The 461,373-nt window shown below is 56.7% G+C and carries 343 protein-coding genes, 3 tRNA genes, 1 other RNA gene, 1 pseudogene and 1 riboswitch (2 of these 349 running past the window's edge); of the genes and pseudogenes, 153 read left to right on the forward strand and 195 right to left on the reverse strand.

The annotated features are described in order from the left end of the window. The 3 genes from OHL19_RS00265 to OHL19_RS00275 form a co-directional block, all read right to left on the reverse strand. Positions 1-333 carry the 5' portion of an ATP-dependent helicase gene (locus OHL19_RS00265; RefSeq protein WP_263355558.1) on the reverse strand. It extends 2,538 nt beyond the left edge of the window, so 333 of the gene's 2,871 nt are visible here — the first part of the coding sequence; the start codon lies at positions 331-333; its stop codon lies beyond the left edge, outside the window. A 201-nt stretch (positions 334-534) separates the two neighbouring features. Next, the gene (locus OHL19_RS00270; protein WP_263355559.1) at positions 535-975 is read right to left on the reverse strand and encodes a DUF971 domain-containing protein; all 441 of its coding nucleotides are present in this window, start codon (positions 973-975) and stop codon (positions 535-537) included. A 49-nt stretch (positions 976-1,024) separates the two neighbouring features. Beyond that, positions 1,025-1,885 carry a sulfite exporter TauE/SafE family protein gene (locus tag OHL19_RS00275; protein ID WP_263355560.1) on the reverse strand — a complete coding sequence of 287 codons (861 nt, stop codon included), beginning with the start codon at positions 1,883-1,885 and terminating at the stop codon, positions 1,025-1,027. A gap of 112 nt (positions 1,886-1,997) precedes the next feature. Here OHL19_RS00275 and OHL19_RS00280 point away from each other — a divergent pair, with 112 nt between their 5' ends. Next, the gene (locus tag OHL19_RS00280) at positions 1,998-2,807 is read left to right on the forward strand and encodes an FKBP-type peptidyl-prolyl cis-trans isomerase (protein WP_263355562.1); all 810 of its coding nucleotides are present in this window, start codon (positions 1,998-2,000) and stop codon (positions 2,805-2,807) included. 61 nt (positions 2,808-2,868) lie between these two features. Here OHL19_RS00280 and OHL19_RS00285 read toward each other — a convergent pair whose 3' ends face one another. The 4 genes from OHL19_RS00285 to gyrB all read right to left on the reverse strand — a co-directional run bounded on the left by OHL19_RS00285 (position 2,869) and on the right by gyrB (position 11,012). Further along, a complete protein-coding gene (locus OHL19_RS00285) occupies positions 2,869-3,675 on the reverse strand; it encodes an ATP-binding cassette domain-containing protein (RefSeq protein WP_263355563.1) in 807 nt (268 codons plus the stop codon). A 72-nt stretch (positions 3,676-3,747) separates the two neighbouring features. After that, on the reverse strand, positions 3,748-5,607 hold the full coding sequence (locus OHL19_RS00290) for an amidase (RefSeq protein ID WP_263355564.1): 1,860 nt from the start codon (positions 5,605-5,607) through the stop codon (positions 3,748-3,750). Between the two features lie 145 nt (positions 5,608-5,752). After that, a complete protein-coding gene (locus OHL19_RS00295; RefSeq protein ID WP_263355565.1) occupies positions 5,753-8,059 on the reverse strand; it encodes a putative bifunctional diguanylate cyclase/phosphodiesterase in 2,307 nt (768 codons plus the stop codon). A gap of 349 nt (positions 8,060-8,408) precedes the next feature. Beyond that, positions 8,409-11,012 carry a DNA topoisomerase (ATP-hydrolyzing) subunit B gene (gyrB, locus tag OHL19_RS00300; protein ID WP_263355567.1) on the reverse strand — a complete coding sequence of 868 codons (2,604 nt, stop codon included), beginning with the start codon at positions 11,010-11,012 and terminating at the stop codon, positions 8,409-8,411. A 402-nt stretch (positions 11,013-11,414) separates the two neighbouring features. Here gyrB and OHL19_RS00305 point away from each other — a divergent pair, with 402 nt between their 5' ends. Continuing rightward, a complete protein-coding gene (locus OHL19_RS00305) occupies positions 11,415-11,582 on the forward strand; it encodes a hypothetical protein (protein ID WP_263355568.1) in 168 nt (55 codons plus the stop codon). A gap of 105 nt (positions 11,583-11,687) precedes the next feature. Continuing rightward, positions 11,688-12,560, forward strand: a complete 873-nt coding sequence (locus tag OHL19_RS00310; protein ID WP_263355569.1) for a hypothetical protein — start codon at positions 11,688-11,690, stop codon at positions 12,558-12,560. A gap of 99 nt (positions 12,561-12,659) precedes the next feature. Here OHL19_RS00310 and rpmA read toward each other — a convergent pair whose 3' ends face one another. Next, the gene (rpmA, locus tag OHL19_RS00315; RefSeq protein WP_263355571.1) at positions 12,660-12,923 is read right to left on the reverse strand and encodes a 50S ribosomal protein L27; all 264 of its coding nucleotides are present in this window, start codon (positions 12,921-12,923) and stop codon (positions 12,660-12,662) included. A gap of 64 nt (positions 12,924-12,987) precedes the next feature. Next, positions 12,988-13,323: a 50S ribosomal protein L21 gene (rplU, locus tag OHL19_RS00320; protein WP_263355572.1), complete on the reverse strand. Its 336-nt coding sequence runs from the start codon at positions 13,321-13,323 to the stop codon at positions 12,988-12,990. A gap of 459 nt (positions 13,324-13,782) precedes the next feature. Here rplU and OHL19_RS00325 point away from each other — a divergent pair, with 459 nt between their 5' ends. Then, positions 13,783-15,030, forward strand: a complete 1,248-nt coding sequence (locus OHL19_RS00325; RefSeq protein ID WP_317890531.1) for an MFS transporter — start codon at positions 13,783-13,785, stop codon at positions 15,028-15,030. A gap of 82 nt (positions 15,031-15,112) precedes the next feature. Here OHL19_RS00325 and OHL19_RS00330 read toward each other — a convergent pair whose 3' ends face one another. Next, positions 15,113-15,517, reverse strand: a complete 405-nt coding sequence (locus OHL19_RS00330; protein ID WP_263355574.1) for a hypothetical protein — start codon at positions 15,515-15,517, stop codon at positions 15,113-15,115. 328 nt (positions 15,518-15,845) lie between these two features. Between OHL19_RS00330 and rpmB the strand changes: the two genes are divergently transcribed. Next, a complete protein-coding gene (rpmB, locus tag OHL19_RS00335) occupies positions 15,846-16,034 on the forward strand; it encodes a 50S ribosomal protein L28 (protein ID WP_263355576.1) in 189 nt (62 codons plus the stop codon). Positions 16,035-16,161: 127 nt separating this feature from the next. Here the strand turns inward: rpmB and pabB are convergent, their stop codons facing one another. The 5 genes from pabB to ruvX all read right to left on the reverse strand — a co-directional run bounded on the left by pabB (position 16,162) and on the right by ruvX (position 20,432). Next, positions 16,162-18,015, reverse strand: a complete 1,854-nt coding sequence (gene pabB / locus OHL19_RS00340; protein ID WP_263355578.1) for an aminodeoxychorismate synthase component I — start codon at positions 18,013-18,015, stop codon at positions 16,162-16,164. A gap of 66 nt (positions 18,016-18,081) precedes the next feature. Beyond that, positions 18,082-18,501: a peptide-methionine (R)-S-oxide reductase MsrB gene (gene msrB, locus OHL19_RS00345; RefSeq protein ID WP_263355579.1), complete on the reverse strand. Its 420-nt coding sequence runs from the start codon at positions 18,499-18,501 to the stop codon at positions 18,082-18,084. A gap of 124 nt (positions 18,502-18,625) precedes the next feature. Then, positions 18,626-19,264 carry a CDP-alcohol phosphatidyltransferase family protein gene (locus OHL19_RS00350; RefSeq protein WP_263355581.1) on the reverse strand — a complete coding sequence of 213 codons (639 nt, stop codon included), beginning with the start codon at positions 19,262-19,264 and terminating at the stop codon, positions 18,626-18,628. Between the two features lie 3 nt (positions 19,265-19,267). Then, complete coding sequence (locus OHL19_RS00355; RefSeq protein ID WP_263355582.1) at positions 19,268-19,786, reverse strand: GreA/GreB family elongation factor; 519 nt, start codon at positions 19,784-19,786, stop codon at positions 19,268-19,270. Between the two features lie 214 nt (positions 19,787-20,000). Then, the gene (gene ruvX / locus OHL19_RS00360; protein WP_263355583.1) at positions 20,001-20,432 is read right to left on the reverse strand and encodes a Holliday junction resolvase RuvX; all 432 of its coding nucleotides are present in this window, start codon (positions 20,430-20,432) and stop codon (positions 20,001-20,003) included. A 157-nt stretch (positions 20,433-20,589) separates the two neighbouring features. Between ruvX and mltG the strand changes: the two genes are divergently transcribed. Further along, entirely contained in the window at positions 20,590-21,639 is a 1,050-nt protein-coding gene (gene mltG / locus OHL19_RS00365; RefSeq protein WP_263355584.1) for an endolytic transglycosylase MltG, read from the forward strand. Positions 21,640-21,698: 59 nt separating this feature from the next. Continuing rightward, positions 21,699-22,550 carry a LolA-like protein gene (locus OHL19_RS00370; protein ID WP_263355586.1) on the forward strand — a complete coding sequence of 284 codons (852 nt, stop codon included), beginning with the start codon at positions 21,699-21,701 and terminating at the stop codon, positions 22,548-22,550. A gap of 48 nt (positions 22,551-22,598) precedes the next feature. Here OHL19_RS00370 and obgE read toward each other — a convergent pair whose 3' ends face one another. Next, positions 22,599-23,636, reverse strand: coding sequence for a GTPase ObgE (gene obgE, locus OHL19_RS00375; protein WP_263355587.1), 1,038 nt, complete (start codon positions 23,634-23,636; stop codon positions 22,599-22,601). A gap of 138 nt (positions 23,637-23,774) precedes the next feature. Here obgE and OHL19_RS00380 point away from each other — a divergent pair, with 138 nt between their 5' ends. Beyond that, complete coding sequence (locus OHL19_RS00380) at positions 23,775-27,263, forward strand: carboxypeptidase-like regulatory domain-containing protein (protein WP_263355589.1); 3,489 nt, start codon at positions 23,775-23,777, stop codon at positions 27,261-27,263. 7 nt (positions 27,264-27,270) lie between these two features. Here the strand turns inward: OHL19_RS00380 and OHL19_RS00385 are convergent, their stop codons facing one another. Beyond that, positions 27,271-27,780, reverse strand: coding sequence for a YybH family protein (locus OHL19_RS00385; protein ID WP_263355590.1), 510 nt, complete (start codon positions 27,778-27,780; stop codon positions 27,271-27,273). Between the two features lie 190 nt (positions 27,781-27,970). Here OHL19_RS00385 and OHL19_RS00390 point away from each other — a divergent pair, with 190 nt between their 5' ends. Continuing rightward, a complete protein-coding gene (locus OHL19_RS00390; protein ID WP_263355592.1) occupies positions 27,971-29,896 on the forward strand; it encodes an alpha-L-arabinofuranosidase C-terminal domain-containing protein in 1,926 nt (641 codons plus the stop codon). Between the two features lie 95 nt (positions 29,897-29,991). Here OHL19_RS00390 and dnaA read toward each other — a convergent pair whose 3' ends face one another. Further along, positions 29,992-31,449, reverse strand: a complete 1,458-nt coding sequence (gene dnaA, locus OHL19_RS00395) for a chromosomal replication initiator protein DnaA (protein ID WP_263355594.1) — start codon at positions 31,447-31,449, stop codon at positions 29,992-29,994. Between the two features lie 540 nt (positions 31,450-31,989). Between dnaA and rpmH the strand changes: the two genes are divergently transcribed. The 5 genes from rpmH (at position 31,990) to OHL19_RS00420 (ending at position 37,246) form a co-directional block, all read left to right on the forward strand. Then, positions 31,990-32,145 (forward strand): 50S ribosomal protein L34, encoded by a 156-nt coding sequence (gene rpmH, locus OHL19_RS00400; RefSeq protein ID WP_263351005.1) that lies wholly within the window; start codon positions 31,990-31,992, stop codon positions 32,143-32,145. 181 nt (positions 32,146-32,326) lie between these two features. Continuing rightward, positions 32,327-32,812, forward strand: coding sequence for a ribonuclease P protein component (gene rnpA / locus OHL19_RS00405; RefSeq protein ID WP_263355596.1), 486 nt, complete (start codon positions 32,327-32,329; stop codon positions 32,810-32,812). Beyond that, positions 32,809-33,126, forward strand: a complete 318-nt coding sequence (gene yidD / locus OHL19_RS00410) for a membrane protein insertion efficiency factor YidD (RefSeq protein ID WP_263355598.1) — start codon at positions 32,809-32,811, stop codon at positions 33,124-33,126. The genes rnpA and yidD overlap by 4 nt, the downstream gene beginning before the upstream one ends. Before the next feature lie 4 nt (positions 33,127-33,130). After that, a complete protein-coding gene (gene yidC, locus OHL19_RS00415; protein ID WP_263355601.1) occupies positions 33,131-34,960 on the forward strand; it encodes a membrane protein insertase YidC in 1,830 nt (609 codons plus the stop codon). Positions 34,961-35,158: 198 nt separating this feature from the next. Then, positions 35,159-37,246: a S46 family peptidase gene (locus tag OHL19_RS00420; protein ID WP_263355603.1), complete on the forward strand. Its 2,088-nt coding sequence runs from the start codon at positions 35,159-35,161 to the stop codon at positions 37,244-37,246. Positions 37,247-37,335: 89 nt separating this feature from the next. On the opposite strand, the gene OHL19_RS00425 is transcribed toward OHL19_RS00420, so the two are convergent. Next, positions 37,336-38,463, reverse strand: coding sequence for a LacI family DNA-binding transcriptional regulator (locus tag OHL19_RS00425; protein ID WP_263355604.1), 1,128 nt, complete (start codon positions 38,461-38,463; stop codon positions 37,336-37,338). Between the two features lie 106 nt (positions 38,464-38,569). Here OHL19_RS00425 and fdhD point away from each other — a divergent pair, with 106 nt between their 5' ends. From fdhD to OHL19_RS00465, 8 genes are all read left to right on the forward strand, one after another. Beyond that, the gene (gene fdhD, locus OHL19_RS00430) at positions 38,570-39,430 is read left to right on the forward strand and encodes a formate dehydrogenase accessory sulfurtransferase FdhD (RefSeq protein ID WP_263355605.1); all 861 of its coding nucleotides are present in this window, start codon (positions 38,570-38,572) and stop codon (positions 39,428-39,430) included. Positions 39,431-39,606: 176 nt separating this feature from the next. Continuing rightward, complete coding sequence (gene fdhF / locus OHL19_RS00435; protein ID WP_263355606.1) at positions 39,607-42,615, forward strand: formate dehydrogenase subunit alpha; 3,009 nt, start codon at positions 39,607-39,609, stop codon at positions 42,613-42,615. Between the two features lie 12 nt (positions 42,616-42,627). After that, entirely contained in the window at positions 42,628-43,113 is a 486-nt protein-coding gene (locus OHL19_RS00440) for a DUF1641 domain-containing protein (protein WP_263355607.1), read from the forward strand. Positions 43,114-43,162: 49 nt separating this feature from the next. After that, entirely contained in the window at positions 43,163-44,371 is a 1,209-nt protein-coding gene (locus OHL19_RS00445) for an L-lactate MFS transporter (RefSeq protein WP_263355608.1), read from the forward strand. 104 nt (positions 44,372-44,475) lie between these two features. Beyond that, positions 44,476-44,565: transfer RNA gene (locus tag OHL19_RS00450), tRNA-Ser, on the forward strand. Positions 44,566-45,075: 510 nt separating this feature from the next. Further along, a complete protein-coding gene (locus OHL19_RS00455; protein ID WP_263355609.1) occupies positions 45,076-46,113 on the forward strand; it encodes a LacI family DNA-binding transcriptional regulator in 1,038 nt (345 codons plus the stop codon). Positions 46,114-46,291: 178 nt separating this feature from the next. Then, entirely contained in the window at positions 46,292-47,911 is a 1,620-nt protein-coding gene (locus tag OHL19_RS00460) for a fucose isomerase (protein WP_263355610.1), read from the forward strand. A 26-nt stretch (positions 47,912-47,937) separates the two neighbouring features. Then, a complete protein-coding gene (locus OHL19_RS00465) occupies positions 47,938-49,545 on the forward strand; it encodes a ribulokinase (RefSeq protein ID WP_263355611.1) in 1,608 nt (535 codons plus the stop codon). 83 nt (positions 49,546-49,628) lie between these two features. Here OHL19_RS00465 and OHL19_RS00470 read toward each other — a convergent pair whose 3' ends face one another. Both OHL19_RS00470 and OHL19_RS00475 read right to left on the reverse strand, forming a co-directional pair. Further along, on the reverse strand, positions 49,629-50,324 hold the full coding sequence (locus OHL19_RS00470; protein ID WP_263355612.1) for a response regulator transcription factor: 696 nt from the start codon (positions 50,322-50,324) through the stop codon (positions 49,629-49,631). Continuing rightward, the gene (locus OHL19_RS00475) at positions 50,321-51,766 is read right to left on the reverse strand and encodes a sensor histidine kinase (RefSeq protein ID WP_263355613.1); all 1,446 of its coding nucleotides are present in this window, start codon (positions 51,764-51,766) and stop codon (positions 50,321-50,323) included. Before OHL19_RS00475 ends, OHL19_RS00470 begins: the two co-directional genes overlap by 4 nt. A gap of 266 nt (positions 51,767-52,032) precedes the next feature. Between OHL19_RS00475 and OHL19_RS00480 the strand changes: the two genes are divergently transcribed. Further along, complete coding sequence (locus OHL19_RS00480) at positions 52,033-55,422, forward strand: carboxypeptidase-like regulatory domain-containing protein (protein WP_263355614.1); 3,390 nt, start codon at positions 52,033-52,035, stop codon at positions 55,420-55,422. Between the two features lie 167 nt (positions 55,423-55,589). Here the strand turns inward: OHL19_RS00480 and OHL19_RS00485 are convergent, their stop codons facing one another. The 3 genes from OHL19_RS00485 to OHL19_RS00495 all read right to left on the reverse strand — a co-directional run bounded on the left by OHL19_RS00485 (position 55,590) and on the right by OHL19_RS00495 (position 60,941). Beyond that, positions 55,590-58,145, reverse strand: a complete 2,556-nt coding sequence (locus tag OHL19_RS00485; RefSeq protein ID WP_263355615.1) for a phosphocholine-specific phospholipase C — start codon at positions 58,143-58,145, stop codon at positions 55,590-55,592. Positions 58,146-58,276: 131 nt separating this feature from the next. After that, entirely contained in the window at positions 58,277-59,629 is a 1,353-nt protein-coding gene (pbfA, locus tag OHL19_RS00490) for a (R)-1-hydroxy-2-aminoethylphosphonate ammonia-lyase (RefSeq protein WP_263355616.1), read from the reverse strand. Between the two features lie 22 nt (positions 59,630-59,651). Further along, complete coding sequence (locus OHL19_RS00495; RefSeq protein WP_263355617.1) at positions 59,652-60,941, reverse strand: MFS transporter; 1,290 nt, start codon at positions 60,939-60,941, stop codon at positions 59,652-59,654. 338 nt (positions 60,942-61,279) lie between these two features. Between OHL19_RS00495 and OHL19_RS00500 the strand changes: the two genes are divergently transcribed. The 6 genes from OHL19_RS00500 to OHL19_RS00525 all read left to right on the forward strand — a co-directional run bounded on the left by OHL19_RS00500 (position 61,280) and on the right by OHL19_RS00525 (position 68,933). Further along, a complete protein-coding gene (locus OHL19_RS00500) occupies positions 61,280-62,404 on the forward strand; it encodes a hypothetical protein (protein ID WP_263355618.1) in 1,125 nt (374 codons plus the stop codon). Continuing rightward, positions 62,401-63,678 carry an MFS transporter gene (locus OHL19_RS00505; protein ID WP_263355619.1) on the forward strand — a complete coding sequence of 426 codons (1,278 nt, stop codon included), beginning with the start codon at positions 62,401-62,403 and terminating at the stop codon, positions 63,676-63,678. The genes OHL19_RS00500 and OHL19_RS00505 overlap by 4 nt, the downstream gene beginning before the upstream one ends. A 9-nt stretch (positions 63,679-63,687) precedes the next feature. Continuing rightward, positions 63,688-64,839, forward strand: coding sequence for a TIGR03364 family FAD-dependent oxidoreductase (locus OHL19_RS00510; RefSeq protein ID WP_263355620.1), 1,152 nt, complete (start codon positions 63,688-63,690; stop codon positions 64,837-64,839). Positions 64,840-64,880: 41 nt separating this feature from the next. After that, positions 64,881-65,678: a phosphonoacetaldehyde hydrolase gene (phnX, locus tag OHL19_RS00515; RefSeq protein WP_396126649.1), complete on the forward strand. Its 798-nt coding sequence runs from the start codon at positions 64,881-64,883 to the stop codon at positions 65,676-65,678. A gap of 326 nt (positions 65,679-66,004) precedes the next feature. Continuing rightward, positions 66,005-67,708 (forward strand): gamma-glutamyltransferase, encoded by a 1,704-nt coding sequence (ggt, locus tag OHL19_RS00520; protein ID WP_263355622.1) that lies wholly within the window; start codon positions 66,005-66,007, stop codon positions 67,706-67,708. A 103-nt stretch (positions 67,709-67,811) separates the two neighbouring features. Further along, complete coding sequence (locus tag OHL19_RS00525) at positions 67,812-68,933, forward strand: NADH:flavin oxidoreductase/NADH oxidase (protein ID WP_263356787.1); 1,122 nt, start codon at positions 67,812-67,814, stop codon at positions 68,931-68,933. Between the two features lie 135 nt (positions 68,934-69,068). Here the strand turns inward: OHL19_RS00525 and OHL19_RS00530 are convergent, their stop codons facing one another. Continuing rightward, a complete protein-coding gene (locus tag OHL19_RS00530) occupies positions 69,069-70,154 on the reverse strand; it encodes an isoaspartyl peptidase/L-asparaginase family protein (RefSeq protein ID WP_263355623.1) in 1,086 nt (361 codons plus the stop codon). Between the two features lie 191 nt (positions 70,155-70,345). Between OHL19_RS00530 and OHL19_RS00535 the strand changes: the two genes are divergently transcribed. After that, the gene (locus OHL19_RS00535; RefSeq protein WP_263355624.1) at positions 70,346-73,168 is read left to right on the forward strand and encodes a UPF0182 family membrane protein; all 2,823 of its coding nucleotides are present in this window, start codon (positions 70,346-70,348) and stop codon (positions 73,166-73,168) included. Positions 73,169-73,311: 143 nt separating this feature from the next. Here the strand turns inward: OHL19_RS00535 and OHL19_RS00540 are convergent, their stop codons facing one another. The 5 genes from OHL19_RS00540 to OHL19_RS00560 all read right to left on the reverse strand — a co-directional run bounded on the left by OHL19_RS00540 (position 73,312) and on the right by OHL19_RS00560 (position 84,136). Continuing rightward, entirely contained in the window at positions 73,312-74,841 is a 1,530-nt protein-coding gene (locus OHL19_RS00540; protein WP_317890532.1) for an efflux transporter outer membrane subunit, read from the reverse strand. An 81-nt stretch (positions 74,842-74,922) separates the two neighbouring features. Further along, positions 74,923-78,033: an efflux RND transporter permease subunit gene (locus OHL19_RS00545; protein ID WP_263355626.1), complete on the reverse strand. Its 3,111-nt coding sequence runs from the start codon at positions 78,031-78,033 to the stop codon at positions 74,923-74,925. After that, the gene (locus OHL19_RS00550; RefSeq protein ID WP_263355627.1) at positions 78,030-81,380 is read right to left on the reverse strand and encodes an efflux RND transporter permease subunit; all 3,351 of its coding nucleotides are present in this window, start codon (positions 81,378-81,380) and stop codon (positions 78,030-78,032) included. Before OHL19_RS00550 ends, OHL19_RS00545 begins: the two co-directional genes overlap by 4 nt. Further along, complete coding sequence (locus OHL19_RS00555; protein WP_263355628.1) at positions 81,377-82,618, reverse strand: efflux RND transporter periplasmic adaptor subunit; 1,242 nt, start codon at positions 82,616-82,618, stop codon at positions 81,377-81,379. Before OHL19_RS00555 ends, OHL19_RS00550 begins: the two co-directional genes overlap by 4 nt. 372 nt (positions 82,619-82,990) lie before the next feature. Then, positions 82,991-84,136, reverse strand: coding sequence for a glycoside hydrolase family 5 protein (locus OHL19_RS00560; RefSeq protein ID WP_263355629.1), 1,146 nt, complete (start codon positions 84,134-84,136; stop codon positions 82,991-82,993). Between the two features lie 169 nt (positions 84,137-84,305). Between OHL19_RS00560 and OHL19_RS00565 the strand changes: the two genes are divergently transcribed. Beyond that, the gene (locus OHL19_RS00565; RefSeq protein WP_263355630.1) at positions 84,306-85,940 is read left to right on the forward strand and encodes an FAD-dependent monooxygenase; all 1,635 of its coding nucleotides are present in this window, start codon (positions 84,306-84,308) and stop codon (positions 85,938-85,940) included. Here the strand turns inward: OHL19_RS00565 and OHL19_RS00570 are convergent. Continuing rightward, the gene (locus OHL19_RS00570) at positions 85,935-89,039 is read right to left on the reverse strand and encodes a DUF2339 domain-containing protein (protein ID WP_263355631.1); all 3,105 of its coding nucleotides are present in this window, start codon (positions 89,037-89,039) and stop codon (positions 85,935-85,937) included. The two genes, OHL19_RS00565 and OHL19_RS00570, sit on opposite strands and share 6 nt — an antisense overlap. Positions 89,040-89,229: 190 nt before the next feature. Here OHL19_RS00570 and OHL19_RS00575 point away from each other — a divergent pair, with 190 nt between their 5' ends. Then, positions 89,230-91,644, forward strand: coding sequence for a glycoside hydrolase family 95 protein (locus tag OHL19_RS00575; RefSeq protein ID WP_263355632.1), 2,415 nt, complete (start codon positions 89,230-89,232; stop codon positions 91,642-91,644). A 453-nt stretch (positions 91,645-92,097) separates the two neighbouring features. Here OHL19_RS00575 and OHL19_RS00580 read toward each other — a convergent pair whose 3' ends face one another. Continuing rightward, positions 92,098-94,911: a hypothetical protein gene (locus OHL19_RS00580; protein ID WP_263355633.1), complete on the reverse strand. Its 2,814-nt coding sequence runs from the start codon at positions 94,909-94,911 to the stop codon at positions 92,098-92,100. 736 nt (positions 94,912-95,647) lie between these two features. Here OHL19_RS00580 and OHL19_RS00585 point away from each other — a divergent pair. From OHL19_RS00585 to OHL19_RS00595, 3 genes are all read left to right on the forward strand, one after another. Next, positions 95,648-96,400 carry a hypothetical protein gene (locus OHL19_RS00585; protein WP_263355634.1) on the forward strand — a complete coding sequence of 251 codons (753 nt, stop codon included), beginning with the start codon at positions 95,648-95,650 and terminating at the stop codon, positions 96,398-96,400. Further along, the gene (locus tag OHL19_RS00590; protein WP_263355635.1) at positions 96,397-96,852 is read left to right on the forward strand and encodes a type II toxin-antitoxin system VapC family toxin; all 456 of its coding nucleotides are present in this window, start codon (positions 96,397-96,399) and stop codon (positions 96,850-96,852) included. Before OHL19_RS00585 ends, OHL19_RS00590 begins: the two co-directional genes overlap by 4 nt. A gap of 492 nt (positions 96,853-97,344) precedes the next feature. Then, the gene (locus OHL19_RS00595; protein WP_263355636.1) at positions 97,345-98,712 is read left to right on the forward strand and encodes a DNA polymerase Y family protein; all 1,368 of its coding nucleotides are present in this window, start codon (positions 97,345-97,347) and stop codon (positions 98,710-98,712) included. A 4-nt stretch (positions 98,713-98,716) separates the two neighbouring features. Here the strand turns inward: OHL19_RS00595 and OHL19_RS00600 are convergent, their stop codons facing one another. Both OHL19_RS00600 and OHL19_RS00605 read right to left on the reverse strand, forming a co-directional pair. Continuing rightward, entirely contained in the window at positions 98,717-99,739 is a 1,023-nt protein-coding gene (locus OHL19_RS00600) for a ribonucleotide-diphosphate reductase subunit beta (RefSeq protein ID WP_263355637.1), read from the reverse strand. A 104-nt stretch (positions 99,740-99,843) separates the two neighbouring features. Continuing rightward, positions 99,844-102,258 (reverse strand): ribonucleoside-diphosphate reductase subunit alpha, encoded by a 2,415-nt coding sequence (locus tag OHL19_RS00605; RefSeq protein WP_263355638.1) that lies wholly within the window; start codon positions 102,256-102,258, stop codon positions 99,844-99,846. 183 nt (positions 102,259-102,441) lie between these two features. Further along, a riboswitch (cobalamin riboswitch) is annotated at positions 102,442-102,647 on the reverse strand. A 345-nt stretch (positions 102,648-102,992) separates the two neighbouring features. On the opposite strand from OHL19_RS00605, the gene OHL19_RS00610 reads away from it, so the two are divergent. The 5 genes from OHL19_RS00610 to OHL19_RS00630 all read left to right on the forward strand — a co-directional run bounded on the left by OHL19_RS00610 (position 102,993) and on the right by OHL19_RS00630 (position 106,252). After that, positions 102,993-103,529, forward strand: coding sequence for an RNA polymerase sigma factor (locus tag OHL19_RS00610; RefSeq protein ID WP_263355639.1), 537 nt, complete (start codon positions 102,993-102,995; stop codon positions 103,527-103,529). Continuing rightward, positions 103,519-103,896, forward strand: coding sequence for a hypothetical protein (locus OHL19_RS00615; RefSeq protein ID WP_263355640.1), 378 nt, complete (start codon positions 103,519-103,521; stop codon positions 103,894-103,896). Before OHL19_RS00610 ends, OHL19_RS00615 begins: the two co-directional genes overlap by 11 nt. 114 nt (positions 103,897-104,010) lie before the next feature. Continuing rightward, positions 104,011-104,592, forward strand: a complete 582-nt coding sequence (locus OHL19_RS00620; protein WP_263355641.1) for a DUF4252 domain-containing protein — start codon at positions 104,011-104,013, stop codon at positions 104,590-104,592. Next, the gene (locus tag OHL19_RS00625) at positions 104,589-105,194 is read left to right on the forward strand and encodes a hypothetical protein (RefSeq protein WP_263355642.1); all 606 of its coding nucleotides are present in this window, start codon (positions 104,589-104,591) and stop codon (positions 105,192-105,194) included. Before OHL19_RS00620 ends, OHL19_RS00625 begins: the two co-directional genes overlap by 4 nt. A gap of 86 nt (positions 105,195-105,280) precedes the next feature. Beyond that, positions 105,281-106,252 carry a glutamate--tRNA ligase family protein gene (locus tag OHL19_RS00630; protein WP_263355643.1) on the forward strand — a complete coding sequence of 324 codons (972 nt, stop codon included), beginning with the start codon at positions 105,281-105,283 and terminating at the stop codon, positions 106,250-106,252. 171 nt (positions 106,253-106,423) lie between these two features. Here the strand turns inward: OHL19_RS00630 and OHL19_RS00635 are convergent, their stop codons facing one another. From OHL19_RS00635 to OHL19_RS00645, 3 genes are all read right to left on the reverse strand, one after another. Beyond that, a complete protein-coding gene (locus OHL19_RS00635) occupies positions 106,424-107,767 on the reverse strand; it encodes an alpha-amylase domain-containing protein (RefSeq protein WP_263355644.1) in 1,344 nt (447 codons plus the stop codon). Positions 107,768-108,067: 300 nt separating this feature from the next. Further along, complete coding sequence (locus OHL19_RS00640) at positions 108,068-108,469, reverse strand: carboxypeptidase-like regulatory domain-containing protein (RefSeq protein WP_263355645.1); 402 nt, start codon at positions 108,467-108,469, stop codon at positions 108,068-108,070. Further along, positions 108,466-108,666, reverse strand: a complete 201-nt coding sequence (locus tag OHL19_RS00645; protein ID WP_263355646.1) for a hypothetical protein — start codon at positions 108,664-108,666, stop codon at positions 108,466-108,468. Before OHL19_RS00645 ends, OHL19_RS00640 begins: the two co-directional genes overlap by 4 nt. A 150-nt stretch (positions 108,667-108,816) precedes the next feature. Here OHL19_RS00645 and OHL19_RS00650 point away from each other — a divergent pair, with 150 nt between their 5' ends. Next, positions 108,817-110,301 carry a M20/M25/M40 family metallo-hydrolase gene (locus tag OHL19_RS00650; protein WP_263355647.1) on the forward strand — a complete coding sequence of 495 codons (1,485 nt, stop codon included), beginning with the start codon at positions 108,817-108,819 and terminating at the stop codon, positions 110,299-110,301. 93 nt (positions 110,302-110,394) lie between these two features. After that, entirely contained in the window at positions 110,395-111,231 is an 837-nt protein-coding gene (locus tag OHL19_RS00655; protein ID WP_263355648.1) for a rhomboid family intramembrane serine protease, read from the forward strand. A 16-nt stretch (positions 111,232-111,247) separates the two neighbouring features. On the opposite strand, the gene OHL19_RS00660 is transcribed toward OHL19_RS00655, so the two are convergent. After that, complete coding sequence (locus OHL19_RS00660; RefSeq protein WP_263355649.1) at positions 111,248-111,664, reverse strand: type II toxin-antitoxin system VapC family toxin; 417 nt, start codon at positions 111,662-111,664, stop codon at positions 111,248-111,250. After that, a complete protein-coding gene (locus OHL19_RS00665) occupies positions 111,661-111,906 on the reverse strand; it encodes a type II toxin-antitoxin system Phd/YefM family antitoxin (RefSeq protein WP_263355650.1) in 246 nt (81 codons plus the stop codon). Before OHL19_RS00665 ends, OHL19_RS00660 begins: the two co-directional genes overlap by 4 nt. Before the next feature lie 110 nt (positions 111,907-112,016). On the opposite strand from OHL19_RS00665, the gene fabD reads away from it, so the two are divergent. Then, a complete protein-coding gene (gene fabD, locus OHL19_RS00670) occupies positions 112,017-112,973 on the forward strand; it encodes an ACP S-malonyltransferase (protein WP_263355651.1) in 957 nt (318 codons plus the stop codon). Between the two features lie 46 nt (positions 112,974-113,019). On the opposite strand, the gene OHL19_RS00675 is transcribed toward fabD, so the two are convergent. The 3 genes from OHL19_RS00675 to rocF form a co-directional block, all read right to left on the reverse strand. Next, positions 113,020-113,517, reverse strand: a complete 498-nt coding sequence (locus OHL19_RS00675) for a hypothetical protein (RefSeq protein WP_263355652.1) — start codon at positions 113,515-113,517, stop codon at positions 113,020-113,022. Positions 113,518-113,676: 159 nt separating this feature from the next. Beyond that, positions 113,677-114,819, reverse strand: coding sequence for a D-alanine--D-alanine ligase family protein (locus tag OHL19_RS00680; protein ID WP_263355653.1), 1,143 nt, complete (start codon positions 114,817-114,819; stop codon positions 113,677-113,679). Positions 114,820-114,986: 167 nt separating this feature from the next. Beyond that, positions 114,987-116,051, reverse strand: coding sequence for an arginase (rocF, locus tag OHL19_RS00685; protein ID WP_263355654.1), 1,065 nt, complete (start codon positions 116,049-116,051; stop codon positions 114,987-114,989). A gap of 166 nt (positions 116,052-116,217) precedes the next feature. Between rocF and OHL19_RS00690 the strand changes: the two genes are divergently transcribed. Then, on the forward strand, positions 116,218-118,686 hold the full coding sequence (locus tag OHL19_RS00690) for a GGDEF domain-containing protein (RefSeq protein ID WP_263355655.1): 2,469 nt from the start codon (positions 116,218-116,220) through the stop codon (positions 118,684-118,686). Between the two features lie 262 nt (positions 118,687-118,948). Here the strand turns inward: OHL19_RS00690 and rpoD are convergent, their stop codons facing one another. Both rpoD and OHL19_RS00700 read right to left on the reverse strand, forming a co-directional pair. Further along, a complete protein-coding gene (gene rpoD / locus OHL19_RS00695) occupies positions 118,949-120,631 on the reverse strand; it encodes an RNA polymerase sigma factor RpoD (protein WP_263356788.1) in 1,683 nt (560 codons plus the stop codon). 653 nt (positions 120,632-121,284) lie between these two features. Further along, positions 121,285-122,145 carry an NmrA family NAD(P)-binding protein gene (locus tag OHL19_RS00700; RefSeq protein ID WP_263355656.1) on the reverse strand — a complete coding sequence of 287 codons (861 nt, stop codon included), beginning with the start codon at positions 122,143-122,145 and terminating at the stop codon, positions 121,285-121,287. A gap of 113 nt (positions 122,146-122,258) precedes the next feature. Between OHL19_RS00700 and OHL19_RS00705 the strand changes: the two genes are divergently transcribed. After that, entirely contained in the window at positions 122,259-123,170 is a 912-nt protein-coding gene (locus tag OHL19_RS00705; protein WP_263355657.1) for a LysR family transcriptional regulator, read from the forward strand. 15 nt (positions 123,171-123,185) lie between these two features. Here OHL19_RS00705 and dnaG read toward each other — a convergent pair whose 3' ends face one another. Both dnaG and OHL19_RS00715 read right to left on the reverse strand, forming a co-directional pair. Then, positions 123,186-124,943, reverse strand: coding sequence for a DNA primase (dnaG, locus tag OHL19_RS00710; protein WP_263355658.1), 1,758 nt, complete (start codon positions 124,941-124,943; stop codon positions 123,186-123,188). A 333-nt stretch (positions 124,944-125,276) separates the two neighbouring features. Next, positions 125,277-125,672, reverse strand: a complete 396-nt coding sequence (locus OHL19_RS00715) for a VOC family protein (protein ID WP_263355659.1) — start codon at positions 125,670-125,672, stop codon at positions 125,277-125,279. Positions 125,673-125,719: 47 nt separating this feature from the next. Between OHL19_RS00715 and OHL19_RS00720 the strand changes: the two genes are divergently transcribed. After that, positions 125,720-126,658, forward strand: coding sequence for a DMT family transporter (locus tag OHL19_RS00720; RefSeq protein ID WP_263355660.1), 939 nt, complete (start codon positions 125,720-125,722; stop codon positions 126,656-126,658). On the opposite strand, the gene OHL19_RS00725 is transcribed toward OHL19_RS00720, so the two are convergent. Then, complete coding sequence (locus tag OHL19_RS00725) at positions 126,642-127,802, reverse strand: nucleoside hydrolase (protein ID WP_263355661.1); 1,161 nt, start codon at positions 127,800-127,802, stop codon at positions 126,642-126,644. The genes OHL19_RS00720 and OHL19_RS00725 overlap by 17 nt on opposite strands. Before the next feature lie 81 nt (positions 127,803-127,883). On the opposite strand from OHL19_RS00725, the gene OHL19_RS00730 reads away from it, so the two are divergent. After that, the gene (locus OHL19_RS00730) at positions 127,884-128,072 is read left to right on the forward strand and encodes a hypothetical protein (RefSeq protein WP_263355662.1); all 189 of its coding nucleotides are present in this window, start codon (positions 127,884-127,886) and stop codon (positions 128,070-128,072) included. Here OHL19_RS00730 and OHL19_RS00735 read toward each other — a convergent pair. The 4 genes from OHL19_RS00735 to OHL19_RS00750 form a co-directional block, all read right to left on the reverse strand. Then, positions 128,069-128,713, reverse strand: coding sequence for a Jag family protein (locus OHL19_RS00735; protein ID WP_263355663.1), 645 nt, complete (start codon positions 128,711-128,713; stop codon positions 128,069-128,071). The two genes, OHL19_RS00730 and OHL19_RS00735, sit on opposite strands and share 4 nt — an antisense overlap. Positions 128,714-128,894: 181 nt before the next feature. Continuing rightward, complete coding sequence (locus OHL19_RS00740; protein ID WP_263355664.1) at positions 128,895-129,443, reverse strand: DUF6580 family putative transport protein; 549 nt, start codon at positions 129,441-129,443, stop codon at positions 128,895-128,897. Between the two features lie 150 nt (positions 129,444-129,593). Next, entirely contained in the window at positions 129,594-130,130 is a 537-nt protein-coding gene (locus OHL19_RS00745) for a Uma2 family endonuclease (RefSeq protein WP_263355665.1), read from the reverse strand. Positions 130,131-130,186: 56 nt separating this feature from the next. Next, a complete protein-coding gene (locus tag OHL19_RS00750) occupies positions 130,187-131,332 on the reverse strand; it encodes a metal-dependent hydrolase (protein WP_263355666.1) in 1,146 nt (381 codons plus the stop codon). 216 nt (positions 131,333-131,548) lie between these two features. On the opposite strand from OHL19_RS00750, the gene OHL19_RS00755 reads away from it, so the two are divergent. Together OHL19_RS00755 and OHL19_RS00760 are read left to right on the forward strand one after the other, a co-directional pair. Next, on the forward strand, positions 131,549-131,866 hold the full coding sequence (locus OHL19_RS00755) for a hypothetical protein (RefSeq protein ID WP_263355667.1): 318 nt from the start codon (positions 131,549-131,551) through the stop codon (positions 131,864-131,866). Positions 131,867-131,910: 44 nt separating this feature from the next. Next, positions 131,911-133,044: a glutathionylspermidine synthase family protein gene (locus OHL19_RS00760; protein ID WP_263355668.1), complete on the forward strand. Its 1,134-nt coding sequence runs from the start codon at positions 131,911-131,913 to the stop codon at positions 133,042-133,044. Between the two features lie 40 nt (positions 133,045-133,084). Here the strand turns inward: OHL19_RS00760 and rbsK are convergent, their stop codons facing one another. The 4 genes from rbsK to OHL19_RS00780 form a co-directional block, all read right to left on the reverse strand. Continuing rightward, positions 133,085-134,008, reverse strand: a complete 924-nt coding sequence (rbsK, locus tag OHL19_RS00765; RefSeq protein ID WP_263355669.1) for a ribokinase — start codon at positions 134,006-134,008, stop codon at positions 133,085-133,087. A 54-nt stretch (positions 134,009-134,062) separates the two neighbouring features. Then, positions 134,063-135,076 (reverse strand): GRP family sugar transporter, encoded by a 1,014-nt coding sequence (locus OHL19_RS00770; protein WP_263355670.1) that lies wholly within the window; start codon positions 135,074-135,076, stop codon positions 134,063-134,065. Positions 135,077-135,273: 197 nt separating this feature from the next. Next, a complete protein-coding gene (locus tag OHL19_RS00775; protein ID WP_263355671.1) occupies positions 135,274-136,509 on the reverse strand; it encodes a Gfo/Idh/MocA family protein in 1,236 nt (411 codons plus the stop codon). A 35-nt stretch (positions 136,510-136,544) separates the two neighbouring features. Then, positions 136,545-137,540, reverse strand: coding sequence for a sugar phosphate isomerase/epimerase family protein (locus OHL19_RS00780; protein ID WP_263355672.1), 996 nt, complete (start codon positions 137,538-137,540; stop codon positions 136,545-136,547). A gap of 481 nt (positions 137,541-138,021) precedes the next feature. On the opposite strand from OHL19_RS00780, the gene OHL19_RS00785 reads away from it, so the two are divergent. Both OHL19_RS00785 and OHL19_RS00790 read left to right on the forward strand, forming a co-directional pair. Further along, entirely contained in the window at positions 138,022-138,861 is an 840-nt protein-coding gene (locus OHL19_RS00785) for a sugar phosphate isomerase/epimerase family protein (protein WP_317890533.1), read from the forward strand. 77 nt (positions 138,862-138,938) lie between these two features. Further along, positions 138,939-139,877, forward strand: a complete 939-nt coding sequence (locus tag OHL19_RS00790; RefSeq protein ID WP_263355674.1) for a hypothetical protein — start codon at positions 138,939-138,941, stop codon at positions 139,875-139,877. A 150-nt stretch (positions 139,878-140,027) separates the two neighbouring features. Here OHL19_RS00790 and OHL19_RS00795 read toward each other — a convergent pair whose 3' ends face one another. Further along, entirely contained in the window at positions 140,028-140,966 is a 939-nt protein-coding gene (locus OHL19_RS00795; protein ID WP_263355675.1) for an alpha/beta hydrolase, read from the reverse strand. Positions 140,967-141,343: 377 nt separating this feature from the next. Between OHL19_RS00795 and OHL19_RS00800 the strand changes: the two genes are divergently transcribed. The 4 genes from OHL19_RS00800 (at position 141,344) to OHL19_RS00815 (ending at position 147,788) form a co-directional block, all read left to right on the forward strand. Further along, complete coding sequence (locus OHL19_RS00800; protein WP_263355676.1) at positions 141,344-142,594, forward strand: nucleoside permease; 1,251 nt, start codon at positions 141,344-141,346, stop codon at positions 142,592-142,594. Positions 142,595-142,640: 46 nt separating this feature from the next. Continuing rightward, the gene (locus tag OHL19_RS00805; RefSeq protein ID WP_263355677.1) at positions 142,641-143,558 is read left to right on the forward strand and encodes a sugar phosphate isomerase/epimerase family protein; all 918 of its coding nucleotides are present in this window, start codon (positions 142,641-142,643) and stop codon (positions 143,556-143,558) included. A gap of 34 nt (positions 143,559-143,592) precedes the next feature. Then, positions 143,593-144,933 carry a Gfo/Idh/MocA family protein gene (locus OHL19_RS00810; RefSeq protein ID WP_263355678.1) on the forward strand — a complete coding sequence of 447 codons (1,341 nt, stop codon included), beginning with the start codon at positions 143,593-143,595 and terminating at the stop codon, positions 144,931-144,933. Between the two features lie 359 nt (positions 144,934-145,292). Next, positions 145,293-147,788, forward strand: coding sequence for an ABC transporter permease (locus OHL19_RS00815; protein ID WP_263355679.1), 2,496 nt, complete (start codon positions 145,293-145,295; stop codon positions 147,786-147,788). Between the two features lie 2 nt (positions 147,789-147,790). On the opposite strand, the gene OHL19_RS00820 is transcribed toward OHL19_RS00815, so the two are convergent. The 4 genes from OHL19_RS00820 to OHL19_RS00835 all read right to left on the reverse strand — a co-directional run bounded on the left by OHL19_RS00820 (position 147,791) and on the right by OHL19_RS00835 (position 155,841). Then, positions 147,791-148,927 carry a Gfo/Idh/MocA family protein gene (locus OHL19_RS00820; RefSeq protein WP_263355680.1) on the reverse strand — a complete coding sequence of 379 codons (1,137 nt, stop codon included), beginning with the start codon at positions 148,925-148,927 and terminating at the stop codon, positions 147,791-147,793. Between the two features lie 288 nt (positions 148,928-149,215). Beyond that, entirely contained in the window at positions 149,216-151,003 is a 1,788-nt protein-coding gene (locus tag OHL19_RS00825; protein WP_263355681.1) for a CRTAC1 family protein, read from the reverse strand. Further along, complete coding sequence (locus tag OHL19_RS00830) at positions 150,990-152,189, reverse strand: tetratricopeptide repeat protein (RefSeq protein WP_263355682.1); 1,200 nt, start codon at positions 152,187-152,189, stop codon at positions 150,990-150,992. Before OHL19_RS00830 ends, OHL19_RS00825 begins: the two co-directional genes overlap by 14 nt. Positions 152,190-152,298: 109 nt before the next feature. After that, positions 152,299-155,841: a TonB-dependent receptor gene (locus tag OHL19_RS00835; RefSeq protein WP_263355683.1), complete on the reverse strand. Its 3,543-nt coding sequence runs from the start codon at positions 155,839-155,841 to the stop codon at positions 152,299-152,301. 881 nt (positions 155,842-156,722) lie between these two features. On the opposite strand from OHL19_RS00835, the gene OHL19_RS00840 reads away from it, so the two are divergent. Together OHL19_RS00840 and OHL19_RS00845 are read left to right on the forward strand one after the other, a co-directional pair. After that, on the forward strand, positions 156,723-157,787 hold the full coding sequence (locus OHL19_RS00840; protein ID WP_263355684.1) for a LacI family DNA-binding transcriptional regulator: 1,065 nt from the start codon (positions 156,723-156,725) through the stop codon (positions 157,785-157,787). A gap of 297 nt (positions 157,788-158,084) precedes the next feature. Beyond that, a tRNA-Ile gene (locus OHL19_RS00845) sits at positions 158,085-158,160 on the forward strand. Between the two features lie 144 nt (positions 158,161-158,304). Here OHL19_RS00845 and OHL19_RS00850 read toward each other — a convergent pair. The 4 genes from OHL19_RS00850 to OHL19_RS00865 all read right to left on the reverse strand — a co-directional run bounded on the left by OHL19_RS00850 (position 158,305) and on the right by OHL19_RS00865 (position 166,689). After that, positions 158,305-159,381, reverse strand: a complete 1,077-nt coding sequence (locus tag OHL19_RS00850) for a LacI family DNA-binding transcriptional regulator (protein ID WP_263355685.1) — start codon at positions 159,379-159,381, stop codon at positions 158,305-158,307. A gap of 298 nt (positions 159,382-159,679) precedes the next feature. Continuing rightward, positions 159,680-161,041 (reverse strand): alkaline phosphatase family protein, encoded by a 1,362-nt coding sequence (locus OHL19_RS00855; RefSeq protein ID WP_263355686.1) that lies wholly within the window; start codon positions 161,039-161,041, stop codon positions 159,680-159,682. Positions 161,042-161,201: 160 nt separating this feature from the next. After that, entirely contained in the window at positions 161,202-164,726 is a 3,525-nt protein-coding gene (locus OHL19_RS00860; protein WP_263355687.1) for a TonB-dependent receptor domain-containing protein, read from the reverse strand. Between the two features lie 361 nt (positions 164,727-165,087). After that, the gene (locus OHL19_RS00865; RefSeq protein ID WP_263355688.1) at positions 165,088-166,689 is read right to left on the reverse strand and encodes a Na+/H+ antiporter; all 1,602 of its coding nucleotides are present in this window, start codon (positions 166,687-166,689) and stop codon (positions 165,088-165,090) included. A 144-nt stretch (positions 166,690-166,833) separates the two neighbouring features. On the opposite strand from OHL19_RS00865, the gene OHL19_RS00870 reads away from it, so the two are divergent. Then, positions 166,834-167,790: an ABC transporter ATP-binding protein gene (locus OHL19_RS00870; RefSeq protein WP_263355689.1), complete on the forward strand. Its 957-nt coding sequence runs from the start codon at positions 166,834-166,836 to the stop codon at positions 167,788-167,790. A gap of 140 nt (positions 167,791-167,930) precedes the next feature. Here OHL19_RS00870 and rplI read toward each other — a convergent pair whose 3' ends face one another. The 8 genes from rplI to OHL19_RS00910 all read right to left on the reverse strand — a co-directional run bounded on the left by rplI (position 167,931) and on the right by OHL19_RS00910 (position 173,597). Beyond that, positions 167,931-168,407 carry a 50S ribosomal protein L9 gene (gene rplI, locus OHL19_RS00875; RefSeq protein WP_263355690.1) on the reverse strand — a complete coding sequence of 159 codons (477 nt, stop codon included), beginning with the start codon at positions 168,405-168,407 and terminating at the stop codon, positions 167,931-167,933. Between the two features lie 220 nt (positions 168,408-168,627). Continuing rightward, entirely contained in the window at positions 168,628-168,993 is a 366-nt protein-coding gene (gene rpsR / locus OHL19_RS00880; protein ID WP_263355691.1) for a 30S ribosomal protein S18, read from the reverse strand. A 131-nt stretch (positions 168,994-169,124) separates the two neighbouring features. Next, positions 169,125-169,598: a 30S ribosomal protein S6 gene (gene rpsF, locus OHL19_RS00885; RefSeq protein ID WP_263355692.1), complete on the reverse strand. Its 474-nt coding sequence runs from the start codon at positions 169,596-169,598 to the stop codon at positions 169,125-169,127. Between the two features lie 157 nt (positions 169,599-169,755). Further along, the gene (gene pth / locus OHL19_RS00890) at positions 169,756-170,418 is read right to left on the reverse strand and encodes an aminoacyl-tRNA hydrolase (protein ID WP_263355693.1); all 663 of its coding nucleotides are present in this window, start codon (positions 170,416-170,418) and stop codon (positions 169,756-169,758) included. A gap of 3 nt (positions 170,419-170,421) precedes the next feature. Further along, positions 170,422-171,087 (reverse strand): 50S ribosomal protein L25, encoded by a 666-nt coding sequence (locus OHL19_RS00895; protein WP_263355694.1) that lies wholly within the window; start codon positions 171,085-171,087, stop codon positions 170,422-170,424. A gap of 150 nt (positions 171,088-171,237) precedes the next feature. Then, positions 171,238-172,230: a ribose-phosphate diphosphokinase gene (locus OHL19_RS00900; protein ID WP_263356789.1), complete on the reverse strand. Its 993-nt coding sequence runs from the start codon at positions 172,228-172,230 to the stop codon at positions 171,238-171,240. Between the two features lie 175 nt (positions 172,231-172,405). Beyond that, positions 172,406-172,479, reverse strand: a tRNA-Gln gene (locus tag OHL19_RS00905). Between the two features lie 62 nt (positions 172,480-172,541). Further along, complete coding sequence (locus OHL19_RS00910; protein ID WP_263355695.1) at positions 172,542-173,597, reverse strand: 4-(cytidine 5'-diphospho)-2-C-methyl-D-erythritol kinase; 1,056 nt, start codon at positions 173,595-173,597, stop codon at positions 172,542-172,544. A gap of 60 nt (positions 173,598-173,657) precedes the next feature. On the opposite strand from OHL19_RS00910, the gene OHL19_RS00915 reads away from it, so the two are divergent. The 5 genes from OHL19_RS00915 to OHL19_RS00935 all read left to right on the forward strand — a co-directional run bounded on the left by OHL19_RS00915 (position 173,658) and on the right by OHL19_RS00935 (position 180,043). Beyond that, entirely contained in the window at positions 173,658-173,987 is a 330-nt protein-coding gene (locus OHL19_RS00915) for a hypothetical protein (protein ID WP_263355696.1), read from the forward strand. Positions 173,988-174,028: 41 nt separating this feature from the next. Continuing rightward, the gene (ggt, locus tag OHL19_RS00920; protein WP_263355697.1) at positions 174,029-175,786 is read left to right on the forward strand and encodes a gamma-glutamyltransferase; all 1,758 of its coding nucleotides are present in this window, start codon (positions 174,029-174,031) and stop codon (positions 175,784-175,786) included. A 152-nt stretch (positions 175,787-175,938) separates the two neighbouring features. After that, entirely contained in the window at positions 175,939-176,766 is an 828-nt protein-coding gene (locus OHL19_RS00925; RefSeq protein WP_263355698.1) for a sugar phosphate isomerase/epimerase family protein, read from the forward strand. A gap of 148 nt (positions 176,767-176,914) precedes the next feature. Further along, positions 176,915-178,261, forward strand: coding sequence for an asparagine--tRNA ligase (asnS, locus tag OHL19_RS00930; protein ID WP_263355699.1), 1,347 nt, complete (start codon positions 176,915-176,917; stop codon positions 178,259-178,261). A gap of 198 nt (positions 178,262-178,459) precedes the next feature. Next, entirely contained in the window at positions 178,460-180,043 is a 1,584-nt protein-coding gene (locus OHL19_RS00935) for an EAL domain-containing protein (RefSeq protein WP_263355700.1), read from the forward strand. Between the two features lie 106 nt (positions 180,044-180,149). On the opposite strand, the gene frr is transcribed toward OHL19_RS00935, so the two are convergent. Together frr and lipA are read right to left on the reverse strand one after the other, a co-directional pair. Further along, positions 180,150-180,737: a ribosome recycling factor gene (gene frr, locus OHL19_RS00940; RefSeq protein WP_263355701.1), complete on the reverse strand. Its 588-nt coding sequence runs from the start codon at positions 180,735-180,737 to the stop codon at positions 180,150-180,152. A gap of 156 nt (positions 180,738-180,893) precedes the next feature. Next, positions 180,894-181,799, reverse strand: a complete 906-nt coding sequence (gene lipA / locus OHL19_RS00945; RefSeq protein WP_263355702.1) for a lipoyl synthase — start codon at positions 181,797-181,799, stop codon at positions 180,894-180,896. A 263-nt stretch (positions 181,800-182,062) separates the two neighbouring features. Between lipA and OHL19_RS00950 the strand changes: the two genes are divergently transcribed. Beyond that, positions 182,063-182,842, forward strand: a complete 780-nt coding sequence (locus tag OHL19_RS00950; protein WP_263355703.1) for a hypothetical protein — start codon at positions 182,063-182,065, stop codon at positions 182,840-182,842. A gap of 110 nt (positions 182,843-182,952) precedes the next feature. Here the strand turns inward: OHL19_RS00950 and OHL19_RS00955 are convergent, their stop codons facing one another. Then, a complete protein-coding gene (locus OHL19_RS00955; RefSeq protein WP_263355704.1) occupies positions 182,953-185,046 on the reverse strand; it encodes a S9 family peptidase in 2,094 nt (697 codons plus the stop codon). A 133-nt stretch (positions 185,047-185,179) separates the two neighbouring features. Here OHL19_RS00955 and OHL19_RS00960 point away from each other — a divergent pair, with 133 nt between their 5' ends. Both OHL19_RS00960 and OHL19_RS00965 read left to right on the forward strand, forming a co-directional pair. Continuing rightward, a complete protein-coding gene (locus OHL19_RS00960) occupies positions 185,180-186,139 on the forward strand; it encodes a DsbA family protein (RefSeq protein WP_263355705.1) in 960 nt (319 codons plus the stop codon). Between the two features lie 111 nt (positions 186,140-186,250). Then, on the forward strand, positions 186,251-187,327 hold the full coding sequence (locus OHL19_RS00965) for a SurA N-terminal domain-containing protein (RefSeq protein ID WP_263355706.1): 1,077 nt from the start codon (positions 186,251-186,253) through the stop codon (positions 187,325-187,327). Positions 187,328-187,807: 480 nt separating this feature from the next. Here OHL19_RS00965 and OHL19_RS00970 read toward each other — a convergent pair whose 3' ends face one another. From OHL19_RS00970 to gatC, 11 genes are all read right to left on the reverse strand, one after another. Next, the gene (locus OHL19_RS00970) at positions 187,808-188,644 is read right to left on the reverse strand and encodes a tetratricopeptide repeat protein (protein WP_263355707.1); all 837 of its coding nucleotides are present in this window, start codon (positions 188,642-188,644) and stop codon (positions 187,808-187,810) included. Between the two features lie 187 nt (positions 188,645-188,831). Next, positions 188,832-189,272, reverse strand: coding sequence for an ExbD/TolR family protein (locus OHL19_RS00975; protein WP_263355708.1), 441 nt, complete (start codon positions 189,270-189,272; stop codon positions 188,832-188,834). Between the two features lie 39 nt (positions 189,273-189,311). Beyond that, a complete protein-coding gene (locus OHL19_RS00980; protein WP_263355709.1) occupies positions 189,312-189,749 on the reverse strand; it encodes an ExbD/TolR family protein in 438 nt (145 codons plus the stop codon). Between the two features lie 156 nt (positions 189,750-189,905). Then, positions 189,906-190,646, reverse strand: coding sequence for a MotA/TolQ/ExbB proton channel family protein (locus OHL19_RS00985; RefSeq protein WP_263355710.1), 741 nt, complete (start codon positions 190,644-190,646; stop codon positions 189,906-189,908). 133 nt (positions 190,647-190,779) lie between these two features. Then, on the reverse strand, positions 190,780-191,502 hold the full coding sequence (locus tag OHL19_RS00990; RefSeq protein ID WP_263355711.1) for an energy transducer TonB: 723 nt from the start codon (positions 191,500-191,502) through the stop codon (positions 190,780-190,782). Positions 191,503-191,691: 189 nt separating this feature from the next. After that, the gene (secF, locus tag OHL19_RS00995; protein ID WP_263355712.1) at positions 191,692-192,648 is read right to left on the reverse strand and encodes a protein translocase subunit SecF; all 957 of its coding nucleotides are present in this window, start codon (positions 192,646-192,648) and stop codon (positions 191,692-191,694) included. Between the two features lie 92 nt (positions 192,649-192,740). After that, on the reverse strand, positions 192,741-194,363 hold the full coding sequence (gene secD / locus OHL19_RS01000) for a protein translocase subunit SecD (RefSeq protein WP_263355713.1): 1,623 nt from the start codon (positions 194,361-194,363) through the stop codon (positions 192,741-192,743). A gap of 54 nt (positions 194,364-194,417) precedes the next feature. After that, positions 194,418-194,738 carry a preprotein translocase subunit YajC gene (gene yajC, locus OHL19_RS01005; protein WP_263355714.1) on the reverse strand — a complete coding sequence of 107 codons (321 nt, stop codon included), beginning with the start codon at positions 194,736-194,738 and terminating at the stop codon, positions 194,418-194,420. 674 nt (positions 194,739-195,412) lie between these two features. Next, the gene (locus OHL19_RS01010) at positions 195,413-196,180 is read right to left on the reverse strand and encodes a hypothetical protein (protein ID WP_263355715.1); all 768 of its coding nucleotides are present in this window, start codon (positions 196,178-196,180) and stop codon (positions 195,413-195,415) included. 87 nt (positions 196,181-196,267) lie between these two features. Next, positions 196,268-197,731 (reverse strand): Asp-tRNA(Asn)/Glu-tRNA(Gln) amidotransferase subunit GatA, encoded by a 1,464-nt coding sequence (gene gatA, locus OHL19_RS01015; RefSeq protein WP_263355716.1) that lies wholly within the window; start codon positions 197,729-197,731, stop codon positions 196,268-196,270. 75 nt (positions 197,732-197,806) lie between these two features. After that, entirely contained in the window at positions 197,807-198,130 is a 324-nt protein-coding gene (gene gatC, locus OHL19_RS01020) for an Asp-tRNA(Asn)/Glu-tRNA(Gln) amidotransferase subunit GatC (protein ID WP_263355717.1), read from the reverse strand. Positions 198,131-198,323: 193 nt separating this feature from the next. On the opposite strand from gatC, the gene OHL19_RS01025 reads away from it, so the two are divergent. From OHL19_RS01025 to OHL19_RS01040, 4 genes are all read left to right on the forward strand, one after another. Beyond that, on the forward strand, positions 198,324-199,448 hold the full coding sequence (locus OHL19_RS01025; protein WP_263355718.1) for an alpha/beta hydrolase: 1,125 nt from the start codon (positions 198,324-198,326) through the stop codon (positions 199,446-199,448). A gap of 51 nt (positions 199,449-199,499) precedes the next feature. Further along, a complete protein-coding gene (locus OHL19_RS01030; RefSeq protein ID WP_263355719.1) occupies positions 199,500-200,237 on the forward strand; it encodes a DNA-3-methyladenine glycosylase family protein in 738 nt (245 codons plus the stop codon). Between the two features lie 217 nt (positions 200,238-200,454). After that, positions 200,455-202,962, forward strand: a complete 2,508-nt coding sequence (locus OHL19_RS01035; protein ID WP_263355720.1) for a DUF3536 domain-containing protein — start codon at positions 200,455-200,457, stop codon at positions 202,960-202,962. Positions 202,963-203,018: 56 nt separating this feature from the next. Then, positions 203,019-205,481, forward strand: a complete 2,463-nt coding sequence (locus OHL19_RS01040; protein WP_263355721.1) for a formylglycine-generating enzyme family protein — start codon at positions 203,019-203,021, stop codon at positions 205,479-205,481. Positions 205,482-205,487: 6 nt separating this feature from the next. Here the strand turns inward: OHL19_RS01040 and OHL19_RS01045 are convergent, their stop codons facing one another. The 10 genes from OHL19_RS01045 to glyA form a co-directional block, all read right to left on the reverse strand. Further along, positions 205,488-206,600: a Rieske 2Fe-2S domain-containing protein gene (locus tag OHL19_RS01045; protein ID WP_263355722.1), complete on the reverse strand. Its 1,113-nt coding sequence runs from the start codon at positions 206,598-206,600 to the stop codon at positions 205,488-205,490. Then, the gene (gene hpnI, locus OHL19_RS01050; protein WP_263355723.1) at positions 206,597-207,829 is read right to left on the reverse strand and encodes a bacteriohopanetetrol glucosamine biosynthesis glycosyltransferase HpnI; all 1,233 of its coding nucleotides are present in this window, start codon (positions 207,827-207,829) and stop codon (positions 206,597-206,599) included. Before hpnI ends, OHL19_RS01045 begins: the two co-directional genes overlap by 4 nt. Positions 207,830-207,931: 102 nt before the next feature. Then, complete coding sequence (locus tag OHL19_RS01055) at positions 207,932-209,191, reverse strand: ABC transporter permease (protein ID WP_263355724.1); 1,260 nt, start codon at positions 209,189-209,191, stop codon at positions 207,932-207,934. A 78-nt stretch (positions 209,192-209,269) separates the two neighbouring features. Next, on the reverse strand, positions 209,270-210,496 hold the full coding sequence (locus OHL19_RS01060; protein WP_263355725.1) for an ABC transporter permease: 1,227 nt from the start codon (positions 210,494-210,496) through the stop codon (positions 209,270-209,272). 309 nt (positions 210,497-210,805) lie between these two features. Next, the gene (locus tag OHL19_RS01065; RefSeq protein ID WP_263355726.1) at positions 210,806-211,240 is read right to left on the reverse strand and encodes a dUTP diphosphatase; all 435 of its coding nucleotides are present in this window, start codon (positions 211,238-211,240) and stop codon (positions 210,806-210,808) included. A gap of 91 nt (positions 211,241-211,331) precedes the next feature. After that, positions 211,332-211,818, reverse strand: an RNA gene (gene rnpB, locus OHL19_RS01070) — RNase P RNA component class A. A 151-nt stretch (positions 211,819-211,969) separates the two neighbouring features. Then, entirely contained in the window at positions 211,970-212,263 is a 294-nt protein-coding gene (locus OHL19_RS01075; protein WP_263355727.1) for a nucleotidyltransferase family protein, read from the reverse strand. Positions 212,264-212,294: 31 nt separating this feature from the next. Beyond that, positions 212,295-214,187 carry a glycoside hydrolase family 2 protein gene (locus OHL19_RS01080; protein WP_263355728.1) on the reverse strand — a complete coding sequence of 631 codons (1,893 nt, stop codon included), beginning with the start codon at positions 214,185-214,187 and terminating at the stop codon, positions 212,295-212,297. A gap of 226 nt (positions 214,188-214,413) precedes the next feature. Beyond that, positions 214,414-214,968, reverse strand: a complete 555-nt coding sequence (locus tag OHL19_RS01085; RefSeq protein WP_263355729.1) for a hypothetical protein — start codon at positions 214,966-214,968, stop codon at positions 214,414-214,416. Positions 214,969-215,256: 288 nt separating this feature from the next. Next, positions 215,257-216,537 (reverse strand): serine hydroxymethyltransferase, encoded by a 1,281-nt coding sequence (glyA, locus tag OHL19_RS01090; protein ID WP_263355730.1) that lies wholly within the window; start codon positions 216,535-216,537, stop codon positions 215,257-215,259. Between the two features lie 115 nt (positions 216,538-216,652). Here glyA and OHL19_RS01095 point away from each other — a divergent pair, with 115 nt between their 5' ends. The 5 genes from OHL19_RS01095 to OHL19_RS01115 all read left to right on the forward strand — a co-directional run bounded on the left by OHL19_RS01095 (position 216,653) and on the right by OHL19_RS01115 (position 221,329). Next, complete coding sequence (locus OHL19_RS01095) at positions 216,653-217,480, forward strand: DUF1223 domain-containing protein (RefSeq protein WP_263355731.1); 828 nt, start codon at positions 216,653-216,655, stop codon at positions 217,478-217,480. A gap of 9 nt (positions 217,481-217,489) precedes the next feature. Beyond that, positions 217,490-218,425 (forward strand): M23 family metallopeptidase, encoded by a 936-nt coding sequence (locus OHL19_RS01100; RefSeq protein WP_263355732.1) that lies wholly within the window; start codon positions 217,490-217,492, stop codon positions 218,423-218,425. A gap of 206 nt (positions 218,426-218,631) precedes the next feature. Then, positions 218,632-219,228: a hypothetical protein gene (locus tag OHL19_RS01105; protein WP_263355733.1), complete on the forward strand. Its 597-nt coding sequence runs from the start codon at positions 218,632-218,634 to the stop codon at positions 219,226-219,228. Between the two features lie 57 nt (positions 219,229-219,285). After that, a complete protein-coding gene (locus OHL19_RS01110; RefSeq protein ID WP_263355734.1) occupies positions 219,286-219,930 on the forward strand; it encodes a hypothetical protein in 645 nt (214 codons plus the stop codon). Then, entirely contained in the window at positions 219,923-221,329 is a 1,407-nt protein-coding gene (locus OHL19_RS01115; RefSeq protein ID WP_263355735.1) for a Dyp-type peroxidase, read from the forward strand. The genes OHL19_RS01110 and OHL19_RS01115 overlap by 8 nt, the downstream gene beginning before the upstream one ends. A gap of 16 nt (positions 221,330-221,345) precedes the next feature. Here OHL19_RS01115 and OHL19_RS01120 read toward each other — a convergent pair whose 3' ends face one another. Beyond that, positions 221,346-222,623, reverse strand: coding sequence for an alpha/beta hydrolase family protein (locus tag OHL19_RS01120; RefSeq protein WP_263355736.1), 1,278 nt, complete (start codon positions 222,621-222,623; stop codon positions 221,346-221,348). A gap of 132 nt (positions 222,624-222,755) precedes the next feature. On the opposite strand from OHL19_RS01120, the gene OHL19_RS01125 reads away from it, so the two are divergent. From OHL19_RS01125 to OHL19_RS01135, 3 genes are all read left to right on the forward strand, one after another. After that, positions 222,756-223,733: a hypothetical protein gene (locus tag OHL19_RS01125; RefSeq protein ID WP_263355737.1), complete on the forward strand. Its 978-nt coding sequence runs from the start codon at positions 222,756-222,758 to the stop codon at positions 223,731-223,733. After that, positions 223,730-224,404 carry a class I SAM-dependent methyltransferase gene (locus tag OHL19_RS01130; RefSeq protein ID WP_263355738.1) on the forward strand — a complete coding sequence of 225 codons (675 nt, stop codon included), beginning with the start codon at positions 223,730-223,732 and terminating at the stop codon, positions 224,402-224,404. The genes OHL19_RS01125 and OHL19_RS01130 overlap by 4 nt, the downstream gene beginning before the upstream one ends. A gap of 216 nt (positions 224,405-224,620) precedes the next feature. After that, positions 224,621-225,487 carry an inositol oxygenase gene (locus OHL19_RS01135; RefSeq protein ID WP_263355739.1) on the forward strand — a complete coding sequence of 289 codons (867 nt, stop codon included), beginning with the start codon at positions 224,621-224,623 and terminating at the stop codon, positions 225,485-225,487. Positions 225,488-225,536: 49 nt separating this feature from the next. On the opposite strand, the gene OHL19_RS01140 is transcribed toward OHL19_RS01135, so the two are convergent. From OHL19_RS01140 to OHL19_RS01180, 10 genes and pseudogenes are all read right to left on the reverse strand, one after another. Next, the gene (locus tag OHL19_RS01140; RefSeq protein ID WP_263355740.1) at positions 225,537-226,832 is read right to left on the reverse strand and encodes a GRP family sugar transporter; all 1,296 of its coding nucleotides are present in this window, start codon (positions 226,830-226,832) and stop codon (positions 225,537-225,539) included. Further along, positions 226,832-228,595: a tetratricopeptide repeat protein gene (locus OHL19_RS01145; RefSeq protein ID WP_263355741.1), complete on the reverse strand. Its 1,764-nt coding sequence runs from the start codon at positions 228,593-228,595 to the stop codon at positions 226,832-226,834. The genes OHL19_RS01140 and OHL19_RS01145 overlap by 1 nt, the downstream gene beginning before the upstream one ends. Next, positions 228,595-229,704 carry a tetratricopeptide repeat protein gene (locus OHL19_RS01150; protein WP_263355742.1) on the reverse strand — a complete coding sequence of 370 codons (1,110 nt, stop codon included), beginning with the start codon at positions 229,702-229,704 and terminating at the stop codon, positions 228,595-228,597. Before OHL19_RS01150 ends, OHL19_RS01145 begins: the two co-directional genes overlap by 1 nt. Before the next feature lie 80 nt (positions 229,705-229,784). Beyond that, on the reverse strand, positions 229,785-232,772 hold the full coding sequence (locus tag OHL19_RS01155) for a TonB-dependent receptor domain-containing protein (RefSeq protein WP_449701825.1): 2,988 nt from the start codon (positions 232,770-232,772) through the stop codon (positions 229,785-229,787). A gap of 405 nt (positions 232,773-233,177) precedes the next feature. Continuing rightward, positions 233,178-233,507: pseudogene (locus OHL19_RS22975) on the reverse strand (carboxypeptidase-like regulatory domain-containing protein); the annotation flags it as partial. 920 nt (positions 233,508-234,427) lie between these two features. Then, positions 234,428-236,107 carry a multiheme c-type cytochrome gene (locus tag OHL19_RS01160; RefSeq protein ID WP_263355744.1) on the reverse strand — a complete coding sequence of 560 codons (1,680 nt, stop codon included), beginning with the start codon at positions 236,105-236,107 and terminating at the stop codon, positions 234,428-234,430. A gap of 121 nt (positions 236,108-236,228) precedes the next feature. Further along, positions 236,229-237,980 (reverse strand): CRTAC1 family protein, encoded by a 1,752-nt coding sequence (locus OHL19_RS01165; protein ID WP_449701826.1) that lies wholly within the window; start codon positions 237,978-237,980, stop codon positions 236,229-236,231. A gap of 290 nt (positions 237,981-238,270) precedes the next feature. Beyond that, positions 238,271-239,257, reverse strand: a complete 987-nt coding sequence (hemB, locus tag OHL19_RS01170) for a porphobilinogen synthase (protein ID WP_263355746.1) — start codon at positions 239,255-239,257, stop codon at positions 238,271-238,273. A gap of 81 nt (positions 239,258-239,338) precedes the next feature. After that, complete coding sequence (locus OHL19_RS01175; RefSeq protein ID WP_263355747.1) at positions 239,339-239,911, reverse strand: hypothetical protein; 573 nt, start codon at positions 239,909-239,911, stop codon at positions 239,339-239,341. Positions 239,912-239,992: 81 nt separating this feature from the next. Beyond that, a complete protein-coding gene (locus OHL19_RS01180; protein ID WP_263355748.1) occupies positions 239,993-240,412 on the reverse strand; it encodes a group III truncated hemoglobin in 420 nt (139 codons plus the stop codon). Between the two features lie 121 nt (positions 240,413-240,533). Here OHL19_RS01180 and OHL19_RS01185 point away from each other — a divergent pair, with 121 nt between their 5' ends. The 4 genes from OHL19_RS01185 to OHL19_RS01200 all read left to right on the forward strand — a co-directional run bounded on the left by OHL19_RS01185 (position 240,534) and on the right by OHL19_RS01200 (position 247,282). Then, positions 240,534-243,047, forward strand: a complete 2,514-nt coding sequence (locus OHL19_RS01185; protein ID WP_263355749.1) for an endonuclease MutS2 — start codon at positions 240,534-240,536, stop codon at positions 243,045-243,047. Positions 243,048-243,185: 138 nt separating this feature from the next. Further along, positions 243,186-244,262 carry an acyltransferase family protein gene (locus tag OHL19_RS01190; RefSeq protein WP_263355750.1) on the forward strand — a complete coding sequence of 359 codons (1,077 nt, stop codon included), beginning with the start codon at positions 243,186-243,188 and terminating at the stop codon, positions 244,260-244,262. Positions 244,263-244,278: 16 nt separating this feature from the next. Further along, a complete protein-coding gene (folK, locus tag OHL19_RS01195) occupies positions 244,279-244,947 on the forward strand; it encodes a 2-amino-4-hydroxy-6-hydroxymethyldihydropteridine diphosphokinase (RefSeq protein WP_317890534.1) in 669 nt (222 codons plus the stop codon). Between the two features lie 43 nt (positions 244,948-244,990). Next, complete coding sequence (locus OHL19_RS01200; protein WP_263355751.1) at positions 244,991-247,282, forward strand: TonB-dependent receptor; 2,292 nt, start codon at positions 244,991-244,993, stop codon at positions 247,280-247,282. A gap of 42 nt (positions 247,283-247,324) precedes the next feature. Here the strand turns inward: OHL19_RS01200 and OHL19_RS01205 are convergent, their stop codons facing one another. Continuing rightward, positions 247,325-248,239: a hypothetical protein gene (locus tag OHL19_RS01205; RefSeq protein ID WP_263355752.1), complete on the reverse strand. Its 915-nt coding sequence runs from the start codon at positions 248,237-248,239 to the stop codon at positions 247,325-247,327. After that, entirely contained in the window at positions 248,236-248,550 is a 315-nt protein-coding gene (locus OHL19_RS01210; protein ID WP_263355753.1) for a PadR family transcriptional regulator, read from the reverse strand. The genes OHL19_RS01205 and OHL19_RS01210 overlap by 4 nt, the downstream gene beginning before the upstream one ends. Positions 248,551-248,683: 133 nt before the next feature. Here OHL19_RS01210 and OHL19_RS01215 point away from each other — a divergent pair, with 133 nt between their 5' ends. Continuing rightward, positions 248,684-249,460 (forward strand): ABC transporter ATP-binding protein, encoded by a 777-nt coding sequence (locus OHL19_RS01215; RefSeq protein ID WP_263355754.1) that lies wholly within the window; start codon positions 248,684-248,686, stop codon positions 249,458-249,460. Then, a complete protein-coding gene (locus OHL19_RS01220; RefSeq protein WP_263355755.1) occupies positions 249,450-251,138 on the forward strand; it encodes a hypothetical protein in 1,689 nt (562 codons plus the stop codon). Before OHL19_RS01215 ends, OHL19_RS01220 begins: the two co-directional genes overlap by 11 nt. A gap of 48 nt (positions 251,139-251,186) precedes the next feature. Here OHL19_RS01220 and OHL19_RS01225 read toward each other — a convergent pair whose 3' ends face one another. Beyond that, a complete protein-coding gene (locus OHL19_RS01225) occupies positions 251,187-251,678 on the reverse strand; it encodes a GNAT family N-acetyltransferase (RefSeq protein ID WP_263355756.1) in 492 nt (163 codons plus the stop codon). A gap of 88 nt (positions 251,679-251,766) precedes the next feature. On the opposite strand from OHL19_RS01225, the gene OHL19_RS01230 reads away from it, so the two are divergent. Genes OHL19_RS01230 through OHL19_RS01240 form a run of 3 tightly spaced genes read left to right on the forward strand, consistent with a single transcriptional unit; the run spans position 251,767 to position 253,874 of the window. Further along, the gene (locus tag OHL19_RS01230; RefSeq protein WP_263355757.1) at positions 251,767-252,012 is read left to right on the forward strand and encodes a hypothetical protein; all 246 of its coding nucleotides are present in this window, start codon (positions 251,767-251,769) and stop codon (positions 252,010-252,012) included. Between the two features lie 17 nt (positions 252,013-252,029). Then, complete coding sequence (gene tgt, locus OHL19_RS01235) at positions 252,030-253,196, forward strand: tRNA guanosine(34) transglycosylase Tgt (protein ID WP_263355758.1); 1,167 nt, start codon at positions 252,030-252,032, stop codon at positions 253,194-253,196. A gap of 12 nt (positions 253,197-253,208) precedes the next feature. Continuing rightward, the gene (locus OHL19_RS01240) at positions 253,209-253,874 is read left to right on the forward strand and encodes an O-methyltransferase (RefSeq protein ID WP_263355759.1); all 666 of its coding nucleotides are present in this window, start codon (positions 253,209-253,211) and stop codon (positions 253,872-253,874) included. Between the two features lie 27 nt (positions 253,875-253,901). Here the strand turns inward: OHL19_RS01240 and OHL19_RS01245 are convergent, their stop codons facing one another. Beyond that, on the reverse strand, positions 253,902-254,405 hold the full coding sequence (locus OHL19_RS01245) for a MarR family winged helix-turn-helix transcriptional regulator (protein ID WP_263355760.1): 504 nt from the start codon (positions 254,403-254,405) through the stop codon (positions 253,902-253,904). An 84-nt stretch (positions 254,406-254,489) separates the two neighbouring features. Between OHL19_RS01245 and OHL19_RS01250 the strand changes: the two genes are divergently transcribed. Both OHL19_RS01250 and OHL19_RS01255 read left to right on the forward strand, forming a co-directional pair. Beyond that, positions 254,490-255,260: a VOC family protein gene (locus OHL19_RS01250; RefSeq protein ID WP_263355761.1), complete on the forward strand. Its 771-nt coding sequence runs from the start codon at positions 254,490-254,492 to the stop codon at positions 255,258-255,260. Positions 255,261-255,384: 124 nt separating this feature from the next. After that, positions 255,385-256,620 carry an alpha/beta hydrolase-fold protein gene (locus tag OHL19_RS01255; protein ID WP_263355762.1) on the forward strand — a complete coding sequence of 412 codons (1,236 nt, stop codon included), beginning with the start codon at positions 255,385-255,387 and terminating at the stop codon, positions 256,618-256,620. 310 nt (positions 256,621-256,930) lie between these two features. Here OHL19_RS01255 and OHL19_RS01260 read toward each other — a convergent pair whose 3' ends face one another. The 17 genes from OHL19_RS01260 to OHL19_RS01340 all read right to left on the reverse strand — a co-directional run bounded on the left by OHL19_RS01260 (position 256,931) and on the right by OHL19_RS01340 (position 275,298). Further along, positions 256,931-257,443, reverse strand: a complete 513-nt coding sequence (locus tag OHL19_RS01260) for a tetratricopeptide repeat protein (RefSeq protein WP_263355763.1) — start codon at positions 257,441-257,443, stop codon at positions 256,931-256,933. 66 nt (positions 257,444-257,509) lie between these two features. After that, positions 257,510-258,031: a hypothetical protein gene (locus OHL19_RS01265; RefSeq protein WP_263355764.1), complete on the reverse strand. Its 522-nt coding sequence runs from the start codon at positions 258,029-258,031 to the stop codon at positions 257,510-257,512. A 3-nt stretch (positions 258,032-258,034) separates the two neighbouring features. Further along, positions 258,035-258,313 (reverse strand): RHS repeat-associated core domain-containing protein, encoded by a 279-nt coding sequence (locus OHL19_RS01270; protein WP_263355765.1) that lies wholly within the window; start codon positions 258,311-258,313, stop codon positions 258,035-258,037. A 370-nt stretch (positions 258,314-258,683) separates the two neighbouring features. Beyond that, positions 258,684-259,589, reverse strand: a complete 906-nt coding sequence (locus OHL19_RS01275) for an RHS repeat-associated core domain-containing protein (RefSeq protein ID WP_263355766.1) — start codon at positions 259,587-259,589, stop codon at positions 258,684-258,686. Between the two features lie 130 nt (positions 259,590-259,719). Continuing rightward, positions 259,720-260,058 (reverse strand): cytochrome C oxidase subunit IV family protein, encoded by a 339-nt coding sequence (locus OHL19_RS01280; RefSeq protein ID WP_263355767.1) that lies wholly within the window; start codon positions 260,056-260,058, stop codon positions 259,720-259,722. Positions 260,059-260,102: 44 nt separating this feature from the next. Continuing rightward, positions 260,103-260,849, reverse strand: coding sequence for a cytochrome c oxidase subunit 3 (locus tag OHL19_RS01285; protein WP_263355768.1), 747 nt, complete (start codon positions 260,847-260,849; stop codon positions 260,103-260,105). Then, complete coding sequence (gene ctaD, locus OHL19_RS01290) at positions 260,839-262,500, reverse strand: cytochrome c oxidase subunit I (RefSeq protein WP_263355769.1); 1,662 nt, start codon at positions 262,498-262,500, stop codon at positions 260,839-260,841. Before ctaD ends, OHL19_RS01285 begins: the two co-directional genes overlap by 11 nt. After that, complete coding sequence (gene coxB / locus OHL19_RS01295; protein ID WP_263355770.1) at positions 262,497-263,558, reverse strand: cytochrome c oxidase subunit II; 1,062 nt, start codon at positions 263,556-263,558, stop codon at positions 262,497-262,499. Before coxB ends, ctaD begins: the two co-directional genes overlap by 4 nt. A 28-nt stretch (positions 263,559-263,586) precedes the next feature. Beyond that, the gene (locus tag OHL19_RS01300) at positions 263,587-264,498 is read right to left on the reverse strand and encodes an SCO family protein (protein WP_263355771.1); all 912 of its coding nucleotides are present in this window, start codon (positions 264,496-264,498) and stop codon (positions 263,587-263,589) included. Between the two features lie 80 nt (positions 264,499-264,578). Continuing rightward, positions 264,579-265,190: a hypothetical protein gene (locus OHL19_RS01305; protein WP_263355772.1), complete on the reverse strand. Its 612-nt coding sequence runs from the start codon at positions 265,188-265,190 to the stop codon at positions 264,579-264,581. Further along, entirely contained in the window at positions 265,177-266,451 is a 1,275-nt protein-coding gene (locus tag OHL19_RS01310) for a hypothetical protein (RefSeq protein ID WP_263355773.1), read from the reverse strand. Before OHL19_RS01310 ends, OHL19_RS01305 begins: the two co-directional genes overlap by 14 nt. A gap of 19 nt (positions 266,452-266,470) precedes the next feature. After that, complete coding sequence (locus OHL19_RS01315) at positions 266,471-267,319, reverse strand: c-type cytochrome (RefSeq protein ID WP_263355774.1); 849 nt, start codon at positions 267,317-267,319, stop codon at positions 266,471-266,473. Then, the gene (locus tag OHL19_RS01320; protein WP_263355775.1) at positions 267,319-267,864 is read right to left on the reverse strand and encodes a DUF3341 domain-containing protein; all 546 of its coding nucleotides are present in this window, start codon (positions 267,862-267,864) and stop codon (positions 267,319-267,321) included. The genes OHL19_RS01315 and OHL19_RS01320 overlap by 1 nt, the downstream gene beginning before the upstream one ends. Further along, entirely contained in the window at positions 267,864-269,291 is a 1,428-nt protein-coding gene (gene nrfD / locus OHL19_RS01325) for an NrfD/PsrC family molybdoenzyme membrane anchor subunit (protein ID WP_263355776.1), read from the reverse strand. The genes OHL19_RS01320 and nrfD overlap by 1 nt, the downstream gene beginning before the upstream one ends. 15 nt (positions 269,292-269,306) lie before the next feature. Next, positions 269,307-272,414, reverse strand: a complete 3,108-nt coding sequence (locus OHL19_RS01330) for a TAT-variant-translocated molybdopterin oxidoreductase (RefSeq protein ID WP_263355777.1) — start codon at positions 272,412-272,414, stop codon at positions 269,307-269,309. Further along, positions 272,411-273,307 (reverse strand): cytochrome c3 family protein, encoded by an 897-nt coding sequence (locus OHL19_RS01335; RefSeq protein WP_263355778.1) that lies wholly within the window; start codon positions 273,305-273,307, stop codon positions 272,411-272,413. The genes OHL19_RS01330 and OHL19_RS01335 overlap by 4 nt, the downstream gene beginning before the upstream one ends. Before the next feature lie 518 nt (positions 273,308-273,825). Further along, the gene (locus OHL19_RS01340) at positions 273,826-275,298 is read right to left on the reverse strand and encodes an aldehyde dehydrogenase family protein (protein WP_263355779.1); all 1,473 of its coding nucleotides are present in this window, start codon (positions 275,296-275,298) and stop codon (positions 273,826-273,828) included. A gap of 286 nt (positions 275,299-275,584) precedes the next feature. Between OHL19_RS01340 and OHL19_RS01345 the strand changes: the two genes are divergently transcribed. From OHL19_RS01345 to OHL19_RS01370, 6 genes are all read left to right on the forward strand, one after another. Next, complete coding sequence (locus OHL19_RS01345; RefSeq protein ID WP_263355780.1) at positions 275,585-276,817, forward strand: TIGR03118 family protein; 1,233 nt, start codon at positions 275,585-275,587, stop codon at positions 276,815-276,817. A gap of 128 nt (positions 276,818-276,945) precedes the next feature. Next, positions 276,946-277,911, forward strand: a complete 966-nt coding sequence (locus tag OHL19_RS01350) for a carbohydrate kinase family protein (RefSeq protein WP_263355781.1) — start codon at positions 276,946-276,948, stop codon at positions 277,909-277,911. Between the two features lie 165 nt (positions 277,912-278,076). Continuing rightward, positions 278,077-278,385, forward strand: a complete 309-nt coding sequence (locus OHL19_RS01355) for a PadR family transcriptional regulator (RefSeq protein ID WP_263356790.1) — start codon at positions 278,077-278,079, stop codon at positions 278,383-278,385. A gap of 47 nt (positions 278,386-278,432) precedes the next feature. Continuing rightward, positions 278,433-281,177, forward strand: a complete 2,745-nt coding sequence (locus OHL19_RS01360; protein ID WP_263355782.1) for an ABC transporter permease — start codon at positions 278,433-278,435, stop codon at positions 281,175-281,177. Positions 281,178-281,376: 199 nt separating this feature from the next. Continuing rightward, complete coding sequence (locus tag OHL19_RS01365; protein ID WP_263355783.1) at positions 281,377-283,530, forward strand: tetratricopeptide repeat protein; 2,154 nt, start codon at positions 281,377-281,379, stop codon at positions 283,528-283,530. A gap of 85 nt (positions 283,531-283,615) precedes the next feature. Next, a complete protein-coding gene (locus tag OHL19_RS01370) occupies positions 283,616-284,584 on the forward strand; it encodes an ROK family protein (protein ID WP_263355784.1) in 969 nt (322 codons plus the stop codon). Positions 284,585-284,695: 111 nt separating this feature from the next. Here the strand turns inward: OHL19_RS01370 and OHL19_RS01375 are convergent, their stop codons facing one another. Continuing rightward, entirely contained in the window at positions 284,696-285,232 is a 537-nt protein-coding gene (locus OHL19_RS01375; RefSeq protein ID WP_263355785.1) for a hypothetical protein, read from the reverse strand. A gap of 322 nt (positions 285,233-285,554) precedes the next feature. Here OHL19_RS01375 and OHL19_RS01380 point away from each other — a divergent pair, with 322 nt between their 5' ends. Further along, positions 285,555-286,394, forward strand: coding sequence for a hypothetical protein (locus OHL19_RS01380; RefSeq protein ID WP_263355786.1), 840 nt, complete (start codon positions 285,555-285,557; stop codon positions 286,392-286,394). A gap of 192 nt (positions 286,395-286,586) precedes the next feature. Here the strand turns inward: OHL19_RS01380 and alr are convergent, their stop codons facing one another. Beyond that, entirely contained in the window at positions 286,587-287,804 is a 1,218-nt protein-coding gene (gene alr / locus OHL19_RS01385) for an alanine racemase (RefSeq protein ID WP_263355787.1), read from the reverse strand. A 200-nt stretch (positions 287,805-288,004) separates the two neighbouring features. After that, a complete protein-coding gene (locus OHL19_RS01390) occupies positions 288,005-289,393 on the reverse strand; it encodes an FAD-binding oxidoreductase (RefSeq protein ID WP_263355788.1) in 1,389 nt (462 codons plus the stop codon). 158 nt (positions 289,394-289,551) lie between these two features. Between OHL19_RS01390 and OHL19_RS01395 the strand changes: the two genes are divergently transcribed. Genes OHL19_RS01395 through OHL19_RS01405 form a run of 3 tightly spaced genes read left to right on the forward strand, consistent with a single transcriptional unit; the run spans position 289,552 to position 291,383 of the window. Then, on the forward strand, positions 289,552-289,974 hold the full coding sequence (locus OHL19_RS01395; protein WP_263355789.1) for a GntR family transcriptional regulator: 423 nt from the start codon (positions 289,552-289,554) through the stop codon (positions 289,972-289,974). 53 nt (positions 289,975-290,027) lie between these two features. Continuing rightward, the gene (locus tag OHL19_RS01400; protein WP_263355790.1) at positions 290,028-290,888 is read left to right on the forward strand and encodes a slipin family protein; all 861 of its coding nucleotides are present in this window, start codon (positions 290,028-290,030) and stop codon (positions 290,886-290,888) included. A gap of 27 nt (positions 290,889-290,915) precedes the next feature. Next, positions 290,916-291,383, forward strand: a complete 468-nt coding sequence (locus tag OHL19_RS01405; protein WP_263355791.1) for a hypothetical protein — start codon at positions 290,916-290,918, stop codon at positions 291,381-291,383. An 85-nt stretch (positions 291,384-291,468) separates the two neighbouring features. Here OHL19_RS01405 and OHL19_RS01410 read toward each other — a convergent pair whose 3' ends face one another. The 4 genes from OHL19_RS01410 to OHL19_RS01425 all read right to left on the reverse strand — a co-directional run bounded on the left by OHL19_RS01410 (position 291,469) and on the right by OHL19_RS01425 (position 295,601). Continuing rightward, on the reverse strand, positions 291,469-292,122 hold the full coding sequence (locus OHL19_RS01410; protein WP_263355792.1) for a hypothetical protein: 654 nt from the start codon (positions 292,120-292,122) through the stop codon (positions 291,469-291,471). 83 nt (positions 292,123-292,205) lie between these two features. Next, a complete protein-coding gene (locus OHL19_RS01415; RefSeq protein WP_263355793.1) occupies positions 292,206-293,975 on the reverse strand; it encodes a 2-oxo acid dehydrogenase subunit E2 in 1,770 nt (589 codons plus the stop codon). 126 nt (positions 293,976-294,101) lie between these two features. Further along, positions 294,102-294,959: a lipoyl(octanoyl) transferase LipB gene (gene lipB, locus OHL19_RS01420; RefSeq protein WP_263355794.1), complete on the reverse strand. Its 858-nt coding sequence runs from the start codon at positions 294,957-294,959 to the stop codon at positions 294,102-294,104. A gap of 18 nt (positions 294,960-294,977) precedes the next feature. Next, the gene (locus OHL19_RS01425; protein WP_263355795.1) at positions 294,978-295,601 is read right to left on the reverse strand and encodes a thioesterase family protein; all 624 of its coding nucleotides are present in this window, start codon (positions 295,599-295,601) and stop codon (positions 294,978-294,980) included. A 109-nt stretch (positions 295,602-295,710) separates the two neighbouring features. Between OHL19_RS01425 and OHL19_RS01430 the strand changes: the two genes are divergently transcribed. The 3 genes from OHL19_RS01430 to OHL19_RS01440 all read left to right on the forward strand — a co-directional run bounded on the left by OHL19_RS01430 (position 295,711) and on the right by OHL19_RS01440 (position 298,354). Continuing rightward, positions 295,711-296,916, forward strand: a complete 1,206-nt coding sequence (locus OHL19_RS01430; RefSeq protein ID WP_263355796.1) for a lactonase family protein — start codon at positions 295,711-295,713, stop codon at positions 296,914-296,916. 187 nt (positions 296,917-297,103) lie between these two features. Then, on the forward strand, positions 297,104-297,331 hold the full coding sequence (locus OHL19_RS01435) for a hypothetical protein (protein ID WP_263355797.1): 228 nt from the start codon (positions 297,104-297,106) through the stop codon (positions 297,329-297,331). Positions 297,332-297,349: 18 nt separating this feature from the next. Then, positions 297,350-298,354 carry a hypothetical protein gene (locus OHL19_RS01440; RefSeq protein WP_263355798.1) on the forward strand — a complete coding sequence of 335 codons (1,005 nt, stop codon included), beginning with the start codon at positions 297,350-297,352 and terminating at the stop codon, positions 298,352-298,354. A 27-nt stretch (positions 298,355-298,381) separates the two neighbouring features. Here OHL19_RS01440 and lpxC read toward each other — a convergent pair whose 3' ends face one another. Then, complete coding sequence (gene lpxC / locus OHL19_RS01445) at positions 298,382-299,317, reverse strand: UDP-3-O-acyl-N-acetylglucosamine deacetylase (protein ID WP_263355799.1); 936 nt, start codon at positions 299,315-299,317, stop codon at positions 298,382-298,384. A 167-nt stretch (positions 299,318-299,484) separates the two neighbouring features. Here lpxC and OHL19_RS01450 point away from each other — a divergent pair, with 167 nt between their 5' ends. Then, positions 299,485-300,687, forward strand: a complete 1,203-nt coding sequence (locus OHL19_RS01450) for a M20 family metallopeptidase (RefSeq protein ID WP_263355800.1) — start codon at positions 299,485-299,487, stop codon at positions 300,685-300,687. Here the strand turns inward: OHL19_RS01450 and OHL19_RS01455 are convergent. After that, positions 300,677-300,841 (reverse strand): hypothetical protein, encoded by a 165-nt coding sequence (locus OHL19_RS01455; RefSeq protein ID WP_263355801.1) that lies wholly within the window; start codon positions 300,839-300,841, stop codon positions 300,677-300,679. The two genes, OHL19_RS01450 and OHL19_RS01455, sit on opposite strands and share 11 nt — an antisense overlap. Before the next feature lie 113 nt (positions 300,842-300,954). Between OHL19_RS01455 and OHL19_RS01460 the strand changes: the two genes are divergently transcribed. After that, entirely contained in the window at positions 300,955-302,664 is a 1,710-nt protein-coding gene (locus OHL19_RS01460; protein WP_263355802.1) for a glycoside hydrolase family 32 protein, read from the forward strand. A 168-nt stretch (positions 302,665-302,832) separates the two neighbouring features. Here the strand turns inward: OHL19_RS01460 and purK are convergent, their stop codons facing one another. The 17 genes from purK to OHL19_RS01545 all read right to left on the reverse strand — a co-directional run bounded on the left by purK (position 302,833) and on the right by OHL19_RS01545 (position 327,280). Further along, the gene (purK, locus tag OHL19_RS01465) at positions 302,833-303,984 is read right to left on the reverse strand and encodes a 5-(carboxyamino)imidazole ribonucleotide synthase (protein WP_263355803.1); all 1,152 of its coding nucleotides are present in this window, start codon (positions 303,982-303,984) and stop codon (positions 302,833-302,835) included. Further along, positions 303,981-304,484: a 5-(carboxyamino)imidazole ribonucleotide mutase gene (gene purE, locus OHL19_RS01470; RefSeq protein WP_263355804.1), complete on the reverse strand. Its 504-nt coding sequence runs from the start codon at positions 304,482-304,484 to the stop codon at positions 303,981-303,983. The genes purK and purE overlap by 4 nt, the downstream gene beginning before the upstream one ends. 291 nt (positions 304,485-304,775) lie before the next feature. Further along, on the reverse strand, positions 304,776-305,003 hold the full coding sequence (locus OHL19_RS01475) for a hypothetical protein (protein ID WP_263355805.1): 228 nt from the start codon (positions 305,001-305,003) through the stop codon (positions 304,776-304,778). Positions 305,004-305,014: 11 nt separating this feature from the next. Next, on the reverse strand, positions 305,015-307,363 hold the full coding sequence (locus OHL19_RS01480) for a hypothetical protein (RefSeq protein WP_263355806.1): 2,349 nt from the start codon (positions 307,361-307,363) through the stop codon (positions 305,015-305,017). A 152-nt stretch (positions 307,364-307,515) separates the two neighbouring features. Beyond that, entirely contained in the window at positions 307,516-308,490 is a 975-nt protein-coding gene (locus OHL19_RS01485; RefSeq protein WP_263355807.1) for a hypothetical protein, read from the reverse strand. Positions 308,491-308,788: 298 nt separating this feature from the next. Beyond that, positions 308,789-309,265, reverse strand: coding sequence for a hypothetical protein (locus OHL19_RS01490; protein ID WP_263355808.1), 477 nt, complete (start codon positions 309,263-309,265; stop codon positions 308,789-308,791). A gap of 217 nt (positions 309,266-309,482) precedes the next feature. Next, the gene (locus tag OHL19_RS01495; protein ID WP_263355809.1) at positions 309,483-309,935 is read right to left on the reverse strand and encodes a hypothetical protein; all 453 of its coding nucleotides are present in this window, start codon (positions 309,933-309,935) and stop codon (positions 309,483-309,485) included. Then, complete coding sequence (locus OHL19_RS01500) at positions 309,913-310,536, reverse strand: hypothetical protein (RefSeq protein WP_263355810.1); 624 nt, start codon at positions 310,534-310,536, stop codon at positions 309,913-309,915. Before OHL19_RS01500 ends, OHL19_RS01495 begins: the two co-directional genes overlap by 23 nt. A gap of 171 nt (positions 310,537-310,707) precedes the next feature. Beyond that, the gene (locus tag OHL19_RS01505) at positions 310,708-311,676 is read right to left on the reverse strand and encodes a hypothetical protein (RefSeq protein WP_263355811.1); all 969 of its coding nucleotides are present in this window, start codon (positions 311,674-311,676) and stop codon (positions 310,708-310,710) included. A 238-nt stretch (positions 311,677-311,914) separates the two neighbouring features. After that, positions 311,915-312,346 carry a hypothetical protein gene (locus OHL19_RS01510; protein WP_263355812.1) on the reverse strand — a complete coding sequence of 144 codons (432 nt, stop codon included), beginning with the start codon at positions 312,344-312,346 and terminating at the stop codon, positions 311,915-311,917. 181 nt (positions 312,347-312,527) lie between these two features. Then, on the reverse strand, positions 312,528-313,028 hold the full coding sequence (locus tag OHL19_RS01515) for a hypothetical protein (protein ID WP_263355813.1): 501 nt from the start codon (positions 313,026-313,028) through the stop codon (positions 312,528-312,530). Between the two features lie 59 nt (positions 313,029-313,087). Beyond that, positions 313,088-314,368: a phage portal protein gene (locus OHL19_RS01520; RefSeq protein ID WP_263355814.1), complete on the reverse strand. Its 1,281-nt coding sequence runs from the start codon at positions 314,366-314,368 to the stop codon at positions 313,088-313,090. 210 nt (positions 314,369-314,578) lie between these two features. Continuing rightward, the gene (locus OHL19_RS01525) at positions 314,579-315,442 is read right to left on the reverse strand and encodes a DUF3037 domain-containing protein (protein WP_263355815.1); all 864 of its coding nucleotides are present in this window, start codon (positions 315,440-315,442) and stop codon (positions 314,579-314,581) included. Positions 315,443-315,481: 39 nt separating this feature from the next. Next, positions 315,482-316,378, reverse strand: coding sequence for a HipA family kinase (locus OHL19_RS01530; RefSeq protein WP_317890535.1), 897 nt, complete (start codon positions 316,376-316,378; stop codon positions 315,482-315,484). Positions 316,379-316,707: 329 nt separating this feature from the next. Then, the gene (locus OHL19_RS01535; RefSeq protein WP_263355816.1) at positions 316,708-318,189 is read right to left on the reverse strand and encodes a terminase; all 1,482 of its coding nucleotides are present in this window, start codon (positions 318,187-318,189) and stop codon (positions 316,708-316,710) included. Positions 318,190-318,418: 229 nt separating this feature from the next. Continuing rightward, positions 318,419-326,524, reverse strand: a complete 8,106-nt coding sequence (locus OHL19_RS01540; RefSeq protein ID WP_263355817.1) for a glycoside hydrolase family 55 protein — start codon at positions 326,522-326,524, stop codon at positions 318,419-318,421. Positions 326,525-326,836: 312 nt separating this feature from the next. Further along, positions 326,837-327,280 (reverse strand): hypothetical protein, encoded by a 444-nt coding sequence (locus tag OHL19_RS01545; protein ID WP_263355818.1) that lies wholly within the window; start codon positions 327,278-327,280, stop codon positions 326,837-326,839. A 208-nt stretch (positions 327,281-327,488) separates the two neighbouring features. Here OHL19_RS01545 and OHL19_RS01550 point away from each other — a divergent pair, with 208 nt between their 5' ends. From OHL19_RS01550 to dnaN, 3 genes are all read left to right on the forward strand, one after another. Beyond that, positions 327,489-327,851 carry a PadR family transcriptional regulator gene (locus OHL19_RS01550; RefSeq protein ID WP_263355819.1) on the forward strand — a complete coding sequence of 121 codons (363 nt, stop codon included), beginning with the start codon at positions 327,489-327,491 and terminating at the stop codon, positions 327,849-327,851. Positions 327,852-327,853: 2 nt separating this feature from the next. Further along, positions 327,854-330,478 carry an ABC transporter permease gene (locus OHL19_RS01555; protein WP_263355820.1) on the forward strand — a complete coding sequence of 875 codons (2,625 nt, stop codon included), beginning with the start codon at positions 327,854-327,856 and terminating at the stop codon, positions 330,476-330,478. 907 nt (positions 330,479-331,385) lie between these two features. Next, positions 331,386-332,507 (forward strand): DNA polymerase III subunit beta, encoded by a 1,122-nt coding sequence (dnaN, locus tag OHL19_RS01560; RefSeq protein ID WP_396126653.1) that lies wholly within the window; start codon positions 331,386-331,388, stop codon positions 332,505-332,507. A gap of 191 nt (positions 332,508-332,698) precedes the next feature. On the opposite strand, the gene OHL19_RS01565 is transcribed toward dnaN, so the two are convergent. From OHL19_RS01565 to OHL19_RS01590, 6 genes are all read right to left on the reverse strand, one after another. Further along, complete coding sequence (locus OHL19_RS01565; RefSeq protein ID WP_263355822.1) at positions 332,699-333,619, reverse strand: tail fiber protein; 921 nt, start codon at positions 333,617-333,619, stop codon at positions 332,699-332,701. Between the two features lie 86 nt (positions 333,620-333,705). After that, positions 333,706-335,103, reverse strand: a complete 1,398-nt coding sequence (locus OHL19_RS01570; RefSeq protein WP_263355823.1) for a deoxyribodipyrimidine photo-lyase — start codon at positions 335,101-335,103, stop codon at positions 333,706-333,708. An 89-nt stretch (positions 335,104-335,192) separates the two neighbouring features. Continuing rightward, positions 335,193-336,218 carry a DUF2235 domain-containing protein gene (locus tag OHL19_RS01575; protein WP_263355824.1) on the reverse strand — a complete coding sequence of 342 codons (1,026 nt, stop codon included), beginning with the start codon at positions 336,216-336,218 and terminating at the stop codon, positions 335,193-335,195. A gap of 214 nt (positions 336,219-336,432) precedes the next feature. Next, positions 336,433-337,455 carry a Gfo/Idh/MocA family protein gene (locus tag OHL19_RS01580; RefSeq protein WP_263355825.1) on the reverse strand — a complete coding sequence of 341 codons (1,023 nt, stop codon included), beginning with the start codon at positions 337,453-337,455 and terminating at the stop codon, positions 336,433-336,435. 62 nt (positions 337,456-337,517) lie between these two features. Next, positions 337,518-337,742, reverse strand: coding sequence for a hypothetical protein (locus OHL19_RS01585; RefSeq protein WP_263355826.1), 225 nt, complete (start codon positions 337,740-337,742; stop codon positions 337,518-337,520). Positions 337,743-337,992: 250 nt separating this feature from the next. Beyond that, on the reverse strand, positions 337,993-338,700 hold the full coding sequence (locus tag OHL19_RS01590; RefSeq protein WP_263355827.1) for a helix-turn-helix domain-containing protein: 708 nt from the start codon (positions 338,698-338,700) through the stop codon (positions 337,993-337,995). Between the two features lie 528 nt (positions 338,701-339,228). On the opposite strand from OHL19_RS01590, the gene OHL19_RS01595 reads away from it, so the two are divergent. Both OHL19_RS01595 and OHL19_RS01600 read left to right on the forward strand, forming a co-directional pair. Next, the gene (locus OHL19_RS01595) at positions 339,229-339,609 is read left to right on the forward strand and encodes a hypothetical protein (protein ID WP_263355828.1); all 381 of its coding nucleotides are present in this window, start codon (positions 339,229-339,231) and stop codon (positions 339,607-339,609) included. Continuing rightward, on the forward strand, positions 339,606-340,145 hold the full coding sequence (locus OHL19_RS01600) for a sigma factor-like helix-turn-helix DNA-binding protein (protein WP_263355829.1): 540 nt from the start codon (positions 339,606-339,608) through the stop codon (positions 340,143-340,145). The genes OHL19_RS01595 and OHL19_RS01600 overlap by 4 nt, the downstream gene beginning before the upstream one ends. A 155-nt stretch (positions 340,146-340,300) precedes the next feature. On the opposite strand, the gene OHL19_RS01605 is transcribed toward OHL19_RS01600, so the two are convergent. The 4 genes from OHL19_RS01605 to OHL19_RS01620 form a co-directional block, all read right to left on the reverse strand. Then, positions 340,301-341,476 carry a glycoside hydrolase family 76 protein gene (locus OHL19_RS01605; RefSeq protein WP_263355830.1) on the reverse strand — a complete coding sequence of 392 codons (1,176 nt, stop codon included), beginning with the start codon at positions 341,474-341,476 and terminating at the stop codon, positions 340,301-340,303. A gap of 78 nt (positions 341,477-341,554) precedes the next feature. Further along, positions 341,555-342,484 carry an MBL fold metallo-hydrolase gene (locus tag OHL19_RS01610; protein ID WP_263355831.1) on the reverse strand — a complete coding sequence of 310 codons (930 nt, stop codon included), beginning with the start codon at positions 342,482-342,484 and terminating at the stop codon, positions 341,555-341,557. Next, entirely contained in the window at positions 342,484-342,630 is a 147-nt protein-coding gene (locus tag OHL19_RS01615; RefSeq protein ID WP_263355832.1) for a hypothetical protein, read from the reverse strand. The genes OHL19_RS01610 and OHL19_RS01615 overlap by 1 nt, the downstream gene beginning before the upstream one ends. Before the next feature lie 84 nt (positions 342,631-342,714). Beyond that, on the reverse strand, positions 342,715-345,987 hold the full coding sequence (locus tag OHL19_RS01620) for a DUF3857 domain-containing protein (protein WP_263355833.1): 3,273 nt from the start codon (positions 345,985-345,987) through the stop codon (positions 342,715-342,717). 263 nt (positions 345,988-346,250) lie between these two features. Between OHL19_RS01620 and OHL19_RS01625 the strand changes: the two genes are divergently transcribed. The 4 genes from OHL19_RS01625 to OHL19_RS01640 all read left to right on the forward strand — a co-directional run bounded on the left by OHL19_RS01625 (position 346,251) and on the right by OHL19_RS01640 (position 351,973). Beyond that, on the forward strand, positions 346,251-347,237 hold the full coding sequence (locus tag OHL19_RS01625; protein WP_263355834.1) for an isoaspartyl peptidase/L-asparaginase family protein: 987 nt from the start codon (positions 346,251-346,253) through the stop codon (positions 347,235-347,237). A gap of 105 nt (positions 347,238-347,342) precedes the next feature. Further along, positions 347,343-347,915, forward strand: coding sequence for a Maf family protein (locus OHL19_RS01630; protein WP_263355835.1), 573 nt, complete (start codon positions 347,343-347,345; stop codon positions 347,913-347,915). Positions 347,916-348,035: 120 nt separating this feature from the next. After that, positions 348,036-349,052: a glycosyltransferase family 4 protein gene (locus OHL19_RS01635; RefSeq protein ID WP_263355836.1), complete on the forward strand. Its 1,017-nt coding sequence runs from the start codon at positions 348,036-348,038 to the stop codon at positions 349,050-349,052. A 302-nt stretch (positions 349,053-349,354) separates the two neighbouring features. Then, positions 349,355-351,973, forward strand: a complete 2,619-nt coding sequence (locus tag OHL19_RS01640; RefSeq protein ID WP_263355837.1) for an amylo-alpha-1,6-glucosidase — start codon at positions 349,355-349,357, stop codon at positions 351,971-351,973. A 175-nt stretch (positions 351,974-352,148) separates the two neighbouring features. Here the strand turns inward: OHL19_RS01640 and OHL19_RS01645 are convergent, their stop codons facing one another. Continuing rightward, entirely contained in the window at positions 352,149-354,416 is a 2,268-nt protein-coding gene (locus OHL19_RS01645) for a hypothetical protein (protein WP_263355838.1), read from the reverse strand. 266 nt (positions 354,417-354,682) lie between these two features. On the opposite strand from OHL19_RS01645, the gene OHL19_RS01650 reads away from it, so the two are divergent. Together OHL19_RS01650 and OHL19_RS01655 are read left to right on the forward strand one after the other, a co-directional pair. Beyond that, complete coding sequence (locus OHL19_RS01650) at positions 354,683-355,411, forward strand: energy transducer TonB (RefSeq protein ID WP_263355839.1); 729 nt, start codon at positions 354,683-354,685, stop codon at positions 355,409-355,411. A 528-nt stretch (positions 355,412-355,939) separates the two neighbouring features. Beyond that, positions 355,940-357,415, forward strand: a complete 1,476-nt coding sequence (locus tag OHL19_RS01655) for a hypothetical protein (RefSeq protein WP_263355840.1) — start codon at positions 355,940-355,942, stop codon at positions 357,413-357,415. 273 nt (positions 357,416-357,688) lie between these two features. Here the strand turns inward: OHL19_RS01655 and OHL19_RS01660 are convergent, their stop codons facing one another. Together OHL19_RS01660 and OHL19_RS01665 are read right to left on the reverse strand one after the other, a co-directional pair. Beyond that, the gene (locus OHL19_RS01660; protein WP_263355841.1) at positions 357,689-357,955 is read right to left on the reverse strand and encodes a hypothetical protein; all 267 of its coding nucleotides are present in this window, start codon (positions 357,953-357,955) and stop codon (positions 357,689-357,691) included. A 543-nt stretch (positions 357,956-358,498) separates the two neighbouring features. Next, positions 358,499-365,806: a choice-of-anchor D domain-containing protein gene (locus OHL19_RS01665; RefSeq protein ID WP_263355842.1), complete on the reverse strand. Its 7,308-nt coding sequence runs from the start codon at positions 365,804-365,806 to the stop codon at positions 358,499-358,501. A 349-nt stretch (positions 365,807-366,155) separates the two neighbouring features. On the opposite strand from OHL19_RS01665, the gene OHL19_RS01670 reads away from it, so the two are divergent. Then, positions 366,156-367,802, forward strand: a complete 1,647-nt coding sequence (locus tag OHL19_RS01670) for a two-component system sensor histidine kinase NtrB (protein WP_263355843.1) — start codon at positions 366,156-366,158, stop codon at positions 367,800-367,802. Between the two features lie 228 nt (positions 367,803-368,030). Here the strand turns inward: OHL19_RS01670 and OHL19_RS01675 are convergent, their stop codons facing one another. Further along, positions 368,031-368,441, reverse strand: a complete 411-nt coding sequence (locus tag OHL19_RS01675) for a vitamin K epoxide reductase family protein (protein ID WP_263355844.1) — start codon at positions 368,439-368,441, stop codon at positions 368,031-368,033. Between the two features lie 56 nt (positions 368,442-368,497). Next, on the reverse strand, positions 368,498-369,787 hold the full coding sequence (locus OHL19_RS01680) for a GGDEF domain-containing protein (RefSeq protein ID WP_263355845.1): 1,290 nt from the start codon (positions 369,785-369,787) through the stop codon (positions 368,498-368,500). A 176-nt stretch (positions 369,788-369,963) separates the two neighbouring features. Between OHL19_RS01680 and nadD the strand changes: the two genes are divergently transcribed. From nadD to cobO, 4 genes are all read left to right on the forward strand, one after another. Then, positions 369,964-370,668, forward strand: coding sequence for a nicotinate (nicotinamide) nucleotide adenylyltransferase (gene nadD, locus OHL19_RS01685; protein ID WP_263355846.1), 705 nt, complete (start codon positions 369,964-369,966; stop codon positions 370,666-370,668). A 298-nt stretch (positions 370,669-370,966) separates the two neighbouring features. Next, entirely contained in the window at positions 370,967-371,869 is a 903-nt protein-coding gene (gene rsfS / locus OHL19_RS01690; protein WP_263355847.1) for a ribosome silencing factor, read from the forward strand. Between the two features lie 137 nt (positions 371,870-372,006). Beyond that, positions 372,007-372,465, forward strand: a complete 459-nt coding sequence (locus OHL19_RS01695; protein ID WP_263355848.1) for a 23S rRNA (pseudouridine(1915)-N(3))-methyltransferase RlmH — start codon at positions 372,007-372,009, stop codon at positions 372,463-372,465. A gap of 76 nt (positions 372,466-372,541) precedes the next feature. Next, complete coding sequence (gene cobO, locus OHL19_RS01700; protein WP_263355849.1) at positions 372,542-373,090, forward strand: cob(I)yrinic acid a,c-diamide adenosyltransferase; 549 nt, start codon at positions 372,542-372,544, stop codon at positions 373,088-373,090. Positions 373,091-373,319: 229 nt separating this feature from the next. On the opposite strand, the gene OHL19_RS01705 is transcribed toward cobO, so the two are convergent. From OHL19_RS01705 to OHL19_RS01720, 4 genes are all read right to left on the reverse strand, one after another. Continuing rightward, positions 373,320-375,440 (reverse strand): hypothetical protein, encoded by a 2,121-nt coding sequence (locus OHL19_RS01705; RefSeq protein ID WP_263355850.1) that lies wholly within the window; start codon positions 375,438-375,440, stop codon positions 373,320-373,322. 341 nt (positions 375,441-375,781) lie between these two features. Beyond that, positions 375,782-376,504 (reverse strand): class II aldolase/adducin family protein, encoded by a 723-nt coding sequence (locus OHL19_RS01710; RefSeq protein ID WP_263355851.1) that lies wholly within the window; start codon positions 376,502-376,504, stop codon positions 375,782-375,784. 41 nt (positions 376,505-376,545) lie between these two features. Next, entirely contained in the window at positions 376,546-377,571 is a 1,026-nt protein-coding gene (locus OHL19_RS01715; protein WP_263355852.1) for a radical SAM protein, read from the reverse strand. A 102-nt stretch (positions 377,572-377,673) separates the two neighbouring features. Beyond that, entirely contained in the window at positions 377,674-377,982 is a 309-nt protein-coding gene (locus OHL19_RS01720; protein ID WP_263355853.1) for a hypothetical protein, read from the reverse strand. Between the two features lie 441 nt (positions 377,983-378,423). On the opposite strand from OHL19_RS01720, the gene OHL19_RS01725 reads away from it, so the two are divergent. From OHL19_RS01725 to OHL19_RS01745, 5 genes are all read left to right on the forward strand, one after another. Then, positions 378,424-379,278 carry a hypothetical protein gene (locus tag OHL19_RS01725; RefSeq protein ID WP_263355854.1) on the forward strand — a complete coding sequence of 285 codons (855 nt, stop codon included), beginning with the start codon at positions 378,424-378,426 and terminating at the stop codon, positions 379,276-379,278. Then, the gene (locus OHL19_RS01730; protein WP_263355855.1) at positions 379,269-380,342 is read left to right on the forward strand and encodes a hypothetical protein; all 1,074 of its coding nucleotides are present in this window, start codon (positions 379,269-379,271) and stop codon (positions 380,340-380,342) included. The genes OHL19_RS01725 and OHL19_RS01730 overlap by 10 nt, the downstream gene beginning before the upstream one ends. After that, positions 380,339-381,598 carry a S1 family peptidase gene (locus OHL19_RS01735; protein WP_263355856.1) on the forward strand — a complete coding sequence of 420 codons (1,260 nt, stop codon included), beginning with the start codon at positions 380,339-380,341 and terminating at the stop codon, positions 381,596-381,598. The genes OHL19_RS01730 and OHL19_RS01735 overlap by 4 nt, the downstream gene beginning before the upstream one ends. 127 nt (positions 381,599-381,725) lie before the next feature. Continuing rightward, a complete protein-coding gene (accD, locus tag OHL19_RS01740; RefSeq protein ID WP_263355857.1) occupies positions 381,726-382,628 on the forward strand; it encodes an acetyl-CoA carboxylase, carboxyltransferase subunit beta in 903 nt (300 codons plus the stop codon). A 360-nt stretch (positions 382,629-382,988) separates the two neighbouring features. Beyond that, on the forward strand, positions 382,989-384,677 hold the full coding sequence (locus OHL19_RS01745) for an FG-GAP repeat domain-containing protein (RefSeq protein ID WP_263355858.1): 1,689 nt from the start codon (positions 382,989-382,991) through the stop codon (positions 384,675-384,677). 386 nt (positions 384,678-385,063) lie between these two features. On the opposite strand, the gene OHL19_RS01750 is transcribed toward OHL19_RS01745, so the two are convergent. Beyond that, the gene (locus tag OHL19_RS01750; protein ID WP_263355859.1) at positions 385,064-388,813 is read right to left on the reverse strand and encodes a carboxypeptidase-like regulatory domain-containing protein; all 3,750 of its coding nucleotides are present in this window, start codon (positions 388,811-388,813) and stop codon (positions 385,064-385,066) included. A gap of 337 nt (positions 388,814-389,150) precedes the next feature. Between OHL19_RS01750 and OHL19_RS01755 the strand changes: the two genes are divergently transcribed. The 4 genes from OHL19_RS01755 to OHL19_RS01770 all read left to right on the forward strand — a co-directional run bounded on the left by OHL19_RS01755 (position 389,151) and on the right by OHL19_RS01770 (position 394,418). After that, positions 389,151-390,545: a bifunctional folylpolyglutamate synthase/dihydrofolate synthase gene (locus OHL19_RS01755; protein ID WP_263355860.1), complete on the forward strand. Its 1,395-nt coding sequence runs from the start codon at positions 389,151-389,153 to the stop codon at positions 390,543-390,545. Between the two features lie 123 nt (positions 390,546-390,668). Further along, positions 390,669-391,457 carry a lysophospholipid acyltransferase family protein gene (locus OHL19_RS01760; RefSeq protein ID WP_263355861.1) on the forward strand — a complete coding sequence of 263 codons (789 nt, stop codon included), beginning with the start codon at positions 390,669-390,671 and terminating at the stop codon, positions 391,455-391,457. A gap of 347 nt (positions 391,458-391,804) precedes the next feature. Further along, positions 391,805-392,686, forward strand: a complete 882-nt coding sequence (locus tag OHL19_RS01765) for a gamma-glutamyl-gamma-aminobutyrate hydrolase family protein (RefSeq protein ID WP_263355862.1) — start codon at positions 391,805-391,807, stop codon at positions 392,684-392,686. A gap of 403 nt (positions 392,687-393,089) precedes the next feature. Beyond that, positions 393,090-394,418, forward strand: a complete 1,329-nt coding sequence (locus tag OHL19_RS01770; protein ID WP_263355863.1) for a right-handed parallel beta-helix repeat-containing protein — start codon at positions 393,090-393,092, stop codon at positions 394,416-394,418. A 250-nt stretch (positions 394,419-394,668) separates the two neighbouring features. Here OHL19_RS01770 and OHL19_RS01775 read toward each other — a convergent pair whose 3' ends face one another. From OHL19_RS01775 to OHL19_RS01790, 4 genes are all read right to left on the reverse strand, one after another. Next, positions 394,669-395,352, reverse strand: coding sequence for an HAD family acid phosphatase (locus OHL19_RS01775; RefSeq protein WP_263355864.1), 684 nt, complete (start codon positions 395,350-395,352; stop codon positions 394,669-394,671). A 98-nt stretch (positions 395,353-395,450) separates the two neighbouring features. Continuing rightward, positions 395,451-396,512 (reverse strand): tetratricopeptide repeat protein, encoded by a 1,062-nt coding sequence (locus tag OHL19_RS01780; protein ID WP_263355865.1) that lies wholly within the window; start codon positions 396,510-396,512, stop codon positions 395,451-395,453. 115 nt (positions 396,513-396,627) lie between these two features. Then, on the reverse strand, positions 396,628-397,449 hold the full coding sequence (locus tag OHL19_RS01785) for an SDR family NAD(P)-dependent oxidoreductase (protein ID WP_263355866.1): 822 nt from the start codon (positions 397,447-397,449) through the stop codon (positions 396,628-396,630). Between the two features lie 131 nt (positions 397,450-397,580). Continuing rightward, positions 397,581-398,165, reverse strand: coding sequence for a TetR/AcrR family transcriptional regulator (locus OHL19_RS01790; RefSeq protein WP_263355867.1), 585 nt, complete (start codon positions 398,163-398,165; stop codon positions 397,581-397,583). A 166-nt stretch (positions 398,166-398,331) separates the two neighbouring features. On the opposite strand from OHL19_RS01790, the gene rsmG reads away from it, so the two are divergent. Continuing rightward, positions 398,332-398,982, forward strand: coding sequence for a 16S rRNA (guanine(527)-N(7))-methyltransferase RsmG (gene rsmG, locus OHL19_RS01795; protein ID WP_263355868.1), 651 nt, complete (start codon positions 398,332-398,334; stop codon positions 398,980-398,982). Here the strand turns inward: rsmG and OHL19_RS01800 are convergent. Further along, positions 398,979-399,242, reverse strand: coding sequence for a hypothetical protein (locus OHL19_RS01800; RefSeq protein WP_263355869.1), 264 nt, complete (start codon positions 399,240-399,242; stop codon positions 398,979-398,981). The genes rsmG and OHL19_RS01800 overlap by 4 nt on opposite strands. A gap of 487 nt (positions 399,243-399,729) precedes the next feature. On the opposite strand from OHL19_RS01800, the gene OHL19_RS01805 reads away from it, so the two are divergent. The 4 genes from OHL19_RS01805 to OHL19_RS01820 all read left to right on the forward strand — a co-directional run bounded on the left by OHL19_RS01805 (position 399,730) and on the right by OHL19_RS01820 (position 404,225). After that, positions 399,730-400,602: a ParA family protein gene (locus OHL19_RS01805; protein ID WP_263355870.1), complete on the forward strand. Its 873-nt coding sequence runs from the start codon at positions 399,730-399,732 to the stop codon at positions 400,600-400,602. 321 nt (positions 400,603-400,923) lie between these two features. Then, positions 400,924-401,817: a ParB/RepB/Spo0J family partition protein gene (locus tag OHL19_RS01810; RefSeq protein ID WP_263355871.1), complete on the forward strand. Its 894-nt coding sequence runs from the start codon at positions 400,924-400,926 to the stop codon at positions 401,815-401,817. 453 nt (positions 401,818-402,270) lie between these two features. After that, positions 402,271-402,660 carry a BlaI/MecI/CopY family transcriptional regulator gene (locus OHL19_RS01815; protein ID WP_263355872.1) on the forward strand — a complete coding sequence of 130 codons (390 nt, stop codon included), beginning with the start codon at positions 402,271-402,273 and terminating at the stop codon, positions 402,658-402,660. Continuing rightward, positions 402,657-404,225, forward strand: a complete 1,569-nt coding sequence (locus OHL19_RS01820) for a GWxTD domain-containing protein (protein WP_263355873.1) — start codon at positions 402,657-402,659, stop codon at positions 404,223-404,225. Before OHL19_RS01815 ends, OHL19_RS01820 begins: the two co-directional genes overlap by 4 nt. A gap of 182 nt (positions 404,226-404,407) precedes the next feature. On the opposite strand, the gene OHL19_RS01825 is transcribed toward OHL19_RS01820, so the two are convergent. Beyond that, a complete protein-coding gene (locus OHL19_RS01825) occupies positions 404,408-406,060 on the reverse strand; it encodes an OmpA family protein (RefSeq protein ID WP_263355874.1) in 1,653 nt (550 codons plus the stop codon). A gap of 598 nt (positions 406,061-406,658) precedes the next feature. On the opposite strand from OHL19_RS01825, the gene OHL19_RS01830 reads away from it, so the two are divergent. The 5 genes from OHL19_RS01830 to OHL19_RS01850 all read left to right on the forward strand — a co-directional run bounded on the left by OHL19_RS01830 (position 406,659) and on the right by OHL19_RS01850 (position 412,585). Next, positions 406,659-407,150 (forward strand): DinB family protein, encoded by a 492-nt coding sequence (locus OHL19_RS01830; RefSeq protein WP_263355875.1) that lies wholly within the window; start codon positions 406,659-406,661, stop codon positions 407,148-407,150. A 163-nt stretch (positions 407,151-407,313) separates the two neighbouring features. After that, on the forward strand, positions 407,314-407,790 hold the full coding sequence (locus OHL19_RS01835) for a MarR family winged helix-turn-helix transcriptional regulator (RefSeq protein ID WP_263355876.1): 477 nt from the start codon (positions 407,314-407,316) through the stop codon (positions 407,788-407,790). Continuing rightward, positions 407,787-409,391, forward strand: a complete 1,605-nt coding sequence (locus OHL19_RS01840; protein WP_263355877.1) for a chloride channel protein — start codon at positions 407,787-407,789, stop codon at positions 409,389-409,391. The genes OHL19_RS01835 and OHL19_RS01840 overlap by 4 nt, the downstream gene beginning before the upstream one ends. Before the next feature lie 204 nt (positions 409,392-409,595). Next, a complete protein-coding gene (locus OHL19_RS01845) occupies positions 409,596-410,624 on the forward strand; it encodes an LLM class flavin-dependent oxidoreductase (protein WP_263355878.1) in 1,029 nt (342 codons plus the stop codon). A 92-nt stretch (positions 410,625-410,716) separates the two neighbouring features. Further along, on the forward strand, positions 410,717-412,585 hold the full coding sequence (locus OHL19_RS01850) for a glycoside hydrolase family 13 protein (protein ID WP_263355879.1): 1,869 nt from the start codon (positions 410,717-410,719) through the stop codon (positions 412,583-412,585). 284 nt (positions 412,586-412,869) lie between these two features. Here OHL19_RS01850 and OHL19_RS01855 read toward each other — a convergent pair whose 3' ends face one another. The 3 genes from OHL19_RS01855 to OHL19_RS01865 form a co-directional block, all read right to left on the reverse strand. Beyond that, positions 412,870-413,871, reverse strand: coding sequence for an intracellular growth attenuator family protein (locus OHL19_RS01855; protein ID WP_263355880.1), 1,002 nt, complete (start codon positions 413,869-413,871; stop codon positions 412,870-412,872). 139 nt (positions 413,872-414,010) lie between these two features. Further along, entirely contained in the window at positions 414,011-416,062 is a 2,052-nt protein-coding gene (locus tag OHL19_RS01860; protein WP_263355881.1) for a fused MFS/spermidine synthase, read from the reverse strand. 228 nt (positions 416,063-416,290) lie between these two features. Continuing rightward, on the reverse strand, positions 416,291-419,920 hold the full coding sequence (locus OHL19_RS01865) for a TonB-dependent receptor (protein ID WP_263355882.1): 3,630 nt from the start codon (positions 419,918-419,920) through the stop codon (positions 416,291-416,293). 281 nt (positions 419,921-420,201) lie between these two features. Between OHL19_RS01865 and OHL19_RS01870 the strand changes: the two genes are divergently transcribed. Further along, positions 420,202-423,030 (forward strand): M16 family metallopeptidase, encoded by a 2,829-nt coding sequence (locus OHL19_RS01870; protein WP_263355883.1) that lies wholly within the window; start codon positions 420,202-420,204, stop codon positions 423,028-423,030. A gap of 72 nt (positions 423,031-423,102) precedes the next feature. On the opposite strand, the gene OHL19_RS01875 is transcribed toward OHL19_RS01870, so the two are convergent. Beyond that, on the reverse strand, positions 423,103-426,720 hold the full coding sequence (locus tag OHL19_RS01875) for a chitobiase/beta-hexosaminidase C-terminal domain-containing protein (protein ID WP_263355884.1): 3,618 nt from the start codon (positions 426,718-426,720) through the stop codon (positions 423,103-423,105). A 319-nt stretch (positions 426,721-427,039) separates the two neighbouring features. On the opposite strand from OHL19_RS01875, the gene OHL19_RS01880 reads away from it, so the two are divergent. Then, positions 427,040-428,680 carry a retropepsin-like aspartic protease gene (locus OHL19_RS01880; RefSeq protein ID WP_263355885.1) on the forward strand — a complete coding sequence of 547 codons (1,641 nt, stop codon included), beginning with the start codon at positions 427,040-427,042 and terminating at the stop codon, positions 428,678-428,680. A gap of 62 nt (positions 428,681-428,742) precedes the next feature. Here the strand turns inward: OHL19_RS01880 and OHL19_RS01885 are convergent, their stop codons facing one another. Together OHL19_RS01885 and OHL19_RS01890 are read right to left on the reverse strand one after the other, a co-directional pair. Continuing rightward, positions 428,743-429,000 (reverse strand): hypothetical protein, encoded by a 258-nt coding sequence (locus tag OHL19_RS01885; protein ID WP_263355886.1) that lies wholly within the window; start codon positions 428,998-429,000, stop codon positions 428,743-428,745. Next, positions 428,997-429,434 carry a putative toxin-antitoxin system toxin component, PIN family gene (locus tag OHL19_RS01890; RefSeq protein WP_263355887.1) on the reverse strand — a complete coding sequence of 146 codons (438 nt, stop codon included), beginning with the start codon at positions 429,432-429,434 and terminating at the stop codon, positions 428,997-428,999. Before OHL19_RS01890 ends, OHL19_RS01885 begins: the two co-directional genes overlap by 4 nt. A gap of 206 nt (positions 429,435-429,640) precedes the next feature. Between OHL19_RS01890 and alaC the strand changes: the two genes are divergently transcribed. Together alaC and OHL19_RS01900 are read left to right on the forward strand one after the other, a co-directional pair. Then, on the forward strand, positions 429,641-430,840 hold the full coding sequence (alaC, locus tag OHL19_RS01895; RefSeq protein ID WP_263355888.1) for an alanine transaminase: 1,200 nt from the start codon (positions 429,641-429,643) through the stop codon (positions 430,838-430,840). Between the two features lie 132 nt (positions 430,841-430,972). Beyond that, positions 430,973-431,698 (forward strand): hypothetical protein, encoded by a 726-nt coding sequence (locus OHL19_RS01900; RefSeq protein ID WP_263355889.1) that lies wholly within the window; start codon positions 430,973-430,975, stop codon positions 431,696-431,698. A gap of 68 nt (positions 431,699-431,766) precedes the next feature. Here the strand turns inward: OHL19_RS01900 and OHL19_RS01905 are convergent, their stop codons facing one another. Next, positions 431,767-432,408: an HD domain-containing protein gene (locus tag OHL19_RS01905; protein ID WP_263355890.1), complete on the reverse strand. Its 642-nt coding sequence runs from the start codon at positions 432,406-432,408 to the stop codon at positions 431,767-431,769. Between the two features lie 119 nt (positions 432,409-432,527). Here OHL19_RS01905 and OHL19_RS01910 point away from each other — a divergent pair, with 119 nt between their 5' ends. After that, the gene (locus tag OHL19_RS01910) at positions 432,528-433,523 is read left to right on the forward strand and encodes a GlxA family transcriptional regulator (RefSeq protein WP_263355891.1); all 996 of its coding nucleotides are present in this window, start codon (positions 432,528-432,530) and stop codon (positions 433,521-433,523) included. Between the two features lie 46 nt (positions 433,524-433,569). Here the strand turns inward: OHL19_RS01910 and OHL19_RS01915 are convergent, their stop codons facing one another. Beyond that, positions 433,570-434,271, reverse strand: coding sequence for a hypothetical protein (locus OHL19_RS01915; RefSeq protein WP_263355892.1), 702 nt, complete (start codon positions 434,269-434,271; stop codon positions 433,570-433,572). A 108-nt stretch (positions 434,272-434,379) separates the two neighbouring features. Here OHL19_RS01915 and OHL19_RS01920 point away from each other — a divergent pair, with 108 nt between their 5' ends. After that, positions 434,380-435,192 (forward strand): carotenoid biosynthesis protein, encoded by an 813-nt coding sequence (locus OHL19_RS01920; RefSeq protein WP_263355893.1) that lies wholly within the window; start codon positions 434,380-434,382, stop codon positions 435,190-435,192. A gap of 586 nt (positions 435,193-435,778) precedes the next feature. Here the strand turns inward: OHL19_RS01920 and OHL19_RS01925 are convergent. Both OHL19_RS01925 and ligA read right to left on the reverse strand, forming a co-directional pair. After that, positions 435,779-436,012: a hypothetical protein gene (locus OHL19_RS01925; protein WP_263355894.1), complete on the reverse strand. Its 234-nt coding sequence runs from the start codon at positions 436,010-436,012 to the stop codon at positions 435,779-435,781. Positions 436,013-436,267: 255 nt separating this feature from the next. Next, complete coding sequence (ligA, locus tag OHL19_RS01930; protein WP_263355895.1) at positions 436,268-438,352, reverse strand: NAD-dependent DNA ligase LigA; 2,085 nt, start codon at positions 438,350-438,352, stop codon at positions 436,268-436,270. A 366-nt stretch (positions 438,353-438,718) separates the two neighbouring features. Between ligA and OHL19_RS01935 the strand changes: the two genes are divergently transcribed. Beyond that, positions 438,719-439,186, forward strand: coding sequence for a TM2 domain-containing protein (locus OHL19_RS01935; RefSeq protein ID WP_263355896.1), 468 nt, complete (start codon positions 438,719-438,721; stop codon positions 439,184-439,186). 31 nt (positions 439,187-439,217) lie between these two features. Here OHL19_RS01935 and OHL19_RS01940 read toward each other — a convergent pair whose 3' ends face one another. Continuing rightward, complete coding sequence (locus OHL19_RS01940; RefSeq protein WP_263355897.1) at positions 439,218-440,144, reverse strand: AraC family transcriptional regulator; 927 nt, start codon at positions 440,142-440,144, stop codon at positions 439,218-439,220. A gap of 162 nt (positions 440,145-440,306) precedes the next feature. On the opposite strand from OHL19_RS01940, the gene OHL19_RS01945 reads away from it, so the two are divergent. The 3 genes from OHL19_RS01945 (at position 440,307) to OHL19_RS01955 (ending at position 444,377) form a co-directional block, all read left to right on the forward strand. Continuing rightward, positions 440,307-441,359 carry an NAD(P)-dependent alcohol dehydrogenase gene (locus OHL19_RS01945; protein ID WP_263355898.1) on the forward strand — a complete coding sequence of 351 codons (1,053 nt, stop codon included), beginning with the start codon at positions 440,307-440,309 and terminating at the stop codon, positions 441,357-441,359. Between the two features lie 206 nt (positions 441,360-441,565). Then, entirely contained in the window at positions 441,566-442,408 is an 843-nt protein-coding gene (locus tag OHL19_RS01950; protein WP_263355899.1) for a TIGR03435 family protein, read from the forward strand. Between the two features lie 1,192 nt (positions 442,409-443,600). After that, positions 443,601-444,377: a TIGR03435 family protein gene (locus tag OHL19_RS01955; RefSeq protein WP_263355900.1), complete on the forward strand. Its 777-nt coding sequence runs from the start codon at positions 443,601-443,603 to the stop codon at positions 444,375-444,377. A gap of 258 nt (positions 444,378-444,635) precedes the next feature. Here the strand turns inward: OHL19_RS01955 and OHL19_RS01960 are convergent, their stop codons facing one another. The 3 genes from OHL19_RS01960 to OHL19_RS01970 all read right to left on the reverse strand — a co-directional run bounded on the left by OHL19_RS01960 (position 444,636) and on the right by OHL19_RS01970 (position 449,547). Further along, positions 444,636-445,508: a TIGR03435 family protein gene (locus tag OHL19_RS01960; RefSeq protein WP_263355901.1), complete on the reverse strand. Its 873-nt coding sequence runs from the start codon at positions 445,506-445,508 to the stop codon at positions 444,636-444,638. Between the two features lie 419 nt (positions 445,509-445,927). Continuing rightward, positions 445,928-447,067, reverse strand: coding sequence for a TIGR03435 family protein (locus OHL19_RS01965; protein WP_263355902.1), 1,140 nt, complete (start codon positions 447,065-447,067; stop codon positions 445,928-445,930). A 329-nt stretch (positions 447,068-447,396) separates the two neighbouring features. After that, a complete protein-coding gene (locus OHL19_RS01970; RefSeq protein WP_263355903.1) occupies positions 447,397-449,547 on the reverse strand; it encodes a winged helix-turn-helix domain-containing tetratricopeptide repeat protein in 2,151 nt (716 codons plus the stop codon). 544 nt (positions 449,548-450,091) lie between these two features. On the opposite strand from OHL19_RS01970, the gene OHL19_RS01975 reads away from it, so the two are divergent. From OHL19_RS01975 to OHL19_RS01990, 4 genes are all read left to right on the forward strand, one after another. Further along, complete coding sequence (locus OHL19_RS01975) at positions 450,092-452,587, forward strand: choice-of-anchor tandem repeat GloVer-containing protein (protein WP_263355904.1); 2,496 nt, start codon at positions 450,092-450,094, stop codon at positions 452,585-452,587. Between the two features lie 160 nt (positions 452,588-452,747). Next, the gene (locus OHL19_RS01980; RefSeq protein ID WP_263355905.1) at positions 452,748-455,249 is read left to right on the forward strand and encodes a choice-of-anchor tandem repeat GloVer-containing protein; all 2,502 of its coding nucleotides are present in this window, start codon (positions 452,748-452,750) and stop codon (positions 455,247-455,249) included. Between the two features lie 192 nt (positions 455,250-455,441). Further along, complete coding sequence (locus tag OHL19_RS01985) at positions 455,442-458,960, forward strand: Ig-like domain repeat protein (RefSeq protein WP_263355906.1); 3,519 nt, start codon at positions 455,442-455,444, stop codon at positions 458,958-458,960. A gap of 243 nt (positions 458,961-459,203) precedes the next feature. Continuing rightward, a complete protein-coding gene (locus OHL19_RS01990; protein WP_263355907.1) occupies positions 459,204-460,445 on the forward strand; it encodes a hypothetical protein in 1,242 nt (413 codons plus the stop codon). A 146-nt stretch (positions 460,446-460,591) separates the two neighbouring features. On the opposite strand, the gene OHL19_RS01995 is transcribed toward OHL19_RS01990, so the two are convergent. After that, positions 460,592-461,373, reverse strand: partial view of a hypothetical protein gene (locus OHL19_RS01995; protein WP_263355908.1) — the 3' portion only. It continues 154 nt past the right edge of the window; only the last 782 of its 936 coding nucleotides appear in the window; its start codon lies off the right edge, out of view; its stop codon occupies positions 460,592-460,594.

The following is a 461,373-nucleotide window of genomic DNA, read 5'->3' on the forward strand; positions in this document are numbered from 1 at the left end:
CAGGCCCTCGCCGTTGATGCGCAGGGCTTCTATATCGCGCCGCAGAATCCTGACGCAGAGCGAGTGGAAGGTCGCAATCGTCGGCTTGGTTAACGCTCCGTGGCCGAGCAGCTTGTCAATGCGCTCACCCATCTCCTTTGAAGCCTTGTTGGTAAAGGTCACAGCAAGGATCGAGTCCGGAGCGGCACCCTTCTCCTGGATCAGGTAAGCGATGCGGTAGGTGATCACGCGCGTCTTGCCCGACCCAGCTCCAGCCAGAATCAGCACCGGGCCATCTACGGTTTCGACGGCGGCACGCTGTTCAGGATTCAGTTGGTCTATTTGAAGCTGCAAAGCAGTAGTACCCGGCGGGAATGTGTCCTATACCAGTGTACCGTTGCTGTGCCCTTGCATGTCCGTTGACTGCTTGCCTGCTAAATAAACGGAAGATGCCGGATGTTCTGGTTCGGATATTCAGGACCGGATATTCAGGTCGAGAACTTCTGGTTCGATGGGCCTTCGCGTCATGTCCTGGATTCGTTAACCCTTTAGGGATTAGCTGGTTCCTTTGCAAACCGGGCACTGGCAATTTCGGCGGAGAAAATCCCAGGAGTAGATGCCGCTGCTGTGGCCATCCTGCCAGTTGAACTGAATGGCATAACGGCCCACGGCATGGGCGCTTGCGGGGCGCGCCGGGGCTTCGAACATTTGCAATACCTGGGCCGGTTTGGGCCTGGCCTGGCCTGGCTCCAGTCCAAGATTTTTTCGGTCTTCTACACAGCTCGCACAAGGACATGCATTACGCAGCCACTGAAAGCTCCAATGGCTGGTGTGTCCGTCGGCCCAATCGATTTCCATGCCGGTGCCTTCGGTCTTCAACACACGCACCTTGGCGGGCGTCAACGCATCACGCGAAAGCGCGGCAGCCCGCCGCTCTTCGCGATCCAGCCGCTCTTGTTCTTCCCTGGATAAAAAACGAATTCCTTCGTGACTCATATCTTTATTTTGCCTTAACGGAACAAAGCAGGGATGGCCTGCGTGAGGATCAGTGATTTCTCCAGAAGAAATAAGCCGCCATTCCCAACCCGATGAAAACGACAAGCCCGCGGAGAAAACGTGGGTTCATACGCTGCGAAATACGGGCAGAAAGATAGCCGCCGATAGCGCAGGTGACCATTGCAGCGAGGCAATAGCGCCACTCGACTTTACCGCTGAAGACAAACAAGATGCAGGCCATTCCATTGGCCATCGTGGTGGACACGACTTTCATGGCGTTCATCTCGTTCATGTCCTGAAAGCCGAAAAGCGACAGCAACGAAATGATCAGAAATCCCGCGCCCGCGCCGAAGTAGCCGACGTAGAAGCAGACGATAGTTGTTGCGCCAATCAACAGCCAAAGCCCACGAGGCTCGTCCGACGCAGCCTGCTGGTCCAAATTTTGGTCCAGATTTTGGCCTCGAAGCGTGGCACGCCTCTTCAGCCAGTTCATAACAGGCCCGCTCGCTGCGAAGATAAGCGCAGCCACCAGCAGCAACCACGGCACGAGATGAAGAAAGGTTGTCGCAGGAGTATTCAGCAGTACGATTGCGCCGGCAGAACCGCCGACTAATCCCGCAACCGACATCCGCACTGCGAGTTTTGAGTGCTTCTTAACATCATTCCAGTAGCCGGCTATCGAAGTGAGTTGTCCCGGCCAGAGAGCTACCGTGTTGGTGGCATTGGCTTGAATGGGACCTAAACCGACCGACAACATGGCAGGAAAACTGAGGAATGAGCCTCCCCCGGCGACAGCGTTCAGCGTTCCCGCAAGGAAGGAAGCAACGATCAGCCACGGGAGATGCCAGTCGATCGAGCGTAACTCGATCCAATGCCATGCAACGGAATTCGCGATGAAAATCAAAGACATCCAACTCCATTGTAACGATCGACCATAGCACCGTTATTCTGATTTACACGTTGCCTCCAATGAGCCTGTTACACTCCCGAGGAGTCCCAATTTTGGAGTGTCTGAAGCATCTATGAAACGAACCTTTGTGCTGTTCGCACTGACGGCTGCTCTTGCCGCCGCTCAAACCCCTACAACTCCTGCTCCCAAGAGCACGGCAAAGCCTGCAACTGCGGGCACAGTACACAAATCTGCGACTGGAAGCTCTGCGGTAAAGAGCTCTACTGCGGGCACCCGGACAGCGGGGGGCATTAAGCTGCCGCCGGGAATTCAGCCGGTTCACGGGTTGGTTCGGTCTGCCTTTGCCCTGCGCTACCAGGAGATCAAAATCGGTACCGGCGCTTTGGCTGAACCCAACAAGCTTTACAAGGTCGCTTACACCGGCTGGCTTGCTGCCGATGGCAAGAAGTTCGATTCCTCCTTGGATCATCCAGGCGCGGCGCCAATCCAGTTTCCACAGGGGCGCGGGCGGGTCATTCCCGGCTGGGATCAGGGCTTTGAGGGTATGAAGATCGGCGGCAAGCGCCGCTTGTTTATTCCCTACCAGCTCGCATACGGAACAATCGGCAGGCCGCCTGTGATTCCGGCCAAGTCCGATCTGATTTTTGATGTGGAGCTGGTGGCGGTAGACGATATGCCTACGCAGCCAATGATGCCCGGCGGACATCCGATGCCGAGGCGGCCCGGTATGCAGCCAGGCGCACCTCAGACTGCTCCTTCACCATCCACTCCGCCGACGACGGGTGCACCGGCAAAACCGGCAGACCCGGCTCAGCCTTCTTCAACCGCGCCTGCACCGGCACCGGCAACTCCGCCCGTATCGGCACCCGCATCCACACCAGCACCCGCGGATAAGCCCGCCAATCCGGCTCAGCCTAACTAACTGTTACTCGCGATTTTTGGCAGCTTAAATTTTTGGATAAGTTATGGGGCAGTTGCTGATTTTAGCGGCTGCCCCATAACTCATTTCCTGCTAACTCGGGTGTCGCCGCGAGAAGCTTTTGCGTGTAACTTTCGCGTGGATTTTTACATAGCTCTTCGGACTCGCCTACTTCGATCAGCCTGCCATGCTCCATTACTGCAATGCGCGTCGAGAGATAGCGCACCAGGGGCATCGAATGGCTGATAAACAGATAGGTCAAGCCGTGGTCGCGTTGCAGCATTCGCAGGAGATTGACAATCTGCGCTCCGACGCTCACATCGAGAGCCGAGACCGGCTCATCCAGCACGACAAACTTTGGCTTCAACGCGAGTGCACGGGCGATATTGATACGCTGCTTTTGTCCGCCGCTGAACTCATGCGGATAGCGGCCCAGAGCGGACTCATCCAATCCGACGGATGAGAGCAGTTCTTTGGCGGCTCGCAACAGAGCTGTCCGGCTGGTGCCCGCTCCGGCTTCACAGCCATGAATCACGAGTGGTTCGGTCACTATTTCCAGTACCTTCATACGCGGATTCAGTGCTGCTGAGGGGTCCTGAAAGACTGGCTGCATCTGCCTGCGCAGGCCTTGCGTACGATTGCCGCCGACTTCCACTCCGGCCACTCGGATGACTCCGCTGGTGGGCGCAACGAGTCCGAGGATCATCTTTGCCAGTGTGCTTTTGCCTGAGCCGGACTCGCCGACGAGACCGAGTGTCTCGCCAGCGGCAATCGTGAGGCTCACGTCTTTGACCACGAATCGGTCTTCCTGGCTCAGACCAATGCGACGCGGGTAGTTTCTGCTGACGGATTGAACTTCAACCAGGGCCATATGCGGATGGTAAATCCTCAGAATGAGGCATCAAGCGAGCGTTGCCTGTCTGGCTTTGGCCATTTGGCGCTGTCAGTCCAGTTTTGGATGCAGCTTATGAAAGCCTGTTGCGTCCTGATACGCGCGTCCAAAGGCGCATAACTTTGCATCCTGGTAGTGTCCGGCGAGAAAGGTGATACTTACCGGCGTATTCGGCCCACCGATATCATCCTCTTCTCCATCATCGGTCTTTGGTGGCTTGGGAGAATCTGCTCCGCGCAGGCCGTTCGGAAGGATAAGTGCTGGATGCCCAGTGAGGTTGGTAGTTACTAACTGTTCGCTGCCGGAAGATGTAACTACAATATCTACCTGTTCAAACACTTTTGATAGTTCACGGATAGCTAAAGTGCGTGCTCGATTGGCCTGAATGTATTCGACGGCGGGATAGAAGCGTGAGACGCGAAAAGCGTTGGGCCAATCTTCTTCTCCCTGCTCTGTCAGCAGACGATCGCGGCCGGTCATGGTGAGGTCATCGAATGCAGCTGCGGCTTCGGCGGTCAGGAGTGAGCTCATCGCGTCGTAGGGGAGATCTGGCAGTTCAACTGGAATGAGCTGCACGCCCATTTGACGCAGCTTTTCGACAGCGGCCAGATTGAAGTGCCGATCATACTCGCGCCTGGCATACGATACCAAGCGTGCAGCATTGTTATGTTCACGCTGCTTCTTTTGCTCTACCGTCTCATTGGCTTCAGCCGCGTCTGGTTTGAATGGCTTTGGCGGATCGAAATCTCCTTTGAAGTAACCGACTCGCAGGCTCTTCCAATCGAGATTTGCGTCCCAGTTGAAGGCTGCATTGCGTGTCGCCAGATCCTGCTCATCGGGGCCGTGGATGCTGTTCAATACGATGGCGCAATCCTCCACGCTTCGACAGATAGGGCCGAGCTTATCCATCGTCCAGCTCAAAGCCATCGCCCCTGTGCGGGGAACGAAGCCGAAGGTTGGACGCAGGCCGGTATCGCCGCAACGGGTGGACGGTGAAGAGATCGACCCGAGCGTCTCCGATCCAATTGCAAACGCTACACAGCCGGCGGCAACTGCACTGGCTGGACCAGCGGAGGAGCCGCTTGAGCCTTGTTTCGGGTTCCAAGGATTGCGCGTTCGACCGCCGAACCACTTGTCTCCCATAGCCAGCGCGCCAAGAGTCAACTTGGCGACGAGCACAGCGCCGGCTGCGTCCAATCGCCGCACGACGGTTGCGTCCTCGTTGAAGCTTTGCCTTTCGAAGCCGCCTGCGCCCCACGTGGTCGGGTAGCCCTTAACTGCGAGCAGATCCTTGGCTCCCCAGGGAATGCCATGCAGGAGGCCACGATATTTGCCAGAAGCTATCTCCGCATCGGCAGCTCTGGCTTGCTCCAGAGCCCGCTCCTCGGTGAGGGTGATGGTGAAATGCAGACTGCTGTCGTATCGTTTAAGGCGCTCCAGATACATCTGCGTGAGGGCGAGCGAGGTTACTTTACGCGACCGGATCAGCTCGGCTAATTCTCGCACCGTGGCAAAAGCCAGATCTTCGATTTTGGATGGAGCCGCGACCGAGGGAACATTACTCCAGCGCGGCTCTTTGCGATCGGTGTCGATCTTCGCGCCCGGCGGCAAGGGATCGAATACAAATGCCGGTGCGACGCTATTGGGAATCTTCAGTGCTCGAATTGCTGCGTAGGATTCGCGCTGGCGGGCAAGCCCGTTGAGCATCATGGCCTTTTGTTCGGCGGTCAGCGAAACGCCAGCCAAGGCGGCTGCATCCTCGATCAATTGCGGAGTTATCTTTGGTTGCTCCGATTTGGCGGCATCGCCCTGGGCCTGTGCAGACAGGGTATACAGAACTCCGGGGAGCAGCGCTGATGCTACTCCGGCATTGGTACAGGCCGTCAGAAATCTTCTGCGGTCAAATGTCATGGTGAGATGCCTTCTCGAGAACGAATTTGTCTTATTGGCAAGGTACCGGGCGAGAACAGATGGATGCAAGTCTGTCGTGTCGCGGAGGATACGGCTTTTGAATCTATATACCCAGATCGGAACGCGACTGGCGGATCGAAATGTTTTACGCCAGCGTTCCTATGGATTGCAAGGGGCTTTCGAGGACGCGACGCAGCGCCATCTCCGCAGTTTCCGGCCTGCCCAGAAGAAATCCCTGCGCTTCATCACAACCAAGCGAGCGCAGGATTTCGAGCTGCTGTTCAGTTTCAACACCCTCGGTCACGACGCGCAGATTGAGCGCCTTAGCCATAGCGAGCACGGACCTGACCATGCTGACGGTGGCTTGATCCGTTGTCAGATCTCTCACAAACGACCGATCAAGCTTGACTGCATCGATGGGCATACGCTGCAGATAGCTCAGGGAGGAATACCCTGTGCCAAAGTCATCTAGGGCAACGCTCAGCCCTAATCGCTGCAGTTCGCGAATTCGCGAGACTGCCAGATTCAGGTCGCGGATGAAAATACCTTCGGTGATTTCCAGCTCCAGAAGTGAGGGGGGAAATCGGGTAAGGGCGAGGATCTCGGTGATGATGTGGGTGAAGTCGGGCCGCATGAACTGCATCGGAGAGATATTCACTGCAACACCGATCCGGCGGCCGGAGTCAGTCCAATTCCTGGCCTGGATCAGTGCTTCATGCAAGACCCGGCGACCGATTTCCGTGATGAGTCCGGTCTGCTCGGCGATTGGGATAAATCTGTCTGGAGGAATCGTGCCCAGCTCCGCACTATGCCAGCGGCATAGCGCCTCGAAACGAACCAGCCGCCCAGTCACCACCAGAAACTGTGGTTGGAATACGACGGTGAATTCGTTTTCACGCAAGCCACGTAAAAGAGCGGACTCAATCTGATGGCGCTGCGCGGCGCGCTCCTGCAATGCCGGATCGGCCAGAAAGATCGAATCGCCTCCACGCGAGCGAGCTTCCAACATGGCTGCGCGGGCGTATTTCAGCAGCGTGTCGGCGTCGGCTCCCACAGAGCCACGGCGCAGGCTGCCGATATCCCGGCCTGCATCGCTGGAATAAGCAATTCCAATACTCGCCGATAGAGGAATGCGATGCTTGCTGAATTGGCTGGCGCGATGAAAGACCTCACGCAGTTGCGTCGCCCGCGCGAGTGTTGCCTCGTCATAGGGAGCAGCACGAAGCAACACTCCGAAGACGTGGTCATCCAGTCTGGCGATCACTTCTCCCTCCTGGCGGAATTGGGAGAGGCTGGCTCCAACCTCATTCAATATCTCGTCCGCAACTGTGCGCCCGAAGGTACCTTTCACAAAGTCGAAGCTGTCGATTTCGAGATACAAAAGGGCGATGCATCCCTCGCCGGGCGCACATTTCTCAAGCTCGGCGGCGAGAATCTCTTCGAAGTAATGGAGATTCGGAAGATTCGTTACAGGGTCAAAATTGGCCAGGTACGCGAGACGATCATTCGCCTCTTTCTGGCGCGTAATCTCTTCGGTAATAGAGAAGAAATGCGGTTCGCCCTCAGCGGTGTTGAGCAATGCGACGCTATTGCGCACCCATACGGTTTTTCCATCTTTGCGGATAACCTTACGCTCTGCCTGATACGAGGCTTCGGTACTCCCGGGCATCAAGTCAATCCGCTGCTCATGATTTTTCCGGAATTCCGGCGCCACAAAAGCATCTCCTTTTGTGCCGATCAGTTCGTCGATTTCATATCCCAGGATCTCGGCTGCTTTTTGATTCATGGAGAGAATCGTCCCGTCCAGCTTGAAAATTCCCATTCCGACGGATGCGGATTCATATGCCTGATGAAATCGGCTCTCACTTACCAGCAAATCATGGGTGGCTCGCTTCAACTGTTTTTCGGTGCGAATCCGCTTCCAGTCTATCCAGATGAGAAGAGACAGCGAGGCAAGGGTGATTGCCAGCAGCGCAACCAACTCGTGCAATGCTCCGTTGAGAGCGTTCGAGACTTCCTGAATATGTTCGGCGGAGGCTTTCTCAAAGGCGGTGCTTGCATCATTCACGGCCTGCTCTACCGGGAAGAATTCTTCTTTTCCCAATCCCTCATGCGCCCCATACGATTTCGGCGTCTGGCTGCGCATTTCTGTCTTAATGAGCAGATCTCGTTTCGTTTTATATTGTCCCCACTTTTGTTGGAACAGCTCCTGACTGCTGCTGGGAATACCGAGTTGTGATACCTGGCTCGACAACAACTCAACTGTGGCATCCCCCTGGTTCAGCATTTGAATCTCGCGCTGCAACTGGTCTGGCTTGCCTGTCCCCAGCAGGATGCGAAGAAACCTGCGGCGGCTCTTCTGAATCTCGTATTGCAGTTCACCTTCAAGGCGAATTCCCTGCACATCAATCGCATACACATCATGCAACAACCTGAGGTCACGGCTGACCATGGGAATTGTATGCAGAGAGGCGAATCCCAATGAAACGGCGAGAACTATCACCGCACCATAACGCACGTTTGAACCCGTCATTAAGACAGAGAAAAAACGTGCTTTGGCCGAATCTATTTGGGACCAAGATAGAATCACAGGATATAAGTTACTACGGTACTACTATTGTGCCCTTTTATTTCGAACCAAAGTACCTAATTCGTATCTTGTATGTTGATCTCGGTCATCAACTGTAAATACGGACAGAATCGAACCGTAAAATATACCGCACAACGGTATAGATGTTAGAAATTAAATTGCCCGGCTGCAGTTGAACTGCAGCCGGAGCCTATCTTTTTACATATCTTGATTAGATATCCAGATTTTTTACGTCGAGAGCGTTATCTTCTATGAATTTACGCCGCGCTTCTACATCTTCACCCATAAGTGTGGTGAAGATATGTTCGGTCTCGGCGATATCTTCGAGCTTGACCTGGAGCAATGTGCGAACGGAGGGATCCATGGTGGTTTCCCATAGCTGGGGAGCGGTCATTTCTCCCAACCCCTTATAGCGTTGTACCTGGTAGTCGCGCTTGCCCTGCTCAACGACGTAATCGAAGAGTTCGCGGGCGGTCTGCTTTTCTACTGGTTCGCGGTTTGCGCGAGCCGACTTTTTGCTGCCTTTGGTTGCAGCAGCGGCGGTGGTCGTTTCAGCAGCTTCTAGGGTTGCGTCCGCTTCGTCTTCTGCAACTTCGGCCACAGTCTTGCTGGCGTACTCGATAAGGAATGGTGGCTCAAGCTGATCTTTGATGAGGGCGAACTTGGCCATCATCTGCCGATATTCGGGGCTGCCAGCCAATGTCCAGTCGATATTTCGAATTGCGCCCTGCGAATCCGTAAAGCTCAGGGACCAGGTGTGATGCTCTTCATCCCGCTTTGGCTCGCCGAGTGCCTTGAACTGGAACTGATCGACAAACGGCACCAGTGCGGCACGCAACTCCACCAGCTTTACAGGAACTTCGCTCTCGGAGGCCGATTCAAAATCAGCCCTCTTCGTAAGCTCGGCCTTGGCAAGCAGTTCGGTAATTTTCTCGTTCCGGATGCGCTTGTCAACCTTGTCGAAGAAGCCGAGGTACTCGTCGAGGTGGCCCATAAACCGAGTGAGCGTGGCACCATCGATCGTTTCGGCGTGTTCGCCGTGACGTACGACAATACCTTCGGAGGCGCGCTTCACCATGACCTTCAGGAATTCCCGTTCGTCCTTGATGTATTGCTCAAAGCGCCCCTTCTTGATCTTGAAGAGCGGTGGTTGAGCGATGTACACGTGTCCGCGCTTGATCAACTCCGTCATGTGCCGGAAGAAGAAGGTCAGAAGCAGGGTACGGATATGCGAACCGTCCACGTCGGCGTCTGTCATGAGGATCAGCTTGCCGTAGCGCAGCTTTGAAGGATCGAAATCGTCTTTGCCAATGCCACAGCCGAGGGCGGTGATCATGGCACGGATTTCCTCATGACCCAGCATCTTGTCGTAGCGCGCTTTTTCGACGTTGAGAATCTTACCCTTCAGGGGGAGAATCGCCTGGAAGCGGCGATCGCGGCCCTGCTTGGCTGTTCCGCCTGCCGACTCACCCTCGACCAGGTACAGTTCGCAGCGCTCAGGATTGCGTTCGGAACAATCAGCCAGCTTACCCGGCAGGCCGCCGCCATCCAATGCACCTTTGCGACGAGTGAGGTCGCGCGCTTTGCGAGCCGCCTCACGCGCACGGGCCGCGTCGATGGCCTTATTAATGATCTTCTTCGCGATCTGTGGGTTCTGCTCAAGGAATCCGCCCAGACGCTCATTTACAAAGGCCTGTACGATACCTGCGATGTCGGAGTTGAGCTTGCCCTTGGTCTGGCCCTCAAACTGAGGCTGCGACAGCTTCACGCTCACCACGGCGACCAAGCCTTCGCGGACGTCGTCCCCGGAGAGATTTTCCTTCAAGTCTTTGAACAGGCCAAGCGATTGCCCAATGGCGTTGATGGTACGGGTCAGAGCCGTCCGAAAACCGGAGAGGTGGCTGCCGCCATCAACGGTGTTGATGTTATTCGCAAAGCTAAAGACTGAGTCGGAATATCCGTCGTTGTACTGAAGAGCAATGTCGATTTCTACGTTGTCGCGAGTTGCTTCCATCGCGATCGGCTTTTCATGCAGCAGAACTTTGCCCTTGTTCAGATGGCGGATAAATTCCGAGATACCGCCCGCATACTTGAACTCCGTCCGCTTGGCTTCGCCGGTCTTGGGATCTACGGTGCGTTCGTCGGTAAGGGAGATTTCCAGGCCCTTGTTCAAGAAGGCGAGTTCGCGAAGACGCTGGGCCAACGTGTCGTAGTTGTATTCGGTGACAGTAAAGATTGTCTTGTCGGGGAGGAAGTGGACCTTGGTTCCACGCCGCTTCGTGGTCCCGGTCTGTCGTACTTCTGTTGTGGGGTCCCCGCAGGAGTAATCCTGCTCGTAAGTATTGCCGTCACGCCAGATTTCGACGTCGAACTCCTGGCTGAGCGCGTTAACGCAGCTCACGCCTACTCCGTGGAGTCCGCCGGAAACCTTGTACGTGGAAGAGTCGAATTTGCCCCCGGCGTGCAGTTTGGTCAGAACGACCTGCACGGCGGGCATCCGCTCTCCGTTGGGCAGTGTCTTCATGTCTACCGGGATTCCGCGGCCATCGTCGATTACGGTCACGGAGTTATCGAAGTGGATGATTACTTCAATCCCAGTGGCATAACCGGCAAGCGCCTCATCGACGGAATTATCGACCACCTCATACACCAGATGATGCAGGCCCATTTCACCGGTTGAACCGATATACATGGCGGGGCGCAGGCGTACTGCTTCCAGGCCCTCAAGAATCTTGATGTTATCGCTGGTGTAAGTGCCACTATTGGCAGGGGTCGTGCCGGAATGAGGAGATTCGAAAAGATTTTTTGTCGACATAGGCTCGCTAGACAGACGTGGTGCACAGAGAAATTCTTTTATTCTTAAATCTGCCGGGTCGCTTGATGCGTTCCTTGAGGAAGTGCTGGCTGCGATCGCTGGTATTCCCGGCGGAATTTCTGGCTGAAGAGTGTCTTCCAACCACTGGTTGTCTACTTGAATTTTAACACGTTGAGGTAGTTCAAGGCGCGTTTTCGGTACCCCGAGAGACGGACGATGAAATGGCGGCTCGTAATCTTTAATTAAAAATTTTAGATTACTAAAGGAAGGGTGACGCTAGTAATTTTATTATTGAATGTTTATTAATTACGTTGAAATTACTGGACTTAACGCTAAACTACAGTCTACTTCTATCGTAAGCGGGTAATTTTACCGCCTGCTACCGCTTTGGAGATCATCCCGATGAAGCTTCCTATCCGCATGTTTGCCCTTTCTCTAGCCATCGCTGGAACCTTTACTGGAACCACCGCGCCCAGGGCTTCTGCAATTCCGTCCATTGTTACGAATGCCGCCCCAGGTCCGTTACCTCTCTGCAACCCCCTCGCGCAGGACTGTCCCAACATCCGCTAAAGAAGCTCTAGCACAAAAGTGCCAGCACGTGGCGCACGAATTGATTGAGCGGCTCCATAAAACACGCTATTCTGTAAGTAGTCTCAGGATGGTCGGAGCTGTCACATGTCATTGTCTCTAGCCCAGGCAGTAATCTTACATACCGATGTACTGGTTTCCGTCATCCTCTGTGCGGTCTTCTTTAAGCCTACGTTGCGGAAGACTTACCCCAGGATTACAGCGTACCTCTGCGTTCGCGCTGTTACCGGGGTAATCATTGATTTTCTCTTCTATGGGCCTCTGCTAGCCAGTCCTTCGCTTTACACGAAAGTGCATTTCGTCGTGTACTGGGCCAGCTCCATGATCTCTGCCGCACTTTTGTTCCTCTCGTGCCTGGATGTCTATCGCGAAGCCATGAGACCTCTGCCGGGATTGGCCAGGATGGGAACAGTGGTTTTTCGCTGGGCGTCCCTGGCATCCATCCTGGTAACCGCTACATCGCTCACTACTGTCACTTCCGGACCGTCCATTGCGGTAAATATTTTTACCCAAATCATGCGCTGCGTCGGAACGGTGGAGCTGTGCCTTCTGGCCTTTTTGATCATCAGCATGAAGGCAATAGGCTTGTCGCCTCGCAATCGCCCGTTCGGTATCGCTATCGGGTTAGGTGTTATGGCCGCGAGTGACTGTACCCAGACATTTGTAATGTCGATGCATCCAGGACTTGGAGCTCCCATTCAACTGGCGGTGCAGGGATTTGAAGTTGCAGCGATTGGCCTGTGGCTGTTTTATGGAGCTCTCCCGGAGCCAGCACGTAAGCCCGTGACGCTGCCGGTTGAATCGACGATCTATCGCTGGAACCAGATTGCTTCCGCTCTTGGGCACAAGGGAACCCAGGTCACGGTACAGCCTGCGCCGAGCTTCTTCCTCGTCGATGTGGAGAAGGTTGTCGAACGGGCCTTTGTTCGCACGTTGAACGGCAAGGAATCTGAGTCCTAAATCCGAATCTTTTAGACAAGCAGAAAGGCCGGAATCTCCCAGAGATTCCGGCCTTTCTATTTGTCTCTCGAAACCTGTCTCTCGAAGCTAGTTCACGAACTACAGAACTGCGAGCGGTTCGACAAAGGCAAAACGGCCCTTGTTGCCACGATCGCGGAACTGCACGGTGCCGCTGATCTTGGCGAAGAGAGTATCGTCCTTGCCGATGCCTACGTTCAGGCCTGGCTTGATTGGTGTTCCACGCTGCCGAACGATGATCGTGCCGCCGGTTACGACCTGACCGCCGAAAGCCTTGACTCCCAGCCGCTGGGCATTTGAGTCGCGTCCGTTTGTTGAACTACCGCCACCTTTTTTATGTGCCATTGCAAAATCCTTTCAAATGTCCTGGGCTTGGTTGCCCTTCAAAATCTTTGAATGCGCCTGAAGCTTAGACAGCCGCTGTGTAGGGAACGCCGTCAACTTCAATCGACTTGATGCGAACTTCGGTGAACGACTGGCGATGCCCCTGCAGCTTCTTGTACTGCTTTTTGCGCTTCAGGTGGAAGACCAGAATCTTGGCGTGACGGCCTTCGCTGACCACCTCGGCGGTAACCGTTGCAGTTCCCGGCTTGGCAATCGTTCCGGGCTCACCGGAAACGGCCAGCACGTCAGAGAACACAACTGTCTGGGGCTCAGAGTCAGTCGACTCAACTTTTTCAATCTTGACGACATCGCCTGGGGCGACCCGGTACTGCTTACCACCGGTACGAATCACAGCGTACATAGAACCTCCAGCGCTGCCGCTCATTTTCAGGCGCGCATCAAAAACATTCCGATTGAATGGGCAAATACATGCTCACCCTGGCAATACTCAAGTTCGCTCTCTCAAACAAACCGCAAACGAGTACTGACAAACAGGGCTACAGGCAGAATCGCCAAACTAAGGTAGTGTACCGTCTTTCGTTTCCCAACGTCAATGCTTCTGCTCGACCAAAAGAAGGGAGATGGGCCTGAGACCGCTCCTTGCAGCAGGCGGAGCAGAGCTTAAGCGGCGGATCGATCTTCCAAGAGGCCTCGCTGCTACGACATAAGGATGTCATAGCGAGATTCTTGCGACGGAGAAGAAATGTGGTCATCATAGATACATGTATGGATTTTCGGGACGTTTCACGGCTTTAGCCCGTGTCGATCTACTGAAATGCCATGAAGATCGCATCGCTAGAAGGAAAGCTGAGAACCGACCTTGACCACCTCTGCAGTAGTTCCAACAGAAATTAAAGCCCCCAGGCCTCTTGCCAGTCCCTCGCCGGAGGGAACACTGCTGCGCGTTCTCGCCGCGGTCAGCTTCTGCCATCTCATCAACGACATGATGCAGTCGCTGCTGCCGTCGATTTATCCGATTCTGAAGACCTCGTTTCACTTGAATTTCAGCCAGATTGGACTCATCACGCTGGTCTTCCAGATCACGGCCTCGTTGTTGCAGCCGTTCATCGGCACGTTTACGGATCGACGTCCTGTTCCGTGGTCTCTACCAATCGGGATGACGACCACGTTGGTGGGACTGGTGCTGCTGGCCTATGCGCCGACTTATGGAATTCTGCTCATCGCGGCTTCGCTGTTTGGGATTGGCTCGGCAATCTTCCATCCGGAATCCTCCCGGGTGGCGCGTATGGCGTCCGGAGGCAAGCATGGCTTTGCCCAGGCGTTCTTCCAGGTGGGCGGCAATACCGGGTCGGCCATCGGACCGCTGCTGGCGGCTTTCATCATTTTGCCGCGAGGACAGATTGGCGTCCTTTGGTTCGTCGCAGCGGCTGTTGCCGGAATCGTGGTTCTGAGCTGGGTAGGCAACTGGTATAAGCACCGGTTGGAACACCTGAAGTCTCTGCCGGCCGCGCACCGCGAGATCCATCCTTCTTTGCCACGACATAAGGTGATCGGGGCTCTGACCATCCTGATGCTGCTGGTGTTTTCGAAGTACTTTTACATCGCCAGCCTCACCAGCTATTACACCTTTTACCTGATCAGCCGATTCCACGTTTCCGTGGCCAGCTCGCAGTTGCACCTGTTCGCGCTTTTTGGCGCTATTGCTGCAGGCACGCTGATCGGTGGCCCAATCGGCGATAAGATCGGGCGCAAGTATGTCATCTGGTGTTCGATTCTTGGGGTACTGCCCTTTACGCTGATGCTGCCGTACGCCAATCTCTTCTGGACGGGCATTCTCAGCGTGATCATTGGCGTTATTATCGCTTCGGCATTCTCGGCAATTCTGGTTTATGCACAGGAGCTGGTCCCGGGGCGCGTTGGAATGATCTCCGGGCTATTCTTTGGATTTGCTTTTGGGATGGGCGGCATCGGGGCCGCTGTGCTGGGGCAATTGGCAGACAAGACGAGCATCATCTTCGTATACCACGTCTGCGCTTATCTGCCCGCGATTGGCCTGCTGACGGGCTTTCTGCCTAATCTCGAACCGGATCGCAATAAGAAGTTTTAGGCGCGAAAAAGGGCGTCATCTCTCCATGAGATGACGCCCTTTTCTGGATCTATGAGGCGATCGGGCAATCAACGGCTGCCGGTTACTTAGGCTGGCTGTCGGTTACTTTCTGCTTTTCTTCTTTCGCCTTGTCCTTGGACTCAATCTTGGTTTCCTTGGTCTTATCGCCGACCTTGGTCGAGGTTTTGTCCTTGCCTACAAGTTTCTTTGCGCCTTCCTTGGTCTTGTCGTAGCCCTTGACGGAAGTTTCCTTGGTCTTATCGGTGGCTACGGTCCCGCCTTCTTTGGTCTTGTCGTAGCCTTTTTCCGTGCCAGTCTTTGTCTTGGATGCTACTTTCTTGGTGCCGGCCTTGGTCTTGTCATACGCCTTGGTTGTTCCCTTTTTAACGGCGTGGCCAGTGTCTTTGCCTGCATCCTTGGTGTCGGTTCCAGCCTGCTTTACATCCTGGCCGGCCGTTTGTGCAATGCCAACCGCCGAAACTGACATAACGGATGCCAGGGCGAACGAAGAGATCATGAGCTTGAATCTAAAGCTGTTCATAGTTCGATAGAGTAGCATTCGAAGCTTTTGGTTGCACTAAAAGACTTCCTTTTCGCTTCAATCGTCCCATAAAAACAGGCATCGAGACCGATTACGGCTGTCCTGTTTGCCGGAAATCAGATTCGAGGTATACTAGAGGTTCGGCAGCCGGTCCGCGAACCGCGTCTTCGAGCGTTGAGCAGTTTCGATGCAAGCAAGATGCCTGGCCTATGCGCTTTCGCAACCGCCCCGATGCCCGTTAGGGACACCCTTTCAGGATTTTGGAGTTAGCACAATGGCACAGGTATGCGACGTATGCGGCAAAGGCCCGCAGTTCGGTAACAACATCTCTCACGCACACAACGTCACCCGTCGTCGTTGGAGCGTTAATCTGCAGGCTGTCCGCACTCTGATCAACGGTACATCCAAACGTATGCGCGTCTGCACCAACTGCATCAAGAGCGGCAAAGTAGCTAAAGCTTAAATATTGCCGGTCGTTTTTTGACCAGACTTCAGGCTTGAATTCAGCTCTTCAGGCCCCGCCCACAAGGCGGGGTTTTGCTGTCTACTGCCCATCGAAGTACCCAGCTCGCTTCGCCTGGCAATCAACTTCACGCAGTGAGCTTTACCTCGTAGATGCCGCGCAGTGCGTTGCATAGATAGATGGCGTCTGCGGTTTCCAGGTCAGTCCTTGTCACAATCCGTTCCTCAATATCGGCGCGGGTCTCCAGTAGATGCCATCTATAGACTCCGTCCAATACGCCACAGGACAAGGGTGGCGTGAGCAGCCTGCCCGATTGTCGAATGAAGATGTTGCTGATCGCGCCTTCGGTGACCTGATCTTTTTCATTGAGAAAAATCACGTCGTCGAATCCTTCTTCGCGAGCCCTTGCGTGCTGCTCATCATACAAGCTGCGCTTCGTCGTCTTGTGCCGGAAAAACACGTCGGTTGAGGATGTGCGTTCGGGCGCGAACCGGATTCTTCCCTTCGGGGATTCGGCGTTAAATTCCTGCGCGGTGAGTGTGAGTTCGCCTGTCCGCGCCAGCAGCAACCGAATGCGATAGCGCTTGCTGGAATCAAAGGACGAGGCGAGTTGCTGCAACTGCTCCTCAATCACAGCCCGATCAAAAGCAAAGTTGAAGTAGGATGCGGACGCTTCAAGGCGGCGAAGATGCAGCGGAAGCAGCCGAATCTCACCATCCCAAAGCATGGTTTCGATGAGCTGAAACTCATGACGAACACGGGTCAGAAAAGATGCCTTAAGCAGGCACTCCTGGTACTCATCCATCGGCTTAGAGTCGGCGACGATGCCGCCACCTACGCCAAGGGTGGCGCTGCCGTTCTCAATTACGAGAGTGCGAATTGCGACATTGAACGAGGATGATCGATCGGGTGCAATGAAACCAATCGCTCCGGTATAGACGCCGCGCGGGCGTGTCTCCAGTTCGTCGATGATCTGCATCGTACGCACTTTGGGCGCTCCGGTGATGGAGCCGCTCGGAAAGATGCCGCGAAAGATCTCGTAGTAGTCGATGCCGGCTTTGAGCATGCCAGAGATTGTCGAGGTCATTTGCAACAGCGTTTCGTAGCGCTCGACGGTGAAGAGATCCTCGACTGCTACGCTGCCCATCTCGCAGATGCGGCCCAGATCATTGCGGAGCAAGTCCACGATCATGACGTGTTCGCTACGGTTCTTCTCGTCATGCTGTAAGAGAACTGCCGCCTGCACATCTTCTTCCGCATTTAACCCGCGCGGCATTGTTCCCTTCATTGGCCGGGTTGTGATTTTTCCATCGTGAATACGGAAGAAAAGCTCAGGGGAACAGGAGAGAATCTGGCGGTCGCCGAAATTCAAAAACGCACTGTACGCAACCGGCTGTTGAGCGGATAGCATCGCGAATAATTGCGCGGCCTGCTGTTGGATTTTGAGGTTTACTCGATCGGTGAAGTTGACCTGATACGTATGGCCCGCTGCGATGTAGCTCTGAATCTTCGCTATCTTTGCACCATAATCCTCGGCTGAGATTCCCAAGGCAATGGATTGGGCGTCAATAGCTGGCGCACGTTCAGGATCGTATTGGGTGTCCGATTCGCGGATCGGATCATCATTCAAAAAGCGCCCCTCTGCATGATCGAAAATGTGCGGCTGTGCATAAACGCCCAGCCAGATCAGCGGCTCATTCTGCGACCGAAGTTTACTCAGCGCAACGGGCTCGAAGTGATAACCGCACTCGTAACCAAAGTATCCTGCGACAAACAGACCCTCGGCGAGTGCTTCTTCCATGGCCGTGAATATGCGCGGAATCTCATCCAATTCGTGCGCGATCAACATCTGAACTGGATCGGAGAAAAGATAGCTTGTGCGATTGGAGGAATCGAAGCGCGCTGTTTCCAGCAGGACGGAGCCGGGGTTTTCAGCGACAACCGCATGTACCCACGCGGGGAGACGAGCGTATCTGGTCATTTCGTCTCCCCGTTTTTTGTCTTCCGGCTTCTTGTCTTCCGGTTTCGCAATCGAATGGCGGCGGTGTTACTTATGCTCAAAGGTGAGCGAAGCGGAGTTGATGCAATAGCGCAGGCCGGTCGGTCTGGGGCCGTCTGGAAATACATGCCCGAGGTGGCCGCCGCATTGCGCGCATGTAACCTCGACGCGCCTCATACCGAAGCTGCGATCTTCATGCTCGTTGATCCTCTTTGAATCAGCCGGAATGTAAAAGCTCGGCCATCCGCAGCCGGAATCGAATTTGGCATCGCTGCCGAACAGGACGGCACCGCATCCCGCGCAAAGATACTCGCCGGTATCGTGATTCTGGGTCAACGCACCGGTGAAAGCGCGCTCCGTGCCCTTTTCTCGTAACACGTGATATTGCTCTGGCGTAAGGAGTTCACGCCACTGTGCGTCGCTGCGCTCAATCTTCTCTGGTTTTTCGGAACCCTGTATCTGTGTCATGGATTTCTCAACCCTCTGCTGATTAGATCAGGCGACAGCCATTCGGTTGCAAGGCCTATTCGAGAGCGCCTTGCACCGGGCCATTAGCATAACTTAAGTCCTGATCTGCTTAGACGGGATCAGCTTAGTCCTGGCTGACCGGTGCCATGTGCTTGGTGTTGGTGTAGGTATAGGTGATGCGATTGATCACCGTGATGGTCGACAGAATCGCCAGAACCCACAGCACCGGAGCCATTGCTCCCCAGTGATTGAACAACGCGCCGAGAATGATCAGCACGATCCGCTCTGGACGCTCCATGAAGCCGACCTTGCAGGAGCCGATCAATGCCTCTGCGCGAGCACGGGTGTAGCTCACCATCAGCGAAGTCACCATCACAAACGCTACCAGCACAACATAGCGGAAGTGGTTGACGCGCGCGTAGTACACGATAAGGCCAAAGAAGAGCACCACGTCCGAGTAGCGGTCGATCACGGAATCAAAGAATGCGCCGAAGACAGTGACCTGATTTGTACGGCGCGCAACCCGGCCATCGACCATGTCGAAGATGCCTGCGCCGATGATTACCAATCCGGCATAGAGAAACATTCGACCGGCATTAGTGGCATTGGCATGGCCAAAGAAGAAGGCCGCGCCGATGTTGATTACAAGGCCGATAAATGTAAGTACGTTGGGCGAGATGCGCGTCAGCGAAAGCCCGTAAACGATGCGGTCGAGCAGCCAGCCGCAACCGCGGCCAAAAGCGCCGGTCCAGGTAGTCGCCACGTGCTACTCCCCCGCCGCTTTGGTGCCAGACTCGGCAGCAGCTTCGGCGTTGGCGGCCTCGTCATGAATGGTGATCAACTTCAAAATTTCAAGCTCGCGCTTGCCGTTGGGAGTCACCACGATGGCCACATCGCCGACCTTTTTCCCGATCAGGCCGCGGCCGATCGGCGAGGTCGTCGAGATCAGGCCTTTGGAGACGTCTGATTCTTCGCTGGTGACCAGCTTGTAGACGATCTCTTCGTCTTTGGTTGTGTCGAAGACGGTGATCGTCGAGCCAAACGCAATCTTGTCTTTAGGAATGTTGGCGAGATTGACCAGCGACAGCTCGGCCATACGCTTTTTCACCTGGCCCAAACGCGCATTCACGAACACCTGGCGCTGCTTGGCCATGTGGTACTCGGCGTTTTCAGACAGATCGCCGAGCGAGGCTGCCTTCTTGATCTCGACAGGAAGCTCGTGGGCTAGCTCATGCTCAAGCTTTGTGATTTCTTCGAGGAGCTGTTTCTTGATGTGTTCAGTCATTCGTTTTCCGCCGCTGTGGCATCGACTTCGGTAGCTGAAACCGGATAACCGGCAGCGCCCGATTTCTCTGCATCCCCATAAGAAAGATGGGTGAAACCCTGAAACTCCGATTATACGATGACGGCACCTGTCAGAAGCAGATCAGCCTATCCAGCCATCCCACAACGATCCCCCAATCATCCCGTGGAGAAGAAATTCGATGTGCCGAGGAAGCCTATCTGGGAGCATCGAGAAAGGATTGCAGAATCAAAGAAGCCGCTACCTGATCCACCAGCGGCTTATGCTCCTCGCGGCTCTTGCCTGCCTCGTAGAGAATCGCGTGCGCCTCGCGTGTCGTCAGCCGCTCATCCCAAAGATAGAGCGGCAGCTTGGCCAAAAGCGCCAGTTCATTGGCGAAAATCTGCGTTTTCTCCGCGCGATCACTTAATTCGCCGGAGAGATGCAGCGGGTTGCCGACGACAATTCCGGCACAGTCATATTTACGGCAGAGGCGGGCAAGAGATCGCAGGTCGTCCTTGGGATTGCGTTTTCGCAAGAGCGTCAGCACCGGCTGAGCTGTTAGCCCCAGCTCATCCGAAACCGCGACACCGATCCGTTTCGACCCGACATCGAGGCCCAGATAGCGCGGAATGGGGGTGGATTGCACATCCTGATTATAGGTGTGCTGTTAACTACCGGCATTCGGGCGGAGGCGGCGCTGCGAACGGTGACACGAAATCTGCGCCCGCATCCAATTTACAATGTAAGGATTGGAATCGACGCTGCCCCTTCGTGCGTCCAATATTAGTTGAGAGCGGGAGTTCATGGTTCGTCGACGAAGTACGCGAAAGAAAAAGAGTTCTGGCGCGTCTTCGGGACTGTTCCTCTTTGTTTTATTGGTGGTTTTAGTTGGAACCGGAGCAGGAGCCTGGTTCGTATACCTACCCGCAGGACCAAATACTGAAACTTTCGTCGAAATTGCGCCGGGGAGTTCCAGCGCCCAAATCGCATTGCAGTTGGAGCGATACGGCATTATCCGCAGCCGGTACGGTTTCGATCTGGTTCGCCTCTGGAAGAGAGGCATTCTGAAGGCAGGCGAGTATCGTTTCGATCATCCTGTCTCGGTTCCCGAGGTTTACGCCCGCATCGCCCGTGGAGATGTCTTCACAGTCGCGGTCACGATTCCCGAGGGGGCCAATCGCTTTGAAGTAGCCGCGCGGATTGCGCAGGCAGGACTGGGTAACAAGGAGGATTTTCTGGCAGCGACAGTAAAAGATACATCCCTGGTCGCGGACCTGGATCCCCACGCGAATACGGTGGAAGGCTATCTTTATCCCGATACCTATCGCTTTCCTCGTAAAGCGACGCCGACTCAGATCATCTCAACCATGGTGCGGCGTTTCCGCACGGTTGCGAATCAGATTGGCCTCCGGGAGAACATGCATTCTGTTGTCACGCTGGCCTCGCTCGTGGAGCGCGAAACCGCCGTCAACGCGGAGCGGCCGCTGGTCGCCAGTGTGCTTTCCAATCGCCTCAGCAAAAACATGCCCCTGATGACCGATCCCGCCATAATTTATGGGCTGGAGACGGAAGGCAAATGGCGCGGGGCAATTTACGAATCCGACCTGGTTGATCCCAAGCACGACACGGCCTATAACACCTATCACCACAAGGGCCTGCCGCCGGGTCCGATAGCCAATCCAGGGCAGCCTTCCTTACGTGCGGCGCTCCATCCCGCAGATACCGATTACCTCTACTTCGTTGCCGCAGGAGCCGACCCACAGGGGAAATCGCGCTTCGCTTCCACGCTGGACGAGCATAACAAGAACGTTGCCAGCTATCGGCAGGCCGTCAAGCAAGCGGGTGGCCATTGAGAATCGGATCGCTCTGTTTTAGTTCACGCTGGGTTTCAATCGCGCTGCTGGCAAGCAGCATGCCGATGTTGACCGGCTGCGCGAGCCTGCTTGTATCCAAGCGCCGCCTGCCTGTCCCTGTGGCTCCAGCGGTCGTCGAGACGGCTTCCGCAGAGCAGTTGGTAACGCAGTTAAACGACAAATGGGCCAAGTTTGAAAGCATGACGGCCACCGTCGATATTCGCGCCAGCCATCTCAAATCCAAAGAGGGCATTGCGACGGATTATCCCTCGATCCGAGCGAATCTGCTCCTGCGCAAGCCAAGTGCCTTGCGCATTTTGGGCAAAGCTCCGATTGTTCAGACAGTCTTGTTTGACCTGGCGAGCGACGGCACCCGCTTTACCTTCATTATTCCCCCTCGCAGCAAGGTCTACCAGGGGTTGAATGCCGATAAAGGCACATCGCCTAACTGGTATGAAAATCTACGCCCCGGCTTCTTATTCGATGCCATGGTGGTTCGTGGACTCGCCCCGGATGATCTGTACTCTGTCACCGGCGAAACAGTCACCGTGGAAGACGCTGCCAAGAAGCAACTTCTTTCGCGTCCGGACTATGACCTCAACATCATGCGCCGCAAATCCAATAGCCAAGAACTGTCGCCTATTCGAGTCATCCATTTTCAGCGGGTCGACCTGCTCCCGTACGAGCAGGACCTGTATGACGATCAAGGGGACCTGGAAACCCAAATAATCTACGGACCCTATCAGGACTTCGACGGTGTGAAATACCCGAGCACCATCACGCTGAAGCGTCCCCAGGAGGAGTATCAGCTGGTCATGACCGTGGAGCGTGTCACAGCCAACCCACCCCTGACCGACGATCAGTTCCAGGTAAAGATTCCCGAGGGCTACACTCACCAGATGTTGAAGTAGCCCTGTTCCGGGGAATTACCTGCTTTAGTGCGTTATCCGTTTTAGGAATTAGAAGATCGGTTCGGGTACTTCGACGGACCGAGCTTCACGCACATGCTTCGCCAGAGCCCACTTCAGGTCTTCGATTCCCTGCCCGGTTACCGATGAGATCGCAAAAAATTCCAGCTTGCGGCGCTTGGCGGAGGCGGTCAATTTCTTGAGCTTCTCCGGGTTGGCAGAGTCGATTTTCGTCGCTACGACGATCATCGGCTTCTCCGCCAGGCCGTGGCCGAACCTTTCCAGCTCCTGGTTAATGACTTTGAAATCCTCAATCGGATCGGGCCGGCCCGATGCATCGGATACATCCACCAGGTGAACCAGCACGCGGGTGCGTTCAATATGCCGCAGGAACTGCACGCCCAGCCCGGTGCCCAAATGGGCTCCTTCGATCAATCCCGGCATATCGGCCACGACAAAGCTCTCTTCATGGGGAGCCACGCCTACTGTCACCACGCCCAGATTGGGTTCAAGCGTCGTAAAGGGATAGTCGGCAATCTTGGGCTTGGCTGCGGAAATGCGCGAGATCAGGGTCGACTTGCCCGCGTTGGGGTAGCCTACCAGTCCAGCATCGGCGAGCAGCTTTAGTTCGAGCCGATAGGTACGTTCTTCCCCGAGACGGCCTGGTTCGGACTCACGGGGAGCCTGGTGAACCGGCGTTGCAAAATGCTGGTTTCCCCGTCCGCCACGGCCGCCCTTGGCGACCACGAAGGTTTCGTCCGGCAGCGAAAAGTCGTGAATCAGCTCGCCCGTTTCAGCGTCGAAAACGGTCGTGCCTACGGGCACCTTCAGGGTGATGGAGTCGCCATCGCGGCCAGTGCAGTTCGACCCCTCGCCGTGGCGTCCACGCTCGGCTTTGTGCTCCGGATTGAACCGGAAATGAACCAGGGTGTTGTGCTGCTGGCTGGACTGCATGACCACGTCGCCGCCCCGGCCGCCATCGCCACCGGACGGGCCGCCACGTGGAACAAATTTTTCACGACGGAAGGCGACACAGCCATTGCCGCCATCTCCGGCTTTCACCAGAATCTTTGCTTCATCGATAAACATAGATACAAATCAACTTTCTACTATCTAGTCTACCGGAACCCGAATATACTCGCTTCTAACTTACCCAGATCATCTGCGCGCCATTAATTCAAAAAATAAGCGCAACCATAAATACGCCCTCCCAACTGGAGTAAGTCCATGCCTGTTTGCAGCCGATCTCACGGCAGATCGAGCTTTGAGTTACTGCGTCGATGGCTGATAGCCGCCGCTCTTTTCGGCGCGTTGGCTACAGCCCTGAGCGCGTTTTCAGAGCCCTCCGGTTCCGACGCTTATTCGACCGGCTCACTCGATGGCCATCTCACGGATTGGCACAGTGTGCCCCTGGTGCAGGCCGTGGTGGTCGTGCGCAACCTCGCGACAGGCGCTGCAGTTCGCACAATCACCGGCAAAAACGGCAGCTATAAGCTGACAGGACTTGCACCTGGCGAATACCGAATTGAAGCTGAGGTTCCACAACTTGGCAAAGGGCAGGTGGAAGGCATTCTGATTTCCGCGGGCCACGCAACTCGCGTACAAGCCGCGCTGGTGATGGAGTTACCGCAGATCAACTCCACTATCCAGGTCGATACCCACGATTTAGATACGGTGTCTCCTGCGGTTACAACCATGATTGCCGGCGACGAGTTGAATGCCGTTCCTCTGAGCGGACGCAACTGGCAGGCGATGATTACGCTCACTCCCGGAGCCAGTTCGGCATCTCAGGCGGCAACCGACGCTGGCGGTAATACAGGTAAAGTATCTCCGGTTCGGTCTGTATCCAGCGAATCCAACGTATCGAATATATTCATGACAGACGTCAGCGACCTGGATGCAGACAGCAGTATCGATGGCATCGAGAACACTCCTGCTTTCTCGGGTAGCAACCAGTTGAGTCGTGGCGGCCAGACGCTGGGTGCGTCAGGTTCATCAGGCTCATCCGGAGTGATGACTCTGGAATCTCGTACAGGCTCCGCGCGTGCCGGTGGAGGAGAACCGTCTGGCAGTCCGCTCAACATCGCCACTCAGCATGGTGGCAGCTGGCTGCATGGGCAGGCTTTTTATCTGAACAGGCAGAGCCTCTGGGGGGCGCAGAATCCTTACACGCAGAGAATTCTGGAAACCGCGACTGCTACAGGCATCGATATTGCGCAGTTCACGCCGGAGCCGTATACCCCTCCAAACAGCCGGCAGACGTTTGGTCTCGGGATTGGACGTAATTCGAAGCACGATAAACTCTTCTGGTTCGCGGCCCTCGATGGATTACTGAGCAATGATCCGGCGATCGCCACGGTTCGTCATCCGGACGATTTCTTCGCCCAGCCGACTATTCCTGAGCTCACCGTGCTCGGAGCGCGGCTCGGCATTACAGGGCCGGATTTGATCGAGCAGGAGGTCGCTGGCTACTCCGGATTTTTGGAGCAGATGACGGGGCTACTGGGAACTGTGCCTCGAACTACGGCGCAAATCCAGGGTTTCGCTCGCCTTGACTGGCATGTGGGCGAGCACCATCACCTCAGCGTGGAGGGAAATGCCTCCGATGCAAATGCGCCTGGAGGCGCTCTGACGCGCAGTTCTGAAACCTATGGCAGTCATAGCTTCGGCAATAGCAGCGCCAGTCAGACATGGGGATTGGTTAAGTGGGACAGCTTCCTGACTCCGAATCTGCTCAATGACGCAGCAGTGCAATTTGGTCGCTATCTTCTGATCGATAGTCCGCAATCTCCCTCCGCATTTGAAGCGCCGCTGATCTCTAATACCTGGGGCGAACTGCCGGAGATTGTTGCCGATTCCAAATATGGCTTCATACTCGGCAAGCCCGCACAACTGGGCAAATCCTCGTATCCGGACGAGCGCTCCTATCGCGTTCAGGACATGATGAGCTGGGTACGCGGGAAGAATCTGCTCAAGCTAGGAGGCAGCGTTGCTCACATCTCCGATGCGACAAATACACTGATCAACCAGACGGGAACGTATTCCTACGCCGATGTGTTGAACCTCGCATCCGACGTCGCAAGTTTTACCAAATATGGACTCGCTGGTATCGACAATCCCTTTGCAGACCAGCATAATTGCGACGCGACAGGGAAGGCCCGCGCTGTAGATGGGGTGATTACCGGCCTCGGCTATCTGCCCTGCTATGCGTGGTATTCGCAGCGAATCGGCCCGGCGCAATGGCATCTCAGCACCAACGACATGGCAGGCTTCGCCACGGAGCAATGGCAACCTCGCCATAACCTGACGTTTTCCGCCGGGGTGCGTGTGGAGACCGAGCAGCTACCGCCGCCGATCGCATTTGCCCAGAATCCTGATCTCGCAGCTACTCAAAAACTACCTGGCATGACGATGAACTGGGGCCCAAGATTTGGTATTGCCTGGGCGCCATTTTCGTCCTCCGCAGGAAAAGCAACGGTGCTGAGAGTCGGCGCAGGTCTCTACTATGGCCGCATCGACAACTCTTCGATCCTGTCAGCGCTCACCCAAACTGGTTCTCCCAAGGGCGACCTCAACTTCTTCTTCAAGCCGACCGATGCTGGCGCTCCGCCGTTTCCTTATGCCTTTTCTACGCAACCGGTCACCGTTGTAAAGCCAGGGGCGGTCTCGTTTGCGCCGCGCTTTCGCCCGCAGGAGGTAGATCAGGCAATCGTCAGCCTTGAGCAGCAACTCCCAGGCCACTGGGTCGTACAGATGAGCGGAATGGCCAGTCTGGGACGCAGGTTGCCCATCTCGATCGATACAAATCTAATCGACACAAATCTAAATGCTGCGCAAGGCCCCGGCACTATCACTTACAGCGTGGTGGATGCATTGCAGGCAGGGCCGATCAAGACACCGACAATCACTGTTCCCTTCTACTTTGCACGCCTCAATCCCAACTACCAGCAGCTTTCGAGTATCGAGGATCGCGCCAACTCCACGTATGAAGCGGCGATGATCAAGGTCGTTCGCTATGGCGGGCACGGCCTCAGCCTGCATGCTCATTACATCTATGCCCACGCGACCGACTGGAATCCGAACGAGTCTGGCAATGTCGCCGTTGATGATGTCCTTGATCCGCAGGATTTCCGGCAGGAGTACGGCACATCGAACATCGACATTCGCCATTCGGCGCAAGCGACCGTTCTTTTTGCGAGCCCCTGGAAGTTACACCACCTGACAGGCGATTTCATCAACGGTTGGAACATTGCAGCACTTACCCAGTACCGCAGCGGATTGCCGTTTACCATGCGGACCAGCGGCTATATTCCGGGGTTTTACGACAGTGAAAGACGGCTCATCGAAGGTGTCGGCCCTGGCATGAATGGCTCCGGAGGCGATAATCGCGTTTACGGCATCGGTCGCAATACCTATCGCTATCCGGCGACTTACACCGCCGATGCTCGGTTGGGCAAGCGCTTCCATCTTGCGAGGCAACGTGAAGTGGAGTTGCTCGCCGAGAGCTTTAATCTCTTTAACCATCAGAACGTAACGTTGCTTGAAACCACCGGCTACATTCTCGATCGCGGCTCAACATCGGGCAGCTTGCCCACGCTCAACTTTCTCACCGGCCTGACAACCGGGAGCACCGAGTTCGGCAAGCCGCTCGACGTGAATGCGACTAATTTCTATCGTCAGCGCGAGATCCAATTAGGCCTTCGCGTTCGCTTTTGAATTGCCATTAACTTGTGTGATCCAGCAGGATCTTCCAACCATCCGATCCCTTGTGCCACACCAGGCTGAAGATGCCGTCATCCTTTTTGGCTTCACCCCTGGCCGTTCGCTCCAGGTGAAAACGCCCTGTAACCACGGCGTATTCCGTCGCCCCTGAAGCCGATGGAAGCAACCTTATTTCAAGATCTGCAAAGGTGAGTGTGCCCATCTGCTCCTTGTTCGTATAGGACTTCTTATATCGCTCCATAATCGGAGCAAAGCCTTTGTTGATCTTGATACCGATGAACGTGGTTTCAGGGGAGTTTTCATAGCTTGCCATAAACCCAGGGATGTCGGCTCGATTCCACGCTGCAACCTGTGCATCCAGCACTGATCGGATCGCGGCTTTGTCTCCGTTGCCTGGAATATCCCGGCTGCTAACCCTCTGCGCGAACGCCAGATTGGCCAGCCCAAAAACCAATGCCAGCAGGATCGCCAATGCCTGCCTGCCGCTGTAATTGCGAGTACGAATGCGCATGGAAAATCTCCCGCAGCCAGCCTACAACGGATTCCTGTGCGCCATTTATTTTCCTATTGTTTCGTAATGAAAACACGATATGTCTTCGGTCCCTGAGAGGTTAAAATCACCAGCGAAACTCTTGCCAACTCCAGGTGGACAGAATAATATCGGCTTTCGAGAAAACCTTTACCCGGAAGAGGTTCCAGAAATGCGCTCTTTGCCTATCCTCATGAAAATCAGCCCGCTTCTGGGTCTCTTGCTCGCTCTGCCTGCGCTCGCTCAGGCACAGGAAAAATCTCCCGTCGTGCTCGCCATTCAAGTAGACAAACCACTGCACAGCGTGAGCCCCATGCTCTACGGGTTGATGACCGAAGAGATCAACTTCTCTTACGATGGCGGCCTGTATCCCGAGATGGTCAAGAATCGAACGTTGCGGGACCGAAACTGGAATCAGCAGGATTGGCTTGTAATCCAAAACGCAGCAGCAGGGGCCAAATTCGAGAAGGACAAAACCACCGGTCCTTCCGCTGCGCTGCATGACAGCATCAAGCTGACCGTGACCTCGGCTTCGCCATCGGAACCTGCCGGTTTGCGCAACATGGGCTACTGGGGCTATCCACTACGCCCGGACATGACCTATACCGCATCGCTTTACGCGAAAGCGGATGCGTCCGGCATGGGACCATTGAGCGTCAGCCTGATCAACAACAAGACCGGCAGGAGCGTCGCGCATGCTGAAATTCCATCCATCGGTAGCGATTGGAAGCAGTATACGGTTACCCTGCACACCGAAAAGATCGCTCCCTCGGAAGAAAACCATCTCGAACTGACCCTTTCCAAACCGGGAACTCTCTGGATGAACCTGGTCTCGGTCTTTCCACCCACATACAAAGGCCGCGTCAATGGCAACCGCATCGACCTGATGGAAAAGCTTGCGGGAATGCACCCGGCATTTCTTCGTTTCCCGGGCGGTAATTATCTTGAGGGCGACCACATCGACGAGCGCTACGAATGGAAGAAGACTATCGGCCCACTGGTCGATCGACCGACCCATCCCAGTCCCTGGAATTACCACTCATCGGATGGCCTCGGCCTGCTTGAGTTCCTGGAGTGGTGTGAAGACCTGCACATGCAGAATGTGCTCGCCGTCTACGCTGGTTATTCGATGAAGCAGGAGCATGTTGAGCCCGGCAAAGATCTCGAACCCTACGTCCAGGATGCGCTGGATGAGATCGAATATGCGACCGGAAGCACCGACACAAAGTGGGGCGCCGAGCGTGCCAGGGACGGTCATCCTGCACCGTTCAAACTGGCTTATGTCGAGATAGGCAATGAGGATTGGTTCGATCAATCGAAGAGCTACGATGGCCGTTTTGCGCAGTTCCACGATGCCATCAAGAAGAAGTATCCCGACCAAAAACTGATCGCCACCGCGCCTGTAACCAGCCGCAAGCCCGACGTGCTGGATGACCACTTCTATCTCAGCTCTGAAAACTACTTCGACGACGTACATCACTATGACAAGTTCGATCGCAACGGTCCCAGGATCTTCATGGGGGAATACGCGACGATGGAAGGCTCGCCGACGGGCGATTTCGGCGCGGCGCTGGGCGATGCGGCGTGGCTTACCGGGGTGGAGCGCAACAGCGATGTGGTCGTAATGTCGAGCTATGCGCCGCTGCTGGTGAACATTCACAACGGTGGTATGCAGTGGCATCCCGACCTGATCGGCTATGACGGCCTGACGAGCTATGGTTCGCCAAGCTATTACGTGCTTTCGCTCTTTGCCGACAAAGTTGGAGATGCTGTTCCGGATTCAACGATGACCGGCGCTGGGCCGCGGGTAGCGTATTCCGTCACCCATCAGGACGCGACAGGCAAAGTCTTTGTCAAGGTGGTCAACGGCGTTCCCACTGCGCAGGAGTTGGAAATCGATTTAAGCGGTGTAAGTGGAATTGTCGGCCCGGCGAAGCTGACGCGGCTGCATGCCCTGTCCCCTGCAGATACCAACACCATCCTTGATCCGAAGCACATCGTTCCGGTGGAGAGCACGCTTCCTGTTATGGGAACGAAGCTGAAACACATAATTCCGGGATATTCTTTTGAGCTGATTGAGCTTGATACGAAGAAATAACTCGACTCTTGCATCACGAATAAAATGGCCACTCCCGATATCACGGAGTGGCCATTTTACTTATTACCTGATTACATCGACTTATACGCCGGATGTTATCCGTTCAGGGTTTCCTGCAACTTATTAATCGTTCGATTGAGATCCTTGTCCGTTCGGCGCAGCTCGTCGATCTTTCCGATGGAATGCATAACTGTTGTGTGATGCTTGCCACCGAACTGACGGCCTATCTCAGGCAAGCTTGCTTCGGTCAGATTTTTGGCCAGATACATGGCAATCTGCCGAGGTACAACGACAGCGCGCGAATTATTCTTCTGCTTCAACTCGCTCACGCGCATGCCGAAGCTTTCAGCCACAGCTTTCTGGATCGCATCGATGGTGATCTTGCGAACCTGCGTGTCGATGAATTGCTTGAGGCATTGCTGCGTGGACTGGAGTGTAATCTCCATGCCGTTCATGTTGCACCAGGCGATCAGCCGCACCAGTGCGCCCTCCAGCTCACGCACGTTGGTGCGCACGTTGGAAGCGATGAACATCGCAACATCCGTCGGCAGGCTGGCCTGTTCGCTCTCTGCTTTCTTTTGCAGAATTGCGACCTTCGTCTCCAGATCCGGCGGCTGAATATCCGCAATCAATCCCCACTCAAAACGCGAGCGTAGACGATCTTCAATCTCCGCAAGTTCCTTTGGAGGGCGATCGGAAGCGATGACGATCTGCTTCATGCTTTCGTGCAGCGCGTTGAAAGTATGGAAGAACTCTTCCTGCGTGCGCTCCTTCTGCGCGATGAACTGAATATCGTCGATCAGCAGCACATCCACGCCGCGGAAGCGATCGCGGAAACTCGTCATGCGGTCGTTACGCAGCGAGTTGATCATCTCGTTGGTGAACTTCTCCGCGGACACATAGCAGATGCTCGCAATGGGCTGGCGACGCTTCACTTCGTGGCCAATGGCGTGCATTAAATGCGTCTTGCCCATTCCGACGCCGCCATACAGAAACAGCGGATTGTAAGCCTTCGACGGACGCTCTGCTACAGCCAGTGAAGCGGCGCGCGCGAACTGGTTGCCATTGCCGATCACAAAATTTTCGAATGTATAACGCTGGTTGAGCTGCGCTGCGCTTGACCAGTCAAACTTCGCCTGCTGCTCAGAGACGTAGCCGCCGCGGCGGTTGTTCTGGTTGGCATAGTTGGACTGGTTATAGCCAGACTGGCTTGGATGAGGAGCCGTCGGCGCATGCGTCGGCACTGGGCCAAAGCCGCCATCCTTGCGTACTGGAGGCTGCGAAGGGTCATCGTCGATCGTGACGAATGCCACATCATCCATATCAAGCTTGAGCAGATCGATCGCTTCCTGAATCAGGTCGCTGTACTTGTCGCCAATGTGCTGGAACTCTTCTGTTGGAATCCGCACATAAAGCGTGCGGCCCGCGATGTGGCTATAACGAGTAGGCTTGAGCCAGGTCTCGAAAGACTGTCGATTGACCTTCTTTTCGAGAGCCGCCAGAATTTGAATCCAGGGGTTGATTACCGGGGCTGGGGAGGTTGCAAATGACATTGATAACTTCCTTACGTGCACGCTATGCGCGCCTGTATTCCTGATCAGTAAACGATCTTTATTACGCTACAAAAAAAGCAATGCTTCGCCCTCGGCGCGCAGTGTGTAACTTCGCGTCGTCTCTGTTCTTATAACTGCCGAGAGATTTTCGGACTGGGTCGCCCGAAATTTGCATCGACTTCGTAGACAAAAATTCAGTTCAGCGGTGCGTCAGAATCTTTGGTGAACGGGTCCGATACTAGCACAATTCGCGGGTTCTGCAACCTCTCATTCATATAACTCTGGGAATTGCACCAGCCATGGTGAAACTTGAAGAAACTCTTCGAAAAGACAGGCTGAGGAAGGTGTTTCAGAGCCCCTTCAGTGCCGTTCGAACCAAGACAAATCTTAGCCCGAATTCGGATTCTACACCCCTCCGGCTGGATGGAAAAGCCTCATACAAAACACATCTCACTCTGGATTCCAAACTGGTTCTGCGCTATACTTAAAACTTGCCATTCAGGCACAGATTTTCACAAAGAAGGTTCAGGAGCAGCTCCCATGCCCAAGCGCACATTTCAGCCCAACCGCCGCAAGCGCGTCAAGACCCATGGCTTTCGGGCCCGCATGAAGACCAAGAGCGGAGCAGCCGTACTCAGCCGCCGCCGCGCACAGGGCCGCAAGCGCGTTGCCGTCAGCGCTGGCTTCCGCGACTAGTTTTCAGCGTGGCCGCTCTTCCCTGTGAATTTACGGGTCAGAGCGGCCATTGCTTGAGCGTTAGATCGTTAGATCATCCAGCCCAGTCGTTGCACCGGCTTCATTCCCTGTCCACAGTCACTACCGACTTCGCGAGTAGCGGCACCCGCCAAATTACTTCTGTCGGCAGACGGTGCCAGCGATGACTTCCCTATCTGAGCCTCGATCGGTATTGCCAGCATCGGCACAGGACTTTCGCCTGCGCAAACATGCTGACTATCAGCGTGTTTACAAGGCCACTCGCAAGCAGTTCAGCCCGTCGATGACGTGGTTTGTCGCCGCGAGGCCCACGCTGCCTGCTGTCGAGCTGCAGAGCTGCCCCCGTGTCGGCCTTACTGTGGGCAAGGTCATCGGCAAGGCGCATGAGCGCAATCGCATCAAACGCCGCCTGCGCGAGATCATCCGGCAGCATCTTTGCGAATTGCCAGACAACATCGATCTGATCCTGCATCCGCGCCGTTCTGTCATAACGATGGAATCCGGGAAACTTCAGACCGAGGTTTTGCGTATCTTCCGTCAGGTGGCAACGCAGATGCGGCAATCTGTTCCTCCGGCAGCGGCCAAAGCTGCTGCTCAAGGCACAAATCAGGTCCACGTTCTGGCGCCGCGGCCTACCACTTCGTTATGAAGCGCATTTTGTTGGCGATTCTCGGCTTCTACCGCTACTGGCTCTCGCCGGCTATGCATTCGCTCTTCCCTGGTGGTTGCCGCTACGAGCCTACGTGCTCCCAGTACGCAGTGGAAGCCGTAACCATCCACGGGCCAGTACGCGGCTCCTGGATGGCCCTGCGCCGTCTCCTGCGCTGCCATCCTTTTGCGCGAATCCGCAATGGCGGTTTCGATCCCGTTCCATTCCCCGGCACTCCATCTTCAACCCGACCCGTTACCATAGAAAGCGGCGCTCTTCACGCGGCGCACCTTTGTAACAAACGACAGGACTGAACCTTTGGCTGAACTTCGTAATCCCAATGCTCCAACGCAGGGCTCCGGTGGCGGAGGCGGCGACATGCGCTCCATGATCGCCTTTACCGTTCTGGCCCTGGTCGCACTTCTTGCCTTTCAATACTTCAAGCCGACACCACCTCCGGCTCCGCAGCCGCAACAACAGCAGCAGAGCAGCCAGCCCTCATCGGCAGCGCCCAGCCAGCCAGCGGCGAGTGGAGCGGTCCCGGCTCCGGGTGCAGCGCCCATTGTTGCAGCGTCCTCTGAAACTGAGACTGTAGTCGAGAACGAGCTTTACCGCATCACATTTACCAACAAAGGCGCGCAGGTCAAACACTGGATACTCAAGCATTACTGCGCAGAGTCCGAAGGCCGCAAGATGGACCGCAACTGCAAGGACCCGCAGGGCCGGCAGTGGAATCTGGATCTTGTCGATCAGCCGGCCGCCGCGCAATTTGGCCTGCCTCTCTCGCTGTACACCTATGAGCCAGCGCTGACCACGGAACTCAATCAGGCGCTCTATCAGGCCTCATCGACCGGCCATGTTGCCGCACCCGCGGGCATCATCTTCAAGTACTCCAAGGGCCCGCTGACGGTCACGAAGACCTTTACGTTCAACGACACTTACGTCATTGACACGCAGGTCAACGTCACTCGGAATGGCTCACCGGTACGCGCTCTGATCTCCTGGCCCAGCGGTCTCGGCGATCAGGAAGAAGTGCCGCAGTACAACGCCAGCAAGTTTGACTGGTCGACCGATGGCAAGCGTGATTCCGTTGCCCCGACCAAGGTCAGCGGCAATGCCACGCTGGAGCAGTCTTACGACTACGCCGCGACGACCGATCTCTACTTCACCGCAACGTTCCTTCCTGCTGTTCCTTCGCGGGCAACAGTCGTCACGCTGCACAACACGCTCGACGTTCCCAAGGATGCCGCAAACCCGAACAGCGAGAAGTTCAAGGCTCCTGTTCTGGGCCTTGCAATGGGCGACACCAGCGGCAATACGCATACCCGCCTCTTTGCCGGACCGCTTCAATTTGACGTCCTCGCCTCGATCCACAGCACCGGGCCTGACGGCAATGCCACCGGCGAAGACCTGAAGCCGCTTATCCAGTTCGGCTTCCTCAAGATCATTGCCGAACCGCTCTTCCTGCTGTTGCGCTTTGTCTATCAACACATTGTCAGCAACTGGGGATGGGCGATCATCATCGTCACCATCTTCTTTAACCTGCTCATGCTGCCCACCCGCATCATGATGATGAAGTCATCGCTCAAGATGCAGCGCGTGCAGCCCAGGCTGGAAGCCATCAAGAAGCGCTATGCGCATCTCAAGGCCACCGATCCCAAGCGGGCAGAGATGAACGCGGAGACGATGAAGCTGTACAAGGAAGAAGGCATCAACATGTACGGTGGCTGCCTGCCGCTGCTCGTGCAGATGCCGCTCTTCTTCGCCTACTATCGCGTGCTGGCCAACGTCATCGAGTTGCGTCAGGCGCACTGGGGATGGTTGCCAAACCTGGCCGCTGCAGACCCGTGGCATATCCTTCCGATCATCATCATCGCCAGCATGTTCCTTGTGCAGTTCATCACACCGTCACCGGGCATGGACCCGGCACAACGGCGCATGATGGCCTTTATGATGCCGGCCATCTTCGGCTTCTCCATGTGGACCTACGCTTCGGGTCTGGCGCTCTACTGGGGTACCGGCAACCTGCTCAATCTCGGCTTGCAGCTTGGCATCAACCGCTCGTCGATCGGCCGCGAATTACATGCTCTCGCCGCTAAACGGGCCGCCAAAAAAACTGCGGGCAAGACCATCCAAGGCAGACGATAGCAAAATCCACGCAATGCAAAAACCTGCTCCGGCAATAGCCGGAGCAGGTTTTTTTTCGTCCGATGCATTCGTACTTTCCATTCTTAAATAGAGAAAAACGCCGGTAGCTGCATCCTGGCGGTAAACTATAGTTCGTTCTTCAGATTCGTTCTCACAGGCTGACCTGCCTTCCCATCTTCTATCCACCGAGGTTTTTCGATGCTGAAGCGTTACCGTTCCATTCTGTTGCCCGCCGTGCTGATCGCGGCAATTCCCTTTGTCCAGTCCGCCCAGTCCGCCCGAGCTGAAGAGGGTATGTGGACCTTCGACAATCCCCCGTTGAAGCTGCTCAAGGCCAAGTATGGCTTTGTTCCCTCGCAGGCGTGGCTGGACCATTTGCGTCTTTCCAGCATCCGGCTGAACGACGGCGGCTCCGGTTCCTTCGTGAGTGCGGACGGACTGCTTCTTACCAACCATCACGTTGCACGCGGGCAGTTGCAGAAGAACTCCTCCGCCGAGCATGACTATATTCAGAACGGCTTCTATGCAGCAACGCCTGACCAGGAGATGAAGTCCCAGGATCTCGAGGTCAACGTGCTTGTCTCCATGGAGGACATCACGGCGAAGATCTCGGCCTCGACTAAGAGCGCTTCCGATCCCAAGCAGGCATTGAAAGACCGCGAAGCCGCCATCGCAGCCATTGAAAAAGAAAGCACCGACAAGACCGGCCTGCGTTCGGATGTCGTCTCGCTCTATAACGGCGGCGAGTATTGGCTCTATCGCTATAAGAAGTACACCGATGTGCGCCTGGTCTTTGCTCCCGAGCAGCAGGCAGCTTTTTTCGGCGGCGATCCTGACAATTTCACCTATCCCCGCTATGACCTGGATATGGCTATCTTCCGTGTTTATGAAAACGGCAAGCCGGTTCACTCCGACAACTTCCTCAAGTGGAATGTGAAGGGCGCGGCCGATGGGGATCTGATCTTCATCTCCGGCCATCCTGGTTCGACACAGCGCCAGAGCACCATGGCAGAGCTGCTCTTTGAGCGCGACACCATTGAGCCAGCCGCGATTGCCTATCTCTCCCGCCGCATCACAGTGGCGCAGCAGTATGCCACGCAGGGACCGGAGCAGGCTCGGCAGGTCGCGACACTGATCTTTGGCCTGCAGAACAGCCTCAAGGTCTATCAGGGCCGCTATGAAGCGTTGAAGGACAAGGCCATCCTCGCCAAGAAACAGGCAGAGGAGGACGACTTCCGCGCCAAGATCAATGCCAATCCTGAATGGAAACAGAAGTACGGTGCTACATGGGAGACCATCTCCACCGCCGTGCAGAAGGAACAGCAGATTGTTCCCAACGCATTCTATCGACGTACAGATAGCCGCCTGCTGAGCCTGGCCCTCCAGGTCGTGCAGTACGTTGCCGAAATCAAGAAGCCCGATGGCGAGCGGCTCCCAGGGTTCCATGACGCAGGTCTGGAGTCTCTTCGCTACCAGATGCTTTCACCCGCACCCGTTTATCCCGCGACAGAGAAGCTCTACATGATCAGCGCTCTCTCCACTGGCGTAAAAACGCTGGGTAAAAACGATCCCTATCTGGATGCCATTCTCCAGGGCGGCGACCCCACCGCCGTAACCAACAAGCTTGTGGACGGCACCAAGCTCGCCGATCCAGCCTTCCGCAAATCTTTGATTGAGGGCGGCGAAGCTGCGGTTGCTTCCTCGACCGATCCAATGATCGTTGTCGCCCGGCGGCTGGACCCCATTGTGCGTGAGAATCAGCGTCAAATCCGCGATGACGTCGATAGCATTCTCACGCCCGCTGAAGAAAAAATCGGCGCCGCACGCTTCCTGGCCTACGGCAAAGACGCTTATCCCGACGCGACTTTTACCCTGCGCCTGAGCTATGGCACGATCAAGGGCTATCCCATGAACGGCACCATCGCGCCGCCGGTCACCACCTTTTACGGGCTCTATGACCGCTCCACAAGCTTCAGCGGCAAGGTTCCATTCGACCTGGCAACGCATTTTGTAAATGCGCAGTCCAAACTCAACCTGGCTACTCCGCTTGATTTCGTCTCTACGGGAGACATCATCGGCGGCAACTCCGGCTCGCCCGTTGTTGACCGAAATGGTGATTTAGTGGGGCTCATCTTCGATGGCAACATCGAGTCGCTCGCAGGAGACTTCGTTTACGAGGGTGAACGCAATCGTGCCGTCGCTGTTCATAGTGCAGGCATGATCGAGGCCCTGCGCAACGTGTATGGCGCCTCCGCGCTGGCCGACGAACTGGAAGGCAAGCACTAGAGACAACAGCAGCAACCGGATGCAAGTGAAAGGGCAAGCCATCCTCGGCTTGCCCTTTCGCTTGCGTTCGTTTCATCTCTTTTCAATTCTCAGGGCCGCATCTTCTTCCCCTGCCGCACTGGTCCTTGAACTGTCTCCCCGATGAACATCGTGGATTCCCGAACCATCAGTTCCGGAATCACAGGCACCGTATCAGGATCGTCACCCTGTGCGCGAATCCTCCTCAGAAGAATCTTCGCCGCCGTTGCCCCCATGCTGCGCAGCGGCTGGCGAATCGTCGTCAGGCTCGGGTTCTGAAACGCTGCCGCCTGGATATCATCGAAGCCCACGATCGATACATCCTCCGGCACGCGCAAGCGTCGTTCGCGAAGTGCCCGGATAGCTCCGATCGCAGCAATGTCGTTGTAGCAAACGAGCGCGGTGAAACGATCGTCCGCTTTCGAGAGATCCTTCCAGCGATCGAGCAGTTCCACCGTCGGCGGATAACCCAGCTCCGGCGTCGAGACACGCAACTCAAGCTGCACCTGCCACTCCGACCTGACCGATACCTTGAGTTCGCGCGCCACAGCCATCAGACACTCCCAGCGCTCATCCGCATCTGAACTGTGGCTGCCGCCGCGCATAAACGCAATTTTGCGATGCCCCAGTTGTTTTAGATGCTCCAGGATCAGCTCCGCGGCACGGCGCTGATCCAGCACGACATTCGTCACGCCTTGAATTTTGCGATGCCCCGCTACGGCCACTACCGGCTTCTGCAACTCGTGCTCCAGCGGCGTGTCAATGGCGATGAACCCTTCGACCGAGCGGTCCATCAGCAGGCGCAGATACTCCTCTAACAGGTCCTTGCGGCGGCGATGACTGGCGGTGAAATAAAAATATCCTTCCTCCACCAACACATCCTCGACACCTTCCAGCACCTGCGCCGCGTAGCCATCACTCAACTCCGGCACCAGTACGCCAACTGAAAATGTCTGCCCTTTTCGCAGGGAGCGCGCATAAAAGCTGGGTCGATAGTCGAACTTCCTGGCAGCCTCACGCACTCGCTCTCGCGTCTCTTGGGGAATCGATCGAACGCCCGGCGCGTTGTTCAGCACCAGCGAGATCGTCGCCGGTGAAAGATTGAGATACTCCCCGAGCGTCTTCAGACTGGTCGTCTGGCCAGATCCAGCTCCAGAGCGGGATTCAGTATCCGTACCGATTGTCTTACTCTTGGCCATGCACACTTTGTAGCACTTTCAACCTGGCAATGGCGCAAATATTGTCCAGCAAGCAACGAAATGCGTCAGGGACTATAGTTGAAAAAGCATAGGCGGGCTTCTCTGCATGGCTACCCAAGTCGCTCCACCTCGAAGTGTTCAACTTACCCAGGTCACTGAGTGGAGTGACGGTCAGTTCCGCCTGCAGGACGACGTACTCGCCGCAGAGGAACCCCTTGAAATTCGCATAGGCCAATCCCCGTTGACCGTGACCATGCGCACCCCAGGGCACGACGAAGAACTGGCCGCCGGTTTCCTACTGACGGAAGGCATCCTCGAAGACCCAGCACAGCTCGCGAGCCTGCGTTCTTACGTCACATCCGCCAGCGGCAAGCACAACGGCATAGAGGTTGAATTGCGCGACTGCCAGTTCGACCCCGCGCAGATGCAGCGCAATTTTTTTGCCGCCTCCAGTTGCGGCATTTGTGGCAAAGCCTCCATCGAAGCCATTCGTCAACGTGGGCTGCACGCTCCCAATCCAGATTTCCGCTTCGATCCGGAGCTGCTGTGCACCCTTCCCGACAAACTGCGCGCTGCCCAGGCCGTCTTCAGCCATACCGGCGGACTGCATGCAGCAGGCCTGTTCAGCGCATCTGGAGAACTGCTGGTACTGCGTGAGGACATCGGTCGCCACAATGCAGTGGACAAGGTCGTCGGCTGGGCCATGCTCCAGGGTAAGCTGCCGCTATCCCAGCACATTCTGCTTGTCAGCGGGCGTGGTGGTTTCGAAATCATCCAAAAAGCGCTCGCTGCTGGAATCCCCGCGCTGGCCTCTGTTTCCGCGCCTTCCAGCCTCGCCGTCCAACTCGCGCGCGAACTGGGCCTTACGCTCATCGGCTTCCTGCGAGGTCGCCGTTTTGTGCTTTACTCCGGAGCTTTTCGATGCGCGGAAACCAGGATCTCCCCGGGCCATAATGCAGGACCGTAATGCGGGCCAGTAATGCGGGGCCGTAATTTCTCACTTTGGCCAGGCTTCTTGCACTCTACCTGCCATTGGATTGCTTTAAAAATATTTGTCAAACCAAATTACAACAACACAATTGCGAGCTAAACTCATCCAAATTAAGTGTCGCGAGAAATTCGGCTCGTGGAGGTTCACCGCTTATGTCTTCTTTCCCATTCTCTTCTTCTTCGATTCTCGTCAACGGCAAGCCCTGTGCTATCAAGCCAGGAGAACGCCTCGTCGACGTCATCAATCGCTCTGGTGAAAAGCTCCCGCAGGTTTGCTACCACCATCAGCTTGGCCCCATTCAGAGTTGCGATACCTGCATGGTCGAGGTCGACGGCGAGTTAGTCCGCGCATGTGGAACAAGCGCAGCGAACGGTATGACCGTTGCCACTGAATCCGCGAAAGCTGACGCGGCCCAGCGCGAGGCTTTCGATCGTATTCTCGGCAACCACATGCTCTACTGCACCGTCTGCGACAACAACAACGGCAACTGCACAATCCATAACACCACCGCCTTACTCGCAGTGGAGCACCAGTCGATTCCCTACAAACCCAAGCCGTATGAAGTGGACATGTCCAACCCCTTCTATCGCTATGACCCCGATCAGTGCATTCTCTGCGGGCGCTGTGTACAGGCCTGCCAGAACGTAGAGGTCAATGAAACACTGTCCATCGATTGGGAATCCGCCCACCCCCGTGTACTGTGGGATGGCGGCTCATCCATTAACGAATCGAGCTGCGTTTCCTGCGGCCATTGCGTTACCGTTTGCCCCTGCAATGCGCTCATGGAAAAAACCATGCTGCACCATGCCGGTTACTTTACCGAACTGCCCAAGTCAGCGCTCACCAGCATGATTGACATCGTAAAAGGCATCGAACCTGAGCTGGGTTACGGCGCCATCCTGCAGGTATCCGAGATCGAATCTACGATGCGCGAAAGTCGCACACGAAAGACCAAGACCGTCTGTACGTATTGCGGAGTGGGTTGCAGCTTCGATATTTGGACGCAGGAATCGGAGGCGAATCCATCGGCGCGGCACATCCTCAAGGTCGAACCGGGCCAAGGCTCGTCCAATGGAATCTCAACGTGCATCAAAGGCAAGTTCGGCTGGGAATACGTGAATAGTCCCGACCGCCTCAACAAGCCTCTTATCCGCGAAGGAGATAGCTTTCGCGAAGCATCCTGGGATGAAGCGCTCACCCTCGTTGCCCGCAAGTTCTCCGAGATCAAGGCCGAGCACGGTCCGGATGCACTCGCCTTCATCTCTTCCTCAAAATGCACAAATGAGGAAAGCTACCTGATGCAGAAGCTGGCGCGCGCCGTCATTGGCACCAACAACATGGATAACTGCTCCCGCTACTGCCAGGCTCCGGCTACCGCTGGCCTCTTCCGCACAGTGGGCTATGGTGGCGATTCCGGCTCTATCTCCGATATTGAACAGGCAGGCCTGGTTATCATCATCGGCAGCAACACCGCTGAGAGTCATCCGGTAATCGCCACGCGTGTCAAAAGCTCGCACAAGTTACACGGGCAAAAACTGATCGTGGCTGATCTTCGTGAACACGAAATGGCAAGACGAGCCGATGTCTTCCTGCATCCTAAGCCCGGCACCGACCTCATATGGCTCTCCGCCATCACTCGCTATATTCTCGACAACGGGCTCGCAAAAACCGACTTCCTCAAGCAATGGGTGAACGGAACAGATGCCTACTGGAAGAGCCTTGAATCCTTCACGCTGGAGATGGCGAGCCAGCGCACCGGCATCTCAATTGAAACACTGAAGCAGGTCGCTCACATGATCGTTGAAGCAGACGGCGTCTGCGTCCTGTGGGCAATGGGAGTCACCCAGCACTCTATGGGCTCGGATACCTCGACTGCCATCTCCAACCTGCTGCTGATCACCGGCAATTACATGCGTCCCGGTTCGGGATCTTACCCTCTGCGCGGCCACAACAACGTGCAGGGCGCCAGCGATCATGGAGCCATGCCCAACTTCTACACCGGTTATCAAAAGGTTGAAGACGCCGAAGTTCGCGCGAAGTTTGAGCAAGCCTGGGGTGTAACTCTTCCCCCTAAGCCCGGACTCGACAATCACCAGATGATCGACGCCATCCACGAAGGAAAGCTCAAGGCTATGTACGTCTTTGGCGAAGAGATGAGTCTTGTCGACTCCAACGCAAACTTTGTCGGCGATGCTCTCGCGAAGATCGACTTCCTGGTAATGCAGGACATCTTCTTTTCAGAAACCTGTCGCTTCGCCGACGTTATCTTCCCTGCCAGTCCCAGCCTCGAAAAGGACGGCACCTTTACCAGCACAGAACGCCGCATCCAGCGCCTCTACCAGGTCTTTGAACCACTCGGAGAAAGCCGGCCAGACTGGAAGATTATCCAGGATGTCGCCAATCGTTTAGGTGCTAACTGGAACTATCAACATCCTTCTGAAATCTACGATGAAATTGCCGCACTTACCCCGCTGCTGGCCGGCGTAACCTACGAACGTCTCGAAGGCTACAAGACTCTCCAGTGGCCAGTCGCCGCCGATGGCAGCGATCAGCCATTACTCTATACAGAGAAATTTAACTTCCCCGACGGCAAAGCGCGCCTCTATCCCCTCGAGTGGTCCGAGCCCACAGACCAACCGGATGCCGAGTATGATCTCCACCTCAACAACGGCCGCCTGCTCGAACACTTCCACGAAGGCAACATGACCTACCGCACCGAAGGCATTCGCGAAAAGACACCTTGCACCTTCGTTGAAGTCTCGCCCGCTCTCGCAGTAGAGCGCGGCATCGAAACAGGCACATGGGTGCAACTTATCTCACGTTACGGAAAGGTCAAAGTTCAGGCACTGGTCACGGATCGCGTCCACGGTAACGAACTCTACATGCCCATGAACTCCACCGACGAGCCCGTCAATCGCCTCACCAGCAGTCATACAGACGCGGCGACACACACACCGGCTTACAAGGAAACCTCGGTGCAAATGAACATCCTATCCACCGGCGGACCGAGCCCGTTGCCTCGGACCAACTCACGCTTCGGCAATCCCACTCCGCAGGCCGGCGTTGAAATTGAACGTAAGTGGAAGCGCGCAGACTATCGCAAACCTGGGACCACGTCCAATAGTCCGTACGTCCAGATCCAGCCGCTCAAAACCGTTTAAGGAGACACTGCTATGGCCCAGCCCATCCCTCTCAAGCTTCCGCCCCGCGACCCCAAGCAGGAACTGCAGAAACGTCTCGAAGAAGCTTCCACTGAATATGCAGCCGCGCTTCTCGATGGATACGAGTTACTGCAAAAGCTGCATGAGCACGGCATTTTCACGATTGCGCGCGGAGTTCTAAGTGCGAGCGATAAGTTGGTCGAAAGCGTCAGCTCAGGAGCTAACTCGGCCGAGTCCATCCGCACGATGCGCAACGCCCTCATCCTCGCCAAGATGCTGGGGTCGATCGACCCGGCTATTTTGCAAAGTGTGGCAACGGCAGTGGGCGAAAGCTTCGGCGATGCGAAATCGATTCCATCGCAACCACCGGGCCTCGTTTCCGTGGTTGCAGGCTTTACCGGACCAGAGCAGCGCCGAGGGCTTGGCCTTGTCAGCAACTTCCTCAAGAAGCTCGGTATGCAATTGAAATCAAGTGGGAGCGCCAGCGCCAACCACTAACTTTCTCTAAACCCGTACCGAAGAATCAGAGAACGCGGAAGGATAACTCATGCCTGACTCACGCCGCTGGAGAATTGCATTCGCTGGCTTCCTGATGCAAATGGCACTCGGGGCTGTTTACGCCTGGAGCGTCTTTAAAGCACCGCTCACCAGGCAATTTCACTGGTCTACTCCCGACGTTACGCTGACATTCACCATCTGTATCTTTGTCGTTGGCTTCGCTGCATTTTTTGGTGGCCTCTGGAACAACAAATCCGGTCCGCGCCTCGTAGCGCTCACTGGTGGATTTCTCTATGGCCTCGGCGTCTTTCTCGCCAGCTTCTCGGCAGACAAGCTCTGGTGGCTCTACATCAGTTACGGAGTCATCGGCGGCATCGGTCTTGGCTTCGCATACATCATACCGGTCGCGGTGCTGGTAAAGTGGTTTCCTGATCGTCGCGGACTCATCACCGGCATCGCCGTCGGCGGCTTCGGTGCTGGAGCCCTGATCACAGCTCCGCTCGCAACGCACCTGATTCAAAGCATCGGCGTCATGCATACCTTCGCATGGCTGGGTATCGGCTATCTCATCGTTTCAATGGGCACCGGCTACTTTATGCAAAACCCTCCCGAGGGTTACAAACCCGCTGGCTGGAGCCCAAGCGCAACACTCTCTGCCCAACGCGCAACAACCGACTATACGCTCGGCGGCGCGCTCAAAACCTGGCAATGGTGGGCACTCTGGTTCCTGCTTTTTCTCAATAGCTCAGCGGGCATCTCGCTCATTTCGCAGGAAGCGCCCATCTTTCAGGAACTCACTAAGGCCACAGCTATCGTAGCTGCCGGCATGGTCGGCATCGTCTCGATCGGAAATGCATTTGGCCGCGTATTCTGGGCCTGGATCTCCGACATGCTCACTCGCCGCTGGACCTTCGCTGTTATGTTCATTCTGCAAATCGCGCTCTTTTGGTTATTGCCAAACCTTACAGCTGCCTCTGTTGTCACCGTGATCTCTTTCATCATCCTCATGTGCTATGGAGGCGGCTTCGGCACCATGCCCGCTTTCGCGGCAGACTACTTCGGTTCAAAAAACGTTGGCCCCATCTACGGCCTCATGCTCACAGCATGGGGATTCGCTAGCGCCTTTGGCCCATTGCTGATCGCTAACCTGCGTCAATCAACGGGAAACTATGTCAGCGGCCTGCATATAATCTCTGGAATCATGGCCATCTCCATCCTGCTGCCAATCTTTATCTCTCCACCGCGTCCTCGCGTCTGACGCAACAGAAATCCCCATCGGTCCCTATATAAACGAAGCGACGAAGGACCAAATTTACAGCAATCCGCGGCGTTGAAATAGCGGATGGTTTATCATGGGTGCAAGGAAGTGTGGCCGAGTGGTTTAAGGCAGCGGTCTTGAAAACCGCCGAACCTGTGAGGGTTCCGTGAGTTCGAATCTCACCGCTTCCGCCATCCATTTTTTAAAGCAGCAGTTTATACAGAGTTTGAATAACTTACGATCTCCCGCCAATTACACAGATATTCCGCCACAACAGGACGGAAGAGCTGTCTCTATCTCCCACGATCTGCAAGTGGATTTCTATCCCTGAATTCTAAAGGTGAAGAGAATATCCTGAATTTGTTGCAGTGACAGATGAAAAGACCAGGGTTCGATCATATTGAAAGTTTTCGCGGCGAGTATCCACAGCCAAGGTTGAAATCTCCAGACACTATTTTCATATTTCGTAACGATTCGATTTACAGCTGATCTCGACATATGTAACTTAAAAGCTCATATATTTTAATAACTCTGAACAAAATTTATTTATCTTTTCTTGATTTAATATCCGTCGATATGTATCGTTACGATTTTATTTAAGAAACAAGAACATACCGTTGATTGTGCAATTGGTCCTTGGATTCATGCATACTGATATACGCTTGATCAACAGTCTTGAGCCGAGGGGAGGATGCCGAAGATCGATGTCTGAACGCACAAAGTTCACAATGCGCGATGTGGCGCGCCTTGCCAACGTTTCGACCTCCACGGTCTCCGCTGTCATCAATGAAACCGTTGCCGTAAGCCCCGAACGCAAGAAGCGCGTTCAGGATGCGATGGCGGCGCTTGATTACCATCCTGACGAGGTTGCACGCAGCCTCAAAACCGGTAGAACAAACGTAATCGGAGTTGTAATTCCAGACATTACAAACGCCTTCTATCCTGAAGTAATCAGCGGAGTAGAAGAGGCAGCCCGGCAGGCAGGATACGGCGTACTTTTCTGCAATTCCAGTGAAGATGCGCACAATGAAGCCAGGCATCTAGCGATGCTTTCCGCAAGGAGAGTCGATGGAGTTATCCTCGCATGCTGCGCAACTCCGAGCGCCTTCGATGCTGTAATCCGACGACGATTTCCAATGGTGTTCGTAGATCGGGTTCCCCCCGGCACCATCGGAAGCACCGTTTCATCCGACAATGTAGACGCTGGTTATGAAGCGACAAAACACCTGATCAAGCTTGGCCATAAACGCATCGCGATGCTTATCGGGACTCTGGATTTATCACCCCACCGTGATCGGCTCGATGGCTTCAGAAAGGCAATGCAGGAGTACCACCTCCCGATAAGGGATGAGTACCTGATAGGCGGCGGCGTTCAAATTGAGGATGGCAGGAAGGCTGGCCTTCAGTTACTGGCCTGTTCGCCCTGTCCAACTGCGATCGTCGTAAGCAACAACAAGCTCCTGCTCGGGCTCTTTGAAGCCATTGACAAGCGAAAAATTAAAATCCCCGCTCAATTAAGCGTCGTGGGCTTTGACGATTACGTGTGGAATCGCTATGTTACTCCAAGCCTCACCGTGATCGCACAGCCCACTGGAGAGATGGGGCGGTGTGCCTTCGAGCTATTGCACCAGATCATAAACGCCAGTTCCAATGATGTGATTACAAAACAGATTCAATTGAAGACTGAATTACACGTAAGAAACTCCACCGCTGCTCCCGCTCCAGAGCCTCGTAAAAAATAGCCGCTACCTGATACACAAAAACACGTCTCTCTGCTCAACAAAAACATAGGTTAAAGTCGGTGTTTCCTTGTAACCACTCAAAGCGATAACTCTCTGTGGATCAAATCGTAACGTTCCTATTGAAAACTTTAATTGTGATCCGTTAAAATCCTCGAGTCGAATCGAGGTTTATTCCAACATGTCTCAAACTGTCTATCTGGTCGCAAGCGGAGACCTACGCCCATCCGCCAACCAAGTCTGCTGGCCTGCTCAAAACACCCTGGAACAGGCGCTCACCGCCGCGCTGCAAAGCCTTGGATGCGAAGTCAAGCGAGCGCACCCATTTGAAGCCAGCAAGGGACATGGCTTCATCGATAGCCAACGATATGGAATGGACGTCTTTGCCTCAATTCCCAAAGATGCTCCAGTCATCGTCGCCGAGGCCGTCTGGCAATATACGCACCATGTGCTGCCAGGGCTGCGCTTTCATCGCGGGCCGATTCTTACCGTAGCGAACTGGTCGGGGCAATGGCCAGGGCTCGTTGGCCTGTTGAATCTAAACGGATCTCTCGTCAAAGCTGGTGTCTCCTTCAGCACCATCTGGAGCAAGGATTTCACCGACACATACTTTCTCGATGGCATTCAAGAGTGGCTCGATAGCAAGCACATCACTCACGACTTGAGCCATGTGCGCGATCTGGATATTCACTCGCTGCCCGAAGAATCCGTCACCAATGGTCGTGAACTCGCCGCAAATCTACTGCACCGAAAAGCGATCATCGGGGTATTCGACGAGGGATGCATGGGCATGTACAACGCCATCATCGATGATGAACTCCTGAATCCCGTCGGCGTATTCAAGGAGCGCTTGAGTCAGTCCGCACTCGTGGCAAGAATGACGACGGTGAAGGACGAAGAATCAACCAAAGCGAGACAATGGCTTGACGACAAGGGGCTCCATTTCAAGACCGGTCAGGATGAGCACACGGAGTTGACCGATGCTCAGATTCATCAGCAACTCAAGATGTATATTGCCTCAGTCCGCATCGCACATGAGTTTGGCTGCGACGCCATCGGCATTCAGTATCAGCAAGGACTAAAAGACCAGGTTCCCGCCTCCGACCTGGTCGAGGGGCTCTTGAACAATACGGAACGGCCTCCAGTGTTCGATGAAAAATCCGGCGAAGAACTATACGCAGGAAAGGCTCTTCCGCATTTCAATGAAGTGGATGAGGGCGCAGCATTGGACGCCGTCATAACGAACCACTGCTGGACCGCTCTCGGACTCGATCCCGCCACAACCCTGCATGATCTTCGTTGGGGAGAGCACTTCACGTCACCCGAGTTGGACGAATACGTGTGGGTGCTCCAGATATCAGGCGCCGCTCCGGCCAGCCACTTTGTAGACGGCTATAAAGGCGCGACCAGCGAACGTCAGCCTCCAATGTACTTCCCTCTCGGCGGCGGAACGCTCAAGGGAATTGGAAAGCCCGGCGAGATCGTCTGGAGCCGCATCTTCGTCGAAGACGGCGCATTGCATCTCGACATCGGACGCGGTTCCGTCGTCCGGCTGCCAGAGCAGGAAGAAGCTCGCCGCTGGTCACAAACAACAAGTCAGTGGCCGCTGGTGAGTACAGTTTTCCATGGAATCACGCGCGATTCCTTCATGGCTCGCCATCGTGCAAACCACGTAAGCATCGCCTACGCTCCCGATGCTGAAACTGCAACCAAAGCACTCGCTCTCAAAGCCGCGATGTTCCATTCCCTCGGAGTCCATGTGCATCTGTGCGGCTCCGTGGGCCTCAACTCCACACGCTGATCGATCGGCATACAGGAGCATCTCCAGTGAGCGTTGTAGCAGGCGTAGACTTTGGAACAATGAGTGTCCGGGTGTCGGTCTTTGACAATCTCAAAGGCCGCCTCGGATCTGGAATCGCAGAGTACGAAGTAATCCGAAAGGCCAGCGACAATACCTTCGCGACGCAGAGTCACGAAGCCCAGTTGAACGCTCTTCAACTCGCCATAAGCCGCGCGCTTCAATCGAGCGGAGTCGATGGAAAAGAGATTCGAGCTATTGCAATCGATACAACTGGATCGACAATCATCCCCGTAGGCAAAGATCTTCAGCCTCTCGACGATTACTACCTATGGTGCGATCACCGGGCTTCTCACGAAGCCAGTGAAATAACCCAGGCTGCACGCGATCAAAATCTCGAAGCACTCGCATGGTGCGGGGATGCCTATTCCTCCGAGTGGGGATTTTCAAAGCTCCTTCACTGGCTTCGCAATAACCCCGACAAGCGCAAGGATTTCGTTACGGCCGTTGAGAACTGCGATTTAATCGTTGCTACTCTTTGCGGCATCACGACAGTGGAAGATCTTCCCCGCAGCATCTGCGCCATGGGCCACAAATGGATGTGGAATCCAAAATGGGGCGGCTTTCCGTCGGAAGAATTTTTTCAATCCGTCGATCCTCTCCTCGCTGGCATACGTGAGAAGCTCGGCGGACATTACCAGGCATCCGACCAGATCGCAGGAACCCTCACGGAACAATGGGCTGCACGGCTCGGCCTGCAAGCCGGCATTCCCATTCCAGTCGGCGCGCTCGATGCCCATTGGGACGCAGTGGCATCCCACATTGGCCTTGGCGATGTAGTCAATGTGATTGGAACATCCACCTGCATCATCGGCGTCAGTCAAAATCAAACACTCGTTCCAGGCGTTTGTGGAGTCGTGCCCGGCTCCGTATTGCCGGAATACGTAGGCATTGAAGCTGGCCTGTCGGCTGTGGGAGATTTGTTTGACGGCATCGCGCAAAGAGCCGGCATGACAGTCTCAAATCTTACTCAAGGACTCGAAGAGTATCGGGCCGGACAAACAGGCCTGCTGCGCCTGCCCTGGGATAACGGCGACCGCACCGTGCTGGTAAACCCCAATCTCGGCGGCGTAACCTTCGGCTGGAACAGGATGCACACGGCCAAGGACGAGCTTTTTGCCGCGATTGAAGGCACTGCCCTTCACACGCGCATCATCCTCGAACATATGGAAGCACACGGAACCCCTGTAACTCGAATCATCAATGGGGGCGGAATTCCTCAGAAGAATCAGACACTCAATCGCGTCTATGCGAACGTATTGAATAAGCCCGTTTTAGTGCCCTCTCAAGATGTCACAAGCCTGGGCTCGGCAATCTTCGCCTTTGTTGCGGCTGGCGATTACGCCTCGATTCAAGAGGCTCAAAATGCACTCTGCCCTTCCTATGAGACCTTCCTGCCAGATCCTCAACAAGCCGCGATATACGACAGGCTTTACACCATTTTTCGCGAACTCTATTTCTCGCTAGGTTCTCCGGATTCCACTGCTGTACATATCGGAGCGGTGTTGCCTTCTCTGCGACAGATAGCACTTGATGCTCAGACTCAAAATTGCAGCGTGGCGATTGCAAGCGATTGAATATGAGCCATGAATAGATAGCCTTCTAACGCATCCGAGGAGTGCTAACCACGTGCCTGAGCATCGGCGTAAACACTGACGAGTTATTCTTCACGGAAGCGATAGCCAATATGGCTTTCGGTCAGGATATAAACCGGGTGAGCAGGATCGTCTTCAATTTTCCTTCGCAGTTGGTTGATGACAACGCGTAAGTATTCGCGCTCGTTGCTGTAAAGCGGTCCCCAGATGGACCGCAGCAGATTTTCGTGCCTGACGGGCCTTCCAGCGTGCTCCATCAAACAACGAAGGGTCTCGTATTCTTTTGGAGCAAGACGTATCCGCTCCCCTTTTTTCTCTACAATGCGGCGATTGGCATCGAGCGTGATCTCACCTACGATGCTGATCAGCTCTGGTCCCCCAATCGGGACGCGCCGCCGCCGAATGACTCCTCGCAGCCTTGCCGTCAGCTCCCCTATCTGAAATGGTTTCGTGACATAGTCAAACGCGCCCGCGTCCAACGATTCGACAATATCCTCTTCATCGTCGCGAACAGTGAGCATAATGATCGGCAGTCCAGGAAAGGTTTGACAGATTCTTCGACACGTTTCGTTCCCTCCCATTCCCGGCATATTGATATCGAGTAGGACCGCGTCATAGTTGACCATGCGCAATTGTATGAGCGCATCCTCCCCATTATGGGCTTCTCCGACCGCAAATCCCAATGCGCCCAATGTCTCAAACAGACTCTGGCGAATTCCTGCATCGTCTTCAACAACCAGCACCTTGCTCTTCTGGATCATGTCTTCTCCTTTGCCATGCGTGGTAGCGCGATGGCGAACGTTGTTCCATTTACGTGATCACTCTCAACCCATGTTCGGCCTCGATGAGCTTCGGCGATGCGCCTCACTACAGAGAGACCAATCCCGGTACCGGAGATGGATTTGACCGATTCAGAACAACGATAAAAGCGTTGAAATACTTTTTCTCTTTCGTCATCGGGAATGAATGAGCCCTCATTCTTGATTCTTATGACCAGTTCCGCTTCTTCTTCTCGAACCACAATGACCACCGGCGACTTAGGACGGCTATACTTTGCCGCATTGTCGAGGACCTGAAAAAGGGCCATCTGAAGCAGCTTCCTGTCCGCATATACAGCGTTGCAACCGGAACTCAATTGAAAGTCGATAGGGTGCCTAGCCAGTTCCTGTAAGGATTCGGCGAGCGTGTTTTGAATCAGTCGGACGACGTCAATCTCCTCGCGCTTAACCTTCAGATCGCCGCTATCCAACTTCGCAGTGAGCAGCAGATGCGTGGCGAGATCGCTGAGATGCCCTGCATGGCGATCGATCAAGCCAACCAGTTTTTGTTCTGTACCGGAGAGTGTCTTCATCGCGAGCAGACCGGAACTTGAGGCCCTGATTGTCGTGAGAGGGCTTTTGAATGCGTGTGCCAGACCATCCAGAATGGCAGAACGAAGTTGCTCACTCTGCTTTGCAGCTTCTGCGTTTGCCTCGGTAAAGAAGGATCGCGCCCTCTCGATCGCAACCGCAGCAAGTGAAGCGACTGCATCGACCGAGGCAGAGTCAAGCGAATGTCCCGAAAGGAGAATAGCCCCAATAGGTCTCGTTCCTGATCGCAGTACCCGCCTGGAGATTCCACTGCTCAAGTCGTCTTCGTTTGCTTCAAGAGAAAAAACGGAGCGCACTTCGCCATCGGGGAAATCGCAATCGCCACTCTTGCAATGATGCATCTCATAGGCATTCCAAAGAGCAACGCCTTTAACCTGCAGACTGAAACGCATAAGATCGACGATCTGCTGATCGACCGCCGCGTCGCGACTGATGAGCAGAACATGCTGGCTGAGTTCGTACAACTTCTGCTGTTGAGCCTGGCGTCGCTCTAACTCGCGAGCATGGTTGCTTACCTGATTCGAAAGGCTACTGACGAGCAGAGCAGTTGCTTCGAAGATCAGGATAGCTATCCAATCATGCGAATCCGTGATGTAAAACTGGAACAGGGGTTCGGTAAAAAAATAATCGAGACAGACAACAGATAGAATTGAAACGAGACTCGCTTCTAACAAGCCCCAACGAATCGCGATGACCACCACCAGAAAGAGATGGATGGAGGTCGCGGCAGATAGATTAAAGTGAAGCCTGAAGGAAATAAGTGTAAGCAGCATTGCAGAGGCACTGCCGCCAGCAATCCTGCGCAGGACTACCTTGATAGGTGTGGTAGTCATCCGTTTACCTCTACTAAAACTATAATGAGCCGGGCATAAGTAAACCGTTAGGAAAGACTTTATGCATTGCTGACGGCGTTCGCGATTCACTGAAAGTGTCGGTCTTTTGCCGGCATACGAGGTGATTCAGCATGAGCTTACTTAGAGGCTTTCTTTCACGAAACAAAGCAACACGCATGTCCCCAGTAGAGGATACAGCCGTGTCGCTTCGACAGGAGCAGAACAGCGCTCGTTGCACTCACAGACAGAAGAAACGAAATGTTCTGATGAGTGTTTTATTTGTATCTGGCATTTTCTGTCTGTTGTTTGTTGCAGGGTCGTTTGCACACGCACAATCGACGTTTGGAAGTGTTAGAGGCAATGTACTGGACGTCAGCGGAGCAGCGATTCCAGGCGCGCAGATCGTGCTGCACAGCACAGATGAAGATACAGAACGCACAGTCGATACGGATGCCTCAGGCGCATTCATCTTTGAGAACGTAAAGGCTGGCAAGTACACGCTGCGCGCTCATCGCGATGGCTTTGCCGACACGGTTGTGTCGGGTATCTCCGTGGAAGCACGACAGGACTTGAGACTTGGAGCTACGCTCAACGTGGCGGCAGAGGCGACAACAGTCGAAGTGTCCGGAGCAGCTGACCAGATCAATACGGAAAACGGAACAATCGGCGACTCGAAGACCAATATCGAGATGACGCAGCTACCGTTGAATAACCGCGCAACCACGACAAGTCCGTTAGGCGCCCTGGCGCTGTCTCCCAACGTGCAGACGGATAGTGCAGGCAACATCGCACTCGGCGGAGCAAGCTCCTCCATGGTGAACTTCTCAGTCGATGGCATCTCAACTGCCAACGTACGTCAGAACGGCGCCTTGCAGGACGCCTATCCTTCGCAGGAGGGAATTGCAGCAGTCAAGGTGACATCGTTCAACAACAGCGCGGAGTTCTCTCAGATCGGCGATGTGACGTTCACCACGAAGAACGGAACAAGCGAATATCACGGAAGCGTTTTCGAATATCTGCAGAACCAGGCACTCGATGCCGATCCATATGGCTCTGACTCCAAGGCTCCCAAGAAATTCAATACATTTGGTTTTTCGCTAAGTGGACCGGTCGTGATTCCGCATCTTTATGACGGACACAGCAAGACGTTTTTCTTTGCCGACTATGAAGGCAACCGGCGTAGCACTGCAGTATTCCAGCAAGAGGTAGTTCCAACCGCGGCTGACAGAAGCGGCGATCTCTCCGACATCGGCGGTCCTACAATCGCAGCGACGCAGATCAATGCAACCGCCAAAGCACTGCTTGGCTACTACCCGATGCCAAACGTGCCGGGCGCAACCAATCAGACGAAAACGATCAACTATCAGAACTTTCAAGCAACCCCATCCCACACCGATGGCGCGGACATACGAGTCGATCAGACGATCTCCTCGAAGCAATCAGCTTATGCGCGCTTCAGCCGCAAGAACATATCCTCGGCCTTCGCGAACCTATTCTTGCCGGATGATGTGGACTCCATTCACAACCGCAGCTTGCTGATCTCGCATACGTACTCGATCACACCAAGGCTCTTGAATGAATTCCGCTACGGTTTCACGAATGTCACGACCAACGTCAACTTCCCGATTCAAGGCTCAACCGCATTAAGCCAGTTGGACCTGAACGGCGTTGACATCAGTCAACATCCGTTGACCCACGCGTTTCCTACCTTTAACTTCAGCGCAAGCACTCCCTTCCCAACCATCGGAAGAGACAAGGCAGGCATCACTCAGTCAAGAACCACTCAATTCAGCGACAACCTCACCTACACCTTCGGCAGGCACACGGTAAAGGGTGGCATTGACGTTCGCCGTGTACGCTACTTCGACCTGGAAAGCTTTGCGCCGGAGTTCGCCTCGGATGACTTCGGCAACTTCGTCTTTCAACCGCAATATGGACAGGCCCCAGGGCAGGAGTTTACAGGCAACGCTTTTGGCGACTTTCTCGAAGGCGCTCCGACTACGCTTTACTTCGCCGTCTCCAGCCCGGACGTAGGCGGAACTGCTACGCAATATAGCTTCTTCGGCCAGGACGAATTCCAGGTAAACAGCCGTATAACGCTCAGCTACGGTCTGCGCTGGCAGATTCTCCCTGGCTTCCAGGAAGATGGCGGCAATCTCGCTAACTTCGATCAGCGGAACAACTCGATCGTTGTCCCGGATGCATTGGCCGGATATCTCACCAGCCAGAACATCACTTCTTCCAACATCGCATTTCAGCAGTCATTCAATGCATGCCCGGCCGGTACAGCAGCGGGATCTGTAGTCAACGGCATAAGCTGCACCGCATACGTTACAGCCAGTCAGGACGGCCTGCCGCAGGGCCTGCGCCAGACCTACAAGGGCGATTTCCAGCCTCGTGTCTCGATTGCCTATCGCCCGTTCAACGACACCAAGACCGTGGTGCGCGCTGGTTTCGGTGTCTACACGATGACCAACCTCGGACCGCTCTCGTTTAACAACAGCGGTAACCCAACCTCGAATCTGCACATCTATTCCAACTCCAACTCGGCAGGACAGAATACTCCGCAGATCGTTTTCCCAAACACCGCGCCTGCTACCACCGGCGGCCCGACCTTTGGCGGTGGCGGACTGGACCAGGGAGTGAATCCTAACTTCCGCGATCCACAATCTAACCAATGGAATGTGACCGTGGAGCGGCAACTATCGAATGCCACCTCGCTTCGTGCAAGCTACGTTGGCATGCATAGCTACCGGTTGAACATCACCGAGGATCTGAACCAGATTCCGGCCAGCACGATTCCATACAACTCAGGAGCTACCGCGGGAGTCTTCGTCGATAACCGTGCTCCATACCAGAACTGGACGACGCTCTACAGCACATTCAATGCGGGTGAGGCGAACTATCACGCGTTCGAAGTACAAGCCACTCATCGCTTGGAACATGGACTCTACCTGGATGCCAACTACACGTATGCCAATAATGTAGCCGACAACCAGGGCGATGCACCCAACGCATTTGCGGGTGAGGTCAACTACGGACTTCCGATTGCCGATCATTTCCACGTCAAACAGGACCTCGGAAATGTTTCAGGTACTCGCCACAACCGCATGCTGCTGACTGGTATGTACCAGCTTCCCTTTGGCAAGGGACGCCAGTTCATGAACACAAGCGCGTTCAAGGATGCCATCCTCGGAGGTTGGGATCTGACTACCATCACGCTGCTGGAAACAGGCCCCTGGCTCACCCCGAGCATCAGCGGATCTGCCGATCAGTCGAACACGAACGTCGTTAATCGCGGCGCAGTGCTTCGTCCCGACGTTGTTTCCGCAGGCACTGCGAATGCCGTCACCTACAACAACATGTCTTTCCTGGCTACCCCAGTAGGAGCAGGCCGCTTCGGCAATGCCGGAGTCGGAATCATTCAAGGGCCTGGAACAGCTACCGTAAGCCTTGGCGTTGCGAAGCGATTCACCATCACAGAAAGGGTACATGCGCGCTTCGAGACAACCTTTACGAACGTCCTGAACCACACCAACTTTGCACCACCAGTAACGGCGATCGATAACTCGCTATTCGGACAGTTGACTGGACCGCAAACAGCAGAGAACGCCGGAAATCGTACCGGACAGGCGGCGCTCAGAATCGACTTTTAATTAAATTAAATCCATTGGGGGTGAAAAGAGATTCTTCCTCGCGCCCCCTTAAAACCGCCAAACGGCGAACAGGCTAAGCCTGTTCGCCGTTTGAATTTTGTGAAGCCCAGATGTTCAATCTTCCCAGGCAATCAGCCGGTTGTATCTTGCTTCTCTTATAGCTTTCCTTACAACTTCACGGAACCCAGGTAAGGATCGCTGACACTTTCCCTGCCTGTCTCAATATGACCCGCGTAGCGATAATCAAGAGCAGCTTCCTCTTTTACGTGAATGCGCAAGTCGTACCAGTTGGAGCTTGAGGCCAAATTGATCTCCAGCTTTGTATGGCCGGACGGGCTGCCGCCAGCATTCAGCTTGATCAAACGCTGCTTGCTTCCGTAAGCCATATCGTCGACCACAATGGTAAGCGGATGCTCTGAATCATTGGCGAGTTGAAGTTCGAGATTGCCCGTTGCAGCTCCTGCAACGAACACGGGTTGGAGTTGAACTTTCAGCATGGGAGCACTGGCCGTTCCTCTGAATTCGCGGAAGAAGCCATTCGGACCAGACACGCAAAGGTGATAGGCCTCATCTTCGAAGTCCTCCAGCTTCCACTGCCCCAGAATGCGATCACCGGCGGAAACTGCATAGTCCCACGCACGGCCAGTCTCGAATTTAGAAGAAGATCCATCCTGAGCCCGAACTCGTCCACTTGTATAAACCCGAAACGGCGCGCCTGCGGATCGCTCACCGAACATGGTGCGGCCTGCAGAAAATTGAATATCGAACGTCTTTCGATCGGCATTCAACGATCCCTCGGCCCCGAGTTCATAGGGCAACGCACACATAGGCCGCACGCCATGTTCCTGATGCGGAAGCATGTGGCTGGAGCGAGGATTGGATCGCACCTCCGCGATTTCATCCGCATTCAGCTTCTTGAAGTTATTGGGAACCGGCTTGAATTTCGCCTTGTAGATCGACGCAAAAAAAGGATCACGCTGCACAGAAGAAGGCATAGCGGTCTCCTTCGGTGCGTGTGCTCGGAAGGCCGATGTCAAATCACCGCAGACCGTGCGCCGCCATGCGCTAATGTTGTTCTCGCGAATCGCAAGACCGTTCCGATGACTCACGAACTTCTCTAGAAATTGCAGGATGGACGTGTGATCGAAGGTTTGCGAACAAACATAACCGCCCCTGCTCCAGGGCGATGCAATGACCAACGGAACGCGGAAGCCCAGCCCGATAGGACCAGGACGCCCTTTCCACGGCGGATATACCTCTCGGATTTCGTCTTCCTGCTTTTGAGGCACATATTCAACCGATGAATCGATTCCCGATGACACTTTACCCGTGTCCGCGCGCCCAGGCTGAGGCGGTACGAAGGGCGGCACATGATCAAAGTAACCATCATTTTCGTCATAGCAGAGGATGAAGATGGTCTTCTTCCACACTTCAGGATCGTGCGTAAGAATATCCAGTGTTTCGGAGAGATACCACGCGCCGTACCAGGGCGAAGACGGATGATCTGAAAATCTCTCCGGCGGCACAATCCAGGAGACGGTCGGAAGCTTGCCCGCACGCACATCCTCGCGGAACTGATAGAGCACATCTCCCTTGGGAACCAGCATCTCTCGTTCCGTCTCACCATCCTGAACCTTCATGCTGGTGAGTTCGCGATAATGGGGGTCGCCTTCGTTCGTGGTGAATGCCTTATTGTGGACATTCTTCGCATGCTCGGGCAGGCTGTCGAAGGCTTCGTCTGTGCAGGTCTTGAGTTCATGTTGAACCTGTGCCAGTTCGCTCTGCAAAGATTGCATCTTCTTTGTGTCGGCATCGGAGAGAGGCTGCGGCTGGCTCTGCAATTGTTTCTGCTCGACGGCGATCGAAGCTTCTCTTGCCACCAGGTAGCGTCGGCGCGTACGGGAAAAGCGCACCCGATAGTTCACGAAATATTCAAGAGTGTTATCGTCGAAATTCGATAACCAGGCGTCTTCATCCTCGTTCAATCCCGTAGGCAGACTGATCTCATTCTGATAGATACGCCACGATACTCCCGCCTCTTCCAGCCGTTCGGGGAATGTCTTCCAGTCCAGCTCAAGATCGTATCCCATGTCCTCATTCAAGACGTGCGCCTTGGAATCGATGGACTGCTCCGCGCGAACCGTTCCGGTCCAGAGATGAAGCCGGTTCGGCTCTGTCGCAGTGAGGGATGAGCAGAAGTTCTGATCGCAGATGGTGAATGCATCCGCCAGAGAGTAATAAAACGGAATATCTTCGCGCGTGTAATAGCCGAGCGTGAGAGGCATGTGGGCATACTCTTTATGGCTGCAAGCCTTGGCATCAATCCAGCCATCGTGCTTGCCATCGTTGCGAGCATCCGCCTGGTCTACCCATCCGTGTGGGAGCGAGCCCATCCATGTTGCCTTTGAGTTCTTGATGTCCAAACGAAAGGGCGCAAACGTCTCACCGGCCGCGCTGCTCTGCAGCCATACCGGGTTGCCGTTCGGCAAGGTCATCGCGCGGGGATCGTCAAAACCACGGACACCACGCAGCGTTCCGAATGTGTGATCGAAAGAGCGATTTTCCTGCATGAGAATCACCACATGCTCGGCATCGAGATAAGAACTTCCGGGCGCAGGATCAATAGCAAAGGCTTTCTGGATTGAAGCGGGAAACGTGCCGCTGACAGTACCACCAGCCGCAAGCATCGCAGCGGCTTTCAGAAAATCGCGTCGTGAATTCATATAGCCTCTCTGGGAAGTGATTCTCTTTGTGTTGAAACAGCCAGATCGGAGCAGGCTGTCACGAATGCGTGAAGTCTTCGGATCTCAGTTCAGATCTAACGTCGCATGATCTTCTGTACGTGTTTCCACCGTCACAGCTCGGAAAAACAACCATCGAGGATCGTAACCGCATCGGTCAGGTGTTGCTCATCGATGGTCAAAGGCGGCGTCAACGCAAGGATCGAACCCATCGTTACCTTGAAGCTGAGCCCCTTGCCTAACGCGGAATACATGATCCGCTCTGCCTCGTGCTCTGCAGGTGAGCCATCATCGCGACGAAGCACAACGGCTACGAGCAGCCCAAGTCCGCGAACCTCCTTGATCAAGCGATGCCGGGTCTGCAGCTCTTTGAGTTGATCGACAAACTTTGCGCCGAGAGTTCGTGAACGCTCCACCAATCCCTCCGACTCAATGACTTCAATCGTTGCAAGAGCAGCGGCACATGCGACTGGATTCTTCTCGTGCGTGAAGTGTCCAAGAGCGCGGTCCTGGCCGATGTCGAGGTCTTCGCGTGCGAGCAATGCCGCTATAGGGAACGATCCGCCGCCCAGGCCCTTGCCAATCACCAGCATGTCCGGAACAATGCCGTATTGCTCGCATGTGAACATCGATCCGGTTCGGCCCAGGCCATTCGGTATCTCATCGAGAATCAAGAGCGCGCCGTGACGATCGCAGATTGAGCGAAGCTTGCGCCAGTAATCCTGCGGCGGCACGATTCCCGTACTTCGAACCGTTTCTGCCACAACAGCCGCAACATCTCCCTCTTTACGCAGAATGTATTCGACATAGTCAGCACATTGCAGGCTGCATTGTCGTCCGCACCGAAAGGGGCAGGAGTCCGGATCGGGTGGAGGAGCATGCTCGGACCCTGGCAACAGCGGCCCGATGTTGTTTCGAAACAAAGCCTCGCCGCCGATAGAGATCGTATCCAGCGTCGCCCCATGAAAGGAGTCCCACATGGACACCGTCTTGAAGCGGCCCGTGGCCATGCGCGCCAGCTTGATAGCCATAGAGATGGCCTCTGCTCCGCCGGGTGCGAAGAGACATTTGTTCAATGTGCCCGGAGAAAGTTCAGCCAGCTTTCGTGCGAGCCCAACAGCATATTTGTTGGTGTAGCGGCGCGTGCAAAAGGGTAGCTGTTCCAGTGCCTCATAGATTGCGGCCTTCACCCTGGGATGGCCGAAACCCACCTGGTGCACATTGTTTCCATGAAAATCCAGGTAGCGGCGACCCTGCATATCGATCAGGAAACTTCCCTCGCATCCGCTCAGAGCGTTCAGACATGGAGAAGAGAGAGATTGATGGAGAAAATACCGGGCGTCCTCTTCAAGCAAGGCAACAGTCTGCTCGTCGAGATGCTCCTGTTGCCAATCCGTCCGCGCCGATGAGAGATTCACATCTCCCTCTGACTGCGCCACCCTGTTTTGCGTATCTTCCTCTTTCATCTTCACCCTCGTCTGGTCACGATCAAGAGACCGGCTGCATTACTTCATCATCGAATTGAGCTTGCTTCTGAACCGGAGGTTTCAGATTCCACATCGGGGTTAGGATAGCGCCAGCCAGGAAGGCGGCAACGGCAAAGATCATGAAGAGATGATTCCAGCCATACCGCGTACTGATGTAAACGACCAGATAAGGAGAAAAGAGCGCACCCAGGTGCCCGATGCCATCGACTATTCCCGCTGCGGACGCAGCAGCTTTCTCTCCACCGATATCCTGCGCGGCTGCTCCTGAAAGGAGCGTATCTGGCCCATAGGAAAGGATGCCCGCAAGGATGACGACAATCGCAGTGCCCACTTTCCCGTAGGTTGCAAACAGCGGATAAGCAAGCATTACAACAGCAAGCCCGAACAACATGACCACCGATACCGGGGCGCGCCGGGATTGCACGAGACGATCGGAGATGTAGCCTGCCGCGACAGCGCCCACAATGCCAACCAACTCATAGAGAGATGAAACATATCCCGCGGTCGGGAGCGAATATCTGAGCTGGTCCACCATATAGAAAGGTAGCCAGAACATCAGCGCGTACCGGCACATCTCCAAAAAGAAGTAGGAGATGCTGACCACCCACAATTGGGGCTTCGCAAGCAGCTCTTTCAACTCGCGTCCGCCGGAACGAGTTGCCGGGACTGCCAACTCGTCCTGCTCGGCCGCACTGGGCAGACCGGCCTCCTTCGGGCTTTCGTCCACTCCAAAGAAGAAGAGAACAGCGACAGCAAGCACGATCAGCGAAGGAAAGACGAAGCCTCGGCGCCATCCCAGGCCGGGGAGAAGCATATGCTGCGCGACTGCCCAGGTCGCGAATACGGTTGCCAGAAATCCGCCGAGGACATAGTTGGTCCCCCACCACGCCATGACCACCCCGCGGTTCCGGCTACCGAACCAACTGGCCATGATCTTTACCAGGCCCGACCAGCCCGTCGACTGCCCTACGCCATTCAGGCACGCGAAGACGAGAAGCCAGATCAACGACGCTCGCACGCCCATCAGCAGGTTGCTGCCGGCAACAAGCAGCAGGCCAAATCCGACAACACGTTTCGGTCCGATGCGGTCGGAAAGGAATCCGAACCCGAATTGACCGACCGCATAAAAGAAGCTGTACCCCGCGATAATATTCGCGAGGTCGATGCTGCTCAGACCTGACACACCATGAAGCAGCGGTAGTACGATGCTGATATTTTTCCGGCAAAAATAAAACCCTGCGTAAGTGATCCAGGTAAGCAGAAAAATCTTGTGGCGGGCAGTAAGACGCATCAAAACTCCGACTTCACTCCATTGAACTCGAAACAAACAACATAGAGCCGGCGCAGGGCTGGCGAAAACTTCAATCGACAGCTTGCCTCACGTCCGATGCTGTTACCTGCACAAGGGCCTGGCTCATCTGCAGGTCTCGTCAAACAGGCACTTTAGCCCCGCGTATACCGTTCTGTTGCTTATGTTGTCAGGTACATGCAAATGGCGAAACGTTCAGTATGGTTAGGCCGATCAGACTGCCCGTTATCTAACGCCTTATCGTCCCAATGAGCCTCTATGTCAACGTCCTGTAATCTGCACGGAATATCATCATGCTTTGAGATTGCCCTGCCAGAGCCATGTCCATCACTGAAGAGATTCAACCTGCCGAATTTGAACGCTACGCCACGCAACTGGGTGACGAGCTTGAGATTGTATGTAAAAGTTCGGCGTTTCGCACCAGTCCAAAGAGTTGTGAGTTTTTGCGGCATATCGTGCATCACACGCTCCACGACGATACCGCGCAGCTCAAAGAGCGGCTTATAGGAATATTGCTCCTGGGGCGTGAAACTGCTTATGACACGGGGACCGACGCCGGGGTTCGCGTTCGTGCCAACGACGTTCGGAAGCGTCTCGTCGCATATTGTAAGACGCTCGACGCGGATCGGCGCTTTCTCTTTGAGCTTCCGACCGGCTCGTATGTTCCGCGGTTCTTCCGGTTGATTCCATCCGCCGATCCAGCATTGGAAGAGAATGAGCAGGATGTTCTGCTGCCTCTCCATCTGGAAAGTGGGCCTCCGCTCTCATTGCAGTGGGTCGCTGCCCCCACCCTGATTGCTTTATTTCTCTGTATCGTCTGCCTTCGCTGGCAGATTGCAGAAGAGCATCCGTTTACCAGCTTCTGGCAGAAGGTATTTCAGGATCACCAGGTTTCTTTTTACCTTTCCCCTCTGAAAACGGAACGCGGAGAGGATCTCGTTGCCATGCGAGAGCTGAAAGCCGCCGACCCGCTCTTAGATCTTGCGGCCAAGTTTGATGCCAGATTACTTCTCACCAGCAACGTCACCACCAACGCCACAGCCAGCATGCTCATATCCATTGGACCGATCGCATCGGCGCTAACCTCGTCGAGCGCTGCCGCGATCAGCGGTCATCGGCTAACCGTAGAAGATACCCCGAATGGACGGAAAATCTTCGACCGCGGTACATCTGGTTCCATGACGTCTCTTTCTGGCCAGGCCGCGCTGCTGACGATCTCCAATGGTGCTCAGCGTTCGATACAGATCGACGGAACAGATGCGAATGCAATCGAGGCATTGGTCAAGGTGTTATGTGAGAAAGACACCTTTCCAGCCAGCCTTGCAGACAGCCTTCAGGATCGAACAATTACGCAGGTCGTCTTTCCCGTGTCCCCTCATGCGCAGACGATGATCTTCCACGAACCACTTCCGCTCACGCAAGGCGGGGAAGGGCAACTCAGATGAGCATCAAATCGACGGCCATAGCTGGCTGGCGCGGGCGCATCTTCATGGCCGCGTGGATTCTGTATGCGGGGTATTACATCTGCCGCAAGGATGTCGGTGTTACCGCAGGGGATTCCATCTCTCCGCTGGCAGTCGGGCTCGCCTGCTTCGGGGCCACGTACGCAGTGGGTCAATTCGTCGGCGGTACGCTGGCGGATCGATTTGGCGCAAGATACACCGCCCTGGCTGGCGCTTGTATTTCTATCGTCTGCACGGTTCTGCTTTCCTGGCATTCCCAGGGAGATCTCGGCCTGTTACTGCAGATCGGTAACGGGTTCGGACAAGGACTCGGCTGGCCCGCTCTGCTTAAACTCTTCGGCAGTTGGTTTCGGCGTGGCGAACGGGAACGCGTGCTTGGCTGGTGGAGTACCAGCTATATTCTGGGCGGAGTCCTGGCGACGTCGCTGACAATGTGGATGACTCTGCGGACCGAAGGTCTTGAGCATGAGAATTTCCGTCCCGCATTCCTCTTATCCGCCTCAATCCTTCTATGCGCAACCATCTTCTTTTATAAAATCACCGCGCATCTCCCACTCCTTCAACCGGCACGCGGCACATCTCCAGCAGATTCCACGTCGGACGCCCGTAACTCTTCCTGGCGTGCCGTTCTTACGAATCCCACGATACAGATCGTTTCCGGAATGTATCTGTTTCTGAAGATGACGCGTTATACGCTTCTGTTCTGGCTGCCGAACTACCTGATTTCGAACCTCGGCTACGGTGTCCATGCAGCCGAACATACGGCGGCTTACTTTGAACTCGTCGGCTTTTTCGGCCCGCTGGCAGTCGGCTATGCTGTCCCGCGCTGGTTCGGTGAGCGGCGCATGACACTCGGCGCCGGAATGCTCTTTTCGCTTGCATTCATCTGCCTTCTGCACCCGATGCTTACAGCCAGCGGCTTATTCGGCGTCGTTGTCTCCATCTCTCTGATGGGAATTCTCATTCACGGAGCAGACCTGCTGATGTCGGGCATCGTTGTGCTGGATGCCGTACCGGAGCAATTGCACGGACGCGCCGTCGGCTTCGTCAACGGTGTCGGCTCGATCGGCCAGGCCCTGTCTCCTTTGCTGATTACTCTCTTTGTATCCCGCCTTGGATGGTCACGGCTTTTCGATCTCTTCGTCCTCTTCGCTCTGATCGCCGCCACGATCTGCGCGTTTGGAGCAAGGCTTGAACACCCCCGTACGTCGGCACTTAACCGTTCAGTGCTTGAGCCATCGGATCTGCCACTGTAGTCTGCAGAGGTGAGCGAACAGAGTGCGGACGTTATCATCATCGGTGCCGGAATCATCGGCCTTGCGCATGCCTATCTAGCAGCTAAGTCGGGAAAAAGAGTCACCGTCTTCGAGAGAAACCGCGTGGCCGCCGGAGCATCGATCGCCAACTTCGGCATGCTCTGGCCCATCGGTCAGACGGCAGGCACGATGTTCAATCTGGCGATGGAGAGCAGAGATATCTGGATCGACCTCCTCCAGGCATCCGGCATTCCCTATAAAAATACAGGCTCACTCCATGCCGCGACCCGCCCTGACGAAGCGCGGGTCGCGCAAGAATTCGCCGAGCTTGCTCCGGCTCATGGATACGAGTGCGCGTGGCTAAATCGCATTCAGGCACTCGAACGATCTTCCGCACTCAATAAAGATACGGTGATGGGAGCGCTCTGGAGTGCAACGGAGATGATGGTAGATCCGCGCGAGGTTCTCCGCAGGATCCCGGAATTCCTGGCTGAGCGCTATAACGTTCAATTTTTCTGGGGCTCGCCGGTCTTTGCCGTGGATCACCCCAAAGTTCACACGCCAAACGGTGTGTGGAATGCCGAGCAAATCATTATTTGTTCGGGTTCGGATTTTGAAAGTCTATACCCGGAGTTTTTCAATCAAAGCGGCTTAACGCGCTGCAAGCTTCAAATGTTGCGCACCAGGCCGCAACCGGCAGGCTGGGAGCTTGGGCCCGCACTCGCGGGCGGCCTCACCTTCCGCTTCTATCCTTCTTTCAAGATCTGCGATTCCTTATCCGATCTCCGCAATCGGATTGCCCGTGAGAGCCCCGAGTTCGACCTGTTTGGTATTCACACCATGGTTTCGGAAACCTCATCCGGCGAGCTCACCCTGGGCGATTCCCATGAATACGGACTATCGCCTTCGCCGTTCGATCGGGAGGAAATCGACCGCCTGATTCTTGAACACCTGCGAAGCTTTGTCCAGGTTCCGGATCTCTCAATCGCCGAGCGTTGGCACGGAGTCTATTCCAAGCACCTTGAGAAACCTTACATACGCTTCCGTCCAGAGGAAGGCGTCGAGGTCGTCACCGGCCTTGGAGGTGCGGGGATGACATTGAGCTTCGGTGTTGCCGCAGAGACGTTCAAGTTACAGAACAACGGAAGGCACAAGGCATAATGAAGACAAACATAATAAAGACAAGTAAGCTTCGTGCAGTAATGCTTGATTGGGCAGGAACCACCGTGGACCACGGGTCTGTTGCTCCCGTCCTCGCACTCCAGACTCTCTTCGCCCAACATGGCATCGTGCTTTCAGACGACGATGCGCGCCACGATATGGGTCTACTCAAGCGCGATCACATACGAGCTATTCTTGGCCTGCCTTCGGTCAGGACACAGTGGCTCAGCGTTACCGGACGCGAACCTGGAGACGAGGATGTCTCCTCACTCTTCACCGAGTTCGGCCCATTGCAGATGAAGATTATCGTGCAGCATTCACAACTGATCGACGGGGTCGTCCCCACCATACAGGCATGGAAGGCGCGGGGCCTTCGCATTGGCAGCACAACCGGATACACCAGGGAGATGCTGGCCCCGGTTCTCGCCCGCGCCGCGCAGGAAGGCTATCAGCCCGATACGTCCGTCTGTCCCGACGAAGTGAACGGAGGCCGACCCGCTCCCTGGATGTTGGCGCGCAATATGCAATTGCTTGAGGTCTACCCTCCATCCACATGCGTGAAAATCGGCGATACCGTGAGCGATATTGATGAAGGAAAAAATGCCGGAATGTGGACCATTGGACTGACACGCACAGGCAATATGATAGGCCTCGATCTGGCAAGCTGGTCTAATCTGCCAGAGGATCAGAAGCAGCTCCGGTTGAAGTCTGCGGGAGAACGTCTACTCGATGCAGGCGCCGATTTTATCGCCGAAGATCTAGCCGGCTGCGATGCCATTCTGCAGGCAATTGAGCACCGTCTTGCGGAACCGTCATTCAACGGCATCATGATCCGGTAGCCCCAAAAATTCGCAGGATTAACTGCAGTCGAAACAGCAACGCGATGCTCCGCAAAGAGCATCGCGTTGCTGCTTATGATCACGACGTTCTCCAGAACCGATCCGCACACCCAAAGAATCCCGCGAGAACCATCCCCCACCCCGACCAAACTGCCCCACAACTCAGAGATAAGTTCCGATAGATTTCATCCGCTTCTCAGATTAAACTTCCATCAAAGATTCCACAGCAAATAGGCAGATATCCCAGCTTTCAGCCTCGTACCGAATAGCATCTTCCGTATCGCAAAATATCTCTCGACACACCCACGTTGGAGTCCGAGGAAACTATGCATCGTCTAATCAAAAAGCTCGTCGCTGCGGTTGTCATTGCCCCACTCATCAGCTCTCCGCTCTTCGCTGAGCAGCAGGATCCAGCCCGCGAGCAGGCGCGCTCCATGGTGATGACACAATACGGCATCGTCGCAACCAGCCAGGCCGTGGCTTCGCAGGCTGGAGCAGCAGTCCTTGCAAAAGGCGGCAGCGCCGTGGATGCGGCGATTGCAGCGAACGCCGCATTAGGAGTTATCGAACCCATGATGAATGGCGTAGGCGGCGACCTGTTCGCCATTGTTTATGACGCAAAAGCAAAACGGCTTTATGGACTCAACGCCAGCGGATGGGCACCAAAGAATCTAAGCATCGACGCGCTGAAAGAAAAGGGCCTGGCAAAGATGAGAACGGTGGATCAGATCACAGTACCGGGAACAGTCGCTGGCTGGGACGCGCTCCAAAAGCGGTGGGGAAAGCTCTCAATGGCAGAGGAACTGGCGCCCGCAGTTGCTCTCGCCACGCAAGGAATCGCCGTGACCGAAACCGACGCCGACAATTGGAAAACTTACGGCATGCCGTTTCTCAAGAATCCGGAGTTCGCACGAGTATTTCTGCCGGACGGGAAAGCTCCATTGGCAGGACAACTCTTCAAAAATCCAGAGCTTGCGGAAACCCTCCGCCTCATCGGCAAACAGGGACGCGACGGATTCTACAAGGGTCAGACCGCCTCCGCGATTCTCAAGCTGGAACGCGAACTCGGAGGTTTCATGGAAGCGGATGATCTTGCCGACTTCCAGCCGGAGTGGATCGATCCAGTAAGCACCACCTATCGTGGCTGGACCATCTATGAAATGCCGCCGAACGGACAGGGCCTCGCCGCGCTCCAGATGCTGAATATCATGGAGAACTATCCGATCCAGGAGTGGGGACATAACAGCCAGAAGTCTCTGCACACCGAGATCGAAGCAAAAAAACTTGCCTATGCCGATCTTCAGCATTACATCGGTGACCCGCATGCCACGCAGATTCCGACGCGCACACTTATCTCGAAGGAGCTGGCCGCGAAGAGAGCAAAACTGATTACCAACAAAGCCGCCTGCAACGTGCTTCCATCTGATCTGACCGAACAGCTCTCCCATCAGTCCAGCGATACAACGTACTTATCTGTAGTGGATCGGGACGGAAATGAAGTCTCTCTGATTCAGAGCAATGCAGGTGCATTTGGAGGAGGACTGGTAGCTCCAGGAACTGGTTTTCCGCTGCAAAATCGTGGCGCAGGCTTCACGCTAAAACCAGATAAACCGAACACTCTTCGACCTCGCACCCGACCGCTTCACACCATCATTCCGGGGTTCATGCAAAATGACAAACGTCGAATCGCATTCGGTATCATGGGTGGATTCAACCAGGCACAGGCTCATGCGCAGTTCGTTTCGAATATCGTCGATTTCAATATGAACATCCAGGAAGCACTGGAAGCGGCACGATTTACCAAGCGCGACTTTGAGGGATGCGGCGTCTGGGTCGAAAACGGAATTGCGCCAGATGTGGTTGCGGGCCTCAAAAACCAGGGCCACGAAGTAACTGTCTGGCCGCGCTACTTTCAAAGCATGGGCCGCGGCAATGCCGTCGAGGTCAATGAGTCATCTCCCGTGCACTACGGTGCAACCGATCCACGAGCGGATGGAGAAGCAGTGCCGGAGCAGATCCCGTTTCGATAACACGAAGATCTGTCAGGTTGGCTCTGCGGCAACGATCGAATGATGGTGCAGCATGTTTCACGATCCCAAATTTATTTTGGAGCATCCAATCTCTGTGAGCCAAATGACAAACCATCTTTTCTCTCCTCTCAAGCTGCGCAGCCTGACACTCCCCCATCGCATTGCGGTTTCGCCAATGTGTGAATACTCTTCGCAAGATGGATTCGCCAATGACTGGCACTTCGTGCATCTCGGCAGCCGCGCCATCGGTGGAGCAGCGCTGGTCATCACCGAGGCAAACGCAGTCAGCCCTGAAGGTCGCATTACTCCGAATGATCTCGGTATTTATAAAGAAGAGCACATCGCAGAACTCAAGCGCATCACGAACTTTCTCCACCACCACGGTGCTTTTGCTGGGACACAGCTCGCACATGCCGGACGCAAGGCAAGTATGTCCGTCCCATGGGAAAAACCTCGTTTGATGCCCGCTTCCGAAGGCGGCTGGCTACCGGTGGCTCCATCTGCGATACGCTTCGACGAAACCTACGGCATGCCCGCTGCACTTGACCGCGCGGGTATGGACAAAATCGTCGCTGATTTCACTGTCGCGACAGAGCGAGCCATCAAGGCCGGATTTGATCTGGTCGAGGTTCATGCAGCGCACGGCTATCTTCTGCATGAGTTCCTGTCTCCTCTCTCAAACCAACGCACAGACGAGTACGGCGGCAGCTTCGAAAACCGCGTCCGCTTTCCACTCGAAGTCGTCCGTGCCGTTCGTGCAGCATGGCCTCAGCACCTGCCCGTCTTTGTGCGCATCTCTGCTACAGACTGGGCTCCTGAGTTTCTTGGCGCCTCCTGGGATCTTCCGCAATCGGTAGAGTTTGCCCGGCTGCTAAAGAAGGAAGGTGTCGATCTCGTCGATGTCTCAACTGGAGGCAATCACCCTGGTCAACAGATCCCTGTCGGAGCCGGCTACCAGGTCCACCATGCCGCAACCATCCGGCACGAAGCGGATATTCCAACCGCTGCCGTAGGAATGATTACCGAGCCAGGACAAGCCGATCAGATTGTGCGATCAGGCCAGGCCGACCTCGTCCTGCTGGCGCGTGAACTTCTTCGCAATCCATATTGGCCGCTTCACGCCGCGACGACCCTGCACCAGCAAACCACATGGCCGTCACAGTATGCCCGCGCCTCAAGCCGAAGCACCGAACCGCGGCAACCAATCTCAACTCCCACGGTGTAGCATCCGCGATTTTCCACACACGATTTCCATAACAGCATTGTGGGCAAATAGTTGAGAGGCTCAACCATTTGCCTGCAATGCCTAGCCCACTTATAGCCGTACCTATAGAAACTCGCCTGGTTGCTGCAAGCGCCGTTATTTCACATGGATATCGGGCCCACTGCCTTCGACTTCCTTTGCACGAAACATTCCAAGAGTATTCGAACTCCAGATCGGATCTCCCACAGGCGCAACCACGATAACTCCGCCTTCGCCGCCCTTCAGTGCAGGCAGTTCATCATGGATCATGTGATCCGCAGCCTGTTGTGATGTCTGCCCCTGCTCCACCAACGTGCAAACCTGCCGTGCCAGTGTGAGACGAATGAAATACTCACCAACCCCCGTTCCAGACACGGCACAAGAGCGATCACTTGCATACGTGCCTGCGCCGATCAACGGAGAGTCGCCCACGCGCCCCGGCAGCTTGCCCTGCATCCCTCCAGTGGAGGTAGCCGCAGCCAGATGGCCCTCACTATCTCGAGCCACTGCCCCCACAGTCCCGAAACGATGAACGAACAGATGCGGCGCAGACGAGGCTGTTGGAGCAGGAGCAACCCCAACCGGTCGCGGAGGAACGGGCCGACCGCTTGCGCGCATAATCGAAGTAAATTCCTGCCACCGCAATTCCGTGAAAAAGAACGACGGCGGCTGCTGTTCCAGACCCTGCGCTCTCGAAAACTCGTCAGCTCCCGGGCCAACCATCATGACATAGGGCGTGTGCTCCATCACGGCCCGCGCAAGTGAGACCGGATGCCGGGTAAACTGCACATCCGCAATGGAACCCGCAGCCAGTGTTCCACCGTCCATGATTGCCGCGTCCATTTCGTTCTTTCCGTCGGCGGCAAATGCCGAGCCGCGTCCGGCGTTAAACAGAGGATCGTCTTCCAATACCTTTACCGCCGCCTCGACCGCATCCAGAGCTTTGCCGTGCCGCTTGAGAACGGCCGATCCAGCAGCAAGCGCCTTCGCAAGAGACTCATGGTAAGCACTCTCTGTCGCAGAATCCATATGCTCCCATTCGTTTTCCCCCGCTCCTCCGTGGATAGCGATTGCCCAACCGTGGTTCGACTTTATGCCTTCGTTACTTGCAGCAGGCGTCGCGCCGAATGCAGTAACGCCTGCAACACATACAGCGGCGAAAAGAAACAAAGCTGATCGTGCATTCCGGCTCTGAAACATCATGCTAACCATCCTAACCCTGGCCTGAGTTTTGGAGCGATCAACTTACAGCGATTAAAGGCCCGCTTCGCCAAAGATTTCAAGTCAATCTCCACCCGGAACATCCCATCTATCAACAGACTTTCTTTATAAACCCCCTTTTCGGGAAGCCTACAATCAGGGAGTACATGCAGCCGATCAGGCGCGGAGGAAAGTTGCCGTCATTCATTGATTCACCACAACAGCAAGGTCCGGCGCGGTGGCGCCGCAGATTCCTTCTTCTCATCGCTCTGGCTTTCGGCATCTTCATTCTGTGCCGGATTGCGTTGTCGTACTGGGTCGACCTGCTCTGGTTCCAATCACTCGATCTCGGAAATGTCTTCTGGAAAACACTCGGGCTTCAGGTTACAGATTTCGTGTTCTTCTCCGCGATCACATTTCTGTTTCTATATGGAGCATTCGCAGCGATCCGCCGATCTCATCAAGCCGACCTGCCAACCGCACACTCGATCATCGTTGCAGGGCAGCCGATCAGCCTCTCTGTACAACCGGCCCTGCGCGTAATCTCCCTGTTGGTCTCGATTGTTTTTGCGATTGTGACTGGCTTTGCAATGGTCGCGGACTGGCCGACGCTCGCGCTTTTCTGGTATGCCCCGCGTGCAACCGTCAGTGTTGCAGATCCTATCTTTGGCAAGCCTCTGAATTTCTTCCTGTTCACTCTACCCGCCTGGCAGTTACTCAATAACTGGCTATTTACGCTGGCGATTGTGACCTGCGCCGTTGCTGTAGCTTTCCTCGTTATTACCAGCAGTGCTCGCGCGCTCACCAAGCGGCGAATCACTTATGCCCCATCCCCGTGGCGCGGACTCTCCATCACCGTCGCATTCCTTCTGCTTGTCCTCGCAATGAAGGTGTATGTCGAAAGGTTCGAGCTATCTCTCGAACATCACACAATCTTCGATGGCATCTCTTACACCGATGCGCACGTGACGATTCAGGGTCTGCTTATCCTCTGCATTGCCCTCGTCCTCGGCGCTGTTATCGCGGCGGGGAATGCCATGCGAGACTCGCGTGGGCGATGGATCATCGTCTCCATCACTCCCGCCATGATCTGCTATGGCGTACTGGGGGTAATCGGCTGGTATGTCGGCAGCTTTATCGTCAAGCCAAACGAGCTTGTTCGCGAAGAACCCTATATCTCCCATAACATCGAGATGACCAGGCAAGCCTTCGGACTCGATCAGTTCAAGCAACAGGAATTCCCTGCCGAGACCACAGTAGATGCAGCCGACGCCGCCAACAACCAGCCTACCCTTCAGAACATCCGCCTATGGGATTGGCATGCACTACAGGACACCCTGCGCCAGGTTCAGGAAATTCGTACTTACTATGACTTCCCTGACATCGACATCGATCGCTATGTTATCGACGGCACGATGCGCGAAGTCATGCTCGCCCCACGTGAGTTGAGTATCGAGAAACTCCCCGTGAGCAGCCGGAACTGGATCAACGAGAAGTTGATCTATACGCACGGATATGGAGTAACGATGAACCCCGTCAATGGGTTCACCTCAGAGGGCCTGCCAACGCTCTTGCTCAGCAACATGCCGGTGCAAAGCACAGTACAGGGCCTCAACGTGACACGACCCGAGATCTATTTTGGAGAATTGACAGACACCGATGTCTACGTAAAAACTAGGCAGCAGGAGTTCGATTACCCGCAAGGTCAGAGCAACAATCTAACCTCCTATCAAGGCACGGGCGGCATCGCACTCGGCGGATTCCTGCGACGCGTTATCCTCGCAATCGATCGCGGCGATCTCGGAAAACTACCCTTCAGTGACGACGTAAATTCGCAGAGCAGGCTCCTGATGCGGCGTAATGTACGGGAGCGCGTAGCCGCAGTAGCACCGTTTCTGACCTTCGATCAGGATCCCTACATGGTCGTAGGCGATGATGGCAAACTCTCGTGGGTCATGGATGCGTTCACTGTCTCGGATAGTTATCCTTACTCGACCCACTACAATCTCGGCAATAGCTCAGTCAACTACATGCGCAACAGCGTCAAGGCCGTTGTAGATGCTTACAACGGAACCACGACGCTGTATGTCTTCGACGACAAAGATCCGATCCTTGCTACGTATCGTGCCATCTTCCCGAGCCTATTCAAAGATGCCTCTGCGATGCCTGCGGACCTGCGCAGGCATGTTCGTTATCCTGAGGCATTGTTTAAATTGCAGTCGGAGGTCTACGGCCTTTATCACATGACCAATCCAGAGGTCTTCTTCAATCGCGAAGATCTGTGGACCGTTGCCACCGAGACCGGCACCGATAGTACAGGTCAGCAGATTGTCCAGATGATGCAGCCGAACTTCGTCCTCATGAAACTACCGGGTGGCAAAGGCGAAGAGTTCGTAGAGATACTCCCCTTCACGCCCGCAAACCGAAACAATCTGATCGGATGGATAGCAGGCCGCAGCGACAACGCAAATTATGGGACAGCCGTGGTCTACGACTTTCCTAAAACAAGACTCATTGACGGGCCGCAACAGATCGAGGCCCGCATCGATCAGAACGCTCAGCTCTCAGGGCAATTGACGCTATGGAATCAGCAGGGCTCGCATGTCTTGCGTGGAAGCCTGCTCGTCATCCCATCCGGCCGCGCGCTTCTATATGCAGAGCCCATCTATCTCCAGGCCCAGCAGAGCCCGATGCCCGAGTTACGTCTCGTCGTGCTTGCACTGCAGGATAAGCTCGCATACGGAACAACATTTCAGGCAGCACTGTCATCCCTCTTCGGTGGAGAAACCTCATCTCTAACCGCATCGGAGACACAGCAAACGACATCCCCATCGCAGGGCAAAACCCAGCCTTCAACCGATGTAAATGCACTCATCGCAGAAGCCGGCAAAGACTTTACCGACTATCAACGTCTCACCGCTGCAGGCAAGCTTGGCGAAGCTGGACTAAAACTCGACGCGCTCAAGAGCGTACTCGAAAGACTAAGCGCGCATGCGAGTTCAGAGAAACAAAAATAAGTTTATAGCCTCTACGAACAAGCAAACGCATGCCACCCTTGAACCACAAAAACACATTCGACTCCAGTGCAATCAAGCTCTGGAGTCGAATGTGTTTTTAAAAGATAGTAACCAGCAGATGCCGCGCATAAGACGCGCAAATCTTATCTCTGAATCGCCGTCTCTGCCTTGCTTGGCTTCTGCGTAACCTGCGCAGGAGTGGGCAATTGCGACTTGTCCCATCCTCCGCCAAGAGCCTCAACCAACTGTACCGCCGCCGTCATCTCCTGCGTGTGCAACGTGGCAATCGTTTGCTGATCTGTCAGCAGGGTCGTCTGCGCAGTAACCACATCGACATAAGGATCAATCCCGCTTTTATAGCGATTCGTTTCCAGCTCGACAAACTTCTCCGCGGACTTCACAGCCTCTTGTTGCTGGCCGACCTGTTGCGAAAGGATGCGCACCGTGGACAGAGAATCCTCAACTTGCTGAAAAGCCACGAGAACCGTCTGCCGATAATTCGCAACATCCGAGTTATACGTGGCGATATTTTGGTTTATCGTAGCCCGGCGCAACCCCGCATCGAAGATCGTCTCCGAAGCCGAAGGCCCAAGCGACCAGAACCTGCTGGGCCAATCCAGCAGATGCTTCAACGTGGAGCTTTCCAATCCGCCCGACGCAGTCAATGTCACATCCGGATAGTACGCAGCATAGGCCACATCAATCAGTGCATTCGCGCTCGCCATCGTACGCTCTGCCCCTGCAATATCAGGCCGCCGCTCCAGCAGTTGCGAAGGTACTCCAATCGGAATCGCAGGCGCATTCGGCATCAACGGCCGTACTTCAAGCGAAAAATCCGAAGCAGGCTTACCAATCAACATCGCGATCGCATGTTCGTACTGTGCCCGAGCCACGCCTGTATTCGTTGCCGAGGCCTCTGCATTCTGCAGTGTGTTCTGCGCCTCTACAACAGAAATCTGATCGCCAACACCAGCGTCATACGCATTCTGCGTCAGCTCCAGCGACTTCTTGTCGGCTTCCACCGTATCGGTAAAAACCTTTTGCAAAGCATCCTGTCCACGCAGCTCAAAATAGAACTCCGCCAGGCTCGCCTGCTCCGTCAATCGCTCGTTTTCAAGATCCGCTGCACTCAACTGCGCCGCATATTGGTCTGCGCGAACCGTGTTGCGTACCTTGCCCCAAAGATCCGGTTCCCACGAAAGATCAAAGGGCAAAGACTCAATCGTGCTCTGCGTCCCGGACTTGCTCGCCGCCCCGGTTCCAGAGCTCGTGACAACATTGCTTCCCAGGTTCGCCGAAGACCGCGACCGTGTAAAAGATGGGCCAACACTGAGTGTCGGAAAGAGCTGCGAACGCGCCTCGCGAATCACCGCACGCGCCGCCATGAAGTTCTCAAACGAAACCTTGATGTTCTGGTTGTTGATATTCAGTTGCTCTTCCAGGCCGTTCAACTCAGGCTCGTTGAAGATCTCCCACCACTTGCCATGCAGCAGCGCATCCTTGGGCTGCGCCACAGTCCAGCTCGAACCGGCAAAGTTCTCCGGAGATTCCTTATACGTTGCCGCAGGCGCCTGTGCCGTCGCAGGAGGTACATGATACTTCGGTCCAACATTGCAGGCGCTAAGCACCACACATAAGGACGCAGCAAAACCCGTCGTCCATCGCAGCCTCATAGGACTCATTGACGGAGTTGAAGCATTCCGCGTTATTGGCAAATCTGTTATTCGCATGGTCGTACACCCCATGAATCTGAGTTAAACGGCATTGGTCGAAGCCTGCTCCGTTCCTGGTTGAAATGTATCGCGTTGTTTGCCCAGCAACTTCAGACGTATCCGATCCAGCGTGAGATAAACCACCGGAGTGGTATAGAGCGTCAATAGTTGACTCACGATCAATCCACCCACGATCGTAATACCCAGAGGCCTGCGCAACTCCGACCCTGTACCTGTTCCAAAAGCCAGTGGCAGCGCGCCAAAAAGCGCCGCCATGGTAGTCATCAAAATAGGACGGAAGCGCAACAGGCAAGCCTCGAAAATAGCTTCTTCCGTACTCTTACCCTGCCGCTCTACCTGTAATGCAAAGTCGATCATCATGATGGCATTCTTCTTCACAATACCGATCAGAAGCACGATGCCGATAATCGAAATTACATTCAAGTCCTGCTTGAACATCATCAACGCCAGCATCGCTCCAACACTCGCGGAGGGCAGCGTGGAAAGAATCGTCAGTGGGTGCACCAGGCTCTCGTACAAAATGCCGAGTACGATGTACACCGCCAGTAGCGCCGTAACAATCAGCACCGGCTCACTGCTCAGCGACTGCTGGTAAGCCTGCAGCGTGCCTGCAAAGAAACCATGAATCGTTGACGGCGTACCCATCTGCTGCTGCATCTGCAGAATGCTCTGCGTCGCATCGCTCATGGAAACGCCATTCGCCAGATTGAACGACACCGTCACCGAGGGAAATAGCCCCGTATGATTAAGCGCCAACGGAGTCGTCGTAATCTGACTCGTGGCCACAGCGTTGATCGGAATATTACCGCCATTCGCGCTGTGCAGATAGATGCTCTTCAACCCCTCCGGACTTTGCCAATACTTTGGAGCCACTTCCATAATCACGTAGTACTGATTTAACTGCGTGTAGATGATCGAGACTTCCTGCTGTCCGAAGGCGTTGTACATCGCGGAATCCAACGCCTGTGACGTCAGTCCAAGCTTGGCCGCAGTCGCGCGGTCATAGTTCAACAGATCGTCGAGACCGCCATTCTGTTGATCGGTATTGACGTCCTGCAAGCCTGGCAGCTTCTTCATCTTGGCCAGCAGAATCGGGCCCCACTTCGCAAGATCGGCAATATTGTCTGCCTGGATCGTGTACTGATACAGCGCATTGCTTGATCGTCCGCCGATACGCAGATCCTGGGATGCCTGCAGGAACGCAGACGCTACTGGAAGCGCGCTCAGTTTTGGCCGCAGCCGATTGATAACATCCGGTGCCCCAACCTTACGTATATTCAGCGGCTTCAAAGCCATGTAGATGAAGCCGGTATTCGTTGCTCCGTTGCCGCCCGTGAATGCAATAACATTGGCTACCGCAGGGTCGGACTTGATCACGCCAACAATCTTCTGTAGCGAAAAGTTCATCGAAGGGAACGAAGCATCCTGCGGTCCCTGCATTCCGCCCGCGATCGATCCCGTATCCTGCTGTGGAAAGAATCCCTTCGGAAGCTTGATCACCAGCGCAACATTCAGTGCAACCGTCAAGGCAAGCACCGTCAACGTCAGGCCCGGATTCTCCAATACCCAATGCAGGCTGCGCCGGTAAATGGAAAGCACCCAGTCGAAGAATCGTTCCGTCTCCAGATAGAACCTGCTGTGCTCCCGATCACGCTGATCCTTCAAAAGGTACGCACACATCATTGGCGTCGTCGTAAGCGAAATCACCATCGACACAAGAATCGCCGTCGACAGCGTGATCGCGAACTCGCGGAACAGACGGCCAACAATTCCACCCATCAGCAGCAATGGAATGAACACCGCAATCAGCGACATGCTGATTGAAAACACAGTGAAACCAATCTCGCCTGCGCCCCTCAGCGCCGCGTCGAAAGGCTTCATTCCGTCTTCCAAATGCCGCGTAATGTTCTCCATCACCACGATCGCGTCATCCACAACAAAGCCCGTCGAAATCGTCAGCGCCATCAACGAAAGGTTGTCGATGCTGTATCCCAACAGATACATCACGGCAAACGTGCCGATCAGTGATACAGGCACAGCCACACTCGGAATCAATGTCGCGCGCCCATTCCGCAGGAAGATGAACACCACCAGGATGACCAGCAAAACCGAGATCATCAGCGTCCGCTCAACATCATTGACGGACGCTCGAATTGTCGTTGTTCGATCCAGCACCACAGTCGTGTCGATGCCTACCGGAATGGATGCCTTGATGGAAGGAATCTGCGCATAGATACGATCGACAGTATCGATAATGTTCGCCCCAGGCTGGCGAAACACGATCACCATCACGGCACGCTTGCCATTCAGATAGCCCGCCGTGCGGACGTTCTGCACCGAGTCCTTGATTTCCGCGACATCCGACAGCCGGACCGCTCCGCCCTTGTTGTAGCCCACAATCAGCGGCTTGTATTCCTCGGCGTGCGATATCTGGTCATTCGCTACGATATCCGCGGTCTGATCGCCCTGCGTAATCTGCCCCTTTGCCTGATCCGCATTCTGCAGGCTCAGCAGCGACTGCACATCCGCAAGCGTCATCCCGTAACTGTTCAACTGCGTAGGGTCCACTTCCACGCGCACAGACGGCAACGCGCCGCCGCCTGCAGTAACCTGGCCCACTCCCTGAATCTGCGAGAGCTTCTGCTGAATTACAGTTGAGGCCTCGTCATACAGTTTGTCCGGCCCATACTTATCTGAAGTCAGGCCGATGATCATGATCGGCGAGTCCGCCGGATTGACCTTGCGATATGTCGGATTCGAAGGCAGGTTCGCAGGCAGATAGGTCCGCGCCGCATTGATGGCCGCTTCCACGTCCCGCGCCGCTCCGTCGATGTTACGGCTCAGGTCAAACTGAATCGTGATCGAAGTCGTGCCCAGCGAACTCGACGACGTCATCTCGGTGACGCCCGCGATGTGCCCAAACTGCCGCTCCAGCGGAGTCGCCACCGAAGACGCCATGATCGCCGCACTGCCGCCCGGCAAACTCGCTCCAACCGAGATCGTAGGGAAATCCACCTGCGGCAACGGAGAAACCGGCAGCACCGTGTACGCGATCGCACCCATTGCTGCTACCGCAATTGTCAACAGGGTAGTCGCCACCGGGCGATGTATAAATGGAGCCGAGATGCTCATGCATGACCCGTTTGCGGCTCAGATCCATTTGAGCCAGCAGGTGAGGATAACTCGCCATCCTTCTGCGATTTCTTCTTCGAGCTGCGGGTGAAGCGCTGCGCCATATTGTCGAAGAAGATATAGATCACCGGCGTCGTATACAGCGTCAGTACCTGGCTGAGCAACAATCCACCGACCATCGCGATACCCAGCGGGCGTCGAAGTTCAGAGCCGATGCCACTACCAAAAGCCAGCGGCAATCCGCCCAGCAACGCGGCCATCGTCGTCATCATGATCGGTCTGAATCGCAACAGGCTCGCTTCATAAATAGCGTCTGTCGAGTTCATCCCGCGCTGCCGCTCGCCCTCCAGGGCAAAGTCCACCATCATGATGCCGTTTTTCTTCACAATACCGATCAGAAGAATAATGCCGATGATCGCGACCACGCTCAAATCCTGATGAAAGATAATCAGTGAAAGCAGCGCGCCGACACCCGCGGATGGCAGAGTCGAGAGAATCGTAATCGGATGAATGAAGCTCTCATACAACACGCCGAGTACGATATACACCGTAACCAGCGCAGCGATAATCAACAGCCCCTCGTTCGATAGAGAGTTTCGAAACGATGCCGCAGTGCCTTGAAAATCCGCCTGCAAGCTGGCCGGCATCTTCATGTCTTTCTGCACCTTTGTAATCGCATCGATCGCGCTGCCAAGCGCCGCGCCGTCGGCCAGATTGAACGATACCGTCACAGAAGGAAACTGCCCCTGGTGATTGATCGAAAGCGCTTCGTTCGAAGTCCGGAAATGCGAGAACGCGCTCAACGGAACCGAGCTCCCAGGCAAAGAGCTTGTCGTACCCGCCGATCCAGATCCCGTGCTGCTCGCGGTATTTGAAGCCAACGCATTCGCGGGTGCACTCAACACCTGCGAGGACGGCGTGTACTTTGCCGTACTCGTCAATGCATTCGATCCCGCAGAGGCAGAACTCGACGCCGCGAAAGAAGTCGATGCGCCCGCGCCACTGGTACCTGAAGAGGCATTCGATTGAATGTAAAGCTGGTTCAGCTTATTCGGATCCTTCTGAAACGACGGGTCGCTCTCAAGGATCACGTGATACTGGTTCAACTGCGTATACATGGTGTTGATCTGCCGCTGACCAAACGCATCATACAAAGTATTGTCGATCGTCGAAGGCGCAATGCCCAGTCGCGATGCCGTGGAACGATCGATATCCAGCGCAATCGCAAGCCCGCCATTCTGCTGATCTGTCGCAACATCTTCAACCTGAGGCAGCTGCTTCACTTTGTCTACGAAGCGATTCGTCCAGGTTTGAAGCTCGTTCACATCCGGATCTTCGAGCGTGAATTGATACTGCGTTCGGCTCACTCGATCATCCACCGTTATGTTCTGCACCGGCTGCATAAAGAGCTGAATACCCTGCACATTCGCAATGCTCTTCTGCAAGCGACGAATCACACCCGAAGCACTCAAATCGCGCTGCTCCAGCGGCTTCAGGTTGATCGACATGCGACCACTGTTCGTCGTCGTATTGGTTCCATCCGCGCCGATAAATGAAGACAGGCTCTGCACCGCCGGGTCGCGCAAAATAATCGCCGCCAGATCACGCTGCTTCTCCGCCATCGCTGAAGAAGAGATCGTCTGCGATGCCTGCGAGATACCCTGGATCACACCCGTATCCTGCACCGGGAAAAAGCCCTTGGGGATAATGATGTACAGATAAACGGTTAGCAAAAGCGTGGCCACAGCCACTAGCAACGCAAGCGTCTGATACTGCAATACAAACTTGAGCGTACGTCCGTAGAACGCAATCATCCGTTCAAACACATGCTCGGATGCTTTATAGAATTTGCCCTGCTGGCTATCCGGAGTATGCCGCAGGATGCGTGCAGCCATCATCGGCGTCAATGTCAGCGATACCACCGCCGAAATAATAATCGTCACCGCCAGCGTCACCGCAAATTCGCGGAAGAGCCGCCCGACCACATCGCCCATGAACAGCAGTGGAATCAGCACCGCGATCAACGAAACAGTCAACGACAGAATCGTAAACCCGATCTGCTCCGCGCCCTTCAGCGCCGCCTGCATCGGCGAATCACCCTCTTCGAGATAGCGCGAAATATTCTCAATCATGACGATCGCGTCATCCACCACAAAACCGGTGGAGATCGTCAGCGCCATCAACGACAGGTTGTCCAGACTGTAGCCCAACGCGTACATCGCACCGCATGTGCCAACCAGCGAAAGCGGCACCGCCACGCTCGGAATAATCGTGGCATACAGGTTACGCAGAAACAGAAAGATGACCATGATCACAAGACCGATGGTCAACAGCAGTTCAAATTCAACATCCGTAACCGAAGCCTGGATCGAAGTCGTAAGATCGGTCAACGTTGTTACTTCGATTCCAGTCGGCAGATTCGCCTGCAACTGCGGCAGAAGCTGCTTGATGCTCTGCACCACGTCGATGGTGTTGGCTCCCGGCTGGCGCTGCACATTGAGAATCACCGCCGGCGTCAGGTTCATCCACGCCGCCAGGTTGTTGTTCTCAACTCCATCCACAACCTTCGCTACATCCTTCACGAAGATCGGAGCACCGTTGCGATACGCAACCACCACATCGTCATAATCCGAGGTGGTTATCAGCTGATCGTTCGCGTCGATCTGATAATCCTGGCGCGGTCCATCGAAGTTGCCCTTGGCGGCATTTACGCTCGCCTGCGTCAGCGCTGTCCTCAGGTCTTCGAGGTTCAATCCGTACGAAGACAGTTGCATCGGATTTGCCTGGATACGCACCGCAGGCTTCTGCCCGCCACTGATACTTACCAGTCCAACGCCGGTCAACTGCGAGATTTTCGGCGCCAGCCGGGTATCTACGAGATCCTCAACCTGCGACAGCGGCATTGCGCTTGAAGTAATCGCCAGCGTCAATACAGGCGCGTCTGCAGGATTGGTCTTGCTGTAAACCGGAGGTGCTGGAAGGTTTGACGGAAGAAAACTCTGCGAAGCATTGATCGCCGACTGCACTTCTTCTTCGGCCACATCAATATTCAACGACAGATTGAACTGCATCACGATCACCGATGCGCCACCAGAACTGGTAGACGTCATCTGGCTCAGCCCCTGCAACTCGCCAAACTGGCGCTCCAGCGGAGCAGTCACCGTAGTCGCCATCACCTCCGGGTTCGCGCCCGGATAGAAGGTCAACACCTGGATCGTCGGATAATCCACTTCCGGCAACGCAGATACCGGCAACTGCTTGTACGCAACAATTCCCACCAGGAGAATTGCCGCCATCAGCAAAGCTGTCGCAACAGGCCGAAGAATAAATGGTCGGGACGGATTCACGGAGCGCTCGTCTCCACGGAGTCGCCTGGAAGCTGCATCTTCGACAGCTTCACCTGAGAGCCGTCCTGCAGCTTGTCAAAGCTGCTGTTCGCCAACACGTCTCCACTGTTGATGCCTTGAACTTCGGTCGTCGTGCTGTCCGTCGTTCCCGGCTTCACCGGCTGCAATTTTGCATGGTTGTTCTTAAGCACATATACAAACGCCGCATCGCCATTGTGCTGAATCGCAGATGTCGGAATCAGCGTCACTCCATGCAATGTCGTGACAAGCAGCCTGGCATTGACAAACTCATTCGGAAAAAGCTCCTGCGCCTTGTTATCAAACTGGGCACGCAGCTTCACAGAACCTGTCGTCGTATCGATCTGGTTATCGATGGTCAGGAGAGTGCCCGTCGCCAGCTTTGTATCTTCAGTGCGATCGTAAGCATCCACCTGTAGCCTGGCGCCCTTGCGCACCTGCTCCTGCACCTGCGCAAGGCTGTCTTCCGGAATCGTAAAGATCACGGTGATCGGCTGTACCTGCGTCACAACAGCCAGGGCTGTACTTCCGGCCGTCTGCACCACATTGCCCGGATCGACAAGTCTCAGACCCACGCGCCCCGCAATTGGCGAAGTGATATGGCAGAAGCCAACCTGCACCTCGTCAAATTGAACTACGCCCTCGTCCGTCTTGACCGTGCCCTCATCCTGCAGAACCAGCTTTTCCTGATCATCCAGCGTCTGCTTTGGAATGGCATTCATCGCCCACGCGCTGCGATAGCGATCCAGATCCATCTTTGCCTGCGCCAATACATTCGTATCGTGCTGCAATGTGCCCTGCGCCTGTAGCAACTGCGCCTCGAATGGCCGCGGATCGATGTCCACCAACGGATCGCCCTTGCGAACCAACTGGCCTTCGCGGTAATGCACCGCGATCACCTGTCCGGTAACCTGGCTCACGATGGATGCCGTATACACCGGCGTCACCGTGCCAAGACCCTTCAGGTAGACTCCGATATCGCCGGTTCTCGCCGTCGTAGGCGTCACCGAGACAGGCCCGAATCCAGCTCTTCGTCCAGTTGGAGCCTTGACCTCATCCTGGTGGCGAATCACGAGAAACAACACCAGCGCGAATGCAGCCAGCACCAGTATCCAGACCCAGATTCGCTTCGCTGTCGAATGCGGCGCTGGTTCTGTATGTGCAGGCAATTGATGGTCGGGACCTACGTAGTCCGGGTTCTGCTTTCCTTCATTTGTCACAGGTCTTCTCGATGGAGAACTTGGAGGCAATTTTCGCCCGATCACTGGTTTCTAGGCCAGCGCCACATAAGCTGAGACGGATGAGCAGCCTGCGAAGATGCATATCCCCGGCCATTAAATCCTCAATCGTCCGCCCCGAACGATTCCCGCCGGAAACAGCAAGTCCTATCTCATCAGGACCTTGCCTGCAATTCGATGCCACACACCCGATGTGAAAGTTGTAAGAATCGTTTCCGCGAATATTGAATATCAACGTAAAGCCAAACCCACCACGAACAAATCCAGCGGAATCAGCAACGGTTACATGCTAATTGTATCGCCGCCTGCTCACATCGACATACTCCTGATCGACCAATTCTCGGCACGCTATTTTCATCTCGCGGCCGTACCCCGCCCCGTAAGCTCACGAATCAAGTCCACCTCATATTGCCGGTAAGGCCGCCCATCCGTATAGAACACATCGTGAAACCAGATCGTCGGCTGCGCCAGCGTATAGGGCCGTGTCCACGAATCCCACGGCAGATTCGTCTGCGTCTTCCCATTCACCAGCCCCCAGTTGATAGCGCCCACATGATATTTCTTCGCAATCGGCAGGCTCGTGTCGAACGTGCTTCCCGCACCACGCGCCATGTATTCCGAGCATAGAATCGGCCTGCCCAGCGGCAGCAGCTCCTTGATTCGCGCCTCAAACCCCTCCGGCCACGCATAACTGTGGAAGCTGATCACGTCCGACTCCGCCAACTGTATCTTCGTCGTCGCGGTCTCCTTCTCCACATTGCTCCAGTCCCCATTCCACACTCCACTCGTCAGCGGCTGCACCGGATTCTCCTCGCGAGCCCATGCAAAGGCCTTCGGCAGCAAGGCATCCACTAACTCCGCCTTGTTCTTCGGCTCTTTTGCAGAACCATTGCCATTGTCCGGCTCATTCCAGATATCCCAGGCCAGGATGCGATCGTCCTTCGCAAACGCGCCCACTACTCCACGCACATACGCCGCCAGCTTCGGCTCGTACGACGGATCCGTCAGCCCCTTTGCTCCCGGACTCTGCACCCATCCCGAGTTATGCACTCCCGGTATCGGAGGATGCTGCGGCCCCAGCTTCGGATCGCTCTCCCAGCATGAATCGAACAACACCAGCATCGGACGTATATGATGCCGCGCTGCGATACTCAAAAATTCATCTAACCGCTTCTTGAATCCATCCGGATCCTGTTCCCACAACTGGTCCTGTAAAAACACCCGGACCGTATTCATCCCGATGCTCTCCGCCAACCCCAGCTCCTTATCATTCAGTTTCGGATTCCAGGTAGCCGCCTGAAACATCTCCAACTGGTTGATCGCATCGGAAGGCACATAGTTGGCACCCACCAGCCACGGCTGCTTCGCATACCAGGCATTTGCCCTCTCCGCACTCCACCTGCCTGCAGAAGAACCAGACGATTGTGCCCCAAGCCCCGATCCCGCCAGCAACACCGCCCCGGTAACAATAGCCATCCGCAACCCAAATCTGATCCTCATAGCGACCCCTTTCCCAATACAAATCTTTGCAGGAAGAGTAAACCGTAAGCGCTCAAAACAGAAGCAACCCAAGCTGGCTGTAAATTCAAACCGTCGCCACAAACCACAATTTTGTAGCGGCAACCGAGCCGCTAAGCTAGACTGTCGTTGCTCAAAAGGTGCAAATTGTATGCCGGATGTTCTTGTCGTCGGCGCAGGTCCTGTCGGTCTAACCATGGCCGCCGAACTTGCTCGTCATGGCGTCCCCTGCCGCATTATCGATCGCCTGGCAAACCCGCTTCCCTACTGCCGCGCGATCGGCGTCACTCCCCGCACGCTTGAGGTGTGGGACGACATGGGCATCGTCCAGCCACTGATCGACGCAGGCCTGTGGCTCCGCAGTACCCGCTCGATCGTCAATCAATCTCCCGCCCGCGACATAAAGATCGACTATTCCGACCTTCCCTACGGACCACTCGGCATTCCCCAACCCGAGACAGAGCGCGTTCTAACCGAACACTTGTCTCGCTTCAATATTCCCGTAGAACGGCCAGTCACTCTCGTATCTCTTGAGCAAGACAGCGAGGGAATCACAGCCCAGCTAACGCATTCCGATGGCTCCACTGAGAGCGCGGCCTTTCAATATATCGTTGGCTGCGACGGCGCTCACAGCGCAGTACGTCGTCTGCTCGCGATCACTTTTGAAGGAGATCATTTCCCCATCGACTTCATGCTGGGTGATGTTCTACTCGACTGCGACCTGCCCAGGGGCATGATGCTGCGATCGATCAACACCAATGAAAATGGGCCTCCGGATTTCTTCATCGCAATTCCACTCCCCGAGCGCAATCGCTTCCGGGTTTCCATGCTTGCCCCGTCCAATACATTCGGCAACTCAGAATCCGCGCACGGCTTGCAGGCCGAACGGGAAACCCCATCCCTTGAGCAGCTGCAAACCGTAGCGGATCGCCTCCTGCCCACAAAAACCTCCTTGTCCGATCTGCGATGGTCTTCCCTCTTTCGCATCAGCATGAGGCTGGCATCGCGCTATCGAACAGGGCGCGGCTTCATCGCCGGCGATGCTGCCCATATCCATCCGCCAACCGGTGGCCAGGGCATGAACACCGGCATACAGGACGCATACAATCTCGCCTGGAAGATGGCTCTCGTCCTCAAGGGAAACACCTCGCCGGAATTACTCGATACCTATGAAGCCGAGCGCCGCCCCGTTGGAGCCGACGTAGTCTCCAGAACACGAACGCAATCGGAACAGTTCGGACGCAAAGAAGCTTCACAGCAAGAGCGCCTCGCCGATACTCAAATCCTCTTGAACTATCGCGGCAGCACTCTGTCAAAAAACGATGTCAGCGAAGCATTGGAGAACCTGCCGATTCAAGCCGGCGATCGAGCACCCGACTGTTATGGACTGCATCGCGAAAACATTCGCGCCCCATTCCGGCTGTTCGATATAACGCGCGGCATCGATCACGTGTTGCTCTTATACGTAGGCCAATTCTCAGCACCGGGACAGGCTGAATTGGTTGAGAGCCTGGCGCAAAAACTGAAAATGACCCCAGGCCCAAAATGCCGCCTCGTAGCGATCTGCTCCCCCGGCACCGAGAGATTTGATGCAATCGGAGCGACAATTTTGATAGACAGGAACAATGAATTCGCCTCTGCCTACGCGCCCGGCATCAATACCGGCTACATAGTTCGCCCCGACGGATACATCGGCTATCACGCGCGGCCAATCACCGAAAGCGCCGTTCTGAATTATCTGGAGACAGTGGCACTATCTTCAAAAGCGCATAATCCGCCGCTATAAATACCGGCGAAAAACCTCGCGAAACCGCGTATACAAAAACGAAACAAGCAGCAACGCACAGCCCATCCCGATCAACGTCGTATATCGATCCGCAGGATTCAACGCCCATACATCTATCAGCAGCACCTTCACCACGCTCACCAGCAGCAGAGCCAACCCGCCCAGCCGAAAACTCCGTTCCCCCACCAGCAGCGCAAACACAAACGCTCCGACTCCCAGCAAACTCCATCCCAGCGTCCACATTCCCATGCGCAGCTCAACCGCCAGCGTCACAATCATCAGCCCAAACGCCACAAAGAAAAACCACTGCTCCGGCCACCTGGCAAACTCCGGCCACACACTCCAGCCATCCAGCTTCCTGAGTCGAAAAGCAAACCCCAGCCCGCCCAGCAAAATCGCCGCAGCCAGCCCCATGCGAAACAGATTTCCCTGCCACCACGGCAATCCGCCCTGCGCCTGACCTGTCAGTGCCACCAGCGAAATTCCATACAGACCCACACCCAGCGCAATCAGGATTCCATGTACCTGGAAAGCCTCACGCCGCACCAGCAGCGCAATCCCCAGCAACCCAACTGCCCACGCCGCATCCACAATCGCCGCCGACTCAGACATGCCCCAGGAAGGCACCAGCAGCGGCAGCCATCCTGCAACAATCAGCGTTCCCATGACCCCGGCGGCCAACCCCACGCGCCGCTCACCCGGTCCAACGTTCCCACGTGTCCGCTCCTGCAGCCAATACACCAGCGCCGTGACAGACAGCATCGAAACCACATCGCGCCACCCCACCGAAAACCAGCCATGCGCACCAGTCAGACTAAAGATGTGCTCCGTCCAGTGCACCAGCAAAACCGCACACGCAGGCACCATCGCCGCAAATCCCTGCCAACGCAAAAAAACTTTCCTGCAATAACGCCCGATCTCGAACAGCGCAATCGCCGGTGCTACCCACGCCAACGCCAGCCAAGCCTCATCCACCACCAGGCCAATCCAGAGAATCAGCAACAGTGAAGCCGCCCACGAGTACCCAGCCGCAACATAAGACCGCACCCCCCCAGGCACAACTCGTCGCCGCATCCCTGCATACAGCAGCACAATTCCCACCGCCGCCGGCACTCGAATCACCCCATGCGGAGCGTCAATCAAATCCTGGAAAACCAGCTCGCCAATTCCGAACAAAGCCAGCACATCCGCCTGCAACGCAAGCGAGACCACGCGTTTCCAATCCGCGGCAACACCTAGCGCCACCACCAGGCCAAGCCAGCCAATCGCAACCCAGCTCGCAGGCAGTATCACCCACAACGCAGCCGCTGCTGCTGCCAGGCCAAGCCAGCTCGTGAGCAATAACGCCCGCAACTCAATCTCATTCGCAATTGCATCCGGCCAGCGCCGCGGATACACCTCGCCATGCACCCAATACAACACCGCCGCCAGCGCCAACCCTACAGCAACAGCAGTATGATTCCCTGAACTCGCGCCCAACAGCGGAAACACTTCTTCCACCGCCAGCACGCCTCCCGCTGCAAACCCCGCCAGCAGCCCAAGCCGCCGAAACACCGGCTCCCCCAACCGCAAGCCGCACACCGCAAGTACCTGCGCCTCCACCAGCCACAGCACCGGCCAGCTCACCCCGTGGAACTTGTACGGAACCGCTGCCACCAGCAGCACCGTCGCGACCGTAGTCAGCACCACAAACGCCGAGCGCCGTCTCCCCCGCGCCCAGACACCGAGCGCAAGTTCAATAAGCCCCATCGCCAGCAGCGCCCGGAACGTCCACTCCGGGTGCACCGATTGATACTTCAATAACCCCAGCACGCCCGCCGCATTCAACACCGCCGACAGGCTGGATATGCGATCCTCCGCCGCATCCAGCGGCTTGCGCAGCAGGTAGGCCGCGCGAAAGAGCACCCAATAAAACAGGATCAGCGCGGTCGACGGCCAGAACAGCGCAAACTGCCCGCCGGCACTCATCGGCGCCCGCACCAGCGAAAGCCACAAGAAATGGCTCGCATACACCGCCACCAGCCCCGCCTGTTCCAGCCATGCCCAGTGCCGCTTCGTCGTCACAACCACCAGCGCAACCGCCAGCAACGCACTGGCCCAGAGGCTGAAAACTACAGTGCCATTCGCGGATTCAAGATGGCTCGCCGCCACCGTCGCAAACGCCAACCCAAACGCCAGCCCTGTCACCGTTTGCGATTTATATAGCAGCGAATGCGCCACCATCCCCGCCGCCACCACCAGCATCAGGATCAGGTCGATCACCACTGAATCGATCACCCGCGCCTCCGCAAGATGGTGCATGGCATACGTCGTAAAGAAGACCAGCGCCCACCCGCCACCAATCCCCGCACGTGCAAAGATGCGATATGCCTGCTTGCTGCGCTCCAGCCATACGCCACCCGCCAGCATTGCAAATCCAATCGCAAATCCGGTCAGCACCTTCCCGCCCGGCCCCATCGTCTTCAATCGAAGCGCCAGAAAAAACGCCAGCCCAATCACAAGTAGCGCAACGCCCAGCTTGTTCAGCCAATTTCCTCCAAGCCGCTCCTCCAGACCAGGCTTGTGCTCCGCCTGCGCAGCAGGCTTCATCTCAAATGTGGACGATGCAAACACCGTCGGTTGCGCAGCCCCGCTTGATTCTGCCCTGCTTGGTTCAGGCGTACTCGATAGTCGTGAACTGCTTGTAGGTGGCTGCGAACCACTTGTAGATGGCTGTGAACTGCTCGCAACAGGTGCATCCATCACAAGTCGCGATGCCCCAATATCCGCCGCGACTCTCGCAGCCAACCCCGTTTCCTCAACTGGCAACGGTGGCACGACAGGTACCGCAACATCCGCTACAGATGCAGATGGAGTTGATGAAGTCGGCGCCGTCGAAGCTCCCTGCTCTTCTCCAGAAATAATCGTAGATGTAGTTGCTTGCGCGTTCGCCTGCATCGCTTCCAGATCACGCAAACGACCCTCTACTCGATTCAGCCGCTCCTCTGCCCGCGCAACTGTTATCGAGAATTCATCACGCAGCGTCTTCACCTGATCTCGCAAGGAGATCCAGGCCCCCAGGGCAATAAAAGCCAACACAACCAGCAGGATGATCGTCATAGGTATTGCAAGCAGTATCCCATCCGCCAAAGCATTCGGATAGTTAAAACCCGTCGCCCTTCGCTAAGCGGAGACCCGAAGGAAGCGACGCCTTCTGCCCTTTGACAAAAGATCCAATGAGAAGAGACAGCCTTAAGCCCCGCGCATTGCGTTCACCCAGCTTGGTAAACTCATCCCTCGGGAGAAAACTGTGCCACTCACACCCAAGCTCATCCTAATCGCCATTTTTTCCACCGCCGCACTCGCACAATCCCAAACCACCGCCTGGCGCGACAGTTCCCTTCACGTTGACTACCCCGGCATCATCGGCCGCTCCGACATCGTCCTCGCGCAGCCCAATCGCCTCGCGAATCAGGCCATTCCCCTCGGCAACGGACGCCTCGGCGTAGCCATCTGGTCCCCCGGTGGGCTTACTAATGGCCCTACTGATGCTCTTACGATCCAGCTCAATCGCGTCGATACACTTCCGAACCGGCTCGCACTCGCCCAGCTCACCCTCCCCGGCCTTGCCGCACTCGCCAACGCACCCGATTACTCCGGGCGTCTCGACCTCTATAACGCGGAGTTTCACGAGCAGGGCGCAGGCATGAAGGCAACGACATACGTTGAGCCAGGCAGCGATAACCTTATCATCGACGTTACCGGCGCCGACCCCGCAAAACTCCAGACCGCAACACTTCACCTGCCGTCGGAGCGCACCCCTAAAGCAGAGATTGCTGGCTCAATCGCGATCCTTTCCGATTCCTGGCTGGACAATAAACAGCCCGGCCATTCCGATCGCAGCTTCGGCACTCTTGCCGCCGTCACTGCCGACGCACGTAGCGTAACCGCCAAAGTCTCTGCGGCAAATACCGTCGCCATAACCTTCCAGCCCTATCCCGACGGACACTTCCGCATTCTCGTTGCAGGTCCTCACTTCGACGGCAACTCAGGCCCGGCAGCCAAAGTTGCAGCAAAGAGCCTCAGCCAGGTTCCCAAAAACGAGCAAGCCGTAACCCAGAACCGCGAATGGTGGCACACCTACTGGCACCACGCTGATTTCATGAAAATAACCTCCTCCGACGGCGTCGGCGAATACATGGAAAACCTGCGGACCTTGTATCTGTTTGCCTCCGCAGCCCAGAGCCGCAGCGAATATCCCGGTACCCAGGCAGGCATCGCCGACCTCTTCTCCTCCGTCTCAACCCATCACTGGGACCCAGCCGCCTTTTGGCACTGGAACCTGCGCATGATGGTCGCAGCCAATATCTCCGCCGGTGTGCCGGAACAGAATCTGCCCTACTTCAATCTGTATCGCTCAAACCTCGAAAGCATCGAAGCCTGGACAAAGCTGCACATGAACGGCAAGCCAGGAATCTGCATTCCAGAAACCATGCGCTTCAATGGTCCCGGCTACGAATACGAAGAGTGGGACGACCCAACCCCGATCGTCGCCCTGAATTGTGCCGCCGATTCCAAGCCCTATTACAACGCGCGCACCATCTCAACCGGCGCGGAAGTATCTCTCTGGATATGGCAGCAATATCTCGCAACCAACGACCTGGAGTTCCTCAAACATAACTATCCAGTGATGCGCGAAGCTACCCGCTTCTTACTCTCCTATGCGACTCCAGGGCAGGACGGACTTACGCATACAACCCCATCCAACGCTCACGAAACTATGTGGGACCAGACCGATCCAACCACCGATGTATCTGCTAGAAAGGCGCTCTTCGCAGCCAACATAGCCGCCGCTAAAAAGCTGGGCATCGACGCTGACTTAGTCACACAACTGCAATCGGAACTCCCCAAAGTCCCCGAACTGCCGCGCACCGAAGCCATAACTCCCAAAACACTTCTGATTTCATCCGCGGATAACAGCGACGATGTTATCGCTGTTTCCTATCAACCCGCGTCCGAAAACCACAACGTAGAAAACATCGGACTGGAACCCGTCTGGCCCTATGATTTAATCAGCGATAACTCGCCACTCTTCGCGGTTGCCAGGCGCACTTACGAACACCGCCCTTACCCGGTTAATCAGGATTGGAGTTATGATCCCATCCAGGCTGCCCGTCTCCAGTTACCGGACGAAGTTGAATCTACGCTGGTCAAATTAACCGAACAATATCAGCAGTTCATCAATGGATTCGCCAACTGGGGTGGCACCAACGGCGAATTCTACATAGAGCAGGAAGGCGTAACCGCCGCCGCGCTCCAGGAAGCATTGGTGCAGGATTATGACGGTTTAATCCGCGTCAATCCATCCTTTCCGCATAACTGGGATGTGGACGGGCAAGTCTCCGTTCGCGGGGACACCAAAGTCGGCGTCCAGATTCACAGCGGCAAAACGGAAACTGTAGTTATCGAGTCCGGCGAAAATGGCAAGATACAGATTCGCAATCCGTGGCCCGATTCCGCTGTAACGATCCTGTCCGGGAAGCAGCCCGTACTTACATTGAAAGCTGCCTCAGTATTGAGCTTTCCAGTAACTAAAGGTAAGCAGTACTTACTCCAGCCAACCACACATACGACAGTAGATTTGCCTTATGCCGAGATCAGTGGCACCCCGGCTACAACCGCAAAACGGCTCGGGCAAGTGCAGATTGGATTGTCCGCCCGGTAGTTTCAGTCACGTTCCACGTAGAATATTTTGAGTTTTGGGAATGTTCTACGTGGAACATATAGGTGGATATAGAATCGGTCTCTCCAGATCGCATCTCCGGCTGGTTTGAATTGCCGCAAATTACATCCATTTGCGATAAGAGTCGTGGCTGAACGTAACGATGGTTCATGCTTCGTGCTAGGCTTGTTCTGAGGAATTTTCGTCATGCATATTCTCTACTCGCCATTTTTTGTTGTGCCGCTGCTGGCGGTGGTGTTTCTGAGCTGCATTCTGACTGCGACGCTCACAGGCAAGGACGAGGACTCTTCACACCACTAGAGCTTGCCGGCTTTGAGCTTGCCGGTTGCAAGGCGCAGAATACGCCTCGTCTCCCGGCAACCGTACATTTCTATATATGCGCTTCGCATGCTCCCGCCCAATAGATGTGGCAGAGAGCTGATTTTTATTCCTGATCTAATTTGGGCTCGAACTTTGGGTGTCGCTGTCTGACTTCGCCTTCGGCTTGGCATCGCTTGGTTTCGCGTCGCTCGATTTCGCATCACTCGAATTCGCATCGGCGGGCTTCGTTTCAGCCTTCGATTCCTGCGGAGTAGCCTTGTCGTCCAGCGAGTCCGCGGCTGGAGAGGCCTGCGCCCCCGTCTGAGCCGTCTGACCAGTTTGCCCAGGCTGCTGCGCGATAGGCAGAGTCAATGTCTGTACCGTGCTAGGGTCATCGCGAAGGCTGAGGTAAAGCGTGCCGTTGGTTCCCGTGCGGGTAACGTTAGGAATGGTCAGAGCGGTTCCGCTAAACTCGGCCGGAACATCGATGGCATTGGACATATCCGGATTCGCACTGATCGCAGTGATCAGGAACAGGTTGGAGCCGGAAAGCTGGCAGGGCTTGGTAGTGCTGCGCGGGCAGCGCAGATCTTTGGAGCCAGGCGCGCCGTTAAAGCCAGGCAGTCGCACTAAAGTTCCAAGCGGAATCCAATCGCCGGTGATGCCGTCCGCGCTGACAGCACGCATCTGCAATGGGCCAAAGGCAGAAGATCCGAAACGAGTAAGCGGATCGATCACGGCGACGGCGGTGTGAGCATCCTCAAGCATGAGGCTGCCGTCTGAGAGCGAGAGCGTGGTTTGAAAGCTGCCATCGACTGCGCCGAGTTCGATCTTTTCCGTTCGTGGAAAAGCCGCTGGCATGCGTGAGCGCAGAAAGAAAACCAGCCTGCGTTGCAGGGGCAGATCGTTCGTACTCCCCAGATGCACAGGCAGAATCGTGGTCCCATCGGCCTCGGACTGGTCGTGCTGAACGCCTTTACTTAGCAGGTCAATTTGCGGACGAGGTGAGCCCACAGTGGCAGGAACGCGCAATTCGCGCCCATCCCGCAGGCTGACTTTGGCGGTGTAGCTGCTGCCAGGCTGCAGCGTGCCCGTCAGACCGGTTGCGGTCATTTCAAGCTGGTCAAAGTCCTGAACGCGGTTCAAAGCTGCCGGGTTGAAGCCAATGCCCGCAAGATCAGCCGACTCGACTTCATCCAGACGCTTGCCCTTGAGAACGGCAGATTTATCTCCGGCGCTGAGGGTGAGGTGGTCGATCGAAGCAGCTTCGGCATAGGCGCGCAGGGAGAGCTGATCGGGCTTAGCCAGTCCGTACTGGTGAACGGAGATGGTAACGATGCCGGGATTCGCTTCCTTAAGCGGCACTGAGAATTCGAGTTGCTCAGGCTTGGGAGATTTCCACGTAAGCTTGATCGGTTTGGGCTCACCGTGGGGCTCGTGCGCCGGCGGTAGCTGGGCCTCGACATCCGAGACGCAAAGGCTGCTCGCGCCTTCCAGGCGAAGTGTATCGTCACGGCCAATAATCAGGGCGTTGTGGTCAGAGGAGGGAACGCTCCAAGCGCCGGAGTGAGGTGCGACGAGACGGAACTTCGGGCCACTCATGGTGTCGAAGCCCCATTGGCCGCGGAGTTCGCCGACAACTTCATTTTCAGGGAAAGCCGGAAGCGGCTTTTCAAGAACCAGGCCGCCTTCGCGAGGATCGGCTCGAACCGGAATATCGATGCCGGATTCGGCTGGAGCAGGGGCTGCTCCGGTAACGCTGGCCGCCGTGGGCTTGGCCATTTTCGCGTCCGTGGCCGACGGAGTGATGAGCTGATTCGACTCTGGAGTCGTCACGAATTTAGCCTTCGTCTCGATATGCAGATAAAGATCGTGGGCCATATCCGTGCCGAAAACCAGGGGTGCGTCATCGACAGCAAGCGCCAATTTCGGCTTGGGCGCGCAATAGTTCTGAGCCGGATCGATGGGGCGCAGATCGGGCGGGTGCGAAGGTCCGATTGGCGGCAACGCAACCACGATGACTGACTTGGGATCGCGGAAGGACGGCGGCACGTTGAGACGCAGATTTAGGGTATCCGGCTGCTCTTTCTGCGGCAGGGCCAGTGCCGGAATGTACTGGTATTTGGCGGTGTGGAAGGTGCTGAGGATACGAGCAAGATCGACAATCGCTCCCACATACGGACTGAACTGGCCAGCGCCGCCCAACGTGGAATAGCTGAGCTGGTTCATGAGATCGGCAGCCGAGCCATTGGTGATCTGGGTAACGTGGGACTGAATGCCTGCATCGTCAAGCACCAGGCCGTCCGTATGCTGCACAAGGCAGGGCGCCTGCTGGTCGGACGGTTTGTCGAAGCACTGCTGTTCGAGACGCATACCGAGGCTGCGCGCCGCGAGGCTGGTGTGCTCCTTAAGATCCTTTGGGTCTTCCTGCGAAATCGCCTTGATCTCGGCAAGATAGGCATTGAGGCGCAAGCGATCCCAACTCGCCAATTGCAAATCCTGGGTCGCGCGAACGAATGCTCCAGGGCGTCCGCGGACAGCGTTACGAAGGGTGCTGAAATCGCCACCGGTTTCGGGAGCGAGAAAGATCAGGGCCTGTTGCGCTTCGGCGGGCACAACGACAAAGACACCCTCTTCGCGAACTTCGCGGGTCCAGGTTTCGACACGGCGAAACCAATCGGGCGGCGGCGGATTGGTGGCTCCGCGAAGAAAAGCGACAACAAGAATTAAGTGAGTGGACTGACTATCGGGGAGATCGGGATGAATCCAAAGACGATCGCCAGGCAGAAGATTCGGGACCTGAGCAATAGGAAGAGTCTTGCCTGCACGTTGAACGTGAACATCGACCTTAGGACCAGAAAGGTCAAAAGCCTGGGATTGGGCAAAAGCTGCCACCGAAACAAGGAAGGGCAACAAAAGGGCTGGAACCAGTTTCAGGCGGCGACTCATCTGTGTTCTTGGACGAGGCATACTTCCTATTGTACGGACGTGGCCTCGCGGCAAGCTGGACTGATGTGAGCAATCCTCCGAATTCTCCATGGTGAAAAGAGTACCGCAGGAAATCTTGAAACCAAATTGGGTTAATCCCAAATTAGTTTGACGATATCCAAAATACCGCTTTTGCTTCTCATTGAAATGGATTGAATACCGTTTCCATAATTTTTTGAAGCACATAGAGCTCTGCTCGCGTTAGACTACTTGTGTAAATCCCCCGTAGGGCCCGATTAGCTGTATTGAATTTATTTGGCCGGAGGCGGTCGTCAGATTGAGAATCTTTGCCCCTTGGGTATGAATCTGCAATCTAACGAGGGCAATTCGCTGAAAACATTTTAAAGTGTTGTTGCGATAAATCTGCACCGCACCTATTCTGCGAGATCCCATTCGTCTGCGACAAGAACAAGATAGAACCCTCGCAGACAGAGCGAATCCGGGCTGACAGACTCGGAAATTTTTCATTTTAGCTATGACGCAAGGATGCACCCGGCCAAGCTGGTGGGTGGATTGAAACGAAAGGTAAAAATTTAAGGCTAGTCCTTATTACGCCGCTACAGCAGCCCCAATGTTATGCATCCGGCAATGAAAGGCTCTTTGAAGAGCATTTCCGGGATATCTCTGGGGAACATATCGAGAAGCAACGCAAATCGCTGGCGGTGGTTTGCCCGTACTAAAACTTAGGAGATGACCAATGAAAGCCGCAAAAAATGTTCCAGTGGAAGAAGAACCAACTAACCTCACAATTCCTGAGGCTGAAGAAATGATTGAAGAGGCTCTCGAAGAACTATCTTTTTCCACCGACCCGGGATTGGTTCCTGCCCTGCGCTTTCTGGCACCTCCGGGATACCAGGCGATCGTAGAGCTCTGTGGCGAAAATGGCCGCAGCAAACGGCGCAATGCCGATGCCACGAGCTGGACACCGGAAGAGGATGAGGTTCGAATCTATTTTGAGCGGATCGATGGAAGCGATGACGGCGAGGACGAACGTCCAGCTCCGCAGCCCAGGGCTCGCGCAGCCCGAGCGGCAGCAGCCACCTTCGACGATATAGAGGATGTGGACGGCAACAGCGGCGGCCTTCCTGCAGATGTGGACGAGCGCATCAAGGAACTCTGCGCCACTCTGGCCGAAGCGGAGCGCGGCGGCCATGCATTTATCGCTCTGAAGTGGTTCCGGGACTCATTTTTGCCGCGCAAGGCATTTAGCTGGAATCAGCATCCGGAGTCACGGCAACTCATTCTCGCCGAGGCGATTCAGCGCGGTGTAGTGCTGACGAGCAAGATTCCCAATCCCAAAACACCTGCTTATCCGACGACAACAATTCGGCTGAACAGGGCCGAAGCAGATGTCCCAGACGAAGCACAGCGGTTTCGTCCAGTGGCAGTCCAGGGTGATGGGCTGGTCTCAACTTTGGACGAAGAGGATGACGACCGGGGGAACCTGTGAGCTGTTATTTCCTTGATTCCACAGCTTTTATGAAATTGTTCGTACAGGAAGCCGGGACGGACGCAATTATTCGGCTGATGGAAGCTACAGAGGATAACCGGAAGCTGATCTCGGCTGGCACTCCGCTGGAGGTGTATGCGGCTCTGAAGCGACGTGAGCGCGCAGGCCAGATTTCACCTTCGGATGGAGAATCGGCGCGAGGGATTTTGCGGCTGGAAGCAGCTCGCATGGTGCAGCAGCCCCTGAATCCAGCCGTGCTGGAAGCAGCGCGGCAACTGCTCGACCGGCGCGAACTGCGATCGGTAGAGGCACTCCAGCTTGGCGCCGCAGTCGTGGCGCGGGAGATGTTCCAAGGGATGGAAGTTGTCTTCGTCAGCTCCGACGCGCGTTTGCTCGAAGCTGCGAAAAGCGAACGATTCCGCGTCCTGAATCCAGTGGAAGAAGAAGTCTAAAATCTCTGGGCCTTACGCCAATTGCGCACGACAAAAATTAGAGGGCGAGCAAAACCGATTCGGCGAAGGGGTAGCGGCAGAGAGATACTGCCTGCAGCCTAGGCCGATTTGCGGCGGAACAGTTCGTCCTTCTCTTTGCACCCACAGCTTGAGCAGCTCAGGCAGCAAAAAAGTAATACGGCTACCCCGACAGTGATAAGCACTGCGAGTAGCGTCCCAAACGAAAATAAGGTGTGTGCGAGTGAATGCATATTGCTAACCCTTATCGAACGGAACTTTATCGAGCCAATTCCGATAAATTTTCTTCCGGTTATACCTGCTTTGACGCGTAGACGAACAATTTGTCATGGAACCGCCGTCGCGTCAAGTGTAGCATTGGATTCCCCTACTGAGTATTTAGACGCGTGGACAAAAGTTGTAGTTGCGTGGGAGAGAGAATCTAATTGCACAAAGGCGAATAAATGGCGAAAATAATCAGGTGGAGTATCCGCCATGACCACGACTGCAAACGCGCCTCCCGCCTCTGTATCGACCACCCCCGCTCCTGAGGTGAACTGGCTTTTTCTCGATTTGAACTCTTATTTCGCCTCCGTCGAGCAGGAGGTGCGCCCCGAGCTGCGTAATCGCCCCGTAGCGGTGGTGCCTTCGCTTGTGGATACCACATGCTGCATCGCCGCGAGCTATGAGGCCAAATATCGCGGAGTCAAGACCGGAACGATGGTGAAAGAGGCGAAGCAGCTCTGCCCGGATATTGTGCTGGTGGAGGGGCGGCATGAGCTCTACACCGAATACCACCACCGGATCGTGGCAGCCGTACAAAGCTGCATCCCGGTTACCGCGATTCTCTCCGTCGACGAAATGGCCTGCCGGTTGATCGGTTGCGAGCGACCCGTGTTGACTGCGATGGACCTGGGAATGCGAGTCAAAGATGCCATTCGCAAGCAGGTCGGCAGCACTCTGCGCTGCTCGGTGGGATTGGCTCCCAATCGCTTTCTGGCAAAGATTGCCAGCAATATGGAGAAGCCCGACGGGCTGGTGGCGCTGACCCCGGATATTTTGCACGACGCTTTACTCACGCTCGATTTGCGCGCCCTGCCTGGAGTAGGAGCGCGAACCGAGAAGAGATTGAACGACAAAGGCATTCAATCGATGGCGGACTTGTTGCACGTTCTCGACGGAGAGCATGGCCGCGAACAGACCGGAGAGCTTTGGGGCTCCGTATGGGGCGAGCGACTATGGCACTGGCTTCGCGGCGACGACTTCGACCTGGAGGAAAACGAGCATCCGAAGTCGGTGGGTCATCAGCATGTGCTGGCGCCCGTATTGCGTAATCCGGAAAGCGCCTGGTCCGTCGCGCTTAAACTGCTGCATCGGGCCGCGATGCGAATGAGGGACGAGGGGCTTTGGACGAACCGCATCGGCATAACGATAGCCTTTGTCGGCGAAGGGCGCATCCGAGGCTCTTCCCCATTTGGACCCAGCCGGTCTGAAAGCTGGAGCCATGAACTGCGGCTGCTGGAGTGCCAGGATAATGCAACGCTCATCGGGGCGCTTCGTAAGCTGTGGGATGAACGGCCACAAGGTCCACAGCATCAGAAGCCGTTTTTTATAAGCGTGGTGCTCGCAGACCTTGTGCCGAATGAGCTGCACACCCTGACGCTCTTTGACGCGCAGGATGGCAGCGAAGAACGGTTGCGGCTTTCAGCAGCGATGGACGGACTCAACCACAAATACGGGCTGAGCACGGTGGCGCCTGCCGCCATGCTGGCAGCATTGAAGGCGGCGCCCACGCGAATCGCATTCCATTCCGTACCCGAGCTGTTCGATCACTCCACCAAGGGAATCAGCTCAAGAATGTAGCCAGTTAGAAGTCTTCGTGTTGGAAGCCAACTTCACCGGCGACTGCTACCTGGTAAGCAGAGACGCGGCGTTCGAAGAAGTTGGTGAGCTCCTGCACATCCTGCAGCTCCATGAAGGCGAATGGATTTTTGCTGCCGAAGATTGCAGGCATACCCAGGCGCACTACGCGAGAGTCGGCGACGTATTCGAGATACTGACGCATGTCGCGAACCGACAGGCCAGCGACTCCGCCGGAAAGTAGATCTTCCGCGAACTGAAGCTCGCATTCAACGGCCTCGCGCATCATGGTGACGATACTGGCTTCGAGCTCTGCATCGAACAGCTCTGGATGCTGGCTGCGAACGATGTTGACGACCTCGAAAGCAAACTCAAGGTGGCAGCTCTCGTCGCGGAAAACCCAGTTGGTACCGGCAGCAAGACCGTTAAGCAGGCCACGGCTGCGCAGAAAATAGACATAAGCGAAGGCGGCAAAGAAGAAGAGGCCCTCAATGCATCCAGCGAAGCAAACGAGATTCAAAAGGAATTGCTTCTGCTCCTCAGGGGTGCGGAGTTCGTCGAGTTTCTGGATGGAGTCCATCCACTTCATGCAGAAGTCTGCTTTTTTGCTGATGCTCGGGATGTTTTCGACAGCGGCGAAGGCAGCGGCGCGAGCTTCAGGGTCAGGCACATAATTATCCAGCAGGGTCAGGTAAAACTGGACGTGAACGGCCTCTTCAAAAAGCTGGCGCGAAAGGTAAAGGCGCGCTTCCGGCGAGTTGATGTGTTTGTAGAGATTGAGCACCAGGTTGTTCGACACGATCGAATCGCCCGTGGCAAAGAAGGCAACAAGGCGCTGGATCAGGTGAATCTCCGCAGGCGTGAGGCGCGAGCGAAGATCGACGAGATCAGTGGAGAAGTCGACTTCTTCAACCGTCCACGTGTTCTTGATACCGTCTTTGAACATGTCAAAGAAGACCGGGTATTGCATAGGACGCAGGGTCAGCGAGAGGCCTGGATCAAGGATGGACGTCGGGGATTTGCTGGACATTGTGACTCCAAATTCTTTTGTTGGCGGCAGGTATAGTGCGAGATTTCATCGAGATGAAGCCCAGGTCTGAAGATCAGACCTGGGACATCCGCATTTGCTGCAATTTACTGGCAGGCTTCGCAGGACTCAGGATTGTCTAACGAGCAGGCTACAGCTTGGATCGTATCGACTGCGCGGTTGGCTATGGCTACTGTGGTCTTGGCAATTTTTGTTGCAGGTCTCGAACGCAGGTAGTAAGTGGTCTTGATTCCCTTCTTCCATGCATACATATACATGCTGCTGAGACGACCGATATTGGGCGATTCAGCGAAGAGGTTCAGCGATTGGCTCTGGTCGATAAAAGCTCCGCGATCGGCGGCCATGTCGATGAGCGAACGCATGGGAACTTCCCACACGGTGCGGTAAATCAATTTGAGTTCGTCGGTGATCTCATCGATTTTCTGAATGGAGCCTTCGGCAAGCTTGATGCGGGTGCGCATCTCTTCAGACCACAGGCCGAGGGCCTTGAGTTCGTTCACGAGGTACTTGTTGATCTGCATGAACTCGCCCGACAATGTCTCGCGCTTGAACATGTTGGAAATCTGCGGCTCGATGCACTCATAGCAGCCCACGATGGACGCAATGGTTGCAGTCGGTGCAATGGCGATCATGAGCGAGTTGCGCATGCCCACAGTCTTCATGCGAAGACGCAGAGCATCCCAGCGCGCAGTGTCCTTTGGCGTAACGCCCCAGAGATCGAACTGGAATTCACCATGCGCGGCGCGAGTTTCGTTGAAGGCCGCATGCGGTCCATCTTTCTCGGCCAGATCGCACGAGGCCGAGATAGCGTGGAAATAAATCTCTTCCTGGATCTTGGCTGAGAGCTCGCGGGCTTCTATCGAGTCAAAGGCCCAGCGCAGTTGGAAGAAGACATCTTGAAGGCCCATGACGCCAAGGCCCACTGGACGCCAGCGCGAGTTCGATACGGCAGCCTGCGAAACCGGGTAGTAGTTAATGTCGATGACGCGGTCGAGCATAGGTACAGCGTGGCGAACTGTGGCCGCAAGCTTATCGAAATCGAACTTGCCATCCGTCAGGTGACGGCCAAGGTTGATGCTGCCGAGATTGCAGACGGCTGTCTCTTCGTGCGACGTAACCTCGGTGATCTCGGTGCAGAGATTAGAGAGATGCACCGTGTTGCCGGGATGGCCGGTCTGGTTGCACTTTATGTTGCAGGCATCCTTGAAGACCATCCAGCCATTGCCGGTCTCGGCAAGCGTACGCATCATGCGGGCGTAGAGGTCGCGGGCCTTGATCTGGCGCTTGTAGAGCTGTTTCTGTTCGGCCTCAATGTAGGCCTTTTCAAAGGCTTCACCATAGAGGTCGGTGAGCTGCGGCACGTCCTTGGGATCGAAGAGCGACCACATGCCGTCCTCATCGGAGCGGCGCATAAAGAGATCGGGAATCCAGTTAGCGAGATTGAGATTGTAGGTGCGGCGTGCTGCATCGCCGGTGTTATCGCGCATCTCAAGGAAGGACTCGACATCGGCATGCCAGGGCTCGAGATAAACGCAGGCAGCACCCTTGCGCTTGCCGCCCTGATTGACTGCGGCAACGGACGCATCCAGCGTACGCAGCCAGGGAACGATGCCGTTTGAAAGACCATTGGTGGCGCGGATCAGCGAACCTTCGCTGCGAATGCGATGGAAAGCAAGGCCGATGCCGCCGGAGAACTTCGACAGCAATGCAATCTGTTTATAGACGTCATAAATCGAATCAAGCGAATCGAGCGGCGAGTCGATGAGGTAGCAGCTCGACATCTGGCTGTGCTTCGTGCCGCTATTGAAGAGCGTCGGCGAGCTGGGCAGATAATCGTGCGAGGCGAGGAGATTGTAGAAATCCACAGCTTCATTCACGCGTGTGGAAAGCCCGGCAGCAACGCGCATGAAAAAGTACTGCGGCGTCTCCGTGACCTGGCGGGTGATTGGGTGACGAAGCAGGTACCTGTCGTAAACAGTGCGCAGGCCGAAGTACTCAAAGCGGTCGGATAGGCGGTCATCGATGGCCGAGTTCAGCTTGCGCGCATTGGCGTTAACGAACTCCCATGCTTCCTTGGAGACGACGCCCTCGCGGCTGCCAATCTCGACCGACTGCGAAAAGGAGTAGATATTCTGCCCGGCAACTTCCTTCGAGATGGTCGCGAGGAGTAGACGTGCAGCCAGGCGCGAGTATTCCGGCTCCTCGGCAATCAGAGAGGCTGCGGTCTGGATCGAAATGGAATCGAGTTCGCGGGTGCTGGCTCCGTCGAAGAGGCCACCGATAGTCTTGCTGGCGACGCGGATCGGATCGACGTGAGGAAGACCGTGGCAGCAGCGCTCGACAGCGCGGACGATCTTGTTGACATCAACGGGTTCGAGGCCGCCGTTGCGCTTGCGGACCTGCATCTGGGGAGTTGGGTCGGCTGGAGGAAAATTCGGGTCGAGGTCAGATAGCGACGACTGGTGGAGCGAGGCTGAGAGAGCAGATTCAATCGTGGCCATTTTGGGGAATGGTCCTTTCCTTGGGTTCAGGATTCTTGCAACGAGTTTCATTCGTACAAAATCGGGGTTTAAATTGGGCGCCGGGGAGGATTGGTCACGGGTACGGACAGAAGTCGGCGATAGAACGGCGGACTCGTGCGGATCACCCGATCCTCCCCTCGGAGGCGTGTGTTGCTCATATGCCCTTCGGCATCCTTCTCGGCAGGTATTCGGACTTGCAGGCAACCTGAAAACAGCGACTTCCCAACTCGAAAAGAGCTGGGTACTGAGTCGGAGCTATCGTTCCTGCTTACCGATGCGGGGCAGTTCCGGAAGTTCGCCGGCTTCCCTTTTTTCATGCTGGTCATGGAAACGGCTCGTGATCAGCCACCGTGAAGTAAATCGACTATATCGTGGATCGGCGGCTGGAGCAACAACTATATGTTGGGGTATATGTGGAAATCCCATGAGTCTCGAAATGCCAATTTGTGCTCCGTTTTTTGGCAAAAGTCAAATGAGTTTCTGGTACGGAAACTTCTTCGGCAACGGGACTTTAGTCATAGGCTCAAGCTGTTTTTCTCTTGCCTGAAGAGCTTTTTTGCTCTGTCTAAAAAACACGGCTGTGTGCATTTCAAATCCGGCCGCAAATCCATAGCCACTCCTCCATTCTCCACCTCGCGAACATTATTTTTCTCAAATGCGTATGGCCTTGCATCCTCACGGGAAATTTGCTGCGGATAAGAAAGTAGAGGCGCATGAGAGAGCAATTGAGCTGGCAGCCGGACTTCGAGCAACTCGTAGACGAGCACCAGTCGATGGTTTTTTCGTTGGCATGGCGAATGACAGGCGATCGCGGAATGGCCGAAGAGGTGGCGCAGGATGTGCTCCTTGAACTGGACCGCAATCTTCGTAAGCTTAGCTCTGCCGATCATGTGCGCTTCTGGCTGCGAAAGGTTACAGTGCATCGCTCGACGGATGCGCTGCGACGCAGGAACACGAGGGAGCCTGGATGGGATGAAGGCTTCTGGGTTGAACTTGAGGAACGGCATGGGCTGGTCGAATCCGATGAAGGATCTGCAATGTCCATGCGCATTGAGGAATTGATGGCAAGTTTGCCGGAATCACAGCGGGCGGCGCTGATTCTTCGCTACCAGGAAGACCTGACGCCGGAGGAAATTGCAGCGACGTTGAAGGCTCCGGTAGCGACGATAAAGAGCCAGTTGCAGAGAGGTTTGAAGCTGCTGCGGCTGCGAGCCAGCAATTACCTGAAGGAGTATGTCCGTGGAACATAACGAGCGACAGGAAAAGAACGAGAAAAAGGAACGCAGGGATCGAAAAATCGAGCAGCATGAGATTGAAGAGTTCGAGCAGAAACTGCGATTTGCACTGCAGCATCGCGCCGCTCCCGTGGGGATGAAACAACGCGTGCTGGCGCTGGCCAGGGAACGCCGGCAGAAGCGGCATGGCTGGCAATGGATGATGCAGCGGGTTACGGCTTCCCTTGTGCTGGCAGCGATGGTCGGCGGAGCCCTGGTCTATCACCAGGTGGACGAGCGGCATAAGGGCGAGGCAGCGCGAGAACAGGTAATGCTTGCGCTGAAGATCACAAACAAAACGCTGAATCGAGTGAATGCACGGTTGACGGACGACGATCAGTGAGCCCCGGCGGCGAATGCCCCGGTTGTTTTCACTGCTTTATGGCGCGGCTAAACCACGCCCCTTCAAAACACATTTTTTGACGCTGGAAAGAGGACCGAAATGAAGAAGACCGGGATGAAGACGAGAATGAAAAAGATGGGGATCTGGGTGGGGGTTTTGGCAGTTGGAATTCTGGGTGCAGCAAGTGTGTACGGGCAGGATGAGTTGCCCGCTCCTTCGCCGATTGAGAAGTCGCTGGCATCGCGTGCAATACACACAACCGAGGTAACCCTGGATAAAAACATGCTGGCGTTTGCGGCGAAATTCATGGACGACAAGAACGGCGATAAGGACGACAAAGCTGCCCACGACATGATCCAAAACCTGAAGGGCGTCTATGTGCGGGAGTATGAGTTCGACAAGGATCACTCATATACCGCCGAGGAGCTCGACGGATTGCGAAAGTATTTCGAGCACTCCGACTGGTCTCCGATGGTGCATGAACGAACCAAGGGAGTTGCCGAAGGCACGGATGTTTTCGTGAAGCTGGTAAATGGGCAGATGCAGGGGCTGTTTGTTCTGGACGCTGAGGCAAAAGAGCTGTCGCTGGTGCTGATTCTGGGACCGATCGACATAGACAAGATCAGTAGCCTCGGCGGAACGTTTGGCATTCCGAAAGACGCCGTGAAGAAGGCGCAGAAGGATGTGAGCAAATGAAACAGCGCTGGTTTGGAGTGATGATTGTTGGCGGAATGGTGGCCGTGATGGCTCCGATGATCGTGCTGGCCGCAGGTGGAAGTGCCGGCGGATTTGAAGCCGTAGTACACGGAATCGAACAGCGATATAACACCCAGGCGACACAGATTCCGTTCATGGGATTGATGAGCGGAATTGTGCGCATCTCGACGCATGGCAACGTGAAGGGAATACATGTAGCGGAATTTGAGCACTTTGATTCCGCCGTCGATGGCGACGAACTGAACACCCTGGTAACGCAGCGTGCGGGCAAGGGATGGCAGCGCATCGTTCGCGAGACCAGCAGAAGCGGCGGCGACCAGAGCCTGATCTTCGTGCGGCCCGAGGGCGACCACATGGGCATGCTCGTAGTGGATCTGGATGGGCGTGAGATGGATGTAGTGCAGATATCCGTCAATCCCGAAGAGCTTGCGCGTGAAGTATCAAAGCATAGCGGCCACCATAACGAAACCGAAGCAGCCAAGGATGACGGTATGAATGGCAGCGGTAAGCATCTCAACGGGCAGGATCATGGGCGCGTCGGTGAAGGCAACTCCGAAGACAGCTCGGATGAGCACAACTAGCACCAGGGATACAGTCATGATTCCCCGCTCCAATTCCCGGCCTTTGGCTATAGGCGAGCACTGCGATGTCTGCGTAGACTGGCAGTGTGGCATTGGTAACAGGCTCCAATTCGGTTGAGGGGTATCGGGGCAGGCTGGCGCCTTCGCCGACCGGTCTGCTCCATATCGGCCATGCGCGAACCTTCTGGACAGCGTACAGCCGCGCCAGGGCGGCTCAGGGCACGCTCGTAATGCGCATGGACGACCTGGACCAGGAGCGCAGCAAGCCGGAGTTTGCTGAGGCAGCCATCGAAGACCTGCGCTGGCTGGGAATTCGCTGGCAGGAAGGGCCGGGCAGGCTTGAACGCTCCAGCAAGTCCGAGGGCTCGGACAAATCCGGCGGCCTATATGCGCCTTACCTGCAAAGCAAGCGGCACAGTTTTTATCGAAGCGCGTGGCAAAAGCTGCTGCGATGGGGATATCTCTACCCCTGCCGATGCACGCGAAAAGAGCTTGCAGCAATCGCTTCTGCTCCGCATGAAGGCTCCCAAGCCGCTGGCGTGACTCAGTTCGCTGGTGTGGATGACGAGCCCATCTATCCAGGAACCTGTCGGCATCTGGCAAGCGAAACGGCGCAGCTACCGGGACCGACAGCCACGAGTTATGGACCCCAGCAGGCGAACTGGCGCTTTCGCGTACCGGACGGCCTGGCCGTCGAATTCAACGATCAGCACCTCGGCCCGCAGCGGTTTGTAGCAGGAGTGGACTTTGGAGATTTCCTGGTCTGGCGACGAGATAACACGCCAAGCTACCAATTAGCCTGCGCAGTCGATGATGCCGCAATGGAGATCACCGAAGTCGTTCGCGGGGCAGACCTGCTGAAGTCTACAGCGCGGCAGATTTTGATTTTGAAGGCGCTGGGATTCGCCGCCCCCAGTTGGTACCACTGCACCCTGGTCGCCGACCACAATGGGCAACGGCTGGCCAAGCGCCATGACGCACTGGCCCTGCGCGCACTCCGCCAACGTGGACTGACTCCGATGAATATCTTCTCGGCCGAGTTGCCGGTCATGGCATAGAAGGAAACAGCTCAACGTGACAACCATCAAGCGCAACCATCATCCCATCCCTGCCATAAATGCCCGACAAGGATGGGAGCACAAAGATTTCTTCTTGAAACAACCGAACCTGAACCACATAAGCCTGAGACAAACAAGCCAGATTCCACGATGACCTCAGGCGTATTCGGCTTATTCGAATACAGGCACGTAGACGGCATAGCCTCTAGGTGGAGCTGGAAACTCAGCATTCCCATCGGCATCGGTCGTACGTTCGTCTGGATGCGCTGAATCGTGGCCGTCCCACGCTGCGGGGCGGAATTTTTGATTGGGCCATTGCGTCTTGACGCTGGTGCCGCTCCACTTATCGCCCAGGTTATTCAGCACATAGATCAAGCCCGGTTGATTCACCATATCGGACTTATAGCCGACGCGTTGCATGATGTAGAGATCGGGATCGGCATGCAGAATCTGCGAGTCGCCACCGGCGTTGTCATGGTGAACAGCGATAAGTGCATCGATGCCGTTCGGTGTGCCGCCTCGGCCAAGCCCGTTGTTGTAATAGTCGTACCAGAAGATGCACGGATAGCCTTCATGGACAAGGATGAAGGAGTAAGCAAGCATCTTGTCGTTCACAATAGCGTTGCCCCCCATGTCATGGTTATCGACAAAAGTCGCAGCATGCATGGGCCGGGCAGTAACGACGGAGCCATTGTCGGTAAGGCCGCGCAGATCGTAGTTGGGCGTGTCGCAGACATCCTTGAGCTTGTAGCGAAGAGGAAAATCAAAGGCCATGATCTGGTTGTCCGTCATGCCGTTGACGCGGTCAATCCATGCGCCGATCTCCTCCGATCCAGACCATAGTTCCGCTACGACAAAAGGGGTGAACTCCTCGCCATTTTTGACGTAGCGATACTTCGAGAGAATGCCGATCATCCATGCGCCGAAGCCCTTGGCGAAGTCAAAGCGAAAGCCGTCGAAGCCCAGCTCCTCAATGAGAAAACGGGCATATTCAAACATCGCTTTGTAGACATCCGGATTGCGATGGCAGAGATGAGGAAAGCCCGCGAAGTTTTCGCCCTCGACCATAACCTGTTCGTAGCGGCTGGGGTGAAAGCAGTTCCAGTCGCGAGGAAATGAGCCGCTCTTGGGATTAAATTTTGTCCAGCGCTTCTGGCCATCCAGAGGATTGACCTCTTCTTCATCTGCGCCCGAGTTGTGATTGATCACCATGTCGGCGTAGAGGCCGAGATTATTTTCGTGAGCCTTTTTGAGGAGAGCTTCGAGCTCGGCGCGATTGCCGTAAAGGGTCTTCACTCCCCCCTTCTGGTCGTAGTCGCCAAGATCCCAGTAGTCATACGGGTCGTAGCCGTTGCCACGAGAATCGGCGGCCTTCGAAACAGGCGGCAGCCACAACGCGTTGAAGCGGGACTTACCCAGCGCCTCAACATGCTCGGCGACAAAGTTCCACCAGTTATGCTCCTGCTTTTCCAGAATGGGGGCATCCCAATAAAAGGCCTGCATCATGACTGCCATGTTCGTTCTCCGATAGGTGATTTCAATGGGCAACGGAGCTTCCGCATTTTGTCGCGCGAAAGGATGTACTTATCTCAAGCGAGATACATGGCAGTAGGATGCGGGATAGTCGATTGGCGCTGCTTGGAGGATGTACAGAGAAGCGGATACGGCAAACCCTCCCCAGACCAGGCAGAGGGCCGCACAGGAAATGAACCAGAGGAAGAAATCAGGAAAGATTGAAGTCATGGCCGGGATGCTTAAATCCAGCACCAATCCGGCACGCTTCCAGCCCTGCACCAGAACAGACCGGCTCCTGAATTACTTGAGCTTCAGCTCAAACTCCACCTGTTTGCGAGAATCGAAGGAGCTGATCGTTCTCACGGCGCTTTTCTTCTTGCCGTGTTCGGCCCAGACTTCATAGTCATCGACCATGCCCACCTGCGCAAAGCGGAAAGAGCCGTTGGCAACGCTGGTAAAGCTTCTCACGTTGCGCGTCTTCACATTTTTGAGGAAGACGGTTGCCCCGCCGACAAGCGTATCGGTGTCGTCGATAACTTTGCCCTGAACAATGCGCTGGCTAAAGTTCTGCGCATTCGCTACCTGCAGGCCGATCTGCGAACTGAAACGAGCCGCTGTGCCAGGAACTCCCGTAGGGAGCAGACCGAGGGCTGCGGCGGCCATCAAGCCACCGGCTATCCAACTTGCTTTGCGTGCGTTCAATCTTCTTCCTCTTCTTCGTCGAGAAGCTCATCATCGTCTTCGTCGAGATCGTCGCCGTCGACGTGAGCAAGTTCCAGGGGTTCCGTGGCCACGATTTCAAACTCGGTGCCACATTCATCACAGGCAACGATGTCGCCTTCTTCTACTTCGTCTACTTCAAAATCCAGTGCGTTGTCGCACTCTGGGCAGCTTGGCATATGTGCCTCCTCCTTGAGTTGCACGGCCTACGCATTATGATGACACCATTGCGTGGGGCGACTCCGCTAGTTTTGACGGAAACGGCTTTTCTGGTCAAGTGTCCCCGCCTAAGGGACACATGGCAAAGAGCAGCCACTGGAGAGAATCGGATGAATTTGCGTGACTTGCTGGTACCCATGATCGTTCCTTTTTTGCTGGCCGCAACAGTCGTTTCGGCGCAGTCCAGCCCTGCCAAACCGGATTACCAGTTGCATGGCGCAGCCCTTGCTCCCGCCCCTGCAGACCCGGCGATTACCGCGGCGCTGGACCAGATCTCCGATGCCCGCATTCGTCAGACGATTGAGAAGCTGGTTGGTTTTGGAACACGCAATACCCTTTCAAGCATGGAGACCGATTTGCCGCCCGGCCAGGGCGTAACGGCAGCCGCGGACTGGATCTTTGCGCAGTTCGAGGAGATCTCAAAAGAGTGCAACGGGTGCCTCGAAGTAAAGCGCGATACCTTCACCAATCCCGTAGCCGACCGGATCCCCAAACCGACGACGATCACCAATGTATACGCCATTCTGCGCGGAAAAGACCCGGCCCAGGCGAAGCGGATGTACCTGGTAACCGGGCATTACGACTCGCGCAACTCGAATACAGCGGACGATCACGGTACCGCTCCAGGCGCGAACGACGATGCCTCCGGCGTAGCCGTTTCGCTGGAGTCGGCGCGTGTGCTGAGCAAGCTGAGCCTGCCCGCATCGCTGGTATTTGTAGCCGTAGCTGGCGAAGAACAAGGCTTGAACGGCTCAACCCATCTCGCGCAACTGGCCAAAAGCGAGGGCTGGAAGCTGGAAGGCGTGTTGAATAACGACATTGTCGGCGGCAACACGACGCCCGGAGACACCTTGCAGCGCAAGGATGTGGTCCGCGTGTTTTCCGAGGGAATTGCCTCGGCAGCAACTCCGGAACAGATTCGCCGAGTGCGCGCACTGGGGCTTTTTGACGATGCTCCAAGCCGCCAGCTGGCGCGCGCAATGGCAGACGCAGGGCGCACCTACTTCCTCGGAACCGCTCCCGGCTCTGGAACGACGCCTTCGTTTGCCGCTTTCCTCGTAGCGCGGCCAGACCGTTATCTGCGCGGCGGCGATCATACAAGCTTCAACAAGGAAGGCTTCTCCGCCGTCCGCGTGACGGAGTGGCGCGAGGACTTCAACCATCAGCACCAGGACATCCGCGTCGAAGCTGGAGTGCAATATGGAGATCTCCTGAAGTATGTCGACTACGGCTACGTTGCAAAAGTGGCCCGGCTCAACGCAGCCACGCTCGCGACACTGGCCGCTTCCCCTGGAATCGTGACCGAGGTAAAGCTCGTATTGGACCGGCTCGACAACAATACGACGATTCACTGGAAGGCCCCCGAAGGCACCAGCGAAAACGGAGCCAGCGCCGCCGGAACGAAAGCCGGTCTGCATTACGAGCTACTCTGGCGAGAAACGACTGCCGCTGACTGGCAGTATGTGCTGGAGATTCTGGCACCACCAGGAGCCGAACCGGTGACAGTCACCGTTCCGATTTCAAAGGACAATGTAATCTTTGGCGTGCGCGCGGTGGATGCGTCCGGACATCGCGGACTGGTTGTTACCCCTTAAGCAGCCATCTCACAAACGGGAACTGAGGCCGCGAAAACTATTCTGATGCATGACATGGGTTGTGCGCAGGATGTACGCTCAATCAGGAGACATATGCCCAGGTTTGGTTCTTCTCAATTCGCGTTTCCTGAGTTCTCCGGTGCCACGCGGCGGCTGATTCTGATCAATCTGACGGCGTATTTTTTGCTGCTGCTGGCGACAACAGCCAAATTGTTCGATCCTCTGGCGGTGATGGCGCATTTCGGGCTCTATCCGCCGAATTTTATGGTCGGGCAAATCTGGCAGCCGCTGACCTACAGCTTCATCCACCTATCGTTGATCGGAACACTGCTGGAGCTGCTTTCGCTCTGGTTCTTGTGCGGATTCCTCGAACAGATGCATGGTGGGCAATGGATGACCCGGCTCTATGCCGCCTCCGTCGTAGGCGCTGCACTGACCGCAATCGTCATCTACGAGATTGGACTTCATACCGGTCATCCGCAGGAATCCGTGGCCCTGACCGGTTGCCTTGGCGGTATCTTTGGGCTGATCACCGCAATCGGAGTACTGCACGGGGATTTGCAGTTTCAGATGTTTTTCGTGATCGGGATCAAGGCCAAGTATCTCGCGATCATCTACGCTCTCATCGCCCTGGCAGAGACATTCGGTGAATTGCGCGTGTACGCGTTTGCACAGCTCGGCGGCGGCCTGGCTGCGATTTTATATGTGAAGTACGCACCACGAGGTAGTCGCGGACGTGGGATTGGCGTTTCTCTGAGCGAGCGATGGTACGGCCTGCGTAACCAATACTTCCGTTGGAAGCGGCGCCGCGCTGCCAGCAAGTTTCAGGTCTACATGAAGAAGCAGGGACGGATCGTACGCTTCGATGGACAGGGCCGGCTGATCGATGACGACGATGTGAAACACGACGACCGGACGCGCTGGAACTAGCGGATGTAGACTCTGTTCACCACGGATTCAACAGATCGACTTGTATATCCTGCACGTCCTGCGTGTTTCGAGTAACCAGCGTAAGTTGATGCACGATTGCAGTTGCGGCAAGCAACGTATCGACCACTGGGCGTGGTCGCTCAGCAGATAACTCTCCCCACAACCTGGCCGTGGCCGCATCGAGTCCAAGAATGCGATCGGCAAAACTATACTCCAGGCCGTCGACCCACTGAGCGAGTCTGTCCGCGGCCTCCGGGTCGGTTCGGCGCTTGATGGCTACGCCTTTGCGCAGCTCGCCTAAAGTCAGGACGCTGATGTAGAGTGACTCCGGTTCCACACGCGCAAGAAACGCGAGGACCCGCTCATCTGCCTGCTTCCGGCGCGTTTCAGAAAGTACATTCGTATCCAGAAGATATTGCAGACGACCGCTCACAGATTGATTTCCCGTCCAGTGTCGCGATCTCGCTCTACATCAAAGCTGTCGACTTTTGGGCCACCGAGAAGGTAATCCCTGAAGTTTGGCTTATGAGCCGTCAGAGAACGATAGTCAGCAATGGAAAGAACAACTGCTCTTTCCGTCCCATGGCGAGTAATGAACTGAGGCCCCTTGCTATGAGCGTCCTCAATCACCTCGCTCAGACGAGTTTTTGCTTCCTGTACCTGCCAGACCGACATAATCATCCCCAGATCAACCTTAATTATAGTTGATCTGGTTGGTTTAATATAATTTCTCTTTCCCGCCAACAGATCCTGCAGAGACGGAGTGCGGTAAAATCCTCATTTGTATGACTACAAAGAAGATTGCTTTTCTCTTTCCGGGACAGGGTTCGCAGGCCGTAGGTATGGGGCGAATTCTCGCCGAGCGCTATCCTGTCGCTGCCCAAACATTTGCCGAGGCCGATGAAGCCTTGGGCCTTTCGCTCAGCCGGATTTTCTTTGACGGCCCGGAAGAAGAGCTGCGGCTGACGGAGAACACGCAGCCCGCTATTTTGGCGGTAAGCATCGCGGCCTGGCGCGTGCTGGCCGAGCACGATGTGCACCCGGCATTTGCCGCCGGACATTCACTCGGCGAGTGGTCAGCGCACGTAGCGGCTGGCACTCTGAGCTTTGCCGACGCAGTACGCGCAGTTAAAGCTCGCGGACGGGCGATGCAGGCGGCTGTGCCTGCAGGCCAGGGCGCAATGGCTGCAGTGCTTTCGCTGGCCGCCGATCAGGTAGCCGAGGCCTGCGCCGAGGCTGCCGCGGAGACCGGGCTGCCCGTATCGCCTGCCAATTTCAACACTCCCGACCAGACCGTGATCTCAGGCGCCGCCGCAGCAGTCGAAAAAGCCGTGGAACTGGTGAAAGGTCGCGGAGCGCGCAAGGTGGTGATGCTCGCGGTGAGCGCGCCGTTCCATTGCGCCCTGATGCAGCCCGCCCAGGAGGAAGTAGCACGAGTGCTATCCGGCCTGACTTTGGCCGACCCCTCGATCCCTGTAGCAGCAAACGTCAGCGGCACACTGGTGACAACCGCAGACGCAGCAAAACAGGCACTCATCGATCAGGTAACAGGAGCGGTACGCTGGTCGGAATGCGCGCAGGCACTGATTGCATCCGGTACCGAGCTTTTTGTCGAAGTAGGCCCCGGGCGCGTATTGACCGGACTGCTAAGGCAGATCGATCGCTCCCAGAAGTGCGTCAATGTTGAGGATGTAGTGAGCCTGGAAAAAACGCTGGCGGAAGTGAATTCCACCAGCGTGTAGTTAGCCGTGTAGCTATCTGCTCAGATTACGAATCGACTACTAATTACTAATCGATAGTCAGCTCTACCGGAGAGAAGCCCAGCGTATGGCCCTTAGGATCGTAAGCCAGGAAGAGCGGTTTACTCTTGCGGCCGTTGATCATCGAGCCAACGATGAGCGAGTTGCCCCATAGCTTGGTCACTACCACCTTATGGCTGGTGAAAGCGCCATAATCGTTGGCCGTGCTGTTCGGACCCCAGTCTGCCTGGAAGCGATCGAAATTGTAAGTCTTGAACTTCTCCGGATGGTGCTGCCATTCAGGATCGTCGACCCAGATACCGTAGGCCTTGGGCAGATTGTTATTCTCAACCGCAACCAGGAATTGCTGAGTCGTTCGCTGGCCAGTCCAGTAAGTAACCCACGTCCACGGATAGTCGATAGGGCGACCCACGATGAACCAGGCAGCCACGATCAGAATTACGAAGCCTGCAAGAAAAGCGTAGACCGTCTGAAGTCGGCGACGCGCTCGTGCAACGTCGTATTTGGGAGCGTCCATCAGGGTCATTGGGCTGGATTCCTCGGCGGTACTGGGTTCCGGTGCGGGCTGCTGCGTCGTCTATCCTTAGCTGCCTGTTCCTATTAGGTATAGACAACGCAGGGAAGCATTTTGTTCCCGACATCTGCGTTCACTCTGCTTCCCTGCTCTACTTCTCTGCTCTGCTTCCTATTTCGATGCCTCGAAAGTGAAGCTGGTCCGGCTGCGCTCATTGTGGCGTTCCAGGGCCAATTCGATAAGCGTTGTGATCAGGTCGGAGTAGCCGAGGCCAGTCGCCTGCCACAACTTGGGGTACATGCTGATGGCGGTGAACCCAGGCAGCGTATTCACTTCATTAAGATAGATGCGACGCTTGCCATCCGGCTCCATAAGGAAATCAACGCGGGCAAGACCAGCAAGATCGCAGGCGCGAAAAGCTTCGACAGCCATGGCGCGAATCTGCTTGGACTCCGCCGCCGTAAGCTTCGCGGGGATAACCGGCACAGAGCCGTCGCTGAGATACTTGGCCTCGTAATCATAGAACTCTTTGTCCGGAATGATTTCGCCGACCACGCTGGCCTTTGGATCGTCGTTGCCCAGGACAGCAACTTCGAGTTCGCGCGCCTTGCTGGTGGTACGGGATTTGCCGCTGCCGGTAACCCCCTGCTCGATGACGATCTTGCGGTCAAATCTCGCAGCCAGCTTCAGAGCCGGGCCGAGCTCCTTGCGATCGTGAGCCTTGCTGATACCAACCGAGGAGCCGAGATTTGCCGGCTTCACAAAAAGCGGATATTTAAGCGCCGACTCGATAAACGTAACAGTCTTGCGGGGAGATTTTTCCCACTCCGAACGCAGAACTGTCACATGCTTGACGATCGGCAACTTCGCCTGGGAAAAGAGACGCTTCATCACATCCTTGTCCATACCCGCCGAGGAGCCAAGAACCCCGGAGCCGACGTAAGCAATGTCCGCAAGTTCAAAAAGCCCCTGGATCGTGCCATCCTCACCAAATGTTCCATGAAGAACAGGAAAAACCACGTCAAGGCGACCCGTTCCGAGGCTGGCAGCGTCAGGAACAAGCGCCGCCACAGCGTCGGAAGGCCCTGCTGCTTCAGCCGCGTCAGCAGGCAACACCTCGATAGCCGCGCCTTCAAGCAAAGCCGCAGCATTGCCCTCCGTGAGCCAGCGGCCCGTCTTGGATATGCCGATAGGCACAACCTCGAATTTTTTACGGTCGATTGCTTTGAGAATTGAGGCTGCGGAGAGAAGAGATACTTCATGCTCGCCGCTGCGGCCACCGAAGAGAATGCCTACGCGCAGTTTCTTTGCCATGTCAGGTTTGATTCTAGCTGGCGAGGCAGTGCGTGCCATTGTAGGGAAAGGTACGTATGAGAAATGCATACAGCACTGTTAACTTGCCGCATCAATTCGCGCCGATCTTTTATATCCTCGGCGCTGCTCAAGCCTCTTCAGATAACACTCCACTCGATAACAATCACTCAAAGAATCTTTTTGCCGAAAACGCTACATGCCAGTTCCACAGCAAGATCGGCGGTGCGATTGCGATCATCGATTACAGGATTCACCTCGACGATTTCAAAGCTGAGCAGGCGACCGTGATCGGCAATGATTTCCATGGCCAGATGGGCTTCTCGGTACGTAGCTCCGCCTCGCACAGGAGTACCAACGCCCGGCGCGTCCTCCGGATCGATCCAATCCATGTCGAGCGAGATGTGATAACCCGCAGTGCCTCGGCTGGCGACTTCCAGCGCCTCTTCCATCACTGCACGCATCCCACGCTCGTCAATGTCGCGCATCGTGTAAACCTCTGCAATACCAGCGCGGCGGATATTTTCACGCTCGGCGGCATCAATGTCCCGCGCACCGACAATCACCGTATTCTCCGGCGCGATTTTGGGACTGTAGCCAAAAATCTGGCTAAGCGGCCCCAGCCCTGAATCCGGGTCAAGGCCCACCAGCGCTGCGAGCGGCATTCCATGAACATTGCCGGAAGGCGAAGTTTCCGGAGTATTGATGTCAGAGTGAGCATCCATCCAGATCACGCCGATCTTCTGGTTCTGGCGGCGATAGAACTCGGCTACCCCCGAAACAGATCCTGCGGCAAGGGAGTGATCCCCTCCCAGCACAAGCGGCGATTCTCCCGCTTCAAGGCTTTGGACAACCGCCTCTGCAGTACGCACACAGGTTTCTGCTATCTGCTGGATAAAGCGAGCGTTAGCAGCACCGATGCTCTGGGTTTCGGCGATTTCAACGCGGATATTGCCCCCGTCGGTGACTTGGTGGCCCAGGGCTTCGAGGCGCGCTTCAAGACCCGCAACGCGAACCGCAGACGGACCCATATCGACCCCGCGACGGCTGGCTCCAAGGTCGAGCGGCACACCCAGCACGCGGATTCTACGCGCAGGAAAAGATTGGAGCGGGCGGCGTGAGGAATAAGCCTGGACAATCCGTTCGCCGGATGGGCCCTGTGTGGATGAGCCGGGAGTTAATGGGCTCTGTGTGAATGGACCCTGTGTTACCGGTATTTCGATCGGGTAGGACATACAAAATCGCTCCGCAGGCCGTCATCCTATGATTCAGAAGAGTTACGGCAACGGCCTATTAGAGCAGATCCCTTTCCAAACTGGCAGGTCTCGGAAGGGAAACATGTACATCTAAGAGGTTATATCGATTTCTTTGTACAGATGCGATACTCACCTCGCAAACAAATTGATCCAGATTCTGTTTTTGAGCAGTGGGCAGCCGATGGAGCAGACGGGACTGCGAGAGCTTATTCAGAGCAGGCTGGTGACGGGGAACGCAGATCAAATCATGCGGAGAACGAGTTCCATCCTGATATGGCTATGCGTGGCCAGCGCAGCCGGTCTTTTGTTATTGGCCCCGCGCGCGGGGCTATGTGCGACGGAAAGTCGGGCCGTATTACGCACCATCCGACAAGTGGCTTCGCTCACCAATGAGCAGGCGGCGCGGGCGCTCCCGGTTGATCTGGAAGGAACCGTAACATTTATCCAACCGGAAGATCAGAGCCTATTCATCCAGGATGACGGCGTCGGCACATACGCAAGTTTTGCCAAGGACATAGGAATCAAGCCGGGAGACCGTGTTGCCGTAACCGGCGTGACGGATGCAAGTTTTCGCCCGGAAGTGACAGCAACCTCGGTTCGAATATTGACGCATGGCGCGCTGCCGGAGGCACTCCCCGCAAAGTTTGAAGATCTGATCCAATCGCGTCTGGACAGCCAATACGTGGCCGTCAGCGGACATGTTCTGGCGGCCGCCCTAGACCAGGAAGCGCCCGAGCCCGGGATGCGTATCCAGATCAAAGTAGGAGAAGGCCTCGTCGACGGGCGGGTTGCCCATCCCGGCGCGCTGCGAGCGGAAGATCTGCTGGATAGCGATATTCAGGTAAAAGGCGTAGCGGGCGGCAAGTTCGACAGCCGTATGCAGATGGCCGGCGTCTGGCTGGATATAAACTCAGCCAGCGAAGTAACGATCAAGCAACGCCCCACGGTCAGTCCGTGGAGTCTGCCCATGATCCCAATGGACGAGGTCATCTACGCCTATCGCTCCAGCAACGAGAGCCTGCGCGTCAGGATCTCGGGAACGCTGACCTACTACGAGCCAGGCGCCCTGGCCGTGGTGGAGCACGATGGTAAAGCGATCTTGGTTGAGACCAGCACCATGTTGCCCATGCATTCCGGCGACAACGTGGAAGCAACCGGCTTCCCTGAAATCGAAGATGAAAATGTACGCCTCAATCACGGCCAGCTAAGACTCCTGGCGCAGCGCGGCCTGGCAAAACCGGCTGTCATCGGATGGGAGAGCGCTTCGGCTGGCAAATTTGCCTACAACCTCGTGTCGATGGAGGGCGAGGTCGTTGCGATTGTGCAGGATTCCCGCACCGCAATGGTGATTCTGTGGTCCGAGGGGCATCTGTTTTCTGCAACGCTCCGCCACGACTCATCGGATGAGATATTGGCGGACAGCGACATGTCGACGCCGCTTAGCAGCAGAATTTCCGTCGGCAGTCGCGTACGAATTACAGGCGTGTGTTTTGTGGACGCCGGAAATCACTGGCGCGACCGAATGTGGTTCACCCTGCGCATGCGTTCGCTGAGTGACCTGGCGGTGCTGCAACAGCCATCGTGGTGGACCGTAACCCTGCTGGTGTACGTGGTCACCGTGCTGTTGGCCGTAATCCTCGTTGCGGTGGCGTGGCTCTGGCTGCTGCGCAGGCGAGTAAAACAGCAAACTGATGTCCTGGCGCGCAAAAGCGTAGAGGAAGCAGTACGCGAACGTCGGCTGGCGCGGCAGGAGCAACAGCGAAGTCATGTGCTGGAGCTGATCAACAGCACTGTCCCTCTGCCAGAAGTATTACGCGAGATTCGAACGATGGTTTCATCGCGGCTCGATGGAGCCTCCTGCTGGCTTGAATTGAATGGCGAAGCCGGAGTTACCCCCGACCTGGAGCGGCCGACCGGGCCAACCGTGGTCTTTCAGGAGCTGTTTGCTCCCGACGGCAGTTCCCTCGGACTCCTGTTGGCTACACCGCTGCTGCATGGTTCACCCGACATCGATATTTCCGCGGCATTGAGTGCCGGTGCTCGATTGGCAGAGTTAGCCATCGACACGCGCCGGCTGTATAACGACCTGCAACATCGCTCGGAGCATGACCTGCTGACCGATGTTCCCAATCGCTTCCGGATGGAAAAAGAACTCGATCAGCTGATGTTAAAGGCCAGCCGCGAAGGAGCAATCTTCGGAATGATCTATGTCGATCTGGATCACTTTAAACAAGTGAACGATCAACACGGTCATCGAGCCGGCGATCTCTACCTTCAAGAAGTTACACGACGCATGAAGTTGCAGCTTCGCAGCCAGGATGTGCTGGCGCGCATCGGCGGAGATGAGTTCATCGCACTGGTGCCCATCCTGCGCAGCCAGACAGATGCCGAGGAGATTGTAGTGCGCCTGGAACGGTGCTTTGACGAGCCATTTGATATCGAAGGATTCCAGATTTTCGGCTCCGCAAGCATTGGGCTTGCAGTCTATCCCGCCGATGGAACAACCAAGGAAGCCCTACAAAAATCAGCCGATGCCGCCATGTACACACACAAGGAAAGCAAGCGGCAACAGGAAAAACTTCTGGAAGCAATGCATCGAGCCGTCGATCGATAACCGGACCGATAAATTCGAGCGGCATAATTTGCACAGCATGATTCGGGCAGTAAGTTGCCCCACAAGTTATAGAGAGCTAACTACGTAGTAGCTCCACGCAGCTAAGACTTGGCCCTTGATGTAACAGCGATCCTTCAATTGGATTGTTGATGCACGAGGGCTTATTTATTTTTGCGTTCAATCGTCAAAGAAAAGAGCCGCAATCCCATAGGATTGCGGCTCTTCTTGTACTGCATTGACTGGTTGGTCTTACAGTTACCTCTTACAACTCTTTGACGCCTTCAACAAAGGCGCGAAGCTTGCGGCTGCGGCTTGGATGGCGCAGTTTACGCAGTGCCTTAGCTTCAATCTGGCGGATACGCTCACGCGTTACCTGGAAGCTCTGGCCAACCTCTTCCAGCGTATGCTCGGAGCCATCTTCGAGGCCAAAACGCATCTTGATCACGCGCTCTTCACGCGGGGTTAGAGTGCGCAGAACCTGCGAAGTGTACTCCTTGAGATTGACGCTGATAACCGCCTCGGAAGGCGACACAGCCTGGCGATCTTCGATGAAGTCGCCAAGATGAGAATCTTCCTCTTCGCCGATCGGGGTCTCAAGCGAGATAGGCTCCTGCGCAATCTTCAGCACCTTGCGCACCTTGGCGACAGGGATGTCCATACGACGGGCAATCTCTTCGCTTGAAGGCTCGCGTCCAAGCTCCTGCACCAACTGGCGGCTGGTGCGGATAAGCTTGTTGATCGTCTCGATCATGTGTACCGGGATACGGATCGTACGTGCCTGATCCGCAATCGCGCGGGTAATCGCCTGACGAATCCACCACGTGGCATAGGTCGAGAACTTGTAACCACGGCGGTATTCGAACTTGTCCACGGCCTTCATCAGGCCGATATTGCCTTCCTGAATAAGGTCGAGGAACTGCAGTCCGCGATTCGTGTACTTCTTCGCAATCGAAACGACAAGGCGCAGGTTGGCTTCAATCAGCTCGCGCTTGGCCTTCTCCGCGTCCATGTCGCCCTGGATCATTTCACGCTGGGTACGGCGCAGCTCGACGACCGTAACGCCCGCCTCATGCTCGATCTTTTCGAGATCGATGCGGCAGTTCTTTTCCTGGCGTTTGTAATCCTTCTTGAGCTCTTCGCTCTTGGAGGCGTCATGCTTCTGATCGAGCGACTTGATCTGCCGCTCAAGCGAACGCATGATTTCAACCGTCTTGTTTACCTTGTCGAGCAGGCGCTTGCGCTCCTGGCCCGTGTACTTAAGCTCGCGAACAATGCGCGAAATCAGCACCTTTTCGCGGGCGATCAACCAGCGAGTGTGGCGTGCATCCTTCGCCTTGGTCTTGGCAGCAAGTGTTTCGAGCTTTTCTTCCAGCAGCGCGATCTTCTTCTGGTGCTTGACCAGCGCATCAATGCGGCTGGCAGTTGCGCGAACGCGCGCCTGCACTACATCTTCAGTCAGCTCTTCTTCGTCGAAAAGAACGACTTCCTTCACGTTGCGGACACCGCGCTTGAGGTCTTCGCCCAGGGCCACGATCTCGCGAATAACTACGGGCGAGCGGGAGAGCGACTTCAGAACACGCAGTTGTCCACGCTCAATACGCTTGGCGATTTCGACTTCGCCTTCACGAGTGAGCAATGGCACCGTGCCCATCTCGCGCAGATACATGCGGACAGGGTCGTTGGTTTTTTCGAGGGTACCAGGAGTCAGATCCAGCTCGACATCTTCGCCATCTTCGGCGTCAAAGTCCTTGTCCCCAAACTTGGGGCCGTCAAGCAGATCGATACCCTGGGTACCAATCGTTGTGATCAGGTCATCCAGATCGTCGGCATTGTGCATATCGTCCGGCAACATGTCGTTCACGTCGCCGTAGGTCAGATAGCCTTTTTCTTTGCCCGAATCGATCAGGTTAGAAATATCGTCTTCGAATTTGTCTTCAATCGCCAAAGCGCTCACATCTCCTGCGCGAAAAAGTCTCGACTGCTCTTCGTTGTGACGCGACACCGGGTACGGTTTCCGATCATTTGCTGAAATTTTTCAGCAAAGATCTTTTTCCGCACAGGCAAATGCGTCTTACGCACAGCCCAAGGCGTCGCCCAACATCGTAAAGCGATGTCCGGTTGAGTTGCTCGGATCGGGATAGTAAGCGCAGTTGGCCAAGGTTGGCCTGCCCGCGAGCCGCAGCTCATCAGTGGGGCAGTGGAGCGCATATCCTTCAGAGAGTACCAGAATACCACAACGCACCTCCCGGATTAACAGCAAAAAGCCAGCAAAAGTCAAGTATTTTCGCTGGAGTATGGCCATTGCCCCGCTTTCGTGCGGTCCTGCTCTTGTTAATTAGATGTAATTCAAGCAGTTTTAGTTCCATGTCATTCGGGAAAAGTCCTTACGGAAAAGCCATTCGGGAAAAGTTATTCTGAAAAAGCTGCCGAATAGCCCTCACCCGCAATGCCGCTCTCGCAACACAACGCTACAGGCACACCAGTAGCGATTTTCACGAGAACGGCACTCTCCCGAACACCTTAAGGCACATAAAAGCAGCTTGATCCAACTCAATTGCGGGTTCATTGCTTGCTTTCCCCTGCTGCCAGTTCTGTTGCCTACTCCAGCACAAGCGAGCGCAGAACGGATTCGAGCGACGTTTCGCCTTTTCTGGAGTTGGCCTGACCACCGTCAAACTCAATCCAGCCTTCGTTGAAGCCATCGATCATGCGTATGCGGGGTGTCGGATTCTGCATGCCCTGCGAACGGAAAAGCGGCTCCCATGTCTCGCGGGGAACAACTTCGCTTCTCACCTCACGTCCCAGCACCTTCGCAAACGTCGCGGAGATTTCGTTCGGCGTAATGCGATGAGCGCTTTCGAGTTCAACTGTCCGAATGCCGCTCCACTCCTCCTGCAGCAGCTTTGCTGCCAACTTTCCGATATCCACTGTGGCAATCATCGGAAAAGTCTTGTCCAGCGGCTGCAGAAAGCTGCGTACCACGCCCTCATCACGCGCCGAGGCGACATCCCAACTGGAGTTTTCCATGAACCACGCTGCGCGCAGAAAGGTCACCGGCAACGGAAGCGTAGCCAGCGTATCTTCCATGACTCCCAGTATGTTGAGCAGGTTGGCATGTGGCGCCTTGGAGCCGATTGTCGACAAAACGACGACCTTGCCGGGTTTGGCCGCGACCAGGGCATCATAAACAGTCTTGATTTTTGCGCGGAAGTCATCAAAACCAGGCTCCGGATCATAGACCGGCGGGAAGAGAATAAACACGCCTTCTGCGCCTGAGAACGCACGAGTAAGCCCGGCAATATCATTCATGTCGGCAGTTGTGATCTCGCAGCCCTGTTCGAGCCATTGCTTGCCTTTGCCCTCGTCGCGCACTACGGCGCGGACCTGCTTGCCTGCCGCGAGCAGCGCACGGGCTGCATGGCCACCTACTTTTCCTGTAATTCCTGTAATTGCGAACATCTTGTCCTCCTTGTTGATTCGATCTGGCCGACTTGAAATATCGGCATTTATAGGATGTCCCGTATAGCGATAGAATTGATGCATGTTATTGCTATTACTCATGACAAAAATTCATGAATGAACAAAACGCCAATGCCCGCGTCCTGAGCGGTGTCAGTGTGCTCGCTGCAGTCGTTCGCACTGGCAGTTTTGTTCGCGCCGCGGAGACAGCCGGTCTGACGCAGTCCGCAGTAAGCCACTCGATTGCGCGGCTTGAGAGTCGTCTGGGCATTCGGCTGCTGCACCGGACGACACGCTCCGTCACGCTGACTACCGAGGGCCGCCGCTTCTATGAAACCGTGGAACCGCTGTTGACAGGCATTGACGACGCGGTGAGCGTTGCTTCCGGCTCGTCCGTGAGCGTCCGGGGGCATCTCCGCGTAAGCATCGATCCCATCTTTTCGCAATTGCTGATGGCGCCGAATCTTGGTCGATTTCTCGACCTGTATCCGGAGCTATCGCTGGAGTTGATCACGCGTGAATCGGCAGGCGACCTGGTGCGCGACGGTTTCGACCTGGCGGTGCGATTCGGTGAGCCGCAGAGTTCTTCGCTGGTAGCTCGCAAACTGCTTGAAACCCGCATCATCACGGTTGCCGCGCCAGAGTACATTGCGAAGCATGGAAGGCCGCTGAAGCCAAAGGATCTGAGCGACCATGATTGCATTCAGTTTCGCGATCCGATTACCAGTCAGCCCTTCCAGTGGGAGTTTCATCGAGGAAGCAAAATTGTCCACGTGAAAACCTCGGGACGGCTTCTGCTGAACCATGTCAGCACCATGCTGAGCGCATGCGCAGCAGGTGCCGGCATCGCGCAGGTGATGGCTTTGGGAGCGGAAGATTTGCTGCGAGATGGCCTGCTGATCGACCTGTTTCCCGATTGGCCGGATGAGACGTTTCCGCTCTATGCCTTTTATCCATCGCGGATGCTGCCACCGGCAAAGCAACGCGCGTTTCTGGATTTCGTGCTGGAAATTGCAAAGCGCTGAAGGATTCCTAAAACGTCAATCCTTGTGCAAATTGCGCAGTTCGCGGTCTACAGCCAGTTTGCGCTGGCTGAGGGCCGCAACTTCGGCAAAATCGCCGCGCCGTTCGGCTTCGCCGAGCAATGCCCGGAGCGCACGCTGCTCATTTTCAAGGCGGCTGTAATGCAGCCCACTGAGACAGTCGTGCACAGCAGACTCTTCTGGCGCTTCGCCCTCGGCCAGCAGCACCTGGGCGAGCAATGCGCGCTGGGCTGGGTCTTCAATAGCTGAGATGGGGTCTGGTGCCTTGGTTGCGGCAAGCGCAGCCATAGCGGGGAAAGTCGATAGGTGCTCGAACCACTCGGGATGTTCGAGGATGGCTTCGGAGGCTACCGGCCAGCAGGATTCGTGGGTAGCTAATGCACGCAGCAGGACGCGCTCTACTTCCGTGAGACCGGAGGTGCGGACTTCTACATGGTCGCGGCGGGTCAGCGCGGCCTGGCGAAGTTCTTCGCGGAGCACTGCGGAGTCGATGCCGAGTTTCTGGGCTGCATCGTGGGCAAACTGGTCGCGCTCCAGTTTCTCTGGAATGCGACGGATGTGCGGGAGCAGAAAGTTCATCGCCTTGATCTTGGAGTCCGCTCCAGCGCCGGGAAAACTCTGGCGTGCGCGGTCGATCAGGTAGTCGGATTGGCGGCGGGCTCCGCGGATAGCGGCTGCGTAGGCTTCCACGCCGCGCTCGCGGATGAAGCGGTCGGGGTCGAGGCCGCCGTCGAGCGTAACTACCTTGATGGTGAATCCCTCTTCGGTCAGCAGGCTGATGGACTTTTCGGCGGCGTTGGCTCCTGCTGTGTCGGGGTCGAAGTTGACCACTACGTTGGTGGTGTGGCGACGCAGGAGGTTGACCTGGTGTTCGGAGAAGGCTGTACCGCTGGTGGCGATTACGTTCTGAATGCCGCGCATGTAGACGGAGATGCAGTCCATCTGGCCTTCGACCAGAAGGGCGAATTCCATGGAGCGCATGGCGGATTTGGCTTTATCCAGATTGAAGAGGACTTGCTGCTTGGAAAAGAGCGGTGTTTCGGGAGAGTTGAGATATTTGGGCCCGGACTTTTCGCCTGCCTGATCTCCCTGCGCGAGAGTTCTGGCAGTGAAGGCGATCACTCGTCCGCTCTCGTTGGAGATGGGAAACATGACGCGTTTTCGGAAGCGGTCGTAAAGCCGGGATTCGCCTTCTTTTGCGCTGAATAATCCGGAGGCGCGGAGATTTTCTGCATCCGCCATCGGGGTGAGGCGTTCGCGGAGGGCATTGAAATTATCCGGGGCGTAGCCCAGCCGGAAGGTTTTGATGGCTTCAGGAGTGACGCCGCGGCCTGCGAGATATTCGCGGGCGAGGGCGCCGTCGGGGCTGCGGAGTTGCTCTTCGAAGAAGACGGTGGCGGCTTCATGGAGGTCGAGGAGTTTGCGGCGCTGGCTGGCTTCGGCGGCTTCCTCGGGGGAGTTGTATTCGCGCTTGGGCAGTGGGATTCCACACTTCTGGGCGACGATGCGGACGGACTCGGGGAAGCTGGCGTTTTCGATTTTTCCGACGAAGCTGAAGACGTCTCCGGACTGGCCGCAGCCGAAGCAGTGGTAGAACTGCCTTGCGGCGTGGACGGAGAAGGATGGGGATTTTTCTTTGTGGAATGGGCAGAGGCCGGAGTAGTTCTGGGCTCCGGCTTTGCGGAGGCGAATGTAGCCGCCGATGACTTTTACGATGTCGGCTTGCTGCTTTACGGTTTGGGCGAAGTCGGACACGCGATCTTTTTCAGGATAGAGCCTTGATGTGGTTTGCTTACGGTCTTTGGCGAATATATGACGAATCTTTGATGGTTTCCTGGGGGGAGGGGGCTATGTAGATTTTTTATGGGGTGGGGGGCGGACAGCGGATTCGCTTGGGGGTGGACGGTGAGGTGAGGGCAAGGGCAAAGGCAGAAGCAGATTCCCTTCGGGAATGACAAACAGAACGGCAAGGGCAACTGCAACAGCAACTGCAAGGGCAAGAGCAAGGGCAAGGCAAGGGCTGAGGCGAAGATGGATTAGGTTGATTTTGCGCTTTCTGGGGGTAATTTTCTGCAGATTTTTTGGGGGCTATGGGTTTTGTTGGAGGCTTAGGGTATTGCCGAAGGGGTCGGTGAACCAGGCGATTTGGGTTCCACCGGGGGCGGTCCAGATGGACAGTGGGTGGGAGTCGTTCATGCCGGGGTAGCGGGTGAAGGCTACGCCTGCGGCGGTCAGCTCTTTTACGGATGCCTCTATATCCGGAACGCTCCAGCCGAGGATGGTGAACTGTTGGGGTTTGAAGTCGCCGACGAAGGTCGCGCGAAGTATGGTGCCGTTCAAGTCGAAGATCAGGGCGAAGGGGCTTTGGTCTTCGATCAGGGTCAGGCCTAACTGATCGCGGTAGAAGGCGATGGCTTTGTCTTTGTCGTTGATGGGGACGAAGGCTACGTGGGGAATTGTGGAAAGCTTGAGAGAATCGGTCATGCAGTTCCTCCTCGAATTCGGCGAGACCAGCATATAGGAGAGTGACGTTGCAGGGTTCAAAGATTGCCGGGGCGAAAGTGAAGACGATGTCGGATCTGGGGGCGATCGGGTTTGCGCTGGCCGGGTTTACGTTCTGGGTGTTGACGGACACGATGGTGAAGTTCGTGGGACAGACGGGGCTGCCTCCGTATGAGGTGGTGGCGTTCCTGGGGCTGTCGATGGCGATTTTTCTGGGGGCGTATGCGTTGGTTCGAGGCGAGGCTCGAAGGCTGAAGCCGCATCGTCTGGACCGGCAACTGGGGCGGGCCTGCCTGGACATGTTGAACAATGTCTGCGTGGTGATTGCGCTGCGGCACCTGACGTTGACGCTCTTCTACATCCTGATTTTTTCGGCGCCGATTTTGATTACGCTGCTTTCGGCGGTGATTTTGCGCGAGGGGTTGGGGTGGCGCAGGGGGCTGGCGGTTGTGGTGGGATTCGCCGGGGTGGTGGTGGCGGTGCATCCGTGGGGCGGCGCTGGATTTGGCGGGGAGGGCGAGTGGATCGGCTTTGGCGCGTGTATGGTGTGTGTGACGTGCTTCTCGGTGAATATGGTGTGGTCGCGGGTGCTGACGCGGACGGAGACGCCGGAGAGCCTGGCGTTTTTTTCAGGGCTGGTGACGGCGACGGCAGGCTTTGGGATGATGCTGTTCCAGGCGGCTCCGCTGTCTGCTGTGCTGCTTGGGGAGCTGTTCGCGACGGGGATGTTTTGCGCGCTGGGGACGCTGTGTTTTTATATCGCGGTGAAGCATACTTCGGCGGCAAATGTTTCGCAGTACCACTACACGCAACTGGTGACGGGGACGCTGGTTTCGTACCTGGTGTGGCATACGCGGCCGGGGTCGTTTGTGCTGGCGGGTGGGGGGCTGATTCTGGCTTCGGGGTTGTATATTGCGGTCGGGGCTCGGCGGGCTGGGGCGGAGGTGCCGCTTAGTGAGGGGAGTTGAGGGGGACGGATGACTGTCTTGTCTGCGCGGACATCAGGTCTACGAACATCTTTTGGAATTTGGGTAGGTTTAGGTCTAGTTGAGCGTGGGCTTTTTGGGTTTCGGTTTGGGGATGGAGGGGGTCGGTCCAGGTCAGGGTGTTGCCGTAGCTGGGGCCGTGGGTCAGGTCTACATCCATATAGACGTACTTTTCTTTGGTGATGATGGTGGGGTCGAGCCAGGCGCAGGCGGTTAGTTCGTCCCAGAGGTAGTAGCGTTCCTGGGAGTATTTGGCGATGTATTGGGCGGCGGGGCTGTTGGATTTGCTGATCGCGGCCAGCATCTCGTCTGTGAAGCGGGCTTTGATGGAGACATCGACGGTGGTGACGTCGATGCGGGGCCAGTGGGCGCGCAGGACTATGTGGGTGGCTTCGGGATCGAACCAGAAGTTGAATTCGTGGCGGGGGCTTTCGGCGAATTCCGGGTCGTCGGTCTGGGGGTTGAGGCTGCCGCCCATGAGGACGATTCCCTGGGTGAGCGAGGCGAATTCCGGATCGATGCTGATGGCGAGTGCGATGTTGGTGAATGGGCCGGCGGCGAAGATGGTGACCTGGTGTGGGTGGGCGTGGACCTGACGGATGAGGAAGTGGACGGCGTCTTCTTCGATTGCGGTGGTGTGCGGGGCGCCCTCGGGCATAGGCGGAATTTCATAGGGACCGTGGGCCTGCTGGTAGATGACGGAGTCTTTGGGATGGGCGCCGGTGATGGTTGCGCCTTTTTCTTCGAGAGTGGTGGGGCCTCCGCCCCAGGCTCCGAGCCAGCTTACGTTGCCGTCGAGGGCGGCTTCGAGATGGGTCTCCTGCTGGGTGCGGACGAGGGGGAAGACTGCTCCTTTGGCTACGGGAACGTCGGTGCGGTTGATGAGTTCGAGCATGCGGAGGGTGTGTTGGGTTTCTTCGTCGCGCCAGGCGTTGCCGGTGACCATGGTGATGCCGAGGACCTGGACTTGCGGGGATTGAAGCAGGACCATCATGGCCATTTGATTGGAGCCGCCGGGGCCGGAGCCGTCCTGGTCGATCAGGACTAGTCGTTTTTGGGCATGGGCGAGGGTGGCTATAGATAGGGCCAGGGCTATGACTGGGATTCTTTTAAGAACGGAGGGCATGGGCGGTATTGTTGCATACTGCGCTTTGCCTGGGTGGTTGCTTTGTTCGGGGGGTTGTTGAACAGCAGATTCCCTTTGGGAATGACAGACAGAACTGCAACTACAACTGCAAGGGCAACTTCAACTACAACTGCAAAAGCAAGGGCAACTGCAACGGCAAAAACTAGGGCAACTGCAACGGCAAAAACTAGGGCAACTGCAACGGCAAAAACTAGGGCAAAAGCAAAGGTGGGCTTTGCTTTTGCCTGGGTGGGGATGATTCTGGTTTAGTAGCGGTCGCGTCTGGGGCGGTCGTTGCTTCTGCCGCTTCGGCCTCGGTTGCTGCTTCTGTTGCGGTCGCCGCTGCGGTCGTTGTAGCCGGAACGGCTGGGCATTGCCGGGACTGGGGCGGGAAGGTCGGTGCGGCCCTTGGGGTAGACGACCAGATAGCGTTCCTGGCCTTCGCCGAGAGATTGGGTTTCTACGTCTTCGATGGATTTGAAGGCGAGGTGGAGCATGCGGCGTTCGCGGGAGTTGGTGGGCGGGAAGCTGTAGGGCTGGCCGGATTGGCGGACGCGTTCGGCGGCGGCTTCGGCGGAGGTTTGAATCTCCTGCTGGCGAAGAGCTTTGAAGTTGAGTGCGTCGAAGCTGACCAGATCGTGTTCACGGATGTCGAGGCGGAGGATCTGGATGGCGATGTGTTCGAGGGAGCGGAGGAGTTCGCCGCCGCGCTCGGTGAGCATGGGCGAATCGATGCCTACGAACTCGACGTTGAGGATCTCGACAGGGCCGAGGGCAGGATCTGCTTCCGGGTCTACCGGCGCGGGGCTGGCGCTGATGCGGTATTTCAGACGCAGGCCGCCTAAGCGGATGACCGAATTGAGGAAGTCGGCGACTTGTCGGGCGGCTTGCTGCAGGTTCTCGATGGGCATGGGTTGTCAGTATCTCAAATTTGGCTGGGGTTGTGCTGAGCTCGATTCAATTATCGACGTTCGCCGCAAAAGTGCCGAAGGGCCAGATGGTCCTTCGGCGGGGTTTCCGAATTATTTTAATGCCCGGGCTGGAGGCCGTGTCCATCTAAGACACTTTGTATGCAGAATCGGACCTGCGGGGCTACTTCAGAGACCTTGCGGGGAGTTCTTTGCCGTGCTGGAAGTTGCGGATGGCGATGGGAAGACCAAAGGCCAGGGCAACCACGATTGCGGTCGAGATGAGGTCGCGTTCGTAGAAAGGCAATCCTGCGGCGAAGCAGGCGATGAGGCCGCCGAAGTTTGCGGCGTACATGCCGCCGGGATTGTGGGCCACGAGCCAGACGGCGTAGTTCGAAACGAGAAAGAAGGATGTCGGCCCGAGGATGGCTGCTGCGACGGCGCGCAGGGTGGTGGTTTTCTGCGCCAGCAGGATGCGTCCGAGGACGATGGCGGCGGCGTACCAGCCCCAGGTCACGAGGTAGTCGCTGACGGCGAAGCTGTAGGAGTAGACGTGGGTGGTGAGGTAGTAGTCGGTCGCGGCGAGGGCGGCTACGGGCAGCAGCATCTCCCGCCAGGAGCGGCGTGCGCCGAAGTAGAGCAGCGAGCCACCGACGGCGGTGAATCCATAGAGGCCGGAGTGGGGTAGTACGCGACTCAGAAGTGCGGCCAGAAGCAGGAGATATGCGGGCATGACAACCTCAAATCGATAGGTTCCCGGAGAATTCAGCTTTGATTTGCCGGGTCGGGGGTAATTCTCATTCTGGAGATCATCGTCTCCAGGGTCAACTTTGATTTTTTCACAGAGTGAACAAATGTGCCGGGAATGCCGGGGAATAGACGGTCAGCCCTGAAGCAGTGAGGCTATTTGCGACAGCTCAAACTGGATTGCATGGTGGGCAAATCGAGTAGCGGGAACGAGGTGCCCATTTTCATACCGCTCGAATTTTTCCGTTCCGGGAACGGCATCGGGATCGACGACCCATATCTCGGGGATACCCATCTGAGCGTAGTCCGCCAGCTTGTGCTTGAGGCGATGAACGTTATCTTGTGGGCTCAGTACTTCAAAAACTGCGAGGGGCGGGCGGGTGATGACCTGCTCGACCGGAAGGGCGCGATCCAGAACAGTGACATCGGGAACACGAAATCTGGTTGGTGACACCTGAACACGCAGTTCCGCAAGCACACGGATATTCCACTCCTTTGCATGGCTGAGGAACCAGGCAGATATGGCAGCCTGCCAGTCTGCGTGACCGAATTCACCTGCGGGCCTCTCCTCGATTTCTCCATCTACATATTCCGCGTCTGGGTCGTACTCGGAGGAGCGAAGATAGACTTCGATCGGGATTTGTGTTCCGGTAGCCTGTGTTCCGGTAGACATGGAATCCTCCCAGAGCGCTTGATTTTACTCCAGGAGGATTGTGCCGATGCTTATTTCTACTCGCGGCCATTCATGTACTGGCCTACTTCTTCGCCGTTGAAGATGTAGACATAACCGCCGACGACGGGGTGGTCGAGACGCTGGTTTAGCTGCTGGCTGGAGCCGTTGGTCATCAATGTGTCCAGGTAGTTGTAGGCGAAGCGCAGGTCGGCGAACTGGACGTTGGTCCAGGGGCTGGCGTGGCTCGATGAAGTTGCGCCTGCGATGGCGGGTGGAATGGTTGGCGCGGGGATTCCAGGGGCTGGCTGCGGGCCGAGGTCGCGAACGACGGGCCACTGGGCCCAATCCATGTAGACCTGGCCGAGGCGGGTGCGGCGGGCGATCTGGACGGCGGGCGTGATGGGCGGCTTGAAGAGGGTGTCAGTGGTGGGATCGCTCTCGACTGAGCCGGTACGGGTATCGACTTCGGCGGTCTGCCAGGTGGTGGCGGTTTCTAGCAGGGCGTGCCAGCGGAAGGGGTTTACGGGGTAGGGTTCGAGGGCAATGCGGGTGACGGGGGTGGGAGTGATCTGGGAGGACTGGACGAGGTTGCGGGCGTGGGCCTGCTCCGCCCAGCGCCAGCACCAGAGGACGACCATGCCGGTGAGGGCGACGATGGCCAAGCTACGGCCACGGAATTGCGTTCTGCGTGCGCCTACTTCGCGGTCGGCGAGACCGAGCAGGGCGGGAAGAATGAGGGCGATCAGAAGCAATCCCCAGAGGATGGGCTCGGCGATGAAGACGAGATCGCCGGAGTACCAGCGATCGTTGAAGGGAAAGAACGGGCGGATGCCGTAGTTGTTGGTCCAGTCGAGGAGGAGATGGCTGAGGTCGGCAATGAAGGCGGAGAGCCAGACCCAGAGCCAGCGAATGGGTTGCGGCTCCATCACGCGACTCATGGAGGAACGGCGTGAGGTCCAGACTCGATCGAAGAGCCAGACGGCACCGGTGACGGCCAGGGCGATGAATGGCGCGGCCAGGAAGGTGTGCGTGATGCCGCGATGGTGCTGGAAGAAGGCGACCTGACCGGCGAAGTTCCAGACGACGTCTAGGTCGGGGGCATCGGCGGCGAGGACTGCGGCGAGGGTGGCGTAGGCAGTGCGGCGGTTAAGGCCGGCGCGGCCAATGCACGCGCCGGTGAGGATATGGGTGACTGGCTCCATGGTGGACTTATTCTAGAGCATTTCTCCTATTGCAATGTTCCAGCAGGAGGTTCGCGAAGCGTGGCTTTTCCTGATGAAAAGCCGCGCAATCAGCTGCTGCACAGAATATACCTATAGGGAAAATGCTCTCGCGGGTTGGTGTGGCGAGTGTTGATGCATCCCGCAGGAAATGCTTGCCTTTGAAGGTGGAGTCTGGCAGCATCGCTTACTAGACCAATGCGACGATCCCGAGAAGTTCCGCTTACGCTGCTGGCTGCGCTGGCTTTAACTACGATTGGCACCACGATTGGCTGCCATGACGAGCCGGAGGGTCCGCGCAGTTGCGTGGATAAAGAGAACCACCTTGTTCCTGCAGCGAATTGCGAGGCTCATGGTGGAAGCGGCGTGGTGATTCCCTTTCACTACGTCTATGGCGGTTCAAGTGGCGGCCACTATGGGGACATGGTGGTGGGCGCGAGCGAGACCGGGGTGAGCCGTGGCGGATTTGGCCATAGTGGTGAGGGTGGTGAGGGCGGCGAAGGCGGGGGCGAATAATGCGGCGGCATGTGCTGAGTCCGCGAGCCGATTGGCAGCGGAGCGTGGAACGCATTGGCCTGACGTACCATACGTGCGCGGATGGCAGCGCGTATTGGGATGAGTCGGCGTACTGGGAGTTTTCGGCTGCGGAGATTGACCGACTGGAGGCGGCTACGGCTGAAGTTCAGCGGATGGCGCTGGCGGCTGGGGATTTTATTCTCACGAACGACAGGTTAAAGCAGATGCAGATTCCAGAGGTGGCGTGGGCGAGGATTCGCGCAACCTGGGAGAGTGAACCGCCTGCCCTCTATGGCCGTCTCGATCTGGCTTACGACGGGCGGCAGATCAAGCTGCTGGAATACAACGCCGACACGCCGACGGCGCTGGTGGAAACGGCAGTGGCGCAGTGGTATTGGCTGGAGGATTGTTTTCCCAAGGCGGACCAGTTCAATTCTCTGCATGAGAAGTTGATTGCAAAGTGGAAGGATCTCAATCCTTACGTTTCGCAGCCGATGCATTTTGCGCATGACGGAAGTGAAGAAGACGCGATGACGGTGGCCTATCTGCGGGACACGGCGCAGCAGGCGGGGTTGCGAACGGAAGGCATGACGATGCATGAGATTGGCTGGGAGGATGCCGAGAATCGGTTTGTCGATTTGCAGGGATTGCCGATCAGGACGCTCTTCAAGCTGTATCCGTGGGAATGGATGTTGAAGGAAGATTTTGGCAGCCATGCGCTGGCGACGATGAATGCGACTTCGCAGTCGCCGGTGGCGGGCATGGTGCAGTGGATTGAGCCGATCTGGAAGATGCTTTGGTCGAACAAGGCGCTGCTGGCGATTCTTTGGGAGATGAATCCGAATCACGAGCTGCTGCTGCCTGCGTACCTCGATGGCCCGCGCAATATGCAGAACTATGTGCGCAAGCCGCTGTTTGGACGCGAGGGCGCTGGGATTACGGTGTTTCGCAACTGGATTGCGGATGAAGGCGCTGCAAATGAAGGGGCTGGGGGTGTGGCTTCCGATGCGGGAGGGTTTGTCTACCAGGGGCTGGCTTCGATGGCGCAGGCCGATGGAAAGACGGCTGTCTTTGGAAGCTGGCTGGTCGATGGCGAGCCGGCGGGGATGGGGATTCGCGAATCGGATGGATTGATTACGACGAATACGAGCCGCTTTGTGCCGCACTTGTTCCGTTAGTTGCCGTTTCGCTAGTTATCTTTCCGCAAGTATCGTTTCGCTAATTATCGCCGAGCAGTTTGTGGACTTCGTCCATCGTGGCCATCGATTCCTGTGCGCCGTGGCGGGTGACAGAGATGGCGGAGGCGGCGGAGGCGAACATCGCGGCCTCAAGCCGGGATTGGCCGAGCATCAGGGCTGCGGCGTAGGCTCCGTTGAAGGCGTCGCCTGCGCCGGTAGAGTCCACTGCTTTTACCGGGAAGGCCTTGATGGTGGCCTCATTGCCGCCTGCCTGCGCGAAGTAGGAGCCTTTGGAGCCGAGCTTCAGGATGACGCCTTTTGCGCCTTTCTTGAGGAGTTCTTCTGCTGCCGCGTCGGTGCCTCCGTTGGCGATTGGATGGCCGAGGTAGAAGGCGGCTTCGGTTTCGTTTGGCGTGAGCCATGTGACGAGCGGCAGTAAGGCGTCGGGCAGCTTGTGGGCGGGCGCGGGGTCCAGAATGAAAGGGACTTTTGCTTCGGCGCAGAGCTGGGCGAGGCGCAGGACTGTTTCGAGTGGAATCTCAAGTTGCGCGAGGACGATGCCCGCGTTGGCGATCTTGTCCTTGTGCTGATCGAGGAAGGCTGGCGTGACCTGGGTGTTGGCTCCGGGGGCGACGACGATGCTGTTTTCGCCTGCGGCGGAGACGGTGATGAGGGCTACTCCGGAAGAACCGGGAACGGTGCCGACGGCGGCGGTGTCGACTCCGGCGCGGGTGAGGCCGTCGCGGAGTTGCTTGCCCAGGTCATCGGAGCCGAGTTGCCCGATCATTTGAACGGAACAGCCGAGGCGGGCTGCGGCTACGGCCTGGTTGGCTCCTTTGCCTCCGGGATGCATCAGGAAGCCGGTACCGAGGATGGTTTCGCCGCCTGCCGGGATGTGATCAGCGGTGGCGACCAGGTCCATGTTGATGCTGCCTACAACTACGATGGGTTTCATGTCGGACATAAAAATCCTACGTTCGATGCTGGATCATTCGAGGCTCAATCATTCGAGGCTCGATCAGTATAGAGGTGCGAGGGCTACTAGGGTCAGTCCTGAAAGGAACAGAACGAACATCCAGAAGAGAAGTTGTTTGGCGCGGCGAGGGGCTGAGGCGAACTCTTTCCAGATGAAGACGCCCCAGGCCGCGGTGATCATGGTGGCTCCCTGACCGATGGAATAGGAGACGGCGGGGCCGACGACGCCGGTGCGGGAGGCTACGAAGTTGAGGGTGGCTCCGATGCACCAGATGATGCCGCCGATGATTCCCCAGAGATGCCATGAGGGGCGCGCCTGTATGTAGCCGCTCATGGCTGCGGGAACCTTGCCGTCGAGCGGCCTGCGCATGAGCAGGTAGTTCACGGGGATGGCGCAGATGGCTACTCCGATGACGAAGAAGAATGCTGTGGCGTAGGGGCCGGGTGCGCGTTCGCCGGGTGCCGTGGCGGACATGGCTTTTGATACGAAGGGATAGAAGGTGCCCATGAGCAGGCCCGCGACAAGGCTGAGGACGATGCCGCGCATGCTGGTGGCTTGACGGGTTGCTTCGCGGGCGCGGTAGGCCAGCGCGTCGCAGAGGATGGCGGCGGCTACGAGGGCTACTCCGCCGAAGAGCATGAGCGGGTTGCCTGCGGGCGCGAGCAAGTAGCTGCTGACTGCGCCTACGACTAAAGCAAGTCCAATGCCGATGGGGAAAGCCACGGCCAGGCCGGCGATGTCGATAGCGGCGACGAGTAACAGGTTGGCGATGTTGAAGAGAATGCCGCCGATGAGGGCGAAGTGAATGTGCCGGTGATCGGCGTAGTGCAGATCGGCGAGGAAGGAACGGCCGGATGCACCGGCTGATGTGCCGTGGCTACCGAGTGTGAGGCCGAGGAGCAACGCTCCGGCAAAGAGGCCGATGACGTAGTCCCAGTAGAAAAGCTGGAAACGATAGCCGGGCGCGAGCTTGAGCGTGTTGGCCCATGATCCCCAACAGAGCATGGTGCAGATCATGAAAAAGAGCGCTACGGCGTAGGTTTCCGGCTGATACATCGATCGTGCCTCACTTGCCTGGATGATCCACGGAGCTATTCGTACAAGAGTGTACCTGTTTGAAAAGATTTTTCCTTCGGGGGCTGAATCCGGGGTGCTGTTGCCGGGCTGACAGGTACGGGCTAAAGCCCGTACCTGTCAACTGAAGCTTCCTTCAAAATCGAATGCCAGTGCTCTTCAAACTGACCGGTTGCGGTTTAGTAGGGCTGCTTGAATTCGCGGGCTTCTTCCCAGGTGATGCGGCGTTTTTCGCGGTAGGCGAGGTTGGCCATGTGCGCGGCTACTGCGGAGCGATAGCCGGTCTCTACCGGGGCGTTGGTTTGCCTGTTGCGGCTGCGGATGCAGTCGATCCAGTTCTGCATGTGGCTGACGTCTTTGGATTGGCCTGTGAGTGGGCGGCCGCTGGGGTTATTGATCTTTTCCGGATAGAAGGTGATGCCGGATGTGGATTTGCCACTGATCATGTCGGTGGAGCCGCTGAGGTGCTCGATGGTGCCATCGCTGCCGAGGATGCGTTCGCCGAGGCCGAAGTGGCTGTTGCTGAAGGTGGATTGCCAGACTACGGTGAGGTCGGGGAATTCGAGTGTGACGGCGATGGTATCGGGAACCTGGCGACCGTCTTTTTCTGAGAAGACGCCGCCGCTCATGGTGGCCGCGAGTGGCTCCTTGAGATCGAGGACGGTCATGATCCAGGCGATCTGGTGGACCATGTTTTCGGTGATGTTACCGCCGGAGAACTCCCAGAAGAGACGCCAGTTGACGAAGCGATTGCCGTTGAATGCTTCCTTGGGACGGTCATTGAGAAAGAGATCCCAGCCGACGTGCTGCGGGTCGCAGTCGGGCGGGATTGGGCGCACCCATTGGCCGTGGCCGTGGGGGGAGTTGCGACTCATCCACGACTCGACGAGGGCGACTTTGCCGGGCAGGCCTTGCTTGACCCACCGCCGGGCGTCGGTGTGCTCGCCGCCACTCTCGTGCTGCAGGCCGATCTGGATGATCTGCTTCGATGTTTCAGCGGCCTTGCGGCAGGCGATGGCTTCTGCGATGTTCCAGGTCATGGTCTTTTCGCAGTAGAGGTCTTTGCCGGAGTCGAGGGTGTCGTGGAAGTACTTGGAGTGCAGGAACAGAGGGGTGGCTACGATGACGGCGTCTATGTCGTGACGGTCGAGGAGCCTGCGCGGATCGTCGTAGGTTTGCGCGCCGGATGCGATTGCCTTGGCCTGATCGCGGTTGCGCGAGTAGACGTCAGCGATGGCGACGAACTCGACACCGGGGACACCGATGACGGCGTGCATATCTTCCTGGCCGCGGCTGCCGGCACCGATGATGCCGACGCGCACGCGGTCGTTTGCGCCGAGAACTTTCGCGGGCGAAGTAAGAGATACGGCTGCTGCTCCGGTGGCGGCTGCTGCGAGAAAGTTTCGGCGGTTCATGCGGTCTCCTGTGACGAAGTTCAGTATCGGAAAGGTTATGAGAGGTTGCCTGATTTTTGGAGGGCGTCTTTCATGCCTGCCCAGCTAATGCGCGTGGAGGCTTCGGGTGATCCAGCGCCACCCCAGTGTGTTTCAAGGCTGACGGCCTGGCGATAGCCGCTCTGCTTGAGGGCGCGAAACTGGGCGACCCAGTCAGGGATGCCCTGACCGACTGCGGCCCATTCGAAGCCGTCGGGATGGGCGGGGGTTGGCTGGGCGACAGCGCACTTCACATGGCAATGGCCGATGCGATTCTTGGGAAGCAGGTTGAAGGCGGTGGGGAAGGCATCGAGTTCGCCACGAGCGACGGCGTTGCCTGGATCCCAGTTGAGCATGAGGTGCGGGGTGCGCACGGCGGCTAGAGTCTTTACGGATTCACGACCGGTTGCGGTGTTGCACTCGAACTCATTTTCGAGAACGAGCAGCAGGCCCTGCTTGCCGACGATGTTGGCTGCTTCTGCCAGCTTGGCGTTGATGGCTGCGCGATAGGGAGCCTGATCGTCGAGACGCCAGAAGTCAAAGCAGCGGATGCGCTCGGTCTTGAATTTGCGGGCGAGAGCGATGGTTTTTTCAAGCACCTCATCCTGCTGCTTGAAGCCGAAGCTGGCACCGAAGGAATCGTTTTTAGGGCTGAACTTGGATCGCGGTGCGCCAGGCCAATCGGTCTTGAAGAGCGGGCTGGCGATGTCGGTAACGCGCAGCTTGTACTTGTCGAGAATGGCGTTGGCCCTGGCGATTTCTTCGTCACTGAGGTCCATGATGTTCTTGGTCCAGAGAGAGCGCAGCTCGACCCACTGGAGGCCGAAATCGTTAGCGATGACGGAGCAGGCATGATCAAAATCCGGTGAAATTTCGTCGCTGATGACGGCGATGCGAAAGGGCGAATTTGCGACTGCGGCTTGTAGCATTGCGGGGGATAATCCGTAGGCGAGGACGGCCGCGCCCGTAGCTCCGGCGGCGTGCAGGAATCCGCGGCGTGAGACTGAAGACATGATTGCTCCTATATGGCTGAGACGGATGATGCGAAGTAATAGTCGATGGAGCTTGCTTGCGTAATTAGGCGACTCGTCGATCGAGAGATTGTGAGTCGAGCCATATTAGAGCATTGCTGTGCCTGCTGTGTAGTGGTGGTTTTTGGGGATGTGGGAAGGTTGGGGTAGAAGTGGATTTTCTTTTGGGGATGGCGGACAGGGCGGCGAGGACAACGGCAGAAGCAGATTCCCTTCGGGAATGACAGCCAGAAAGGCAAGGGCAACGGCAAAGGCAAGGGCAACAGCAAGGGCAACTGCAAGGGCAACTGCAACGGCAGAAGCAGATTCCCTTCGGGAATGAAAGCCAGAACGGCGACTGCAAGGGAAACTGCAAGGGCAAAGACGGAGGCTACGGTTGGGGAATCTTTTGGCTGCTGTACATCGGAAGAGGCAATGCTCTACTATCGCGGCCATGATCTCTGCTACTAGTCGACGGAGTTTTTTGCGTGCCGGGGTGGTTGTTACTGCGGCGGCGTGTGCGTTTTCTGCTGGTGAATCCGGTGCGGCGGCGGTGACCGAAAGCTCTGCTGCGGAGCCTCGCATTCGGCTTGGTGTGGCTAGCTATTCCTTTCATAAATTTGACCGTGCGCATGTGATTGAGTTTATGAAGCAGTTGAATGTGAAGTATCTCAATGCCAAGGATGCGAACGATCATCTGCCGATGAAGCCGCCTGAAGCTACGCTGGCGGCGGTGGATGCTTACAAGGCTGCGGGCATTGAACTGACTGGCGCGGGAGTGGTTTATTTTTCGAAGGATGAGGCGGATGTTCGCGAGAAATTTGAGTATTGCAAGCGGGCTGGGCTTTCGCTGATTGTGGGCAGTCCGGTACGCGAGGCGCTGCCGGTGGTGGAGCGATTTGTGAAGCAGTACGATATGCGGCTGGCGATTCACAATCATGGGCCGGAGGACAAGGAATGGCCATCGCCGCTCGACATCCTGAAGGAGATTGAGCCTATGGATAAGCGCATTGGATTGTGCATCGATGTGGGCCATACGGCGCGAACGGGGACGGATGTGGTGCAGGCTATTCACACGGCCGGGGCGCGGGTTTTTGACCTGCACATGAAGGATCTGGCCGACATGAAGGTGAAGGAGAGCCAGGTTGCTGTGGGTGATGGCAAGATGCCGGTGCGGGGGATTTTTGAGGCGCTGCATGCGATCGGATATAAGGGATTTGTCGATCTTGAATATGAGATTCATGATGACGATCCGCTGCCGGGCATGATGAAGAGCTTTGCTTATATGCGCGGGGTGCTGGCGGGGATGCGGTATAGCGATTAGGCGCTATGGCCATAGCGCGAGAAGTGAAGCGAACCGTTCCGGTGGAAGCGGCATCTTAATCAGGAACAGGATGTTCGGTGAAACTTAATTTCGATCAGGAAGAGAAAGAGGTCACAATGATTTCTGCTCCAGCTCATCTGCGAAATGGTTTGATTCTCGCGCTTGTGGCGTTGTCGTTGAGTGGTTGCAAATCGCAGCAGGATAAGGCAATCGAGCAGGCCAAGATAGAGGCCGCGAAGACGGGACAACCACAGCAGGTTGTGACGACTGACAAGAACGGCAACACGGTAACTACTACGGTGCAGCCTCCGGCGCAGGGTCAGAAAGATGAGGTGGTGACTACGACGGTCACGCCTAAGGCAGCGGCGGGAACACCGGCGGCTGCTCCGGCTGAGAGTGCGGCGGCGGGGGATGCGCAGTCGGCTGGGACCAGCCCTGCTCCGGCATCGGCAGCAGCTCCGGCTCCGGCTATGACACCAGCGCCTGTACCGGCGCCCAAACCTGAGATTCGTGTCTCGAAGGGGACGGCGTTGGCGATTCGGATCAATCAGCGCATCAGCGTGAAGACCAGCCAGAGTGGCGATCGATTTACGGGGCAGGTTGTTGAGCCGGTGACGGACGGTAGCGGCAACGTGGTTATTCCCAAGGGATCGCCGGTTCGCGGGGTGGTTGCTGTGTCGCATGAGCGGGGAAAATTCAAGGGTGCTTCAGAGCTTGAGTTGCGCCTGACATCACTGTCGTTGAATGGGACCAGCTATCCGTTGACGACGCATGACCTGGTGCGCAGCAAGAAGGGCAAGGGCAAGCGATCGACTGCTTTCATTGGCGGCGGTACTGGGCTGGGGCTGCTGTTGGGCGGTGTGGCCGGGGGCGGTAAGGGCGCTTTGATCGGCGGCCTGGCTGGCGCGGGCGCGGGAACTGCGGGCGCGGGGCTTACGGGGAATAAGGATTTGGTGATCCAGGCGGAGACGATTGTGCGATTCAAGCTGGCGGACGATCTGGTGATTCAGCCGTAACGTTTCTCTATTCTGCGGATAAAAAATCGATGCCAGCCACTGCGGCTGGCATCGATTTTTTTATAGACCGGAATGTCTGTGCGTATTTCTCTGCTCGCTTGGACTTGTGCCTGCTGGGGCTTTTGGCGAATTGCCGCAGGCCTGATTGGCTCAGGGTTTGGCCGGAGGCAGGATTTTGATGGTGTGCAGCCAGAGTTCTACGGATTTGGGCCATGTGGTGATGGGAAGCGCGGTGCGGCGCAGGCCGTAGCCGTGGCCACCTTCGGCGTAAATGTGCAGTTCGGATGGGACTTTTGCCTGTTTCAATTCTTCGAAATAGACGGTTGAGTTTTCGATGTGGACTGGGTCGTCCTCGGCTTGTACGAGGAATGTGGGTGGTGTATCGGCGGTGACGTGGATGTCGGGGTTGGGTTCGAAGTTCTTTTCGGCGATGGCCAGGTAGCCGGGATAGACGATCACGGCGAAGTCGGGACGGCAGCTTAGCTGATCCGCGGCGTCGATGGGGTCGTAGAGGCGCTTGTCGAAGTGGGTGCTGAGGGCGGCTGAGAGGTGACCTCCGGCGGAGAAGCCAAGGACGCCGATGCGCTTGGGGTCGATGTGCCATTCGGCGGCATGGCTGCGAACGATGCCCATTGTTCGCTGTGCATCCTGGAGCGCGGCTGGGGATTTGGGATAGGGGCCGGTGTTTGGAACGCGGTACTTGAGCAGGATGCAGGTGATGCCGGCGGAGTTGAGCCAGTCGCAGACTTCTGTGCCCTCAAGGTCGATGGCGAGTATCTGGTAGCCTCCGCCGGGGAAGACGACGACTGCTGCGCCGGTGTTGTTGCCTTTGGGCGAATAGACGGTGAGTGTGGGGGTGGCGACGTTGCCGAGGCGCACGAGCGGTCTGCCGGCGATGAGGTTGTCCTTTGCCGAGGTGGTGTCGACTTCCGGCCCTTTGGTGGTGTCGGGGCCTGGTGCGGTGGTGGGCCAGATGTTCATCGTGATGTGGCCGGGAGCTGGCTGCCATGCTGGCTTTTGGGCAAGGCCGGTCAGCGGGATGGAGGCGGCGAAAAGAACTACGGCTGGGGTGAGGAGGCTTTTGGGCATTTGATGGAACTCCGCTCGGAAGTGAGCACCGATGATTGCAGTCGTGGGTGGTGGGGCGCAAGCTGGCTTTGGGATGGTTGTTCTTTTTGGGGAGGGGGAAGCGGGTTCTTTTTGGGAATTATGGATAGAACGGCAAGGGCAAAGGCAACAGAAGAAGCAGATTCCCTGCGGGAATGACAGACAGAACTGCAAGGGCAACTACAAGGGCAAAAGCAACGACAACGGCAAGGGCAACGGCAAAAGCTAGGGCTACGGCAAAGTTCGGGACTGCGATGCTGTGTGGAAACTTGCCTGCTGTTGGGAGCTTACTGGAGGGGCGGTGCTTGTTGTATCTTTGCTTGCAGCCGCTTAAATAAAAGGTCTTGCCGGAGATAAAGATGCCGATTGCTTCAACGCTGATTAAAACTAGACTTAGCCTGATGATGTTCCTGGAGTATTTTATCTGGGGTGCGTGGTATGTGACGTTGGGAACGTTCACTGCAGAGGGTCTTCACTTTACGGGTACGCAGGTGGGGCTGGCGGCTGGTGCTACGGCGATTGGCGCGATGGTGTCGCCGTTCTTTGTGGGCCTGGTTGCGGACCGGTTGTTTGCTACGCAGCGGGTGCTGGCGGCGTTACATTGTTTTGGGGCGGCGGTGCTGTTTCTGGCTTCGCTGCAAGGGGATTTCGCGAGATTTTACTGGCTTGAGCTGTTGTATTGCCTGTGCTTTATGCCGACGCTGGCGTTGACCAATTCCCTTGCCTTTCGCCAGATGCGCGATCCGCAACTGGAGTTCGGCCCGATCCGCGTGCTGGGTACCGCGGGCTGGATTGTGGCCGGGCTGTTGATTGGAACGCTCAAGCTGGAGGCGACGGCGGTGCCGATGCAGCTGGCGGCGGGCGCTTCGCTGGTGATGGCTTTTTACTGCCTGAGTCTGCCGCACACGCCGCCTATCACGCGCGTGGGACGGGTGACGGTGCAGTCTATTTTTCCGATCGAGGCGGTGAAGCTGCTGGGCGATCGATCGATGGCGATTTTTGCGATCGCTTCGTTTTTGATCTGCATTCCGCTGCAGTTTTATTACGCGTTTACGAATCTCTATCTCAATGACATTCATGTGAGCAATGCGGCCTCCAAGATGACGGGTGGGCAGATTTCTGAGCTGACGTGCATGCTGCTGATCCCGTGGTTCTTTCGCAGGCTGGGCGTGAAGTACATGCTGGTGGCGGGGATGGTGGCATGGACGCTGCGCTATCTGTGCTTTGCTTATGGCAATGCGAGCTCGGGTATGTGGATGTTGTGGGCGGGCATTGTGCTGCACGGCATCTGCTATGACTTCTTTTTTGTGACGGGGCAGATCTACATCGATCGCAAGGCTTCGCTGGCGTTGCGTGCGGCAGCGCAGGGGTTGATGACTTTTCTCACCTACGGAGCGGGGATGTTTGTCGGTTCGTGGCTGTCGGGGCTGGTGGTGGAGCATTACTCCTCTACGGTCGCGGGTATTGTTACTTATCAATGGCGGGCTATCTGGCTCTTCCCTGCGGCGGCTTCTGCTATCGTCCTCATGTTGTTCCTGGCGACATTTTCAGATCGCGAACGCGGGCGGGGTGTGGGCGAATCGGAGTTCACTGCACAGACGACACCGTAACTGAAAAACAAAAGCAATCCAGTTCCCACGAGAAGGAGAATCTACTATGCGTGTGCTTTCGAGACGACGATTTCTGATTACAACAGGCGGCGCGGGCGCTGCGGCTGTTGCTGCTTCATTGCTGCCTCGCATGGCCGTGGCGAGCCCGATGGGACTGCCGATCGGCATTCAGCTTTACTCGGTCGGCAAGCCGCTGACGGAAGATACGGCGGGAACGCTGACGCAGGTGTACGCGATGGGCTATCGCGAAGTGGAAACGGCGGGATACGCGAAGAAGACTGCGAAGGAATTTCGCGCGCTGCTGGATGCGGCGGGCCTGGTGTGTCCGAGCGCGCATTTGCAGCTCTCCGGAGACGGGCTGGATGCACAGTTTGACGATGCACACGCGCTGGGAGCGCATTATGCGGTGAGCTCGTTGCTGTCCGTGAAGGATTCCGGGGATTCCAAGGCGGCTTCGACGGACCCGAAGGCAGCGGCGCTGGAGCGGTTCAAGAGGCTGGCTGCGCGGATGAATGAGCTTGGGAAAAAGGCCAATGCCGCGGGCTTGCAGTATGCGTATCACAACCACAATATCGAGTTTCAAAAGATGCCGGATGGTACGCCGGGCTACGATGTGTTGCTGAAGGAAACGGATCCGGAGCTGGTGAAGTTTGAAATCGATTGCGGATGGATGGTGATTGCAGGTGGCAGCCCGGTGGCCTATTTCAAGAAGTATCCGGGCCGCTTCCGCATGCTGCATATCAAGGACTTCAAGCCGGTTTCGAAGCCGGTTATTGGATTGGGTGGACCGGACCGTCCGCAGGGAGTCGATCTGGGCACGGGGTTTGTGGATTATGCGCCGATCTTCGCTGCGGGCAACGCTGCTGGAATTGAACATGCGTTTGTCGAGCAGGAAGCTCCCTATCCAGTGTCGGAGCTGGTGTCGGTGAAGAACGACGTCGCATTCATGCAGAAGTTCAATTAAGAAAATACACAACGGTTGACCGGGGAGGATGCAGATGTTGAATCGCAGAAATTTTCTGAGGGCGGCGAGCGTGGCTACGGCCGGTTCGCTGGCCGGAGTACGGCTAAACGCGCTAACCGGGGCTGAAGGCGGCAGAAAGATCGCGGCGAACGATCATATTCAACTGGCGTTGATTGGCGCCGGAATCCAGGGACAAGGCGATACGAAGGTCGCGCTGGAGGTGCCGGGCGTGAAGCTGGTGGCTGTGGCGGACTGCTACCAGGGCAGACTGGATCACAGCAAGGAGCTGTGGGGTAACGATGTTTTCACCACTCGCGATTACGCGGAGATACTGGCGCGCACGGATGTGGATGCGGTCATTGTTGCTACTCCCGATCACTGGCATATGAAGGCGGCGACGGATGCGATGAAGGCGGGCAAGGACGTCTATTGCGAGAAGCCGATGATTCATCTGTATTCCGATGGGCCGGAGATTATTGAGACGGCGCGTGCGACGGGGCGGATCATTCAGATCGGCAGCCAGCGTGTGAGTTCGAAGATTTATCTGAAGGCGAAGGAATTGCTGGCGGCGGGAGCCATCGGCGAATTGAACATGGTTTCGGCGCGCTGGGATCGCAATTCGGCGATGGGTGCGTGGGACTATACCGTTCCTCTGGATGCATCGACGGAGACCTGCGACTGGCCACGCTTTCTGGGAACGGCTCCGGCGATTCCTTTCAACCCGGAACACTTCTTTCAATGGCGCAAGTGGAAGGCTTATGGAAGTGGTGTGGCGGGCGATTTGTTTGTGCATCTTTTCAGCGGCACGCACTTCATTACCGGCTCGAAAGGCCCAACGCGCGCGATGGCGACTGGTGGATTGCGCTTCTGGAAAGATGGCCGGGATGCTCCGGATGTGATGCTGGCGTTGTTCGATTATCCGGAGGGATTCAACCTGAGTTTGCGGGTGAACTTTGTGAATGGCGGCGAGGACAACGAGGGCTTCCTGTTCACGGGTTCGGAGGGCACGATGGAGATCGCCGGCAACTCGGTGATCGTGAGCCGGCAGCCGCGTGAGAAGGGTCCGGGACTATCGATTGGGACTTACGCGGATGCGATGCAGGGTCGGTTGATCGAGGAGTATCACAAGAAATATCCGATACCGCATCCGATGTCTCTGCCTCCGCTGGGCGAGGACAAGTATGTGGCTGAGCCGGGATACAGCGATCATTACGATCACTTCTACAACTTCTTCAGCTCGGTGCGTTCGCGCAAGCCGGTGGTGGAGGATGCTGTCTTCGGTTTCCGGGCGGCGGGCGCTGCGCTGCTGAGCAACCTGAGCTATGAGAAAGACTCCATCATTCATTGGGATCCGGAAGCGATGAAGATCGTTTAGGAGAATTGAGAAGATGGAAGCAAAGAGGTGTCCGATTATGGGCACCTCTTTTCGCATGTGAACATTTTTTGCCCGGGCGCGTATCTCGAAGTGTTTGAAATAACTGGGGTGGGGAACGGTGCTGGAATTGCTACCTGGTTACTTAGTGGTTTGTGGCAGTTGTCATTCTGTGGGACGGGAGAAGCAGATTCCCTGCGGGAATGACAGCAAGAAAAGCAACGGCAACAGCAAAGGCTGACAGCGGATTCCCTGCGGGAATGGCAGACAGAAAAGCAAGAACATGACAGAGCGAATGACGAGAACGTGACAGGCGGACACGCTGCCTGTTACTTACTGCGGTGAATTTTTGGGAGGGCAGGATGCTGGATACGATTCAGGACGCGATGCGGGATTTGCGGTTTGCGATTCGGCAGCTACGGCGGTCGGGTGCTTTTACGCTGACGGTGATTCTGACGCTGGCTCTGGGCATTGGGTTGAATGCGGCCATCTTCACGATGGTGGACTGCGTGCTGCTGCGCCCCCTTGGATATCACGACGCTGATCGCATCTACGGCATCAATACTCGTTTTACCGACGAGGGAAGGGCGATTCCTCGTGTGGGCGGGGCAGATTTTACAGATCTGGCGAGCAGGATCACCTCGCTGGAGTCTGCAGCTTATTACCAGTCTTATCCGGATGGCCTGCAGGCGGGCTCGCGCACTTTGTACACGGATATTGGGCATGTCAGTCCGCTATTTGGAGAGGTGATGGGCGTGGAGCCGCTGGCTGGCCGACTCTTTCAGAGCGATCGCAATGCGGTTGTTACCGCGCCACAAGAAGCAATGGTGGGCAGTGCGTTTGCGCGACAAAATTTCGGCAGCGCGGCACAGGCTCTCGGGCAGACCCTGAAATATGGCGGCAAGCTGCGCGTCATCGTCGGGGTGATGCCGGATGGATTCTCATTTCCCGGCAAGTCGCAGGTATGGATCGAATTGCCATCGGTTCCGGAATGGCCGAGCAGAAGCTCATATAACCAGCAGGTGGTTGCCAAGGTGAAGCCCGGGGTATCGGCGGAGCAATTGAATGCGGAGATGGCAACGCTCTCCCGGCAACTGAGTTCGGCTTATCCCGACGACAAGCTGAAGGCGCTTGAGGCGGTGCCGTTGCAGGAGCAGATTGTCGGCAAGATTCGCCCGACGCTGCGGCTGCTGATGGGTTCGGTGATTGTGGTGCTGCTGATTGTGTGCGCCAACATTACGCATCTGCAACTGGTGCGGGGGACGCTGTTGCGGCGCGAGGTGACGATTCGGGCGGCGCTGGGAGCAACGCGGAGTGCGCTGGCTCGCCGGGCGGCGTTAGAGGTGCTGCTGCTGGCGGTTGGCGGATGCGCGGTTGGAGTGCTGATCGCACTGCCTGCGTTGAAGCTGCTGGTGCGGCTGGCGCCGACGGAGATTCCGCGGCTGGCAGATGTGCGGCTGAACTTGGACGTAATTGGATTTTCGTTCCTGATCAGTCTGCTGACGATGGGTTTGACGGCTCTGCTGCCGCTGTGGCGTTCGTGGCGGATCGATCCTGCATCGGCGATGAGGCAGGACTCGGGGCGCGGGATGGAGACGCGCGGCTCAGGACGATTGCGCCAGGGGTTGATCGTTGGCGAAGTTGCTTTGACGCTGATGTTGAGCGTGGCGGCTTTGCTGCTGGTGCGGCAGCTTATCGCGGAGTCGCAGCAGTACCTGGGATTTGTGCCGGAGAAGCTGGTGGTGCTGGATACGCATGCCACCAGTGCAGCGGCGGAGATGATGGCCAATCACACGGGAGATGCGCCGTCTACCCCCGAGATGCTGGCTGCGTACAAGCAGGCCCAGGCAGCCGATGTGGAGGCGCTGCGCTCGCTGTTGGAGGGGATTCGCAGCGTGCCGGGGGTGGCGAGTGCGACGGCTGTGTCGGGTGCTCCGATGACGGACGGCGGCTCCAATGGGAACTACGCCATTCGCGGGGTGAATGAATTCAAAGCTCCGTATACGGGTATGCCGCATGCGAACTTTACCGCTGTGACTGCGGGTTATTTTGAGACGATGAGCATTCCGGTGTTGAAGGGACGCGGGATTACGGATGCGGATCGATCGGGTTCAGAGCAGGTGATACTTATCAGCGAATCCCTGGCGAGACAAAGGTTTGCGGGAGTGGACCCGATCGGGAAACAAATCATGTTTGGATGGGACGACGTTAACGGCTGGTCTACGATTGTCGGGGTCGTGGGGGATGTGCGGCAGGATTCGCCTGCTTCGGTTCCTTATCCAACCGTGTACGTATCCGTGGCGCAACACCCTATAATCGCGCCCGATATGCAGATTATGGTGCGGACCCATGCCGATGCAGGGGCGATGGCGGCTACGCTGGACAAGTACGTGAAGCGTCAGTTCCCTACGGTTGCTGTGCAGACGACGAGGATGCGGGAGAATGTAGGCGAGTCGGAGCGGGCGCAGCACTTCAGAACGCTGCTCTTTGGCAGCTTTGCCGGAGTGAGCATTTTACTGGCGATGATTGGGATGTATGGCGTGACGGCGTATACGGTGGCGCAGCGGCGGTTTGAGTTTGCGCTGCGCTTTGCGCTGGGTGCGCAACGCGGGCAAGTGCTCGCATCTGTGCTGCAGAGAGCGCTGAGCGTGGCGGGGGTTGGAGTGGTCAGTGGAGTGGTGTTGAGCCTGGCGTTGATGCGGGCGATCGGCACTCTCTTTGGACAGATGCCTGCATTCGATGCGATGTCGTATGGGATTGCTGCGGCGGGTGTGTTGCTGATTGCGTTATCGGCTACGTTGCTGCCCGCTTACCGGGCAGCAACGGTTGAGCCGATGCAGGTGCTGCGGAACGAGTAGAGTTACTGTTTGGGCAGTGGCTTGAGTTCGATGGTGCGGCCAGACTTTACCGATTCGCGGGCTGCGGTGAGAATCTGCATCACGACCATGTTGGTATCGAGCGAATTCAGATCGCCCTGCGGGTGAATCTGTCCGCGAAAGACTGCGACCAGGTAATCGAGTGAGCTTTGTTCGTTTTCTGTGAGCGGCGGCGCCTTGATGCTGGACTCGGCTTTCTCTCCGGCGTAGCGCACGCGGAGATCGTCTGCGGCAACGGTGATGGCGTAGCCGGTGGCGCCGTAGACTTCCATGTCCTTGCGGGCGAAGGGCCAGTTCCATGAGGGTTGCAGGACGAGCTGCGCCTTGGGATAGCGAACGATGATGGTGGCGTCGTCATCGACCTTGGGATAGATGTCGGGCTTGTCGGTGAGGGCGACGGCGGTCACGCTGATCGGGGTTTCGCCGTGCATCATCCAGGTCATGAGATCGGCGCCGTAGCAGCCGAAATCGAACATTGCGCCTGCGCCGTTCTTTGCCGGATCGGTGAGCCACTTCAAGAATTCAGGACCGACGTGAATCTCTTTTGGTCCCTCGTGACCGTCGTGGACGACTACGCGGCGGATGGCTCCGAGTTTGCCTGCTTCGACCTGGCGATAGGCTTCGGTGTTGCTGGGGTACCAGGTGGTCTCGTAGTTCACGAGAACGGGGACATGATGCTGTTCGGAGACGCGGCGGATGGCGATGGCGTCGGCCATAGTGGTGGCGAGTGGTTTCTCAACCATGGACATGATGCCGTGGCGGGCTGCGATCTCAATCACCTTGCGATGATCGGAGATGGCGGTGTAGACGAGCACTGCGTCCGGATGGAGCTGGGTGAGCATCTGGTCTGTATCGGTGAAGAAGATCTTCTTATCGAGATGGAACTGCCGGGCGTAGCGCTCTGCGAGCGCGGTATTGGCCTCTGAGATGCCGACGAGCTCGACGTTTTTCTGGTCAGGAATGCTGGAGAGCAAGCCTCCGGCGTGGCCATGCTCAAGCCCGACGATCACGACGCGAACAGGCGCGTTGGATGGGTTCTGCGCCGAGGCGGTTTTGGGCGCGAGTACGATACCGGGAATAGCTAGCACGAGAAGCATTGCTGCCGACAATCGAAGATTCATGAAGTGATCCTTTGCAAAAGCGCGATGAGAGCTTACGGATGGAAACATAGGGGTACCGGGTTCGATTGTCTATCCGGAGCCTGGATGGACGACGATCTCCGCGGTATGGCTGCGAGGTTAGTGTTCAGACGGCCAGTCCTGAATGCGACAGGCCACCGGTCTCTTTAGCTTATGCCAGAGGTTGAGGGTCAATCTACTTCTTTAGAGACGCTTCTGGATGGCGGAAGAGTTTCCTTGCCGATTTGGGCTGCGGATTGGGCTGTGCGTCTGCACCTGAGAATCTGATTTTTATGGGCGCTTGATGAGCTTTGGGCGGTTCTGTTCCGCGGGGACAATTCCCTTGCCCTGGAGTACGTAGTAATGATGATCGCAGGCTAGATTCGCGAGGGTTTCTGTCGTTCCGTCGGACCAGAGTATCTCTACCTTGTCGGCATGATCGGCGGCTCCGAGGCCGAAGTGAAGCCTGAGATCGTTCTGTGAAAGATAGCTGCCGCCGCTGAGAATTTCTCCGGTCTGCACCATGCCTGCGGCAGTCACTCGTACACGCGCGTTCAAGGCGAGACGATTTTTTTGCGTGCCTGCGAGTTCGAAACTGATCCAGTGGTTGGATGTGCCTTTGGGCTTGAGGACGATGCCATTGCCCTGCAGATTTTCAATCACCAGGTCTATAACCCCGTCATTGAAAAGATCGCCCATCGCTACACCACGGCTTACCGATGGCGTCTGGAGCGCGGGGCCAGCCTGCTTACTTATGTCGGCGAATTTTCCATTGTGTTGATTGAGGAAAAGCAACTTCGGCTCGCGGTATCGAGTGCCTACATCGGAGGTGTCTACTTGCGGATAGACGTGCCCGTTGACCATGAAGAAGTCGGACCATCCGTCGTTATCGAAGTCGAAGAATACGTCTCCCCATCCGACATAGGATGAGGTGCTGTGAGCGATTCCGGCTTCGTAGGAGACGTCGGTGAAATTCATGGCTCCGTCGTTCCGAAAGAGTGCTGCGTACTCATCGCTGAAGTGTGTGACGGCGATTGAGAAGCGCCCGGTGTGTTCATAATCTCCAAGCGCAACGCCCATGTTGGCCTGCTCCTGGCCATCCTGACTGACGGCTACGCCTGCCTGATAGGCGACATCGGTGAAGTGTCCGTTGCCATCGTTTCGGTAGAGATAGTTCGGTTCGCTGTCGTTGGCTACGAAGAGGTCGAGACGGCCATCCTGATTGAAGTCAGACCATACGGCGGTTAGTCCGAAGAAGCGTTTGTCATCGTCTACGCCTGCCTGCTTCGATACGTCGGTGAAGGTGCCGTCGTGGTTGTTGCGATAGAGATTATCGGGCGAGCCTTTGAGCCCGCGGGGGCCGCATTGCACTTCAATTTCGTGATATTTGCAGGTCTTGCTCGATCCAAATTTTGGCAGGTCACCCAGGTTGAGATCCACGTAGTGCGAGACAAACAAATCAGACCAGCCATCTCCGTCGTAGTCGCCGAAAACTGCGCCGGTGGCCCATGCTTTATCGCTGCCGAGGCCAGCGGCTTTGGTTACATCGGTGAATGTGCCGTCGCCGTTGTTTTTATAGAGAACGACGCCGCCAAAGCAGGTTACGAGCAGGTCTGGCCAGGCGTCGTTGTTGTAGTCTCCGACGGATGCACCCATGCCCCAGCAGGGATAACCGACGCCTGCTTTGTCTGTAACATCAGTAAACGTTCCGTCGTGATTGTTGTGGTACAAAACGCTCCTGGCCTTTTTGCCTGCCAGGGCCATGTCGACGCTCTGCGCGTTTGTGAAATAGAGATCGGGCCAGCCGTCCTGATCATAGTCAAGGATGGCCACACCGCCGCCCATGGACTCGACGATGTAACGCTGGTCCGGCGAGGAGAGATGATCGAAGTTGATTCCTGTCGAGGCGGTAATATCGACAAGCTCGGGCAGATTCTTGGGCTGCGCGGGAGCCTGTTGAGAGCCGGCTCCGGCAGTCTGCGCGGAAGACGCTGCCGTTAAAAACAATATGCCCGCAAGAGCAATATAGAGTGCGCGGAAGACTGGATGCCTGCGAAGAACCGGTTTACTTTGGCTCATCTGCATCCACGTTTTGATCTTTACCGGGCTGCAAACGCATCTGCTTATAAAGATCACCCAGGCGCTCTTTCATCTCTTTATATTTTTTGTATTCGACGATTTGTTGTTTGGCGTCTTCGGTGCGGCCTGCCTGGCGATACAGCGTGCTTAAGCGGAAATGCGCCATGGAGTTGGTTGGATCCTGCTGGATGACCTGTTCGAGAAGAGGCACTCCCTTTTGCGGCTGATCCAGTGAGGCGTAGGCTTTGGCTAATCCGATGGCGGCATCGGGATCGAGAGGCTGCAACTGATAGGCATGCTCGTAGTGTTTGAATGACTCCTCGATGTCGCCGCGAAGAGAGGCGATGTCGCCAAGCCGACACTCGGTTTTTTCGTCTGAACTGTTGACGACAAGTGCGGCGCGGTACTCGCGCTCTGCTTCATCTTTGTTGGCTACCTGGCCGGTGGCGTTCAGGACCTCAGCCAGTTCAAAGTGAAGGCCGGGCAGTGCTGGATTGATTTTGAGCGCTTCGCGATATTGCGCGATGGCTCCAACTTTGTCTCCCTGCCTCTCAAGCTCATGCGCCATGACCTGATGCATCTGCGCGGAGTGAGGGTCGGTCAGGGATATGCTCAGCATCGCATCGCCGGCGAGGTCGGAGTAGATGCGATAGGCGGCGTAGAGAATGGTCAAGTTGGTCGGATCGTGTTCGCGTAGAACGGCAATGATGGCGCTGGCTTTTGCGAGATCGCCGGTGCTGGAGTATAGCTCGACCATCTCCAGTCCGGTCTGGACGCGCATCTTTTCCTCGGTGAGCTGAGGGAAGGAAGATTCAAGATCGGTGCGTGCGTTGGCCAGGTCGCCTTCACGCTTTTCGCAGATGCCGAGGAGCGCCTGCATCCTCCACAGATCCGGCTGCAGTTTGATCGCGGCGCGGAGTTGGGGAGCCGCGTTTGCGTAGTCCCCTTTGAAGAAGAGGAGCACACCCAGATTGGCGCGGGTATTTACGTCGTTCGGATCGAGGGCAGCTAGTGCCTGCAGCTCGGGTATCGCCAGCTCTGGCTTTTTCTCGCGGAGGTACTCCTGCAGCTTTTGCGAATGTTGCTGGATCTGTTGCTGCGTGTTTCCGGTTGCCTGCGGGAAGCAGGCGGTTGACGCGAGAGAGATACCGATTGCGATACATGCTGTAATTTGCTTCAAACTCATGACACCCAAATCATATATAGAAACTTTGTTGTGGCGATTTGTCTTCCGTTTTCCAAAAAGAAGAGAGACGGCAGATTCGCCGTCTCTCCATCTGTTCAATGAATGAAGGTTAGAACGTGACGCGCGCTCCGAGCTGTACGTTACGCCCGCCAACCGTGGTGCCTGAAATCTGGTTGGTAGGAACCTGTACAGGTGCGCCGTCGGCTCCCTGGACCGTTTTGTACCACGTGTAGGGTTGACCGACCTTTTGAATGGTATTGCCCTTGTCGTCGGTCACCAGGTTCACTCCTCCTCCTGGAGGCGAGAAGCTGGCGTGATTGAAGGCGTTGGATGCATCGGCACGAATCTGGATCTTGATTCCTTCCCAGGGTAGAGAGAAGGTCTTGCTACCAGACAGATTGACCTGGTTGATTCCAGGGCCGTAGACGCTGTTTCTGCGCGAATCGCCGAATTGGCCGGGAGCAGCAAGCGAGAAGGCCGCGGGGTTAAACCACTCGTTGACGCAACCTGTGTTCACCACGGCGCCACTGAAGGTTGTGATGTTGACATTCGATCCAACTTCGCAACGTGTTGAGCGATGCTGCGGCTTGATGTTTACGCCAGGAACGCGGTTCGGGAACATCGATCCGGCGAGTTGATAGTTGGCCTGCGTTCCGAATACGGTGAATGGATTACCGCTGGAAAGGAGGATGGTGCTGGAGATCTGCCAACCGCCAATCGCTTCATCCAGCAAGGCATTGCGGTTCAGGAATTTCTTTCCTTTGCCGAATGGGAGCTGATAGACAACGTAACCCTTGAAGGAGTTGCGAATATCAAAGTTGGAGTTGCTGTAGTTTGAGGACGGATTGTTGGCAATCTGCCAGTTCTGCGGTCCTCCCCTGCTTCCCCAGCCGGAAGAGTCCTGATCATCCAGGAAGTGCGACCAGACGTAGTTGAAGCTCATGCTCAATCCAGAGCTCAAACGCCTTGTGACCGAGGCCTGCAACGAGTTGTAGTTGGAGATTCCGTTGTTGGTGCTGCCGCTGATTCCCTGGAACTGAGGGAAAGGACGGGAAGCAGTATCGTTCGACGAGAACTTATCCAACGGAACTGCGTTGAGATCGGTTGGGTAGCTGAGGTTGAATCCGTGGCTGGCCACATACGCAATTTCGGTGACCATGTTCGGGCCAAACTCATGCTGCATGGCAAAGTTCCACTGATAAATCTTGGGAACCGGGGTGTGGAACTCGTTGTAACCTGGCCCTGACTGACCGTTATACCGTGCCGGATCGGTAGTGGATGCGGTATAAGGCAGCGGGGTGTTGGTTCCAAAGATTGTGCCGGGACCATCCAGCTTGACGACAGGAGTGATGCCGTTCGTCTGATCTGAAATGCTGCCGGAGTTGGCGAATGACGCTCCCATTCCCGAGCCATAGGTATCGAGGCTCCAGTTATAGGAGTAGAGTCCGAAGCCACCACGGAAGGTAGTGCTGGGGCTCTCAAGCCATGAGAAGCCTACGCGGGGAAGGAAAGTGTTGAAGACGTTCGCCTGGAGCGACTCGCGGCCATTGGCATGCGTGCTGCCAAACCAGTATGCGCCCTGAGTTCCAGTTGCCGGATTTGCAAGATTTGGATCGAAGGCGGTTTCGTTGCCATGGATTTCATTCCAGCCATGGTTGATCTGATAGCGCAGGCCGAGGTTCACGGTGAGAGTTGGGCTAACCTTCCAGTCATCCTGGATGAAGACCTGTGGGCTCTTCAGACGTGCGCCATATTCTGGCGAGACATTTGCAGACCAGCTCTGGGCCAGACCGAGCAAAAGATCGGCATATTCCAGACCCGTTCCCGATACGGCGCAAGCTACGCCGGGTGTGGCCGAACCGCAGATTGCCTGATCCGTCGTCCATTGCTGGGTGTACTGACCGGAGAATGCCATGGTTCCGGCGTTGGTGTTGCCCCAGTTGGTAGCGTCATCCCGGTAGATCAGGAACTCGCCGCCGAAGTGGAGGATATGCTTTCCGCGGATCATCGTTACTACATCCGACGGATCGAAGACGTGTTCTTTGTAGACCGCGTTGATGCTGGGCTCAATCCAGGCATAAGGATAGGTGTTCGTGAACTGGATTGCAGGGATGTCATCGGCCTTGGCGAACTGCCATCCGAGTTGAGCTGCATAGCCGTGGCCCAGCGCCAGATCATTGAAGAAGCTGGCCTGCCAGGTGTATCCCATGCGGGCTTCGTTGATCGTCCGCGAGCTGATGTTCCATACGTCGGTGACTTGCGAGTTGTTGTTGTCTACGTCGCCTGCCTGGCATCCGATGGGGCATGCTGTGACAGAGTTCGGATAGATAACCGGCGTGTCGCTTTGCGTATCGGACATGGTGATGCGGTTGTTCGGAGTGACGTCATAGTCGAGGCGTCCGAAGAACTTTCTATACGGAGTGGACTGCGGAATGCTGGAGAAGAAGTTGTTCTGGGTTTCTCCGTCGGCGCCGACGCTTCCTGGAATGAACTTTCCGCCTGCAATGTGATTGGCAGGGGTCGGGTAAAACTGCTGGAACTTCGTGGCTACGCTATCCAACAGTCCAGAGGGAAGCGCGTTCGCGCCGTTCTCTTCCTGAAAGGACTTTCTTACTGGATAGGGATTGCCTTTAGAGTCGATCGCAATGGTCTGCGTGGTGGGATCGAAGATTGGCCGTTCGTTGGCGAAAACGCCCTGCATTTCAGCGGCGGACGGAATGGAGTTTGTTCCATTGCTGGCCGAGCCGTGATTGACGATCTGGTCGTAGTCGAAATAGAAGAACATCTTCTTCTTCAGGATTGGACCGCCGACGGATGCGCCAAAGTTGTTGTAGCGCAGGAAGGGAACGTTCGGGTCATTGAGGAACCCAAACTGGGCCGCGTTCAATGCGTTGTTTTGCAGGTAGTCGTAGCCGGACCCGTGAAACTGGCTGGAGCCGCCCTTGCTGATCTGGTTGATGATCATGCCGCCGACGCCATACTGCGCCGAGAAGGACGACAGAGAGACCTGAAGCTCCGACACCGTCTCGAAGATTGCCGGATTTGCATTCTGGCTCATCGAGAGAGTGGTGGAGGCGCCGTCCGCGAGGACGTTGCTGTAGGGCAGGTTACCGTTGGACGATACGACCTGGCCGGGGTTGGATGAGCCGTTGGAGCTGCCTGGAGTACCTGCGGTACCGGGCAACAGGATCATGAAGTTTTCCCAGTCCTGTGTGACCTGGGGCAACTGCGCCATCGACTTCGAATCCAGGGTCGCGGTCTGGTCACCGGACTCGGTTTGCAGTAGCGGCACGTCAGTTGTGACGACTACCTGATCCTTGGTCGATCCGACCTTGAGCTTGGCATTGACGGTCGTGTTGCCGACCTGCAGGGTGATGGGTCCACGGACGAGGCTCTCGAAGCCATCCTTGATGAAGGTGAGCTTGTAGCTTCCGGCCACGATCGAGGAGGTATCGAAGAGACCGTCCTGATTGGTGACAAAGTCTTTGGAAACGCCAGTATCGACATCGAGTACAGTCACCGTGACGCCAGGGATGAGTGCCCCTGTTGCGTCGGTCACGCTACCACGGATGTCTCCGGAGTTTGTGCTCTGCGCCAGACCGATGCCGGTCATAAGCAAACAGAACATCATGAAACGTAATGCATTTCGCACGTATTGCCCCCTAATTGTGACAAAACCACTTATGTTGCCAGCCTCCGCCTGCGTCGACGGAAGTCCAGGACTAATTGACTACCTTCGAAGTTTTAACCACCCCATCGAAGTCTTGCTTAGCCTTCTTTGCCATGGGCGGTGATCTGTCCAATGCAAGTGAAAGCAAACGTTCGTCTGCGCGGGTAATCCAAGGAAACAGAGCATCTTCGACCTAATCGATATGCTTCCCCGGCCGTTGACGATTCAATTGTCTTTTAGTGCTTAGACAAACGATAGTCTTCGTGTTCCGGCAGGGAACTTTAGATTGCCGAAGTGAATTAAATCTCCGCCACTGGACTGTTGTCAAGGCCAAACTTTCGGTTGAGATTTCCCTAGACAATCGTTCGCCTTGTTAAGGCTGCGCGAACCGCGCTCTCCGGTTGATTCTGACGGTTTCAAAATATCCTTGATGACCGGACCCATAATTTCAACGCAAACGATTTATCAGCGTATGTTTATTCTTTCTACGGTTGCGGGATCTGCCTGCGCGGCGACGATCCGACCCTGCAATTCTCTCTGCTACCGGGCACGAATGGCAAACGGGTGGCAAGCGGGGGTGGCAGCCGGGATGCCGGGTGCGCCGCCGATTTATAGCGGCCAACGTTACCGATGTGTTGTCTGCTGGTTCCTCCAGCGTTAAGTCTGCCGAGCGAAGGGCTTGATTGCTGCGTTAGTTTGGTAGAGTGGATGCTAACCAATGAAGCCATGCAGTGAACCGTGTTCAACATGGATGCTACAGCTCGGCTTGTGTAGACAGTTCTGCATCAGAATCACTCAAAAACAGAGACTATTGGAATACGCGCCACCTAATACGGGGATGCGGGGGTAAGTGAGATTGCAAGATGGATAATCCCACAGGTAATGAAGGCCAGAAGCAGCCTGCGAAAGCAGTAAGCTATGCCCCTGTGAGCCTGAAGCAACTGGCGGCGCACCTTGGCCTGAATCCAGCAACCGTGTCGGTCGTCTTGAATGATGTTCCGGGCAGGTCGATTCCCCAGGTGACTCGGGATCGCATCAAGGCTGCTGCCAAGCAGTTGAATTATCAGCCGAGCCTGCTGGCGCGGTCGCTGCGCAATCGACGCACCCTGACGGTGGGTATTCTTGTGCCGGAGCTGGGCGATGGATATCACACCGAGGTGATGAGCGGCATTGGCGATCAGTTGATGAATGCGGGTTATTTCTATTTCACAGCTCACCATCGGCATCGCAAGGACCTGGTTGAGGATTACGCGAGGATGCTGGTGGGGCGAGGCGCGCAGGGCATCCTGGCGATTGATACGCTGCTGGAGCATCCCATCTCAGTGCCAGTAGTGGCCGTGGCGGGTCATCGGCATATTGATGGGGTTACGAATGTGGTGCTGGATCATGCGCGCGCCGCTGAGTTGACGTTGAAGCATCTTTACTCGCTGGGTCATCGCGAGATTGCATTCATGCGCGGCCAGCCATTCAGCTCGGACTCGGATGCGCGATGGCAAAGCACGGTACATGCGGCAGAAAAGCTTGGCTTGCAGATTCGACCAGAGCTTGTCGTCAGCCTGGATCGCGATCTTACATCGCCTGAGTTGGGATATCCGGTGGTGCAGCAACTGCTTGCGAGCAGGCATCCGTTTACGGCGCTGGTGGCTTTCAACGATATCTCGGCGATGGGGGCGACGCGCGCGCTGCAGGACTTTAACCTGCGGGTACCGGCGGATGTTTCGGTCGTTGGCTTTGACGATATTCGCGCGTCGGCTTATTCGCTGCCTCGGCTTACGACGATTCGTCAGCCGCTGGCGGAGATTGGGCGGATTGCGACTCAATGCCTGCTCAATCGTATTCACGGAACGGCTACTTCTCGCGACGAGATTGCGGTGGAGCCGGAGCTGGTGGTTCGCGAATCTACTGGGCCTGTTCGGTCTGGGGTGTAATGGGGTTGATGGGTTAGGGGATGTGGTAGGGAAAGCGGATTCCCTTCTGGGATGATGGGCAGAAGGGCAACTGCTGACAGCAAGGGCAAAAGCAAAAACAGATTCCCTTCGGGAATGACAGCCAGAACGGCAAGGGCAACTGCACCACAACAGCAACGGCAACCGCAACGGCTGGGTTGGGGTTAAAGATTGGGTGAGTTTTGCGAACTGCCCTACTGGCCAGAGGATGCTGACCTTGTGCCGATGCATTTACAATCGTAAAACTGAGCGTTTCGTTGGCATTTCATGCCACTGCAGGGGCCTGTAGCTCAACGGTTAGAGCAGGGGACTCATAATCCCTTGGTTGGGGGTTCAAATCCCTCCGGGCCCACCACTCTTTATGTATGTCATCGAAGTGGCGCTGATCGAAGTGAACAGCTTCGATGCAGATCACATAGAACGCAACATTGAATGCATGTTGGGTTGCAAACCTGTTGAGGCCTCGAAGTAGTTTTTTGTCCCGAGCGACGCTGGCTTTCTATGCGCGATAGGCGGTTGTGGATTCGCGAATGACCAGTTCTGCCTGGACAATATTTGTCTGCACCTTGGCGGACGGCACGCTGGTCTTGCTTTTGATTTGCCCGAGCAGATTTTCGACGGCGATGGCTCCCATTTGTTCGAGTGGCTGGCGCATTGTGGTGAGAGCCGGGCGAACCAGTTGGGCCAGGTAAATGTCATCAAAGCCGACTACGGAGCAGTCACGCGGTATTGTCCAATGATGGCGATCGAAGGCGCGGAATGCTCCGATGGCGGAGAGATCGTCGAAGGTCAGAAGCGCTGTGAATGGCTGCTTCTGGTTGATGAGCATGGTTGTCAGGCGATCCGCTTCGCCGACAATTGAGGCGAAGGCTGAGAGAGGATTCATCTCCGGGCATAGCTTTGGGTCGAGTTCGAGACCGACCGTTCGGGCGAAGTTTTGCATGCCGCGCCACCTATCCCAGCTATCGATATGGTCGCTGGGGCCGCGCAGAACGCCGATCTTTCTGTGGCCTAGTTCATAGAGGCAGGCGAGGGCTTTGGCGCCGCCATCGACGTTATCGACTACCACGTAGGAGATGTCTTCGATGGGCGGTGTGGCACCGACCATGACGAATGCTCCCCGTTTGAGATCCTGAAAGAGATTGACGTTTACCGAAGGCCAGTTGACGATGACGATGATGCCTTCTACACGGCGTTCGGTGAGTAATCGCCAGTAGCGCTGGACGAGATCCGGTTCGTTTTGGGTGCTCACCATCAGGGGCAGATATTCCGTATTCATCAGCGAGCTTTGGATTCCATGAAGCAGGCGAGTGCAGTACGGGTCCTCAATGTCGAAGACCATTACGCCGATCATCTGGCTTTGGCGGGCTTTGAGGCTTCTGGCGACGAAATCGGGTGTGTAGCCGAGCCGGGCTGCTGCCATTTCCACGCGGCTTTTTGTTTCCGGGGAGAGGCGCTGCGCGAGGCTGGCGCGGTTCAGGATGAGGGAGACCGTCGAGATTGAGACACCGGTCTCTTCGGCGATATCGCGAAGAGTTACTCTACGGGGTTCTTCCATTCCGGGAGACTTGGTCATCAATGTATGTCCATTCCATCGAGGTGCGCTCGGCTGCTATCTGGGTGCGTCTTTTAAAGATATGTTTTCCGGGGCGAATCCGTTAGTCGTAAAAACCGGGTCGTAAGAATTGTTCTGAGTGAACAGTTTACCGTTGGTGAATTGCGCCGGATGTCCAGAGATGTCCAGATTTGTTCGTCTGATGTTTTCGTCTCGCGCCTTCTGAACTTTTAGAGACTTGGGGCCTGGCGACACGCGGTATCTGTCTGTTGCGTGTCGTCCATGCCCCTGTTGCTGCGGTGATGAATTCAGGCTGGTGTCAGGGGCGAGGATCGCTCAGAATTTCCTGCAGTGGGTGTCCGGTTACTGCTTTCATTTCTAATCCGAGCAGGGCGGAAATTGTTGGGGCGATATCCAGGTTGGAGATGTGATCGAGATGGGTGCCGGGCCGTATGCCTCGTCCCCATGCGAAGAAGACGGATTGCATTTGCGGATCGCTGTTCAGATACCCATGGGTGCCAGCCTCTGACTTATCATTTTCGCCGCCTTGTGTGCCTCCGCTAAAAACATAACCGGGTTTAGCGGATAGGAGGAGATCAGGTGCCTGATCGCTCTGCTCCCGGGTTGGCAGGCCAAGACCAGCGAACTCTTGCTGCTGATATACGCGGTCTACTCCTTCGACTCCGCTAAAGAGCGTTGTCAGCTTTGGAATCAACTCTGCGCGGCGGGCGGGGTCATTCACATACACCATTGCTGAGCCGCCATCGGGGACAATCCATGTACCCCAGATTGGTTTGCCGTTCTCGTCCTTCACAAATCCTTCCCGGCGCAGAATCGCGTTGGCGTAAATGTTATGGCTTATCTTGCGGAAACCATGATCTGAGACGACGAGGATGGTGGTTTGTTGCGCTAAGCCAGCACTCTGAATCGCGGTGACGATTTCTTTGACTCGATCATCGAGAAATGCCATGGTTTCGAGGCTTGCATTTCCCATCGGGCCATACTCGTGATTGAGATCATCCAGCGAGAGGAGATGAAAGAGCATGAGATTTGGTTTGTAGCGCTTGAGTATTTCTACGGCTGCATCTGTTCGTATTTCGTCTTGCCAGGCTGGGCTGCTGTCGTCAAAGTTTGCGAGCTGAGCTGGGGTGACAACTCCGGCCTGAATCAAATGTCCCTCGATCAGGCCCTTTGGGTCCGGCTCTTCGGGAAACTGCCAGGTGATGGTCTTTGCGCCGTAAATGGCGACCCAATCTACCTGTGCGGTGGTGAGCCCGGCCTTGTAGGCAACGTCGTAAACTGTCGGCGCATGCACGAGAAGATCTTTATCGCGCCACGGCTCAACGGTCATGGAGCCATCGGCCGGGTTGCGGGTGAGCAGTCCGTTGAACAAGACCTGGTGCTGGGATGCGTTGACGCCGGTCACCATAGCCGTGTGATTGGGCCAGGTCACGGTCGGGTTGATGGGTTGCATGGATGTTGCGACCGCGCCTTCGCGGGCTAACTTGCGCAGGGTTGGAATTGGGAGGCGAGGATCATCCAGCGCGTAGGCGGGAAAGCCATCGAGACTGATCACGACGACCATGCGCTGCTTGTGGGGAGCGGCATTTGCGGGGATAAAGGAAGATGCCAGAAGCAGGGATGCTGCGATCCATCGTGGCAATAGTTTCGATCGTTTCATGAGAGCTTTGGGTCCTTTCAGAGAGCCGCGGCGGATGCTTCTATGTATCCAGGTGATAGAGGAATGCTCCCTTGCCGTGAATTGCTTTCATGGCAAGGGAGCGTAATCCATATTGCGTACGAAGCGCCTCCGTCTGTCTGGAGATAGATGGCGCCTGGAGTTAGAAGAGCAGTTTTAAGGAAAGCTGCATGATCCTGGGTGAGTTTGCGGTGTTCACCAGCCCAAACGTGCTGTCGTTGAAATTGCCGTCTGGCGCACCAAACTGGGCGTGGTTGAGGGCGTTGAAGAGTTCGGCGCGAAACTCCAGATTGATTCCTTCTTTGATGGCGGTGTCTTTCAGGAGCGCGGTATCCCAGTTGTTGATTCCTGGACCACCAAAAAATCTCCGGCTTGAGGTGCCTAACTGACCCAGAGTCTCCGGCGAGAAGAGGGCTGTGTTGAAGTAAGGCTTTCCGCTTCGGGGGTTGCTGAAATGGAGCGATCCCGGCGTGTAGTTTGGGCGGTCGAGGGGAACGGAGATTGCACCCGCGGAGCCGGTTCCCAGTAGCGAACGATCGTCGATCTCATACAGGGTTACTGGCTGGCCGGTTGCAAATCTTGTGATGCCGGTCCACTTCCAGCCTTTCGTCAGCCGGCTCGGTCCGGGGATCAGGTAGAAGGGCAGGTCGTAGTTGTAGCTGACAACGAAGTTATGGGTTGCGTTGAAGGCGGAGAGAGCGTTCTGTTCCGGGTTGAGGATATTGATCTGTTCGCCGTAGCCGGAGGCGTTATCCAATGACTTGGAGTAGGTGTAGCCTGCCAGATATTCCAGATGGGGAAGGCGTTGCTGCAGGCTTAGTTGCAGCGAGTTGTAGTTGGACTTTCCATTGGTCATGAATAAGCCGTCGCTGCCGAAGTTCTCACCAAAGGGCGCACGGGTGCCGTTGATTGTGCCTCCTGCGACTGGGGAATACACGCCGTTTTCTCCGTTGGGTCCGCATGTCGACGTGCCTGGTATGACCTGGCCGGGCTGGCTGACACTGAGACAGAGAGCGGGGTTGCCGGGGTTGGCTTCAACCGAGGAGAGTAGGTGGTGTCCCTGTGCTCCTACGTAGCTCATGGTGAAGACCATCGATGCGCTGAGCTGCCGCTGGAGGGACAATTCATATTGCTCGGTGTAGGGCAGGACGTTCTTGTACCAGAAACCGGGTGAGGTACCGATGGGTAGATAGTTGGCCCAGTTGATGGAAGTATCCGGATGACTGCGGGATGAGTTTGCTGGCGGTGGCGGCGATGGGAAGCGTTGGCCTTCCACGTTGCCGGTGCCACGATCCACGAATGGGGTTACGAATTCCGGAGGAACGGGACTTCCGTAGTAGTTGCCGAAGGGAGCGTCGCCGACGGCATTGAAGTTGGTCGCACCCTCGAAGCTGCTGTAAAACCGGCCCCAGGCGGCACGGATGCTGCTTTTGCCCGGCTCTCCGGTCAGCTTTTTCAGAAAACCACCGGCGGCAGATGGGGAGTAGGCTAATCCGACACGAGGCGCGAGGTTGTTGTATCGCGTGGGTGCGAGGGTGCTGGGGATTCCTGGGTCGCCGGGGAAGACCCAGCCGACGGGTGCTCCGGGGAAGACTTGCGACTGCAGTCCGGGCACCAGGGTTTCCAACTCGTTATGCAACTCGGACCAGGGCCTGCTTACATCCCAGCGCAGCCCATAATTCAGAGTCAGGTTGGACATGGCGTGCCAACTGTCCTGGGCGAACAGTCCAAAGGATCGCGATCTGCCGTAGGAGGGATATATCTGCGATTGCGAGTAGGAAGTCGGAGCCCCGATGAGGAAGTCCGCGAAATCGACGCCGGTTTCTCCACCGTCGAAACCGAAGCTTCCATTGGAGCCGAGATTGTATTCGGCTAACTGGTTGTAGTGGAATTGTCCGCCGAAGGTGAGTGTGTGGGCGCGAATGATTTTGCTGAAATTGTCGCTTACCTGGGCGGTGTTTTCGGTAATTCCCAGGGGGCCTCCGGAGGCTCCGAAGGAGAACGCGTTGAAATCCATGTTGGGGATGCGTGCGTATTGAGGAATGGACGGTGAGATGCCGAGAGTATTGGCGCCTTCAGCAAAGCCCAGGCTTCCGGGGGTGACGACTCCTCCGCCTGTGGGGATGTGAATCTCGTACTTGAGGCGGGTAAAACCAAAGTGCGCTTCGTTGATGGTGCTGTTGCCGAGGGTCTTTGTATCCCCGATATTCACGACCTGCGAGCGTCCGGTGAAGTTATCTCCGAAGCCGGGCAGCAACAGGTTCGGAACGGACTCAAGGTATTGATCGAAGAAGTAGTAACCGGTAATCAGGCCCAGCCGGGAGTTGAAGTCGATGCGGCCGCTGCCCTTGTCATCGCTGAGCCGCTCGGGACCGCTGCCGGGAGTAAAAAAGCTGTTCCCTGTTCCGTCGACGGTATTCGCGGGCGGCACATACGCCAGGAGGTTTCTGGAGGGTACGGTAATGACGCTCGCTGGAATTTGAGCACCGGGGAAGACGCATTGCGCTGAGGAGCAGCCGGCGAAGTAATAGGGCTCTCCCTGCGAGACGGTATAGCCAAGGCTATTTGAGAGCTGCTGCGCCCAGAAGGATCCGCGCACGGTGCCGGATAACACAGAGGCGAGGGCTGGAGCAGAAAAGTTGCCCTGCCGCTCGGCATCAGATGGCACGGGGATTCTGCCCAGGGCGCTTTGCCCGATGATGACCCGATCACCCTGGTAATCGCCGAAGAAGAAGAGCTTGTCGTGCTTGATCGGTCCGCCTATGGTGCCGCCGAATTGATTTTCTTTGTGGTCATCGCGGGTGGTGGCGAAATAGTTTTTCGCATCGAACGCGGCGTTTCTGAGGAACTCGAAGACGCTTCCGTGGAAGGTGTTGGTGCCGGACTTGGTGATGACGTTGATCTGGCCGCCGGAATAGTTTCCGTACTCGGCGTCGAAGTTGTTTGTGAGGATGCGAAACTCGGCGATGGAGTCCAGATTTGGAATGATTCCGGCTCCGGAGAATGCGAATTCTTCGACGGTGGTTCCGTTGAGCAGGAAGCCATTTGAGGCTTCGCGCTGACCGTTCACTGATTGATTTCCGGCATTCAGAGAGCCGGAAACGGGGGTGATGGTGAAGCCGGTTGCGCTGAACGCGCCTCCCTGGCCACCGGCAAAACCGGACGAGGTCGGGGATACTCCGGGCTGGAGGGCCAGGAGATCGGTATAGCTGCGCGAAACCAGCGGCATGGCGGTCATGGTTTTTCCGCTGATGACCTCGCCCATCTGCGTGCTTACTGTTTCGGCATGTACAGCATCTGCGGTGACGGTGACTTGCTCTGCATCGCTGCCGACTTGCAGGGTTATATCGACTTGCAGCACATCGTTGACGGTGAGCAGCAATCCAGACCGAACGGCAGCCTTGAATCCGGCCGTGCTCGCTTCAACGTCGTAGGTTCCGATCGCCAGGGCGTGAAAGGAATACAGTCCTCGGGCATCGGTTTTAATTGTCAGCTTAACGCCGGTTTCTTCGTTTGTAGCGGTGACCTGGACGCCAGGGACGACGCGACCGTTTGCGTCTCGTATCAGACCCAGGATCGTACCTTGAGTCGACTGAGCGCGACTCGAAGCGCAGAAAACCAGCGCCAGGGCAATCAGGGAAAAGACAACCATCATTTTTTTGTACATTTCACCATCCTTGATTCAGTGGTCTTAAAAAATTTGCCCGTGAACGCACGTCGATGCTTAGGCCTGTTCAGCTCATTCGCTGGGCGCGGGATCATAGCGGATCATTTTTTTTGTGTCTGCAGTAGCCGGTTTGTGCCTGCAGGAGTCAGGTTTGTGTCTGCGGGAGCCAGGACGTGACTCGCTCCGCGTATTGAAGCAATAAGCTGATTATCGACCAGGAAGAGCGTGAGCCTCTTTAACAAAACGTGAATTAAAACGTTTGAACATGATGTTCTACGCGAAAGTCTAAAAGTAGCTATCGGTCACTTCTGGGATCGTATTCTGGTAACCAATCGAGGATGATGTGCTGCTGCTGGGCGGATTAATCTTCCTCGGCATTGCTGAAGCGGGATTCGTTCAGATCCAGTTCGCGTTCGATTCGACGCAGGACCTGGTCGTTGATCCGGCCTTCGTTGCGCAGGCGAACTGCGGTTTCGCGTTCGATGCTCTCGGCTTCCCTGGAGATCTCGATGAAGAACTGGTGGTGGTCGGCGTGTTCCGGGTTCTCTTCGCCGGGCTGAAGGCCTGCCAGCCTGTGACGATAGTGCCCAATGATGTCCTCATAGATTTCATCCGATTTGCCGCCATCCTCAAGTCGGGCTGTTTCCAGATGGGTCAGTGCGGCGGTGATTACCTGGCGGCGCGCTTCCTGCTCTTCACAGTTGGGGCCACCTGAGCCTTCCATACCCAGCATGCGGACCAGCGGCGTCAATGTAACTCCCTGCAGGACGAGGGTTACGAGAATGACGCAGAAGGTCAGAAACACGATCAGATCTCGCTCGGGGAAGGCCCGGCCATCCGCGAGCAGAGTGGGAAGAGACAGGGCCGCCGCGAGCGAGACTACGCCGCGCATTCCGGTCCAGCCGACAATGAAGACCTGCCGGGGTGAAGGTGCTTTTTCTTTCTGCTGGCTGAACCGGTTGCGCAGCCAGTTTGAAATCCATGCGCCGGGAAAGACCCATGCCATGCGCAGAACGATCAGCACCAGGCTGAAGAGCGCTCCGTCGAGCAGGATTTTGGAGATGCTGTATCCGCGAATCGAGGAGAGGAGGATAGGAAGCTGAAGCCCGATGAGGAGAAAGACAAGGCCATTCAAAACAAAGGTAAAGGACTGCCAGAAAGAGTAGATCTGAATGCGTACCGGGGGCGAGAAGAGGCGCGCGCTTTTGCGAGTCAGGAACAGTCCGCAGGCCACTACGGCGAGGACGCCGGAGGAATGAACGGCATCGGCGGCGAAATAGGCGGCGTAAGGGACGAGGATGCTCAGGGCAATTTCGATAGGGCCGTCGTCGATGTGCCGCTCGCCAAAGGCGATGATCCAGCCTACAAGCAGCCCGATGCCTGCGCCGCCGACTACGAGCCAGGCCAGCGTTAACAGGCTGCCGGAGACGGTTGGGACGCTTCCGCTTACGACCAGCGCGATGGCGAACTCCAGTGCGAGTAGGCCGGTGGCATCGTTGATGAGACTCTCGCCCTCCAGAATGTCGACGATGCGGCCGGGCAGTCCTACTTTTTTCGCGATTGAGGTCGCAGCGATGGCATCCGTGGGGGCCACGATTGCTCCGAGGACCAGGCCGAGACGCCAGTCGAAGCCGGCGAAAAATTTAGGGGTGAACAGGGCTACTCCCACGACGGTAAAACCAACCAGGCCAAACGCGAGGAGGAAAATGCTGACCAGATTGGAGCGGAAATCCCGCCATGAGGTGGCCCATGCTGAGGAGTAGAGCAATGGAGGCAGGACTACGAGAAAGATCAGATCCGGATTGAGTGCGATGCGCGGGATGCCGGGAATAAATCCCAGCAGCAGTCCACCGATAATCATTACGATCGGATAGGGCGTGCCAATCTTTCGCGCCAACTGTCCAAACGCAATGATGAAGAGCAGTAGCAGCAGAAAAAGCAGTTCGGCTGTTCTGATGTCCATCGATCGATGTCCTCCGCAGGGTCGAAGCTGCTATACCTGTCCGGTCCATTATGCATGGCTGCGTCTCGCAATCATAGACATGGATGGGCGGATCGGCTGGGCGTGGTAAAGACCGTGATAGATACCATGCCTTAGGATGAGGCAATGGCTTCTTCGATTCATGCTGCCAACACCGCCAACACAACCGAGGCAATCGGGAGCGATGCTCCTCTGCTGGAGATTACGGACCTGCATGTCTGGTTTGGTGCAGTGGAGGTGGTGCGCGGGGTGAGTCTCTCGCTGCATCGCGGTGAGGTGCTGGGGCTGGTGGGAGAGTCGGGTTCGGGCAAGAGCGTGACTTCGCTGGCGATCCTGGGATTGCTGAATCCTGCGGCCCGTGTTGCGGGGTCGATACGCTGGCAGGGGCGTGAGTTGCTGGGAGCGGATGTGGCCAGCCTGAGCGCCAGCCAGAGGGCTGCCCTGAGGGCAATACGCGGACGCGAGATTGCCATGATCTTTCAGGAGCCGATGACGGCTCTCAATCCGGTGATGACGGTTGGGAGGCAGTTGACGGAGGCGATCCTGGTGCACTCCAAGGTGTCTGGGCGCTCGGCAAAGGCTCATGCCATTTCTGCGATGGAGGCGGTGGCGATTCCGGAGGCTGCGGGGCGCTATGGCGATTATCCGCACCAGTTTTCCGGCGGGCAGAGGCAGCGCATTCTGATTGCGATGGCCCTGGTGCATAAGCCGCAATTACTGATTGCCGATGAGCCGACGACGGCCCTGGATGTGACGGTGCAGGCGCAGGTTTTGGATCTGCTGAAGGACCTGCAACGCGAGCATGGCGTGGCTATGCTGTTTACGAGTCATGACCTGGCCGTGGTGGGGCAGATGGCCAACCGGGTGGCGGTCATGCGCTATGGGCAGGTGCTGGAGAGTGGAAGCGCGGTTCAGGTGCTGGCTGAGGCGCAGCATCCGTATACGCGGAGCCTGCTGGGGGCGGTTCCTACGCTGAGAACGGACCGGAATTTACCGTTGGCCACACTTGCTTCTTCAGGCATACGAGACGCTGGTCCGCTGCTTGAAACGGTCCCCGGACATTGGGTCCGGCAGAGCAAGTAATGCGGGCAAGCAAGACGGGCAAGTAGTGCCTTCTAAACGAAACAGGCACCTCTGAATGAGGCAAGCCCACCCTACGCCTGAGCGCGGGGTGGGCCGTCTTTTTGTGCCTGTCTATCTTCGGTTCAAACTACAGGTTTTGCTTACGCGCCGACTTCGACTGCGGACTCGACGACGCTCTCAGCAGCGACTGTCACCTTGACGTGCGCGGTGACTTCGCGGTGCAGCTTGATGGCAACCGCAGTCTCACCGACAGCCTTGAGGGGCTCGGCCAACTGGATCTTGCGGCGGTCGACTTCGAAGCCTTTGACCTCGAGCTCGTGTGCGATATCGGCTGAGGTGACGGAACCGAAGAGGTGGCCGTTCTCGCCCGACTTGCGGGTGAAGTTGAGAACCAGAGGCTCGAGTTGAGCGGCCAGGGATTCGGCAACAGCCTTCTCCGAAGCGGAGCGGCGCGCAGCAGAGGCCTTCATCTGTTCAATGACGGCCTTGTTGGAGGTGGTAGCCTGCAGGGCCAGCTTGCGCGGCAGCAGGAAATTGCGACCATAGCCCTCGGCCACTTTCACCACGTCTCCGCGGTGGCCAAGATTCGCTACGTCTTCTTTCAGAATGACTTCCATTGGAAACTCTCCATTGTTTCAGGCGGCGCTTTTGGAACTGACCTCATATTGTTCAAACACGGGGTAGAGCCAGGGGTTGCGCCGCGACGGATTATAGAGCCGTACCACATTAGTCTGACTACTCCACAAAGGCAGTAGTGTTGCGAATTGTTCAAAATTCAGCAACATTTACCTTTGAGGTGCTTTCAGAGCCACTGGGACCGCTCTCTAGCATCTCGGTTTAGTGGCGCGCGGCGAATGGCAGCAGAGCGATGTTGCGGGCCTGCTTGATTGCGCGGGTCAGGCGGCGCTGGTGCGTGGTGCAGACACCGGTGAGACGCCGGGGAACGATCTTGCCGCGCTCGGCCACAAAGCCCTGGAGCAGGCGAACGTCGCGGTAGGGGATCGCATCGATCTTTTCGGTGCAGAACTTGCAGACTTTTTTGCGGCGGAAGAACTTGCCGCGGCCGCCAGGGCCGCCGGAAGGACGCGCGCCAGCAGGACGACCACCGCCACCACCGTGCGAGCCGCCGGGGCCAGATTGCCCTGAGGGACCGGACGGTGCGCCAGCGCTCTCGGGGGCCTTTACCTGATTTTCATCGGACATAGGATTTCCTTTTTCTTGTGCGTTGCCCGGCATCTCCGGGTCGCTGGTTCCGGCTGACTATCCACAGCTTTTCAACGGGCGGTGGCAGCAGCAATTCAAAAAGATGAAGCTTGAAAAACTCGCTTGAAAAACTAGGCGCTTACCTGCTCCGCTTCCACTTCTTCGGCGGCAACTGCGGCAGGTGCAACCGGCTCAGCTACGGCGACCGGGGCAGATGCTGCAACTGGTGCGGCGGCGGCAGGCTGCTGCTGCGGCATCGCGCTCAGCTTCTTACGGCTGTTGCGGATGGCGCGAACCTTGGCGAGACGCTTTTCTTCTTCGTCCATGCGCACGGTGATGAACTTGATCACCGGCTCTGTGACGCGGAGACGACGCTCGAGCTCGGCGACTACGACTCCGTCGGCTTCAATGGTCAGCAGAACATAGTTGCCGTCGTTGAACTTGCGCACGGTGTACGCGAGCTTGCGGCGGCCAAGCTTCTCGGTCGACTTGATGACGCCGCCGCCAGTGGTGACGGTGCCTTCAAAGCCTGCAACGAGCTTGTCCAGTTCTTCTTCAACCACATCCGGGCGAACGATGAACATTACTTCATAAACACGATCCATGTTTGACTCTTTCCGCTGAAACATTCGTTTTCAGCCATGCCCGCCGGCCTTGCCCGTCTTTCAATCAAGACTCAACCTTAGCGGCCTTCTCACCTGTACTGCCTGATCTGCTACTGAACTACCGGACTTCAGGAACGAATTTTCTATTCCTTTATCCCTAATCCCTGCGGTTAAACTCGTTCATTGCCGCTGCCGGACCCACTTCTACAATTCTCCGAACGGCTGTTGCTACTTTGTCCAAGACTTCATCCAGCACTGCCAGATCCGCCTTACGCATCGGATCGAGCAGGTAATCCTTGCCACCTCTGCGCTTTGCTCCAGCCGCAATTGCTTCGGCTGGAAGATCGGGCCCAACGCCGATCCGAATCCTCAACCACTCGTTCGAACCGAGAACCGAGGTGATACTGCGCGCTCCGTTATGGCCCGCTGGAGAACCTCGCTCCTTGATCTTCACCGTGCCCAGCGGCAGATCCAGTTCGTCGTACAGCACGACCATGTTCTGCCCTGTCTGACTACCAGCCCCGGCTTCGAACTCCTTCACCAGGGCGGCTACGGAAAGCCCGCTCAGGTTCATGAAGGTTTCCGGCTTGGCCAGGATCACTTCTCGTCCACCCAACCTTGTGGTTCCGGTAAGAGCCTTGCATCGCCGGTTCTGGACCACAATCCCTTGCTGCTGGGCGATGCGGTCGATTGCCATGAATCCCGCGTTATGCGGTGTCCACTGGTACTCCATGCCGGGATTGCCCAACCCCACCACCAGAAACGGGCTGGTGGAATTGGACGTAATCGGACTGCCCGGCAGTTGTGCTTCCTCAACCAAGAGTTACTTCTTTGCGTCGGCAGCCGGAGCGTCCGTCTTGCCCTTCTTGGCAACTTCAGGCTCGGTTCCAGCAGCGGCGGCTTCAGGAGCGGCCTCGGCGCGGATCGAGATTACGTGAGCAATGGTTGCATCCTCAGCCGACAGGAACTTGATCGAGCCGGAGTGAGGCAGATCGCTGACGTGAATTGCGCCGAAGAGAGCCAGGTTGGTGACATCGACATCGATGTGGCTGGGAATCTCGGCTGGCAAGCACTCGAGTTCCACTTCACGCATAACCTGATCGAGCATGCCGCCCTCGTTCTTGACGCCTGAGGCTACGCCGATCAGACGAACAGGAACGCTGACGCGGATGGCCTTGTCGAGCGCGATGCGCTTGAGATCGATGTGCAGCAGGGTGTCGCGGATCGGTTCGTACTGCCAGTCCACGATCATGGCTTTTACTTTGCCGGAGCCGGTGACATCCACGTCAAAAATGGTGTTGTGGCCAGACTCGGAGTGCAGGATGCGCAGAATCTGCTTGGGGTCCAGTTCGAGCGCGATGGACTCTTTTCCAGCGCCGTAAATGACGGCGGGAATTTTGCCTGCAACGCGAACCTGGCGGGCAGCATTCTTATTGAACTTTCCATTGGCCGGCACTTGGCGGGGCGTGGCGATTACGACTTCAGGCATTTTTCTCTCATTCTCTCTCGGGCACGCGCTGCAAATAAGCAGGTTGCGCTCCCTTTGTTAAAGATGGACCAGGGATAAGAACAGGGATTAGAAACGTGTCACGGTTGACGCCATTTTGCTAATCGAATTCCGTTTCCCTGCATCCTCCGGTTAATTGAAGAGACTGCTAACGCTGGTCTCCATGTGAATGCTTTCGATGGCTGCGCCCAGAAGCCCAGCGATTGAAAGCACCTTGATCTTCGACAACTTCTGCGCAGCTTCCCGCAGAGGAACTGTATTCGTCACTACCAACTGCTCCATGCGCGAGTTGGCAATGCGGTCAATCGCGGGTCCGGAGAGCACCGCGTGGGTGGCGCAGGCATGAACTGCAGTTGCCCCGTTTGCCAGTAGCGCATCCACCGTCTTGACCAGTGTTCCGGCGGTATCCACCATGTCGTCGATCACCAGGCAGGTACGCCCTTTTACGTCGCCGATCACATGCATTACTTCCGAAACATTCATATCCGTACGACGCTTATCCACAATGGCCAGCGGTGCGCCCATCTTGGTGGCGAAGAAGCGAGCACGCTCCACGCCGCCTGCATCGGGCGAAACCACGGTCAGGTTGGGCAGGTTCAACTCCCGGAAGTGGCTGACCAGCACCGGGCTGGCAAACAGGTGATCCACCGGAATATTGAAAAAGCCCTGAATCTGCGCCGCGTGCAAATCCACAAACAATGCGCGGTTGGCGCCGGCTGTGGTTAACAGGTCGGCAATCAACTTGGCACTGATGGCTACGCGCGGACGGTCTTTTCTGTCCTGCCGGGCGTAACCGTAGTACGGGACGACTGCCGTAATTCTCGCGGCAGAGGCCCGCTTGAGTGCGTCAATCATGATCAGCAGCTCAAGCAAATGCTGGTCGACGGGAAAGCATGTCGGCTGTACGAGAAAGACGTCGGTACCGCGAACATTTTCCAGCAGTTGAAAGTAAACTTCACCGTCGGCAAATCGCTGGAGCTTGCTTTCGCCCAGCTTGACACCGACAAATCCGGCAATCTCTTCGGCCAGCGGGCGATTGGCCGATCCGGAGAAGAGCTTGAAGCTCTTGTCCTCACCCAATCCCCGGCTCCGCTTCCGCTCGGAGGCCAATTTGGCCTCTTTCATCTTCGGGCTGCCTTCGGTTGATGCTGCCGTGGCTACTGCTTCTTCATTGACAACTGCCTGCTCGTCCGTCTTCACTCGTAAGCTCCTCCCAAGCTGGTTGGCTTTGGTTGCTTCCTGAATCCCTTCGAACCCTGTAATTGCCTGTTCTCGTGAACGCGGCACAGGTTCGAAAATCTGGCTGGGCGACTAGGATTCGAACCTAGACAAAGTGCGTCAAAGGCACTTGACCTACCATTAGTCGATCGCCCAGTAGTCAAATTCCGGCAACCGCAGGCGAGTTTTCATGCTCGCAATAGCGGTTGTCAAGTTGCTTATGTCTCAAGCATTTGCTGCCAGTAGGCTTGGCGCGGCAGGGTGCGAGTCAACAGGCTGGCTACCCCGGCCGCCCGCAATCGCTGCCGGGCTGCTTCTGCTTCTCCGTGACCTCGGTAAAGGCCAAAGAGCGCTGAGCCTGATCCAGACAGGGACGCGTGCAGAGCTGCCTCCGGAGTACCGGAAGCCACAAGAGCGCACTTGATCTCGCTTAGAAAGGGATATTGCGGAAAGACGACGCGTTCGAAGTCGTTCACTATCCCGGTGCGGACAAGCGCGGACACCTGAGGTCCGGCCAGGTCTCCTCCCACGGAAGAGACACCGGAGGAGCCTGCCCACGCTTGCTCACCCGTAAGGGCGGCTGCATAGACGCGACTCAACTGCTTAAGTTTAGCCTCACTTGCCTCTGAGGTCAAACATTCCGTCGCGCAGAGGGCGTCCCAGTCGCGAAAAGCCTGCGGAGTGGAGACTCCGACGGACGGTGTGGCGACCAGGCACCAGGTTGGTTCTGTTCCCGAAATCAGGTCTGGCATGGGGAAGACCTGCTGGCCTCGATCCAGCCCCAGGACGGTGCCGCCGATAAGAAAAAGCGGTACGTCGGAGCCTACCTGCTCGGCGATGCGCAGGCGTTCCGCGCCCCAGTTTGCGGGGAAGGCGTCCGGGCCCAGTTCGGCTTTCAGTTCAGCTTCCAGGCCGACCAGTGCGGCGACTGCGTTGGCCGATCCTGCGCCCATGCCGCCTTGAATGGGTAGCTGCTTTTCGATGTGGATATGCACTTCGGCGGAGAGGCCGAGGGTTTCCAAGGCGAGCGCGGTCATCTTCCATGCGGTGTTGCGATTGTCGGTGGGGACGCGCCGCTCGTTGGAGGTTAGGGAGATTCGTGGGCCGTGTTCGGGGTGCGGTTCTGGGTGTGTTCGGCGGGCGGTAACTGTCACCAGGTCATGTACTTCAAGTGTCTGGTAGATCGTCACTAGACCGTGAAAGCCATCTGCGCGCGGCGCACCGATACCTAGTCCGAGATTGATCTTTGCGTGCGAGCGAACGGCGGTTGGCATATCGAATCTATTGTACGAGTGTGCTTGGCTGGGTTGTGGAGAAGCAGATTCCCTTCGGGAATGACAGCCAGAAGAGCAAAGGCAACTGCAAGAGCAAAGGCAACTGCAAGAGCAAAGGCAACTGCAAGAGCAAAGGCAACTGCAAGAGCAAAGGCAACTGCAAGAGCAAAGGCAACTGCAAGAGCAAAGGCAACTGCAAGAGCAAAGGCAACTGCAAGAGCAAAGGCAACTGCAAGGGCAACTGCAAGGGCAACTGCAACTGCAACTGCAACGGAAAGAAGCAGATTCCCTTCGGGAATGGCAGACAGAAAAGCGAAGGCAAGGGCAAGAAAAGCAAGGGCAAAAGCCAGGGCGAGGGCTGAGGCTAAGGCTGTCGGTGGATTTATCTGAACTCTGTTGGGTGGGGGGCGCTATCCTGTTCCGAACTGCGGATGATCATTACTTTTTGCAAAACTCGTTGCTTTGCGCTTGCGCTTCTGATTGCGCCTGCTGCTTCGTTTGCGATGGCGCAGGTTGCTCTTCCTTATCGCGATGAGCAGCCTGTTCGCGCGAAGAATGGCATGGTGGTCAGTGCGCATCACCTGGCTTCGGATGCCGGGTTGCAAATCCTCAAGGATGGCGGCAATGCTGTCGATGCTGCGGTGGCTACTGGTTTCGCGCTGGCGGTGGTGCATCCCGTGGCGGGCAACCTTGGCGGCGGCGGCTTTTTGCTGCTGCGTACACAGGACGGCCGCTCGACGTTCATCGACTTTCGCGAGCAGGCTCCGCTTGCTGCCTCTGCCAATATGTATCTCGATGCGAATGGCAATGTTCTTCCTGAGGAGAATCTGCAGTCGAGCATTACCGGTTATCGTGCTATCGCTACGCCGGGATCTGTGGCGGGGCTGGCGTATGCGGAGAAAAAATATGGCAGGCTGGGCCTCGCCAGGGTTATCGCTCCGGCCATTCAGCTTGCGGAAGCGGGTTTTGTGCTCACTGCGCAGGAGACGCATGAATTGCAGGACACCAACCTGGCGCGGTTTGCCGACTCCAGGAGAATCTTTCAGCGCGGTGGGCAGTATTACCAGGCGGGCGAGGTGTTCAAACAGCCGGAGCTGGCCAGAACACTGAGACGCATCTCTGCGAATCCGGATGATTTTTATCACGGCAAGCTGGCGCAGGAATTAGTTGCAGATCTCAAAAAGGGTGGCGGCCTGGTTACGCTCGATGACCTGGCTCACTACGAGGTGAAAGAGCGAGCGCCGGTCGTGGGCCATTTTCACAACTACACGGTGATCAGTGCTCCGCCGCCGTCCTCTGGCGGAGTGGTGCTGGTGAGTGCGCTCAACATTCTGGAGCCGTACGATCTGGCCAAGCTGGGGGATCGTAGTCCGGAGTGGATTCACCTGGTTACGGAGGCCTATCGACGGGCCTATATGGATCGCAGCGAGTACCTGGGCGATCCCGATTTTAACTCGATGCCCATCGCGGAGCTTACCAACACCGGATATGCCGCGGCGTGGCGCAGCAGCATTGCCGACAAGGCGACCCCGTCGGCGGATTTGCATCGGCCTGAAGGCTTTTTGCCGCCTCCGCCGAGGACTGCCGGTAAGAGTGCGGAGTCGCAGGATACGACGCACTACTCCGTTGTTGACCGGGAGGGAAATGCTGTCTCTGTCACGACGACGCTCAACAATGGTTTCGGCTCTGCGGTGACTGCGGGTTCGCTGGGATTTCTGCTCAATGACGAGATGGATGATTTTGCGGCCAAGATCGGTACACCCAACATGTATGGGCTGATCCAGGGTCCGGCGGATGCGATTGCGCCTCGCAAGCGGCCACTCTCGGCGATGACTCCGACCATTGTTTTGGAAGGGGATAAGTTGCGCTATGTTCTGGGATCGCCGGGAGGTTCACGCATCATCACGACTGTCGCCAATATCTTTCTGTCTGCGGCGGAAGGCGGCCTCAATATCCAGCAGGCGGTGGACGCGCCTCGCTTTCACCACCAATATCTGCCGGACAAACTTTCGCTGGAGCCGGGCTTCGATCCGGAGACCATTACGGCTCTCAAGGCGCGGGGATACGATCTCGATATTCGCAATGGCCACTGGTCTGACGGCGAGTGCATTGCTGTCGATCCGCACACGGGCGAACTGCTGGGCGGACAGGATCATCGCAGTCACTATGGCAAGGCGGCTGGGTACTGAGTGGGATCGTTTCATGGGCTGGAAGTGGCTCTTGGACTTTGCTGACGGTTGGACTAGTTCTCTGATTTATCAAGGCTTCTTCTTTTCATCGCCCCGAAAATGCGACAATCACTTAAGTAACTGGAAGCATCCAACCGATATCGGGGATCTGAATGACCAAGCTGCGATGTCTATCGACACACCTCTTTCTGAAGGAGCGCCTGCATCCCGGCCTGCTGGAACTGGCCTTTCGCAGCGGTGCCGAGGCTGTCGAGATTTTTGCCGCGCGCCAGCACTTCGACTACACCAGCCGCGAGCATGTGCAGGAGCTGGCCTCCTGGTTCGCCTCCAATCCGTTGCAGCCGTGGTCGATGCATGCGCCTCTCTATCCCGATCGCGAAATGGGCCGGGCCGGTGCTCCTGCGGTTAACCTGCTGCACCCGGAAAAGTCCCGGCGGATCGACGCTATGGATGAAGTCAAGCGGGCGCTTGAAACCGCGGAGTATCTGCACTTCAAAAATTTAGTCGTTCACCTGGGCGAACGCGGAGACACCTGGTCGCCTCGCGCGCTGGAGCACGCACTCACCGCGCTGGAGCACCTCGATGCCTTCGCCAATCCTCTTGGGGTTCGGCTGCTGGCGGAGAATATTCTTAACGAGCCGACGACGCCTGAGCACCTGATGGAGATTCTTACGCTGGGGCACCTCAAGCGCATTGGAGTCTGCCTCGATACCGGCCATGCTCACATTACGGTTGGCGTTACGGATGCCATTGCGACGCTGGGCGACCGCATCGTCTCGGTGCATGTCCACGACAATCATGCGGTGCGCGATGAGCATCTGTGGCCAGGGGAAGGCAGCATTGACTGGCCGGCTACGGCCAAGGCGCTTAATGCTTTGCCTGAGCCACCGGCGATGGTGCTGGAAATCCACTACTCGCTCGCGGAGACGCCAGCCGTGTTGAGTGAAAAGGTTCCGGCTGCGTTTGACAAGCTGGCCTGAGGCTTTGCCGGGAACGGTGTCTCCACTTCCCTGCCCCGCGTTATGCTAGAAAACACGGGGCTCGTGACGGCTTGTTGCCGGTTCCCGAAAAGATCGTTTCTCGTGAAGGCGTACTTCATGAGAAACATATTGAAAGCCGGTTCTGCGCATGTCTGAAATCATCCCTACTTCTACCGCGCCTGTCACAACAATTGCCACTATCGGCCAGCATGAAGGGCAGTCTGTCACGCTGCGCGGCTGGCTCTATAACCTGCGCGAAAGCGGCAAGCTGCTCTTCCCTATTTTCCGGGATGGCTCGGGCACGATCCAGGGAGTAGCCCACAAGTCTGGCGTAGCTCCCGAGGTATTTGAGGCGCTGAAGGGCCTCACGCAGGAGTCCAGCGTGATTGTGATCGGCAAGGTTCGCGCCGACCAGCGTGCTCCGGGTGGTTATGAGCTGGATGTGGAGCAAATCCAGGTGGTGCAGCGTGTACCGGAGGAGGATCCTTACCCGATCACTCCGAAGGAGCATGGCGTCGATTTTCTCATGGAGCGCCGCCACCTCTGGGTACGCTCGGCGCGGCAGGCTGCGATTCTCCGCATACGTGCTGAGATTATGCGCGCGGCTGCCGAGTACTTTGACAGCAACGGTTTTACTCGCACCGATCCGCCGATTCTGACTCCGGCGGCCTGCGAAGGTACTTCGACGCTCTTCCCTGTCGATTACTTTGGCGAGGAAGCATTCCTGACGCAGTCTGGCCAGCTTTATATCGAATCGACGGCGCTGGCGCTGGGTAAGGTTTACAGCTTTGGGCCGACGTTCCGTGCGGAGAAATCCAAGACGCGCCGCCATCTCACGGAGTTCTGGATGATCGAACCGGAGGTCGCGTATTGCGAGCTGGATGGATTGCTCGAACTGGCGGAGAACTTTCTTGCTCACATCGTTCAAAGCGTGCTGAAAAACCGCACGCCGGAGCTGCAGGTGATTGGGCGCGATATCGCAAAGCTGCAGGCTATCCAGGCTCCGTTTCCGCGTTTGCGCTATGACGAGGCCGTCGCCATGCTGAACCAGGCTCATAAGGATGGTCATCTTGAACATCCCTTTGAGTATGGCAATGACTTTGGTTCGCCTGACGAAACGTGGCTAAGCAACCAGTTTGATCGCCCCGTAATGGTTCATCGTTATCCTGCGGATGTGAAAGCCTTCTACATGCAGCCTGACCCGGTCGATCCAAAATTTGCGCTGTGCGTCGATGTGCTGGCTCCTGAGGGCTATGGCGAGATCATCGGGGGTTCGCAGCGGGTGGATAGCTACGATTTGCTCAAGTCGCGTATCGAGGCGCACAATTTACCTCTCGATGCCTTCCAGTGGTATCTGGATCTGCGCCGCTACGGTAGTGTTCCGCACAGTGGTTTTGGCATGGGCATCGAGCGTGCTGTTGCGTGGATTTGCGGCCTGGATCATGTTCGCGAGACTATTCCTTTTGCCCGGACATTGAATCGCATCTTTCCATAAACAGTTTTATATCTGTGGTCTATGAAAGAAATGGGAGAGCGATCTCGTACTGTTACGGTACTTTTTCGCGGCCTCTTGTAAGAAATCTCCTGAAACGATTTTTTGCCTCTGCGAAACTATCGCTATGATTGCTGCAAGATTGTCCGGTAACTGGCTGATCCATAGGTAAGATTCGAGGCTGTTGATGCGAAGATGCCGATGAAGCGCCGACGACGACTTGCGATTGCGGTTCTCGCGCTGCTAGGGACACTCCTGGGAGCGGCGAGCGGATATTGGCTGGGACGCGCCTCTCTGATGAGAACCGCCGGATCCGGACTTGCAAGCTATGCAGGCGGCCTGGTCGTCCATGCGGAGGAGTATTCCCGTGAACTGAGCGGGATCCAGAAGGCTTTTAATCCCTCGCCATTCCAATTCTGCTCTCCTGATGAAATTGCGAAGATGCAGGCCCTGACCTACGAGTCCCTGCAGGTGAAGGAAATTGGCCGAACGCGGAACGGCAAGCTGGAGTGTTCCGCATTTCTGGGCCGGCTGAACCCTCCGTGGCAGGAACGTGCCCCGTCGCTTGTACTCGGGCAGGGAGTCAATATTTATGCGAACGTGCCGCTGCAAATCGCTGGATTGGCCGTAGGGACAATTGTTGAAGGCGGCGGTGTGAGTGCTGTTCTAAGCCCGACTGCGTTTGACCACTGGAACCGCCCGGGCATGCGCTACATGGTTGAGATCGTCGATCGCAAATCCCATCAGGCCGTTCAGATTGCGGGCGACAAGTTGGATACGGACCTGGGGTGGGTGCTGTCTGAGAGATCGACGCGCGGCCCAGGCATGGCTCCGACTGAGATCTATCGCGCACGCTGCTCTCATGTGAGCCCGGTGTGCGTTGTGACGGCTTCGTCCACGGCAATGTTGATTGAAGATGGGAAAGCCGTTTTGTGGGAATACACGGCTCTCGGCTCGATCGCAGGATTTGGTCTCTGCCTGGCGATTGGGCAGTTTTATCTTCGAAGCATGGGGACGGCGCAGCAGCTTCGCCGCGCTATTCGCAGGGAGAAACTCTCGCTCGTCTATCAGCCGGTTATCGAACTGCCTTCGCGACACTGCTCGGGAGCGGAGGCCCTCGTCCGATGGTCCGATGAGGACGGTGTGGCTGCGGCGCCGGACTTTTTCGTTCATCTTGCGGAGGAGCTGGGGTTCATCGGCGAACTCACAGCGTTTGTGGTGCGGCGGGCCATTGCGGAGGTTGGGGAGATCTTGCGCAAGAATCCCGAACTAACCCTCAGCATCAACATTGCGGCCTCTGACCTTGAGGGGGACGCGCTTTTTCTGCTGCTGGATGAGCAGGTCAAGCAGGCACGCATTGCGCCGGGACAGATCGCACTGGAACTGACGGAACGCTCCACCACGGATATGGACTCGCTGCGCTGCGCTATACAGCGCCTGCATGAATACGGCTACCAGGTCCACATCGACGACTTTGGCAGTGGATTTTCCAGCCTGGCTTATCTGCATGAACTTGCCGTCGATGCAATCAAGATCGACCGCATCTTTACGCGTACGATTGGCACGGATGCTATCACTGCGTCCATACTGCCGCAGATTTTAGCCCTGGCTGAGACGTTACAACTGGACGTGATTGTGGAAGGCGTGGAGACAGAAGCCCAGGCCGAATACCTGATCCAGATGGGAAGAACCATGCAGGTGCAGGGATGGCTTTTCGGCAAGCCAACGGTCGCCACGGAGCTACCCAAATACAAGGGGCTATTCCAGGCTGAGACGGTGCTGTGAATGCAGCCGCGGATTTTGAGTTTAGAACCCGCTGGGCTATCAAGGACACTGCAAACGAAAAGGCCGCCTCGATTGAGGCGGCCTTTCTGGTTAACGCGGATTGTGTTCAGATGCGCATGATGTCGGCTTCTTTTTTGGTGGCGAGCTCTTCCAGGTGACGAATCTCATCGTTCAACATGCCCTGCACTTCATCCTGGGCACGCTTCTCTTCGTCCTGGCTGATTTCCTTGTCCTTGGACAGCTTCTTCAGGGTGTCATTGCCGTCGCGGCGTACGTTGCGCAGAGCTGTCTTGTGATCCTCAAGCTCCTTGTTGAGCTGCTTGACCACGTCGCGGCGACGCTCCTCGGTCATGGGAGGAATCGGCACACGAATCTGCTTGCCATCGTTTGATGGGTTGAATCCGTGCTCGGGTGCGCGCAGGGCTTTTTCAATCTCTTTGAGCAGGCCGATGTCCCAGGGCTGCACGATGATCATGCTGGCCTCGGGGGTGGTCAACTGGGCGACCTGGCTGAGCGGCGTCGGCGTTCCGTAGTAATCCACGCGCACTTGATCCAGCAACTGCACGCTGGCGCGTCCGGTTCGCAGCGAAACCAGATGCGTCTGAAAATCAAGGACTGCCTTTTCCATTCTTCGTTTCAAATCCGCGTGCAAGTCCTTCAACACCGGAATTCCTGCCATATATGAAACTGCCATTCTGTTCCTCTTCCTGTGGCCGGCCCTGGGCTGGCCGACACAAATGCCAGAGTTATTCTATCGAATCCAGCGGATAGATAAGTGCATAGATAAATGCATGGAAGTAGTTGATCAGCCCGCTACCCGCGGGCTGATCCCTTTGGAAGAAGCATCCACCTAGACCAGCATCGTTAAGCCGGTGGAAGCAGCCTGCTCGTGTGCGTGATAGCTGGACCGCACAAGCGGACCGCTCTCCACATGGCGGAAACCCATCTTGAGCGCTTCGGTCTTGAGCTCTGCGAACTCCTGGGGCGCATAGATACGGGCCATAGGGAGATGATCTTTTGAGGGACGCAGGTATTGGCCGATCGTCAGAATGTCGCAGTTTACCTTGGCCAGGTCACGGAAGACATCCAGCAATTCGCTGGTCTCTTCGCCCAGCCCTACCATTACGCCGGACTTGGTTACGCCCTTGGGGTTCAGTTCCTTGGCATACTCCAGCAGGCGCAGGGTACGCTCGTAACGGGCGCCTGAACGCACTACGCGATAGAGCCGAGGGACAGACTCGGTGTTGTGGTTCAGAACCTCGGGCCTGGCGTCGACTACGATCTGGATGGCCTCGGGCTTGCCCTGAAAATCGGGGATCAGCACTTCGACCTGACATCCGGCGGCCTGCTTGCGAATCTCGTCAATCACCATGGCGAAGGCTTTTGCGCCGCCAATAATATCGTCGTCGCGGTTCACGCTGGTGATTACCGCGTGCTTTAGCCCGAGAATGGCGACCGCTTCGGCGACACGACGTGGCTCGTCGAAATCGATTGCGTCGGGGCGGCCTTTGGGTACCGCGCAGAAGCCGCAACGCCGGGTGCAGGTGTTGCCCAGCATCATGAACGTGGCCGTCTTGTGTTGCCAGCACTCGCCGATGTTTGGACAGTGCGCGCTCTCGCATACGGTGTGCAATCCCAGCGAACGCGCCAGGCGCTTCAGGTCATGGTAATTTTCGCCGCCGGGTGCGCGTGCCTTCAGCCACTCGGGTTTCGGTGCCGGGGTCTTGCGAGCCGTCTCAATCTGTATGAGTTCCATCACTCTTTATTCTAGCGGGAATCTAGCGGGAATATGGACCGGCGCATTCCAGAGTGCGAAAACTGGCTGTTTTTCGCATTGGAGCTGCCTGGAGAGAGTCTGGATTGAGCGTGGGCTTACGGCAATTTCTTTTTTCAAAGAAAATCAGGACGCATATTACGCCGGGAGCGTGATAGCGTTCACGATAAGGATTTTGCTCTCGCTGCCAGATGTGTCAGCCGAGATCCCCGGCAGATTCCGCTTCGCTACGGGAGAACGACACCATGGCATCAGAGGCGATCCAACCAAACCTGGACCCTACTCTCAAGACCCGCTCCATACATCGGCCCGTAAACAGGACTGTTGAGCGTGGCTTTTTCGCTGGAATGGCGATCCTGCTGTGCGTGATCGTTGTCATCGGCTTTTCGCACACTTACTTTCTCGTGGGCATGGTGCGCGCGCCGCTTCCGAATGCGCTGGTTCACATCCACGGTGGGGCATTTACGCTCTGGATGACCTTGTTTCTGGTGCAGACGGCACTCGTTTCTGCACGCCGCGTTGCATGGCATCGTGCGCTGGGCACGGTGGCCTTTTGTCTACCGCCGATCATGATCGTCCTAGGCACGATCACTGCCATTGACGGCCTGCGGCGGGGCGTCAGAATTGGTCCACTCGATCCGTCGATCTCGCTGGCGATTCCGCTTCTGGGCATGGTTCAGTTTGCGATTGTGATCCTGGCTGCGTGGCTTGCGAAACGCAGGCCGGATTATCACAAGCGATATATTCTCTACGCCACAATCGGTCTGTGCGAGGCGGCGCTAGGGCGTTTTCCGTGGACGCAGATGGGGCTGACGCCTGGGTCGGGAGCTGTTCTCTCGCTGGGTGCCCTGCTTCTAATTCCCCTTGTCTATGACCTGATTTCTCTGCACCGGATCCATCGCGCATCTATGTGGGCGGCGCCGTTGACCTTTGCTGCAGGCGCTTTCGCGGTTCCGATCGGGATGAGTTCTGGCTGGCATAGCTTTGCGGCGTTGCTTGCCCGGACTATCGCTCCGCATGTCTAGGCCAGCTTTTATGCGATCCTGCCTGCATCTCACGGGCTATGACCCCAAAAAACTGGTGGCGGCGACTGTGCAGTCGCCGCCACCATCTTGAGTGCTGAGCGAGCTGACAGCTATTTCGCGGGTGTCTCCGGCGTTGGCTTTGGGGCGGGTTTGGCTATTGGCGATGCGGGAGTGTCCTTGCCTGCGACGTAGTGGTCATACCAGGCGAGCCATCGTTCGTATCTGTCCTTGATGAAGCTTGGCCGGGTGAAACCGTGGAACTGGCCTGGGTACACGATCAGTTCGGTCGGGACATGGAGCGACTTCAACGCCTGATACATCTGCTCTCCGCCGATGATCGGTACGTTGAAGTCGTTTATCCCGCCCATGTACAGGGTCGGGGTGTGCATCCGCTTGTCTGCCTCCAATAACGGGTAGCTCAGTTTCAGATACAGATCCCGGGCCTTCCACGGTACGCCCAGCTCGTTGTCGTATTGCAGGACGTATTCATCCGAGCCATAGAACGAGAGCGGGGCAGCGGAACCGGCACCGCTGATCGCGGCCTTGAACCGATCGTCAGAGGCGGTGGTGTAATCCGTCAGGATGCCGCCGTAGCTCCAGCCTCCGATACCCAGCTTGGCCGGATCGGCTACGCCCATCTTCACTACTTCGTCGACCGCTCCAAGCAGATCGATGACTTCCAGATGTCCCCAGTCGGCGAAGATGGCTTTTGCGTAATCCTGCCCACGACCGGAACTGCCGCGATAGTTCACGTTGATTTCGGCATATCCGTGCGCTGCGAACCATTGGCGTTCAAAGGCAAAGCTGTGATCATCCTGGCCGTTTGGTCCGCCGTGAATGAACAGGATCGTCGGCACCTTTTGGCCCGCCTTGTATCCAACCGGCCTGGTCAGGAGCCCGTGGACTTCTGTTCCGTCCTTGCTCTTTGACGTAAAGTCTTCGGTTGGCACCAGTGTCAGTTCAGCCTGGAGCGCATCGTTTTGCCTGCTCAACTGTCGAAGAGAATTGCCTTCCAGCGCGTAGATCTCTCCGAAATGGGTATCGTCTGTATGCCCTACGGCAATGTGTCCGGCGACGCACTCCAGAGAGGTCGTGGTGCCGGACTCGCTCAGGAGGCGATGCACTCCGTCCCCTGCCAGCTCGACCTCTGCCGGATATTCCGAGCGGTCATCGTTGACCAGGTAGAGCAGCTTGCCGTCTGTCAGGAAGCATGGCTGGCTGACGCTGCGGTCGAGCTTCGCGGCGGGATAGCTCACGGCGCCATCTACGGTGACCAGTGCGGGCCTTGCCTGGCTGTAGGCTCCCAATTCAGGCTTGGCGCCCTGGGTGTAGGCGATCGACTTGGAATCCGGTGACCAGGCCAGACGACCGCCATCGGGACCGATCCAGTTGGTGAGCTTTTTGGCGGTCGAGCCGGACTTGGTTGCAACGACAAATACATCGCTATTGTCGGAGCGGTCCGGATCTTCATCGTGATTGCTTACATACGCGATCCAGGCTCCGTTGGGAGACCAGATGGCCTTGCCTTCTTCCACATTTTTATCTGTCGTCAGTTTCTCGAACTTTTTGGTTGAGAGATCGTACAGATACAAGGCCTCTCGCTGATCATTGCCCAGATAGCCTTCAATGTCCTGCTTAAAGTGATAACGGTCGATCACAATCGGCTTTGGTGGGGTCGGCTTGCCTTCTTCGCCATCCGGCTCGGACTTGGGTTCCAAGGTCAGCAGCAGGTGCTTGCTATCGGGAGACCAGGCGTAATCATGCAGCTCCTGCTCGGTGATTCCGGTGAACTGATCGGCCTCGCCGCCCATGCGATTCAACACCCAGACCTGGGTTCCCTTGGCTTTACCTGCGCGGGAGGACAGAAATGAAATGTATTTGCCGTCGGGGCTGAAGGCGGGGCGCGAAGCTGAATCTTTGCCGAACGTCAGTTGCACGGCATTGCTGCCATCCCAGCGAACCATCCAAAGTTCGGAGTGCCCCTTATCCTCTTTGGTATCAATGCGCGAGACGGAATAGAGCAGCAATGTTCCGTCGGGAGAGATGACCGGGCTGCCGACACGCGCAATTCTGGCTAGATCGTCCAGCGAAATAGTCCGCTTGGCCGGTGTGTCAGCAAAGATATTCAAGGGAAGCAACGCAGCAACCAATCCGAAAGCCAGCAGGCCGCGGTAGACGAATCGAGACAACGTAAATTCAGGCATGGCCAGAGATTAGCATCCCTTGCCTGCTTCCTGGAGAGCAATATTTGCGGGGCTTCTGGCTGGCGAAAATGGCGTGAAATGCCATAAAACGCCCTTGCTGCGATAATAAAAGGGAAAGAAAGGTGGTTCTTACGTGCGTTTTGTCCCGTCCCGATTAGCTTTGTTATCGATAGTTTTTGTTTTTGCGATTGCAGTAGGCTGCAAAGCGCAGGAGACGAAAGATGCGAACAGCGTAAAAGATCCTGTATTAGCTCGCAAAATTGAGGTGCTCGTTCGCTCGCAATTCAACGTGCCGCCGGAGTACAACGTGACCTTGGGAGCGCGCAAGGCAGGCACGATCCCTGGCTACGACACTCTGCAAATTACCATCTCTCGCGGAGCACGCACGACGAGCACGGACTTCCTGATTTCTACGGACAATAACTCCCTTGCCCGGCTGGAGACCTTCAGCCTCGCCAATATTCCTGCATCGAATATTCCAGTCGACAAGCGCCCAATTCGCGGTAACCCGGCGGCCAAGGTCACGGTCATCAATTTTGACGATCTGGAATGCCCCTACTGCGCGCGCATGCATCAGGAGCTTTTCCCTCTGACCCTGGAGCGCTACAAGGATAAAGTTCGCTTTATCTACAAGGACGATCCGCTGACCGATTTACACCCCTGGGCCATGCATGCTGCGGTCAACGCCGGCTGCATCGCCGATCAGAATGACAAGGCTTATTGGGGCTACGTGGATTATCTGCACGCTCACGGCCAGGAGGTCACGGGCGAAGATCGCAATCCTCAAAAGAGCTTTGTAGAGCTCGACAAGATCGCGCGCGAGCAGGGGAAAATCTTCTCTCTCGATGCGGCCAAACTGGATGCGTGCCTGCAAAAGCAGGACGAAACAGCGATTCGCGCGTCTATGAAAGAGGCTGAGAGCCTCGGCGTGGACGGTACGCCTTCCCTCTTCGTCGACGGTGAGCACATTAATGGTGCGCTGCCCGCTGAGCAGGTCTGGATGGTGATTGATCGTGCCTTACGCGCAGCCGGGATTGAACCTCCCCCGCCTCCGGCAACTACTCCGACTCCTGCCCCTGGTTTAGGGCAGTAGGAAGATAGCTCCGGGAAATAGAAACCTCCCAGTTTTCTGTAACGGGGGCTGGGGTTTATCCTGATTGCCTGAGGCTGCGCCATCAAATGTTGCCAGCCAGGAGATGTTCGGTTGGCGCAAGCTTTGAAGTTTTCTGTAATTCGCAATGTACCCGTGCTCTTTCTCGCCGCGGGGCTGCTTTCCGTTGGCGTTATCGGCTGCCACCAGGCTCCGTCGCCGGAAGTGATGGCTACTGTCAACGGCAAGCAGATCGTGCAGGCGGATGTCGACCGCCTTTACAAGCAAAGTATGGGGCAAACTCCGCAGGCTCCCTCACCGGAGCAGGCCGCGATAGTGCGCCTCAATATCCTGCGCGGCTTGATCGATGACGAGATCGTACAGCAGCGAGCAGCGAAGCTGAATCTTGTGGCTACGGATGAAGAAGTCAATGCCAAGTTGACTGAATTCAAAGCGCCCTATACGCAGGAAGAGTTTGAGAGCCAGCTCAAGGCAAAGAATCTCACCCTCGAAGAACTGAAGCGCGATATCCGGCGTACGATCACCAAGAGCAAGCTGATCAATAAAGAAATCGAATCCAAGATCAACGTCACGGACTCGGAAATCAGCGACTACTATACGGTGCATAAGGCGGAGTTCAACCTGATTGAGCCGCAATATCGGCTGGCCGAAATTGTCGTTACCAACCAGCCGGCCAAGCAGGTCAGCAACCTCCAAAACAGCAAGGCGATGAACGACGCGGACGCCAAGAAAAAGATACAGATGCTGCGCAATCGTCTCGATAGCGGCGACGACTTTGCCTCTCTGGCAATGAACTACTCAGAGGATCAGTTTGCCAACAATGGCGGGGACGTTGGCCCCGTTTATGAGTCCTCTGTTCGAAGTACTTACCCTGAAGTATTTGCCGCGATAGACAAACTAAAGGCGGGGCAGACAACAGACGTGCTTCCTATCACGCAGGGGGAGGGTTCCAGCCGCAAGACTGTTGGCTATGCCCTTTATATGCTCATACAGAAAAGCCCGGCAGGCCAAAGAGAAATCACGGACCCGCGAACACGACAGACCATTCGCCAGACTCTGCGCGATAGTCATGCGCAGCTACTGCAGAACGCTTATTACGAAATGCTCCACAACGATTCCAAGGTTCACAATTACTATGCTGAGCAGATCCTGAAACAAGGCGCAAGCTAACGACTTAGCTGTGGTTGCGCCTTCGGCTTAAACCGTTTGTGATCGCGACGTATACCTCGTTCAGATTCTTCTGATTGTCTTCTGCTGCATTCTTTTGCTGGGGCCGCCTGCTTCGCTCGTATCCTACAGCCGGTGTCGATTGCGGGTCCTGGCTCCCGCCAGCCCGTTCAGTCCAGTCCGCCCTCCGTACAAGCCACGCTATAGTCTCATGCCGATTCCCTCGCAGGTGAGGGGTCATCGCTTTCGTTCATGATCTATACGTTCATGGGTCTATAGCCCTGGGCAGGAAAACAACGGCAGTACCATTGCTGGTCGTGGTATTGCGTTGACTGTGGGTTATGACTGTGGGTATTTCCGGCCAATATCAATATCTATCTGTAGATCTAGGGCTGGTGATCTAGTGTCTTCGGCCAAATGCAAGAGAGCCTCCCAATCGGGAGGCTCTCTTGATCGATACGTTGATACGTTTGATGAATGCTGCTACTTCATGTTTCCGCTTGAATCCATAACGATGCCGCCGGGGCCCTTGTCCTTCTTTGCTTCGTTTTCCTTACGGGTGCCCATAGCCTTGTGGCTCCAGTCCGTTGCGGAATCGACATCTGCCTTACGGGCTGCTTCATCGCCACAATCTACGTCTGCCTTGCGGCGATAGACGAGATTTAGATATTGCATTGCGTCGTCATAATTGGGGCGATTTTGAACGGCCAGATTGAGGTACTTCAGACCTTCTTCTACGAGCGGGCCATTCTGCTTCTGAATTTCAGAGCAAGTGCTTTTTACCATCGCTTTTACATTGCCCACACCGTCGTCATTCACGCCAGCGGGTAATGCTTTCAGAAGGTTTTCGTGTGCCTGCGTCCAGTCGATAACGCCGACGGTGTAGGCCGCTTCAGGGTCCTTGGGATCAACGGCTAGGACCTTCTTCTGCCAATCCTTAGCTTCGTTGAGGCGCTTGGTGTTGAAGTAAAGGCTGGCTACGCCCTTGAGGCTGTTGATGTCAGTGGGATCATCTGTAAGCACCTGTTGATATGTGTCGATGGCCTGTTGAGCCGTCTTCATATTTTCAGGAGAAGTCAATCCTGGTACGACATTCTGTGAGAGGGCCGTGGCAAGAAATACCTTCGCGGTCGGAAGCTTCGGGTCCAGATTTTCGGCATTTTGAAAAAAGTGAATAGCGGCTTCATACCTTCCGGCCTTGAACGCTTCTACTCCCTTGTTGAGTTGGTCCCGGGCTTTCAGACGGTCGCATCCGGTCATCGAAACCATCATGGCGACCAGGACAGCCGCTAGCACCGGCAGACGTGCGATTCGATTCATGTTCGTATCCTTCTCCTTCGAGTCGTCGCCAGCTTTATCGCGCCTGGTGTCTCCGCGCGGCTGAAGCGGATGGGAGTATCCGTATCCAGACATATGAGCATAATTCCGGTTGACTTGCTTTGCGCATCGTTTTCGGTGCGCAGAGCAAGAAAAAAGCAGCCCTGCCTACTAGGTAAGGGCTACTCTGCTACTGTCCTGCAGCGATCTTGGGGGTGATCAATCCAACGTGATCTACACCGGCAGCATGACCAATATCGATCACATCCGCGACCTGTGCGAAATTCACTTCGTCATCGCCCTTGATAAACATTACACGTTCTGCGCGATTTGAGTAGATCGTTGTCAACCGGGCCAGAAGATCTCCACGGGCGACGTCGTCCTGATTGATCTTGTATGCAACCGTCGAACCATTGGAGTGCAGGACTGACACCACGATGGCGCGATCGTTATCTGGCTGCTGTTTTTGCGGATCTTTAGGCGGCTGGGGAACCAGCGCGTCCAGACCCTTCGGTACGACTGGAACGATGACCATGAAGATGATCAAAAGAACCAACAGTACGTCGATCAGCGGCGTTACGTTAATGTCGGAGGATATTCCTCCAGGACCAGACCCACCTGTCATTGCCATGTCATAAACTCCCTGAATTTGTCCCGGTAGTATCGCGGGTTACTCTGGTGCCCCGGGTGTCTGCCGTTTTTCGGTCAGCAACCCGACAGATTCGACGCCCGCGGTGCGGACATCATCAATCGCGTTCTCAACATCAAGATACTTGGCACGTGCATCGGCACGTACGAAGATCTCCTTGCCGGGCTTATCGGCAAGCTTGTCGCGTACTTTGCCCCCAAGCTCGGAGGGCGCGACCTTGTCCTGCCCAAGATAGACGGTACCGTCGCGGGTCACGGCAACGACAATCGCGTCTTCTTTATCCGCATCTGCCATGGGCTGTGGATTATCTGTCTTTGCCAGATCTACGTTGACCTTATTCTGGAGCATCGGAGTGATGACCATGAAGATGATCAGCAACACGAGCATTACGTCCACCATGGGGGTGACGTTGATGTTCGAGTTAACCTTGGCGCCTTCGTTGCGTACTGAAATGCCCATGTATGTGCTCCACGCCTTTCGATGAAATCTGATCGCTCTTCATCGAGCCGAGTCACGCATCGTCTCTGAGAAACGCCGGCAGGGAAGTGTTTGCTTCCCTGCCTGCAAGAGAATCCCGCTCATGACTTGTATCGGCTCGGCAGTCCGCAGGCGGGTTTAGCGCTTGTGGCTCTGCTTGATGAAGTAGTCAACCAGCTCGCTCGATGAGTTATCCATCTCGACGTCGAAGGCTTCCACGCGTCCGCTGAAGTAGTTGAAGGTCATAACTGCCGGGATAGCCACGAGCAGTCCGAATGCGGTCGTTACCAGGGCTTCTGAAATACCGCCTGCGACTGCACCGATACCCGAAGACTTCTGGGTTGCGATCTGCTGGAAGGCGTTCAAAATACCCATAACCGTACCGAGCAAACCAACGAATGGAGCCGTCGCGCCGATGGTGGCGAGAACGCCCAGACCGCGCTTCAGCTTGGCATGCACGATGGCTTCAGCCCGCTCAAGAGCGCGCTTGGAGCTCTCGATGGTCTCTTCGTTGACTGCGCCGCCAGAGCTCTTGAACTCCTGGAGACCGGCAGTGACAACTTCTGCAAGGTGCGACTTCTTGCTGCGATCGGCGATCTTGATCGCTTCATCGAGCTTGCTGTCTTTCAGAGCGCCAGCGACCTTAGGAGCAAACTCGCGGGACTGCTTGCGGGCTGCTGTGAAGTAAAGGTAACGATCGATCATGACCGCGAGAGACCAGATGGACATGATGAAGAGCACGACTGCGATGCCCTTGGCGAAGTAACCCATGTTGGTCCAGAGACCAACGAGGCTGAAGTCAGGGCCTGCGGCTGCGTCCTGGAACATGGCAAGGCTGATCGGGTGTGAGGCGAGATGTGCAAATTGAGCGAGAATCACTGAATCGTTCCTCCTGGGGGTGCGTTCTATGCTGCGTAAGTAACTACCGAGGGGAATGCGTCCGTTGTCGGTGCACATTCAGGACATTGCGAAGGTGACTTCAGATTAGACGCGAAGTCACCCAGGAAGTGCATCAGCCACCCAGGCTGAAGACAACGTTGACAGTAGTTTCTACCTCAACGGGATCGCCGTTGAGAAGATACGGCTTGTAGCGCCAATTTCTCACGGCATCCATTGCGGCCTGCTGCAACATTGCAGGTCCACTCAGAACGCGTAAATTGATAATCCCACCGGTCTTGGAGATGGACGCCTGAAGGACGACCGTTCCCTGAACGCGGGCTGCCTTTGCAATCGCTGGATAAACGGGCAGAACTTTCTGCATCAGCAATCCGGTAGCGACACCCTGAGAGATGTTGACCTTCTTGGGAGGCTCCTGCTTGACGACTGGCTTCGCAGGACCGGTGCCGAAAACGCTACCAATTACGCCGCCAGCTACGCCGCCTGCTGAGCCTTCCATACCGGCAACTCCAAAGCTCGTGGATGGAGGAGCTTCTTTTTCCTCAACCTGCACAATCTTTTTGGGAATCTTGGTGGGAGCCATCAATTCATTGTTCATCAACTGAGGCTTCACCTGCGGATGCGGAACATCCGGTGGTGGTGGTGGCGGCGGTGGTGGCGGCGGTGGAGGAGCCGTCAGCAACGTAACCAACGAGGCCTTGGGCAGCGCCTCATAATTGATCAAAGGGTATATGATCGCGCCGGCGAGGATTCCTATGTTGATCGCAAATGTGGCGATCACCCAGGGGTTTCTCTTTTTGATCCGGTTGCTGGATTCGAACGTTGAATCTTCAAACATGGCCGACCTCGAATCTCGTATTAGGTTCTCTAAACTTTAGACACCGACGGTTCCAATTTTGTTCCCGGCCACTTCACCGGTTCAATCCCGCGCTGAGATAAGCGTGTTTCACCTATATCAGAACGACCCATTCACTGCAAAACATGCTGCTAAAACAGTGCAAGTTACGAGGCCTGCATATGCGGCAAGTTATGCTTTGCTGCGCTTGGCTGAAGGCAAAACTGCGGCCTTCCCCTTGCTGCCACGCCATCCCTGATAGGCCACGAGCATGGGAGCGGCGACCGCGATAGAGGAATACGTGCCGATCAAAATGCCTACGACCAATGCGAATGAGAAGCCACGCAATACTTCGCCGCCAAACAGATATAACGCGAGCACAGTAAGGAATGTCAATCCGGAAGTGAGCACAGTTCGGCTCAAAGTCTGATTAATGCTACGGTTTACCACGTCTGTGAGGCTCTCACGACGGGACAGGCGCAGGTTCTCGCGAATACGGTCGAAGACAACGATCGTATCGTTCATCGAATAACCGACAAGCGTGAGGATGGCCGCGATGACGGTGAGGCTTACCTCCTTATCGAACAAAGCGAAGAAGCCGACGGTGATGAGCGTGTCGTGAAAGACCGCGACAACAGCAGCCACGCCGTAGATGAGCTCGAATCGGAACCAGAGATAGATGAGCATGCCGATGAGCGAATAGAGCGTCGCCAGGCCAGCCTGCTTCTCCAACTGCTGCCCGACGGTTGGCCCGACGGACTCAACCCTCACGACAGTCGCATGATTGGCGTAGTGGGCCTGCAGCGCGTCCACGATCTGCTTCCGTCCTGAATCCACGGATGCATCGGATTGCTCAGGAAGACTGATCAGCATCTCGCGCTTGTCAGGGGTGTCATAGTTGACGATTTTCGCGTTGACGCCTGCAGCTTCAGTTGCCTTGCGGATCTGGTTTACGTCGGGATCATTCTGAAACTGCACCAGAACCTGCGTGCCGCCGCGGAAGTCGACGCCCAGTGGCACAGGGCTGCCGGTATGCGCCAGATGCAGGCCCATGGAGATCAGGCCGGCCACGCTGAAGATCAATGAAAAGCCGAGGAAATACCACTTCCTCCCCAGCCAGTCGATATTTGCATTGTGAAAGAGTTCCACGATTCCTATACCTTCCCAATCTCTTGGCGGAACGGCAGTTCCAGATTCGCTGCCGCCCCGCTAACTTACCTAACTACCAACTCGCCGAGTCACTAAATCGAGAGCTTTTGACCTGCCAGCTTGTGATTCACATGCGAGTCGAAAATCACGCGTGAAACAAAGACAGCGGTGAACAAATTCGCCAACAGACCGAACGTCAGCGTGACGGCAAATCCCTTTACCGGACCGGTGCCGAACATGAACAGAATCGCTGCCGAAACGATGGTCGTTACGTGCGTATCGACGATCGTGATCCATGCATGAGCAAAGCCCTGATCCACGGCCTGCGCAGGACCTTTGCCCGCGCGCATCTCTTCGCGAATACGCTCGAAGATGAGCACGTTGGAGTCGACACCCATACCGATGGTCAGGATGACTCCGGCGATGCCCGGCAGCGTGAGAGTAGCGTGGCTGTAGCCCATGAATCCGAGCAGGATCACGAGGTTCAGGAAGAGTGCGAGATCCGCATTGATACCCGCGCCTCGATAGTAGATCAGCATGAAGACCATGACGGCCAGCATGCCTGCTACGGCAGCTACAACTCCCTGCTTGATGGAGTCGGAGCCGAGCGAAGCTCCAACGGTACGCGCCTCAAGCTGCGTGATGCTGGCCGGAAGTGCGCCTGTACGCAGGGTGAAGGAAAGCGTCTCGATCTGCTCTTTGCTGAACTGGCCTTCAATCTGGCCGTTGTCCCGAATCGCGCCGTTGATGATGGCTACATTCTTTACACGGCTGCCGAGAACGATCGCCATGTAGGTGTGAATGTGCGTGGAGGTGTAGTCGTAGAAGCGCTCTCCGCCTGCGTTGGTCAGCACGAAGTTCACGCCCTGACGGCCGGTGTCGCTGGAGTCAATCGCACTCGCGTCGCGGAAGTCGCGTCCACCGACGATGGAAACGCGCTTGAGCCGGAAGACGTGATCCTGGGAGTCGGAAGTGATGCCCTGGCTGTCTCCGTGGAGTATCAACTCATCCGGAGGAAGCGATCCGTTCACGCTGGTCAATGCTTCCTGCTCGCTGGCATAGCCCTGCGGATCACCAGTCACTTCATGCACCTCAAGGCGCGAGGTGGACTGAATAATGTCGCTTACGCGGTCCAGGTTGTCGATGCCCGGCAGCTCAACGAGGATCTGGTTTTCGCCCAATCCGTAGCGTTGAATCTCGGGCTCGCTTACGCCTAGTTGGTCTACGCGGTCACGAATGGTGTCGATCGACTGATCAACCGCCTTCGATTCCAGATCGGCCAGTAGAGAAGGCTTCATGGTAAGAGTGAAGCCGTTACCGCCGCTGAGGCTTGCGATGTCGTATTCCACGCCGTAGCGGTCGCTCAGTTCATTGCGAACATCGCTGGACTTGGTTGGGTCGATGCCGGAAACCGTGATGATATGCGGGGAATCCGGATTCGGAACCACCTGCGTGAACGTCAGATGATTCGTCTGCAAATCCTGCTCGATGCGGGCCACGGTATTGTCTGCGTCCGCTCTTACAGCATCCTTCACGTGCACCTGCAACACCAGATGGGCGCCGCCGCGCAGATCGAGCCCCAGATGAATGCGTTGTGTGATCGCACTCGTGATGGCTGCTCCCGTTACACCTTTGGGAATGCCAAAGATGCCGTAAAGGCATACCAACAGGACGCCAAAGATAATTGCAATCTTGCCGTTCAGATTTTTCTTCATGGTTATATCGTCAGTACGCACAATGTCGGCGGCTAATTCAGCCGTCGATTGTAGCTACTTGCTTCCTTCTTCCTGGGTGGTTACGGAAGCTATGGAGCTCTTCACCACCTCAATCTTGATGCCGTCGGGAGCGATGCGCAGGGTCAATGCGTCGTCCTTGATGCTGATAATTGTGCCGCGAATGCCACCTGTCGTGGTGATCCGGTCGCCGGTCTTCAGATCGGACAGCATCTGCGCCCACACCTTCTGCTTTTTCTGCTGCGGGCGAATCATCATCAGATAAACCACGCCAATCATCAGCACTGGCAAAAGGAGAGAGAAACCCGAACCGCCCGGGCCGAAATTAAATCCACCCGCCAACATCGCAAAACTCATCAACACAAAATCCCTTCATCTATCCGGCCGACTGGTTAATGTAACCGGCCTGGCCACAGGAGCGTCCGACCTAAAGGCCCGCTACCTTCGGTAAATTTTTGTCTCCGGGAATGGTCGCCGAGGGTTGTTTTGAACGCGAGTTCCCCGTTCCAGACAATCCCGGCACGTCGGTCACTGCCGATCTGCCAACCCGCAGCAGCAGCCCAACTGCTTTCTGCTTCCTGTTCGACACCGCTTTGCACTTAATGCTGCGCCTTCAGGCTGCCTACAGAAAATGCGCAACCTTCCAGCCATTACAGCATCGCAATCAGTCTAGCAAACCGGTAGGCTCTATAAGACAGGGGCGGAGCGCCCGCTGTCAAAATAGCCCTAATTCCGGGTCAGATTTTGTGCCCGGAGGATTAACTTCCGTCCGCGCCTTGATACATCCCTTATGAATAACTCAATTTTGGCCGGGCGCAGTGCATGAAAAGCCAGGTAATTTTCCCATTTCCAAGGGAAAAGAAGATGCTCTTCCGGCGCAATGTGGCGAATTCTGGAGGCCGCATTCTGTTTCCCTGGTCAACCGCGAGAGATGGAATGCCCTGTTTCTGTTGCAGTTTTCATCGCAGATAGGTTTTCATTGCACTGAGCTGCCTGCGGATTTCAACAGCTTTTATTGTCTTTTGTGCAGATTAAGGCTTGGAGGGCGTCTCGGGAGTCTCGTCTCCATCCTCAACGAGCACTGCCGATCCGCCAACCACATCGAAGCTTACCGCGTCTCGACCGGCGGGGTGAAAGGTTACTTTCAGCGGGTCTCGCTGCCACTCCGGCAGGCCGCAAACGGGCCAGGGGTGATTTGCGGCATCGTATTCGGAGAGTTTTTTTGCGAGTACCGGCTTGCGGATTGAAACCTGGGCGACGATGGCATACAGGCTCTTGCCTGTTGCTGTAATGCCACAGTAAGCCGCGTAGTCGCGAAACCAGGCCATCTGGCTTGCGCCGGGGTCGTAGTCCGGCAGCTTCAGGGCTGTCACATGGCCTGTTACCCGGTCGACGAGCAGCCAGGGGCCACGTTGCCAGACCCAATGCGCGCCTGCCGGTTTGTCTCCGGTGGCGGAGGCAGATGCGGAGGTGGCGGCAGGCTTGGCGTCGCCGGGCAGGTTGTCGTTAATGCGCAGCGCGCGGCGGACGACAAAGCTACGGTCGGTTACATCGTGCGCATCGCCGGTGGTCCATTCACTGATACGACCGTCGATCAGCAACGCGCGCGTTCTTAGAGAACTTTCGTCCGGGCCAGCGCCAGCTGGGTCGCCGGTCTTCGAATACGGCACCTGCTTCACCGAGCTGAGCACCACGGTATGGGGCTTTTTCGGCGGCGCTGCGGCATCCATGTCCGAAGACAAAAACAGGCACGCCGCGAGGAATACCGGCAGCAGTTTCAAAAACAGTTTTGGGAGCATATGTGCACCGATATTACGCGCATTCTGCTCCCAAATAATCGGACTTTTTCTTCGCCTATTGGCGAGCTGATTTTTAGCTCTGCCCTGTCAGGCCTGTGCGGTTTCCACGGCCCGCGCTACACGAAAGGCTGTTCCCTCGCCGAAGTGAGTCGCCAGCACCTGCATGCCTACGGGCAATCCGCTGGAGGTTGCGCCGCAGGGTACGGTTACACCGCAGATTCCTGCGAGGCTTGCCGTGACTGTGTAGATATCCGCCAGGTACATGGCCAGCGGATCGTCGGTCTTTTCACCCAGCTTGAATGCGGCTGTCGGAGCGGTGGGCGTGACAATCGCGTCCACGCCTGCAAATGCGGTCAGGAACTCTTCCGCCAGCAGGCGGCGGACCTGCTGCGCCTTCTTGTAGTACGCGTCGTAATATCCGGCGCTCAACGCGTAAGTGCCGAGCAGAATGCGCCGCTTCACTTCGGGTCCAAAAGCCTCTTCGCGTGACAGCTTGTACATCGATGCGAGGTTGGTGGCCCTGGGCGAGCGATAGCCGTAGCGCACACCGTCAAAGCGAGCCAGGTTGGCGCTGGCTTCGGCGGTGGCTACCAGGTAATAGGTCGGGATTGCATAGCTCGTATGCTTGAGGCTGATCGGTTTGATCTCGCAGCCAGCCGCTCGCAGGGCGTCGATACCAGTCTCGACGGCGGCGCGAACTTCCGGGTCCAGACCTTCGCCGAAATACTCCTGGGGGATGCCGATCTTCAGGCCCTTTACGTCCTTGTCCGACTCCGCCACATAATCGCCGACCGGCAGCCGGGAGCTGGTGGCGTCACTCGCATCATGCCCGGCGATCACGCCGAGAATCTCCGCGGCGTCGCGCACATTGCCCGCGAACGGGCCGACGCGATCCAGCGACGATGCAAACGCGATGAGTCCGTAGCGCGAGACGCGTCCGTAGGTGGGCAGGACGCCGACGACGCCGCAAAAGCTGGCTGGCTGGCGGATCGAGCCGCCGGTGTCTGTGCCCAGGGTGGCGACGGCGAGGTTCGCAGCGACGGCAGCAGCAGATCCGCCGCTCGATCCACCGGGAACGCGGTCGGTATCTACGGGATTGCGCACCGGGCCATAGGCCGAGTTCTCGTTGGACGAGCCCATTGCAAACTCATCGCAGTTGATTTTGCCCAGCAAAACTGCGCCTGCGGCCTGCAACCTGGCTACGGAAGTGGCATCGTAGGGTGGTTCATAGCCCTTGAGGATCGCGGAACCTGCGGTTGCCGGAGCGCCCCTGGTGACCAGCACGTCCTTGATGCCGAGAGGGATGCCTGCCAGAGGCGGCAACGGATCGCCCTTTGCCGCGAGCGCATCGACGCGCTCCGCTTGCTGTAGCGCTCGCTCTTTGGTGAGCGAAAGGTACACGTTCAACAGAGGATTATGCGCCTCAATACGCGCGTAATAATGCTCCGCCAGCGCGGTCGCTTTTGTCGTGCCTGAGGCAATGCCTGCGCGTAGCGCGGCGATCGTTGCAGGCTTCTCAACCAATGGTTCTGTGCTTGTCGTCTCAGTCATTTGGATGTCTCTTGATCCCTGATTTGATCGCGGATTGGTTCCCGGATTTGAATCCGGATTCGTGGTTCTTAATCTCTATCGCTCGATTACCTTGGGCGTTTTGAAGAATGTCCCATCGGTGTCCGGAGCCTGGCTCATCACCGCTGTCCGGTCGAGAGAGGGCCGCAGCGCGTCTGTCCGCAGTTCCGCACCGTGCCCGGCGTCTTGAATGGAATCGAGCAAGTCGCTTACCTGGGCCATTGGTTCAATGCCCTTGGTGTCCAGCTCGCTCAGTTGCGCAACGTATCCCAGGATCGCGTTGAGATCGCGTTGCATGCGCGGCTTTTCGTCCGCTTCCAGGTCCAGATTGGCCAGTTCGGCTACCCGTTCTACTTCTTCGATCGAAACATCTGCGCTCATCGGCACTCACCGTTGTGAAAGTCTTTTTCAAGAGTAAGTATAGAAGGTGTGCCGGCAGCAGCTGATGGCGGTGGAGTCTGGGCGGGAGATTCTTAATCTTAATCCAGGTGTGATCTGCTATCTTGATCGCGTTCTGTAATGATAAAGGCAAGCGCACACCAGTTCCTCTCGAATCAATTCCATGGAGTTTCCAATGCGCCATCTTTCCTCTCTGACACTCCTGTTTGCGGCGAGTTTTTCGACTGCGGTTTTTTACGGTGCGCAGCAGCCAGCGGCCGCTCCGGAAAAACCGGCTACTACTCCGCTGCCTGCCCATCAGCCGACTACGGCGGCGGATGCTCCGCAGCGTGACTCCAGCTTTATCGACGATCAGGGGCGTGCTCACGTTACGCGTATCGTTCCTGTTCCGAGCTATCTCAGCCGCCAGACTCGCTACTGGCTCTCGGAACCGATGTCGGACGCCGATCCACACGAGCCGCTCGCTCAGCGCCGCGCCGGCACGGACAAATGGGCACTGGGCGCGAGCAAGGAATGGCTCCGTCTTTATCCAGCCGAGCTAACGGAAGAAAAAATCGCGGGGGTTCCGGTGCGAATTATTGTGCCTGCCGACCTGCCTGCGGCCAACAAAGACAAGGTTCTGTTGAACCTGCACGGCGGGGGGTTCAACTCGGACTCCGGCAGCTATACCGAGACGATTCCCATGGCGGGGATGGCCAAAATCAAGGTGATTGCGGTGCTTTATCGTCTCGCTCCCGAGCATCCGTTCCCGGCGGCGCTTGACGATTCCATTGCGGTCTATCGCGAACTGCTCAAAACGCATAAGCCGGAGCAGATTGTGATCTACGGCACCTCTGCGGGCGCGATTCTCACTGGGGAAGTTGCCGTCAAACTCAAGCAGTCGGGGCTGCCTATGCCGGCGGCGCTTGGCATCTTCAGCGGCATGGGAGATTTCGCCCGCGCGGGAGATTCACTGGCGTTGTATTCTCTGCGCGGATTTTCGGGGCATCTCGACCCGCCGGATGACAATGCCCACGATCCGGAATATGTCGGCAGTCTCGATCCCAAAGATCCGGTGCTTTCGCCCATTTACGCCGATCTGCATGGAATGCCGCCGACTCTTTTTATCACCAGCGGGCGCGATTTACTGTTGAGCGGCACGATCAACCTGCACCGCGCCTTTTTGAATGCTGGAAATGACGCCAGGCTGGTGGTGTATGACGCACTTCCACATGCCTTCTGGTACAGCACCAAGCTTCCGGAGTCGCTTGAGGCCAATCACGTGATGGCTGATTTTATGGCGAAGCAGCTCGCGAAATAGCCGTCGCAATTCTGCAGAATTCTCTGGCCGGAAACTGGTTTTTCGGCCAGAGTGCCAGATACACTCATTGCCATGGTCCACAAAGGACGTCGCAAGCTCCCGTACGACCCCGAAGCAGCTCTCGATCATCTGCGCAAAGCCGATTCCAAGCTGGGCGCGCTGATTGACCGGGTACAAGTGACCTCTGGCGGCTTCGCTCTCGAGCTCGGCCACACGGGCACGCCTTTCACATCTTTGCTGGAATCGATCCTTTACCAGCAGCTACACGGCAAGGCGGCGGCGACGATTCACAAGCGCGTCCGGCTGCTCTATGGCGAGGACGATCCGCTCCCGCAGGCGCTGCTGGATACTCCGGAAGAGCTGCTGCGGGCTGCTGGTGTGTCGAGGAACAAGATCAAGGCGATGCGCGATCTGGCGACGCGGACCCTCGACGGAACTGTTCCCACGCACAAGGCTATTCTGCGCATGGAGAACGCCGAGATTATCGAGCGGCTTATTCAGGTCAAGGGCATCGGTACGTGGACGGTGGAGATGCTGCTCATTTTTCGACTTGGGCGACCTGATGTATTGCCGGTGACCGACTACGGGGTTCGCAAGGGATTTGCGCTGACTTTTCAGCGGATTCCGAAATCCCGCGCCTTAACCGTAGCCGATCTGCCTAAACCGGAAGTGATGCTCAGGCGGGCGAAGCGGTGGGCGCCTTATCGTTCGGTGGCGGCCTGGTATATGTGGCGGGCATGCGACCTGGCGATACTGGATAAAAAGATCCCGGAGAAGACATCCGCTTGAGAACTGGCTTTACCGGACTGGCCATACAGGGCGATGTTTCATTGGATAGTTCAAGAGATGGTTCAGGAGATAGTTCAATAGCGAACACTTCTGCCCGTTTCCTGCCAGCATCTGGCTAAGATCTGTCAGGATCTATCCGTCGTTAATCCACCGCCGAAGCAATTGCTCGTAGAATACGTTCAGCGGTCGTGCCGACCTGCTTGAGGAATCCGCCCTGATGGCCACTGCCAAGCACTTCGTCTGCATCCACGGACATTTCTACCAGCCCCCTCGCGAAAACCCCTGGTTGGAGACTGTCGAGACGCAGGACTCCGCCGCGCCGTATCACGATTGGAATGAGCGTATCTGCGCCGAGTGTTATGCGACGAATGGCGCTGCGCGCATCGTGAATACCGAGAATCAGATCACGCGCATCCTGAACAACTACGCCCGCATGAGCTTTAACTTTGGTCCGACTCTGCTGAGCTGGCTGTCGGAGAATGCGCAACGGACTTACCAGATGATTCGGGATGGCGAACGCCGCAGCCGCGAAGTTTTCGACGGCCACAGCTCGGCTATGGCGCAGGTCTACAACCACATCATCATGCCCCTGGCCAACGAGCGCGATCGTCTTACGCAGATTCGCTGGGGGATTGCGGACTATAAGCACCGTTTTGGGGTTGCTCCGGAAGGAATGTGGCTCGCGGAAACGGCCGCAGACAAGAGAACACTGGAGTTAATGGCCGAAGAGGGTGTACTTTTCACGGTACTCGCGCCACGGCAATGCCAGAGTGTACGCCCGATTGCGGCGGCCAAGGCTGCCGGCGATCCATCCCCGGCAACGCCGGAACGGATCGGTACTCCCAATGCCAGCGTCGATACCACCCACCCCTACCTGATTCGATTTGACTCGGGAAAATCGCTGGCTGTCTTTTTTTACGATGGTCCGACCTCGCGCGCGGTCGCTTTTGAAGGGCTGCTGGACTCCGGCGAGGGCTTTGCTGCGCGGCTTAAGCAGGGATTTCGCGAAAACAATCAGCCGCAACTTGTTCACATCGCAACCGACGGCGAAAGCTACGGACATCACCATCGGCACGGAGAAATGGCGTTAGCGTATGCCTTGCGATTGCTGGAGCAGGACAAGAACACCAAGCTGATCAACTACGGTAGTTTTCTCGCGCAGTTTCCGCCGCAATGGGAGGCGGAAATTTATGACAACTCCTCGTGGAGCTGCGATCACGGCGTGGAGCGCTGGCGCTCGAACTGCGGCTGCAATGGGGGCAAGGCGGGATGGAATCAACTTTGGCGCGCTCCGCTGCGCGAGGCATTGGACGCTCTGCGCGATGCGGTCGCACCTCTTTCTGAGAAGATCGGCAGCACGCTGTTCAAAGATGTGTGGGCGGCCCGCGATGGATATATCGATGTCATTCTCGATCGCGGATTGGAAAGCGTGGAGCGTTATTTCGCGATGTATCAGAGTCATCCGCTTACCGACGAAGAGCGCATTCGTGCCCTTGGGCTGATGGAAATGCAGCGCCACACGCAGTTGATGTACACCAGTTGCGGATGGTTCTTCGACGACATTTCCGGCATTGAAACGGTGCAGATTATTGCGTATGCTGCACGGGTTATTCAACTGGCGCAGGAGCTGTTTGAAAAGGATGCGCACGGCCTCGAAGTGCAGTTCCTGGAGAAGCTGGCGCTGGCCAAGTCCAATGTGCCTTCAGCAGGGGACGGAGCCCGCATCTATGCGCAACAGGGCCTGGGAATGGAGCTTGGACTGGAGCAGGTGGCTGCGCATTATGCCATCAGTTCTGTCTTTTCGACCTTTGCCGATGAGACTGAAATTTTCTGCTATCGCATTCATCGCATTTCGTATGAGATTTTCACTTCGGGCCGGGGACGCGTTGCGCTTGGACGGGCGCGGGTCGCTTCTGGCATTACAGGGCAGAGCCAGATGTTCTCTTTTGCGGTGCTTCATTTTGGCGACCAGAACATCACGGCGGCGGTTAAGGCTTATTTGAATGAGGATGCCGAGTCTTTTGAGAAGGTGACTGCGCAGACCCGCGAGCAGGTGCTGCACGCCAACTTCCCTGAAGTGATTCGCGTGCTGGATCGCTTCTACGAGCTCGACTACTCGCTTCCTTCGCTCTTCCGCGACGAGCAGAGACGCATTCTGCAACTTATCCTCAACTCCACGCTTTGGGATTTGGAAAACTCGCTCAAGAACATCTACGACGATCATGCGACGTTGTTGCATTACCTGTCGCAGGCCGGGCTGCCGAAACCTCCGGCGTTGGCGCTGGCAGCGGGATTTGCGGTTAACTCCGGATTGCGCCGAGCGCTTGAGTCCGACCCTGTCGATCTATCTTCGTTCCGTTCTTTCCTGTCGATGTCGCATGCCGATGAGATCGAGTTGGACACGCCGACCTTGTCTTATATTGCCGACCTGCGCATGAAGCGAGCGATGCTTGAGTTACAGATGTCGTCCGGCTCTATGGATATTCTGGACCGCACGCTGAATCTGGCTCGCTTACTGACGGAACTTCCTTTTGAACTGAACCTGTGGCAGGCGCAAAATCTCTGGTACGAAATTTTGCGTAGCTCCACTTTTGCACTTACGGCTCATGGTGTTGAAGATCGCCCACGGTGGACTCGGGATTTCAATGAACTTGGTTGCTGCCTTTCAATCGCCTGCGACGTCATAACAGCGGAAGAACCAACTGCTGTCACGACCGGAGATTGATCGTGTAGTCTCATCTCAGTTGAAAATTTTGCCCCACACGAGGAGCCTGAGCCCCTGTGATCCATTCTTTTTTGAAACGTTTTAAATTGGTCGCCTTTTCTCTTGGTTTTGCCTGCTGCGTGGCCGGTAGTGCAGGTCATGCGCAGGATGTTTTTTATAGCCCGCAAGGCGAGCAGATTCCCGGCCCAAACTGCGATTCTGTTCCCTCTGAGGATGGCGGCAAGGCACGCACATGCCTGCCGCACGAGTTCTCCGGATGGCTCTCCGATGTGCGTCACTGGCGCAGTGAACGCAAGGTGCGCGTTGGTTACGGAGCCGCCGAGGCAGCGGATTACGAGCGACCGGAGCTGAAGTGGACGCAGTCCAGTTTCATCCAGCCGCAGATGATGGTGCATGATCTTTATTTCTACGATGCCGCCACGCAGAAATACACCGTGGACAAGTATCTTGCTGACTTACAAACGAGATACGGCGGCATCGACAGCGTGCTGATCTGGCATACCTATCCCAACATCGGCATTGACGACCGCAACCAGTTCGACATGCTGAGGGATCTTCCCGGCGGCATCCCTGGTGTCAAAGCGATGGTGGATGAGTTTCATCATCGTGGAGTAAAGGTTTTGTTTCCCGTGATGGTGTGGGATCAGGGTACGCGCGAAGAAGACGGATCGATGTGGGATGCCCTGGACAAGGAGCTGGTAGCGATTGGGGCCGACGGTATCAACGGGGACACGCTGGATGGAATGCCGAGGGTTGTTTCTTCCACCTCGATTGCGCTCAAGCATCCTCTGGCTCTTGAGCCTGAGGTGGGCCTTGCTGCCGATGAAATGGTGGCTTACAACACGCTTTCATGGGGATATTGGAAGTACGAATTTACCCCTGCGGTGAGCCGCTACAAGTGGCTGGAGACGCGGCACATGGTCAACGTCAGTGACCGTTGGGCGCATGACCATCTCGACAATCTGCAGGCTGCTTTCTTCAACGGCGTAGGGTTTGAAAGTTGGGAGAATATCTGGGGTATCTGGAACCAGCTCACTCCTCGCGACGCGGAGACGATACGCCGTATATCGCTGATAGAGCGCGCCTTTTCTGCGCAGCTTGTTTCTCCGGATTGGGAGCCGCATACGCCGACACGCACCTATGGCGTCTTTGCCAGTAAATGGCCGGCGAATGGACAGACGCTTTGGACGCTGGTGAATCGGAATGCCTATGCAGTGGACGGTGGGCAGTTACGCATTCCCGTGGTTGCCGGAGCACACTACTACGATCTGTGGCACGGCGAAGAGATACAGCCCTCGAACGAAGATGGTGAGCTTGTACTTTCGTTTTCGATGGAAGCGAACGGGTACGGCGCGATATTGGAGACTGCGGAGATTTCGCCTGCAACGACCGCTCTGCTGACGCAGATGAAGACGCTGGCCGAGAAGCCTCTGCAATCTTTTTCCCGCGAATGGAAGACGATTCCGCAGACGCTTGTTCCCATTGATCCGACTGAGCCGGTGGCTAAAGAATCGAAGAAAGAAACCAAGGATATGGTGCGCATTCCGGCTGGCGATTTCAACTTCCGCGTGAACGGAATTGAGATCGAGGGCATGGATGACGAGGGCGTGGATGTGCAGTATCCGTGGGAAAACTCAGCACGGCGCTTTCATGATCACTTCATGCATGTGCACTCCTTTTGGATGGATAAGTATCCAATCACCAACATTGAGTTCAAGCGCTTTCTGGATGCAAGCAATTACGCACCAGCGGATACGCATAACTTCCTGCGCGACTGGGTAAACGGGACTTATCCCAATGGCTGGGCGAATAAGCCGGTGACGTGGGTTTCCATTGAAGACGCTCGCGCGTATGCAAAGTGGGCTGGCAAGCGCCTGCCGCATGAGTGGGAGTGGCAATACGCGGCACAGGGTACCGATGGCCGCAGATACCCGTGGGGCAATCTTGAGGGCCCTGCTACGCCGCCTCCCGCTACGATGACGACAAATCCGGAAGCTGTTGCTCAGATTGCTGGCTTGCCCGCTGCTCAGACGGCTGCTCAGGCGAATGGGGTTATTCCTGCCGCTCCTGCCACCGGTTCAACTGCTACCCCATCAGGCCCGGTAGTCCAGCAGCCGGGTTCGCAAACTGCAAGCGCACCTGGCGAGGCCGCAGTTCCCGCTCCCTGCCCTGATTGCCCGGCGATTGTTTTTGGCTCGACGCCTAATCCGGATAAAGGCCGGGAGATGCTGCCTGCCAGCGATGTGCGCGTTCATCCGCGTGGAGCCAGCCCGTTTGGCGTAATAGATCTTGTCGGCAACGTCTGGCAGTGGACGGATGAGTACCACGATGAACACACGCGTTTCGCTGTTTTACGCGGAGGCAGTCACTATCAGCCGCAGGGTTCGCGATGGTATTTTCCGCAGGCCTATGAACTCAGCCAGCATGGGAAATATCTGTTGATGGCGCCTGGTTTGGATCGCTCGGGGACCGTCGGCTTCCGTTGCGTAAAAGACACTCTGGATAAGGATGAAAAGTAGTTCTACTTAGCTGCGCCAGTGCAACTCGACGGGACCATCCATTGGATGCCGGTTGGTTTCGTCGAGACGGGCCTGCTTGAGTGCGAAGTACCACTTGGCCGGCTTGTCGGCATCGTCGATCAACATCAGGCTGGGGTTGTGCCGCAACCCCTCGGCCTGCTGAATCATCGTGATCTGGTCCTGACGTACGAACTTCGCTCCGAAGAACTTCGCAATCGGCGTGACGAATGGCACACGGTAAAAGACGTTCCACGCCGCTACAACATCGATGCGGCATGTGGAGGCTGTGACTGGCGTGACGGTGGTCAGGCTGGTGAACCACTTTGGGCCGCAGCGAATCGTTTCCCAGCGGCGGTTGGGCAGCACGAAGTCAATGGTGGTCTCTACCGGCTCGCCGTAGACGCCGAGTAATTTATACGGAGCGGAGTTGCCGCTGGGCGCGTGTGCTGCCATGCGGAAGCCTTCGGGAATCGGTTCGAAGCGCTTGGTCTTTTCGCGAATCGATGCACGCGAACGCCACCACCAGGCCTGATGTACGAATGGACCGTGTGCGGGATCCATGAGGCCGATGATGCCGTGATCCACGTTGCAGGGGAGATCGGCGGTGAGGTGGGCGGTGCGATATCTGTCGCTGAATTTGGTCAGCTCCGGCACTGGCCGCAGCTCAGAGATATCGGATTTGCGGCCTGCACCTGGGCCGGGAATGTAGACCCATGCATAACCATCCCGCTCAACGCAGGGGTAGGCTGAGGCGAAGATGCGTGTTGCGTCCAGCTTGTCGAAGCTTGAGAGCGATGGAATCGTCTGGCACTGCCCGCTGCAGGGCTCGAACTCCCAGCCATGATAGCGACAGGTCACTCGTTCGCCATCGAACCAGCCTACGCTCAGTGGAATGCCGCGGTGGGGGCAGCTATCGCGCATGGCGAAGATGCGTCCGTCTTTGCGGCGACCAAGCACGAGCGGAAGATCGAGCAGCATGGCGGTCTTGAGTGTTTTGCCCTTGAGTTGATCGGAGCGCAGCGCCGGATACCAGTCGTCATAGATCAACGTCGCTGTCGGGCCCTGGGCTGGCTGGCCTGCCGGGGTGATCGTCGTGAGTGTCTGGCTGGGCGCCGTCATTTGCTTCTCACCTTAGCATCCTGATCAGCATCCTGGTCGCGGTGGGTCGCGATAGGTTGAACCAATTGCCCGTTACGCAGCACAAAGCGCTCGCCACGCCATACGATGGTATTCCCCGCGAAGCTCCAGATCCAGATGGCGAAACCTATGGCATCCCGCAGCGGGAGCAGCAGGAGATATTGCAACACCTGCCGGTCGGCCAGAACACCCGCGCCCACCTGCATAGCTGTGCCAAGACGCAGGAAGAACACGAGCACAAACAGCCAGAGACTCAGGAGGCTTGCGCCCGATGCGAGCACGTTGATTGCAGCCAACGACAGGATGTGGGTAAAGATGAGCCCGACGTACCCCCAGCGGCGACTGTCGCGTACGGTCCTGGCCCAACGCAACTGGTGATTGCAGAAGCCTGTCCAATCATAGGCAGGGACGCTGGTTTCGACTACCTCTGTGGCCAGGCGAACTCCGTAACCGGCGCGGTCAATTCGCGCACCCATCTCGTAGTCGTCTGCGAGCTGATCTACCAGGGCCTCAAAACCACCAGCGGCTGCGAGTGCTTCGCGGCGAACGGCGAGTGTCGAACCGAGGCCGAAGTGGATGCCGCGCTCGATGAGTTTTGCGGTGAGTACGCCTGCCTGAAAATCTGTCGCTATCCCGAGTGCTTCGAGAATAGAGCCGAATGTTTTGTGGGCGCGTCCGCGATAAAGCGCGGTCACCATTCCGACGGCTTTGCCTGCGGAAAGCGGCGCGGCGAACTGACGCATAACTCGTTCTAGATAACGTGGCGAAACGAGAATATCGGAATCGTTGATCAGCAGGAACTCATGCTGTGCGTGAGGCAGCATCTGGATCAGGTTGGAGACTTTGCCGTTGGTGCCGAGGCGCTCGGGACAGATCACGAACTTGATCCTGCGCTCGGGAAATTCAGCGATGAGACGATGCACTGCTTCGACTGCTGGATCGTCGTGGCTGCCTGCACCGAAGAGCAGTTCGTAGTCGCCTGCATACTGTTGCAGGCAATGGCTACGGAAGGCCTCGTACATGCCTGGGTCAAGTCCTTTGACCGGTTTGAAGATGCTGATGGGCGGCGCAAACTCCGGCAGCTTTTGTCGCGCATATAGCCTGAAACTCACGGCTGAGACGAGTACCAATAAGCAATAACCCATGCTGGCCACGACGAGTATAGTCGTTGCAATTTGCAGCAGGTGCGCGAGTGTGGTCAAGGCTTCCATGTGCTCTGCTACCAGTGTAGCGAAGCCGCACAAGGCAGTTGCACAAGGCAATGGGGAGGCTGTGTGACGAGCCTCCCCATTGTGTTGGTTTAATGGAGATTTTTATTCGTAGCGAAGTGCTTCGATGGGATCGAGATTGGCGGCCTTCCACGCAGGATAGATGCCGAAGAGCAGGCCTATTCCGCAGGCAACGCCAAAGCCGAACAGCACCCAGAATGTGGACAGCGAGGCGGGAAGGCCGATGGGCAGGAAGTAGACGATCCAGGTGATTATCGCGCCAACGAGCACTCCGACCACACCGCCGACGGCGCACAGTGTAACTGCCTCCGTGGTGAACTGCGTCATGATGGTGCGCTTGGTCGCGCCGAGGGCTTTGCGGATGCCGATTTCACGCGTTCGCTCGGTCACAGAGACAAGCATGATGTTCATCACGCCTACGCCGCCAACCATCAGACCTACGCTGGATACGGCCAGCATGAAGAGCCGCAGTCCCCAGGTGAGTTGATCCCATAAACGCGAGAGCGAGTCCGGCCCGAAGATTTCGAAATTATCCTCAGCCTGCACCTTTACCTTGCGACGCACGCGCAGTAGTTCGCGGATCTCTTCTTCGACCAGGCCCTTGTTTTTAGGGTCGTCATATTTCACGCTGACCCAGACATTTTTTTCTTCGGGGTGGAGATTTTCAAATGTTCCGAGCGGGAAAAAAACTGCGTTGTCCTGGGGATTTTTGCCTCCGCCAAAAGGCTGCTTGCGCTTATCGAGTACGCCGATCACGGTGTATAGACTGGTCTCGATGTTGACGTCTTTGCCTACGGCAGGCTGATCGCCAAAAAGCTCTTCCCATGTGTCGTGGCCCAGAACAACCACTTTGGCGCGGCGATCATCCTCATCCTCCGTAAAGAATCGCCCTTCAATCAACGCCAGATCGTTCACTTCTGCCATCTGCGCGGTGTCGCCTTGCAGGAGAGTTCCGGCGACCTTTTTGCCGTTGTATTTCACAGAGACATCGCCGACGCGGAACTGCTGGCTCTTTACATATTGCTTGCCGCCATCGGCCGCAACCACATGCGGAAGCTTGCGCAGAGCGATTACATCATCGAGAGTAAGTTTTTTGCGTGTGAGCTGTTCGGTCGTGGGGCGCACTCCGATAACTGGCAGATGAAAGACCCAAAAGACATTGCTGCCGAGTGAACTGACGAAGTCGCCGACGCGATTATTCAATCCATTAATGACCGAAGAGATCGTAATGACCGTGGTGACGCCGATTACGATGCCCAGAATCGTCAGCCCGGAGCGCAGCTTGTTTACGCGCAGAGTCTCCAGCGCCATTCTTACCGATTCTCGTGCCTGTCCTTGTGCCATAAAAACAGCTCCTAGCCTCTAGCTTTTAGCCTCTAGCCGAAGCCTTTAGCTGAAAGCTAAAAGCTAGAAGCTGTTTTCTCACATCTCCGATCGCAGTGCTACGATCGGGTCCAGTTTTGCGGCTTTGCTGGCGGGATACACCCCGAAGAAAATACCCGTTCCCGCGGCCATGAACAGGCCGAGCAGAACGGAGCCGAGTGAAACCGAGACCGATACATCGAAGATGAGCGTGATTAACTCTGCTACGCCAATACCGAACAGGATGCCGATTGCGCCGCCCAGCGTGGCCATCAGCGCGGACTCGATCAGAAACTGCATCAGCACATCTTTTTGCCGCGCTCCGAGCGCCTTGCGTACGCCTATTTCGCGGGTACGTTCTGTCACGGACACAAGCATGATGTTCATGATGACGATGCCGCCGACTACCAGAGAAATTGAAGCCAGGCCAAGCACGATGAAGGTAAAGAGCTGGCTGATCTGCTTCCAGATTTCGAGGAATGTATCGTTGGTTTCAAGCTGAAAACTGTCTGGCGCATCTGGAGCATCATGCCTGCGGGTACGCATGATCACGCGGGCTTCGTCTTCTGCGCGCTCCATCACCTTGGCATCGCCGTTGGCACGGCCGTAGACGGTCATTGAATCATTGCTGCCGTAGGTGTGCTGGTAGGTTGTGATTGGCACTGAAACCCAATTGTCCTGCGACTGGCCAAAGGTCTTGCCTTGCCGCTCGCCCACTCCAACAATGATGTACGGCACTCCGTCGACGCGAATTTCTTTGCCGAGCGGATCGCCATCTCCGAGAAGATTGTCGACGATGTCGTAGCCTACGACGACGTTGTGCGTGGCATGGTCTTCGTCTGCCTGTGTAAAGGCGCGGCCGAGGGCGATATTGATGTTATTCAGAGAAAACATCGTGGAGGTGTATCCGCGCACTTCTGTATCCGTGCTGGATTGGCCGTTGTGCACCACGTTGGTGCTTTTCGAGAGCAGCGCGCCTACTTCTTTGCAGGAAGTGCAGCCGTCCTTGATTGCCTGGTAGTCCTCAAGCCGGACGATCTTGCGTTTTTGAAAGCGGAAGTAATCCTCTGCGCTGAAGATAACGGCGGCCTGACGGGAGACGGTAAAAACGTCGGCTCCGTATCCGGAGAGTTTGGTTCCCATATAGTCGTTGGCGGTGTTGGTCAGGGTGATGACCATAATCACCGAGGCCACGCCCATCACCACGCCAATCAGCGTCAAGATGGAGCGCAGCTTGTTAGCCCACAACGACTGCAGTGCGAGTTTGACAGCTTCGCTGAATTGCATGGGATTCGTCCCTTACTTTACTGCCAGCAAAGCCTCGGCGCTGCTGGGAGTTCTTCCGATGAGTCTAGCAGCGCCCGCGCGGCCAGGATTCAGCTATTCTTAGTGCCCTGGCGGTAGCTCTGACTAGAGACTACGCATTCAAAGGCAATCCGGTTCCGGTTTGCCGGAAGTATCGCTTGAACGATTACCAGAACGATGACCAGAGCTATCCCCAGAATGGTGGGCTCGGGGACGGACTAACCTCTTGAGCGTAAAAAGGCAGGATGAGGGATGCTCATCCTGCCTTTTGTTTTTGGGTACAGATCGGAACTATTTCCCGGAGCTGCCGAAGCCTTTTGCCAGACGGCTGGAATCCGCCAGATCTTCGACTTGCTTTACTTTGCCGGTCAGGACCGGTACGGGGATCATCTGGGCTATTTTGTCACCGGCGTTGAGGCGGATGGCTTCCTCGGTCAGATTGGTCAGCAGGATCTGAATTTCGCCGCGATAGCCTGCGTCGATAACCCCGCCAGTCACGGCGATTCCTTTGGAGGCCATCGAGGAGCGGTCACGCACCAGCAATCCCAGGCCGGCTCCGGTCTCCGGATGCCGGGCTTCGACGGCGATTCCTGTCTTTACGCGCACGGATTGCCCAGCCCAAAGCTCGGTCGCCTCCAGCGCAAATACGTCGTATCCAAGATCTTCACCCGGATGTGCGACTTCAGGTATCCGGGCTCCTTCAGCGAGTAATTTCACCAATAGCATTTATCCATCCTACGATGGGGAGCGGCTAAAAGCTGAAAGCTGCTCTTAAACAGGCCGACCCCGCCAGGTTTACCCTGGCGGGGTCGTCACTTTAGCAAAAGAGCCTGTAAGCCGAATTCTGTCGTGTGCGGTCATTCCTCTAGACGCCGCGTTACCGCGGACGTTCATCAGCAACCTACCCGGAGGTTTCGGCACTAGCTTGAACCGCCTGTCGCGTATCGGGCCGATACGCCGCACCGCCCGGTTCTACAGGCCTTGGTGCGTCCCTCCCTATTTGGTCTTGCTCCGTGTGGGGTTTACCCTGCCCGCTGCCTTACGGCAGCAGCGGTGCGCTCTTACCGCACCTTTTCACCCTTACCCCGGCGCGAAAGGAGCAAGCTCCCTTCGGGCTGTCGGACCTGATCCGCGAGGATCAAGCCGAGTAACCGAGGCGGTTTGTTTTCTGTGGCACTGGCCGTCCATGAGCCTTGAAGCTCACGTCCCGGACGTTATCCGGCACACTGCCCTGCGGAGTTCGGACTTTCCTCCCCCGATTTACTCCTTGCGGAGAAACCGGCAGCGACCGCCCAGCTCCCTTGCTATTGCTATCTTAACGAAATGCTTAGCTCCTGTGATTTATTACGATCACAATTCTGTTAGATTATCTTTCAGCTTTTGAGGACTGGGATCGATTTTTGACGAAACGCTTCCAGCATGGGAAGCAAATAATCCTTTGATCAGTATTCATGCTTATTCATAGCGATGACGCCTCGCCAAAGCCTTATCTCGAAAACGAGGATGCAACTCCCCTACAGAGTGAAGGTCAACTTTGACACCAGTGACCCTCGCCAGATCATCCTGCACTTTAACCATCGTTAACAGGCCCGTCCGAGGGCCAGGATCAACGAGAATATCCAGATCGCTCTCCTCGTTGTCCTCCCCCCGCACTACCGAACCAAATACTCGCGGATTCCCCATCCCAGCCTCAAGCACGAGCTGGCAAATCGTATCGCGATGCAATAACAATGCTTCGGACGGCCTCATACAACAATCTCAACTCGAAACGCGTGAAATGCTATTCAGCTTTCCCTACCAGCTTTTCCTTGTACTCTTTCTGCAAGACGAAGAAAGCTTGCTTCTTTACGCCCTGGTCGCTGATCAGGCCCTTGCGATTGAAGTAATCCTGTACGCCCTGCAGCACGCGGTTGGGCGAGCGGAAATCCATCAGCACCCACGGGCTCATGCCGCGTAGCTGCGGAATGCGATTGAGCATTCCGAACTGGTGGCGGAAGATGCTGGCCTGGTACTCCTCTGTCCAGCGTTCGTCTTCTTTGCCGTGCAGGCCTGCTTTTGCGTCACCGCCGAATTCGCTCATGATCAGCGGCTTGTCGTAGCTGATCTTCCAGTCCGTCGTATCCGCGGTCTCAGGATGTTGTTCATACCAGCCGATGTACTCGTTTGTTCCGATTACATCCAGATATTTCCCGAGTGGGTCATCGACAACTTTTGTCGACCGATTTCCATTGGGCTCGGTATGCACGAGCAACGCAGCGGTGATCAGCCGCGTCGGATCGAGCTCGCGCGCATGGGCGGCAAGGTCGCTGATGAACTTGGTGCGCGCATCGTTCAGCGGAGTCTCATTGGCCATGGACCAGAGAATGACTGCCGCATGATTGCGCTGCGTGCCGATCAGTTCATCCAGTTGATGCTGTGCCTTTGCATAAACCTCGGGCTTCTCAAACTGCACCGCCCAATAGACCGGGCTCTCTGCCCAGACGAGAAGCCCCATGCGGTCGGCCGCACGCAGCATGGTTTCGTCATGCGGATAATGCGCCAGGCGCACGTAGTTCGCGCCAAGCTCTTTGGCCCAGCCCAGTAGAGTTTCCGCATCCTTGTCTGAATAAGCGCGGCCTGTGCGATACGGCGCCTCGGCATGGATGCAGATGCCGCTTAGGAAAATTGGCTTGCCGTTGAGCAGAATCTCTGTTCCGCGTACCTCGATGGTGCGAAAACCAATTTCTTCGTCGACGGAATCCGTTGTACCCCCGTTGGCAGCACTGATCTGCACTTTATAGAGCTTCGGCGATTCAGGGGACCACAGCTTGAGTCCCGGTGCGCTCGCCCGGATGGTGATCTTGATTCCCCCGCCAGGCGTTGTGTCATCCGGCTGCCCGGCTCCCATTGTCGACACTACTCCCAACTCTGGAATTGCAATCTTCGCAACACCACCCTTTGTGCCCGAGAGATGTACCCAGCCCTCAACGATTCCGGGTTCAGTCTTGCTGAGATGGACGTCGTATTGATCAATGAACACATCGGGGACGGTGATGAGCGAGACCTCGCGGGTGAGGCCGCCGTAGTTAAACCAATCTGTCTTGATGGTGGGAACGCCATCTTCGTGGCGCGTATTGTCCACAACGGCGATGACAAAGTTGCTACCGGCATGGACAGCCGCAGTGACGTCGCAGTTGAAGGCAGTGAATCCGCCCTCGTGCTCGCAGACCTTTTGCCCATTGACCCAGAAGATTGATTTGTAATTTGCCGCGCCGATGCGGAGAAACGTACGTGTATGCGGCTTTGGCTCAAAACTAAAGTCTTTTTCGTACCACATCGGTCCTTCATAGAAGAACAGTTGCTGCTGTTGCGTGTTCCAATCGCCGGGAACCTTGAGCGTAGGCGCCTTGGAAAAGTCATACTCCACTGGACCGGTGTCGCCTGATTTGGGCTTCTGATTCCGGAACCAGCCATCGGGATTTTCCGCTCCATGAAAGCCGTACAGGCCGCTGAAATACGGGTCCACGATGTAGTGCCATTCGCCGTTCAACAACTGCGCAGGCCGCCGATCCGCGCCTGTAATTACGATGGGTGGCGCGACGGTGGATACAGCTTGTGCAGAGGCGATTGCGGTTCCCGAAAGCAGAGCGGCAACAAATAAAAAGGCAGGCAGGCGCAGCATAAATTGCTTCATTAAAAGTCCTCAATATCGGATGTATCGAGCGGTGTAAGAATGGCGAAAGGTGCAGAGACTTTGCCGCAGATCGTACGCGCGCGGCCGCCGTTTGCGAGAAAGCTCATCCTACAATCCGCCACGCCAGCCTGTATACCGTCGTTCGATTGCAACTGGCCGCACGCAAAAAAACAGACAGGGCCTTTCCGATCGGAAAGGCCCTGTCTGCATTGAGTTTTGATCTTATCTACTGATCGCCCAGGTACTGCACGTGGACATAGGTGCCCAGTCGCTCGTTGTATGCGAGATACCAGCCGGGATGGTCGGGATCGTCGTAGATTACGATGTCATCGCCGCCCCACAGCCAGCCGTCGGTGTAGTCCACATCGAAGGGAGCGACGTCGAAATAATACCCGCCGAACCAGAACCGTCCCGGGCCGCCACCGCGCAGACGCCAGGTATGACCCGGCCCGAATCCCCCGGTAAAGTGCCCGTGCGCGTATGGGTGATCCAGGTGATAATGAGGATCATTTTTCCCGGTATCGTGGCCTATCCAGTTATCGTGACCGTGATCGCTGTCCACATGAGGCGCATCGGGATGACCTTGCTGATCGCTGAAGTTATGGTGCTGTTCCGGCGCGCGGGGAGTACCGTGAAACTCCGCTGGCCCGTGTGAGGGCGGGTGCGATGGCGGATGGCCACCAGCCGGATGTCCGCCGCCGGGATGCTGTGCCAGCGAGGGCAGACCTGCGAACAGAAACAGAGTCAGCGCACTGAGAGCTAATTTCAGATGAACTTTCATGTCTTCCTCCCGGGCAATATGTACCGCGATTCGATGAAACCGATACGATGTACCCGCCCAATTCTAGTTACAGGAAACACTATCGGCTACAGGGAATTGTTTCTTAGAGAGGAAATTGTGACGCAGGTAACATGACTCTGACCACGAATCCGATGCGATCCAGGATGGCGGAGTTCGCGGTGGTGCGCGATCATTTTCTCAAATGACGGCACCACCTGTGACTCGACGGTCAGCGACTCGACCACGTGCGTTCATGCGACGCGCGAAGGCAAATGATTTCTGAACCGCCTAAGCTACGACGGTTACGCCTTGCCGCTTCCATGCATAGAGCGGGAACTTGTTCGCCGTCTCTGCTACTTCGCCTCGGATTTTTTCAAGAACACTGTCGTCTGTGCGGTTCTCAAGCGCCTTGGCAATCCACAGGGCAATCTGGCGCATCTCTGGCTCTTTCATGCCTCGCGTGGTCAAGGCCGGGGTGCCAATGCGAATACCGGAAGGCTTGAGTGGCGGATTGACGTCGTATGGAATCGCGTTCTTATTCACCGTGATTCCAGCCTTGCCCAGCGCCAGTTCTGCTTCTGAACCGAACATGCCCTTGCTGAAAACATCCACCAGCATCATGTGGTTGTCTGTGCCGCCGGAGATGATGCGGTAACCGGCCTCCTGCAGCGCATTCGCCAGAGCCTTGGCGTTGAACACGACTTGATGAGCGTAGCCGGTGAACTCGGGCTGTAAAGCCTCTTTGAATGCGACTGCCTTGGCCGCAACGATGTGCACCAGGGGGCCACCCTGTTGACCGGGGAAGACTGAGCGGTCGATTCCCGTGGCTAGCTCCTGCTCGGCGAGAATGAGCCCGGAGCGTGGTCCACGCAGAGTTTTGTGGGTCGTTGACGTCACAATCTGCGCGTGCGGGACTGGAGAAGGATGTGCGCCGCCCGCGACCAGGCCGGCGATATGCGCCATATCGATCAACAACTTTGCGCCGACTTTGTCCGCAATCTGCCGCATACGGGCGAAATCCCAGATGCGCGAATAGGCGCTTGCTCCGCCGATGATCAACTTGGGGCGCTCGCGTACGGCGATCGATTCCAGCTCGTCGTAGTCGATCGTTTCGGTATCTTTGCGAACGGTATAGAACGTTGGCTTGTACAGCTTGCCGCTAAAGCTCAATTTGTGCCCATGCGTGAGATGACCACCATGCGCCAGATCTAGGCCGAGAATGGTGTCACCCGCCTCCAGAACACTCATATAGGCTGCGGCATTGGCCTGCGAGCCGGAGTGCGGCTGCACGTTGGCGTATTGCGCGCCGAAAAGCTGCCTGGCCCGATCACGCGCCAGATTTTCTACCACATCGGAGTATTCGCAACCACCGTAGTAGCGCTTCCCCGGATAGCCTTCTGCGTATTTATTGGTAAACACGCTGCCGGCCGCCTCCAGCACTGCCTCGGAGACGAAGTTTTCGCTGGCAATCATCTCCAGGCCCTCGTGCTGGCGGAGTGTTTCGTGATCAAGGGCGGCGGCGACCTCGGGGTCGGCCTGGGCTAGAGAGAGTTGGGCGCGGTCAGTCATATTTAAATTTTAGCGCGGGTACTTCGTTCACGACGCGCTTTTTCCCCTGTAACCTCTTGTAACTTTTGTCCGTTGCCACGATCTTACAAACGTAGGTACCCCGGGGAGAAGTAACGTGAAGCATCGCCTGTTGAATCCCGTGACTTTAGCAGCCGTTATAGCTATCTGCATCCTGCTGGGCACGGGTGCATTCACACGTGTATGGACTCCGGTTCATGCGGCCATTCTTACACCCGTCGTTCATGCTAGTGTCGATGGGCGATCTCAGCCGGTTCTCGTCGAGTTATTTACCTCTGAGGGTTGCTCAAGCTGTCCGCCAGCCGACGCGCTACTGGGCCAGCTCGATACGGAGCAGTTCGCTGCTGGCGCACAAGCGATCGTACTCAGCGAACATGTCAGTTACTGGAATGATCTTGGCTGGCATGATCCGTTTTCGTCACAGGCTTTTACTGACCGCCAGAATGAATACGGCTCTCGTTTTAGTTTGTCGGGCGTGTACACGCCGCAGGCGGTGGTCGACGGGGAATACGAAGTGGTCGGCAGCGATCGAGCAAAGCTCGTACATGCGGTTGAGTCAGCCGCGACGAAGCCAAAAGTCCTGATCTCGCTTGAGGATGTGCGGTGGTCAGACAATGCTGTGACGGCACAAGTGCAAACAGGCGCGTTTCCAAAGGCGATTCTCATGGCTGCGCTGGCGGATGATTCCGACCGATCCTCTGTGCTGAGAGGTGAGAATCAGGGACGCGATCTGCGTCATGTCGCGGTGGTCCGTACTCTTATCGAAATACGCAAAACGGCTGGCCCGCTGGATAAACTTCCGATTCGAATCAGCTTACCAGCAGGGGCTCATCCTCAAAGCAAGATGCGTCTTGTTGTATTCCTGACAGATGGTCATACGGGCCATGTTCTTGGCGTTGCGATGCAGGCGATTCCGATAGGTTAGGCTGGCGATATGGCTTTTCGTTTTCGCCTCGCTGCTGCGGTAGCAATTCTGCTCACGACCTTTTCGCCTTATGTTATCGGTCAGCCTGCAGGCCGCATGAAGACTGCTGCGCAGCCCCGCACTCCGTCCGGTCCGGCTTCCGGTCCGGTTACTTTGACACCAGCGGTCGTCGAGGCCGGTTCGCCTGAGCTGATCCGCGTAGACGCACCGACTGCTACGAGCGTTGAGGGTGAGTGGTTTGGGCATAAGTTACAGTTCTTTCGAGCACACAATAGCCGCGCCTGGTACGCGCTTGCCGGGGTCGATGTGGAGGCAGCAGCCGTACCCACGACTCTGCGCATCACAGCTCATCTCAGGGAAGACAGGGCGCGGGATCTGTCCACACAGGTAGCCATCCATGCGGCACATTATCGGACTGGATCACTCTCCGTCGCGCCAAGGTTTGTCGAGCCTGGGCCTGAAGAGATGAAGCAGATCGATTTGGCATCCAAGGCCAAGGAAAAAGTGTTTGCGACAACAGCAGATAGACCGCTCTGGTCGGGTAGCTTTGTCGCTCCGGTGAGAGCTGCGCCGACGGATAGCTTTGGCACACGACGCATGTTCAACGGGAAGCTGGCGAGCATTCACAAAGGCATGGATTTTCGCGCTGCATTCGGTACGCCGATCATGGCGGGAAACTCCGGTGTGGTTGTACTCGCGCAGCCGCTCTACTACGAAGGCAACTGCGTCATGATTGATCATGGCCTGGGGCTGATGAGTATTTCCATGCATCTCTCGCGGATCGACGTAAGACCGGGCGAGCATGTCTCCCAGGGGCAGCGTCTTGGTCTTAGCGGAGCGACTGGTCGCGTCACTGGTCCGCATCTGCACTGGGCTATTCGCTGGCAGGGGGCGATGCTTGACCCCGCGAAATTACTGCGCCTCGATCTCGACAAACTGCCGTAAGCAATCTCTATAAGTCGTTCGATAGGCAGGAAGACAAGATAGAAATATTGAACACTCTGACATTTTTCTATACAGAGAGCGTTCGGTCTGGCACAATTTCTTGACTTTCCAGCTTCGCTCTTTTCATTGCTCAAATAACTGGTCATTGCTCAAAATAACTAGGTCCGGGCTCTGTTATCTGGCAATTTGATGCCACCAGGAGCAGAATGAGCAACATCAACGGCAAAGTCTACGCAATGAACGCCATCACGCCGATGCGGCCGTGGAAGACGTGGATTCTGCGTGCAATCTTCTTTGTTCTGGACCATATCAAGCCGCTGCAAGCCGACCTGATCAATCTATCTTTCATCCAGTTTGCACGCTGGGTTATCGTACCCCGCAATCGCTTTCCACATCTGGATGAGTCGCAGAAGCAGGAGTCACTTCAGTATGACTATCTGCTGTTTTTCAGTAACTTCAACGGAACCTGGAATCAGTACATCGATGCATTCTCTGCGGTACTGAGCAAGGGTCTAGACCTTATTTGGCGTTGGAGTGAGAAGTTCCCTGGCTCTACGCCGGTCACGATCTTCAAGGAATACATTGCTCGTGTGCAATTCGACACCGACTACTACTACACTGCCTATCCGAATGCGACGGCTAACGATGTCAAGTCTGCCCATATCGTCGTGCAGGCAGTGAATACTCTTAGCCATGATGCTCAATCGCTTTCACCGGAGCAGTTTCGCGACGCCTATCTTGAGTTTCTAATTTCCGTACAGGCGCACCTTGGAGATACAGGTGAAGCTCCAATCGTTTTTTAGCGGAACGTAACAGGCAGGTAACTGGCAACAAGTCAGGACCACGAGTAAGGAAACGCTATGTCCAATCAGAATGGCAGAGTCTACGGCCTCACGCTGCTGTGCCCCATCCTGAACGATGTGCACGCATCACCGTCCCATGACTTGCAGATTCGCGCTTATCTTGCTGCGCTGCCGACAGGTGCTGAAAGCCCTTTCGCTATTGCCTCCGGCACACATCTGGCTCGCCTGGTGGTCATGGACGATGTTATCTATGTCGGCGCGCCCGCTCATGAGGAGCATCTCCACTCGAAATATCTCATCTTCGAGGCAAACATAGATGCTATCGGCGATGCAGGCCTCGACAGTTATCTCACGGGGCTGGCCAATCTTGCTTCACAGCACCTTGACGCTATCTGGAAGCACTGCACCGGCTATCCTGGAACAAGTAACTTGCCGGACTTTTTGAGTTATATGAAAGCCTGCCGGATTGAGACTACTTTCTTCTTTGCTGCGACCAATGATAAGAGCGTTCCTGAGACATTAACTGCTCTCCAAACGCAGCGTGCCATGGCAGATTTTATCGTTAAACACCAGGGCATGGCAGCGGCCGAACTCCAGCGCAGGTTTATAGATTTCGCGAGCAAACTCAGCACTGCACCGGTTCCTCCTCCGGCGATGGCTACGCATCGGCGTGACATTCAAACGGGAGGACGCAATGAGTAAGCTCAACGCAACGGATATTCAGGGCTTCGTTCTGCGCGGCTATAACATGCCCTATGCCCGTTACGGTTTTCTTCACTTTGAAAACTCAGCTCGTGCTCGTGATCTGATTCGCAGGCTTCTCGGCATCGTCACCACGGGGCGGTCGTGGGATCAGGGCAAGCCTCAAAGCACCGTTAACGTTGCCTTTACTTATCGAGGTCTCGTCAAGCTGGAGTTGCCAATTGCCACGCTCATCAGCTTTCCTGTTGAGTTCCAACAGGGCATGAAGGCTCGGGGAGGCATTCTCGGCGATACCGGGCTGAATAGTCATGAGCACTGGGACGAACTCTGGCGTAACGAGACACAGGTTCATGCATGGCTGGCTATCAACGCTCTTACTACCGACGCACTCGAAGCCCGCACGGGCCAGTTGCAGGAGCTGATGCAGGAGACCGGCGGGGCGCGCGTTCTGAGCTATCAGGATGCCGCGGCAATCGTCGAAGACGGCAAGGTCACACTCAAGGAGCACTTTGGATTTACGGATGGGTTTGGCAATCCAGACTATCTCGGCGTCTGTCGCAGCACCCAGCCAGGCCAGGGCAAGCTCATGCCCGATGGAAGCTGGGCACCGCTGGCTACTGGCGAGTTGTTGCTCGGCTACGCCGATGAGGCAGGTGAGTTGCCTGTTGCGCCGGTGCCGCACATCCTGGCCAGCAACGGCACGTTCATGGTCTATCGCAAGCTGCATCAGAACGTAGGTACATTTCGCCGCTTCCTCGATACGTGGGCAGCTCGTTATGGGGCGGGCGATAACTTCGCCAGGGAGAAGCTTGCGTCCAAGTTCATCGGCAGATGGCGCGACGGTACGCCCGTGGAGAGCTCGCCGGATAAGCCTGATCCTGCTATCGCACAAGACCCAAACCTGAGCACAAATTTTACTTACGGCGAGGATACTGCCGGTACGCGGTGTCCCATTGGAGCGCACATTCGCCGTGTGCATCCGCGCGATGCGTTCGGCTTTAAAGGCCGCCTGATCAATCGCAGACGCATCACCCGGCGCGGCCTGCCTTACGGCCCCTTTGCGTCGGAGAGTGACGCATCTCCTGATCTCGACACAGTAGAACGCGGCGTCATCTTCATGGCGCTGAATGCGAGCATTTCACGGCAGTTTGAATTTGTGCAGCAGCAGTGGGTCAATTATGGCAACGACGCCCATCTCGGAAACGAGAAAGATCTGCTGATGGGAAATCACGCTGCTGGAGAAAAGTACGTTATCCAGGGCGATACGAACCCGGCTAATCCGCCCTTTGTCTGCGCCCATCTACCCAACTTTGTCGAGCTGCGGGGCGGCGAATATTTCTTTCTTCCCAGCATTACGGCGCTGGGCATGATGGCGATGAATCTGGTCGATCCGCGCTGAACTTATTGCGTTGAACTTATTGCGCGATAAGTTCGTGATCCGGTAAAACGGCGGTTGGTTTTGGCCAGATTTTTTCTTTGGCCAGATCCCTGAAGGCACGATAGACAAAGGAGCCGAGATACCATCCGTCGATGTACTGGAAAGGTGTTTCGCCAGTGGTGTAATGGCCACACGGCAGTACGCGACGCTCAAAATCAAGCCCGTGCTCGCGGAATGATTTCACCACCTCAAGCGAGTACTCCAGTGGGAAGGTCAAGTCGTAGTTCGCGTAGATTAAGAGCACTTTTTTAGCGAACTCGGTCGACTGCTGGGCGGTGAATTTTTCGTAGTAATGAAACGGACTGACGCCGCCCCATAGCTCTCGCAGTTGGCCCTGCGTCAGCCCTGCCTGCTCCAGCGCCTGGCGAATATGCCGCGTGCTCTGACCTGCCCAGACCACATCTCCAAAAGCTGCCGAAGCGTGGTTGAAAGCGTTCACTTGAATGCGTTTATCGTGGGCGCTTGCCAGGAAGGTATAGCAACTGCCGAGGCTGGTGCCAAGGACGCCAAACTGCTCGTATCCCTGCGCCTCCAGCCAATCCACGCAACAGCGGATATCGACAACTGCCTGCCGCGTTGCCGAGAGCGTCCGCCCGATATTTGCGCTCACTGCGTAGTCCGAGCGCTCCAGTTCAGAGGGGCGGCGGATGTCATGGTAGGGCTTTGAGAGCCGCAGTGCAGAAATACCAAAGCGGTTGAAAAGCGAGCACAGGGCGTTGTGGCTGAAGGCGTCCGCGTTCCACTGCGGCATGACGACGATGGCCTGTTTTGGCTTGCCTGCCTGCTTCGCAGGATCTGCCGGATACCAGCGGGCGTTCACCAGGTCGTTTTCGGGATACGGTGTCCGCTCCGGCGAAGTGAATCGCAAAAACTGCGCTCGCGGGATCTTGCCTTCGGCGGCCATCTGCTTGATTCGGGAGTCTCTTTCCAGCGTCTCGGGCCGCACATTGGTGGGGAAGAGATGCGGATGGCGCTCCTCTAACCGGAAATCCGTAGGGCTGTCATAGCGAAAAAATCGATCGCTATCGGCGAGAATTGCCTGATTGATTTCCAGCATCAGGTCCATTCCTGAGTGGGAATCCAGGCTCAAATCGGCAGATAGACGCTCGGCCCGGCCAGTCAGACCGACCTCGCGCAGAAATGGCTGCAGCCAGTCGAAGCCCCACTCCAGCGGACGAACGATACGGTTTTCGTCGCGGGTTGTGAGGCGCGTTTCCCAACTGTACATCCAGCGCGCGTAGAGGTCTTTAAACATCAGAGACTTCAAGTTTATCAGCGGCGTGGGCAGTGGTGCGTGAATCTCCCATTTAACCGGATATCTGCCTGTAATGCCGAAGTTAGCGGTAGCGCGAAGAGAGAGCGCGCCGTGGAGTCGTAAAATCGAGACGTGGCTACTTTGTCCACCGTTCCCGCGCCGAAAAAGACCACAGCTCAGGCCTCGTTGGGCCGGGTCTTGTCTGGCCAAGTCTCGTCTGGCCAAGTCTCGTCAAGTCAGGTCGCGTCATTTGCATGGGCCCGGGTTGCTGGCGGTTTCTCGCATCTGGCGGCGCTCTGGCATCTGACCAGCCTGGACGCTCCGACGGTTGCCGTCACATGGGCGCTGGCTTTTGCCTGGGCTGTGCATATTAGCCTCCCCATCTGGCTGCCGGCCATTCTGGCGCTTACGACATGGACGATTTACATTGGCGACCGCCTGCTCGATGCGAAGCGGGCACAGCATTCGCTGCGTGCACGCCACCATTTTCATTGGCGGCACCATCGTATCTTTGTCCCTGTCGCCATTGCTTCCGCACTGGCTGCACTGGCGCTGGTTCTGTACTACATGCCGATTGCGGCCCGTACTCGCAACTCTGTGCTCGCTGCAGTCACGCTTGCCTACTTTACGGGAGTCCACAGCGATCGGCGAATCTCCGTCCGAAGCTTTTTCGCCCGCATTGTTCCCGCAAATTTTCCAATGAAAGAGCTCCTCGTCGGCGTTATCTTTACCCTGGCCTGTGCGGTGCCGACCCTGACGCGCATGATTACGAATCGGGTGGAAATGCTCCTGCCGATTCTATGTTTCATTGCATTGGCATGGCTCAATTGCCGGGCTATCGAAGTCTGGGAGACTGCGCCTGAGCGGCAGCTTCGCTCCGGTAGAACATTCCTGGCCGCTATGGTGCTGATGAGCATCGCGTTGTTCAGCGCTGGAATCGCGGTCGGCTTTCACCAGCTACACGCTGGCGCACTGCTGGCCAGTGGAGCACTCAGCGCTGGACTTATCGGCATTCTGGATCGGAATTCATGCAGCCTGAGCCCGGTGATGTTGCGCACTATCGTGGATCTTGTCCTGTTGACGCCGTTGATTCTGCTGGCTATCGGATGACGCAGGATCCGAAATTTCCTACAGCGAACTTCAACCGCCTCGCCCACGTTTATCGCTGGATGGAGTACCTGAGCTTTGGCCCCTTCCTGTCGCGATGCCGGTTTCGCCTTCTGCCGCAGCTCAATAATTGCCGCAAAGCTTTAGTGCTGGGCGATGGAGATGGCCGCTTTACCGCGCGGCTTCTCGATCGTCATCGCAACATCCGTGTCCACGCGCTGGATGCCAGCGACGCCATGCTTGCCTCTCTCAGGAAGGCTGCGGCGCAGGATAGAGACCGGTTGGATACCGACTGCGTTGACGTGCGCACCTGGCAACCGCTTACTGGGCAACCGCCTGCGGGGAGAAATTACGACTTGATCGTCACCCACTTTTTCCTCGATTGTCTTGCGACCGAGGAAATCGCCGATCTTGCCTCGCGTCTCGATCCTGTTACCTCGCCGGGTACACTCTGGGTGGTATCGGAGTTTTCTATTCCCAAAGGCTGGTTTGGGAAATTGGTCGCGATGCCGCTGGTTGCGATTCTTTATCGCAGTTTCCATTGGCTGACGGGTCTCGCGCAACAGACTTTGCCGGACTATCGCTCCGCCCTGGCGCGGGCTGGGTGGAAGCTGGAGGGTGAGCAGACATACCTTGGCGGTCTGCTCGTCAGCCAGTTATGGCGGCGAAATTAACGGAAATACAACAGCAAGGTGATTCCTGCCGCCAGCACCACGACCGGAACCCAGAATTGCACATCTCTTAGTATTTTTTTGACCACTTTTCTGCCCTTTCTAAAAAACGAGTTGGAGGAACGGACCATCCTGTTGCGTGAGGTATTGCACGTGCATTCTCTTCAAGACTAATATTGCTCGTGAACGCCTTTATAGGGCGAGCCGGAGGATCAAGCCATGCACGCAATCGTTGCTCCAGATGTTATCGCCGATGCCGCCCAAGTGGAAGAGCAATGGGATGAGTTCGTTACCGGCCGCTACCGTGAGGGTAAATCGGAAGCCGAGTTTCGAGTTTACGACGCCACTGCAAATCCCACAGTAGCCGAATTTTATCGTCTCAACCACCAGTTCCAGACCTATGATTTTGTCCTGGCCAAAGAGGCGGAGTATTTGCCGCTGCAAAAGGCAGAGATGAGCATCTGGGAGGCGGCCGAGTTTCTGAATACGCTCGTTGACGACAGCGACCCCGACACCGACCTCACCCAGATTGAGCATCTGTTGCAGACCTCAGAAGCGATCCGCGCCGATGGCCATCCACGCTGGATGGTTGCTGCCGGGTTCGTCCATGATCTGGCAAAGGTTCTTTGCCTGTGGGGCGAGCCGCAGTGGGCGGTCGTTGGAGATACGTTCCCGGTGGGATGCGCCTATTCTGAGCACATTGTTTTTCCGGAGTATTTCGCCGCGAATCCGGATCGGACTAACGCCATCTTCCAGACAAAATATGGCGTCTATGAGCCGAATTGTGGATTAAGCAACGTCCACATGTCCTGGGGACACGATGCTTACGGAGCCAAGGTCATGGAGCCGTATCTTCCGGAAGAAGCCATCTACATGCTTCGCTATCACTCGTTCTACGCGGCGCACAAGCATGGAGCGTATGACTACCTGATGTCCGCGCATGACCGTACCATGTTCGAGTGGGTCAACAAGTTCAACCAGTATGACCTGTACTCCAAGGGCAGACCGAAGCCGAATCTTGCAGAAGTCAAGCCTTACTATGACGCTCTTTTCCAGGAATTCTTCCCGGCGCGCATAGCCTGGTAATTCGCTGGTCGTAGTGATCGTAGCGCCTCAGCGGGGATACCGGCATCTCCTAGAAGAAGCCGGTATCCCGCCAGAGTCTCCAGCCTGCTCCTGCCAGGAATACAAGGCTCACGGCAGAGAGCCCTATTACCCAGCGCATGTTCATGGTGATTGCGGGTATTTGCGCCCAGCGGCCAAGCGCGACAAAGATACACACGGCAACTGCAACGATCAGATAATCCCACCAGCGGCGCGCGCCGGTAGTGGATGACTCGCCCAATCCCACCAGAGACAACCGGGTCTGCTCATAGTTCAATCCATAGTGCTGGCACTCGCGGTTGAGGGCCATATCGGTCGAGTGATGCTCCTCGCTGGATGCGGCAGCGGTACTGATCGCCAGGGCGCCAAGGATCATGATGATCGATCCGCCTACGACTAGCAGAACATGCGTTCTATCCGCATTAGCCAGTTCGCCGAAGACAAGCGCTCCCCATGCCAGACCCCATAGCTGATTGGTATTCGACAGCGGAATGCCTCGGCCGATCCCGATATATTTCGTTGCGTATTGCTGAAAAAGGTCGCCGACGACCCAGCAGAACCCACCCAGAAAAAGCCAGAAGAGAACACCCTTGGCGTTGATCAGCTCCTGACGGATGTGGGTCACTCCCCCGCCCAGCGTGATCGCGAGTGTAAACATCGTGATCAACTCGCCGATGGTGAAAACGGTCACAAACGAAAGCGGATTCATGCCGCTCAGGTAAGCCTTTTTGTATGGAACATACATCGTTCCCCACATGAAGCTGGCTCCGAGCGCCGCCAGCAGGCCCGCTACCGCGTGCGTCGACTGCTTGCCGTCGGCTCCGCTTGCACCGTGCAGCAAACTGAAACCCAGCATAATCGCTGCCGCCACAATAGCCACCGCGCCGCCGATTACCTTGAGCCAGTTCGTGGCCGAGGCACCGCGAAGTTCGCGAAACAGCAGGCATCCCCAGAGGATTCCGATGAGGCAATTGGTATTCCACAACGGGAACGCCACGGCAAGGCCGACATTGCGAATCGCAAAGACGGTCAGCGTATTGCCCACAGCCCAAAGCGCTCCCGCCAGTATCGCCCAGACGATCAGGTGCGGCTTGCTTCGCAGATCGGTGAAGACGTAGGAAGTGCCGCGCAAGAGCGTGGGGAAAGTCCAGCGAGCAACGAACACACCGGCCACCATACACAGTGAGACGGTGAATGGCGATAGGCCGGCGAGAACCAGCTTTGTAGGCGCCTCAGCTCCGCCGAGCCATGCTCCAGCGGCAATTCCACAGATTACTCCCAGCAAATGAAGCTTAGTTGCCCCTGAACGAACCTGGTCTCTCGCCACTACTTCTCCTTAGTCTCGGCCTTGACTCTCTCTGCTTCGGCTTCAGCCATGCGACCCTGACGAGTATAAGCGACTGCCAGCTGTTGATGCGCTTCTGTGTATCCTGGGTCGGCGGCAATTGCTTCCATATATCGTTCTACCGCATCGGCGACCTGTCCGCGCAGGAGCAATTGATTACCCGCGTTGGTGTTCAACATGGCTCGCTGGTGATTCACTGCCGACCGGCTCAACTGCGCCGCGATTTTGCGTTCGGCCGTAGCCTCATCATGCTTGCCCTGCTCGGACAGCACCCCGGCAAGCGTGATGTGCGGACCGGGCTGATTCGGCAGTAGCTCCACGGCCTTTCGCAGCGCCGCTACTGCATCGTCAGGCCGATTAAGCTGCTTGAGTACGCTGCCCAGAATCGCCCAGCAGTCTCCGTTTTCTGGACGAAGCCCAAGCGCTACATGTAACTGGGTCGCCGCTTCCTCCAGACGACCCACCTGCATATACAGGATTCCAAGCGTATACGGTGGGTCGGACAGAGTGGGATCGAGGCTAGCTGCCCTGCTCAGTTCGACAATGGCGTCATTGACACGATCTTTGAGTTTGTAAGCCAGCCCCAGGTCGTAATGCAGTTGCGGATTGGCCGAGTCCAGTGTCCGTGCCTTTTCAAACTGCGCAATGGCGTTGTCGAAATCCGACTGCTGAAGATAAGCCACTCCCAGATCCTCATGCACGACCGGATCGTTTGGCGTGATTGCCAGCGCCTGCTCGTAAAACGGAATCGATTCGCGCGCTTTGCCTGTCTCGGTTAGCGCCAGCGCGAGATTTGTGAATGCCGTAGCATTCTTCGGCTCCTGCTCCACTGCCTTGCGAAACAGCGGGATGGACTCCTCCTGTTTACCGAGGCGCTGATGGGCCATTGCCAGTGCCAATGCTGCGCCGCGCAGGTCTGGACTTAGTTTCAATGCCTCTTCAAGATGCGGCACGGCTTCAGTATCCTGCCCCGAAGCTGCCAGCACTCGGCCCAGCTCAAATTGGGTCATCGCATTTGTCGGAGCCAGTTCGACGGCTTTGTCTAGCTCTGCCAGGGCAGGCCCGTATTGCTTTTCCTCTCCGAGCGTGACGCCGAGATGCATGTGGGCCGCGATGGAAACTGGCCCCGAGGGGCTGTACTGCAAAGAATCGCGGAAAGCTGCCTCTGCTTCATGCCAGCGACTCTCCTGGGCCAGCAATGAGCCGAGCTTATCCAGAATTTCGGCCTGCCGTTCCAAATCCGGCTGAGGAGCAGCTCCCGTTGCCGTCAGTGCTGCGCGGAACTGTAACTCAGCCTCCGGCAGCTTTCCTGCCGACACATAACTTTGCGCCAACGCTTCCTGCGCCAACGAAAGATTCGCGTATGTCATCGCGTCGCCGGGCTTCAATTGCAAGGCTATTTGCAACTCCGGAATCGCTTCTGCCGGCCGCGCCAATTGCACCAGAATCGCACCCAGTGCGAGATGCGCCTCCGGCAACCGTGGTGCAAGATGTACCGCTTCTACGAAATTGCTCCGTGCCGCTTCCATGTCGCCCGCCTGCATAGCGGCATAACCGGCATGAAACGCTGCATCCGCACCCTGCAAGGCAGCCGCCTGCTGGGTCGCATCAGACTGGGTTTGATCTTGCATCAGCGGTGTCTCGGCTCGCGCGGAATGGCTTCCGCAAAAACACGCGCCTGAAAGACACACGCCGGTGATCGCCAGGAGCCCTGTAAGTCGTAGAACATCGAGCTTTCTCTGCATTACTTTGGCTGCTCCGGCTTTGAATCACCCTTATGCTGGATATCGATCGCCAGCTTGTATTCGCGGTTTGCGTCTGCCACTTGCCCCAATGCCCGATAGGCCTGCCCAAGAAAAGTATGCGTCACATAATTGTCCGGGTCCATGGTTACAGCCCTGTTCAGATAATGAACAGCCTGAATAGGCTCGCCCAGCTTGATCAGCGCTTCACCCAGCAGAATGTAAGGGCCGGTCGTATTGGGTTCCAGAAGGATGGCCTTGTTCAAAGCCTGTCGAGCTTCTTCGAACTGGCTGTTACGCACATAGGCATCTCCCAACCGGTCGTACATGGCTCCGTTTAAAGGATTCAGCTTGTGCTCTGCCTCCAGCTCTTTTATCGCCAGAGGCAGGTCCGCTTTGGCTAAAGCAACCTCTCCCAATAGCTGGTGAGCCAGAGGGAGCGATGGATTCAGCTCAATCGCTTTTTGCGCGAAGATAGCCGCTTCCTCTACGAATTCCCGCCGCAGGAATAGACGCGCTGCCACCAGATATGCTTCCGCGGAATCGGCACCGAATCCGAACTGCGCAGCGAATGCTCGTCGCGCATCGTCATAGCGCCCGGTGTCGGTATAACACAGGCCTAATACATACTTCGGATCCGTGTTGATCGCCGGACTCGCAACTGGACTTGCGACTAGGCTCTCGCCGCCTTCACTCGCCGACGCGATCTTTTGCTCCCCATTGGAACTCTCCAGAAAAGGGATTGCATCTTGAGGTCTCCCGAGTCGATAGAGAGTGATTCCGAGCATCTCCTTCGCTTCCTGATCCGTTGCATCCTGCGCCACCGCTCGGGCGAATGCGGTTGCAGCATCGGGAAGCAATTCTTTTTGATAAAGGATGATTCCGCGCAGCCGCTCTACTTCCGCAGCCTCGGGCTCCGCCTTGCTTAGACCGTCCAACTCTGCGAGCGCCTTTTCAAGATGCCCCTGTCTGGCTAGAGCTTTTGCGCTTGCAAGCGTGGCAGAGCTGGTACCCGATGCGTCCACACTTGTATCCACGCTGGCCGTAGGATTTTGCGCCAGGGCAAGCGAGATACCCATTGCAAGCAACCCTGCGATTCCGAAAGTCCTCATGGCCATATCCAAAACCAGTCTATTCTCCACAATAAAAATGGGGAGCCGAAGCTCCCCATTTGTGTATTTCCGGCTGACTGTTAGAAGGTAGTTTTCAGCGAGAACTCCAGGTAACGAGGTCCCGGCCCGGGTGCTTCGCCAGTGATCGTACCCGCCGAAAGAACGTTGGTGCTCGGCAGGCCAGGATTGATGTGGTTCACGGCATTGTAGGCATCGAAGCGGAACTTCATGTTGACCTTCTCCCAGATTTGGAAGCTCTTCTGCAACGACAAATCCGTGTTGTAGAAACCAGGTCCCCAATAGGTGTTTCGCCCGTTGTTTCCGATATTGTCCAATCCGGCATCGGAGAAGATTCCACCGCCCAAAGTCTGGGCCTGGAAGAACGTTCTCGTTGCCGAAGTAGGATCGAAGCTCGACGCATGTGTACTCATGCGGGCTCCGGTCTTGTTTGGATAACATGGCGCCGATGAAGGCAGATCGTTCGCAGTCTGCATGGTGCCATCTGCAGCCGTATACGAGAATTTGCAATTGATGTTCGGCGACCACGGCAGGCCGCTGGACATGTTTAACGTGCCTGACAACTCATAACCGCCGATGAGCAGATCGGTCGCCCGATTGACTCCTGGAGCGAACATCTTCCCTTTACCGAATGGGAGGTCATAGCTCCCGTACAACGTAGCAGCATTCTGTCGAACATTGCTGTCACGTCCGTAAGCGACTCGCTTGCTCCAGGTCGCATACTGACTGTTGGAGTCGAAAGCGCTGGCCCACTGATAATTGGCGGTTACGGCCAGGCCTTTCCACTGCTGTTGAGCCAGCGTAACTTGCAAGGCATTGAAGTTCGTGTTTTGGTCATCTCCGTCGTATTGGATACTCTGCGACCAACCGCATGATCCTGCAGGCAAGCCGCCCGGCAGGTTCGAATCTATCGGTGGCGCATACGCAGGATCGGAGCAGGCAGCCAGCTTTCCACCGTAATAACGTTCCAGGTATGTCTGGTTTGAGGTAGCCCCTGTTGCATCTGGCACAGAGGGAGCACGTGGATCCCAATGCAGCGTCTGACCGTTGATGCTACCCAGTGTTGTAGAGCCAATCTTGGATTGACCAGGAAGAGAAATGGCCGCTTCATTTGGATTCGTATTGTTGCCGTCGCCATCGCTTAACGTATGTGTTCCCTTGTTTCCAACATAAGCAATCGTCAGAGACAGGGTAGGCGTCAGAGCGCGTTGCACACTGAGGTTCCACGCATCCAGTGTCGGGAATTGAAGCGGGTTAGGACGTGCCTTGGAACCAACAGTTGAGCCGGGATTCGGAAGCAGTCCGCTAGAGGGCACGGCTGGCGGCGTATAAAGCACGGGACCACCGGTGGCCTTTGGTTGACCTGCTGCGACATTGTCCTGAATGCACCCAGGGTTTTCTGCTGGAGAGCCAAGGCAGAACGCCTCGCCCGTAATGGAGTCTGCCGCGTTACTGATGCTCTGGTTAGCCAGAACTGGCAGGTTCTGTGTGACCGTATGGCCAAAGATTGAACCGAATACGCCAAGGTCAAAGCTGCGCCCGTAACCGGCACGAACGACAGTCTGCGGATTTACCTGGTATGCAACGCCGATACGCGGTTCAAACTGCTTTTTCTTGTTCAGTTGCCAATCCATGTTGGAGCCAATGCCGCCTACCCCAGCCACGTGCAGATAACCATCATTCAAGTTCATCAGAGAGCCATTGCCCGGACCATTGACGGTCTCCGGGAAATACAGCTCCCAGCGAACGCCCAGGTTCAGAGTCAGCTTACTGCTGGCGCGCCACGTGTCTTGCGCGTAAAAGAAGACTCTCTTTTGGAACTCCTTCGCATTTGTCGAGGTAGACACATAGCGATTGAAGCTGGTCACATCGCCGAGAGCCATGGTTGCGAATCCCAGACCATCTGATCCATTGCTGGATGTCGGCCCGGTGCCAAAGTTCAGAACGCCGGCGCGATCGTTATCGGAAGGTACGCGGAGGTTGCGGCCATAGCGAAGGTCGCCACCAATCTTGACTGAGTGATTACCGATAGTCTTGGTCCAGTTGTTTACGATCTGGAACTGATCTTCACGCTCGATGAGTGGGCAGTTGCAACGGCTGACGCCCAATCCGTCGCCCCAGAGCGGCTGGTGAGCACCGCCTGCCAGCGTTGTACCGAGGAAGCCAGGAGAACCACCAGTAATCGTCGTTCCAAGATTGATGCCCGGAATTCCCAATGTATTGGCGAACTCCGTGCCCTGATCATTCTTCTGGTCATTGATGTTGTAGCGCAGATAGCCAAGGCGCAGATCTGTGATCAGCTTCGGATTGAATACATAGTCCGTGCCAACAGCCACGCTATCGTCGGCGCTGGTAGATTGCCCACCGTAGCCGCCAATTCCAAAGCCGGGACCACCTGCGGGACCGTACATTTGCGCACCACTCAGCGTATTCGTCCAGCGAGAGAACCGGACAAATGCGTTCATCCTCTGGCTGATCGTGTCGTCAACGCGCGTGGTCCACATGTCACTGTTGAAAAGGCCTGTTCCGCTCCCCTTGGAGTTTCCGTCGAGACCATTCAACGCGCCGCCAGTCTCAAGCTTGGTGAAAGGCTCCAATACAGTAAGAAGGTTTTTGAATTGAGTAGAAACCATTGCTGCTGGAATTACGTTGCCGGGGTAAGCCACCGGGCTACCAGAAGTATTGTTGAAGATTTGGCCTTGGCCGGTAGGCAGGTTAGCCAGGTATTCGCTGAAATCGCAACCCGCGATGCCGCTTGGACCTACTTTATTGCCAAGGCATGTCTCGGTCAGCAACTGCGAAGGAAGAGTGTTGACTTCGGACGTTCCCACCTTCTGGCGCTGGCCTTCATAGCTGCCGAAGTAGAACAACCTGTCCCGAATGACTCGCCCACCGATCGAACCGCCGAACTTGTTCTTCAACCCAGGCGGAATTACTCCGGGTGTAGGCGGCTGGGAGAATGGCTCACGGGCGAGATTGGCGTTGCCGGTGCGGAAGTCGTAGGCGCTGCCATGAATGCTGTTGGATCCGGATTTGGTCTGGACGGTCATGACGGCCGAAACAGCTTTGCCCAACTCGGCGTCAAAATTCTGCGTAGTGATCTTGGCTTCGGTGATGGAATCCAGCGAGGGATTGACAACGATAATACCCAGGATCGGATCCTCGTTGTCGGTTCCATCTAACTCATACGCAACGCCGCCGAAAGCCTGACCATCGATCTGAATCTGCTTGGAGGCCTGCGGGTTTTCATCCGCGGCGTGCGACCAGCCCAGGAGCTGCGCGCCTGGCAATAGCAGTTGCAGGTTTGTGAAATTTTGATCGCCAACGGGAAGATCGGAAACCTGCTGAGAATCAAAAATAGTAGAAACGTCGGCGCGGTCAGTCTTCAACTGAGGAACTGCCTCGGCGTTGACCTCAACTGTTTCTGCGCCGCCCCCGGCAACTTCAAGAGCCATATCGACTCGCGGAGCAGTGTCTGCAAGTACGGTCACACCCTTGGTGATCGAACTCTTGAAACCTTTGATTTCGATCTTTACATCGTAGGTATCCGGAACAAGATGCGATACGGTGAAGTCGCCAGATCCGTTGGTTGTTGCAACCTCCACGGTTCCCTTGGCTTCGTCTGTCACCGTTACCGTTGCCCCTGGTACTACGGCCCCGGTCTTGTCCGTCACTGTGCCAAAAATCGATCCGTAAACCGATTGGGCGCACACGGGTGCGTTAATGAGCAGGCAAACGGTGGCGAGGAGTGCCGTTCCGAATGCTGCCCGCAAGTACTTAGTCATTGCGGTCTCCTGAAATTGTTCAATCCGTTATGGATCAACTTTTGTTCTGCATGCCTGAAAAGTTTTCGTCTGCTTCTGTCATCGCATCGCGGCTGCAGTTGGCCAAGGTCAAAACACTGGCGCCTGCAATCTGCGTGTATGTACAGAGATCAACGGAGCACTTTCCACCGCATGCGAACAATCCCGGCGAGTCCTGCCACGTTGGCTAAGCCCGCTCTCTATCTTGTTACTCATCGACGAATCTCTAGCTTCGAGTCTCGATTCGAAGGATGGTTTTTCCCGAATGCACATCACCCCAAAGTTTGCTGACGGAGTCAATCAAAAGATGCACTTCGGAATACCGCCGAACGATAGAGTAAAAGTTAGACCGCTGTCAATCCCTTCAATGCCAAAAATATTACTCGTGTGCAGCAATCTGTAACGGTAAATTCTGTAAGCGTTTCCAATATCTTTTCGGGTGCTTTCTACCCTTGGTTTAGCTTTTAGTTATTAAGAAAACCGATTAACTAAGGCAATTATGAACGCCGTTCCCGCATCTTTTATTGAGGATCTCTGCCTTAAGGCATCCCTTGACTTAGCCTTTCCTTACAATGCTCGGCACGATACTCGGCGTAACAAAGGAAGGATGCACACTATAAATTGCCCGGGCATTTGATAGTCAGGAGCCAGGTCATAAAACGACCCTTCGCACGGCCTGATAAACGACAGTTAGTGCGTTTCAACAAACGCTGAGTAAATGCCTTTACTTATGCTCTAAGTTCAAGTTTTTTTGAACAGGCATTTGGAGATATATAGACCTGTCTAGTTCGATCTTTGAGACGTGTTTGGGAAGCTTAACCGTGCCATCCTGACACAGATTTTATGTACTCTCTGGTATGCATTTCCTGCCACACCGTATCTACTCGGGAAGATGAAACCGATCAGGGTTTGGAGCAGCTACGTCTTCCTGACTGTATCTCCCGCAAGAGTACCTTGGCTGATTCATGGTCCGGAGAAAATTGTAGAATTCTGTTTAGAGTGCGCAATGCTGCCTCCCGCTGGCCGACGCCACACTCCACAATTGCCAGGTTCATTCCGGCGCGCAATTCCACTGGGTCGTCTTGAAAAGCCTGCTGCCAGAGATCGATTGCCGTGCCGTATTTCTTCTCTCCAGCTTTGAGAAGCGCGAGATTTCCCGCGGCAAAAGCATCGTCGGCATCTGCCTTCAGTGCTAATCCGTACTCGCGTCCAGCTGCATCGTTATTCGCCGCGAGCTGATCCAAAAATCCAAGCTGATCGTGCAGCTCGTGATCGGTATCTGCTTCAGGATGCTTTTCTGCGCTCTGGAGTAACTCGTGTGCGCGCGTTGCCGCATCCCGATCCCCCCCTGCCGCCATCTGGGCATAGGCCAAACCGAGATCGCGTTCCGATACTTCGCTTCCGAGCATCGTTGCTCCAACAGCAACCAGAGGCCCTGTTTTAGCTGGAGGCACATATCCGCTCGCTGCAATGCGAAGAATACGGTGATCCGTCACCTGTTCATGCGCAATGTCGTTCGATGTATTGCGAGACATGTGGCAGGAAACACAATCTACATTTTCTGGATGGTGGGTCTTCACAAATGTCGCGCCGCTGGCGGTTGCGCTTCCGCTTGCTCCATGACATTGGAGGCAGCGCGCCCGGTAGAATGCGATCCTCTCCGGCTGGCTCAACGTGTCCGTTGTACCATGCGGATCGTGGCAACTGGTGCATGTCAGCTTGTCTCCTGCGCCACGCTTACACGCGCTTTGCAACAGGGCTTCCCACTGGCTTGTGGCGCGTCCACCTGAGCCTGCTTCAGCTTTGTGAACGAAGAAACTCGCGTAGTCAAAGATGCTTTCTCCTGGATGAAAATCCACCAGGCGTCTGCCTTGATGAACTATGGCTGCCTGCCCCTCCAGATGACAGTTCAGGCAAATCGAATCCCGCTGCGCAGGTTTCAACTCGTTCAGATTTGTCATTGCCTGTTTTCCGCGCGAAGCTATATGCGATTCGGAGTTGCCGTGACATGCTTCGCACGTGATCCCGCCATGAAGGAATGGCACACTCGCATATTTGTTTCGCGCTTGCGGCAACGATGGTTGCGCCGATGAAGCATGGCAGCGCAGGCATCCAGGATCAACCGGAAGAGTCAACGGCATTTCGCTTGCAGTCAGATAATTGGGAGCCATGTCCCAGACCTGCTTCTTCGCGTACCAGTTAATAGGAATCTCGAACCAGTAACCCTCGTCCTCGAAGAGATACGTTCGACCACGTTTGCCGGAGCCGAGAAAATACTTCAGCTCTCGTCGCCCTTGTAGTGCTTGCCCTGTCGAACCAGTTGTCGTGTCTCTCTCAAATGAGAGCCAGACACGCCTATCTTCTTCTGAGATTCGGTACGAGATGCCGGAGGCCGGATGCGTAAAACTCGCGGGCATAAAGCCATCTATCGCGAGTCCGCTGGCACGGGCCATCGGCGTAGTGCGATAGCGCTTGTAGATAGCCTGATGGCATTTGGCGCATGCCGCATTGGGATCGGTCAGTTGAAACGTCGCCGCATCGGATGAGATTTTGCCTGCGGAAACTGCCGAGGGCCAACCCATCGCGAGACAGGTTATCGCTATTCCGAGAAGAACAAATCCGAAGTGTTTTTTTGAGAACAGGGTCTACTCCACGCGCTCTCGCTGCCATCCATACCGTATATCTATAACCCTTCTTCCTGCATCAGCTTTTCTTCTTTTCTCCAAACGAGTCTGTCTTCAATATCTTCCCGCCTTCCTGGATGACAAACAGCTTGTTCACCTCAAGATCCTTCAATATATCTACAGCTCCAGACGGCCACCTAATCTCCAGCACATCGACTTTCCTCGCCTGATCCAAACCAAAATGCACACGGAGATCGTTCTGCGAATAGTAACTTCCACCGGAGCGCACTTCATCTATCTGGACCATCGGCTTCGTTGCCTTTGGGTCAGTCTGCGCAGTCACCATGAGTCGCGCGCCAATACCTGCACGATTGCTCTTCGTCCCTACTGTGCGCACCTTGATCCAGTTGCGATTCCGAGTGGTGTCGTCCGTCCAATTGCAGCGCAGTAGCTGCGGACTGCTGTTGACGCAGTTCACCACCACATCCATGCGCCCGTCGTTGTCATAATCGCCAAAGGCGCAACCACGTGCAGCCGCTGCATCGGTTATGCCGCTTCCTCCAAGTTTCGTTACTTCTTCGAACTGACCATTTCTCAGGTTGCGATAGAGATACTTGTGTTCGGCATAAGGAGCATCGATGTGCGTTCCATCTACCTCTGGATAGACGTGTCCATTGGAGATCAAAATGTCAGGCCAGCCATCGTTATCCATATCGAGAAAGCCGACGCCCCATCCAAGATAGCGTGTGTTGATTCCAAGGCCGGATAGATAAGTATGATCTTCAAACGTTCCATCGCCTAAGTTGAGATACAACGAATCGGTATCTCCGGCGAAGTTGGTTTTGACGATATCCAGGAGTCCGTCGCGATTGAAATCTCCAAGCGATACGCCCATGCCCGCTTGCGGCTTGCCATCGGGAGAGTATGCAATTCCGGCTTCAATTGCTACATCCTTGAATGTGCCGTCTTTTTGATTTTGATAATAGGTGGCGGCAGTTGAATCGTTCGCGACATAAATATCCGGCCAGCCATCGTTGTCGATATCACCGACTGCAACGGAGAGAGCGTATGTTCCGATAGTGTCCCACATACCTGCTTTTTGACTGACGTCGGTAAAGGTGCCGTCACCGTTGTTGTGATAGAGCAGATTTTTTCCACCCTCCAAACCCGGCGGCCCGCAAGCGACAGTGATGCCCTTGTAAGCGCACCCGGCATCCTCGGGCAGAGGCGCTGTCTTTAAATCAAAATCAATGTAGTTGCCGACAAACAGGTCGAGATGCCCGTCCTTGTCGTAATCAAGAAAAGCGCAACCGGAATTCCATCGCAACTTAGACTGCAACAATCCAGCTTCTTTGGTGACGTCGGTAAAGGTGCCATTGCCGTTGTTTTTATAGAGCGCATTCTGACCGTAATAACTGATGAATAAATCATTCCATCCATCGTTGTTATAGTCCCCGACGCAACAGCCCTGTCCCCATCCGGAACGCCCCAGCCCGGACTTTGCCGTTACATCGGTAAAGGTGCCGTCGCGGTTGTTTTTGAAGAGATGACAGACCGGCTCCTGCCCTTTGGGAAAGCCTTCCAGACGCCAGCCGTTCACCAGAAAGATATCGAGCCAATCGTCATGGTCGTAGTCGAAGAAAGCTACGCCGCAGCCCGTGGTCTCCAACAGATATTTGTTCTTATGCTCGCCGCCGTAGATGGTCTTTGTTGTCAGCCCGGACTCTTTGGCCACATCGACAAAACTGAGCCCCAGCGGTGTACCGGCTATGGGAGAATTCAATCCGCCGGGAGCAGCCTTCGCCTGTGCTTCGTAGCCCGGACGCGCCATTCCGGCTGCGGGCTTTTGCTCAACGGCCTGCCCAAGTGCCGGACGCGCCAGGTGCAACACATCTTCCAGCGAAAGCACCAACGCAGTTCGCGACAGTGACTTTAGAAATCCTCTTCGCGACCAATCCTGCGACCCATCGTGTGAAAGGGGCAAACCATATCTCCTCGTGCGTCACGGATTCCTGGACCGATCTGCACGCATCGAAGTATATATCCACCTCGCTCTGCGTCAGGTTCTCCACCGCAAGCCTCCGCCATAAGATGGAGAGGATTTACGGAGAGCATTCGCGGCTAAAGCACTCGCGCTGCTTCTTTCGCGAAGTAGGTCACGATGAAATCCGCACCGGCGCGGCGTATTCCCACCAGAGACTCCAGCATGGCGCGCTCCGGCTCCAGCCAGCCCCGGGCAAAGGCCGCCTGCAGCATCGAATATTCTCCTGACACCTGGTAGGCGCCCATCGGCACATCGTATCGTTCCCGCGCGGCGCGAATCACGTCCAAGTAGGGCATTGCCGGCTTCATGAGAATCATGTCGGCGCCTTCGCCGAGATCCTGCTCAATCTCTCGCATTGCCTCGCGAATGTTAGCTCCATCCATCTGATAGCTGCGCCGGTCGCCGAACTGCGGAGCCGAATCTGCAGCCTCACGAAACGGTCCATAAAATGCCGATGCAAACTTGGAGGCATAGCTCAGAATTGGCGTCTGCTCCAGTTCATCGTCATCCAGTGCGCGGCGAATTTCAGCGACACGTCCATCCATCATGTCGCTTGGCGCAACGATATCCGCTCCAGCCCTGGCAAGACTTGCCGCCGTCCGGCCCAGCACATCGACCGAGGCATCATTTTCGACCTCATAGCCGTCGCTTGTTTCGGTCACGATGCCGCAGTGCCCGTGGCTGGTGTATTCGCAGAGACACACATCGGCGATCAGAACCAGTTTTTTCGAGGCGGACGTAGCCTTCAATGCTCGCAGACCGCTCTGCACGATCCCGGAATCGTCCCACGCGCCTGTCGCCGCTTCGTCCTTCGTTTCCGGAAGCCCAAACAGCAGAAGGCCGCCCACTCCTAGCTGCGCGGCTTCTTCCGCTTCTTTCACTGCTTCATCAATCGACAGGTTGAAGACACCGGGCATGGAGCTGATTTCGCGCCGTACGCCCTCGCCCGGACACAGAAACAACGGATAGATCAACTGGCCTGGTTCTAGCCTGGTCTCGCGTACCAACTGCCGCAAAGCCTCGGTGCGCCGCGTTCTCCGCATACGGATCAAAGGAAATTCCATACTCCGATTCTATCCTTCGATCCGCGACGGTTACCTAAACGGCGACCCTGGCCTGAGTGCCTGCTATCGGATGACCGGTCGTTATCCTTGAGCCATCGCCTCATATCCAGCCGCGTTGGATGTGTTCAGCAGCACGATGAGCGTCCATATCCCTATCGCCGTTCCCAGGGGAAAACTAAACAGCGAGAAGAAAGCGGCGACAATCGCCACCCAACGTCCCCAGGGAGCCTTTTGCCGTAGTCCTACTCCGGCTGCAACCGCCAACCCGGCTCGGAGAGCCAATGCTACCCAGCCCAGCCGGACGAAGAACAGCGGCATGCCTGGGCCGTTGAAAAATTCATGTAAACGACTGTGCCCGTGATCGAAGCCAGAGAACGGGCCATGAGCCCAGTTTCCCATCCATCCGCCAAGAAAAGCTTCGGCAAAAAACAGCCCGATCACCCCAAAGAAAATCATGAGTCCGGCATACAACAACCAGCCAACCGACAGCGCATTGAAGCGCCGCTCCAGGTAGCTCAGGTTCGGAACAGGGATGATTCCCGGTTGCACGTCTACTACGTTTGTCCGCCCACACTGAGGGCAAAAAGCCTGTCCCGCGACTAAAGCCTGTCCACATCCACCGCAATACATAAGCGCCTCCAACCCTTCCGGCACTAAAACCTAATTTCCGGCTAACGATAGGTACGCGCTCTCCATCTTTCTTGTTCCATAATCCATACTTTGCCCCTGGCTTAATCAGGATCCAACTTTTGAGGGGATGATGCCCAGTCCGCCCTGCCGCGCAGCAATCGCCCGCTGAAAAGTCTCCGCAATTCGGCGAGATTTCGTCACAAAAAGCGCGGCATGTGCGGGCACAAGCTGCTCCGATGCAGTTTCAGCAAAGAGCGCCAGCCACCGCTCAAAATGCTCACGATTCAGTTTCGGCAGCCTCAGGTGTGTTTCCAGTGGATTGCCTTTAAAAGAGCCTGTGCCCAGCATGGATGAGGCCCAGAAATCCTTCAGCAGGGCGAGATGCGCGGGCCAGTCCTCCACCTCCTGCAGGAAGATTGGACCAATCAATGGATCGAGCTGGACCTTGCCATAAAACACGTCTACAAGGTTATCGATCTCGGCCAGTGTGATCTGCGGCGTTGAATCTGCGGATAGATTACTCATACTTAACAAGATGCGCTCCCCAGGCTCCTGGTGACAGAAATCCTGCGCCGGTCTGTCTTCTGCAACGATAGATTGCACTTGTAATACAGGCTCTTCGCATACCAGCTACGATAGTTACAGTATGCCGCCGCCTGACACACATCCAGATTTCCCACTCGCTTCCCTGCTCGATCCCATCCCCGCACCCGTTACTCACCTCGATGCGCACTCTCTGGAGTGGAAGCCGTTTCTCACGTTGCTGGCAACCTACTCCGCATCGCGACCGGGACGCACATGGATCGAGGCGCTGACTCCCTCGACGGATCCAGCCTGGATTGAGCGGCAGCATCAACTGATCGTTGAACTTCGCAGCCTGCTCAACTCCGCGGTGAGCATCCCGCTAGGCGGCCTGTTCGATCCGACACAACTCGCGGCCAAATCCCAGATACCCTCCGCGGCGATGGAACCGGAAGAGCTTCAGGCCATTGGCCGGCTGGCGAACGATATCGGCGCCTGGCAGGCAATCATGCGCAACCCGCCCGCCAGCGCTGCGAATGTCATCTTCGGGCTGCAGGATGCCAGCTCCGCACTCACCGTCGATCTGCGTCCACTCGCGGAATCCATCGACCGCAAGCTGCTGCCCGATGGCACTCTTGCTGACGATGCCAGCCCTGAGCTTTCCCGCATTCGCAATGACCAGCAGCGCCAGCAGAGAGTCATCGAAGAATCCCTGCGCTCGGCCCTGCGTAAGCTCTCCACCGATGGCCATACCCAGGACGATCTGATCACGATTCGCGGCGATCGCTTCGTCATCCCAGTCAAATCCGAGCAGAAGCGGCGCGTATCCGGAGTCGTTCACGGAGCCAGTTCGTCCGGCCAAACAGTGTATGTCGAACCGCTCGAAACGATTGAGCAGAACAACGAGCTCGTTCGCCTTCTCGAAGAAGAGCAGGCTGAGATTCATCGGATCTTCGTTGCCCTCACGCGTCTCGTGGGCGGTTACGCCGAACAACTCGTGGCCGGTGCGCGCGTTCTGGCCCTGGTTGATTCTCTACAGGCACGTGCCCGTTTCAGCATGGACTACGACTGCGTTCGCCCTGTCTTTTCAGTCGATCCGGCTACTGCTGTTTTCCGTCTTGAATCCGCTCGACATCCACTCCTGGAGAAACGGCTTCGCGCCTCCGGCGGCAGCATCGTCCCTCTGACACTTCAGCTTGAGTCATCGGCACGACAACTCATCATCTCCGGCCCGAACACCGGCGGCAAAACAGTTACCCTCAAGACCACGGCGCTGCTCGCCATCATGGCCCAGGCTGGAATCCCTGTTCCTGCAACAGCGGCCACGCAGCCTGTCTTCACTGCATTCCTTGCGGACATCGGCGATGCTCAGTCCATCGAACAGGCCCTCTCGACCTTCTCCGCACACATCACGAATATCGATCGTCTATCGCGCCTGGCCACGCCATCTGCGCTGGTTCTTTTGGACGAGCTCGGTTCGGCCACGGACCCCGATGAAGGCTCTGCGCTGGCCGTGGCGATTGCCGCCTACTTCCTCGGCTCCGGAGCATGGTCACTCATCTCCACGCACCATACGTCGTTGAAAGTCTATGCAGCGAATACACGCGGTGTCGTCAACGCAGCGGCCGGTGTGGACGAGCTGACACTGGCCCCCAACTACCAGCTTCGCCTTGGTGTTCCGGGAGCTTCCGCGGGCATCCAGACCGCCGAACGGCTCGGCCTCAACCTGGATATTATTCGCGCTGCGCACGACCGGCTCGGCACCCAGCAGGTAGATATCGCACGGTTCCTTCAGAGCCTGCATACGCAACTCGTTGAGCTTGAGGCAGAACGCAAAGCTGCCCGCGCTGAGCAGTACAGCCTCAACCAGGAACGCGCACGCCTCGCTCGTGAAGGCGACGTCGAACTCAAAAAGCGCACACGCGAACTGGAACTAAAGCTTGGCTCTCTGCTGAAGGATTTCGAATTTCAGATGCGCCAGGCAGTTGCCGCAATCGATGATCGCACCGCTCAGCTCAAGCTCTCCAAGGAGTCTGAGCGCCGCATCCAGCGCCTGCGCCGGGACTTCGAAGAGCAGTTCAATTCGACGGTTGTCGCGCATAAATCAGGGGCGGACGTCGGCGATCCGAATGCCCAGCCTCACGTCGTGCGAAACATAGCGATCGGCGACCAGGTGCGCATCAAGAGCATGAACAAGATCGGCACCGTCGCGCGGGAAGTGGAAAAGGATCTCTATGAAATCTCACTCGGCGCGTTGAAAATGCGCATCAAGCGCGACGATATCGCCGAAGTGGTCAATCCGAACAAAGCCGATCAGAAGCAGACTCCTCTGAGCGCCGTCGCGCGGCAAAAGGGCGTTCGCGTAACCGTGACCAGCAGCGGATCGGAGGATATGAAGTCCGAGATCAACCTCATCGGTCATACCGTGGATGAGGCGACACACGAGTTGGAGAAGTATCTCGATCAGGCATTCCTCGCTGGCCTGCCGACCGTTCGCGTGATTCATGGCACCGGCATGGGCATTCTGCGGCGCGCTTTGCGCGAGTTCCTCCGCACTCATCCGCACGTCGCTTCCATCCAGGAGCCTACCCACCAGGAAGGTGGTGCCGGTGCTACCACCGTTACCCTCCGCCAGTAGGTCTGGTCCACCTGCCTCACCCACGATTTCTAAAATGCCGCGATTGGACAGGCATCTATAGAAATCCGCTGTCAGATGTTACGTTGAATCAGAGCGCAATCCGCTCCCACCGTCGCCAGATCAATCCATGAGGCCTCAGTGAAAACCACCACTAAGCTCAATAATATTCAGTTGTTGCGTGCGTTTGCAGCGGTTGCTGTGGTTGTGTTTCATACCGGCTTTGCATTTCCTAGCATGCGCCCGTTCGGCTCGTTTGGTGTGGATGTATTCTTTGTCATCAGCGGCTACATCATGGCCCGCATCCTTGACCCGGCGAGTGACTCCAGCAGCGATTTCTTCTTCCGCCGCCGCGTTTTGCGCATCGTACCGCCATACTGGTTCTTTACGTTGCTTCTCTTCCTGGCGTCGCTGTGTATTCCCCAACTGATGGGCTCAACTCGCGCCGACGGCTTCGATCTTGTCAGAAGCCTCCTGTTCATTCCTTTTACCAAGGGAAGCGGCCTTATCCAGCCCCTGTTGTTCATCGGCTGGAGTCTTAATTACGAGATGTATTTCTATCTCACCCTGGCCATAGGATTACTCATTTACAAGCGCTATGCGGTTTGGATTGGCTCATTCCTCGTCATCGCGGTCATGCTCGTCTCCGCCCATTTCGCCGCACAAAGCGTGGCTGCCCAGTTTTATTCACGTGAGATCGTTCTGGAATTCATCCTCGGCATTCTCAGCTATTACCTCTGCCGCGCATTCCCTGATCACGTTGCGCGGAGGATTCGCTGGCCTTCTTTGATCGTGTGTATTGCCGCCGCATTGCAATTGATCGCGATTCAAGGGATTTTCCCGCCGTTGCGTCCTCATTTGCCTCTGGAGCGTGTTCTGACGCTGGGTATCCCCTCCTTCTTACTCGTTGTGAGCGCGAGCCTGCTGTCTCAGGGCAAATGGGATACAAAGTTTGCTTCGCTGGTTCTTATCGGCGACGCAAGTTACATCCTCTATCTTGTCCATCCTTATTGCGAATACTCAATTGGACGGACCCTGGGGAAATACCACGACTGGTTGAAACTCGATTCCGTGTGGAGAGCTTTGATTCTCGTTACGGTCTCCATTCTCGTGGCAGTGCTGATCCATCTCTACGCCGAAGGCCCGGCCGTTCGCTTCCTCAACCGCAACTTTGGCGGTAAGCGGAAATCTGTCGAGTTCATCACACCGGCCGCCTAAGCTCTCGCACCAGATCATGGCATGGTGCAAAGTTGTTACCCTGAGTGCAGTGACAGAAACCGCCTACATCGCTCTCGGCTCCAACCTTCCCAGCCCCGCTGGCTCGCCGCAAGAGACGCTCTCCGCAGCGCTGACACGGCTTCGCGGACTGGGCAGTCTAACCGCCTGTTCCTCGTTTTACCTCACGCGGCCGGTCGGCTATGCGGATCAGCCGTCATTTCTCAATGCCGCGGCTGCGCTCCAGACCAGCCTTGAACCTCAGGCCCTTCTGGAACATCTGCTGGAAATCGAACATAGCTTCGGCCGCGACCGCACCAACGGCATTCCGAACGGCCCGCGCACGCTCGATCTCGACCTCATTCTCTATGGAGATCGAATCATTCATACCGAGACGCTTCATCTCCCCCATCCCCGCATGGCAGAACGGTCTTTTGTACTCGTTCCGCTGGCTGAAATCGCGCCAGACGTCATGCATCCAATCCTGCACAAGACTATGGCATCCTTGCTGAAGGGCTCGCCACACTTAGAAGAGGATTTTCCCAATGGCACTCGGTTTGCTTCTCCTGGGTTTGCTTCTCCTGTCTGTCCGGACCCTGTCTGCCCCGATCCGATCGGTTCGGATCCAGTCGATTCCGATCAAGCCAGACCAGATCAAACAGACCAGGATTTCATCCCGCCCTCTTAACCGGATCAGCGTTGTTTTCCGGGTTTCCGCGCTCGCTCCAGCGATGCTCCTATCCCTGGTTTTCTCCTGCGCATCCGCATGGGCTCAGCAATCTTCGTCTACCCCTGTTGCAACCGATCGTACGTCCGATCCGGCGCCAACCAAGGCACCGGTTACGCCCAGCACACCAGTGACAGCCAGCGTGGTCGATGCCATGGGTTCTCCTGTCTCCGGCGCTCGCGTTCTTGACTGCTCCGGCAGCCTCCTCGGCACCACCGACGCGGCTGGCCGCCTGGCACTTGCCTATTCCTCAAGTGTCCGTTCCTTAAGCTGCCCGGTCACGATTGAGGCGCAGGGATTTTCTACACGCAAAGCGCAATGGCAGGCAGGCATTCCGATCACTCTGGATCTCAGTTCAGTCCGCGAGAATATTTCCGTCACCGCATACCGCACACCTATGGGCGATCTCGAAAGCCCGGTCAGCACGCGCCTGCTCACGCAAACCAATCTCCAGCAAGCCGCACCGATCACGCTCGACGGCCAGCTACGGCTTGTCCCCGGTGTCGAAACATTTCGCCGGTCGAGTTCGCTGGTTGCCAACCCATCGTCGCAAGGGCTAAGCCTGCGAGGACTAGGATCTACATCCGCAAGCCGCACTCTCGTCACGCAAGACGATGTTCCGCTGAATGACGCCTTTGGCGGCTGGATTCATTGGGAGGAGTTGCCGGAGCTTTCCATCCGCAGCGTGGAGCTGGTGCGTGGCGGAGCCAGCGACCTCTACGGATCCAGTGCTATTGGTGGCGTGGTGAACGTTATTCCTATTCGGCCAACCGGCAATTTCGCCGAGCTTAACTCCAGTTACGGCTCCGAAAATACCTACGACGACAGCCTCCTCGTCGAGGGCCATCATGGCCGCTGGGGAGCGATGGCCACGGGTGGCGTTATCGGCACCGATGGCTTCACCCAGCTTTCTCCTGACGTGCGCGGCCTGGTGGATATTCCGTCCAATGTTCACGCACAGAATGGCCTCATTCTCGCTGATCATCAGCAGGGCAACCTGCGCCTTTTCCTGCGCGGCAGCATTATGAATGAGGCCCGAGGCAATGGCACGCCCGTCCAGACCAATGGCACTCGGCTGTGGCGTTACTCCACCGGCAGCGACTGGACCAATGCCAGTGGCGGCGCTCTGACCTTCCGCGCCTACGGCTCCGCCGAGCATTACCGCCAGACTTTCTCAACCATCGCCTCGGACCGCAATTCCGAATCGTTGAACCGCTTTGTACGCACGCCGGATGATGAAATGGGAGCCGTACTGCATTGGAGCCAGCCTCTCGCTCCCGGATTACTTCTCGTAGCTGGCGCCGACACACACGACGTACGAGCGCTGGACGAAGAGACCACGTACAAAGGCAATGTCACCAGCCCCATCAATCTCAGCGACCGTCAGCGCCAGACCGGAGCCTACGCCGAGTTGCTTTACATACGCCAGGCGTGGACCATCAGCGCCTCTGGCCGCATCGATTGGTTCAGCAACTTTGACGGCGTGCGCATTCAACCTGCCCAGGCGCCGCTTGCCCAGTTTGGCGAACGCGTCTTCGATCCTCGCCTGGGCATATCCCGTAAGCTCGGTCAGCACTTCGCTCTTTCGGGCAACGGCTTCCGCGCTTACCGCGCTCCCACACCAAACGAACTCTATCGCTCGACCCAGGTGGGCAGCCTGCTGACTCTGCCGAACAACAATCTGCGCAGCGAACGCGCCACAGGCTGGGAGACGGGTATCGCCATGGAGCAGCGCTGGGGCACGCTGCGCACAAGCTACTTCTGGACCCGCGTCAACCGCCCCATCACCGCCCTGACGACCGATCCGACATCGAACCCAATCCAGCTCACGCGCGAAAACCTGGGCCGAATCGAGAGCCGCGGCATCTCTGCCGATCTTGAGCTACAACCGGCACGATGGATGACCATCAACACCGGCTACCAATACACAAACGCCACAGTGACCCAGTACGCCCAGCAGCCTCAGCTCGTTGGCAACTGGATTCCCCAGGTAGCGCACCAGATGGGCACCCTGCAGATTCGCGGCTACCGCCGTGCCATCGGCACACTCAGCCTGCAAGGCAAAATCAGCGGACGTCAGTTCGATGACGACGCCAATACCTACCTGCTGCGTGGCTATTTCAAGCTGGACGCATACGCTTCTCACGATATCGGCCAGCGCTGGGAAATTTACTCGTCCGGCGAAAACCTCTTCGACCGCTCAATCGACGTCGGACGCACACCGCTGCTCACACTTGGCACTCCGCGAGTCGAGCGCATCGGCTTTCGCCTCAAACTCGGCGCTCCCGGCAAATAGCTTAACCGGGCAGCAAATAGTTCAAACAGGCAGCAACGGAATCTAAATCTGAAGCGAAAGCGTCATCGGGTCCTGCTCCACCCAGCGGTCGTACCAGCACCAGCTACCACGCATCTCGGGGACATGCAGCAGGCCGTGTCCATCGGTGCAGACCATCTCCATGCCGCTCCAGTAAAGAAAGTTGTACGATGGCCGGCCAACCCGCATCGGCTGGCTCAGCAGGCGCAGGCATTTCTGGCATCGCTGTTCCTGATTAAGGAGTGCCCAGCGCAAGCCAACCGTCACCACGACGGTCGAAAAGATCAGCTCACCCCAGTCCGAATAACGGCCCAGGGCCGCTCGCATTGGAACGAGAGCCATCATGGTTGTCAGAAAGCCAAGCGCGAGCGTCAGGATCATCTTGGCGACTAGAAATAAGTTCCATCGCGCACGCGCCGAGAGACGCAGCCTGCCGACATGCTGGCCCTCGCACCGCAGCGGTCGCAGCGGATATGTCGCCATCGCCACAAAGATCGCCGGTAGAGCCACAAAGATGAAGCAGCCGAAAAAATGCCGCCCCAGGATGTGCAGAAACGTATGCCAGGAACCGAGCAGCGTAAACTCTGTTACCGCGCTCAGCAGGCAATACAGCGAGAGAACGGTAAGGCACCATCCCGCAGAGCCGCGAGCGCTGGCTCGCAGCCAGTCAACCCTCAGCCATCCAGCGTCGGCAATCAGTCCGTAGCCAAGGCTCAGAGCCTCAGACAGAGCGCCGTGTGCCGGTCTCGCTCGTCGCGAGCCATTCTGCAACTGCCACAACTCGGCACGCCACTCCTGCGCCCACTCCGATCGTTTTTGCGCCGGTACCAGCAGCTCGGCGATTGGAAATGCCCACCGGTCCAGCTTCTGCATCAGTCGCTGGCGTGCTGCTCGTGGCCCATTTTGGCTCGACGCGAAATCTTCTCTGCGAAGGCTCATTGAGTCTTCACCATCTTCTCCGGAAGCAGCCGTGAAAGGAGTGGATATCGCCTCGTGGCGGTCGACTCTGCCTCTTTGCCCGCCCGGGTAAGAGAGTAGTACCGCCGCGCGGGCCGCTGCTCCTTCAAAGCATCTTCCTCCGCTTCCCAGTTCGAAGAAACGAACTCATCCCGCTCCAGCCGCCGCAATGCCGGATACACCGTGCCGCTCGGTAACCCGGTGACTTCCATGATCTCGAAGCCGAACTGATATCCAAGGCTCAGCGCCTTCAGGATGATCGCAACGGTATGGGACAACTTGCCTGCACTCATATTTCCGTACTCATAGCCTGCTCGCAATCAAGATACCTGAATCCGATACCTAAAGTCTGCACTTGACGTTTTCATGAGAAGTGTACTACATAGGGTATGTCGAGTAAATGACCGTCCGCAAACTGGAGAGTCCATGCTGGAAGTGAAAAATGTCACCAAACGCTACCGCACTATCCCCGCCGTGCAAAACGTCAGTTTCCTGCTCAAACAAGGGGAGATTCTCGGCTACCTCGGCCCCAATGGCTCGGGTAAATCGACTACCGTCAAGATGATTACCGGCATGATCGAGCCCAGCGACGGCGTGATCCTCTTTTGCGGAAAGAATATCCATGACGATTTAGCGGGATTTCGCGCCCATCTCGGCTATGTCCCAGAAGAAGCGCAGGTCTACACCCATCTCTCCGGGCTCGAATACCTGCAACTGGTTGGCCGCCTCCGCGGCATGCCGGAAAAACTCATTGACACCAAGGCTCGCGGATTGCTGCAGCTTTTTTCTCTCGAAGCCTCGCAATACTCCGCTATCTCCGACTATTCCAAAGGCATGAAGCAGCGCGTCCTGCTCTCTGCCGCACTGCTGCACGATCCGCAACTTCTCATCTTCGATGAACCTCTCTCCGGGCTCGATGCCGTCACCGCTCGCCTCTTCAAAGACCTGCTGGTCCTGCTGGCCCGCGAAGGCAAAGCTATCCTCTACATCTCTCACGTGCTCGAAGTTGTAGAGCGCGTCTGCGACCGCGTCATCATCCTCGCGAAAGGCAACGTCGTAGCCGACGCCTCACCCAGCCAGCTCACCGAACTAACCAGCCTGCCCGATCTTGAAAGTGTCTTTGCCCAGCTCGTTCAACAGACAGACACAGAACAAGTCGCCCGCGACCTGGTGCAGGTCATGAAGGTTAACCATGCCCAATAACAAGATTCGCAGCCGAACGCTCTACCATCATTTCTTCCGCCGCTTCTTCGACAACGACACGCTCTCTCTTGAAGCGGAAACGGAAACGACGGTCATTCGTGCGCTCTGTACCTGCGCCGTGCCCGCGCTGATGGTCGCCTTCTGGCTGTTTGCCCACTATGCCAATCGCCCGGTCTGGGCGGTCGCCGCGGATCGATATTTCTTCGTTCTCTACTCCTTTGTCGTCATGGGCGCGGTTGCTACTTTTCAGTGGGACATGCTCTTCCCCGATCGTGCTGATTTTCTAATCCTGCTGCCGATGCCGCTTAAGTCACGAGATCTGTTTTACGCCAAAGGGAAAGCAGTGCTGAGCTTCCTTGGCATGTTCCTGGTTGCGGCCAATCTCTTTGGACTGATTTTCTTTCCTGCTGCCAGCACACCCAGAGGCGGAAGCTACTTTCATTGCGCATGGGCTCACCTGGTTGCGGTTACACTTGCGGGCATCTTCGCAGCACTCGTCATGCTTGCGATCAAGGGCGTCATGCTGTGTGTCTTGCCGTCACGATGGTTCGGGCTGATTTCGCCCATATTGCAATCGCTTTCGATTACCGTTCTACTGCTCGTCCTCTTCCTCTATCCGCTGCTTGCCAGCCACATGCAGATGCTTCTGGAAGGCCACGCCACATTCGCCGGCTTTATTCCGCCACTCTGGTTTCTCGGCCTCTATGAACAACTCCTCTACGGCAGCTCAGCGCCGGCGGGTGCCTATGCGCTGGAGTCCATCGGCCTGTACGCAACGGCGGCAGCAGCCTCGCTCGCAGTACTCACCTATCCGCTGGCCTGGTCGCGTCAGAAAAAGCGCGCACTCGAAGGAGCATCCAAAGCGCGGGGACAAAGCAGCAGTGTCATCGCCAATCTGCTGCACCGGACTTTGCTCTCAAGGCCGCAACAACGCGCTATCTTCCACTTCATCAGTCAGACCATTACCAGGAGCACGCGGTATCAGGTGTACCTCGCGATCTATTCCGGAGTAGGCTTTGCGCTGGCTCTGTGCAGCGTCCTTACTCTGCAGGTCTTGCCGAATAACTCCACCGGCAAACTGTCCTTCGCGCTCTCAAATTCCGGTCTCCACGCAGTCCTGCCTCTGCTCCTGTTCTGGCTCGTAACCGGCCTGCGAGCCGCTTACGCCTTCCCGGTGGACATGCTCGCTCGCTGGGTCTTTCCTATCAATCTTCCCTATCCGGGCAACGACGCCAAGGCAGCTAAAACCTGGGTTCTGCTTTTCTGCGGACTTATCACGAGTGCGGTCTTCTGCATCCTTCTGGCCCTCAAGTGGAGTTATCTCGACCTCGCCCTTCAAGCCATTTATGGAACCAGTCTGTCTCTGCTTCTCGCCGATCTCTTCTTCGTAGGCCGCACACAGATTCCCTTCACACGCCCTCGCATGCCCGGTCGCACCAATCTGCCCATCGTCTTCACCCTCTATGGCGCAGTCTTCCCGCTGCTGGTCATTTTTACCGTAAAGCTGGAGATTGCAACCGAAACGAAGCTGCACATTCTCGCCTGGATTCTCTTCGGCACGGTGACCGCGCACGTCCTGCTTAAAATCGCCGACTATCTCGCGCAGAGGGGCATTATTGGCGGCTTTCCTGAGGATGAAGGCGATGAGGGTCCGCAAACGCTGGGCCTGTTCTTATGAAAAGATCCGCAGCGCTTATTCTTCGCCAGTGCTTGCTCTTCGCCAGCACTACTCTTCGAGCGATCGCCACATCACCAATGCGTCCACGAATCCCAGCACGGGATGTTGAAACGCGCGGGGCAAACGGCCAACTTCCGTGAAGCCATGCCTCTGCCACAGTTGCACGGCTCGCTCATTGGTGCTCACCACGAAGTTGAACTGCATCGCGCGAAATCCGACAGCGCTACCGAACCCCAGCGAATGCTCGCACATCCTGCTAGCCACACCGCGGCGGCCAGCCCACTCCGCCGTGACATAGCCGCAATTGCAAACATGCGATCCACCGCCGCGCTGGTTGGCGCGCAGATAGTACGAGCCAACTACCGCCCCGTTCTCCTCAGCGACAAAGACCCAGTTTCCTGGCGCAAACCAGTATTCCAGCGCTGCCTCGTTCGGCATATCCGTGGGCAACGCAAAGACTTCTCCAGCGCGAATGACCGGTTCCAGAATCTCCCACAGATTCTCCCAATCGCGAATCACCGCATTGCGAATCTCGATCATCTCTAAAGTCTACAAAATACGCGATGTCCGATGCCTTGCTTACAATTTGCCCCTACTTTGCTACCTTTTGTGGAGAGGAAGAATATTCATGAGCAATTGTCCGCCAATGACCTTTGAAGGCATCTCAGCAGCCCAATATGCAATCCTGCTCCAGACTGCGCAATCCCAGGGACTCAACCTCACCGGCGAATCCGGCAGTACAAGCTATCAGGGCATGGACTTTACCTGGAACTACGATCAGGCAAACCAGACGCTTGCCATCCAATGCACCGGAAAGCCCATCTTCATCCCTTGCAGCATGATTGAAGCCAAGGTCCGTTCCGTAGTCGGCTAAGCAAATACAATCGAACTGTGGCTTTCCGTTTCGAACTCCTCAACACCCAGTCTTCCGGCCTCGGCAGCGCTCGGCGCGCTCGCCTTCACCTGCCCCACCAAACAGTGGAAACCCCTGTCTTCATGCCCGTTGGCACGCAGGGCACCGTCAAAGCTGTGCCGCAGAGCATTCTTGAAGAATTGGGCCCAGGCAGGCAGGGCGCGCAGATCATCCTCGGAAACACCTATCACCTCTATCTCCGCCCCGGTCACGATCTCATCGCGCGTCTCGGTGGCCTGCACAAATTCATAAGCTGGCCCCGCGCCATGCTCACCGATTCAGGCGGCTTCCAGGTCTTCAGCCTTTCAAAGCTCCGCAAGATCTCCGGCGAAGGCGTCAAATTTCGCTCGCATCTCGACGGCAGCAGCCACATGTTCTCGCCCGAACACTCCATGGACGCTCAGATAGCTCTCGGCGCGGACATCTGCATGGCCTTCGATGAATGCACCGAATATCCCGCTGACGAAACTCGCGCAGCCGAAAGCCTGAAATACACCATGGCCTGGGCTGCCCGCAGTTTGCAGCACTTTCGCGCCAATCAGCACAAAGTTCCGTGGCACGGCGACGCAAGCCTCGCCAACCCGACAAATCCCGACGGCAGCCCGGCCAGCCAATCCCTCTTTGGAATCGTTCAGGGCGGCATGTATCCGCATCTGCGCCGTGAAAGTGCAGAGCGCTTGGTCGAGATGAATTTTGACGGCTACGCCATCGGCGGCCTCAGCGTTGGCGAGCCCCGCGAGCTCACCCGCGAAGTCATCGCCACCGTTCTGCCGCTGCTCCCGGCGGACAAGCCGCGTTATGTCATGGGTGTTGGCTTCCCCGACGAGATCGTCGAATACGCTCGCATGGGCGTCGACATGATGGACTGCGTCATCCCTACCCGCGCCGCCCGTCACGGCCTGCTCTTTACGTCGCAAGGCCGCATGAATATCAAGAATCGCCAGTTCGCCGAAGACCCAAATCCCCCCGACCCCAACTGCACCTGCATGACTTGCAGCCGCTACAGCCGTGCCTATCTGCGCCACCTGATGCAAACCGGCGAACCCCTGGGCGGGACGCTTAATTCGATCCACAATCTTGCTTTCTATCTGACAACAATGGCAAACCTTCGCCAGGAACTCGAAGGATCTACCCCCACCAGCTAAGGAGAATCAGCGATGTCCAGGACCAAATGGGCCGAAGTCGACAGCTACCTAACGGACAAACTCATCTCGCCCGATCCTGTCCTCAAAGCAACTCTCGCCGCCAATGCTACCGCCGGTCTTCCATCGATCGACGTATCTCCAACGCAGGGCAAATTTCTTCACATGCTGGCCACGATTCAAGGGGCAAAGCGCATCCTTGAAATTGGCACCCTCGGCGGCTACAGCACCACCTGGCTGGCACGCGCGCTACCTCCCGAAGGCCGCCTTATCTCGCTCGAATTCGCCGCCAAACATGCGACTGTAGCTCGCGAAAATATCGCACATGCCGGTCTATCCGAAATCGTAGAAATCCGCATTGGCCCAGCCGCGGAATCCCTCGCTCAGCTTCACGCAGAAGGAACTGCGCCATTCGATCTCATTTTCATCGACGCCGACAAACCGAATAATCACACCTACCTCGAATGGGCCTTGAAGTTCTCCCACAAAGGCACGATTATTCTCATCGACAACGTGATCCGCAACGGCGAAATCTCGAACGCACAAAGCACCGACCCCAACGTTACGGGAACACGTGCGATGTTCGAGATAATTGCCGCTAACCCGCGACTGCAAGCCACCACGCTGCAAACCGTAGGGAGCAAAGGCTACGACGGTTTCACCCTGGCCATCGTTTTGTAGGGCAAAATGGCGGGTGATCCATCGTCTTCATCCGCCACATTTCAGGGTGCACAAATCCTGCCTGAGCCTGTCCGCATTCGATGACTGCCCCAGCTCGGCTTCGACTGCGGCATGCTCGCTCACCCATATTGGCACCGCTTTTGCCAGCACTCTTCTACCCTCTATAGTCAATCTCAACACCTTGCTGCGACGGTCACCCTCCTCCGCCTCAAGAGTTAGCAGATCGCGCCCGTATAGCACGCGTGCCGCGGCAGTGAGTGTCGTCCGGTCCATCCCCAGCAGTTCTGCGACGGAGCTGACCGTTGCCCGCGGCACTCCCGGCAAGTTGGGCCGATTCAGGCTCATCAGCAGCGAGAATTGCCCATTGGTCAACCCAACCGGCCTCAAAGCCATATCGAACCGCCGGGCCAATATCCGCGCAGCTCTTTGCACGTGCAGGCATAAACAGGTGTCGCGCACCAGCAACGTCGTGGAAAACGGAATCTCGATAGCCTGACCTTCCCTGGCTTGCACAGCAAATTCATTTGACATGTCTAGGATTATGTTGATATCAACTTACCCAGTCAAATCGACGCTCTGAAATCGGCGCGTCCTGAAAGATAGGAGATTTCCGCAATGTCTAATCCACAGGGAAAATTCGGCTGGTATGAGTTGATGACGACAGACACCGATGCCGCCGGCGCCTTTTACAGCAACGTAGTTGGCTGGACCACGCAGGCAGTCGGCGGCCCCGACATGCCTTACACCACCTTCAACATCGGCGGCACCGGGGTGGCCGGGATGATGAAGCTTCCCGAAATGGCAGGCTCCAAACCATCCTGGATCGGCTACATCCATGTTGACGACGTCGATGCCTATGTCGATAAAGTCACAGCAGCAGGCGGCAAACTCCATAAAGCTCCATTCGATGTTCCTGGCATGCTTCGCCTTGCCGTCTTCGCGGATCCGCAGGGAGCTGCGTTCATTCTCTTCACGTCCAACCCTGCTATGCCGACGCCGCCCAATCGCCCAGCCGCTGGCTCTCCTGGCACAATAAGCTGGCACGAGCTGATGGCAACCAACGGCGCTGCCGCATTCGACTTCTACACCAAGCTCTTCGGATGGGCAGAGGCAGGTTCAATCGACATGGGGCCGATGGGCGCCTATCAAATGTTCCTCCAGGACGGAAAACCCTCGGGGGGCATAATGACAAAACCGGCCGAGGTCCCGGCTCCATTCTGGACATTCTATTTCCAGGTTGACAACATCAATGCAGCCATCGAACGCCTGAAAGCTGGCGGTGGAAGCGTCATCAATGGACCACATCAGGTTCCGGGCGATGACTGGATCGTACAAGCCCTCGACCCGCAGGGCGGCATGTTCGCGCTTGTCAGCAAAACCGCCTGACCGTCCGACGACTATTCAACGACTTGCAGGCAATCCACCGAAACTCCGGGGCGTGGCACTAAACTACATGCCCCGGTTCACTCCTCTCTTTCCTTCCAACGCTCAGTGTGTTTGGATGGAAAGCATGCACCCATTTCGCCTGCCATGCAGCACGGGACTGGCTGTTCTGGCTGCAGCCCTCTTTATTTCGTTCCCTCTCTTTGCCCATGCCGCCACGCAACCGGCTCCGCCTGCGCAGGAAACGGGTTTCCTCAACCGCACTCTCGAGATTCATGGCGTTCCCTACAAATTTCAGGTCTATCTCCCTGAGGAGTATCGCCGACCCGACCCTCACGCGAAACCTGCGAAAGATGCCAGCAAAACCGTCCGAAAATGGCCCATCATCCTCTTCCTGCACGGTCGCGGAGAGCGCGGCAGCGAGGGAATGTGGCAAACCCAGATCGGTCTCCCGCAACAATTGCGGGACCATCCGGAACGCTGGCCCTTCGTCGTCGTCATGCCCCAGTGCCCCCAGCGCCATTTCTGGACCGACCCCGACATGCTGCAGATGGCCATCGCAAGTCTTGACCAGGAGCAGCGCGAGTTTCAAACCGATCCAGACCGCACTTATCTGATGGGCCTCTCTCTCGGCGGCTACGGCGCCTGGGAGCTTGCCAGCCAGTATCCCCATCGCTGGGCAGCGATCGCGCTTGCCTCCACGGGCATCTTCTGGAGTTACGCTCCGGACCGTTGGCGCGAGTCTTCAACCCTGCCAGCCGAGTACGCGCGACGGCTCGGACGCACCCCGATCTGGCTCTTTCACGGGTCAGACGACACCACGGTCATCCCCCGCCAAAGCGAGTTGATGTTCGATGCCTTCAAGGCCTCGAACGGGCATGTCCGTCTCTGGATTTTCCAGGGACTGAAACACGATTGCTGGACCCGTGCCTTCAATGAACCTGAGTTACCGCGCTGGCTGCTCTCTCACTACCTCAATTCGTTTGGACAACCGGTCCACACCACACCATTCGGTCAGCCGGCATCCACGGAAGGTCAGCTTCCTCCTCTCGCCGAGCACCTGCTGGTTCCACTCCACCCGCCTGCGATCAAACTTCCTCCATCGCTGCTGGACAGCTACGTCGGCGAATACCGTGACAGCAGCAACGTCCTCGTGGCAACCATTCAACGCCAGGGCGAACAGGTCTTCCTGCGCAACGGCCAGGGCGATGTCGCTGAAATTCAGGCGGAATCGCAGAACACCTTCTTCTATCCCACAGGAAGCCTGACCCGCCTCGCCTTCGAACACGATCCCCAGGGTCATGTAACAGCTATCCTCTATCACGATGACCGCCACGATGAGCGCTGGGAGAAGCGTAAGTAGAATCTCCGCCAAAATAGCCAAGGCCCGATCCCGCATCGCGTTCCTTGCCGGTATAACGGGACTCTACGCGGTTCAAGAGCAAGCCTGCCCACAAGCCTATTGCAGCCGTGGAGTTACGCTCGTCGATGCCCTGATGTGGTGCAGATTTCTAGCTCGGAACCCCCTGATGCGGTTTTTCTCTTAGCAGCACGTTTGCCGCCACCCAAGAATCCGGCTAGGGTGACACGTCACCCTAAATGCTATGCGTAGCATGGCTCTCTTTGCGGCAAGGATTTGCGGGTCAGGATGAGAGTTTAGAATGCGAAAGGGACTATGTGCATTTCTTGTTATGCTTCAATATCTCATACAGTAGAGATTGAGCCTCTTCCCTTTCGTCGTCGCTTAGATCGCTAGGGCTTAACATTAGAGCTTGTCGTAGCGGGCCCACAGCAACCTTCTGGCCGCTGCGCCCAGATTTGTACATCTTCGCTAGTTCAAGATATGCACTGCCCGCCCTCATTGCTATAGCCTTCTTGAACCAAGCCACTGCGGATCTGACCTTACCTTGCCTCCTTAAATCTATAGCTAGATTCAGTGCTCCAGACCTGTCTCCATTCTTATATGCCTCTTTATACCAGCGGGCAGCTTCCTCTGTGTTCCTCCCTATCCCTTTTCCATCTGAATAGAAATTGCCGAGGTTGAGCTGACTGCCAGCATGCCCAATCCGTGCGGCTTTCAAAAGACAGTTGAATGCCCTCTTAAACTCGCCCCGCTCCTCGTGTTCCTCGGCCACAGCAAAAAGCTTTTCCGGGTCCAACTCCTCTTTCAGTTTCACAGATTTCATATGGCTCCTTGCCGGGGCTTAATTTCAATCGATTCAGATTGCCTGCGCAGGTACATCTAGCTAAGATCAGCAATTCGGAAGGACTTGAAAAGCGAATAACCTCCACCACCAGGCTACTCCCTCCGCACCCGCTGCACCCGCAGTCGCAGCGGCTCCCGCGGCGTAGGCCCATTTGGGATCGCCGGGGTTAAGCCCGTATTGTTTTCCCCACTCAATGCTCTTGTTTATACGCTTCCCGGGGCCTTTGGGATCTTTCACTGACCATCCGACAATCTGACCGTTTTCTTTTCGCGGCTGCACACCCTTGGTTGGATTGGGGTTTTCATGCTGTGTCCCTCGCTCGCTCTTCATGCTGAAATACGCACCGGCTGCAAGTGCAGTTGCGTTGAATGCCCATTGGGGCGGTATGACATATGTATGGCCCGCGTTTGGCTGAATCGCTGGGCGAGTTTGTAGCTGAGGCGTAAAGTTTGGATCTGATGGAGGCTGAACCTCTGGGCCGGTATCGCCATTATTCGACGACGAACCCCTTCCGCTTGTAAGCCAACCCCACACTGCCCCCGCAGCAGCAGTAACCGCACAAGCCACGTCCTAAGTGGCTCCTCCGGGGCAGTCGAGATGTCCATCGTCATCTACATTCGTTATCGGATTATTCTTCACATACCCATAAAGATTTAGACTCTGTGGATTCTCCAAATCAGCGTATGGTACCGGCTCTGGATCGTCGTCATCGTCGTCGTAATCAGGGCTCATTAACCGGCCCATTGAACTCGCGTAGTAGCTGGCCCCGAAGTAGCCGTTACCTGATTCGGAATCCCGTTCTTTGCCGGTATAACGTGGCCCTTCCGAACAAAAAGCGGAGTGCGTCATACATGCATCTGTGGTGCGGATGCCGACCCTCTCCGTCTTCGGAGTAGAGCAAATCCGATGCACGATAGGCCGATGAATATAATCTCAACACTATGCTGGTACAGAAACCACGGAACGGATTTCTCCTCATTAGAGTGAAACCACAGATCATAGGCATTGGCCGCAAAAAGCAAGCAACCCAAAGCCGTCGTAGCCAAAGGCCATCTACGGAAGACGAACATCGACAATGAAGTCAAAGCCCACACGACTCCTACCGCATAGAGCAGAAGCGGTTGCCCCGGAAGCGGAAACCCCGAGAAGAGCAGAATAACGCCTTCGGTAGCAAGGCAAATTGCCATCAGAACCATGCAAAGAATAACCATCGTCCCACCTACCATTGTTTCGCTTCTGTGCCGGGCGCAAGAATGTGACCTCGGAATGGCGTCTGATCGCCCTTCGTTAGCCACAGCCGTAACGCGGCCGATCCGGATGCCTTCAGATTGCTTCGAGCGGCGTTGTATAACGCTTGATTGCAACCCTGGGCAGCGGATGCTTGCTGGAGGGTTAAAGTGGCGGATGAGCTAGTGTTGACCGAAGCATCGAGTCCAGCTGCCGCATAGCATTCGTCGTGAGCCTTACAAGCTCTGTCCATGACTCCGGTTGGGTCCCCCGCTCCTCCGGGGCCACAATAGTGCGTCATGAAAAACCGGTAATACGGAATATCTGATCCGCCAGTGAGATAGTGTGACGCGTTTGCGTATGCGATACCGAAATCCGCGAGATACCCTCCCACCCAAACAGACGTATCGGCGGTCATTCCTACTGCGGTTGCGGTTACGGAAACAGATTGATCAGATCCCGTTACGCCGTGCAATGTCAACGTTCCGTCTTGGTTTGAGCTTGCCCAATCAACACCTGGTGCATAGGTTCCAGGCGTCTCCCAGCGTCCACCCTGACCTTCACAACCACCTTGGTTGCCTGTCTGCTTATCATCTTCAGCGTCGAAACTCCCATCGTCCCAAACACACCGCAGTCCATCTGGGTCTATGTTCTTTAGTGGGTTGTTTTGAGCGTAGCTGTATAGGTTCAGGCTCTGGGGATTCTCTGGGTCGGCGTAGTAAAGCCCAGATGGATCTGGACTGGAGAAGCGGCCCATGCTGGAGGCGTAGTACCTTGCCCCGAAGTAGTCGTTTCCTGATTCGGAGTCGCGTTCTTTGCCGGTATAACGGGATGCGTTTAAAGCACAAGGGTACACAAAACTCGGAGTGCAGTCGTAGACGAAATCAGTTTGCATCATAGGGACGTGCCACCCTCAACCCGATGTCCTAGGCAGTGTACTTTTGATCCAAGCGAAACGTCTCTCCTCTAATAAAGAAGACGCGACCGGAATTCCGGTCGCGTCTTCGCATCTCAAAGTTATCTGAGAACTACCACTGCCCCCAGGCGCGGCTGATGTAGTCCGAAAGCGACATGCCTACGAGGATGAGAAAGGTAAAGATACCTGCTCCCACCGTCAGCTTCATCAGCTTTGAGCTGTACTTGATATGCATAAAGAACAGGATCACAAGCGTCGCCTTGATCACTGCAATCAGGATTGCCAGTACTGGATTCCATGGTCCTAATTCGAGGTACGAAGCCCCGATCGTAAGCGCCGTACCAAGCAGCAGGCAGCAAAAAATGGTGAAATAGGTCAGCGGCCCGACGATATGCTGCTCGTTTTCCGTGTGACCCGAGTCGGGATCATGATTTGCGAAATGTTCAGACATAACTCTTGTCCCCTGAGAGGTTCTTGCCGGAATTGCCTATCCAGCTACTGATGTCGGCTGATGAGATAAAGCAGAGGAAACAGGAAAATCCATACAATGTCGACGAAATGCCAATATAACCCAAAGTTCTCGACATAGGCGATATTCCCATCCATGTACCCGCCGCGAGTCGCCTTCCACAGCATTCCGCAAAGCAACGCAATTCCGATGATCATGTGAACCGCGTGCATGCCAGTCATAGCGAAGTAGAGCGAGAAGTAAACTTCCGTCTTCGCAGCCATATCCGGAGCCAGCGGCTTTTCGCCGCCCTTCAAAGCCTCCTGATCGGGATGAACAAATCCCTGTGCGTTGAAGGTGTGACCTGGAATGTGATGCTTGACATACTTTTCGTGGTACTCGTCCGCCTTGATCCCCAAAAAGCCCAGACCCAGGATAAGAGTCAGAACCAGGGAGATGATCAAACCCTGCCGGCGCTTGGTTTCCGCACACCAGACACCCATCGCCATCGTGAAGCTCGACGTAATCAGCACCAGCGTATTGAGACTGCCTTCGAAAATATTCAGCGTATGCGAAGCCGCTACGAACGCCGGGTAGTACCAGTTCCTGTAGATCAGATAGGCGGTAAACAAGCCGCCAAAGAACATGATTTCCGTCAGCAGAAATAGCCACATGCCAAAGCTGGCTGTTTCCTGCTGCTGCTCCAGTGACACAAAATGATGGCGCAGATATGCCGGGTGCTCACCATGATCGTGTCCTGACTCTGCTGTCGCGATCGCGTGACTATCCGACATGCGTCACCTCATGCTCTTTCTGGCGTTCCAGCCATTCATAGTCATATACGTCCTGCGTAACAATCGGAATCGTCGTAAAATTCTCGGTCAATGGTGGCGATTGGATCTGCCACTCAAGTCCCGTAGCCTGCCACGGATTGTTGCCCGCCACTTTGCCGTACTTGAGCGACCACACCAGGTAGATCATCGGCAGTAGATATCCCACGCCGAGAATCGTTGCACCCGCGGTCGAGAATACATTCAGCACCTGGAACTCAGGGGGATAGGCAGCATACCGTCGCGGCATGCCCAACATTCCCAGAAGAAACTGCGGGAAGAAGGTCAGGTTGAATCCGATGAAGGTCACAACAGCCGCGAGCTGCGAAATCTTCTCCGGATACATACGACCTGTCATCTTCGGCCACCAGAAATGGATACCCGACAGGAAGGCCATCAACATGCCGCCCACCATTACGAAGTGGAAGTGCGCCACGATGAAGTAGGTTTCCGTCAGATGGATGTCGGTACCGGCCGATCCGAGAAACACGCCAGTCAACCCGCCAATCGTGAACAACCCCATGAAGCCGAAGGCATACAACATCGGTGTCTCGAATGTAATCGAGCCCTTGTACAAAGTGAATGCCCAGTTGAAGATCTTGATTGCCGAGGGTACCGCAACCAGCATGGTCAGCAAGCTGAACACCAGTACGGCGTAGTTCGACACGCCCATGATGAACATGTGATGTGCCCAGACGAAGAAGCCGAATACCGCGATAGCCATCGAAGAAAATGCGACAGCGGTATAACCGAAAATCCGCTTGCGGCTAAAGGTGGAGATGACCTCAGAGATGACTCCAAATCCCGGCAGAATCATGATGTACACCGCAGGATGGGAGTAGAACCAGAACAAATGCTGGAAGAGAATCGGATCGCCGCCCTTGGTCGGATCAAAGACGCCAATGCCGACCGTCCGCTCCAATACCACCAGTACCAGGGTGATTGCCAGAACCGGCGTTCCCAACACCATCAGTACGGAGGCTGCATAGTTCGCCCAGACAAAGAGCGGCAGCTTGAACCACGTCATACCCGGCGCACGCATTCGGTGAACCGTCACGATAAAGTTGAGTCCGGTAAAGATTGAACTGAACCCGGCAATAAAGATCGCCAGGCCCGTCGTGACCACATTCGTATTTGAGAAGTGGGTCGACATCGGAGTCGTAAACGTCCAACCCGTATCGACGCCGCCCGTGATCATGGCCGCGAGGGTCATCGTGCCGCCAGCCAGATAGAGATACCAGCTAAGCAGATTGATCTTCGGGAAAGCCAGATCCTTTGCGCCGATCATGATCGGGATCAGGAAGTTTCCAAGCGTGGCAGGTACCGAAGGCACGAGGAACAGGAAGATCATAACCACGCCATGCATGGTGAAGATCTTGTTGTAGGTGTCCGAGGCCATCAGGTCCGACTGCGGAGTCAGCAGCTCCATACGAATCAAGCCTGCCAGCGCGCCACCGATGAAGAAGAAAAACGTGATCGAAATCAGATACAGGATCGCGATCCGCTTATGGTCGCCCGTCAGCAGCCAGCTAAGAAGCCCATTTTCATTCGTCAGATAATTGCGCTTTGGTACCCGCGCCGTTGACTGGTCGGGAAGACTTACGATTGTGCTCATGGCTTTGCTACCCCCTGCGCGCCGGCTGCCTTCTTGTCGGGAGATTCAGGCAGTAACGCACTCGTGTTCAACGTCTGCTGAACGCGGTAATTCGAGCTCAGGTTTTTGATGTATTCCACCAGAGAAATCAGCCCTTCTTCACTGATCTGCCCCTGGTATGTCGGCATGATCGGCGCATAGCCTTCGGTAATGTGCGCGGATGGATTCAGAATCGCCTGACGCAGGTACGCTTCATCCACCAGCACGGGCTGCCCCGTGGTCAGATTCAGTTTCGATCCGTAAACATCGGCCAGACTTGGACCGCGCGAGTTGGGCTGTCCATTGTGGCAGGCATTGCAGCTCAGGCTCGCGAAAAGACGCTCACCGTTCTGTGCCAGAGAAACACCACTGGTGGACCCAGCCAGCCACTTCTTGTAATCCTCGGGGCTCTGCACGACAACTTCGCCAATCATCGCCGAGTGGGCTGTTCCGCAATACTGCGTGCAAAACAGGTGATAGGTTCCCACGGCCGTCGCTTCAAACCAGACCGTCGTATACCGGCCAGGAATCGCCTCGCGCTTGACCCGGAATGCCGGGATCGAAAAGCTATGAAAAACATCCTGCGAGATCATCGTCAGTTGGACCGGCTGGTTGATCGGCACATGCAGGCTGTTGATTTCATGCTGGCCGCCCGGATGCTCCGCTTTCCACATCCACTGCTTGCCCACCACGTAGATGTTCATTGCGTTTGGCGGAGGCGTGTAGATGCGGAAGTACAGAACAGATCCCCACACGAACATCACCAGGAACAAGCCCAACGGAATGATGGTCCATGTGGCCTCCAGCAGTGTCGAGCCCTCGATCTGCGTAGCCACCGGATTGCGATCGCGGCGATACAGGATCGAGAAGGCGGTCATCAGCAAGGCCACCAATGTAAGGCCGACCAGGCTAACCAGGGTCATAAAGACAAGCAGCGCATCGACCTGCGGCGCAATACGCGACGCTTCAGGCGGAATTACCGCGAAGTTGGTCAGCCACTTAATTAAGAACTGCCAGATTACTGGACTGAGATGATCCATTCCGTTATCCGTTCACCCTTGTTATCCGTTATTCGTTCGCCTGTTTCCCGGGTACATGGGACTTCAATTCTTTGGCCTGGTGTGCATCCTTGCGGAACATCACCAGCATGAAGCCACCAAGGCCGAGCACCATCACTAAGCCACCCATCTGCATCACGCGCGCAACAATCAGACTGTGCGTGTTGGTCGCAGGATCGTAGTGGTAGCAATACGTCAAAATGTTTGCGACCGGCGAACCGATCTTGTTGGACGAAGACTCAACGAGTCCAAGAAGCAGATCCTTGGGTGAATACTCCACCCCCATGTAGTACTGCGCCAGCTTGCCCGTCGGTGTAACAATCTGGATCGAACTGGCATGCGCGAACTGATTGAGCTTGCCGTCCGGCCCGGGAATCTTCACGTACCCAAATCCAACAGCCTTCGTCAACGCGTCGATGGCGGGCTGCTTCCCCGTGAGAAAATGCCAGCCATCCGCCGTCTCCGGTTTGCCGTAACGCTTGATGTAGCTGCTCTTTTTAGCAATCGCCAGGTCCGGCCCTTCAGTCGGATCGATGCTCACCACAACCACATCAAAATCTTTTCCCGGCGTCAGATGTACCATGCGCAATGCCGCCGTCAAACCATTCAATTCCTCAGAGCAGAGCATCGGGCACTGGTAATACACCAGAGCCAGAATCGCCGGGTGCTTGCCGAAGTAGCTGCCAAGCTGCACCGCTTTGCCCGTCTCATCCACAAAGTTCAGACCCAGGGGCAGCTGTTCGTTCAACCGCTGCTGGATGCCAACCTTCTGCAGAATGGTCGGTTGATCGTTTTCCGGACCAACCTGCTTGTCTCCAACCGAAGACACCTGCGCCGATAGAAGAGTGGCTCCCGCACACAGCAAGACGCACAGCCCGGCAGCAATACCCGCTGCCCGAGCCTTCCATCGAATTGTGCGCATTGCCTTCATATCCTGCATCTATCCCAATCTGGCTCAACCAGTGTTGAAGATTGCCTTAAACGCCTATTCCTACTCAACGCCTACTCCTGCGCTTTGATGGCCTCTGCCTTGGCAATCTGATCCTGTTCGTATCCCGTCCTTGCAAAACCGCTCGTGAGAGGCGCCTTGACCACCGGTGCGGCAGCATCTGCCAGCGGCTTTTCTATAACGGCCTCATTCTCAGGAGCCTGCGGCAAACCACGCTCCGCGATCAACTCCATCGCCCGATCGATCGGAATTCGCACCGTGCCTTTGGATTGATCCACATAGCTGTAATTGTTCAGCAGAAGATCTTCCTTGGCGTGCATGTCGGTGATTTCCTGGTAGCCGTCATCATTCTGCAGACGTGGTGTCGGGAAGCGATTTGTCAGCTGCGAAAACTGCTGCTGCAGCTCCGGACTCGTCGCCAGGTTTCCCAACTTCCGTACATCGACCGGATGATTCCACTTGGTTACCGGGCCATCCGCCTTCGCAAGCTGGGAGTTGATCACCTTACCGATACCTACGCAGAGCACTGCCGTCACCACGACAAAGATACCGAGCGCCGTCAGAAAGACGATGATGCCCGAAACCTTGACGTCTGTTCCTTCATATCCGAGCGAACTATCGACCTTCGCTCCCTGCCTTGAATCCCACGGCTCATGCGTGTGCATGTTCAGGCTCCAGAATCTCCGCCAGATGCGGATCGTTCGTCTGCACCAGCGGACGTGATTTCAGATTTGTGCAGTAGTACGCCACCCAGAGCGAAACCATCGCCACCGGCACTGCGACATATTCAAGAATTCCCCAACTGAAGTGCAAATTCTTGGCTGCATCCTTGAAGTTCGGCTCAATCAGCCAGAAGAGATCGAATGCCTTGGCAAAGATCATCCACTGCGCCACGCGAACCAGTCGTTTCTTGTTCTTCTTCAGATCCTTGGAAAGAAGCAGCGAGAACGGAATCAGCCAGTGGAACATGAAGTCCAGCGTGAGAATGATTCCCCAGTGACCCAGAATCCGATTCTGATACCAGACAATTTCTTCCGGCAGATTGCCCGACCAGATGATCAGGAACTGCGAAAACGCCAGGTAGATATTGAGCATGACAAAGGCAAACATGAACTTGCCCATATCGTACTGCTCCGTTTGCCGCAGGATTGTCTTGAACGGCTCGGCCTTCGACAACGAGATCGCGGTAATGATGGCCAATGCCAGCACCATGTAGCCCTGCCCGACCAGGAAGAGCAATCCATAGATCGACGAGTACCAGGTCACATCCAGCGACATCACCCAGTAAATGACGGCAGCCGTCATGGTCAGCGAGTACACGAGAATGCCAGGTCCGCTGATGTTTTCAAACTTCTTGATCCAGTACGGTGTGTTCACCGGCGAATCCTGCTCGCGCTTGAGGCTGAGCACGTTCAGCCGCCACACGTACAGGCCCCAGATGGCAAAGCAAACCAGACCCGTCACCCAGAATGCCGTAGCGTTCAGCATGGGATGCTTCCAGTCGATAGCGTGAGCCTCTTCCTCGTTAATCAGGCCCTGCTTGAGCGCAGCCGCTCCGTCGCTGAACTGAGCCCAGAGATAGAGTTTCTTCATCACCAGCCCGAGACCAAGCCAATAGACGAAGACCAGCGGAAGAGTGCGGCTCATCGCTTCCAATGGCCGTCGCAGGAGCAGACCCCATTTGCCGCCGGTGACATACTGCACCATGAGCAAAGTCAAGCCGCCGCAGGCGAAGCCGAACGTCATCATCAGCCCCAGCAGCCATGCACGATAAACATGCTCAACCGAGCCGTCGAGGAATGCCAGAACAACGGCTACCACCGTGAACAAAACCGTGACCATGAGAGCACGAGCTCGCCATGCGTTGACAAACGCCGGGGCCCCAAGATCGGAGGGAAGTACTTTTGCGTGAGGAGCGTGTGCCATGCGGTTTCTTCCTGGCTCCTTAATTCCCCGCCGTGGGCGCTATCGGCGCTTCAGACGGTTTACTGGTCGTTGATTTGCCCGCGGCCGGAGCCGAATGCGGAACAGAGATCTTGGGATCTAACGGATAAGCCGGACCCATTCCCGGCGTCCCCTGCGAACCATCCGCCGGATATGCCTGTATGGCAGTTGTCGGCAACTCCCATGGTCCTGCGAAGCCCTCGGGCAGCCCTTTTGCAGCCGCAATATCTTTCAGATTTTCAACCTTCGCGCCAGTCGGAAGATCCTTCTCCGTGGCATTCTGGCTCAGTTGCAGAGCGCGAATGTACGCCGCTACTGCCCAGCGATCTTCCGGAGCTATCTGGGAAGAATAGTCCGGCATGGCGCCATATCCATGTGTCATCACATAGAAATAGTGGCTAAGCGGTTGCGCACGCCTTGCCTGATCATTGAGATTGCCCGCTGGCTTATATCCACGCTGAACAATGGCACCCAACCCGTTGCCCACGCGCGAATGGCAGGGAGTGCAGTAAACATTAAAGCGCTCTTCGCCCTTCTTCAAAACGGTCATCGTTACAGGAAAGGGCAACTGATCCCGCTCTTCGCGATATCCATTGGCTCCCTGAACTGTGCCGGTGTAGAAGTAGCTATCTTCCCGTAGCTGACCACGCGCCACAGTGTTCTCAACCTGGGGCCGCGCCGAGCGGTGATCCGCGAAAAATTCTGTTCCCCGCTGGGGTACAAATTTTGGCTGGTTATGCATGTCCTGCCGGCAGCCGACGGCAAATAGCGTTCCTGCAGTTGCCAGGGCAAGCAGGACGACTCTACCGGTTCGGGGTCCAGCGGCAATGTTGGTGAAGACTTTACGCATTAGTACTCCACCTCCACCACGGATGTCGGAGCAAAGCTCTCGAGATACGCGCGCGTTTCAGCCACATCGAATTTAGGATCCAGCGCTTCCAGGCACAGAAAAAACTTGTCCTGGGTCGCGCCATCGCGAAAGTTAGGAGCATTGAAGAGCGGATGGTACAGGCTCGGCAAACCATTCATCGCCAGCATGCCAAAAGCCGCGGAAAGCCCTGCAAAAAGGATCGTCCATTCGTACGCAGGAATAATGAATGCCGGCCAGGAATACGTGGGCCGTCCACCAATATTCAATGGATATGCAAGCGTCGAAATCCACGTCTCCAGCGAAAACATCGCGCACAACCCCATCAGCCCGCCCGTCAGGGTAACCAGCGGAACCTTGTTCTTATGAAAGCCGATCGCTTCCGCCGCTTCTTCCACCGGATAGGGCGTATAGCAATCCATACGACGCCAGCCATCCTTGTAAGCGGCTTGCGCAGCCCTCACCAAGTCTGAGGGCGTATCGAATTCGGCCACAATGCCGTAAATTCCTTCCACTGCAACAGGCATCAGTCACCACCCGCATCTACGATCGGCTCAGCCTTGGGAGTGATCTTGGCCGATGGCAGCATCATCTTGATTTCGTTCATAGGAATCATGGGCAGGAAGCGCACGAACAACAGGAACAGCGCAGTAAACAAGCCCAGGGTGCCCACATAGGTTGCATAATCCCACTTCGTCGCGCGATACGTACCCCACGAAGAGGGAAGAAAGTCGCGGTAGAGGCTGGTTACAACAATCACGAAGCGCTCAAACCACATGCCCGTATTAACTACCAGCGAGATCAGAAACATGAACGTAATATTCGTCCGCAGTTTCCTGCTCCACAGTGTCGTCAGCGGAATCGCGATATTGCAGGCGATCAGGATGCCGTACGACCAGCCCATCGGGCCGAACATACGATTCCACATCATGAAGAACTCCCAGTGCGAGGCCGAGTACCAGGCCATGAAGACTTCCATGCCATACCCGTAAGCCACAATCAGACCGGTACCCAACATGACTTTGCCCATGTTGTCGATGTGGCGATCGGTAACCAGCCCTTCCAGGTGATACGCCTTGCGCAGCGGAATCGCCAGTGTCAACACCATCGCAAAACCCGAATAGATCGCGCCGGCCACGAAGTACGGGGGGAAGATCGTCGTATGCCAGCCCGGCAGTACTGCCACCGCGAAGTCGAAGCTGATGACCGTGTGCACCGAAAGCACCAGTGGCGTTGCCAGACCCGCCAGTAGGAGCGATGCCGTTTCATACCGCATCCAGTGACGGACCGAACCGCGCCAACCGAGTGAGACCAGGCCGTAAGCGAACTGCGCAAACTTGGACTGCGACCGGTCGCGCATGGTTCCAAAATCAGGAATCAGGCCGACATACCAGAAGACCACCGAGATGGTCGCGTACGTCGATACCGCGAAGACGTCCCACAACAACGGCGACCGGAACTGCGGCCACACGTTCATCGTATTAGGCAGCGGGAAGAGCCAATATCCCAACCACGGACGGCCTACGTGAATCAGCGGGAACATACCGGCGCAGACCACGGCGAAAATCGTCATCGCCTCGGCAAACCGGTTGATCGAGTTACGCCAGCCCTGCTTGAACAACAGCAGAATCGCCGAGATCAGCGTTCCGGCATGGCCGATACCGATCCACCAGACAAAGTTGATGATCGCGAAGCCCCATGCCACTGGCTGCGTGATCGCCCAGATTCCGGTGCCCTTGAGGAACAACCAGGTCACCGCCACCAGCACCAGTGTCGCAACCGCTCCGCCCAGCGAGAAGATCGCGAACCAGCCCAGAGAAGTCTTGGGCGTCAACACAATGCCCGAAATCTTCTCGGTCACCGACTTGAAATCTTGACCCGGCGCTAGTACCCGAAACTCTCCGGTCTCGGGGTCCAGCCTCGGATCTTCTGTTTTGAAGTCTTTCGTTGCCATCGCCAGTAGCGCCTCTTAGCCCTTCGCCGGGGCGTGCTCTTCAGGCGCCTCGGCTAGTTCGGGGTTCGGATTCAGGACCGCGGCCATATACCTCGTCCGCGGGCGGGTGTTGAGATCGGCCAGCACTGAGTAGCTCCGCTCATCGTCGTGCAGCTTGGCTATCTTGCTGGATTTGTCATTGATATTTCCAAAAGTGATCGCGCTCGCCGGGCATGCCTGCTGGCAGGCCGTCACGATTTCACCATCGAGTACTGCGCGATTTTCCTTGTCGGCGTTGATCTTCGCTTCCGAGATGCGCTGCACACAGTAGCTGCACTTCTCCATCACGCCGCGAGAACGAACCGATACATCCGGATTGCGCATCAACTTCAGGCTTTCCGTCTCGTAATCCGAGAACAGCAGGAAGTTGAAGCGGCGCACCTTATAGGGGCAGTTATTGGAGCAGTAACGAGTGCCCACGCAGCGGTTATAGACCATCGTATTGAGGCCTTCCGGCGTATGCACCGTCGCGCCTACCGGGCAAACCTGCTCGCACGGAGCGTTCTCGCAATGCTGGCAGGCCATGGGCTGGAAGTGCGCCCTCGGTGCCGCGAGATCTCCCTCGAAGTACGTATCGATGCGAAGCCACTGCATGTTGCGGCCAATCCGCACCTGCTGCTTGCCTACCACCGCGATATTGTTCTCCGCGTAGCAACTCACAATGCAGGCATTGCAGCCCACGCAGCTATTCAGATCGATCGACATGCCCCAGGCATTGTCTTTGTACTCCCAGTTAGGAAACAGCGTAACGTCGCGCTGGTCCTTGGGATGATTTTCGCCCTCATTCGCAAAGCCCGGGTTCGCCTTGAACTCATCCCAGGTCGCCGAACGAATAATGCCGCGCGTCTCAGCCTCGTTGGTTTCGAGCGAGTAGTTACCGTTCCCCTCGCCACCGGCCAACTTGCCGCGATGATCCTGATAGTGGCTCTTTGTAACCGCAAAACCCCACTTGCCATCGACCTTCTTGAGGCTCGCTCCAGCAGCAACCAGCGGGGCACTGGAGTTCCGAATCAGGAAGGCATTGAAGCCCTGACCCGATCCCACGCGTCCAGCCGCTTCCCTGCCGTAGCCGAGATAAAGGCTGACGGAATTATCCGGATGCCCCGGCACAACCAGCACGGGAGTTCGAACCGCCCGCCCGCCGAGATTGATTTCCAGGATGTCGCCTTCTTCAACATCCAAGCGGGTCAACGTGGCACCCGACATAAGTGCTGCGTTATCCCAACTCAGGTTCGTTACCGGCTTCGGCAACTCCTGCAACCAGCCGACATTGGAGTAGCGGCCATCGAAGATTGTCGGATCGGCCCGGAAGATAATCTCAATCGAATCCTTCGACGATGGTGCAGGAGCCGTCAGCTTCGCAACCGAAGCAGAGGCAGCCTTGTCGAAAGCAGTGCCGTCAATCCAGCCCGAATGCAGTACCTTACGCCAGCCCAGTTCAAATTCACCCGACTTTGAAATGACCGGCTTCCAAGTCTCGCGCACCGCTTCATACGCAGAGAACTGCGGATCATCGAGCATGCCCTGGAATATCTGGTGGGCTGAATGTCCGTTGTAAAGCGGCTCGATCAGCGGCTGAATCACCGAAACCGTGCCATCATAGGCGCGAACATCGCTCCACGTCTCCAGATAATGAGCCGCGGGCAAATGCCAGATCGTTTCTGCACCCGTCTCGTCAATATGCGAGCCAAGATGCACGCTGGTTTTCACATTGCCCAACGCCGCTTTGAAATTCAGATCGACAGGCGAGGAGTACACCGGGTTCGAATCCAGAATGATCAGCCAGTCGACCTTGCCGCCATTCATATCGGCGACCAGGCTCTTCAGCCCATCGTTCTGTGCACTCGGCAGCGGCTGCACGGAGTCGGTAAAGAAGACCGTCTTACCCGTATTGCCAAGCGTCTCGTTGATCGCCAGCGCCAAAGCCAACACGGAAGGATCCTGCTGCTCCCCGGCAATCACAACGCTCCTGCCTGCGTGAGCCTTCAGATCCTTGGCCAGCGCAGCCAGATACTTTGCCTGCTCTGCGGTCCAGCTATACGACGGAGCAGAAGTCGCAACGCCCACTGCGCTTGCAAGCGCTGCGGCAAATGCAGGAATCTCGCTCGCCCGCAGGCCCAGCCGATGCTCCGCCTTCATGCCGGTCGTCGTCGTGGTGCTCTCGACCGAGTAGAGGCGATTCAGATCTTTGCCCGTCAGCTTCCGGCGCTGCACAAATTCGCGCGTGAGCTTGTGGAAACCAGGAAAACTTGCTCCCGACAAAAAGTCCGCATCCAGTGTGACAACTACATCCGCATCATCCAGCGAGTACTGCACATCCTTCTCGCCCAGCACCGCATGAACGGAGTCGCGATTGATCGGATCGTACTGAATCAGCCTGGCCTTGGGATAAGCGGCTTGCGCCTCTTTCCACTGCCGCGCCAGCGTAGGCGAGGTAATCGTGGAGGACAGGAAGTAGATCCCATCGCCGCCGTTAGCTTTGCCCGCTGCCAGCCGCTCACGATAGACCGTAAGAAAATCGACCCACTCAGCATTTGCGCCGCGTAACGTCGCATGCTGCGAACGATCCGGATCGTACAGGTCGAGCAGTGTTCCCTGCGTGAATGGGTCAGAAGAACCCTGGTTGTAAGGGTGATCTGGATTGCCATCGACCTTGATCGGCCGATACGCATCGCTCTTCACCAGCAGCGGAACTCCGCCTGTCGGAAAGGGGTGCGCAGTAGCAAAATAATTGGCCTTGCCGAGAATCAAATCCTCAGGCTGCTTGACGTAAGGGTAGATCGGCTCGTCGGGCTGCTTTGTGCAGCCGGCCAGCCCAGCCAACGCCATCGAAGCCGACATCAGCTTCAAAAATCCGCGGCGCGAAACAGGATCAACCCACTCCTGCGCCTGGTCTGGAAATTCCTTGGCGACGGCAGCTTCAAACTCCGGCGTTCCTGCAAGCTCATCGATCGAGCGCCAGTACTTCTTGCCTTTCACGCCCTTGAGCTGCGTCCGAACCTGGGCCAGCGTCAGCGGTGAGTCTTGGTTCTGATCCTTGTTCATAGCGACGCCCATTGCGACTTTCTCGAGTTCTGCGCTCATCGGTGGCATACCTCGCAGCTCGCCAGCTCATTCGGCTTACGAATCTTGTAGTGGTCGATCAGGTAGTTGCCAAGTGCTCGCTGACTGGTGAACTTGGTATAGCTCAAAGTTGCCGGCAGCATTGGAGTCATCGCGGTCATCGCAGTCATTGCCCCGCCGACCTGCGCCGAAGTTCCGTGCATTCCGGGCAACTTCAATCCCGGCATGCTCAGAGAAGCAACTTCCGTGTTTTGGCTCGGATCCTTGGTCTGGCAATCGATGCTCTGCGCGGTCGGCTTACCCGTCTTCTCATCGCTCACCGCACACCACACCGGCTTCTCCGTCGACGGACCTTCCCAGGCCATGTTGTACACCTGGCTCACGGGCCGCAGATTCTTCGCCGGATCGCGATGGCAGTTCAAACACCACTCCATCTGGAGCGTGTTCTGCTGGTACATCAGCGGCATCTGGTCCACTCGGCCATGGCAGCTTGCGCAGCCCAGGCCCTTGTTCACGTGAATGGAGTGATTGAAGTAGACGTAATCGGGAAGGTCGTGCACCTTGGTCCAGGCAATCGATTCGCCCGTCGCCCAGCTATGGCGAACCGGCTCGAGCAATGCCGCATTCGTCCAGATCTGAGCATGACAATTCATGCAGGTCTTGGTCGGCGGGATACCCGCGTAGCTCGATTTTTCAACCGAGACGTGACAGTACTGACATTGCAATCCCAGTCCCTGCACATGATGCTTGTGGCTGAACGGCACCGGCTGGTCCGGCCTCTGACCCTGCCGTGTCACCCACGGAGAACGCTGCAACGAATCCAGCGTTACACCGAGTGCGATCACAATCAGACCCGTCAGGACCAGGCTCATTCGCGCCAGCGAGTTCGAGCTGCGGTCAAAAATCTGCGCCATGAATGCTTCCCTGCTTCCGGTTATTCCTTGCGTTCGTTTGCGTCCTCGCCGTGCGAGCGAAGCCACACCGTATTGGCTATTCCGTGTGTTGAAAATTAGGAGCTGTCCAAATGAGGAACCGCACCCGAAAAATCAATATAGCAGTGAAACGTGCCGAAGCACACCGGCGTACATGCCTGAACTTGAAAAAAAATTCTCGCCGGAATTTTCTTAACCAATTGAAAACAAACAAATTTTAAAGCCCGGAAATTCGCCTCACAAGCCTACTACGCCGAACCCATATCTCGTCTCACGCAGTGGGAAACGTTGCCATGGAATCGTTCTCATTAACACGCCAGACATGATTTGCTCTTTGTCCAAAAACCACGCATCCCCCCTAAAAACACTGCCCTAAGATCATTGTCTGAGGCTCGCCGCCCAGGGTCGCTGCCGGAGATAGAAGCAGCTCGAACCGAACAGTCCGGCACAGGGCGAGGGATCAGTTTCGCCGCGCCCTTTTCTGTGCCGTACCCAACGGTCTACATGGCCATGACCAGCATTCGCGGCTCAGTCATTTCTTCAATTGCCCAGCGCACTCCCTCGCGCCCCAATCCGGAGTCCTTCACCCCGCCATAAGGCATCGTGTCCATCCGCCATGTCGGAGTATCCCCAACAATCACCGCGCCCACTTCAAGCTCCCGATAAGCCGTCATGATGCGGCCGGCATCCCGCGTGTAAAGCCCGGCCTGCAGTCCGTATTTCGAACGATTCACCATAGCCAGCGCATCTTCGAAATCATCGTAAGGCTCGATCATCACGACCGGCCCAAAGATTTCTTCATCATGTAACTTCATGCCCGGTTGCGTGCCGGTCAACACGGTAGGCTCCAGCAGCGAATGGGACGCGGCGTTTCTACCTCCGCCCTCAACCAGCTTGGCTCCGCCGGCAATCGCTTCTTTCACCCAGCTTTCGATCCGGTCTGCGTCGGACGGCCGTATTACCGGCCCAATTTCCGTCGCATCATCCACGGGATTTCCGCGCACCATTTTCTGGGCACGATCCACCACCTTCCAGATGAAAGTCTGAAAGATCGACCGCTCCACGTAGACTCGCTGAACAGAAATGCAGTTCTGCCCCGCATAGCCGAATGCGCCTATCGCCGTTCGCATAGCCACCACGTCCAAGCTTTGGTCTTGATCCATATCGGGTCCGCGCCAATCGGAATGAATGATCATCGCCACATTCCCGCCCAGTTCCAGAGCCACCCGCTTCTTGCCGGATTTGGCTTTGAGCGCCCAGCCCACCCTCGCTGAACCGGTAAAGCTCACCATCTTCAGCCGGTCCTCGCGCTCGGCGAGCCACGCGGTATCCTCGTTGCTCAGTGGAAGCACTGCCAACGCCTCCTCGGGCCATCCGGCCTTCAAAATCACTTCCCCAAGCGCCAGTGCGGTGAACGGAGTCTGCGGCGCTGGCTTCAGCACCACGGGGCACCCCGCCGCAATCGCGGGAGCCAGCTTATGCGCCACCAGCATCAGTGGAAAATTGAACGGCGTAATAGCCAGCACCGGACCGACGGGAAACCGTTGCACCAGGCCCCAGCGCCCTTCATTTCCTTCCGTCAGATCCAGCGGAATCGATTCCCCGCCCAGCCGTACTGCTTCTTCAGCCGCGGTTTTAAAGGTCAAAATCGCGCGCTCGACCTCGATCCTCGCTGTACGAACCGGCTTGCCCGCCTCAGCCACAATCAACTGCGCAAACCGCTCCTTCTGCTCGATCAGCGCAGCAGCTATGTCTTCCAGAATCTCCTTGCGCTTCCACCTTGGCAGCGCGCGCGTACGTCGCATTGCTGCTGCTGCATGTGTCACCGCCTGCCGTGCGTCATTGCGTGTAGCGACAGTAACCCGGCCAACCAACCCCTGGTCCCACGGCGATCGAACCTCCATCGCCTCTCCATCCGTCCACTCTTTTCCGCACAAGAGAAATCCAGTAACTCCACCCGGCCGCATCTTCATGGCAATCAAGCTCCTAACTGTCCCGCTCCATCCTAACCGCATGTTGCATAGAGTGAGAAACTCTCCTGCTTTTCGGGCCTCGCAGATGTGACAAAGCTTTGACAACTCCGTGACATCTCAACATCTGGAGAGACATACACTGCGTTAGGAATTGGCCTGCGCCCCCCCGCACGCAGATTCCATATCCAGCCAATAGGCCGATTCAACTACCCTCCGATCCGGATCGGTACTTGTGGCATTAAATAAATTTGCGGGGCCCCACATACTTACTTAGTTGGAGAGTTCGATGAAAGACCTTTCGTACCTCGCAGCAGCAACATTGCTGGCACTGGCAACAGTACCTGCAGCTTTCGCCCAACACTATACCCAAGTGAACCTGGTGGCCAATACTTCCGGAATCGCTCCAATCACCGACCCCAATCTCGTCAACCCCTGGGGACTCTCCCGGACATCCAGCTCTGACTGGTGGGTCTCCGACAACGGAACAGGTCTCAGCACTTTATATAACGGCGTTGGAACCATCAATTCTCTAGTTGTCACCATTCCTAAAGCAGCCCCCAATAGCAAGACTTTTCCAACCGGCACACCAACCGGCACAATCTCCAATGCCAGCACCACAGACTTCCTGCTTGCCCCCGGCAAACCGGCTGATTTCCTCTTCGCCACCATTGACGGCACTATCTCTGCATGGAATCCAACCGTAGGCATTCCCGCCGGTGGAGTAGCTCCTTCCAAACTGGCTACTGTAGTTTTCAAGGCGACGGATGGCTCCAGCTATACGGGCCTCACCTCTGCAAAAATCGACGGCAAAACCTATCTTTACGCCGCTAACTTCACCAAGGGACGCGTTGACGTATTCGACAACGCATTTGCCAAAGTACCGCTCTCGAAAATCAGCGGACATGACAACGATCGCAATCACGATCGTTTTGACGAAAATGAATTCGCCAGCAACAGCAATGAATCGCTCTTCTCCGACGACCGCCTGCCGCGCGATTTTGTCCCTTTCAACGTCCAGGCCATCGGCAACAACATCGTCGTCACCTTTGTGCTTCATCAGGAAGGCAATCCATTTGAAACCGATGGCGAGGGTCTCGGCTACGTCGATATCTTCTCGTCCACCGGCAAGCTCCTGCAGCGGCTTGAGCATGGCCGTTGGCTCAACGCACCCTGGGGCATCGCGCTTGCGCCTCTCGACTTCGGCGCCTTCAGCCATGACCTGCTCATTGGCCAGTTCGCTGGCGGCAACCCGGCCGAGTTCGGCGGCACAATCGCTGTCTATAACCCCGTGACCGGCGACTTCATCGGCGACATCAAGGATGCCTCCGGTAAAACACTCTCCATCCCCGGCCTCTGGGCCATCAGCCCGGCCAACAGCGCCTCCACCAGCAGCTATGACACCTCCGCTGCGCCTGCGTCGGAACTCTACTTCACCGCTGGCCCGGACAACGGCACAGGTGGCCTCTTCGGCTATCTCAAACCCGTAGCCGCGGAACTCACCCAGGGCAATAACCAGTAAATCCGCCACAAACCATGGCAGGAAAGCAAGTCTTCATAACCCGAACGGGCACGATCCATCTTGATTTTGCGATGGGAAGTGCCCGTCCGGCATGGGGATTCATACCCCTGGCGATGTAAAGTAACAAGATGACGCAATCGCTCCAGGTCGACCTTGTCGGCGTCGGTCTTAACGCGACGGACACGGTCATTCCTTTCGATACCTATCCCCAGCGCGGCTCCAAAGTAGAGTTCAGCAGCGTGACCATCCTCCCCGGCGGACAAGTGGCGACCACCGTCGTCGCCTGCCAGAACTGGGGTCTCAAGACCCGTTACGTCGGCAAACTCGGCGATGACAGTGCAGCCACTCTGCACCGCAAAGAGTTTGACCGCCTCGGCGTCGACACACAGCTCATCACCGTGCCGGATTGCTCCAGCCGCCAGTCCCTCATCCTCGTAGACGCGCAGGGCGAACGCACCGTTCTCTGGCGCAAGGATGAGCGCCTCGACATGCCCGCCGCTGAACTCAAGCGCGAATGGATCGTCAACGCCCGCGCCCTGCATGTGGACGGCTACGACACCGCTGCAGCTACTCTCGCCGCCACCTGGGCTCGCGAAGCAGGCATTCCGGTTATCGCCGATCTGGATGAACTTTATCCCGGCGTCGAGCAGCTCATCGAAAAAGTTGACTACCTCATCGTCAGCCGCGATTTTCCGAGCCGCCTCATGCATGAGCCTGATCTTGAAACAGCACTGCGCAGGATGCAGCATCGCTTCGGTTCCGTACTCACCGCTGCAACCCTCGGCCCCGACGGCGCACTCGCCTGGGATGGAAAACAATTCCACTTCAGCCCCGCTTTTCAGGTACCCGTTGTCGATACCACCGGCGCTGGAGATATCTTCCATGCCGGTTTCATCTACGGATTACTGCAAGGCTGGCCTCTGCCTCGACAACTCGACTATGCCGGTGCTGCCGCAGCCCTGAACTGTATGTCCGTAGGTGCCCGAGGCGGCATTCAGAAGCCTGAAGCTATTGAAAAATTGATGGCTACCGGCTCCCGCTATCCCGCACCGACCTACATATCCAGCTACCAGTCGAGTTACGCAGCGAGTTAGCAACAGACCACAGGCAGACCAGGCAGCAAGCTGGCATTCATAAAATATTTTCTTTCCTCTTGACAATCAAGTGGAGCACGGTGTCTCCTCTTGTCTATCAAGAGGAACAAATCCGTGCCTGAAAAAATAGACGATTCGAAATCCCAGGATTCGAAATCAAGAGACATGATCCAGGGAACACTGGACATGCTCATCTTGAAAACCCTCGCACTCGAACCCATGCACGGCTACGGCGTCGCTCTGCGCATTGAGCAGATCAGCGACGGCGTCTTCCGGGTCAATCCGGGCTCGCTCCTGCCTGCGCTCAGCCGCATGGAACGCGCCGGGCGCGTCAAGTCCGAGTGGCGCGCCACCGAGAACAACCGCCGAGCCAAGTATTACCTGCTGACTGCGAAAGGCCGCAAAGCCCTCACTGCGGAAACCGAGCAATGGCAGCGCCAGATAGCCGCTATCAGCCGCATCCTTGAAGCCTGAAACCTAAACGCGTGAAACAAACTCCCTGTTACGCGATGGAGACCGCCATGAACGTCCTGCAAAACCTGATCACCGGCTTGAAATCCCTCATCCAGAAGCCGCGCATAGACAGCGAACTCGACGAAGAACTGGACAGCTACATGGCCGCATCGGCTGCCCACAAACAGCACAGCGGAATGAGCCCCGAAGCCGCCACCCGCGCCGCAAAAATCGAGATGGGCAGTCGCAACTCCGTCAAGCATCAGGTGTGGTCCTCGCGCTGGGAATCCTTTGCCGACAACTTCCTTCAAGACGTCCGCCTTGGCGTACGTGGGCTCATTAAGAGCCCCGGTTTCACCAGTGTTGCGTTGCTCTCACTCACACTCGGCATCGGCGCCAACACCGCTATCTTCACCCTGATGAACGCCATCATGCTGCGCCCGCTGCCAGTCCAGAATCCGCAGCAACTCGTTCTCTTCGGGGATGGCAGAGCAGAAGGCAGCACCAATGACTTGCCCGATGGCACCTGGCGACTCTTTTCCTATCCATTCTTCCGCGAATTCAGCAGTAAAACCGATGCTTTCAGCGGTGTCGCCGCAATCAACAGCATGCCATTCGGGCTGTACGCCTCTGTAGCTGGCAACGCGCTCGAACCCGTCAACATTGATCTCGTGTCGGGAAGTTACTTCTCTGTTCTCGGCGTGCCGCCTTTTCTTGGCCGCACCATCTCCACTGCTGACGATCAAGCTCCCGGCGGTGGTCCTGTAGTCGTCGCCAACTACGCATGGTTTCAGCGCAAATTCAACGGCGACCCCGCCGCAGTGGGCAAGCTCATCCGTATCCAATCCCACGACTACACACTCATCGGAGTCGCCCAGCCCGGCTTCTTCGGAACGAACGTTGGAAGATCTCCCGATCTCTGGATTCCCCTATCGATGGAGAAAGAAATCTCGCCCGGCTGGAACGGCATTGGCGATAAGTTTTTTCAATCCCTCGACATCCTCGCCCGCCTCAAGCCCGGAGTCTCCACTCCGCAGGCAAGCGCCAGCACGAACCTGCTCTTCAAGCAGATCCTGCGCAGCGATTACGTCGGCGCCAATCCATCGCAGAAAGAGCTCGCAAGCATTCAACATGCAAACATCGAACTCACTTCCGCAGCAAACGGCCTGTCCGGCCTGCGCCTGACGTTCTCGTTGCCTTTGAAAATCCTGATGACCATCGTCGGATTGGTCCTGCTCATCGCCTGCGCCAACATCGCCAACATGCTGCTTGCACGCGGCGTTACACGCGCTCGCGAAGTTGCCGTTCGCATGGCTCTCGGAGCCTCACGCCGCCGCATCGTTCTCCAGTTGCTTACCGAGAGTTCGTTGATCGCCTTCACGGGCGCGGCTCTCGGAATAACCCTCGCATGGAAGGCCAGCCCAATCCTGCTGCACATGGCCATGCCCGGCCCGGCTCCAGTTCCAGTCAATCTCACTCCCGATTTACCTGTCCTGGCATTCACCCTTGCTCTGACCGTCCTAACCGCGCTTCTCTTCGGCACCCTCCCCGCACTCAAAGCCACTCGCCTGGCACTCACGCCTGCGCTCAAAGAGGGCCGCGGCGGGGGTACAGCCTCCACGCGCAGCATCCTTGCGCAAAGCCTCATCGTCGGCCAGATCGCGCTCTCCGTGCTTCTGTTGGCCTCAGCCGGACTCTTCCTGCGTAGCCTGACCAATCTCACCAGCATCGACACCGGCTTCAACAAGCAGAACGCTCTCCTCTTTTCGCTCGATGCCAGCGCTGCCAATCTCCCCCACGGTTCTCCTGAAGAGATTCGCTCCGTCCAGCTCCAGGAACAGATCGAGTCCCGCGTTCTGGCAATCCCCGGAGTCCAATCCGACAGCTTCTCGCTGTTCACCTTCAACAACGGTAGCTGGACGGAAAACGCCACCTTCCAGGGCATACCCAACACGCCCGAAAACCGCCACGATGTATTCCTGAACAACGTCGGCAATGGATACTTCGCCACCATGGGCTTGACCATCCAGGCAGGCCGCGAATTTTCCTCGCACGACACACAGACCTCGCCTAAGGTCGCTGTCATCAACCAGACCATGGCCCATCTCTTCTTCCCCGATGGCTCAGCAGTCGGTCATCACTTCGTCCTCGGCGACGATCCCGCTGACCCCGAAGAAATCGAGGTGATCGGCATAGTCAAAGACGCCAAATACACCTCCCTCGGTCGATCCGGACAGATGGCTGCCTACTTTCCCTGCACCCAGCGAGTCGGCTTCTATGGCAATTTCACTGTGCGCTACGCTGGCGACCCTGGCCCCATCATTACCGCCGTGCGTCAGATCGTAGCCCAGGCCAATCCCAACATTCTCGTCAGTGGAGTCTCCACCCTCAAAGAGCAGGTCGCCAACTCCATCGCGACCCAATCGCTCATCGCCCAGCTCTCCGCTTTCTTCGGAAGCCTCGCAGTATTTCTCGCCTGCCTCGGGATCTACGGCCTCATGAGCTACTCCGTGGTTCGCCGCACCAACGAAATCGGCATCCGCCGCGCACTCGGCGCACAGACTCGCACCCTGCTTTGGATGATCCTTCGCGAATCTGTAATCCTCCTGGCCTTTGGCCTCGCGCTCGGCATGCCTATAGCCCTGGCTTCCGCGGGAATCCTAACCAAACTCCTCTACCAGCTAAGCCCTACCGACCCTTGGACATTCGCCACCTGCGCCGTAATTGTAGCCGCCATGACATTGCTTGCAGCGTGGCTTCCTGCCCGCCGCGCCACTAAGGTGGACCCAATAGTCGCCCTCCGCTGCGATTGAGCCCCACGCAGCCAAAAATCCTGCTGCAAAATGTACCGCACATTTTGCAGCAGGGATGGGAATATAAATCCTCTCGCCCTAAGCACCCCATTCCATTTCGGCACGCGAAACGCGCCCCGTCCATCTCGGGAAAGAACTCATCGGGAATTCTCGCCATAGCCAGTGATCCGGCACGCACGCCTGCAAACTGGAAAAGCCGATGTCAGCCGCAGCCATCATGCCGCCTCAGAGCCCGCTCGTGAAAGCCCAGGTTCACCACGTCCAAGGAGATCTGCTCAAGGCCGCCGAATCCTATCGCCAGATCCTGACCATCGACTCCCAAAATCAACCCGCCCTACTCGGCCTCAGCCTGATCGCGCGGCAAAGCGGCCAGCTCCAACCCGCACTTCGCCTGGCCCAGGCGGCCCTGATCATCGACCCGGCATCGGCAATTGCCTGGACGCACATCGGCCATACTCTGTTTGCTCTTCGCAGACTATCGCGGGCAGAAGCCGCCTTCCGCCACGCACTGCAACTCAACCCAGCCGACCTCTCTGCCCTGATCGGACTGGCCGAGCTTTTCACCATCACCAAGCGTCCCACCGAAGCCTTGAGCCACTTCCAAAAAGCGCTCAATCAGCGGCCGAACCTGGCTGCCGCCCACTACGGCCTCGGCAACCTCCACGCACTCGCGGAAGACTATTCCACCGCTCTCGCCAGCTTTCAACAATCGTTGACAATTAGCCCGGAGCATCCCGAATCGCATTTCGCCACAGCCTTTGCCCACGCCAAACTTGGCGATCAAACCCGGGCCGTCCATCACTATCGCCGCGCGGTAACTCTTCGGCCATCGTTTGCCTCAGCGTGGGTCAACCTGGGAGTTTCGCTGATAGCCGACGGTAGGCCGGGGCTTGCTGAGCTTTGTTATCGTCAGGCCAGCGCGACGGACCCCAAACTGCTCTCTGCCCACATCAATGCGGGCAACCTCCAGCGCAGCCGCAAGCGCTTCTCCGAAGCCCGCCAGCATTACGAAAAAGCACTAGACCTGCAGCCGGACAATTCTGAAATCCTGATCGCCTTCTGTCATCTCCACATCGAGCAGCTACAGTTCTCCGAAGCCAGACAAATCCTGCACCGCATCCACGCCATCGATCCAAACAATCCCGAAGCCGCCAACTCCAGAGGCATCCTGCTACTCGCCGAAAGTTCCACCCAACCGGCAAGTCAACCGCATTCCTGGATAAAACAGGCCATCACCGCCTTCGAGCAAGCCGAATCGCTCCGCCACAAAACCGCCTCATCCAATCGCGGCAATGCCCTGCTGCGTCTTGGCCGCTGTACCGAGGCGCTCGCAGCCCACGAGTCCGCAACTGCCCGCGATCCCCATCACCCCGGAGCCCGCTACAATCTCGCCCTCACCCAGCTACGCCTGGGCAACTACGCCCACGGCTGGCCCGCCTACGAGAGTCGCTGGAGCTTCCGCGAAGTTCATCCCGCCCCCCGCCGCTTCGCTCAACCACGCTGGCACGGAGAACCGCTTCACGATCTACCCCTCGAATCCCGCCGCGTCCTCATCTACGGCGAGCAAGGCCTCGGCGACACACTGCAGTTCGTTCGCTATATGCCGCTTATCGCTCGACGCGGCGCACGGATCATCCTCGAAGTCCAACCGTCCCTGGCACGCCTGTTAAAGCCGCTCGCAGAGTCGCTTGACGGTCAACTCGTCTCCCACGGCAGTCCATTCCCCGGCTTCGCCCATCACTGCCCACTCATGAGTCTGCCGGCCATCTTCAGGACCACGCTCGAAACCGTTCCAGCCGACATTCCCTACATCCGTGCCGATCCCACGCTCGCCAGCGAACGCGCAGAAAAACTCAGCCTGTCCCCAACAGTTCTCAACGCCCCGGCAGTTCTCAACATTGGATTAGCCTGGGCGGGAAACCCAAATTACCGCGCCGACCAGGAACGCTCCACCCAGCTCACAACATTCCTTTTCTTACTTCGACTGCCAAACATCCGCTGGTTCTCCCTGCAAAAGAACGCTTCAGCACAGATAGCCATCCTGCCCGAAGACTGCTCGCTGGCGGACGCCTCCGCAATGGATGACGACCTGGCCGACACCGCCGCGCTCATTCAGAATCTAGACCTCGTCATCTCCACAGATACCGCGGTAGCCCATCTCACCGGAGCGCTCGGTAAACCCCTCTGGCTCCTGCTGCCGTGGCAATCCGACTGGCGTTGGATGCAGGACCGGCTCGACACTCCCTGGTACCCCACCGCGCGTCTCTTTCGCCAATCCTCACCGAACGACTGGACTGAACTCATCTCCCGCGTGGCAGACGCCCTTACCGCGCTCGTCCCCATCCAACACTGATCCCCGGCACTGGCCCGCAACACTGCCCCCTGTGATAAAACTGGACTCGTCCCGATTGCGTCCCGATTATCGGACCGGTGTCCTTATGCCCAAAATCATCCCGCAACATGTTCTCGTATACGACGTCGGTGGCAGCCACATCTCAGCCGCTCTTTGTAGTGAAGATACCTACGCCCTCCACGGTCTGACCCGTGCTCCACTCCCCGCCGAGTTCTCCGTTGCGTCTTTCGGCCGCCTCATCCACACTCTCGGCGAACACGCTGCCCAACTCGCCTCAAAAATTGCCGGACCCTTGCAAATTCCCATCGCCGGAGCCTGCCTCGCCATGCCCGGTCCTTTCGATTACGAGAACGGCATCAGCCACATCCAACACAAGCTGCATTCCCTCTTCGAAGTCGATCTCAAATCCGCCCTCGCCACTCGTTTCGACTGGAAGCCCGACCAGGTCCGCTTCGTCAACGATGCTGCCGCCTTCCTTCTCGGCGAAGTGGGCGCAGGCGCAGCCAAAGGCTTCTCACGCGCCATCGGGCTCACCCTCGGCACCGGCATCGGGGCCGCCTTCGCAGTCGATGGCCACATCGTCACCTCCGGCGCAGGCGTACCGCCCGGCGGCGAAATGTGGAATGCTCCCTACAACGGAGCCACTGTCGAGGACTTCGTCTCGACTCGCTTCCTTCGCAGCCTGTACCAGACTCTCACCGGCCTCGATGCCGAGGTCTCAGTCATCGCCGACACCGCACAGGGAGATCAGCCCTGCCCCGAAATCGATCACACCACCAAGCCCGACCCCAATGATGCCCACTGCCGCGCCCGCCAGGCATTCCTCGACTTCGGACGCCATCTTGGCCTCGCGCTCAACCAACATGCCTCGACCTTCGCTCCCGATGTCATCGTTCTCGGCGGCGGAATCGCCCGGGCTTCGCAGCTTTTCCTCCCCGCCACACGCAAAGTCCTGAATGCAGGCATCAAGGCAGAGATCGTAATCTCCGCCCTTATGGATGAAGCGCCGCTCGCTGGCGCCGGCGTTCATTGGTTCACCAGCGACCCTGCCTGAAAACCTGCTAAAAAAACAAAATCCCCGGCAACCAGATTGGCCGCCGGGGATTTTTGTTTTCAGTCCGTACCCAGTTCAGTCCGTACTCGCAAATGACTCTATAACTTCTGCCTACTTAGAAAACGTGATGTAACTCCGCCCCATGTAGAGCCGAAATCCGTCAGCAGCCGCAGTTATTTTCAGCGGCATTGGACGCTTCAGATCCGCATCCTTATGAGCGCCTACCGCCAGTAAGTCATGCGCACCCACATCCAGCACAACGAACTTATCATTCGCAATAAAACCTACGCCATAAATTCCAGCAGGCAGTGTCTGTCCCTCTATCTTCAAAGGAACCTCGGTAATGAAGTAGGACTGATACTTCTCCTTCACGTCGGTAGCATATCCGCTCGTATCTACCACGGTAGCCAGCACCAACATGCCATCGCCGAACTTCACTCCGCCCGAGTTACGCAACTGAGTCGTCGCAGACTGCCCGCGAAAATACACCGACGCAGGTAGTAACTTGCTGGCCTCGGCAGCCGTCAGCACCGTAGCGCCAGCCTGGGCCTGCGCCATAACTCCCGAGCCGATCATTAACATCATCACGGTAACGACCGACACTCCCGCGAGCCTCTTCAACCATTGCTTTCCAATGCCTTTGAACATCCAAATTCCTCCCGTGGTGACCGCTTTCGGAGTATATCCTACATCTGCTGCACCCCTGCGATCTTCTCCGCAGCTCTCGAGCATTTCTCCTATCGATATATTCTTCGCCGCGACTTATCGTGTGGCTTTTCACCAGGAAAAGCCACACTTCGCGAGTCCCGGATGGTGCATTGCAATAGGAGAAATGCTCTAACATCCCTGTCTCATTCAGACCATTCAAACATGCTGATTTTACGCATCATGGAGAAAGCGATCAATAACCCGTCGCCCCGTTGTGATTAGTTGCCACATCAGAATTTTGTAACCAGGAAAGAGTCGGTTCATGAGCGAGCATCGCAGCGTCACCCAGTTAACCCCACTTATTCTGGCGATCCTGGTTGTCTCCTCCAGCCTGTCTATCTTCTGCCTGCCCGGCACGGCCTTTGCCCAGAGCAGCGCACCGGCTCAGCTACTGGCCGCAAACGTACCGGACGCTCCCCAGCCCCAGAGCGCCTCCCTGACCGTTTCTCTAACCTCGCCAAATGCCTCGCCAAATAATCCGCCAGCAGCCGACCCCGAGCAAATCTACGCGCCCTATCAGCCCACCGGCCGCATCACGTTCAAGGAACGCGTATGTCTGCAGGCCAAGATCAGCTTTGGCCCCACTGCCTTCATCGTTCCTGCGTATGAATCCGGAATCATCATGGCCGACCCGCCAAGCCACTATCCTCGTGAATGGAGCGACGGAGGCGGTGCCTTCGGTCGCAACTACGGTGCAGAATTCGGACGTCACGCCACCGGCGGTATCACCCACTTCGCGACCGCGGCGCTCCTTCGCGAAGATCCCCGCTACTATCCGAGCCTCAGCACCAACTACGCCAGGCGTTCCATGCACGCTCTCATCTTCACGCTGGTAGATCGCTCCGACTCCGGCCATCGCACCTTTGCCGTAAGCAATCTCGCCGGTTCAGCAGCCGCAGGATTCGTCACCATGGCATACATGCCCGATGGATTCAACGACACCACCCACGCCTATCAACGCGCCGCCATTGAGGTCTCAGACTTCGCCGCTCGCAACCTCTTACTCGAGTTCTCGCCGGAGTTCGCCCGCGCCCTTCACAAATTCCACGTCCCAGACCGCTTCGTCAACGCCGTCCTGCCAGAAAAACCAGCCCACCCCTAAAACAAATCTCCCGCAGCCTTTTGCCGTTGCACTTACCCTTGCCGTTGTTCTTGCGTTTGCAGTTGTTCCTGTCTTTGCAGTTGCCCTTGCAGTTCTAGCTGTCATTCCCGAAGGGAATCTGCTTCACCCAATACTACCCAGCACACATATCCCAGCCAGCATGGAAGCAAAAGCGACAAAGAAAGCACCTTCCTACCCATTCAAAACAAACCGCCGCTCCACTCGCTCCGTAATCGAAGTAAAAATCTCCCACGAGATAGTTCCAGCCAACGCCGCATGTTCCTCAGCAGCAATCCATTCCCCGCCCTGCCGCCCCAGCAACACCACCTCATCGCCCGGCTGAATCCCGGCAATTCCCGTAACATCCACCATCGTCTGATCCATTGAAATTCGGCCCACAATCGGAGCACGCTCTCCTCGAACGAGCACCGAGCCGCGATTCGAAAGCGCCCGCTTCAGCCCATCCGCATAGCCCACCGCCAACAGTGCCAGCCGCATCGGCTCGGTGGCCACAAACGTCCCGTTGTAACCCACAGCCTGCCCCGCAGAAACCTCGCGAACACTCGCCACGCGCGTCTTCCAGGCAAGCACCGGCTGGAGCTGATTTCGCAAGGCGCCAACCCTTTCCGGCTCGTCAGGACTGAACTCCGGTGCCAGACCGTAAAGCGCCAGCCCCGGCCGCATCAACGGCTTCATCCCAAAATCCGAACAAAGTCTCTGCAGCGCCAGCGGAACCTCTCCTGCCAGCACCGCCGCCGAGTTCCCAACATGCAGCCAGATCGGCTGCCTTCCTGCTGCAGCATGAACCAGCCTCACAGCCTCCTCCAGCCGCTCAAACTGCTCATGCGTAGCCACTCCGTCGCTCTCGTCTGCGGCATAGAGGTGCGTCATCAGCCCATCCATTCGCAACGGGCTTTCTGCATCGAACCGGGCTAGAATTTCTTTCAAATCGGCAGCCGCAACCCCCTGCCTGTTCATCCCCGTATCCAGTTCGAGATGCACCGCTACCGACCCGGCGTCACAACCCACCGCACGCGCCGCAACCTCCAGTTCATCCAGTTGCCAGGCATCCCAAACCACCGCAGTCAAACGATGCTCGATGACCGCAGCACCCTGACCTGGGAACACTCCACTAATCACCAGAATCTCTGGCGAATCCGTCCCTGGCGAACCCGTCTCTCCGGAACAGGCAGACCGCGCCGCCACTCCTTCTTCGACACTGGTCACACCCAGCCATCGCGCCCCAGCCCGCACAGCCGCAGGAGCGCACAGCCGGAGCCCATGCCCATAGGCATCCGCCTTCACAATAGCAAGCAGCTCAACAGGCAAACCTGGCTCGTCTCCGCGATCAACAAGAGTCGACGTCAGGAGCCGGTAGTTATGTTCAAAAGCGCGGGTAGAAATTTCCACCCAACAGGGGCGTCTCTGCATTCGAAAATCCACCCCTTATCGTACTCGAAGACACAGGATGGGCCTGGCTTTTGCCCTCGCAGTTGCAGTTGCTCTTGCCCTTGCAGTTCTGCCTGTCATTCACGAAGGGAATCTGCTGTTAGCCCTTGCTGTTGCCTTGCCGTTCTATCTGTCGGCAGGGAATCTGCTTCCTCCAGCCCCTAATCCAAATCCACAACCTTCCCCGGATTCATACGATTCTCCGGATCGAACATCCTCTTCAAATCACGCATCACTTCCAGAGCCTCACCATGCTCGGCCTTGAGATACTTTTTCTTCCCCGAACCAACACCATGCTCACCCGTGCATGTCCCGCCCATCGCCTGTGCCCGATCCACCAGGCGCGCTGCAAAAGCATCCGCCTCGGCCACCTGATCCGGCCCCAGCAGGCACTGCACATGAAAGTTCCCATCTCCCACATGCCCCACCATCACCGCCGGAAAACTAGCCTGATCCAACTCCGCCCGCGTCGCCACAATGCACTCCGCCAGCCGCGAAATCGGCACACAAACATCCGTCGTCAGCACACTCGAACCCGGCCGCAACGCGCCCGTCGCATAGTACACATCGTGCCGCGCCTTCCACAATCGATCGCGCTCAGCCAGCGTCGTCTGCCATGCAAAACCCTGGCCGCCATGTTCCAGCGAAAGCGTCTCAGCCATCCGTGCCGCCTCTGCCACACTCGCCTCACTCACTCCGTGAAACTCAAACAGCAGAGTCGGCTTCAACGCGAGATTCAATCCCGAATAGCGATTCACCGCATCCACCTGGTGATCGTCCATGAACTCAATCCGAGCCACGCTCACCCCAAGTTGAATCACCTCAATCACCGTCCTCACCGCGCCCTCAATCGTGCTGAATGCGCAGATCGCAGCCGTCACCGCCTCCGGCTGCGCATGTAAACGCAGCGTCACTTCCGTGATCACCCCAAGCGTCCCCTCAGAGCCGACAAACAACCGCGTCAGGTCATATCCCGCACTCGACTTGCGAGCCCGGGTCCCGGTATGAATCACGCGCCCATCCGCCAGCACCACCGTCAGCCCAAGCACGTTTTCGCGCATCGTTCCATAACGCACCGCGGTCGTTCCCGAAGCACGCGTTGCCGTCATACCGCCCAGCGTCGCATCCGCACCCGGATCGATAAAAAATGTCAGGCCAGTATTCTCCAATGTCTTTTGCAACTGCTTGCGGCTCACACCAGCCTCCACCGTCGCATCCATATCCTCCGCACTGATGCGCAGCACGCGATTCATCTGCCGCATATCCACGCAGATTCCCCCACGCAGCGCATGAACATGACCCTCCAGCGAAGTCCCCGCTCCAAATGGAACAACCGGCAAATGATGCTTTACGCTTACCAGCACAATCCGGCGCACCTCGTCCGTGCTCTGCGGAAAACACACGAAATCCGGCACTCCCGGCGGATGCGTACTTTCCCCGTGACTGTGATGCTCCCGAACCACCAGGGCTTCGCTCACCCGCTCCCCAAGAATCTCCTGCAACTCTCCAAAAGCTGCTTTCAATTTTGATTCAGCCACAGTCTCAGTCACTCAATCCCCCTCCGTTAGACAGCAATCATATTCTCTTCCCAAATCATCTGGCCTGCTGCGCCAATCCATCTTTCGCAATCTCTGTCGGTCTTTCGCGATTTAAGGACAGATAATATTTTGAAAATAACTATTGCAATGTATTAGTAGACTAGTACATTATGAAACCCATGAAAAAGAGCGCCAGATTCGATGCGGCTGCATTCGCCTTCCGACTCGATGCCCATAGCGGCGTCCCTGTCTACCGCCAGCTCATAGATCAGGTTCAGGGAGCCATCTCTTCCGGCGCCCTCGCTTCCGGCGATCAGTTGCCTACCGTTCGTCAGGTCGCCGTCGATCTCGCTATCAATCCAAATACTGTCCTGCGCGCCTATCGAGAGATGGAGATTCGCGGCACCCTCGACACGCAGCAAGGCACCGGCACGTTCATTGCCGACAAGGATGACAGGCGTTCCCAATACTCTGACGCCGAGCGCGAACGCATGCTCACGCAATTGGTAGATGAGTTCGCATCCCGTGCAGGAGCCGCAGGCTTCACCGTCAAACAACTCATCAAAGCCCTGCGCGAACTCAGACCGGAATAATCAAAGGGCAAATCAAAGCGCGAATCCAAAACCGATTCAAGGAGGAAGTAACCATGCCGATCAACAAACACTTCAGCTCAGTCGGAATCACCGTTTGTCTACTCTGCATTCTCGCGGGCGCAGTGGCCGCAGCGTTGAGCAATACAGCCGCGATTGCTGTGCCTGGCGCCCTCCTCGGAGCGTATTTCCTCTTTGCGATTAAGGTCGTTGACCAGTGGGAAAAAGTCGCCATCCTGCGCTTCGGCCGTTATCGCGGATTGCGCGGCCCAGGCGTCTTTCTCATCGTCCCCGTCATCGATACACTGTCGCGCTACGTGGATCAGCGCGTACGCGTCACCACCGTCAGCGCCGAGTCTACGCTCACACGTGACACTGTACCGGTCAGCGTCGATGCCATCCTCTTCTGGCTTGTATGGAATGCTGAAAAATCCATTCTCGAAGTAGAAGACTTCATCCAGGCCATAACTCTCAGTTCTCAAACCGCGCTACGCGAATCGATTGGTCGCCACCAACTCGCGCAAATGATCACCGAACGCGAAACCCTCGGCCGCGAACTGCAGAAAATTCTCGATGAGAAGACCACCCCCTGGGGCATCACCGTTCAGTCCGTCGAGATACGCGATGTCCGCATTCCACAAGCGCTTGAGAACTCCATGTCGCAGCAGGCCCAGGCCGAGCGCGAACGCCAGGCCCGCATCATTCTCGGCGAGGCCGAGGTGCAGGTATCAGAACAATTCGCCGAGGCCAGCCGCGTCTACAACGACAACCCCGGCGCACTTCATCTGCGCGGCATGAACATGCTCTACGAAGCCATTCGCGAAAAAGGTGCGATGGTCATCGTGCCCTCCAGCGCCATAGAAACCATGGGCCTCGGCGGCACACTCGCCGCCACCACACTCGCCAAGCAACAGTAAGCAACATAACGCAAAAGGAGGAATGAAATGAAAAACACTCTATTCATCGCATGCATTGCCGCAACGCTGGCAACGAGCGTCGCGGCACAGCCTAACAACACAGCTTCATCGGAAGCTAAAGCGACAGCACATTCCTGGACCGGCGTATGGGCTGTTAAAGAAGCCAACAAACCCGGCGTCACTATCACCCTGGCAGACGATAACGGCGCGCTCATCGGAACCATCGTCTTCGACATCTACAAGCGCCAGACCAACGAGCATATCGGCACCGAGCCGCGTACTGTAGTTAATCCGCATCTCGAAGGCAACGCTCTCGCCTTTCAAGTCAGGCGAATTCTTAAGCCACATCTCAAAAGCGACCCACCAGCTTCGGAAGATCAACCCGACCCGACCGATATCGTTGATATGACTTTGACACATACCTCAGACGGCAAGGCAACACTGACCTGCGCCAAGTGCGGATCGATATCGCCGACAGAGCTTGTGAAGGAATAGTCTTTCGATTCAATGTACTGAAGTTGCCGATACGAAAGGATTCGCAAATCGTTTCGTATCGGCAAACCACGACGTGATTTTTTGATTAATGCCCGCATGGCGTAATCTTGGGTGCCTTCAGCTGTTGGATTGAATCTTCAGAGACAATCTCCCAGTTCGCATCGTAGCAACCGCTTCGATAATATTTCCCATCTTTATAGCGCAATAGAAATAGCGTCTGTTCCGAAGCCGAGCCATGCATTCCAAGTACAAGATCCTTATAGCCGTTTGTCTGTTCACCCTGCACCGTAAATGTCTGTACCTTAAAAGTACTGCCCTGAACTAGCTGGCTATATCCAGTAGCTGTCCTTTCCAAGACCCAGATAGAGCAGTTGCCCGTGGCTCCGCATCCGGCCTTGAGCCCCATCGCCTGAAGGATAATCTCCGGCTTCCCATCACCATTCAAATCGACAAGGCGAAGGCGAGTTTCCTCTGCTACGTGGCGCAGCTCTGAGGCGGATTGGATCTCATCTTCTGAATTCCCCATCAAAGGGCGCATAGCTGCCTCCAGAAAGGTGATCAGAGCCGCCCGATCAGTAGGAGTTAAGTCATGAGCTTTTTGGATCGAGTTTTCGCCAGTCAACTCCTGGGAATGATGAAAATCCCAATGGAGAGCATGCACCGGTTTTCGTTGGCCTATAACCGGGTTTGAGATGAGGAGACTCGTGAGAATGACATAGGATAGGCTGCGGAGATTCATAAGAAGCACTCTAACTCAATCCAGTGCAAACAATAAGAGCCACCCTATCGGGTGGCTCTTATTGTTGCTGTCTGGTTGCTTGTTTAAGAGATGTCTCCCGACCAGTTCTCCAGCGTCTTCTTGAACTCCGCCATGAACTTCCCGGCGTCCGCGCCATCGATAGTCCGATGATCAAAGCCCAAGCAGAAGTTCTGCGTCCAGCGAATCGCAATCGTGTCATTGCCCTCAGCATCCGTGATCACGATCGGCTCTTTTTTCAAACCGCCAATCGCCAGGATCGCCGAGTCCGGCTGGTTGATGATCGGTGTGCCAAACTCTTCGCCGAAGATGCCGGAGTTGGTCAGCGTAAACGTCGAGCCTGAGACCTCATCTGGCTTCAGCTTCTTGCCGCGTGCTCGCTCAGCAAGATCGGCGACAGCGCGCGCCAGCCCCAGGAAGCTGCGCTCCTCAGCCTGCTTGATCACCGGAACAATCAGTCCCCACTCCAGCGCGACCGCGATGCCAAGGTTGATGTTCTTGTGGTATCGAATCCCCATGCCAGCATCGCTTGTCTCCAGAGAAGCATTCACGATTGGGAATTTGCGCAGCGTCTGCACAGCAGCAGCAGCAATGAACGGCATGTAGGTCAGCTTTACTCCATTGCGCTGCTCGTACTTGCCCTTTTCCTTTTCGCGCAGCTTTGCGATGCGCGTCATATCCACCTTGAAGACGGTGTGAACATGCGGACTGGTGTGCGCGCTCTCAACCATGCGCTGAGCAATGATTGAACGCATCTTGCTAAGCGGCACAAGCTCACCGGAAAGCGGTTCCGAAACAGGAGTGGCAACCGGCGCGGCAACAGCAGGAGCCTTCGCCTGAGCAGGCGTAGCAGCCGTCGCAGCTACAGCAGCAGGAGCCTGTGCAACAGCCGGAATCGATGGAGTCGATGCAACAGGAGCCGATGCAGCAGGAGCAGTGGAGCCCGCGCCATTCGTCGCCAGGAACTTCAGCGTATCGTCCTTCGTGATTCGTCCACCCGTGCCCGTTCCCGCAATCTGCCGTAGGTCGAGATTGTTATCCTTGGCGATGCGGCGCACCAGCGGCGACGAACGCAGCTTATCCGTCGTGCCTGCACTGGGATTCGCCGTAGCGGAAGCCACCGCAGCAGGAGCGCTGACCGCTGCGACAGCGGCAGCCGGCGCACTTGCAGCAGCACCGGAAGCACTTCCGCCAATCACGGCGACAACCGTATTGATCTGCACTGTCGTACCCTCGGGAACCTTGATCTCGCTCAACTTTCCAGCGATTGGTGCAGGAATTTCAGCATCGACTTTGTCGGTCGAGATCTCGAACAGAGGCTCGTCCTTCTGGACCGCGTCGCCCACCTTCTTCAGCCACTTGGTGATCGTGCCTTCAAAAATCGACTCGCCCATCTGCGGCATCACTACGTCGGTTCCGCCAGTTACGGCACCCGCAGCGGGCTTTTCGGAGGCATCTGTCTTTGCCTTGGCAAGCGCATCCGAATCAGCGCTTGCAGCTGCTCCGTCGGCGGCAGTTTTCTTCGCCACAGGCGCAGTAGCCGCGGCGTTTGCATCTGCCTTTGGCGCCTCCTTGCTGGCTGCAGAAGTGGCTTCTCCCGTCTCGCCAACCAAAGCAACCACCGTATTGATCTGAACCGTCGTTCCCTCGACCACCTTGATCTCGGTCAGCGTCCCAGCCACAGGCGAAGGAATCTCGGCATCCACTTTATCGGTCGAAATCTCGAACAGGGGCTCGTCCTTCTGGACCGTGTCGCCCACCTTCTTCAGCCACTTGGTGATCGTGCCTTCAAAAATCGACTCGCCCATCTGGGGCATGATTACTTCGGTTGCCATGGTTCAATCCTCGCCAAATCTGGTCCTGATCTTGTGTAGTTCTAGGCTTTTCCGCATTGCGAGACGCTGTACCGCGTCCGCTTGCCAGTCGGATTATATAGGCCTACATGTCGCAGATGCTGGCCCTCATGCCTCAACTGGCTTCTCAGTGGCTCCGCCGTCCTTCTCAGTGAGACGGCGAAGGCGCTCAACCTCAGCCGGCACGGCCAGCGGCACCCCAACCTGCCGGGTACCCGGCCGAAGATTGCCGCGAAGCGCATCCAGGCTATCGACCGCTAAAACCTGCTCCCCATACACAAGGCCAAACTGCCGCGCCGCAGCATCTGCCACGCCTTCCAGCGTTGGCAGGCTCGCCGGATCGGCCACCTCCAGCTCCAGGCTGGTCACCTCGCGATCCGCAATGCCGCAGGGAACAATCCACTGAAAATCCCGCAGATCCGTCGTAACATTCAGCGCAAAGCCGTGCGAAGTAATCCCTCGCGAAACATGCACTCCGATCGCGCCAACTTTCTTTTCCCCAGCAGCCTGTCTTCCAGTAACTTGCTCTCCGGCAACCGTCGGATTTGTCCACACTCCAGTCCGACCCGCAACCCTGCCGGTCAGCACACCGTACCCGGCGCACAGCCGGATCAGTGCCTCTTCAATCTTTCGCACATGATCCACCGGCCCCAGCCGTCCTCCACTGGAGTTGGTCAGACTGCGCAAATCAAATATGGGATATCCCACCAACTGTCCCGGTCCGTGATACGTCACGTCGCCGCCGCGCTTGGTTTCGTGGATGGTCACACCCTTCCGCGCCAGCATCTCATCCGTGGCCAGCACATTGGCCCGGCCCGCGTTGCGCCCCAGCGTCAGCACCGGCGGATGCTCCAGCAGCAGCAGCACATTATCCACGCGCCCCTGGTAGCGCAGCTCCACGATCTCCTGCTGTAGTGCCAGCGCCTCATCGTATCCAATGCGCCCCAGGTACAAGTACTGAATCATGCCAACCTCATCCTCAAACTAACGCACGCCATCCAGCTTCTCTCGCGTCAGCTCGTTCCATATTTGAATCGACTCCGGCAACGGAGGACTCATAATTCCCGGCTGCACCAGCTCCATCACCTGTTGCGGAGCAACCGTAACAGAACCCTTCAGCAATGCGCCTTTAACCCAACCGATGGCCACCAACCCCGCATCGCCCGTAAAGACCTGTTCCATGTAGAACCAGCGCTCATCCCAGCAAACCAGCCGCGTCGCCAGTTCAAACCGGCCAAACAGCGGCAGCGAACGCCGGTAGGTCATCCACACAGCACCCACCACAGGAGCCCAGCGCGCCTTCAGAATCGGCTTCAGCACTCCGGCTCGCGCCAGCAGATGAAGCCGTCCATAATCCATCACGCTAAGATAGCTGCCGTTATTCAAATGCAGGTTGAAATCGATATTGTTCGGCCAGACACGCATCGGAATTACGTCCGTCTCCAGCACACCCATGCGTGGCAGTGGCAGCACCATCTGCCGCAGCACCAGAAACGGAATTCGTACAAAACTATTGATCAGCGCCAACGCCAGCCACCCTGTCTTGAGTGTAGCCGGACCGCATACCAGGTGCCCGTGCGGACAGAATCCGATGAGATTGGCGCTCAATCTGCCTTGACTCTACCCCTGCTCTGCCCCTACGTCGTCCGCCCTACATCGGCATCGGCTATTCGCCTCTGGCGCATATTGCCCCCAATCAACGACAATCGTTTGCGATATGGCAAACTTGACCCGTCGCAACTTCGTCCGCCACTCCGTTCTGGGATCGGCCGCTCTCTCACTCACGATGAAGTCGGGCCTGCTAGCCGCCCAACCATCCACACATGCCTCAAAACGCATCCTCGTCGGCAGCGGTGGCGAAGGCATCCTATCCTTCCGATGGGACGCCGCAACCGGCAACCTTGAGCCCGAAGGCATCGCAGGCGTCGTCTCGCACTCCACCTGGATCGACGTTTCGCCCGACAAGCGCTATCTCTATGTCGCCTGCGAACTCGACGAATATCAAGGCAAACGTACCGGCGCCATCGCCAGCTTCAAGCTGCCCGCAAATCAGGGCGAAGGCAAGCTGAGCCAGATTTCCATCGTGCCCTCCGTCGGCGCAGGAACCTGCCATCTCACCACCGATCACAGCGGCCACGTCGTCATCGCAGCGGACTACTCCGGCGGCAGCGCTGGCACCTACCTCACCACCGACGGCAAGCTCAGCAATGCCGTGGTCAGCGAACACTACACCGGCTATCCCGGTCACGGCCCAGTCGCCGATCGCCAGGAGCAGGCCCACGCTCACTTCGCCTCCGTCTCGCCCGACAACCGCTTCGCCTACATCAACGACCTCGGCAGCGACGTGATCCACATCTACAAGCTCGACCCATTGACCGCGCAGCTCACCCCTGCCGGCACTTTCCATGCTCAACCCGGCGTTGGCCCACGCACACTGCACTTCCTAACCGGAGATGGCCCGGTCAACGGCAAAATCGCTTACTGCGTCAACGAACTCAACTCCACCGTCACCGTCCTGAAATGGAACACGACCGATGGCAGCCTGAGCCCCATCCAGGTAGTCAGCCTGCTCACCGCGAATGACAAGCCGCCCGCGGGAGTCACCAATACCGGCTGCGACGCCGTCCTCACCCGCGACGGTCGTTTTGCCTACTTCGCCAATCGCGGCGAAGACTTCATCATCGGCTTTCACGTCGATCAGGCCACCGGCAAACTCACCGAGTTCAGCAGAAATTCGCGCATCCCATCCGGCGGCAAAACCCCACGGAACTTCACCCTCGATCCCACGGAACGCTGGATGCTCGTAGCCAATCAAGGCTCCAGCAACCTCAGCGTCTTTGCACGTAATCCTAAAACCGGCGAACTGAGCGCTCAGGGCAAAAACACCCCGGCCAAAGTTCCCATGTGCATCGTGTTCATCTAATTTCGACCCTGAAGTTCTCGGTCCGGAAGTTCTAGGTCCCGAAGTTTTCGATGCCGAAATCCTTCAGGCGAACAAGTGGCGAATGCGATACCCCCTGTGGATAATTCCCCGTTCCAGGCGCATAATGAAAATCAGGCCGCTTTCCTCGCAAATACTGCGAAAAAAGCGGCCTGGAAACGGGCATCCATTGGTCGTCGATCTCAAAAAACTCTCCGATTCCTTACGCCAAAGCTCGCCGGAAAACGATCTGCGCAACGACCTCCGCCGGATCATCCGCGCCCGCAAGAGCGACATCGAGCATGCGCTCAGCACCACCGGCACCTATGTACTTCGCGTCCCGGACGGTCGGCGCATCCGCCTGTCCCGTGCAGTGAAAGCCATTGAGACTGCCGAAGCCATCGGCGCCTCGCTCTAAGGCTGAGGCTCCCAGGCGATGATCGCGCTCGTCACCACCTGCTTTCTCGTCTTCTATATCCTCATTCCCGGCGCGCTCTTCCGCTTCGCCACCTCCTTTTCCTCCGTCAAGCTCAAATCCTTCCAACGCACCCGCAGTCAGGAAGCGACCTTTGCCGTCGCCGTTGCGCTCCTTCCCTTCGCATTTGCGCTCGCCGGAGTCTGGTTCTTCCCCGTCATGCGGCATCACCCTTTTCAGATCAGGGAGGGCACCTACACTGAGCGCCGCATCGACTACCACCACGCATCTGAACTACTCGTAACCTCCGACTTATCCAAGCTGCTCGGTTGCGGACAGCAACCCGAACCCTGCCCCGCAAGAAATCACTACTGGCACTCTGTCGATCGTGTCCTGCGTCGACAGGCTCGCTTTCTCAGTTGGTATTACATTGCGATCTTCGCCGAAGGACTGATCTTCGGCCTCTCCGCCAGTAAATACGGCGATTGGCAGAGCAAAGCAGGCCGAAGCCGTCACCGCCGATTCGCAGCCGCCTACAACTGGGTCACCCGCAAATTCATTCTGCCCAATATCTCCGAATGGCATGTACTGCTCACCGACTTCAATTGGCCAAAGAAAGATCGCGTCCTGGTCGTCGCCGATGTCCTGCAAAACGACGGCCATCTCTATCGCGGCCGCGTCGAGGATTACTTCATCGACCCCGACGGCAAGCTAAGCGGCATCCTTCTCCGCAACGTAGATCGTTTCGACCTGCACGCCTACCGCAAGGCCCAGGAAGAAAGCGGCGAAATCGTGACGTCAGAGAACTATTGGAAGACAATCCCCAGCGAAAATTTCTATATCAGCCACAGCGCCATCTCCAACCTCAACGTCCGCTTCGCCCCCGGTAAAACCACCACGTTCGAAGACCTAACGCGCGATGTACTGCAGGAAGAAGATATCGACGTTCCAAATCTGGATGCCCTTGAAAATGAGGACGAGAGCCGGGATACAGGCGATCCACACCATCCCGATCTATATTCGTGACGCTCTGCCAGCTCTAATAATCTAGTTCTAAATACCCGCAAAAGCCGGATTGCCGACAACCCCGCCAGCAGCCTCAACCTCAGGCTTCGTTACCGGAGCATGTGCCAGCTCCCATGCCGAGCGATCCTTGATCAGCCGCGAAACCAGCGCCGTATGCATCGCATGTCCAGCGCGCATGGCATATACCTTGCCCTGGATCCGCTTGCCCGCCAGCGCCAGGTCGCCAATCAGGTCCAGCACCTTGTGTCGCACGTACTCGTCCGGATAACGCAGTGGTCCATTTTCCGGCCCCTTCGGCGTCAGGATGATCGCGTTCTCCGGCCCAGCCCCGCGAATCAGCCCCATGTTACGCAGCTTCTCCTCGTCCGCCTTGTAGCCAAAAGTCCGCGCCGAAGCGATTTCCGCACCGTAGGTCTCAGTCTCAAGATCCACAGAAAAACTGTCGCACCCAATCGGCGCAGGAAAATCAATATCGTAAGTAATGCTGTAGCCGTCGCCGGGATACACACCGATAAACTTTTCGCCCTCACGCACCTCAACCGGACGAAGCACGCGAATGTACTCCCGCCGCCGCCGCTGTACGCGAATTCCAACCGACTGAAAAGCCGCCACATACGGCAGCGCCGAACCATCCAGGATAGGCAGCTCCAGGTTGTCCAACTCGACAATGACGTTGTCCACGCCCATGCCTATCAGCGCCGACAACAGATGCTCAGTCGTCGAGATCAACACACCCTGCCGCATGAGGCTGGTCGCGTAACTGACCTTCGCAACATTCCGCCCCGTGGCAGGAATCTCGAAGTTGTCCAGATCTGTCCGCCGAAACACGATGCCCGAGCCCGCTGGAGCCGGCAACAGCCGCATCATCACCGGAGCCCCCGAATGCAGCCCCACTCCTGAAAATTCAAGCGGTGCCTCAATCGTCTGTTCCTGGTGCGTCGGGTTGGAAGTAAAATTCGCCAAATAATACCTGATCAGGCTCTGAAATACGCCAAACAGTAGACTAGACGTATTTGGCAGGATTTTAGGTGTGGCATTTTTGCCACACTCTGCATTGTATTTACCTTGTAAACAGGCCCTTTGTAAGGAAGTTATAAATGATCTGCTTTCGAATGTGCGAAATTAACTGAATGCCGCAGGTTAACGCAAAAATTCTTCCCAACACCGCAGCGCTCCCCATGCGAGCCCTTCTCGCCGGAGCACGCCGCAAGCAATCCCAGCTCATCGACCTCACCAGGAGCCTCGTCCTCGCCGAGTCTCCCTCGGACGACAAAGCCGCCGTCGATGCCTGCGCGGATCTCGCTGCAGCCCACGCGACCAGCCTCGGAGGCCGAGTCAAACGCCATCGCCAGCGCGCTCACGGCGACATCCTCGAACTCCGTTTCGGCCCCCGCAAGCCCGCGAACCGCATTCTCTTGCTGGGCCACCTGGACACCGTCTGGCCTCTCGGCACCCTCAAAACCATGCCCTGCCGCGTCGCCGATGATCCCGCAGGCAACACCCGCCTCTGGGGCCCCGGCACGCTCGATATGAAGGTCGGAGTGGCGATGGCCTTCACCGCTATCGAAATGCTCAGCGAAGCCAGCCTGCTTACCGCCAAAGACGCCCCGGAGATCATCCTCCTTCTGAACAGCGAAGAAGAAATCGGCAGCCCCGTTTCCCGCCCCATCACAGAAAAATTAGCGCAGGAGTGCAGCGCCGTCTACGTCCTCGAACCCGCCCAGGGACTCGCCTACAAAACGGCCCGCAAAGGCACCGGCAACTGGCGCCTGACCGTCCACGGACTCGCCTCCCACGCCGGAGTCGACTTCACCCGCGGCCGCTCCGCCATCCTCGAACTCGGCCGCCAGATCGAAAAAATCAGCGCCTGGACAGATCTCGACAAGGGAATCACCCTCAACGTCGGCGAAATCGGCGGCGGCACCAAATCCAACGTGGTTCCCGCCGAAGCCTGGGCCGAAATCGACCTCCGCACCGTACGCCGCGCCGACGGTCCACGCTTCGAAAAGCGCTTCGCCGCCCTCAAACCCACCCCCAAAAGCGGCTGCACACTCTCCCTCGAAGGCGGCATCAACCGCCCCCCAATGGAGCGCACCCGCGGAACCGTAAAACTCATGCGCAAAGCCCAGGCCCTCGCCGCACAACTCGACTGGAACCTCACCGAAGCCAGCACCGGCGGCGCCAGCGACGGCAACTTCACCTCAGCCTTGGGTATTCCCACCCTGGACGGCATGGGCGCCGTAGGCGAAGGCGCTCACGCCACCCACGAATCCATCCTGATCGAGCACCTGGCCCCAAGAACAGCCCTGTTAGCCGTCATGCTCACCAGCTAACCAATCCACACTTGCCGTCCTCGTACTCGTTTTTCTTGCACTTGCCGTTGTCCTTGCCCTTGCCGTTCTTGCACTCGCCGTTGCCCTTGCCGTTCTGTCTGTCATTCCCGCAGGGAATCTGCTTCACCCGGCGGGAAGCAACAAATCCCGCCACAGCACCAGTCCCATCCAGCACACCCTAACCCCCCGGCCCCCAAGTATCATCTTCCAGAAAGATTCCAGAAAGAAACAGCCAAGCCACGAAGGGCAGGCCATAAAGGACAGACCATGAAAATCAACCGGCGCAAATTTTTATCCACCACAGCCACTACCGCCGCAACACTTGCCGCCCTGAACTCTGTCCTGCCCGCACACCTCGCCCAGGCCTTCGAAGAGGCCGCAAAGCCTTCGCCCGCTTTTTTAGCACCCGCCTCTCTGGCACCCGCTTCTCTGGCAAAAGACCCGCGCCGCCCCCAGTACCACCTGCTCCCAGCCCGTAACTGGATGAACGACCCCAACGGCCCCATCTTCTGGAAGGGCCATTACCACATGTTCTTCCAATACAACCCCAACGCCGCCATCTGGGGAGACATGCACTGGGCCCACGCTATCTCGCCCGACATGCTCCACTGGAAACACCTTCCCATCGCCCTCGCGCCCACCCCAGGCGGCCCCGACGCCGACGGCTGCTTCTCCGGAACCGCCGTCGTCAACAACGGCGTCCCGACCTTCATCTACACCGGCGTTCAAAAATCCGAAACCGACGCAACCCTCCACGACGGCAAAAACAGCCTGCGCGAAACCCAGCTCTACGCCACCTCCAGCGACCCCGAGCTCCGCACCTGGACCAAACGCGCCACACCCGTAATCGCCACACCGCCCCCAGGAATGGAAGTTACCGGCTTCCGTGACCCGTCTCCCTGGCTGCAGGACGGAACCTGGTACATGGCCGTAGGCTCAGGCATAAAAGGCAAAGGCGGAGCAGTCCTGCTCTACAAATCCGCCGACCTCCAGACCTGGGAATATCAACACATCCTGACCAGCCACGACGCCAGAACCGGCACCAAAAACACCCTCTCCAACCCGGTCGACAGCGGCGATATGTGGGAGTGCCCCGACTTCTTCCCGCTCGGCGACAAGCACGTCCTCATCTACTCCACCCAGGGCAAAGTCTTCTGGGAAACCGGCGAGCTCGACAAGAAGGAAATGCTCTTCCACCCCCAGCAAAGCGGCATGTTGGACTACGGCTCCTTCTACGCCCCCAAAACGCAGCTCGACAAATCCGGCAACCGCATCCTCTGGGGCTGGATTCAGGAAGCCCGCCCCGAGGCCGAATACAGCGCCTCCGGATGGGCGGGCCTCATGTCCCTGCCGCGCGTTTTAACTCTCGGCCCCGACAGCCGCCTCAAAGTCACCGTAGCCCCAATCGCCGAAAAGCTCCGCCAGCACGAACAAAAACTGCACTTCCCCAGCTCCGCCAACTCTCAAGGTGCAGCCACCGGGCAACAGCTTTCCAGCCAGCGCCTCAAAAACGCCTGTGGCGAAATCCTCCTGAACATCCACCCCGGCAAGGAGCCATTTTCTCTCGACCTGCTCATCCCCGGCATCCCCGTCGCCCCGGCAAAAACCCACGCCGATCCCGCAGAGGCCCAGGAAGATCCCAGCACCGCCCCCGAAACCTCAGCAGGAGCAATCGCCGACCAGCCCAGTCTTCTTTCCATCCGCTACAGCCACGCAAACGCAAAGGAATTGGTAGTAGACCAGCAGAGGATGCCGATCAATCTAGCAGCCGGAGAGCCGCTTGAACTACGCTTCTACATAGACGGTTCCGTAATCGAACTCTTCGTAAACAACCAAACCACCTGCACCAAGCGCTTTTATTACCCCGGCCCCACAGCCCCGGAAATAGCCCTGAGCTTCACCGGCAACACAGCAGATGTAGCCCGCCTGTCCTTATGGCAACTATCCCCAATCAGCAAAGACCGCCTGACGACTTAAAACTAACGACTCTTGCCCTTCATACATGCCTGGCCCGAACGCAAGATGAGATCACGCCTTGGATAGCAAGATGGAACCGCGCCCTGGATAGGCCCGGGCTTCAGCCCGGGCATTACAAAGCCTGGTTTTGTCTTTCCCGAAGGGCCTTCCGGCCCTTCGGCGTTTTTTCTACAACCGCCCCTTAGCCTCAAGCACCCGGCTAAGCGCCTGTCCCCCGGTAGCCCCGGTCGCCGAAAGATGCCCCATCTTCCGCCCCTCCCGGGCCTCACGCTTTTCATAAAGATGCACTCGAACCCCAGGCACCGCCAGCGCCGCTGCAAAATCAGGCTCGTGATCGAGCCACACATCCCCCAGCAAATTCACAATTGCCGCAGGCACTAAAACCTCCGTATCCCCAAGCGGCAAATTGCAGCTCGTCCGAACAAGCTGCTCAAACTGACTGGTAGCACAAGCCCGCTCACTCTGGTGATAGCTGTTATGCGGCCGAGGAGCAAGTTCGTTCACAAGTAACTCCCCGGAATGAGTTATAAACATCTCGACGCAAAGTAACCCTTCCAGCTCTAACTTGGAAATAATTCCCCGCGCAATTCCCCGCGCCCGCTCCTCTAACTCTGCCGAAATTCCCGCAGGCAACACACTCCACGCCAATATCTGCGACTCATGATGATTTCGCGCCGCGGGATAAATCCTCACCTCGCCACTCGGCGACCGCGCCGCCATCACACTGATCTCAAAATCCAGATCCAGCGCCATCTCCGCCACAGCAGGCCGCGAACCAAGCCCCGTCCACGCCGCGGAAACATCCGCCTCAGCAGCCTCACCATCAAAACCAAGCCGCCACTGCCCGCGCCCGTCATAGCCACCACGCGCCGTCTTGAGAAACACCTTGCCACTCAACTCCGGCAGTGCAGCCTGCAACTCAACTTCACTCGTAACCACGCGAAAAGCACCAACCGGAAAGCCATGCTCCGCCAGCCAGTTCTTCTGCAAAATCTTGTCCTGAATAATCCGAATCGGCTCCACGCCCGGCCTTAGCGGAGCAAGCCCCGCCACCTCACTCAACGCCGCCACGCCAATCTGCTCAATCTCCAGCGTCACCGCATCCGCGCCTGTCGCCAGCCTCTGCGCAGCAGCCACATCGTCCCACTTGCCGACGACGACTTCATCCACCACAAAACTGGCCGGGCAATTCACATCGGGATCCATCACCCGCACGCGGTATCCCATCGTCCGAGCCGCCATTGCCGTCATGCGCCCTAACTGCCCGCCACCCAGAATCGCCAGCAACCCACCCGGCTGCACCACTAGTCCTGAACTCACAGCGGCAACTCCTGGCTCAACACTTCAGCAGTACGCGCCGCCCGCCACGCCGTCAGCTTCTCGGCCAGTCCAGCATCTGTTGCAGCCAGCATCTGCACCGCAAACAACCCTGCATTCGCCGCCCCAGGCCGCCCGATCGCAAACGTGGCAACCGGAATCCCTTTTGGCATCTGCACAATCGACAGCAGCGAATCCATCCCCTGCAGCGCCGTCGCCGGTACCGGCACTCCCAGCACAGGAACCAGCGTCTTGGCCGCCAGCATCCCCGGCAAATGCGCCGCACCACCCGCACCCGCCACAATCGCCCGCAACCCGCGCCCAGCAGCCGAAGCCGCATACGCAAACAGCAGATCCGGAGTCCGATGCGCACTCACCACCTGCACCTCATGAGGCACCCCAAACTCCCGCAGCATCTCTACCGCAGCAACCATCACCTCATAATCGCTCTTCGAACCCATCACCACGCCCACCAGCGGGCCAATAGCCGTACTCTCACTCATCCCGAAATTATAAGTCCCACCTAAGCAAACCAAACGAACACCCACTGTTGCCTTGGCGTTTGCCCTTGCCGTTGCTTTTGCCGTTGCCCTGGCATTTGCCGTTGCCCTTGCTTTTCTGTCTGTCATTCCCAAAGGGAATCTGCTGTTAGCCCTTGCAGTTGCTGTCAGCCGTTGCAGTTGCCCTTGCAGTTGCAGTTAGCACTAGCCGTTGCCTTTGCCGTTCTGTCTGTCATTCCCGAAGGGAATCTGCTTCTTCCCACCTTCACTTCAGCCCCACCATAAATCCCCCCTTCAATGCCGCCGAAAAGCCTCCACCACCACCTCCACCACCGCAAACAAAACACTCACCGCCGCCATAAACCCCTTAGCCCTCTGCAAATTCAACTCATGCAACTCAACCCGCCGCTCCAGCTCCGAAATCCGCCCCGTATTCCCATCTCCCACCAACCCGCCCATCTGCGACTTCAGCACACACAGATCGCTCAACACCTGCGCCTCAAACTCATTCATCATCCGCATCGCGATCTCCACTAGCTACCCAACGTTGTCGACAAAGGCAGATTCACAAACAATCCCACCGAAAACTCCGAGTAATTCGGCGGCGTACTTCCGTCATACATCCGCACATAGAACCGGTCCGCCTCCGTCGCTCGCGGAATATCGAAATTCCCCACCGCCGACCGCATCACCAGGTCCGCATCCACCCCAGGCTGAAATGCAAAATCCCTCCGCCGCACCTCAAAACCGCCTCCCGCCGGAGCAGTCGCATTCGTAGCCACCGTCACTGCCGCCGGACTAATCCGCGTCACTGCCAGCCCACTCAAATTCGCCAGGTACGTCGGTGCAATCGCCGCCGGCAACCACGCATCCACAGGAACCGATTTGCTCGTTTTGATCGAAAGATCATTCGCCCAGTCATTTGAAAACGCAATCGCATACGCAACCACGTCCGGGGAACTAGCCGCATACTCCACCGTCACCGACCGCACAGCCACCTGCACATCCAACCCCATCGATATCGAACTCAAAAGCAGCGCATCCCCCGGCCAAACATCGCCGTCGAGCCCGATATTCCACGTCTTGTAACTCCCGCTCCACGCCGCACTCACGCTGCTCGCCGCCGTCACCAGCGCCTGCGCCGCATTCCGGCAGTCGCGACTGCTCCGCGCCGCCGGACCCGTCACCGTACCCGTCCATACCGCAGTCGCAGGCATCCCCGCCCCAGCCAGCGCCGCCTGGCTCGCCGCATTCACCGCCCGCCCCACAGCTCGTCCAACCGTGCGATAGTTCACCACCACAACCTCGCCCAGTATCGGAGCCATCCCCGTATAAAACGTCAGCGAACCAGTCCTCGTAAGATGACATTCCGCAGCATCCGCAAGCGTTCCCACCCGCCGCGTCCGTGGTCCGCCTCCCGGCACCGTGCTCAAAACCCAACCCGATCCCAGGCCATTCAAAAACACACTTCGAATCGTCCCAATCAGATTCACGCTATTCGCCACCGCAGCCTGGTAGCTGCCCGGAGCAAACCCTGCCGCGCCGTCATACAACGCCACCGGCATCCCGGCCACCCCGTTCACAAACTCCTGCACCTCCAGCAACAACTGCAGAGGAGCCACCACCCCGCCGCCGCCAAACTCCACCAGCCCCGCATCCCCCACCACCCGGTAAGCCTGCGTCACCCGCTCCACCTCCGGGCAATGCAGCCGTACCCGCAGCGTGTACTGGTTCGCCGCATTCAACACATACGAAGCACCCGCTACAACCCCCTGCACCAGCGCGGCAACGCTCACCACTCCAGTACCCACAGCCGCCGTCACCGCAAATCCCGCCACGCAATTCGCCGCCAGGATCGCCCCACCGTAAAGACCCGCCAGAATCCCCGTACTCCCCGGCGAAAGACTCACTCCCACCGCCTCGTACAGCAGCGTCCCGCCCGCCTCCACTCCATCCGTCCAGACCAGCGCCGCCTCGCCATCCACACCCGTTCCGCCATCAATCGTCAGCCCATTGCCGGTAATCGAATAAAACCCCTCATGCCCCGAATAACTCCACCGCCGCAAATCAATTGCCGCTTCCTGAAACAGCTCATAAATCACCTTTCCACTGGCTCCCGACCCCGATGTGCTCCCAAAATACGGCACCTCCGCCAACGGAAAATCCAGCGTCACCCCATCCCCCAGCAGATACTCCGTCACATACGCCACCGGCTCATCCGCACCGCACACAGTCACATCATTCGCCAGCGCCCGATCCACCGCTGGAGTAAGCGTCAATGCCGCCAGCTCCAGCGTTCCCGCACCCTCGGCACTCTCGCTCAACGAATGCACCGTTGACCCCACCTGCGTCAGCGTCAGCGCCCCGCTCACCGCCCGGTAAGCCGCTCGCGCCTGCGTCGCCACCTGTCCCGCCGCTTCACTCCACTTCGCACCCGCCGCAGGAACGAAATGCCCCACCGCCGTTCCCAGCGTCAGCCCGGCAGTACGCAGTGCGCTCGAACCAGTGCGTTCCACCAACCTCGCCACCACCGATCCCACACTCGCACCCGTAGTCCCCGCACTCGGCGGCAGCAACTGCGTATCCAGCAGAATCTCGTCACTCACCGCCTGCAACGCCCACCGATACACCGGCCCAGCAACTCCCAGACCCGCATACTCCGCCAACGGACTAACCGCCAGGTACCCCGTGAAATAAACCGTCCCATCATCCCCGGTAACCACCAGCGATTGATTCCTCAAAGGCACACCAGGCGCCGACCCAGGCAGCAGTACAACCCACAACTGGCAAGTCGAAGGCTCATTCAGCTTCCGCACCACCCTCAGCGGATAAGCCACATCCAGCCCCCCCGAATAATCCACACCACCCACCAAAATCCTCATGTGTCAGCCTTCGCCCAGCCGTTGCTTTGCCGTTGTAGTTGCAGTTGTAGTTGCCCTTGTAGTTGCTTTGCAGTTGCAGTTCTGTCTGTCATTCCCAAAGGGAATCTGCTGTTAGACCTTGCCTTTCCATCTGCACCCCAAAATCACAACCCCTAAACCAAAGCCCCAACCGCCGGCAAAAAGCTCCGATAACAAACCACCCGCTCCCCATCCAACGGATCCGTCACCGGAAGCGCCCGAAACGCACCACCCAACACCACCCGCTGCAAACTCCCGCCACGCTTCGCATCCAGAGCATCCGCAAACTCCTCAGCACTCCCCGCAGCCTGCAGCCGAGGATAGTGAAAGAAAATCCGCTCGCCCTGCCCACCCTCCATCACAAACAACCCCGACCACTCCTGAAAAAAACTCCCACCCTCGCGATCCACAAACCCCGCAACCGCCTGCACCTTTGCCCCCAACGCCGGCACCCCCCCAGGCAGCGCCTCAGCCAGCATCAACCCCGTCGTAGATACCGAAGCAACCCGCGCCACATTGAACGTCACCCGCCGCACATAATCCACGTCCGTCAGCGCCGCCTTCAAATACGCCCCCGAAACCGGCGATCCCACATACCCCGTCTGCCCCGCATAATCGACGTCTACTGCCACAACCTGTCCCGCCGCGAACTTCGCCGCATCCGCCGCCGCCATCGGCAAAAAAGTAGCCGTAGCCCCCGTCTGCAAACTCACCGCAGGTACAGCAATACCGCCATCTCCCGCAGCCCCTGCACCCGAAGCAGTCGCCAGCAGATTCATATGCTGCGACCCCGTCGCCAGCCCCATCGTCAGCTTCGTCCAACTCAAAAACCGAAAGCTCACCTGCGCATCCAGCGTCTCCCGCGTCTGCTCCAGCACCGCAGCCGGAATCCCCGTCATCACCGCAGCCGTCTTACTCCCCGCCTTACGCGCAAAGCCTTCAATACACCCCAGCGAAACCCACGGCGCAGGCGGACTATCCAACGCAAATCCACCCTCTTCCGCAGCATCAAAAATCACCGGCAAAGAACCAGCCCGATTCACCGGAGCAAAATACCCCCGCACCCGCCGCACCACCGGCGCCCCCGCCAAATAAGAACCCGCACTCATCTCTACCTCCAAAAACAGAACCCCTACCGCTGTCGCACACGCCCTACCCGTTGCCCTAGCCTTGCAGTTGCCTTTGCCTTTGCTTTTGCTTTTCTGTCTGTCATTCCCGAAGGGAATCTGCTGTAGCTGTTGCTATTGCCGTTGCTGTTGCTTCTGCTTTTGCTTTTGCTTTTGCTTTTCTAGCTGTCATTCCCGAAGGGAATCTGCTGTTAGCTTTTGCCGTTGCCGTTGCAGCTCCGTCTCTAATTCCCAAAGAGAATCCGCCGTCAACTCCAGCCCAGATAGAAGCCCAAACAACTCACTCCAGGTAGCTGTAAACCACCACCCGGGCCGACCGGCTCATCCTCTCCCGCGTAGCCGTGACCTGCCCAAACACCGGCTCATCCCAAAAAATCTTCGTCAGCATCGCCACCGCCGGAGTCGCCGTATAGTCCAGCTTCGGAGTCCAAAACGGAGTCAGCATCTCCACCAGTTCCTCATCCATCGCACTCAGCGCGCGCCCACGATCCAGCCCGCCATAACTCTGCGTCCCCAGCGTCGAATACAACACCTCGCACTCCTCCGCCACCATCGTGCTCGGCAGATTCTGCTCCACTCCCAACCCCAGCCACCGCAGCACAAAAACATCATTCGGAAGCTGCGCAAAAGGCCCTTCAGCCTCTTCCACTAATATCCCCGGCCTCACCGCCGACCGCAGCAAAACAGTCCGCGCCGGATTGATCGCCACCAGCCGCGTCCGCAGCTCCACATAAAACGAATCCTTAGCATTCTGCATCCCCACCCCTAATCCCCAACCCAAACAACAAATCCACCCAAACCATTGGCCCTTGCAGTCGCCGTTGCCGTTGCTTTTCTGTTGCAGTTGCCTTTCTAGCTGTCATTCCCGAAGGGAATCTGCTGTTAGCCCTTGCAGTTGCCTTTGCAGTTGCCCTCGCCGTTCTGTCTGTCATTCCCGAAGGGAATCTGCTGTTAACCCAATGCCAGCCCCACCATCAATCCCCACTCTCCCGCAACATCAATCGATACAAATACACAGCCCCCATAGCCTCATTCGCCGCCACAGATTCAATCATGTAATCCTGCCCCGCCACCGTAATCACCAGCGCCAGGGCAAACAAACTCTCCACCGAAGTCACATCCACTGCATCCACCGCACTCGAAAGACCCGTCGCCGAAACCAGCAGCTCCCACTTCGACTCCCCACCCTCCTGCCACGTAGGCCGCAGCTTCCGCATCACCACCGGCGAAACCGCCACCTCGGCAAACGTAGTCGCCACCAGCCCCAGTTGACTCTGGTCTGAATTCGCATTCGTCCCCGTCACCCGCAAAGTAGCCGTAGCCCCCGCCACCGTCCGCAGCAGCGCATCCGTCAACATCTGCGCCGCTCCATTCGAACTCCTGCTAGCCGTATCGCTCATGCCGTCACCCAAGCCTGTTCGCGACATAAGGCCGCAGCATCGCCATCACCGTCTCATCCAGCAGCGAACTCGAAAAATATTTCATCTGCATCGTGTCCATCTTCGTCATGCTCGCGTTCAGCGCCGGCTGTGCCTGCGCATTGCGCACAATCTGCGCACAGGCGAACTTCACATCATCGCCAATCTCCGACAGCCCCGCCGTATACGTGACCATCACCTCGTTGTAAGGCAACCCCAGCACATTCCACGGCAACGTCAACTCACCCGTATCGCTGTCAAAATCCACCGTTGTCGGATCAATCGCCGTCCACTCGCCCGGCAATGAAAACGCCAGCGCAACCTCCAGCATCATCACCTCCGGCAACTCCCCACGCCGTGGCCTTCCATACTTGCCCTGCATCGCCACCAGCGGCGACACTGCAACTCCCAACGGAGCCAGCGGCAGATAACTCAACCGCACCGTCTGCGCTCCACTCACCACCCGCAAACGCTCCTCGTACTGAATCACATTCAAATCCGGCCGTCGGCAATACGAATTGATCAACGCCGTCGCCGCCGTAATCCAATCCGGAGTAGTCCCCGAAGGCAACCCATAATTCCCATAATCCGCCGGCAACAGATAAGCCATCTCAATCTCCCAAAAGCAGCCTTCAGCTTTTAGCCTCCAGCGGCCAGCCAGAAGCAGTAAGTTACAGCCATCGACAACTTTAGTCGTACAAAGTCGTCGCACAAATACAGCCAGCCTCCAGCCCCCAGCAAGATGAGCTAGAGGCTAGAAGCTGGCAGCTAGCAGCTGTTCCTATCGATCCACCAGCACCTGGTAGTGCGCATAGTTCGCGCCCTTAACCACCACCGCCCCAAACTTCACCGCCACATACTGCTGGCTCAAAGAATTCGGCAGCCCCAGCTCAAAGATCCGTGGAGTAGGATCACCCAGCCAGTGGTACTCAATCAGGTCCTCGGTAACGATGTAAGCCGGCAACACCGCCGTACCCGATCCAGGAGTACCCGTATAACTCAAACTCCAGTCCGGAATCAGCGGCAGATCGCCCGCCTGTGTCGACAGCATCTTCACCCGCACGCCGCCCGTGATGCTATCCGTGTTCAACACCACATTGAACTCCGACTTCATCTCGCGATCGATCAGATCCAGCAGCACCGGATTGGCATAAATCGCCGTAGGCCGCACCTGAAAGCCGTTATTCGCCACCATCTGCGCCACCGCCGACTTCAAACCATCCACAATCGAAGCAGTCGTACCGATCGTGGTCGTCTGCCCACCCGCCGCAATCTGCCCTGCCACGCCAAAATACTGCACCGTAGTCGGCGTGCTCAGGCTCGTGTCATTGCCATTCCAGAGAGCGACATCATGCTCCACCATCAAGCCGCTGACCGTATCTGCAAGGTCTTTCGCCTGCAGATAAGCAAACTGCTGCTGCTGCCTGCCCAACTCCACATCGAACAGGTTGTAGTTGATCTGCGAAACCAGCGCCTTCAACGGCACACTCCGCTCAACACGCGTCGGACTAACCACAACCGGCGCAATGCTCCTCGGATTCACAAATCCAGCCGACCCTGGATTCGGAATTGCCGTCTCCTCAAAGAACCGCGAAGGATGACCCGTCGCCGGAACCTGCTTGATTCGCTGCCCAAAAGGGCTCGAACGACGCACAATATCGAAAATCTCCGTCTGGTATAACGGAACCTCAATCGCACCAGGTCCGATGTAATCCGCCGCCGCATGAATATCCGCAAAACTTACGTTCATAACTTCCTTCCGCCCATATCTCAGAGCCGCCCATCCGGGCCAAGTTAGCCTGCCGCCCCCAAAAGAAAAGCCCCCGAAGCAAGCCCCAAAGCCAGGGCCAACTCCAAGAGCCATCCATCCCAACACTCGTCCGCTTTTCCGCCTACACTCTTGCTTTTCTGGCTGTCATCCTTCGCGCAGCGGAGGATCTGCTTTTGATCTCACCCCAAAACAAAAAGTGGAAACAACAACCTCAGCCCTAAACCATCACCCCAGCCCGTCGTAACTGGCTCTTCACCGCAATCCGCTGCTCCAGACTCAACCCAACCATCGCAGCATCCAGCGTCTTAACATCCACAGCACCCTCACCAATACCCGACTTAGCCAACATCTCCGCAGTAGCCGAAGGCAGCGTACGTCGCAGCGGCTGCAAAGCCTTGGGAAATCCATCCCCCACCGTCGCCGTCCCGGCAGCCAACAACTCCGCCAACTGACGCTCCGCCTCAGCCAGCTTCACCACCAGCTCTTCTTCTCGCCGACTACTCTCCACCGTCGCCGAAATCCTCTCCACCTCCCCACTCAAAAACCGCTGACGTTCCTCCAACCATCCCAACGTCCGCTCCAGCAAAGTAGCCGCAGCCTCCAGCCGCTCCACCAAATCCCTGCCCTGCATTCCAGCGTCCAATTCCATAGCACCCTCCACCCAGTTAAATATCCCCGTTAACCACCAACAACCACATCCCAACAAATCCCATCTGCCCTTGCCGTTGCTGTTGCCCTTGCACTTGCAGTTGTAGTTGCCCTTGCATTTCTGTCTGTCATTCCCGAAGGGAATCTGCTGCTATCCCTAGCCTTCTCAGATCAGCCCCAAACTAACCAGCCAACCGAAAACGAGTCTCCCGATAAGCCGCCTTGTCCCGCAACAAAATCGCCGCCCCGGTAAACGTCGCTTTAGTTAGTGTCCAAACCTCGGCCCGCATATCAGCCACCTGCGCATCCGCCAGCTCATAACTCATCCCCATCACATCCACCGCAGCGGCGCGAATCTCCTCCGTAGCCTCAGGAAAATCGCGCCCGTACAAATACCCGCGCACCGTCAGCCTGCGCCCCACAACATCCGCCTCCGTAATCAGCCCGATCTTGCGCTTCGCATCATGCCCATCCCATCCCGGCCGATAGTCCACCGCCATCCCCAAAAGCGAAGGCAGCGCCGCCTCCGCCGCCGCCCGCGTCAACAAAACCCGATGCCCCCGCGCACCCGCCGGAGCCCGATCGCTGGCCGCATCCACCAGCGTCAATATCCCCTCAAAGTCCACCCGATTCGGATGTCCCTTCACCTGGGGAAACCTAACCGCCATAGCATCCAATCGCATCCACTCTCCCCGAACAGCTCCCAGCCGTCAGCTTCCAGCCATTCGCTGGAAGCCGACGGCTAGAGGCTGCTAGCTTGTGCCGCCATCTGCACCGCACCCGTAGCCCCCATCGGCCCCAACCCCCGCATCGCCCGCACCTCATTCACCGTCAACACCCCCGCCGCCAAAAGCTGTACCTGGATAGCCAGCTCCGTATCCTCATCCCGCGCACTCAGGTCATTGAAGACAAACTCAAACTCCCGCCACCCAATGCATTTCGAAAAAAGATCCCGCGTAATATGCTCCGCAATCAGCTTCGCCAACGGCTCAATCGCCCCGCGAAAAGCCTCATCCGAAAGCTCCGCCGCCGTAGCCCGGTTCACATCGCCATCCAGCCCCAGCAACATCGGCGGCAAGCCAAACGAATTCGCAATCATCCGAATCAAAAACTCCTGCCAGGCTAGCCGCAAATCTGCATCCGTCCCCTGCGCAAACCGCAAAACCTCCGGCTTCTGATCCGTCGAAATCAGCGGCACCCGCCCCGTTCCCTCAATCTCGTCCTGCCACCACCGAATCATCCGTTCATGCTGGCTCGGAGTAGCCTCATTCAACCAAAGCGCATACTGCACCACCGAATTCGCCGCCAGCTTCCCCGCAAACCGATGCGCCGACAAAAACTGATTCACCGTCTCAAACGCCACCTCAAGCGGCCCCAAACCAAACGGCGTAAAGCTCCGCGGATTCATCCGCAGATACATCAACTGATCGTCCCGAAGATCCACCGCCTGCCCAGGTACAGATCCCAGCGCCACCTGCGAATACCGCGGCGAATCCGCACTCCCATCCCATCGCGGATTCACCCGGATCGTCGCCCCATCCACCGGCCACATCTGCGCCGGCTGCTCAGCATCGCCCGTAGCCTCCATCTCGATCGCGCCATAACCTCCCGTCAGCGCATCCTCAATCACCTGCTCCATCAGCGTCCGAAAACTATCGTTCGCATTCGGCTCCTCCAGCATCCGCCGCAGCGCCGCCAGCTTCACCCGCGCATCCGCAACATCGGCAGCCACCACACCCCGCCGCACCCGAACTTGCCAATCCATCGCCACAATTCGGTCCTTGATCACATTGATCGCCCGTCTCACCACCGGAGTCTCCGCAAACTTCCGCAGATTCCCCGCCGTAGGCTTCGGCAACCCCTGCCCCGGAACCCCCGTCACCGGGCTAAGAATCGAAGGCAAAGCCAAAGTCCGCCGCGTCGCCAAATCCGCAGACGCCGCATCGATTTCCGGCAAACTTTTCTCCCCCGGCCTGCCCATACCCGCCCGCCAAACCGCCCTCACCCGCTCCACAACACTCACGCAACCCCCTCATAAATCCAAAAATCCACATAAACAAAAAGAGGCCCAGCCAAAGGCCAGACCCCCATTCTTTTCCGTTGTTCGTTTCAATTCCTAAACTGGCTGGTTATCCATCTGCAAGCGGGATAACCGAAATCCCCCGGACAACAAATACCGCTAACCAGCTAACTCGCTAAGCCTGCTGCAAGCCGACACTGACAAGCTAAACAGCTAAACCCCCAACTCCCGCCGAGCCGTCTCCGCTACCCGCCCCAGATCCGCAGTAGTCACCACCCGAATCCGATGCTCCTCCATAGTCTCGACAGCAAACCGGTACAACCCCAGCCGTTCCAGCTCCGCCCCTGCAAACCGCGAAACCGGCTCCACCACCGCCGTCAATTCCAGCCCAACCCGCTCCACCCGCTCCACCCCGGCAATCAAACTCGCCGCAGAAAACGCCAGCACCTTGGCCATCTCCAAACCAGGCTCCAGACTCACCGCCTGAAACATCCGAACCTGACCACTCGCCGGACCATTTGAGCCATCGAGAACATCTATCCGATACCCGCAATCCAACCGCAGCGGATCGCCCACCCGCGTATACAACGCCGCATCAATCCGCTTACGCATCAAATCCCAAACCCCGGCCCGCTCAAACTCCCCGCGCATCGCCGCCTGAATCGCCGCCCGTCCACTCAGCCTCGAAACCCGCTCCCGCTTCTGCGGCTCCACATACAACCGCATCAGCTCCTCAACGCCCGCCTCGATACTCTCAGCCAGGTAAGCCTTCCCGCGCGTCATCTGCACACAGTTGGAAAACGAATCCTCCAGCACATGAAACAGATTTCCCTCCGGCTCCTGCTCAAACCGCCTCCGAAGCTCGCTCTCCAACCCCTCCAGCATCTCCGTATCCGTATCCGGATCGAGGCACCGCACCCGCCGCCAATCCGCAGTGAACTTCACCGCCGCCACGCGCCCCGCCAAACCATCCTTCGCGGCCTCGCGCAATATCACGCCCACATGCACAAACTCATTCCGCACCGGGTCCGGCACATACCGCAGCAGAAAGAACTCGCACTCCAGCCGTTCACTCATAAACACTCAATCGTAATCCGATTCCCGCCCTGCCCACTCTCAATTCACAAACCTTTTGCCCATCCCCACCCATTTCGGAAACGGCTCCCTCGCCGACCGCGCAAACGCCTCAATCAATTCCCGAATCCGTCTCTGCCGCCCAATCAGCACCTCAACCAGCGCTTCCATTGAACTAAGATCGCCCTCATACCACTCCGGCGGAATCTCCTCCGCCGCGCGCCACACCACTGCGGCATCCATCGTCTCCAGCCGCGTCAGCCAGGGCTCAAAACTCTCCCACCCACTCACGTCCGCATAAACCCTGTTCCGCGGATACACCCCGCGCAGCGGCAAATCCTCAAACCGCCACTCCCCCGCATGAAAGCAATATCCCTGGTCGATAAACGAAGCGCTATACCGCCGCTCCCGGGCCTTTCTCGAAAACACCGCCTGCCGCCCGTTCGCATTCCCCGTCCACTTATCCAGCGCCAGCATCCCGGCAAACTCCTCCAGGTTGCGAATCTCGCCCAACTGCTCCTCCGGCAGATAATCCACCACCTGCCCCGGCATCAACCCGCCCACATACCGAGCCCCAAACTGCAAACCCTCCCGGCACCGAACCCGCACCCGGCCCATATCCACCTCCAGTTCAGGAGTGTTCTTGATCAGCCATTTCGAAACCTCGATCACTTCCGTCTGCGGCACCGTCAACCCCGCCGCCGCAGCCAGTCGCGTCGCCAGCATCTCATTCGCCAGCACCCGAATATGCTGCGGATTGTTCTGAAACTTCACCACCCACAACTGCTCATCCGCGCCCAGCATCAAATGCCCCTGAGCCCCGCCCCGCATCCGCCGAATCTGCTGTACCGCCTGTACCGCCAAGGGGCCTCCCGGCCTCTGAATCCAATAGCCAACCATCCAATAGCCAGCCCAATAGCCAGCCAAAGAACGGACCAAAGAATCGCCCGCACAACCCAATAGCTTCCCCCATGCGATCTCAATCGCAATCCGGAAAAGCTTCCTTCAAATTTTCAAATCTGATTCGTTAATCGGATTCTACCCGACCCACCCATAATTCTCCGCAACAAAGACCAAACCCACCCTCACCCCAGCCGCTCGCAGTTGCAGTTGCAGTTGCAGTTGCCCTTGCCCTTGCCCTTGCAGTTGCCCCTGCTTCTGCCCTTGTCCTTGCTTTTCTGTCTGTCATTCCCGAAGGGAATCTGCTGTTATCCCTTGCCGTTGCCACCACCCCTGGCCCTTCTAACCACCCTCCCCAAAACCAAAAATCACCTCCGCCGCCCCAACAACTCCCCCCGGGCCGCCAACCCGATCGCCATAGCCATCACCCGGTCATCATGCGCCCCACTCCGCGCCCCAACATTCCCATTCGCCAACCGCACAAAACTCCGGCACTCCACCAGCAGCTTCCTGCTATGAAACAGCTCCGCAGACTCCACCAACGCCGCCGACATCCGCGCCAGCATCTGCGGCCTGCTCACCGAAGTAGTCAAAAACCCCGCCTGCCCATCCGCACCCCGATAAATCTCCCTATACCCACGGTCCTCCAACAGGCAAAGCAATCCCGAACCATGATTGTTTCGCTCCACCACCAGCCACGCCGTGTTGTAATCCCATGCAATATTGCGCGCCGTTTCCATCAGCTCCAGGCCAGCCACATGCCCCGCATACTCCGCGCACTGCATCCCCGTTTCCATATCCAGAACCTGGATCGCCGACCAATCCCCCTCCGACCCACCGCCAGCCGGATCCACCGCCACCACATACAGCCTGCCCGCCATAGGAGGAAACCAAATCTCCAACCTCCCGCTGTCCTTGTGAATTCCCGCTTCCGGTACAACCTCCAGCCGCCGCTCCACCGCCTCCATGTCAAAATACGGCTCCCCGCTCACCCGAAAGCAGCTCTCCGCATCCTCCACAAACTCCTGCCGCGCCATCCCCCGCAACCCGGCCCGCATCGCCCGTCGAAACCCGATCTGCTCAAGATTCAGCGCCACATCCGGCCTGGTCATCAGCTCAAGCTCTTCCTCCGTCAGCGTCGCCTCATCCACCCCAGGCCCCCTGTATCCCGCATCCATCCACCACGGAAAAAAATGCCGCACCATCCCCGTCTCATGCGCCCGCTGCCACTCGTCATAAAAGCACCCACCAACCCCATTCGGCGTGGACTCCAGCATCACCTCAGCCCCCGGCGGCAACCCCGCCCGCAGCCCCGCCAAAGTCTCCGCCGCCGCGTCTCCCGAGCCCGCTCCCAGCCCATTCATACCCCATCGCGAAACCTCCGAACAATGCAGATTCTGCACCGTCATCCCTCGCCCCGCATTTCGATCCGAAGCACTCTCCACTCGAAACTCCGAATCTATCTCCGGAAACACAATCTGCCGCACATTCGACCTCGCCGTCCGCAGCGCCCCCATCCGCAATCCCACCGGCAGATGCTCCACAAACCGATGCACAATCCGCAGGATCTCCTCAGCCGACTCCTGCGTATGCGCCACCTGCAAAGTAAGCGTCCCCGGCTGCGTAATTGTCTTCAACAAAAACCGCCCCGCAACCCACGTAGTCAGCCCCATCTGCCGCGCCTTTAGAACGATGTTCCCCGTACCGCGCCGCCGTTCAAACTCCCTCTGTACAGCATTCGCCCGCAGCGGCCGCAACTGCCCATCCTTCCCCCGAATGCGCAGCAAACTCTCCGCCAGAAACACCCCCACACTCCGCCCCCGCAACCGAGCATGAGGCTCATCCAACATCCTCCCCAAAATCTCCAACTCCCGCCGATCCCGCCCCGCAAAACCCAACCCCTCCACCACAAATCCGCCCTAACCCTCGCCGTTGTAGTTGCCGTTGCAGTCGCCCTCGTCTTTGCCCTCGCCCTTGCCCTTGCAGTTGCTTTTGCCCTTGCCTTTCTGTCTGTCATTCCCGAAGGGAATCTGCTTCTTCTTTTGCCCTTGCAGTTGCCCTTACCCACACCAACAACCCTCAATTCCCCCCACACCAATACCGCACCGAATAAGCAGTAGAAGCCGCCAGCGCCACATTCCCCGTAAGCGTCACAGCCGCAGCACTCTCACTCCATCCCACCGAAGCAACCACCCCACTCCCCGCCAACTGCACGCTCACCACGCAATTCGCCTGGCTAGTCCGCGTATTCGGAAAACTAAACGTCCCCAGACTTCCCGTCGTCGTAGAAGCCCCCGTAGTTAACGTCGCCGCACCACTCACCCCATCGCAAACATGACTCGCCGTACAGGCAAACGAAGCACCGCTCCCCGCCGCTGCCCCCGCAGCAAAGCTCATCGTCCCCGTCCCGCTCATCGTCTTCCCATCGATAAATCCAGCCGTCGTAACATTGCCGCTGCCCGTAACAATCGCCACCTGCAACGGAGTAGCCCCGCCCGAGAACACCGCCAACCCACCCGTTCCCGAACCAGCCTCGCGGTTCACCGACACATACCCCGTTCCATTCGCATTCAGCATCGTCTCGCCACTCTGATAAGCCTTGAAATGATCCGTCCCATCAATCGCCGAATTCAACGACCAGTTATTTCCCGCATCCTTCACCATGTACCACTGCGAAGCACCGTTCCAATCCTTGTAGATAAACGATTCCTTCTGAGCCGCACTCAGCCCCGCCCACAGCGTCGAATCGATCTCCGCATCCGCCCCGTTCTTCACCGTCGCCGAGCCCTTCAACGTCGATGCTCCGCCCACCTGCAGGCTCCCCGTAAAGTTCGCATCGCCCGCGCCATCGATAGTCGCCACCGTAGTTTCCGTCGCACCGCCAGACCCAATCACCAATCCGCCCGATCCCGCATTCGTCGAACCATTCAGCACCACGGCGCCCGTACCCGTCGCATTCAGAACAGTCTGATTATTCGTGCCTCCCGCACTCGTAATCTCCGCTACCGCATTCGCCGATGTGGTCTGGTTCGTCCCCGTGAAAGTCAGCGTCGGCTGCGACGTATATCCACTCCCATTCGCAGTCATCGACACGCTCAATACCGTGTTGCCTCCGGCACAGCTCGGCGAAGCAGTCGTCGCCATAACAGCCGTCGCCGCAGCACCCGATCCACCGCCGCCCGCAAAGCCGATAGCCGGTGGAGTCGAAGACGTATAACACCCGCCATTGTTCACAATCACGTTGGTCACCGTATTCGCCACAGTGCTCAGATACTGCCCGATCGAAAGCCGATTGACACTGCTCAAAACATCCGTGATGTTATAAAACTGCTCCCCCGAACTCCCATCCCCCAACCCCACCGTCCACCGGTATCCATAATCCGTCTGGTATTCATTCAACAACCCGCGCTCGTTTCCATTTCCTGTTCCCACGCGCACATGATTCGTCACAGTCGAATCCATCTGGCTCGCATACCAGTCGCCCTTCACCCCATTGAACGTTCGATGAAATGCATCCAGAAAACTGTTTCGCGAACCGTTATCCGTCAACGCCCCCGTAAACATCGTCCCACCCGTAATCCACGAGTTATACGTACTGCCTGCATCCGCGATAACCTGGCTCGAAGAGTTCTCATTGCGCACCCCGACAAACGTGTTGTTCTGCGCATTCGCTCCCAGGTGCAATGCCGTAGCGCAACCCTCAACATCCCCGCCAGTGAACGTATTGCCATCTCCCTGCGCCAGGTTGATTCCATACGTCCCCGCAATCGGATTCCCGCCACTCGTCGGGCAATCGATATGCAATCGGATAAACGTACTCGCATTCATCCAATCCGTAGTCGCCGCATTCGCCGCCTGGTGCCCAATGCCATTCACCGCCGTGTGCCAGCCATTGAATGCCAGGTCATAAAAACTTCCGCCCGAGTAATTCCCCGTACCATCCACCGTCATACCCGTCTGGTTCGAATTCCCCAGTAAATACAGGCTCTCCAGGTCCATCTCCTGCACCCTGTAAGCCACCAGCGCCTGCGTCGCCGCATTCGTCGAATCAGTCGTGTTGATCACCACATCATCGAGATGAAAGCCCATCGTGTCCGCCGCATACGTCGGATCGCCCACCTGCACCGCAGCACCGGCACCCGAATACAACAGCACCGTCCCACCCTGGCTTCCACTCGCCCCCGAAGCACCACGCAAACCGCAGCCCTTCAGCGTCACATTGCGCACCCCGGCCGGCACCACAATCTGCGCCGAAGTCGAGATCGTCGCACACGGCAGCAACACCGTGGCATTCGCCACATTCAACGTCAGTGTCGAAGCCATCGTCACCGTCCCGGTAAAATTCCGCGCATCGCAAATCCCGCCATACACCGAACTCAACCCAGCCAGGCAAGCCGATAACTTACTCCCGATATCCGAACCCGCAAACTGGTCCGCTTGGTAAGCCCCGCCCACCGCCAACGCCGTCAGTTGACCTCCGAAGTGACTCACCGCCGCATTCAAACTCGCCCCACCCAGGTTCGCCAACGCCTGCTGCGCCGTAGTCGCACCCGTGCCTCCGTTTGCAATCCCAACCGAGCCCGTAGTGATGTTCGCCGCATTCAACCCAGTTAAGTTTCCGCCATAAAAATTCGGCGCACTCTGCCACACCGCCGAACTCGTACTCGACCCCGTTCCCGTCTCCATCAACACCGCCGGAGTAGTCGACAAATTTCCCGCCAGCCGTCCAGGATTTCCGTTCCCATCGCCCATCACCAGGTCGCCCTGCGTAGTCGTCAACGGATTCGTCGCCACCGGCGCACCGCCACTCACCGCCGGAGTAGCCGAAGCCGCACCGCCCGCCAGCAGAAACGCATAGTACCTGCCCGCCGGATAGTTCTGCGCCAGCGTCGAAGGATTGCAAACCGTCAGCGCCAACGTATTCGCCGCCGTCACACTGCCGCTCATCTGTAACTGCCCCGCCGATGCCGAAGGCCGCACAAACAGCACCCCATCCGTAGCCACCGCACCCGGCACCGTAATCCCCGCCACCGTCGCGCATGTTTCGCCGCTCACCGTACCCGCCGCAATCGCAAACGCCTGCTCTGAAAAATCTGTAACCGGCAGCGTCGTATCGGTCCCGCTGATCAGCCCTGGCCGCACCCGCAACCCCGGCATCTGCACCGCTGTCTGGCCCGTAAATCCGGCGTACCCATCGTTCTCCATCGTCAGATAACGCGGCATTGTCCCACCGCTCGCATAAGCCTGCTCCACAGACCGCATGCACCACTCATCCACAAAACCGGAGTTCACACCCTTCAGACACAGCTCACCCGAATCCGTATTCGTCACCCCCGGCGGGTACGAAGTGTTGGACCATCCCAGGATCAGCCTGCCCGTAGCCACCGGCTGCACCCGCGGAGCCACCGGTGTATCCGCCGAGCTTTGTAGATTCGTCAGCTCTAAACGAAAATCCTCCAACTGCTGCGCCGCGCTCACCTGTTGCGGCTCCGCAATCGACTCCAGAACAGCTCCGCTCGCACCGATATTCCTTGCCGAAATATTCTGAAACCCACTCAGCAAAATCGCCCCGGGCAATTGGTTATTCACGCTGTCATACGGGCTCGGGCAACTCGTCGAACCATAGTTCCCGTTTGCCGCCGCGCCGTTGCAATACCCCACATCCTCCAGCCCCAGCCCATCGATCACCCAACCACCCGCAGCCGTCGCCACAATCGGATAATTCTGCGTCTCCTTCACATTCGCGTTGTGAATCGTCACCCCAAGCACCGGCCGTCCATAACGCGAATAAGCGGCAAACATCACGTGATAGATACCCCGCCACATGGAGTCTGTGATCACCCCAAAACCCGCCTGGTTCTGATCGGTCAGCCTTGCCTGGTTGTCACTCACATGAAAGAAATACGTATTGAACCACGTGTCCAAAGCATTCTGCACCGTCTGCGCCTGGCTCACCGATGCCCAGTTCGCGCCGTAAAACACCATCCCATCCAGCGCCGTTGAATCACCCAGGTTCTCCGCATTTAAAAACACTTCTCCACTCGTGCTCGTCGACGGAGCACGCGATCCCCACCAGCCGCCCACAATGATGCCCGCTTCGCTATTCTGAATAAACGTGTCCTGAAAGGTGTCGTACTGCGACGATCCCGCCAGCACCGCAATCCCCACCCCGGCCATGTTCACTCGCTGCCAGCGCCAGTAAGCTCCCGCCTGTGTCGCCGCGCCGATAAACGCCTTGTTGATACTCACATCAAAAAGATTCCAACTCGCGATAGGACTGTCCGAACCAAACACCGCAAAATAAGGCGCGTTCATCGTGTAAGTCGCAGCCGTCGCAGCCGCCGGCGTATAACTCGAAACAATCGTCGCCCCATTGCCATAAATCGTCAGCGGAAACGATTGCTCACTCTGCACTCGAATCGCGTATCCGAGATATCCCGGCGTCTCCGGCGCAATGTTTGTACACGCCACTCCTCCACACGTATCCGTACTCGGCGCCGTTCCGTCATCCCACGCCGTCTGCATATAACCCGTGATGGTTCCAATGAAATAAGTCTTCCCCTGCGTCAGCGTGACCGATCCCGCACGCGTCCCATTCTGCGTCGCATAACTGATCGCGTTATTGAAGCACTGCGTATCATCCGTCACTCCATCGGCAGCGCAGCCAAAATCATCCACCCGCACTTCGGCTGAATAACTCGTAACTCCCCGCCTCTGATCCAGCACAGGAATCGGCACAGCCACAGCAGGCGGCGCAGCCACGGAGATATTCGGACAACTCGTATATCCCGACCCTCCGTTCGTCACCGTGTAACTCGCCACCTGTCCGCCACTCACATTCGCAGTAACAGCCAGCCCCGCTCCACCACCGCCCGTAATCGACAACACAGGAGCACTCGAATATCCCTGTCCCAACTGCCCCGGCATCACCGCCGTCACCTTGCCGCCCTGCGTCGCGTCATACACACACAGCGCCGTAGCATTCATCGCAGCATTCTGCGCATACATCCCCACCGTCCCCGACGGAATCAGCGCCGAACTCGCCGTAGCCACACAACTCCCCACCGAAGAAGACAAAGCGCAATCCGTAGTCCCATCGATCACCGGAGCAGTCAACGCACCCGTCAGCGTTCCACCCGCAATCGGCAACGCACCCGTTCCACTCCCACCGCCCGAACCAATTGCACTCGAAATCTGCGTATCCACATACGCCTTGTTCGTAGCCTGGTTCGCCGCAGTCGGAGCATTCGCAATCAGCACCTGTTGAAACGCCGGCACAAAAGCCATCCACGCCGTCTCAACATTCGTCACAACACCCGGCGATAACCCAACAGCATTGACAGCATTCCCCTGCGTAGCCGCATCGCAACCCGTGTTCCCCGTCACCGTGTTGTAAGGGATGCGAAACACCTGCCAACTCGTAGTCAGGCTCACCATCTGGTCAGCGAAAACGCAGCCTGCCGCGCCACTCCCCGCCAGCTTCAACTCCTGCGTAGTCGCAACATCCGCCTTGGCCGCGACCTCCCACGTTCCCGTTCCGGCCGGAAATCCCTTCCCCAAAACCAGCGCTCCCGCAACCCCACGAAGCGCCCAAACACCCGACGTATCCCACGCCCCACCCAACGCCTTCACATACGATCCAGTCACCGGAGCCGCAGGATCCTTGCCAAACGAACTCCCCACCGCAACCGACTCACCTCCAGCCGAATACAAATCCTCCGCCGAAAAGAAAAGATCGTTCAAGCTAGGAAACGCCTGGTTCGCCGCACCTCCACCCAGCAACGCAAAATCCGCCGAAACCACCTGCGGAGTCGCCCGTGAAGCCTCTAACCCAGCCTGTCCAAATCCCGAAGCACTGGACTGCACAAACACATTCCCCAGTCCCCCATCGGACAACCCGGCAGCGGCAATCCCCAGCCCATTGAACCTGTTCTGCGAACCCAGGTAACTCCCCGAATCACCCACCACCAGCGCCGGATAAGCCGTAGTCGAAGCCGCCAGCGTTCCACCGCCACCCAGCGCCATCCCCTGCGTGCGCGAACCCTCTGCGTTCCAGATCGTGTATCCGCCGCTTCCCTTCAGCAGATTCCCACCCAGAAACGTCATTCCATTTCCCGCAATCAAATTCACCGGCCTGGCAGGCACAGCAATTCCCGAAACACCCACCATCGCCGTAGTCGTACTCGAACAACCCACCCCGCCTGCACTCACCGTCACAGCTCCCAGCGAACCATCCGCATTCACCGCCGCCACAGCCGCTGCCGTGCATCCCCCGGAAAACTGAATCGGCACCGCAGCCCCATAAGCCTCAAATCCCAACCCATGCTCCGGCCCCACCGAAACCGACGTAATCGCCCCACCCGTAGCGTGAACCACCAACGCAGGCTGCACCGCCACCCACTCCGGCAGCACCGCAGCATTCCGCACCGTCCAGCCAGCCTGCACCCCCATGCCCGCACCCGCAAAATCCAGCACCAGCCCGGTAGCCGCCTCGCCCGTAGCCGCCGAACTCCACGCACTCACCACCACATCGTCCAGCACATCGTTCGACCCGGCAGCCACTGCAAAACCATGCGTCGCCTGAACCGTTACGTTCTGCCAGCGATTCGCATCCGCAACCAATCCATTCGGCACAGCCACCGGCAACCCCGGCAAAGCAATCCCCGTTCCCACCCCGCGAATGTCGATATTCCTGAAGTCAGAAGCAGTCGGCCACTGCGCCAGGTACAGCCCGCACGTATGCGTCGAATGCGCTCCCGCATACAACGCCAGCGGATCCGTCCCCGTCGCCGTCGCCGCAATCGCCACATTCTCAATCTCACCAACGCGCAACCCATTCCCACCCGCGCCCGTAACGGCAGGCATGGCAATCGCACAGTTGCCAATCGACCACCCCGCCCCTGTCCCTGCAACGCCAGTCAACCCATTCCCACCCGGCGAAAAAACCGACCCTACCTCCATCGGCCGATTCACTCCACAACTACCCGCCGCAGCCCGTCCCTGCGCCGGGGAGCACGAAACATCCACGCTCCCATCCACATAGATCGTGAAGTCATGTAGCCGTGTATTCGCCAGCAGATTCGTAGCATCCGCAGCCGTAGCCAACACATCCTGTCCTGGAAAACCCATCAGCCCCGAAACCTGCCGCCCCTGTCCGCCAATCGACTCCCCATGCCACACCAGTTGCTGCGTCTTGCAAACCCCGGCAGGCAGCGTCAGCGCGACCCCAAGTCCTGCCGGACCATGCCCCGCCGCACTCTGCGCAAACGCAAAATTGATCGCCGCCTGCAACGCCGCCGTATCATCCGTAACCCCATCGCAGACCGCCCCAAACTCCTTCACACTCCGCTCATGCTGCTGAGCGCCCGTAGCCCGAAGATCCTCCACCCGAATCCCCGCAGCATTCGTAAATGTATCCGTCCCCGTATAAGTCGAAGGCACCATAACCGAGCCCCCGGCAGCAGCAGCAGCCGTCTGCGTAGCCTGCAACGTAGCCTGCGAAGTACCCGTCTCCGGTGAGAAAACCCCATTCACCGACTCCGCATTCAACGGCCCCGCAATCACCCCACCACCCGACGAAAGCCCCCCTGCAAACACCTGGTCCACATAGTGTTTGTCCGCAGCCATCAACGGCGTCGTAGGATCAGCCGCCAAAATCAGCGGTCCCGTAAGCGTCCCGCCATCGGTCGTCAACAGGCTTCCCTGCAACTGCGCCACAGCCTGGTCCACATACGACTTGCTCACTGTCTGCACCGCCTGCGCCGCTGGCATCAACTGCGCCCGCACCTGCGCAATCGAAGCCGAAGCCGCACCCGAAGCCGTCGCTGGCACCACCCAATACTCCGTGTTCACCGTCCCATCCGCCAGGTGATACACCGCCGTGTAATACAGCCCCGCCGGACTCGCTCCCAGATTCGGCGCAAGGTTCAAACTAGCAAACCCATCCGCCCCAATCTGAACAGCAACATTGCCCGCCACCACAGCCTGATTCGCCGCCGTAGTAAAGGCTGGCCAGCTCACCAGCAACGTGCCTGAACTAGGCACACCCGCAGCGTTATAGACCGTCCCCTGCACGGTCGTCGTGGTTACCGTCTGCGCCCAGCCGACCACAGTCAACAGGCAAACCATCGCGCAAAATGAAACCCCTCTACCCAAACGCAACCACGTCGAATTCGTGCTCTTCATAATCAGCATCCTTCCCAAAATCAAAACGAGCCGCGGCGTAGCCGCGCAAAAATTTTTTCCATACGGAGAGGTGCCCCAAGTCTCGCACCCAACCCCCCAGACACAAAATCTCCCCACCCAAGCCCCAGCAGTCGCCTTTGCCCTTGCTTCTGCAGTTGCAGCTGCCCTTGCCTTTGCCCTTGCCCTTGCCCTTGCCCTTGCTTTTCTAGCTGTCATTCCCGAAGGGAATCTGCTGCTAGCTGTTGCCCTTGCCTTTGCCCTTCAGCCCCCACCAAAAAAACCGCGAGCAAAGCCGAAGCCCGCCCGCGGTCCCTATTTCCCAACTTCGTCCTGCTCCTTCAGCCCCTTCCAAAGCACCTCAGCAAGGCTCTGGTAGTCTTCCATCGGAATATTCTGCTTATCCTCCACCCGTTCCGCCAGATCACACAGCAGCTTCACACTCGGCAGATGATTCGCCTCGATATTTCGGACAATGCACTTCACTATCTGAACGAAGTTCTCTACCAGCGCCTCTTCGGCCTTCTTTCGCAATAAGTCCATCGTCTTACCAGTCCCAACCTTGCCAGTCCCAACCGGCAGGCCATTCTCCGGACCCGCCCCTGAACCAGCACTAGAACCAGCCATCCCCACCACAACCGGCTTATTGCCCTCAACTACACCACCAGCTTCTTCCTCTTCGGCCATTGCACCGCCATTTACCACCGATTTCCCCGCCAAAACAAAAAGAGGAGGCAGCGTCGCAGCGCTCCTCCCCATCTCATCCCAACGATTATCCCCAGCTTACCCAATCCCCATCAAATTCCCTGCAATTCCCAAATCCAGACTCAACCTGAACAAAATAAACCGGATACCTTTGATTTAACTTCCCCCAATCGTTGACAGGCCTTCTATTCTTGCTCCTTTTTCCCAAATACCCATCGGTTCCTGTTGACATCCGACCCAGCCAGGCGCAAACTCATCTCGGATGCCTACCCAAAGCCAACAACCCGACCGCACCCCGCTCCTTCAGGGAACACTCGACCTGCTCATCCTCCGCACCCTCGCCCCCAGTCGCAGCCACGGACAAGGCATAGCCCGTATCATCCAGCGCCAGTCCGAAGAAGCCTTCCTCGTCGACCACGGCTCCCTCTATCTCGCCCTCCAGCGCCTCGAAGATCGCGAACTCCTCGCCGCCGAGTGGGGACTCTCCGAAAACAATCGCAAAGCTCGCTTCTACTCCCTCACCCCCAAAGGCCGCGCCGAACTCACCGCCAAAACCCAGCAATGGCGCAAACTCTCCCACGCCATCGGCCTCATTCTCGATCCAGTTTTAGAAGAAGGAGCATAACCATGCCGAACTCCTCCAGGCGTTCCCCAGAAGACTTCGCCGCAGAAATCCGCTCCCATCTCGAACTGGAAACAGACGACCTCAAAGCCGAAGGCATGAGCGAAAAAGAAGCCCACCGCCGCGCCCGCGCCACCTTCGGCAGCCGAGCCGCAGCCCAGGAACGCTTCTACCTCCGCAGCCGCGTCGAATGGCTCGACAATCTCCGTCGTGACCTCGCCTACGGCGTGCGCGGCATGGCTCGTAATCCCGGCTTCACCCTCACCGTCATCCTCACCCTCGCGCTGGCCATCGGAGCCAACACTGCCATCTTCTCCCTGGTCAACGCTCTCCTGATCAAATCCCTGCCCTACAACCACCCCGAGCAACTCGCCACCACCTACGCCCACTACGCCGGTCCCGAAACGACCGACAGCGGCAGCGACCTCGACGGCGAACAATGGGAACTCCTCCGCGACAACGTCCCCTCAATCCTCTCCGCCATCTCCAGCGGCATCGCCTCCGGAGTCAACCTCCAGGCAAAGACTCAATCCGGACTCCACATCCAATACCTCCACGCCGGCCGCGTCTCCGCCCATTACTTCGATGTCCTCGCCCTGCATCCTGTCCTCGGCCGCAATTTCTCTGAAGTAGAGGACCACCCCAACGGCCCTCGCGTCGCCCTGCTCAGTTACAGCCTCTGGCACACCACCTTCAACAGCGACCCCAACATCCTCGGCCAGCCCATCACCCTCAAGGGCGAGCCTTACACCATCGTAGGAGTCCTCCCCGACGCACCAACCCCGCTCAATGCCGACGTCTACACCGCCCTCCAGCCCAGCCGCGAAGGAGAAGGCGCCGGCACAAATTTCAACGCCATCGTCCGCCTGCGCGACGGAGCAACCTGGCAGCAGGCCAACTCTGAACTCAACCGCGCCTGGACCGCCATCGCCACCCGTATCGCCAAAAACTATCCCGGTTACCACGCCTCCTTTTACCTCGTTCCACTCCAGAAAAGCTCCACCGAAGACTTGCGTCCCCAGGTTCTCGTACTCATGCTCGCCGCCGGATTCATCCTCCTCATCGCCTGCGCCAATCTCGCCGGACTCACCCTCGTCCGCACCATGCGCCGCACTTCCGAGATCGCCACTCGCCTCGCCCTCGGTGCCTCACGCTGGCAGATCCAGCGCCAGCTCTGGATTGAAAACCTCCTGCTCGCCCTCACTGGAGGCATCGTCAGCATCGGCGTCGGCTATCTCGCCCTCCACAGCCTGCTCACCCTGCTCCCCGAGCACTTCCTACCCATCGCCTCCATCCATCTCGATTTGCGCGTCCTCGCGTTTACCCTCTGCGTCTCCCTCGTCACCAGCATCCTCTTCGGCATGCTCCCCGCACTCACCACGCGCAAAATCGATATCCGCTCCGCCATAGCCACCCGCGGATCCTCCGGCAACTCCAGCTTCCGCCTTCGCCAATCCCTCATCGCTGGCGAAGTCGCACTGACCGTACTCCTCCTCGCCGCCTCAGGACTACTGATCCGCACCCTCATCCATCTCGAAACCCTCCCGCCCGGCTTCAGTCCCAACGGAGTCATCTCCGCCAAAGCCTCCCTGGACGACGCCCGGTACCACGACCACTCTGCCTTCGACACACTCCTCGCCAACAGCACCGCCGCCATGCGCCAGATCCCCGGAGTCCAAAACGCCGCCGTCGGCCTCAACCTGCCCTACGAACGCCCCCTCAACGACAGCGTCACCCTCAACGACGGCCCATTCGCCGGAAAAAGCACCGGAGCCGACGAAATCTACGTCACCCCCGGCTACTTCGAAACCCTCCAGATTCCCGTCCTCGCCGGACGCACCTTCACCGATAGCGACACCACCACCTCGCAGCACGTCGTCATCGTCAACCAGACCTTCGCCCGCAAATTCTTCGCAAATCAAAACCCTGTGGGCCACTACCTCAACAAAGACACACGAATCATCGGCCTCGTAGCCGACGTCATCACCAAACCAGGATTCACCGCAGGCGCACCCATCTCCGCCGAAGAAACCACCTACATCCCCGCCACCCAGGTCAACCCCAAACTCCTCGCCCTCGTCCACACCTGGTTCCAGCCCAGTTGGATCGTCCGCACCAGCCACCCAATCGAAGGCCTGACAGAACAAATGCAACACGCCCTGGCCGGCGCCGATCCCAACCTGCCCTTCAGCGGCTTCTACAGCATGAGCGACCTGCTCGCCACCACCCTCGCCATCCAGCGCATTGAGGTAGCCCTGCTCTCCGCCATGGCCGGACTGGCCCTGCTCCTCAGCGCCATCGGCATCTTCTCCCTGGTCGCCAACATAGTCGCCCAGCGCACCCGGGAAATCGGCATCCGCATCGCCTTGGGCTCTACCATCCGCCAGGCAATGCTGAACGTAGGCAGCAGCGGCATCCTCGCCTCCATCGCAGGCCTGCTGATCGGCCTCGCCCTCAGCGCAATGGCCCTGCGAACCATGCACTCCGTCCTCTTCGGCATAGGCGTCTACGACCCCGCCACCCTGACCGCCGTAATCCTGACCCTCGCCCTGATCACCCTATTGGCCACCACCCTGCCAACCCTGAAAATAGCCAGAATAGACCCAGCAAAAACCCTCCGCGAAGACTAACCCAAACCCCCGCCATTGCTTTCGCAGTCGCCTCTGCCCTTGCCGTTGCCGTTGCTCTTGCCCTTGCAGTTGCCCTTGCCTTTCTGTCTGTCATTCCCGAAGAGAATCTGCTTTTAACCCCTTACCTCCCCCACCCGCAAAGAAAACCACCAACTTATCCACCACCCCCACCCCGCTGTGCAAACAGTGGACAACCCATCCCCCCTGCAAAACCCAGCACACAAAAACCCGCTCCAGCAGCGGCTGAAACCTCATTTCCCACTCGTCCAACCAATAAATCCACACCCCAAATCCAACCCCCTGTTGAAACAGTGGACACCCCGGTCCCCAATTACCCCCTCGAAATCCACCTTTCCACTTCCCCTCAATTCCACAGGCAAGTTTTAGAAAACTAGCCCACCCCGCAACCCCGCGCCAATCGCGGATTTTCTCCGATTTCCACTTTTCCGCGCTGAACGGCTGCTACGGCGGGGCTACATAACTCTCTTTTCTTCTTTTTTACTCAATACCCGTCGCATCCTCAGCATCCCCAAAAACAAAAACCCTCCCACTAGAGGGGCGCGACCAACCGGTCTCTTTCCAACCGAAGACCAACAAGACTCCCTCATGCCCCAAAAGCGCACGACCACACCAAGCCGCTACGATGCCGGATAACAAATCCCCCTGTATTTCCTAGTTAAAGGCTGGATTTCCACCTGCAAGGATTTCTCAATTTCAATACAATCAAGCAAGGGAAAACACTGCATTCCCACGCAACACTCGCGTAATGTAGAGTTGCATCACGCGCCGTTCGTGGCTAAGCAACGCAGATCCAGAACTCGGGATTCAGGAGAAAAACACCATGCCATCGCTCGGACTCGAACCGGAAATCACCACCGAACAGGGCGCATCCGCCCAGGGGTCAGTCATGGAAATTACCGTCACCCGTCAGGATCTGCTCAAAGAGCTCACCGCTACGCAAAGCGTAGTCGAGCGCAAGACCACCATCCCCATCCTTTCCAACTTCCTCATCGAAGCCGCGGACGATGCCGTCAACATCACCGCCACCGACCTCGACCAGGCCATCCGCACCAGTTGCAAAGCCAAGGTCAAAAAGGCCGGCTCCTGCACCATCCCCGCGCGCAAGCTCTACGACTACGTCAAGCTCCTGCCCGAGGGCGAAATCTCCATCAAGCTCCTCGACAATCACTGGGTACAGATTCGCTCCGGCCGTTCCAACACCAAGATGGTCGGCCTCGGTCGCGCCAACTATCCCCAGGTTCCCGAGCTACCCCAGATTGCCAGCGTCAAGATTCCTGTGCCGGTTCTCAAAACCCTCATCGCACGCACCATCTTCTCCATCTCAAACGAAGAGTCGCGTTACACCCTCAACGGCGCTCTGCTGATCCTCAAGGCTGAATCCCTCGCCATGGTAGCCACTGACGGCCACCGCCTCTCCTTCGTAGAAAAGGCAGAAGAGACCCTGGAAGGCGTCAGCGGCGAAAAGCGCATCCTCATCCCGCGCAAAGCCCTCGCCGAGCTCCAGACCCTTCTAAACTCCACTGAAGCCGAACACATCGAGTTCGCCGATGACGACCTATGGCTTTTCTTCCGCGTAGGCCATCGCACCCTGAGTTCGCGCAAACTTACCGGCCAGTTCCCCAACTACGAAGCCGTCATGCCCCGCGACAACACCAAGTTCGTAGTAGTCCGCTGCTCTGAACTTTCCGCCGCCATCGGCCGTGTAGCCCAGTTCGCCGACGAACGCTCCGGCGCCATCCGCATGAAGATGGAGCAGAACGAACTCAAGATCACTGCCCAGTCCACCGAGTCCGGCGAATCCGAAGACTCCATCGAAACCCCCTACACCAGCGACCCATTGGTAGTAGGCTTCAACAGCAGCTATATGCTCGACTTCCTGAAGGCTCTAAGCAACGAAGGCGAAGTCCGTCTCGAATTCAAAGACGCCCAATCCGCCGGCCAAATGCGCCCCGAAGACCCCGAAGCCGAATACAAATACCGCTACGTCCTCATGCCAATGCGCATCTGAGCGTTCCACGCTCTTGATCGAGTGCAGACGCACTCAAAAGCAAAGGCCCGGTTTTTAGCCGGGCCTTTATTACGTTGATGTAGCTTTCGCTTTTGTCTTGCCCTTGCTTTTCTAGCTGTCATTCCCGAAGGGAATCTGCTGTTAGCCCTTGCCGTTGCAGTTGCCTTTCCAGCCCCTATCCAAGCAACCCATCAATTCCGGCTAGGATATATCCCCAAAACACAAATCGAGTACTGCATCCCCTGCGGCGCAAAAGGCCTCAAATCCGGCAACCCAAACGTAGTGATCCCATCCCCACCAAACCGCGTCCCCATGATAGAAAACACAGCAACGTTTTGATTGATGGGCAACAACCTGCCATCCGCTGGCAGTGCCCCCTCCCCATAAGAGTTCACCGACAGAATGGCATCCCCCAGCATGCATGTAGCGTTATAAGTAAAGTCTTCATTGGAATAACCGTTCGTCCCCAGCGCACCCGAAAGCGCCGTGATGTTAGCCGGAATAGGATTCACCGAGCCAGGAAGCCCCCGCGCCCCAACCGGCCCGGTAGGCCCAGTGGCACCCGTAGCGCCAGCCACTCCCTTAGCTCCCTCCGGACCGGTCAATCCCTGCAATCCACGCGGTCCGGCAGGCCCCGTCAAACCAGTTACCCCACGAGGTCCCACCGGTCCAGAGGCGCCAGGAAGTCCACGTACTCCAGCAGGCCCAGCAACACCCGTAAGCCCTCTAGGCCCCGTTGCCCCTGTCAAACCGGTAACTCCACGTGGCCCAACCGGACCGGTAGCACCAGGAAGTCCCCGCACTCCAACTGGTCCCGCCGGTCCGGCTGGCCCGACTGCTCCAGTTGCCCCAGTCAATCCCACTAACCCAATAGGTCCAGCAGGCCCCACGGGACCAGTGATATTCCACTCATCCAATATCTCCGTAGCCGTATTACAAGCAGTCGTAGCCGTAACAATTCGCGGAATAGCCGTCATCATATTCACGCAGGCGATAACCGTATTCGTGGTGGTGTCAGCAGGTACAACCGCCGTCTTCGATTGCGAAGAAGCGATCGTCCCAACAGAGAGAAACAACGCAAAAGAGAGAGCAAATGGTTTATCCAAGCGCATAGAGCCTCCAGAAAATCAATCTACTGTGATCTATTTCCGCGAAGCGTATCACCTGAAAAACAAATAAGTCGACAACTTATTACCGTTCAACGACCATACATCTCGATATATTTCTTCGAATCAAACTTCTTTCCGGTAGAAGCCCCCGACATATACCGCACCATTCCAAACACCGGTCGATCAAACCACGGTCTATCATGCTTGCCAACAATCGCCCACGCAATCCCCGCATATCCATTCGGATCGCGCCCATCCAGCTCATACCTGTCATTCAACTCAACAGCCCACGCAAACGCCTTCTCCGGCGTGGGAGCCCACTCCAGGATCTTCTTCCCCCAGTACATCCGCATATAGTTATGCATCCATCCATCGCGCACCATCTGCCACTGCGCGGCATTCCATAGCGGATCATGCGTCTCCGCCTGCTCTAACTGCTTCAATGTATAACTCCACGGCCGCGCATCCCCTGCATGGGCAGTCAATGTCTTCTTAGCCCAGGGTTCAGCGCACTCCCAGTTATCGTAGTTAGGATTGTACTTACAAAATAAAATCGCTAACTCCCGCCACCCAATCATCTCGTCGAGATACTTATCCGCGACTGCCTTGGTAGCCTTGCCATCTCTCACCGCATCCAACACAGTCAGCGCAATCGTAATCGGAGAAATATGCCCATAATGCAGGTAAGGCGACATCTCACTGGTCCCCCGCACCTCCGGATGATTCCTCTTCTCGTCATACTCCCCAAGCCGTAAATCTGTAAACTCCTTCAGTCTCTTCAATGCTGCCTTAGTCCCACCAACAAACGTATCCACCGGTCCAACCGAACGATCCAACTTATCGAACCCGGCAGTAATATCCTTGTCTAATGAATAACTCCGCACATGCTGATTCCATTTATATACACCCTTAACTATCTTCACCGGAACCATAAACTCTTCTAACTGCACATGTAACTTCGGCCGAAAATGATGCAGCAAAACAAACGTCTTCCCAAACACCGCCGAGGGCACCACCACATCTGCATCCACAGTAAAGAAAGGCACGCGAAGCTTCCTCGCCAGCGCTGCCCGCCAACGCTCCGGCTCGCGGCAGACATTCTCATCGCCCACCACCATAGCCGCGCCAACCTCATCCAGAAAAGCCTCAAGAGTATCTCCATCCGTAGGCCGCCGCACAACAAACCCCACCCCTCGCTTCGCCATTCCCTCCGCCACGTCATGCAATCCCTGCTGCAAAAAGAGATAGTGCCGCAAGTTAGCATTGGGATAATTCGGAATCACAGAAAAGTAAGCCACCACCGGCAATCCCAGCGCATTCCCGCAAGCAATCGCGACCTCCAGCGCAGGATTATCCAAAGCCCGCTGCGCACGCTGCAACCAGTAAACAACGCACTTTCCATCCGCCCTCGGCTCACCTCCGCGGCGAACAGTGACCCGCTTATCCGCCGCAATATCCGCTAACATGCCCGGTAACTCAACCGCCATCCAACCCTCCGCTTCAACTCCATCCTACCGTGGCTCAAATAAAAAACGGCCCCCAGCAAAAGCCGAAGGCCGTTCTATACCCAATCAATTTAACTTGCAGCCGGAGGCGTATCGACGACATCAACAAACGAATACCCACTGCCCAGCGCCGAATTCGCAAATGTAAGCGTCCCCGGACGATACTGCGCATCCTGCGTACACCGTATCTGCACACTATTCGAGAGATCAGAATTTGCAGCGATACTGCGCGGCCTCGGAAATCCCCAAAGCACCGACCAGGATTCATGCTTGATATCCAACGCATGCTTCGCATTCATCGGCGAATATTGCGCCACAGCCGTCTGATCCAACTGCAACCCCAGCGCCATCGCCTTGCCCATCATCCAACTCAGCGTGATATCCGACAGCCCCGTCTCCGGATACCCGCCGCCCACATCGCAATGCACGCCTGTAAACCAGACCTGCTCCAGCGTCTGCCCCGGTGCCGGAGTCGTCGTCCAAAGCGTCGGCGGAAACTCCACACGCCGTTCATCGATAGCCAGCGCCTGGTACGCATGCACCACTTTCGAATTCAATGAAGTATCCAGGAACTGAAACTGGAGAGGATCGACGCCACCCACGATTGCAGGAATCCCCAACGATCCAACCGTGTCCCACACGCCCACCATCAGGATCGTCGCTGCTTCCACCGCATACTTCGCCTGCAACCCGGCTAGAATAGTAGCCCGATCATTCTTGTTGCGATACGCATTGAAAGCAGCTTCAAGAAATGCATCATCAAACTGTGCCGTAGGTAATCCCACTGCCGCAATCATGCCCGCCAGGCTGCGCGCCGTATAAGCACCGCGGCTGAACCCGAAGATATAAATCTGGTCCCCCGACTCATACACATGCGCTATCTTCGAATATCCATCTTTGATCTTTTGAAACAGCCCAATACCAAACGCTCCACCTGCCAGCTTTTCAATCGGATTCCCATCCGAACCAACACCATCGTCGTAATAAGGAACCTGTGTCGCCGTTGTCAGGCAAGCCTTGAACAACTTGTAAGGATTCGTATTGTTGGCACTCGAATCCCACGTACCATCCGCGCAATACACAATATTCTTTGCCATCGTTCCCCTCGTTTTCTCTCGCGTTCCGCCCCGCCGATCGCATAACCAGTGGTGACAAAGAGGTTCGCAGCGTTACATCCATAACGCTGCTAAACCTACCAGCCCTACTTAAAGCAGACAAGTATTTTCGTGAAGAACACAGGAATAAGTCTTTAACTACCGCAATACTGTTTCTACATATATAGCGATTCTCTAATGCAGAATTTGTAACTTGTTATGTCGTCGAAAAGAAGCTCGCCAGTCCCGCCTTGCCCGCATGAACTTCCATCGCCCTTTGAATCTCCAGCGCCAGCGCCAGTGCCTCACGACCCTGCCGCGCCGTGACCCTAGGAGTCTTCCGGCTTCGGACAGCGTCAAGAAACGAACAAATCTCCAGCCGCAGCGGCTCTCCCGGAGCAACCTCCGGCTTCGTAAACGACAGCCCCGGCAACCCATCTGCAAATCCAGCAGCAGCCCCCAGCGCCATCGCCTTCTCAATTGAAAACTCGGCATCCACCGCGATCACCAGCACGTCCTTGCGCGCATAGTCGATCGAGACATACTGCCTCGGCTCAAAGAACCGCAGCTTCCGTACCCGCTCCGTCGAAACCCGCGAAGCCGTAAAATTTGCCACGCATCCCGATTCAAACTCCACCCGAACATTCGCAATATCCACCTTCGGCGAAAGAATAGGCAGCCCAACCGCCCGTACCTCTTTCACCGGTGAATTCGCAAACGTCAGCACCACGTCCAGATCATGGATCATCAGATCCAGCACAACATCCACATCCAAAGATCGAGGAGTAAAAATAGAAAGCCGATGCGCCTCAAAAAACATCGGCCTCGTCAGAGCAGGCTCAATCGCCAGCACCGCCGGATTAAACCGCTCCAGGTGCCCAGGCTGCAGAACCCGCTCATGCTTTTCCGCCAGCGCAATCAAGTCATCCGCCTCCGATAGAGAAGCAGTAATCGGCTTCTCCACCAGGCAGTCAACTCCGGCAGACAGCAACTGACTCGCCGCAGCATGATGATGCACCGTAGGCACAGCAACCGAAGCTGCATCCAGCTTTAAATCAGCCGAAAGCGCAGCCTCAACCGAAGCAAATACTGGAATCCCATAAGCCTCCGTAACCTCAGCAGCACGCCCGGCATCCGGCTCAACAGCCGCAACCAGCGTCACTCCCTCAGAGGCCAGCTCTTTGTAAACCCGCAGATGGTTGCGCCCAAAGGCGCCAGTCCCTACCACAGCAACGCGCAAAGGCCGCTGCCCTGCAGGCCCAGGAGATGTGGGCCTAGGAGAAATGTCCAGTTGCCCCACCCTTAACCCTTTACTCCCTTGCCATCCACCACATTCAGGCAACGGCTATACAGATCCAGCAGTTGATTGATCTGTTCCTCAGGCTTGGGCGCAGCCGTTCCACTAAACCCGGTAGAGGGCACAGCCGCCCGTCCAAACCCAGTCGAACCAGCCACAAACTTCAACAAGTCCAGCGCGATATCTTCCTTGCTCCGCGCACCGCTCACAACCGCACCACTAGATTCCATGCAAACCTCCGAATTAATCCTACCAACCCAATCCTACCAACAGCCCCACAGCTTTTGCCGCAGCCCCTGTCTTTGTCTTTGCCTTTGTCGTTGCCCTTGCTGTTGTAGTTGCCCTTGTCTTTGTTGTTGCTGTTGTTCTTGCCTTTGTCTTTGCCGTTGCCCTTGCAGTTCTGTCTGTCATTCCCGCAGGGAATCTGCTGTTAGCTTCTGCTGTTGTTATTGCTTCAGCCCTGGCCGCTCCTCTTAACCCTCACCACAAATTCAAAACCCGCACCACCCGCCCCACCAAAAAATCCCCAGGAGCCTCAGCCACCCCCACCGCAATCACCTGCAAAGAAAACTCCGCCCGATGCGCCCTCAATACCACGCGTCCCGCTTGAAACTCCGCATACCGCACCACCAGCAGACTCCCGCTCCGCGCCGCATATAAATTCACTTCCCCGTCCCTGTAAGCATGAAATGAGTTGTAGTGGCGATCCACCACCACCAGCGCCTCCGCACGTACCACAGGCTCCATCGGCACCGCCTCCGCTGCAGAGATCCGCACCGCCACAAATCTCTCCCACTGCAAACGAGCCTTTGAACATCGCGCCCGCAAAGCCCCCAGCTCCGCCATAGGAAACGGCATCATCTGCTGCACATTCGACGCACGAATATACGGGTCATCCATCGCCACCCCATGCCCCACCAGAGGCACGTATCCCATCTCGACAAACTGCGATTTCAGCATCCCGCTCTGCCGTGTCACCGGCAACAGATCCGCCACTTCCATCCGCAACGCATCCAGAACTTTGTCCAGAGCCTTCAAAGAAAGCCCGCGCTGCTGATGCAGAAAATTTGAAATGTGCGGCTGACCCAGTCCCGTCTTTCGCGCCAGCAACGACACGCTCATCGTCCCGCGCTCAACCCTGCGCCGCAGTTCGAGTCGAACCCGCTCTTGCAGTTGACTAAAGTTCATGATGTGGAGACATCACCGACCGCAGCACCCCCAGCGCTTTGCCGGGAGCAATAGCTCCAGTAGCATCGATATTTCTTCCAGCAAATCCAAACATGTTGGAATATGGCTATTTTCAAGCCTCGCCCTCTTACGTCATCGGTCGCATTGCGAAATAGAAACAAATTGATTGACTCAAAAGAGATAGAACCTTAGATTTAGCTCACTTTCTCAAACACTGTTGGAGGAAAATCTCTGGGCCAAAGTTGCCCCAGGTGCGTGCCAGCCGAATGCGGCGGACGCCCAGGGCATCCCTGTCCCAGCGAACCCATCACCGCGCCTTCGATCGCTCAGCGATCCACGCGGCATAACAAGGAATGAGCTTCCAGTATCTGCGCGCCATGAGCATGACCATCTATCGTCGAACGCGAAACGCCATCCCCCAGCAGGGCACAAGACACCTGCACGGCGCTCTCGCCTTCCTCTTGCCCTGCATCCTGCACCCTCTAAAAGACAGGCTGTGGGCTAACTATGCCTTGGGAGAAATAAGTCATGGAATTGCGCGTCCAATTGAAAGTTTGCGAAGCCTGCGGTTGCCTCTGGTATCGCCCTACACTCGAAGTCAGGGCCTATTGCACAACCTGTAACGAACGGCTCAAGGAGTTCCCAACCCCACAGAGCCGCAAACGCCGCGGTCGGCCAAGAAAGGTATCCCTGCCCACAGTCTGGGCCGTACAAGCCACTTCAGAACACGATTCATTCAATGAGGAAGGCATAGCTCTGAATGGGCGAACTTTCAGCCGCCACACACGCTCCCAGGCCACATATTTCGAGAAAGCTGCATGGCCTTCAGACCCCGACGGAGTGCCTCAACTCCCCGTCCTTGTTGCTCAATCCGCAACCTTCACCAACCATGCCGGGGGTGCCCAATGAGCGCCGCCCTCCAACTGCCAATACTCCAGTTACCCGCACTTCGCGTTGCCAAAGTATGGGCAACCGTCGACGGCTCGCAGCGCCCGCCAATCGCCAACGCAGTTCGCATGATCCGCGAACAGGCAACAAAGCCGGCGCATCCATCAGAAGCGGAAACAGAGCCATGCGTCACCTATGCCTTCTACCGCAAACACACAGAGAACCTGCTGCGGCGCTATCTCTACGCCTCCATGCAGGTCGGCCGATCGCCGTCTCTCCTGGGAGAATCCGTAGGCCGCGGCTGGGTCTCAAGCCGTCGCGTCCGCACCTTTGAAGACGCAGTCATATTCGTCCTCGATGTCGAACGCTGCCTCAAGAAACTCAGCCCGTTAGATCGCCAGATGATCACCCGCCTCGTTCTCCAGGAATACACCCAGCCAGAAGCCGCATCCCTGCTGGGAATCAGCGCGAGAACCATCTGTACAAAGTTCCCAAAAGCCCTGGATCGACTGACAGAAGCACTGGTCCAATCCGAGCTGCTGGTTCTTCCCGATTAAAGCAAAAGCCTTCGATAGAAGCAGCTCTTTAAACAATAAGAAAAGTCATCTGTAGCGTTATAAAGAAACACTCGTGAGCTGCCCTTGTCGCCTTCTTAGCGACAAGGGCAGGCCAGAGGCCAGAGAACTCCTGAGATCGCCTTTATCGCATCCAGCTATCGCATCTCTATCGCCGCAATCAAAGCATCCAGCGCAGCAGTTTGCCTCGTGCCATCTCCGGAATCAAACGGACCTTCCCAATTCTCACCAAACTGATGCTTTACTTCCTGACGACTCACTTCCTGATTGCTACGCCAGACACTGTCTGCATTCTTCTTCGCGAAATCCCTATACTCCCCACGCGGAGACGCCCAGTAAAGCCGCGTCAAATTGCGCATGAAGATGCCCTTGAACTGCGGCCGATCAGGCCCCTTGCCATCGAGTTCCTTAAGAACACCCGTCGTCGTAATCAAGTTCGTCATAGTAGCTTTGGCGATAGCCTGCGCCTCCGTCAGCAACGCAGGGTCATGGTCGGCCTTCGACAATTCGGCCAATCCACCTAGAATGACCCCCTGGTTATAAGTCCAGGTCGTTCCATTGTTATTTGTGCAAGCCGCAGGGTTAGCCGCGTTCAGGCCATCGTTGATCATGTTGCGAGAGTTGATCATGCCCGACGCCTTGAACCATCGCCATTCCTTCTCTGCCCATGCCAGGTATTGCAGCTTCTGTGTGCGATCCGTCTCACGGTTTGCCAGCGACGCCGCAATCTCCAGAAACAGTTCATTGGTGACCGCGTTCTTGTATGGCGAATTTTTCAGATCCTTGCTCCACCACACCCCGCCGCCGCATGTCGTCGTATCCCACTGCGTCGTCATGTCTTTGAAGATGACCTCGGCCATCGCCAGGTAGCCAGGCTTCTTCGTCAGATCGTAGGCGTCGATCCATGCCACAGCCCACCAGCCTTCGTCATCGTTCGAGTCATTGATGAAGTCTGTAGTGCCGTAAGCCTTGTTCGCATTGCTAAAAGTGTTGGCAACCGCGCTGAGATATTGTGTCGTGTGAGTTGCTCTGGAGTAATCCACCAGCACCGTGATCGCATTCGCCGAGTTCCACCAATCGGTAGGCTTCTGATAGAGGCCAGAGCTCGGAACATACCAGCCCTGCAGCGTTTCAACGCCATAAGCCGCCTGTTGGGTATAACTCGGAGTCACATTCGCCGCAGGGTTCGTCTCCGCGAAACCCATCGAAGAAGCGCTCACACAACAGGCCACGCAGCAAGCCATAAAAATCAGAAAAGGAAGTTCGCGCAGCAAGGCATTGCCGCTGCGATTATTTTTTAGAGTATTGTCCATCTTGCATCGAGTGTTCACTCTAAAAAAGTAGCATCTCACCTTCCCCTCAGTCCCAGTAGCAGTCCCAATCGCACTCGATCAGCGTTCGTCGCCATCCACTCCAACCCACCACGAATCCCCAGCCACCACATCCATCACCCGCACCCCTTCACCCATCCTCGGAGTAGTCACCCGAACCCCGCGCCCCACAGCCACCGCCGTAATCCGCTCCAGCGGCTCCTGCCACGCATGCATCGCCAGATCGAATGTTCCATTATGAATCGGCAGCAACCAACGCCCGCGCAGATCGAGATGCGCCTGCACCGTCTCCTCCGGCTGCATGTGAATCCCCGGCCAGTTCACGTTGTAAGCCCCATTCTCCAGCAGCGTAAGATCGAACGGACCATACGCATCCCCAATCGACTTGAACCCACCAAAATACCCCGAGTCCGCCCCATAAAAGATCCGCGACTCACCATCTACAATCACCCACGAACACCACAAAGTCCGGTTGCGATTCAGAAGCCCACGCCCTGAAAAATGCTGCGTAGGCGTATTCACAAATTGAATTCCATCCACCTCGGTGGACTGCCACCATTCCAACTGCCGTACCTTGGCCGCATCCACACCCCAGCCAATCAAAAGATCCCCAACCCCTCGCGGAGCAAGAAAGAATTCCACCTTCTTTGCCAGCTTCCGAATAGCATTGCGGTCCAGATGGTCGTAGTGATCATGCGAAAGAATCACCGCTTTGATCGGCGGCAACTCCTCAATCGAAATCGGCGGCGCATGAAACCGCTTCGGCCCCGCAAACTGAAACGGCGAAGCTCGCTTACTGAACACCGGATCAGTCAACCAGAACGCCCCACGCAACTTCAGCAGCACCGTCGAATGCCCCAGCCGAAACACACTCCGATCAGGCGCATCCATCAGCCCCACCCGCGTAAGCCTCTGCACCGGAATCACCCCGGCAGGCACAGTATTCGCAGGCTTATTAAAGAAGAAATTCCAAGCCAATCGTAACGTCATCAAAAGCCCACCACCCAGCGAACCCCGCCAAAACACAGCATCAGCATAACCCCATCCCCAAACCCCAGCGGATGCCCAGCCAGTGCGCCCTCGGCCAACTTCTCAGCAGTATCATCCATCAATCGATTCAATCGATGCGCTCCCATGCCAGCCAGATCTCATCTTTCATTCCATGTAAGATGAGCCTGCACAGCGGTCCGCTTCACTTCTTAAACTGTTATCCCTGCGCGTCAGTACTGTTCCGTCCGCAAACTACTATTTGGTACCAGCACCAGTTCGCATGCGCCTGAACTCGAACAGCTTAGTACCCCACTGCGCAGCAAATGCGCCTTCGACCCTGTAGGCACCAACTCTGGAAACTTCATTTCGTTGATCGTTTTGCTCAGGCTCGCCAGCTTCTTCTCTCCGCTCATCTGTTGCGAAGCAATGACCCCGGTCTCCGCAATCTGCAATCGAAAAGTTCCCCATCCACTCAATCCAACCGGTCCTGCAAGTTTGTAGGTGCGTAACTCCTGCAACGCCTGCTTGCCTGTTCCTTTATCCGGTTTAGCTCCCGCTGCTTTCAGCCGAGCAATACTGTCGGAGATATGTTTGCTTACGTCAGGCGCTAGTCCATCCTGCTCCGTCGAAGCATTTGCCTGGATATACGCAGTTAACGCCGAATCCTTGTGCTCCATTGCTTCATAGAGCTGTCCCAGATGGTCGCCGGCTTCCGATCGAAGACTATTCATCCAGGAGGCCTCCAGGAGAGGTTTCGCCTCTTTCAGCTTGCCCTCGCGAAACAGAATCCACCCCAGCGTGTCCCATGAAGACACCAACAGCGTCGCTTGTACAAACGTATTGCTGTTTGCCTCCGCCGTTGTCACACTTGCGCTCTTGAGTTCCAGCGTCTCAATGCTCTTGCGTGACGCCGTCTCCGCATCCGCAAGATCCAGTTCCGCATCCGCCAGGACATACGCCGCATTGTTCAGCAATAGGGCATCGTCCGTACCATCAAGCACACTCTTTGCCGCCGCTGCTGCCTCGTCGGTTCGATTTAGCTTTAACAACATTTGGCTGATCTGCAAGCGCATTACCCGGTCATCTGGATCTTCATCCGCTGCAACTTGTAACGTCTTCAGCGCTCCGGCGTAATCTTCTTCTTTTGCCTGCAACCGGGCGAGTGTCAGCGATAGCGATTTGTTTCCAGAATGCCCCGGCAGATAATCTTTCAGAGTCTTGCGCGCTGCCGCCGCATCTCCGCTTCGCTCATCCGCCTCCGCCAATGCGGCGATCGCCATTGCATTGTCTGGATGACCAGCAATCTCTTTCGCAAAATCCGCCTTTGCGTCGTCATAGTTTCTGTGTGACTCTGCAATTGCCCCATACAGAAGCCACAAATACTGCTCTTTCGGATTCCTCGTCTTTACCTTGTCCAAGGTTGCTGTAGCACTCGTAAAGTCGCCTGATTGGATCTGCTGTCCTGCAGCCTTCATCAAATCCTGCGTCGATGCGTCCCCAGGTAATTCGGGAACCTTGGTCTGCGCATCTCCTCCATCAGGAGTAGCCACCTGGATAAACACTGTTCGTTCATCCGCCTCATGCCCGATTCTCGTCCCTGCCTTGCCAGCGCCCCCGGCATCAGGCGGCGGAATCGGAATCGGCTTCGAAGCAACCATCACCGTAGGCCGAATCAATTGGATCCATGGCTCACCGTTCAGGCTGATGTCCTTGGTGAATGTCAGATACCGCTTCCAATCCTCTTTCACTAATTTTTTCTTCAGCACTACCTGCGTACGTTCAACCACAATTTCCTTCCCGTCAAAGCGGTAGGTTTTGTCATAGGTTGCAAAATCTGTCTTCACGTGAATCGCATCCGGCAAATCTGTGTGATATCCCTCCGGAAGACGAATATGAGCTATCGCCGTTACAGTGCGCGGCGCGCCCAACTCAATGTCCGCATCCGGTGCCTTGTCGTCGTCCTGCAGCAAGCCAAATTCGGCTAAGGGGAACGGAGGAATAATCCGGCGGTTGTCCCAATCTCCATAAGGATGCCTGGTGTACTCGTACGTCACCTCAATCGGTTTAGAAAGATCATCTAACTCCTTGAACTGCGTATCGCTTGTTGTCCCGCTAAAACCAGTGTTGGCCACAATATACTGCGAAGCCTTGTCCCACTCAGACGGAGCCACGCCTCTCGCCATCGTGCGCACAAACACCTCATCATCCGTCCGATAACTCGCCGTTACTTTGCCGACAAATTTGCCATCTGCATCTAGTGTGCCGGTCGATTCAAATCGCGCCACAAACGGATAAGGTGCAGCCTCCGGTGTGTGTTCCAGCATTGCTGTACCTTCCGCTGGAACCACCAGCGCAGCCTCATCCCGTATCGCTGCCGAGAGATAGCGATACGGCGCGACCTCCGGCGTACTATCCAGCCAGATTCGGCCACTCGGTAGCTGAACCGTCGTAATCACATGATTGAACGTCGCAGGGGAAGGCACCTCTGGCGTCGGCGTGACTCCCACCCCCACCAGCGCGGGAGCAGTCTTGAACCCCTTCGCCTTCAACAACGCCTCCAGCAGCGTGTCCTTGTCCTTGCAATCCCCATACTGGTTCGCCAGTACCTCTGCGGCCAGGTGTGGTTGATACCGTCCCACCCCAAAATCAATTCCTACATAGCGCGTCCGTGCCGAAACAAACTGGTAAATAGCCTGCGCCTGTTCTTCAGGAGTTTTTGCTCCCTTCGTAATCTCCTCAGCCTTTGCCCGTAACGCATCATCCGGTTGCGCACGGACTAGCGCGAGGCTCCGATACCAATCTCCAACCTCTCCCCACGTATGAAAAGTAGTCCATGCCACTGAAGGTAGCTTGCGCCCATCCACATCCTCATCAGGATCCTTGAGAGTCTTCTTTTTCGCAATGCCATCCTGGTCAGTCGCCGCATTTTTTGGAGCCGGTATCAACTGTGAAACATTCCAGCTATAGCTGACTATCCCATCATGTTCCGTCACAACAGCCTTGTGATTCGGGCTCCACACTTGCACATACTTGTCTTTAGGAACCTCAACGATCAGTACCTCCGACTTCACAACAATCGACCCCGGTAACGTGAAGTGGTACGAACCCCAGAACTGTCCCGGCGCCTCCGGCTTGTTAATTGTCATCATCACGTCATACTCCAGCGTGTCCCCATTCGATAAGGACCGCACCGGAATGTGTTTCTCCTTCAAATCACTGTACAAAGGAGCCTCTCGCGTTACGGCAGCAGGCATATCGATTGCATCCGCAACCGGCGTGTCCACTGTCGTTCCATCTGCCTTATGTACCCGCACCAATGTGATGTGTGGCGCTTCGCTCGCCGCGGCATATCCAAACGACAACACACTGAACTGCCGTGCAGCCGCCTCGGATTGTATTCGCACCAGCACATGATTACCCCGCTCGCCCGTGCCATCCGAATGCATCCGGTAGCTCGTCTCAGAGCGCTCAAAGACCAGCCCCTCATCTCGAAAATCATCCACTGCCACCGTCTTCACGGGATCTTTAGCTGGAGGTTTGAGATGAGTCTGAGCAACTGCAACACTACAGAAACAGGTAAGGGCCAAAACAATACGAAGAGTCAAGGGATACATAGAACACCAGTTATACCCCAAACTCATAAAGAATTAAGAAATCAAATGTCAGTTACACAGAATCGCCACCCATCTCTCGATTTCGAGATACAAGCATCATCCCCGATCTCAGATTTTGCATCTGCCCCTTTGCATTTACCCTAAGCAGTGACATGTCGAATACCCAAACCCGCACCCCAGTCCTGATCGTCCACGGCGGCGCCTGGGCCATCCCGCCCGAAATGGCCGAAGACCATCAGCGCGGAGTAGCCAACGCCCTCGCCACCGGCTACGCAATCCTGGAAAAAGGCGGTACCGCCACCGACGCAGTAGAAGCCGCCGTCACCGTCCTCGAAGACGATCCCACCTTCGACGCCGGCCGTGGCAGCTTTCTCACCTCCGAAGGCCGCGTCCAACTCGACGCCCTGCTCATGGACGGACACACCCTCCGCGCCGGCGGCGTAGCCTGCGTCGAACACCTTCGCAATCCCATCCAGGCCGCCCGCCTCGTCCTCGACAAAAGCCCCCACGTCTACTTCGTAGGAACAGGCGCCGAAGCCTTCGCCCAGCAGCACGGCATGAAACTGATCGACAATTCAGAACTAGTCCTCGATCGCGAAAGAGTACGCCTAGAACAAGCCCGCCAGCGCCTCTCTGAAGGCCTGGCCGACATCACCTTCAGCGGCCCCATCGCCAAAGACGACAAAGGCCCCGAAACCGCCTCCGAACACCTCAACTCCCATGACACCGTAGGTGCAGTAGCCCTCGACCAATACGGCAACCTGGCCGCAGGTACCAGCACCGGAGGCACCCTGAATAAAGCCCCCGGCCGCGTAGGCGATAGCTCCCTGATCGGCTGCGGCTGCTACGCCGACAACCACAGCGCAGCAGTCTCATTGACCGGCTGGGGCGAACCAATCATGAAGTTAGTCCTGGGTAAGTGGGCCACCGACCGAGTAAGTCAGGGAGTCACCCCGGAGTTAGCCGCCCAGCAAGCCATAAGCTATCTCTTCACTCGACTGGGCGGCCACGGCGGCATCATCCTTCTCGGCCCCGACGGCCAACTGGGAATAGCCCACAACACCCCCGGCATGGCCTGGGGCATAGCCGACAAAAACAGCCAACGCACCGGCCTTGCCATCGAGTTCGCCAGGGAATAATAGTTCGCCTTCCAGAGCGCACTGCAATCGAATGGGCTTCTACGAAACCGCGAAGCTATTGCAATAAGGAACTACTGCATAAGAACCTCCTGCAATAATCCAATCATGCTAGTCCTGGCCTCAGCCTCACCCCGCCGCCGCGAACTCCTCACCCAAGCCGGCTATCAATTCGATATCCACCCCGCCTACATCCCCGAAGATCCCCACCCCGACGAAGATCCAATAGCCTACGTAACCCGTCTCGCGCGTGAAAAGGCTCAAGCCGTTTACAACAAACTCTCGCCAGCCGATCCCGGCGTCCTCGTCCTCGGCTCAGACACCACCGTGACCCTGGACAATGAAATTCTCGGCAAACCCGAAAACCAGGCAGACGCCGCGCGAATGCTCCGCCTCCTGTCCGGCCGCACCCACCGCGTCATCACCGGAGTCTCACTGATCGGCGCCGCCAGATCCCAGACCGCGGCCGAAGTAACGGCCGTCCAGTTCCTGACCATCTCCGAAGCCGAAATCGCCGCCTACATCGCCACCGGCGAGCCCATGGACAAAGCCGGCGCCTACGCTATCCAGGGCCATGCCGCCCGCTGGATTCCCCGCATCGAAGGCTGCTACTTCAACGTAGTCGGTCTCCCCATCTCCCTCGTGGCCACCCTGCTGGATTCCCCACCTTTGGACATTTAAGATAACTGCGGTACCCGTTCTCGACAGGGTTCTGCCAACCCCGCAAGGCAAGCAGTCCCTCAGCCCAACACAAACCATAATCTCGACGTCATCATCCCCGATCTACCCCGAGGTCGACCATTGAAAATCCTTGTCAGTTCTCATAGCTTTCATCCCGCCATCGGCGGCCTTGAAACCGCCTCTCGCCTCTTTGCTGAAGAATTCGCCAAAGCCGGTCACGACGTCACCGTCATCACCCAGACGCCCCCATCCGTCACCCAATCCGACGTCTACGCATACAAAGTCGTGCGCCAGCCCAGCAACAGCCAACTCACCGCGCTCGGTCGCGGCACCGACATCCATTTCCAGAACAACATCTCTCTGAAAACCCTCCTGCCACTGCTCCTTCTTCGCAAACCAACCTTCATTACCCATCAGACGTGGCTCCATCAATCCGACGGCCGCGTCGCCCCGCAGGACAGGCTCAAGCGCATCCTCCTTCGCTTCGCCCACAACATCTCCATCAGCAAAGCCATAGCCGACTCCATCCCCGTTCGATCCATTCTCATTGGCAATCCCTACGAGAGCCACGCCTTCGCCCAATATCGCGAAACCCCCAAGACCAAAGACATCGTCTTCATGGGTCGCCTCGTCTCCGATAAAGGAGGCGATCTCATCCTGCAAGCCCTGTCGCTCCTGAAAAACGAAGGTCTCACCCCCACCCTGACCTTCATCGGCGACGGAACCCAGCGTCAAAATCTTGAAGCCCTGACCGTCCAGCTAGGCCTCACAAATCAAGTCACATTCCTCGGCAACCTGACCCACGAGCGCGGCCTCGAAGTAGCCCGCCACAAAATTATGGTCATCCCCTCCCGCTGGGCCGAACCTTTCGGCATCGTCGCTCTCGAAGGTCTGGCCGCAGGCTGCGTCCTCGCAGCCTCCAACCTCGGCGGCCTGCCAGAAGCCGTAGGCCCCTGCGGCGAACTCTTCCCCAACGGAGACGCCCCCGCCTTAGCCGCCGCCCTGAAACGCCTTCTAACCGACGAATCCCTCCGCACAAAACTATTAGCCCAAAGTACCGCCCATCTGGAAAACTTCAACCCCACAGTAGTAGCCAAACAATATCTAAACTTCTTCCAAAACCCAAAAAACCGATAACCCCACCCCCTGGACCGCGCAGCCCATCGCACGGTCCAGAAGAAAAAACCAAACCCACCCGTAGCCCTTGCCCTTGCCCTTGCAGTTGCTTTTCTGGCTGTCATTCCCGAAGGGAATCTGCTGTTAGCCTTTGCCCTTGCCGTTGTAGTTGCCCTTGCCTTTCCGTCCATCCACCATTCCCAAAGCAAATCCCAACCAACCCAAGCCCATCCATCCCTAATTCCAACGAATCTCCCCCAACCACCCCAAAAAGCAAAAAATCCATACCCAGATGTGCTCTGAAACGTTTAAACTTGCCGCCAATGAGCAACATAAACAGTCCTCGCGCCCTCGCCCTTCTTGCTTCCCTGTTCGTCGCCGCTACAGCAGCGCAAGCCCAGTCACTGGCCCCGATCCCTGCCTTTCCCCTCGAAACCAAAGGACTGGTCATCGACCGCCCCGTCCAACCCGTCCAGCCCTTCACCGTAGCTGGCGAACGCGGCGTCCTCCTCGGCCAGCAAAACGGCTCCTTCGAGTCCTGGATCATGCCCGTCAAGCTTCTCAGCGGATTTACCATCGAGGCCCAGATCGAGGGCTACCCGGTTCCAATCGCCGTCAATCCCCAGGCCGCGCAGATCGAGGTCCGTCCCGACCACACCACCATCACCTACACCCATACCGGCTTTACCATCCGCCAGATCATGTTCTCGCCCAACACTCCCGATCCGGAGCAAGGCAAACACCCCAGCACCGGTCCCGTAGTCCTCTTCCAGATCGACGCCATCCACCCCGTCGACTTCACCTTCCGCTTCAATCCTGAGCTGCGCTGGATGTGGCCCCGCCGCAGCGACGGAACCCCCAGCCCCGACTGGGTTCCGGCCACTCCCGCAAGATCGGCGACCGCTTCAGCACCGGCTAAATCCGCCGATGGCTTCTACATCCTTGAGCTCGATTACCCTGATATGGCCGGAGCAATCACCATCCCCGGAGCCCAGCCCGGCATCCTCGCCCCATATCAGGAACGTCCCCAGGAACACCCCCTCGAACTCAAGCTCCATTACGATCCCAAACGGGACGGCGACAAATACTTCCCGCTCCTCATGGCCGTCGGCACCAACGCTGAGAGCTCCACCGTAGCCGCCCTCGGCCACGCCCTCGAACATCTCAACGCCGCCATTCCCGCCGACTACGCCGCCCATCTCGCCAGCTACCAGAAGCTCCAATCCGAATCCACCTCCATCACCACCCCCGACACCGCCCTCAACCAGGCCTTCCAATGGGGAGTAGTCTCCATCGAGCAGCTCCGCGCCCGCGAATACACCACCGGCGACCGCGCCCTCGTCGCCGGTTACTACTCCAGCGGAGACAGTGCCCGCCCCGGCTTCGGCTGGTTCTTCGGCCGCGACTCGCTCTACACCCTCTACGCCATCAACGGCTTCGGCGACTTCGCCCTCACCCGCGATGAACTCAACTTCCTCACCGCCCGCCAGCGCACCGACGGCAAAATCATGCACGAATACTCGCAAACCGCCGCCGACCCCAGCGTCAATTGGAAGTCCTTCTCCTACATGTACGCCGCCGCCGATGCCACGCCTCTCTACCTGATGGCCATGCGCGACTACCTCCGCTCCAGCGGCGACCTCGCCTACCTCAAGCAAAATCGCGAAGCCATCGAAAAAGCCTGGTCCTTCGAAACCGCCGCCACCTCCGACACCGATCACGACGGCATCTATGACAACTCCCAGGGCACAGGATGGGTAGAAAGCTGGCCACCCGCCATGCCCCATCAGGAGATCTACATGGCCCTCCTCGATGAACAGGCCAGCAACGCCTACGCCGCGATGGAAAAAGCCTTCGGAGACGAAGAAAAGTCCGCCACAGCCACCACCCGAGCCGCCAAAATCAAGTCTCTCGTCGAGTCCGAATACTACGACTCCGCCAAGTCCTGCTATGCCTTCAGCAAAGGTATGGACAGCACACAGGACAAGACCAGCACCGTCTATCCTGCCATCGGCTACTGGGATTCGGGAGCCGGACTAGCCCAGCCCAAAAACTGCCTCCAGCAATTCGCCGCACCCACCCTCGACACCGACTGGGGCACCCGCGACGTCTCCTCCACCGAATCCATCTACGACGGCATGAGCTATCACCAGGGCTCCGTCTGGCCACTCTTCACCGGCTGGGCCACCCTCGCCGAATACCGCGCCAACCAGCCACTCCCCGGCCAGCAGATGCTCATGCAAAATGTCGATCTCACCTGGGCGCAAGACCCCGGCGCCGTCACCGAACTACTCTCCGGCGATTTCTACATTCCAATGGGCCGCAGTACCAGCCACCAGCTCTGGTCCAGCGCGATGGTCATCATCCCAACCCTGCGCGGTCTCTTCGGAATCGACCTGGACGCCGCCACCAACACCATCACCGTCAATCCGCACCTGCCCGCCGACTGGTCTCACGCCGAAGTCAAAAATCTCCACCTCGGCAACCAACTCATCGACCTGACCTTCACCCGCGACAAAGGCCTGTTGCGAATCACCAGCAACGCCAAAGGCGCAGCGCTCAAACTACGCTCAGACGAAGCAAACGCAAACACGCGTCCCTCCAAAGGCGAACAGTCAGCACAGCTTGAGATTCCGCTCCCGGCAATCGAAATAAGCCTCTTGAACCACGCCCTGCCCACCCCCGGAGCCCGGCCAGCCCAGCTAAAAATTCTCTCCACCGAATACGGCCCCCGCAGCCTGACCATCAAAGCCGAGGGCCAACCCGGAACCCAAAGCCGCCTAGCCCTGCAGCGCAATCAACCAGTCACACCCAAAATCACCACCACCACCGAATCAAAGCTGGAACCCTCCGGCCCACAACACCCCCAGGACCAATCCCTGATCCTGAATTTCCCCCAGGGCCAAGGCTGGCAAACCACAGAGCTAACCCTGACCTGGTAACCAACCACAACCCCAAAAGCCACCCAAGTAGCAGCCCAAAGCGACAAGGGTGGCAACAACAAAATGCAGTTGTAGCTGCCCTTGCCTTTGCAGTTGCAGTTGCCTTTCTGGCTGTCATTCCCGAAGGGAATCTGCTTCACCCGTCCTCCCCAAAAAACCAAAATCCCCAAACCAATCACAAATAACGAACCACAACCCCAACCACCCTGCCCCCCGAACCCACCGGCCCCACCACCACCGCCGGAGGAGCAACCGCACACAACCGCACCAACCCCAACCCCGTAGAAGCCAGAAAATCCGGCGAAACATCATTCGCAATAATCGACTTCATCCTCGCCACCAGCGCATTCCAACTACCCTGGTTAGCCTCAACCTCGGCCGCCTGCGCCAGTGTCTTCAGCGCCTCGCAAAGGTTCATAAAATCCTGAACAGCCCCCAGCGCATACCCCGCCAGCGAGTTAGCCCCACCCTGCGGAAACTGCAAATTCAAATACCCCAACCCACTCGCCGGATTTCCAGTCTGCGTCCTGTCAGGCAACTCTCCATCTGAAGAAGGCGGCCACCGATCGATGCAGGCAATATTCCAATTACTCCACGTCGAGTAACCCAGCCTCTGCGACCCATAACTGAAGTTAGCCGGCTCACCATCAAATAACTCCGAACAAGCCGTTCCAAACGCATTGAAGTTATCCTGATCTGGACCCTGATTATCCGGCTTGCCATGCGTAATCGTCGACGAACCAAGTCGCCTATAAGCCGCCGACGGCAACACCACCTGCAATGTCTGCGTTCCACCCTTGGCCGCCGCCGCCTTCAACGTCGCAACAATCGAAGCAACATCCGCACTGCCCAGATCCGCAGTCATCAACCCTAGGAAACCGGCAATATAATTCCCAAACTTCGCATTGTTCACAGCCTTCAAAATCAAATGCAATTGCGGAGCACCCAACGGCAATGCCGCCGCACTCAAATCTGCCTCCGCGGCAAAATACAAATCAATCTCGCGTCCACTCTTACCCAGCGAAGAAAGCGTCTGCCGCCCCTCATCCGCGATCAGGTGAAAAGTATTGTTCCCCGCATACACCATGCTTGAGTTATCCAACACGGAGTTATCCCAGCTCGCCTTCAGCTTCCCAAACAAACACAGCGTCACCGAAGTAGTCCGGCTATACAACTTCTCAATCCCACTCCCCACCGCAATCGAAACACCGCCATCCGGCGTCTGCAGCGCATCCATAAATCGCGCGCCATAAGCCGCCGACCACCCCGAAGCAAACGCCGCAGCCGATAAGTCGAACGTGTAATCCAGTAATAGAAATGTCTGCTGCGTACTGCCTATCGCAACCTCCAGCGACGAGCCAACCTGCGTCTTTGAAGTCAGCCACGAAGTCAGCGTATTGGCAGCATCTCCAGCAAAAGAAGCAATCTCCGCAGACGCCTTACCCGCTAACGTATCGCCCTGCGGAACACTCTGCGTCAACAGCCCGTTCACCTGCTCCGTCACTGCCTTCACACATATCGTTGGGTCCGCGGCCAGGGTCATGCCAAACGTCGCTCCCAGGCTCTTATCCTGCTCCGTGGAGCGATATAGATGCAGCCGCCCCGTTGCCAGCCCGGTTACATCTGCATCTTTCCATAGCAACGCCTCAAACGTTCCCGCATACTCCAGCTTGAACGCTAAATTAGCCCCGACATGCACCGTCGGAGACACCGAACCCGTTACCGCCAGCGCTCCCGCATTCGTCGGAAGATCCGCCGTATATTGCCCTGCATATAACACCTTGTTCAAGCCAACGCTCGCGCCCAGGCCCACCTGTAAGCAACCGTTGAAGTTATAGTGAAGATAGTCCCCGACCTCTAAGTTATTCAGCGTCTCCGCATGCAGCGGCAACACAAATCCAGCAATCGCCTCTTTCAAAGCGCTACTCAAAATATCCGCAGGCAGGCATTTCTTGCTGAACGTCACAGTGAACGTATCGCTGTCATTCACACTCCCGCACACACCATAGATTCCCGATGTAAGTGTCGCCGATATCCCACCCTTCAGCTTCACCGTCAGGGACACAGCTACATAGGCCGCACCCGCCGGGACCGCAATAGCCTTCGTGTTCTTCTTGTTCGCCGCCGCCGGATCGCCAACCGAAACCTCCGTCGGAAACTCATCCGTGTAACTCAGCAGCGACCCCGAAGTAGCAATCGAAATCTTACCAGTCGCCCCACCGCAAAGCGAAAACGTAAAGTCGCCAGCCGTCCATGACTGGTTTCCGCTCGTATAACTAATTCCCGTATTCTGTAACTCTTTAGGCAGCGCCGAAATAGGCTTATCCAGCCAGTCCTGAAAGTCGTCACCCAAATGCAGAAGAGTATCTACGTCGCTCTTAAGATCCTTCAAACTGCTCACCGCAAACGGATCGCGATTTCCAATAATCAAACTGATTCCCATTCTCGATCTCCTTACAGAATTTCTCCAGTTCCGCGAATGCCACCCACCCTACTATTCAAACTATGGTTTGGCAATGCAGTAATATGCTCTGCAGGCACCACAACATTCACTTACACGCAGTTACTGCAAGCCGAATCCAGATCAAGACGACTTACATAAACTTGAATGCATAGATATACGTCCACCCGCAGCCCATACCCCGCGGGAACATCCATCGACCCTCCGGTGTCTATCTCGTCATACCAGGCACCAATCGGAGGCAGGCAATGTTCGAAGACGCAACCTTCCACTCCAGCGGCATCCTCCACGACAAAACCCCAAGGTGGATGCTCCTCACGTTCGCTATCAACCTGTGCGTAATCTCAGCTCTGATCGCTCTGCCTCTCATCTCCCCGGAAAGCCTCCCGTCGCGCCTCCTGAAAGCAACTCTCTTCGCGCCTCCAGTCCTTCCTGTAACCGTCACGCCAATCCGCCTGGCGACCGCTCAACAGGCAACCGCCACGATGCAGTCCCAGGCACCGTCAATCCGCAACCCCTTCGAACCACCACGCCAAATCCCCAATACCATCACCACCCAGGACACGGCACCACCACCCGGAACCGGCACCCAGATCCCAGCCGACGCAACACCCGGCGGCATGGAGGCCCAAACCAATCTCCTGCGCCCCACCACGCAACCCACCGTCCGTGCAGCACCGACGCAGAAGACGCGAATCTCCGAGGGAGTAGCTCAAGGCCAACTCCTCTCCAAAACCGCTCCCAACTATCCAGCCATCGCCAAAACTGTCGGTGTCTCAGGCACCGTCGTCCTCACCGCCACCATTTCCAAAACCGGCACGATTGAGAACCTTCAGGTTGTGAGCGGCAGCCCCTTGCTACGCCAGGCAGCAATCGACGCCGTCCAGAACTGGCGCTACCGCCCATTCCTCCTCAGCGGCCAACCCGTCGAAGTCGAAACCACCATCAACGTGGTCTTCTCTCTCAGCAGTCATTAGCAGCCTCCGTTGAGATAACCGTTGCCGCAATCAGCCGCAAAAAAGAAAATGCCGCTTGTCCACTCGGGGTATCCCGAAGACAAGCGGCTCTTAGCACTTCTTAGCAGATAAAACCGGTACATCTACTCCCCGATGTTCAATGAAGGGCTCCTCTTCCCTTCATCCAACTTGCCACCCCGGACAACACAAAACATGATGCAGACCGCAGCAACGTTTCATGTCAAAACCGGACTGTTCGGAGAACAGCTTACACTCGTCCTGCTACCCTTCACCGCGGAGGTACCAGTGAAGTACAGCATCATCCTAGTCACCTGAAAATCATCTACAAGTTCCATCGGGTAGTGGATGGGGGTTCTATACGTCCGTTTCCCTGTCTTTCAACGCCGCCTTTTCTTGAAATCAGCCCTCAATTCCCCAAAAGAACCAGCTTTTTGAGGAATTCACGCGAAACCGCTCAGTTCCTCGATACAGTCATGGACATTCGTCGGAATGGCTCCGTATCATACTGGTTCGGAGCCAATCAACGAAGTGACACACGTCCCAAAGTCGTCGTCAGAACCCGATGCGGCCGTTTTTCAGTCCGGTCCATCTTCCAGTTCGCCTTCAAGCTCGCCTTCAAGTTCGCGCAGCAACCGGGCCACACTCGAACCCTGGGTACCGCAATCGGCCGCCGAAAAGTCCGCAGTGCTCGCCCAACTCGACCTGCTTCTCGTACACCCGCTCTTCTCCCAGAGCAAGCGCTACCCGACTCTCCTTAGATATGTCGTCGAGCAAACCCTCGACGGCCAGGCCGACCAGATCAAAGAGCGCTCCATCGCCATCGAAGTCTTCAACCGCCCTCCAACCTACGACTCCAACGCCGACCCCATCGTCCGCGTAACCGCCGGAGAAATCCGCAAGCGCCTGGCCCAGTACTACTACGACCCCAGCCACGCCGACGAACTCCGCATCGAACTCCCCACCGGCTCCTATGTCCCGGTCTTCCAGCGCCTCACAGAGCTGGCGGTAGAACGCATCCCAACACCAATCGATGCCCAGATTCCGGTATCGATCCCTGTATCGATCGATCTTTCAGCAGCCCTTCCCCTCGAACCAGCCGCTCCCGTCGAATACTCCCAGCCAGCTCCCCTCGCGCCTCCGACCGCTCATCCGGCGGCCTTCCATCTACCCGCCCAACGCCAACATCACCCATCCCACCCCTTCGCCCTTACCGCTCTTCTCGTCGTTCTCGCCCTCGTCGGTGGACTCATCGCCGGCTATACCTACCGCCACTCAAAAACCCCCATCGCCATCCCCGTCGACCACACCGTCGACGATTTCTGGCAGCCGCTCACCGCCGGTCCGGCGACCGTGACCTTTTGCCTCGGCGAGCCCGCCCGCGATTCCAGCGGAGACGACGATCCCTCCAAACCCATTCGCCGCACCCAACCCACCGAGCCCCTTTACTTCAAGCTGCGCCAGTCAGGGCTCTTCGCTCTCGCCGATGTCGTCTCGCTCACCCGCATGTCAGCGCCGCTCCAGAAGCAGCACAAAGCCTTCCGCGTCTCCGCAGCCTCAGAGGCCAGTTACGCCCAGCTCCGCGAAGGTCCCGCCGTCCTCATCGGCGCCTACGACAATCTTTGGACCATGCGCCTCACCCGCGATCTGCGCTTCGGCTTCGATTCCATCGACGGCAAAGCCCGCATCATCGATCGCAAAAGTCCCTCCAAAACCACTTGGTCCACCGCGTGGGATATCCCCTCCGTAAACCTCACCCGCGACTATGCCATCGTCGCCCGCTATCGCGACACCATGATCGGCCAGCCCGTCGTCCTCGCCTCCGGCATCTCTGAAGAGGGCACCGAAGCAGCAGGCGAACTCGTTTCCAATCCCACCGATCTCGCCGCGCTCCTGAAACATGCCCCCGCCAACTGGCGCAACATGAACATGGAGGCCGTCATCGAAACGCAGGTCATTGACGGGCACTCCGGTCCCCCACAGGTTCTCGCCGTGGAGTTCTGGTAACTCGCGGATAGATGATGACAAGTCAGTTTTTCGGAGTTATCCGGTAACTATCTCAAGTTAGCCTCATGCCAATAGCACGTGTGTGATTTCATGAAATTTTCACGGTAGTAAAGAGTATAAAAATAAACTTATATTTCCAGCCTGCAGCACAAAGACCGCAGTCAATGACTGCGGTCCGCCGGTAAAACATCCGCTTTGCGTACCCAGCAGAATCTACCAGATTCCAAATATCAGAGTAAGCCACTCGGCAGACTACAGCCGCATAACTAGTACTTAAGCATTGGCCTTCTGTGCTGCCCAGCGCCTGCGCTGTGCATCTGCAATCGCCTTGCGCGCTTCAGGGCTAAGAACACGCTTGACGGATTTTCCCTTTGAAGCTGTCTTGGCTGCCTTAACCTTGACTTTAACTTTCTTGGCGGCCTTGGGTTTAACGGCAGTAATCTTGGCTTCGACCTTGCCAGTTGCCGAAAGAAGATTCCGTACTTGCTTTAATCGCGAAATCTCCGCATCTAGTTGAGCGATGATATTTTCAATAGCCATAGCCCAAAGAATATCGTATTCCTGTGGATAAGTCGATGAAGCTCACATCTGGCTAGTAGGTCACTCTGCAAACAGCCTTCTTGCGAACAGCCTTCTTACGAACTGCCTTTTTACGAACTGCATTCTAGTTCTAAGCTTTTGTTCTAGCCCTGGCCGTTGTCCTTGCCTTTCTGTCTCTCATTCCCGAAGGGAATCTGCTGTTAGCCCTTGCCGTTGCCTTTCTAATTGTTATTCCCAAAGGGAACCTCTTCACAAAAAAACAATCCCCTCAAACTGACTCAATACCAGCATCCATCTCGATGCGGCAAATATTCAAGAGGCCCGCACTATCTACACGCATAAGTCACAGATCGTTTCACATGAGAAAGCACGGCAAAGCGAACTCTCACCCCATATAAATTAGGCGGTAACGCATCCTTCGCAGTCAAAATTTGAAACGCTTCATTTTGAGGCCATACTCTCCGCATTCTTACAACCTTGCCGTCTCCCAGCTAGCTCCCGATTGCCCTCTTACATCACACAAATCCAGTTAAAGACAAGCCTCTAATTAACCACCAGTGTCACCATAAAAGTATGTGTAACACCCGAAGCACTGGCCGTAATCGTAACTGGATAAGTCCCCGACGGCGTTCCGCCGGTAGGTATTTTCTTTCCTCCACCCGGTCCGCCCTGTCCGCCCGAACTCGTGCAACTGCTCATCATGCCAACCGCTCCAGCCGCTGCCGCCAACAGCACCACTCCCAATAGCAAGCTCCTTCGTTTACGCCACGCCCACGGCATGGCCAGTAACCCGCACAGCAAAACTCCAGCTGCAGGCCATGCGCTCTCCCGTGACACATTTCGCGACGCATTTGAAGATGTAGGCGCACCCGTAGATATCCCCACCGAGACATTCCCGTTAACATTCTCCGGCAGTCCTTGCAGCGTCATCGGATTCAAGCTGCACGTCGCATTCGCTGGCAACGTCCCGCACTGAAATGTAAAGCTTCCCGGCGCTCCCAGCGGAGTTACAGACAATGTGTAGTTAGCCGTCTGCCCCTGCACCACCGACGCCGACGCGCTTCCCACCACCCCCATTTGAAAGTCGAACCCAGTCCCACCCAGCGTCAGCATCGCAGTATTCGTCCCGTTCGTACTGGAGATAGCCAGGTTTCCTGTAAGTTGCCCCACCGCCGTCGGAGTAAACGTCACATTGACCGTGCAACTGCCGCCAGCCGCCAGGGTCACCCCGCATGTACTTCCACTTAGTCCAAACCCCGCCTGCATCCCCGCCGCATCAACCGCCAGCTTCAGCCCGGTAAGCCCCGTAACTGTCCCGGTATTGGTTAACGTCACCTGGATTGGCTGAGCCGCCTGCCCGATCCCCGTAGCTCCAATTCCAGTAGCCCCAGCCCCAGTCGCCCCGAACAGCACCAGCGCCTCCGGCATCGTCTGAATCCCCGGTGGCAACGCCGCCGTCCCATTCAGCGCAACCGTTGCCGGAGCCGTTCCACTCTCCGCCGACACCGCCGAACTAACAGTGAGCGCCCCCGTAATTGCACCGCCCGCCACCGGAGCAAACGCCACTCCCACCGCGCAGTTAGCTCCCGCCAACAGGGTCGTCGTGCAGGTCGTCCTAGCAGCATCCACTTCAAATCCCGGCGTCGCATACAAGCTCAGGTCTGGAACCGTCGTCTGCCCGCTATTCGTCACCGTCACCGTCTGCGTCGCACTCACCTGCCCCAGCAACGTCGTAGCAAACGTCAGTTGAACCGGAGTCACCGTCAGCACCGCCGGAGTCAGCCCCGTTCCCGCCAGCGTAGCCACAGCGCTCGCAGTAGTACTTGAAACCGTCAAAGACGCCTGCCGCCCGCCCGCTCCCGTCGGCGAAAAATACACCCGCACCGAACACGCAGCTCCCACCTCCAGCGTTCCCGTGCACGTCGCCGTGCCCATGTGAAAGTCCGCCGCCGCCGTTCCTGAAATCCCCAGCGTCAGCCCGGTCAACTCCTGCCCACCCGTATTGCTGATCGTCACCGTCTGCGAAAGAGTCGTCAGACCCACCGTTGTCGCCACAAAGTTCACCGTCTGCGGAGACACCGCCACCGCTGGCGGCACCACTCCCGTCCCCGTCACCGGTACAGTCGCCGCCGCCACCCCCAGGCTGGTAGTCGATATCGTCACCATCCCGCTCGCATCCCCACCCGCCGTCGGCACAAACGTCACCGGAACCGAACAACTGGCCCCCGCATCCAGGCTCTCTCCACAATTTCCCGGCCCCAGCGCGAACGGCTCCGTTCCGGCTCCAGTTCCAGCCCCACTTCCAGCCCCGGTACCCGCTCCAGTGAAACCACCCGCCACGCCAAAGTGCAGCCCCGTCAACGCCTCCGCTCCACCATTCGTCACCGTCAACTGCAACGCCGCACTGCTCATTCCCACAGCCACCGAACCAAACAGCAGTTGCGTCGGAGCAGCCGCCAGCTTCGCCGACGACAAGCCCGTCCCCGTCAGCCCCACCACCACCGGCACAAACCCCGCGTTGGTCGAAGATATCGTCACCGATCCAATCAGCGTTCCATCCTGTAGCGGCGCAAAACTCACCTCCATGCTGCAACTTGCGCCACTCAAAAGCTCCACCCCGCAACTGTTCTGCGTCAGGTTGTAATTCCCCGCGATCACATATTGCAGTCCCTCAAGCGCGATCAGTCCCACATTCGTCACCGTCACCATCTGCGCGGAACTCGTCTGTCCCTCCACTATCTCGCCAAAGCTGACCACTGCCGGATTGATCTCCAGCTCTCCCGCCGGAATCCCCGTCCCCATGATTCCCACCGTCCCCGGCATCACCCCCGCCGAAGTCGTATTCACCGTAAGCACCCCCGCCTGGTTCCCGCTGGTCGAGGGAGTAAAGGTCACCCCCGTCGTGCAACTCGCCCCCGCCGCCAGAGTATCCCCGCACATGTTCCCGCTCAATCCGAACTCCCCGGTCACGGTTCCAGTAACACTCACCTTCACCCCCGCCAGGTCCGCCTCGCCCACATTCGTCACCGTCGCCGTCTGCGCAGCGGAGGTATCTCCCAGCACCTCGCTCCCAAACGTCATCTGCGTCGGCATCAATTGAATCAGCCCCACAGCCACGCCGGTTCCATCCAGCGGCACCGTCAGCGAAGCAACCGCAATATTCGTCACCGTCGCCATCAGCGTTCCCGGCGCATCCCCGCTCGCCGTCGGATCGAAACTCACCCCCACCGTGCATGAAGTCACCGCCGTCAGCTTCGTTCCGCACGTCGTCAGCGACGGGACAAATTGATATGGCCCGGCCAGCGCCAACGCCAGCCCATTCGCCATCTGCCGCCCCAGGTTGCTTATTGAGACCGTAAGCGGCGCGCTCGCCGTTCCCTCCGGAGTCTTCGGAAAACTCAAACTCATCGGATTTGCCTGCAACAGGATCAGCGGCGTTCCCGTTCCCATCAGGCTCACCGTCGTCGGCGACTGCAACGCACCCACCGCCGTTACCGTCAGCTCCGCAGTCTCCACGCCCACCAGTGTTGGAGAAAAGATCACCTGTATGCTGCACATCGCCGCCGGTGCCAGTGCGCCTGTACATGCCGGAATATCCGTCGGAACCTGCAGCGCAAAATCCGCCACATTCGCCCCGGTAATCGCGAACGTAGGCTGGTTCATCGCCGTCTGCCCCGTGTTCGTCACCTGCACCGTATAAGCGTTCGTCGAATTACCCACCACCAGCGCGCCCAGGTTTAGCGACGCTGGAGACACCCCAAGCGTCGGCGGTGTCAGCCCTGTCCCCATCAGCGCCACCGTCCCCGTCGCCACCCCCGGACTGCTCGATCCCACCGTCAGCGTCGCCGTCGTAGCACCCGCCGCCAGCGGAGTAAAGATCACCTGCACCGTGCACGAACTACCGTTCGTAAGGCTCGTTCCGCAACTCGTCGTACCCACCGAAAAACTCGCACTCCCCGGCCCCGTAAACGTGAACCCCGGATTCGCCAGCGGCGACCCGCCCGAGTTTCCGATCGTCAGCGTCTTCGCTGCGCTGGCAACAAACATCTGCACGCTGCCAAAGTTCATCGTCACCGGATTCACCGTAATCACCGCCGGCCGCAACCCCGTTCCCGTCAGCTTCACCGTCTGCGATTTCAACGCATCCGAAATCAACAGCGAAGCCCCCGCCGCTCCCGAAGCCGTAGGCGCAAACGTCACCGACACCGCACACGAAGCCCCCGCCGCCAGAGTGCTCCCGCAATTGCTCACCGCCGAATACTCAGCCGCCTGCGCTCCCGTCAACGAAGTCCCAATCCCCGTCAGCGGCAACCCTCCCGAATTCGTAATCTGTATCGATAGCGGCGCCGAAACCTGCCCCATCACCGTCGATGGAAAACTCAGGCTCGTCGTCGATAACGTATCCGTTGCCCCGGTAATCCCCGTCCCAGTCAGCGCAGCGCTCTGCGTTCCCAAACTATCCTTCACTGAGAACGTACCTGTAACCGGCCCCGCCTGCGTCGGCGTAAAACCCACCGTGACCGCGCATGCCGAGTTAGCGGCCAGCGAACTTCCGCATGTACTGGCCGACTTCACAAACGGAGCAGTCACCGTCACCGAACTAATCGTCGCCGAGCTTCCGCCAACATTCTGCACATTGATCACCTGCGTCGTCGCACTGGTCGCAACCTGCACCGTCCCAAAGCTCAGACTCGTCGGCAGCAGCGTCACATTCCCCGCCGCCAATCCCGTCCCATTCACCGCAACCTGCATCTGCCCGCCAGTTACATTCGCTTCAATCACCAGCTCGCCGCTACGGCTCCCCGCATCTGTCGGCGCAAAACTCACCTTCACCACGCACGTGGCATTCTTCATCAGCGCCTGCCCCACACACGTATCCGTCTCGCTGAAATCCGCCGCATCGCCCGTGAACGCAACACTCGTTACCGCAAGCGCCGCAGACCCCGTATTCTTCACCGTCACACTCTGCGCCGTAGAACTCACCCCCACCGTGTAGCTCCCAAACGTAAGCGAAGCCGGCGAAACCGTCGCCGTGGCTACCGCCACCCCCGCCGACGCCAGCGGAATCTGCCACACTCCCCGCCCATACGTTCCCGCCGTCAGCACCGCACTCGTCGCCGTCGTCGGCGTGGCAATCAACTGCGTCACCGGCGACTGCGGCAATCCCGTTCCATACGGAGCCCAGCAAGCCGCACCCGTCCCGCAACTCCCCACATCCCGCGTAACGAACACCCCAATATCCATCGCCACATAAACCGTGTTCGCATCCTGCGGGTCCACCACCACCGCATTCGCCGGAGCATTCGATAGATTCCCGGTAAGCGCCGTCCACTGCGCTTCAGCCCCAACCGCCCCAACCATCCCGTACACCTGCTGCGTCGGCTCCTGCACACTTGAAAATCCCGCAATCGTTGCATAAACCGTTCCGCCCGTAGCGTCATGCGGATCGGCATACAAACTGCTCACATCCATCCCAAACGCATTGAACGCAAGCTGCGTATTCGTCACCCCGGCCAGCGATAGATCCGTCCATCCACTCACCACCCCGGTCGCAGAAACAGTCGCCATAAACACATGCCCCGCGACCACCCCGCCGCCATCCTCCTGCCCCGCCATTCCTACGTAGATCACCTCGCCGCCGCCCGCAGTCCCCATAGCCGCAATCGATCGGATCAGCCCATTCCCCTCGCAGCTTCCGCCCGCGCCGTTCCCGCCCCCACCCGTGCCGTCCAGCACCGGAGAAATAGCATTCGCACCCGTCCATCCCGCGCCCGTCGCCGGCCCACGCCAAACCCGGCAAGTCCCCACCAGCAACTGCGTGGCATCTGCCGCATCCATCCGAAAGCTCGCCGGATAGGCCATCGTCAATCCGTCATTCGCCACCTGGGCCTCGCCAATCACCGGCCCCGTACTTACCCCAAAAGCCCCCGGCGTACAAGCCGTACTCGAATCGCAGTGGTAGATCGCCACTCCTGCCCCCGCATTCGCAAACCAGCTATTCACATGGCTCGTCTGATCAATTGCCACCGAACCTCCCTCGCCGCCCAGCACCGAACTCCAGTCTCCCGCCACCGCCGGAGCATTCACCACCCCCGCAAACCCATTCGCCCCCATCCCAATCAGCATCGTCCCCGCCGTCGCCCCCGACTGCGCCAGCGACTCCACCTCCGTCAGCGATCCCGATACCCCCAGGCTCGCATTCAGATTCTGCACATGCCCTGCATCCGTCCCCGCGCACACCGAACCCGTCTCGCCCACATCATCCCAGGAACGCCACAATCCCCCATCCGTCCCCAAAAACATCAGCAGCGAATTCCCCGTATTCCACGCCACCGCATGCTCATACTCCGCCACATCCGCGCTCATGCACGTCGTCGAATTCGTCGTATTCCGCCACACGCAGCCCGCCGCCAAACTGCACTTCCATAGGTCGTTTCCACCCGCGAACAACAGCGTATCCTGCAGCGAAGGCACCGCCGCCAGCGCCAGGTTGTAGTCTCCATTGGCAATCGTCAAATCGCCATTCGCCGGGTCAGCCTCAAGCGCCGCCGTATTCAACTGTGCTCCAAATGAAATCGTCTGGTTCGAGCACACCCCGCCGCTCAGCCCGCACTGGTCCTGCCAGATCCCCTGGTCCTGGCTGAACTCATCTACGCTCCACGCAAATGTATCCCCCGTAAACGGATTCACCGCCAGGCTCCCTCGAAACATCGGGCACCCCGCTACCCCCGGTTCGCCCGCCTCCGTCGGACAATTCCCCGCAGTCAGCCCCGATCCCGGCTGGGCCGTCATACGCGTCCACGTCACCCCATCGCTCGACTGGTAATACCCATGAAACCGTACCGCAGCCACAAATACCTGCCGCTCCGGATTCCACACCACCGCCGTCGCCGCATTTCCGTCCGGCAGCGTAAACACATCCTCCGGCCCCTGCACATCCTGACCGCCTCCATCCGTAATCCGCGCCAGGTGCCAGCTCGCGCCCCCGTCATTGGAGTAGTACAACCCCTCATAACTCGCCGCCCCGCCGCCCGCGCTCGCCGAGACAATACCGGCATTGACCAGCGTTCCCTCATACGCCTGGCTCACCGCCGCCACGACCAATTGAACATTCGTCGTGCTCCACGCAAACCCCGCAAACCCCTCGCCCACAAAGGAGTAATCCTGCGTGCTGAATCCCTGCTCAAAGTCCACTGTCTGTTGGATCAACGACCACGTCGCCCCGCCATCCGTAGACCGCAGCAAACCCGCGCCATAGTAAGAGTCCAGCGCGTCATTCGGATCGCCCAGCCCCGCCAGCATCACCCCCGTAGCCCCTGGCTGCACCGTCACCGCGCCCACACTGATTCCCGCCTGCTGCACTCCTGTCAGCGCCGCCAATCGGTCCGTCAACGGCAAAAACACCACGCTCGCCGAATTGCTGGCCGCCGCATTTACTGACTCCCACAAACCACCGCCCGTCGTCCCGACAAACACATGGTTCCCCGTAGCATCCGACGGATCGAACGCCACCGAACTCACCCGCCCCGTAACCAGCCCAAACGCAGCAGAATTAACCCCAACCGGCCCACCAGCAGCCCACACCTGCCCCGTCGCAGCAGCCTCAGGCCCCGCCTTAACAGACCCAGCAGCATGACCTGCCCGTCTAACCTGCCCCTGTCGAGCACCCCGCCATCCCCGCCGCTCCAGAAACCGCCGCGCCGCCCGCACCCGCGCCGGTTCAGACGCTTGTTTAGGCACCGGTCCAGACACCGGCCCAGCAACCGGTTGAAGCCCAGCTTTCGCCCCAACCGTCACCTGCCCCCATGCGCAGACAACCCCCAGCCACACTCCTGCCCACAGTCCAAACATCAGACAGACCCGGCGAATACAGACCCGGCAAACAGTTCCGCGCATCCTCACCCCGCCACAGGCACTTCAGCAGGACCGCAAACGCAGCCACACACCAAAGAACCCTTATCGAATCAAACGGCGAGACCTGAGGAACATGTACAGTTCTGCAAGGGCAATAACACTGGTTTTTCTTGTTTTGGAATTTGGCGTAATTATAGCCTGAACTTATACCGCAGCCGCGAAACTACAAAATATCCAGTATGTAGCACAACCAAAAATTGAAGTTATACCATCCACAAACAACATAGAAGACAACGCATTTATAAGCCCCTCCAACCTTAATGGGGATAACTGACTCTAACCCCGTATGAACGCGCACGCCCGGCCACCCCACATCGAGCCCTCCGTACGCCATCTCATCCCTGCCGTGGGAGCTATGGCCGATCGCATCCGGGCTCATGCGTGGTCTTCTACAGCTCTCGGCCCCATCCAGGGCTGGTCGGACACGCTCCTCGCCTGTATCAATCTCATCCTGTCCTCGCCCATAAGCATCGCCATCTTCTGGGGTCCCAGGTACACACTTCTCTATAACGACGCCTACCGGCCATTCATCCCAAACCATCATTCCAATCCAGACGCCGAAGCCCTCGGCTGCTCCGGCGAAGAAGTATGGAAAGATATCTGGACCACCCTTGGCCCTGAATACGATGCCGTCTTTCACCGAGGCGAATCCTTTCGCGAACACAACATTCTCCTCCCTCATGCAATAAATGGCACCCTTCAGAACTTCACCCTCACCCCCATCTATAACCGTGGCGCAGTAGTCGGAGTCCTCAGCGAAGCAGCCGAATCGCCCTTGCAGGACGACGAATGCGCCCGCGTTCAAGCCACTCTCCGCACCAGCGAAGAGCGCATACGCCAGATCCTCGCCAGCACCCGCGACTGCATCAAGGTGCTCGACCTCGATGGAAACATCCTGTCCATGAATGACGAAGGCCTCGCCCGCCTCGGTATCGCCGACATTTCCGTTGTCGAACATCTGCCCTGGCTAAGCTTCTGGCGAGTCAACAACAGGCAAAGCGCAGAACAGGCCCTGCGTACGGCCCGTTTCGGCGGAGTAGGCACATGCGAAGGCAGCTACATCACCCCCACCGGCGAAGAAACATGGTGGGAGAACACCATCACGCCTATCCGCAACGATAACTTCGCAAACTCCGCAGACGAAAGCTCCAACATCTCCCAACTGCTCGTAGTATCCCGCGAAATCACCCGCAAAAAGCTGACCGAAGACGCCCTCCTCAAGAGCGAAAGACTCGCCGCCCTCGGCCGTCTCGCCAGCTCCATCGCCCACGAGATCAACAACCCATTGGAAGCCGTCACCAACCTGCTCTATCTCGCCAACCACAGCGACGAGCTACCCCAGATCCACGAATTTCTCTCCATCGCCGAACGCGAAATTCGCCGCGTCTCGGTCATCGCCAACCAGACCCTACGCTTTCATAAGCAGACCAAAGATCCGCGCGCCGTCACCTGCGACGAACTCCTCGAAACCGTGCTCTCCATCTATCATGGCCGCATCCTCAGCCACCGCGTCCGCGTGGAGCGCCGCCGTTCTACGTCACAGAAGATTGTCTGTTTTGACGGTGAGATACGGCAGATACTCAATAACCTCGTATCCAACGCCGTAGATTCCATGAGCGCCCACGGCGGCCGCCTCATCCTGAGCAGCCAGTCCGCGACCGATTGGAAAACAGGCGAGAGCGGCGTAAGAATCACCGTAGCCGACACCGGCTCAGGTATGAGCCGCGAAACCAGGAATCATATCTTCGAAGCCTTCTTCACCACCAAAGGACTAGGCGGCGCAGGCCTGGGCCTCTGGCTAAGCAAAGAAATCATAGACCGCGACGGCGGCCGCCTAAACGTACGCAGCAATCAGGGCCCAGACTGCAACGGCACAGTCTTCACCTTGTTCCTACCCCTGACCCCACCAACCCCCCAAACAAAAAACAACTAATACCCCAAGCAGTTGCAGTTGCCTTTGCTTTTGTTCTTGCTGTTGCCCTTGCTTTTCTAGCTGTCGTTCCCGAAGGGAATCTGCTGTTAGCCCTTGCTTTTGCTGTTGCCCTTGCTTTTAGCTCTTGCCTTCGCCCTTGCCGTTCCATCTGTCATTCCCGAAGGGAGTCTGCTGTCAACCCACTCAAAGCCAAAAAATCAGCCCACAAAACAAACGAGAACAACCACCCTACCCAACAATCCCCGCATGCCGGCGATCCACAAACGTCCAAACCAGCGTAGCCAGCGTCAGCAAAGAAATAATCCCCAGCGAACTCACGCAATACACACACCACACCAGCAACACATCTTTTTCAATGTGCGTCAGGTACAGCGAAAACCCCAGCCCAATCACCGCCCCCGTCAGCGTCAGACCCTTGCGCCGCCCCAGCGCCAATCCCGCCAGCACCAGGTAGCCAAGAATTCCTATCGCCGCCACAGGCACAGGCCCAATCACCGCATAAGGACTGTGGTTCACAATCCCGCAGTCCCATTTTTCATTAATGGAGCAGGGTTCGGTCGTCGTGGAGTAGTGCACCTGAAGCGCCAGTCCCGCCACGACTGCGCCCACCAAAGCCAAAAGAGCTATTAAATATCGCATGACCAGAATCCTACCAGCCACACGTCTAATTCGAGAATCCCGTCCCAGGCAGAACTCTAAGCTACATCGGTGCGGCTATCCTCGTGTCCCAGGCGACCCTCCATACCGGCTCCCATGCCAGTCCCTAGCTCAGCCGCCAGTTCAGCCCCCCGGTCAGCATGGAGCGCCGCACGCACCTGCTTCTTGATCGCCGCTCGTCTTTCAGCGTTGCCGCGTATCCCCAGCACTCCGCTGAAAGTAACCTCAGGCATCAGCGTCTGCTGGCAATCTCTGCCCGCATGCTTAGCCTGGTAAAGAGCCTCGTCCGCGCGCGCAATCAACGTCATCACATCGTCCTCAGGACCAGCCTCCGTGACCCCCACGCTCAGCGTAAGCTGGTGCGGAGTACCCGGCAGATCCAGATCCCCCGTCGCTCGTCGCAGGCGCTCCATCACAAGCGTCGCCTCTACATTTGAAGTCTGTGGCAGCACCACCAGGAACTCATCCCCGCCATATCGCCCCAGGTAATCGCAGTTGCGTAGGCGCTTGCTAATGGCCGCCGCAATCTCCCGGATCGCCGCATTGCCTCTCGTATGTCCCAGCGTGTCGTTGATCTCCTTGAAATAATCGACATCCACCAGCGCAATCGACAGCTTTTGTTCATGCCGCATGCTTCGCGCTAACTCCAGCGTCAGCCGCGCCTCAATTCCTCGCCGATTGAACGCGCCCGACAGCGCATCCAACTCCATCGCTTCCCTGCTCCGCGTGATCATCTCGTTGCTCGTCATGAGCAAAAAGCAAAATCCCGAAGCACAGAGAAACAGAATCGTCGCCACCATCGTCGATGTCTGCATAGCATTCGCCGCCTGGTAATTCGAGGGCGCTCCACGCAGCACCGTCTCCACCATGCGTTCCAGGGTAAAGGCCGCATAAAGGCCCATAAAGCTTCCCAGGAACAGCATCGTCCCGCGGCTGACCGACGTGCGCGAGCGCTTCAGCAACTCATACGCAGCCATCCCCTGCAGCATCGCGGAAAACACCGTCATCGCCACAATGCGCGGCACAACATCATCTCGAACTTCGCTGTAGTAAGCCACCACTCCCAGGCTCACCGCAGCCGAAACGCACACCAGCCGCAACCGGCTCTTCCCATCGACGAACCGCATAACGCCGTTATAAATAAGCGAATAAGCTAGCAGCGCCATCAGGTTGCCGATCAGAATGGACACAGACGCAGAAATATCCCCCCGCAGCATCAGCAGCAGAGTGCAAGGCACGCCAAATGCAAATCCCAGCGCCGTGGATCGCACTCCGCGCACTCCCGGGCAAACCCGGTTCATCCAGAAAAAGACCAAGGCAAATGTCACTGTCAGCAGGCTCTGACAGAGGAGCAAAGTTCGGCTATCAAACCAGGAAAGTAGGTACATGGGTAACCGAAGTAACCTCAAGTTTTCCCAATTCTAGCCGACTTCTGGATTTTTACAGCAAATATTTGAATAACTTCTACGATTTCCTTTGACAGTCACCAGTTACCATAAATTTCATGGGCATACATATTCCTGGTGGCAACCGGGTAGCTTTCTTTGGAGGAAGCTTCGATCCGCCACATCTCGGACACATCTCCATTGCCCGCGCTGCCCAGCAAACCCTGGCCCTGGATCAGGTTCTCTTCGCGCCCGTAGGTCTCCAACCCCTCAAGCCCTCCGGTTCCACCGCCAGCTTTGAAGATCGCATCGCCATGACGGAACTAGCCATCGCCGATGAACCGAATTTCGCTCTCTCCCTGATCGATTCTCTAATCGACACACCAGCCCCAACCCCCAACTACACCATCGACACCCTGGCCCAGCTCCGCGCCGAGCTCAACACCCAGTTCAACACAAAGCTCCCGGGCTCAGAACTCTTCCTCCTCCTCGGCGCCGACTCCTTCCGCAACCTCGCCAACTGGCACCGTGCCTCCGAGATTCCCTTCGCCGCCACGCTCATCGTCGCCTCCCGCCCGGAAGAAGACCTGACCACCCCCGGCAACTACCTCCCCGCATCCCTGACCCTAACCTCTACAAACGATCCTCATCACCACCGCATCCATAACTCCACAGGCCAACAAGCCGACCTATATATACTCCCCGACCTGAACTTCGAAATCAGCGCCACCGAAATACGCGACCAAATTCAAGACCACACCAAACCCCAACTAATCTCCCCCAAAGTCCTCAACTACATCCAACAACACCACCTCTACCAATAACCAAACCCCCAGTTGCCCTGGCTGTTGTCTCTGTAGTTGCACTTGCCTTTGCAGTTGCCTTGGCCTTTGCAGTTGCCCTTGCCTTTCTGGCTGTCATTCCCGAAGGGAATCTGCTGTTAGCCTTTGCCCCTGCCTAGCCTTTCCATCCATTATTCCCAAAGGGAATCTGCTGTTCTCCGTCCCCCTCACCAACATCCCCAAACAGAACCCAACCATCCACTAACAACAAACCCGATCAACTTACTAACCTGCTACCATAAAAAGGCCCTTTAACATGGCGCAGGAGACTCACCCACACATGGCAAGCCAGGAAACCCGCCGTCAGCTTCTCGTCGCCGTAGCCGCATGCGAAGACAAAAAAGGCGAAGATACCCGCATCCTAGAGCTCGACCCCGCCGACTCCGGCCTCGCCGATTTCTTCCTCATCACCTCGGCCACCAACGACCGCCAGGTTGTAGCCATCGCCGACGAGATCGAATACCGTCTCAAGCAGGACTTCGGCCTCTACGCAACCTCCGTCGAAGGCCGCCGTCAAGGCGAGTGGATCCTCCTCGACTACGTCGACATCGTCATCCATGTCTTCCTCGCCGAGAAGCGCGCCTTCTACGACATCGAGCGCCTGCGCAAATCCGCACGCAACCTCACCGCCGCCGAATTAGAAGCCGAACTCAAGTCCGCACTCACTGAAAAAACCATTGCCGTGCGCAAAAAATCTACTCCGGCAAAAAAATCAGCCCCAGCTAAAAAATCTGCTAAGCCGCCTGCAAAAGCTGCTACAACCAAAGCTGCCGTCAAAGCAGCATCCAAGAAGAGCGCCAAAAAATCCTCCCCTGCAAGTAAGGTTGCAAGCAAAACCACTATCGCTAAAGGAGATTCCAAAGTGAGCGCCAAACCAGCAAAAGCCGCAGCCAAAAAAGCAGCAGCCACAGCGACAAAAAAAACAGCACCCGCAGTAAAAAAAGCAGTAACAAAAACGCCGGCCAAGAAGGTCGTCGCTAAGAAAGCGACCAAGGCAACGAAGGCCGCACCACCAGCCAAGGCCCCGGCAAAAGCCGTAAAGAAAGCCGCACCCGTAAAGCAAGCGGCTAAGAAAGCAGCCAAGAAGACAGCCTCCAAAGCCGCTCTGGCCCCCAAGGCCCCAGCCCTGATCCAGGGCGCAAAGGCGATAAGCTTCGGAGCCAAGCCCCCAGTAGTAAAGTGAGGACACCACCAGTAGCACTCAACAGCGAATCCATGTAGGCATTGCTGAAGCTGGATGTCACAAAGAGAGCGGGGAAGGCCAATCGGCCTTCCCCCGCTCTCTTTGTGCTCATCCCTCGTTACACTGGATGCACCGGCATGCAACTAACCCTCGCCCATATCGGCCCCAAACAGGCAAAATCCGGCCCCAAATCCGGCTACGATTCCCTCACCCGTCTTTATCTGGACCGCATCGCCCCCTACAATCCCATCCAGTCGGAAGCCTTCCCCACCGAAACCGCCTTCCTCGCCTGGCTCGGCAAGCAGCACACGCGCGTCCCCGCCCTGCCCATTCTTCTCGACCGCCAGGGCAAGCAGCTTTCCTCCTCAGAACTAGCTCACTGGTTGGGCAGCCGCCGTGACCAGGGCGCTCAGCACCTCATCTTCGCCATCGGACCACCCGACGGCTGGTCCGATGCAGCTCTCGCGCAAGCCCATTTCAAACTCTCCTTCGGCCCCATCACCCTGCCCCACGAACTAGCCCGGCTAGTCCTCGCCGAACAACTTTATCGCGCCTGTACAATCCTCTCTGGCCACCCCTACCACTCCGGCCACTAGAGCAACTCACGGTAGTAATTCAGCGCTTCTGTTTTGTAACTCGCTGCGGTAGCAATTTTTCAAAAGGAGTAACTCCATGACCGACTCCCATTCTGAATCCCGAAAAGGCCTCATCCTCATCAACACCGGCCCCGGCAAAGGTAAAACCACCGCCGCCCTCGGCACCGGTCTCCGCGCCGTCGGAGTAGGCATGCGCGTCCTCATGCTCCAGTTCCTCAAAGGCTCCTGGCATTACGGTGAACTCGACGCCGTCCACTCCTTCGGCGACAACTTCATCCTCAAGCAACTAGGCCGCGGATTCGTCAAAGTAGGCGGCGCCGAAACCGACCCCGAAGACCTCAGGATGGTTCACGAAGCATGGGAAGAGTCCAAAGCAGCCATACTCTCCGGCGAATGGGACTTGGTCATCCTCGACGAAATCAACTACGCCATAGGCTACGGCATGTTAGACCCCGCAGAAGTAGCCAAAACCCTCCTCGAACGCCCCGAAATGGTCCACGTAATCCTGACCGGCCGCAACGCCCACCCTACCCTGATCGAGATAGCCGACACAGTCACCGAGATGCGCGAAGTAAAACACGCCTACCAAAAAGGCATCCTCGCCCAACGCGGCATCGAATACTAAGACAGCCAGTAAGTTATAAAAGCACTAAGTAAGTTCGCCGTCGCCCCTGCAGTTGCAGTTGTAGTTGCCCTTGTAGCTGTAGTTGCAGTTCTGTCTGTCATTCCCGAAGGGAATCTGCTTCTTCCGTTGCCGTTGTAGTTGCCATTGCCCTTGCAGTTCTGTCTGTCATTCCCGAAGGGATCTGCTGTTAGCCCTCCATCCGCCACACCAAAAGCAAATCCCCCCAAACTCAAGGCATCAACTGAAAATTCCCCAACAGAAGCTGCGTATTATCCGTCTCAATAACCAACCCCCGCGTACTATCCACCATGTACAAAGTAAAACTATTCACACTCGCAGGAGCAGCCGTACTAAACCCCGTAAACGTTCCTGGAAACACCCCATCCGAACCCGCCGTAAATGCCCCTGAAAATCCAAAGTCCGCCGGATTGTTATTCAAAGTCGCATAGCCCGTCAAAGCATTCGACCCACTCCCTGCCACCGAAGCAAACGACCCCAGCACCACCCCCTGCGAAGCAGTCGTAGATTGCGTCGAATTGATCCCCTGGGCAGCATTCAATCCATAACTCCCACTCAGCGAAGCCGCACTGAATCCACCCGCCTGCTGCTGAAACGCCTCTCCGGCTAACTGATCGTTCATATCGTTCGAGAGAATCAATCCACCGCCCGCCCCGGCATACAGCCACAGCGAGTAATTGAACGTATTCCCATCCGTTAAATTCGACAAGGTAACTCGCCCATTGGCATCAATCGCATAACTCCCGGTAAATGCAATCGGAGCCTGCGCAGCCTTACCCGTCTGTTCATTCCAATTAAGCTTGCCCGTAACTCCCCCACTCGCATCCGCAGTAAGTACACCCGCAACCTGCAGCGTTCCACTCTGCCCCTCGCCGGATAACCCAAACACATAACTGTTTCCCGCCAGCGAACTGTTACCGAACTTACCCGTACTACTCCCCTGCCCCAGCGCAACTCCTCCCTGCACACCAAGAAAGAGATCGCCCGCCGTCTCCAGCAATCGGATATGCGTAGCATCCACCACGTATCCAACCAGGTACAGCGACTGCAGAACAGACGCAGTACCCGGCATCAATTGAAACTCCACTCGCCCAAAGGCATCCGGCGAAGATACCGTGCTGGCTGCCAGGGTTGCTTTTCCTGACTGGCCGCTCGCGCCATCCAGAACATCCAGCTCCGTGCCCGCCCCTGAAATTCCACCAGCACCATCCACATTCAGCACTCCGCCAATCGACGCAGGTTGGCCGAACTTGTCCACGCCATAAGTGGACACAGCATACCCACCCGCAGGCGCAGCAGCACTCGTCTGCAACTCCAGCGTTCCATCCCCCAGCGAACCATAAAGCTGCCCGACAAACCCCTGCGAACCCGCTGTAACCATCCCATTCAGCGTTTCAGTAGCCCCCCCAAGGTTGAGACTAATCAGCAACGCGCCACTCGGAGCCGTAGCATAACTCCCGCCCGTAATCGGCTGAGTTTGTGTATCGGAGCTAGCACCATTATCCGAGTCATTGTTATAGAAGATAGAGTCCTGCTCGCCGCCGGTGACAGCTCCATTCTTAGCCACAAAAACACCAGTCGTAAATGAGGACTGAAGCCCCGACGGCCCCGATAGCTGGAACACATAACTTCCATTCGCCAGCGTTGGACCCGGCGCAGTAATCACCACATTCGCCGAAGCCGACTTAGTCGTATCCGTCATCGAAGTGATAGTTATAGTTACACTGCCACCGGCAGGAACCGTCGCCGGAGCCGTATACATAGTCTGAGCTTCGCTCGTAGTGCTCGTCGGATTGAACGATCCACAACTCCCCCCGCCGCAACTCACTGCCCACGTCACTTCCGGATTGGCAGAGACATCGTTGGCAATTGCCGCGCTCAACGTGATCGTTGAACCAGCTTCCACCGACGCAGGCATCGGAGCATAGAAAGAAACAACAATCGGAATAGGCGGGACAATCGTGACCGTCGCAGAAATAGATTTCGTTGTATCTTCCGTAGCCGTTGCAGTAATCGTCACCGTAGTTCCCGCAGGAATGTTCGATGGCGCAGTATAAGTAACAGGGCTGCTGCTCAACGTAGGATTTGTGTCGAAACTTCCGCAAGCCCCCGCGCTGCTGCAAGTCACCGACCACGAGACCAGCGATGTCCCGTTTCCGTTGACCACTCCAGCCGAAAACGTCGCAGAAGATTTCACCGCCATCGACGTAGGCGGAGCACCGAGGAATAACACCGAGAGAGGTTTCGATGGCGGCGAAATTGGAGGCTGGCTCCCGATGCCACATCCACTTAGTCCAAGCGCACTAATGCCACAAAAGAGAAGAGCAAACATGCGGAATCGCATTCCACACCTCGGTTTCGATCAATGCCGGCAACCATTAAGAAACCAGCAGCCAGTCCTGATTACATGGACGTAAGTAATTGGAAATAAGTCAAAAGTATTTACAGCAATAATCTATCTAACCTAATACCACCCAAAGCTCTAACCCAGAATCCACTGTCAGCCCGAGCCCAAGCAGTTGCCCTAACCGTTGCAGTTGCTTTTGCTGTTGCCCTTGCCCTTCTGTCTGTCATTCCCGAAGGGAATCTGCTGTTAGCAGTTGCCCTTGTCTTTGCCTTGCCCTTCTATCCGTCATTCCCAAAAGAAAATCTGCTGTTCCCAACCAAAGCCTCTCACAAAACCAACCCAGCCCGATCCTCAACCTCAGCCGCCTCTTCAATCTCCATAGCAATCCCCGCATTCCGCAGATACCTCGCCCGCGCCGCATGCAACTGTTCCACCTGCTCCACCTCAAGCGGCTGCGCGGACCCAAGCTGATGTGCCACCAGCGCCACCTGCGCCAGGTGTTCCACCGTCTCCATCTTTAGAAAGGCATCCGTCAGCGTTTCGCCATAACTAACCACGCCATGATTCGCCATCAAAATCGCGTCATGCCCCAGGATATGCGGCACCAGGCTCGCAGCCACCTCATCCGTCCCCGTAGTCGCATAACTAGCCAGCGGAACAACCCCCAGCGTCATCACCGCTTCCTGGCAAAGCATCTCGTCCAGCGCTCGTCCCGAACAGGCAAAAGCCGTAGCGATCGGCGGATGCGAATGAACCACCGCTCCCACATCCGCGCGCCGATGGTAGACGGCGAGATGCATACTGATCTCGCTCGTCACCTTCCGCGTTCCTTCGAGCAGGCCGCCGTGCATGTCCACAATCACCATGTCGGAAGCCTTCAGCAACGCCTTACTCATCCCCGTAGGCGTTACCAGCAACCGATGCCGATCCAGCCGGACCGACAGGTTCCCCGATGTCCCCGGCGTAAATCCAAGCCGCCCAAGCCACCTGCTGAATCGCGCCAGTTCTCGCCTTAGTTCTTCTTCCGGCTGGAATGCAAACTCTACCAAAATGTCGCTCCCCTCACGTTGCTTGCGTCCTCAGGATTTCGTTACAGAATCTTGAACGGTGTCTGCTCCGCATGCAACATCGGCTTCGGAGAAACAAACCCCTGCAGCCTGCGCCAGCCTTTACCGATCCTGTCCGAAGCCAGAAAAAGATGTCCTGCCGTCAATCGTCCAAGTACCTTATGATGCCCTACCGCCGCCAACCCCATTGAAGCTATGCATCCACACTGCTCGCAATCCGGCGTGCCCCCAAACTGGCACGGCGTAATCTGCGTAGTCAGGTCCGCTGAAATCGTTTCCGTCGTTCGTGCAAAGATACATTCCTCCGGGCTCTTTGGAGGAGATGCAATTTCATCGATCACGACTTCGGGCATGTCCAATACAGGATATGCCACCCGCAGCAGCCTCAGTTCCGCAATCACCCTTGCCCGCTGCGCAGGTGTAAGAATCTCCGCATCCGTCGCGCCCAACTGCGGAGTAAAAATACTGAACCACACCTTTTGAATCTCCGGCCTGCTGCTCCAAAAATGAAGAAATTCATTCAGATAGCCAGGGCGTTCAACAATCTGCGAAGTAATCGTGCAATGAATCGTAACCTTCGCCCCCTGTATATTCTTCAGAATCCGCTCATAAGTAGCCGGCTTACGTCTCTCATCATGCTCCGGCTGCAATCCATCGATCGACACCACGACATTCAACTTCTTGTACTTCTGCCACGCCGCCGGTATCTCGCGAAACGCGCTCGTCACAATCTGCGTATGAATTCCCCGCTTATCCATCTCCGGCAGCAGCAGCTCCAACTCGCGATATCGCACCAGCGGATCTCCCCCCACCAGCGACACATGCAGCGGCCTATGTTCATCGACCACCGCAAGCACCTTTGCCACCAGCTCATCGCCTTTAAAATCCGATAGCTGACGCAGTTGCGTCGATCCACCCAGATGAGCAGCATCGAAAGCGTAACAGCCGGGGCATCGTAGTGGACATTCTTTGGTAATCTCAATCGAAAGCGACGGTGCGCGTCCCGATAAAATCGACGCCCAGGCCTGGACAACTTCAGATGTTTTCATGATCTCTCCGACACCGGATCGCCTACACGATCCATGTACTACATGGGATTCTCGCGCGGCTCAAAAGGAAGCAACGCCGAAAACTTCCACGGAGAACGCCACTTAAATACGAATAGGTATGTTGTATGTACGCACTCCGGCATCAAGTCCTGGCGGGGACAGAAATGTACCAATTAAGCGGCGCAAATCTCCGCGAGCGCACAACCGCTCCGTCAGCACAGCAGCCACTTTGTTAAGAATGGAAGGCAGCCATCGCCGCAGTCCAAGAATCGCAGCAACATCGTTCTTGCTCTGCTGTAAGAGCACCAGCACCAGGCCGACAACCGTCACCAGCGCCAGCATTCCAAACTCAAAATCCTCGCTGCTATTAGGGAAATTATCAAAGTGGCAAAAATACTCAGTCCACGGCATGATAAAAATCAGCAGAATCGAAAATAGAATAAGCGCACGGCCGCCAATCGTATAACCATGGGAAGTCCTATCCCTGAGAGCGCGACTTGTAGCAGCATTCCGCCTCAAGATCCCTAACCGCCTGCCCAGATTCTACTCGCATCCCCAAAACCTAGCGTACAATTTGAAACACCCACCCACTAAACCAACCCCAGCCCCGCCGCTGCAGATGCCTTTGCAGTTGCCCTTGCCTTTCTGTCTGTCATTCCCGCAGGGAATCTGCTGTTAGCCCTTGCCCTCGCCTTTCTATCTATCATTCCCGAAAGGAATCTGCTGTCAACCCCGTCCTTTCTCACCAATCATCCCCCATAAATTTCTTGCCACCAACCAAACCACCAACCAACAAAACCCCTCCTGAAATCAAGCTAGAAAACCATAAAGAGCTAATTTATAATCCGCCCCATGCTTCACCACGCCACGATTTGCAAACTGCGTTATCTCGCGCTGTTGCCCTTACTTTGCGCTATCCCGCGCACAGCGATCGCGCAGACCCCCGCGTGGCTCAAGTTAAATGAAAAATCCGGCCCTCCGCGCTACGAAGGTCTTCTCGATCAACCCAACGCCCGCCGCGAATACGACGTTCTCGCCTTCCTCGCTTTCACTACCCAGCCCGCTGCCAAACCGTTCTCCGAACTTCCAACCGACCTCCACATCCAATATTGCCGCCCCGCTGAGAGCACCAATCCCAAAAAGAACGACGCCGCATTCATCGAGGTCCGCCAACTCACCGGCCACGTGAACTACCTCATGAAGGCCGCCCAGGCGCCGAAAGCCGATGCAAACAAAACCAGCAATCAATGGATAACCTTCGCGTGGCCCAGCAAGCCCGTAATTCAACTGAATAACATCGACCCCAACAAACTGGGCGTCGTGATTCATATCGGAGAAGACAACGAGTACGCAGAAAACGTTACCCCCGCATACTTCTCCAATACCGGCGGAGCGCCGGCAAACATTCACTACTACACCCTCACCCTCCGTATCCAACAGAACACGCTCGACAGCCTTTCCTATCGCATTCATCCCGTCGGAAGTCCCGACATCACCTGCTATTACCGCAACGATCTCCACGCCTGCGATGCCCTCAAACCCGCCACACAATCCCCCATCGAAACCGGCAGTCTGGTCAACCTTCCTATCAATGCCTCTTCCTTTTCCAAAGGACCAGTCACCGTGCATGTCGAGGGTCACTATCACGATTCCGACGAAGTATTGACTGCCACCTTCCACTTCGACCATGAGCCGTTATGCCAGTAAACCCGCATCGCTGGCGGCTATTGGCCTTACGCATGGCTCGGCATAGAGGATGGTATCTGGCTGCTGCCTGTCTCGCCTTCCTCATCTGCGTTGTATTTGGGATCGCATATCTCGTCCAGGCTGCACCCACACTCTTCACCGCAAGCGCCACAGTTCGCAGCCTCACATTCACAGTAGGCAACGCTTCAGACAGCGCAGGTATCTTCAACTCGGATACATCTCACATCGGTCTCGTTCTCATCAGCCCCACGACACTCACATCGGACGACGGCGAGAAACTCAACTGCGTCGCCAACACAACCTTCAGCGCAGTAAAGCTGCTGCGAATGGCCATGCCGCAGCAGTTGCGAATTGCTCTCGAAGTAGAAAACAAAGGCGTACTTCGCTACACCCTATCGCCGCCCGCGCAAATAGCAGATCCATACCTGACCATCGCAATCGACGCTCACAGCAATCTCGACGGCCTCGCATGTGCCCCCGAGCAGCCCAAAAATCGCAACGGAGAATGGCGGATTCAAGCCACCGATCCCGGCAGCATTCTCGAATTCGCCGCACACTTCGCCGCTCCAGTCCAGTCTGTTCCAACCCAGGCCGCTCCAATGATTGCGGGTCCCGACCCCGAGTTGGACATCCCCTTAGCCGATGCCTCAAGCCTGCTTCTTCAGGGCGACATCCCATCTTCAAGCGCCTCGCCCTTCAGGCCACGCAGCACTCTCCAGCTCATCCGCTCCAACCGCATCATTCCCCTCACCGACGGCTTCAACCTGCGCGATCTTCGCCAGGCATCGATTAAACAACTCCGCTTCAATCCCGACACGCCCTCTCTCAACCTGGATATCGCCGGTGCCGCGAAACACATCGTCATCCGGATGGGCGAGGGACAGGTCGAGGAAAGTGAATCTCGCTTTACCTCTTATCGGCCCCACAGTTTCAGTACCTTCATCACCGCTGCCGGAACCCTGCTGGCCGGGCTCGGAACCATCGCCGCCGGATATGTCGCCGCCCATGAATTCTGGCGCGATAACAAACGAAAAAAGAAACGGAAGAAGGTCGTCAAATCATGAAAAATACGCCACCCGCTATCGATAGCTTTTTAAAAGCCGCAATGGCCATGTCGAGGGCTATGTCGAGCGCCGTGTTGATAGCCATGTTGCCCCTCGTCACCGCTTCTTCCACAGCCCGCGCCGCAGCCCAACCACAACAAAGCATGCCCCCGCAGGTCGTGCAATATCAGCAGGCAATGCAGCAGCGTATCGAGCACCTGAAGCTCGGCGTCGTCCGCGTTCTCGCCGTCAAGGACGCCAAAGAAGTCGGCACAGGCATCGTGATCTCGTCTTCACCCCAATCCATCTTCATCCTCACCGCACTCCACGTCGTGCAGGATGCTAAATCCGTCTCCGTCCTCTTCTACTCCGACCAGACCAAACCCATTCCCGCCCGCAAGCTGCCCAAACACAGCACAGCGCTCGATCTCGCCGTTCTCGAAGTAGACGCCTCGCCCACATTCAAGATCCCAGAGGATATCCCCACCTTCAACTTCGCCGCAAACAACACCCTCCTGCCCACCCAGCACATCTACAGCGTGAACGGCGACTGGGTCATCGTCCCCAACAACATCACTCGCCTCAATCACGACGGCGATCCCCAAAAGTTTGAGTACTCCAACGTCTCCGTAGGCGAAGGATTCTCTGGCGGACCCATATTCGACGACTACCAGGAAATCATCGGCATGCACACCGCCCTGAATGGCGAAGGAAGCTATGCCGTCGCCGACAAAATCGACTCAGCCCTGCAAGTACTCGAAGCCTTGGAATACAAGGTTCCCAAAGCAGGAGCCGTAGTCATACCGCCTCCAGTGATTACTCCAGGCAATCCCACAAGACCGCGAAGTAACCAGAAGGGCGATCAAGCCTCAAGCCCCTGTGATGACGGCTGCGAAACCACCCTCGGCGCTCTCCCGCATCTCCACCACTACTCCATCGAAGGCCGAGCAGCCGATTGCTTCGAAGACGTTCTCTCATTCCCGCCCACCTGGCCTACCGCCAAAATCTTCATGCACATTACCTCCTGCCCAGCCCCCTCAAAGTACGGCGTCCGCGGCCAGCCCACGCTGCTCGTTCGTTTCGCGGAGACAGATCGCCAGGGAGATTCCGATATGACGCTCGGCATACTCTCGCTCACCGGCAGCAGCGCCCAGGGCATGTTAAAAGACTCCAACAATACCTACTGGCAGTCCTCCATGCGCAACCCAAACTTCGGCCAGCCCCTCAAACTCGACGCCATCACCATTTCCCTCAAACCACTCGTACCGCACCACTGAACTCCTGAACAGACCTCCGGAACTGAATCCTTGCGCTGCACCCTTGCACTCAGCCCAACGTTTCCCAAACGCAAAAGACAGCCGCTTCAATGCCAGCCATCAACCGCTCCATTTACAATGAGTCGTTATGTCCTGGTTCAAACGAGCAGACGCGAATATCGAGCCCAACGGCGATCCCAATTCCGACTTCGGCGCGGAATCCACATTTGCCCCAGTCTCCGACGACGGTGAGCCCACCCGCGTCAAAACCGAGGGCCTCTGGATCAAGTGCCCCAGTTGCCGCACCATCCTCTTCAAGGCCGAGCTCGAGGCCAACACCAACGTCTGCCCCAAGTGCGGCTATCACTTCAAGATCGGCGCCCGTCAGCGCATTGAGCTCCTCCTCGACCCCGGCTACACCCTCGTCGACGGCGGCCTGCGCTCCACCGATCCACTCAACTTCACCGACATCAAGCCCTACAAACAGCGTCTCGCTGCCGCCCAGAAACAAACCGGCCTTGACGACGCCATCCTCACTGCACTCGGCAAACTCGGCCCCCACGACGTAGTCCTCAGCGCAATGGAGTACACCTTCATTGGCGGCAGCATGGGCGCAGTCGTCGGCGAAACCATCGCCCGAGCCATCGACCGCTCCCTCGCCACCCGTCATCCACTCATCATCGTCAGCGCCAGCGGCGGCGCGCGCATGATGGAGGGCGTTGTAAGCCTGATGCAGCTCGCCAAGATCGCCACCGGCCTCGCCCAGCTCGATGAAGCAGCCATCCCCTACATCTGCCTCCTGACCGACCCCACCACCGGCGGCATCACGGCAAGCTTCGCCATGCTCGGCGATCTGAACATCGCAGAGCCCGGCGCTCTGATCGGCTTCGCAGGCCCAAGAGTCATCGAGCAAACCATCCGCCAGAAACTCCCCGAAGGCTTCCAGCGCAGCGAATTCCTGCTCGAACACGGCTTCCTCGACGCCGTAGTCCCCCGTGGCGAACTGAAACCCTACCTGATCCGCGCCCTCGACTTCATGACCACCAAATAAGCCTTATCGAAATGATTGCCATTCCAGGCAAGTCAAACAAATCCCACGCTACTTGTGGACTTGGTCGTCCCGGGTAGATAAGGCTTGGGAAGCGTTCACCTTACTTCGCACTCGCCCCGTTTCGCTATCGCAGGGAATATATTCACGCCTGATTCCCGTAAGGCTATGACCACCTTTGAAGCGCCTTCGGTGAATACCCTTTAGTAATCTTCCACTACAGATATCTCAGCCGCTTCTTCATTGAAGCGTCATTTATCGCCGGTATCATATGTAACAATCCCCGTCTTGTTCGGCAGATCGCTGTCGATTTATTGAATTGAGAGGATCATAGTGGTTATTCCGATATCCTGGCATCTCTGCTTGCGGCGGATCTGTGTTGCAGCGATCATCGCAAATCTCCAATTCGCTTCAACCGCTGTTGCCCAGCAAGTCACTTCTGTCTCCGGGTTTCACACTACTCCCGATCCCTTCAATGGAGCCCCAGGAGCGGATTCTTCTTTCAATAGTCTGGCGGGTGGTGCCGGACGGGTCAAAGTCAGTCTCGTTTGTACGCAGGATTCAAATTTGGGTCTTCTGGGTATGTTTCTGGGGTCGGTAGAAACCGTTATTGGCTTCACAATCACTCTTTCAGGAGTCTCTGTTGGTCGTCTCTCTGTAGGCCCTACCCACAACAAGACGCCCGATATTGCCGATCCATTCGGTGGCCCGGATCAGCCCGGAATTGAAACCAATACCGCAGGCTTCAGCAAGGTTCCCCTCCGCTATAGCTTCGATCAGGATCCAGTCCAGGGCATGACCGTCCCTTACGTGGATAACCATAACGTCGGTTTCAGTGTGCCGATCAAGCTCGCGAAGTCTTCCGGTACACTCCTGGTCGGCTTCGGTACCAACGGCGGCAACGCCGCAGTGCGCATCAACCTGCACGATCCGGCCATTGCCTCCGTTATTCATAGCTGCAATGCCCCACAGGGAGAAGCCCGCAAACAGCAAGACCAGCAGCAACAACGGCCGGTTTCACGTTCGGATATCTTTACCAGCGCAGGACACTTCTCAGTCGGCAAAGGCCCCGGCGGTATAGCTCTTGGTGACTTCGACCATGACGGCAAACTCGACGTTGTTACCACAAATGCCGGTAGTAACTCCATGAGCATTTTGCTCGGCCAGGGCAATGGTCGTTTCGGATCGCAGAAGGAATATCCTACCGGAGGCTTTCCCGATGCCGTCGCGATAGCGGACCTCGACGGCGATGGCAAACTCGACGTTGTCATAAGCAATTACTTCGGCCCTTCCATTAGCGTTTTCATGGGCAATGGAGATGGAACCTTTGAACCTCAGAGAAACGTTGTCGCATCCACCGGCACAACCCAGGTCATCATCGCCGACCTCAATAAGGACGGTCACCCTGACCTGATCTCTACCAGCCGCCCCAACAACAACGTCACAGTATTAATAGGGCGAGGCGATGGCGGATTTGAGAATCCTAAATATTTTCGTGTAGGTAACGGTCCTGTTCTGGAGGCCGCAGGCGACCTGAACAGCGATGGATTTCCTGACATAGTTGTCGCCAACGAAGCGGAAAACACCGTCAGCGTGCTTCTTGACCCAGGTAACGGCACACTGACTCCTCAAGTCAAGCTCTCCGTCGGTGACGGCCCCATCGAACCAGTCGTCGCGGACTTCAACCACGACGGCAAGATGGATATCGCAGTTATCAATGATCGGAGCAATAACGTCAGCGTTCTTCTCGGCGGTGGCGACGGCACATTCGCTCCACAGGTCCTCTACTCTGTAGGCTCCAACCCCAAAGGCATCACCTCCGCCGATACGAATGGGGATGGCTTCCAGGATCTAGTGATCACCAATCAGAACGACAACACTGTTGCCGTCCTGTACGGCAAAGGCGATGGAGCCTTCCAACGAGCCAAATTTTTCCCTACCAGCAGCCAACCGGTTCAACCCGCCGCTGCCGATCTGAATGGAGACCACAAAGCAGACATCATTATCCCAAGCTCTGGAAGTGGAGTTATCGATGTCCTGCTAAGCCGTTAGGCCATCCCAGAACGCCCAACAAATTGCGAAAACGTCCGATGCTCGGAGTCAGAAATTCGCGGTATGAATTTGCATCCTGAGCGTAGCAAAAGATCTATTTCTAGTGCTCTGTTTCTGACCGTTCATAACTAATACGGTGTAATTCCCAAAGCCATGCCATCCCCAGCTTTTCTTTCTGTCATCCTTCGCGTAGCGGAGGATTTGCTTCTCCAGCAATTTACACTTTTCAAAAAAAGTTTTGAATTGCGGAGACAAAAAAACTGCACGCCAATCCTACAGTAGATCGCCACACCTAAACCGCAAATCCAACACAACAACACAACAAAAGGGGCACCCATAGGGCGCCCCTTTTGCAGTAAAAACACCTGTTGCGGGTTAAGAAGAGATTAGAACTCCAACCGCAGCGCAAGTTGCATAACACGCGCCGTGCTGGCAGTGCTGTTGATCGTTCCGAAGGGAACACCAGCCGCCTCGGTAATATCCAGGCCGTTCTCTTCAGGAATACTGAAGCTCGGATGGTTGGTGGCATTGAAGGCATCCGCGCGGAACTTCAGGTTGACCTTGTCTTCCCAGATCGGGAAGGTTTTGGCAAGTCCCAGATCGATGTTGAAGTATCCAGGTCCCCGCAGGTTATTACGGCTGCCGATGTTGAAGCCCAACGGACCAACATACGCGTCCAGGGCCGCAGTCGGGTCAGCGTAAGCATTCACGGAGTTGTTTGAGCCGCGCCCAACGTGTGCCTTAAGCAGTCCGCTGGGGCCAACGAGGGTTGCAGGTGCAATGGACGAGAAGCCAGCAACAAAGGCATTGGAAGAAATGTTATAGGCATTTCCTGTATGCCAGCTCGGCAGACCACTTACAGCCCATCCTCCAACGGCCTCGTTGAGCCACCATGGCACGGTTGCGCCAATGGCCCTTCCGCGCCCAAAGGGAAGAGCGTAGATAAAGTTTCCGTTGAGGTAGTTGGAAACGTCAAAGTCAGAGTTTCCACGGCATTCCCGAGGCCTGTTCACGTCGCATAGGTAACCAACGGTCAATCCGCCTGCAGGTGAATTGGCAGTGAACGAAGTATTGTCGATGGAATGCGACCACGTATAGTTGAGGTCAAATTGCAAACCGTAGCCCGCATTCTTATGCAGCGACACAAGCATACCGTTGTAGCTTGAGAATCCCTTGTTGGTGTAAACGCCGTTGACAGCAAATTGAGAAGCTAAGCCGACGTTTGGAGGAAGAACCCCGATTGCCGAAAGCAGGTACACGGCATCGGCAAAATCTCCACGCTGAGGATAAGGATAAGCCTCATAAGCAACCGCTTGCGCGCTATTGGTTAAATTGGTGGTGACGCCATTCTGAGCGTTCACCGCATTGACCTCGGCCGCAAATCCGGGGAACTGATTTTCAAACCATGGTTGCGGGGTAACGCCGTAAATAGCCTGCAACGCACCAGCGTTTGCATGGTTACGCAATTGCTGCGTCACGTTGGCCATCGCCGTTGATAGCTTCTGATTCGATTTACCTGTGTTATCGGGAAAGTCGATCAATTGGCTGGCATCCGCCTGTGCAACCAGGCGCCTGCCCATGCGACCTACGTAGCTTGCCTTCAGAATGTATCCCTGCGGAAATTCATGCTGGAATCCAAAGTTGTACTGAATTGAATACGGGGTCTTCAGGTTGGCATCGATGGTTCTGTTGCCCAGTCCGTTGGCCAAACCAAACGGAGCTCCAGTGCTGTCCACATAAGGAACCAATGGGTTTTGAATAGTCGGAGCCACTGGTGGCGGTGCCGGAGTGGTCAGGCTGCCAAATCTCTGATCTTGCAGGAGAGAACCAACGGCATCGCCGGCAATGCCGTATTGAACCGTATTGGAAGATTGGAACAGGTAGGAGTTCTGCGACTGCTGATACTGGATAGCATTGATAACGGTGTGATCGTAGAGAATGCCAGCGCCACCGTTAAATACAGTCTTGCGGTCGAAACTTGGGCTGTACGCAAAGGCAAAACGCGGCGCGAAATTCTTGTTGTTGGGTTGGTAATAACCAGCAGCATTGTTGGCTTTGCCAGCCAGCCCATACTGCATAAATGGAAGACTGCTGTTGCCGGATAGTCCGGATGCACTTTGCGCATTCCGCAGTGCAAAGTACTGATCGAAGCCGGCGTTCGGAGACAGCGTCTGGAAGGTACCCCTGGACTCAAGGCCATTCACTTCATACGGCACAGTGAAGTTCTGGTAGCGAAGTCCATAAGACAAGGTGAGCGAAGGAGTGATCTTCCAGGTATCTCCGACATAAACCTCAGTCTCGTAATAGCGATACTTCAGGTCTTGGCCACTGCCCTGCGGTTGCACTGCCCCTTTGTTGTTGTAGTTGAAAGTGCTGCTAACCGCGGTGAAGGGTGCAAGGGCGAACGCATAAGCGCTGTCATAAATTTGCGTGGAGCCTGGATCAATATCCGAAGGCCGCAACGAATCTGTCAGAGCGGTAGTGAATCCGCCCAGGCCGATGGATGGACTGTCGTAGTTGAGGATCGAGTACGAGTCGGGGGTATCCCATTTAAAAGTCCCACCGATTGCGATGCTGTGTCTGCCTTTTTCCCACGTGAAGTCGTCCCTGATGATCGGAATGGGATAGGTGCGCCCTTGTGCATTAATTGCGCTCGCATAAGGAGTTGACATGAAACTTCCGCCCGAGCCGGTTCCACCGAAGCCGGTATATTGCGTCGCACCGTTCGGGTTGAACGTATCTGGGAAGTCGTAATTTTCGAACGTCTCGCCATAAGATGCCTGGTTGACCATATTGTTTTTGATCGTCCAGGTATGTCCCGCTACCCAGCTATAGCTCTGATCGAGAAAAGGAAACGTTTCTGGATCGCCGGGAAATTGAATTGGATTCTGTGTGGCGTTCGTTTTCGTGAAGGTGCCGCGGCCAAAAACCCTCATCTTGCTGTTGATGGTGTAGTCGACCTTTTGGACGTAATCATCTTCCTTGAGAGGAAAGGGCGCATTAAAACGAAACCCTGCCGTGTTAACGTGATCGCCGTACTGGCCAGTGAGATCGTTTGCGTGTGGGTATCGCGTATTCAGCAGGCTAAGGATATTGGCATTAAATCCCTTTTTTTGCGGATCAAGCCCCGTTGAGTTCGCAACGCTGATGCCGCCCGTAGTGTTTACATACGACACGTTACCGTCGCGGAAAGAGTCAAGCGGAACCGTCTGTTCAACCAGGTTGCTGAGTGTATCCCGTCGGCCGTTGTAGTCAAAGAAGAAGAACAATCTGTTTCTGAGAATAGGTCCGCCGACATTCCCGCCGAACTGGTTGCGGATGAGTGGGGGACGCGCTACACCATTGTTATTGTTGAACCAGTTATTGGCTTCCAGATCGGTATCGCGATGGTACTCGACCAATGCGCCATGGAACTGGTTCGTACCGCTGCGTGTCACAAGCTCAAACTGACCGCCGCCACCCGCACCGGCACCAGACAGCGCGCCGGCAGTTACGCCGCGGAATTCCTGTACAGAGTCAACTGGGGCATTGCCAACGATGGCTCCAAAGTTACCAGTCGCATTGTCATTGACATCCAGGCCGTCCAACGTGACGTTGTTCTGATCTACGCGCGCGCCCGTAACTGCGCCATCCAGCGTGACGCCCGGCTGCTGCGTGAAAAGGGCAGCGGGACTATCTCTGTTCTGAATTGGCAAATCGTTCAGAAATTGAACTTGAAAGTTGTTACCAATCGTCGCGTCAGTCGTATCCAGCGTCACCTCTTGATTTGAAGCGGATACTTCTACCGTCTGCATCGCGTTGCCGATCGGCAGTTTTGCATTTTGCGTACGCGTCGCGTCTACGTTCATGTACAGGCCGGAGATCACAACCGAGCGGAAGCCGTCCCGCGAAAATGTAACCTTGTACCCCGGACCCGGAGTCACGTTCGCAATCGTATAAGAGCCAGCTCCATTCGTCGTGGCCCTGAACGTCGTATTCGTTGCGGTGCTTATCAGTTCAACGTTCACGCCCGGGACAACCGCTCCCGAAGTATCCGTAACCACCCCAGTCAAAGACGCAAAGTCTTGAGCCAAGAGCAACGAGGGAAGTGAAAGAAATACAGCCAACAGCATCAGCTTGGCAAAAACATGTCGCATCGTTTGCAGTCTCCTATGGAGCTTTAAAAGTGGCATCGCAAAGTGCACCAAAGCAAGAGCGAGATTTGTCTTCAGTGTGCAAAACCTGTTGCAACTCAAAGGCCAAACCAGTGCAAAAGAAACTTGTTATGTAAAAAGCACAAAAAACTAGTCATTTCTTCTCGATCTTGATCAATTCTCTGCAAAACGTTCACGACAAATAAACGAAAGAATGCAAAAACATATATATATCTATGGATAAACATAGAAAATCATCCACGAAGCCTAAAAGTATGCTTCCCGTTCTCCGCCAGGCAACTCCCGCCGCCCAGCCAGCCCCCGAATACAATAAAACTGTATGTCTTATATTGATGCCATCACGAATCTAAACGCCCTCACTGCGGAGCTGTTCTCCGCCCCCGGCGTACCTCGCCGCAAATTTTCGCTCAACGAGATCGGAATCCTCTGCGCCGCCCTCGGCAATCCCCATCTGCAATATCCCTCCGTTCTGATCGCTGGCACCAATGGCAAAGGCTCAACCGCCTCGACCCTGGCCTCCATCGCCCGCGAATCCGGCCTTCGTGTTGGCCTCTACACCTCGCCACACCTCGATCGCGTCAACGAACGCATTCGCCTCCTGCTTCCCCAAAAAGCAGCCGATGACTCAACCATCCCCAATGAAACCTTCGGCCGCCTGTATTTTCGCGTCCACGACGCAGCCCGGCAACTCGTAGCCGACGGCAAACTCCCCGCCTTCCCCAGCTATTTCGAACTCCTCACCGCCCTAGGCTTCCTCTATTTCGCAGAATCCAAAATCGACCTCGCCGTCCTCGAAGTCGGCATGGGAGGCCGCCTCGACGCCACCAATCTCGTCGATCCCATCCTCTCCGTAATCACCGACATCTCCCTCGACCATCAGGAGTGGCTAGGTTCAACCATCGCTGAAATCGCCCGCGAAAAAGCCGGCATCCTGCGTGCCAACGGAACCCTGATCACCCTCCCGCAGCATCCCGAGGCCAATCAGGCCCTCGGCGAAGTAGCCGTCGCGCTCAACGTTCGCGGCATCCCCGCCACCGAATACATGCCCATCATGAGCACCGACCCTCTCCTGCCCTATCAGATCGAAGCACTCGGCAGAATCATCCAGGTCGATTCACCATTAAAGGGTGCTCATCAACACCGCAACCTGGCCCTGGCCATAGCTACCGCCGTCGAACTGAGCGAATCCGGCCGTTTCCCCATCACCCCTGAAGCCATCGAAAAGGGTATCCACAACACCAGCTGGCCCGGCCGCATCGAACAAATCTCCCTCCCCAACCAGCCCGAGTTCCTTCTGGATGTAGCCCACAATCCCGCCGGAGCCTGGGCCTTGCGCTCCGCTCTCTCCGCATCTGCCGTCGAAGGCCAGCCGCAAATTCTCATCTTCGCCTGCCTCCGCGACAAGCCTCTCCGCGAAATGACCCAGATTCTCTTCCCTCTTTTCGATCACGTCGTCCTCGCGCCCATCCACTCTCCCCGCGCCACCGACGTAGCCGATCTCACCGCAGCCGCCGAAGCCACCGGCATCCCCGCACACCCTTCGCAAACCGTAGCCGAGGCCCTGCAAATCGCAACTGAAATCGCCCGCAGCCTGCTCCAACCCAACCATCCGCCAGCCCGCATCGTCGTCAGCGGCAGCGTCTATCTGGTTGGCGAGGCTCGCCACCTGCTACTCGCAAAAACCGCTTCCGAATCGCGTCCCGGAGCTCATTAGAAAAGTCCTGTGCGAAAACCGGCCTGGCGTACCCAGGCGGCAGGCACCTCGTATGAAAAGGATGACCCGAGCCCCGGTAGGCGAAGATAAACTATCACTGAACCCTGAAAAGGTCCTGCAATCATGATCGAGAAACGGGAGCCATCTCCCCGCCCGGCCAAGCTTCCTCTATGGAACCGCCTGCGCAGCAATCTCTTGCAGGCCCCGCCATTTCTGTTCGCAACCGTCTTTTTTGGCAGCCTGTCACTCTTAGTCTCCCGCTTCGACAAGCAGGGAAAACTCCAACACCGCCTCGCCCGCCGTTGGGCCCAGGCATCCGTTGCTGCTTCCGGGCAAAAAGTAAAAGTAATCGGGCTGGAAAACATCCCCGCTGGCCAGGCCGTTTTCGCCGCCAACCATACCTCTTATATGGATACGCCGGTCGTCTTCGCCAGCCTGCCCTTCCAATTCCGCATCCTCGCCAAAAAAGAACTCTGGGGCCTGCCGTTCATCGGGTGGTATTTAGACCGCAGCGGTCAGATTCCCATCGACACCGCAAACCCCCGCGCCACCCTCAGCAGCTTAGGCGCCGGAGTCCGCGCCCTCCGCGACGGCCTCAACCTTTTCATCTTTCCTGAAGGTGGCCGCACCAACGACGGCGATCTCCTGCCCTTTCTCAACGGAGCAGCCTACCTGGCCCTCCGCGCCCAGGTGCCACTGGTCCCCGTAGCATTAATCGGCGTCTTCGACCTGCTCCCCCCGCACACCCGCCATTTCTACCTCCATCCAGACAAACGCTCACTCAAACTGATCATCGGCCCCCCCATCCCCACAACCGGCCTGACCCCCCGCGACTCCGAAACAGTAACCAACCAACTCCGAGAAACCATCCATCAACTAATCCAACAAAACACCGAACCAATCCGCCGTTAGCCCTTGCCCTTGCCTTTGCCGTTGTTGTTGCTCTTGTCTTTGCCTCTGTCTCTGCCTTTGCCTTTGCCCTTGCCGTTGCCCTTGCTTTTCTGTCTGTCATTCCCGAAGGGAATCTGCTTTTTCTTTTGCTGTTGCCCTTGCCCTTGCCTTTGCCTTTGCAGTTGCTGTTGCTGTTGCCCTTGCAGTTGCAGTTGCCTTTCTGTCTGTCATTCCCGAAGGGAATCTGCTTTTTCCTTTGCCCTTGCCCTAGCCTTTCTATCAGTCACACCCAAAGGGAATCCAAACACCCCCACCCCAAAAGCCGTACAATCCCCGCAGGGAAAATAACCCCGAGAGGGCCGTTAACCATGTCCATCCGTATCGCTATCCCCGAACCCGCCAGCCCCCAATACGTTGACGACGCTCTCGCCTACAACCAGCGATCCCTTCCCCAATACATCGCCGCGCTGCAGTCCGCCGGAGCCACCCCCATCCTCATCCCGCTCCACGAAACCCCATCCCGCGTTGCCAAAATCCTCACCACCACCGTCGGCATCCTTCTTCCCGGTAGCGGAGCAGACCTCGACCCTCAAAAATACGGAGAGCCCCGCAGCCCCCACAGCGCCGCCCCCGACCCAGCGCGCGCCGCCGCCGACGAACTCCTCATCCAGGACGCTTTCAATCTCCACAAACCCATCCTCGCCATCTGCGCCGGAGCCCAGTCCCTCAACGTCTGGTGCGGCGGCAGCCTCATTCAGGACATCCCCACCCAGATCGGCACAGCCGTGAATCACGCCCCCGCCCGCACCGTGATCGATGCCCATCCCATCGAACTAACCCCCAACACTCGCCTGTCTGAAATAGCCCGCCACATCCCAATCCACGAAGATACCCATCCCGAACGATCCTTCGTGAGACATCCTCAGCACAACGCCGCATCCCATCTCTCACACCTGAAACCTGCGATTCACGAACACGAATCCCCAGCGCATCTTCTGGTAAATTCCAGCCATCACCAGTCCATCCGGATCCCCGGCGACAACCTCATCATCAGCGCCCGCTGCCCCCAGGACGGAATCATCGAAGCCGCCGAACTCCGCAGCCCCGACCACTTCGCCCTCGCCATCCAGTGGCACCCCGAACGCACCTACATCGAGAGCGCCTTCTCCCGCGCCATCTTCGCAGCCTTCGCCCAGGCCGCCGAATCCTGGACCCCAAGAAAAATAGCAGAATCCGTCCTACAATCCTGACCCCTCAACCCAGCGTCGCTTTTGCCGTTGCCCCAACTGTTGCCGTTGTAGTTGCCCTTGTCTTTGCCTTTGCCTTTCTGTCTGTCATTCCCGCAGGGAATCTGCTTTTAAGCCCTTGCCCTTGCTTTTGTTTTTGCGGCTGCCCTTGCCCTTCTGTCCGTCATCCCCGCAGGGAATCTGCTTTTAGCCTTTGCCTTCCCCCTAGCTGTCTATCCGCAATTCCCAAAGAAAACCTGCCGGCAGCCCTTACCCTTCCCCCACCCAGCCAAAAATAACCAACCCCATTGCACACCCCACCCCCGCCGCATATAATCCAGCTCGGTTCGAATTCCCCCTCCAGCTATTCCTCTGTTGATTGACCGTTCATTGCGGTCTCGACCAAGCCAAGCAATCGGAGCTAAAAATGTCCTGCAAGTTTAGGAATTCGCTCGCCCGTCAACCATTTCTCTTGGTCCTGTCTCTAGTAGCCCTCTTCGCCGCATCGAACGCATCCGCCGCCACCTGGTGCGTCAACCACGCCGGCACCGCGGGCTGCAAATCCAGCATCAGCGCCGCCGTCAGCGCAGCCACTGCAGGCGACATCATCAACGTCGCCCAGGGAACCTACGCCGAGCAGGTCATCATCACCAAGCCACTCTCGCTCATCGGAGATCCCTTCAACCCGCCCGTCATCGATGCCACCGGCCAGTTCAACGGCATCTTCGTAAACGGCATGGCCACTGCACCCCTGCCCGGCATCGCCAACGTCACCATTTATGGCTTCGAAATTCACAACGCCAGGTTTGAAGGCATCCTCATAGCGAACGCCTCCAACGTCACCATCCTCGCCAACCATGTCTTGAATAACAACAAAGCACTCGTCCCCTCAGCCGCCGAATGCCCCGGCATTCCCGCCTTCGAAACCAGCGAAGCAATGGACTGCGGCGAAGGCATTCACCTCATGGCCACCGATCACGCCTTCGTTGCCCGCAACCTCGTCGAAGACAACTCCGGCGGCATCCTCATCACCGACGAAACCGGCGTAAGCAACAGCAATCTCATCCAGGGCAACGTCGTGCAAAACAACGGCTATGCCTGCGGAATCACCATGGCCGGCCATCCACCCGCCACCTCGATCATTCCCTCCGCCACCATCTCCTTCGGCATCATGCACAACGTCATTTCAAACAACCAGTCCCACAACAACGGCCTGCTGCTACCCGGCGCCGGAGCAGGCGTCGGCATCTTCGCCCCCGGCCCAGGATCGACCAATACAGCCAACGTCATCAGCGGCAACGAGCTGTACGATAACGGCCTGCCCGGCGTAACCATGCACAACCACGGCTCTGCACCCGCCCCGGCACCCGGCGTCAACCTCAATGACAATGTCATCATCGGCAACCACATCTACGGCAACGCAGCCGACACCGCCGACGCCACCACCCCCGGCCCCACCGGCATCAACATCTATTCGACCGCACCAGTAACAGGCCTGGTCATCTCGCAGAATACCTTCAGCGACGAAACCGTCGACATCGTCTTCAAGGCCCCCGCAGGCACAATCGACGCCCACTTCAACAACTTCACCCCACACAGCACCGGCATCGACAACCTCGGCTCCGGCGTAATCAGCGCCACCGAAAACTGGTGGAACTGCGCCGCAGGCCCATCCGCCAAATGCAGCATCGCCACCGGCACCGGAATCACCACATCCCCCTGGCTACCAGTCCAGGTAGACATCTCACTCCAGTAACAATCAAACCAACAGCAACCGAAACGAACCACCAAATACCCACCCCGAGCAAAATACGCAAAGGGTGGGTATAACAATTCCCAAGGCCCCAGCAGTTGCAATCGCCCTAGCAGTTGCAGTAGCCCTTGCCCTTGCAGTTGTCCTTGTAGTTGCGGTTGCCCTTGCCGTTCTGTCTGTCATTCCCGAAGGGAATCTGCTTTTAGCCCTTACCCCTCACCCTCACCCACCCCCCGAAAAAATCCCACCCACCCTAAGGCAGAAAATAAAACGGATTCGGCAGCTTAACCGAATGCTCCGCCTGCGCAGGCCCCTTCAAATCACTCAACTGATCTCCAACATTCAGCACAATCCTGTAACCCTTCGCCACAATCTCCGCACGATCCCCCGACTTGTAATCCGTTACGCTCTGCTTCTTCGGATGATCCTCCGGCCGCAAATACAACTGCTCCCAGCGGTCATATCCCTCCGCCTTCAGATTGGCCTCCGTATCTGCCCGCTGACCCTCCGGCCTTCCCGTAATAAAGAACACGGCAACATGATCCGCCTCTGCCTCTTTGAACAACCGCAGCGTCCCCGCAATCGCCTTCCCGCATCGCAGCGCCACACACCAGTTCGAATCGGTAGCAATATATCCATAGTCGTCATGCGTCTCCACCGACCAGTTCGACAGCGAAGTCTCATCAATATCCAACACCAGCGCCAGCTTATCGCCAGCCTTCGCCGCAGCCACACTCTGCTTCAAGAAACCAATCGCCAGATCGATCTGCCGATCAATCTGCGGCCCATAACAGTTCTCCGTTTTGCATGACTGATAAGCCGTCAGCGCATCCTTCGCCACCTGCAAATTCACCGGCTCATTCGGAACCATAACCACAGCCTGCTGCCCCAAAGCCGGCAAGCAAACAAGCACCAACACCAAAGCTAAAAGCCTCATCAGAATTACCCCTCCTATGAATTGAAAATGCAGGAACATGCTCACGTTTCGCTTCCGCGATGCGAGCACTCTCGATATCTATACTCAATGAAAAATCGTTAAGGATTGGCACGGCCAGCATCCGCAATACAAGGCTGACCCGCTGGATGAAGAACCGGAACATGTCCCGCAAGCGCATCAAGAACATCAGCGCGAAGCACTTGATAATCAGGTTCTCCGTCCGGATAGATCTTGAGTGTGCCGTGAGCATTCGGCGTTAAATAAGATTCAAGCGAATAACTCTGCATTCCAGCCGCAGCTTTATCTGGATAGCGTTTGGCAAAGCTCTCTTGATCGATATCGTTAGATTCAAGATCGATATATGGAATGTATCCAGTGCACGCGTCTTTTTCTCCGTAAAGCAAAAACCGATCCCGTGTATGAGAGACGCCATGCAACTTGGCAAATTCTATGACTCGAACAAACGTTGTGTCGGTCCGAAGAGTGTCGATAGGATAGCCATCTTTCTGTGAGAGTGTGCGATCACCGTTGAGCGCAGCTCTGCGAGTATCCGCACGTTCAGATTCGAAATCTTCCCAACGATTCAAAGACATATAGGCACGCATCAGCGCGATACGAGTGCTCCACGTAAAGTTGCTTTCCCGTGCGAGTGCGCGCTGAAAGAGCGTGATAGCCTCTTCTGTCTGGTTGGCTTTCGCCGCAGCCTCCGCGGTGAGAATGAGGGCACGCGGGTCGTCAGGATAGTCGCTTAATGCCTTCCGATACAGCGGCAACGCACCCACGTAATCGTGGCAGTGTGTCGCCGCATAGGCTGCAGCAAAGGCATTCTCGCGTCCCGCAGCATACGCACTTATATTCGGACCAGGCATAACGGGAGCAGGCGTCGTTGCGGAACAAGTTTCTGGAGGTGTTCGCTGCACCGTAGCATCGTTTTGTTGCCACGAAACATTCTTCGCTTGCTGCATAAAATCGGCCTGTGCGTTTACCCCCAGGGGAGCAATGCCGCATATTCCTGCAAGCAGAATGGATAAGAATCTCCGCACGGCGGAAGCATACCATATGTGCAACACGCAATAGAGCGCCATCCACGGAACCGGCAATGGAATCCCCCCATTACATGGGTTCCACCCACGCTGCGCTTTTGTCCTTGTGGCTGGCATCAAACCAATTCCGACCGAGATAGTTCTAGGCCGAGATAGCTCGAAGCCGAGATAGAAAACCCCTCCGACATTGAATATCATCGGAGGGGTTTTCCTAAGATTGAATTCAGTCAGCTTACGCACCCACTCCATACCGCAACGCCGAATGCTTCCGCGAAAGATTAGGACCAAGCGCCTTGCGCGCCTCTTCGAACTTCTTCCAATCATCCAGCTCAGGCAGCGAAGGAATCGTAATCAGCTCACCCTGATCCAGCCCGGCTAAAGACGCATCCACCATCTCGTCAGCCGTCATCACAATCTCCGCAGGCAGATTGTGAACCGGCAACTTCGCGCGATCCCAGAACTCAGTACTCGTAGCTCCCGGCAGCACCGCCTGTACCGTAATGCCTTTATCCTTCACCTCATTGTGCAGTGACTGCGTAAGCGCCACAACAAACGCCTTCGTACCGCCATACACGCCATTCAAAAGTTCAGGACTGACTGCAACAATCGATGCGATATTAATGATCAGCCCCGTCCCTCGCTCAATCAATCCGGGCAGAATCGCCGAAGTAAGCCGCGTCAGTGCCGTCACGTTTAGTTGAATCATGTTCTCCAGATCGTCCACATCGGAGTCGATCAACTTCGACGTTGCGCCAAAGCCCGCATTGTTCACCAATGCAGTCAACGTGTCATCAGAACGAAGACGTGTTTCAACGCGATGCAGATCCGCCTTCAATGTAAGGTCGGCCGCCAGCACTTCCGCCTTGCGTCCAGTCGCCGTTGTTATCTCCTCTGCAAGTGCCGTCAATCTGTTCTGGTCGCGTGCCACCAGCAGCACATCGTATCCGCGCTTTGCGAAACGGTGTGCATAGACCGCGCCAATCCCTGTAGATGCCCCGGTGATAACAGCCGTTCCTTGTTTCGAGAATGTAGATGAATTCGTATGCGTAGCCATGCTGTGCCTCCTCGGCAATACTTGAATTTGTTGTCCATCCAATCGGACACATTCAGTAGAGTAGACCGGTCGGTCTAAGGATTCGGAAAATATCTGGCTTCAGAAATTCGGTGAGAAGTTATAGAGAACGTCTAGTTCTTTAGCAGGATGTTGAAGCTGACGTTAAGAAAGTTCTCCAGCGGCTCGTTCGATTGTTCCGCTTTCGATCGAAGCAGCGCACCCTCATAGCTATTCACCAGAAAGGCCGCAAATTCCTTTGGCTTTGTAGATTTTGACAGTTCGCCCCGCTCAATAGCCTCGCGCAGAATCTCAGCAACTCCCGCCTGCCAGTTCCCAAACGAACTCTTCAGCAACGACTGGATTAGTTCGCTATGGTCTGCCATCTCCAGGCTCATATTTCCCATCAGGCATCCGCTGATCGCAGCCGTGTGACCATAGACTTTAATTAATTCCTCAAAGTATTTCCGCAGTCTCTTCAATGGGGCAGACTTGCCTTCCAGGAGTATTTTTTGGGCACGCGTATTTTCGTCGGCAACATAGAGCGCCAGTACTTCCTTCGCGAACACCTCTTTGCTCGGGAAGTAATGATAAAAAGATCCCTTCGGCACTTGCGCCTCGTCGAGAATCTCTTTCACACCCGTAGCCGCATAACCCACAGACCGAATCCGTCGAAGCCCAACCTCCAGAAGATGATCCCGAGTATTCCGAGTTTCCATTGCAACCCCCTGTCAACCGCATCGATGCACTAGCCGTGCACTAATTGACCAGTCTATTCGATGCAGCATCCCCATCCAACGAATTAAGAAACTGCCATAGCCACACTCCTACCCAACGAATTAACCAGCCACTCCAACCTCTGCATTCGATAAGCTAAATCCAGCAATGACAACTACCGCAGATCGCCTCAACCAACTTCTCGCCCAGGTCGATTCCCCATCGCTGACCCCGGAGCAATCCGAAAAATTCACGGCCTACCTCACCCTCCTCCAGCGTTGGAACGCCCGGACCAACCTGACCGCCATCCGTGATGAAGAAGGCATCCTAAGCCGCCACTTTGTTGAATCCATCCTCTGCGCCAGGGCATTGCCAGTAGAAATAGTTTCCTTATTGGATTTCGGCTCTGGAGCTGGCTTCCCCGGTCTGCCCATAGCCATCATTCGAAACGAAATATCCGTAACCCTAGCCGAATCACAAAACAAAAAAGCCACCTTCCTCCGCGAAGCAGCCCGCGTCCTGAATCTCCCAACCAAGGTTCACTCCGCCCGCGCCGAACAACTCACACAAACCTACAACGGCATAACCCTCCGAGCCGTAGACAACATGGAACAAGCCATCCCAGCCGCCATCAAACTCCTGTCCCCCAATGGCTGGCTAGCCCTCATGACCACCCAGGAAGAAATCCCCTCAATTCAAACCCAAACCAAAGAGACACCGATTCTCTGGCAACCAGAAATACCCCTCCCCAAAAATACCAACCGAATCCTCCTCTTAGGTAAAAACTCTAACTCTCAACTATCCAATCCCACGCACTAGCGCAAGCCCAAGCTTTTGCCTTTGCAATTGCCTCTCAGTCTGTCATTCCCGCAGGGAATCTGTTTCAGGCCGTTGCCGTTGTAGTTGCCGTTGTAGTTGTAGTTGCCGTTGCCGTTGTAGTTGCCGTTGCCGTTGTAGTTGCCGTTGCCGTTGTAGTTGCCGTTGCAGTTGCAGTTGTAGTTGCCTTTGCCTTTCTGTCTGTCATTTCCGAAGGGAATCTGCTTCACCCCAACGCCCGATCCAACGCGCGCATCACTCATAGACCCCCAATCACAAACCCTCAAAATCCTCCGCAATAAAAATGTTCCACGTGGAACATTTCACATCCCCCCACCCAAACAAATACCAATCCCGCCGCATTTCTCCAAAGAAGGCCCAACCACAAAACCCAATAATCTTCCGCAAAATGTTCCACGTGGAACATTCCAAAACCCCACCCCACTCAAATTGCTCCACGTGGAACATTTCCCCCATCACACCGCACCGCAGCATGTACCAGGAATGTTCCACGTGGAACATTCCCTTTTAAAGCGATAAAAGTTCAACTTTCCTTAGAGCTTTTCCACCGCCATCCACAGGCCACCCTGCAAGATGAGCAAAACTCAAAATCTCCGGAAACCCAACAATGCAAGCCACTTGCAGCGCCTATCCATCCGGGATGCAGAAAGATCTCCACAGATCGCCATTCCCAACGCAAAGTCAAATAGGGCTACCGCTTAGCCCATCTTCCAGATAGTCTTGAAGGCCATGGGCAAAATTCTGGGTATCGTCAATCAAAAGGGTGGAGTGGGCAAAACCACCACCGCCATCAACCTCGCAGCCTGCTTAGCACTGGAAGGATTACAGATTCTTCTGGTCGATTGTGACCCTCAGGCCAACTGCACCTCCGGCCTCGGAGTGCAGCGGGACGACAATCGTCACTCTATTTATGACGTTTTGGTAGGCGATGTTCCCGCCGCACAAATGCTGCTGCCCACCGAAATAGACAACCTGACTCTTCTACCGGGCAGCAAAAACCTTACGGGCGCCAACATCGAGCTGGCCAACGCAGAGGATCGCGCCACGCGTCTGAAATCAGCGCTTGAGCCAGTTCAAGCCAAATATGACCTCGTCATATTGGATTGCCCCCCGGCGTTGGATCTTTTAACGCTGAATTCTCTAGCGGCGGCAGATAGCCTGATTGTGCCCATGCAAGCGGAGTATTTTGCTTTGGAGGGCATTTCTGAGCTGGTTTCTACGCTGGAGCGGGTGCGTGCGAGCGTGAATCCAAAGCTGACGATTGAAGGCGTTTTGCTGACTATGTATGACGACCGGACGAATCTGGCGCAGCAGGTTACGGAAACTTTGCGCGAGTTTTTCAAGGATCGGCTATTCAAGACGGTGATCCCGCGCAACATTCGTCTGGCCGAAGCTCCCAGCCACGGAAAGCCGGTTGCGCTTTATGACGCTCGGTCGCGTGGGGCGGAGGCTTATTTTGATCTGGCTGCGGAATACCTGGAGCGAAACAAGATTGTCAGCCCGAAGGCGGCGGAGCGAGCTGCGGCGGCTGAGTCCGGGACCGAGAGTGGGACTGGGGCTAAGCCTGCTGGCAAGACTGTTCGGTTTTGGCCGTACGCGTGAGTTTGCAAAATGTTCCACGTGGAACATTTTGAATTTACCCGAAGAACGAATTGTTCCATGTCGGGCAAACGGAGCACATGGGGCTGTTTGAGCTATGAGGTCCGTCCTGGAATGTTCCACGTGGAACAATTGCGGAAGATTACTGGCTTTTGTGATTTGGATTTGTTGTCCCATCCTTTTGTGCAGGAGATGCGCAAGGAATGGGATTCCGGCATTTGTCCGGTTGAGAGATATGGAATGTTCCACGTGGAACATTTGAATGGATTGGGTTACACGGATTGCAGAAAATTTTGATGGTTTGTGATTGGAGGTTTGGATTCTATGAGTGATGTGCGACGGCCTGCCAGGGCTTTGGGTAAGGGATTGGATTCTTTGTTGCCGCGGGTGACGGCTTCGGCTCCTGCGATGCCGGAGGAGACTACAGGGAAACCGATGGAGGTTCCAGTCGGGGAGATTGACCGGAACCCATTTCAGACTAGGACTCATTTTGACGAGAAGCTGCTGGATGAACTTGCGGCTTCGATTACGGCGAATGGGGTGGTGCAGCCTATCCTGGTGCGTCCGCTGCCGAATGGGCGCTTTCAACTGATTGCTGGTGAGCGGCGGTGGCTGGCTTCTCAGAAGGCAGGCAAGGAGACGATCCCGGCATTTCTTCGGCAGGTTTCCGATGAGCAGGCGATGGAAATTACCATCATTGAAAACCTGCAACGAGCGGATCTGAATCCGATGGAACAGGCTAAAGCTTTCGATCGTTTGTCGCGCGAGTTTGGAATGACACAGGAGCAGATGGCGTATCGCGTGGGACAACCTCGCAGCTCGATCAGCAACTTTCTGAGGCTGTTGAAGTTGCCGGAAAGTGTGCAAGCGAAAGTCTCCTCTGGGGTGCTTAGCTTTGGACACGCGAAGACCCTGCTAGTGCTGGAATCTCCTGCAGATGCGGAACAGGCGGCTAACAAAATACTAGCACTTTCGCTTTCTGTTCGCCAAGCGGAAACGTACGTACAGAATTTGCTGCATCCTGACTGGCCGCCGAAGAAAGAGGCTCCGGAGCCTACGCCGATCGATCCTAATGTGCGGGAGGCGCAGGAGCGGTTGCAGCGGGCGCTTGGGTTGCGGGTTCGGATTGAGGATAAGGATGGGCGCGGGCGGGTGATTATCGAGTATGCGCGGCTTGAGGATTTTGATGCGGTGATGGAGAAGATTGTTGGGGATTGAGGTTGGGTTGCTGTTTTTTCGGGAGGGGAGAAGCAGATTCCCTTCGGGAATGACAGATAGAACGGCAACGGCAACAGCAAGTGCGCGTGCTAACAGCAGATTCCCTTCGGGAATGACAGACAGAACGGCAAAAGCAAGAGCAACTGCAAAGGCAACTGCCAAAGCAAGTGCAAGGGCTGCGGCGAAGGTAGATAGGGCTATAGCGAATGTTTAGAACTATTCGATAGGTGGAGTGCCTGGGTTTGTAGCCTGGGCGCTGTTCTATGGGATGGTGGTGTGGCTTATATCTTATATTGATGGCTTGGGTCCTCGGTCCTATCCTGGGCATCGTTAATCATCTCCTTAAATTTGAAGCGATGTAATTTTTGGTGAAGTGCGTATTGTTTACTACGAAGGTCTTCGTTGACATCTACGAATGATTTCGTATATACCTGTCTTCATCGCAGGAGGGTCATGCTTAAGAGGCGACGTTTACCTAAGCCAACGGAGGGGGAACTCGAGTTGCTTCGAGTTCTGTGGGACAGGGGTTCGGCTACTGTTCGTGAGTTGTATGACGAGGTTAATGTGACGCGGCCGCTGGGGTACACCTCGGTGTTGAAGCTATTGCAGATCATGGCTGAGAAGGGATTGGTGACGCGGACGCAGGATGGGCGTGCTCACATCTATGAGGCTGCGCGTACGCAGCAGGAGACTACGGATCAGTTGTTGAAGGATTTAAGTCAGAGGTTGTTTGCGGGTTCGGCTGCTCAGCTTGCGATGCATGCATTGGCGATGGAGCCGGCGAGTGCTGAGGAGTTGAAGGAGATTCGTGCCTTGATTGCGAGACGGGAGAAGAGCAAATGAATATTGCATTCGAAGTGCTGGGATGGACTTTGATTCATTCGTTGTGGCAGGTGACGGCGATTGCGCTCTTGTATGGTTTTCTCAACCTGTTTATTGCGAGGACTCATAGCGGAGCACGTTATGGGCTTGCGTTGATCGCGTTGCTATCGATACTGGCGGTTGCGATGGGAACGCTTTGGTACGAGTATGCGCGATATAGTCGAGAGCATTTGTTTCCGGGTGTTGCGGCGATGGGGAATACACTTCCCTTCTCTGTTGCGGGTGGAAATTTACTGCATGTGAATGCGGGCCCGGGCTACTTCAATCTCGCTGCATGGTTGCCGTGGCTGGATGGTGTGTGGGTTGCCGGTGTGCTTTGCCTCTCGCTGCGGACTGCGGGGGGATGGTGGTGGCTGGAGAGAATGCGGCGTAATGCGCGGCTGGAAGTACCGTCGGGATTGAGAGTGGCGTTCGATGATATGCGCAGGCGAATGGGGATTACGCGCGTGGTTGATTTACGCATCTCTGTGCAGGTTGCGGGAACGTTGACTCTCGGCATTGTGCGGTCGGTGGTTGTGGTGCCTGCATCAGCGTTGTTGTCGATGAGTGAAGAGCAGATGGAGGCAGTGCTGGCGCATGAGTTGGCGCATATTCGCCGCGCGGATTATTTGTGGAACCTGATTCAAACGATGATAGAGACGCTGTTCTTCTTTCATCCCGCGGTGAGGTGGATTGGAGGCAGGATGCGGCAGGAGCGCGAGCTTTGCTGCGATGATATTGCGGTTGCTTACTGCGGCAATGCTACGGTCTATGCGCAGGCGCTGTTGCGATTGGAGGAGCAACGTTCGCATGTCTCCGCGCTGGCTATGGGCGTGAATGGGAATCAATCACGACCGGCGTTGTTGCATAGGATTGCGCGTGTGCTGGGTGAGCCTATTGCTGCAGAGCGTGGGCAGGGTGCTCGACTGATTGGTGCGGCTGCTGTTTGTGTTTGCGTGGTGTTGTTCTTGTTGCCGATGTCGCGAAGGTTGGGAGATGTTGCGGCGCCGGCTGTCCATGCGGCTGCGTTGTCTATGGAGTTACCGCAAGCTAAGCAAAGCACAGATGCACCGCTTGTTACGCAAAGTACGAACAGTTTGATGGGCAGGGCTTATCGGCAATGGGTTGAGGAGGATGTGCGATGGATCATTACTCCGGAGGAGAAGAAGTCGTTCGATAGCCTGGGAAGCGATGCGGAGCGGGATAAGTTTATCGAGCGGTTTTGGCAGCAGCGCAATCCGACAGGGGATGCTACGAAGAATGCTTATCGCGAGGAGCATTACCGGCGGATCGCTTATGCGAATATGCATTTTCGGTTTGCCGATGAGGCTGGATGGAGGAGTGATCGTGGGCGAATCTACATCGTGTATGGACGGCCGCACAGCGTCGATTCGCATCCGAGTGGCGGGGTGTTTGTGGATGGGGTGAAGAGCAAGAATCCGTTTGAGGTTTGGAACTATTCGCATATTGATGGGATGGGCGAGGATGTTCCGTTTCTCTTTGTGGATGATTGTGATTGTGGGAGGTATGGGTTGGTTCGTCGCTAGAACAGTTGAAAAGCAAGCAAGTGCTAACAGCAGATTCTCTTTGGGAATGACATACAGAACGGCAAGTGCAAAGGGCTTGGGCTGATGGCAATTTGCTGTGGGATGGGACGAAAGGATTCTGCGGAAATTACTAAGGGCTGCTCCTGGGAGCAGCCCTTGGTTGTTGGTCCAGGATTTTGGGATTACTGGTTTGGGCTGGGGTTGGAGACGCCGGTTTCGCCTGTGGAGGCTGGGCGTGGTGTTGGCTGGGCTGGCTGGGTTTGGGATTCGCCGCCGCTGGGAGCGCTCTGCTGAATGCCGATGGCGTTGCCGGAGACTACGAGTTGGACGCGGCGATTTTGTGCGCGGCCTGCGTTGGTGGTGTTGTCGGCGATGGGGCTGTTTTTGCCGAAGCCGGTGGCGGTGATGTTGGCTTGCTGCACGCTCTGCGAAACGAGGTAGCTGCTGACTGCATCGGCGCGTTGTTGAGAGAGCTTCTGGTTGTATTCGTCGGAGCCGATGTTATCGGTGTAGCCCTCGACCTGGAGTTTGAGGCCAGGATAGGCGAGCAGGATGCCGGAGACTTTGGCGAGCTTTTCGCGGGCCTCTGGCTTGAGGGTGAACTTGTTGAAGTCGAAGAGAACATCGGACATGTTGACGATGAGGCCGCGGGCTGTTTCGCGGGTTTGCAGTACCTGGTTGAGTTGATCCTTGAGGCGTTCGCGCATCTGTTCGGATTGCTGGGTGGCTTGCTGGGCGCTGGCTTCTGCGGCCTTCTGCGCGTCGCGGGCGGCTTGTGCGCGGGCCTCAGCCTGGGCTGCGGCTGCTTCGGCCTGGGCGCGCTGGGCTGCTTCCTGCTGCTGCGCTAACTGCGCTTTCTGCGCGTCAGCTTGCGACTGGGCTGCGGCTGCTTCTGCATCCTGCTTGGCCTTGAGCTGGGCGGCATCATCCTCAGCCTTGATCTTGCGGATGGTGATGATGCGGGCGTCTTCAGAGGACTGCACGGCTTCGCGGGCGAAGGTGATGGTCTGCTTGCGATTGCTCTTCTTGAGGTTGAGATCTTCGGCGTTCTTCAGAGCGGTTTTGGCGGTGGCCAGGGTGTCGGCTGCGTACTTGCCTGCTCCGGCGGCCTCGGCGATCTGGACTGCGTTCTGGGCCTCGTAGAGTTCGAGGGGCGAGCGTTCGTCGCGGGTGATGGGATGAAGGACGGCGTGGCGGCCTGCCGTTTCAGAATAAGCGCCGCGAGGCAGAAGGGAGTAGTGGGCGTTGACCTGTTCGATGACTCCCTCAGTCTTGTCGTTGATCACGAAGTTTTGCATGACGACGACATCGCTGGGCATGGTGACGGCGAAGTATGGTTCGGCGGTGATGATGAGGCCGAAGGTCTGGAGGTTGGTGGTGACGGTGATCTCGTTTTTATCTTTGGAGCCGGTGGGAAGGACTTCGCCGAGGTTTGTGGGGCGGCCTTCCGGGGTGATGGCCCAGAGAACATAGGTGAGATATTCAGGACCGTAGCCGTTGGCTGGAGTGAGGCCCTGGAATTGAGCGTCGATGGAGGTGCGGCCTGCACGGGCCTCAACTTTGGCTGTGCCTTTGGACATGGGCAGAAGGCTGGTTCCCTGGAAACCTATCTTGGTGGCGCCGTTGCGATGGAAGTAATTGATAGCCGGAATGTCACGGCCAACTACCTGGATCTTATAGACGGGAACGCCCTCGCGCATCTCAGCCTGCGGCTGTTGCGACTGGTCTTGTGACGGCCGCGGAGTTGCGGTTGGATTGGATTCTTGTGCGCCCAAAATTGCGCAGCCAGCTAGCAGTGCCAGGACAACAACGTTTGTTCGATTTTGCTTACTCATGCGGTCATGCTCCTTTGGTTTTATGTGCGCAGATTGTGCTCGCGGATTTGCATGCACACATCGGCTCACAACTCAGCCAACCTATTTCGATGCCCTGCGTGGGGTGGTAGTTGTCCTAGTGGGATAATTGGGCGGAGTTACATAAGTTTGTTTTGTAGTTTGCTTAGAGACTTATGTGCGGAATTGATCATCTTCTTTTAAAGGGGGTTGTGGGATGGTGGTATTGCTGCGTGTGAGGCAGGTTTTCTTTGGGGATTATAGGTAGAAGGGATAACAGCAGATTTCCTGCGGGAATGACAGACAGAAGGGCAAGTGCGACTACAACTGCAACAGCAAAAGCTAACAGCAGATTCCCTTCGGGAATGACAGACAGAAAGGCAAGGGCAAGGGCAAGTGCAACTGCGACTACGACTGCAAGTGCAAGGGCAGAAGCTCACAGCAGATTTCTTGCGGAATGACAGGTTAGAAAAGCAGAAGCGATTGTGGGTTGGTTGTTGTTTCATTTGGTTGGTTGGGTTGGATGGTTTTGGTGCTTTGGTGCTGGATGGTGCATCGAAGTCTGGTAGCTGGTTGATCACGGATATTCAGAGGAGTTTTTATGACGGAGCATGTTGCGGTGAATGATAAGGCGTTGCGGGAACAACTGGTGAAGTTGCTGATGAGTGAAGAGGCTCATGCGAGTTATGAGAAGGCGGTGGCGGGAATGCCGTTTGAGCTGGCGGGGATGAAGCCGGATGGTGCTCCGCACTCGGCTTGGGAAGAGCTGGAACATCTGCGGATTACGCTGTGGGACATTCTGGAATTCAGCCGTGATGCAAAGCATGTTTCGCCGGCGTGGCCGGAGGGATATTGGCCCAAGTCTTCCGCTCCGAAAGCTGCTGACGACTGGCATGAGAGTGTGAAGAAATATCGCGCGGATATGAAGGCGATGGTTACGCTGGTGCGGGATGAGAAGACGGATTTGTTTGCGAAGATTCCGCATGGAGATGGGCAGACGGTGCTGCGGGAGGCGCTGCTGGCGGCGGATCATACGGCTTATCATGTGGGGCAGTTGGTGTTGTTGCGGAAGATGCTTGGGGTTTGGGGGTAGGGACGGGCTGAGTAAAGGCAAGGGCTGACAGCAGATTCCCTTCGGGAATGACAGACAGAACTGCAAAGGCAACAGCAACGGCACGGGGAACAGTAATTGCAAGGGCAAAAGCACGGGTTAGGTGCTTTGGTAAAAATACATCGTATTGCGATATACTTTGCTTATGGCGAAGTTGGTTCGGTTTACGGATAAGCAGAGGATGCAGACGCTGGCGGAGTTTCGTTATGCTTTGCGACAGTTTTTGCATTTTAGTGAGGAGCGTGCTGCTGAAGCGGGGTTGCATCCGCAGCAGCATCAATTGCTGTTGCATATTGCCGGTGCTCCGGATGGGGTGGAGACTACGGTTTCTTATGCTGCGGAGAGATTGGGGTTGCGGCATCACAGCGTGGTTGAACTTAGCAAGCGATGCGAGGAAGCGGGGTTGATTGCTCGCAGGCATGATGCTACCGACAAGCGCTTTGTGTTGTTGCAGGTTACACCGCAGGGTCGGCGTGTGTTGCGGGCGCTCTCGGACGATCATGAGCGGGAGTTAAGTGAGTTGGTGCCGCGATTGATTGGGTCTTTGAATCTGATCCGTAAATCGGGGATGCATCGTGTGCAGGCGGATAGTGATCCGGGGGATAGAGGGGATTTGAAATGAAGTCAGAACCATCTGCGTTACGGGATTTTACCGTCGATCGAAGAGTGTGGCTGTTGTCTGGAGTGGCGATCGGCATTGGTGCGTGTTCGACGGTACTGGCTGTGTTGTTGTTGCGCTGCATTGCACTGTCTACGAACTTGTTTTATTACCACCGATTCAGTGTTGCTGCTGTGTCTCCGGCGGGAAGTGCGCTGGGGCATTGGATGGTTGTGGTGCCGGTGGTTGGAGGCTTGCTGGTTGGGCTGATGGCTCGGTTTGGTTCGGACAAGATTCGAGGGCATGGGATTCCGGAGGCGATTGAGGCGATTCTTCTTCATCGTGCGAAGGTGGATCCGAAGATCGCTGTGCTGAAGCCTATTTCCGCAGCGATTGCGATTGGATCGGGCGGACCTTTTGGCGCGGAGGGTCCGATTATTATGACGGGTGGTGCTGCTGGATCGCTCATTGGACAGTGGATGCATGTTACGGATGCGGAACGGACTACGCTGCTGGTGGCGGGTGCTGCTGCGGGCATGTCGGCTGTGTTTGCTACGCCGGTGGCGGCGATACTGCTTGCGGTTGAGTTGCTGTTGTTTGAATGGCGTCCGCGGAGTTTGATTCCTGTTGCGGTGGCGAGTGCGACTGCGGGGCTTTTACGTGTGTATTGGCTGGGCGAGGGACCGCTGTTTCAGATGCCGGCAATCGGCGGTGCGCATCGCATTGCGTTTGCGATGGGCGCGTTGCTGCTGGGTGCATTTGTAGGCCTGGTGTCGGCGGGAATGAGCAGGATGATGTATGCGTTTGAGGATCTATTTGAGCATCTTCATGTGCATTGGATGTGGTGGCCTGCGATTGGCGGAATTGGGATTGGCGTGGGTGGATTGTTCTTTCCGCGTGGATTAGGTGTGGGCTACGACAACATTGCAGAGTTGCTGAGCGGCCATGCAACGATGGGTTTGATTATCGGCATCCTGGTTGCGAAGTCGCTGATGTGGGCATTTTCACTGGGGTCGGGAACGTCAGGAGGTGTACTGGCTCCGCTGCTGATGATTGGCGGGGCGGTGGGTGCGATGGCGGGTCATGTAGCACATGCTTCGGTGGAGGCGCAGGCGTTCTGGGCGCTGATTGGTATGGGCGCGATGCTGGCGGGTGCGCTTGGTGTTCCGCTGACGGCGATTTTGTTCAGCCTGGAGGTGACGCATTGTCTGCCTGCTTTACTGCCGTTGACGATTGCTTGTATGGCGTCTTACCTGGTGACGGCACTGCTGATGAAGCGATCTATTCTGACGGAAAAGTTGGGTCGCAGGGGATATCATCTGACGCGCGAATATGGTGTCGACCCGCTGGAGATGGTGATTGTGCGCGACCTGATGTCGGTGGTTCGCGATGGTGAGGCGGGTGTAGTTCTACCGGAGTTTTATGCGTATGCGGATGAAACTGCGCGCGGGGCAGCGGAGACGATGGCGACGGAAGGGCTGGCTACGATGTCGGTGGTGGATCGTGACAGCGGGCGGGTTTGCGGGAGTATTTCGCTGCATGATTTGTTGCGTGGGCGGACGCGGTCGGTGGAGCGGGAGAGGGAGCGGTTGCGGTTGTTTGGTTATGTTCGGCCGGGGGTGTGATGGGGTGGTGTTTTTTGGGAGAATGATAGATAGAAGGACGAGGGCAGAAGCAGATTCCCTTCGGGAATGACAGCCAGAAATGCAACTGCAAGGGCAAGAACAAGTGCAACTGCAACGGCAAGGGCAAGAACAAGGGCAACTGCAAGGGATGGGGGCTTTTGTTGTGATTGCGACGTTGTTGGGTTCGTGGTCATCTAACGGTGCATGAGTGATTCTTTGCGGGTTTCGGTTTTGGATTTGGTGGGTTTGCGGGGTGAGGAGACTGCGGCTGGCGGTGCGGGTATCGCGAAAGCTGTGGAGCGCTCCGTGGATTTGGCGCGGCATGTAGAGGAGTGGGGCTACGAGCGGTTCTGGATGGCGGAGCATCATGCTATTTCGGGGCTGGCTTGCTCGGCTACTTCGGTGCTGATTGGGCATGTGGCGCAGGCAACCAGGACGATTCGCGTGGGCAGCGGCGGGGTGATGTTGCCGAACCATGCTCCGCTGGTGGTGGCGGAGCAGTTTGGGACACTTGAGGCGTTGTATCCGGGGCGAATTGACCTGGGGTTGGGGCGGGCTCCGGGTGGCGATTACAACACGATGCGGGCATTACGGCGCGATCTGGCACAGAGCGGGGATGATTTTCCTGCGCTGCTGGCGGAGCTGCGTGCGTATCTGGGTCCGGTTCGGCCGGGGCAGGCGGTCAGGGCGATTCCCGGGCAAGGAAGCAATGTTCCGATTACGCTGCTGGGGTCGAGTGGGTTCAGTGCGCAGTTGGCGGCGCGTGAGGGGCTGGCGTTTGCGTTCGCTTCACATTTTGCGCCGGAGTATCTGTATGTGGCGGCGAAGATGTATCTCGATAACTTCAAGCCGGGTGTGTTGGAGGAGCCGTATCTGATGGTGGCGGCGCCGGTGATTGCGGCGGAGACGGATGTTGAGGCGCGGCGATTGTTTACGAGTCCGCAGCAGAGGTTTTTGCGGTTGATTCGAAATCAGCCGGTGGAATTGCTGCCTCCGCTGGAGTCGCCCGAAGCTATGAATGCGATATGGAACGCGATGGAGCGTGAGGCTGTCGAAGCCAGGCTGGGCGCGGCTATTGTGGGTTCGAATGCGACGGTCAAGGCGGGGCTGGAGAAGTTGCTGGCGAAGACAGGTGCGCATGAGGTGATTGTTGTGACGGACACGTATGAGCATGCGGACCGGCTTGAATCCTATCGGAGGGTGGCTGAGGTGGCGCGCGGGATTGCTGTTTAGCGAGTTAGCCAGCTTGGCTGCGGCGAGTTAGCAGGTTAGCGGATGGATTTGTTACTCCGCTTTAGACACAAGAGCTTTTGTTGAGGACGGGAATGGCGCCGTCCTCTATACTTCGTGGCGTGCGAGGTATGGAGATGCGGCGTATCGGATTTCTGCTGGGGTTGATGCTTCTGGTGTGCGGGGTGGTTGGTCCTGCGCGTGCGAATGGCCGTCTTAGTGATATGAGCGAGGATTCTACTGTGGCATTAGCAGGTGCGGGTAAGGATGGAGCCGCTGCAGCGATGGTGGTGGCGGCAGATGGTGCGAGTGGTCCGAGCTGGTGGCGGCATGCGGTGATCTACGAGATTTATCCGCGGAGCTTTCAGGACTCGAATGGGGACGGCATCGGGGACATTAACGGAATTACTTCGCGGCTGGACTATCTGAAGGATCTCGGGGTGGATGCTATCTGGATTACTCCGATGTATCCTTCGCCGGGAGTGGATTACGGATACGACATTGCGAACTACACGGCGATCGATCCTGAGTATGGGACGATGGCTGATTTTGATCACATGGTTGCGGAGGCCAGAGCACGCGGGATTCGCGTGATTATGGACTACGTGATGAACCATACTTCGGACCAGATTGACTGGTTCAAGGAGTCGCGGGCTTCGAAGGATAATCCGAAGCGCGACTGGTATATATGGCGGGATGGGAAGATTGGTTCCGATGGAAAGATGGGGCCGCCGAATAACTGGCAGTCGTGGTTTGGGCACTCGGCATGGACGTTCGATGAGACGACGAAGCAGTATTACTATCACTACTTTTATCAGCAGCAACCGGATTTGAACTGGCGCAACCCTGAAGTGCGCAAGGCGATGTATGGGGTGGTCGAATTCTGGATGAAGCATGGGGTTGCGGGCTTTCGAATCGATGCGGCTTCGAGATTGTTTGAAGATCCGGAGATGCGGGATGATCCGTATCTGCCGGGGTTTAACGCATACGGCGATCGCAACATCGAGCATAAGTACACGGACAATTTGCCGGAGGTGCATGATGTGTTGCGCGAGTTGCGGCAGGTGGTGGATAAGTTTTCCGGTGACCCGGTGCTGATTACGGAAGCGGATGAGCCGAACATTGGCGAGCTGACGAAGATGTACGGCATCGATGGTAAGAACGATGAAGTGCAGTTGCCGATGGACTTTCAGATTGCGGATGTGAATGAGTTATCGGCGGTGAAGTTTCGCAAGTTGTTCAATGAGGTTGAATCGAATGCGGCGAAGGGACAGCCGGAGTATTTCTTCAGCAATCATGATCAGCGGCGGCAGTGGGATCGTTATGGAGATGGCGTTCACAATGACCAGATTGCGAAGCTGATGGCGGCGCTGCTGCTGACTTCGCGGGGTACTCCGCAGATGTATTACGGCGAAGAGATTGGGATGCGGACGACGGATCCGGCGCGGATTGAGGATGTGCATGATCCGATTGGAAAGCTGGGCTGGCCGAAGGAAAAGGGACGCGATGGGGAGCGTACTCCGATGCAGTGGACGGCGGGGGCTCATGCTGGATTTACGACGGGGGTGAGTTCGTGGCTGCCGGTTCCGCCGAGTGCTGCGACTTATAACGTGGAGACTGAGGCGGCGAACGACGATTCCATTTACAACACGTACAAGAGGCTGCTGACGCTGAGGAAGAGTGAGTCTGCGTTACGTGAGGGCTCCTATGAGGCGGTGAATGAGAATGACGAGCATGTCTTTGCTTATCTGCGCAGGAGTGGAGATGAGACGGTGCTGGTGGCGCTGAATATGAGTGCGGGGCGGCGGACGCTATCGGTGAAAGCTGCTGCGACGTTGGGGAGTAAGGCTGGAGAGGTTATTTATCGTTCGCCGCTTGGGCCGGGCGGGCTGGCGACGGAGACGGTTTCTTTGGGGAAGATTGTGTTGGAGCCGTTTGGGTTTGTGGTGGTTCGGGTTAAGTGATGTTTGGTTTTTTGTTGGGAGCGTGGGTAGCGGATTCCATTTGGAATGATGGATGGAACTGCCGGGCTAACAGCAGATTCCCTTCGGGAATGACAGACAGAAAAGCAACGGCAAGGGCAAGGGCAACTGCTAACAGCAGATTCCCTTCGGGAATGACAGACAGAAAAGCAAGGGCAAGGGCAAATGCAACTGCAAAGGCAAGGACAACTGCAAAAGCAAGGGCTACGTTTTTAACTTCTATGCTGTGTGCTGGCTTGCTACCTGAAGTTCCGGGGTTTTCTTTGCTATGGGTTGCTTTCTGCGGATCGCTCGGCTAGTGTGGGGTCGTTCATCAGGGAGATTGCCCAGTTGAGAAAGTTCATGCGGGTGCGGGCCAGGACGGTGGCCCATTGGAGCTCTTCCTGCGTGGCTTCGGAGACTAGTTTGCTGCCGAGGACGAAGTCTTCATGCTGCTTGCCGCTTAAGGCTGTGGTGTAATCCGTGGCCCATTGCGTGTCTTCGCCTTCGTCGACTTGCCGATAGCCTCGTGTGATTTCTTCCGCTATGCAGCGGATGAGAAACTGACGGGCGGCCTGACTGCCGATCTCAATTTGCGCCTGCGATATAAGTCCCTCGCCTTCGATCACTTTGGCTGGATTGCGGACGATTTCATTGGCCAGCTTTACTTCCATATGCAATTGCTGGCCGACGACGGGCAGGTAGTAGTCGATGCGCAGGATCCAGCGCAAGAGGCGCAGGGGCTCCAATGAAACATAGGTTTGATTGATCAGCGGCCATTGCCAGTGGCCGTCGGTCATCATCATGGCCTGGCGATCGTTGGAGGACATCTTGTCCCAGAGGCCGTGGGTCTTGAGCAGATCGAGATGGATGCGGCGAGAGACTACTTCGACGCCTTCGGGGAGAATCTTTTCTTTCAGGAAGGCTTCGCTGCCGGCGCGGTCGGTTACTACGGCGTAGATAAGGGCCTGTTCGGTGAAGTAACGGCGAAGTTTTTGGCGGTCTTCTTCTGTGAGCTTACGATGGATTGGAGGAGTGGGGGCTTTGATGCTGAGGGAGACGGAATCTTCTTTGCGGACGGCGCGACTACGCCACCAGCCAAACAAAAGTATAAGCGGTACTAAGAAGATGAAGCCGGTTCCCATGGCTGCTGCGAGCCATGCAATGCATAGGAATGGGATGAGCAGGTGGAGCAGGAACAGGAGGAAATGTTTGCGGGCGCGGCGATCTTTGTGCGCGCGCTTGAGGCTGCGCCATGCTTCATGCCAGGTGGCTTTGCGCAGGAGCATAAGCCAGTAAGATTTGCGAAAAAGCAGGGCTAACAGAGGGTACATGGATGTGGTTATGGTAATGGATGGGGGGGCAGGAGATTCCCTTCGGGAATGACAGACAGAACTGCAAGGGCAACTACAACTACAACTGCAACTGCTATGTCAGGTGCCAGTGGAGGATTGGCAGGAGGCTGCTGTAGTCGTCGGTCCAGAGGCGGAGGTTGGGAATGGTGGGGATCTTGTGGGATTGGAAGGATATTTCTGGTTGGGCCAAGAAGGCTTCGTTGCTGGTGACTAATACCCAGGTGGAGCTGAAGGCGCCGCGGTCTTCGTCCGGGGGAGAGTGGATTACGCGGGCCTGCATGTTGGCTGATTGTGCGAGCAGTGCTACCTCTGGGGCGAGGCTTAGATATTGATTCGATACATGGAAGGCTACTACTCCGCCGGGGGCCAGGTGGTGCTTGTAGAGGGCCATTGCTTCGCGGGTGATGAGGTGCAGCGGGATGGCGTCGCCGGAGAAGGCATCGACGGCAATTACGTCGTAGTTCTGCGGTGGCTGGTTGGTTAGAGAGATGCGGGCGTCGCCCTCAATGATGTTGATCTTTGCCTGCGAGTCGCGGATGTAGGTAAAGACATTTTTCGCGATGGGCTCTACGGCGGAATTGATTTCGTAGAAGGTGATGTTGTCCTGGACTCCGTTTTGTGGCGGCTGGCCATAGGCGGCGAGAGTACCTGCGCCTAATCCGATTACTCCTACTTTTTTGGCGCGGCCGGTGCAGCAGCGGTTGAGGGTTAGTCCTATGCCCGAGTTATCTGCGTAATAGGTGGTGGGATTTTTGCGGAAGTCTTCTCCGAACCATTGGGTGCCGTGCTGGATGGTGCCGTTGAGGAAGGTGCGGACGGTGAAGGCGATGGGCGGGGTGTGGGTTTCGCGAACGCGGAGGGATCCGTAGAAATTGCGGACTTCGATGATGGAGTCGTGTTCAAAGGCGGTGTGCATCATGAGCATGACGGCGAAGAGAAGGACGGTGCCGGTGGTCCATAGAAGGCGCTGTGCCCAGCCGTCTGTCCAGGTGACGAGGAGTGCGGCGACGGCGGTGAGAAAGAAGGAGATGGCGATGTCGTAGTTGGCGTCGAAGATGAGTGGGCTGGCGATGCCGATGAAGAAGGAACCGACGACTCCGCCTGAGGCTATGAGGAGATAGAAGAGGGTTGCTTCGGAGGTGCGCCGGGGGCGGAGATTGTAGGTCTCGGCGTGCAGGAACCAGCAGGCGATGAAGGCCTCGACGAGGAAGAAGAGGATGCTGATGGTGATGGGGATGCTCATGTCGGTTTTGGTGAGCATGTATCCGAGAGCGGCGAGCATGACGATGAGCAGGCGAACGATGAGGAAGCGGCGATAGAGGCGTGGTGCGTCGAAGGCGAGGATGAAGGTGAGGAGATAGGCGGCTAGCGGGAGTATCCAAAGAAGCGGGATGGCGGCGATGTTTTGCGTGAGATGGCCGGTGACGGCGCTTAGCTGCATGGCGGCGGCCAGGGGGAGCAGGAACCAGAGGAGTTTCTGACGGGTGGTGGATGGCGGGGCTTCTTCGACGGGGGCTATTTCTGCGGGGTGCTGGGTGTTTCCCTGTCTTGAGATGAGGGCGCAGAGGATGGCTGTGAGTACGAAGGCGATGGACCATCCTATGCGCTGAAGGTTCAGCGTGAGATGGGGTTCGACGAGGGTTGGATAGAGAATGAGCGCGAGGAACGAGCCTGCGTTCGACATGGCGAAGAGGCGGAATTTTACGGAGGTGTTTTCGCGGCGGGCGAGCCAGACTTGCAGGAGCGGGCTGGTGGAGGCTAATAGCAGGAATGGCAATCCGATGCTGCCGGTGAGGACGAGGAATATGGCGCGGACGGGATGTTCTGAGGCGTTGGTCAGGTTTGGATGGGAGCCGAGCTGGAACAGGGATCTTGCTATGGCTGCGGCTAACAGAACTATATGCACTACGGGCTGGCGCTTGGCGGGGATATAGGTGGTGAGAGCGTGCGCGTAGAGGTAGCCGAGCAGGAGCATGAGTTGGAAGAAGACCAGGCAGGTCATCCAGACGGCGGAGGATCCGCCGAGGGCGGGGAGGATTTGTTTGGCGGCGATTGGTTCTATGAGGAAGAGAAGGAAAGCGGAGATGAAGACGGTGATGCTGTAGGAAATGCGGGATGAGTGCATGTTTGCCCCTGATGCTTGTGAAAAGACAAATATACAGGGTGGTGGGGGTGGAACTATAAGGGCGAGGGCAAAAGAAGAAGCAGATTCCCTTCGGGAATGACAGACAGAACTGCAAGGGCAACTACAAGGGCCACTGCCACTACAACGCAAGGGCAACTGCAACGGGCTGGGGATTTGTTGGTGCGTGAACTGCGCTTTGGTGGCGCAGTTCACGCTGTTTTTTTGTGGTTAGAAGTTTAGTTTCAGGGCGCCCTGGAGGATTCTTGGGGGAGCGGAGCTGATGGCCTGGCCGAAGGTGGAGCTGCCGATGTCTCCGTCTACTGAGCTGGGGCCGTTGAACTGGGTGTGGTTGAAGACGTTGAAGGCTTCTACGCGGAAGAGGATAGATTTGGATTCGGTGAGGGGGAGTCTTTTGGCTACGGCCATGTCGTAGTTTTGCGAGCCGGGGCCGTAGAAGAAGCGGCGTTTGGAGGTGCCGGGTGTGCCTACTTCGTTTTCGCTGAAGGCGCTGGTGCTGAAGTAGTTGTTTCCGTTGATGCGGGGGTTGTGATTGAGGTGGAGTGAGCCGCCGTTGTAGTCGGGTTCGTCGATGCTGGCGTTGTTGATGCCGTTGGGGTTGGTGCCGAGCAGCGAGTTGTCACCGTTGTTGATCATGGTGATGGGGAAGCCGCTGGCGACGTGGGTGATACCGGAGACTGTCCAACCTTTGGTGAGGCGATTGGCGGCGAAGTACTGGTCGAAGGGCAACTGATATTCATAGCTGACGACCAGGTTGTGTTTTACGTCGAAGGACGAGATGGCGTAGCTGAGAGCGGGGTTGATGGGATTGACTTCTTCGCCGATGTTGGAGGACTGGTCGAGGGTCTTGCCGTAGGTGTAGGCGGCGGAGACTTCGAGGCGTCCACTGGTGTGCCGGGCGCTGAGTTCGAGTGCGTTGTAGTTGGCGTGGCCGATGGTGGCCTGGTCGGCGTTGCTGCCGAAGGCGGGTCCGAGCGGGCCGCGGGTTCCGTTGACCTGACCGCCTGCGATGGGGAAATAGGTGGTGTCTTCGCCGCCGGGTCCGCAGGTGGTGGTGCCGGGCATGACTTGGCTGGCCTGGCTGAGGCTCAGGCAGAGGGCTGGGTTGCCGACGTTGGGTTCGATGAGAACGCGCTGGCGATGGCTGGAGTTGCCGACGTAGGTTGCGGTGAAGACTGTATTCGGACCGGCCTGGCGCTCGATGGAGAGCATCCACTCCTCGGTGTAGGGCGTTTTGTTGTGGATGTCGTAGCCGGGGATGCCCTCGATGGGGAGGAAGTTGCTCCAGTCAAAGCTGGTGTCGGGGTGGTTGCGCGAGGAGTTCAATGGGGCGAAGGTGTAGGGGAATGGCTGGCCGTTGTTAGCTCCGTCCTGGGCACCGATGAAGGGGGTTGCGAAGAGCGGTTCTTCGGGGCTGGTATAGGTGGTGCCGTAGGGGGCGTTGGCTGCGAGGACTCCGATAGAAAGCGCGTCGATGGCGGTGTAAAAGGTGCCGAAGCTGGCGCGGACGCTGGTGGCTCCAGGGCCGCCGAGGAGCCTGGCGAGATGGCTGCCTGCGTCGGCTTGCGGAGACCAGGCCAAGCCTACGCGCGGGGCGAAGCTGCGATTGCCGATGGGCGCGAGGGTGTTGGGGATTCCGGGGTCGCCGGGGTAGAGGATGCCTGCGGGTGCTCCGGGAAAGACTACGGATTGGGCACCGGCGACGAAGGTGGAGATCTGGTTGTATTTTTCGGACCAGGGTGCGATGCGGTCCCAGCGGAGGCCGTAGTTGAGGGTGAGATTGGGGAGTGCGCGCCAGCTATCCTGTGCGAAGAAGCCTACATATTTATTGCGTGCGTAGAAGGGATTGAGCTGGCTCTGGTTGTACTGGCTGGGGACACCGATGAGGAAGTCGGCAAAGTCGACGCCGGTTTCCTGCCCGGTGAAGACGAAGCTGCCGTTGAACTGGGCGATGGGGTTGGCGTTGATCTGGTCGGCGTGAAACTCTCCACCGAACTTGAGGGTGTGGCTGCCGAGAACCCGGGTGTAGGCGTCCGTGACCTGATAGGTGTTGTTGGCCTGGATGAGCTGGTTGGCTGCTGCTCCGGTGGAGTAGCCGTTGAAGTTGAGGTTTTCGACTCCTTCGCCTGCAGGGTTGAGGGGGACGATGCTGCCGGTGCCGTCTGCGTTGACGAATCCCTGGGAGATGAGGCTGACGCCTTTTCCGCCTACGGGCTGGCCGAGGTTGGTGAAGTTGCGGGTGTAGCTGACGTGGAGTTCATTGACGGAGGTCGGGCTGAAGCTCTTGGTGTCGGCGAGGGAGATCAGTTGGGCGCGGCCGGAGGTGAGAGCGTCGAAGCCGGGGACGCTGGCTCCGCTCTGGGCTACGGGGTAGGGATTGTCGAGGGTGAAGTCGTCAATGAAGTAATAGGCAGAGAGCAGGCCGGCGCGGGTGTTTGCATCGATACGGATGGCTCCCTTGTCATCGCGCACGGTCTGGTTGAAGGACGATGTTGCGAAACCATTGCCGGTGTTGGGCGCGGGGATGTATTGCAGCATGCGCTGGGCGGGAAGAGACCATGCGTTCTGCGGAATGATGGCATTTGGGAAGACGCAATCGGCAGAGGATGTGCAGTTTGAGGAGTAAGTCTGCCCTGGGTTGCTGGCCATCTGCTGGCCTGCGACGAAGTAATACGGTTCTCCTTGCGTGACGGCGTAACCCAATTTCGGAGAAAGTACCTGCGATGCGAGGTAAGGTCCGCTGACGGTGGTGGGGGTACTGATCTGCTGCGTGCCGGAGAGTGCCGTGGTGGTAAAAGAGGCCGCTTCATCGGAGAGATTGCCGGTACGGTCGGCGAGGGAGGGAACGCTGATGTTGCCGGTGTCGATGCCCTGGGTTTGGCGGGTGCCCTGATAGTCGACGAAGTAGAAGATTTTATCGCGATGGATGGGGCCGCCGAAGGTGCCGCCGAACTGGTTCTGGCGGAAGGCTCCGCGGGTGGGCGAGAAGTAGTTGCGGGCGTCGAGATCGGTGTTGCGGAGGAAGTCGAAGGCGCTGCCGTGGAGGCGGTTGCTGCCGGATTTGGTGATGACGCTGACTTGGCCGCCGCTGAACTCACCGACCTCGGCGTCGAAGTTGCTGGTGATGATGCGGAACTCGGCGATGGCGTCGAGATTGGGAATGATGGAGGTTCCGGCGTTTACGTCTTCTTCGGTATCGCTGCCGTTGACGGAGAAGTAGTTGGCAAATTCGCGCTGGCCGTTGACGGAGACGGTGCCGGGGTTGAGGGTTCCGGAGGGATTGAGGACGGTGGCTCCGACGTCCTGAACGGTGGTGTTGGTGATGGATGTGCCGGGGGCGACGCCTGCCTGCAGGGACAGGAGATCGGTGAAGCTGCGTCCGTTGAGGGGAACGGCGGTCATCTGGCGGCCGGTGATGACCTGGCCGAGTTGGGAACTCGTGGTCTCGACGTGGAGGGTGTTGTCTGTGACGCTCACGGTCTGGTCTACGCTACCAACGGCGAGGGTTACGTCGAGGCGGAGGGCGGCATTGGTATCCAGAACGATGGCTTTGCGCTGGTAGCTGCTGAAGCCGGGGGATTGGACTTCGAGCTGATAGCGGCCGACGGGCAGGACGGGCAGAGTGTAAGAGCCTTTGGCGTCGGTGCGAGCCTGGTAGGCGATGCCGGTGGAGGTTTCGCGGACTGCGACGGTGGCGTTGGCGACTACGTTACCGGAGGGATCTTTTACCGTGCCTGCGATGCTGCCGCCGACGAGAGCCGAGACGAAAGATGCGGTGAAAAAGAAGAGGACGGATAAGAGTTTCAGGCTTTTAGAGAGGATTCTGCTGTTCACTGACATTTCTGCATTCCAACCTTTAGATCGAATCTTGTTTTTGAGATAGGCCGCACGTAATTGGCTATATCGGACTCTTTATGTCGGAATCCGACTCATTAGGTCCGATATTAGCATTTGGGTTAAGGTGGAGCTAATGCCAATTGTCACTGAATTGTCATTTTTGAGAGTTGTGGGTGCTGGCGGGTATTATCCTTTCATTCCTTCCGCGTTACGTTCGGTGCTAACTGGAAGCAAACCACTTTTTTAAATCCGCGTTACGGAGAGATCTATTTATGGAGAGATCTGTGAGGATCATTGTTGCTGCGGCTAAGGCCGTACTTGGTGTTGCTGTGGTTTCGTTTGCCATGACGGTTGCCGCGGAGAAGCCTGCTTCGCTCAAGCTGCCTGAGCTGAAGTATGAGAAGTTCACGCTGCCGAACGGTCTCGTCGTTCTGACGCATGAGGATCATCGCCTGCCGCTGGTGGCAGTGGATCTGTGGTATCACGTGGGGCCGCTGAATGAGCGGGAGGGACGGACGGGGTTCGCGCATCTGTTTGAGCACATGATGTTTGAGGGCTCGGAGCATGTGGGCGAGAAGGCGCATATCAAGTTTGTGCAGGGCGCGGGCGCGACGGATGTGAACGGGACTACGGATTTTGATCGCACCAACTACTTCGAGACGATGCCGAGCAATCAGCTTGAGCTGGCTTTGTGGCTGGAGAGCGATCGCATGGGATTTCTGCTGGAGGGGTTGGATCGAGAGAAGCTGACCAACCAGCGGGACGTGGTGCGCAATGAACGCAGGCAGGGTGAGGGTCGTCCTTATGACCTGGCCGGCGAGAAGGTCTATCAACTGCTGTTTCCCAAGGGGCATCCGTATTACGGGAATGTGATTGGGTCACATGCGGATATCGAGGCGGCGCGGATCAATGATGTGCGCGAGTTTCACCAGCAGTTTTATACGCCGAACAATGCAAGTATCGCGATTGCGGGAGACTTTGATCCGGCGCAGTTGAAGGCATTGCTGACGAAGTATTTCGCGCCGATTCCGGCGGGGCCGAAGGTCGATGCGGTGACGAGTGAGACGACTCCGACGCCGGCGATCACGGAGCAGAAGCGGGCCACGGTTACCGATACGGTGAAGCTGGACCAGATCAATTTCGCATTTTTGGCGCCGGCGATTTACTCGCCGTCGGATGCGGCAACGGAGATTTTGAGCCACGTGCTGGGCGGTGGCGACGCGAGCAGGTTGTACCAGGCGCTGGTGAAGAACCGGCAGGTTGCGCAATCGGCTTATTGCTATGACCGGTCGATGAAGCTGACTTCGGTTTTTCAATGCTCGATTACGGCCAAGCCGGGTGTGAAGCTGGCGGATCTGGAAGCGGCGTTCTGGGCTGAGGTGGAGAAGCTGCAGAAGGATGGGCCGACGCAGGCTGAGCTGGATGCGGCGCGGACGATCAATTTGACAGATACGATCTCGGGCTTGCAGCGGCTGGGTGGTTTTGGCGGTGTGGCGGATACGCTGAACAGCTACAACCAGTACACGGGCGATCCGGGATATTTGAGCAAGGACCTGGCGAGCTACGAGGCGCTGACGATCGACAGCGTGAAGCAGGCTGCGGTCAAATCTCTGAACAAGAACCAGGCTGTGGTTGTGGAGTGCGTGCCGGGGAAGAAGGTTGTGGACGATGTGCCGCGCAGCCCTGCGGACACGGATGCGGATGCGAAGCTGACTGCTCCGTATTCAGCGGATTTTGAGACGCAGCAGAATTGGCGCAAAGAGATTCCGAAGCCGGGAGCGGCGCTTACTTTCCACTTGCCGGTGCCGGAGACTTTTGCCTTGAAGAATGGGCTGAAGGTCTACCTGATCAAGGATACGAATCTGCCGGTGCTGACGGCGACGCTGGTTTCGCGCGCGGGTGGTGAGGCGAATCCTGCGGACAAGCCAGGTATTGCGGACTTTACGGCGGCGATGCTTTCGGAGGGCACGACTACGCGCACTTCGACGCAGATTGCAGAGGCTGCGGAGGCGTTGGGAACGCAGGTTGGCGTGGGCGCTTCGATGGACGGGACGAATGCCGGAGTCACGGTGTTGACCAACCATGCGGATGCGGCGCTGGATCTGCTGGCGGATGTGGTGCAGCATCCGGCGTTTCATGCGGACGACCTGGAGCGGATTCGCAAGCAAAGGATGGTGCGCATTCAACAGGAGGCGGATTCGGTCGGTGCGATTTCGCAGCGTGTCGGTCTGAAGCTGGTGTATGGCGATCAGCCTTATGGGTTTACCAGCTCGGGCACGGTGGCCAGTGTGGAAGGTATCACCGGCGATGAGTTGAAGAAGTTCTGGGCGGGGCATTATGGGCCGGGAGATTCGGCGCTGGTGCTGGCCGGGGATGTGACGGAGAAAGAGGCTCGTGAGCTTGCTGAGAAGCATTTTGGCAAGTGGACGGGCGATGCGAAGGGTGAGGTAGGTTTGCCTCCGGCTCCGGCGGCTCCGACGTTGAAGGTGGTGCTGGTGGATAAGCCGGGATCGCCGCAGACGGCGTTGTTTGCATACGGGCTGGGCGTGTCGCGGACGAACAAGGACCTGGAGGCGATCCAGACTATGAACTACGTACTGGGCGCGAGCTTTGCCAGCCGTATCAACATGAATCTGCGCGAGGTGCATGGGTTCACATATGGAGCGCGCTCGACGTATTCGATGTACCGCGAGGGTGGACCGTTTACGGCGGGCGGACTGGTGAAGACGGATGTGACTGCTCCGGCGGCAAAGGAACTGATGCTGGAGCTGAAGCGCATCCAGACAGAGCCACCGACGGCGGTGGAGATCAAGGCGGCGAAGGATGCGAATGTGCAGTCAATTCCGGCTCAGTTTGAGACGACGAATGCGACGGCGGGGGCGATGGCTTCCCTGTTTCTCTATGACCGGCCGCTGAATTACTTTGCTATGCTGCCGGATCGCTTCCGCGCGGTGACGCCTGAGGATGTGGAGCGGGTGGCGAAGTCGGATGTGCATCCGGACCAGTTGATCGTGGTGGCGGTTGGGGATAAGTCGAAGATCGAGGCCGGGCTCAAGGAGCTGAACCTGGCTCCGATCGAGTATGTGGATGCTTCGGGCAATCCTGTGAAGTAATTGCCTGCGAAGTGATTGGACGTTGTTGCAGGAACTCGAAGGGCCGGGGAATTTTCCCCGGCCCTTTGTTTTTTAGTGGATGGTGTAGGTTGCTGTGGCGACGGCGCTGTTGGGGTGTCCTGTGGAGACTGCAATGGCCTTGATGGTTTGTGTTGCAGAGACGGTGATTGCTTTTGAGTATCGGGTAGAGCTGGTGGTGGGAGTGGATTGGTCGAGGGTGTAGTAGATAGTTGCGTTTGCCGTGGCGTCGTAGATGGAGACGGTTTTCGATGTGGAGTAAGTGCCGGATGGGATGGTGAATGTCGGTGTGGCTGTTGGGGCTTCGATGGTGTAGGTTGCTGCAGCTACGGCGCTGTTGGTGCGTCCTGTAGAGACTGCAATGGCCTTGATGGTTTGTGTTGCAGAGACGGTGATTGCTTTTGAGTATCGGGTAGAGCTGGTGGTGGGAGTGGATTGGTCGAGGGTGTAGTAGATAGTTGCGTTTGCCGTGGCGTCGTAGATGGAGACGGTTTTCGATGTGGAGTAAGTGCCGGATGGGACGGTGAATGTCGGCGTGGCTGTTGGAGTTTCGATGATGTAGGTTGCTGTAGCTACGGCGCTGTTGGTGCGTCCTGTGGAGACTGCGATGGCCTTGATGGTTTGTGTTGTAGCGACAGTGATTGCTTTTGAGTATCGGATGGAGCTGGTGGTGGGAGTGGTTTTGTCGAGGGTGTAATAGATGGCCGCGTTCGTTGTGGCGTCGTAGATGGAGACGGTTTTCGATGTGGTGTAAGTGCCGGGTGCGAGGGTGAATGTCGGCGTGAAGGTCTGCGTCGAATTTCCGATGGTGTACGTGGCTGACGCTACGGGACTGTTGGTGTGATCCGCTGCGACGGCTATGGCTTTTACTGTGACCGTTGCGGTGATTGCTATGGGGCCGGTGTAGAGATTGGACGCGTTGGAGGGCGCTGCGCCGTTGGTGGTGTAGTAGATTGTGGCGCCCGAGGTGGCGTTGGTGATGGTAAGAGATTGAGGCGTGCTGTAGGCTCCGCTTACCAGGCTGAAGATGGGAATGGAGACTGCGGGGAGTTGGATGGTTTCGGTGAGAGGGGCGCTGGCACTGGCTAGAAAGGTGCTGTTGCCGATGTAGTTGGCGAGGATGGTGTGCGGGCCGCCGGTCAGGCTGGAGGTGCTGTAGGTTGCAGCTCCGGTGTCGTCCAATGAGACTGGTTCGGTGGGTTCGCCATCGATGCTGAAGGATAAAGTTCCGGTGGGGATTGCAGCACCGGCAGAGGCAACTTTAGCCGAGAAGGTGACGGGCTTGCCTGATTGCTGTGGATTGGCGCTGGAGGTTAGCGTGGTGGTTGTGGTGGCGGGGCCGAGGGCGAGTTTGGAGACGAATGCGCTTGAAGAGCCGGTTGTCTGGAATGCTCCCGGTGTTACGGGAAAGGTATGCGAGGATGCGGTACCGGTCAGATAGGCGTTGCCCGTGGCGTCGACAGCAATGGCAGAGGCGGAGTCTCCATAGCTGCCGCCGAGATAAGTGGAATAGAGCAGCGTCGCGCCGGTTGCATCGAGTTTTGAGATAAAGGCGTTTGTGCTGGGGTTGGATGTTGCCGCGTTGTTTACAGCCTGGAATGCACCGGGAGTTACGGGGAAGTTGCCCGAGTTAGCTGCGCCGGTGACATAGGCTTCGCCGGAGGTATCCACTGCGATGGCTGTACCGGAATCACCGACACCGGCGGTTCCACTGCCGCCGAGATAGGTTGAATACAGCAGGGCTGTGCCGGTTGTGTTGAGCTTGACGACAAAGGCATTGGATGTCATCTGGCCAGCGGCGTTGTTTTGAGCTTGATAGGAGCCGGATGTTATGGGGAAATCTGTCGAATAGGTTTGTCCGACGATGTACGTGTTACCCGAGTTATCTACGGCGATACCGGAAGCGGAGTCACCGTAGCCTGCGAAGGGAAATCCGCTGCCTCCGAGATATGTCGAGTAGAGTAGCGCGGTGCCGGTTGTATTGATGGCGGATACGAAGGCGGTGGTGTTGCCTTGAGTCACTTTATTCGCTGCCTGAAGGGCGTTGGTGGTGACGGGGAAATCAAATGATGCGACTGAGCCGGTCACGAAAGCGTTGCCCGAGTTATCAATCGCGATGGCCGAAGCGGAGTCGCCTGCGCTGATGGTGCCGCTGCCGCCGAGATAGGTTGAGTAGAGTAGCGCGGTACCGGCGGGGTTGATCTTGGTGACGAAGATGCTTTCTGTGCCCTTGTTCGCGGCTTGAAAGACGCCGGGAGTTATCGGGAAGTTACCGGACAGCGTGTAGCCGGTTACGTAGGCATCTCCAGCGGGATCGACGGCGATGGCGGTGGCTGAATCGCCAGGAAAACTGCCGCCGCCGTCTCCACCGAGATAGGTTGAGTAGAGCAGCGCGGTACCGGTCGAGTTGAGCTTGGTGATGAAGGCGTTCGACTCCTCGTTACTGGCTCCGTTGTTTGCGGATTGATAAGCATTTGCGGTTACGGGGAAGTCGGTCGAATAGGTTTGCCCTGCAATGTAGGCGTTACCGGAGTTATCGACGGCGATGCCGTAGCTGAAATCTCCGAGCCCAAGAAGGCTTTGATTGGGCAGTACGCTGCCGGTGCCTCCGACATACGTGGAGTAGATGAGCGTTGTGCCGGTTGGATCGAGCTTGGTGATGAAGGCATTGGTGAGGTCGTCCGCGCTGGTGCCCTGCGGAGGTGGGGCCATGCCCTTGTTATGCGGCTGAAATACTCCGTTGGTTACGGGGAAATTCGAGGCCTGTGTCCAGCCGGTGATGTATGCGTTGCCTGCTGTGTCCACTGTGATGCCGGTGCCGGCGCTGGTGCCATCGGTGCCGCCGAGATAGGTGGAATAGGTGAGGACGGGGTCAATGATCAAGGGGCTGGCGTGATCGTATTGGCCGAGGGTGAAGCCGATGATGTTCTCTGCGAGAAGAGAGAATTGCCCTTGTACTTGTTGTCTATGACCGTTTATCTGCTGATAGATTGCTGGCTTGCGAAACGAGAGTTGTCCATTGGCGGCTGTGACCTGCAGATTGCCGTCTGCGGATACAGATAGTTTTTTTGCGCCGGAGATCTGGAATCGGATGGAGTGGGGATTGGCGTTTGGAGCGACGATGAAGTCGTATTCAAGCTGGCGCTGATTGCCGTAGTAGATGAGGTCGATGCCGGGATAGACGCTGGTGTAACGGACTTTGGAGTACGTGGGTAAGTCGGTCTGCCATTGCGTTGGGTCGTTGCCGATGAAGTAGTTCACTTTGCCGGGTAATTGAGATATGCCGGATGCGTGTGAGGAGTTACTTGCACCGAGTAACTCCATGCGGAGGCTGTCGGCTTTGCGGGTCGAAGTTGAGTGCAGGCTCCGGGGCGCGGAGACGTTTTGCTGCGTTAATTTGAGGATGGCTGCAGAGTCGGTGAGGAACAGAGAATAGCCGATTCCGCGTGAAAGGAACTTTACGTTCTTGTCGGTCTGGCCCTGGTTGGCCTCGAAGCTGAGGGGAAGGTTGCCGTAGTTTTTCGCGACTTGAATTTTATTTTTCGCGGGATCGTTTGCGGGGTGGGCTGCTGGTCCGATAGCGAGTGTGGCGGGCGGGGCCATGAGGGTGAATACAGCGAGAGCTAAAGAGAAAACAAAGGAAGAGACTAAGGAGGAAGCGCTTGTCGTCATGGAATTTCTCCTGTAGGTGTTGGTGCGATGGTCTCTGCGGGGGCGGAACGAAGGGCAATTATAGAGGCATGGGATATGCGTGTCTTAAATAAGTTTTTGAATGCGTCCGCAAGGTCGTTCCGGGGAACCTGTGCGCGGTTATCCGTAGGCGGAGAAGGGCGGGGATGGATTCCCTGCCGCTTGTCTTTAAATTTTAATATTGCGTGCTAGTCATTTGAGGAGCTTTTGTTATGCGTGAGGGTAACTCTTGGTAAGCTGTAGTTATATTTTCCGTAAAGACTCGCTGGGCATAAATCCCGGCAGTTATAAGGTGGTTTACGTGAGTTACATTATCCGTGGGCTTGAGATAAGCCGGGTTTTGAGTGTTGGAATAGCGATACTGGCGGGATTTGGATCGGTGGCGTGGGCGGCGAATTGTTCGGTGGTGAAAGAGCACGAGCCTTCGGCAGCGGAGCAGGCTTTATCGAAGGGGGACAATGATAAAGCGGTGTTGCTGTATCGCAGCGAGCTGGGATCGCACAAAAACGATGCCGAGTTAACGGCTGGACTTGTAGAAGCGCTGTTGCGGCAGGAAAAGATGCAGGACGCTTCCGATGCGGTGGAAGCGGCTCTCAAGGGAAATCACGAGGGGGCGCACGCATCGGCTGTGCTGCTGACGGCGAAGGCCGAGGTTCAGTATCGGGAGGGCATTCCATGGGACGCGGCTACGACTGCCACGGCAGCGTTTCAGGCTGATCCATGTCTGCCCAGGGCTCACTTGATATTGGGACGGATTGCACGGCTCAACTCCTACTATGCGACGGCGAAATCGAATATGGTTCTGGCCCATCGGCTGGACCCGGGGGACGTGGATATTCAGCGGGAGTGGCTGGCTACGCTGCCACGCAAACAGCGTGTTGTTGAATTACAGCAGCCGGCGAGCGAATCGGATAAGAGCACGCAGCTTGCTGTTGGGCAATCGAATACGGCGAAAGCAGGAGGGGATGCTTCGCATGGGGTATGCCGGTTGGTTTCATCGACACAGAGCACGGAGATACCGCTGGGAAAGTTGATGCAGGATGCGATGCATGTGCGCGCATACGGCCTTGATGTGAGGCTGAACGACAAGGTGGCCCGGCTGGAGATCGATACGGGAGCTCCTGGGTTGACCGTCTCGAAGCATATCGCGGATCAGGCTGGTCTGAAGCCAGTTGGGGCGGGTGGAGTGATTGGTGTCGGCGACCAGGGCAATGCTGTTTCGTACACGGCGTATGCAGACTCGATCAAGATCGGCGATATGGCGTTTCAGGATTGCATGGTGAAGGTTATTGAAGATAAGCGGCTCAGCCAGGATGGGCTGATTGGGCTGGATGTATTTTCAAACTTTTTGCTGACGTTGAACTATCCCGACCATAAGCTTGCGCTTGGCCCTTTGCCGCCGAGGCCATCGGAGGGTGCTGTGCAGCCGACGCTGGGAACGGATGGTGCGGAGGCGGATTCGTCCGCGGAGCAGGCGGGGCCGTTCGATCGATACATCGCACCTGAGATGAAGGACTACACACAAATCTATCGTGTGGGGCACGACCTGTTGTTGCCGGTCTCGCTTAACAAGTCGAAGTGGACGCTGATGATTATGGATTCGGGGGCATTTGCTACTACGATTTCTCCGGCTACGGCGCGATCGGTAACGAATGTGCATGTGAGCAGCGACTATGAGATCAAAGGCATCAACGGGAAGGTGGACAAGGTATATGCGGCGCGGGAGATTCGATTTGTCTTTGCCAAGAAGGCGGAGCTGCTGGAGGAAGTTCCTGCGTTCGATACTTCGAATATCAGCAGGAATCTGGGAGTCGAGGTTGCCGGGTTTCTAGGGGCGCGAACGCTGACCCAGATGAGCATTCATATCGATTATCGAGATGGCCTGGTGAGGATGGACTACAACCCGAACAAGCTCAAGGGAGATCAGGAGCAGATTGAGTAAGTGGCTGCGCTAGTGCGCCTGCTTCGGGCAGGAGGTTCAGGCCTGGATTGCGGAGCCAGGCCCTAAGTTGCGTCATTCGCGTCTGGAATTGCGTCGGGGGCAGATTTCAGAAAGCTGGCCAGGCCTTTTCCGGTGGCGGTGGCGGAGGCGCGGGCGAAAAATTCTGCTGCCGTTTCCGAGGCTCCGACTTTTTGCGCTACAGCTACCGCGATCCACTGATTGAGGGAGACGCCATCTTCCTTGGCAAGGCGCTGTGCGGCTTTTTTGATGGATACAGGAAGCTTGAGGGGATAGGTGGATTTGCTGGTTGAAGGACTCATGAGGAAATCTCCATCAGTGCTTGTTGCGGTGTGAGTACGGAGAGCTGAAAGCGTAAAGCTGCCGGTGCGAAGTGGCGGATATTGTGAGTTACCAGTGCATTGGCGCGACCGTTGATTGCTGCCTCCAGAACCATTTCATCCCCCGGATCGCCAACTTGTGGACGCCATTGGAAGTGAATGTCCACCGGGATGATGATCGCCGCTAACTCGGCCAGAAAGCTGTTCACCTCTTCAATGGAAAGGCCATGAGTGAGCCGTTGCTCCGGCCTGAGAAGTACATCCTCATATTCGAGGAATAATGGAGGGCTGGCGACAATTTTGAATTTTTGCTTCTGCGCCAGTAGCAGCAATGCGTTGGAGGCTCCGTGCCGGCTCCGCAGTGCGGATACGATTACCGAGGTATCTAGTACATAATGCCTTGGATTAAGCCTCACACCTGCATTTTATCATGTGACATTGTATTCGATGTCACATGGGATCGTGGCTGTCAGGGTACTTTTGCCGATCTGGTCCAGTGTGGATGGTATGGGTCGATTCGTCTCTACGCAATGGGCTATCGAGATTATTGGGGGATGGCTTTGGAATGCTGTAATGGGGATATTGAACGCCCCGTCGTCTGGGAGACGGATAAGATATTGGGATGGACGAGTTTAGCCGGGATCACTTTTCGCGAATCAGGCGGTTGCCTCCGTATGTTTTCAACATTACGGGGGAGATGAAGGTGGCTGCGCGGAGGCGCGGCGAGGACATTATCGACTTTGGGATGGGGAATCCTGATGGGGCTACGCCGAAGCATATTGTCGACAAGATGATAGAGGCTACGCTGAAGCCGGTTACGCATCGGTACTCGGTTTCTAAGGGGATTCCGCGGCTGCGGCGGGCGATTGCGAACTGGTACAAGACGCGCTATGACGTGGATCTCGATCCGATGTCGGAGACGATTGTGACCATTGGGTCGAAGGAAGGGATTGCGCATCTGTGCCTGGCGATTCTGGACTCGAACGATACGGTGGTGGTGCCGAATCCCAGTTACCCGATTCATATCTATGGGCCGGTGATTGCGGGGGCGCATGTGGTGAGTGTGCCGATTCATAATCAAGAGCAGTTTTTGGCGGAGCTGGAGAACCTGATTCCGAGGATGCAGCCGAGGCCGAAGGCGCTGATTGTCAACTTCCCTTCCAATCCGACGACGGAGTGTGTGGAGCTGCCTTTCCTGGCGCGGCTGGTGGAGATGGCGCGGGAGTTTGGGTTTTACCTGATTCACGACCTGGCTTATGCGGATATTGCGTTTGATGGATATAAGCCGCCGAGTGTGTTGCAGGTTCCTGGGGCGAAGGATGTTGCGGTTGAGTTCTTTACGCTGTCGAAGAGCTACAACATGCCGGGATGGCGGGTTGGGTTCATGGTTGGGAATCCGACGCTGGTGAATGCGTTGGGGCGGTTGAAGAGCTATTTCGATTACGGGACGTTTACGCCGATCCAAGTGGCTTCGATATTGGCGCTGGAAGGTCCGCAGGCTTGTGTGGGGGATATTTGCGAGATTTATCGCAAGCGGCGCGATGTTTTAGTCGAGGGACTGAACAAAATTGGGTGGCAGGTGGCTTTGCCGAAGGCGACGATGTTTGTGTGGGCGAGGATTCCGGAGCAGTTTCGCGGGCTGGGGTCGTTGGAGTTCAGCAAGCTGTTGTTGACCGAGGCGAAGGTTGCGGTGAGCCCGGGTATTGGGTTTGGGGAGTATGGGGATGGGCATGTCCGGTTTTCTTTGATTGAGAATGAGGAGCGGACGCGGCAGGCTTTGCGGGGGATGAAGGGGTTGTTGATGGGAAGGGTTTCGGTTTAACAGCGGATTGCCTTTGGGAATGACAGATAGAAAGGCAAGGGCAAACAGCAGATTCCCTTCGGGAATGACAGCCAGAAGGGCAACGGCAAAGGCTGGGGCAAGGGCAGTTGCAACGGTTGTGGTGGAGGGGTGATGAGGGTTTGGCAGCGGGTGTTGGTGGGGACTTTGCTGGTGTTGGTGGTTGCTGGGGCGCGGGTTTATTTTGTGTGGAAGGCGCGGCAGGATCCTGGGGTGGTTAAGAATGCTGTTCCTGCAAAGAAGCTGACTGCGGATGAACTTACTTATGTAAAAGAGATGTACTTTGCCACCTTTGACCAGGCTAAACAGATTGAGGGAACGGCGGTTTGGGTGAAGGCGGGATATTCGCTGCCTTACTACCCTTATGCTGGTGGGTCGGTGGAGTTTGCGAAACGGGTTGGCGTGTTGCCTTCGGCGGAGAAGCTGAAGGTGCAGAAGCTGATCAAGGCGGTGGCTCCGGCGAAAGAGGATGACCGTATCTATCATGGAGCCCGACAGTATTTTGCGGTGTTTACGCTGGAGGGAAAGCCGGGGACTTATGCTGCTCCGATGGGATATGTGGAGGGCAGTGAGGAGAAGATTTATGCGGACGAGCTTTTTTACTATGACGATCCGCAGAAGATCTATGATTTTTGGCCGAAGGATGTGTGGGCGGCGGTGGCGGCTCATACTCCCAAGGTGGGGATGAGCGAGTTGCAGACGCAGATGGCGGTGGGGTTGCTGATGGAGCGAGGTGCTTCGCAGGATGTCGGGAACCGCACGGTGACTTATCATGCGGGCGATAAAAAGTGGACGGTCACGTTTGTGAAGGACAAAGCTACTTCGGTGACTCAGGGATAACTTTTCTAACAGTAAAGATTGTTTGTATACGGCCCATCGCCTGTTGACGATGGGCCGCTTTGCGTTGGTTACGAATTTGGGAAGGGTGAGTTAGCGATCAGATCGCAGAAATTGGGGCTTTTGTAACCGGGGATGAAGCGTTCTACTACGTCGGCTTTGACGGTGCCCCAGGTGGAGTCTGGCTTGTGGGCGAAGCCGCCGAAGAAGGCTTGAACGATGCCTTCTTTGAAGTTTTCACGGGGGTAGGCGCGGACGATTTCTTCGCGAAGGTTTGGGGGAAAGTTGTCAAAGCCTTCGCCGAGAACGTCGAGGCCTACGCCGGTGAATAAGAGGGCGACTTCGGGCTTCATGTACTGGGTGATGCCGGGTGTGGTGTGGAGGGCGATGGCTTCCCAGGCGGTCTGGACTTGTTCTTCTGGAATGTTGTGGGCGGTCAGGAATTGGCGGGCGGCGTTTGCTCCGTCTACTTCAAAGCGCTCGGTGGGGCTGGAGAATTTCTTGATAAGTCCGAGATCGTGGAAGGCTGCGCTGATGTAGAGAAGCTCGGCGTCGAAGCGAAGCTTTTGCCTGCGGCCTTGTTCGGCGGCGAAGAGGTAGACGCGGAGTGAATGGTTGTAGATGAGGCTGGTGCCGTGTTCGCGGAGGATGGCGGTAGCTTCGCCGGCGAGTTTGCTGTCGGGAATGGCGGTGTTGTTGAGAGAGGTGGTCATGTTGATCTCCTTGCAGTTTTCACGTTAGGCCGATTGGGGTGAGTCCGCCACGACGCGGATACGACGATTTAGGACACATATAGGACACGGGGCGTGCCTGGGCGACGTAGCATGACTGCATGCGAAGGATTGTGATTACCGGGCCTGCTCCGGTGCAGATTTTGGATGTGACCGGGCCGCTGGAAGTGTTTGGCAGCGCGCCGGGGTATGAGGTGGTGCTGGCTACTCCAGAGAACGATGGGGTACTGAGAACGCATCGCGGGGTTTCGCTGACCGGGGCGGTGCCGCTGAGTGCGTTGGCGGATACGACGATCGACACGCTTATGATCGCGGGCGGGCTCGGGGCGGAGAGTGGGATTTATGACGAGGGCTATCTGCAATGGATTGCGGATGCGGCGGGACGTTCGCGGAGGGTGGCTTCGATCTGTACCGGGGCATTTTTGCTGGCGGCTGCGGGGTTGCTGGATGGGCGGCAGGCGGTGACGCACTGGGCATTCTGCGATCGGTTGGCGCGGGAGTTTCCGAAAGTCGAGGTATTGCGCGATCCGATCTATTTACGGGATATGGCAAGAGATGGGGACGGGCATGGGGGTGGAGTCCCGATCTATACTTCGGCGGGAATTACGGCGGGCATCGATCTATCGCTGGCGATGGTGGAGGAAGATCATGGGCATGCGGTTGCGCTGGAGGTGGCGCGAATGCTGGTGATGTTCCTGGTGCGGCCGGGTGGACAGGCACAGTTCAGCCATATGCTTTCGCATCAGGCGGGCGATTCGTTGCCGCTGCGGGAGTTGCAGGTGTGGATGCTGGAGCATTTGCGGGATCATCTGACGGTTGAATTGCTGGCGGAGCGGATTGGGATGAGTGCGCGGCACTTTACGCGGGTTTGCTTGCGGGAGACGGGGATGAATCCGGGACAGTTTGTGGACCGGATGCGGGTGGAAGCGGCGCAGCGGATGATGGACAGCTCGGCGATGGGGTTGAAGGGTATTGCGGATGCTTGCGGGTTTCAAAGCGCGGACTCGATGCGGCGGACGTTTTTGCGGGAGATTGGAGTGACCGCCGGAGAGTATGCACGGCGGTTCACGCGGAGAGAGATCCAGAGTACGGACTAGTCAAGATGCGGGCACGATTCGAGCACGACACGAGATAGGTGCTGGGTTATTTTTTCGGTTCCTGGAATTGGATTTCTAATACGTGGGCTGGGGCTGGGGTTGAGGCGGCGATTGAGAGGGATTGGCTGTTCGGGAGCCACTGGATGTCGCTGCTGCGCATCTGTTTTTCTGTGGATGCGGTGCTGATTTTTGCGGGCGAGAAGGCTACGAGCAGGGTGGGTAGATTGGGGCTGCCAGTGGGGCATGGTGCGCCTGCGCTACAGATGATGCGGTGGATGGTGAGGTCGGGGTCGGAGAACTCTTCTGTGTTGCCTTGAGTGAGGGTTGCAGGAGCTTCGTCGCGTTTGGGGCTGGTGAGGCTGTGGAGCGGGAGCTTTTTGAGTTCGATGCGGAGGTAGTCGGAGGAGAGATCGCCGAGATTGTCAACGGAGTGGCGCTCGGGGCGTCCGGGGGCGATGCGGAATGCTCCTGTCTTGACGGGCGGGCGGGTCATGACGAAGGGTGGGGTTTCGTCATGGGTGAAGCGGACGGGGCCGGAGTCGGACAGGTAGACGTAGATGGTGGGGTAGTCGGAGTGGTTGTGGACGCCGACGTGTTCGTGGGGGCCGTAGTGGCAGCGGATGACGCGGAGGTCGGGGGTGTCGAGGATGAGCTTGTAGTTGTTGGGGAAGGCGGTCAGGGGATCCTGGGCGTGGGCGAAGGCTGGGGATAAGACGGCGAACAGGAGGGCGCATAGTAGCTGCTTCATGCGGTCAGGGTACGGGGTTTGGGGGCGGTTGTCGAGGGGTGCGGGTTGAGGGCGCGAGATTTTGATCTGCTATTTTGGAAGCAGTTTTTCTGCGACATGGAGAGTGACTTGAAGCGACTGATTACGGCGCTGGCGTGGGTGTTGTTTGCCGGGGTGATGTATCTCATCCTGACGGAGGCGGTTGGGCCGTGGTTGAGGCTGCCGGGGCTTGGGAATGTTGGATTCACAGTGGTGTTTGTTTTATTTGCTCTGGTGCATTGCGTGGCGCTTGAGGGCGGGCGGCGGACGGCGGTGTTTTTTGGTGTGTCCGCAGTGGTCTCTTATTGCATGGAAGAGTTTGGGGTGCGGTCGGGAGTTATCTATGGGAGTTATCACTACGGGGAGTCACTCGGAGCTAAGTTAGGGGATGTGCCGGTGTTGATTCCGCTGGCGTGGTTCATGATGATTTATCCATCGTGGATGGTGGGGCGGGCTTTGTTGAGGGGCATCGATACGCGCACGGTTACTGGAATTACTGCGCTGGCGGCTGTGTCCGCGTTTGTGATGACGGGCTGGGATATGGTTATGGATCCGGGGATGGCTAAGGATGGTAACTGGGTTTGGGAAAAGGGCGGGGCTTACTTTGGGGTTCCGCGACATAACTACCTGGGATGGCTGGCTACTACTTTTATTGTTTACCTGATTGCCGGATGGCTTTGGCGTGGAGTTAGCGACGCGCGTGTGAATACGCGGTTGTTTGAGGCGCTGCCGGTGATGGTTTATGGGTTCTTTGCGGTGCGGTATGTGGCTGAGAATCAGATTCCGGCGTTGCAGTTGGTGGCTTTGTTTTCTATGGGGGTTCCTGCGCTGGTGGCTGGGGTGCGGGTTTGGTTGGGGGATGAGGGGTTGAAGAATCTCGGGGCCGAAAGGCCCCACGCGTAAAGTTTTTGGAGTTGCTTGATGCGAGGGCTGAAGCCCTCGCCTATCCAGCTATCCAAGGCGCTGGTCGATAAGCGTAAATCGCGAAAGAAGCAGATCTTCGCTTCGCTCAGGATGACAAGACTAGTGCAGGAGGGGGTATGGTCGCTGTTTCATGCGGTCAGGGTTTTGGGGCGGATGTCGAGGGGTGCGGTAGATTCTCTGCGGGGCGGATGGATAGAAAAGGCAACGGTGGAGGCAAGGGCAAAGGAAGAAGCAGATTCCCTTCGGGAATGACAGACAGAACTGCAACAGCAACAGCAAAGGCAAAGGCAAGGGCAAGGGCAACTGCAAAGGCAAAGGCAATAACTTTGCCCAGGGTTGACGGCGGAATTTCTGGAGTTATTGGGATTGTCTCTATGTGTTGTAAGTTAATTTTGGTTTTGGTTACTCCCACCCTGGCTACTGGTTATCTTTGCGGTCAGGGTGGGTGTCGCATGTTATGCGGCTAGATTAGGGGATGTTTGTTTACGCCAGACTCTAACTACGTCCAGAATGCCTGCCTGAGAGAATTTAGTAATACTGGTGAGCTGCTCTCCAGCTTTGGCATTCATCGGACGAAAATCGTCGCTTCACGAGCGCCTGGGCGGATTCGCAGGAAGACACCGTGTTGCCGTCGCGGGGTTGGATTTGGCGGTGTTGCGGCCATTCTCAACTCTCCGTTGGGCTTGATATGCGGTACAGCGTAGACGGTGCAGTTCCCGTCTTTGAGTAACTCGCGGATAATATCTTTCACTAAGTCAGACTGATTGGCGTCGAATTCAATACCGTGCACATTAGGCATTGAAGTGCCTCCTTTCCAGCACAATTTGATGGTACTCGTTAATAACTAAATAAGTTGTAATGGGCGGTTGGATGGCAGGCTGACGGGTAAGGGCATTTGTGAGGGCTAACAGCAGATTCCCTTCGGGAATGACAGACAGAAAGGCAAGGGCAACGGCAAATGCTACTGCAAAAGCTAACAGCAGATTCCCTTCGGGAATGACAGCCAGAAAGGCAACAACAAAGGCAGCTGCAACTGCAACTGCAAGGGCAACTGCTAGGACAGATGGGCTGGTGGTTTCTGGGTTAGTAGTTCGAGGAGTTTGGGCTCGTCGATTATTTCTATTTTTAGTTCCTGGGCTTTGGTTAGTTTGCTGCCGGCTTCTTCGCCTGCTACTACGTAGTTGGTTTTTTTGCTGACGCTGCCGCTTACTTTGCCTCCGGCGGACTCTATCTTTTCTTTGGCTTCTTCGCGGCTCAAGGTTGGGAAGGTGCCGGTGAGGACGAAGGTTAAGCCTTCCAGTTGCGTGGTGCGTTGTTTCTTTTCGGCGGTTAGTTTCAGTCCCAGTTCGGCGAGGCGGGTGACGAGGGCGCGGTTGGGCTCGTTCTGGAAAAAGTCGTGGACACTGGCGGCTACTTTTGGGCCAACTTCCTGAACTTTTTCGAGGTCTTCCTGGGAGGCATTTTCTACTGCCTGGACGGTGCCGAATTCTGCGGCCAGGAGTTCGGCTGTGCGTTCGCCGACGAAAGGGATGCCGAGGCCCATGAGGACCCGGGCGAGGCCTGCGTCTTTGGATTTCTCAATCTGGGTGAGAAGAGATTCGGCGGATTTTTTGCCTACGCGCTCTAGAGTCAGCAGTTGCTCTTCGGTGAGGGTGTAGAGGTCGGCGATGGATTTGACCAGTCCTGAATTTAAAAGCTGGACTACGAGTGCTTCGCCGAGACCCTCGATGTTCATGACTCCGCGATGGGAGAAATAGAGGAGCGACTGGACTAGGCGTGCGGGGCAGTCGATGTTGATGCAATAGGTGTCGACTTCGCCTTCGGTGTGTTCGGCGAGGGTGCCGCAGACGGGGCAGTGGTCCGGCATTTGGAAGGGTTCGGCGGCTTCGGGAATGCCTGCGTCGGTTTCCGGCCGGGGGACGACTTCGGCGATTTTGGGGATGACGTCGCCGCCGCGTTCTACTTTGACCCAGGAGCCGGTGCGGACGCCGAGGCGGGCTACTTCGTCGGCGTTGAAGAGGCCGGCGCGGACTACGGTGGTGCCTCCGATGGAGACGGGCTTGAGAACGGCGAGCGGGGTGAGTTTGCCGGTGCGGCCTACGGTGACCTGGATTTCGAGGACCTGGGTGATTCCGGCGCGGGCGGTGTATTTGTAGGCGATGGCCCAGCGGGGTGCGCGGCCGGTGTAGCCGAGGCGGAGCTGGGTGGTCTGGGAATCGACTTTGATGACGACGCCGTCGATTTCGTAGCCGAGGGTTTCGCGCTCGGCTTCGGCTTTGTCGATGAAGGTCATGAGCTGTTCGGGGGTGGAGAAGGTGTCGCGATGAGGGTTGACGCGGAAGCCGAGGGCGGTAAGGGTTTCGAGGGTGGCGTGCTGGCCTGCGGGGTTGTATTCGCCGTTGAGGATAAGGAAGTAGGCGTAGAAGTCGAGGCGGCGCTGGGCGACGATGTTGGGGTCGAGGGTGCGGATGGTTCCGGCGGCGAAGTTGCGGGGGTTGGCGGCGGGGGCTAGTCCGGCTGCTTCGCGCTCGGCATTGGCTTTTTTGAAGGTGGCGAGGGGCATGACGATTTCGCCGCGGATTTCGATGGCGTGCTGGTCGTGTTGATCGATCAGGCCGGACTTTTTGAGTCTTGCGGCGGGAATGGTCAGGGGGATGCTTTTCATGGTGCGGACGTTGCTGGTGACGTCTTCGCCAATGGATCCATCGCCGCGGGTGAGGCCGCGAACTAGGCGGGCGTTGCCGTCGGTGCCGATTTCGTAGTGCAGGGCGAGGCTGAGGCCGTCGAGCTTCAGTTCGGCGATGTACTTTACCGGGAGATTGCCTGCGAGTTCATGGACGCGGCGGTCCCAGTCGGCTAGTTCTTCGGCGTTGTAGGCGTTGTCGAGGGAGAGCATGGGGCGGGAGTGCGGGACTTTCTGAAAACCTTCGGCGGGGCGGCCTCCGACGCGCTGGGTGGGCGAATCGGGGGAGAGTAGCTCGGGGTGGGCTGCTTCGAGGGCTTTCAGCTCGTTCATGAGCGCGTCGTATTGGGCGTCGGTGATTTCGGGGGCGTCCATGCCGTAGTAGAGGTATTCGTGGTGGCGGAGCTGGGTGGTTAGTTCGGCTACCTGGGTGAATGGGTCTTGATGCGCGCTCATGCTGGGGATTATAGCTAGTGGTGCTTTGCGTTGTTGCTGGGGGTGGTGGGACGGGTGATGGATAGGGCATGAGGTAACGGGGGAAGCAGATTCACTTTGGAATGACAGACAGAAGGGGAAGGGCAGGGCAAAAGGAAGGGGCAAGAACAACTGCAAGGGCAACGGAAGAAGCAGATTCCCTTCGGGAATGACAGACAGAACTGCAAGGGCAAGGACAACTGCAAGGGCAAGGACAACTGCAAAGGCAGGGGCAACTGCAAAGGCTCGGGCTAGAACAAGGGCATGGCTAGGCTGGGGTTTGCTTTGGGTTTTGGGGATTGAACTGTTGTGGGGTAATTGCGTATTGATTGGATAGGAGATGTTGCCATGAGTGCTTATTCGTATCCTGATTCATATCCCAGTCCTAGTCCGCAGCAGGTGTTTCAGATGCAGTTTGAGTCGGTGCGCCGGGATGAGGTTGTGGGCGTGTTGCTGGCGATATTCCTGGGGTGTTTTGGCATTCACCACTTTTATGTGGGCCGGGTGGGTCTGGGGATTCTTTATTGCTGCTTCTGCTGGACGGGGATTCCGGCGCTGCTGGGGCTGGTGGAGTGTTTCTTTATGCCGGGGCGGGTGCGTGCTTATAACGCGCAGCAGGCGGCGGGGATTGCGGCGGCGCTGGGGATCGCGATTCCCTTTCCGGGATGGGGTGGCTATGGGTATGCCGCGCAGCCGGTTTATGTTTCGGTGTCGGCTGCGGCAAATGGTGAGGCGGCGTTGGTGGCTTGCGGGAATTGCCGACAGGTGAATGCTGTGGGGTCGAGGTTTTGTGGGGGTTGCGGGGCGCGGTTGTAGGCCGCGGTTATTCGTTTCGAGGTTGTAGCTGCTAGCCGGCCTGGGTGCTGGGTTGGCTCAGGCTGAAGGCGTTGCGCAGGCGGTGGGTTTCGTCTACGGGCGAGAAGCCGAAGAGGCGTTTGAATTCCCGGCTGAACTGCGAGGGGCTCTCGTAGCCGACGCGCTCCGCAGCGATCGAGGCTCCGAGTGAGTCCTGAACCATGAGCATTCTGGCTTTGTGCAGGCGAACGGTTTTCAGGTATTGCAGAGGCGAGGTTGCGGTGAGGGCCTTGAAGTGATGGTGGAGCGCGGAGACGCTCATGCCGATTTCGCTGGCCAGGGCGGGGACATCCATTGGGCTGGCGTAGTCGGAGTGCATGCGGTGAAGGATGCGATGCATGTGTTTGCGGGGGCCATCCATCAGGAGGAGCGATTGCAATGCGCCGCCTTGCTTGCCCTGGAGAACGCGATAGTGAATCTCACGGATGACCTGCGGGCCGAGGACGTTGGCGTCTGCGGCCGATGTCATGCATTCGAGCAGGCGGATGGTGGCGTCGCTCAGGGCGGGATCGAGTTCGGTGGCGGAGACGCTGGTCTCGTCTAAGCCGACGAGTTTTGGGCGGTCTTTGGGGTCCAATTGCATGAGCAGATCGCTCAGGACTGCGAGCTCGATGCGGATGCCTACGCCGAGGAATGGGCCGTCTTCGGCTACTTCTGTTTCACATTCAAAAGGAAGCGGGACGGTCAGGGTGAGGTAGTTGCGCGCGTCGTAGGTGAAGTGCCGATCGTGCAGATAGCCGCGCTTGCGGCCCTGGGCGACGATGATGATGCTTGGCTCATACATGACGGGAAGGCGGGTAGAGCAGCCGGAGCGAAGGAGGCGGACGCCCTGGAGCGATGAGGGGCGCATGCCATCGAGGGTGGCGAGGTGGTTGAGGAGGGCAACCATCTTCTTCTGATTTTTATCCAGCTCATCCATAGTTTTATTCCAATATTAAGACTAGAGCAATGGGACCGACTTGTCTGTAGAAATGGAGGATTAGGCAAGGAATCGGCAGTTCTGGGTATTGAAGAAAAGTGCGTGGAGGCGTGTGATGATAGTTGTGACCTTAGATGGTCCAAAAGGAAGAGGATTTAAACGATGTCGACACCTACACGCTCTTTTGCGGCGCAGTCCGCTACTTCTTCGTTGGCTCCTTATACGCTGGAACGACGCACTCCTACGGAGCATGACGTTGCGATAGAAATCTTATTTTGCGGTGTTTGTCATTCGGACCTGCACCAGGTTCGGGATGAGTGGCACAACTCGGTTTATCCGGTGGTGCCGGGTCACGAGATTGTTGGCCGTGTGACGAAGGTTGGCAGTTCGGTAACGAAATTCAAGCAAGGCGATCTGGCGGCTGTTGGATGCATGGTGGACTCCTGCCGGAAATGCCCGAACTGTCTTGCGGGTCTGGAACAGTATTGCAATAGCTTCCCTGTACTTACATACAACGGGCCGGACAAGCATCTGGGCGGCATGACGTATGGCGGCTACTCGGAAGGGATTGTTGTGGATGAGGCGTATGTGCTGAAGGTTCCAGAGAATCTGAACCTTGCGGCTGTGGCTCCGCTGCTGTGCGCGGGGATTACGACGTACTCGCCGCTGCGGCACTGGAAGGTCGGTCCGGGGCAGAAGGTGGGAATCGTTGGCCTGGGTGGACTGGGGCATATGGGGCTGAAGTTTGCTCATGCACTCGGTGCGCATGTGGTGCTGTTCACTACTTCGCCAAACAAGGTGGAGGATGCGAAGCGGCTGGGCGCGGATGAGGTTGTGATTTCAAAGGATGCGGAGCAGATGCAGGCTCATGCGCAGAGCTTTGACTTTATTCTCGACGCGGTTTCGGCGGATCATGACCCTAATACATATCTCAATTTGCTGAAGACGGATGGGACGCTGGTACTTGTTGGCGCGCCGGAAAATCCGTTGCCGGTTGCGGCGTTTAGCTTGTTGCCGCAGCGCAGGGCGATTGCGGGATCGATGATTGGCGGTATTGCGGAGACGCAGGAGATGTTGGATTTCTGCGGTAAGCATGAGATTGTCAGCGATATCGAGATGATCGATATTCAGCAGGTGAACGATGCTTACACGCGGCTGCTGAAGAGCGATGTGAAGTATCGGTTTGTGATCGATATGGCTTCTTTGAAGAAGTAGTTAGATAAGGACGAAAGGCCGCTACTGGATTGGTTTCCGTTTATTCGGGGCTGATCTGGTGGCGGCTTTTTGTTTGTTGAGGACAGGGCTGTAAGCAGGCGATCGATTGCCGGGTATATCGACTTTACTTGTTGTTAATGAGCATTGTTGATTGGGGGCAGGTTCGATAGACTTTCTGAAAAAGCAGGCTCTAGGGAGAATGGTTCATGCGGCGACTGTTTCGCGGTGCTGGCTTGGTTATCCTGGCTTGTCTTTATGCGGGTTTATTGGCAGCTATGCCGGGTGCGTTCGCTCAGACGGCAGGGCCGCAGTCGCAGGCCTTTGATGTTGTTGCGATACGACAGATTGAGGCTACACGGTTCTTTCGCGAAGGAAACTCATCGACCACCATTACTACTGCGCATAAGTCGTGCGATTACTCAGGGGAGCATGTTAGCTGCCAGCTCTCGTTGCGTGAGTTGATCGAGGAAGCCTTTCAACTCAAGCGATATGAGATTGCGGGTCCGGACTGGCTTACGGAAGATCTGTTTGTCTTTCAGGCGACGATGCCTCTGAAGACCAGTAAAGATAATGCGCGTCTCATGTTGCAGGGTGCGTTGAGGGATCGATTTGGTTTGAGTTTTCACATGGAGCAGCGAGCTATCGCCAGTTATGCGATGATCCCTGCGAAAGGCGGGACGAAGCTGCAGCCGGCAGAGGATGCCGAGCATCGGAAGCTCTTGAGTATTGGAGGACGCGGCGGGGCAGTTCTAACTATGTCTCCGGGGCAGTTTTCGGCAGTGGCTATCTCACTTGAGTCACTGGGAAAGAATCTGCAATCCATTGCGGGTTTAGATCGGCCGGTAGTTAACATGACGGGTCTCAGCGGGGACTATAAGGTTGACCTGCATTGGTCGCAGGGTGAGGATGCAGAGGCCGGAATGGGTCCAATGGATTCAGGCTTGCGGAATGCAGTGAAAGTCCAGCTAGGATTGGAGCTGGAAAAGCGGCAGATTCCTATGCGTGTATTGGTCGTTGATCATGTCAACCGTACTCCATCGGAGAACTAAACCGTAGAGATGGAATCGTCGGCATCGAGCATAGGAAGGTGGCAGCGTGCGGATGCCTCAGGGCCGGAAGGCCCTTCGGTTGGGGCTTGCGGGGATGGTGGTGGTGCCCGGGCTGAAGCCCGGGCCTATCCAGAGCTTAGTGCCATCTTGCATTCAAGCCGGGCCTAGCCAGGGCATTGGGACTTTGTTCGATCTTGTGTTCAGTCTGGGCTTATCCAAGGCTTAGTTTCCTCTTATGCCTAATTGGCTGAGGGTTGTTCGATGTGGTCGATGACGATTACGTCTATTACTTTTTTTCTCCAGTTTCGGCATAAGTTGTTCATTAAAGCTGGCTAGATCAATCGATGGTATGCCGGTCATTGCGTGCATTTCAGAATCATAATGCCATGATTGGAAAAGCCAAGACTTAAAAGCAGAGAAAGAATATAGACTTCTTTAGCTTCGCACAAGCAGTGTGATAGCTATGATGCTAGTGGCTTTTACTAACTCTGTCCTATGTTAACTACTTTATAAATACACTGTTATTCTTGACTTATTAAACAACCAGTAGCTAAATCTATGTGTAGCACATGTAGTCACGTTTTGATAAGTATCAAAACATATCGCTTGTAGCTTTACGACTGTCATCAATACCAAACAATTACACCACTACCTTCGAAGCATCAGGGAGTGCAGTACTATGTCGAAACTAGAACGCATAACATATTTGTGCTTATCGAATAGTGAAATTGTTGCGTCTGGCAGCTATGACGGTTTTCACGGGTATTATGATGGCACAGGCAGCTCAGGCCATGGTCATCAGGGTGTCTTGCCAAGACGGAACACAGACCGGCGCAGACGTCAGTTGTGCCACAGGAACTCCGTATGCTGGCTGCGCTTGTACCAATTACTCCGCAACAACAGGATACAGTGGGTGCTACCTATATAGCGGTTGCTATTAGAACCAGCCTTGCTGGTATGTATGCGGCGTGGTTCATGGGTTCTGGGTGGATGTTTCGACTGTACTGGCTACATCGATGTTCCTCATGAAACACGCTGCTATAAAGCAATGATTTTTCGACGGGATGGTATGGGAATGCACCTCGATTGCATTGCTAATGGTAGTGGGGTTCAAATGTCTGGGATTTCATATCAGATCAAACGAAACTTGTGTTGTGGCGTTTTGGCAGGAATCTTCTTTATAAGTATCTGCATGGCACAGGGAACCGTTGCCGCAACAGGGCCATCTTTTGAAGTCGTGTCCCTGAAGAAAGTGGTCATTAATCAAGACCAATATAATTCGTCTTCCGCAGGGATTGCATTTGGGCCACAAACCAAACCTTGTGAGTATTTGCCGGATCGAGTACGTTGCCAACTCGTGCTGCAAGACTTGATAGAAGAGGCTTATCAAATCAAGGGAGTGGAGATGGTTGCTCCTAAATGGCTAGATGAAGATGTTTTCTCTATTGAGGCAACTATGCCGGTTGGGACAAGCCGTGATACTGCGCGTTTGATGCTGCGGCAGGCACTTGCTGATCGGTTTGGGTTGAGAGTTCATCGAGAAAAAAGGGATACCACCGTTTATGCACTGATTGCGGATAAACTGGGCGTCAGGCTGCTGGAGGCGGACGATCCTGCTCATCGCAAGCTGAAAGATGTCAGTACTCCTGTTGGCTCTTTGCCCGCTCAGGTTTACTCGCAACCCGGACAATTCTTTGCGGCAGCGATGACACTTGATGACTTGGCTGCGAATATAGGCGTCCGCACTGACTTGAACTCACCGGTGGTCAACCTTACTGGATTGACCGGCAAGTACAAGTTCGACCTACACTGGACACCGCCCGATGATGATCACGGCACTCCAACACAGAAGGACCCGGGATTCATGGCGGCGATTCAGAAGCAGTCAGGCCTTCGGCTGGAAAAGCGAAAGGTTCTCTACGATGTGCTTGTCGTCGATCACATTCAACGCGTTCCGTTGGAAAATTGAGTGGTTGTCGGTTGGATCTGGAAGATTTGTATCTTCGAGTGGATGTTCAATGGGAAGTGTTTTCGTTCTTGTTTTAGGTCTATCTAATGCGTTGTCGATCTGGATTTGTGATTTCGGTTGGGAGATTTGTTATCCCATCCTTTTGTTTCGGTTGAGGGAAAAGCGGATCCTTCGCTTTGCTCAGGATGACAAGGCTTGGGGTGGTGATAGGCCCGGGCTGAAGCCCGGGCCTATCCAGGGCTTTGTTTCCTCTTGTGCCTAATTTGCTGAGGGTTGTTCGATGTGGTCGATGACGATTACATCGACTGTGGTTTTTCGGGGTTCGAGTTTGAGGCCTAGTTGCTCTTGCAGTGCGGTGAACAAAGAGGGTGCGATTTCTTCGGTCGGGCTTGTGCCGTCTGCGCCTTTTGCTTCTACGGGGGCGTCGTCCGGGGTCCACTTCAAAGTGAAATCGTAGCTGCCGGTGAGGTTGGTTTTGTCGACGACGGTGTGGCCGAGCTGCTGCGACAACAGGGAGAGCAGTGCGTCGAGTTTGACGCCTGTTGCTTCCATCTTTTTATCGGAAGTCATCCAGCGCCCACCGGTTGGCTTTCCGTCTGCGTCCAGCTTGGGTGTCGATTCCTTTAACTTGGAACCGCCTTTGCTGATTACGAGTTCGTAGACGGGGAGGGTCTTGGTTTCGTGATGGAACTTGAGGTTGAAGCGATCGGCCAGCAAGGGCAGAAGCATTTCGCCACGCTGCTTGCGGGTGAGGGTCTTTAGTCTTGGTGCATCGGCGCCGTCTACCTTGGCCTCGACATCGTAGCGGGTTGTCTTAACCCAGTCGGGTTCGCCGAAGATGCGATCGTCTTCAACATCGAATGCCTGGTAGAGCAGGAGGTGAACGTTGACTCCTGTATAAGAGATGCCGCTGGGCGTGGACATGAAACGAATCATGCCGGTGGCGTCGGGCTTGTTGGGCTTGATGGTGGAAACGTCAAAGGTTGGGAGCGGTGTTTGGCTTGCTTCGGGAGGCTTGGGGGTTGGGGCGTCCTGTGCGTGGATGGCTGGTGCGGCAAGGAACGCGATTGCAACTGCGAGCAGAGACAGTATGGGATTGAATCTCATTTTGTGTGGAAGGGATTGGGTCATTGAACGAACTGTCCTTTGGAGACTGATTTTGTTCGTAAGACGGTGATGAGTCAGTTAACTTTTCTTCGGTGAAGGAAAGTTGGAAGTGTGTGAATGTCTGGGATTATGCGAGATAGAGTCAATGCCTATCCAGGCCTTGGGATTTGTTGTCCCATCCTAAGTGCGATGATTTGTTTCGGTTTAGGGCTAACAGCAGATTCCCTTCGGGAATGACAGACAGAACTGCAACGTCAAGGGCAACTGCAACGGCAAGGGCAACTGCAACGGCTAACAGCAGATTCCCTTCGGGAATGACAGACAGAAATGCAAGGGCAACAGCAACGACTAACAGCAACAGTTAACAGCAACAGCAACTGCAACTGCAACTGCGAGGCTAAGGGCTCTCTGGGCGGATAGAAAAACGGAAGCCGCGGTGTTGGCTAGTTGGCGGATGGTTTTTCTATCTTGTCGATTATCAGGACGTCGGCTGGGGCTTTGACTGGATCGAGTTTTAGGCCCATCTGTTCCTGGATGGCTTGATAGAGGTTGGGTGGGGCGTCGGGTTTGTCGCTGGGAGGCGGAACTTTGATGCCGAGGCCGCCGAATTGCGATTCATCGGGGGTCCATTTGAGGTTGAAGTCATATCTGCCTGCGAGGCCGGTTTGATCGACTACGGGACGGTCGAGGACGGCGGTCTGCATGACTCCGCAGAAGTCGGCCATTGTGGCGTTTCTGCCGGGGAGATCGCCGAGGCCGTGGAAGAAAAGAGAGGGCAGGCCGTTGGGGTCACCTTCGCTTTTATTTATTTTGGAGCCGGTTTTAGCGACGACGAGTGTGTAGACGGAGAGCTCTTTTTTGTCGTGATGGAAGGTTAGTTTGAAGCGTTCGGTCAGCAGCTTCTGGATCATGGTCTTCCATTGTTTGTCGTTGGGCTGTCCCTGGCCGTCGGGCTTGGCGGTGAGGTCGTATTTGTCGATGTTGGCCCAGTCGGGTGCGCCGACGATCTGTTTTGGATGAACGCCGTAGGCGAAGGTGATGAGGTCGATGAGGCTGGTGTTGATGGTGTCGAACTCGCGGCCTTTGACCATGAATCCTTTGCCCTGCTGGTCGGGTTTGGAGGGCTTGATGGTGGCTACTTCAAACTCGGGATCGGCGTCGGCGGCCATGGGCGGAAGTTTGGGAGGCGGCTCGGGGATGGCCCACTCGGTTGCCTTGGTGGCGCGGGTCAGGACGAGCGGCAGCGGGTTGGGGCCCTGGCTCCAGTTGCCGGTGACGGTGTTGGCGTCGGCGCTTAGCTTGCCCTCATATTTGCCGTCGATCATGGAGATGGCGTAGGAGAAGGTGGAGCCTTGCAGGGTGATGGCCGAGGCGGGGATGGCCTGAGCGCCCTGGTCAATGCTGTAGAAGTTGCCTTTGAGGGTGCCGTCGGAGGCTTTGGTGATTTTGAGGACGGTGCGGAGTCCCTGGCTGTTGTTGGGAATCTGGAGTGTTCCCTGCCATGTGCCGGTCATGTCCTGCGCAAATAGCGCGGTTCCACAAAGCATTGCAAATGTGAGGATGCAGAGCAGTAGTTTCTTCAATGGGCGCCTCCCTTAAGAATGCGTGGAGAGTCTGGCCATCGGCGCAAACTCCCTATTTGATAACACCGTCTTTTATAGCAGTGAAAACTACCGGTTCGGAGCAATTGTTGTGCGGGGGTGTTATTTAGTAGAGACGTTTGGGGTTTGGATTCGCTTGTGGTTTTTGGATTTTTTGGGTGTGGATGGATGGGGTGGGGAGGTAGATTTTGTTTGGGAATGATGGGTAGAAAAGCAAGGGCAAAGACTGAAGCAGATTCCCTGCGGGAATGACAGCCAAAAAAGCAAAGGCAAAGGCAAGGGCAACTGCTAGGGCAAAGGCTGGGGTGGGGTTAGGGTTTGGGGTAGTTGTGGGGGAGGGTTAGGCCTACCTGGGCTAGGAGGGCCAGGAATTCTGGGTTTTCGTGGAGGGGGTTGTAGGCGGGGCTGACTGCTAGTTGCAGGGCTTCGGGGCTGTGGTTTTTGACCATGGCGCGGATCTCGACGAGGGCTCGCTCCTGATCTCCGGCTACCAGGTACCACTCTCCGGGTTCGAAGTCGTTGGGCTGGGCCCAGATGTGGCCGCTTTGGATGGCTTTCAAACGAACTCGTGCGTAGGCGGGTAGGCCCCCTTGATGGAAGGCCTGGAGGCCACGATCTTCGAGGGCGAGTCGTTCGGAGTCCTTGCCGAGCAGGGCCATGGCGCGCCAGGAGGCAATGGCTTCTTCATAGCGGCCGGAGTACCAGAAGGCCCAGGCTTGCTGGTCGCGGGCCAGGGGCCACTCGGGCTTGATGCGGATGAGTTTGTTGACGGCGTTCATGGCGCGGTCGTTGAGGCGGGCACCGAGGGTTATGTAGATTTCACCCATATATACGGGTGGCCAGAGAGGGTCGTCTTCATGAGCGAGGTCAATCTGGTGCAGGCTCTCTTCGAAGTGACCGGTGTTGCCCAATACGAGGGCGAGCATGGCGTGGTGGATGGCCTGATTGGGTTCGAGGTCGATGGCCTGGCGCAGTTCCCTTTCGGCTGAGGCTGCGTCCCAATCGCGGCGGAAGCGAATGTAGCCGAGGGTAGCGTGGGCCTCGGCTTGCGATGGGTCCAGGGCGATGGCTTTCTGGGCGAATTCTTCGGCTTTGCGGTAGGCGTTGTCGCGGGGAGCCATGCTGTGTTCGGCGGCGATGACATAGGCGCTGCCCATTTCGGCATAGGCTTTGGCGAAGCCGGGGTCGAGGGCGATGGCGGTGCGGAAGCCTTCCAGAACTTTGTCGAGGGGTTCATCGGTCCAGCGGAGGAGAAAGGCGCGGGCGTTGAGGTAGGCTTCGTAGGCTTTGGGGTTTTCGGTGCTGCCGGGGACCTGGCGACCGTTCAGGGCGGTGGACTCAAGGCGGGCGTAGACGTCGCGCTCGATTTCATCGCGGATGGAGACCATCTGATCCTTGGTGCCGCTGTAGTGGAAGGAAGCGAGGTGGACGGCGTCGCTGCCACGGACTACTTCTACCTGCAACTGAATCTGGTCGCCGTTCAGGGTGAGTTTGCAGAAGAGCAGCGTGTCGAGTTGCAGGGTTTGAGCGAGGTTGCGGATGCCGGCATCGTCATATTTGCTGCTGGTGAAGGAGTGGGCGGCTCGCACCTGGATTCGCGGCAACTGGGAGAGCGCGTCGGTAAGGTCGAGGCGAAATCCGTCGGCGAGTTGCTTGGCTTCGGGGCCCTCGGCTTCAAAGGGAGGGATTCCGATGGAGATGAATGCGGGAGGGGCGGCGGTTTTTCTGTCTTTGAGAAAGAGGCCGATGGCTATCGCTGCGGTGATGACGAGGAGCGCGCTGAGGGTGAAGAGGGCTGGATGCCGCGAGAGCAGGCTTCGCTGGATCGGCTGATTTACGGATGGACTGGCAGATGGATTGGAAGACGGACTGGAAGACGGAGGTTCGGGTTGGGGCGGGGTTGTTGGGGCGTGATTCGACGGAGCCTGGTTCGATGGGATGGGATCGGTCGCAGGGGGCAATTCGGGCGTGGGTGTCTCTGCTGGGGACGGGATTGCTGGAAGTGGTGGGATTTCGATGAGGCTGGGGATGTCTGCCGGGGATGGCAGATCGGCAACCGGCGGGGTTGGCGCTACTGGTGTCGTGCGGCGGGGCGGCGAAGTGTCGGGGCTTTTCTTTTCGGGTGGGTCGACTAGGGTTACTTCGATGATCAGCCGATAGCCGCGTTTGGGGATGCGCTCGATGAAACGGGGATTGAGAGGGTCGTCGCGGAAGATGTAGCGAAGGCGGCTAATTCCGTTGTTGATGACTTTTTCGTAGTTGGCGATTTCGTGACGGGGCCAGAGGACGTCGCGGATTTCTTCGCGGGTGACGAGGTCGCCTGCGCGGGTGAGCAGGACGGTGAGGAGTTCGGCTGTCTGTTTATTGAGCGGAACACGAACGCCATTTTGCGTCAGGTCGCCACTCTCCGGATCGAATAGAAACGAAGAGAATGCAAAAAGGTGACGAGACTGGAGCTTCACCTTTGTATCTTTGCAGATAACTTAGGGTGAATCAATAACCCGTTGCGGATGCGGGTATGCTGGCCGAAGGCTGTTGTACGTATTTTGTTTTAGACGGGGAAATACATATCTTATTCATTTTAAAAGAAGTTACGCTGTGATGTTTTTAGGGAGTAGTTCTTTCCAATTTATTCATTGATGCGCCGGGGCGGTTTCATTAAGGTCCGGTTATCAATTTGTGAATTCCCAAAATGGGCATCGGGTAGCAAATCGGCTACCTGAATTGCCGACTTAGCCGGATTTGAAGATGGGCGACCGATCTGAGGGTCGGGTTGCTGATTTGTCTATCGGCTGATTTTTGGGAAGCCTGAATTTGTAGGACGGGTGTGGTGGCGTTCTCCGGTTTGCGTTGACCGCGGTCTTTGGGATTGACGTAGTTCGATGTGGGAACGTTCAAAGGGATTTTGTTGGGCAGGTTGTTTCTTCGGTTTGCTGGCGGTCGAGACTCCGTCTGCGGTCAGCTATTTTCAACGATCAAATTCAGCAAAGGGATCGAGAACAGTTCATGAAGCCTTTTAGCTCTGTACTTTTCAGTGGCGCAGTTTGTGCCTCCATCGTTTTAGGCATACTGCCTGCTGTTGCCCAATCCGCGTTGCCGGTTGCGTCGGTTCAGACGCAGGCGAAGGATCCCAATGCGTTGCTCGCAAGCAATAAGCTGGCGGTGACTAAGCCGGTGCCTGCGGTGGGGAGCGTCGGATCGCCGAAACCTGCGGGGGAGGCAGCGCAGCCGAGCGTTGTTTTGCTGCATGAGTTTGCGGGAGGGACTGCGGACGGATTCGCGCCTTATACCGGCTTGATCCAGGCCAGCGACGGCAATTTTTATGGCACGACGCAGGATGGCGGCTCCGGTAGTGGCGGAACGGTCTTTGAGGTGACGCCGACGGGGCAGTACACGGTGATCCATTCGTTTACGAACGGAATGGATGGCGGACAACCGTACTCGGCGTTGATTGAAGCGACGGATGGCTACCTGTATGGCACGACAAGTTTGTATGGGCAGTGGAACGGCGGAACGCTGTTCAAGATCAACCTGGAAAACCATGTGCTGATAACGCTGGCGGGTTTCGAGCAGGAAGGGTTTCCGATCGGCAACCTGATCGATGATGGTGCGGGCACTTTGTACGGCACGACGTTCGACGGCGGCAAGTACGAGGACGGCAGTGTCTATAGCTGGAACTACAACACGCGGACACTTCGCACGCTGTACTCGTTCAGCGGCGGGCTGGATGGGGGCAAGCCGCAGGGTGGTGTGGTGCTGGCGAGCGACGGCAAGCTCTATGGAACAGCGCGCTATGGCGGTCCATACAACGATACGGGGCTGGGCGATGGAACGGCGTTTGTGCTGAATACCGATGGCACGGGGTTTGCGGCGTTTTACACGTTCTCAAACGGGGTGTTGCAGGACGACGGATATGAGCCGACGCAGAGCCTGGTGCAGGCGGCGGATGGCAATCTGTATGGCACGACGAATGGAGGCGGCGCGAATTCGGGAGGAACGTATTACAAGATTGTTCCGTCGGGCGCGAGCTCTACTTTGATTGCGCTGCATGACTTCAACCCGAATAACGGCGAGGGTGCGAATGTGTACCTGGGTTCGCCGCTGGTTGGGGGCGACGGAAAGATCTATGTTGCGGGTTCGGATGGCGGCGCTAACTCCGGTGGCCAGATTATGCAGATGGATGTGGATGGTACTCCGACGGACATCTATGACTTCAGCACGCCGGCGGATGATGAGGCCTCGAGTCCTTTTGGCGGAGTTCTGGAGGGGCAGGATGGAAGCCTCTTTGGCACGGCCGAGAATGGCGGCACCTATGAGGGCTCGGTTTATCAGTTGACGGCTGCGGTGACTCCGGCGATGACGTTTACGGCCAGCCCTGCGACTGCTTATGTCGGCGGGACGGTGACGCTGAACTGGGCGGTGGCGAATGCCTTCAGCCCGAGCGCGAGTGTATGCGTTGCGCGCAGCACGGATGGTACTTTCGGCGGGAATGGAAGCACAGGCATTCGCGAGATATCCGGCACGGAGCAGGTGACGACGGTGATCAAGGGAACGATCACTTACACGCTGACATGCGGCGGTGTGGAGACTGCATCGGCTACGGTGACGGTGCTTACGACTCCGACTACGACGACTACGACTGTGCCATCGGCGACGATTCAGTATGGGCAGGGCGCATCGATCAATGCGAAGGTGATTTCGCAACTGCAATCGAGCGTGCCTACGGGAACGCTGCAATTGACGCATGGTTCGCGCGTGATCTCGACTACTTCGCTTTCCGGCGGTACGGGGACGCTGCAGATTCCGATCAATGAGTTCGAGCCGGGCACTTACCTGATGCCGATCACTTACCTGGGCAATGTGGACTACAGCAGTTCTGTATCGCAGGCTTTTTCACTGACGGTACAGCCGCTGGTTCCTGCAGTTACATTGCAGTTCAGTCCGAGCACGCTGGTGCAGGGTTCGCCATCGACGGTTACGGTCACGGTGTCGAACGGAGGGCTGACGACGCCGATGGGCCAGGTTCTGATCAAGACGGGAACGCGCTTGATTGCCAGCCCTGCGCTGGTGAATGGCAGTGCGACGGCGACGTTCGATACGACGAACTTCGGTACGACGAGCTATCCGGTGACGGCGACTTATGAGGGTGATAAGTATGACGCGACGGCTACGCAGACACAGACTGTTGTGCTGACGAAGGCGTCGACGCTCACTACATTGAGCGGAGCTGCTTCGGTTGCGGAGGACGGCCTGGTTACGTTCCACATTGCTGTGGCTCGCCCTAACCTTGAGGGCTTTGCCACGGGAACGGTCAACGTGATGATTGGGACGAAGGTGGTTGCTGTGCCGAGGTTGTCGAATGGCGTGGCTACATCGACTGTCCACTTTCTGGGTTATGCGCCGGGCCGTTACACGGTGACTGCGCAGTATGCCGGGGATACCAATAACAATGGATCGGCTTCGACGCCGGAGACGGTGACGGTGAATGCGCAGAATCCATAGTGCCTGTTGAAGCGCGGCTGTTTGTTGCGGGGATTTGTTCTTCCTACCTCGCTTACTACCCCAACGACGAAGGCTGTCGTTGGGGACCTGGAATTCGTTGACATCTGACTTGTTGATACGCGGTTAGAAGAAGCTCTAAGCGGCAGGAATCGAGATAACTATGAAGCGAAGTTTTTCAGCAATTCTGGGCTGTGGCATGTCCGCAGCCGTGTTGTGCGCGGCATTTCCTGCAGTGGGGCAATTGCCTCCGGCAGAGGCGGCGCTGGCAGTTAAGTCGGCGAAGTTGGCGAGCCGTGCAGGGGCGAGTGCTCCTGCGAATTCATCGACTGGGATTTTTTTGAAGAGCACCGTTCCCACGAAGCCTCAGCCTGCGCTGGCGCCGTATCCATTGATGTCGAAGGTGCTGCACTCTTTTACGGGCGCGCCTAAGGATGGGGCGGTTCCTGTTGGGCAGTTGATGCAGGCTAGTGATGGAAATTACTACGGCACGGCTTATGCGGGCGGAACGAGCGGCAATGGGACAATCTATCAACTTACGCCCGCGGGCCAATACACGGAGATCTACAGCTTTACCGGAGGCAATGATGGAGGCCAGCCTTACGCGGGCCTGATCGAAGCTGCCGATGGCAACCTGTATGGCACGACGGCGATTTATGGGCAGTTTGGGGATGACAGCGCGGGCGGAACGATCTTTGCGTACAACATGGCTACGCAGAAGGTGACGACGCTGTATGGCTTCCGTAATGGCGGCGGTGCTCTGGGCGACGCAATCGACGATGGGAATGGAACGCTATATGGCACTTCGCTGAGCGATGGTGAGAAGGGCTATGGCAGTGTGTGGAGCTGGAATTACTACACGAATACATTCAAGACGCTCTACTCGTTTCAGGGAAGCGCGGATGGAGCGGAGCCGTTTGGCGGCCTGGTGCTTGCCAGTGATGGAAGGCTGTATGGTACGGCGAGCCAGGGCGGCAAGGTCAACAATGGCGGCACTGCTTTCACGCTGAATACGGATGGGTCGGAGTTCACCGCGTTTTACTCCTTTACCAACTTTGAAACAGGTCTGGATGGAGGCGCTCCTTCGCAGGACCTGGTGGAAGGACCGGATGGAAATTTGTATGGAACCAGCAGCAGCGGCGGTTTTCAGAATGTAGAGGGAGCTTTGTTTCGGATAGTACCGAACGGGGTTAACTCGGTCCTGGAGCCGCTTGCTGCGTTGGGACAAGATGAATTGGCCGAGGGTGGGAATCCGTTTCTCGGCAGGCCGTTGATTGGGGGCGATGGGTATATGTACATCGTGGGCTCGGTTGGCGGCTATGAAGGCGCGGGCCAGGTGATGCAGTTTGATTACCAGGGAAATCTCACTGCGACGGTTTATAACTTCGAACAGCCGAACGACGGTTATGCCGTGGAGCCAACCGGTGGCCTGATTGAAACCGCGGATGGAAGTCTGTATGGCACGGCGGAACTGAGTCCGTTCTCTTCGGGCATTCTTTATGCATTGCCGACGCAGTTGCCTCCGGCATTGACGCTTACGCCGAGCGTGACTACTGGCTACGTGGGTATTCCGCTGACGTTGAATTGGTCGGTGAACAATGCATTCAGCCAGAACGCGAGTGTGTGCATTGCACGCAGCACGGATGGGACATTTGGTGGCAATGGAAGCGATGGTATACGTGAGCCGATCGGGTCGGAGCAGGTTACTCCGGTGGCGTCGGGGGTTGTTAGTTACTACCTGACATGCGGTGGTATCGAGACGGCGATTGCTACGGTGACGGTCAACAGGATTCAATCGAAGACGAATGTTCTGCATATGAACACTCCGCTTACGTATGGGCAGGGTCTTGTATTCAGCACGAAGGTAGCGGGAACGATGGGAACGAGCGTTCCGACGGGAACGGTCAGCCTGATGAATGGCACGAAGGTGCTGGGAACGGCGGTGCTTTCGGGTGGACTCGCTACGATCAACGCGTCCTCACTGAGCCTTGTGCCTGGGGTGTATTCGCTGCAGGTGGCTTATAGCGGAGATGGTACTTTCGCTGCTTCGACGGCTCCGGCGAGCACGGTCACGGTGAACCTGCTGGTGCCGACGGTGACGTTGACGGCTAGTCCGAATCGGCTTACGCAGGGGCTGCCTACCAAGTTCAATGTGGCGATGAGCAATGGCGGTATTGATCTTCCGAGCGGCTATGTGAGTCTGACGATCGGCAGCACTTCGCTGGGGTCATTTCGAGTTGGCGGAGGGGTTGCGACGATTGAGTTCAGCACGACTCCGTATGCAGCGGGTACCTATGCCGTGGTGGCGACTTACCAGGGAGATGCGTACAACAAAACAGAGAAGGCAACTACGAGCCTGACGCTGACGCTGGCGGAAACAGCCAGCACACTGACGGGACCGACGACGATGTCGGCTGGATCCGGTGCGACGTATCATGTGGCGGTCAGCCGGTTCAATCTACCTGAATCTCCCACGGGCAATGTGAGCCTGATGTTTGGAAGCAAGGTAGTTGCGACGGGCATACTTTCCAACGGACAGGTGACGATCCAGGTGCCAGCTAACGCGGTGGCGGCGGGAACGTATTCGGTTCAAGCGAAGTATGCGGGCGACACAAGCGACGGGGATTCGTGGTCGCCTGCGTTCAGTGTGAAGGTGAGCAAGTAGCGGCTTGACGGCGGCGAATGGGATGCGCGGCGCGATGGTGTCACGCATCCTGTTGGTTCGCCGGTTGGAGTGCGCCGAATTTGCGGAACTGGGTCATACGAACTGGGTCATGCAAACTGTGCTGAATGACTCACGATATTGGATTGTTATCAAGATGCACTGCTGATTAAGCCTGCCAAGGAGGCAACTTTTATGTACTTGCTTCGATCGATTCGCCAAGCACTGGCTGCAACGACTCTGCTCTCCGCCACGCTTGCATTTGGCGCTACCATTGGCTCCCATGCTGCACGCCAACTGGTTACGCGGCCGGTGGATGAAACAAATCTTGTTACGCTGCACGGGAACACGCATGCGGCTGCAATGATCTCATCCAACGAGCGCGGCATTGTGGCCGATAGCTTTCCAATGCACCACATGCTGCTGCAGTTGAAGCGTACGCCGGAGCAGGAGACTGCGCTGGGCAAGCTGATGGATCAGCTACACACTCCGGGCAGCGCGAAGTATCACCATTGGTTGAGCGAGGCGGATTGGGATAGCCAGTTCGGTGTGAATCAGCAGGATGTGCAGAAGGTGACTTCATGGCTGCAGTCGCATGGATTCACTGTTTCCGGCGTGTTGCCGGATGGCATGGTGATTGATTTCTCCGGTACTGCGGCGATGGTGCGTGAGGCTTTTCATACGGAGATACATAACATCGAGCTGCCGAATGGCGAGAAGCATTTTGCGAACAACAGCGATCCGATGATTCCTGCTGCCTTGGCGGATGTTGTTTTTGGACCGACGGCGTTGAGCAACTTTAAACCGCACTCTGCAAGGGCGCGGCGCACACCGGTAAGCATCGATGGCAAGGGCAAGGTGCATACGAACTACACGGTCGATCCGAGTGAGGGACAGTATCCGGTTACTCCGGGCGATGCGCAGACGATCTATAACGTCAGTCCATTGCTGACGGCGGGCTTCACGGGTAAGGGCAAGGTAATCGGCCTGATTGAAGATGGCGATGCTTACGACATCGACAGCAATGGAACTTCTTCGGACTGGAAGACTTTCATGTCCACGTTTGGTCTGACGAAGTATGGCGGCACGCAGACGACGGTGCATCCGACTGGAGCGATTTACTGTGCACCGCCGGGGGATGCGAATAACGGCGACGATGTTGAGGTCGGACTGGACATTGAGTATGCGAGCGCGACTGCGCCGGGTGCGAATGTTGTTGTGGAGTCCTGCCAGGACACCTATACGGGCTTTGGCGGATTGATTGCGGTTGAGAATCTTGTCTCAGCGGCTACGATTACGACCCCTGTGCTCAGCATGAGCTATGGACTTTGCGAGGCGGGCAATGGTGCGGCGAATAACGCTGCGTTCAGCTATGCGTATCAGCATGGAGCGGCTCGCGGTGTGTCGATCTTCGTGTCCTCTGGCGATGAGGGTTCGCGGAGTTGCGATGCGAACCAGGAGCTGTCGTTTTATGGCATAGGCACGAGCGGGTATGCGACTTCGCCTTATAACGTCGCGGTGGGCGGTACGGATTTCAGCGATGGCTATACGGGGGATTCGTCGACTTACTGGAATGCGACCAACAATGCGGACTATGCTTCGGCGAAGGATTACATTCCCGAGATTCCCTGGAACAGTTCGTGCGCAAGCCAGTTGATCGCGCAGAAAGAGGGATTTTCGCTGACCTACGGGCCGAATGGATTTTGCAACAGTGCGCTTGGCGCGAGCACTGCGCCTAACGGAGCTTATTACTTTTTCACGACTGCGTCGGGCAGTGGCGGACCGAGCAACTGTTCGAGTGGCGAGCCGTTGTATGGAGGCATCGCGGGTGGGACGTGCGCGGGACAACCGAAGCCGAGCTGGCAGAAGGTGAACGGCAATCCGGCGGATGGCGTGCGCGATATTCCTGACGTTTCGCTGTTTGCTTCAAGCGGCATCTGGGGCCATTACTTTGTGATTTGCACTTCCAATCCGGATGAGGTGGATACATACGGTACGCTGCCCTGCACGGGCACTCCGGATACGTGGTCGGGTGTTGGCGGTACGTCGGGCTCGGCGCCGATGATGGCGGGCATCCAGACGCTCATTAATCAGTACACGAATCAGAACGCGGGCAATCCAAACTACATCTACTACCAGCTTGCGGCGGCGCAGTACGCTTCCAAGGGCGCGCCGACCTGCACTGCGTCGAACGAAACGAATACCTGCGCTTTCCACGACGTTACGCTTGGCGACAACAACACTCCCTGCACGTATGCCGGCACGCTGGATGGTGTGGAGATTGAGTTCAACTGCTATGCGATTGCCGAAGATGCTTACTTCTCCGGAGGGTTTCCGGTAGGCGTGGGTTCGGTGAGCAATACCACGTTTGAAAAGAGCTATGGCACGAACACTGGATGGGACTTTGCGACGGGCATTGGTACGGTGAATGCGTTCAATCTTGCGAAGGGATTCAAGGCCGCGTCTCCGGGTGGAGATCCGCTGGTCGCGACTGTGGCGGTAAGCGGCGATACGAGTTCGTACGTTTATACGCACGGACCGGGCAGCATTGTTTACACGGTTACGGTGAGTGGCAATGGAAGCTATCCTACAGGCACGATCAGGCTGAGCAGTGGCACTGCAGGAATTGGCACCGGTACATTGCAGCCCTCGTCCGGTTGCTCGAATGGCGGAGTTTGCACGGAGTCGGCAACGATTACTTATGCGCCGGGAACGCTGGCTGTGGGCAACTACACCATTACGGCTACGTATTCGAGCGTGAATGAGGAGTATTCGCAAGCGACGGGTACTACGCCGTTGTCGGTGATCCAGGCTGGTTCCGCTGCAACGACGACGACGGTTGTGGCTAAGCCTGCAACGGTGGTGGCCGGCTCTTCGAATATTACTCTCACGGCTACGGTGGCTTCGGGGGCTGCGAAGCCGACTGGAACTGTTTCGTTCTGGTTGTCGGATGTTGCGGTTGGGACGTGCACTTTGTCTGGCGGAACATGCAGTGTCTCAACACCGTCGAGCGGACTTACTGCGGCAGGTCATGGAGTGAGAGCAACGTATAGCGGAAGCGCGACGTATGCTTCGTCTACAGCGACATTGCTGGTGACGGTGACTGCGTCGGCGACAACGACGTCGCTGGTTGTGTCTCCGGAAGCAGTGGTGACGGGATCGACGGCGGTATTGACGGCAACGGTGGTTCGTGCGGCGGGTAATGCTGGCGTACCAACGGGGACGGTCACGTTCTATTCAGGCACATCGGTACTTGGCACTGCGAGTCTGAATGGCGACGGCATCGCGACGTTTGACGAGCCGACTGCTGGCCTGGCGCTCAAGAGCTATGCGATCAGCGCGGTTTACGGAGGCGATACGGCGGATAGCACTTCGAAATCGCAGGCGGTGAATATGACGATTGCGCCTTCGTTCACCAATACAACGCTGTCGGCATCGCCTACGTTCACGATAGGCGTGGTGAACATCACGCTTACGGGTACGGTGACGCGCATCTGCTGTGGGACGGGGAAGTTCTCGGGTACGATGAGCTTCTACACCGGGACGCAACTGCTGGGCACGGCGAATGTGAACAGTGCTGGAGTGGCGACGTTTGTGAAGAGCACGGCGGGGTTGAATGGCGGGAGCGTTAGCTTCTCCGGGGCCTATAACGGGGATGCTGCGGATCGGGCGTCGTCTTCGGGAACGGTTAGTGTTACTGTCATTGCGCCTTAGGTTGTTGCTTAAGATCGTTGCTTGAAATTGGGGGTGAGAGCGTTGGCTCTTGCCCCCTTTTCTTGTTGGGCAGGTGTCTTTCTGTTGGAGGGGGTGAAGCAGATTCCCTTTGGGAATGACAGACAGAACGGCAAGGGCAAGGGCGAGGGCTAGGGCAACGCAGATGGAGATGGACTTACGGCGGGGATACTGATACGAATGCATTGACGTTTCGATCTGGAGGGTGCTGCGGGGGAGGGTTTGGTGGCTGATGCTTCTTCTGAATCGAAGCGGGATTATGCAGTAGGCCGGATGCGGGAGCCGGAGGAGATTCGCCCTGCGCGTCTTGTTTCTGTACTGCTGATGTTTGTGGTTGCGGCTGTTGGGTTCTGGTGGCTGCATCGTGGGGATTTCTCTTTATGGTGGCTTGAGGATCTGCCGGTGTATGCGCATGCTTTGCGGGATTGGCAGGCGGGGCGCAGTCCTTATAACGCCGAGCTTTCGCCGCTGTACTTTCTGTATCCTCCGGCGTTTCTATACATGGCTGGTTGGCTTTCGCACCTGGTGCCTGAGGGCTGGGGTGCGTGGGTGTATGTGGGCGCGCATGTGGCGGCGGTGTGTGCGATTCCGCTGGTGCTGGCGCGGTATTTTTTCCGGAGACCGTGGCTGGGGCTGCTGCTGGCGGAACTGGTGTTCGTGGCGGAGCCGCGGTTTACGGCGCTGCTGGCGCTGTGCGGGGCGAATGTGGCTTCCCTGTTCTATTGCCTGGCTTTTGCGGCGGCGGTGCCGGGGTTGCGGCGGAATCGGTGGGAGCTGTTTTACTTGGTCGTGTTTCTAGGGGGAATTACCAAGATTACGTTTCTCGCTTTGTTGTTGCTGCCGGTGTTGATTGGAAAGCGGCAATGGGGGCGGAGCATTGTTTGCGGGGTGGCTGTGGCGGGGACGAATCTGGCGGAGCAAGTGCTGCTGCCGGGTTTGTATGCCGGGTACCAGTGGTCTGTGCTGCAGGCGATTCTGGTGCAGAGACACTATGGGTACGGGGTGTTTGGGGTGCTGGCGTTCTTTGACGACAAGCGGCATCACGCGGTGGGGCTGTGGCCTTATGCTGTCTCGGCGTTGTTGGCGTTGGGGATTACGCTGGGGCTGCTTGTGTTGCGGCGGCGGCTGGAAGACGGTTCTGCTGACGGCGGGCTGCTGGCGGGAAATGCGGTTTGGGTGGCGCTGGTGGTGATGGCGGTGGTGTTGGTGAATCCGAGGGAGATGCAGTATGACGTGGATATTGCGCTCTTCGCGGCGTTTGTGGTGTTTGTTACGGCGCTTCGCGTGCGCTGGCCTTTACTGCTGATGGTGGCGTGGTTCCTGCCATCGCTGGTGGTGCCGAGGGTGATTCATAGCCCGGTTTTGTATGGGGTTTATGAGACGTTGCTGGTGCTGGGTGCTTTTGGGGTGGGGTATTGGTGGCTTTGGCGGGGGGCTGGGCGGAGCGGATTTTCTTTTGGGGGCTAGTGCTGTGACTGGCAACGGTTAACAGCAGATTCCCTGCGGGAATGACAGACAGAAAAGCAAGGGCAACAGCAAAAGCAACAGCGGGGAATTTGTTCTTGCTGCCTGAACCGCGTGGGGTTGCGCGGTTCAGGTGGGGTGCTGATTGGTTACATGTTGGCGTGGCCGGCGCGCATTTCTTCGTTGAAGGTGGGCTTGGTGATGGCCAGGGCTTTGTCCATGCGGGCGTGGAATTCATCGGCGCGGGCGAGGAGCTGCGGGGTGGCTGCGGCGTATTCGCCGGTGAGGGTGAGCAGGCCTTCGCCAGCCTTGTCGGCGGCCATTTTCAGCAGCTCGGCTTCGGTGGTGTTGAGGTACTGGGCGTCGCGGGGATCGGCGATCCAGATGGGCTGGTTGGCGCCTAGGACTCCGGAGAGCCAGTAGGTCTTGAGGAGCAGGTAGTCGAGACGGCTGGCGTCCGTGGTATCCGTGAAGATGAACTTCTTTTGCCAGCGGCTGTAGTAGCGCGTCGTGACGGGGACGGGCTGGCGGTTGCCGGACTTGACGAGCTCAAGCTGGCCCATGTCGATGGTCTTGCGCGCGGCGTTGTAGAGGAAGGACTCGGCGTAAGGCTGCTCGGGGGCAGGAACGATCTCCGCGAAGGTGACGGTCATGGACATGGAGATTTTGGCGTGGAGCGGGGAGGCGGTGCCGTCCTCCAGGAAGATCTCGCCGTGAACGATGTAGGTGTCCGCGCCGGAGGTGGAGCGATGGAAGGGCCAGCGGAAGTTGCGGAAGGAGACGGGCAGGCCTTCAAGGGTGACGTAGGCATCGGGGCGCGGGTTGCGGAGGCGCTTGGCTTCTTCTGCGAGATGCTGGGTCATGGCTGGGAGCAGGTCGGCTTTGTTGAAGTCGAAGTGTTCGCTGAGCTCAAGCTTGAGGGTGCGCTGTG

The sequence above is a fragment of the Acidicapsa ligni genome, assembly GCF_025685655.1.
Taxonomy (GTDB): Bacteria; Acidobacteriota; Terriglobia; order Terriglobales; family Acidobacteriaceae; genus Acidicapsa; species Acidicapsa ligni.

Coding starts and splice junctions, on each gene's coding strand:
- rpsF (WP_263355692.1), bottom strand. CDS start 169,598: ATGGATCGTGTTTATGAAGTAATGTTCATCGTTCGCCCGGATGTGGTT.
- OHL19_RS00330 (WP_263355574.1), bottom strand. CDS start 15,517: ATGTCAGTTTCGGCGGTTGGCATTGCACAAACGGCCGGCCAGGATGTA.
- OHL19_RS00385 (WP_263355590.1), bottom strand. CDS start 27,780: ATGCGCATTCGTACTCGCAATTACAGCGGCAGGCAGGCATTGGCGATC.
- OHL19_RS01535 (WP_263355816.1), bottom strand. CDS start 318,189: ATGTTGGATGAGCCTCATGCTCGGTTGCGGGGGCGGAGTGTGGGGGTG.
- OHL19_RS00460 (WP_263355610.1), top strand. CDS start 46,292: ATGTCTCAAACTGTCTATCTGGTCGCAAGCGGAGACCTACGCCCATCC.
- OHL19_RS01225 (WP_263355756.1), bottom strand. CDS start 251,678: ATGATCGAGATTCGCAATGCGGTGATTCGCGATTGGGAGAATCTGTGG.
- fdhF (WP_263355606.1), top strand. CDS start 39,607: ATGTCTTCTTTCCCATTCTCTTCTTCTTCGATTCTCGTCAACGGCAAG.
- OHL19_RS01180 (WP_263355748.1), bottom strand. CDS start 240,412: ATGAGTAATCTATCCGCAGATTCAACGCCGCAGATCACACTGGCCGAG.
- OHL19_RS01405 (WP_263355791.1), top strand. CDS start 290,916: ATGAAAAACACTCTATTCATCGCATGCATTGCCGCAACGCTGGCAACG.
- OHL19_RS01220 (WP_263355755.1), top strand. CDS start 249,450: ATGCCCAATAACAAGATTCGCAGCCGAACGCTCTACCATCATTTCTTC.
- OHL19_RS00780 (WP_263355672.1), bottom strand. CDS start 137,540: ATGTCTTCAGTCTCACGCCGCGGATTCCTGCACGCCGCCGGAGCTACG.
- OHL19_RS01960 (WP_263355901.1), bottom strand. CDS start 445,508: ATGACCCAATCCCTTCCACACAAAATGAGATTCAATCCCATACTGTCT.
- OHL19_RS01875 (WP_263355884.1), bottom strand. CDS start 426,720: ATGACGACAAGCGCTTCCTCCTTAGTCTCTTCCTTTGTTTTCTCTTTA.
- OHL19_RS01285 (WP_263355768.1), bottom strand. CDS start 260,849: ATGTCGGATAGTCACGCGATCGCGACAGCAGAGTCAGGACACGATCAT.
- coxB (WP_263355770.1), bottom strand. CDS start 263,558: ATGGATCATCTCAGTCCAGTAATCTGGCAGTTCTTAATTAAGTGGCTG.
- OHL19_RS01380 (WP_263355786.1), top strand. CDS start 285,555: ATGAGCGAGCATCGCAGCGTCACCCAGTTAACCCCACTTATTCTGGCG.
- OHL19_RS00635 (WP_263355644.1), bottom strand. CDS start 107,767: ATGGCAGTCATGATGCAGGCCTTTTATTGGGATGCCCCCATTCTGGAA.
- OHL19_RS01540 (WP_263355817.1), bottom strand. CDS start 326,524: ATGAAGAGCACGAATTCGACGTGGTTGCGTTTGGGTAGAGGGGTTTCA.
- folK (WP_317890534.1), top strand. CDS start 244,279: ATGGCATGGTGCAAAGTTGTTACCCTGAGTGCAGTGACAGAAACCGCC.
- lipA (WP_263355702.1), bottom strand. CDS start 181,799: ATGGAACTCATACAGATTGAGACGGCTCGCAAGACCCCGGCACCGAAA.
- rpsR (WP_263355691.1), bottom strand. CDS start 168,993: ATGTCCGATGAAAATCAGGTAAAGGCCCCCGAGAGCGCTGGCGCACCG.
- OHL19_RS01330 (WP_263355777.1), bottom strand. CDS start 272,414: ATGAGCGCAGAACTCGAGAAAGTCGCAATGGGCGTCGCTATGAACAAG.
- msrB (WP_263355579.1), bottom strand. CDS start 18,501: ATGACACAGATACAGGGTTCCGAAAAACCAGAGAAGATTGAGCGCAGC.
- mltG (WP_263355584.1), top strand. CDS start 20,590: ATGGTTCGTCGACGAAGTACGCGAAAGAAAAAGAGTTCTGGCGCGTCT.
- OHL19_RS01085 (WP_263355729.1), bottom strand. CDS start 214,968: ATGAAAGTTCATCTGAAATTAGCTCTCAGTGCGCTGACTCTGTTTCTG.
- asnS (WP_263355699.1), top strand. CDS start 176,915: ATGTCTGAAATCATCCCTACTTCTACCGCGCCTGTCACAACAATTGCC.
- OHL19_RS00525 (WP_263356787.1), top strand. CDS start 67,812: ATGACAAACCATCTTTTCTCTCCTCTCAAGCTGCGCAGCCTGACACTC.
- hemB (WP_263355746.1), bottom strand. CDS start 239,257: ATGGAATTTCCTTTGATCCGTATGCGGAGAACGCGGCGCACCGAGGCT.
- phnX (WP_396126649.1), top strand. CDS start 64,881: ATGCTTGATTGGGCAGGAACCACCGTGGACCACGGGTCTGTTGCTCCC.
- OHL19_RS01340 (WP_263355779.1), bottom strand. CDS start 275,298: ATGAAGATGCGGCCGGGTGGAGTTACTGGATTTCTCTTGTGCGGAAAA.
- OHL19_RS01060 (WP_263355725.1), bottom strand. CDS start 210,496: ATGCAATTCAGCGAAGCTGTCAAACTCGCACTGCAGTCGTTGTGGGCT.
- rocF (WP_263355654.1), bottom strand. CDS start 116,051: ATGTCCTACCCGATCGAAATACCGGTAACACAGGGTCCATTCACACAG.
- OHL19_RS00855 (WP_263355686.1), bottom strand. CDS start 161,041: ATGAAACGATCGAAACTATTGCCACGATGGATCGCAGCATCCCTGCTT.
- OHL19_RS01440 (WP_263355798.1), top strand. CDS start 297,350: ATGATCGCGCTCGTCACCACCTGCTTTCTCGTCTTCTATATCCTCATT.
- OHL19_RS01720 (WP_263355853.1), bottom strand. CDS start 377,982: ATGCCGTGGACTGAGTATTTTTGCCACTTTGATAATTTCCCTAATAGC.
- OHL19_RS01400 (WP_263355790.1), top strand. CDS start 290,028: ATGCCGATCAACAAACACTTCAGCTCAGTCGGAATCACCGTTTGTCTA.
- rplI (WP_263355690.1), bottom strand. CDS start 168,407: ATGGAAGTCATTCTGAAAGAAGACGTAGCGAATCTTGGCCACCGCGGA.
- OHL19_RS01865 (WP_263355882.1), bottom strand. CDS start 419,920: ATGTCAGTGAACAGCAGAATCCTCTCTAAAAGCCTGAAACTCTTATCC.
- OHL19_RS01750 (WP_263355859.1), bottom strand. CDS start 388,813: ATGCGACATGTTTTTGCCAAGCTGATGCTGTTGGCTGTATTTCTTTCA.
- OHL19_RS01065 (WP_263355726.1), bottom strand. CDS start 211,240: ATGCTATTGGTGAAATTACTCGCTGAAGGAGCCCGGATACCTGAAGTC.
- OHL19_RS00390 (WP_263355592.1), top strand. CDS start 27,971: ATGCGCTCTTTGCCTATCCTCATGAAAATCAGCCCGCTTCTGGGTCTC.
- OHL19_RS01045 (WP_263355722.1), bottom strand. CDS start 206,600: ATGACGGCGCCCAGCCAGACACTCACGACGATCACCCCGGCAGGCCAG.
- OHL19_RS01230 (WP_263355757.1), top strand. CDS start 251,767: ATGAGCAATTGTCCGCCAATGACCTTTGAAGGCATCTCAGCAGCCCAA.
- OHL19_RS01010 (WP_263355715.1), bottom strand. CDS start 196,180: ATGCTCCCAAAACTGTTTTTGAAACTGCTGCCGGTATTCCTCGCGGCG.
- OHL19_RS01835 (WP_263355876.1), top strand. CDS start 407,314: ATGGCGAAGTTGGTTCGGTTTACGGATAAGCAGAGGATGCAGACGCTG.
- cobO (WP_263355849.1), top strand. CDS start 372,542: ATGACCGACTCCCATTCTGAATCCCGAAAAGGCCTCATCCTCATCAAC.
- OHL19_RS01670 (WP_263355843.1), top strand. CDS start 366,156: ATGAACGCGCACGCCCGGCCACCCCACATCGAGCCCTCCGTACGCCAT.
- OHL19_RS00280 (WP_263355562.1), top strand. CDS start 1,998: ATGAAACGAACCTTTGTGCTGTTCGCACTGACGGCTGCTCTTGCCGCC.
- OHL19_RS01155 (WP_449701825.1), bottom strand. CDS start 232,772: ATGACCGTCCAGACCAAATCCGGATCCAACAGCATTCATGGCAGCGCC.
- OHL19_RS01320 (WP_263355775.1), bottom strand. CDS start 267,864: ATGCCTGTTGCAGTGGAAGGAATTTACGGCATTGTGGCCGAATTCGAT.
- ligA (WP_263355895.1), bottom strand. CDS start 438,352: ATGAGCGCGCATCAAGACCCATTCACCCAGGTAGCCGAACTAACCACC.
- OHL19_RS00455 (WP_263355609.1), top strand. CDS start 45,076: ATGTCTGAACGCACAAAGTTCACAATGCGCGATGTGGCGCGCCTTGCC.
- OHL19_RS00755 (WP_263355667.1), top strand. CDS start 131,549: ATGCGACGATCCCGAGAAGTTCCGCTTACGCTGCTGGCTGCGCTGGCT.
- OHL19_RS01910 (WP_263355891.1), top strand. CDS start 432,528: ATGCGAAGGATTGTGATTACCGGGCCTGCTCCGGTGCAGATTTTGGAT.
- OHL19_RS01705 (WP_263355850.1), bottom strand. CDS start 375,440: ATGTTTGCTCTTCTCTTTTGTGGCATTAGTGCGCTTGGACTAAGTGGA.
- OHL19_RS01510 (WP_263355812.1), bottom strand. CDS start 312,346: ATGGAATTGGACGCTGGAATGCAGGGCAGGGATTTGGTGGAGCGGCTG.
- OHL19_RS01625 (WP_263355834.1), top strand. CDS start 346,251: ATGTCGAATACCCAAACCCGCACCCCAGTCCTGATCGTCCACGGCGGC.
- OHL19_RS01950 (WP_263355899.1), top strand. CDS start 441,566: ATGCGGCGACTGTTTCGCGGTGCTGGCTTGGTTATCCTGGCTTGTCTT.
- OHL19_RS00815 (WP_263355679.1), top strand. CDS start 145,293: ATGCTGGATACGATTCAGGACGCGATGCGGGATTTGCGGTTTGCGATT.
- rsfS (WP_263355847.1), top strand. CDS start 370,967: ATGGCAAGCCAGGAAACCCGCCGTCAGCTTCTCGTCGCCGTAGCCGCA.
- OHL19_RS01350 (WP_263355781.1), top strand. CDS start 276,946: ATGACGCAATCGCTCCAGGTCGACCTTGTCGGCGTCGGTCTTAACGCG.
- OHL19_RS01555 (WP_263355820.1), top strand. CDS start 327,854: ATGCCGAACTCCTCCAGGCGTTCCCCAGAAGACTTCGCCGCAGAAATC.
- OHL19_RS01375 (WP_263355785.1), bottom strand. CDS start 285,232: ATGTTCAAAGGCATTGGAAAGCAATGGTTGAAGAGGCTCGCGGGAGTG.
- OHL19_RS01100 (WP_263355732.1), top strand. CDS start 217,490: ATGGCTTTTCGTTTTCGCCTCGCTGCTGCGGTAGCAATTCTGCTCACG.
- OHL19_RS01915 (WP_263355892.1), bottom strand. CDS start 434,271: ATGAAGCAGCTACTATGCGCCCTCCTGTTCGCCGTCTTATCCCCAGCC.
- OHL19_RS00700 (WP_263355656.1), bottom strand. CDS start 122,145: ATGTTCGCAATTACAGGAATTACAGGAAAAGTAGGTGGCCATGCAGCC.
- OHL19_RS00825 (WP_263355681.1), bottom strand. CDS start 151,003: ATGAGCCAAAGTAAACCGGTTCTTCGCAGGCATCCAGTCTTCCGCGCA.
- OHL19_RS00680 (WP_263355653.1), bottom strand. CDS start 114,819: ATGGCAAAGAAACTGCGCGTAGGCATTCTCTTCGGTGGCCGCAGCGGC.
- OHL19_RS01205 (WP_263355752.1), bottom strand. CDS start 248,239: ATGAGCCTTCGCAGAGAAGATTTCGCGTCGAGCCAAAATGGGCCACGA.
- OHL19_RS00860 (WP_263355687.1), bottom strand. CDS start 164,726: ATGTACAAAAAAATGATGGTTGTCTTTTCCCTGATTGCCCTGGCGCTG.
- OHL19_RS01525 (WP_263355815.1), bottom strand. CDS start 315,442: ATGAGTGAACGGCTGGAGTGCGAGTTCTTTCTGCTGCGGTATGTGCCG.
- OHL19_RS01450 (WP_263355800.1), top strand. CDS start 299,485: ATGCCGCAGGTTAACGCAAAAATTCTTCCCAACACCGCAGCGCTCCCC.
- OHL19_RS01765 (WP_263355862.1), top strand. CDS start 391,805: ATGTCCATCCGTATCGCTATCCCCGAACCCGCCAGCCCCCAATACGTT.
- OHL19_RS01935 (WP_263355896.1), top strand. CDS start 438,719: ATGAGTGCTTATTCGTATCCTGATTCATATCCCAGTCCTAGTCCGCAG.
- OHL19_RS01035 (WP_263355720.1), top strand. CDS start 200,455: ATGGCCACTGCCAAGCACTTCGTCTGCATCCACGGACATTTCTACCAG.
- rpmA (WP_263355571.1), bottom strand. CDS start 12,923: ATGGCACATAAAAAAGGTGGCGGTAGTTCAACAAACGGACGCGACTCA.
- gyrB (WP_263355567.1), bottom strand. CDS start 11,012: ATGTCGACAAAAAATCTTTTCGAATCTCCTCATTCCGGCACGACCCCT.
- fdhD (WP_263355605.1), top strand. CDS start 38,570: ATGGCTACCCAAGTCGCTCCACCTCGAAGTGTTCAACTTACCCAGGTC.
- OHL19_RS01830 (WP_263355875.1), top strand. CDS start 406,659: ATGACGGAGCATGTTGCGGTGAATGATAAGGCGTTGCGGGAACAACTG.
- OHL19_RS00740 (WP_263355664.1), bottom strand. CDS start 129,443: ATGCCCGCATATCTCCTGCTTCTGGCCGCACTTCTGAGTCGCGTACTA.
- OHL19_RS00735 (WP_263355663.1), bottom strand. CDS start 128,713: ATGCCCATCGAGAACCTGCAGCAAGCCGCCCGACAAGTCGCCGACTTC.
- OHL19_RS00775 (WP_263355671.1), bottom strand. CDS start 136,509: ATGAACCGCCGAAACTTTCTCGCAGCAGCCGCCACCGGAGCAGCAGCC.
- OHL19_RS01480 (WP_263355806.1), bottom strand. CDS start 307,363: ATGAGGATTTTGGTGGGTGGTGTGGATTATTCGGGGGGGCTGGATGTG.
- OHL19_RS00560 (WP_263355629.1), bottom strand. CDS start 84,136: ATGAGGATCAGATTTGGGTTGCGGATGGCTATTGTTACCGGGGCGGTG.
- OHL19_RS01790 (WP_263355867.1), bottom strand. CDS start 398,165: ATGGAAACTCGGAATACTCGGGATCATCTTCTGGAGGTTGGGCTTCGA.
- OHL19_RS01145 (WP_263355741.1), bottom strand. CDS start 228,595: ATGCAGAGAAAGCTCGATGTTCTACGACTTACAGGGCTCCTGGCGATC.
- OHL19_RS00970 (WP_263355707.1), bottom strand. CDS start 188,644: ATGAATCGAATCGCACGTCTGCCGGTGCTAGCGGCTGTCCTGGTCGCC.
- OHL19_RS00595 (WP_263355636.1), top strand. CDS start 97,345: ATGACCACGACTGCAAACGCGCCTCCCGCCTCTGTATCGACCACCCCC.
- OHL19_RS01810 (WP_263355871.1), top strand. CDS start 400,924: ATGAGTGATGTGCGACGGCCTGCCAGGGCTTTGGGTAAGGGATTGGAT.
- OHL19_RS01255 (WP_263355762.1), top strand. CDS start 255,385: ATGCACCCATTTCGCCTGCCATGCAGCACGGGACTGGCTGTTCTGGCT.
- OHL19_RS01785 (WP_263355866.1), bottom strand. CDS start 397,449: ATGGCTACGCATACGAATTCATCTACATTCTCGAAACAAGGAACGGCT.
- OHL19_RS01200 (WP_263355751.1), top strand. CDS start 244,991: ATGCTCCTATCCCTGGTTTTCTCCTGCGCATCCGCATGGGCTCAGCAA.
- OHL19_RS01645 (WP_263355838.1), bottom strand. CDS start 354,416: ATGGGAATCAGTTTGATTATTGGAAATCGCGATCCGTTTGCGGTGAGC.
- OHL19_RS00935 (WP_263355700.1), top strand. CDS start 178,460: ATGAAGCGCCGACGACGACTTGCGATTGCGGTTCTCGCGCTGCTAGGG.
- rsmG (WP_263355868.1), top strand. CDS start 398,332: ATGACAACTACCGCAGATCGCCTCAACCAACTTCTCGCCCAGGTCGAT.
- OHL19_RS01650 (WP_263355839.1), top strand. CDS start 354,683: ATGTTCGAAGACGCAACCTTCCACTCCAGCGGCATCCTCCACGACAAA.
- OHL19_RS01115 (WP_263355735.1), top strand. CDS start 219,923: ATGAGTAAGCTCAACGCAACGGATATTCAGGGCTTCGTTCTGCGCGGC.
- OHL19_RS00495 (WP_263355617.1), bottom strand. CDS start 60,941: ATGCGTCTTACTGCCCGCCACAAGATTTTTCTGCTTACCTGGATCACT.
- OHL19_RS01025 (WP_263355718.1), top strand. CDS start 198,324: ATGCGCCATCTTTCCTCTCTGACACTCCTGTTTGCGGCGAGTTTTTCG.
- OHL19_RS00610 (WP_263355639.1), top strand. CDS start 102,993: ATGAGAGAGCAATTGAGCTGGCAGCCGGACTTCGAGCAACTCGTAGAC.
- OHL19_RS01900 (WP_263355889.1), top strand. CDS start 430,973: ATGAGGGTTTGGCAGCGGGTGTTGGTGGGGACTTTGCTGGTGTTGGTG.
- OHL19_RS01075 (WP_263355727.1), bottom strand. CDS start 212,263: ATGAGGCCGTCCGAAGCATTGTTATTGCATCGCGATACGATTTGCCAG.
- OHL19_RS01150 (WP_263355742.1), bottom strand. CDS start 229,704: ATGAGGACTTTCGGAATCGCAGGGTTGCTTGCAATGGGTATCTCGCTT.
- gatA (WP_263355716.1), bottom strand. CDS start 197,731: ATGACTGAGACGACAAGCACAGAACCATTGGTTGAGAAGCCTGCAACG.
- rplU (WP_263355572.1), bottom strand. CDS start 13,323: ATGTACGCTGTGATTCGTACCGGTGGTAAGCAGTACCGGGTCGCCCCA.
- OHL19_RS01120 (WP_263355736.1), bottom strand. CDS start 222,623: ATGTTTAAAGACCTCTACGCGCGCTGGATGTACAGTTGGGAAACGCGC.
- OHL19_RS00540 (WP_317890532.1), bottom strand. CDS start 74,841: ATGAGGCTGCGATGGACGACGGGTTTTGCTGCGTCCTTATGTGTGGTG.
- OHL19_RS00585 (WP_263355634.1), top strand. CDS start 95,648: ATGAAAGCCGCAAAAAATGTTCCAGTGGAAGAAGAACCAACTAACCTC.
- OHL19_RS01945 (WP_263355898.1), top strand. CDS start 440,307: ATGTCGACACCTACACGCTCTTTTGCGGCGCAGTCCGCTACTTCTTCG.
- OHL19_RS01355 (WP_263356790.1), top strand. CDS start 278,077: ATGATCCAGGGAACACTGGACATGCTCATCTTGAAAACCCTCGCACTC.
- OHL19_RS01805 (WP_263355870.1), top strand. CDS start 399,730: ATGGGCAAAATTCTGGGTATCGTCAATCAAAAGGGTGGAGTGGGCAAA.
- OHL19_RS01595 (WP_263355828.1), top strand. CDS start 339,229: ATGGAATTGCGCGTCCAATTGAAAGTTTGCGAAGCCTGCGGTTGCCTC.
- OHL19_RS01515 (WP_263355813.1), bottom strand. CDS start 313,028: ATGCGATTGGATGCTATGGCGGTTAGGTTTCCCCAGGTGAAGGGACAT.
- OHL19_RS01280 (WP_263355767.1), bottom strand. CDS start 260,058: ATGTCTGAACATTTCGCAAATCATGATCCCGACTCGGGTCACACGGAA.
- OHL19_RS01850 (WP_263355879.1), top strand. CDS start 410,717: ATGGCGCCGTCCTCTATACTTCGTGGCGTGCGAGGTATGGAGATGCGG.
- OHL19_RS01110 (WP_263355734.1), top strand. CDS start 219,286: ATGTCCAATCAGAATGGCAGAGTCTACGGCCTCACGCTGCTGTGCCCC.
- OHL19_RS01460 (WP_263355802.1), top strand. CDS start 300,955: ATGAAAATCAACCGGCGCAAATTTTTATCCACCACAGCCACTACCGCC.
- OHL19_RS01415 (WP_263355793.1), bottom strand. CDS start 293,975: ATGGCAACCGAAGTAATCATGCCCCAGATGGGCGAGTCGATTTTTGAA.
- OHL19_RS00655 (WP_263355648.1), top strand. CDS start 110,395: ATGCCCAGGTTTGGTTCTTCTCAATTCGCGTTTCCTGAGTTCTCCGGT.
- OHL19_RS01160 (WP_263355744.1), bottom strand. CDS start 236,107: ATGGGTTGGCCCTCGGCAGTTTCCGCAGGCAAAATCTCATCCGATGCG.
- OHL19_RS01270 (WP_263355765.1), bottom strand. CDS start 258,313: ATGACGCACTCCGCTTTTTGTTCGGAAGGGCCACGTTATACCGGCAAA.
- OHL19_RS00295 (WP_263355565.1), bottom strand. CDS start 8,059: ATGGTCAGCCGTGACCTCAGGTTGTTGCATGATGTGTATGCGATTGAT.
- OHL19_RS01345 (WP_263355780.1), top strand. CDS start 275,585: ATGAAAGACCTTTCGTACCTCGCAGCAGCAACATTGCTGGCACTGGCA.
- OHL19_RS00715 (WP_263355659.1), bottom strand. CDS start 125,672: ATGACCGATTCTCTCAAGCTTTCCACAATTCCCCACGTAGCCTTCGTC.
- OHL19_RS01105 (WP_263355733.1), top strand. CDS start 218,632: ATGAGCAACATCAACGGCAAAGTCTACGCAATGAACGCCATCACGCCG.
- OHL19_RS00950 (WP_263355703.1), top strand. CDS start 182,063: ATGGCATCAGAGGCGATCCAACCAAACCTGGACCCTACTCTCAAGACC.
- OHL19_RS00925 (WP_263355698.1), top strand. CDS start 175,939: ATGACCAAGCTGCGATGTCTATCGACACACCTCTTTCTGAAGGAGCGC.
- OHL19_RS00795 (WP_263355675.1), bottom strand. CDS start 140,966: ATGCCCAAAAGCCTCCTCACCCCAGCCGTAGTTCTTTTCGCCGCCTCC.
- OHL19_RS00730 (WP_263355662.1), top strand. CDS start 127,884: ATGACAGACAGAACTGCAACTACAACTGCAAGGGCAACTTCAACTACA.
- OHL19_RS01975 (WP_263355904.1), top strand. CDS start 450,092: ATGAAGCCTTTTAGCTCTGTACTTTTCAGTGGCGCAGTTTGTGCCTCC.
- OHL19_RS01590 (WP_263355827.1), bottom strand. CDS start 338,700: ATGAACTTTAGTCAACTGCAAGAGCGGGTTCGACTCGAACTGCGGCGC.
- OHL19_RS01245 (WP_263355760.1), bottom strand. CDS start 254,405: ATGTCAAATGAATTTGCTGTGCAAGCCAGGGAAGGTCAGGCTATCGAG.
- OHL19_RS01800 (WP_263355869.1), bottom strand. CDS start 399,242: ATGAGTGATGCGCGCGTTGGATCGGGCGTTGGGGTGAAGCAGATTCCC.
- OHL19_RS00605 (WP_263355638.1), bottom strand. CDS start 102,258: ATGGCCACGATTGAATCTGCTCTCTCAGCCTCGCTCCACCAGTCGTCG.
- OHL19_RS01840 (WP_263355877.1), top strand. CDS start 407,787: ATGAAGTCAGAACCATCTGCGTTACGGGATTTTACCGTCGATCGAAGA.
- OHL19_RS01885 (WP_263355886.1), bottom strand. CDS start 429,000: ATGAGTCCTTCAACCAGCAAATCCACCTATCCCCTCAAGCTTCCTGTA.
- OHL19_RS00505 (WP_263355619.1), top strand. CDS start 62,401: ATGAGCATCAAATCGACGGCCATAGCTGGCTGGCGCGGGCGCATCTTC.
- OHL19_RS00665 (WP_263355650.1), bottom strand. CDS start 111,906: ATGTCGGTCTGGCAGGTACAGGAAGCAAAAACTCGTCTGAGCGAGGTG.
- OHL19_RS00310 (WP_263355569.1), top strand. CDS start 11,688: ATGTCATTGTCTCTAGCCCAGGCAGTAATCTTACATACCGATGTACTG.
- OHL19_RS00425 (WP_263355604.1), bottom strand. CDS start 38,463: ATGGCCAAGAGTAAGACAATCGGTACGGATACTGAATCCCGCTCTGGA.
- rnpA (WP_263355596.1), top strand. CDS start 32,327: ATGACTTCCCTATCTGAGCCTCGATCGGTATTGCCAGCATCGGCACAG.
- OHL19_RS00750 (WP_263355666.1), bottom strand. CDS start 131,332: ATGGAGCCAGTCACCCATATCCTCACCGGCGCGTGCATTGGCCGCGCC.
- OHL19_RS01985 (WP_263355906.1), top strand. CDS start 455,442: ATGTACTTGCTTCGATCGATTCGCCAAGCACTGGCTGCAACGACTCTG.
- OHL19_RS01430 (WP_263355796.1), top strand. CDS start 295,711: ATGGCAAACTTGACCCGTCGCAACTTCGTCCGCCACTCCGTTCTGGGA.
- OHL19_RS01185 (WP_263355749.1), top strand. CDS start 240,534: ATGCCGCCGCCTGACACACATCCAGATTTCCCACTCGCTTCCCTGCTC.
- OHL19_RS00380 (WP_263355589.1), top strand. CDS start 23,775: ATGCCTGTTTGCAGCCGATCTCACGGCAGATCGAGCTTTGAGTTACTG.
- OHL19_RS00355 (WP_263355582.1), bottom strand. CDS start 19,786: ATGACTGAACACATCAAGAAACAGCTCCTCGAAGAAATCACAAAGCTT.
- OHL19_RS01300 (WP_263355771.1), bottom strand. CDS start 264,498: ATGCGCACAATTCGATGGAAGGCTCGGGCAGCGGGTATTGCTGCCGGG.
- OHL19_RS00650 (WP_263355647.1), top strand. CDS start 108,817: ATGAATTTGCGTGACTTGCTGGTACCCATGATCGTTCCTTTTTTGCTG.
- OHL19_RS01305 (WP_263355772.1), bottom strand. CDS start 265,190: ATGCACACGCATGAGCCGTGGGATTCAAGGCAGGGAGCGAAGGTCGAT.
- OHL19_RS01360 (WP_263355782.1), top strand. CDS start 278,433: ATGAACGTCCTGCAAAACCTGATCACCGGCTTGAAATCCCTCATCCAG.
- OHL19_RS01260 (WP_263355763.1), bottom strand. CDS start 257,443: ATGAAATCTGTGAAACTGAAAGAGGAGTTGGACCCGGAAAAGCTTTTT.
- OHL19_RS00500 (WP_263355618.1), top strand. CDS start 61,280: ATGTCCATCACTGAAGAGATTCAACCTGCCGAATTTGAACGCTACGCC.
- OHL19_RS00645 (WP_263355646.1), bottom strand. CDS start 108,666: ATGCCAAGCTGCCCAGAGTGCGACAACGCACTGGATTTTGAAGTAGAC.
- OHL19_RS01370 (WP_263355784.1), top strand. CDS start 283,616: ATGCCCAAAATCATCCCGCAACATGTTCTCGTATACGACGTCGGTGGC.
- fabD (WP_263355651.1), top strand. CDS start 112,017: ATGACTACAAAGAAGATTGCTTTTCTCTTTCCGGGACAGGGTTCGCAG.
- OHL19_RS00475 (WP_263355613.1), bottom strand. CDS start 51,766: ATGACTACCACACCTATCAAGGTAGTCCTGCGCAGGATTGCTGGCGGC.
- OHL19_RS00820 (WP_263355680.1), bottom strand. CDS start 148,927: ATGAATCTTCGATTGTCGGCAGCAATGCTTCTCGTGCTAGCTATTCCC.
- OHL19_RS00840 (WP_263355684.1), top strand. CDS start 156,723: ATGGATAATCCCACAGGTAATGAAGGCCAGAAGCAGCCTGCGAAAGCA.
- OHL19_RS00770 (WP_263355670.1), bottom strand. CDS start 135,076: ATGTATCAGCCGGAAACCTACGCCGTAGCGCTCTTTTTCATGATCTGC.
- OHL19_RS01820 (WP_263355873.1), top strand. CDS start 402,657: ATGAATATTGCATTCGAAGTGCTGGGATGGACTTTGATTCATTCGTTG.
- alaC (WP_263355888.1), top strand. CDS start 429,641: ATGGACGAGTTTAGCCGGGATCACTTTTCGCGAATCAGGCGGTTGCCT.
- OHL19_RS01475 (WP_263355805.1), bottom strand. CDS start 305,003: ATGCGGATGATGAATGAGTTTGAGGCGCAGGTGTTGAGCGATCTGTGT.
- OHL19_RS01715 (WP_263355852.1), bottom strand. CDS start 377,571: ATGAAAACATCTGAAGTTGTCCAGGCCTGGGCGTCGATTTTATCGGGA.
- OHL19_RS01845 (WP_263355878.1), top strand. CDS start 409,596: ATGAGTGATTCTTTGCGGGTTTCGGTTTTGGATTTGGTGGGTTTGCGG.
- OHL19_RS01575 (WP_263355824.1), bottom strand. CDS start 336,218: ATGGCAAAGAATATTGTGTATTGCGCGGATGGTACGTGGGATTCGAGT.
- OHL19_RS01675 (WP_263355844.1), bottom strand. CDS start 368,441: ATGCGATATTTAATAGCTCTTTTGGCTTTGGTGGGCGCAGTCGTGGCG.
- glyA (WP_263355730.1), bottom strand. CDS start 216,537: ATGACTGACCGCGCCCAACTCTCTCTAGCCCAGGCCGACCCCGAGGTC.
- OHL19_RS01905 (WP_263355890.1), bottom strand. CDS start 432,408: ATGACCACCTCTCTCAACAACACCGCCATTCCCGACAGCAAACTCGCC.
- OHL19_RS01485 (WP_263355807.1), bottom strand. CDS start 308,490: ATGAGTGCGGGTTCTTATTTGGCGGGGGCGCCGGTGGTGCGGCGGGTG.
- OHL19_RS01825 (WP_263355874.1), bottom strand. CDS start 406,060: ATGAGTAAGCAAAATCGAACAAACGTTGTTGTCCTGGCACTGCTAGCT.
- accD (WP_263355857.1), top strand. CDS start 381,726: ATGTCCTGGTTCAAACGAGCAGACGCGAATATCGAGCCCAACGGCGAT.
- OHL19_RS00910 (WP_263355695.1), bottom strand. CDS start 173,597: ATGCCAACCGCCGTTCGCTCGCACGCAAAGATCAATCTCGGACTAGGT.
- OHL19_RS00805 (WP_263355677.1), top strand. CDS start 142,641: ATGCGTGTGCTTTCGAGACGACGATTTCTGATTACAACAGGCGGCGCG.
- OHL19_RS00480 (WP_263355614.1), top strand. CDS start 52,033: ATGAGTGTTTTATTTGTATCTGGCATTTTCTGTCTGTTGTTTGTTGCA.
- yajC (WP_263355714.1), bottom strand. CDS start 194,738: ATGAGTTTTGCGATGTTGGCGGGTGGATTTAATTTCGGCCCGGGCGGT.
- rbsK (WP_263355669.1), bottom strand. CDS start 134,008: ATGTCCGACATGAAACCCATCGTAGTTGTAGGCAGCATCAACATGGAC.
- OHL19_RS01925 (WP_263355894.1), bottom strand. CDS start 436,012: ATGCCTAATGTGCACGGTATTGAATTCGACGCCAATCAGTCTGACTTA.
- OHL19_RS00485 (WP_263355615.1), bottom strand. CDS start 58,145: ATGAATTCACGACGCGATTTTCTGAAAGCCGCTGCGATGCTTGCGGCT.
- yidD (WP_263355598.1), top strand. CDS start 32,809: ATGAAGCGCATTTTGTTGGCGATTCTCGGCTTCTACCGCTACTGGCTC.
- OHL19_RS00810 (WP_263355678.1), top strand. CDS start 143,593: ATGTTGAATCGCAGAAATTTTCTGAGGGCGGCGAGCGTGGCTACGGCC.
- OHL19_RS01315 (WP_263355774.1), bottom strand. CDS start 267,319: ATGCGTAAAGTCTTCACCAACATTGCCGCTGGACCCCGAACCGGTAGA.
- frr (WP_263355701.1), bottom strand. CDS start 180,737: ATGGCAGTTTCATATATGGCAGGAATTCCGGTGTTGAAGGACTTGCAC.
- OHL19_RS00620 (WP_263355641.1), top strand. CDS start 104,011: ATGAAGACGAGAATGAAAAAGATGGGGATCTGGGTGGGGGTTTTGGCA.
- OHL19_RS00275 (WP_263355560.1), bottom strand. CDS start 1,885: ATGTCTTTGATTTTCATCGCGAATTCCGTTGCATGGCATTGGATCGAG.
- OHL19_RS01585 (WP_263355826.1), bottom strand. CDS start 337,742: ATGGAATCTAGTGGTGCGGTTGTGAGCGGTGCGCGGAGCAAGGAAGAT.
- OHL19_RS01940 (WP_263355897.1), bottom strand. CDS start 440,144: ATGGATGAGCTGGATAAAAATCAGAAGAAGATGGTTGCCCTCCTCAAC.
- OHL19_RS01780 (WP_263355865.1), bottom strand. CDS start 396,512: ATGCCAGCCACAAGGACAAAAGCGCAGCGTGGGTGGAACCCATGTAAT.
- OHL19_RS00830 (WP_263355682.1), bottom strand. CDS start 152,189: ATGAGTTTGAAGCAAATTACAGCATGTATCGCAATCGGTATCTCTCTC.
- OHL19_RS01055 (WP_263355724.1), bottom strand. CDS start 209,191: ATGGCACAAGGACAGGCACGAGAATCGGTAAGAATGGCGCTGGAGACT.
- hpnI (WP_263355723.1), bottom strand. CDS start 207,829: ATGGAAGCCTTGACCACACTCGCGCACCTGCTGCAAATTGCAACGACT.
- nrfD (WP_263355776.1), bottom strand. CDS start 269,291: ATGGCAACGAAAGACTTCAAAACAGAAGATCCGAGGCTGGACCCCGAG.
- OHL19_RS00745 (WP_263355665.1), bottom strand. CDS start 130,130: ATGTCTACCGGAACACAGGCTACCGGAACACAAATCCCGATCGAAGTC.
- OHL19_RS01275 (WP_263355766.1), bottom strand. CDS start 259,589: ATGATGCAAACTGATTTCGTCTACGACTGCACTCCGAGTTTTGTGTAC.
- OHL19_RS01495 (WP_263355809.1), bottom strand. CDS start 309,935: ATGTCGCGAACAGGCTTGGGTGACGGCATGAGCGATACGGCTAGCAGG.
- OHL19_RS01135 (WP_263355739.1), top strand. CDS start 224,621: ATGCACGCAATCGTTGCTCCAGATGTTATCGCCGATGCCGCCCAAGTG.
- pbfA (WP_263355616.1), bottom strand. CDS start 59,629: ATGAAAGAGGAAGATACGCAAAACAGGGTGGCGCAGTCAGAGGGAGAT.
- OHL19_RS01600 (WP_263355829.1), top strand. CDS start 339,606: ATGAGCGCCGCCCTCCAACTGCCAATACTCCAGTTACCCGCACTTCGC.
- OHL19_RS01080 (WP_263355728.1), bottom strand. CDS start 214,187: ATGAAGCAATTTATGCTGCGCCTGCCTGCCTTTTTATTTGTTGCCGCT.
- OHL19_RS00675 (WP_263355652.1), bottom strand. CDS start 113,517: ATGACCCTGATGGACGCTCCCAAATACGACGTTGCACGAGCGCGTCGC.
- OHL19_RS00570 (WP_263355631.1), bottom strand. CDS start 89,039: ATGACGATCATCCTGCTGGTTGTGTTGGCTTTTATTGCCCTGGGGGCC.
- OHL19_RS00565 (WP_263355630.1), top strand. CDS start 84,306: ATGCCGGATGTTCTTGTCGTCGGCGCAGGTCCTGTCGGTCTAACCATG.
- gatC (WP_263355717.1), bottom strand. CDS start 198,130: ATGAGCGCAGATGTTTCGATCGAAGAAGTAGAACGGGTAGCCGAACTG.
- OHL19_RS00900 (WP_263356789.1), bottom strand. CDS start 172,230: ATGAAAGAGGCCAAATTGGCCTCCGAGCGGAAGCGGAGCCGGGGATTG.
- OHL19_RS01310 (WP_263355773.1), bottom strand. CDS start 266,451: ATGGCACACGCTCCTCACGCAAAAGTACTTCCCTCCGATCTTGGGGCC.
- OHL19_RS00870 (WP_263355689.1), top strand. CDS start 166,834: ATGGCTTCTTCGATTCATGCTGCCAACACCGCCAACACAACCGAGGCA.
- OHL19_RS01615 (WP_263355832.1), bottom strand. CDS start 342,630: ATGGGAGCGCATCGATTGAATCGATTGATGGATGATACTGCTGAGAAG.
- OHL19_RS01610 (WP_263355831.1), bottom strand. CDS start 342,484: ATGACGTTACGATTGGCTTGGAATTTCTTCTTTAATAAGCCTGCGAAT.
- OHL19_RS00800 (WP_263355676.1), top strand. CDS start 141,344: ATGCCGATTGCTTCAACGCTGATTAAAACTAGACTTAGCCTGATGATG.
- OHL19_RS01505 (WP_263355811.1), bottom strand. CDS start 311,676: ATGAACGTAAGTTTTGCGGATATTCATGCGGCGGCGGATTACATCGGA.
- OHL19_RS01725 (WP_263355854.1), top strand. CDS start 378,424: ATGCTTCACCACGCCACGATTTGCAAACTGCGTTATCTCGCGCTGTTG.
- OHL19_RS00850 (WP_263355685.1), bottom strand. CDS start 159,381: ATGACCAAGTCTCCCGGAATGGAAGAACCCCGTAGAGTAACTCTTCGC.
- OHL19_RS01490 (WP_263355808.1), bottom strand. CDS start 309,265: ATGCAGAATGCTAAGGATTCGTTTTATGTGGAGCTGCGGACGCGGCTG.
- OHL19_RS01570 (WP_263355823.1), bottom strand. CDS start 335,103: ATGGCGGTTGAGTTACCGGGCATGTTAGCGGATATTGCGGCGGATAAG.
- ggt (WP_263355622.1), top strand. CDS start 66,005: ATGCATCGTCTAATCAAAAAGCTCGTCGCTGCGGTTGTCATTGCCCCA.
- pabB (WP_263355578.1), bottom strand. CDS start 18,015: ATGACCAGATACGCTCGTCTCCCCGCGTGGGTACATGCGGTTGTCGCT.
- OHL19_RS01640 (WP_263355837.1), top strand. CDS start 349,355: ATGAGCAACATAAACAGTCCTCGCGCCCTCGCCCTTCTTGCTTCCCTG.
- OHL19_RS00705 (WP_263355657.1), top strand. CDS start 122,259: ATGAATGAACAAAACGCCAATGCCCGCGTCCTGAGCGGTGTCAGTGTG.
- OHL19_RS00290 (WP_263355564.1), bottom strand. CDS start 5,607: ATGACATTTGACCGCAGAAGATTTCTGACGGCCTGTACCAATGCCGGA.
- OHL19_RS00420 (WP_263355603.1), top strand. CDS start 35,159: ATGCTGAAGCGTTACCGTTCCATTCTGTTGCCCGCCGTGCTGATCGCG.
- rpmB (WP_263355576.1), top strand. CDS start 15,846: ATGGCACAGGTATGCGACGTATGCGGCAAAGGCCCGCAGTTCGGTAAC.
- OHL19_RS01605 (WP_263355830.1), bottom strand. CDS start 341,476: ATGGACAATACTCTAAAAAATAATCGCAGCGGCAATGCCTTGCTGCGC.
- OHL19_RS00625 (WP_263355642.1), top strand. CDS start 104,589: ATGAAACAGCGCTGGTTTGGAGTGATGATTGTTGGCGGAATGGTGGCC.
- nadD (WP_263355846.1), top strand. CDS start 369,964: ATGGGCATACATATTCCTGGTGGCAACCGGGTAGCTTTCTTTGGAGGA.
- OHL19_RS01130 (WP_263355738.1), top strand. CDS start 223,730: ATGACGCAGGATCCGAAATTTCCTACAGCGAACTTCAACCGCCTCGCC.
- OHL19_RS01545 (WP_263355818.1), bottom strand. CDS start 327,280: ATGGGGAGGAGCGCTGCGACGCTGCCTCCTCTTTTTGTTTTGGCGGGG.
- OHL19_RS01550 (WP_263355819.1), top strand. CDS start 327,489: ATGCCTACCCAAAGCCAACAACCCGACCGCACCCCGCTCCTTCAGGGA.
- OHL19_RS01860 (WP_263355881.1), bottom strand. CDS start 416,062: ATGCACTCATCCCGCATTTCCTACAGCATCACCGTCTTCATCTCCGCT.
- ctaD (WP_263355769.1), bottom strand. CDS start 262,500: ATGAGCACAATCGTAAGTCTTCCCGACCAGTCAACGGCGCGGGTACCA.
- OHL19_RS01250 (WP_263355761.1), top strand. CDS start 254,490: ATGTCTAATCCACAGGGAAAATTCGGCTGGTATGAGTTGATGACGACA.
- OHL19_RS01565 (WP_263355822.1), bottom strand. CDS start 333,619: ATGCGCTTGGATAAACCATTTGCTCTCTCTTTTGCGTTGTTTCTCTCT.
- dnaN (WP_396126653.1), top strand. CDS start 331,386: ATGGAAATTACCGTCACCCGTCAGGATCTGCTCAAAGAGCTCACCGCT.
- OHL19_RS01665 (WP_263355842.1), bottom strand. CDS start 365,806: ATGTTTGGACTGTGGGCAGGAGTGTGGCTGGGGGTTGTCTGCGCATGG.
- OHL19_RS01215 (WP_263355754.1), top strand. CDS start 248,684: ATGCTGGAAGTGAAAAATGTCACCAAACGCTACCGCACTATCCCCGCC.
- OHL19_RS00305 (WP_263355568.1), top strand. CDS start 11,415: ATGAAGCTTCCTATCCGCATGTTTGCCCTTTCTCTAGCCATCGCTGGA.
- OHL19_RS00600 (WP_263355637.1), bottom strand. CDS start 99,739: ATGTCCAGCAAATCCCCGACGTCCATCCTTGATCCAGGCCTCTCGCTG.
- OHL19_RS01630 (WP_263355835.1), top strand. CDS start 347,343: ATGCTAGTCCTGGCCTCAGCCTCACCCCGCCGCCGCGAACTCCTCACC.
- OHL19_RS01365 (WP_263355783.1), top strand. CDS start 281,377: ATGTCAGCCGCAGCCATCATGCCGCCTCAGAGCCCGCTCGTGAAAGCC.
- ggt (WP_263355697.1), top strand. CDS start 174,029: ATGATCATTACTTTTTGCAAAACTCGTTGCTTTGCGCTTGCGCTTCTG.
- OHL19_RS01395 (WP_263355789.1), top strand. CDS start 289,552: ATGAAACCCATGAAAAAGAGCGCCAGATTCGATGCGGCTGCATTCGCC.
- OHL19_RS01980 (WP_263355905.1), top strand. CDS start 452,748: ATGAAGCGAAGTTTTTCAGCAATTCTGGGCTGTGGCATGTCCGCAGCC.
- OHL19_RS01210 (WP_263355753.1), bottom strand. CDS start 248,550: ATGAGTGCAGGCAAGTTGTCCCATACCGTTGCGATCATCCTGAAGGCG.
- OHL19_RS01760 (WP_263355861.1), top strand. CDS start 390,669: ATGATCGAGAAACGGGAGCCATCTCCCCGCCCGGCCAAGCTTCCTCTA.
- OHL19_RS01695 (WP_263355848.1), top strand. CDS start 372,007: ATGCAACTAACCCTCGCCCATATCGGCCCCAAACAGGCAAAATCCGGC.
- OHL19_RS00725 (WP_263355661.1), bottom strand. CDS start 127,802: ATGCCCTCCGTTCTTAAAAGAATCCCAGTCATAGCCCTGGCCCTATCT.
- OHL19_RS01855 (WP_263355880.1), bottom strand. CDS start 413,871: ATGCTCCTGCGCAAAGCCACCTGGCATGAAGCATGGCGCAGCCTCAAG.
- lipB (WP_263355794.1), bottom strand. CDS start 294,959: ATGATTCAGTACTTGTACCTGGGGCGCATTGGATACGATGAGGCGCTG.
- OHL19_RS01955 (WP_263355900.1), top strand. CDS start 443,601: ATGGCACAGGGAACCGTTGCCGCAACAGGGCCATCTTTTGAAGTCGTG.
- OHL19_RS00915 (WP_263355696.1), top strand. CDS start 173,658: ATGACAGCCAGAAGAGCAAAGGCAACTGCAAGAGCAAAGGCAACTGCA.
- OHL19_RS01815 (WP_263355872.1), top strand. CDS start 402,271: ATGCTTAAGAGGCGACGTTTACCTAAGCCAACGGAGGGGGAACTCGAG.
- obgE (WP_263355587.1), bottom strand. CDS start 23,636: ATGTTTATCGATGAAGCAAAGATTCTGGTGAAAGCCGGAGATGGCGGC.
- OHL19_RS00440 (WP_263355607.1), top strand. CDS start 42,628: ATGGCCCAGCCCATCCCTCTCAAGCTTCCGCCCCGCGACCCCAAGCAG.
- OHL19_RS00470 (WP_263355612.1), bottom strand. CDS start 50,324: ATGATCCAGAAGAGCAAGGTGCTGGTTGTTGAAGACGATGCAGGAATT.
- OHL19_RS00545 (WP_263355626.1), bottom strand. CDS start 78,033: ATGAGCATCTCGGCTCCATTTATACATCGCCCGGTGGCGACTACCCTG.
- OHL19_RS00955 (WP_263355704.1), bottom strand. CDS start 185,046: ATGCCTGAATTTACGTTGTCTCGATTCGTCTACCGCGGCCTGCTGGCT.
- OHL19_RS01500 (WP_263355810.1), bottom strand. CDS start 310,536: ATGGCTTATCTGTTGCCGGCGGATTATGGGAATTATGGGTTGCCTTCG.
- OHL19_RS01165 (WP_449701826.1), bottom strand. CDS start 237,980: ATGGCGCGTCCGGGCTACGAAGCACAGGCGAAGGCTGCTCCCGGCGGA.
- OHL19_RS00990 (WP_263355711.1), bottom strand. CDS start 191,502: ATGTTTGAAGATTCAACGTTCGAATCCAGCAACCGGATCAAAAAGAGA.
- OHL19_RS00285 (WP_263355563.1), bottom strand. CDS start 3,675: ATGGCCCTGGTTGAAGTTCAATCCGTCAGCAGAAACTACCCGCGTCGC.
- OHL19_RS01735 (WP_263355856.1), top strand. CDS start 380,339: ATGAAAAATACGCCACCCGCTATCGATAGCTTTTTAAAAGCCGCAATG.
- secD (WP_263355713.1), bottom strand. CDS start 194,363: ATGAAGAAAAATCTGAACGGCAAGATTGCAATTATCTTTGGCGTCCTG.
- OHL19_RS01755 (WP_263355860.1), top strand. CDS start 389,151: ATGTCTTATATTGATGCCATCACGAATCTAAACGCCCTCACTGCGGAG.
- OHL19_RS00975 (WP_263355708.1), bottom strand. CDS start 189,272: ATGGCAATGACAGGTGGGTCTGGTCCTGGAGGAATATCCTCCGACATT.
- OHL19_RS01335 (WP_263355778.1), bottom strand. CDS start 273,307: ATGGCGCAGATTTTTGACCGCAGCTCGAACTCGCTGGCGCGAATGAGC.
- OHL19_RS00580 (WP_263355633.1), bottom strand. CDS start 94,911: ATGAGTCGCCGCCTGAAACTGGTTCCAGCCCTTTTGTTGCCCTTCCTT.
- OHL19_RS00980 (WP_263355709.1), bottom strand. CDS start 189,749: ATGGGCATTTCAGTACGCAACGAAGGCGCCAAGGTTAACTCGAACATC.
- OHL19_RS00895 (WP_263355694.1), bottom strand. CDS start 171,087: ATGCCTGAAGTCGTAATCGCCACGCCCCGCCAAGTGCCGGCCAATGGA.
- OHL19_RS00445 (WP_263355608.1), top strand. CDS start 43,163: ATGCCTGACTCACGCCGCTGGAGAATTGCATTCGCTGGCTTCCTGATG.
- OHL19_RS00370 (WP_263355586.1), top strand. CDS start 21,699: ATGCCGATGTTGACCGGCTGCGCGAGCCTGCTTGTATCCAAGCGCCGC.
- OHL19_RS00270 (WP_263355559.1), bottom strand. CDS start 975: ATGAGTCACGAAGGAATTCGTTTTTTATCCAGGGAAGAACAAGAGCGG.
- OHL19_RS00865 (WP_263355688.1), bottom strand. CDS start 166,689: ATGGACATCAGAACAGCCGAACTGCTTTTTCTGCTGCTACTGCTCTTC.
- OHL19_RS01410 (WP_263355792.1), bottom strand. CDS start 292,122: ATGAATCTCCGCAGCCTATCCTATGTCATTCTCACGAGTCTCCTCATC.
- OHL19_RS00530 (WP_263355623.1), bottom strand. CDS start 70,154: ATGATGTTTCAGAGCCGGAATGCACGATCAGCTTTGTTTCTTTTCGCC.
- OHL19_RS01240 (WP_263355759.1), top strand. CDS start 253,209: ATGTCCAGGACCAAATGGGCCGAAGTCGACAGCTACCTAACGGACAAA.
- OHL19_RS01730 (WP_263355855.1), top strand. CDS start 379,269: ATGCCAGTAAACCCGCATCGCTGGCGGCTATTGGCCTTACGCATGGCT.
- purE (WP_263355804.1), bottom strand. CDS start 304,484: ATGAGTGAGAGTACGGCTATTGGCCCGCTGGTGGGCGTGGTGATGGGT.
- rpmH (WP_263351005.1), top strand. CDS start 31,990: ATGCCCAAGCGCACATTTCAGCCCAACCGCCGCAAGCGCGTCAAGACC.
- OHL19_RS01770 (WP_263355863.1), top strand. CDS start 393,090: ATGTCCTGCAAGTTTAGGAATTCGCTCGCCCGTCAACCATTTCTCTTG.
- OHL19_RS01775 (WP_263355864.1), bottom strand. CDS start 395,352: ATGAGGCTTTTAGCTTTGGTGTTGGTGCTTGTTTGCTTGCCGGCTTTG.
- dnaA (WP_263355594.1), bottom strand. CDS start 31,449: ATGTCATTTGCAACCTCCCCAGCCCCGGTAATCAACCCCTGGATTCAA.
- OHL19_RS01660 (WP_263355841.1), bottom strand. CDS start 357,955: ATGGCTATTGAAAATATCATCGCTCAACTAGATGCGGAGATTTCGCGA.